This window comes from Bradyrhizobium sp. T-1 (assembly GCF_053592855.1).
This window is the reverse complement of record NZ_JBSGOX010000002.1, coordinates 1-461,373: the sequence shown is the minus strand read 5'-3', so window position 1 is coordinate 461,373 and position 461,373 is coordinate 1. Positions and strand designations below refer to the sequence as shown.

Here is a 461,373-nt window from a genome sequence, read left to right as displayed (position 1 = left end):
GGCCGGCTTCTCAGGCGTGATCAACTATCCCACCATCTCGACCATGGGCGACAAATGGCGCGACCGCCGCGGCCGCGTCGGGCTCGGCTTCGAACGCGAAGTCGAGATGATCGCATCTGCGCGCAAGAAGAACATCTTCTCGCTCGCCTATGTCGCAAACCCGGACGATGCCAAGGCGATGGCAAGCGCCGGGGCCGACTGCATCATCCCTCATGTCGGCGCCACACGGGGCGGGCTCGTTGGCCATGAGGAAGGGCGGTCGGTCAAAGACGCGATCAATCGCATCAACGACATCAACGCCGCGGCCAGGAGCGGGCGCTCCGACGTTGTCCTGCTCTGCCATGGTGGTGCGATCGCAGAGCCCGCGGATACGGCCGAGGTGTACCGGTCGACGCAATGCGTCGGATTTGTCGGCGCCTCCTCCATCGAACGAATTCCGATCGAACGGGCAGTAAAGGCGGCAGCCGAGGAATTCAAAGCCGTCCCGCTTCCCCAACATCACTGACCTCAGTTCCAAGAAATCGCAGCGAGGCTGGAATGGACACACCGATGGGCCAATCAAGCAAGGGCATGACCGTGGCGATCGCCCGAAGCGCAAGGGCGGATCACGAATGGGCAACCGACGTTCTCGTAGTCGGGAGTGGTGCAGCCGGGCTCTCGGCCGCCCTCTATGCGGCAAAAGCAGGACTGCGCGTCACTGTCTGCGAAAAATCCGCCCGGCTCGGCGGCACGACAGCTCTTTCCAATGGTATGATCTGGGTTCCTTGCTCACCCCAGGCGCGCTCAGCGAAGATCGACGACTCGCTTGCGAAGGCAAGGACCTACCTGCAGCACGAACTTGGCACCTATTACCGGGCAGGCTTCATCGATGCTTATCTCGAGGACGGCCCAGCTGCACTTGCCGCCCTTGAGGACGGGACAGAGGTCAACTTCACGCTGGCCTCGGCGCCCGATTATCATTCGAGCCAGATCGGCGGCGTCGACAAGGGCCGGGCACTGAGCCCGGCTCCCTATGATGGGCGCCTTCTCGGAGCCGATTTCGATCTGATCGGCGATCCCATCCGGGTTGTGCTTGGTGGAATGATGATCTCATCCAGCGAGGTCAGAAGCTTCCTCAATCCCTTCCAATCCTTTGCCGCCCTCAGACACGTCTTGCGGCGTGTCGGTCGCTACGCGCGTGACCGGCTGGGCCACAGGCGCGGGACAGAGCTCAGCGGAGGGAACGCCCTGATCGCGCGCCTGGTCGTCAGTCTGCGCAAGCACGGCGTCGAGATATGGCCTGGCTCCCCGCTGATAGAGCTGATCAGGGAAGATGGGCGTGTCACCGGAGCCGTCGTCAAGCGGAACGGTTCCGACCTTCGCGTGCGCGCCTCGCATGGCGTCATCCTCGCAACGGGCGGATTTGCTCGCAGCGCAGAGTTAAGAGCCAGCCTCAGCGGTCCCCACCAGCACGATGACACGCTGGCCCATGTGGACGTTGTGGGCGATGGCATTTCCCTGGCGTCCAGGCTTGGAGCTGCGATTGACAACAATGTCGCCTCTGCCGGCTTTTGGACTCCCGTCTCAATTCTCAAGAGCGGCAGCTCCTCCCAAGTGGTCCCCTATGGCTGGCTCGATCGCGGCCGTCCCGGCGTCATCGCAGTGGGGCCGGATGCCAAGCGTTTCGTCAACGAATCCAATTCGTATCACGACATTTGCCTGGCGATGTTCACCAGCGGCTATCCGGCAGATAAGCGATTTTACTTCATCTGCGACCTGGAGTTCGTACGGTTGAGAGGTATGGGACATCTGCTGCCCTGGCCCTGGACCTTGAGGATCGGAAAATATGCGCGCCTTGGGTACATCAAGGTCGGCCGGACAATTCCTGAACTTGCCAAACAGCTGGGGCTAGATCCGGCTGCGCTTGAAAAGACCGTCGAAGAGCACAACACGCACGCTGCTGAGGGGCGCGATCCGCTGTTCAAACGCGGTGAATCCGCCTTTAATCGCACGCTCGGCGATCCGGCCGTGAGCAAGAAAAACCCAAATCTCGGACCCATCAAGACAGGCCCGTTTATCGCGCTTCCAATCGTTCCGGCAACGCTCGGCACGGCCACCGGCCTGGCAACCGACACTTGCGGCCAGGTCCTAGACGGGCAGGAAAGATCCATCGCGGGCCTTTACGCTTGCGGCAACGACATGACATCCCCGATGCGCGGCATCTATCCAGGAGCAGGCATCACCATCGGGCCTGCGATTGTGTTCGCGTACCGGGCTGTCAACGCCATCCTATCGGCGACGCAGCAAAAGACAAAGGCTGCCGCTTCTGGAGCTTGACATCGTTTGCATGGGGCGAGCGCGTGATCGACGAAGCATTGGCTTTCGCCAGGAGCGGCTGGCTCGAAGGCGGCTCATCCAAGGGGTTTGATTTTTGATGCGCCGCTCGCGCCATGCCAAGATCGTCGCAACCATCGGCCCGGCAACCGTCGAGCTCGACCAACTCCGTGCTCTCGATCTTGCAGGTGCCGATACATTCCGCCTGAACTTCAGTCATGGCACCAAAGACGATCACGCGCGCGCCTTTACCGCCATTCGCGCGCTCGAGCGCGAATTCGGCCGACCCATCGGCGTGCTACAAGATCTGCAAGGCCCGAAGCTGCGCATCGGTTCGCTTGAAGAGGGTGAGCTCACGCTGCAGGCCGGCGAAACGGTCCGCTTTGTTCTGGACGGAGCAAGAGGCGGAAAGCAGGCGATCCCTCTGCCACATCCGGAGATCTTTGTAGCTGCGTATCCAGGTCAAAATCTGCTCATCGATGACGGCCGTGTTCGCCTAAGCCTCGAAAAGCCAGGCGATGGCGACATGATAGCGCGCGTCATTGTCGGTGGAACGATCCGCGATCAAAAAGGCGTAAACGTGCCGGGAGCGTTGCTTGATATCTACCCCCTGACCAAGAAGGATCGTGACGATCTCGTCTTCGGCCTAGAGCTGGGCGTCGACTGGGTTGCCTTGTCCTTTGTTCAGAAGCCTTCAGACCTGATTGAGGCACGAGCTCTAATCGGTGAGGCAGCCGGCCTCGTCGCCAAAATCGAAACGCCAATGGCGCTTGATCACATCGATGATATCATCAAATTGTCCGACGCCCTCATGGTCGCCCGCGGCGATCTTGGGGTCGAGATTCCCCCGGAAAACGTGCCTGGCCGACAAAAAGAGCTCATTCGTGCTTGCCGAATGGCCGCAAAGCCCGTGATCGTCGCAACCCAAATGCTTGATTCCATGGTGGCAGCGCCGACGCCGACGCGCGCGGAAGCCTCCGATGTTGCGACCGCCATCTATGATGGAGCCGATGCTGTGATGCTATCAGCCGAAACGGCAAACGGCGCTTATCCGGCCGAAGCCGTCGCCATGATGGATCGTATCATCCGGAGTACGGAGCAACATCGTCTCTATCGCTCCTTGATCAGGGCTGCGCAAGTCGACGAAGAGATTACCCCTCCACACGCTGTCGCAGCGGCAGGCGCAGATCTTGCCGCCACGATCGAGGCCAAAGCCATCATCGGCTTCACGGCGAGCGGGACGACCGCAGCCCGCATTTCGCGCAAACGACCACCGATCCCCGTTCTTGCTCTGACGCCAGACGACATTGTGGCGCGACGCATGTGCCTGTTGTGGGGCGTCCATAGTGTCGTGGCCAGCGATCCCTCCGGCCATGAAGAAATAACCCGGATCGCGGCCGTGGCAGCGCAACGGGAAGGCTATGTGCGGTCCGGCGACTTGGCCGTCGTGGTCTTTGGCCTCCCATTCGGACAAATAGGCGCGACAAACAACGTACGCGTTGCTGTCTGCTAGAACAGTCCGTTCGCCCTGAAACGTCTGTCGAGCCATCTTGATGTCGATCCGGACTGCGGCGAGGCTCTACGCATGGTCGTGCACGAGATGCTCCAAGCCCGGCTGCAACTCCGGCCAGGAGCTTACATTGCCTGACGACCACGAGGCAGCTCTGCGCGGATGGGCGGTTTCGGTCGAAACCGCACAGCCTTTTTAGTCGAATGCCGCTTGCAGCGAGCAGACGGGCTGTATCGCTGGCATGAGGGCCTCAGCGGCAGGCATCTGCGTGCCGCCCGCGGCCTGTTGAACTGGTCCGTCAAGGAAGTGGCCCAGCGGGTGTGCGTCTCCACGGCGATCATCTGGCGGATCGAGGAGTACAGCGACACACCAATGTCCGACGCGCAGAGGGAAAGCTTGAGAAAGACCTTTGTCGATGCAGGAATCAAAGTTACCCTTCCGGTCGTAGGCAAGCCCCGGTGTTCAGCCGCGATGACGCTCCATCGGCAAATCGAGATGGCTATCAATCGTTATCTTTTTTGCAGCGCAGGAGGGCAGCGCCGGTCTCAAGAATCAACAAAATTGAGCTTCCGGCAGCTTCTCCTCGTGTGAAAGTGCTACTCAGGTGCCCCATGCTGGCAAGTCTCGGTCTTATCCTCCTCTGCCAATTGATCGGAGAGGCCATTACGCGCGGGTTCGGCCTGCTGCTGCCTGGTCCGGTCGTCGGGCTCCTGCTGCTGTTGATTTTGCTGCTCGTCCGTGACCGTTTCGCAATCATCGCTCAAGGACCGCTGCGAAACGGCGGCGTTGAGACTGCCAGCAGGGGGCTGCTCAACAATCTGTCTCTCCTGTTTGTCCCGGCCGGCGTGGGTGTCGTGGAAAAACTCGATCTCATTTATGCTCATGGGATAGCAATTGTGTTGATTCTTGCCCTTTCCGTCGTAGTGACCCTTCTCGCGACCGTGCTAACGTTTCGCCTGGTCAGCCGGCTGTTCGGTCATGAGGCGCCATGAAGGACCATGCATTCTCGCTCTGGGTCTATCTGTCGCAATCGCCTCTGCTTTGGCTGACGATCACCTTACTGGTTTATGCAGTCTCGGAAGCGCTGTCGCTTGCCCTCCACCGACATCCGCTCGCCAATCCTGTTCTCCACGCGGTCTGGATCATCGGCGTGTTTCTGTTCGTGACCAGCACGCCATATCCGGTCTATTTTAGCGGAGCGCAGTTCGTACATTTCTTGCTCGGCCCAGCCACAGTCGCGCTCGCTATCCCGCTCTACGAGAACCGCAGGATCGTCCTTGCCTCGATCGTGCCAATGCTGGCAGCCCTCGTTGTGGGCTCGGTCACAGCGGCCGCGTCGATTGTGCTGCTTGCGAAAGCTGCAGGCTTGCCGCGCGATGTTGTACTGTCCCTTGCGCCTAAGTCCGTGACAGCCGCGGTCGCAATGGGGATCAGCGAAACACTGCACGCCGACCCTTCTCTGACCGCCGTCGCGGTGATCCTCACGGGGATCATGGGAGCGATCATTGTCACGCCATTGATGAATTGGAGTGGTATCATTGATTTTCGTGCGCGTGGTTTTGCCGCGGGCATCGCCGCGCACGGCATTGGTACCGCGCGAGCGTTTCAGGTGGACGAGGTTGCGGGCGTGTTCTCGGGGATTGCGATGAGCCTGAACGCGCTGGTTACGTCTTTGCTCGTCCCTCTCGCAGTCACACAATTGTTGCGATAAGCCACCGCGCATGGCCGTTCTGACGAGGCCCATCCTCACTTTTTCGGATAGCCAAACCATCGCGGCAACGAGCGATACTTACTGGGAGGAAAGGCTAGCTTCGCCTCCGAGCTGGGCGACGATCCAATCGGCAAAAGCGCGCACCGCCGAGCGTTGCCGGCTGGCGCGCGGATAAATTAGCCTGTGACCGACGTATCGAATATCGGTTGCGCGGCCGGCCAATGGAGCAACCAGTCGTCCGCTAGCCAATTCGCGCTCCGCTAGAAGCGTTGATTCCAAGGCTACTCCCAGTCCTTCGGCGGCGGTTGCAATCGCCAGGAAACTTCGATCGAATCTCATGCCGTGAATCGCTGGAGCTTCCAATCCATTGGCGGCGAACCACTGATGCCATTGAACTTGCTTCACGTCTGAACGGATCAATGTCTGATCCAGGAGGTCGATCGGCTTCTTGATTGATTTTGCAAGCTTCCGGGAGCATAGGGGAGTGACTGTTTCCTCTGGCAGAGGAACAATCTCGACGCCCTCCGCCCTCGGCGGACCGTAAACGATGTCGACATCGAAATCATCGTTACTGAAACGCGCATAGTCTGTGCTGGCAGCCAAGCGAACTTCTAGCTTCGGATGGGCTGCAAGAAACTGCGCCAGTCGTGGCGTTAGCCATTGCGCTGCAAAGCTCGGAGCGGAGTGAACCCGCACCAACTGCGGACCACGAGCAGCGACTTCCTCCAAGCCGCGGCGGAGCTGATCGAATGCAGCGCCGGTATGTCGCATCAGGTTCTCGCCGGCCGGCGTGAGCCGCACCGCGCGTGCACTGCGCTCGAAGAGAACGGTCCGGAGCGTGTCCTCCAGCTTACGGATTGCATGACTGACTGCACTTGGCGTCAGGTGAAGCTCATTCGCCGCATCGCGAAACGATCCGGTGCGGGCCGCCGCCTCAAAGGCGCGAATTGCCGATATCGGAACATTCGAGAGCATCGCATAAGTGAACCAGATTCATCGACCCATGACAACTGTGCGCTTGTCGGCGCGGAGAGCGAGGGTCATTCCTAGCATTGTCAAGGAAAACAATTTGCGGGAGGAACTGATGCTGCTCAGCGGGAAGACAGCCATCATTTCGGGCGCGGCCTCGCCGCGGGGGATCGGGCTCGCCACCGCCCGGCGGTTTGCCTCCGAGGGCGCTCGGGTCGCAATCCTCGATATCGATGCCGGAGCCGCGGCAGGGGCAGCAGCCACTCTTGGCAAGGAACACCTCGGTTTGCGCTGCGACGTCGCTGACAAATCGTCCTGCGAGCGGGCAGTTGCAAGCGCGGTCGAGGCATTCGGTGGTATCGATATACTGATCAACAATGCCGGCATTACCCAGCCGGTGAAGCTCCTGGACATATCAGCCGCCGATTGGGATCGCATTCAAGACGTCAATCTCAAAGGCGTTCTCTTCCTCTCCCAGGCCGTGATCCCGCATATGCGTGCGCGGAAGTCCGGATCGATCGCATGCATGTCGTCGGTGTCGGCCCAGCGTGGCGGCGGAATTTTTGGGGGACCACACTATTCGGCAGCGAAAGCCGGCGTTCTTGGTTTAGCCAAGGCCATGGCTCGCGAGTTCGGTCCTGACAACATCCGCGTCAACTGCGTCACGCCTGGCCTGATCGGCACCGATATCACGGCCGGCAAGCTGACTGATGAAATGCGTGCGAAAATTCTGGAAGGCATTCCACTCAATCGTCTCGGCACCGCAGAAGATGTCGCCGGCATCTACACTTTTCTGGCCTCCGATCTCTCCGCGTACGTCACTGGTGCCGTGATCGACGTCAATGGCGGCATGCTCATCCACTGAGCCAGCAAGAGAAGGTCCAGATCGATGGAAGCGCCGACCAAAACGTTGACCAACACGCCCAAGCTGGCGGACCGCGCCTATAACATTCGCCGCAATGCGCTGCGCATGGGGGAAGTTCAGGGCCAAGGCTATATCGCTCAGGCGCTCGATATCTCCGACGTTCTCGCCGTGGCTTACTTTCACGCGATGCGCTATCGGCCGGAGGATCCGACCTGGGAGGAACGCGATCGCTTCCTGCTCTCAAACGGGCACTACGCTATTGCGCTTTATGCGGCTTTGATAGAAGCGGGGATCGTCCCCGAGGAAGAGCTTGAGACCTATGGCAGTGACGAGAGCCGCTTGCCAATGTCGGGCATGGCCTCCTACACGCCCGGAATGGAAATGTCGGGTGGCTCGCTCGGCCTCGGGCTCAGCATTGCTGTCGGCATGGGCCTTGGCCTCAAACGCAAAAGGTCCGAGGCGCGGGTATACACCTTGTTCTCCGACGGCGAGCTCGACGAGGGCTCCGTGTGGGAGGCCATCCAGTCGGCGGCCCACTACAAGCTGGACAACCTGATCGGCATTGTCGATGTCAACAACCAGCAGGCCGACGGTCCCTCGACGCAAGTCATGGCCTTCGAACCCTTGGTCGACAAGCTCCAGGCATTCGGCTGGTTCGTACAACGTATCGATGGCAATGATCTCGATGCCGTGCTCGCAGCATTCGACCGTGCAAAGTCGCATCCCGAGCCGAAGCCGCGAATGATCGTCGCCGACACCCTCATGGGGAAGGGCGTTCCTTTCCTCGAGCAGCGCGAGAAGAACCATTTCATTCGCGTCGAGCAGCACGAATGGCAACTTGCCCTTGCCGCGCTGGAAGCCGGGAGGCAGGCATGAAGACCGTCAGATCAGCACCGCAAGCGGGCAAGCCGCGCCTAACCACCTCTGCCATGATCGCCTCGATTGCGGCCGAGGGCCAAAAGACGAAGCCAGCGCCGTTCGGACATGCACTCGTCGAACTGGCACGGAGCCGGCCAGAGGTGGTCGGCATGACCGCCGATCTCGGCAAATACACCGACCTGCACATCTTCGCCAAGGAATTTCCAGACCGCTATTACCAGATGGGCATGGCCGAGCAACTTTTGTTCGGAGCAGCCTCCGGACTCGCCGCAGAGGGCTTCATGCCCTTTGCGACGACATATGCCGTGTTCGCATCGCGGCGCGCCTACGATTTCATTCATCAGACCATTGCGGAGGAAGACCGCAACGTGAAAATCGTCTGCGCCTTGCCCGGCCTGACCTCGGGCTATGGCCCAAGTCATCAAGCCGCCGAGGATCTCGCGTTGTTTCGGGCCATGCCAAATATGACGGTGATCGACCCCTGCGATGCCAGTGAAATCGAGCAGGTGGTGCCAGCCATAGCCGCGCATCAAGGTCCAGTCTACATGCGCCTGCTGCGCGGCCAGGTGCCTGTCGTTCTGGATGAATACGACTATAAGTTCGAGCTTGGAAAGGCCAAGCTGATCCGTGATGGCAAGGACGTCCTGATCATCTCGTCCGGCATCATGACCATGCGGGCACTCGAGGCCGTCCAAGCTTTGAAGGATGACCGCGTGGATGCAGCGGTGCTGCATGTTCCAACCATCAAGCCCCTCGACGCAGAGACTATCCTGCGTGAGGCCAGCAAGCCGGCACGGCTTGTCGTCGTTGCCGAAAATCACACGACCATTGGTGGCCTCGGCGAAGCAATTGCCGCACTCCTCTTGCGTTCTGGGGCACATCCGCCTTTCCGCCAGATCGCATTGCCGGACGAATTTCTCGACGCCGGCGCGCTTCCAACGCTGCACGACCGTTACGGGATTTCCACCGCAGAGGTCGCAAGGCAAATCAAACAGTGGCTTTAGCGCCGCTGGGCTGAGGTCCAACAAGCTGTACTCAACGTTGCCCGCCGCACCTTGCAGCGGCGAACGCTGGCTTTTGCCCAAATGCCGGCACTCAAGACGCGGGCACACGAATGAGCGGAACGGCTGCGCCGCCTGCGCTGAGATCGCCACCGCTAGGTAAATAGAACGAGGAGGAAGACATGAGCGTATCGAAACGCAGAGATATCAGCCGGCGTTCCCTGTTGAAAGCTGCAACGGCCGTACCTCTCTGCGCAATTCTCACTCGACCGGCATCTGCGGCCGAATTCGTTTATAAATTTGCAACCGGCCAGGATCCGACGCATCCGGTGAACGTCCGCGCGCAGGAAGCCATCCAACGCATTCTAGAGGCTACCAGTGGCCGGCTCGAGATCAGGCTGTTTCCGGCCAACCAGCTCGGGTCCGACACCGAGCTCATGACCCAGGTCCGCAGCGGCGGCGTCGAATTCTTTAATCAGTCCTCTTCGATCCTCGCCACCCTGGTCCCAAGTGCGGGCCTGGTGAACACCGGCTTCGCGTTTACTGACTACGATAGCGTTTGGAAAGCTATGGACGGAGATCTCGGAACCTACATCCGGACGCAGATTGCCAAAACTCCGATCATGGCGGTTTCCAAAGCGTGGGATAACGGCTTTCGTCAGGTGACTTCTTCCGGACGTGAGATCCGCAGCCCTGACGATCTAAAGAATTTCCAGATCCGCGTCCCCCCGGCGCCGCTTTTGACCTCGCTTTTCAAGGCGCTTGGAGCCGGCCCGACGCCTATTAACTTCAACGAGGTCTACTCCGCGTTACAGACCAAAGTCGTGGACGGCCAGGAGAATCCGTTGCCGATCATTGCAACCGCCCGCCTCTACGAAGTGCAAAGCACGTGCAGCCTGACCGGGCACGTTTGGGACGGATACTGGATCCTCGCCAACAAGCGCGCATTCGAGCGCTTACCGAAGGATGTTCAGGAGGTCGTGACCCGCGAACTAGATCGCTCCGCCGTCGATCAGCGGGCTGATATCGCAAAGCTCAGCCAGTCCTTGCGCACCGATCTGTCGGCCAAAGGTCTCAAATTTATCGAAGTCGATCGCGCCGCCTTCCGACAAGCCTTGTCCAAGACTAGCTTCTACTCCGACTGGAAGGGCAAATTCGGCGAGGAGGCGTGGTCGCAGCTCGAAAAAGCGGCGGGTCAGCTGTCATGAGCAGCGTGAGCCACGCTCCACATGCTGATGACGGTGGAGCGACCGCCTCGACTGAACGGGGTCCCCGACATTGGGCGGTAACAGCGAACACGATGTTGGGCCACCTCGTCGCGGTCCCAGCCGCGCTACTCGTCCTGGCCGAAGTCGCAATCCTGGCCGCAGGAATCGTAGGCAGATACGTATTCCGCTCCCCCATCGTCTGGTCCGACGAACTCGCCGGTATTCTCTTCCTTTGGCTTGCCATGCTCGGCTCCGTCATTGCTTTCCAGCGCGGCGAGCACATGCGTATGACAGCCATCGTCGGCGTGCTCAGTGCCCAGGTGCGTGCGTTTTTGGACGTGGTGGCGGCCGCAGCCTCGCTGGCGTTTCTTTTGCTCGTCGTTTGGCCGGCCTATGAATTTGCCGCCGACGAGGCCTTCGTCACCACGCCGGCGCTGGAGATCATCAACACTTGGCGTGCGGCGGCGCTACCGATCGGAATTGGGCTGATGCTGATCGCCGCGGCCCTCCGGCTCTGCCGAATTGCCAATCTACGCAGCTTGTTGGCCTCTCTAGCGATCGTCGCCGGTCTCATCCTTGCGTTCGTGCTGCTCGCGCCGGTTTTTAAGCCGCTCGGCAATCTGAACCTTCTGATCTTCTTCGTCTTTGTTGTCGGTGCGATGGTCTTTGCCGCCGTTCCGATTGCCTTTGCATTCGGTCTCGCCACCGTGGGTTATCTCACGCTTACGACGAGCACGCCGGACGTAGTGATGATCGGGCGGATGGATGAAGGGATGAGCCATCTGATCCTGCTCGCCGTGCCTCTTTTCGTCTTCCTGGGCCTGCTGATCGAGATGACGGGCATGGCTCGCGCAATGGTCGGTTTCCTCGCAAGTCTCCTCGGCCACGTCCGCGGCGGGCTGCACTACGTCCTGGTCGGGGCTATGTATCTGGTCTCCGGTATCTCAGGGTCCAAGGCGGCAGATATGGCGGCCGTGGCCCCTGTGCTGTTTCCCGAGATGCGGCAGCGTGGCGCCAAACCCGGCGACCTCGTTGCGTTGCTGGCCGCCACGGGGGCGCAAACCGAAACGATTCCGCCGTCGCTGGTTCTGATCACGATCGGCTCGGTGACGGGCGTGTCGATCTCCGCGCTATTCACCGGCGGATTGCTCCCGGGCGTGGTGCTCGCAGTTATGCTCGGGGCGATCGTGTGGTGGCGCTACCGGCGCGAGGACCTCTCTCACGTCAAAAGGGCGACTGGGCGGGAGATCGGCCGAGCCTTTGTCATTGCTCTTCCTGCGATCGCCTTGCCTTTCGTGATCCGGACCGCCGTCGTCGAAGGCGTTGCAACGGCAACGGAGGTCTCGACCATCGGCATCTTGTACTCGGCCTGCGCCGGTCTCCTCATTTACCGCCAGTTCGACTGGCGACGCATCTATCCTATGCTGGTCGAGACGGCCTCCCTGTCGGGCGCGATTCTGCTCATCATCGGCGCCGCGACAGGAATGGCCTGGGCGCTGACCCAGTCGGGATTTTCAGCCTCGCTTGCCAAGTTCATGACCAGCCTTCCCGGCGGTGTCCCCGTCTTCCTAGCGGTGACGATCGTAACTTTCGTGATTCTAGGCAGCGTGCTGGAGGGGATCCCAGCCATCGTCTTGTTCGGTCCGCTCCTGTTCCCGATCGCGCGGCAGGTTGGGGTCCACGATGTCCATTACGCAATGGTCGTGGTTCTCGCGATGGGCATCGGCCTGTTCGCACCGCCGTTTGGGGTCGGCTACTACGCGGCCTGCGCTATCAGCCGCATTAACCCGGACGACGGTATGAGACCAATCGTGGGATACATGATTGCGCTGCTCATTGGCACGCTGATCGTCGCCGCGGTGCCCTGGCTGTCTATCGGCTTCCTGAAATAAGACTATCCGGTCCCGTGACCGGACCGCGATCGGCTGCCACCTTAAGTGACGCGAGCGGATAGAACTTGCTGGCACCGGCAGCAGTTTATAACGCTGGCGAAGCGAAGCGCCCCGATCAGCGTGTGAACTGGTTCATATGCGCGGCGTGCAGCCTTGGATAACCAACAGAGCGAAGCAGGCTCCGGCTCGGCTGAGGCGGTACGTCAGCCGTTCGTCTTCTGATGAACGCTTGGCCCGCGCTTTGCAGGTGATTCATTGCGCCTAAAGCAGCAAAGTAGGCTGCCATGACGTGGATAGAAGCTTGTGGCTATCTGGCCTCTTCGCTCGTCCTCGTGACATTCTGCATGCACACCATGCTGACTCTGCGGGCCGTCGCCATCTGCAGCAATCTCGCATTCATCGTCTATGCCACTGGCGCCGGTATCTACCCTGTGCTGATTCTGCACTTTATTTTGCTTCCACTAAACGCTGCCTACTTCGTCCGCATGGTCTTGGTACTACGCCGCGCCAAGCTCGCCGCTAATACAGATCTTTCTCCGAACTGGCTTCAGCCGTTCATGCACACACAGCGGATCAAGGCTGGAGAGACAATCTTCGAGAAAGGGGATCACGCCGATGCACTCTATCTCATCGGATCAGGACAAGTCGAGCTTCCCGAAATAGACAAGCTCTTGTATCCAGGAGAGGTTTTTGGTGAGGTTGGGCTGTTCGCCGTGGATCGACGCCGCCGCACGCAATCTGCTCGAGCGGCCAGCGATTTGGAGCTTTTCTGGATCAAGGCCGACGCATTAAAGAGGATTTGCGAACGGAACCCTGGCCTCTCGCTGTACTTTCTTCGTCCTGTAGCCACTCGGCTTAGCTCAAATGCTTCCGAGCGAACAGAGCCCCGGCAAGCCCCGTCCGCGCGTTGCGCTGGGGACATTAGATGAACCGCATACGCTCTCGCTGACACCGCGGTGGCGGGCGTTGCGTAGCTTCTTTGATCTCTACGCTTTGTGGTGAGCGATATTGTAATCTCCCGGCATGCATTTGTGCCGCTGAATATGCCAAGTATCTGAGCGGTAAATTGGATGCGCTTCTTTCCACTGGGCCAGCCCTGTCTGGCCGTTCATAACGCAGCCCTGGAAAGTAAGCGTGCTGTCGAATGCAGAGCTCGTCACGATCTTATCAACGCAATCGGCGGATGCAAATTGGCAAAGCACGGCAACCATCGTCACGAACAAATCGTCCTCGAAATGAAACTCTTCAAAAACAAACTATGGACCTATGGACTGCAATTACCACAAGAGCTGCTCTCGTGCTAGCTGATGGTGGCTTTTTGACCAGCTCATAAAGCAAAGACGGGAAGCGGAGTCAGCAAATCGGCCAACTGGTGGAGGAGCATCGAATATCCAGGCTCAAAGTCTTTTGGGTACGTATGCATCCCTGGGGCTGATAATCGATCGGAATGCAGCGACACTTCCAGCTCCATCCTCCTCCTTGTTGATTGTCTCCTTGGTTTGAGATTTGATGCGAAATCATTTCAGATGAGGTCCTATGAGCGTCAAGGCCGTGATGGCAACAATCCTGCAGCACGAGCTCGCCTCCCGTGGCGTGAACTCACTCACGCGTTCTGATTACGAGGCGGTTATTGAGCAGCTGATCAAAAAGCTGACAGAGCTAGAGTTTGAGCTCCGCTCGCGATCAACTAACGGCTCGCAAGGAGTTCCGACCTAACCAATCACTCAACTCGCGTCGTAGCCGGACGAGTAATTGCCCAACTTCCGTTCGCGGCTCCGCGACATAGGCCGTCCTGGTGGGCGACGATCACGGCACTTCAACTGGCGGCACCGCCATGCTGACCAAAACAAAACATAACATCACCTCGCGCCCTGCCATTTACGTTAACTGCAGCCGAGATTTGCGGAGGAGCCGCCGCCGGGCCATCTCGTGCCTGTCAGCTATCGCTACTGCACCTGGGGCAGGGCAATTTCAAGTAGCTGACGCCGGGGCCGGTGGCCATAATCCTCGGCAAGCCAGCGGCCCCACTTGTCTTAGCTCCTGTTTTGAACTGTTCATGCTCGTATGTATCCGCCCCAGGCGCGCCGTCGCGAAATGCTAAGACCGCGAGCTGCCGCCAACTCATCTGCGGCCTGCACCAGCTAGTTGCTCTGTGCCAAGTGCCGCGTGCCGACCGGAAACGAGTTTCCAACCTTAACCGAATTTAGGCAGATGTAGAGGCACCCCTTCGCAGGGCACATCGAGCTCTTCAACCTGGCCCTTGCCGACCTCTGTCACGCGCAACTTCTTGCCTTCAATCGTGAAGGCGCAATTTGTCGGTTGCGGCCCATCCAGCATGAGCCGGTCCACGACGTTGCCGCCGCGGTCGAGCACAGTGACGTTCTTCTGATTATAGACTGTGCAATAGAGCCGGCCGTCGGTGCCAAAAGCCATCCCGTCGGGCCCCTTGAAGTCAGGATTGGAGTCGGGCTGCAGCACATTGCCGAAAACAACACGTTCAGGCATTGGCTTGCCGAGTACGTCATAGCGGTAGATTTCGCCTGTGAACGATGCGTTGGCATAGAGATGGTCGTCGGGCCCGAAAGCAATCCCGTTGGTGAATCGGATCTTGCGATCGAGGACGCGAAGGACCTTCATGGCCGCGGGATCGATTTCGTAGACGCGGCCGTCCCAATCAAGGTCCATATAGCCCTCGACGAAGGCCTGCCCGTTGATGAAATCCTCAGCCGCCATGCCTGAATCAGTCATGTAGAGTAGTCCGTTGGGGCCGAAGCAGAGGTCATTCGGAAATAGAAAGCGATCGGCGCCTTCGCCCTGCATGCGCCGGATCTCGTTTCCGGCTTGGTCGATGCAAATCAGCGCCCGCAGGCCCGCTTCCGCGATCCAGATGCGGCCGTGGCCGTCCGTCGTCAGTCCGTTCGGGCGGCCGCCCGTCGCGCGAACCACTCTGCGATTGCCTCGCTGATCGAGCCGCGTGATGCACAACGTCGATGCGGACATCTCCGTGACATACATCGATCCGTCGGGGAGGCAGATTGGCCCCTCGGGCGCTCCGATTCCGCTAGCAAAAAGTCTCGATGCCATGCTTTTCCCCCTGCATCCCGTTGTTGGGTTTGCGAACTCTTGCGCTTAGGCGATGACCGAGCCTGTGGCCGGATCGATCAGCACCATCCGATTGAGGTCGATGGCGAGCTGGATTCGCTCGCCATGGCTCTGAACATCATGTGCTTGCAGCTCCGCGACTGCGTCTACTCCGCCGATCTTGATGGTCGTGAAGGTACGAGTACCTGTAGGCTGGATGAGATCGGCGACCGCTGAATAGGGCACCACCCCATCGCGCAATGGTCCGTCGCCGGCTCGGCCGAAATGCTGAGGCCGAATGCCGACAATGACCTCACGTCCCGCCACGCTAGAAAGGGCAGTGGCCTTCGCAGGCGGCACAGTCAGGGACTCTCCGGAACCGAAAACGACAGAAAGCCCGCCATTCATCGCCGTCAGGGTTGCCGGTATGAGATTGATCGAAGGAGAGCCGAGGAAGCCCGCCACGAAGCCCGTTCGCGGCCGCTCGAACAGTTCGAGTGGAGCTCCCTGCTGCTCTATTTTTCCATCGCGTAGCAGCACGATACGATCCGCCAGCGTCATCGCCTCGACCTGATCGTGTGTAACGTAGATCATTGTGGTGGTGATCTCGTGATGCAGACGCTTGATCTCGGTTCGCATTTCGTCACGCAATTGGGCGTCCAGATTCGAGAGCGGCTCGTCAAACAAGAAAAGATCCGCCTTGCGAACGATGGCCCGTCCGATCGCGACGCGTTGACGCTGTCCACCGGAGAGCTGACGTGGATAACGCTGGAGGAGATTGCCGATGCCGAGCATCTCGGCGGCTTCGCTGACCCGCTTCCTGATCTCGATTTCTGGCGTCTTGCGGGCGCGCAGGCCGAACGCGATATTCTCATTGACGGTTAAATAGGGATAGAGTGCGTAGTTCTGAAAGACCATCGCAATGTTGCGTTCGCGCGGACGCAGATCGTTGACGATAGCGCCGCCAATCGCGATCGTGCCGTCGTCCGGATCTTCGAGACCGGCGATCGTCCGCAAAAGCGTGCTCTTGCCGCAGCCTGACGGACCCACGAGCACAGCGAATTCGCCATCGCTGATGGTTAAGTCTAGTCCCCGAACGGCATGCACGTTACCGTAGTATTTGTGCACTCCGGTCAACTTGACGTCGGCCACTCTAATCTCCTCAACCTTTGACGGCGCCGAGCGAGATGCCGCGCACGAGATAGCGCTGCATTACCGTAACTGCGACGAAGATCGGCAAAGTCCCCAGGACGGACATCGCCGCGATTTTGGCCCAGAAGTTCGACTGGCCACCGAAATAGTGCGTCAGCATGACCGGAAAAGTGATCACTTCGGTACGCGTGAGCACCAGCGCGAAGAGGAAGTCGTTCCAGGCGAACACGAAAGTAAAGACCGAAGTCGCCATGAGCCCCGGGCGCACCATCGGGAAGACGACTTTCCAGATGACCTGCCATCGGTTCAGTCCGTCGACGAGGGCGCTTTCCTCCAGCTCGAGCGGAACATCAACGATATAACCCCGCATCATCCAGATGACATAGGGCAGATTGAACGCGGTATAGAGCACGATCAGGCCGAAGTAGCCGTCAACCAAACCGAAATAGACGTAGATGAGGAAGATCGGGAAGACGACCGCAATCGGCGGGATCATGCGCTGGGAAATGATCCACATCGCAAGGTTCTCGCCACCCGTGCCGAAGCGGGCGAGGCTGTAGGCGCATAGGGTACCAAGAATGATGGCAATGGCGGAGCTAACGCCGGCGACGATCAGGCTGTTCAGGATGGCCATGACGTCACCATCCTTGAATAGGACATAATAATTCGAGAACTGGATCTGCCCAGGCATCCACAATGGCGGCACGTGATAGATCTCGTCCGGCGTCTTGAACGAAATCATAAACAGCCAATAAACCGGAAATAGAAACAGCAAAGTGACGACGCCGGCGCCGATATAGCGTAGCACCAGAACGCGCCCCTTCCTGGTGGGCAGCTTCATCAGCCTCATCGCGCAATCTCCATGCGCTTGAGGACAAGCGTGGTAATGAGAGTGAGCAGCGCAATCACCAGGAAGGAGATCGCGGCGGTGTAGCTGGTTTCGAATTGCGAGAAGCCCTGCACATAGGTGTAGAGTGAAATCGTCTCGGTCATCGAGCCCGGCCCGCCTTCGGTGAGGGCCCAGATGATGTCGAAGATGCGCACGAGGTCGAGGCCGCGGATAAGGCATGCAACAGCTATCACGGGCGCGATCGCCGGCAGAATGATCGCGCGAAGCACGCGCAGATACGATGCCCCATCGATCTCAGCAGCCTCCAGTTGAGACTGATCGACATTGGACAACGCAGCGAGCAGCAGCAGAAACATGAACGGCGACCACTGCCAAACTTCGCAGATGATGATCGCCGGATAGACGTAAGCAGGGTTGACGGTCCACAGGATCCGGATCGGTTCGCCGGCGAAAAAGCTGAGTATCTCACCGATGGGACCAAAGCGGACGTCGAACAACAGGCGCCAGGTCGCACCAGCAACAATCGGAGAGATCACCGTCGGCAGCACCAAGAGCGCGACGAAGAGCTGGCGCCCGGGCATGCGGTCGATGAAGAGCTGCGCCATCAGGAAGCCGATCAGTAGCTCGAGAGGCAGGGCGATTGCTGTGATGATCGCGGTGTGGCCGAGCGATGCCCACAAACGGGTATCTCTGAACAACTCCGCATAGTTCAGCAAGCCGGCGAAAGACGTATCATTGTCCGTCATCGTGATGCGCTGGAAGCTCACGATCAACGAGTAGATGAGGGGAAAGAGGCCGACGAGGAGAAGAACCAATATTGCGGGCGCAACGATGAGATAGGGTAGGCGGTCCTCGAGCACACGCCCGAGCCGGCTCGGGCGGCGATGTTCAGTGCCATTAAAGCTTAAAGAGAACGTCATCATCAATCCAGGAATCGCGCCGCACGGGAGGCGGTGCCTCCCGCGCGCCCTCCAAGCCAACTATTGCGGATAAGCGCCTGGTTTTGCTGCCCAGACCTTATAAACCGCCTTCTGGTTTTCAATGCCCACCTTCTCGGTGATGGCATCAAACTGCTGCGCCATGCGGTCGAGAATGGTCTTCGGATCTTCGCCGGCCCAGAGGCTCGAAATGGCCTTGGTCATCGCCTCGTCGTACTTGTCCTGCTGCAGCAGGGAGAGATCGAGCAGGCCCTTCTCGCCAGATGTCTTGATCGTGTCGAGATAGGCAGGAGCATCAGGCCAGAGCGCACGGTATTTCTCGCTCGCGTAGTGCGACAGGCGGAAGGGATCGCGGAGCGTATAGGGGAGCTGCACGCGCTCAAGGCTGGTCTTCTTGCTGTTCAGCCATTGGATGAAGAGATAAGCGGCCTCCTTGTTCTTGCTCGTGGCCGAGACGGACAGGTCGAAACCGACGCCAAGCTCCGGGCGACCGAGGGGCGTGAGCGCATACCCGACCTTGCCGGCGACTTGCGATTTGGGTACCCATTTCAGCGCTTCCTCGCCCGAGCCGTAGCCGGCGGCCCAACGCCCATAAGGGGGCCAGGAGATCGTCATGGCGGTGGTGCCCTGGAGGAACGCGGCCAAGTTGTCGACGAAATTCCATTGCTCCACGCCTGGTGGCATGAACTTGTTCTCGGCCAACATCTGCTTGAAGACCTTCAGGCCGACATCGCTGTTCACCGTCGATTTCATCGTATCGGCATTGAAGAACTTGCCGCCCTCCATGCGGAAACGTTCCTGGAACATGTATTGCGGATAAGGCGCAGTTCGGAAGAAGCCGGCGCCATAGACCTTGGGCGCCATCTTGTCAGTGATGAACTGTCCGATGTCGTCAAGCTGCTTCCAATCCTTGGGCGGAGCGAGCTCGTAGCCGAACTTGGCCTTGAACCCCTCCTTCATCTTCGGATCCTCGAAAATGTCTTTGCGGTAGTAGAGCAGCATCACATCGCCGTCGTCCGGGAAGCCGAAGATCTTGCCGTCATACTGCATCTGGTTGTCGCGATAGGCTGCGGCGATGTCCTGCAACTCGTCGCGATAGCCGAACTTGTCGACATATTTGTCCAGGGGCTCGAGCGCTCCGGCCCGGGCCAGGTCGGGCATCCAGGATGGAATGACGTTCAGTGCGTCATAGGCCCCGGCGCCCGACTTGAAATCCTGCATGATCTTGGTGAACATCTGGTCGGTCGGCACCTCGACCACCTTCACCTTGATGCCAGTGAGCTTCTCCCATTTCGGACCCGAATAGTTGAGCGGGTCGAGCGATTGAAGGCCCGCCTCCCAGACGATACTGATCGTCGTGCCCGCATATTTCTTTGCTGCTTCGACAGCAATGTCGGCGGCATCCTTATCAGCGGCAGGAGCCGATACACCTGTGAGCGCAAGGATAGCGGCCACGCCCAACAATGTCCTGAACTTCATGCCTTCCTCCTCTTCATTTGAGCAATCCTAAGCCGCCAAGGTGGCCCCGGAGCTTTTGCCTCGGCGCGTCGACCGGTTACCCATGCTGGACGTCGACTGCCGCACCGTCGGAGGGCTGTCGAACGAACAGATGAGTGTCTTCTGGGGATGGCCATCCGCGCTCAGGCCGCGCTGCCCGATAGGCACGAACGCGATTTCGCCTTGGTAAAACACGCCTTCCCCCCAAAAGCTCTCGATGTATTTGCTTTTGGCGTCACTCTGCTGTGAGGCGGAAGCGGCCGGCAAATGAGAACTTTGCAACCACCGATGAGCCACATTCACCTGTCAGCAGTCTCTGCTGCGGCCCGCTCAAGCCTCAAAGCTGAAGAAAATCCGGTCAAAGCACGGCGGACCATTGGCCAAGCCAGTTGCGCCCTTGCGAGCCTTTGCTGAACTACGAATACGTTTCTTCAGGGATGGGAAGTACCTTGCCGAATATGGTTAGTTAGTTTGCGAGCGGCATCGCCTATTTTAAGGCGTAACTCGCTATCGACAGGGATTCTTTTGCAAGTGCAATCGCTTGGCGCCCTTTTACGCCATGGTCTTACTTGGCCTGAATATTGCTCAGGGTATGAGAGTTCGACAAAAAGATCATACCAGGGGAGTGGCGCCGCATGGGGCAGGTCACGTCACGAAGTGGCCTCTTGAAAGGCCTTAAGTTGAGAACTGTCTTGTTGCTGGCAGGGCTGACGCTGACCAACATTGCAGCCTGGGGCTGGGCCGTTGCGCTGTTCGCCGGTCAGCCGTCGGTAATGGCAACCGCGCTGCTCGCTTGGGTGTTCGGTCTGCGCCATGCCGTGGATGCCGATCATATTGCGGCAATCGACAATGTCGTGCGGAAGCTGATGCATGCCGGCCGCGCCTCCGAAACTGCAGGTCTCTACTTTGCGCTCGGCCATTCCACGATCGTTCTCGCTTCAATGATCCTGCTTGCCGCCGGCGTCATGACCCTCGGCGGAGAGGGTTTGCTCAAAAACTTGGGCGGCCTTCTCGGAACCTCGGTTTCAGCCGTCTTCCTGCTCGGCGTGGCCGCCGTCAACTTTGCGATCTTCGCAAACTTGTGGCGCACAATGCGTGCAGCGCAGGCCAGCGGCGTCTACGGTGCACAATTACTCGATGCGCCCCTAGCCGGAAGCGGTCTTCTTTCGCATTTGCTCGGCCCGATCTTCCGAATTGTGACGCAAAGCTGGCACATGTATCCGCTCGGATTCCTGTTCGGATTAAGTTTCGACACGGCGACCGAAATTGGCCTGCTCTCCCTCTCTGCCTCTGAGACTGCGCGCGGCCTGTCGCTCTGGCAGGCCATAGTCTTTCCTGCACTTTTCGCTGCCGGAATGTCCCTGGTTGATACCTTGGATTCAGCATTTATGGCCAGCGCTTATCGCTGGGCTTTCGTCGATCCGGCCCGAAAGCTTTGGTACAATCTGACAATCACAGGTGCCTCAGTCGCGATTGCGCTGTTCATCGGCAGCGTGGAAACGCTTGGCCTGATCAGCGATCAGCTTGAGCTCACGGGTGCCCTTTCGAGCCTCGTCGATCGCCTCAAGGGATCACAAGCCATCTTAGGCTTCGGCGTGATGTCATTGTTCGCTCTCGCCTGGCTAGCATCTCTCCTGCTGTATCGCGTTGCATGGAAGGGAAAGACCACTCGAACCGCCTTGCCGACATCACGCGCGACTTAGCGGCTGCAGCGATGCTGTCGAGCCGCTCGAAGCCTGCCGTCTTTGCCCGCTGGACGAGCATTGCAGCACTAAGCATCTGCGCCCTCATGATCGACGCTGAACCTAGCTCTGGAGACAATATCCAGACTAGCTACACCTTGCCTGCAGTCATAGTCACTCGTGAGGAGATCCCACGGCGACCGCGAAGAGCTCCAACGCCACGCTCGGATCGAGCGCTCGGCATAGGGTCCAGTAGCCAGCTGGGCGGGCAAGCCTCAGCGGTATCGGCCAAGAGCAGCGCGGCCTTGGCTCCCGCGTCGAGCATGGCAAGCCAGATCACAGTATCAGGCGAAGACGTCAACGCGCGGCCCGTGATGCGCCCGGGCGAAGTGCTCGAAGCTGTACCGGGGCTCATTGTGACGCAGCATTCCGGCGAGGGCAAAGCGAACCAGTACTTCTTGCGCGGCTATAATCTCGATCATGGCACGGATCTCGCGATCTATGTTGATGATGTGCCTGCCAACATGCGCACTCACGCCCACGGCCAGGGCTATGCCGACCTCAATTGGCTGATTCCTGAAGCGATCGCCGCCATGGAGGTAAAGAAGGGGCCTTACTTCGCCGATGAAGGCGACTTCTCCTCGGCCGGCGCCGTGCATATCGGCCTGATCGACCGCACGGTGAAGGGGCTAGCGCAGATGACCGCCGGCAGCTTTGGATATCGCCGCTTCCTCGGCATGGATTCGACGAGGCTCGGCGATGGGACATTGCTCCTCGCCGGCGAGGCTGGGACCTACAACGGCCCCTGGGACAACCCGGACAACCTCCGCAAGCTCAATGGGCTCTTGCGCTACAGTCAGGGCACGGCCACCGACGGCGTGTCGGTCACGGGCATGGCTTACGCCAACAGATGGAATTCGACCGATCAGGTGCCGCAGCGCGCCATGACGGACGGATTGATGGATCGGTTTGGATCTGAAGACCCGACTGACGGCGGCAACGCAAACCGTTTTGCCCTGTCGGCGCGCGTGGCGCAGAGCGATAATTCCGGGGCCTGGAAGGCGAACGCTTATGTCGTCAAGAGCGAGCTCGATCTCTACAATAACTTCACTTATTTCCTGGCCAATCCCGTTGTCGGCGACCAATTTCACCAGCACGACGGCCGCCTAATGGCCGGCGCTAACATCGCACGGACGATGGATGGCTCATTCGCTGGGCTGCCGATGCAGACGACCTTCGGCCTGCAGTCCCGTTACGACGCCATCGATCTCGCGCTCACCGACACCCACCGGCGCAGTTTCCTGTCCAACGTACGCAGCGATAAGGTCGGGGAAGGCAGCATCGGCGCTTACGCCGAGAGTACGTTGCACTTTTCGGACTGGCTGAGGACCACGGTCGGTTGGCGCGGGGACTATTACGCGGCCGACGTGACGTCGCTGTTCGATGCGAACAACTCAGGCCATGCCAACGCTACGATCGGAAGTCCCAAGCTTCGCATCGTGGTCGGTCCCTTTAACAAGACCGAGTTCTTTTTCGGCGCCGGCTATGGCATGCACTCGAACGACGCGCGGGGTGCGACGACGACGGAAGATCCGAGCGATCCCGGGACAAAGCTGCCGCGCTCGCCGCTGCTGGTCCGCACCAGGGGCGCGGAGGTCGGCGTGCGTTCGAGGATCGTCCCGGATCTCGACACCTCGCTCAGCCTCTTCGTCCTCGACCAGGATTCCGAGATCCTGTTCTCAGGCGATGCCGGCGATACCACGACGGCGCGCGCGAGCCGCCGCTATGGATTCGAATGGACCAACCATTACCGCCCACGGTCTTGGATTGACGTCGACGCCGATCTCGCGATGACCCATGCGCGCTTTCGCGGTTACGACAGCGACCAGGCGGAGGTTTATGCCTCACTCGCCGGCTATCCCGCCGCGCAGATCGGCAACGCGCCCGGCAACTATATCCCTAACGCACCGACCATGATGGCGTCCGCCGGCATCTCGCTCGGCGCGAAGACGGGCTGGTTCGGCGCCCTGCGTTGGCGCTATCTCGCCTCCAGTCCGCTGACGGAAGACAACGCCTTCCGATCGCAACCTACCGGCATCTTCAACGCGCGGATCGGCTACCGCACCGACAAGGGCTGGCGCCTCCAGCTCGATTTGCTCAACCTCCTCAACAGCAAGGCGAACCAGATCACCTATGCCTATGGCTCCCTGCTGAAGACGGACAAACTTTACAATCTCTGTGCCGCCAATGCCGCCCCTGCGCCAGTCTGTGCCATTGGTGTGATGGACTATGTGCTTCACCCGGTCGAACCCTTGACCGTCCGAGTGACCCTAGCGGGCACATTCTGATATCAGTCAGGTCGCGAGTCGCGAAACGTCCGTTCGCCGGTAATAATGGCCGATAGCATGCTCTGACGCGACACGATGTCCTCGCGCACGGCAGCATATACATGCAGGATGACGAAAGTCACAATGAACCAGAGGCCGAGATGGTGCACTGTATGCACGTCTTGACTGTTTGGGAAGATCGAGAACCACCAGCCGAACAGCGCATACCATAAGCTGTCGCGACCTTCGCCCTCAGCGTAAAGTGCAAATCCGGTCAGCATCATCAGGATCATCACAATCACGAACAAGAACATCGCAGTATTGGCCAAAGGATTGTGGCCGACGTATTTTTTCGGGTAGCGCACTAGGAACAGGTACCATCGCAGCTCGTACAAAAGGCCCCAGCGCCAGATCCGGTTGTAGATCGGAAACGCGAACAACTGGCGGGCATACTGGTTGCCGACGAACGCCCAGTAGACGCGATAAAGGAACGCGAAGGCGAGCACCTGTCCCGACGCGAAGTGAACAAATCGGATGTAGCCCATCGTGTACCAATTGCTAGCTTCACCAGGCATCGAGGGAAGCGGCGAGGCGATTAGATAACCGGTAACGGCCAGAAGAGAGATCGTTAGCGCATTTAACCAGTGCCAGATCCGTACCGGTGCCTCATAGACATAGATTGATTGGCGATCCGTGCCGACGGCGCCGACGGCGTCCAGCGTACCCGGAATCTCCGAGATTTTCGTCATCGCATGCTCCTGCATTGAGAGTGATTCGACGCAGCGAACAAACGAATCAGCGCATGCCATCGAGAATATCGCGCGCATGCCGGCGCGAAATCACCGCCCTGCAATTTTTTTCTTCACGCTTCAGCGGCCCTACGCAACGAAGAATTGGAAACCCGCTTTAACCGCAGGTGGAAATCCTGCTTTCATATCTTTATTGAACCTCTTTGCTATTTTCCGCTGCATCCACGTGGGTTCGCGGTCTTTTTCCCTGCATGAGCAGCGAGCTTCCTTACCCGGCGCACGACACTTGCTGCGCGGCAGCTCGCTGCAATTTACCGATGATTAGGAGAGACGGCACATCGTTTGCTCATTTCCAGCTCCAGCGAACCGGGTATTTGCGATATGGATTTGAGCTTCATTCGGCGCGGCGGCGCATCGCGCCGGGCAGGCGTCTTCCAGACACAGGGCCGGATGAATGCAGCGGCCATGAGCTTGCCGAAAAGCGAGCCAGTCATCGCCAACCTGTCAATTCGCCTGAAAATCATGATGGGATTTGCTATCGTTCTGCTGCTGTCGGCGGGCACCATGGCGGGCGCCTGGTTTGGCTATGAGGCGATCCTCGACGGCTTCGACGTTTATCGTATCAGCATGTCGGAATCGGATTATGCGCGCGAAATCGACAGCTCGCTCTCGGCATACCAGAGCAACGCGCGCTATTACGCCCTGACGGGCATAAAGGAGGCGGAAGCTGCCGCGGAAGAGGCGCGACGCTTGCTCGAGCGAACGATCACGGCAGCCAAAACCGAGACTGCAACTCTCAGCTGGCAGCAGTCGATAAAGGAACTGTTCGAAGCCTACCGCGCCTATACCGATTCCTTCAACAAAGTGTTGGCGCTGCGCGCCGGGATCGATCGCTCGGCAGCCACGATGGGCGGACAGGCGCACGTCATCCGGACCGCGCTCGATCAGGTGAAGGCGCCGGGCGCTCAAGCAGAAAATATCATTGAGCGTTTCGATACGATCGATCGCCTCGTAACGACAGAATTGAAGCTCCACGATGAAGTCCTCGCGAGGGACGTCTTACAGAGAATAGAAGGGTTTAAAGGTGCGATCGTGCGAGAGCGTCGCTCGCCGGACGTCGGCGGACAGGCGCTCGACGAGCTCGTCGCGTCTTACCGAGATGGGTTCGCCCGAGTGGAGGCCGCAGGCCAAGAGATCGATCGTTTGATGGCGGACATGTGGAAGCTGCGTCACGGACTATCCGGGGCGGCCGCCTCTCTGAAGCGAGTGGCTTTGGCGGAGCAGGCTGATGCCGAGAAAAAGACCGCGGTGCAAATCATCCACGGTCAATCGGTAGTGGTTGCCCTTGCGCTCGCCTCGATTGCAATTGGCCTCGTGCTCTCCTTTGCGATCGGACGCGGTATCGCAAAACCTGTCATCGCGATGTGCAGCTCGATGATCGAGCTGGCAAACGGCCGCTATGAGATCGTGCTGCCGGGGCTCGGTCGGCACGACGAGGTCGGCAAGATGGCTGGCGCGGTCGAGAGCTTCAAGCGGCAAGCCATTGAGCGCGCCGAACGCGAAGCTGCGGAGATCGAAGAGCGTAACAGGTCGGCGGCCGAGCTGCGGCGCGCTGAGCTCGCTAAATTCGCTGGCGGCTTTGAGGCCGCGGTGGGTGACATCGTCAACGGCATTTCGGGTTCTGCTCAGCAACTCGAAGCAGCAGCATCAACGCTGTCACGCAATGCGGAGGCGACAGGGGGCCTGACCAACGCGGTGGTCGGCGCCGCGCGAGAATCGTCGAGCAGCATTGGTTTGGTCGCCTCGGCGGCCGAGGAGCTGTCGCTGTCGATCAATGATATTCGCACCCAGGTCCGCAACTCGAATGCGATCTCCGGTAATGCGGTAGCCCAGGCCAAGAGCACGGACGCCCGCATCGCGACGCTCGCGCAAGCCTCGCACCGGATTGGTGATGTCGTGAAGCTGATTACAGCGGTCGCAGAGCAGACCAATCTGCTCGCGCTCAATGCCACCATTGAGGCAGCCCGCGCCGGAGAGGCGGGCCGCGGCTTTGCCGTCGTCGCAGCCGAGGTGAAGTCGCTTGCAAGCCAAACCGCCCGTGCGACGGAGGAGATCGGCTCTCACGTCGAAGGTATGCAGCAAGCGACCGGAGATTCGATTGCCGCGATCAAGTCGATCGCCGGCATCATTGGCGATATCTCCGCCATCTCGGGTTCGATCGCGTCCGCCGTCGACCAGCAGACCGCGACGACACAGGCGATCGCACAGAGCGCGCAGCAGGCGGCCTCTGGCACCGCGCAGGTGTCATCCAATCTCGAGCAGGTCAATCGCGAAGCAAGCGAGACCGGCTCGGCGGCTTCCGCCGTGCTGCAATCAGCGCGCGGACTAACCGAGGCGAGCCACCGCCTGCGCGCGGAGCTTGACCGTTTCATGGCCAACGTCGTCGCGGCGTAGTCTGGCTCGCAATGCGAGACGCCTGCGACTACCATTGCGCAAGTGCCAGAGACCTGCGCTAGTCAACGGACAAGCCGGCACCCTCGCGTGGGCAAACCGGTATCCTAGGGATCGTCGATGGAGCATGGTCTGGATCTGGCCGGATTCGCGTTGCACCCGCAACGCGGTGCAGTGTTGGGTGAGGTGCATGCGCGTCCGTTCACGCGGCTCTCCGCGCCTCTCGCAGTGCTGCGATTTGCTTTTTTGGGCCAGGGAGAAGCGGCGGCCGCCGACCGGCAGGCCTTTGTAGGCTTTTGCACCGCGCAGGGCTTGGCGGCACCCGAGGTGTCGGCTAAGCACCACCAGGTGTCAATCGGAGCAGTTTCGCTACGCTGGGAACAGCATTCCGAATTCACGACTTTCACCTGGATCTGGAGTAATGAGGCATCCGCGCTGGCGTTCGCTCCCATCGGTGACGAACTTACCGCATTGATCCGGGCACTGCCGCAAACGGGACAGCTGCTTGTGGCGGTGAGGCTCGAGGTGGAGCAGACCGAAGCGGCCGTCGCGCGCGCTGAGGAGCTGTTTGATAAGAGCAGCCTCGCAATGGCGACAGTCCGCAGCGGCCCTGCGGTCGTCGCTTCCGACTTTCGTGCGGATGCGCAGGGCTTTGTCCGCATTCTCATCTGCAACGACGGCCTGTCGCCGGGCCGGCTTGGCGCTCTTGTGCAGCGCGTGCTGGAGATCGAGACCTATCGCACGCTGGCGCTGCTCGGCCTGCCGGCCGCGCTCGAGCTCGCGCCCTCGGTCGATCACATTGGGCGGCGGCTGGTCGAAGTGCTCCAGGAGATGCAGGGCGCCGAGGACCTCAAGCTCAACAATCACCTCCTCACGGAGCTGACCGCATTGGCCGCCTCATTGGAGCGCGGCGCAGCGGGTAGCCTGTTCCGCTTCGGCGCGAGCCGGGCTTATTACGACATCGTGCAGGCCCGCCTTGGCGTGATCGAAGGAAGCGAGATCGGAGGGCGACCGACCTGGTCGTCCTTCCTTGCCCGGCGGATGGCGCCGGCGATGCGCACCTGCGCCGCGATGGAGGACCGCCAGGCCAACTTATCGATCAAGCTAGCGCGCGCCGCCGATCTCCTGCGCACGCGGGTGGACGTGGAACTGGAGGAGCAGAATCGTGACCTGCTGCGCTCAATGAACGAGCGCACCAAGCTGCAATTGCGCCTGCAGAGCACCGTCGAAGGCCTCTCCGTGGCGGCGATCGGCTATTACGTCGTCAGCCTGTTCGGCTACCTCGCTAAGGGCGCACATGACGGCGGCTTGCATGTCGAGCCGTCACTCGCGACAGCATTGTTCGTACCATTTGCCGTCGGTCTAATTTGGATCATCACGCACCGGATCCGCCAGAGGCACCTTAAACATGAAGGCGCGCCGGGCGATCATGACTGAGTTCCTTCGCGCCGAGGGCTTGCCATTCGAGCCGGGTCGGCCGAAGCTGGTGGAGCTGGAGGGCAAGTGATGAGCCAATCGAACGGAATGACCAACCTGCTCTGGCTGCAAGGCGCGAGCTGCGGCGGTTGCACCATGTCGATCCTCGAAAGCGGCTCTTCCGGCTGGTTCGACGAACTGAGGCAGTTCGGCATCAACCTGCTGTGGCATCCCTCGGTCAGCGAGGAGACAGGCGAGGAAGCGGCCGAGGTGCTCAACTCCGTGCGCGAGGGCAGGGTGCCGCTCGACCTACTGCTCCTCGAAGGCTCCGTTGCCCGCGGCCCGAACGATAGCGGCCGCTTCAACATGCTCGCGGGCACGGGCCGCTCGATCTACCACTGGATGCTAGATCTCGCGCCGCGGGCGGACTATGTCGTTGCGGTCGGAAGCTGTGCCGCCTATGGCGGGGTGCCAGCCGCCGGCGCCAATCCAACCGACGCGGTCGGGCTGCAATTCGAGGGCGCCGATGCTGGCGGCGCGCTCGGCGCAGGCTTCCGCTCCCGGCTCGGCTTGCCGGTGATCAATGTGGCTGGCTGTGCGCCGCATCCGGGCTGGATGATGGAAACCATTTTGGCACTGACGTCCAAGGACTTGTCAGCGACTGACCTCGACACCTATGGCCGACCGAAATTCGTTGCCAACCATCTTGCTCATCACGGCTGCTCCCGCAACGAGTTCTATGAGTTCAAGGCCAGCGCCGAAACCATGTCCGAGCGCGGCTGCCTCATGGAGCATCTCGGCTGCAAGGCGACTCAGGCTGTCGGCGATTGCAACCAGCGCTCCTGGAACGGCGGCGGTTCCTGCACGAAGGGCGGTTATGCCTGCATCGCCTGCACGTCACCTGGCTTCGAAGACGCGCAGAATTTCCTGGAGACCGCCAAGCTTGCCGGCATCCCAGTCGGCTTGCCGACCGACATGCCAAAAGCCTGGTTCGTCGCGCTCGCGGCGTTGTCGAAATCGGCGACTCCGCGGCGCGTGAGGCTGAATGCGACCGCTGATCATGTGGTGGTGCCGCCCGGCCGCACCACGGCCAAGCGCACGCCATGACGAGGATTACGATCGGCCCGTTCAACCGCGTCGAGGGCGATCTCGAAGTCCGCCTCGACGTCGAAAGCGGCCGGGTCCAGCGCGCCGAAGTGACGGCGCCGCTCTATCGCGGGTTCGAGCAAATTCTGGAGGGGCGGCCACCGCTTGATGCGCTGGTGTTGGCGCCGCGCATCTGCGGCATCTGCTCGGTCTCGCAGTCGGTCGCCGCCGCTGCCGCGCTTCGCCATGCGATGGGAACCGAGGCGGCGCCGAACGGTCTGCTCGCCACTAATATCGCGCACGCGGCAGAGAATGCCGCCGATCATCTTACGCATTTCTACATCTTCTTCATGCCTGACTTCGCCCGTGAAGCCTACGCTTCGCAGGATTGGTACCAGGAGACTCGCGAGCGCTTTGCGGCCACCCGCGGCAGTGCGGCGCGCGATGCGCTGCCGGCGCGGGCGCGGCTGCTCGAGACTATGGGAATCATTGCTGGCAAATGGCCACACAGCCTTGCCTTCCAGCCGGGCGGCGCGACGCGCGCGATCGAACTCGGCGAGCGCGTACGGCTGTTGTCGATCGTGACCTCATTTCGCACGTTCCTTGAACGTACAGTGTTCGCCGATACTCTAGAGAACATGCTGTCGCTCTCGACCGCAGACGAGCTCGACCGCTGGCGCGCGGGGCGCAGCGGTGATTTCGCTCATTTCCTCAGGCTTGCCGACAGCCTCGCGCTCAGTGAGCTCGGCAAGGGACCGGGCGTGTTGATGAGCTATGGCGCCTATCAAGGCGCCGATTGCGGACTGTTCCCGCGCGGCATTGTTGGTCCAGACATGGTTGTGGAGCCGTTGCCGCTGAGTCAGATCAGCGAGGACGTTTCCCATGCATGGATGCGGGATTGCTCCTCCGATCCTGCGCACAGCAACACCGTACCTGATCCCGACAAGGCAGGCGCCTATAGCTGGTGCAAGGCGCCGCGGCTTTCGGGCCAGCCGGTCGAGGTCGGGGCGATTGCGCGCCAGACCGTGGCCGGGCAAGCGCTGATAGCCGATCTCGTCGCCCCAAGCGGCACCAATGTCCGCAACCGTGTGATCGCCCGGCTGATCGAGACTGCGCGCATCGCACTTGCGATGGAGCAGTGGACCCGCGCGCTACGACTTTCGGAACCGTTCTGTGCTCCCTCGCAGGAGATGCCCGACGGGGCATATGTCGGTCTCGTCGAGGCCGCGCGCGGCAGCCTCGGGCATTGGGTGGCGGTGCGCGGTGGAAAGATCGAGCGCTACCAGATCATCGCGCCGACCACCTGGAATTTTTCACCGCGCGATTCCCTCGGCGTGGCAGGCCCTCTGGAACAGGCGCTGGTCGGCACCGATGTGGGCGAGGCTGGCGCACGTTCCGTTGCGGTTCAGCATGTCGTGCGCTCGTTCGATCCTTGCATGGTGTGCACTGCGCATTGAAACGGGCTCGGCGGCGTAAACCTCGTTACCGCCTGCAAATCGAATTGTTTCCGCTTCTTTCGTGCAGTGCCGCTCGATCTTCGCGTCTTGCACAATTCAGATCTCGCAACCTTTTGACATTCCTCTAATTTCATTTTGCGCCACGCAGTTGGCCTGCTTCTTGCTGTCCCTAAGCGTCATTGAAAGCCAAAGCTGACGGCGGGAGGATTTATGGGCACGGCGACGGAAACATTTTACAGCGTGATCAGGCGGCAAGGCATCACGCGTCGAAGCTTTCACAAGTTCTGCAGCCTGACCGCGACGAGCCTCGGCCTCGGCCCGCTGGCGGCGAGCCGCATCGCCAATGCGCTCGAGACCAAGCCGCGTGTGCCCGTGATCTGGATGCACGGTCTCGAATGCACCTGCTGCTCCGAGAGCTTCATCCGCTCCGCGCATCCCCTGGTGAAGGATGCGGTGCTGTCGATGATCTCGCTAGACTACGATGACACGATCATGGCGGCCGCGGGCCATCAGGCGGAAGCGATCCTCGAGGAGACCCGTGCCAAGCATAAAGGTCAGTACATTCTGGCCGTTGAAGGTAATCCGCCGCTCAACGAGGGCGGCATGTTCTGTATCGACGGCGGCAAACCATTCGTCGAAAAGCTGAAGATGATGGCCGAGGACGCGATGGCGATCATCGCTTGGGGCGCTTGCGCGTCCTGGGGCTGCGTACAGGCGGCAAAGCCCAATCCGACCCAGGCCACACCGATCGACAAGGTCATCACCAACAAGCCGATCATCAAGGTGCCGGGATGCCCCCCGATCGCCGAAGTGATGACCGGCGTCGTCACCTTCATCACCACCTTCGGCAAGCTGCCCGAGCTCGACCGCCAGGGCCGGCCTAAGATGTTCTACTCGCAGCGCATCCACGACAAGTGTTACCGGCGCCCGCATTTCGACGCCGGCCAGTTTGTCGAGGAGTGGGACGATGAGGCGGCGCGCAAAGGCTACTGCCTCTACAAGATGGGCTGCAAGGGGCCAACGACCTATAACGCCTGCTCAACCGTGCGCTGGAACGGGGGGGTCTCATTCCCCATCCAATCGGGACACGGCTGCATCGGCTGCTCAGAGGACGGCTTTTGGGACAAGGGCTCGTTCTACGATCGCCTCACCAACATCAAGCAGTTCGGCATCGAGAAAAACGCCGATCAGATCGGCATGGCGGCAGCGGGCGCCGTGGGTGCGGCGGTGGCCGCGCACGCCGCCGTCACTGCGGTAAAGCGGCTTGCCAGCAAGCGCGAAGACGCCGGCCACAACAGCTGATCAAAAGACACATTAGGGTAGAAACGATCATGGGTATCCAGACTCCCAACGGCTTCAATCTCGACAATTCCGGCAAACGCATCGTCGTCGATCCCGTGACCCGCATCGAGGGACACATGCGGGTCGAGGTCAATGTCGACGCCGACAACGTGATCCGCAATGCCGTATCGACCGGCACGATGTGGCGCGGGATCGAGGTGATCCTGAAGAACCGCGACCCGCGCGATGCGTGGGCATTTACCGAGCGGATCTGCGGCGTCTGCACCGGCACGCACGCGCTGACCTCGGTGCGCGCGGTCGAGAACGCGCTTGGGATCACCATCCCCGAAAACGCAAACTCGATTCGCAACCTGATGCAGCTCGCACTTCAGGTGCACGACCACGTCGTCCATTTCTATCACCTGCATGCGCTCGATTGGGTCGACGTCGTCTCCGCACTCTCGGCCGATCCGCGCGCGACATCAACGCTAGCCCAGTCGATCTCGAGCTGGCCGCTGTCCTCGCCGGGATACTTCAAGGATCTGCAGACCCGGCTCAAGAAGTTCGTCGAGTCCGGACAGCTCGGTCCGTTCAAGAACGGCTATTGGGGCAGCAAAGCCTACAGATTGCCGCCCGAGGCCAATCTGATGGCGGTCGCGCATTATCTGGAGGCGCTCGATTTCCAGAAGGAGATCGTCAAGATCCACACCATCTTCGGCGGCAAGAATCCGCATCCAAACTGGCTCGTCGGCGGCGTGCCCTGTCCGATCAACGTAGATGGGACAGGTGCTGTCGGTGCCATCAACATGGAGCGGTTGAACCTGATCTCCTCGATCATCGACCGCATCATGGAATTCAACGAAATGGTCTACCTGCCTGACGTGGCCGCGATCGGTTCGTTCTACAAGGACTGGCTCTATGGTGGAGGCATTTCGGGTCAGAACGTGCTCGCCTATGGCGACGTGCCAGAACATGCCAACGACTATTCAGCCAAGAACCTGAAGCTGCCACGAGGCGCCATCATCAACGGCAATCTCTCCGAGGTGCTTCCGGTCGATCACGCCAATCCCGACGAGATCCAGGAGTTCGTGGTCCACTCCTGGTACAAGTATCCCGACGAAACCAAGGGCCTTCATCCTTGGGATGGCATCACGGAGCCGAACTACGAACTCGGACCCAATGCAAAGGGTACCAAGACCGCGATCGAACAGCTCGACGAAGGCGGCAAATATTCTTGGATCAAGGCGCCGCGCTGGAAGGGACATGCCATGGAGGTCGGCCCGCTCGCGCGCTGGGTCGTCGGCTATGCGCAGAACAAGGCGGAGTTCAAGGATCCCGTCGACAAATTCCTGAAGGATCTCGATCTACCAATGTCGGCGCTGTTCTCGACGCTCGGCCGCACCGCGGCGCGCGCGCTCGAATCTGTTTGGGCCGGACGCCAGATGCGCTATTTCCAGGACAAGCTCGTTGCCAATATCAAAGCCGGCGACAGCTCGACCGCGAATGTCGACAAGTGGAAACCGGAGAGCTGGCCGAAGGAAGCCAAGGGCTTTGGCTTCACCGAGGCCCCGCGCGGCGCGCTCGCGCACTGGATCAAGATCAAGGAAACCAAGATCGACAACTACCAGTGCGTGGTACCGACGACCTGGAACGGCTCGCCGCGCGATCCGCAAGGCAACATCGGCGCGTTCGAAGCCTCGCTCATGAACACGCCGATGGTTAATCCCGAGCAGCCGCTCGAGATCCTGCGCACGATCCATTCCTTCGATCCGTGCCTTGCCTGTTCGACGCACGTCATGAGCCCGGACGGCCAGGAACTCGCCAAGGTCAAGGTCAGGTAGGAGGCGGCCATGATGGATGCAATTGCTCCCCCGGTGGAAAGCGAGCCGGACCTGACGGCGATCGCGGCCGATGCTGCTGGCGAGCATGCGGTGGGCCGGCCCACCGTCTATGTCTACGAAGCGCCGGTGCGCATCTGCCATTGGGTGAACGCGTTCTCGATCATCATCCTGATGGTCACCGGGTTTCTGATCGGGACGCCGCTGCCGGCGGTCGAGGGGGAGGCGTCGGCCAACTTCGTGATGGGCTATATGCGCTTCGCCCATTTCGCGGCGGGGCAGGTGCTCGCGGTGTTCTTCCTCGCGCGTATCCTGTGGGCCTTCACCGGCAACCACCATTCCCGGCAGATCTTCTATCTGCCGGTGCATCGCCGGCAATTCTGGAAGGAAGTCTGGCACGAGATCCGCTGGTACGCCTTCCTGGAACGTCAGCCGAAGATGTATGTCGGGCACAACCCGCTGGCGCAGACCGCGATGTTCACGGGCTTCACGTTGTTCGTGACCTTCATGATCGTGACCGGCTTTGCGCTCTATTCGGAAGGAGAAGGCATCGATAGCTGGCAGCACAAACTGTTCGGCTGGGTGTTCTCGATCTGGCCGAACAGCCAGGACGTTCACACCTGGCATCATCTGGGCATGTGGGCGCTGGTCGTGTTCGTGATGGTACACATCTACGCTGCGATCCGCGAGGACATCATGTCACGCCAGAGTATCATCTCCTCGATGATCTCGGGCGAACGGCAATTCCGTGACTGAAACTGGAACGATCTCGATGTTGAACGCCCCAAACGACGACCACATCTTGGTGCTCGGCATCGGCAACATCCTGTGGGCCGATGAAGGCTTTGGCGTGCGCGCGGTGGAGGACTTCCACCGCCGCTACGCCGTGCCTGATAATGTCACGATTCTCGATGGCGGAACGCAGGGGCTCTATCTCGTCAACTATCTGGAGGACGCTGATCGCTTGCTCGTGTTCGATGCCATCGATTATGGTCTGCCGCCAGGCAAGCTGAAGCTCGTGCGCGGCGACGAGGTGCCACGCTTCACCGGCGCGAAGAAGATGAGTCTGCATCAAACCGGCTTCCAGGAGGTGATCAGCGCAGCCGACCTGCTCGGCCGCTGCCCGAAGCACCTCGTCCTGATCGGCTGCCAACCGCTCGATCTCGAAGACTGGGGAGGTCCATTGACGGCGTCCGTACGCGATCAGATCGCACCGGCCATCGAGCTTGCCTGCAAAGTTCTGGCCGAGTGGGGCATCGAGGTGAAGCTGCGCGATACGCCGTTGGCAGACTCCGAGCGCCTGCTCGCCAACGACATCGACCATGCGAGTTACGAGATGCGGCCGGCCTGACCGCCGGAGCGTGCCGGAGAAGACGGATGTGCCTTGGACTGCCGATGACTATCGTCGAGACCGATGGAATTTCGGCTTTGTGCGAGTTTCGCGGCGAGCAACGCCGCGTCTCCGTGCTTCTGCTCTCGCATCCTCCGGCCGGTGCCCACGTGCTGGTCTACATCGACACGGCGATCCGCCTACTTGAGAAAGAAGAAGCGTGCCTGATTGCGGCTGCCATCGACGGTCTCGGTGCAGCGCTCGACGGCAACGATTTCGACTGCTTCTTCGCCGATCTGATCGACCGCGAACCGCAATTGCCTGCGCACCTCCTGACTGATTAAGCGGGTTGTCATCCTAGAATGACTTGGCCGGCTGACCTCAGCCGCTGGCCGAGGTGCTCGCCGGAAGACAAGTTTCTAGTCTGGAAAGAAGGCTTTCGTTTGTAGTGGAAAGTAGCTTATCATTCGCATCCACTCGGCTTGATGGCGTTGAAAATAGATCAGTGAATTCAACTACATAAATCCTGACTGTCCCTGGCACGCAGCTTGCTAACACTATCCCGATCAGAAAGATAAGTCTGTTTTGGGAGGTCAAATGGAATTCCAGGTAGGACGGCATGATCTCAGTCGGCATGGCCTCAATGAGGTCGATGTCGCGACCGTCGATCATTTTCTTAAACATGCCGACCAAGCCGGTGCTGTCGCCGTGCTGCTATCGGCGGGTAATCCCAACCGTTTTCCGGAGGCCATTGATGTCGCCGTAGTGCTGCCTGAGCTGGTTACGGCGTTCGGAGGCCGCCTGCGCGCCGCGATCATTGCACCCCATGCCGAAGAGGCGCTTGGCGAACGTTTCGGGGTGCGAGTGCAGCCGACCCTTATCTTCGTGGCCAAGGGCGAGACGCTGGGGCTGATCGCCAAGATCCAGGATTGGTCAGTCTATGTCGACCGCATCACTAAGCTGATCGACCGCCCGCGCGGGCAAAGCGCAGCCATTGCCGTTACCATTGTTCCCCAGCATCGCGCAAAAGGTGTCGAGCTATGAAGGTCGGATTCTGGGATGCGCCGGAAGGCGCCGAGCAACCCGTCAGCGTGTTCCCTATCGGAGAAGAGAGTCTCAATGCCTCAAGTGGCAGCCTGACGGCGGCCGGCGCACTCGCAAGACTCGCAACATTAGACAGTGTCGAGCTCGCTAAGAACTGCCCCAAAGCCGTCACGCTGCTCTCCAACATCGCGGAGGCCATTGCAGGTCAAAGGGCGGACGCACCCTCGCAACTGTTCCGGCTCGGCAATCTCAACGATCTCGAAAGCAAGCTCGTCGCCGATGTTCTCGGCGAGGGGGAGGTCGGCGGCGTCGTAGCGCTGCCGGACGGATCGCTGGCGCAGATTCAAGAATCGGTGCTCGCAGGGATCTGGCGTGTCAGGATCGAAACTGACGCGGCTTCCGAATATATTGAAGTAGGCGCTGTTCCCGAGATCGTCAGACGCGCAGCAGCCGATCTGACAGCCGCCGATTTCGAAATCGGACAGGCCCCTGAAGGCGCCATGAACGTCCTACCGGTGCTCGCCGAGATCCGCGAGCGGGCGCTAGCCTGGCGTCCTGGCATCCGCTCGCAGATCATCAATTTCACTCTGTTGCCGATGAGCCCGGTGGATATGAGCTTTTTGCAGGAGACTATTCGGAACGGGCCGATCCAGCTTGTCTCGCGCGGCTATGGCACCTGTCGGGTGCTGTCGACTGGCATTCGCAATGTCTGGTCGGTGCAGTTTTTCAACGCCATGGACACCATCATCCTCGACACGCTGGAAGTTGGCGGGGTACCCACGGTTGCGCTTGCTGCAGACGAAGATTTCGAGGATTCCGCCGAACGGCTCCAAGAAATCATTGAGGCATATTTCAAATGAGCGCCTTTGAGAACTTTGGCGTGCGCCAAGACGTCACTGAGGCTGCGCGGCTTGAATGCGGCATCTGTTGGACCGTCTATGATCCGGCCGATGGTGATGCGGTGGCGCAGATCGCACCCGGCACACCGTTCTCACTTCTGCCGGAGGAGTGGCGATGCCCCAACTGCGACGCCCCGAAATCGAAGTTCATGGCGATCGAAACATGACTGCCAGCGCGCCAAGCTCTCCCAGCGACGCCGACGCGGTGACATGGGGCGAGCTATTGGCAGGAATGTATCGCCAGATCGGCGAGCGCGCGATGCGCGATTTGCCAATCTACAACGAGGCCCTCGATGTTGAGGCCATTGGTTTCCGTCGCTTCGAGGGAACGTTTGTCGGCATCATGGTCACTCCTTGGTTCATGAACGTGGTGATGCCGGCGAGCGCCGCTGGGGATAGGTCGGGCGCGACCGTGCGTATTCGCTTTCCAGCCGGTGATATCGAATTTACCCTCAGCGAGGTGCAAATGGGCCGCATCGCTAGCTGCTCGCTGTTCTCGCCAATGTTCCAATTTGCGGACATGGCATCGGCGCGAGCAACGGCTGACGCCGCTCTTGCCGAGCTGATGCTGCCGGCCGACAGCGAGGAGGCGGTCCGCCGGCGCGAACCACCGACGACCCCGATTGATCGTCGGAGCTTCCTGCGCGGTACCTTGACGGAGCGGCCGGGATGAGTCGCCCCTTTCGAAACGAAATTGACATAATGGTGTGGCTCACTGGTACCACAATTTCGGACGTTGCTATCCGGCCACGGAGCCGGCCTCCCCTGACGAGGCTGTTTGCCGGAAAGCCGGCAAGCGCGCTCATCCCTGTGCTGCCGCGCCTGTTCTCCTTATGCTCGGTCGCCCACCAAGTGGCCTTCCTTTCAGCAATCGAGGCGGCGCAGGGGCTGGAGACGATCAAGCCGATAGCGATGCATCGTCTCACGGCCGTTGTCGCCGAGCGCTTAACTGAATTGATACGCGGCCTGTTCGTCGCAGGCCTCGAACTCGATCAGGAGAGCGCACCCGCAGTGCGAAGCATGATACAGGCGAGCACCACTCTCAGTGGTGCGGTTGAAACCGTGCCAGATACCGTGCGCCGCGATGTCATTGCACACGTCAAGGCTGCGCTCCGCGCGCTCGGAGTTTCGGGTGAACACCAGCCTCCGGCGCCAGGCAGCGTACTTTCCACCTATCTGACGCGCTGCGATCGTGAGGTGATGTCATTGCCGGCGGCCGACCAATTCTTTCTGACCCCCGCTGACGATCTTGAGATCGTGACGCGCCTCATGGCTGAAGGGACGGCTTATTCCGAAGCGCCGGAACTCTGCGGGAAGGTTCCGGAAACGGGCGTCTGGGCGCGGCGGGCGCAGCGCGAACAGATTTTGTCCTTAAGTGCTAGCGGCGCCGCGCGCGTGAGAGCGCGCATCGACGAGATCGCCCGGCTCACCTGTTGGCTGGACGCCAGGCGGGACGCTCCCGATAATGGCGTCGTTGCGAGCTATCGGCTCGGCGAGCGCCGGGGCGCAGCGGCAGTGGAATGCGCCCGAGGCCGGCTCCATCACGCGGTTAAGCTCGATGAGGAAGGACGTATCGTCGGCTTCGAATATATCGCTCCGACCGAGTGGAATTTTCACGAACGCGGACCGCTGGTGCGAAGCCTCAAGGGCGCGCTCCTCTCCGCCGGCCGGCAGGGCCAAGACGCGGTGCGGACACTTGTCGGGGCGTTCGACCCCTGCGTCGGATTCAGCGTCAGCTTCCGCGAGGCCAGCCATGCATGAGATGGCCTTGTGCGAGGGCATCATCGGGATCGTCGAGGAAGAGGCGCGCAAGCGCTCGTTCTTGCGAGTGAAGGCGGTGTGTTTAGAGATCGGTGCGCTCAGCCATGTCGCGCCGGACGCAATGCAATTCTGCTTCGAGGCCGTCGCGGCGCGGACCATCGCGCAAGGCGCAAGACTCGAGATCATCGCGACGCCGGGCACGGCCTGGTGCATGGCCTGCTCGCAAAACGTCGAGATCAAGCAGCGCTACGAGCCGTGTCCATCCTGCGGCAGCTATCAATTGCAGGTCACCGGCGGCGAAGAGATGCGTGTGAAGGAACTGGAGGTCGACTGATGTGTACGGTCTGCGGCTGCAGCGACGGCAAAGCGTCCAACGAACATACGCATGATCATAATCAGGATCACGAGCACGCTCATGGAGGTCATCATCACCACCATGGCCCCGGTCACCATCACCACCACCATCACGACGGAAGCCACGATCATGGGCCTGGCGATACGGGCCTGCTCGACTGCAGTGCAGACGCCGCCGGCCAACAGATCGCGGGCATGAGCAGCGATCGCATCATCCAGATCGAACGCGATATTCTCGGCAAGAACGACAGACTCGCCGCCGACAACCGCGCTCGCTTCCGTGCCGACGGCGTGCTCGCCTTCAACTTGGTTTCGAGCCCCGGAGCCGGCAAAACCTCGCTGCTAGTCCGCACCGTCAGTGAGCTGAAGGACAGTTTCCCGATCGGCGTGATCGAGGGTGACCAGCAAACCTCCAACGATGCCGAGCGCATCCGCGCAACCGGCGTGCCGGCGATCCAGGTCAACACCGGAAAGGGCTGCCATCTCGACGCGGCCATGGTCGGTGAAGCCTATGACCGGCTGCCCTGGCTGAACGGTGGGGTCGTGTTCATCGAGAATGTCGGTAATCTCGTCTGTCCGGCGGCATTCGACCTCGGTGAAGCCTGCAAGATCGTGGTGTTCTCGACCACCGAAGGCGAGGACAAGCCGCTGAAATATCCGGACATGTTCGCTGCCTCCGCGCTTATGCTGATCAACAAGATCGATCTTGCGCCCGTGCTCGATTTCGACCTCGCCAGGACCATCGAATATGCGCGGCGGGTCAATCCCAGGATCGAGGTGCTGACGGTGTCGGCGCGCACCGGCGAAGGCTTCCTGGCCTTCTATGCCTGGCTCCGCAAGCGGGCTTCGAAGGCGAAGCCGGCCGAGATGACGGCAGCGGAGTGAGGATGAGCGACAAGGCCACAGCGCGGGACGGACAGCGGCTGCGCCTGCATGTGCGTGGCGCCGTGCAGGGCGTCGGCTTTCGTCCCTACGTCTATGGTCTCGCCACCCGCTATCGCCTCGGCGGCTTCGTCGCCAACGATCCGAACGGCGTTCTTATCGAAGTCGAAGGCGAGCGGGCGTCCGATTTCGTCGCCGCGCTGCCACTGGAAAAGCCGCCGCTTGCCAGGATCGACGAGATCTCGGTTCAGCCGATCGGCGCCGCCGCCACCGAGGAGTTCTCGATTCGCACCAGCGAGCAGGGTAGGGTGTCGACGCGCATCGTCGCGGACGCCGCGACTTGCCGGGAATGCCTGAGCGAGCTGTTCGATCCGGCAAGCCGATTCCACCGCTATCCCTTCATCAACTGCACGCATTGCGGTCCGCGCTACACCATCGCCGAGCGGCTGCCCTATGATCGTCCGGCCACCGCAATGAAGCGCTTTGCGATGTGCGCAGCCTGTGCCGCTGATTATGCTGACCCCGGCAGTCGCCGCTTCCATACCGAGGCGATTGCGTGCCCGCGATGCGGGCCGCGGCTCAGCCATGGCATCGCCGAGATCGCCGCCGCCGTCGCGGGCGGCAAGATTGTCGCGATCAAGGGCCTCGGCGGTTATCAGCTCATCTGCGATGCTCACAATGATGCGGCCGTGCGGCAACTGCGCCTGCGCAAGCAGCGCGATCAGAAGCCCTTCGCCGTCATGGTCGGTACGCTGGAGGCAGTCGCCGAGTTCGCCGAGGCCGACGCTGTCGAACTTGCGCTGCTCGAGTCACGGCCGCGGCCGATCGTGTTGCTGACGTCGCGCGGGCGCCTTGTGCAGTCAATCGCGCCGGAGCTGGCGCGCATCGGCATCATGCTGCCGGTCGCACCGCTTCACCACCTGATTTTCGATGCGCTGAATGCGGCGCATGCGCCGGTCGGCGAGAGCTGGGCGATTGTCGCGACCAGCGCCAATCTCAGCGGCGAGCCGCTGCTGATCGATAATCGCGAAGCGGAGCAACGACTTGCCGGCATCGCCGATCTCATCGTCACGCATGACCGCGACATCGTCACCCGCGCCGATGATTCCTTGGCTGCGGTGGTCGCCGGACGGCCCCAGTTCATTCGGCGTGCGCGAGGCTATGTCCCGGAGCCTGTCCGGCTTGCGCGCTCGGTGGCGCCCCTGCTTGCCGTCGGCGGAGCGCTGAAGTCGACGGTGGCGGTGACGCGCGGCAACGAGGCCTTTGTCTCCCAGCACATCGGCGACCTCGACACCGCAGAAGGCATCCGATTCTTCGAGGAAACTGTGGACCATCTGCTGTCTACCCTCGACGTCGAGCCTGTCGCCCTGATCCACGACTTGCATCCGAACATGGCATCGACCCGTTTCGCCGAGGCACGCGGGACCAGGCTGATCGCGGTCCAGCACCATCACGCCCATGCGGCCTCGGTGATGGCGGAGCATGGCATCGCAGGTCCGGTGCTTGCCTTAGTGCTTGACGGGTTCGGCTACGGCAGCGACGGCGGCAATTGGGGGGGCGAACTGCTTGCCTGTGAAGGCGCGCGGTTCCGGCGGCTCGGGCATCTGGCGCCGCTGAAGATGCCGGGCGGCGATCGGGTCGCGCGCGAGCCGTGGCGGATGGCCGCCAGCGTGCTGCACGCGCTTCGGCGCGGCGATGCGATTGCGTCTCGCTTTGCGGCACAGCCGCAGGCCGCGCGCCTATCGGCTCTGCTCGAACAACCCGGTATGCCCACGACGACCAGCGCCGGCCGGCTGTTCGATGCGGCCGCAGGGCTGCTCGGGGTCTGCACCGTACAAACCTACGAAGGCGAGGCTGCCATGAAGCTAGAGGCGCGGGTCCGCGAGCCGCGCGTTGTGTCCGGCGGCTGGGTGATCGAGAATGGCGTGCTGTCGCTGCTCCCATTGCTCGACCGTCTGGTGGTCGATGCGCCGGATCCCACCGACGGGGCCGGGCTGTTTCACGGCACCTTCGCTGCCGCTTGCGTCGATTGGATCTCCCAAGCGGCTCGTGAGACCGGACTTGAGACCGTCGCCTTGAGCGGCGGCTGCTTCCTGAACGCCCGCCTCAGCACCGGGATTTCGCGCGGTTGCATCGCTGCCGGGCTCACCCCGCTCTTGCCGCGCCAACTGCCGCCGAATGATGGCGGCCTAAGCCTGGGTCAGGCCTGGATCGCGGGGCTGCAACTTCTCGAACACCAAGGCTTAGAAGGAACCGCCTGATGTGTCTTGCCATACCCGCCGAGGTGACAAAGCTCCTGCCTGACGACATGGCCATTGTGTCCATCGACGGCGTCAGCAAGGAGATCTCCGTCGCGCTCATCGAGGATCTCGCCATCGGCGACTACGTGATCATCCATGTCGGCTACGCGCTTACCAAAATCGATCCGGAAGAGGCGCAACGGACGCTGGAATTGCTGCACGAGCTTAGCGCCGAGGCCCTGGGAGCCATGCCATGAAGTATGCCGACGAGTTCCGCGACAAGGAGATCGCGCTCGGGCTTGCGAACGCGATCCAGTCCGAAGCAGATCCGCAGCGCCCCTATCGCTTCATGGAATTCTGCGGCGGCCACACGCATGCGATCTCGCGTTATGGCCTGGAGGACATGCTGCCTAAAAACGTGCGGATGATCCACGGTCCGGGTTGCCCGGTTTGCGTACTGCCGGCGGGGCGCATCGACATGGCGATCCGACTGGCCGAACGGCCCGAAATCATCTTCTGCGTCTATGGCGATCTGATGCGCGTGCCGGGCTCGCAAGGCGCCTCGTTGCTGAAGGCAAAGGCGAAAGGCGCCGACATCCGCATGGTCTATTCCACCATCGATGCGCTCAGGATCGCCGAGGAGAATCCGCAGCGCCAGATCGTATTCTTCGCCATCGGCTTCGAAACGACGACGCCGCCCACTGCGGTCATGATCCGTTTGGCCGAAAAGAAGCAGCTCGCCAATTTCAGCGTCTTCTGCAACCACGTGCTGACGCCGCCGGCGATGCAGAACATCTTGGAGAGCCCGGATATTCGCAACATCGGCCGGGTCGAGATCGACGGCTTTGTCGGACCTGCGCATGTCTCGACTATTATCGGGACGGCTCCTTACGAGTTCTTCGCGGAAGAATTCGGCAAGCCGGTCGTGATCTCGGGCTTCGAGCCTCTCGACATGATGCAGGCGATCCTGATGCTGGTGCGGCAGGTCAATGAGAACCGGCACGAGGTCGAGAACCAGTACAGCCGCGCTGTAAAGCGTGACGGCAATCTGCGCGCCAAGGAGGAGGTCTCCGACATTTTCGAGCTGCGCGACCAGTTCGAATGGCGCGGGCTCGGGCAGGTACCCTATAGCGGCCTGAAGCTGAAGCGCGCTTTCGCGAAATACGATGCCGAAGCGCGCTTCGACATGAAGGAGCTCCGCGTTGCCGACAATCCGGCCTGTGAATGCGGCGCCATCCTGCGCGGCGTGAAGAAACCGGTCGATTGCAAGCTGTTCGGCACGGTCTGCACGCCGGAAACGCCGATAGGGTCTTGCATGGTCTCGTCCGAGGGCGCCTGCGCTGCGCACTGGACCTATGGCCGCTTCCGCGACCATCAGCAGAGGCGGGCATCATGAAGGCCCATCAACGCAAGCTCGACATCAAGAACGGCTGCGTAGACCTGTCCCACGGCTCTGGCGGCCGCGCGATGGCACAGCTGATCTCGGGTCTTTTCCACTCGGCCTTCGGCAACGAATGGCTGGCGCGCGGCAATGACCAGTCGGCCTTCGATGTCGCAGCCGGACGCATGGTCATGACGACCGACGGTTACGTGGTCTCGCCGCTATTCTTCCCGGGCGGCAATATCGGCTCGCTCGCCGTGCACGGCACGGTCAACGACATCGCCATGGCCGGCGCGCGGCCGCTCTACCTCTCGGCGAGCTTCATCATCGAGGAGGGCTTTCGCTTCTCCGACCTGAAGATGATCGCGGAATCTATGGGCGAGGCGGCGCGCGCGGCCGGCGTCCATATCATCACGGGCGATACCAAGGTGGTCGAGCGCGGCAAGGCCGACGGCCTCTTCATCTCGACCGCCGGCGTCGGCGTCGTACCCGATGGCCTCGATCTATCCGCCGAGAAGGCTCGCGTCGGCGATCGCGTCCTGATCTCCGGCACGCTCGGGGACCACGGCGTCGCTATCATGTCGAAGCGGCAGAACCTCGCCTTCGAGACCGAGATCGTCTCGGACTCAGCCTCGCTGCATGATCTCGTGGCAAAGATGGTCACCGCAGGCGGAGAGGGCATCCGCCTGATGCGCGATCCGACCCGCGGCGGGCTAGCCGCCGCGCTCAACGAGATCGCCCAGCAGTCTGGCCTCGGCTTCCGTGTGCAGGAGGAGGCGATCCCAGTGAAGCCGGGCGTGGCCGCGGCCTGCGAACTGCTGGGCCTCGACCCGCTCTATGTGGCCAACGAAGGCAAGCTGGTTGCAATTGTGGCCCCGGAGGCGGCCGCTGCCGTGCTCGCGACGATGCGCGCGCATCCGCTCGGCTGTGATGCGGCCGACATCGGCGAGGCCGTGGCCGACGATCACCATTTCGTGCAGATGGCGACGAGCTTTGGCGGTGGCCGGATCGTCGACTGGCTGTCGGGCGAACAACTGCCGAGGATCTGCTGAGGCCGGTCATGCGCATCCTGCTTCTCACGCACTCCTTCAACAGCCTGACGCAACGGCTCCACGTCGAGCTCAGGGAGGGCGGCCACGAGGTCTCGGTCGAGCTGGATATCCACCCCGACGTTACGCGCGAAAGCGTGGCGCTGTATCAGCCAGATCTGGTGATCGCGCCGTTCCTCAAGCGCGCAATCCCCGAAGATGTCTGGCGTAGCGTGCGCTGCCTGATCGTCCATCCCGGTCCGCCCGGCGACCGCGGTCCGGCGGCGCTCGACTGGGCGATTCTGGAAGGTGTTTCCAATTGGGGCGTGACTGTGCTTCAGGCCGACGGCGGGTTCGACGCTGGTCCGATCTGGGCTTTCAGAACCTTCCCGATGCGGTGCGCGGCTAAATCCAGCATCTACCGCAACGAGGTCACGACGTGCGCGGTCGCGGCGGTGCTCGAAGCCATTGCAGCAATCGAAGCCGGACAGCCGACACCGTCGCCGATGCCTGCCGATGATCCCCGCATTCGGGTGCGCGGGCCCTGCCGGCAGGCCGACCGGATGATCGATTGGCAGCACGACACGAGCGAGACCGTCCTGCGCAAGATCCACAGTGCAGACGGAATGCCGGGCTTGGTCGACAGCTTGTTCTTCAAAGATGTCAGGCTGTTCGACGCCCACGAGGCGCGCGGCATCTCCGGTGTGCCCGGAACCATTGTGGCGCATTGCGATGGAGCCTTGGCCCGGGCCACGGTCGATGGTGCCGTCTGGATCGGCCATGTGCGGCAGCTTGTACCGAAAAGCCTGAAACGATCCGCAGCAAAGGTCTTTGCGGAGCAGGCGATGCGCCTGCCGTACCGACCCGATTGCGGCTATGCGCCCATACGATATCGCGAGCAGGGCGAGGTCGGCGAGTTGCAGTTTTCCTTTTACAATGGCGCCATGGCGACCTCTGACTGCGAAGCGTTGTTGAACGCCTACCGAGCTGCGCTGGCCCGCCCAACCAAGGTGCTTCTCCTGACCGGTGGACGTGATTACTGGTCCAACGGCATTCACCTCGCCGAGATCGAGGCGGCTGACAGCGCTGCGGACGAGTCTTGGCGCAACATCAATGCGATCGACGATCTTGCGCACACTGTCATCGAGACCACCGATCGGCTCGTCGTTTCCGTCATTCGCGGCAACGCCGGGGCGGGAGGGGTATTTTTAAGTCTCGCTGCCGACGAGGTCTGGGCGAGCGATCAGGTCGTCCTGAATCCACATTATAAGGACATAGGCAATCTCTTCGGCTCGGAATACTGGACTTATCTGCTGCCGCGCCGCGCGGGTGCAGCGAACGCCACCCGGATCACGCAATGCCGCCTGCCGATGGGCGTGGCAGAGGCGGGGCGCCTTGGCATCATCGATCGTGCTCTGTCGGGCGGGGAGCTGGCGGAGGGCCGCCTCATGAGCCTTGCCGCGAGCATGGCGGCGGATGAACGCTTTGCGACGCGTCTTGCTGACAAGCAGCGACGTCGCGCAGCGGACGAAGCCCACAAGCCCTTGCAGGCCTATCGCGACGAGGAGCTGCGGCGGATGCGGCTTAATTTCTACGGATTCGATCCGAGTTACCACGTCGCCCGCTACAACTTCATTCACAAGGTGCCGAAGTCGCGCACGCCACTCACAATCGCACCCCATAGGTCGCCTCGCGCGCTCGACAAATCTACCCGCATGGCGGTGCGCATATGAGCTTCCAGGGTACTATTTTGGTAGTCGACGACGAGGTCAGGTCACAGGAGGCGCTACGCCGCGTCCTCAACGAGGATTTTGAGGTACTCTGCGCCGGCAGCGCAGCAGACGCTGAAAAGCTGCTCGAAGGGGAGATCGTCCACGCCATCATCTGCGATCAGCGCATGCCGCACGAATCCGGCGTCAGTTTCCTCAAGCGGGTGCGCGAGCTCTGGCCCGATCCGGTTCGCATGATCATCTCCGGCTATTCGGAATCGGACGACATCATCGCAGGGCTCAATGAGGCGGGCATCTATCAATACATCACGAAGCCCTGGCAGCCGGACCGGCTGATCGACATTGTCAAGGAGGCGGTCCAGCTCTATCGGCTTCAGAAGGAGACAGAGACCGCAGGGGTCGACGTCAAAGCAACGCCCGAGCACATCAAGAGGGTCGTTTCGGTCAAGCGCGGCGCAGCTAAGCATCTCTATGACTTCAACCGAATTGTGCACGCCCCGGACAGCCCGATGCATGCGGTCATTGAACTCGGCCGGCGGGCGGCCGAATACGACATCTCCGTGCTGATCACGGGCGAATCCGGAACCGGCAAAGAGCTGCTGGCACGCGCGATCCACTACGGCTCAGCCCGAGCCGGTAAGGCTTTCGTCGTTGAGAACTGTGGGGCGCTGCCTGACGAGCTCCTCGAAAGCGAGTTGTTCGGGTGTAAGAAGGGCGCTTTCACAGGCGCCTACCAGGATCGCATCGGTCTGTTCGAAGTTGCCGATGGCGGTACCATCTTCCTTGATGAAATCGGAGAGACCTCGCCGGCGTTTCAGGTGAAGCTGCTCCGCGTGCTGCAGGAGAGCGAGATCCGTCCGCTGGGCGCGCAACGTGTAAGGAAAGTCGACGTCCGTGTGGTGGCAGCCACCAATCGGGATCTTGAGGCCGAGGTGGAGGCGGGCCGCTTCCGCCGTGATCTCTATTACCGGCTGGCGGCGTTCCCGGTTCACATGCCGGCGCTTTGGGAGCGGCCGATGGATATACCCTTGATCGCAGAAGGAGTACTGTCTCAAGTCAAGACTTCCTTCAACCGGCCAGGTCTGCGCTTTGCCTCCGCTGCTCTTGAGGGCTTCGTCAAATACCTTTGGCCAGGGAACGTGCGCGAACTGCAGAACGAGATCCAGCGTATGGCCGTGCTGGCTGACTCGGACGAATTGCAGGCTCCCACGCTGCTCGGCCGGCGCAACGGCAGGCGGACCGCCACGGGGGTCATACAGAACCTGAACGGCGCAGCGAGCCTGAAGGACAGGGTGGAGGATCTGGAGAAGTCGGTTATCATCAACTCCCTGGAGAAGTATGAGGGCAATATCAGCCGGGTTGCCAGCGAGCTCGGCCTGTCCCGGGTAGGCCTGCGGAACAAGCTGTCCAGGTATGATTTGAGAAAAAATGGCAAAGGCGACGCATTCTCCTGACGGATCCGACTCGCTGCTCAAGTTGATCAGCGATCGCGGTGCTATCGAGTTCGACCACGAGCGTGAGGGCGCTTGGATCGAAGTCATCCGCAAGATGGATGAGGTTTATTCCGACCTATTGCGTTATGAGGTCGATCTGGAACACAAGAATGCCGAGCTCGAGGAAGCTCAAGCATTTGTCACCAACGTCATCGAATCTGTCTCTGATATCCTCATCGTTTGCGACGCGAAAGGCCAGATCCAGCAAGTCAATTCCGCTTTACAGCGCACGCTTGACCGCGCCAATGACGAAATCGTCGGCTGGAGGATGGCAGACATCATTGACGCTGCCGATGGCGCCAAGCTCATGTCGCTCCTCAAGCCTCGGAGCCCGTCCGAGGTTGTGGATGGCGAACTCCGTTTCTTGACCGAAGGCGGCAGCTCAGACCTGTTCGCAATCAACAGCTCGCCCCGACACGACCATCGGGGCCGCTTCATTGGCGTGGTTCTGACTGGAAGGCCTATCGGCGAGCTTCGCCGAGCCTATGAAGCATTGCACACGGCTCATCAGGAGCTACAGCGAGTGCAGCGTCAATTGGTAGAACAGGAGAAAATGGCAAGTCTCGGCCGACTGGTGGCCGGTGTCGCTCACGAACTTAATAATCCCATCAGCTTCGTCTATGGAAACGTGCACACCTTGATGCGCTATCGCACGGCGCTGACATCCTACCTTGATGCCGTCCACGGCACATCGATAAGCTCCGAAGCTGCAGCCTTGAAGAAAAGCCTCCGCATTGACGCCATTCTAGAGGATCTCGGCCCGCTCCTGGACGGGACAATGGAAGGCGCCGTGCGCATTAGCGAAATTGTAAAAAACTTACGCCGGCTTTCCCTCAGCAAGCTCGGGGAGTTTGATCGCGTCAACATCGAGCCTCTGATCAACACCGCCGTGCTCTGGGCAGTCCGCACGAAGCAGGTTCGCCTCGACATTCACATGGACATCGAGGCGGATCTTTGGACTTGCGGGAATGAAGGGCAGCTCCACCAGGTTATCGTAAATCTCGTCGAAAACGCAATTGACGCGACGCGCGGCACTCAGGAGCCACGGCTAAAGATATCGGCTCGCCGCAATCAGAACGAGATCCTGATTCGTTTGTCCGATAACGGGCCCGGGATCGAACAGCACAACATAGGTCGCATATTTGAGCCGTTCTTTACGACCAAGCGCGTTGGAGAGGGCACCGGGCTCGGCCTTTGGATCAGCTACGGAATCGTGCGCGAACATGGTGCCGAACTGACTGTTGTCAACGCACCAGAGGGAGGGGCAATATTCTCCTTCGCTCTCCCGGCGGCGTAGAGTTAGTCAGGGCTGCGACGGTTCGGCGCCGCTTCCGCCCTCAGGGCTTCTAATTTACTCGCTAGCGCGAGGTTCGGCCGCTGGCCAGGCTGTCGGCCAAGCCGGATGCGGAGGCTGTCGGCGCGAGATTAACGATCTCGACGTCCTGGAGCGCTAGCGCGTACGACCACATTCGACGTTCTCGTCAACAAGGCCGGTCAGTCGCAGCGTAGCAACATCCTAGACCTTGCGTCTGACGAAATCCACGCGCTGCTCGACGTCAATCTGCGCGCGGCACTGCACGTGAAACGGCTGATCGTGACAAGAATGCCGATGCGCGCCGCTACGTGGTTGACGTCTGGTCGGTCGCTGGCCACTACGCCTTTCCAGAACGCCCTGGCTTTCTTCATCCCTAGCCATCATGCCACCAAGGCCAGCGTATTGCGCGTTCGCGGGCTGAGCCCCGTTCTTTACTGATCTCGCGCTCGCGTCACCGAGATCTCGCCCGGTCGTGTGGCGACAAGCATCTTTAAGTGCGTTCGATACACTTCAACTCCGAGGACATCGCCCATGCCGTTGCCATCGCGCAGGTGTCACGGAAAGAGCACCTCCCTTTCCCGCTCCGGAGCTCTAATAATGGAGACCGCCATCGAGACTGCCGCTCAGCGGTTCGCGAGGCCCCGCAACGCACAATCAATGGATGGCGCGTTTTGTCCTAGCATGGGCCATTTTTTGTGCTGAGGGTCGGCCTATGCCTTGGATGCATACTGACCTTGATAGAATGAATTTGATCCAAAATAGCCCGCCCCTTAGCGTTGCTAATTAGCACCGTCGAGCTGTGGCGGCAGGAAAGCAACACTTTACGAGTTGCGAAACTGCCGCCCAGCTTCCCGTGTCGAGCCCAAGCACGCTTCGCGGTTTGCCGTGCTGGCCAATGGAAGACGTCGGTGCCGCGTCATTGAGGTCTAATTTCCTACCCTCAACAGCACGCGGCCGAGTGAAACACGTGCCCCTGAAGGCAAGGGCTACCAATAGGGAGGAGAAATAGATGGGACCGTGGCGAGTAAACGGGTTCACCAGTCAAATCGCGAAAGTTGTTGCCCTATCAGCAATTGTAGGGCTTTCCATTGCCTCCTGGAGGGTAGTGAGTGCAGCAGAGATCCAGGTGCCCGACGCAGTCAAAACGGCGGGAGTCCTGCGCATGGGTCTCAGCAATGCATTGCCACCGCTGCAGTTCAAGGATCCGGAGACGGGCGAATTCAGAGGGATGAATGTAGATATTGGCCGGGAAATCGCAGCACGTTTGGGCGTCAAGGCCGAATTCAATGAAATGCTATTTGCGCAGTACATCCCGTCACTGCAGACCGGTCGGATCGATATCATCATGGGTGGACTTAGCGACCTCCCTGAACGTCATTCCATTATGGAGATGGTCGATTACTTCAGGGATTTCTATCAGGTCTACGCACTTTCCAATTCTCAGCTAAAGGAGTTGTCCGATCTTTGCGGTAAGCGGGCCGGCGCCATTCGGTCCACTGTTTGGTACAAAGTGATGCTTGCAAAGAGCGAGTCGGACTGCGTTCAGAAGGGAATGCCGGCTGTGAAGTTGATTGGCACCGAATCAACGCCAGATACGCGGCTGCAGCTAACGCAAGGCCGAATTGATGCAGCACTGCAGGGCTTCGTCGAGGTTCCTTACATGATTGCGGAGTCCAAAGGCCTTTACAAGACGATCGGCGAGCCCTTCGCGCCAGAATTCAAGGCAATTGGTGTGCGTAAGGGCGATGTCGCGCTGCGTGACGCGATCGCCGACGCTCTGGATGCGATGATTAAGGACGGCACTTATGCAAAGATCCTGGCTAGATATCAGTTGAGCAAACTCGCTATTTCGGAAGTATATCTAAATTCGGAACCGCGAAAATGAGCGCGGTGTCAAACAAGCCTGTACGATCGAGCAGCGGTTCCTCCACTCTCTTTTCACGGCCCGATCTGTCGTTGGTCGAGATCGTGCCGCCGCGTTACGTCGGCCGCTGGATAATGGGCGTACTAGTTCTTGGTCTGTTGGTCCTTATTGTAAGGGCCTTCGCTAACGCGCAGATCGAATGGAACGTTGTTGCCAAATACTTAGCGGCGCCTACAATTCTCGCGGGCTTCTGGCATACGATGATCTTGTCCGTGCTGGCGATGATTGTCGGTGTCGCGCTCGGCTTGGCTATCTCGATTATGCGAATGTCGGATAATCCGCTCCTAGTCATCGTCGCATTTGGCTACCAATGGTTCTTTCGCGGGACGCCGGTAATCCTCCAGCTTCTGATTTGGTATAATCTAGCCTTAATCATCCCAGTCATCGGCATTCCCGGTCTGTGGACGGCCCCGACTGTCGATGTCATCACGCCCTTTTGGGCCGCGCTGCTTGGCCTTGGCATCAATCAGGGTGCCTATACCTCGGAGGTCATTCGCGCCGGAATCCTCTCGGTTGATGCGGGCCAGCACGAAGCGGCACAGTCGATTGGCATGACCCGTCTACACGCGCTCTGGAGAATCGTCCTACCTCAAGCAATGCGCGTGATAGTTCCGCCGATTGGTAACGAGTTTATTGGAATGGTAAAAATGACGTCACTCGCCAGCGTGATCCAGTACACCGATTTACTTTACAGCGCACAGAACGTGTACTTCGTCAATCAGCGCGTGATTGAGCTACTGATCGTAGCAGGCGCTTGGTATCTCCTCGCTGTCTCCATTCTCACGCCGCTTCAGTTGCTGCTCGAATGGCGGTTCGCGCGGGGAACATCTGTCGTGAGGGTCCGATGACCAAGCCTTTGCTCTCAATGAGAAGAGTTAAGAAGCGGTATGGAAATCTACAAGTTCTGGACGGCGTCTCCCTCGACGTCATGCCCAATGAAGTAGTGTGTTTGATCGGCTCATCAGGCTCAGGCAAAACGACGCTCTTGAGATGTATTAATCAACTGGTTTCCGTCGACTCAGGACATATCTGGATAGACGACGAAATCGTGGGCTATCGCCAAGTGGGGTCGCAATTGCGGCCACTAGGCGGTGCGGAACTCGCCCGCCAGCGGACGAAGACCGCGATGGTGTTTCAACGATTTAATCTCTTTCCCCATATGACTGCTCTTGACAATGTCATTGAGGGACCCGTGCGTGTCTTAAAGCGCAATAAGGCTGACGTCGTTTGTGAGGCGGAAGCCCTCCTAGCACGCGTAGGCTTATCCGAGAAGCGTAACGCGTACCCTTCCAGCCTGTCTGGCGGCCAGCAACAACGTGTGGCCATCGCGCGGGCTATGGCTATGCACCCGCGCCTTATGCTCTTCGACGAGCCGACATCTGCACTCGATCCTGAACTCGTTGCCGAAGTCCTCGCGGCGATGAAGGAATTGGCACGCACCGGCATGACTATGGTGGTCGTTACGCACGAACTTGGATTTGCGAGCGAGGTCGCAGATCGCGTGATCTTTATGGAACAAGGCCAAATCGCAGAAGAAGGCACTGCCCGAGAGGTTCTTATGCACCCCAAGGGCGCAAGGACCAAAGAGTTCATTTCGGCGGTGCTCGATTAACACGCAGCATCTCTACATACGACCAGAGAGGAATTGAGGAACGAAATGGCAAAGGAAATCGCTTTCGCCGCACTCATACATGCAGCCGGTAGCGCAAGTGCCGCGTGGCGCCATCCAGATACGGATCCAAAGAAGGCGTTGAGTCTTCAGTACTACACAGAGCTCGCAAAGCTATGTGAAGCAGGCCGCTTCGATCTGATGTTTCTAGCGGACAGTCCGGGCGTTGATGTCGACAATCTCCACGCAATGGCGCAATGGCCACGCGGGCAAAACGTACTTGAGCCCTTGACGCTTCTCTCTGCGCTAGCTGCGAGCACAGAAGAGCTTGGCCTCGGCGCCACGGTATCTGCGAGCTTCACTGAGCCGTTTAATATCGCCCGGCAATTCGCATCGCTCGATCACCTTTCGGGAGGGCGAGCAGCGTGGAACGTTGTGACGACTGCAAACCAGTATTCATGCCGCAACTATGGCTATAAGACGATGCCGCCACACGACGAGCGCTATGCCAGAGCCAGAGAAGCCCTGGAGGTGGTCCGAGCTTACTGGGATACTTGGGACGATGATGCCTTCATCTTCGACAAGGCAAGAGCTATGAACTTCGATCCGAACCGATTTCACCACGTTCGATACGAAGGGAAACATTTCAAGGTACAAGGCGGACTCAATATTGCACGTGCTCCGCAGGGGCAACCCGTCATTATCCAGGCGGGCGCGTCCTCGGTGGGTAGGGAATTTGCCGCAGAAACCGCTGAGGTCGTCTTCGGAACGGGCGCAACTCTTGAGGAGGCTGCGTCCCTCTACAAGGATATCAAAAGCAGGATGGCGAAGTACCGCCGTGATCCTTCCGAACTTAAGGTACTCGCCGGCTTCCGCGCGATGGTCGGTTCAACCGAAGCAGAAGCGAAGGAAAAGCTTCGCCTACTAAACAGTGTGATGCCGATTGAAGCCAAGGTCGCGTATGTCAGTACGGACCTTGAAGTCGACCTGTCGAAGCTGCCACTGGACGAACTCGTTCCCGAACAGATGATCCCGACTTCCTCAAACCTTCATCAGGGTTATTTCAATATACTTGCGGACATGATCCGATCGCGTAAATTCACGCTAAGGGAGATTGCACAGCGCTACGAACGCGGATTCGAGATTTTCTGTGGCACTCCAAGCCAGATCGCCGACGAGATGGAACGTTGGATCGACAATGAAGCTGGAGATGGGTTTATGATAACGTTCCCTTACATGCCGACCTGCCTGGAAGATTTTGTGTCGATGGTAGTCCCCGTGCTCCAGGAACGCGGACTTATGCGCAAAAGCTACCGCGGCAAGACACTTCGCGAAAACCTCGGGTTACGCTATCCCAAAAACGTCAATACGAAACGTCCAGCTACAGGCGTTCCATAAGAGATCTCGTGGCGCGCCGCCTTTGTCGAGCCTTTCAATGCGCATACAAAAGGGCCGCGGTGCAACAAAGCGCCGCGGCCTTTCTTATTGTGGGAGCTGAAGTTCATCCGTCGAACGACTTGACGCATGGCCGAGAATACCATTTGATTTATTCGAATCGGGCTTATGCATCTAAAATGTAAATTTGTTTGGGCGGCATATGGCTAGAGCGCTCAGTTCCCGCGAGATCGATGCGTTTCGGGCTATGATGCAATGTGGGACAACGCTTGCCGCAGCCGAAATTCTAAATACAACGCAACCGTCGGTGAGCCGGCTGTTGGCGCAAGCGCAAGACGCTGTGAAATTTCGACTGTTCGATTATCGACGGGGCCGTTTGGTTCCAACCCCTGAAGCCAAAATGCTCTTTGAAATCGTCCAAAAGCACTATCTTGGCTTGGAAACGATACAGCAAGCCGCTGAAAGTATCAGGTCATCCGGCACCGGCCTATTGCGCATCGCTGCCACTCCGTCCCTGGCTATGGGCGTTATTCCAACGATCATGAAGGCATTCCGGCAGTCTAGCCCCGGTGTGAGCATCAACCTTCAGACGGGAGGGTCGCTGCAGATCAGAGACGGGCTCCTCAATGGCATTTATGATGTTGGCCTGACGACGAGCGGAGCTCATTTCCGAACAGGAGAGTTCGAAATCGAGGTGTGTGACGAATCTGAGGCCCTATGTGCGGTCTGCGCAAACAGCCCGCTTGCTTCGAAGAAGGAGGTTGCGGTCTCTGATTTTCAAGAGGCAACGCTGCTCACTCTCAATCGTGGAGACGATCTAAGTGATTTGTGGCGTCAGACACTCGCGCAGCACGGCGTGAAACCCTCGTCCGAGATCGAGGTCACCTATTCGGCGATCCTCTGTTCGCTCGCCGCCGCCGACCTTGGCATCGGCGTCGTAAGTCCCTACATCAAACCGCTTATTTCCGATAACGTTCGATTTGTTCGTATTTCGCCGAGAATCTCGGTTAAGATGTTCGCAATCTTTCCGGGACATCTTGTGAAGTCATCGCTGTCGCAGCGTTTCACGCGTAGCTTGAAGGAAACGTTCCTGCACAACGACCCCCATGTCGTGAAGTGCGGCGACTGCACGGAGTAAGCCCCCTAGCGGGATTTCGGATCGAGCTAGGCAACTCTCGCGGGCCGACGTGCCCGCCAAACAATCCCAATGCTATATCACCCGCGTATAGAGCGTGCAGCAAGAAGAATTGGCTGACGCGTTTAGCCTGACTTAATGTCCCGCAGAATGCCCGAGCTGGTGCGACTGTCGCGCAGCGCTTCGTGGGCGAGTGCAAGACCGTAGGGCAAGGCCGCGGGCGCTCCAAGGAGACTGACACGTGCTTGATGCAATCCAGCTTGAATTGATTTGGCGAAGGCTGATTTCTCTGACTGAAGAGGCCGCTACGACGCTGCTGCGTACCTCCTTCTCATCCGTCGTTCGCGAGTCTAATGATTTTGCGTGCGTTCTCATGGATGCCGAAGGACGCTCGTTAGCGCAACCCGCTAACAGCATTCCATCCTTTATCGGTACCGTTCCGCGGACGGTTCGTGGCTTTCTCAAACAGTTTCCACATGAGACCCTCTCCGAGGGCGATATCCTGATCACCAACGATGTCTGGCTTGGCACCGGCCATCTGCCCGATATCACGGTAGCCAAGCCCATTTTCTTGAATGGCAATATTGTTGCGTTCGCTGGGTCGGTCACGCACGCTCCTGACATTGGTGGACGCATCCGTTCTGCCGATGCACGCGAGGTGTACGAGGAGGGATTCCAAATCCCAATGATGAAGGTGGTTGAGGCGGGTCGAATGAACCGCACATTTGAAAGCCTGCTTCGCCAGAACGTTCGTACGCCAGATCAGACGGTAGGCGACCTTTATGCGCAGTTTTCTGCACTGCATCTGATGGAGGTGCGCCTCATTTCTTTGCTAAAGGAGTGGGAGCTCCGTTCATTCTCCGAAGTGTCTCAACAGATCCGCGGTCGGACGGAAGCCGCGATGCGGCGTGCGATTTCCGCAATACCGGATGGCGTCTATCATGCCACCGCCGTCAGCGATGGATTTGAAAATAGCATCGTGTTGCGGATGGCGCTTAAAGTTCATGGTGATGAAATCGAGGTTGATTACCGAGGTACAGATCCTCAAGTGCAGCGCTCCATCAACGTCTGCGCTGCTTATACGACGGCATACACTGCCTATGGAATCAAAGCCGTTCTTACGCCCGACACGCCAAACAATGACGGTGCGTTGGAACCGCTCAATATTCATGCACCTCTTGGCTCAATTCTTAATTCAAAGCCGCCCGCAGCGGGCGGGGCACGCGCACTTATCGGACATTTCCTGCCGGCGATGGTCTTGCGTGCGCTGTCACAAGTCGTGCCGGAGAGAGTCATCTCCGACGTCGGCTCACCTCTCTGGTGCGTAAACCTGGCCGGCGTCAAAGAGGATGGAAAGACTTTCGCTAACTTATTCTTCCTGAACGGAGGCTATGGGGCCAGCGCGGCCTCGGACGGCGCAAGCGTGTTGTCTTGGCCGAGCAACATTTCCTCCACGCCCGTCGAGGTGCTGGAACGAACCGCGCCGATCAGAATTTGCCACCGCCGAATCCGATCGCGGACAGCGGGCAGCGGTCGGTTCACAGGGGGGGCTGGGCAGGAGTTTCTCTTCGAGAATCTAAATAAAGGGCCTACCATAATTTCCTTTATGGCTGAACGAACTAAGCCAGAAGCTGTGGCGAATGGCTTAGCAGGCGGCGATCCCGGCGCTGCCGGTGAGATCCAGATCAACACCGTTCGGGTTGATCCCAAGATACAACACACTATCGACTTTGGTGCCCGCGTTCTGCTGCGCACACCTGGCGCTGGCGGATTTGGTGTTCCGATCCGCGCTCAGGAAGCGCTGGCCGAAGCCGATGGCGCCAAAGATTTTGTATAAGAAGGGTTAGATCCGATATGTACTCGCTTGGTATCGATATTGGCGGCACGTTCACCGACATTGTCCTCTATTGCACTGATGATGGTCGCGTTGTCGCACACAAGGAGCTGACGACGCCCCATGATCCAACAATTGGAGCCCTCGCCGGCGTAAAGCAGGTCGTTAACGCCAGCGGCACCGATCCCGATCAGATTGGTCGCGTGGTCCATGCGACAACGTTGTTCACTAACGCTCTCATCGAGCGTCGTGGCGCAAGGACCGGATTGATCACAACGAGCGGCTTTAGGGATACGCTCGACTTACAGCGGGAGTTTAAATACGATCTGTATGATCTATTTCTGAAATTGCCAAAACCATTGATTGAGCAGGATGATCGCGTTGAAGTTAATGAACGCACCTTGTTCAACGGGCACATCCAGCATCCACTCAACGAAGACGAACTTCTAATAAAAACACGCCGGCTGCTCGACAGGGGCGTCACTTCGCTGGCAGTTTCATTCTTGCATTCATATGCCAATGGGACAAATGAACTGCGAGCCAAGAGCCTAATCGAGCGGCATTTCCCACAAGTCCAACTGTCGATCTCGTCCGAGGTCTGCCCACAAATCCGGGAGTACGAACGAACGTCAACGACCGCCGCGAACGCGTATATCAAGCCCATTGCAGACAAATATTTGCGTGAACTCGAGGTGCAGCTAAAGGCCTTTGGAATACCAGGAGCACTTTTCATGATGCTCTCAAACGGCGGATTGACGCATATCGAGGAAGCGCGCCGTACGCCGATCGAACTGTTGGAGTCGGGGCCGGCTGCTGGCACATTGGTGGCCGCGTATTTCGGCAAACGCTCCGGATTTGACAATGTGCTTGCCTTCGACATGGGCGGGACAACTGCAAAGCTTGGCGTGATTGAGAACGGCGAGCCCCTGATCGCGTATCAGTTTGAAGCGGCTCGCCAGAAGCGGTTCGCCCCAGGAAGCGGATTGCCGGTGAACATCTCGACTGTTGAGCTTATCGAAATCGGTGCGGGCGGCGGGAGCATCGCACATGTTGATGAGCTAGGAATGCTCAAGGTGGGGCCGCAAAGTGCGGGATCGCGACCTGGCCCCGCCTGCTACCCGAACGGCGGAACTGCGCCAACGGTTACCGATGCAAACGTTGTTTCGGGGGCGATTGACGTTGATAACTTTGCCGGTGGCACTATGGTTTTGCGCCGCGGAGCTGCAGAGGCGGCGCTCACAGGCGTCGGGCACGCCATAGAGATGCCATTCATCAAAGTGGCGAATGGCATTCAGGCCATTGTTAACGAGACGATGGCAGCCGCCGCGCGTGTCCATGTTGCTGAGCGAGGCCACGATATAACTAAGTACAAGCTCATCGTGACGGGCGGTGGCGGCCCGATGCACGGTTGTGACGTCGCCAGACGTCTCGGCATCAAACAGGTTATCTGTCCGCCGAATGCTGGCGTCGCGTCGGCACTCGGCTTGTTGATTGCACCCGCGCGTGTTGATCGCTCGAGAACGCTTGGCGCCCTGCTGGGATCGATGGAAATCGAGAAACTCGAAGCAGCCTTCAGGCGCCTGGAAGACGACACAAGGCGCGTGATTGCGCAGGCCAGATCTCCGCACAGTACACTTCAGATGGAGCGCCGCGCCGACATTCGCTTTGTGGGCCAAGGGTCGGAGCTGGTAACAGGACTGCCCGTTGGACCCTACAGCGAGAGCGAACGTGAAACTATTCGCGCTGCGTTCATCCAGACCTATAAAGGTATCTTCGGCGATATCATACCCGATCTTGATCTTGAGATTATGAACATCCGTGTAACCCTGAAAGAAGTACGAGAACCCGCGAAACTTGGTCGGATGGAAGACCCTCCTCGCTCGGAGGGATCTCGCTATCGACCCGTGTATGATGATGCAACTCGCGCTTGGGTTAAAGTCCCAGTTCTTCGACGATCGGAACTCGGGATTGCAGGATCGATCGAAGGCCCGGCCCTTTTGGATGAGCAATCATCAACACTAGTTGTGCCGCGCGGGAGCCGCATGACGTTGGACGCCTCTGGCAATGTCATTGTTCAGCTCAGGGATGATGGTGACAGTGTTACCGTTCCAGTAGCAGAGCACGCCACCGAAATCGGGGCGTAGGGCTCTAATATGCAGGCCTGTCACGTCACGGCAGTCGCGTGGCGCCGCAGGATGTCATGCCGGGAGGCCTTCGGATCTCGAAGTCAACCAAGGCGCGAGGCAAGCTCTCGGATGGAAACGATCATACTCGCCCCCTCAGTCGCGTTCGTATGCATGCTCTAGCGACACCACCGGGCGGCAACGCGCGAGCCAGGAGGTGTCGAGCACGATCCGCCGATCGATCGGCGGTGTTGTGCGGTAGAACGGTTTTCTACCGTTGCCCTTCTGTAACCGGCATGAGCCCCCCACCTGGGCATCGCGCGAATGAGCTGCGATACAGCCTGGCATGAACTGTTTTTTGGAGGTGGGCTATGGCAGATGCCATGCATGAAGCCAGGCTTGATGCCAGGCAGGAAAGCGGCTCCTATCGTCGGATCGAGGTGATCACAGGGCAGCGTCGACGACGGCGCTGGACGGCTGAAGAGAAGGCTCGGATCGTGGCCGAGAGCTTCGAGGAAGGGGCCAATATTTCCGAGGTCGCTCGGCGCCATGGCGTTGTCCGTGGGTTGCTGACGGTGTGGCGGCGCAAGTTCGCGACGGCAGTGAGCTTTCAGGCGCCAGGCTTCGTGCCGGTCCGGATCGCTTCCGAGAGCGGTCCGGCGACGGCAGACGAGTCGGACCGGTTAGCGTGCGCGCATAAGGTGCCGCCGCAGATGGCATCGGCTCCAGGCAAGCTTGGCGGAATGATCGAGATCGAGCTGGGCGGGGCACGCATCCGGGTCGAGCCCGGAGTGGAGCTGGCGACGCTTTCGACAGTGCTATCGGCGCTTCGGGGCATCCGTTGATTGCATTACGGTCTGACCTCAAGGTGGTGCTGGCGGCACAGCCAGTCGACTTTCGCAAGTCGGTGCACACGCTGTCGGCGCTGGTGAGCGAAGCGTTGCACGCGAACCTCGTATTGCGGCGACATCTTCGTGTTCCGCAGCAAGCGCGCGGACAGAGTGAAGCTTCTGGCATGGGATGGTAGCGGCATGGTGCTGGTGACGAAGTGGCTGCACCAGGGACACTTCACCTGGCCGCCGGTCCGCGACGGCGTGGTGCATCTGAGTGCGACACAACTCGCGATGCTGCTCGACGGACTTGAGTGGACGCGTGTTTCACACAAGCCTGTGAAGCAGCCGGCCGTTGTCGGCTGAGAGGCGAAGATTTTGCTGGAGCCTGTGATGGGCGGATATATCGTTCGATCATGGCGATTCGTCCCGAAGCTCTTCCGACCGATGCAGCGGCTCTGGCCGAGATGGTGCTCGCGCTTGACGCCGAGAACGAGAAGCTACGTGTGGCGATGCAGACGCTGAAGGAGATGATCTTCGGCAAGCGCTCAGAGCGGCTGGCGGCGATCGTGGCCGAGCAGCTCGCGCTCGAACTGGACGATCTCGCGACTGGCGTCACATCACCTGCGCCAGCCAACGACGATTTGCCTGCGACGAAGCCGGCTGGGAAGCCGCGCAAGAAGGCGAGGCGCAACATCGGCGCGCTACCCAAGCATTTGCCTCGCTGCGAGCAGGTGCTCGAGCCAGACACGACAGCGTGCCCGTGCTGCCAGGGCCTTCTGCACCGGATCGGCGAGGATGTGAGCGAGGTACTGGACGTGATCCCGGCGATCCTGCGGGTACTGCGCACGATTCGTCCCAAATACGCCTGCCGCGGCTGCACCGACGGCGTGGTGCAGGCGAAGGTGCTGCCGCGTCTGATCGACAGCGGCATGGCATCGACGGCACTCGTGGCTCACGTGGTGATCTCGAAGTTCGCCTGGTATCTGCCGCTGTACCGCCAGGTGCAGATCCTGGCCGGTCAGGGCCTTCATCTCGACCGCGCGACGCTCGCCGGCTGGGTGAAGCGTGCGGCATGGTGGCTTAAGAGTCTTTATGAGCTTCAGCTGCGGACGATCCAGGCTTCGCCGCGGCTGTTCTGCGACGAGACGCCGATGCCGGTGCTCGATCCCGGACGACATCGCACTCGTATCTGCCAGTTCTGGGCGCATGCGATGGATGATCGCCCATGGGGTGGCCCATCGCCGCCGGCGGTCGCCTATGTGTTTGCGGATGGCCGCGGCACCGAGGAGATCGCCGGGCAATTGGCCGGCTTCTCCGGCATTCTGCAGGTGGATGGCTATGCCGCCTACAAAGCGCTTGCCCGCGGTCAAGGCGGGGCGATCCAGCTGGCTTTTTGTCTCGCGCATGCCCGACGCAAATTCGTCGAGGTGTACAAGACGATGCAGTCGCCGTTCGCTCACGAAGTGATCGAGCGCCTGCAAGCGGTCTACGCCATCGAGGCCGAGATCCGTGGCTTGAGCGCCGAACAGCGGCTTGCCGCCCGCCGCACCAGGTCCGCACCGCTGATGGAGGTGCTGAAGGCGCGACTGACCTCGATGCTCGACCACCTGTTCTCCCAATCGAAGCTAGTGGAGGCCATCAACTATACGCTCAATCACTGGGACGGACTGACGCTATTTCTCCGCGATGGCCGCGTCGAGGTCGACAGCAACACCGTCGAGCGTTCAATGCGCCCGATTGCGATGGGGCGCCGTAACTCATTGTTCAGCGGCAGCGAGGGCGGCGCCGAGAGCTGGGCAATCCTTGCGTCGCTGGTCAATACGGCAAAGCTCCACGAACTCGATCCGCAGGCCTATCTGGCCGATGTGCTGGAGCGCATCGTCTCCGGTCAGACCAAGAGCCACCAGCTGCACGAACTTCTCCCCTGGAACTGGAAGGCGACCCGCGAGCTCAGCGCACGGGTGGCCGCATGACCCGCCGCCGCCGTTCATCATCTTCATCATCGATGGCGGCAGCCGCGATGCCGCTCGACGAACTTGAGCCTTGGCTACAGGCTCGTGCCGAGCAGCATCCCGTCGCCACCAGTCTTCCCATGCTCGACGGCTATGTCGCCGCGATCGTGGCCGGGCCGGTGTCGATGAGTCCGCTCGACTGGATCTGTCCGCTGCTCGCCATCGACGCCGACGCATTCAACCATGGCGGCACGCCGGAGTTCGCCGCGATTTCGGCCGTCGCGCTGCGCCACAACGACATCAGTAATGTTCTTTCCACCGCACCACATCGGTTCGCACCGGTCCATGGCCGCAAGCCGAATGGCGACGTTGATGCGCGGCCGTGGTGTCAGGGATTCCATGCCGCCATGCGGTTGCGACTATCAGCCTGGGGCCCACTGCTCGACGTCAGCAACATACACCACGGCTTGCTCCTGCCCATCCTGCTGCATTGCGTCGACGATCAAGGGCGTCCACTGCTTGGACCACCAAGGAAAGGCCGCGAGACCGAGGAATTCCTGCGCAACGCCCATGCCGACATTCCGGACGTCGTCGAGGCCATGCGTCAGTACTGGATGCCGACCCGCTACGCTCGCACAGGCTGATCACTGCAGACGTGGGAGCTCATACCGGTTACGCCCTTCTGTGCGTCCCTCCCGAACTCGGCCGCCAGCCTCAGAGGTCGGCGCTCCTTTTTTCTGAGGAGTGAATGGCTACCGTCGCGGTTTGAGAGCGGCTTGGCTCGAGGATGAACGGATTCTGCGTAGGGGACTCCGAAGCATCGTCGCCTGGTCATCGTGACCGTTGGAGACCACCGGGCTGCCTAACACAGCTGGCATTTGAGGCGCCCGTGACCACGGATGAGTGGCGTTGGTAGGAGTATAATCAACGGTCAATGGCAATCAGCGCGCTGCGCGCCGCGCGCGGAACATGCGAGTTTGGTGCAACTATGCCTGATCCGAATACATGCCTTCAGTATCTCAATTGGATGAAGGCCAATGGCAATGATACGTCTTTGTTCGCTGTGGACGGGGCCGTCCTTCGCCACCGCTATCATGCTTTCGCTGGTACCTCAAAGGAGGGTCCATTAGATGATCGATGCAGGTCGCGCCATTGCCACAGCGACGCCCGAAACATTTCGAGAAGTGTCGCGGAAGTGGGCCTCTGGAATCGCCGTCGTAACTGCAGTCGATAGTCACGGAGCGCTTTTCGGCACCACGATGAGCGCCGTCGTCAGCCTATCGATCAGCCCCCTGCAATACCTGATATGCATCGACAGAAAGTCGAACTCGCTCCCCGCCATCACTTCGACAGGGTGGTTTTGCATCAACATGCTCTCCTCATCCCAAGAGCGCATTGCGATGACGTTTGCAAAGAAGGGGACAGATAAGTTTTCGGCGATTTCCTATCGAGAAGGTCTAAATCGATTACCAATTATCCAGGACGTCGCCTCATATATTATCTGTCACCTGAACAGCAGCTTTGATGGCGGCGATCACGTCATAATCGTTGGCGATGTCATCGAGATCGGTCTCCACGATGCGTCTCCGCTGGTCTATTTGAATGGACGCTTTAATAACGGATGACTTGCGGGGAACACATGAAATATGAGAATACGCTCCTCTTTATTGACGGAGAATGGTGCTCCGGCTCTGAGAAGCAAACGATCCCGATCTTTAATCCAGCAACTGACGAGGAGATCGGTCACGTCGCTAAGGCGACGGTGGCCGATCTCGACCGTGCAGCTGCGTCCGCCGAGAAGGCGTTCCATGTTTGGCGGAGAACGCCCGCGGTGGAACGCGGAGTTACGCTACGTAAGGCAGCTGGCCTGCTCCGCGATCGACTAGAGTCCATCGCCCATGTTCTCACCTTGGAGCAAGGTAAGCCTCTTTTGGAAGCGCGAGCGGAGATCGCGAGTTGCGCCGATGCCTTCGAATGGGCTGCTGAAGAGGGAAGGCGGCTCTATGGGCGCGTGATACCGTCGCGTGCAGCAGGCGTTGCGCAATATGTCGTACGTGCTCCAGTAGGCCCGGTTGCTGCGTTCACCCCGTGGAATTTCCCCGCGAGCCAAGTCGCGAAGAAGCTTGCTCCAGCGTTGGCTGCCGGATGCTCCGTGATCGTCAAGGCCTCGGAAGAGGTGCCACGATCTGCCGCGGCAATCATCACGTCACTTGTCGATGCTGGCATTCCAACAGGTGTTGTCCAGCTCGCATACGGCACTCCCGATGAAATATCGCGGCACCTGATTGCCCACCCGGCGATTCGGAAGATCTCCTTCACCGGCTCTGTTCCGGTTGGAAAACATCTAGCTGCGCTCTCGGGCGAGCAGATGAAGAGGACGACGATGGAACTCGGCGGGCATGGGCCGGCGATTGTCTTCAAAGACGCCGACATATCCTCAGCCGCGGCGCTGCTCGTTTCAGGCAAGTATCGCAACGCCGGTCAAACCTGCGCCGCGCCGACGCGGTTTATGGTACACAACGATGTTTATCATGAGTTCGTCGCAGCTTTTGTTGAAAAGACACAATCGCTTGTCGTTGGCAACGGTCTGGATGCGACAACGCAGATGGGCCCCCTCGCGAACGAACGCAGAGGGAAACTCTTCGATCAATTTGTGGACGACGCGAGGCAGCGAGGCGCAAAGCTCATGTGCGGCGGCGAGAGCTTATTTACTCGCGGAACATTCAGGCAGCCAACAGTACTTGCGAATGTCGATCCATCGATGCGAGTCATGAACGATGAGCCATTCTGCCCAATCGCGCTCATTAGCGGCTTTGACAATCCAAATGAAGCTGTTGCAGAGGCTAACCGATTGCCCTTCGGGCTCGCCGGATATGCCTTCACGGAATCATCGGCGAACGCTCAGTTCCTGGCGGAGAATCTTGAGGTCGGTATGCTCAGCATCAACCACCTGGGCCTTGCCTTGCCGGAAACGCCCTTTGGCGGCGTCAAAGAGTCTGGGTACGGTTCCGAGGGTGGCCTAGAATCAACTGAAGGCTATCTCAATACCAGATTCATCACCAATAAGGCCTACTAGGCGTCATGCCATTTGGGCAATCGACCACGACGACTCTGTGAGGAGCAATGTCCCCTTCAACTATCAACGAAAGAGTCAGCATCACACGACTTGGTGGTCAGGATTACAACTTCTTTTTTGGTTACTATAATAAGACGCCGTGGGACGGGCAGGGTCGCCTTATCCTAGGCCACCAAGTCGATGAACCTAACTTCCGCATTGGCAGAAATAGCGGCTGCAATGTCGGTTATTTTGATGAAGCGCGTGAGTTTCGGCTGGTTGATCGAACCCAAGCCTGGAACTGGCAAATGGGGAGCCAACTACAATGGCTCACCGGCATGCCTGGCCGTAACATAATCTACAATATTCGTACGTCGCACGACGCGGGTGGCCCGTATCCCAACATCGGTGCGCGGATTACCGACGTGGATACGGGGCGCACTCGCGATCTCAATATCCCGATTTACGTCGTAGCCGCGAACAGCAAATTCGCGATGTGCATTGACTATCGACGTCTCTACAAAACGCATGAGACGATCGGCTACTGCGCACTCGCGGGACGGCTTCCACTGGATAATGCACCGGACGATGATGGCATTTGGCGCCTCGACATTGCAAGCGGCGACTCGACACTCGTTGTCAGTTACCGCCAACTTTACGAGCTTGCTCATAAGCCATCCATGGATAAGGCAATTCATTGGGTGAGCCATATTGAGATAAATCCGTCATCAACACGTGTGCTCTTCCTTCACCGATGGACAGAGCGTGTTGAAGACGAGACCTGCTTCTTGCATCGCTTGATCACAATGGATCCGGATGGAAGCAACTTACGTCTCCTTGAATGCTCTGATCATCCATTGCCGCAGCTGGCTCGGCGGTTCGATTCAAAGGCCGTAGGTACCTACGACTACGAAAAGTCCGAATACCAGATCTCTCACCCGTTATGGCGGGATGATAGCAGCATCGTCGTCTGGGGACCTCACGCCGGACGTATAAACTATCAGGTTTACCAAGACGCGCACAATGGCTTAGTCCAGACTATTGGCGACGGCCTCCTAAGAGAGAACGGACACATGTCCTATTCACCTGTGAATATGCGCTGGCTTTTGAGCGATACGTATCCGCATTCCGAGACCAACCTGCGTGATCTCTTCCTTTTCGATGCCAACAATGAAGTCCGGCTCGACCTCGGAAGCTTTTATACTGATCCAACTCTGGCTAAAGAGAACCGGTGTGATCTTCACCCAAGGTGGAGCCGCGATGGGAAGTGCGTTTGCATCGACTCCTATCACGAGAGACGGAGGCGAATGTACACAATTGATGTCTCCGCTCTCGTGTAGTGCTTGTTGTTTTCCCTATCCAGCGACAGCAGGTGTCTAAAAGCAAGGGAACGTTGTTTTCCGCAAGGCATCCGTCCAAGGGCATTTCGACCTACCTTGAGCGCTCAGCTCATCGAATCTCGTTGAAATTCAGCATAACGACCTCGCTGAAGGGGCTTGCTTGCCTCTTACAGCGGCGGGAATACTTCGAATGGTAGCTATCCGCCGTCCGATCCGGTTTCGATCGAGTACAATGGAGCAAACGTGACCACATACAGTGGACCTGTCTTTGACATGGCCGTACAACAGTTCGAAGTGATCGCTGATCACCTGTCTGTGCCGCAGGACGCGAGGGCGCGCTTGTTAATACCAAAGCGCGCGATCACTGTATCTTGTCCTATTCATCGAGACGACGGCACGACGGCGGTTTTTGAAGGGTATCGAGTTCAGCATCACCTCACGCTAGGACCTACGAAAGGCGGCACGCGCTTCGCGGCTAGTGTGGACCTCGGCGAGGTTGCTGCGCTTGCGATCTGGATGAGTTGGAAGTGCGCCCTAACCGGCTTGCCCTATGGTGGCGCCAAGGGCGGCATCAGCGTCGATCCATCGAATCTATCAAGGCGCGAACTAGAGGCATTATCACGCCGCTACATGCAGGAGATGATCCCCTTCGTTGGCCCTCACACTGATGTCATGGCCCCCGATATGGGGACCAACGAGCAGGTGATGGCGTGGTTTATGGACACCTATTCGATGTATCAGGGCCGGACCGTGACGGAGATCGTTACCGGTAAACCGGTCAGCGCCGGAGGGACATTGGGACGCCGCGAGGCGACAGGGCGGGGCGTCGCGCATCTGACGCGCCGCGTGATGAACGAACAGGGCATCAATCTGAACCATGCAACGGCTGCTGTGCAGGGCTTCGGAAATGTCGGCTCGATCGCCGCACTTGAGCTTCACCATATGGGCGTTAAAGTGATCGCCGTCAGCGACCACACCGGCGCGCTCTACTGCGCTTCCGGCCTCAACATTCCAGAACTCGTGGTACATGCGGCAACACATGGCAGTCTCTCGGGGTATTCGAGTGAACTAGCCTTCGATCCGCAGGAAGTCCTCACGCTGTCTTGTGATGTTCTTGTGCCAGCCGCGATGGAGCGGGTCATCGACGCTGCTGTCGCCACGAAGCTGCGTTGCCGTATTGTCGCTGAAGGGGCCAATGGGCCGACGACACCGGAAGCCGATCTGGTTCTTACGCAGCGACAGAATGAGATCTTCCTGATCCCGGATATTCTGTGCAATTCCGGCGGGGTAGTGGTGAGCTATTTCGAATGGGTGCAGGATCTGCAACAACTCTTCTGGGAAGAGGAGGAAGTAGTACGACGCGAATACCAGATTCTCGATCGAGCGTTCGATCGGATGGTGGCGAGGGCGAGCCGCGACAAGGTGTTCAATCGCACGGCGGCCATGGCCATAGGCGTCGAGCGGGTGCGGGGCGCCAAGAATACGCGAGGTCTATTTCCATGAGGGACGGCCTGGTCGGATTCCGTGATGTATTTGCCCGAACCCGCAATGGTTCACATCGAGCCTTATTAGCGCCGGCGAGCCGCAATGGCCACAACCTGAATGGGATGGCGGTTGTATCAAGCGCACGGATAGTCGCTAATTCCATAGCGGTATGATGCCATCATGTTGCAACTCCGCGCTCAGTTTCAGAACAGCTTCTGCGGCGCATAGATGCAGGCCTAAGCGCTCCGACATAATCCCACATGATCATGCTCGCCTCCAAACTCTCGAACCGGATTTCCTCCATGTTCGACGCGATCACTCAATCGAATTAGAAATGGATACAGAGATGTCATTAGAAGTAGTAGATACGATCGTGATCGGAGCCGGTCAGGCAGGGCTGGCTATGAGTGAACATCTGACTTCGGCTGGTATTCCTCACGTCGTCTTGGAAAGGCACCGGATCGCGGAGAGATGGCGAACAGCCCGGTGGGACTCGCTGGTGGCTAATGGTCCCGCGTGGCATGACCGTTTCCCCGGCCTAACATTTCAGACGCACCCTGATGCGTTCCCGGGTAAGGAGGAGATCGCGGACTATTTCGTTGCCTACGCAAAGAAGATTGCCGCGCCGGTGCGCTGTGGGGTGGAGGTTACGGCCGTACAACGGAACGAGGGACGATTGGGCTTTCGAGTGGAAACCTCGCAAGGGACGTTGGAGGCAAATAACGTAGTTGCAGCGATCGGTCCATTCCAGATTCCGACAATACCTCAAGTAGTACCGCAGGACATTGGAGTCGTCCAAATTCACTCGAGCGACTACCGAAACCCGGAGCAGTTGCCTAGAGGGGCCGTGTTGGTTGTTGGCGCAGGATCTTCCGGAAGCCAGATCGCAGACGAACTTCTGCGCTCTGATCGGAAGGTCTATCTCTCCGTGGGCCCCCACGAACGCCCCCCGCGCTCCTACCGCGGCTACGACTTCTGCTGGTGGCTCGGCGTCTTGGGAAAGTGGGATAATGAAGCAAGAGTTCGCGGTACCGAGCACGTAACGATCTCCGTCAGTGGGGCCCGTGGGGGATACACGGTCGACTTCAGGAAGCTCGCCGCAGACGGAATGATGCTTGTTGGCTCAACTGAAGCGTTCGAGGCAGGCAACGTAACGTTTGCCAGTGATCTCGCGAAGAATGTCGCGATGGGTGACGCCTCGCTCTTCACTCTGTTGGATGAGGCCGATGAATACGTTAGGCGGAATGGACTTGCACTTCCGGAGGAGCCTGAAGCGCGCAGGTTACTCCCGGACCCGGACTGCCTAATGAATCCGCAGCGTGAGCTCAATCTAAAGACTGCCGGCGTGAATACGATCATCTGGGCGACGGGCTTTTCGTCGGACTACAGCTGGCTTAAGGTCAAGGCCTTCGACGAGGCCGGAAAACCCGAACACCAACGTGGGGTATCCTCGGAGCCGGGCGTCTACTTTGTGGGCTTGCCTTGGCAATCTAGGCGAGGGTCCGCTTTTATCTGGGGTGTCTGGCATGACGCTAAATATATTGCTGATCGTATCTCTACTCGGCGGCGTTACCTGGAACATCACGTCGTAAAATCGGAGAAAGTTGATCCACGAAAAGCGACGGGAGGCCCCTAAGTTTTTTGGCGAAACAGTTCACCAGTTGGGGTTGCGGGTGCTGACACGTAAGAAGGAGCAAGAAGTGGCTCATAGGCGGATTCGGAAATTCAATACGAAACACACTTATCCGGAGCAGAAGCTCGACAATGATCTATGTCAGGCAGTGGTGACTAGCGGCGGAAAAATTATTTGGCTACGGGGCCAGTGCCCCCAGAGCTTGAATGACGCCGTCAACATCGACAGCCATGATCCTGTCGAGCAGACGCATAAGGTGATGCAGAATATTAAGCAACTCATCGAAGAAAGTGGCGGTAAGATTGAACATTTGGTCAAGGTTGTCGTTTACCTTACCGACGTGCGGCATCGGGAGGCCGTTTATCGAACGATGGGTCAGTACATAAAGGGCGTGCATCCCGTGTCCACAGGACTTGTTGTCCAAGCGTTGGCGCGACCTGAGTGGCTTGTTGAAATCGACGCCACAGCGGTGATACCCGAGTGAGCGTATGACGTTTTCCCTAGTTGCTCGGTGCGACCAGACTGGAATGTTCGGCGTAGCGATTTCGTCTTCATCTCCGGCTGTCGCTTCAAGGTGTTCATTCGCGCGAGCTGGTGTCGGCGCGGTCGCTTCGCAGAACGTAACTGATCCCTCGCTAGGACCATTGGCCTTGGATGCGATGGAGAGCGGCATGTCCGCGTGGGAAGCCGTCGAAGAAGTGAAACAACGTAGTCGATTTATCGAGTATCGCCAGCTACTGGCAGTTGACCGCGACGGAAATGCCGCTGTTTATTCAGGGCCCAATTCACTAGGCATATGGGCTCAGACGAGCGGAGAAAATGTCGCGGCCGGCGGCAATCTCCTAGCAAATGACGGAGTACCGCACGCAATTGTCGATGCATTCATTGGTTCGTCAGGGCATCTTGGTGACCGCCTGATTGCGTCACTAAGAGCCGGGTTGGCCGCCGGCGGGGAGGCCGGTCCGTTACACTCAGCCGGCATGAAGCTTGTTGACCAAGTCAGTTGGCCAGTCGTGGACCTGCGCTGCGACTGGACACAAGAGTGTCCGATCGAACTGCTCGTTTCTGCCTGGAAGGTCTACAAACCCCAACTTAACGCCTACGTGAAGCGCGCGCTTGATCCACGAGCGGCTCCTTCGTTCGGCGTCCCGGGTGACGAATAGCGCTCCGACGAGCGCTCGCCATTGGCCGCACCGCTCCCTTGATCGTCTTCATGACGCGGTGCCAGAGCACAGAGTAGATTGAGCTATACGCTTCAAGTCAGCAGTCTACGCAAACCCGCGGATGTTGACAGAAGACCCCTGAATTGTGGGCATTGGCAAATGTCGGGCAGATTGGGGTTAATTTTGTATCGACCTTTCATAGCGGAGATCTGATGCTGTCTCGGACAACCATGATGACGCTGTAGTCTGGCGACGAGCGAACGCTACGAACCTCAGAAGAACTGGAAAACTGAGCAAAATACAGATGGACAGCATCGCCATTATTCAGAGGTTGGTTGCGTTTCCGACCGTCAGCCAGGAATCAAACCTCAATTTGATTGACTTTGTCGTTCAGCTGCTTCGCGAAAACGGCGTGACCTGCCGTCTTGTCTATTCGCAGGACGGGCGAAAAGCGAGTTTGCTGGCTACGATCGGACCCGATGATCGGCCAGGCGCAATTCTCTCAGGTCATACGGACGTCGTTACGGCCGATGATCAGAGCTGGACCAAACCGCCATTTAGCGCCACACGACAAGACGGTAAGCTGTATGGTCGTGGAACTGCAGACATGAAAGGCTTTGTGGGCTGTGCCATTTCCGCCGCGCTTAAGGCGTCGAAGACACGCTTAAATGCGCCTCTCTACCTGGCACTATCATATGATGAAGAGATTGGCTGTGTAGGAGTGCGAGGTCTGCTTGACTCGATGGTGAATGAGCTGCAACGGCAATCTTTCTGTATCGTTGGTGAGCCAACAAATATGAACGTTGCAATCGGACACAAAGGCAAGGTTGCGGCTCGCGTTACTTGCGTTGGCCGGGAATGCCATTCCGCATTGGCGCCTACCGGGATAAACGCGATCCATTTGGGTTGCGAATTTGTCGAAGCCATCCGCAGAGAGCAAGCTAAGTTGTGCGACGAGGGCGCGCGGGATGCGAGCTACGAAATTCCGTATACAACGCTTCACGTCGGCACGATTAAATCGGGGGGAATGCTCAATATTGTGCCGAGCCGATGCGAGTTAGAGTTCGAGATCAGGAATGTCGCAGCGGAGATACCTGAGGAGATATTGAGTAGGCTGCGAACTAGAGCGAGTGAAATCGCCAATGGCGCAAGGACCATCGCGTCCGAAGCCGCTATAAATATTGATGTAGTCAACAGTTATCCCGGGCTCAATATCGCCTGCGACGCCCCGGTCGTCCATCTTGTCAAGTCTCTCACCGGTGACGCCAACGTGGTGAAGGTGCCATTCGGAACGGAAGCCGGCCTGTTTTTGCAGAGACTGGGGGTTCCAACGATCGTTTGCGGACCGGGGTCGATGCAGCAGGGTCACAAGCCGGATGAGTTTATCGAAATTGACCAGATTGACCGCTGCGACAAGATGTTAGATAGATTGATTGACCGACTAGCAAGCGGCCATGGCTTCCCCTGAGCGAGGCGTTGCGGCCCGATGCGGCAGGAACTCGCGCAACGATGTGACTTGCGCCCAGACATAGAGTGAGCCCGGGAGACCGCGGCGGTGAGATCGCCGAACTACCCCGCTAGACCATCACCCACTTGGGTGGCGCGGGAACCGAGCTGCCTGCGGGGTTGGACCAGCCGCTCCCGCCCGGCTGGGGCGAGACATAGGCTTCTTGGCACCACCGACCATCAAATCAGCACTCGAAGACTGCGAAGCTCGGACTGCTCAAAATCCAGCTCGCGAAGGATTTCAGCCGGCGTCCGCTCGAGGATATCGCCTCGCGAATCGCTGACGCCTGACGCGCTCTGCTCTGAACTCGACCGGACGCAAGACTGCAAGCTCAAGTTCAAAGGCGGGAGAGCTGTTGGCCACCGCCAACGTCGATATGAATGCCGATCGCATAAGGGATCTCTCCGCGAACAGGGAGGGTCACGGCCCGGCCGATCTCTTCAGGCCCCAGCGCGCCATTGGAATGCCGCCGGTGGCGATCAAATCGTCATAACGATCCTTCGCCGCGGCTGTCATCTCGGTGCGAATGATGACGAAGCTGTTCGCCTCACGACTGGCTTCCGAGCCTATCACCATCTACGACGTCAGGCCGGGTGTCATTCCAACGCCCGCCTTGCTGATACAACAGTCGGCCCTGTTTTCGCCGATGATCTCTGCATTCGCCGAGCCGATGAAGATCACCGATCCCGGGCGCCTTTCGACGAGGCCCAGGCACCTCCTCGCAAAACACTGTGTGAGGAAAAAGCCGGCACGAAGGTTGATGTCCAGCGTCCGATCGTAGCTTTCCGGCTCAAGGTCGAGGATATCCCCGCGCTGCAGTGCTGCAGTGAGCTTACGCTAGCATTGTTGACCAGGCAGGTGGCTCGCCGAGCTCTCCCGCAATCCGGGCCAGCAACGCATCGTTTCCCGATCTCGGAAAACATCGTATCTATAATACCGGTCGGGAGCCGGAATTGGCTCCTGCTCCAGATCCTCGGGACTCACGTGGGCGACGGTGAAATTGGCCTTACCGAGCGCGTCGGCGATTGCACGACCGATTCCACGCCCTGCGCCCGTAACGACCGCCACGTCCCTCATCGGTCGCGTCCTCCCACCGGCGCCGCCAGCGCACGAGACGGCCACCACAAACCGCACCTCGGAGCTCACCTGCGAACGATTGAACTAAGCTGGAAGTACCGCTCCGCCTTCTCGACCGAGTTCGGCAAGTTGTTCGAAGAGATTGCGCTCGATCGCGATCCCGACCTGGTCCGCTTGCGCGCGCAGTTCTGCCGCGCGCTCGCCGGGAATGCGGCCATTTCCTCCGACCGCTGCGAGATAGCGCTGCGTCCAAGCCTGCATGTTCTGATCGAAAGCATCTTTGCCGATGAGCGCCGCCGGATCGAACACGAAGCCGAAGGCGCCGACGCCGCCCGGGGCGCCGCCTTCCGACAACAGGGGCCTTGCCCCGGTCAGCACTCCCGCAAGCACTTCCACGATCATCGCCAGCGCGAGTCCCTTGTGACCGGCGGCCGGTAGGATCGAGCCGGCGAGCGCCGCGGTCGGGTCGGTCGTCGGCCGGCCCTCCGCGTCGATCGCCCAGCCTTCCGGGATCGGCAGGCCATCGCGTAGGGCGACGTGGATCTTGCCGCGCGCGACATTGCTCATCGCGAAGTCGATCAGCAGCGGTGGTCCGTCCGGCCTCGGCGCTGCAAATGCAATGGGATTGTTACCGATTGCCGGCCGCGTTGCGCCCCCGGGAGCCATCACCGGCTGGGTCACCTGCGACAGGAAGCCGACCCTGCCGCTTTCGGCGACGTCGAGCAGATGCGAGCCGACTGCGCCAAGATGTCCGGCGTTGCGGATCAAAAAGGGGACGAACGGTCGGGTCGGGCCAAGCGCATCCATCGCCAGTGCCAACGCCTTGGGGCCAACGATTTGTCCAAGCCCAAGATCGGCGTCGATTACCAACACCGTGCCATGCCAGCCGCATTTGATATCCGGCCTCGGGTTCAAGCCGCGGCGCGCGAGCTGGCGCCAATACGAGGGCAGACGCGCGATGCCATGGGTCCGTACGCCCGTGATGTCGGCGAGCAGCAGACGACGGGCTGCCAGCCTCGCGTCATCTTCGCCGAGTCCGGCCCGCGCGAAGATGGTTGCGACCCACGCTTCGAGCGGCGGCAGCAGCATGTTGATCGTCTCCATCGCCCGGCTTTCTATCTCAAATCTCGAACAGCAGCTCCGGGCGCGGGGTAACCTCGCCGCGTTCGACCTTGCGGACGATATCGACGATCCGCTCATGCGCCGGCGCTGCGCAGCCGGCCTCCTTCGCCTTGCGGACGATGAAGCCGTTGATCTCACCGATCTCGGTGCGCCGCCCCTTCTGGATATCCTGTGCCATCGAGGGACGCTGCAAATTGCTGCGCGCCTGCGAACCGGTTCCCTTCTGCATGTGCCGCTCGACCTCGGCCAGCGCCGTGGCGTCGCCTTCGGATGCCGAGCGTAGCAGGTTCGGCTCGATGCCCGTGATGTGCTCGAGGTCGAGGCCGAGCGACTGGCCGGTCCGGATCGCTTCGCCGCCGAGGCGGATGACGAGGCGGCGGATCACGGGATGGGCGTCGCGTTCGTTTCCGCTCATGCCGGTCGCGGCGCTGACGCCGTTGCGCATGCCGTTGACGCAGAGCTTCGACCAGCGCACGCCCCACAGATTGGTAGTGACGCCAGAGCCGTCGATCGGGGTAAACAGGGCGTGCAGCTCCTTCACGCGCGGCGTCACGCGCCCATGGACCTCACCGACGAGAATCGATTTGGTCTCGAAGTCGCGCGGCATGGTGCGACGGACGCAGCCCGGTTCATAGAGATCGACGGCGAAATTATTGCCGACGATGCAGCCGACCGTGCGTCCCCATCCGACGACGCCGGCGATGATCTCCTCGTTGATCGAATTCTGCGCCGAGACGACGTAGCCCTGCGGCGAGAGATACGGCCTGATGAGGGTCGTGCACCATTCGGTATCGTAGGATTTGCTGGAGATGATCGCGATATCGATCGGCCGCTGCCTCGAAAGGCTCTGCACCTCGGTGAGGTGCATCGTCGGGACCGAAACGATGCAGGTTTCCTCATCCCTCATGCCGGACAGATGCAGCCCGCGTTGGCGGATCGTCTCGATGTGCTCGGGCCAGGGATCGATCAGCGTGACGTCGTTGCCGGTGCGCGCCAAATGGCCGCCGAGATAGCTGCCGACAGCGCCGGCGCCGACGATTGCGATACGTTTCTTCATTACCATTGTTCCTTCGTCGTCGGCCTTGGTTCTTACTATGCCGTCGGTGCGCGGCGAACGAGCTTGTCGAGAACGTGCCGGCAACTCGCGATCTCGCCGGGCGAAATGCCGGACAGTTCCTTTGCCTCGATTGCGCGGGCGCGCGCGTGTAGTGCGTGGTTGCGGTCGCGTCCCATGGCCGTGAGTGTCAAGCCGCCGCTAGCGTCGGCCTCGACGAGGCCCATGCGCACTAGCTCGTTCACGGTGCTCTCCGCGGCGTTGAGCCCGAGAAACAATTCAGGCAGCAAGCTCGCGAGCGTGCGTCCCGGCAACGTTTCGATCGCGGCCATCAACCGGCTCTGCAGGACGCTGAGACCTTCGGCATGGCGACCCTCGTCGAGCGCTGCCGAGAGCACGCCATGGGCACGATACATCAGCGCCGTCATGAACTCATTCATCGGGCCGCCGGCGTGCGCCTGTCCGGTCGCCTTCGACAGGTCGGTGGGATCGGCGAAGTCGGCGGCCATGCAATAGCGTCCTTGCGCAAACAGTAGCGGGCCGCGGTCGTGGCGCACGAAGCGTTCGACTTCACCCAGCATGATCAGATGATCGCCGCCGGGATATTCGGCCGCCTTGCGGCATTCGAAGCTGCACAGCGTTCCCTCGAGCAGCGGTGCGCCGCCGATGCCGCGCTTCCAGGAGACGCCCCCGAACTTGTCGCCGCCCGAGCGGCCAAAATGATTTGAGAGAGCGATCTGGTCGCTGGATAGAATGTTTACGGCGAAATGCGTGGCGACCTTGAAGGTCGGGAAGCTCTGGCTCGTTCGCTTGGCCGACCACAGCACGAGCGGTGGATCGAGCGAGACCGAGGAGAACGAGTTCGCCGTCATTCCGACGAGCTCGTCACCGTGAGCGGCGGTGACGACGGTCACGCCGGTCCCGAATTGGCCGAGGCAGCGCCGAAACGCGGCCGGATCTGCCTTGGGATCGCCGCTGTCGACGGCCGCGATGGTCGGGGAGAACTGCTGCATGGCGTGCACTCGGCCTTCTGGTCAGTCGCTCGGAGGTTGCTGCGAATATCCTGATCACGCAGCGTGGGAGTACATCGGCCGTCCCGCCACCGGCATTTCCGCTGCGAGGATCGTACCGCTCTTCGATTCCGTGATGAAGAGTGTCCGCCGATCCGGACCGCCATAGGCGCAATTGGTGGTGAGAAGTCCCTTCGGAGACTTGATGCGCAGCATCGGTTCTCCGAGCGCGCTGAACAGCCAGGTGGCGCCGAGGCCGACGTGACAGATCGCGATATTGTCGTCCTCGTCGATCGCAAGGCCATCGGGGCCGCCACCTCCGGAAAGCTGGATGAAGGTGCCAACCTTGCTTGCGGTGCCGTCGCGCATCAGCGGCACCCGCCAGATCGCATTGGCGCGCGTCACCGCCAGAAACAGCATCGTCTCGGCCTTGTTGAGCACGAGGCCATTCGGGCTCGGAATCCGGTCGAGCACGCAATCGAGCTGGCCACTGGGTCGCAATCGATAGAGGCGGCCGCTCGGATCATGCAATCCGGTCTGCCCCTGATCGGTGAAGTACATGTCGCCGTTCGAGGCGAACACGAGATCATTGACGCCCTTGAATCGCTGCAACAGCGAGCGCTCCAGGAAGGGCTCGACGCGACCCGTGGCCGGGTCGAACACCATGATGCCCTGCTTGTGGTCGGTGATGAAGCCGCGCCCGTCCCTGTGAAACTTCAGGCCGTTCGGCTCACCGTCGTACTCCGCGCCAACACTGACCTCACCGTTCGGCGTGATGCGCAACAGGCGGCCCCAAGGAATGTCGACGACCCAGAGATCGTCATTGCGGTCAAAGGATGGGCCTTCGAGAAAGGTCGGCGTCGGTGCGCCGTGAAACTGCACCTCAGCCCATTCCGAGCGCTGGCCGCTCTTGAACAGATGCTCGGGGATTGCAGTGAAGACGCGCGCCTCCACGCTTGGCGGTGCTGCATACATCGTCGAGTTCTCCCGTGCGCGGAGTTAATCCGCGTCTCGTTAAGCCGCGCATTCCGTGACGACACGTGAGCGCAACCGGCTTGACAGCCGTGGTGATTGGCTATCTATTCTTATATAAGGATAACGTTCCGAAATGAGAACGCAAGGAAAAACCGGGGCGTCGCGCCAGCGCGATGCGGCTCGGCTTTTCGGAGGGAGCGACTTCATGCGTGGCGGCATGCACTTGATCGGGTTTCTGATCAACTCGCCTATCAATCACACGATCCTGAGCTGGTCGGATCCCGCCGATCAGCGTCTCGAGGCGATGGGAAGCCTGAAGCGCTGGCAGAGGCTTGCGCAGACCTATGAGCGCGGCCTGTTCGATGGGCTGTTCTTCGCGGATACGCCGGGTGTGTTCGACCGCTACAAGGAGCGTTCCGACGAGGCGGTGCGCTACGGCGTGTGCTGGCCGCCGCACGATCCGGTCGTTCTGCTGAGTGCACTCGCCGCCGCCACCGATCGGCTCGGCCTTGCGGTGACGCTCTCCATTTCGGCCAATCATCCCTATCAGGCGGTCCGCTCGCTCTCGACGCTCGACTATATGAGCGGCGGTCGGGTCGGCTGGAACATCGTCACTGGCCATCTGCGCGGCGAGTACCGTGCACTCGGTCTCAATCAACTCGATCACGACCAGCGCTACGATCGCGCCGATGAATATATGGAAGTCTGTCGTGCGCTCTGGAGCGGGGTGCGCGAGGGCGCGGTCCAGGCCGACAGGACGACAGGCGTCTATGCTGATCCGGCCAAGGTGGACATCATCAATCACGAGGGCGAGTATTTCCGCTGCCATACGGTGCCGCCGGCTTTGCCGTCGCGGCAGGGCCATCCGGTGCTGTTCCAGGCCGGATCCTCCGGCCGCGGCCAGCGCTTCGCGCAGAAGCACGCCGACGTGGTGTTCTCCATTCAACCGCATCTGGGCGGCATGAAAACCTTCATGCAGGAGCTCGGCGCAGCATCGGGGAGCGCGGCCGCGCCCAAGGTGACGTTCGGCGTGCAGCCGATTCTCGGAAGCTCCGAGGCGGAGGCGAGGCGCCGGCTCGACGAATTCGCCGCGCGCATTCCGCTTGAGGCCGCGCTGAGCCGCTTGTCCGGTTCGCTCGGGGTGGATTTCAGCCAAGTCGAGCTCGATCTGCCGCTCGAGGAGCAGAAGACGCAGGCATCGCAGGGTCTGATGAAGGCCATGTCGGCCTCGTTCGAGAATCGCCGCTTCACGCTGCGCGAGGCGGCGGTACGCTGGGGCCTTGCGGTCGGCATGCCGCAACTGATCGGAACACCGGAGCAGGTTGCCGATCAGCTCGAGACGATCTGGCGGGAGACCGGGTGCCACGGTTTCAATATCACGCCGACGACCACGCCCTCCAGCGTCGAGGAATTCGTTGACCAGGTGATCCCAATTCTGCAGAAACGAGGTGTGTTCCGCACCGCATATGAGGGCGAGACGTTCCGCGAAAATTTGCTGAACTGAACGGCAACGGCCACGCGAGTTGGCCGCGTTCCAACGAGTATCGTTACGAGCAGGGAGGAGATCGTGACAATGAATCACACTCGGAGAGCGTTCGTGAAGACGACGCTGCTCGCGGGCATCGGCGCGCCGGCCCTTGGTCTTTTCGCGCCGAACATCGCGCGGGGGCAGGGGGCGGTCACCCTGAAATTCGCTCATCCCGACAGCAACCTCCATCCCAACCACAAGATGGCGGAAGCCTTTGCGGGCCGGGTAGGCGAACGCACCAATGGCGCTGTCAAGATCGATATCTTCGCCGGCGGACAGCTTGGCTCCAGTGTCAGCATCGCGACCGGCGTTGCGACCGGGACGGTCGATCTCGTGTACCACACCGCGGGATTCCTCTCCTCCATCTTCCCAATGATGCAGGTGCTCGATCTGCCGTTCCTGTTCCGCGACGCGCGCAGCGGCGAAAGGGTGACCGATGGCGAGATCGGCCAGATGATCTTCGCCAGCCTCGCGCCGAAGAATGTCTATGGCCTGGCCTGGAGCACCAATGGCTGGCGGGTGGTGGAGACCACCAGAAAGGTCGTGCGAGCTCCCGACGACCTTTCCGGGATGAAGTTCAGGATCCAGCAAAGCCCGGTCTTCGTCGCGATGGCCAAGGCATTCAACGCCCAGCCCGTGTCGCTCGACGTTTCCGAGATGTATCTGGCGCTGACGCAGAACACGATCGACGGCTACGAATTCCCGCTGCTCTCCGTCGTCGCGACCAAGCTGCACGAGGTGACGAAATTCGTTTCCGAAACCAATCACACCTACAACGCGATGGCGCTGCTCGGCTCGAAGTTCAAGCTCGACAAGCTCGATCCGACGCACCTGAAGGTCCTGCGTGAGGAAGCGCTGCGGTTCGGCAACGACACCCGCAAGTCGATCGTCGAGGCCTCCGCCGCGGCCAAGAAAACCTGCCAAGATGCCGGCATCCAGTTCAACCCCGTCGACTACGCGCCGTTCAGGCAAAAGGTCGAGCCCGTGTTCGCTCAGTTCCGCACGTCGATGGGCGAGCAGCTCATCGACAAACTGCTGAAAGCCGCCGAGGGATGACCGAGCAGGTCTGTGATGTTCCGGCTTCAGGGCACAGCCACGCTCTGTCGCGCTTTGGTCTCGGTGCCATCGCCGAGATCATGGTGGCGATCGCGCTGGCGTTGCAGCTGGCCATCACGCTGCTCTCCGTGCTGATTCGCGAGGTGACGCCGTTCTCCATCCTGTCGGTGGACGAAACCGCAAAATTGTCGCTGAGCGTGATTGCCTTCATGGGCGGCGCCATCGCCTATCGGCGCGCCGAACATGCCTCGATCGAGGTCATCACAAAGCGTTTGACCCCGCACTGGCGACAGGTCCTGGGCTGCGTGGTCGACCTTGGGGTGCTGGTGACGGCGATATCCATCCTCCGGGGCAGCGCCTCGCTGTTCATGGTCCGTCTCGACGAGCATCTGCCGATCACGGGTTGGCCGACCGCCACCCTGGTCGTGCCGCTCGGGCTCGGGCTGCTGCTGATCGCCCTGACCGCCGCCGAGCGGCTCTTGGCAAAGCGCGGGCGACCGCTCCTGGTCGCGCTTGCCGCCGCTACCGTGCTTGCCGGCTGCCTGTTCGCCGATGCCAGCCTCTTCACACAGACTTTCAGCTCGCGATATTCGCTGGTGGCGCTCTTGATCGTGCTGTTCGCCATGATCGGCATCGGCATGCCGATCGGCTTCGCACTGATGGCGGGCTCGCTGATCTACCTCCTGGCCAACGACATTCCACTGGTCGCGATCGCGCAGAGCATGATCGACGCCAACAGCAACTTCATCCTGCTGGCGTTACCGTTCTTCATCCTCGCCGGCGGTATCATGGATCAGGGCGGAATCAGCGTGCGCTTCGTGCGCTTTGCGATGTCGCTGGTCGGCCATTTCCGTGGCGGTCTGCTCCAGGTGGTGGTGATCACGACCTATCTCGTGTCGGGTATCTCCGGATCGAAAGCGGCCGACGTGGTCGCCGTAGGATCCGTCATGCGGCGAGAGCTTGAAAGAACGGGCTACAAGCCCCAGGAATCCGCCGCGGCGCTGGCGGCATCGGCCGCAATGTCCGAGACGATCCCGCCGAGCATCGCGATGCTGATCCTCGGAACGGTGACACCGGTTTCGATCGGCACGCTGTTCGTCGCCGGTCTGATACCCGCGGCAGTGATTGCCGTGATGCTCATGCTGCTGATCTATGTTTCCGCCCGCAACAGCGGTTTGTCCGCCAATCCCAAAGCGACCGCCGGAGAGCGAGCCAGGGCCGGCACGGACGCGTTGCTGCCGCTCGGCATGCCGGTCATCATGATCCTCGGCATCAAGTTCGGCTTCGCCACACCGACCGAAGTGTCCTCGATCGCCGTGCTGTATGGGCTTGTCCTCGCATCCGTGTTCTATCGCGCGCTCACGCTCAGGGCATGCGCCAGAATCCTGATTGAAGCCGGACGGCTGACAGGGATGGTTCTGTTCATCGTCGCGGCCGCGGGCGCATTCGGCTGGGTGTTGACCGCCGCCGGGCTGAACGCGCATCTGAGCCAGGTCGTCGCGCTGCTCGGCAACAGCAAGTTGCTGTTTCTCCTGGGTTCGATCGCCCTGATCATCATCGTCGGGGCCTTGCTGGAGGGGTTGCCGGCGATCATCATCCTCGCACCCGTCCTGATGCCGATCGCCAATCAACTCGGCATCGATTCCATTCATTATGCGATGGTAATCATCCTGTCGATCGGCGTAGGCGTCTTCATGCCGCCTGTCGGCATCGGCTTCTATATCGCTTGCGCTGTCGTACGCGCGGACATCGACCAGGCGTCGCGATCGATGGTGCCGTACCTCGTTGTGCTCTGTCTCGGCGTGCTGCTCATCGCCTATGTCCCCTGGTTTACGCACGCGCTGCCAAATCTGATCGGGAAGTGAGGCTCCGGACCGTCTGCCGCGGTCGAAGGTCTCGACGATGTCGTGCCAAGAAGAAAGAAGAACGGTGACCCGGAGTTCTCAAGCAAGTTTCAAGACCATGCCGGGACGGACCGATACCCATTTCCATGTCTTCGGCCCGGAGGCCCGATATCCCTATCGGACCGAGCTGACCTACGCGCCGCCTGCTGCAACACCCGCAGCCTATATGGCGTTGGCCGAGCGGCTTGGCATCGATCGTGCCGTCATCGTCCAGGCCAGCGTCTATGGATCGGATAACAGCCGGCAGCTCGATGCGATGCGCGAAATCGCAGGCGTGGAAACACGTGCAGTTGTCGTCGTCGATCCCGATGTCTCGGACGAAGAACTCGACGAGCTACACCACAAGGGCGCGAGAGGCGTGAGGTTCATTGCGACCCGGCCAGGCAGCTTGCCGCTCGCACAGCTGGAGCGAATTGCATCCCGGATTCGGCGATGGGGCTGGCATGTCGCGCTGATGCTCGACGGTCGCTCCATCGTCGCGCTTGAGGACCGGCTGCAAAAATTGCCGTGCCCCTTCGTGATCGATCACCTGGCCGATCCCGACGCCCAAAAGGGAACGGAACAACCTGCTTTTCAGGCTCTCCTTCGGCTGCTCCGATCGGGCAATTGCTGGACGAAGATTTCGGCGCCGTATCACATGAATACCGCTGCACCGGCTTATGACGAGCTCGAGCCGCTCGTCGAAGCCTTATTGGCTGAGGCACCGGATCGTCTGCTGTGGGCGACCGACTGGCCGCATGCCGCAACGCATGGACCGACCCCTGACGCGACAGATCTCCTTTCGGCGCTTTATTCGTGGTGCGACGAAACCGTCCTGACCAAGATCATGGTTCGAAATCCGGCGGCTCTGTACGGATTTGGCTGATGCAATGCTCGATCATGACCGTTGGCAGATGCGGCTCGTGTGAGCACCCGAGGATGCGGCTCCGGGCAACTTGAAAACCCTTCGTACGTGAAGAACGCTTACAGAAAGAGGAAACATGCAGTCCGTCATCTACAAGCGCATTCCGCAATGCCCGGCAGACCTCCTGGCCGAGGTCGCAAAATATCCGGTCTCCGATTTGCACGAGGCACTCGGCCCGGTCGAGGGGCGCATGCAGCTCATGAGCTCGCGCATGCGGCCGATCGCGCCAGGCCAGCGGATCGCGGGCCAAGCCGTCACGTCGTATAATTTCCCTGGCGACAACCTCATGATCCATGCCGCCCTCAACGTCGCGCAGCGAGGCCAGGTGCTCGTCCTCGTCAACGGCGGTGGCGCGCACGGCTCGTTGTGGGGCGACGTGGCCGCGACCTTCGCCAAGCAGAAGGGGATTGCGGGCATCATTGTCGATGGTCCGGCCCGGGATGTCGCTGCGCTGCGTGAGCTCGGCTCGCTGACCTGGTCGACGTCGATCTCCTCCAGTCATCCCGAAAAGCGCGGCCCCGGCGCGGTGAACGTGCCGATCGTTTGCGACGGCGTACGTGTGGATCCCGGTGACGTGATCGTCGCCGATGATGACGGGGCGCTCGCGATTCCGCTGCGCTCGCTCGAGCGTGCGGTGAAGGGCGCACGGGAGCGCAATCGGAAGGAGATCGAGCTGCGCGACCGTCTGAAGACCGGCTCGTCGTTGTTCGAGCTGCTGCAGATGGACAAGAACGTGCAGGCCGCCGGCGCTGAAATCAGGGATACTCTCTGGATTGACGGCTGACCGGACGGCGTCCCTGGCGCGAGGTCATTTCTTGCGCCGCTTGCCGGTGTCGGCCCGCTCGGCAGAATCTTCTGCCGGCGGATATGGGCCGCGATAGCCGAGGATCTGCGAGATCTGTTCGGCGGCCTTGAAGGTCAGCCGCTCGATGTGCTCGCGCGCAAGCAGCAGGCGCGCGGTAGGGCCGGCGATCGTCACCGAGCAGCTGACGAGGCCGGCCTCGTCAAAACAGGGGCTCGCGATGCCGGTGGCGCCATCAATTATACCATTAGCGTCGACAACGACGCCGCGGTGACGGATTTCGGGGAACATGGCGACGAGTTCCTCTTTCGAGGATGTGTCGTCCGTGAACTTTACAAACTTGGTCTGGGTCAGATACGCCGTCTGAACATTCTCTGGTAGGAATGCCAGCATCGCCTTTCCTGCGGCCGTACAATACAGCGGCCGCCGGTTGCCGATGCGGACCGCAAAGCGCAGCGGCTTTTCCGATTCGATGACATCGACGTAAGATATCTCGTGGCCCTCCTCGGAGAGGACACCGAGCAGGATCGTCTCCTCGGTCTCTCGTGCGAGCCGCTCCAGGACGGGACGCGCACATTTCGGGAACGATCGAGCCTGAGCCAGGCTCGCGCCAAGCTTGATCGCTTGATCGCCGAGAATGTAGTGGCCGTTGTCGCTGCGAGCATATCCCCCGCCTTCGAGCGCGCGCATGAGGCTGAAGACGCTCGTTTTCGGCAGTTTTAGGCGGTCACTGAGCTTTGCCAGCGTAAGACCTTCCGGTTCGGCCGCTAACGCCTGCAGGATATCCATCACCCGAAGCGCCGAACGAGGGCCGCTGAAGGCCCGTTCGGTTGTCCTCGCGTTGTTGGACATTTGTTCGTCGTGGCGTTTCATCGGTTGATCTTACTTTCATTATTCCTGTCATTCGATTAGCCAGAGCGCAAGCAGCCCAAGCGAGCATCAGTTGAGGGTCCAGATAGACCGTTCTAACAGCTATAGGTTATACTCCACGCAGCCGACCGCGACGCGGCTGGCCGTTGTCTACCCATGTCATCGCCAATGGGGCGGATTGGGCTCAGGTGCTGAAAGAATATGAAGATCTCCCCAGCCATGCCTCGCTAGGTCCGTTTAATCGGCGTGGAACGAGAAGCGCACGAGCGCAAGCTCCGACTGCACGACCCTCGGATGCGTATCGAGGGTCAGAGCCGAGCCACATTGCGGATGAAGCCGTCGGTCCTGTTAGGATGTGAGAGCAGGGCCGGGGGGCTGAACGGAAAAAGATCAGTCTTGATAAAACAGCCTTCCCCCTATGCGTAGGCTCTGCCCAGAATTACTTCTGGACTTCACCGGGCGGTTGCCCGGTCCTGGGCCAGTTCCGCAGCATTCCATGCTTATCCGGGGCGGCCCCGAAAGTCTCACCTTGCATTGAGCTACTTGACCCCGGGGAGGGGACCCCAGCCAACCGGAACTTCAGTATTTTCGTTTATTTCACTTGTTGCGTTTATTTCGAATATAGCCTACATACAATGCCGTACCGAGGAGAACAACGATTACGATGCCAGCCTACGCCGAAGAGCTGGGAGGTACTCGCCTGCCTTCCGCGAGCGAGAAGGCGGCAGCCAACCAGCTTCGTCAAATACTCGCGTCGCATGCGACTGGGGATGCCAAGCTACGCGTGCTCGACGATGCTCAAAAGGCTGCTGAGATAACCTTGTCGCCGGCCCTGTCGAGCCTCTTAATGGAATTGCTTCGGCACATCGGCCGCGGCGATGCGGTGACCCTTGTGCCTGTGCATGAGATGTTGACCACACAGCAAGCTGCCGACATCCTAAATGTCTCACGTCCGTTTCTGGTTTCTCTGCTAGAGAAGAACGAAATTCAGCACGTGACAGTGGGGCGTCATCGCAGGATTAGGGCAGAGGATCTATTCGCCTATAAGCGCACGCGTGATGAGAAGCGAGGCAACGCGCTTGCGAATCTCGCCGAGCTGGACGCGGAGCATCTGTAAGCTTGTTTGCGAATCGTTTCACCGCATTCGTCGATGCGTGCTCCCTTGCGAGTGCCCTCAAAAATAGACTGGCCTCAGGCAGCACAATTTTGATGCAGCTCTGATTTCGGATATTCCAAAATGAAGGTTGTGCAAATCAACGAAAGCTGACTGAGATCAATCGCCTGCGTGTAAAACGACCCGCTGGCTGTCTCCTGCACTCGCGCCACTCTCGGTCTCTGCGCCGAACTAGCGCTATCAAAGGCAGTATTCCCGCGACTGGACCACCGATAGATCATCGCTTCCAACTGCCCGCGAAGGTCAATCGAATGCTCTGCGTATTCAGCCCGACTGTGATCGCACCATCGGCTCTGCAGCGTGCGCGTCCGATACCTCGCCTGCTGAGGGCCCACCAGCCTCTGCTTTAGGGCGGGGAGTGTTGCGCTCCGTCTCCACGGCCTGGTTGCAAAGCAGGACGCGTGTCTGCAGACCGGAAACCTCAAACCAAGGCATCTTCTATGGAATTGGAAGCACGGTGATTCTGATTTTCGTGGTGAGTCCGGGAGAATGCCGTTCGTCAGCTGATCGTCAGCCAAGCCGTCTATCTAATTAGGCTTCACGTTCTCGCCTGGATCGGAGTTAGAATATGACGGGTATTGGCCGGCCTGGCAAATCGCTCGTTGGGGCTCCCGGAGCCGACAGCACTTGGGACTCGAGCAGTTTGCGTTCAGAATCGAGTCTCGCCGCTGGGGAGGGCGGCCAATCCTTCTATTCCATCGTGGAGCGAATGCGCTCTTGGCCTCAGGATAGAGCGGCGTTGGTCGGCAGCCAGCCGCGAACTTCGGATATGGCAGTCCCCATTTCATCGACGGGTGACGAGATCAAGGCAACAAAGCGACAAATGGAAAGCCTGCTCTCGGAAGTTGGCGCTCGCAGTAAGGCGGCCATGCAAGCGCGGAGCTCGTCAGAGGCACAAGAGCTGATCGACAAGCTCATCCAGGTCGGCTCAAAAGTTCTGGAGTACTACGCCAGCCTGCCCCAGCACGAGGCGCGCAGGATTCTGTCTGACGATCAGGCTCGCGGTCTCCGGGACGAGGTGCTCCATGCGGCGGAGCAATGTAACGCTCTGGCCACCCCGACCATCTACGCCTTGGAGCAGAGCAGGAAAAGTGCAACCGTCGTGCTCCAACGGATGCTATCCAACACTCCCTCTGACCTACTGAACCGAGCGGTTTCCGGCGTAGCAAACCGCTATGCGGACTGCATGGAGTGGTGGGGAAAGAAGGCGTTGCGTTCGGAACGGATGCAATGCGTCTGCGCCGCTACTGCTAATTTACCCAATGTAACGGCCCAAAAGCGGCAGGCCGACGAGGCCGCACTGCGGCTGCACAGCGGTTGGGCACTGCACACCAAGTGCATGCATCTGCAATCGCAGGTCGCTCTCGCACAAATCATGATTGAGCCTCTCGAAAGCACGTTCGACCCAGCCACGAGGGAAATCCTCATGGCCGAGAACGGACGGGCTCGCCTGCTCGGCACTTTCATCGATGACGTTTTTCCGGCATTCATATCGACAAAGGACGCAGTTCTACAGAGCCAAGGACGCGCACTCGACGCGGCGCACTGCGCGGTCCTGGAAGGAGTTATGGAGCGGCTTTCTGAATTTGCGTTGGGAGTGCACAACCTCGTTTCAAAGCTAAGGGGTCAGGGGACCGGTGACGACCTGCCATTGAAACTGTTGCATCAGATCGTGGAAAGCGCGTGGGTCACTGCACACGACGTTATGCGGCTGCTGGATCTACAGCCCAAAACGTCGGCCATCAATTCACCGGCGGTCGAAGCAGGGGCTGCGAAGCCGGCCAACGCTACGCGAGAGGCTGTAGCGGCCGAAGGCACTTCTGCGCGCAGGAAGGGTAAAGCCAAACGTACACCGAGCACTCTCGCCGGGAGTTCGGCACGCGACGGGACGCAGCTGCAGATCGCTACAACCGACAAAGCCACGGCGCCAGCAGCCAAAGTTGTGGTGCTCTCGGATCTGGGTACGAAGAAGCTCGTGAGCGCGGAAGAGGCGCATGCGAGGGCGACATCCTCGGCGACGGCACACTTGGCGATCTGGCAGGCCCCGCCATCAATGGAGACGCTGGCGCGCCTACTCGAGCGGTTGGACGCACTTTTGCAGTTTGATCTGGCTGGTCAGCAACGGGCCGTCTCGCAAGCCCGCCAAATGAAGCCCGAGGACGCCGACCACGTTGTGGATGCCGTGATCGAGCGCCTGCAGACCCAGGCCGCCGAAATGCAGGCTTGTGAGGGTTCGCTCGCGGAGCCTGGTCGACGTATCCTACTCACGCCAACGCAAGTGCCCGAGGTGCATGGCAAGCTAGTCCGACTCAAGATGATGCGGGCCGAGGCGCAGGGGCTCGCCAAGACTTTGGACGAGCGAAGGGCATTGACTAGGATTGAATGCATGAAGACCTACGGCTTTCCGTCGCAGAAGTACCTTGAACAGTTGCGCGCGGCCGGGGAGTTGGCGCCTGCCGATCTACCGCGCGCGTTAAAGGGCGAGCCAGGGGTGCTGTTTCAGGTTAAGCTGCAACCCAAGGCGCTGCGCAATGGTGCAATGCCGAGCCCCATGTGGGTTCACATCCATACGAAGCGACCGGTACATACGGGCCAGTTGGCGACGCTGGATGACGCCGACTTCGCCGCTTGCCACGTCAAGTCCAACGAACAACGCGGCTATAATCAGCAGTGGCAGAACGCCCGGGCGGCGACGGGCTGCGAAAACGTCGTGATTCACCGCGGCAAGCTCACGCCTGCGTTCTGTAAGTCCTTGTTGGCCACAGTGCGTAGTGACATCCCACCCTATCGGCTTGCCGAGGCGGAGCAACTGTCAACGCAGGCCGCTCGACTTGGGATCTAGGGGCTTTAACGGTAGAGTACCGAGTGGCGACATCATTGGTCAGACCAGGAAATCCGAAGCCAGTGGGCCGTAATCGGGGTCGTGGGCCTACAAGCTGGCCGGCGACAGCTTGCGCGCGACTGTCCGGTCTGGCCGCAGCGATTGGAAGGAGACAAACTGAGCGTCGGGCGCACCCTTTCGCCGACGCGGACGATCAGCCCGCGTAAGTAGGTCAGGCAGGCTTTGTTGCAGCGAGTCGCCAGCGCGATGTTTCGACAGGAGATTTGGTACAAGTGTTGCAGGTACGAGGTGAGGTCTTCGATGCGGAAATTCTTTCGGTGTTGGGAAAGATCTATGATGAAGCGGTGGCGGCGCTGCCTGCAAGTATGCGAACTCCCGTCAATCGAACAGAGCTTGCCAAGCTGGTACTTAGGCGCACGGCCGCTGGTGAGGCCGAACTGGCTCTCCTAAGAAGGCTAACGGTGGCTATTGCGCCAGTCGCTTAGGCGAGCAGCGGTTGAATGCCTCTACTTGAATTCCAGAACTATAACCGCGTTACCACGGCCGGCGCAGGTCTTCGAAGATCCGGATCAACGTCAGCTGTTCACGAGCCGGTTTAGCATCGTTCGCCGCGAGCAGTCCGTCAAGCTCTACTGGCCATCCTCCCAGCTTTGGCCGCGGCTGCACTTGGCGGTCAAACTCGAAGGAGGTCTCCCCAGACCTCAGTACCTTTCGGACCGTGTTCCGCGACACCTTCGGGTCACAGGCGATCTCCTTGATCGTCTTGCCTCTGATGAAGTGCTCACGCCGTATTCGCGCAATCGTCTCCATGACCAGCATCGCCGACCACCTGCTTCATTCCAAAGCAGGCAGCGCAACAGCCCAACTGGGTCAATGTTGGGCGCGATCCCGGCTTAGGGGGGCAATATTGCAGACGATGACGTAATTGCGGTCGCGCCCGCGGCACGAAAGGTCCACTATCTTCAAGCCCTCCACCATCTTACGAATCGGAGGGGCTATGAAGCAATATGTTGGGCTGGATGTCTCGCAGAATGAAACGTCAGTGTGTGTGCTCGACGAGGTCGGTCAGGTCTTGTTAGAGGGAAAGGCCAAGTCCGACCCCGGGCGCTCACGGCACTGCTCCGCAAGCGAGCTCCACACGCCGAGCGCATTTGTTTTGAGACCGGGACGATGGCGAGTTGGCTGTGGCACGAGCTTCGTAGGGCTGATCTTCCAGTGGTCTGTATCGACGCTCGGCATGCGCAGGCGCCTTTGTCAGTGCTCGAACCGCTCGGATTCTCAGTCATTCTCGCGCAGTCGCGCTACGACTCTCCCCTCGCAGGATCGCCTGCTGACTGCACTGCTGTCGCGGCGGCCGGAGGCGATCATCATGGTCGGATCACCCGCAACGGAGGAGGGCGCTCGCCTGCTGCGGCATGCACGCAGTCCCGTAGGTGAAACACGGGAGCTGCCATCGTCTCCAATCGATGCAGTCGTCGGTTTCGATAACTACCAGGCGGGCGATACCGTCGCCCGGCACTTCGTCGCGCAAGGACGCAAGAACTTAGCGTTCATCGACGGCACCGACCCGCGCACGACCCGCCGCCGGCTCGGATTTCGCGACAACGCCGTTGCGAGCGGCCTTACTGACCCACGTCGGCTGATCCTGGACCGCAACACGGCCTGCACGACGCTGGCGCATGCGCAGCTTCCCGGCGTAGACGCCGTGTTCACGGCTAATGATGCTGCCATCGGTTAAATGGCGGGCTTGCGCAAAGCCGGTTCTTGCGCGAGGCCTGCCTCTGAGGCCCACACTTCTTTGAACGTTCCAACGGTTCCGCTACAGCGTCCAGCACCAACATCCGGCCGACGCTTGCGACCTGCGCCAGCATACACTTCGATACGCGGCCACAACGGTCGTCTTATGTCGTCCGAATAGTCGTCCATTGTGAGCACCCTTGCTGAAGATGACTTTTCTAGCGGGGATCACGCGACTACGCAACCGACGACAGCAGGTACTTAGGGACCAACTTCAGACTACACAATTTGATGCAAACTCAACTTCGGATATTACATAATGAAGGTTATACGAATCAATCATCTTCGATGCTGGAGCCAAGGCCCGTCCTTTGCTCACGAGCGAGCTCTCGCACGTTGCAACTGCCGCAACGCTTGGCGTCGGGTTTGTTTGCGCAGGCGTCGAACCGGCGTGATCGACGGCATCGGCGACAGTGTCGTGGCTGGCGCCGGCTCCTCGACCGCGCGGGCATCAGGCAGCTCCATTGGCTGAGCTGGTGCGGGCCGCGCCTCCATGACCGCGAGAACCTCGCGTCCCTTATCAGTGATGCGCCAGCCGCCGTTCCTTCGCTCGATGAGACGTTGGGAGAAGATATCCAGGTCAGGCACGCGGGCCGCCAATCGCTTCGTGCGTTCGGCCCAGTCCCGTCCGCTGGTGGCCAGAATCGCCATATCGCGCTTGATGTCCTCCAGGACGGCGAACCCGTCCGGATAGCTGACCAGCACCTTGAGAACCGTCACCTGGAAGTTCACTGCCCCACCCGTACGCGGCTTCCGCGAACTTACTTCCCTACATCTTAGAGGCACTCGAGACCTCCTGTCGACTCACGCCATTCATTCGTTGGTTTGTCTTGGAGGTGCGGGCGTGGTGATGGCGTAGCACTCCAGCTCGGAACGGTCATGCCCGCGTCGGGATTGAGGATAGTTGACGTGCAAGCTTGAAGAATTCACCCGCGCGCGGCGCCGCAAGCAGCCGCTTAGATTGCTTCCGCGATCCAGGACGCAGCTAGGCCCGCGCGAAGCGGCGGCGTTTCGCCACTCGCTGGTAGCCGCCAGTCACGTTGAGCCGCACGAACTCGGCGCAACTGACAGGCACCTAGCTGCAAGATCCAAGGGGAGAAGACCTTGACACTGTTCTTTATTTGTTCTAGCTGATAGCATGCGCATCGGTCTTCGTCGGGAGGCCGCACCGGAGCAGGTAGGAGATCATGAACGACAAAAAAGAAAAGGAATTCCACTTTTTCGTTGATGGGGTGAAATACGAGACCGAGCATTCTTATCTCTCCGGGGCCGACATTAAGCGGATCGCCAAGATCGAAGCGAATTATCAGCTTTTTTTGGAAGAGCAGGGAGACACGCCGGATCGTCCGATCGCTGACCCAGATACAGTGCCCCTGAACGATCGGATCAAGCATTTTTTTGCAGTGCCGCCGGCGACATTTGGACATGGAAATCATTGATAAGCAGTTTGCGGCGCTCCAACAGCATTTTCCCTTGGCGCGTCGAACCCCGATGTCCAACGGAGCTGTATTGGTTGAGATTCCGGAATTCGATCTTCCAGAAGGTTGGAGCATCGCTAAAGGGACCGTCATTTTTCTGCTGCCACCGGGATATCCTTCGGCACAACCGGATTGCTTCTGGTTGGAACCGGGGCCTGTTCGCTTGGTGGACGGCGGCGCTCCAACCGCCTCGAACGATGCCAATCCGGTCCCAGGGGGTGAGCCGCGAGGCACTTGGTTTTCGTGGCACTTGCAATCTTGGAATCCAAATCGCGACAACATGCTGACCTATGTCAACGTCATCGCGCAACGTCTAAACCCCGCACGATAGTGGACGATCTTCTCATCACCTTTGCCGATCTCGACTTCGTCCGGCGCTCCGTGCTGGGCGGTCGAACCGAGTTATGCTTGGTCTTGATGTGCGGCAGAACGTCTCGGGCCGACGGTCGTGCAAGGGTGTTGGTGCGAGAGGTCGTAGTGCCCGCTGAAGACGACTACACTCGGCGCAGCCAACTCGAAGCAGAGCTGCGGCCTGCGTTCATCGCCAGGTGGGCAAAGATTGCTGCGCGGACCAAAAGTAGCCTGGTGTTTGTGCATAGCCATCCCGGGAGGGCCGCGCCCGAGTTTTCGCGCATTGACGATGCGGGCGAGGAGGTTCTCGCACACTTCTTTCGGCATCGAACCCCTGACTTGCAGCATCTGGCCCTTGTTGTGAGCGACGGAGGGTATGCATGTCGCTACCTTGGAAGCGACCGACATCTTCGTCTGATTGCGGTAGGGGATGATCGACGAGTCCTGTTTGATCCCAGTCGATCACACGACCCTTCCGATCTTTACGATCGGCAGGTTCGGGCCTTCGGTCGTGCCGGGCAGAGCATCCTCCAAAGCCTCAGGGTGGGGATCGTGGGACTTGGTGGCACGGGATCGCTGGCTGTGCAGCAATTGGCTCACCTCGGCGTCAAGGAGTTCGTTCTAGTTGATCCAGATGACGTCGAGCTGACTAATTTGAACCGCTTGGCAGGGTCCGCATCTGCCGATACGGGGCAGGCCAAAGTCGCGGTGGCCGAGCGATATATTCGCGCAGTTCAACCTCGTGCCGTAGTCACCTCTTTTCAAGAGAACGTCGTCTTCGTCGAAACCGCAAAGAAATTGCGAGACGTTGATGTGCTGTTTTGCTGCACCGATTCACACGGTAGTCGAGCCGTCCTTCAGCAATTAGCTTATCAATATCTCATTCCTTGCATCGATATCGGGACGGTTATCGCCGTTAAGGGGGGCAAGATCACTCACATTACCGGCCGCGCCCAGATGCTGTCGCCTGGATTGGCTTGCCTCACCTGCGGTGGCCTCTTGGACGGTAACGAGGTCCGCCGCGACATGATGTCGGAGGCCGAGCGCAAGCAGGATCCTTATCTCGTCGGCGCTCGTGAACCTGCGCCCGCGGTGATCTCGATCAACAGCACTATTACCTCGCTCGCCATCACCATGTTCTTGTCCGCTGTTGTCGGCGTGCCATCGCCGGCGCGGCATCTTCTGTATGATGGTCTGAGAAGTCGCCTCCGGTCGGTCAAGGGTGAGCCCGTCCAGGACTGCATCGTCTGCTCGCGGGCAGGCGTTTTGGCAAGGGGCGATGGATTGGCTCTCCAAGGCCGTCTCGCTCAAAATGTCAATCGTTGACGTTACAGCTTTTGGTCGGTCGGAGGTTGGCTGGATCGGCGCCGATCCCCCGGCTGAGGCTAAGGCGCCGTTTCAAGACCGCGGCCTCACGATCAGACAACAGCAGATTACCGCTTTTCAGCCGATGGAGCCTGCTCTGTTGGCGAGCCTTGCCGCCGTCGTAATCGTCCAGCAACAAGATTACCCATCAAGATTCCAGCGAATCGTTCGAAGCTGCCTTAAGCACCTGCTTGATTACGAATGCCGCGTCTTTGTCGTGCCGTTCGGCGTTGCTGGTCTTCCGCAAGTGTATAGATGTCTGGAAGAGGCGCGTGTGTTTGCCAGCAACCTTCCGAGCGACGTCCTGCGCAATCAGTTCACGTGGCAGAGATCATTGGGCGATCCGATGCCTCTCCCCCCGCTGCCGCACGTCACCATCTTGTCGCCCATTGCCAATTGGTCGGAAGCGGCCAACTTCTTGGTTCGGCATCTCCCCGGCGAGGCCGTACAAGAGTCTGTCAGTTTCAGCTTCGCTCCCGAATGCGAGTTTGGAGAGAACGACGCTGGTGTTGGCCAAGTCCTTCTGAAGCGCGCATTCAGAGGTTACACGGCCGTGCATTTCAGTCCAATGACCGAAGGCCGGTCCGGGGCTGCCGTATACCGTGCCTACCCGGTCTTCGGCGCCTTTCATACTATGCCGCGTTTTGTCAAACTCGGTGATCGCAGCAAGATCTTTCAAGAATTTCAGAATTACCAATTGAATGTCGAGAAATACGTGCCTTTCAATCTCGGGCCGCGATTGAACTACGATTTATGCTGTCTCGGATCGACACGCGGTGTGCTGGTCGGCGATCTCATCGAATCCTGCGAGAGTCTAAGGCTTGCCGCACGGAGCGGCCGGGCCGGGCCGGCAATATCGTGCCTGTTCGATCGAACGCTGCAAGCGTGGTATCGAAATATCGAACGCCGAGATACGCCACTTTCGCAGACCCTGGGTCCGCGCTTTCCAAAGCAATTTGACCGGCGCCGGATGCAAAGGGCGCGATCGATCGGCTCGAGATGCGACCGCGATCGACTGTTTACATTGTTCGAATACTGCGCAAGTTCTCCGGTGTTATTCGCAAAGATTCATGGCGATCTCCACGTCGACAATGTTCAGGTGAGGGGGCACGAGGCGCTCGTCATCGACTTCTATGCCAATCAGGATGGACCGCTGGTGTGGGACATAGCGACCTTGGAGGCCAGCCTATTGGTCGATGCCTTCGATAATCATGAGCTCTGGTCCTTCGATGAGTGGTGGAGGTCGATTGAGCAACCGTATGGTGGTAAGCCGCTCGACATGCTGCTCGGGCACGGTGATCCGCGCGATCCGCATCGCTGGTTTCACGAAGCCGTGCGACAGATCCGGCACTATGCCGCGCGTGTCGCGTCAGCAGATCAATACGGAGCGGCTCTTGCACTGGCCCTTCTGAACAAGGCGGCCAAAGATCCAAACCTGAAAGGTCCTGAGGATGAGCGTCGCGCCGCTGCGTACGTGTTAGCAGAGCGCATTCTCAACAACAACTTCGCACCGCAGTGAGGCGAATTCATGGGCATCGTCATTCTCAACTTTCGGGCGAAGGTTTCTTCACGAGGCGAGGCGGACCAGCACCTGTCGAAACCCGGCGATGCTGTCCTGGTCAACCGCGGTGGTCCACGTTGGCTTGTGTTGTCCTGTCCTTGCGGTTGCGGCGAACGATTTCCAGTCAACCTCGATCCAAGAAGTGGGCCCGCCTGGCGTATCTACAATGCGGAAGGAGGAAAAATGAGTGTGTTTCCTTCTGTTTGGCGCGATACCGGCTGTCAAAGTCACTACATCATCTGGCGCGGACGTATTTATCTGTTCGGATCAGACAATGATGCGGAAACAGACGCTGGTATTGCATTGGACGATTTGCTCGAGCCAGTGTCGAAACGATTGTCGTCCGCCGCTTGGCGGTCATTTGTCGAGGTCGCCGATGACCTCGGAGAGATCCCTTGGGACGTTCTGGAGGCCTGTCGGACCCTCGCTCGCAAGCGGGTGGCCGAGGAGGGAACTGGCAAGCTGAGAAGCCACTTCCGTTTACGTTCGGCCTTGGGAAGGACGGACAAGGTCGACTTCACGGCTTGAGAACGTTTGCTTCAAACGGCTGCGAATATCGAAGATAAAATAGTCAGCTCGCGTACTCGTCACTTGATTGATCAGCACGAGAGCGCGTTGGGGCAGGGCAAGTTGGGTTGAATTGCTGCGCTGGCAAATAGCTCGTTCTGCAAATGCTCGATACTAAAAGAGGTTGTGATCGGCTAGGATTACTTGGATTCGCATAATGAAGATTATGGAATACTTTTGCAATTCTTGCGAATAGGACTGAAACGACCTTAGATTACTTTGATATACTTATTTCGGCTTTTCGTCCAGCCCAGCATCTCACGCCGGGTCACAGCTTGACGAGTGCCGCTGGACGTAACCACGACTGGTTTTTCGCCTGAGCCAACACTCAAGGGCCTCGACGGCCTGCGCGTGACCATCGAACAAATCGAGCCGCCGTCGACCGCGCCCACCGAGGCGCCCCCATTCACGCACCAATGCCGTATCGCCAAACAGCGTCGGCTCGATCGTGAGCACATAGAACCGCGCCATGTTACGGGCCGGATCGCGACGCTCGAGCACGAGATATTGCACGGTGAGTTCGGACATGCGCCAGAATCGCAATTACCGAATCGACCGTCCAATTAAATAAATGAACCGATCAGGGCCTAAGATTCAGAAATTTCATTGTGGCAACAAACGCCGAGGCCAAGCGTATCCGCTTTCCGCCGATGACCCCGTCAAGCGCCGCCCGATAGAGCTTATGCCGTTGCGTCGACAACTGCGCCCAATCGATTGCGAGGCCTTTAGCGGTACAGCCCGGTCATGGATGCGCCCACACCCGCCGATCGCAAGATCGGGCGCGGCATCGTCGCCTAAAACCAGGCGTGCCTCTCCAGTTTGAACTCGGCGATGCCATTTGTCGGCTGGTCCGTAAAATATTCACCGCTTAAAGTCTTCGTCCCCGACATCCCAACACTCATTATAGCCACGCCTCGATAAATCGTAGGAAGCCCAGGCTTAGTGTACTCAGCCTTCCGTCGATTCTCGAAGACGTAGTACACATGGTATTGCGTGCCGGTAGGATCGCGTGTGGCTACAACCGCCAGCGTAGTCGAGGTCGATTCCCTGGTTTCGAGGACAAGAGACATCCCGCTCAAGTGATGTCGGATCGTCAGCGTGGCATCCCTGAGCTCCTGCCTGTCGGGTGGACCATAGCGCAGCACACCGGTCCACCGGCCACCCAAATAGGGGAATGTCATACGCTGAAGTATCGGGATAGCACGCCATGCCCCGTAGATGACGACAGCAAGAGCAGCAGGTATGCCAAAGACATACCTGGAGAATATCCAGACGTCTTCGTAGGTGTTGCCGGTGAATACATCGGCAAACTTCAACCCTGCGAATATCGCTATCGCCAGACAGACGACTATCGTAAATAGAAGCCGGGTCTGAAGAAAGTTGATCATGTCGAAGACCGAAGCCGCGATGACTGGAATAGACGAAATCTTCAGGATTCTGGCTGGACGTCCAGCAGCTTTCGATCCGCTGATTTGCTGTCTCTACCATCAGAATAACCTACCACGTTTCGCCGAGCCAATGCCGCGCGATCCTTCCCCCGAGGTGGGCCAATTCCTCGACCAGAATTTTGCGGAGACCGTGCGAGCAGCAATCGCTTTTAACGAGGCGATTCACGATGGAGCGATCATGGCTGCCGTAGATCATCATTCGCGCTGTACCATCACGGGGTGGTCCTACCGCCTCTTCCCTCCCCCCTCAGAGATACCCCCACCTGTCAACAAAGGATCGGCGTTCAACAGTTGCGTGGCGATGTCCCTCGTTCCCGGGATCCTGGCTCTCTACCTGGTCTCCAAGGGCACGACGTGGAGATTCGAACGCGGCAGCGTCAATAGGCTTTAGCGGCCCGACGACTTAACTCGGTATCTCGATCGACTCGATGGCGCCTCGCGCCACCCCCCAGGGTATGCCCAGATCGAACGTCAGTTGCGGCTTCTGCTCCTTGGCGACGTTCTTCACGAGATCATCGATTTCATGTGAGAGCGCCTTCATGCCTTCGTACTTCTCCTGTGTGTCGAAAATGAACCGGGAGCTGTCCGGGACGCGCAACTTCTTTGCTTCTTCAGGGTTGTGATACAGGTAATCCAAATGTCGCTGCACCTCCGCGAGGACCCGTAACTCGTAGAGATATCCGATTTTCAAGGCCGTCTGATCCGCGTGATACATGGTAGCGGCTATGTCGAAGCTGGGGAAATTGATCTTGGTACCCTCCTCGACCGCATCAGCCTTGACGTTCTTGCAGAGCCGTATGGCCTTCCTCAGGCCGCCGAGACACGAACTGCAACGATCTTCGATCAGCTTTATGTGTTTGAATGGGAAGTTCTCGATTGTCTTCGGCACTTTGCGATCGAGAATAACAACTCCTCGGTCGTGAATCTGTCTAGACTGCTGGTAGACGACGGTATCGTACCAGTGGGACGGAACAACATCCACCGGTCGCGCCAGAGACCCTCCAGAAACGGCGACCGCCTTCCCACCGGACGTATCGACGTCGGCGGCTGGAAAGTTCAATGGCAGGATCTTCTCGATCGAGGAACGTAGTTCGCCTAGCACTCCAAGCGAGTTGCGCGCCGTGGGAACATAGGTGCCTGCCGCGGGCCCCGACGAGTGGAATATGAGGAAACCGGTCTCCAGCACGAGCAGATCGACGTCGCTGACTCCCCGGATATGGACGTTGAGGGGCACCGACCCCTGAAGCCGAAATTCGACCGAATCGATGGATTTCTGGATTTGGTTGCCCACGCGCTCGGCCGTTTCGACACTGATTCTGGTGTACTCAGGTCCCACCTCCTGCATCGCGCCAAGCGCATATCGCGTGTAAGCATGCGACGGAGCCCTATTCTGCCAGCTTTCCGCAGCCAAGCTCTTCGACAACACTTCCTTGCGGGAAGCCTCGTTGAGTTTTCCAAGACGGTCGACGCCCCTGCGACGCAGGCGCAGTTTGTTCAGTCGACTATTGATGTCCCTTACCATGGTCCCTCTTCAAACTAATCGTGCCAAATGTGAAGCGGCCGTGACCGTTGAAATACTCGCCCTCTGCTGATTCCAGATCTTTCGAGAAAATAAGCATGCAGGAACCGAGATGGCTTCTTAAGTCCACCTCTCCGATAGCCGGGTCGTTCCGATAGTTGTACAGAAGCCTATATCCCTCTGCGTCGTCGCAGATCAGGGCTGCCCAATGCTGTCGGAGCCCGATTGATCCGTCTTCAGCCTCACTCGGATCTTGTCCCAGGTCTGAAAGATCGTGAGGGTCGCCCTCCATGCGTAGCCGAGGCTCCCGTCGGGCTTGAGGCTTCGTCCTTCGCAGGACCAGCTCCCAGCGAGATCCGGGACCTTCAGCGCCGCATTCAGAAAGGGCCATCGCCACGCGTACCGATCGAGCGTCCAATAGAGCGCCGCAAAGACCATGCCCGCACCGACGAGGGAAAGGACCGATGGTGGCAGGTTGACATTGAGCCCGAAGCGGTTCGCCACGTCGACCACGGAAAGCAGCGTGAAAACGATCGCAGCCGATACCGACGCGGCGATCAACGTTAGGTAGCGTCCGACCTTGGCTCGGTTCAGTCCACCGTGCAACGAATAGTCGTGTTGTTTCACTTCAACGTTCCATTTGGCAAATCTCGATTGCGACACATTGACCGAAACTTTAACCTCGATGATCCCGCACTAGCTTTCCGGCCCCACGAGTAGCTCGCATCTCAACCTGCTCGCGGCCTTCAGGCAATCTGCCGATGTTACGCGTTGGATCCCTCTTGCGTAGTTCACACGTGATAGAACGTCGGCTTGGTAGGCCGATGTGCCAACATATCGATGACGCGCCTATCGTTGCACAGCGCTTGATAGCAACCGTCCGCCATCCCTAGCAGGGTCTTCCGCCGGCTCTCGGTCGCGAGGTCCATCCCGAGATCGGAAATCTGCTCGGCGGAGGGCTGCTCGTCGAACCTGATGTAGCGATCGCCGAGCTGATGCTTGAGCATGAAATCGACCAGCTGTTGCTGCGAGGAAATGATGGTCGATGGAAGCCGGTTGTTCTCGAGCCAGTCCCTTTGGCCGAAATTGCGTCCCGCCGACGTCGGCAGCGAGAATTTGCTGGTGGTCGTGCCAATGCTCATCACCGATACGTCCTCGATCTTTTGATCCAGGAACTGGACAGCTTCGTGCAGCGCACAAAGGTCAGGTGCGTTCGCGACCACGCCGCCGTCAATGAAATAGCTGTTCCCGATCTCGGCCATCGGGAAGTACAGCGGCGCGGCCGCCGTCGCCATGGCGATGTCCGCGGCCTTCACCTTGTAATCGGTCATGAACCTCGGATTATGCGCGGTCTTGAACATCTGGACGCTTCCCTTGGTCATGTTGACCGTCGGAACAAGCACGCGCGTCTTCGCGTCGCCGAGCTTGGCGTCGGCGCCGAGCACGCCCTCGATCTTGCTCCGGAGCACCGTACCGTCGTACTTGGGATGTCGCCACTCGAACCACCGGGCCTGCATTTGCGCCAGCCGGCTTTTCGGCGTCTCCCCGCGGGGGAATATCTCTTCCCCGTGCTTGAGAAACATCTCCTGAATCGTCTCGGCCTTCTTTCCCATCGCCAGACCGAGGGCGATAATGCCGCCTGCCGATGTCCCCGAGATCAGGTCAAAGCATTCGTGAAGGGGGCGCTTTGCCTGCTCCTCCAGGCGCGCCAGGACCGAACTTGTGAACAGGCCTCGAAAGCCACCGCCGCTGAGAGCAAGTATCTGAAAAGTCATTGCAATCTCTAGTTTCGGAGCACGCTGTGGCATCGGAGATCCACCGAGGCTCGGGAATCCCGTATGAAATGTTCATTTTCTGTTCTACAATCTAGTGGACTCTCAAGATAGAGTCTGATTCGCGCGGTTGTGCGACTGGAGGGCATTGTCCACCGTCTAGATCTCCCTCGCTTTTCCAGATGGAGATCGGCCATGGCCAACGTCTCGAAAGTGCTGCACGCGTCTGGCGACGCGGCGTGTTTCCTGAAGAACCTGAACATCGCCGATACCGACCGCGCGTGCCTCATGGAAGCGCGCGAGAAGGTTCGAGATTGCCTGCGCAAGACGTTCGCGGCTTTGACCAAGCAGGAGCTCGGCGTGACAGTCCATCCCCGGTTTTTCACGCAGGGCAGCTTCGCATATCGGACCATCAACGATCCGTGCTGGACCCCGCCGCAGCAGATGGACCTCGACGACGGCGCCTACCTCCCGATGACGTTTATCCAGGGCGTACAGCGGCCTTCCGTCGCCGCTACCGCCTTCTTCAAGGTGGTTGACGCCGCGCTCGAGAAGCTCGCGAAGGAAGAAGGCTGGCAGTTCGGGAAGAAGCCGACCTGCTCGCGGCTGGTGATCTCGTCGAACTCGCACATCGACGTGCCGCTGTACGCGATTCCAGATGCGGAATTCGAGAAGCTCGAGAAGCAGATGAAGTCGTTCGACGCTATGGCCCGCGATGCGCGCGTCGACAGCGATGATCGTTGGGACGCGCTGCCGTCGGACTGCGTCCTGCTCGCCCATCGCGAGCACGACTGGATCTCGTCGGATCCGCGCAAGATCCGGGACTGGTTCGTCGAGGCCATCAAGATCTATGGTCCGGTGCTTCGCCGCGTCTGCCGGTACCTGAAGGCCTGGCGCGACCACCACCGCCCCCATCTCGACGACGTATCGTCGATCCTTCTGATGGTGTGCGCCTTCGAAGCGTGCGAGGACCTCGGCCGTCCGAACGTTCCCGGCCGTGACGACCTGGCGCTGCTGCGGATCGCCGAACGTCTTCCGCGCCTGCTGGAAGGCCCGGTCTACAATCCCACCGACCGCGACGAGCGCGTCGACGGCAGACTGAGTGCGGCCAGCCGCCGTATCGCGATCGACATGGCCAAGAAGTTCGATGCGGAGCTCACAGAGATCGTCGAGAAGTGCTTCGATCCCGAAGAAGCCATTGAAAGGCTGACCGCATTGTTCGGTGACCGCATTCCGGATCAGATCGATCTCGTCGACGTCACCAAGGCCGCGCATGCCGAGATACGCTCGCATGCTCCGAGGATCGCCGCCGCCCCCACGGTCGGCAAATCGACCAGTGCCTGAGCGGGACGACGATTCTGTCCGGCGCATTCACGACGCCTTCAGTCAGCGCAACTTCCGGCGCGACTTTTCGCGTCGTGGCCTTCACTACATCGGCCTTCTCGACGAGACCGGACTCAAGGTCCCGGCGGTCGTATCCGTCGACGACCTCGACTTCATCAGGCCTCCGGTCATTTGCCTGACCGACCCGGAAGCGGGATCGAAGGGGCAGGTCCCGCATGTGCTCCGCTCGGACGGCACGTTCTGCTATCTCGACCGCAAGAGCGTCGTGCTCGACCGCTACAAGCCCGCCGAGACCATCATCCAGTGCCTCGAGCGTGCGGACCAGGTGCTGCGTGACGCCGTAAGGGGCCGCCTGGTCGACGACCTCGCCGAGGAGTTCGGCGGCTACTGGTCGGACGGCGAGGTCTTGGTCGATCTGCCCCCTTCTTTCGAAGGCGACGCGAAGGTCCACATCCTCAGGCTGGACCGCGATCCGGAGCACAAAACCATCGTCGTCTCCCACGACAAAACAAGTTTCGCGAAGCTGCACCGGAGGAACACCGTGAAGGATCCTGGTCCAGGTATCCTTTGCCCGATAATTCTGGTGCCGCCGCTTTCGTTCGATCCGAAGCTGCCGTGGCCGCCCAAGGATCTGGCGCAGCTCAACGGCTGGCTGAAGAAAATGGCCCCCAATGCGCTCGGATCGATCGAAGCGGCGTTCGCCAGGACGAAAGATCTCCACATCCAATGGATCTGCCTGTCCGCGCCGAACGGAAGGTTCTTCGTATCGGCGGAGATCGCCAAACCCTATCGGACGCCGGAATTCCTGAAGAACAGGCGAGCCAGCATCGCGCGAACGCTCGATCGGATACCGGCCGCTGTCGAAATTTCGGGCTATGTGGGAGTCCCCGCCGATGAAGGCTATGTCTTTTCGAGGAATCTCGGTCACATGAAGAACCTCGCAGGAAAGCGCATCCTGCTGATCGGATGCGGAACGGTCGGCGGATTTCTTGCGCAGCACCTGGCTCAAAGCGGTGCCGGCGCCGGCGGCGGAAGATTGATGCTCGTCGACGACGACGAACTCCAGGGCGCGAATCTCGGCCGGCACCTCCTCGGCGCGCCGTATCTCACGTGGAACAAGGCCGAAGCCTGCGCCGATTTTCTGGGCCAGCAGCTGCCGCACCTGGACATCGGGTTCAGCTGCGATTCGATCATGAAGCAGCTGGCAATCCTGCAGCGGTACGACCTGTGCATCGATGCCACAGGCGAAGAAGCGCTGTCGATCGCGCTGAACGACTACGCCGTAAGAAAGCGTCCTGACTTCCCGCCGATCCTCTATACTTGGCTCGAAGGAAACGGTGCCGCCGCCGTCGGCTTCATGTCGCACGATCCCGATCTCGCCTGCTTCAAGTGTCTGAAGGTTGAGCTCGCAGGCGAGAAGAGATTCCGGCTGCTACGCGAGGGAGTGGAAATCGAGACCGCCCGGAATCTCGCGTGCGGAGACGCCCACTACATCCCCTTCCCCGTGTCGCGGGCGGCTAGCGCGGCCGGCCTCGCGTGCGACATGGTTCTCGATTGGGCGAACAACGGCGAGCGTCATCGCTGGCGGTCTCTCACGATGGATCATCGGACCGCCAACGAGGTGAAGGACGGCAATCCCAAGCGGGTCGTCAAGTGTCCCGCCTGCGGCGGAAGCGCATGATCTTTCTCGCGAAGGGCCGTCTGGTGACCCTCGCCGACGCCGTCGCGCAAGAGCTCGCGCGCTTCGCGGCTCCGCCGGAGTCGGATCGCGAGGCCGGCGGCATACTTTTGGGACGCTACCGAGGCCCGCACGTCGAAGTATTGAAGTGCACGACTCCGATGCCGGAAGACCGCCGCACCCGCTTCGGATTCGTGCGGCAGGACAAGGGCCATCAGGAAATCGCGAGCAGAGAGTGGTTCGAAAGTGGAGGGGCCGTGAACTTCGTGGGCGAGTGGCACACCCATCCCGAGCGGCATCCAACGCCGTCCTGGGTCGACCGGCGGTCGTGGCGCAAGCAGTTGCGAAGGCACAAGTCCGACCCTTTGGTATTCATCATAGTCGGTACAGCCGCGACGTACTGTGAGATCGGCTCCGACGGGCACCTCGTCGCCATGGGCAAGATCGGTTGAGCCGGCGCAAGCGCTGATCTCCCGCAAATCACAAGCCGAAGTCCCAGGTAGGCGAGCCGAAATGAATTCGGATCAGCCTAGTGAGTGCGGAAACAGATTGCGCGCTTCCTGCGATCAGCTTCAAAAGCCTCTTGCCGTCATCCATTTTATCGACTGCGAAGAGCGCCAATGCGCCCTTCATGACGGAATCGCAATCCTCGTTCGAGGCGACCGATCCAGCATATTCCACCTGATTGAAACCGATCGACAACCAGGCGCTGGCCATGTCGAGGAGCCGATTCCTTCCGCTGCCATCCGGTTGCATGTGTTTGTCCAAGGCGTGGACTCCATGCGCCAGAACGTAGGACAAAAGCTTGCCTGACGTCGTCTGAGGCGAGGGGTCTGCGATTTTCTCGAAGCAATCCGGCTTGGTTCGACAGTAATTCTGGTGATGCCGGACGAAGTCCAATCCCGAGATGTCCGACAACGGAAAATCATCCGCAACCATAAACTCTGAACAGAAATCCGGATGCCACCGCCACTTCCCGTCGACACGCCTCAATGGGCCGTCATCCTTCTCCGGATCGTACTTCGTCACCAACGGCGAAGCGATATCCTCGAACGCCATGAGAAAACGGAAGGCCGGCGGGTGGTAGTTCGGCATCGCCTCGACCCAGTAGATCTTCTTGTGTTTGACGAGTTTCTCCCAATCGAACTGAAATTCGACGGTCCCATAGAGTGACCCCAGCGACCAATTATTGGCCGACAGCCAGGTGACGCTGATGCGTGATTTGTTGAGCCGGCTCTTGTCGAAGACAAGCCCGGACTTTATCCGTCCGTCCTCGATGATCCGGCGGGCGACAGGCAGGTGCACGATATGCCGCACGGTAGTGAGTTCGGCGTACTTGTCGGCAATCTTGTATCGCTCCCATTCTGGCTGGGGCATTTCAGTCCTCGGTTGTCTTCGAGCTCCAAGTGTCGGAACCTGCCCTATCTATCGAACGAGAGGGATCGTCCTTCCGTCAGATCGCCAAGGAACGCGGCGCAACGCGATCTATCGGAGCATAGAGCAGACCGTCTCCGCCGATCTGAACCGGTCCGTCGCTGCGGCGCGCCCTCGCGTCGAGGCGTTGGCCTGCGAGAGCTCTCCGGATGACATCCGCATCGACCCCTACGAACCGGATCGAGTTCGGCATCGCTTGGGCGAGGGTCTGAGCTTGACCGAGGGGAAACGGCAGCACGCCAAGCGGCCCAACGGGTACGCCTAGATAGGTGGCGGAGTCCTCACCGTCAGACCCGAGGAACGCTCCCTCCAGAGGCCTGTTGCCGCCGGCAACGTGCTCCGCCAAGAGCTGCGATGCCATCTCGCTGAACCCCATGCCGGCCAGAAGGTAGCCGACATGAGCCCGGGCAATGTCCTGAACTATATCGTCCCGTTCGTGGGCCGACGGGGGTTCGCCGTGCGTGTCCGGATCCAGCACGTAGAGGAAAGCACCTCGTGGTGGGATTTCGACCCCCCAACGCGACATGACCGCCCAGCCCTTTGCGCGAACCGCGGTCCAGCTATTCCTTCCCGGCCACGTTCCGCAATCTCTCGACCACGACTCCCTTGAGTTGGCCGTCGGCAGTTTTTATAGGACCAGGCAACCCGGTGCCGGTGCCGTTCGATGCCTGACTGGTACCCTTTGCCTCGGCGACCGCAACTCGACCCGATCCGGAGCCGCAGATCCAATCCGGAAGCTCGGTCCCCTTTCCGGCTAGTCTGGTGACACGCAGACGCTTCGAGACGTTCGTTGGATCTCCGTCGATCGGTGTGAACCAATCGAAACCGTGGTATCGGGCGAGGTAAGCCCGGGCGAAAAATCGCCCGAACAACCCCGAAAACGCGCGCCGCATCTCCTTGCCGCGGCCAGGCCCCTTGCCCTTCCAAATGAGTCCGTCTCCGCCGGGGACGAGGAGCTCTTCGAACAGCAGGGCCAATGGCCTGCTCGATCCGCCACCGGTCTGAAGGAGCTCTCCGATGGCACATGCGGCCACGAAATCGGTATCCACCTCGCATTGGCCGCCGGGACTTATGCCGGAAAGCAACTCCTTTGGGCAGGCGCTGGGCGGCCGGACTACATAGCGAATCTTGTGAACGCTCATCTGTCCCCACGCCCCTCACAAATCTCCGTTAAAATCTAATACCATGCACGAATGTCGCAGCCTTTCCTCCCGCGCGACCATGGATTCACTTAGATTGCGCCGGACTTGTCCTGCAAGCGAAAATTGAGCAAAATTCTACCGTGCGGAGACAATCGACGTGGATGCATTCGTTTTTCTGAAGGGATTGCCAGCCGTTCTCGGCATCGTGGGCTTCTTCGTCTATCTCTGGGCCGGCCAGTACCGCATCGGCGGTGACCTCATGAAGGGCGTCGTCGATAAGCTGCGCGCCGCTCCAAATGTCGACATCAAGGATTACGCATCGCTCACGCCGACGCGCATCGGTCAATTGATCGAACGGGACACGGCCGTCCGCAGTGTGGTGAACGATCAGGACGTGAAACTGATCCGCCTCATCGTCATTCTCCATAACGTCTTGACCTTGATAGTGCTTCTAGTCTGCGCCGCACTCGTCGGCCTCGGCATTTGGCTCATCGCAAGGCCTGAGCCCCTGTCAATCGTGGCCAGACCGCCCGTTGCCGCACGTGCGAACGCCGACCTCGCGCTGACCGTTCTCGATCTGGTGAAGGTCGAATGGGATGCGAAGGGGCTGACCGAAAGCGTCAGCGTTTTCCTAGAGAACGTCGACACGAATGCGAGAACGAGCAAGAAGGCGGTATTGGCGGACGTCCGGAGCGTGACTTTCAGTGCCGACGATCTCCACGACGTCGCGAGCAACCGGAATTATCGCGGTAAGAACCGGGTACGCACGGTCATCGAATGGAGTGGACAAACCGTACATTCGGACATCGCGGATATCCTCGTTGGAATCAAATACAGGCTGATGGTCGGTGGGAAGCTGATCACTCCGCAGGGAAGCCGGTCGATAAATACTCTTTTGGCTACAATCGACGACAGTACGGAGCAGATGCCACGAGAATATTGCTTTTCGGTCGACTTCGCCGGCTGGAGCCACTCGAACTCGGCCTTAGTGGCTCCCCTCAAAGCCTGCAACTCCAAGGCGGAGGTGAACCTGCCCTTCCTTCAGCAGGTCGAATGGGGCCGCCCACCCGGCCTTGTTCTCAACGATCCTCTGGCCGACAGACCTATTGCTCGGCTGTGCATTGCCGCGCCGCAGCATTCCGGCAACAATTGCTGACGGACCATGTCGATGGCGGCACCTGCACTGCCTTTCCTTGGAGAGAGATCATGACGGAAGTGAATAGTGAAAACCTCAAGAAATGGGCCCTTGCTATCGTCGCCGAGGTCGAGCCTGACGACACGTTCGTCGTGGAAGACGGCTTCGATGCGCTGGTGGAAGAATGGCATCGCGCGGACGCACAGGATGAGGGCCGCTTCATCGGCGGGGCCGAAGTCGCGACTTTCGCCGCCATGGTCGCTCCGTTTCTTCTGGCGTTCTTCGGGGACGTCGCCAAGGACGTCGTGAAGGACAGAGTAAAGACGGCCATAGGGTCCCTGCTCGATCGGGTGCTGGATCGTCGTGCCAGGAAGGACGACGTGGAGAAGCTTCGCAAGGAAGTGTCGTCGGCGATCAATAAGAGCCGCTTCTCCGCGGCCGAGAAGGCTAAACTCGAGGCCGGTTTCGCCAAGCTGTTTGCCAAGGTTGGCCCGAAGAAATGAAGGGGACCCATCCCAGGAGTTTGCTGCGCCGCCTCGGCATTTCCGACGGCCCCGCCGCGGCGGCGATCATCATCTCGGTTTGTCTGCAGTATCTTTTTCTCGCAAAATTATGGGAGGGCTACCCGATACGGTACATGGGCGACGTCATCCATCAGAACGTCGTGCTTTCGATGATCGGCCTGACCGTGCTTGGCGCGATCGTCATCGCAGCTGCATCGCTGTACCGATGGCGAAACGGAACGAATGCCGCGTCGAAACTAGAACGACTTGCCGTGAACCCGTCCTTCGATCCCATCCGATCAACGCTGGAGCAGATCGCGGCACGTTCGACCCTGCGTTCGCAGCCTCGCCTCCTGTACACTCCGAAGAACGGTGACGCGTTGGAAGCCAGAGAACGCGTGACGCCGTCCGGCGATGCGGTCGTCGTCGGTCTCAATCAGCGTGCTAGACAACGCGATCAACCACGTGCCTTCGAAGCCATGATTGGGCATGAAGTATCGCACCTCGAACTTGGCGAAACCTGGCTTGAAATTTGGGCAAGACGCGGCATCCTCCTGCATTTTCGAACGCTCGGCTGGGCGGTCGCGATATTCTGCCTGGTGCTCGGTTTCATCGATCGCAGAGGCATCGGCAGCCATCCCCCTTTCGGAGGCTTCATTCCGGTCTTCGATGGCGCTATCTTTGCCGGCCTGTCCTCCCAGTTCGCGGTTCTGATCCTCTCGAGCGCGATCGTTTTCGTCTATTCATACTTCTTCGTCGTTCGCCGCGAGCACATCCACGATTTCCGCGGCTCCCAACTTGCCGGAACGGACGCCTTGGCCGACGTCTTCGCCGCCCAGCAGCCGCCGGCGTTCCGGCCGTTCGACGCCTTCAAAGATTTCTTCAATCTGCATCCTGATCCGGCCGCACGAACCCGCGTGATCAGAAATCGTGACCTGATCCTGATTTCGGTGATCCTGTATCCGTTGGTCATGTCGGGCTTGCAGCCGTTGACATTGTTGCTGACGGCGGGCTGGCGCGACTTTTTCGGCGTGGCGAGAGAGGCTTGGAATTTCGGCCTGACTGTCGCCTCCGGCCTCTTCCTGTATGCCGTTCTGCGCGCTGATCTTGCAAGGTTGGGTTTGGGTCTGCTTTTGGACCCACGTCGGTACGCCCTGTTCGTTCCGATCTACGCTCTGGTCGCGGGTCTAGCCACACAGATCCCGCGCATCGTGCTGGAAGTCCTATACGGCTGGCGTCATGAATTTTCGCTCGACCAGATCGCCGATCGGATTTGGAGCGGAACGCTGATCGGGGGTGCTCGCATCGCGCTCATGACGGCCGCCATCCTCGGCCTGCTCGCCTTCCTGAACGGCGTCCGCATCGCCGCAACCGGCGAAACAAGGCCGGGCAAATGGAGCGCTATAGGTGACGCGGTTGCCGCCATTCTGGTGGTCGGAGCGTTCACCATCGCAAGCCTATCGAGCCTTCAGTTCGCTATCGGCGTGCTGGCATTCTGCGCGCCTCTGATCTTCGCTTATGCAATATTGTTTGCATTAGTTTGTCGATGTCTGGACTGCGGTCGCAGGCGCACTTCTGCTCTGCGGCTGTCGACGCGATGCAGTTGCGGGAGGGACCATTTGTCTCTGCCAAAGCTTTGGACTCGACATCCATTCGAGGTCCAGCTGTCGGTACCGAACCAGGTGGACATCAAGGGTCGAGAGAAGCCGGCCTAAACTGGTCGGACTCGGCGAATGTGAATTCGCTTTCCTGGAGGGCCACTCCGAATTGCCAGGCGATCTTCTGCGGCAAAGCTTTGCGCCAGTACAAGCTCTGCTCGTGCAAGGAATGCGAGTCGCCTTCCAAGTGCTTCTTCGGACAGCCGCCCCAACAGACCGGAAGGAACGAGCAGCGGCTGCAATTGGGCTGCCGCGTTGGGTCGAAGCCGGTCCACCAGGCCGCATCGCGGCCGGGCACCATGTCGCCTCCGGCACGGCGGATGGCGACGGGGCGGTCCTTCTCGCCCACTTGAAGCCCGCACCGATAGTGATTGCCGTCCGCTCCGATCACGATCGAATCGTTGGCCAGCGCTGCACAAACGGAGGTCCTTGGCAAAGGATAGAGCGAGCGGGTTGTGGTTTCGTCGAGAGTTGCTTCGTCGGGGACCATCTGCCGGGACCGTTCGCGAAGTCTCTCAAACTCTTCCTCAGAAAGCTTCGTGCGGCTAAGAAATCCGGCGCGCTCGGAAAAGTCGGATATCCGTGCGAGTTGAAAAACGCACGGAAACGCTCTGTCGAACCAGCCGCGGTCCTTGCAGAAGGCGATGAAGCCGTCCAAATCGCATTGGTTTCCGTGATCGGCATTGAACCTTACGTCGACGCGTACCACCTCGAGCAATCCGTCGACCACCGCGGTCGCCTGATCGAACGAGGAGACAGACGGATCGGGCGCCCTGCCCCTTCTATATCGGCGTCTCTTGTCGTGGTTCGGTTTGAGGCCGTCAAAGGAAATCTGCACCTGCCGGAGGCGGTGTCGCCTCACGAAGCCGGCGATGTCGTCCGGCCAGCATGTCCCGTTCGAAATTACGGAAGCGGAGTAACTTACCCCGATCTCCTTGCATAACGATTGAAGCGCAGCGGACGCTGCATCGATGAAATCGACGTTGAGGAGCGGCTCTCCGCCGTACCAGTCGACGTGAAGGCTGTCCTTACCCGACGCGACAAGGCGCTGTCGGGTCCAATCGACTATCGCCGGAACATCGCCTTCTGCGAGAGCATCGCGGGATCTCTCTTCGTAGCAGTAGTAGCAACCCAGGTTGCAGTCCTGCGTCGTCGTGAGGGTGATGACCATAGGCGTCCGTCCACGCGCATGCCAATAGCGCTCGCGGATCATGTCTAGCTCGTCGAATTCGTGGTCGACGAGAAAGCCCCCTCGCCGTAGTGTGGCGAGGAGCGTACGCGGGATCGTCTTGGCGGCGACCCTCCGCGGAGGACCGCAAAGCAGCTGCGCAAGCTCGCGCGCGTCCTGGCCCGACAGCCGAACCGAAGCGCCCGTACCCGCGTTGTACAGGACGTTGTCGTCGCCTAGCGGGACGCAGAAGTTGTAGCGCGATGATCGCAGACGATGCCGCGCTGCAGTCACTTGTCGATATCGACGATGGCGAGGCAGATATTCGTGCCGTACCCGCAAAGCCGAGCACCGACGCGACCGGCCTTCTTCAGATCCGGAGTGATAGTTTCGACCTGAACGACGTGCAGCTTGCCGGGTCGGACCTTCAACTTTACGTCCTTGTCGTCGGAGACGATCAAGCTCACCTTCGGCTTCTTGGTCGGCTTTCGCGCCATGGCTTCCTCCCGCCCCGTTTCCGTGAACAACCTATGGTCGCACATTCTTCGCAATCGTCAAGTGCAGCCTTTTGCCCGTCCGAACTTAGGAATCCCTGACGGCGGCGTGCGCCTGGCATCGAAGCCGTATCGAGGCTAAGCGTCCAGCGAACTCGTTTTCAATCGCTCCACCGGGTTTCGCCGATGATGTGGGTACCCGACTTCGCGACGGCCGCCGACGGCAGGCACGTCGGCAAGTCCATCGGCAGGGTTGTAGCCGGTGGAGGACCGATTGAGACTTTGGTCAGGTGGCGTTCAAGGTCGCTTCGGCTGCTTTAATCTTGCCGAGGATATCCTCGAAAGAAGGGATCCTCCGAAGATCATGCCGGCCATCTTCTGGTAGTCCGCCTTCAAAGGTTCGAGCATGCCGTCGACCGGTACGATACCGAACGTTCCGGGAGTCGCCTGGTCGAGATCGAGAGGCTTCCGGTTGAAGTAGAGGCGGGCATGGCGAACGCAGCTTTCCGCGAGCTCCAGATCTTTAAGTGCGGCTTCGCCGTGTTCGGAGGTCAGAAGCCGGAATATGTCGTAGTAATGGCGCGACAATCGCTGCCCGTCCTTGTAGAGCTCCCCTCTGTTCTGGAACCAGTGTCGCTGTCCGTGTAGGATGATGATCTTGTCCCAGAACGTCCTCTCGGGCTTGATCGTCAGCACGTTTGGCACGGTGAGGTCCAGGCCGTCGGTGTCGGTGGCAGAATATGGACTGATCGTTTTCGTCTCATGCGGATCGAGCGCCGACTTAGCGCCGGATTCGATCTTCACGACGCGTCGGACGTACCGCTCGTCGGAATCCGCGAATGCGCTTGGATAGTGGAAGAGCAGGGATTGAGCGTCGGGGTCGTCCGGATCGGGCTCGATCTTGAACGTCAGTCCTTCGAGCTCACCAGCGGCGAAGTTCGTCAGCGCGTTCTGGAATTCGCCGTTAATGAAACTGCTGCACCGCTCCTTTATTTCGTCAAGCTTTCGCTTGCGTTCGTTCGATCCCATCGCGCGGAGATCGTCATCTGACGGGAAGTTTTCGCCGGGCAGGTCGTCGCGGAATACGGTGATGTCGATGTCTTCCGAGAACCGCTGGATCAGATCGAAGGCCTTCGAGAGTGACGTGCCGCCCTTGAAAAGCAGACGCTGCTCGATGCCCGCCTTGTTGTAGAGCGCGTCGAGGATCCAACAGACCCAAAAGTCCTTTTCGATGTTCTCCGGGGGGCACGAGAGACGCTGTCCGGTTTGTTGGAACAGTCCCCGCCGGTCTTCAGCGCTTGCTCGAATGATCTGCGGCAGGTCGGTCATGATCGCATCTCATTGGCCGCGGATCGGCGGGAGCGGATCTGGCGCCGTTGCGTCGGACTTGAGGATATCTTTTACGATAGGAACGAGCCAGTCGGGGAGATCACCCAAGTGGTCCTGCAAATCCTTTCGCATGCGGTGCCCGTCGTCGCCGTCGTTCAGGATGGACTTGAGGCGCTTTGCGATCTTGTCGCCATCCGAAGGAAGAACGTCGCGCAGCCAAATCAGAGCTTGCACCAACTGCGCGGCCGGGCGGTCAGCCCACAGAAGTCGACTTGGCGCGACTTTCTTGAAGTCGATGACCATTTGGTCGAGTTGGATCGGCTTCACGCGGGCGTCCGTCCACACGACCACCTTCGCCGGGACGGCGTTGGTAAGTCCCAAGTTGTTGGCGGCGGTTATTCCGTCGACCAGTACTTTGGCGCCGTCCCGTCTCGCGACCGCCTGAATCACCGACTTGTAGTCCGGTGGCGAAATCTTCTTCGTCAGTTGGTTGGTGCGAGCAAGATCGTAGAGACCTTGGTCGATGCGCCTGATGCGGTTGTCACTCCGGAGGCGGTGGAGGGCGACGTCGACAGCCGATCGAGTGCCGGTGTCCGCAAAATCGCGTGCGGTCCATACCTTGCTCGGCTGAGGGTCATGGCTCATCCGATCGTATATCTGGTTCGCTGTGCTAGCCATTTTACGGTTCCCTTGTAAGAAATTTGCGCCTTAAATCTTACAAAGTCAAGACCGCGTAAGAAATATGACTCATATTCCTTACGGCCGTCTAATTTCGGCGCCGGAACATATCGGAGCAGCGAAGCACCACGCGATGGGCCTCTTCCAGGAGCCATCGCGAGATTTCCGGCTGTTTCGGCGTCTTTGCCCAGTCAGATTACGTAAAATAGAGGATTCCCTCGGGTTGGTTTGGAAAAGTGCTAATTTACTTAGTATGGCTGAGCAAAAGGACAGAAAGCTAAACAAGCTCGAAAGGACTCTCCCTCAGGGGCTTCTGGTCGATGCTGCCTGGATGGAACGACAGGGTTATTCCACCAGCCTGCGCAGCCAATTGGCGCTTGATCCTGTTTTGTTCTCATCTAGAATATATTCCCAATAGAACGGCTCGCCCTGAGGCGTGGCCTTACGTCGACATGTCGTGATGCCTTCCGTGGAAAATCCCCCGGCCAGGTCGATATCGGCGACGCGGATGTGGACATCGAGAGCGGCGACATCGCAATCGCGCGCGGATGGTGTTCAATCCTGCTCTACGATGACGGGGGAATTCATGAGTTTCAAAGTAACCGCAGCCGGCGCTTCACACGAACCTACCCTGCATTGTCCCAACTGCAATCACGAGATCCGGTTGACGGAATCATTGGCCGCTCCCCTCCTCGCTGAAATTCGTCAGCGCTTTCAACAGCAGCTGGCCAGCAAAGATGCAGAGATGGAGCGTAAGACCGAGGCACTGCGGCTGGAACGCGAGCAGGTCGCTAAGGACCGCGAGCAAATCGAGGACCACGTTGCGAAACGATTGATCGCCGAACGTGCCCAGCTGGTCGCGGCCGAAAGCAAGAAGGCGCGAGAGGCGGCCGCGGCCGAGCTGCAGGCGAAGGAAGCGGAAGCCGCGGAGCTGCGAGCCAACCTGCTTACCAACAACGCAAAGCTTGCCGAGGCCCAAAAGCAGCAAGCCGAACTGATGCGACAGCAGCGCGCACTCGAGGGGGAAAAGCGCGAGCTCGACCTGACAATAGAGAAGCGCGTGCAGGCCTCAATCAGCGAAATCCAGATCAAGGCCAGGCAGGAAGCCGACGAGGCTGCGCGCTTACGCGTTGCAGAGAAGGACCAGACTATCGAGTCGATGTCTCGAACGATCGAGGAGCTCAAGCGCAAGGCCGAGCAGGGATCACAGCAATCCCAAGGGGAAGTACTCGAGCTCGAGCTCGAAGAGCTTCTGCGCGGACGTTTTCCGACCGATTCGATTGAGCCGGTTGGAAAAGGTGAGCTTGGGGCGGACGTTATTCAACAGATAAATGGCGCCATTGGCAAACCTGCCGGCATCATCCTTTGGGAAACCAAGCGAACCAAGGCATGGAGTGACGGATGGCTTGCCAAACTGCGTGACGACCAGCGTCGTTCCGCCGCCGACGTCGCTCTGATCATCTCTCATGCGCTGCCGAAGCACGTCGAGCAATTTGACCTAGTCGACGGCGTATGGGTGGCCCATCCGCGTTGCGCATTGCCGGTCGCCGTGGCGCTGCGCCAGGGGCTGATCGACGTAAGCGGATCGCGCCTCGTTCAGCAGGGTCAGCAGACCAAGATGGAGCAGGTTTATCACTACCTGACCGGCACGAAGTTTCGGCAGCGGGTAGAAGCTGTGGTTGAGAAATTCAACGATATGCGCGACGACCTGGACAAGGAACGCAAGTTCATGGGCCGGCAATGGGCCAAGCGCGAAACTCAGATCCTCGCCGTGGTGGAGTCGACCGTTGGCATGGTGGGCGATTTGCAGGCGATCGCCGGCAAAGCCATGCCAGAGATTCCGAGCCTGGATATGCCACTGCTTGAGAGCCACGCCGCTCCTGAACGAAAGGTGGGATGATGGCGGAAGCTGATGGCGAGCTCGAGTCGGAGAGCATACCTCGCTCCCGCCGCCTCCACCCGAGCCGGCGGACGGGATCGACTGAAGCTGGAGGCGTGAGGGAGCCAGGATAGCGGCACTCCTCGTCAGATCTCGTCTCCTCACCGGTTCAAGCGATTAGTCGAGGAAGCTAATCTCGATGCCCTTCATCCCCTCGCCGCTTCGCTGCTTACCTTTTTCACTTTGACTACCTGCCCGCCTTGCAACCTCTGATTATGTTGCTTTAAGACTTACTAGCGGGGACTCAGGTCGGTCCTGCAACTCGTCGCGAGGGTCCATGGAGTGGAAGGCGCACGGTTACCGGGTTGGTGCATCGAGCGAGACCTTCGATAGCATCCCAGAAAGCGCAGACGAACTTGATCGGTTCATCGCGCTACACCGCCGAAAGATCGAGCCGTGGCTCTCGGCGGTATTCCAAGCTGAGCATCTGAACCTCCTGCTTGGCAGCGGCTTTACCATTGCTGTGGGCTTCGCTGCCGGCGTCAAGGCGACGGGTATGGCGATTGCGACGGGGAAGTCGAAACATGCCAAGGCAATCCTCGTCACGCGACCGCAAGCGCCAAAAAGATGGGTCGCGGTCAAGCTAACATCGAAGATCAGTTGCGTAGCGCCATTGCTGTGCTCGATGGTCTTGACATCATCGATAAGGGGTCGGCGCAAGGTGTTCGCGACGACATTAACTCCGCAATCGCGACATTCCTAACCTCACTGCTTGCTACCGAGCGAGGTATTTTCGAAGCAAACAGTGCATCAGCACTGGCGACGGTGCAGTCATTTCTGCTCAGCTTCGTCAGCCGCGCCGCTTCACGCGAGCGTTTACATATCTTCACGACCAACTACGACCGGTTGATCGAACATGGCTGCGATCAAGCGGGGCTACGGATCATTGATCGCTTTGTGGGGAGCTTGCGTCCACTGTTCCGCAACACTCGGATCGAGCTCGATTATCATTACAACCCACCCGGGATCCGCGGTGAGCCGCGCTTTATGGAAGGCGTCGTCCGTCTGACCAAGCTCCACGGCAGCCTTGATTGGCGCTTCGACCCCATCGCGCATCGGATCTATCGGTCAGAGACACCATTTGGTGCCGACGACGATCATCCGAGCTTACCAGATTCTCCAGTTGATACCGTGATGATCTATCCTAATCCGGCTAAGGACGTGGAGACCACCCAATATCCTTATGCGGAGCTATTCCGTGATTTCGCCTCGGCAACTTGCAGACCCAACTCGGTGGTGGTGACCTACGGCTACGGGTTCGGTGATGACCACATCAACCGTGTTCTGCTCGATATGCTGTCGGTTCCGTCCGCACACCTCGTGATCATCGCCTTTGAACTAGACGATCGCATCAAGGGATTTCTCAATCAAACTCGTCCTGCACAAGTCAGCCTCCTCGCCGGCAACCATTTCGGAAGCCTCCAGCACCTCGTCGACGATTATCTGCCAAAGCCCGCGCTCGATTACATCACCGGGCGTATGTCTGACTTGCTGAAGAACCGCGCTTTCGCAGATGCCGCTGCGGGCCTGGCGCCAGCCGAACCGAGTCAGCCGCCAGCGGGCTCTGGAGGAGGAACGTGAGCTCCCCGATCGAACGGCTCGCTGAACTGGTCATCGGCACGGTCGAGTCGATCTCCTCGGATGAGATCCGTGTGCTGCTCGATCTCGATGCGCCACAGGCTACTGCGCTCAACACCGGCACACCGATGAGCTTCCCAAGGCTCAATAGTTACGTGCTGATACCGAATGAGGCTGGTGCTACCGTCGCCTACGTCACGTGGATCGGGATTGAACGATCGCCGTACCCCAAACGGTCGGGGCTTAAGGATTTCGGCCTGATCGATCTGCCATTCCCTCTGCGGAAGATGTCGCTCACTCCGATCGGCACCCTGTCTGTCGCTCGAAACCGACGCGAGGGAAGCAGTATGTTCGAATTGAGTCGAGGAATCGTTGCGTTCCCTTCGGTAGGCGATCAGATACCAATCCCAACGCCGGAACAAATCACAGCTATCGTCGGAGCAAAGGACAAGGACCGCCGCGTTCGCATCGGCTCGTCACCGCTGGCTGCAGATACCTCAATTATGGTCGATCCCGATAAGATCTTCGGGCGGCACGTCGCCGTACTCGGCAACACCGGTAGTGGAAAATCCTGCTCCGTCGCTGGGCTGATCCGCTGGTCACTCGATGCGGCGCAGGCCGCTCTTGAGAATGGCACAGAACAGCCGAATGCGCGGTTTATTATTCTTGATCCTAATGGGGAGTACGCCAAAGCATTTGCAGATAGGGGCGGAAATATCCGCCTGTTTCGTGTCCCGCCCATCGACCTCAACAGGGGTGAACGCGCGCTCCGTCTGCCGGCCTGGCTCTGGAACGGTCACGAGTGGACCGCGGTATCGTTCGCACGACCCGGAGCGCAGCGGCCCCTGCTGCTCCAAGCGCTTCGTGAACTAAAGAACGGGCAGCTGGCGGGGACGCCTCGCCAAACTATCGTCAGGCGGCATTTGTATTCCTATCGCATCATGATCGCCGCTATGTTGGCCGAAGGTGCCGCGACCTACGCTGGCAGCGCAAGCAATCGGCGGCGCTGCGGCGAACTGCTAGACAACATTGCATCAGACTGCAGCAATATGACGGAATCCGTTGATGGTGAGCACAAGACAGCTCTGGAAGAGATAAGCAGCATTATCGAAACTATCGCTAATTCCCGTCGGTCAGGAGACTGGTTCAACTCCTTCTCAGTACAGGACATGGAAGCGGTGCGGAGGTCACTGCAGAGCTTCGTAGATCTGGTAGAGGATGCTTTCGCCATCGCGCATCTTACGGAAGATGCACCGATACCATTCGACGTACACATGCTGCCAGAGCACCTTGAGAGGATAGCAGCGACGGAGGGAGGTGCGTTGGCCGGATTCATCAGCACGCTCGGCATGCGCATCCGCGGCATGATGTCGGACCCGAGACTCGGTCAAGTGATTGGAAGTGACCCGGCGATCACCTTCGATGCCTGGCTTGACGCGTTCGTGGGCAGCAACGCCTCGGCCAACGGACAGGTCGCAATCGTTGACCTTTCGTTGGTGCCTTCAGAAATAATCCACGTAGTCGTTGCGGTTCTGGGACGGCTGACGTTTGAGGCATTGCAGCGCTACCGACGGCTTCATCCTGATGGCAAACCTCTGCCCACGACCTTGGTTCTAGAGGAAGCACACAACTTTGTTCGGCGAGGCGCCAACGAAGATGGGCCGGCAGAAAACCCGACCCAGCTCTGTCGCGAGACGTTCGAAAAGATCGCGCGCGAAGGTCGCAAGTTTGGTCTTGGATTGATGCTATCGTCACAACGCCCATCGGAGCTCTCGCCCACGATCCTTGCACAGTGCAATACTTTCCTACTGCACCGGATCGTAAACGACCTCGATCAGGCGCTAGTTGGACGTCTCGTTCCCGACAATGTGGCGGGCTTGCTAAAGGAGCTACCTAGCCTACCATCCCGTCAGGCAATTTTGCTGGGATGGGCCACGCCGATTCCTTTGCTCGTGGAGATGGATGAACTTGCCGAGGCACATCGGCCGCAATCGTCAGACCCAGATTTCTGGGACGTTTGGATCGGCAAGAACCCACGTCCGATCGATTGGCCCACCCTCGTCGGCGATTGGACCGGCAGTGCGCAGAATTGAACAGACTGCGCTCCTCGATCAGACGTTTCCATGACTGCCGCACGCCTTATGAGTCCGACGGGAGAAAACAAGGTGAGCTGGTGATCTCATTGCTCAATGGCTTGCAGGACGAGACGGAGAGCGAGGTCGAGTTCGTCGAATCCGCTATTGTCATTCGGCGTCACAATTGATCCCTTCAGCATCCAATTTTGCATGCCGAATGACAGCTTGCCCGCTAAGTTGAGTGGCGTAAGTCGGCCGGCGTCAGCAGGCGATGAGATCGCTTCGACGGAAACACTGATCCGGCAGCAAGTGCCCGAGCATTGCTAACTGCGTTTCGTGTTGCGGGGACTTCGTGCTGAGCACAGACGAGGCTAGGGCCGAGATCGATCGGATCGACACCATTGCAATCAACTGGCGCCAAGTTTTTGAGGATGAGGGTGTCGACGAAATCGAAAGAATAGCACCTGCCTTCCCAATAGCAGACTGCTTTCCCCGCAAGCTCGTCTCCAGCCTTAGAGAGCTCAGCCGACTTTGCCGGCTGCGCTGGCCTTGCTTTTTACGGTCGTACTTCCACCGTTGTGACTGATAAGCACTTCTCTACGAGATGGAGAGCATGACCTTATCCCAGTTAGAGAATCCCTCCGCGAAAAAGGCCGGTCTTTTCGACCCCCGATCCTTATTCGATCGTTCAACTGCGCTCTCGACAAAGTCAGACGTATCGGCATTCAATGCCCGCACCACCTCTGATACAATATGGGGCCGACCACCGATGAGCGTGACCTCCGGCTCCGAGCGGCTCGATGATACAATCGGAAGTTCGATAAGCGCCGTATAGCGCGACCCAAAACATTCGAGCGAAAAAGGCGTCAACAAAGCATCGTCAGAAGTCAGTTGAATTTCGTCAGGCCAATGGTTGAAGATGATATTGACGCCTGGCGTTGATGCTACGGCAAGAAATTCGATGTGAGTATCAACCCAATCGACGAAGTCGGCAAATTTAAAGCGGCGCGCTGTCTGCCGACCTGCCCGAACCATCGCCGATACAATCCTACGAAGAACTGGCGCGGCCGGAATCCAATGCGCAAATGGCCCTTCGCCTGGTGCCATTTCCAACTTGAGCTCTTTTCCCTTGAAACGGAGCGTTATCGATTTCTGCGGCCTGGCCAGTATGACGCCAATCTCGATGATGGCGACCGCCTCCTCCAGGTCGACAATTCGTTCACCGTCATAGTTGAGCGTTAGGTTCGCCTCCGCCTTCGGAAAGTCGATCAAAAATTCAAGGAAGTTGTTTGCAAGTCGCACCGGCCCGAGCTTTCCATCGAATATCGGAGTGACGAACATCTCGAGCTCTACCGAGGTCCACTCGCCTGCTTCCGAAGAAAGTTCAACCGTGGTTGACATCGATGACGATACGTTTAGCTCCAGCACCGCTTCCCGAAACTCATCGCGATCATTGTCGAGCGGAATTCCGAACCGGCGTCGCTCAATCGTCAGGTCCGTCACCTTAAGCGTGCGAGGGCCACCCAAAAAGAGCTGACCGATCTTTTCGCCCGCATTTTCTCCTGGAACGAAAAATCGACCGACAATGGATCTGTTATCAAAACCGCAAGTCTTGCGGTAGTCGACCTTCCCTGCAATTATAATCGGCAGGTGCCCCTCCGAGCATTCCGTTTAAAGCCTTTGCCAGCCCTTCTCCTGCTGGAGACAATTCTACCGCACGATCGAGTGGCACAAGAATCGTGATTCTGTGAATGTTCCGCTTTCCTTTGGCTTCCTCGCTGCGAACCCGCTTGAGGGTGTCGTAGATCATTTTTTGATCGACCGGGACGAGGAGAGTGCGAATCGGCGTCCGCCCGTCTTTGACGAAAAACATGACGACGATCGCCGCCGGCAGGTCAGCATCAACGAGATGCTTGAGCGCCGACAGCTTGATCCTCGGCGGCTGAGATCCTTCTGTCGCTTTCACTTGGATCAAGAATTTCGGAAGATCGTTCTGGGAATCAAGCGGACGCTCTTTCATCCGCAAAGGCTCGCCTTCAAGGAGGTAGTCCCAGCCGAGACGGTCTGCCTGTGATTTCTGGGCACGAAACCCTTCCGGTTCACACCAACCGATGAACACATTCTCACCTCGCGCGCCAAGATCTGGAACGCTCACTGAATTCTTCATATTTTAGACCATAGCCTTAGCTACTGCTGAAACCAGATCGATAGTCGGGAAGAACCCGAGTTCGTGGAGTTGATGCAGTAATTCCTCAAATTGAAGGTGATTGGCGCTGCCCTTGGCGGCAAGCTTCGCCAGTTCATCGATTTTGCCGGCGAGTAATTCGATGTCCCGCTGGCGGCGTTTGGAGTCCGCAGGCGACAGCCGCTGCGGGCCATCGACAACAAACGCGGCCGAATGTTTTCGGACGTACTCCGCGACGTTGTCCAGCGCAATTTCGCTTTCGCCGGCCTTTGAAAAAGCCATGCTGATGCTGTACGCGGCATCTTCAAGGTACGGCCTGTCCCGCACGAGGTCCGGCGAGCTGTCTTTGCGGCGGTACCCGCTGAGAGAGAAGCTTCCGTTTTGCAGGTTGTAAAACCCGATCTCAAAAGGACCGAACGTCGCAACGCCTTTAGCGATATTGACCGACCATGGATTTTGCGGCCCGCCGCGAGCTTCGACCGCTTTGATCAGCCCGCTCACCTCTCGCGCATGAAGTCGCGCACGCTCGAGCTGAGCTTGGTCGTTCTCGAATATGGAAATGGCGTCCGGCTTCCAAGCCAAGTGCCGCGCGTGGAGTTGGTGCCAGGCACGCAGAGCGGCTTGGGCCGGACCGGGAATTTCCTCGCCTTCCATCCATCTTCGAAGCGTTCGCGTCGAAACTCCCAACAGTTGCGCAGCCTCGGCCAGGTCGAGGCCCAGAAATGTCAAAATTTCAGTCAGCTCAATACTTGTCATTATGTAAAATCCGTTTTGATAATTTGTCCTTCGTATTTTGACAATATGTCAGAAAAAAGAACCTGCTTTGTCCCCCTCCCCTTCCGCGGGAGTGTCGTCCCGACGCGCGAGTTGGCGAATGCCGTCACCAAAACAGATTGAAAAATGGACCGCCGCTACTCGGTCGTCGTCATCGCATTCCGTCGGTTCAGACGCAGATTTACCGCAAGAGTATTGGGATTCAATCCTGGCTGACGCGAGCGTCGGAACGAGTCCAGGCGTGCCAATTCAGCAGCGACGGCTATCGGAGATCCCTCGTCACGTTTTGCGGGTGACCTGCCAGCGCTGCAGTCGAATCGTTGAGATCCGAAAAGGCAGATGCGGTCGGGTCTTTCGATCAGCATGCAGTCTGGAAGGACGTCGGGCAGAAGTCGGCCGATCGGACATGTCAGAATCGTAGCGCGCGCTACGAGGAGGATGGCTGCTGGCTATCTTTCAAGAGCTCCTAAAGGATCCGCTCGCGATCGGTTTGTTACTCAATGGCGCTTAACCACCATCCAACACCCCTGTCCGGTGGCGATCGCAACGCTCTAAAGAAGGAGCTGGGCAAACGACTCCTTGAAATCGACGGGCAGGGCCAACCCGAAGGGGTAGGTCGTCGGAAAAGATCGGGGATGAAGGAGCCTTAACAAGCGGGACACGGATCGGGCTAACGACTTCACGCCGCCCGAAAAGCGGCCGGCTTCGAGTCCAGTTGAGAGGCCGCTGCCCGCTTTGGTGGCATCTGGCCCCTATCGAGCCCACGAGACGCGGCTTCCCGAAGTCTATCTTGTTGAGACGCTAGGCTGTCAGCCGGCGACCGCCGTCGTGCTGATCGTGTCGCCACGGTGGCGAGACTTGCCTGCCGATCGCCTGCAGATCATCCATCCAGGCAGCCGTTTGGTCCTCGACACCGGTAGCACACATCTCCTGCCCGGCGCCTACTATGTCGCTCTCCGTACTGGCACATCATCGCCACCGAGGAAACTCACTTTTCGCCGGCATCATCAGTCTGATCCCGACAGCCGCCTTCACAGGCATCCCGCAGTCGGGGCGCGCAGCACGCAAAGGCGTAGAGAGAGCGAAGCGTCTCCTTCTTGGCACTGTCGTGCAGCCCGCACCTCGTTCGTAATCAAAGCCTAAAGCTGCCGCGATCCGCATAACCTTTGGGCCGAATATCCAGCGCGGCGATCAGGTCCAGGCGCTGCTTCCGACAACCAAACTCGGGGTGATCTCCCACCTGGAGCCACGCTCCGTCACGGCGCTCAAGCCATCCGGATGCAAACACCTCGCCCGCCAGGAAACCGCCATTTGCCGTTCGGACCCAGCGTTCGCCGTCGATCGCAGGCCACAGAGCAACGTGGATTGATAGCTCGTCCCAATCCGCGTCGTGAACGCTGGCAATCGCCGCAATATCCTCGATCATGAATCGGTACGTTCGACCATCGTCCCCGTACCTCGGATCCAGCAGCGGCCAGCTGTTTTCTCCTGCACGCGGCGTAAACAATCCCTGGTCGATGCCAGCATTGATCCCGGCGACCATCACATTGCGCCAGGCCCGCCGCCTGCGGGACCCGTCGTATTTCACCTTGGTTACCCCCTTGGACGCGGTCGGAATCACGTCCGCACCCTCGTAGTTGAGGCGATCGAAGGAGAATCCGCGGAGGTCTTCGTCCGATGTCGGAACACCCGTCATCGCCGCGAGCCGGCTCAGGAACGGCAATTCCTCGAGCAATGCAAAGTCCGGATGCACCGGTGCACGCTCCAACATGCGGGCTCGCAGCGCTGCATGACTTGCAAAGCCGCATGCGGCTGCGATCGCCTCGGTCAGATGGGATGATTTGTAGTTCGGATAGCCCTGCCTAACCGCACGCTTCACGGACGTGAGCGCAGATTCAGTCAAAGGGATAGCGGTCAAAGGATCCACCTGTTCATATCGGCGGCCGATGTCCACAGATTACGCACCGACCTGGATATGACGGTCGATCCAAGGATTTGAAATAGTGCCCACTTTGACCCTGTGGCAGGTCCGGCGAGACGGCCGATTCGAAGAATGCACGATCTATCAGCCAGCTTTCAAGGACCTAGGCGCCTCAGGGCAGCCGCTCCATAGGGGTGTAACTTCCCGTTGACGGCTCCAATGCTGTTCGCGCGCTCGAGGAACATGACAAGCCGCCAGTGCACATCTACGTGCCAACCGATGAAACGGTTGGCGGAGCGCGCGGGCGCCTTACCTCGTCCGCTCATCGTCTCGCTTGTGACCGCGCAACTCGGCATCGATTCCCTGCTCTGCCTTGCGGCGACGGCTATTGGTGAGCTCCGAAAGCTCATTCTTTAGTGCATGCCGCCGGGTTTCAACGGCGGGCATGTCGTTCACGAATTGCCTAACCTGGCGCGCGAGCGCGTGATCTGCCGCCGCTCCAGAATGCTGCAGCTCGGCTGCGTAATCGAGATATCGCCGCCGGATCGCATCCTGACGTGACTTGATCTGCTCGTCCCAAGGACGTTTTGCAGTCGTGCCGCCCCTCACCTCCGAAAGCACCTCTTTCCGGGCGAGCCGGTCGACATCAGGTACGATTTTTCGCTTGCGCATAGCGAGCACCGCCCCGCGATCGGCCTTTTGAACTCGCCCGCGGGTTCGCCGCGGCGTTGCCTCGGCCGCTATCCCGCGAAGCCGGAGTTCGCCAGCAAATCGCTCCCGCCAAGCCTGCAGATCTGCCTTCCGAGGGTTGAGACGCTTGCCGTCGTGGCCCAGGGACCGGACGGTCAAGTGCACGTGGGGATGTTTGTCGTCGAGGTGCTGGACGAAGACATAGTCATGATTGTCCCCGAACGTTTCGATGGCAAATGCCCGGGCTGAATCCTTGACGGCGACGGCATCGGTGCCAGCCGGCATCGACAGAATGATGTTGATCGAAAGCGACCCATCACGGCGGCGCTTGTCGTCAAGGCCGGCATCATCCTCCCAGCGTTGCTGTAGGTCTTTCAATCCGGAACGACCGGCCAGACTCGCGCCCTGCTCTGTTTCCGCATCGAGCTCGCCGTTTCGCGTGATATACGCAAGGTGCGACTTGAGATGCGCCACGTCCTTGGTGCGGCCGGTGATCTTGACCATCACCTCTGGCGCTCGGCGCACGATCCGTTCGAGCTTCGCGCGCATAGCCGGCGTCAGGCGACTAGGAACCGCCGGATCGGGGATATCCCACTCGGCCCGCCGCGGGCGCCGATTGGGCGTTTCCCAAACATATGAGATCGGCGGAAGCTCGGAGGCCAGGTCTGCCGGCCGCGGCTTATGGCGCCGACTCATCGCCGCCCATCCCAATAATCCGCGTTGCCGTGCAGCGCATTGCGTAGTTGCGCGAGCTCTTTTTCGATGACCAACTGGGCCTCTTGAATTGCGGACAGATCGGGCTCGACCGCCCTGCCCTGCAGCACACTGGCGTTCGCTGCGCGCGCGATCTGATTGATGTTGCCGCCGATCTGGTTGAGCTCGCGAACAATCGCGCGGAGCGCCTCGTGCTCGCCTGGAGAATGCTGCACCGGTGATCCCAACCGCGAGCGCACCAATGCAACGATCCAGCCGGTTCGGGTCATGCCGCGCTGATGTGACACTTCCGCGAGCTGCCGCATCTCGCTCTCGCGAAATCGCACCGTCACCTTCTCCGGTCGCCCGACAGGCAGCACGGAGATGCGCGGCACTGGTTCAGCAAGTGCCTCAGCAATGAGACGCCGCAAGAGCGCGGATTTGCCGCCCTGGGTCGCTGCCAAAGCTGAGAACTCCGCAGCGACTTCGTCAGAGACGCGAAGCGAGATCAGAGCCATGCACTCCAATCCCAATCGCGATCTAATACATCGCTGGCGCGAAGCCTATCCTGCACTAGAAAAAGCGAATCCTTCCACTCCCTCCGTGTTGGTTCGAACCAACAGGCTCGGCATTCAAAGCTCGGGATTTGCTGCAGGTGAGATCCAACCCAGCCGACGATCGATGCGCAGAATTCCTCCGGGAATGGCGCCGCCGTCAGCCCCGGTGCTCTTATTCCACGAACGCCGCGCGTGGAGACCGGCAACATTGGCACCGGGTATGTGGACCGCGGCTTACCAGCAGCCTCCGGCCTCTCTACGGCGCTGTGGGGGGCGCGTTCGGCCTCCGGCTGCTGCGCTAACGCGCCATCCTTCGGATGGGAAATCCGCTCCGCCGGCATGCCAAGCGCAGCGGTCTTTCTGAGGAGACAGTCGAAGGCCAGCTTCATGCGAAAATGATCTCTTCGATGGTGATGGTCGATGCCGGCACCTCTTCCACTTCTTCTGCGCCATCGACCAACAGCACGGCATGGCGTGAGCCTTGAGACGCGAGCCGATCGACGAGAAGACAGCCCGCGCGATCTTGGTGGCGCACTCTGATCGTCACTGACGAACTCATTCGCTCATTTCGATGGACGGAAGACCTGGAGCTCTTCTCCGCGGCCGCCGTTACACGGTCTCTCTCTATGGGTCGCAATGCTACTTGCGGTGCGATCGGGCCTCGCGCCGATTGAGCTCCAGCGGCACCTTCGCTATCAGCATGGGAGCCCCCAACTCCGCTACGAATTTTGCGAGCCAGCTGGCGGGCGTGGGCGTCGGTGAAGCTCTCCTGTGCTGCACATATGGTCTCGACGGCGTTGGGCTGCTCACGCCAAGCCTGGTAGAGTTCATACACTGCACGGATTGACGAGCCCGCAAGCTTCGACCGGAGAAATTCCGGCATACCAGGCGGCGGGATCGCTCCTGATGGAAGCTGGGTTCATTGTCGCCCCGGCTTCTTCCTTCCCGTTCGCGTGCTATCACGATTGCATCGTCGGCTATTCCTGGAGCGCCTGCAGGCGGCGTTCGATGGCACCAAGCTCCAGTTGTTCGGCCATCTCGCGCACCTCGTCGAGCCAGCGGCATTCGCCCGCCATCTAAACGCCCTCCGCAAGGTCGAGTGGGTCGTCTACGCCAAGCGTCCCTTCGGCGGACCAGAACAGGTTCTGACTTATCTCGGGCGCTACACTCATCGCGTTGCGATCGCCAACGGCCGGCTTCTTACCTGTGAGCAGGGCCACGTCCGCTTCCGGTGGAAAGATTATCGCGCCGGGAACAAATCCAAAGTAATGACGCTCGACACTGAGGAGTTCCTTCGTCACTTTCTGCTTCACATATTGCCGAAGGGGTTCCGCCGCATCCGTCATTTTGGTTTCCTGGCGAACGCCTGCCGCGCCGCCAAACTCGCGCGCATCCGAGCGGCACTTGAAGCCCCGCAGCCACCTCCGCCTGCCGAAGCTGTCGACTATCGTGAGCGCTGCGCCATCCTCCTTGGTCACCGCCTCGACGTGTGCCCCATCTGCGGAGGCCGCATGGTCGAGATTGGGCCTGCGCCGCGTGCGCCGCCGCGACGCGCACCTCGCTGCGATACATCATGACCGACTACCTCGACTTATTCGCTCCCACTGCACGTCAAGCGACGCAGCAGCGCGCGCGGGAGGGACCTGTGGGCCGGTGGGGCGATCGGGCGCGCGGTGGTCACGCGTTTGTCCTATCGTCGGCCCGCCGGCGCAAGCTGTCGCCTCACCTCCGAGGACACGACCGCCGTGAGCTCCTCGTTCAACTGCGCCGCGATTGAATTTGCCACCCGCAGATTCTCTTCCTTCTTAGTGGCGGCCAGACGTTGCGCTTGCTGAAACACTGAGGCTGCGAAAGCAACCGCGGCGTGTTCCTCCGCTTGCCCACCACTATTATTGAGTTCGGCGGGGAGCTCGAACGATCCTCCCGTCTTGCCGTCCAGAAAATCCCAGCAGGTCCGAAATAAGTGGCGATAGCCTTGGGTTGCTTCCGGCCCCCTATCGACGACGCCGGCTTGCTTTGCGTACTGAAAATCCCGCTCATAACCGAGCTCTGTCAAGAGCTTCGCCCCAACCAGGTCGGTCACGACTTGCATCTCTTCGATGCTCAAGTCAGTTTGCCAAGCCTCCACTGAGCGGTCATCGACGGCCTTTCGCTCCAGGATCTTGCGATCTCCGAAAGTGCTGGAGCGGAGATAGTCCGTCTGCCCCCCCGGCGCCGATCCCGTCTCGGTCGGAGTGTAACCGAGGCCGGCAAGCACGCGCCGAATTTCGTCATCGGGGTGCGCCACAAGGGTCTCATAGTGGACCACCTGCGTCTGAGGTCGACTGCGGTATGCTGCTAGCGCAGGCAGGCCCAGGACAAGATCTGCGAGAGAAGATGCGATCGCGGGCGTGGGCTGGCCCAACGCGATATCGGCGAGACACGATGCGATGGCGGGCGGGGAACTTGCGGCCAGCAGAGGGACGCCCCATGTCGTCTTCAGTGATGCGGCGATGGCGTAGGGGTTACGCATGAGAACGAGACGCGGTGCTTCCGGATAAAGGGAATCCAAAAAGTCGAGCACCGTCCAATAGCGCGGCGTCTTGTCTATGAGAGTGCGTTTGCCTGCAGCAGCTAAATACTGGCAATAAGCTGCATCGGAAAAAGCGCGGGTAACGATCATCCGATCTATTCGCCCCAAGAACTGCGAGGTTGCGCTTTGAACCAATGATGCGCCGGCTGGGTGGCGGTGGTCGACTTTACCGAAGGCCTCAAGTGCCAACATGAGCCACGGTTCAGGCGGAGCCAAAATATCCGGGTGCCGCTGCAGCAAATGCGCTAGCAGCGTCGTCCCCGAGCGGGGAAGACCGAGCAAAAAGCACACCGCAGGCGCATGGCTTACATCGCGGTTCATCATTCAACAGCCTATCTTGGACAGACCGAGCGTCCGTCTTAAAACCTTCGTCCGGTAGAAAGAGACAACACCAGCAATGGCAATCCAGATAGGGTCAACCATCCCTATCCTCAGATGACGTGACATCCGCGAGGATGACATCATGCCGCGACAACATTCGATGGCCCTTGTGGCAGCTTTGGCTTGTTCGCTGCATGAGCGCCTACTGCGCGCTTCGGATGGACGCGCGCCATCTCCGATTGGCAATGCGTACGTAGATTGCCCGTTGTTCAGGTTTGTTGCAGATAGACCGTAACTCTCATCGATCCCATTCGTAGCGGAAATGGAAGACGACCCTATCCCTGTTTCGCATGATCTGGGTGCCATGAATTCAATCCATTTAGCCAGCCACAGCACCGCACCTGAGATCGGCTGCGCCCAGCTCCTTTCGGGGCCGGAGCCTCCAAGCATCGCCCCGCCGCGCGGAGCTAAGCCATATTGAGACCATCAGAAAAGCTATACCGTGGTTTATCGGAAATAAGCGGCAAAGCGACCGCGGAAGCCCGTCGCTTCGAGCCGCCACGATGCCATTCCCTCGCCAGCCAAAGAAGACGGTAGCTCATCTCGATGTCTAAGTGCGCCATCTGAACCCAATATCCGCCATTCGTAGGATCGGCAAAACTCAATAGTTTTGATGGAGCACATCCATACCGTGGATTGATGGCTTAACCGGCCAACGGCCTCTGCATCCAAAGAGACACGGCCGTGCTCTGCCTGTCATCTCGCAAGGAACAGAGCAGGGGTGCCGAAATCATTCCCGCATCTTCGGCATCCCCTTAAGCGCTCTTCTACTCCACACCATCATGCTCGTCGGCACGCGATCAGCCGCGCGAGCCCTCCAGAAGAGCAGGGAGCATCTCAAATGCCAGACCACCGCCGGCTGCCGCCGCGATACTTGCGGAGCCCCGAAGCGGCACGCTTTCTCGGCCTGTCCGCCGAACTTTGGAAAAGCATCGCACATACGGTACGGGGCCGACTTATCGCAAGCTCGGTGGGCTCGAAAACCTCGAAGCCTTGGTGGACCGCGGAGCCAAGAAATCGACCAGCGATCCCGGCACAGGAACGGTCTTGCTCGCAAAGCGGCAAATACCGCATTCCTTATGTGTCGCGCGCCATGGAAAACTGCCCCCCATATTGCCTCAGATGACAATGTTACCGAAGTCACCCTGGTGTCTTCTGGATCGACTGCCGCGAGTCGGAGCAAGCCGCTCGCGAAGCTCGCCCCCCAGAGCGCCGTAGCGAGCGAGCGGCTTGCGGTGCTTCAGCGAAAGAACCTGTCAGGATTAAATACGAAGGCGCGAAGCTTGGACCGATAGTGTGATCTCTGTGTTGCTGATGAGCTGTCGAGCGGCCTTTGATCGCCAATTCTTCACCAATCGCTGCACCGTGCGCCGCTGATGGCCGCTGAACCGACCGGGCGCATGCGCTTCCAGCAGGGAGAGAAGATCGACCGCAGACAAGTGCGGAGCTGCGGCGAGCCATTCCTCGATGATGGGAATGTATGGGTCGAGCATCGATGGCCGACGTGGCACAGGCTTGCGCCGCACATAGCGACGCCGATGAATGCCTCGCTGCTCACCCTGTTTCCAACCATCGCCGAGCTCTCGGGCAAAGGCCGCCAAATCACTGTGCCCCTGCGCGACAGTCATCGCTGACTTTCCAGCCCGTTGATCGACACGCTTACCCAACTCATTCTGAGCGTCCCGCATCTGTGCCAGCAATGCCACAGGATCAAGCGTCCGGTAAATCTCCCGCAGCCGACCTTTGAATGCCTCATTGAGCCTCGGGTGGACCAATGCTTTTTCGTACGGCGTAGCGGGAGGAAGATAGCACTTGATCATCTTGGCACCTTCGCGGTGCTTCTCCTTCAGCTTAAACGAGGGCTGGAAGAAATTGATGTATAGCCGGGCCGCCGCAAACAGGCGAACCAATGAACGGGCGGCATCAATGCCTTCAAACCGCCCGTAGCCCACCAGGCGGCGAACGATAGCTCCGTTCTTTTGTTCAACGAATGCCTGATCGTTCTTCTTGTAGGCCCTGGAACGAGTGACTTCGACATCGTGAGAACGGCACCACGACACGACCGTGTCGTTCATGAAGGCGCTGTCGTTGTCAAAATCGAGCCCCCGAACGGGCCAGGGAAATAGGTTCTGCGCGCTCGAGAGCTTCGACCACAAGAGCTGCTTCACGCACAACAAGCGGAAAGCATTCGGTCCACCCGCTGATCTGATCTCGCGCTTTGCGCGCATGCTGATCTTCCCTGCCATACCTGCCACCGAACTGATTCGGCAGCTCCGCCCCAGACACGGCAGAGAAGTTGTCCGGTAACATTTTTAGTGAGGCAATGCGGGGGGTCAGTTCCGGATGGCGGGAGCCGGTGACCATGTCGAATGACACATGCTCTGCTTGTGGGCAACAGCGCGGTCGACTCGATCTGTTTCACTCATTCCCGGCGATCTGGCGCCGCACGGATCCACGCCTCGCTTGAATAGCAACTGATGGAGCATTTCTATTATGGAGTTCGGTTGATCTCTCCTACTGAAACCATGACACTATTTAAATTCGCATAATTAATTATGGAATACTTTCGCAATTCTTGGAATATGGTCGAGTATGATCTCGGATTACTTTGATATACTTCCACTGACATTTTGTCCAGATCAGCCGACTTGTGGCGTGTCGCACGCCGGCTCCGAGCCCGGAAAGTGCCGCTGGACGTAACCGCGACGGGCGTTGCGCCTGAGCCAGGACTCAAGAGCCTCGACGGCTTGAACAGATCGAGTCGCCGTCGACCGCGCCCACCGAGACGGCCCCATTCGCGCACCAATGCCGTATCGCCAAAGAGCGTCGGCTCAATCGTGAGCACATAGAACCGCGCCATGTTACGGGCCGGATCGCGACGCTCGAGCACGAGATATTGCACGGTGAGTTCGGACATGCGCCAGAATCGCAGCCGCCGAATCGACCGTCCAATTAAATAAATGAATCGATCAGCGCCAACGATTCAAAAATTTCATGCTGACAACGAGACAGGTCGCGGCGAGGCTCGCGATGGGCGACTGAGCTGAGGCGCGCTCCGGCCTCGCTGGGTGGCAGCGTCTCCCCTGGAGAAGCCGTCTGAACAAGTTGCCATCGCATGGCCGCCAGGTAAATGGAGGGTTTCCTCCTCCGACCCCATGCGTTGCGCAAGACTTTCTCGACTTGCGCGACGAGCTTCGCCCTGTGCTCGGCAGGCAGTTTGTCCAGATTGATCTGCTTCCAGCGTATAGCCGGCAGGTCCGCCGCGCCAGGGACGCCCAGCAGGCTCCAATCCGGCTCGCCGCGCTTGAGGTCCGCCATCACGGCGAATGCGCAGGAGACATCGATATATTCTTCTCAACGGCTGCCTTCTCTGGATCCCAAACTAGAATCCAACACTGACCTTATCGGAATGCTTTGCGAGCTACCTTTTCAAGGTCTGCGGCCGCACTTGACGACCAGCCGTTCCGCTGAGCCCATCGGCGGACCTCAACTGGATCAAACGAATGCCCTTCCTGACGCAGCTGCGCGATTGTGCGCTCTGCGTGTTTCTTGTCTGAGGGATGATTGAGACCCGTACCCAAATTGACGGCTTGGGTCAGGCTCTGCAGCGCCTCCTCCACGGGCTCGGGCAAACTAACGGTCGGTGCCGGTGCAGTAGTGGCTCCTACGATCTGAGCTCCCCATGTCGCTCGCCAGTTTTTGCCGTCGGTATCGTTCCAAGGAAGGTAGACGATCGCTTGCGCGCCGATCGCATCGTCCAGCTTGTTCATGTCTTTGTCCGAGATGTGGCCGCCGATCAGCAGCCCATCTGACCAACTCCCCCGGGAGGTCTGCGCACTTTCCAACTTCATCTGAACGCCCTGCGCCACCAGAACGGGTTGCCCCTTGACGAGCGCCTTTACGACGTTCGGTCCGAGGAATTCGGCCACGATGGTCCGATCGAAGCCGCCCTTCTGCGGCACCACCAACGTCACGCTGGAGATATTCCTTTCCTTGCAAATTTCGAGGACGCTCTTGAAAGCGAGCCGGACCTGGTCCGGCGACCGCTCAACGACATATCGCGCGACTGATGCCACCTATTGTTCCCCTTTAATAGAAAAGCGACCGATCAAACGTAGTTGCTTTGCAAAAAGTTGCATCGCGAATGCGAGTGGTCCTTCGACAATGAGCGAGCGTCGCTTCATGTCTCCCGCCATGCTCTACCGATTTCCCAAGAGCTTGGTTCGAATGAGACTGAATAACTCGGCCTGATACTGCGCATCATGCAGGGCCTGATGATCGCCCTTCAACCGAGGCGACAGGCGCTCCGTCATTTTGCTCGATCGCGTATCGGCCCAATCGCACCCCGTCGCACCCATGAAAAGCGCCTTGATGTCCAAAGCCGTGAACCCGAATGGATTATCGCCCGTGAACCGATGGAAATAATAATTTACGAATGACCAATCGAACGGCGCGTTGAGCCCGACGAAGACGACCGAGCCGTCTTTTTCAACAAGCGCGTCGAGCCACTGCGCGAAGGCCCGCATCGCCTCCGCCGGTTCGAGCCCGTTCTTGGCAAGCTCATCCAGCGACAGGCCGGAAACCTGCAGGGCTTTCGGATCGGCATTGCGATTGATCGGCTTCAATTCGCAGGAGAAGGTCTTTGCCGGATCGTTGACAACGCAGGCGCCGATCGACAGAAGGCTGTACTCACCGGGGATCGGCCCGGCGGTTTCAACGTCGACTGAGACGAACACTTCGGTTTTACGCCTCATGAGATCAATGGCTCCGCCGGCACGAGCGAGGGTCGCGTGCGGATCGCCTGCCAATGTTCGCGGAAGGCGCGCCGGCGATCCTCGGCCGCGCCGCTGTTCTTCCAATGCAGGCCAGAGAGCGTGGTGATGTCAAACGGCAGGTCCGAGCCCTCACGCGCCGTCACCATAGTAGGCAGCCCGCGACCCAGAGCATATCCCAGCTCGAGGAAACAATTCGATCGTCCGCCGGTAATGTCGGCGATCACGACGGCGCTGCGGTGCAACTTGGCGAAGATTTCCTGATCGATACGGGCATGGTCGTGGGCTTGCCGGCCGTCGATGACGACGAGCCGGTAGCCAAGCTCGTTCTCGATCACCGGCTGCACGACGGTGTCGAAAAAGTCCTGCACGTCGGCATAGTCCGGCAGCGCCGGATTCAGCAGCCGCACCGCGAAGGCCTTTGGTCTTTCCAGGGACTCGAGCAGGTCGACGAGGACCGCGACGCGATCGGGGATGGACTGGCGCGGCGGAAACCGGATCTTGTTGAGCCAGTCATGGGCGTCGCCGTCATCCGCAACCTGGAACAGGCGGCGGGTTTGGCTGCTAGTCAATCCGAAGCTGTAGAGCCGGCGAGCGCCCGCCGTTTCCGGCGACACGGGAAGATTGAGGGGAATGATCGGCTTTCCGGCATCGTGGTAGAGATTTGCGAGGTAGAGGACCCCTTCCGTCCCCCCGAGCGCGACAAGAATATCGCCGAAGCGGGCCTGGGCTTCCATGCGCTTGCTGGCCATGTTCCAGTGCGCGGCGTTCTCGATCTTGACCATTGGCGAGCTGCGCAGCTCGTCCCATAGGTCGGCATACTCAGCCGGGACCTGATCTTCGCTCTTGTGGTGCTGCACGGCGACCGCGAGCGGGCCCGGAACATTCGCCGGGCGTGACGCGAGGCTCTCCCTGAGCGTCTTCCAGATCAGCCAGTCGAAGCAGATCGGAAGCCCGTCGGATTTGCGCAGAGGTTCAGCGTCGACAGGCACGACGAAATTCGCACCGCGACGGGCCAATTCCTTGACCAGCGCAGCAACGAGCTCGCGGGCCTGATTGACGTCGGCGGTCGAGGCGATGGCAAGGTCTTCGACGATGCTGCCGGCAATGTGGATGCGCCGGCCGAACAGAGGGGAGCGCGCCATCAGCGATCCTCCATCACCGGCGACGCGGTGATCGCCGCGGCGGCGAGCTTGAGTTGATCGAAGCGCAGTGGCCCGCTCGGGAAGGCCTTTGCCAGCGCGGCCGGATAGAGCCTCGTCCTGATATCCGAATAGGTCCAGGACGGCTTGCCTGCCCGCGCTCCGGTGGCTTCGACGAGCTGCGATAGCTGAATGGGCGTCAGAGACAACCCGGCCAGATCCATCGTGAGCAATTGGCGGCGCTCGTCGTCCGTTGGACGGCGGAACTCCTCGATGATGGCGGCGCGGCGGCACAAGGCAGGATCCAGGACCGACAGCCGGTTGGTGCACAGGATCACCACGATCCGGCCGCCGTACTGGCGCAGGTCATCGACGCCCTGAATGAGCGTGTTCACCGCTACCTTGTCTTCGTGGTGGCTGTGCTCCTGGGCGCGCGAGGCGGCGAGGCTGTCGCCTTCGTCGATGATCAGGACCGCGCGGCGGTGCTTGCCGGCCGATTGAATGACCTTCTTGAAGGCTTCCGCGATCAATGTTCCCATCTCGCCGACCATGCCGCTGCCGCGGACGCGGTTACTCAGCTTGAACAGGATCGAATCTTCGCTTCTGGCCTCGATTACCAACTTGTTGGCGATGCACTCCGCTGTTGCGGTCTTGCCGGTGCCGACATCGCCGTGAAAGATCACCAGCGGATACTGCTCGGCGACGAGATCGCAGATCGGAAGGCTCTTGCCGTGATTCTTGTGGCTCCAGCCCGCCAGCTCGCGGACATTCAGCAGCAGACGAAGCTGATCGTGGACCCGCGCATATCGGGTATCGAACCCCAGAAGGGTCTTCTCGCGTTTGGCCAGCGTATCGCTGGGCAGCGGCGTCTCGCTGTCGAAGATGCTGGGTTGACTCACGAGGCCCAATCCTTGCGCTGCATGCCATAGGCATTGCTGACATAGTTGCGGCCGCCAGCCGACGAGAGAGCGGCATGGCTGGTATCGTCGTAGCAGGTCACCCAACCGATCTTAAGCTTACCTTTCGTGGCTTCGCGTGCGGCACTGGTGTAGTCGTCGGTGTAGCTCAGCACGACACGAAGCTTGGCCCCTGCGACCTTCGGCCAAAGAACGCCGCCGGGCCGGCTCGTAGACAGCGAGCCGGCGTCGGTATCGACTTCGAACCTGACGGCCTTGATCTCGACCCCACTGCTGATCAGCGTGACGTCGACCCATTTGAGGTAGCCGTCCTTGGCCAGGACCTCGATGTCATGGGCGTAGTTGCGAGCCTCCTCCGGAGTCCAGCAGCCGGTGCTGTCCGCGATCATCACGAGATCGGCGTTGACGCGCCGAACGACGTTCTCGATGTCGACGTAGGTGTAGGTCGCGCTCGCGCTTCTGACCTGGGTCATGCTCATCTTCAGTCCTCCGTCTTGAATCGAGGGCCGAAGATCTCCTTCCAGACCTCATTGTCGTTCTCGGCCGATGCAAAATTGGACGTCTCCCAGGCCTCCTGGGCGGCGGCGACGATCTGTTTCCGCTCGTCCTCGGAAATCCGGCTGGTCACGTTGTTGAGGCTGTAGACCGGATCGAGAATGACCACCGGATCGCAGAACGTCGTGAATGGCGCGACATTCTCGGGAAACTTGATCTCTTCCTTCAACTGCGACTGCGCGACGTAGAGGAGGAAATTGCGAAAGCGCTGTTCGATGCTTGCACCGTTGCCCTGCTTGGCGAGGACATGCGCCATGATCAGCTCGATGGCGAAGGACTTCAGCGGCTTCAGTTCCGCCTGGTTGCGCCACTTCTTGGCCATGCGCACCAAGGTGCGGAAATCCGCGTCCTGGTCCTTGCGATCGCGGACGAACTTGATCTGGCAAGGCGCGCAGGTCTGCGTCTTCGTGCCGTCGTGAATGTCGAACTGCCAACCGTAGCCGGCGCGGTTCTCGTCTTCGATGACCGGCACGATATCAACGCTGAGGCCCGTGCCCACGAAGGTGACGGTCGCCGCCTTGCGCTGGATCTCAAAATCCTCGACCGACTTGTTCGGATACTGCTTGATCAGCAGCGCGTAGATCGTGTCGTTCAGGCTATCCAGCGTCTCCTTGCTGACGTCTCGGCCAGAAATGTAAAAAACGACATCGACATCGACCGGATCGACAGCGGTCTTCCGCAGAATCGTGTATTTGGCGAAGGCCGGCCTTCACGACCTTAGTGATCTTGATCTCGGTCTTGTCGCGAACGGTCTTGCGGAGTTCATCGATCAAGCGATCGACCTGCTCGTGGTATTCCTTGCGCTTGTCGGCAGGCAGGCGCAGCACGTTGCTGTCGTAGTACCGCAGTTGAGTATTGTTCAACATCGCTGCTCGATTCCTGCTGGTCGGTTTCGCCGGCGGCTGGCGCAAAAGTACGCCACAGTGGAACTTGTCCGACCCAGACCGGTTTACAAATCCGGGACAATGGAGCGGTATGCGGGCCATATAGGCTCAATTTTCCGCGCATCAAGGGTTTTTGGTTTACAAATTTGTGCCCATATCGTACTTCTGTAAACTGAGACGCAAAGGAGGCCCAGATGATCGGACACAAGCTTAAGGTCGCACGGTCGGCCTCGGGCCTGTCGTTGCGTGGCCTCGCTGACGCCATGGATGGCATCGTATCGGCCCAAGCCATTGGCAAATATGAGAGAAACGAGGATATGCCGAGCTCGCGGGTGCTGATCGCCTTGGCGGCGACGCTCCACGTGACGGAGGATTACCTGCTCAGCGAGGACGAACTTGCCCTTGAGGGCGTCGAGTTCCGCAAGAAGGCGGGCACGTCGTTCCGGGAAGAAGCCGCCCTCGAAGCCCGCGCGATTCACATGCTGGAGCGCTATCTCGCGATCGAGGACCTGCTCCAGATGCGCAGCATCGATTGGGAGCAGCCACGCAGCGCACCACATCCGGTGGCCGATGTCCGGGACGCCGAAGATGCGGCTCGCTCTGTCCGCGAAGACTGGGGTTTGGGAAACGATCCCATCCCGCAGCTCGCCGAGCTTCTGGAGGAGCGCGGGATCAAGATCCTGTCGCTCGATCTCGACGATATCGACGGGCTTGCCGCCAAGGTGCGACGCAAGGACCGCAACGCTGCGCGAGTAATCGTCATCAAGCAAAGCACGTGGTCGGAGCGGAAGCGCTTCAATCTCGCCCATGAGCTCGGTCATATGGTGCTGGCCCCATCCCCCGGCGTCGATGAGGAAAAGGCGGCGCATCGGTTTGCCGGCGCCTTCCTGATGCCGGCCGACGTCCTTCGGGCCGAAGTTGGGGTCAGCCGATCGTCGATCAGTCTTGGCGAGCTGGTCGCGCTCAAGAAGCGTTTTGGCGTCAGCATCCAGGCCATCGCCTATCGCTGCAAGGATCTCGGCATCATCAGCCAGTCCGCTTTTGGCCGGCTGTTCAAGATCTTCGCGGAACGGGGATGGCGGACGGCGCCCTATGAAGAGCCAGGCCGGATGAAGCCTGAACTCGAGGAGCCGAAGCGCTTCGAGAGGCTTTGCTATCGTGCGCTGGCCGAACGAGTCATCGGCGAAGCCCGGGCCGCTGAACTGCTGGGAATAACGGTTCGCGAACTGGACGCTCGTCTGGATCAAGTTGCGGCGTAAGCACCTTGGCGGTCCTCGTTTCCGATACCTCGGTTTTGATCGATCTGGAGCGAGGCGCCTTGCTCGAGGACCTGTTTCGTCTCCCTTTTGAGTTTGCGGTCCCCGACCTGCTCTTTGTTCGAGAGCTGGCCGGGGACCTGGGCGATCGCCTTACTGCGCTCGGCCTACGGGTCGAAGAGCTGTCCCCGGCAGAATTGACCCGCGCGACGACAGTCCGCGGCAACGCGCTCATCTCTCCACGCCGGACACGTTCGCGTTTGCCATCGCGGAGGCCCGCCAATGGACGCTTCTGACCGGCGACGGAGGGCTGCGCGAGTTGGCGACCTCGGTCGGGCTGCAAATGCACGGCGTGCTATGGATTTTCGACCAGCTCGCCGACGGCAACCACTGCGAACTGAGCCGACTGCACGCGGGTTTAACTGCCATTTCCAGGCATCCTCGCTGCCGGCTTCCAACGACGGAAGTTCGGCGACGACTGACCCGGTTCGGCGCGTGAACGATCCACCACGCCCCCCCCCCGAAGACGACCGCGAAAGCGCCGAGCTCACGCCAGAGGTCGTATCCATACCCCCTGCCCGCCGGGACGGTCTCTGGACCATCGAAACCGGCGGCGCAAAGTCAATAGGCGCAAAATCCCTCGACGCTCGGCCTAGGTCCCGAGGAGGTTGGACCATTCTCCTTCATCAAGAGGAAGAAGTTTCATTTTGCCATCAAGCCCGACATGCAACTCAGACCAAGGGCTGCTGTCGCCCTGGCGCGCCAGCTGTCGACGAGGGAGTTTTAGGTCGATGGCGCGATAGACTCTCGCACTTCAATGCTAACGAAGGGCAACATCGTTCCTGGCGAACGCGAACCTCATAGGCGGCTCGCCGCTTTCTATCGGTCGTAGTGTTTGCCGCCGGTGCTGATTTGATAAAGGGTCGCCGAATAAGGAAGACGCAGGAGAATGGGACCTTCCTTCGTGACCTTGCCGAGGACGGCAGCCTGGCACAGGAGGCTGACACCACCCATTGTTCGGTCGCAAAAGGCGTCCGCGCTGTCGATAAAGTTCAGCTTTGTAAGGCGAGCTATGACGACGGTCCGCCCCTCGGGTAACGCGCCAATAGGCTGGACAACAAAGATGGTGATGAACTGCGCGCCAATGATGAGCGCTAGAAGGAGCGCACCAATACCGAGTCAGGCTTTCACCCTCCCCTCCGTCTACCTTGAATAATCTATTTCGGCATACTCGGCGCCGACCCGGGTCGCCATGATCAGGCTTCTCACCCGAGGTGGCGAATCCGGCTTGCAACATCGACGCGCGTTCAGCGGATAGGCGCATCGCGCGCCTTTTCTCGAGCAAGCTACGATCGGCAAAGACGATGTGGGCAAATCTCGCCAAGCCTGCCTCGCGCATCTTCTTGCCGCCAGAGGCGGTGATAAAGACGAGAACGATATTGCGGTTCATGCCCTCAATGCGCAAATCCGACAAACACAACAGCGAGCATTTCTGAGCGTCTGCTGTTGGAATAGGTGGTAGCCATTTTGGCGGCCGCGTGTCGTATGGTGGAGACCATCATACCTCTAGCCACGGCGGGACTTACATCGGCGGCTCGGGCTCTTCTCATAAAGGCGGCTCCTACCGAAATCCAAGCACCGGAAACGTGTACGGCACGCATAGGTAGGCGCGTCCACTGTTCGATAGGCGGCTGAGCTGAAGCCCGCAAGCTCTGGGCTCGCTGGGTGGCGGGCGTACCCCAAAAATTCTCTCAACAAGTTGCTACGAGCGTGCTCGACTGAGATCCCCTCCTCCGACCTCAGGCATTGCGCAAGACCTTCTCGAGCTGCGCGACGAGCGTCGCCCTGTGCTCGGCAGGAAGCTTGTCCAGATTGATCTGCTTCCAGCGCACCGCCGGCAGGTCCGCTGCGTCAGGGACGCCTAGCAGGTTCCAATCCGGCTCGCCGCGCTTGAATCCCATGAGGAAGTCCTTGCGAGCTTGCCGCATTTTTCCCGCGATTTCGGCGATCAGCGTTTCCCGGGTTTTGAGCAACTCGTCCAGGGTCACTTCATCGGCGGTCATGCCCTCAAAGCCGTGCGTGAATTCGTGCTGGATGTCCTTGCGACGAGGAACCACGACCTCGGAGATCGGCCGGTCATGGCTGATGAGGTAGACAATGAACGCTTTGCGGAGATCGTCCGTGATGCCTTCGTTGGCGAGCAGATCGCGGACATCGAAGAGGTCGCGCGGATGCTGCCGGTCGAGCGCCGCGACAAGCTTGCCGGCGTATAGATCGGCGAACGAAACGACTTTCATCTGCGCGAAGCCGAACGTCTCTTCGACGCTCGGCGACACGTCGCGCAGCTCCGGCTCGAAGACGCAGCCCCTGATCACCGGCGTGATCTCGATCTTGATCTGCGCGTCGCCTTTCTGGACGGTCAGCTTGGTGACGATCTTTTCACGGGGATTGACGACTTCCGTCAGCCGCGCGCCCGGCAATCCTTTCCTTATGGCCTCTGTCATGCGCTTCATCGCCGCATCTATCGCCGCAAGAGATTCGGGACGCGGAGCCACCGGCAGATATGTCAGGTCGATATCGACCGATAGGCGCGGCATATCTCGGTGGAAGAGATTGATGGCGGTGCCACCCTTGAGCGCAAAATCGGGCTCCGCCGCGACGAACGGGATCGTCTCGATCAACAAGGCCACTTGATGCCGATATTTTTCAGACAGGGGCATTGAGGTCGTCTGGGATGGTTATGAGGTATTTGGTGTCGAGTTTGCCGCCCTTGACGAGCATGCGCTTTCCCGTGCCGAGATTGACTTTCGACTTGTCGATCTGTTTGAGCCAAGCGTGCTGATGTCGCTCCGCGAACCAGAAAAACAATCGTTTGACCTTGACGCTTTTGCAGTCGTTCAGAAGCATTTGCAGCCGCCGGGGGCTCAGGCTCCTCAAGCCTTCCGCCAGTGCATCGACGTGATGGAAGCTTTCGTGGCGGGGCAATTCGTCGAGCAGTTCGAGAAACGCGCGTTCGGGCGTCGATACCGTGAGAGGCCAGTCGAATGGTCCCGGTATTTCCCGCGTTGTCCCCGACTCTGATGTGGGCAGGCTCCCGTGCGTTTTGAACAGGCTTTGCGTGCGGTGAACGCGGAATTTCTGTTTGAGCGGAAGTTTGCCGAGCCAGCCGGGAGCAGACCGCGTTCCGTATAGATGTATGGTCGAAGGACCCGTCTGGCTCAGGTAGTGGCCGAAGCCTTGCACTTCGATGGCGGTGCGTCCGCCAACGACGAAGTCGGAGCCGAGCAATCGCTGGAGTGACACGACGGCGCCCTGCCAGGAGAGTTCACCGAGCGGGCGCTTGAAGGTTCCCCGCGCCGGCTGAACGAGCCAGCCGGCCGATACGTATTGGCTGCGCAAGCTGGTGGAATATCCATGTCGTTCCATCCAGGCGGCATCGACCAGAAGTCCCTGCGGAAGGGTCCTTTCGAGCCTGTTTAGCTTTCTGTCCTTTTGCTCAGCCATACTAAGTAAACTAGCGCATATTCAAACTATATCCAAGGTTTAAGTTCTATCCATTTCCCATGGCCAGACTAAGTAAAATCGTCGTCATACAAACTCACCTCGGGATCCAAAGTTGACGCGCGTTCCTATTTTGTTCTATTCTGGACTACATTCGTGCGAGGCTGCTCGTGCACGCGTTCGGGTAGATCGACGTGTCGGTGGAAAACCCGCCGGCCAAGGTCGAAATCGACGACGCGTATGTGGACATGAAGTCGAGCGACATCGCAATCACGCACAGATCATGTTGAATCCGGTTGCAACGATGATGGGGAATTCATGAGTTTCAAAGCAACCGGCGCTTCGCACGAGGCGACCCTACATTGCCCCAACTGCAATCACGAGATCCGTCTGACGGAGTCATTGGCCGCTCCCCTCCTCGCTGAAACCCGTCAGCGCTTTCAACAGCAGCTGGCCAGCAAAGATGCAGAGATGGAGCGTAAGACAGAGGCACTGCGGCTGGAACGCGAGCAGGTCGCTAAGGACCGCGAGCAAATCGAGGATCACGTTGCGAAGCGATTGACCGCCGAACGTGCCCAGTTGGTCGCGGCCGAAAGCAAGAAGGCGCGAGAGGCGGCCGCCGCCGAGCTGCAGGCGAAGGAAGCGGAAGCTGCGGAGCTGCGAGCCAACCTGCTTACCAACAACGCAAAGCTTGCCGAGGCCCAAAAACAGCAAGCCGAACTGATGCGACAGCAGCGCGCACTCGAAGAGGAAAAGCGCGAACTCGACCTGACAATAGAGAAGCGCGTGCAGGCCTCAATCAGCGAAATCCAGATCAAGGCCAGGCACGAAGCCGACGAGGCTGCGCGCTTGCGCGTTGCCGAGAAAGACCAGACCATCGAGTCGATGACGCGCACGATCGAGGAACTTAAGCGAAAGGCCGAGCAGGGATCACAGCAATCCCAAGGGGAAGTGCTCGAACTCGAGCTCGAAGATCTTCTGCGCGGACGCTTTCCGACAGATTCGATTGAGCCGGTGGGAAAAGGTGAGCTCGGGGCGGACGTAATTCAGCAAGTAAATGGTGCTATCGGCCAATCTGCCGGCATCATCCTTTGGGAAACTAAACGCACCAAGGCATGGAGTGACGTGTGGCTCGCCAAATTACGTGACGACCAGCGCCGTTCCGGCGCCGACGTCGCTCTGATCATCTCCCACGCGCTGCCGAAACAAATCGAGCAATTTGACCTCGTCGACGGCGTATGGGTGGCTCATCCGCGTTGCGCATTGCCGGTCGCCGTGGCGCTCCGCCAGGGTCTGATCGACGTGAGCAGCTCACGCCTCGTTCAGCAGGGCCAGCAGACCAAGATGGAGCAGGTCTATCACTACCTGACAGGCACGAAGTTTCGACAGCGGGTCGAAGCTGTCGTTGAGAAATTCAACGATATGCGCGAGGATCTCGACAAGGAGCGCAAGTTTATGGGCCGGCCAATGGGCCAAGCGGGAAACCCAAATCCTGGCCGTCATCGATTCGACCGTGGGCATGGTCGGCGACCTGCAGGCAATTGCCGGCAAGGCCATGCCGGAGATTCCCAGCCTAGATGCTCCGCTGTTGTAGAACGCTGTCGAGGCCGAACGGAAAACTGGGTGATCCGTCCCCTACCCTCTTTGCGCTGCATCCAGCGATTGGGCTCGATCGCCATTGATGGCGAATACTAAAGCGGAAAACGATCAGCTGTTGCGACGATAGATAAAGGTGACCGGCTTCAAACGGTCGTTCTCTGGCTTCCACGGACGCTGCAAGTCGATCTTTCCCCCTGATTTCTTGCGTCGGCCCAAGGTGATACCGTGAAGGACAAACAGCACGCAGTCGTGCAGTGGATTCTGCGCGTGCCCTTACTTCGTTCGCCGTCAGCACGATCTGCTCACCAGCCGTCGTGGTCTAGTCGGCCAGGCAACAAGGTCCTTGCCTCCGAACTGGACCACTTTAGCATAGCTGTGTTCTTTGCGCCGGGTTGGAACTGCGACAAGGGTTCATCGGCATAGTCGTTGCAGCCCAGCCAGATGGGTAGGGTCTACGGCCTCCATCATCGCGATCAAGGCCGCCGTGGCAGCCTTACTCTCCTCCAGCGTCATAGAGGAAAACCCGATTAGGTCATCGATGTTATCGGAGTGCGATTCCAGTTGCACGAGACGTTCCAGCGCGGCCAGGCGCTCGCCGTCGAGCGTAGCATGATCTTTTCGCAACTGGCCCATCTTCGAAGCGAAACCTGCACTTCCCGGGCACCGGAACGCTAAGAAAACGTCGAGCACTCGCCGAAGTACATTCGGCATCATGTAGGCGTATTCGTAGTCTGGATCTGCGCTGGCGTTGAACTTCAGGACGTGATCCACCAAGTAGTGGTATTCAGACTCATCCTCACGGAGCAGCTTTGACATCTCAACAATAGCTGTTGAGCGTCCGTCCAGCCCTTTTGGAATTTTGACATCTAAAAACAGGAGGCTTGCCGTAGGCGGGGTCGCTTCGTTGCGAGGTTTGTGGAAACCCTTCCAGGCTTTCTTGAACTCGTTCATGCAGTTTTGGTTGTGTGTCAAAACGAACACCTGAGCTGCATTCCCAAGCCGACTTAAAAGAAGGGAACACGCTTAGTTCAACGCTCTGCTGTCCAGGCTAGAAATCGGATCATCCACGACGAGGATACGGTCCTTGATCGAACGCCCTTCAGCCTCAAGCCTTGAAAGGAAATAGCAGAGTGCGATCGCCGTCTTCTCCCCTTCGCTAGGACTGCTGTCTATCGGCCTACCGCGACGGTGGATTTCATAGCCTTTTTCTACGCTTGCAATAGAAAGTTCCTTGTGGCCAAGGTAGGCCTCGATCAAGCGATTGATTTTCTCCGCAGCCTGACCGTGCTCTTTGATCCGAGATCGCAAGTCCGTGGCTTGCTCTTGAAGTTGATTGTAACTGAGCGTCCTAGCATCAACGTCCGTTTTGGCTTCGCTCACCGCGTCGCACGCGTTCTGAAACTCCTGGGATTTGTCAGCCAAATGGTGGCGCCTCAGAGCAAGACGGGCTTCATCCTGCCGTTGGGTGAATTGCGCGAAGGTCTCGTTGTGCTGCTTGATGGCAGCGTTGAGCGTGCCCACCCAGGCGTTTACCAAGCCCAACGTCACGGCGATCGTCTCGTCGTCGTTCCACGCCAGTTCCCGTAGCGCAATTGTCGGTCGGGCTAACTTTGCGTCGATGGCGGCAACCGCCGGACTGAGAACTGTCTCGACCGCTTCTAGCAGGCTGCTGAAAAAGTCGTTTCGTGAGGCGGCTGGAGTGTGATTCTGTGCATGCGGTTGATTCCTTTCGATTGAGGAACGGGATGCGCGGCGAAGATGAGCATGCGGAACGCCTTTTTAGCTACGTGCGGCTGGAGACCCGGATCCCGGCGGACCATCCGCTGCGAGCGATCCGGGAACTCGTTGATGCGGCGCTGAAGGATTTGTCGCGGTCGTTTGATCGGCTGTATGCCCGCGAAGGACGGCCATCGATCCCTCCGGAGCGGCTGTTGCGAGCGCTGTTGCTGCAGGCGTTCTACACGGTGCGGTCGGAACGGCATGATGGAGCAGCTTGACTACAACCTGCTGTTTCGCTGGTTCGTCGGCTTGTCTGCGGACGATTCGGTGTGGGACGCGACCGTGTTCTGCAAGAACCGCGATCGGCTTCCCTGCCGCAGCTCTGTTGAGACTGTACGAGCATGCGCACGCTTGAAGTTTGCTAGCTGTTGCTCCTTTGCGCGAAAGAGCGCTTCTGCCGCGATCTTGCGTTCGTTGGCAACCGGTAGCGCTGCCTCCTTCTTTGCAAGCTCGGCGGCTAACTCGGCCTGTTCTCGGCCGATGTAGAAGACGGGTTTGGCCCGACCAGCCGACCATTGCAGATTCAGGTCGATGAAATCTTCATTGAAGACTGCAAGGCGATTGCTCAAGCTATTGCCCGCACCCGCCTTTACCGTCGTTCCTTCGCTTGTCACAAACTCGAACTCGCAACCAGCGGGTACCCGCAGCTATACCCGCTACATGCGTGTCGCTAAGCTGAAGTCGGTCTGATCAGTCGGAGACCGACACTGCTTCAACTGTTCGACAGATGGTTCAATGCTGGCTTACTTGTTGCGATCTCTGACCGCGCGGAATTTCGCAATCGCCGCTTCTCCATGGTGAAGTGTGGCGTCGAGAAGATCGCGATAACCCACGGCGCTCATGATATCCGTGGGAAGCCCCTTATACTTCTCGGTGGGATCGGGAATATTCTTGAGCGGCAGCGGTGGATAACTGCTATGGCGGAGAATCCTCGAATAAGTAGCCATCGACATCGCGAACCAGCCGAGGGGATCGAGCTCATCCTTCAATTGAAGATATTCGTTTTGATCGGCCTCAGGCCAATGGGGAAACGAGGGCGGCAGGAACGGCTCGGAAAAGCCCATCAGCGGATCGAGCTTCGCTGTGATCACCGGAGTGAAACAATTTTCGAGCCAACTCGGCTCGAACGCGTTCTGAAACTGATCCCAGGTGACCAACTCGACATTTGTCATCTGCGCGGCATCGCGGGCTCCCGACTGAAAGCCCGAACTCGAGATGATGTAGCCCTTGTGGGCGCCGACATCCGTCATCACGCTGCGAAAGGAATGAACCACGGTTTGGGGAACGGCGGCCCTCCAATGCTTGCACCCACAAAGGATGATGTATTTTCGTCCTTTCAGAGTTTCCTCGGCATAGACGTCGATTTCCGCTTGGCCACGAACAAGCTTCACCTTTTTTTCGATTTCGACGGCAAACCCGCATTCCGCCAAGATGCGTGCGGACTGTTCCTGAAGATCTTGCCAGCTTGAGGGGGTTCTCGATGTGATCATGCGAAAGGCGATTGAATGAACATAGCCGACGATGGACAGGGCGGCGGCGCATCAATGTCGCTCGTTGGCACGCTTCTGCAAATCTGCGCAGCGCATCATCAGACCGGCAAAAGGCATGGCGTCGCCGAGAAGCAAACCGGCATCGACCATCTTCTGATAGTCGGCCTCAAGTTCTTTGCGCATTTCACCGTCAGGGACGAGCTGGAGTTTGCCGGAAACGGCGGCATGATAGTCAATCACGTTGCCGTCCCGATCTTTTGTGCGAAAGAATTTGCTTTTCCAGTCGGCGACTTCGTTTGCGAGATCCTGATCGTCGAATGCAGCCTTGGCATAGCCAGCATCATCAAGCTTCACAAGGTCATGCCAATGGCGGGAGATGCGATCGCCTTTGATGCCTTGGGCGCAAAGGACGTGGACGGCGGTGGCTTTCTCCCAGAAGGTGCGCTGAGGCAGCATGATCTTGGGCGCCGCTGCCGAAAACGATAATTCCGGCAGATAAGATGCTGCGTCGCATGTGACCTGGCGTATCTCGGCCGGCTCGCCGGTTGATCGAGCACCGAATTCGAGTTTGACGGACGGCGCTACATATTCGGAACCTTCGGAGACTTGGTGATAGTCGATATAGATCACATCCGCATCGACGCGGAATTTTACATTCACACCCGTCGCCGCGGCATGTTGCTGTAGAACCGGCAGGGCTTCATCTTTGACCCACACGACTAACTTTTCGCGCGCAGCCTTCGTCCATTTGTCGGCTTGGGCGCGTGTCTCGGGTATCGGGTGATCGCCTTTGGCGAGTTCGGGAATGATCTGACGAACGTCGTAGGTGAGATCGATATCTTCGGAGAAGCGCTGGATGATGCCATAACCTTTTGAGAGCGAGGTGCCGCCCTTGAAAACGAGATGTTCGCCGAGCTTCGTTTCAAACAGGCCCTGCAAGGCCCATACGACCCAACTATCTTTTTCAAGCAAATGAATGGGTCGGCTGAGGCGGTGGCAGCAACGCCAAGTGCCTCAAGCCGATCTTCGGCAGAAAACGTCAGAAAGGATTCAGCCATAGCTTAGCAGCGATTGGCTGATCGATTTTGACATCCACGCAGGCAGAGCGGGGCGCACGGCGATGAGGTCTTGCAACGTTTCCGCCGACAATTTCTGCTTAAGGACCCGCAGCGCATCGTTCGCTTGCCGTTTGCCGAGCCATTCCAAGGCGCGAATGGCTTGCCCGGCAGCCGGCTTTGCCGGAAACAGCATCCATTCTGGCGCATGCTTCACCTCAACGGTTTGTGCGCCGAGCTTAAGCTCCCGGTCAGGACCAGACGTCAGATAGACGAGTTTCGTTGGCACCTGGGTCGTAAGACCAAGTGCGTTTGCAGCTGCTGCCCCGTGCGGGACGATTGTTTCGGCACGCGTGGCAGCGAGCGCTTGGACGACTTTCTCCGCTTGCGGTGCGCGTACACCGAACCGGGTTTTGACCGGCAGGACGTAGAACCCATGAGCAAGGCGCATCAGCTCGTTGCGCTCAGAAAGCCTTTTCAGAGCTTGATCGACCGCTGCACGGCTCCCCAAATGCAAAGCATCCTTAGCACCAATCAAGGCGCCTTCGGGCAATGTTCGGGCATATTCCAGAATGCGCTCAGCTACGGTCTGCATGCCCCTCCTCCTATCTGTCAGAAATAGATAGTGATTTCTGACAGCCTGCAATACTTAGCATGCTTGCCAAGCAAAATCAGCAGGTTAGCTGCTAAATTCATCAAGCAGGTAGGTCGAAACACGCTGGATTTTGTTCCCGAGCGGGCTGATGGATCGCACGCCCGCACCCTAAGATAGTGTCATGAGGAATCCGTCACGCAAGCTAATTCACCGAGGTTCCGATGACCCGAATTGATCGTTACTCGCTGGCTGTCGTGCCGCTCGAACAGCTCTTCAATGAAGAGAGCCTGGACATTGCCATGGGTTTTATTTGGAGCCGAAACGGACGTTTCTATTTGGTCACGAATTGGCACGTCATCACATGCCGGCGATTTCCGACTGGCGAAAACTTGCATAGCCAAGGCGCGCGGCCGAACAGGTTGCGCGTCTTGTTCAATCTGGGATTTCAGCAATTTGGAAAGCAGGAGCACCTGATAACGATACGTGACGACGACTCTCGCCCTTGCTGGCTGATCCACCCGAACCGGAATGTCGATGTCGCTGTGAGGGGGCAGTTTTCCATGGCGCGCGACATGTTTCCTGCGCTCCCGCGGCATTACGGGTGTCTGGGCGCGCTCAGGGGCGTAACGAGTCTCCTACCACTCACTCCCGCAATCACGTTTCCGGGAACAATCGCGGAAACAGCACATCCAAGGCCTCAACCGGAAAGCGGAGCGATACCGCGCCCTTGGGCGTGTCTGATCCGAGCACGCCGTCGGCAAGCACGTCAGCAAGCACGCGACGCGCGGTGCGCTCAGGCAAACCCGTTATCCGGGCGACGTCACCACGCTCGAACTGCCCGCGAACCAGCGCCTCTTCGAGGAGGCGCTTTGCTTCTGGCTTGAGCGTGTCGCTGCGTTCGACATAGGTGTTTAAGCGCGAGCCTAGGTTATCAAGCTCAAACAGCCCGTCCATGAACTTCACCTGATCAAGACAGACCTGGAGAAACCATAGAACAAACTCGTTGAGCGCCTTCAGCGAAAGATTGCCCCGTCCGTCGAGGTCTCCCTGTCGTGACGAGTCCGCCATATCCATCATGCGCTTGTACTCGCTCGGCGATTTGAGGCCTCGGGCGAGGCCGCGCGAAATCGACCATAACCCGTGTGAACCGATGCCGGCCAGCTGGGCCATAGCGTGGCTCATCAAGCGGCTAACGCGGCCGTTTCCGTCAGGAAACGGATGGATGTAGTTGAAGCGGTGATGCGCCGCAGGGATCGCCATGATTCGGCCGGCTGTTTTCAGCGGCCTGAAGGCGTAGCGTTGCTCGAAATAGCGCATAAAGTCGTCAACACGCTCGCTAGATGGCGGAACGTGACGGCCTATCGCAACATCATGCTCAGGCTTCGACCGCCATTCGCCGGGCACCATCATAAAGGTCGTGTCGTTGCCGCGGATTTGGAGCATATCGCCCGGCGCCCCTCGATAGAATTCACGATGCAACCACTTGATAAACTCCACTGAGGCCGGCTCACCGAGCTCGCTGTCGGCGGTAAGGCGATCGATCTCCGTCTGCACGCGTACATGTGCCGCGGCCTCCAGCTGAAGGTTGCGACGGCCCTCGTCTTGGTCAAGCTCCCCCTCGAGCGCGCGAGCAATGTCCTTTGGCCGCGTGTTATGGCCCTCGATGAGGTTGCTGTAGTAGGTGTTCATCAGCCGCACCAAGTTGGCAAGGTTCGCAGCTGTGCGCTGATGAAGCCCGACACCGAGCCTGGCCGAGGCTGCCGACAGGTCGGCAACCACATCCGCGATGGCCTCGGACGTTTCCTCAAGCCGCGCCGGCTCAATGCGCTGGGGTGTTTCTATCGCCATTGGCCGATCTTATCGCAAATTAACTAGCTGATTTTACGCATGAATTTCCAAATTACAACCGAATTTGGCCCATTTATTGGCCGATCTCCGATTGCGCTTTCGTGACCGCTGGAACTTTCATTCAAGGCATTGACTTTAAAGCATATTTTAGACCTTTAACGTTTCGATTGGCCGGTATTTTGGCCGGTCCTGCGATCTCTACATGAAAGGTTCTTCATAGGCAGTCCTCTCACCCAACGGCCCTCCTCGCTGGCCGGTACATACATATGCCTCGCCGCCCACTACGAAAAATACCAGTCCCGACGTACTGGGATGTTTATAATCTTCGCGCGACATATTCGGCAAACTCGCGCGCCGTGACGTGCGGATAGCGGCCATGACGGCGAGTGCTGCGCTGCGGCGTTCCTACCCGAGTTCGTGCATCGGCCACGGTCTTGGGCAAACGCCTGCGTGGCGCTGACCGATGACGGTAAGGAGGCCAAGTAAAGCGCTGCCGCAGACATCACGTTCGCCGATTTGAAGCGAGCCGGCGTCCGCTGGGGCCGCACTTGGGTCGATGCCCGCGTTACTGTCGTTCGAACCACTGTTGCTCCCCCGAGCGGTTACTCGCGCCCAGAAGAACACGTCGTCGAGGTAGTTCAACGGCAATATCTCGGAGAGTGTCACCCGGTCTCCGGGCTTCAATTGGACGCGCGCGGGCGAGTAGTAGGCGGATCCAGACTCGACGACCGGACAATCGGATCGGAGGTTGACTGCGATATCCGGGGAAAGCCTCGTGCCCATCAAGAATCCACGCTTATCTGCGTCGAGGAGTATCTGCAGAGTACTCAATCCGAAAGGCATGTCGGGCGTATTTTTGGCGAGCCGAGCCGAACGTTTTCCGAGAAAGACGCACCCTGAAACCGCGATTTCGATAGCATCTACGGCCGTGCTCGTCGGCCTGGTTCCGCCGAGCTCGGCCATGCTCGGAATGGCTTTTCGCGCGATCGGTGACGCGGTCGGACCGCTGAGGATCGATGCGAAGCGCGTCACCGGAATTGCGATGCCTTGCGTCGCGCTGCCCGGCTGGTTGGTCGCTTCGATCATAAGTCCGATCACCCGGCCATCCGAATCCAGCACCGGCGAACCGCTGTCCGATCGGACGTAGTCGCCGGACAAAGTTATCTTGTCGGCGGTCTCATCGAGAACGCGCGCGGCCTGGGCCGTCGCTTTCGCACTCTCCTCGCGCAACTAATCTGCTAGCCTAGTGCTTTGCAGTGAGTCTCGGACGACGATGGGGAATTACTATGGTCTACGCAAGGTGCAACTGTGGTGCAGTCATGCTCTCGCTCCCGGAAGAACCGTCCAAGATAGTCGTTGCTTGTCACTGCATCGACTGTCAACGTCGAACAGGTGCGCCGTTCGGCGTGGGAGCATATTACCCCGCGGAGGTTGTTACCGTCTCAGGAACTTCAAAAGAGTTCGCACATGCCGCTGCAAGCGGCGGGGAAATGCATAACTATTTTTGTCCGCAGTGCGGATCAACGGTCTATTGGAAAGTCACCAGCTTGCCTTCGATGATCGGTGTTGCAGTCGGCGCGATGGCAAATCCAAAGTACCCAGCTCCCGGCATATCGGTTTTTGAGAAATCGAAACACGACTGGGTTCAAATTGAGGGTGCCGTAAAGCACTTTCGGGAAAACTACCACCCGGAAAATTCAGGCTGAAATCTCGCCCCGCGCCGACGAGGTGATTGACGCGTCGAACTTGCGGTCCGAGGTCGGCCACCGCCTGCTTAAACCAATCTTCGAGCAGACGAGGGTCGGATTCGATCCACTTGCCTTCCCGAAGAGCGAGCCGGAGTTCGTCCTGATTGAGGCGCTCGTATATCTCGTCATCGAGCGTCTCTGCATCAAGAAACAGCGCGCTGTCAGCCCGCTTGGTCAATGCGGCGTCCTCGGCCAGCCGAACGAACTCCTGATCCGGGATCGCGTACAGCGGAAGGTCGATGTAAGCTTTGCTGTCGAGGACGACGCGGACGCATTTTTTGGCTCGTCTATCCAACGTCCATTTTCGTTTTTCGCAGAGCGGCGCAAGGACCGTCTCGACCAACCGGTAGTAACCTGCGGCCGCGATCACGGGGTTTCCCGTCTTGGCGAGAAACGAGACCGGAAGGTAAACGCCATCGTCGTAATCAATCTGCTGCGGCGGATGTGCCGGATCATTGAGCGTGCGATACGCGGGCGAGGCACTACCCTGCATACGGAACTTCAGACGCAATCGAGGTTCGGTCGCGCCCTTCCGAACGGCAGTCGTTTCCATAACCAAACTACGATCCGCGAAGCGTTGCCAATCCGAAAATCCAGCCTTAAGCGTCTCTCGGATCTCGTCACGTGCCTTGCGGAGCTTTCCCTCGCGCGGCTCCGGTACCGTGAGCCGGGCGAGATAGTCGTTCTCGGTCGCCGCGTCAGTGAATGCGCGATGCAAGTTGAGTAGAGCCATTATCACCCCCAAATCGAGCGGAATATCAACAAAATGTGGTGGGCTGCTGCCCAGACACGAGAGGTGACGTGAACAAATAGGGTCCCGCCGGAACGCGCCTTCTTTCCCAGTTAAAAATGCGAGAGGATTCGGTCTTCCGGTGGGCAAGCCGTGGTTTGTAACAAAACTTCAAAAAAATATAAGTGATTTCAATACGATCTGGCAGAGAGAGTGGGACTCACCCCCTTTCGGGGTCGCGGACCCCTTGTTTACAAGCCTAACCTTCATTTTCAGGGGTTCTTGTACGGCCGGTCCCACACCGAGGTGCTCCACCATGTCGAATTTCAAGATGCCCAAGCCGATCAAGCGACCGACCTCCGAGAACTACTGGATCCGCAAGAAGGTGCCCCTGGTCGGCAAGACCGAGCTCTGGGCCACTCTGGGGACCAAGGACGAACGCCAGGGCCAACATCAAGATCGGCGCCGTCAACGTGGCCATCGAGGCTCAATGGGCCCGCCTGCGTGACGGGGCTGCCCGGGCGGCGAACTCGACCGAGGTAAGTGGCGACCCGCGCCAAGCTCAAGAAGCCTCTGTTCTACGATCCGGAACGTCGTCGCGGCGGAACGGTCAGGGCATCCTCAATTCCACAAGCTCGCGGAGCGGATCGGCGAATGGGTTCACGGTCCCGGAATCAACATACCCTACGACGTGAAGCCCAACCACGGCTGGCGCCATCTGTTCAAGAGCGTGGCGAGGCACGTCAAGATGGACCGCGAGGTCGAAGGCTTCATCACCGGCCACCGTCCCAAGGACTCGAACGCGGGCAACGACTACGGAGACTGCTGGATCGAGACGATAGCGGCCGAGATCGAGAAGTACCCGCGCTACGACATCGCCGCTCTTGATCATCCCCCGGTGCCGCACAAGCGCCGCGGGCGGACCAACTTCGACGTCGCGATCGCGAAGGTGGCGAAGGAAGGGCGCAAGGCAGCACGCGCGAGCCGGAACTCTGGTGCTGGCTAGGCGACAGAGGAGAGCGGGTGGATGGGGCAAGCGGAATTCGCTTCCCAATTTCCGGATTTCTCCGGGCAGGAGTAGCGGATAGTGAAGGAACTGGGGTAAAAACGACCTGTGATGTCGCAAAGCTGTCCACCTTCGCCGGAGTACCCGCCGATCAAGACCGCCGATCTCTACCTCATCGGATGCGGAATCCTGCCTGCGCGAGACGTCACTTTGGAAGCGCTCTCGATCCTGCGTCAGGTGGTCTCATATACGACGCTGCCAAGCCCCAATCTCCGGTCGTTTCTCGAAAGCAACGGGCTTGATTTCGTCAACATCGAGCACCTCTACGAAAAAGGGAAAGAGCGAGCGAAGATTTACGCAGATGTCGCCGCCCATATTTTCGAAAAGGCGACCAGGGAGCGTCCGGTCGCGTATTTGACCTACGGGCATCCGATGTATCTCGACGAGCCCGTTCGTTTGATGATAGCCGGCGCACCGGCAAGAGGTCTGCGGACGCACGTCGTACCAGGTGTCTCATTCGTCGATTCCATCATCGCACGATTGCCGCTTGTGGTCGGCCCGGCCGGCTTCCAGGTCATCTCGGCCGATCCCTTGGTCGAAGGCACAGCCTCGATCAATCCGTGGCGATCGACCCTCGTCGCGCAAATCGGCAGCTTTCGGATCCCCACCGCAGACGGCGAGCAGGCATTGGCTCCCGCATTGCTGGCACCATTGATGGAGCGGCTGCTCGAGCAGTATCCCGCCGACCACCGCATAACTTTTTGCGACCTCGATGAGAGCGGCGCGGAGCCGCTGTTTCTGACCGTTCCGCTTTGCGCTTGGAGCCTGGCGGCGGATGGGGTAAATTACGCGACGACAATCTACATTCCGCCGATCGACCCCGCCAATGGCGGTCGCGAGAACGGCTTTTGAAACGGGACGTTTGCCATGACTACCGGCCCACTTGAGCGCGTGCTCGCCAGAGCGAAGGAGTTGCTGCTGACGGCGCCCGACGATTGCGCCCGTGAAATCAGAGCAATGCCGGAATTCACACAGCTGTCATCAGCCGAGCGGTCGGCTGTCGCGCAGTTGCCCGTGCGCGAGATCGCCGGTTTCCTGGCGACCGCCGATATCAGGCGTGTGGCGTCACGGAAGGCTGCGCAGGCTTGACGCAGACAGGTGAGCCCGAACAGGACTCACCCCCGCCGTACCGCGAAGTCTACGCGGCGGCGATTATGCCGTTCTTGTACCAACCCAATATTCATGAGTTTGGGGGATGCGGGAGCACGAAGCACTTCACGCGAGTAAAGTCTGAAAAAAAGACGGCCAAGGCAGCGACGTCCCCCCAGCAGACGCCCGAAGCGGCGACACCAAGCTGGGTCAAGGCATTCGGCAAAGCTAGAGACAACATCTACAAGGCGCAACCGGCTTGGCGCGAGGTCACTCAGTTCAGCATCGAGGTGCCGATCGAAAAATTCGACCTCTATAAACAAGAGCTTGAAGAGAAGCCTGATAGAGAGGAGGCTAAAAAGCCGCGGAAATTTCCGATTGAGAATCCTCGCTTCAGGGCGATCGTTTCACTCTTCCCTGGGACGGGCGTCGGCACGATCGCCTTCTGGCTGAAAATCGGGTCAATCCATGCGTGCGATGCTTTGCAAGCGGTTGACCTCTTCAAGCTGACCGACCCCGCTGCGGCTTTCGGCTGTCTGAAGGTGGCTCACAGGTCGACCCCCTTTGAGCAGGTCTCGGACCTTGCAAAATTTTACCTGCAGATGTTCCGGGAAGAATCTCCGGCCTTATTCACCGAGCCCCCCGAGCGTCCTGCGGTTCATCCCGAGCTGCGACGATGGAACGAGACCTATAGGCAAGTCTTGGAACGTGCCCGAGCCTACTGGGCCAGATTTCAAGAGAAGTATCCGGATCTTTCGCGCGACTTCAAGGAACCAAGTCAAGAGGGTGATGAACAAGACCCGTCTTTCTCCTATCCTTTCTTGTACGTTTCCTCCGTCGCGGACACGAGAAATGCGGCCGACCTCAAAGAGGGGAAAACAGGGCAGGAGATCGTTTCGATCAACAACCGCTACCGCCTCTTGGACCAAACCATTGCGGCCTCCGAGGTCGAACAGGCGTTCGAGGCCAATCTACTACAATACGACTATGGGGTGATCCTGGTCTCGCGTGCGAGCACGGTCGAAATCCATGCGGAGATGCCGTTCTCAAGGCCGAAGGCCGGGCAGACGGTGCAAGACTCGATTCTCGACGACCTCTTCCAGTTGATGCTCCTCGCCGAGGTCCCGGTCATGCAGTTGTTTTCGCTGCAGCACGTGAATTTACGACTAGGGAGCGATCTCGAGAACGTTCGGACCGAGTTGCATCCTAGGACTTGGCGTAACCCGCTCGCTGTAGCCTTAATTTCGCTGGTGGCTCTCTTTGTTGCAGTAGTCATCATTTACGCATCTGTGCGGGCATCGTGGCCGCTAACACTTTTGAGATGGCCAGCGAGGCTTTTGGAAGTTTGCGCTTCCATCCTCTTCTGGCTGTCGATCTCGGTGGTCGCTTTCAGCTTAGCAGAACCGCTTTGGCAGAATTTGCTGCAAAAGCGGAAGTTCATGAACTTGATCAGCCGCTTCGGCACTGTGTGGGTAGCCGGTGAAGTGATCTACGGTCGATTCAACGATGCCTACCAAAGCGCGTTTCCGATCGCCCAACTGACGAAGAGTTACGAACAGAAGCAGGCGACACTCGATTCGCTGCTTGAGTCCGGGTTCCGTCTATTCGTTACGGTCGTAGGCCTGCTGGTCGGGCTGTTCACTGCGCTTGTTCGATGAGCACAAAGGCGCCGGTCTCGTCTCAGCGAATCCTCCTCGCCGACGATGGCACAGAAAGCATCTTCTCGGCGCCGGAACGACCAAGCTCGCTTACAAAGCCGCACGCCTGATCGCCTGGGCAGACGACACTGGAGGCTCTTGCGGAGCAAGGGGTCGACCGCGCGCTCGACCTCGGTCCGGGACACGCGCTGGCCCAGATGATGCAGAGCACATTCCCCTCGATCCGATGTTATGCTTCCGACGGATTCCACAGCATCAATGGTCTGCGCGACTGGATCGCCTTCAGGAAAGCGATCTCGTCCTCGGACGCTGTCTCGCAGACGTCGATGTACCCAGGATTTGGACCGACCGTCGCTGCCGTCGCTCCCGCGATAGCCGCGCCTCTTGAGTAAATCCTTGAGATCGAACGGGGATTGCTCCGCCCACACCCGCAGCGTCGGCTTGCGGGCGGTCCCGAGCAGGAGCGCGAGAGCAGGCTCTCCTGTTGTCGGCAGGTCGATCGAGAGGATTTCCAATAAAGCGTGGCAATCGTCGACCGCGCGATGCGCATGGTGGAAGAGGCCGGCACCGTTCAACAGGTAGCCGAGACGCGACCCCTCGAAGCCATGCTTCCGCCAGTCGACCTCGGTAGCCGAGCATCCCCAAGCCTTCGTCTCGAAGACCGGCCAACAGCGCGCCGCCATCTCTGCTGCGAATTGCGCCAGCCACGGCAGATCATACCGCGGTTTCATGAAGAGCGGCGATTTGCCTGTCAATCGGCCTGCAAATTTGACCCCTCATCGGCGTCCAATTTTGACCCCTTCGTGCGGCGGGCTTTGCTGGTAGCGCTCGTCTCGTCGGAGCTGGCCGGGATAGCGGAGGCGAGACGAGCGCGGTGGCGTGATCGTCGTCTCGGCTCTTGAACCGCCAGCTATCGTTGCCGGTTTCGACAATGTCGCAGTGATGGGTCAATCGGTCGAGCAGCGCGGTGGTCATTTTGGCGTCGCCGAACACGCTCGGCCATTCGCCGAAGGCGAGATTGGTGGTCACGATGACGGAGGCGCGCTCATGGAGCCGGCTGACGAGGTGGAAGAGAAGCTGGCCACCGGACTGGGCGAAGGGCAAATAGCCGAGTTCATCCAGCACGATGAAGTCCATCCGGGTCAGATGCTCGGCGAGCCGTCCTTGCCGTCCGTTGCGGGTCTCGGTCTCGAGGCGATTGACGAGGTCGACGACGTTGAAGAAGCGGCCACGGGCACCGGATCGGATGCAGCTTCTGGCGATGGCAATGGCCAGGTGGGTCTTGCCTGTGCCGGTGCCGCCAACCAGCAAGACGTTGCGTTGTTGGGCGATGAAGCCGCCGCCAGCGAGATCATTGACGAGAGTCTGATTGATCGGCGTGCCGTCGAACTGGAAGTCGGCGATGTCCTTGGCCAACGGCAGCTTGGCAATGGTGAGCTGGTATTTGATCGACCTGGCTTGCTTCTCGTTGATCTCGGCGTTGAGCAGGTCGCCGACAATGCGCTGAGGTTCGTGCTGGCGCTTGACGGCAGTTGCCATGATCTCGTCGAAGGCAGCCTTCATGCCGTAGAGCTTGAGTTCGCCCATGAGGTCGAAGATTTGGGTTCGTTCCATCAGATGGTCCTCCGGAGGTTGTCGTAGCGGGCACAATCGGCGATCGGCGCATGACGGAGCGTCAGTGCGGCCGGCGTCATGATGTTGGCCGGTGGGGCGGGTTCACGTTGACGGGCCAAGATATTGAGCACGACATCGGCGGAATGGACGCTGTGACTGAGCGCTTCGGCACAGGCCGCTTCCACCGCGGGCAGACCGTCAGTCAGCACCGCGTTGAGGATGTCGATCATTTGCCGATTGCCATCGTCCGTGCTGGCAAGTTTGCGCCGGATCCGCTCGATCGCGGCCGGCAGCACCCAGTCTTTGAAGGGAGCACCGTTGCGCAAGGCGCCGGGTTTGCGGGCGAGCACCGGCACGTAATGCCAGGGGTCGTAGACGGTATCGCCGCGGCCAAAGGATCGCGGGTGCTCGGCAACGATGCGTCCATCCTGACGGATCACGATGCGATCGGCATAGGCTTGAACCTCGACCGGCCGTCCGACTGCGCTGGCTGCGACCGAGTACTTGTTGTTGTCGAAGCGCACCAGGCAGGTCTTCGAGACCGATGCCGTCACCGCATGGAAGCCGTCGAAGCGGCCAGCATAGGGAACGAGTTTGGGGCGTTCGGCTTCGAACACTTCCCAGATCGTCTGATCGACCAGCTCCGGATGGCGATGAGCCTTGGCGTAGGCGATGCATTTGTCGAGCAGCCAGGCGTTTAACTCGTCGAGGTTTTTGAACCGCAGCCGCGGCGTGAAGAAGCGTTCCCTGACCAGCCCGACCTGGTTCTCGACCTGCCCCTTCTCCCAGCCCGACGCTGGCGTGCAGGCGACCGGATCGACCAGATAGTGGCTGCACATCTGCAGGAAGCGGCGATTATAGAGACGCCCTTTACCGACGAAGATCGTCTCTACGGCGGTCTTCATGTTGTCATAGATGCCGCGGGTGCAGGTGCCTTTGAACAGCGCGAACGAACGGTCGTGGGCGTCGAACACCATCTCCTGCGTCTCCCGCGGATAGGCCCGCACGAACAGCATGCGGCTGTGACAGAGCCGAACATGGGCGGCCTTCACCATCACCGTGGTGCCGCTCAGCAAGACCACCTCGTGGCTCCAGTCGAACTGGTAAGCTTCGCCTGGGGCAAAACTCAGCGGGACATAAGCGGCTGCGGTCGATTGCCCGCGTTCCTTGCTCCAGCGCCTGGCGTAACGCCGCACCGCATCGTAACCGCCGTCGTAGCCGCGGCGGCGCAGCTCTTCGAAGATCCGGATCAACGTCAGCTGTTCACGAGCCGGTTTGGCCGCGTTCGCCGCCAGCAATCCGTCAAGCTCTACTGCCCATCGGCCCAGCTTTGGCCGCGGCTGCACCTGCCGCTCGTACTCGAAGGAGGTCTCTCCCGACCTCAGCACCTTCCGGACCGTGTTCCGCGACACCTTCAGGTCACGGGCGATCTCCTTGATCGTCTTGCCCTTGATGAAGTGCTCGCGCCGGATCCGGGCAATCGTCTCCACGATCAGCATCCCCCACCACCTGCTTCGTTCCAAAGCAGGCAGCGCAACAGACCAATCTGTAGGGGGTCAATTTTGGACGCCGATCCCCCGGCTTAGGGGGTCAATATTGCAGGCCGAATGACAGTTTGAGGCCAAGCTTGATCACCTTGCACCGAAGAGCGACACGGCGAAGGCTTTGCGTTACGCGCTGCGTCATTGGAACGGCCTGGCGCTCTACCTTGATGACGGGCGCATCGAATTGGACACGAATGCTGTCGAGCGTGCGATGCGGCCGATCAAGCTCAACGCCAAGAACTCCCTTTTTGCCGGTTGCGACGAAGGTGCCGAGAATTGGGCATTGCTGGCTTCGCTCATTGAGACCTGTAAGCTCAATGGCGTCAGTGCCGAGCACTGGCTCGCTGACGTTCTCGCCAAGCTCGTCAATGGTTGGCCTGCGGCGCGGTTGGACGAACTGCTTCCCTGGGCGTCGACCTATACGATGCATACACTTGATCCGAGGCTGGCGGCATGAACCTGAACACGACCGCGGTCCGGATCAAGGTGACCCTCAAGGATGTGAAGCCGGCGGTGATGCGTCGCCTCGTCGTACCCGTCACCTTGCGCCTTGATCGGTTGCATCTGACGCTTCAGGAGGCATTCGGCTGGACGAACGGTCACCTCTTCGAGTTCTTCGCTGGCGATGTTCATTGGGGAATTCCTGATCCCCACAACGATTACGGCCACCAGCCCATGGATGCGAGCAAAGCGCGCCTCTGCGACATCGTTCGCGAGACCGGCGCCAAGACGATCCACTATCTCTATGACTTCGGCGACAGCTGGGACCATGTGATCAAGCTCGAAAAATGGTTCGAGAACACCACGACGGAGGGACTTCCCTTCTTGCTCGAGGCCGCCGGTCGTTGTCCTCCGGAAGACGTAGGCGGTGCGCCGGGTTATGCCGAATACCTCGAAGCCATCAGAGACCCCGCCCATCCGGACCACGAACATATGCGCCTCTGGGGCCCGGGGCGGTTCGATCCCAACGTCGTCGACCGGAAGGCGCTCGAAGCCGCCGTCAACGCGTTGTCCGACATATGGAAACCGCGGCGGCGCGCTACGCGAACAAAATAGGCGTCAAGCGCCATTCAAAAGGGCCGCAGAGCTACACTTACCATGAATCCGAAGGTAATGCTGTTCGACGAGGTCCTGCCGCGCTCGATCCGGAAACAAAGAAGGAGGATCTGGTCACCATTCGCGATCTCGCCGCAGAAGGCATGACCTGCATTCTCGACACCTACGAGATGGGCTTCGCTCGCGAAGTGGCGGATCATGGCTACTGCACCGATGGCGGCGTCATCGTCAAGCACGGTGCACCAAGTTCGATCTTGGGTACGCCACGCGAAGAACGGACCCGGGTATTTCTCGATAAAGTACTGGGTTGATCTAACCGCCGCAGTATGAAGATTCAGGAAACGCCGGTGGCGTGAAGGAAAGTACGCTTTCCGCGCCAGCAATAGGAGCGCTCACCGACTCCTACGGCGCTGCACCATGAGCGCCTTCTTGGTGTTAGAGATATGTGCTTCGAGAAGATCGACGGCCTTTTCAACGTTCCCGGCGCGGCAAGCTTTTAAGATATCCACATGCTCTTCTTGCGGCGTTTTCTTGCCTGACGCCATAGAGACTTGTGCCCGGACGAACAAGCTCACCTGCCCGTAGTTGCCTTCGATAAGAGACAGCAATCTAGGTAGATTACAGGGGATATAGAGGGTTTCGTGAAACTTCCAGTTCATCTCCGCCCATTGAGCGGGGTCGCTTTTCTTGTCGTATTCCACGAGAATACGTTTGGCCTCATCAAAATCACTCTGAATCATATTAGGAATGGCTAGACGCAACGCGCGGCACTCCAGCGCAATGCGAATTTCCATCAATTCGATCACCTCGGCCGAAGTGAATGAGACTACCTTGGCGCCCCGATTGTTTAGGAGCGTGACCAGACCCTCCGCCTCGAGGTGTCGCAAGGCCTCCCTTACCGGAATGCGGCTCGTTCCGAATTTGTCCGCCAATTCCTCTTGGCGAAGCTGCTCGCCGGGGGCGAATGTCCCAGCAAGAATGTCAGCCCGGAGAAGCTTTCTCACCGTCTCAGTCGCCGAAGGCCTTTGTTGATTGTCCAGTTCTGTCACAAACTTCGCCTCAAATGTATCCTCTTTGCCGAAATTATATACAAAAGGAGGACGAAAGCAATTCGCTCACCCGAACATCAAGCGTTTCTGGGCCTTCCGACCTCCGTTGTTCTCCCTAAATACCCACCACCAGCAGATGTTGATTCTGACAGATTGTATTGACTACTCATCCAGAAGGCTATCGACTTCCGACCACTGCACAGTTTCGAGTTTCATCAGCATATTCCAAAGATCCCTGGCTTTCGGCTTTCCAACAGAAAGCGCTGCACACGTTTCGAATTTTCGTCGGAGCCTTTCAGGCGGAGCCGGATATTGATGGTTGCCGACCGCCACGCTTTGCCGCTTGAGATGGATCTTCCCCGACTTGTGAACCGCTTCGATTTCGGTAAAGGCGGCTCCTTTGGTATAGACCTTTTCGAACTGCTCCTTGGTTGACAGGTCGGGATGAACATAGGCATTGACTTTGCCCATGCGGCCGCGGATCTCATTTCCGGCAACGGACTGGTCGGAAAAACTCCCAAGCGTTACGTCGCCATGCGCCAATGCCGCCGCTATGCAATACGGGATGCTGAACCTCGCCTGCAGTGCATCTTTCGGATCGTTGTATCGCATTAAATTCAAAGCATGGTAGCTGACGCCCACATTGATGACCTCGAGGTCGTCCGCCACGATTTCGCCACTCGCAATACCCTCCGTTACAAGATCCAGGGCCGGATGTACAAGCGAGCATGTCGGATAAAGCTTGGGGTTATTGCGGATGAGTTCGAGGGATAGGCCAAGATCGCGGATTGCTTCGTCCGCGTTCAGCTTTTCTGGATCTGTAAAGAGATCGAAAAACCCCTCGTGCCCCTCGATCGCATTAGGGCTTGATCGCATTCCGGCCTTAGCAAGTTTGGCGGCAAGGACGCCGTTCTGCGCTGCGAATCCTGCATGTAGCGGTTTGGTCATGTATCCGAAGTTTTGACGTAATCCAGATGCAAGCGAGGCTGCAATTCCGAAGGCTTCTAGCATGAGCTTGCCATCAAGCCCCAACAGGTTTCCGGCGGCAGCGGCAGCTCCGAATGTCCCGAGCGAGGAAGTTGTGTGCCAGCCACGACCATTGTGTTCATAGGTTACGGCGATGCCGAGACGGCCTTCCATCTCGACACCGGCCGCATAGGCCGCAATGATATCTGCACCCGAAGCTGCCAGTTCGTCTGCGAGCGCAAGGATAGCGGGCAATACTGGGGCGGATGGATGCCCCACCATCGCATAATTACCGTCGTCGAAGTCATGCGCATGAGCCATAGCGCCATTGGCCAGAGCAGCATTTCGAGCTGTCGTTCGCAGCGCAGTATTCCAGACACGTGCCTTTCCTGGTTCTTCGGCGAAGAACCCGCCCATGACTCCCGCAACTTCCTCAGCTTTCGCCGCTAGGGCAACAGACAACGTGTCGGCAATGCCCCTCTTTGCGGCCTCGACGGCGGCAGCGGACATTGATTCGAACTTCAGCTCCGCGCAGAAGTCAGCAAGGATGCGGCCGACTTCCGGTCGCTGCTTTTGAGAGTCTGACGCTCTTTTCGCGTTCATTTTGCTTCCTTTTGCTTATCTATCGATTATGCCGACCAGACGTTTTTGTCCGGCCAATTCGGTTCGAGCTCGATTGGCATAGGTCCGCCATTTTTCAAATCGCGCCTTCGGTGCGCGGCAGCGCGATCCGGCCGCTTACGCATCCAGTTCGGCGAGAATTCGCCGTACACTTTCGAACCTCCCAATCGTCTTGCGATCCCAAATCTAACTTTTTCTTAGTTCGACACTCCGTCGATACGCAGCGCTGGTTGCAGCGCGTACTATCTTGGGAAGGGCCCCCTCACGCTCCATTTCGATCACGCCAGCCTCAGTGGTCCCTCCCGGACTTATGACGGCTCGCTTGAGCTCGGAAGGCGAGCGCGGATCAGCTGCTAACATCGCCGCCGAACCCAACATCGTCTGCGCAACGAGCAACTGAGCGAATTCTGTATCAAAATCCAGCCTCGCCAGCCGCTTGCGCCGCTGCTCAGCAAAAGCGAAAATATAGCGAGGCGCGCAGGCGTAGAACGGCATAGCCTTGTCAATCAATGCCGCGTCCACCACCCATTCAAATTTGCCGACTGGCGCGAAGACTTGCTCTACGGCCGTTTTTGCCGAGATTGGAAACGTCTGCCCGGTTACGCCGAGGCTCGTCCCTTGACCAACAAACGCAGGAAGGTTGGGCATAACGCGCGCCACTCTCGCACTGCCGCATACCTCCATTAATCGCCCAAGCGGCATGCCGGCCATAACCGAAAGAACCGGACTCTCGGCCAGCAAGCGTCGATGTCCATCAGAGAAAGTTGCAACATTCTGCGGCTTCACCGCCAATACGAGCAGATCGTAGCCTGATGATGAACTCGGAGCGTCCGGCAAGATTGATACGCCTTGAAGACCACGCACAGCGTCTTCCACTCGGCCGACATCCGGATCAACCAAGATCAATTTTAAATTAGGTAGTGCTTGGCGTACTCCTCGGATAAGAGCCGAACCCATATTTCCCCCGCCGAAGAACAGCAGTCGAGTGGACTCCTTCATCACCACCATTTCCCTATCCTGCTGGTCCAACTTTGAGATCAGGTTGCATCTGCACCGGCACGGAATTCCTCGTACATTGCCGTGCCACGCACGCCGACGAATCTGAATGGCTCGGGCGGCAGCCATCCGGGACGGCCGAGCGGTCCAGTCACCGTTTCTTGTGCGACTTTGCCGGCGACTAGTTCGGCAAGACGGCGCCCCAATGCGGTACCTTTCGCGACACCAGAGCCGTTATAGCCGGCACTTATAAAAAGCCCCTGCTCCAGCTCTCCCCAAAATGGAGCGCCTCCACGCGTGACGTCGGTAACTCCGCCCCATACGTATTCGAAGTCGATATCCGCAAGATGCGGATAACGACGGCGAAACCGATCGAGCAATCTTCGTCGGATTACGCTCTCCTTGAGCTCGGCCTCATAGGAATAGAGGCTGCGGATCATACAGCGTCCGTCGGAAAGTCTACGAAGGGTGCTACCACCGGCCCGTTGGGCCGACGTCATGCCCCATTCCGGAAGACTACCGAGCAGACGTGCCCTGTTGCCCAGCCTTTCCGTCACGCCCACATAAGTAAATAAGGAAACCAACCGATCTTTGCCGTATCCCAGCAGCTTAACAAAGGCATTGTTGGCCAGGATGACGTTCCGCGCGGATATCCGCGCCTGCGGACAAGTCAAGTGCCAACGCTCACCTACTTTTTCGATGTTGCTGACAGTGGTTCCTTCATGAAAGACAATGTCAGAAGGTAGATGATCTGCCAGACCGCGCACGAGCGCAGCCGGCTGAAATAGATGTGTAGACTCGGATCGAATGGCCAACCGATAAAAGCATGTGCCGGTTAGCTCTTCCAAAGCATCTTGTTTGTAAACCGGAAGCGTGCGGCCCTGTGTCGATGCGCTCTCGCTCATTCTCAACAGAGCCGCAGCGGCTCGCTCGCTTACAGCGGCCTTGAACGAACCGACCTGTCGAAGCCCGCAATCGATCCCGTACCGGGCCACGAGGTCTTTCAGCCAAGCCAAACCCTCGGCATCAAATACGGCTATGACGTTCTGTTTGCTTAGAGCATCGGCTGAGGCGTCAGCTCTGCTGGCCGATGCCATACTCACCGTTGGCAGATCGCTGCCAGAAAAGCCGGAATTCCGACCTGAAGCATTCTCGCCAACTGTTCCGCCGTCAATGATGAGAATATCAGTTTCGGGTTCCAGCTCTTTGAGCCTTCTTGCAACAGCGAGCCCAGTGAAACCTGCGCCTACAACGGCATGATCGACGCTCAGCTTTCCGTTGAGGGCGGGCCGGCAAATGCGAGGCGGTAGCATCGCGTTCCAACCGCTTCGCATCTGATACGTGCTTGCGCGATACATATCCGTTCTACTGTGCGAAAGCCGGCTGGCGTTTGACGCTCGACAGCCGGTTGAAAGTAAAAGGAGAAGGATCGACGATAGGTTTTTCGGAAGTAACCAGATCAGCCGTCAGATGCCCGGCCGCAGGACCAATCCCAAAGCCGTGACCGGAGTACCCGCTACTGATAAAAAATCCCGGAATGGTGTCCACTGCCCCAATGACCGGCTTTGTATCGGGCATGACATCGATCAGGCCGGCCCAGGTTGCGGCAACTCTCATATTGGCGAATACGGGAAACTCGCGACTGATATTACGCTGCGCCTGACGAAGATCGTATAGTGATGGCACGGGATCCAGGACACGTGTCTGTTCAAAAGGCGTTTGTTCATCCATGCGCCAGCGCGATTTCTGAAACAGCTCCGCAAGCGTGCGCCGCCCCAGACGCAGCCGTACATTGTTTCCACCAGTCAAAATCATCGGCAAATAGTCGACGAGATAGCGGAAACTGTCGGGCACGATTTCCGTTCGATTCCACGCGCCGTAACCTATGGTGAACCCTCCATCGTGCCGAGTGCGGATCGAAAAATCGGGGCCCTTGATCGACGTTTTTGGAGCCCCTTCCAACGGGTACGCTCGGACAAGGCTCGACATTGTCTTGAGTTGCGGCAACCGCAAACCCATATTGTTACAAAAGAGCGAAGACCAAACTCCGCCCGCCAAAACAACTGCTTCGCAAGATACTGGCCCGAGCTCCGTCACAACGCCACAAATGCGTCCCGCCCGGGTTTCAATTCCTCTCACAGCGCATGACACGACAATCTGCGCGCCGAGCGCCCTCGCCGCGCTTGCGTACGCAGCAGCTGCCAATGATGGCTCCGCCCTGCCGTCATTGGGAGAATACAGGCCGCAAGCCCACGGTCTTGACGCGCCAGGCAGCAAGGCTCGCAATTCAGCCCCTGAAACGATGCGAGCAACGATATCGTCGGGACAGGTGTTGGCGAGCCAGCTTTCACAAGCTTCTGCTTCCTCGTCGCGCTTGAATACCGTCAAAATACCCGTCTGTTTAAAGCCGACACTTTGGCCTAGCTGCCGCTCCAGATCGTTCCAGATTCGCAAACTTTCCCGGATCAACGGCATTTCTTGAGCGTCGCGCTTTTGAGCGCGAACCCAACCCTGGTTGCGTCCGGATTGCTCTGCTCCGATAAGTCCCTTCTCGCAAAGCAAGGTTGGAACCCCTCGCTTGGCCAGGTAGTAAGCAGTTGAACTGCCGATAATTCCGCCCCCTATCACGATCACTTTGGTTGAAGCGGGCAGTTGGGACATGACGAACCAGCAAAAAGTCAGGGCGAGAGACTTGGTGCATACTTAACTTAGCTATTGGATACAATCAACCAACTTCTGCGTCGAAAGGTGAGAGGGCGCTTGGATCGTACTCAAGATCAAAGCATTGCTTCGGGTTTTGGCGGAAAATCGCTTCGCGTGGGAACAATCCGGCTATCAATCAGGCGATGCACACGACGCAGATCCTTAGGCCCCCGATGTAGACTGCGAAGCGACGCCAAGTTGTCAGCGTCTGCCCGTACACGGCGGCCATGATGACGCAGATATTCGATCCACGTTGGCGAGTAGTAGCTTTCAACCCAGACGAGTGGCCGTTCAATGTCTCGTAACAAGGCCCAACGACGGGCCCAGTCACGCAAACGGATACGACGCCGTTCTCGCATCAGCTCAAGAAAGCGAAGAGTATCCTCGTGGGCAATTTCATACTCTATTAAGACCAAGACCGGCCCCGAATCCGGCTTGATCTCGACCATAGGCTCGGGCGCTTGGAATGGTCCGATGGGATCGAGATCATCGCCGGACAACGCGTGAAGCGGATATTGAAAGCCCAAGACCGCTCCGATCATCATTACGGTCCCTGCCGCCACGAAGGCGATCGAAAGACCGTGTGAACCTGCAACTTCGCCCCAAAGCCAGGATACAAGGGCCATCCCGCCGAAAGTCGCGGTCTGATAGAAGGAGAGCGCTCTTCCAACCACCCACCGTGGCGTGACAGTTGCACGGTGACGTTGAATAAGGACAATGAAATGACCCAACAGGCACCGGCGACAAGTAGTGCGATGCAGCTAAGGGGCATCGAAGTTGAAGCGCCCAACAAGATGAGCGCGAGCGCAAAATTCGCGAAAGTTGCGCGAATGACAACCTCGTTATTGAACTTGCGGACAATGGCAGCGTTTGCCAAGCCGCCGCCGATCGCACCGAAGCCAAAAGTGCCCAACATCATGCCGTAGGTTAGTGCCGTTCCCTTCAACGTGTCTCGTGCAACCAACGGAAGCAGAGCCAAAACGACGACACCGGCCAAGTTGAAGATCGCCGTTCGTAGGAGAACTCTCAAAAGATGGGGAGACACCCTGATGTAACGAAGGCCGGCACCAATCGCTGCTCCCACATGCTCGGGGGGAGCTCCGGCTTTGGATAGTGCGGCTTCCAATGCAAGAGCGCGCCTATCAGCGGCAGTGTGAGAAGAACATTCGCAGCGAACGCCGCGGCGGACCCTGCCACTACGACGACCAATCCGCCCGAGGCAGGGCCAACGCTGCGCATCATGTTGAAGCTGAGCCCATTCAAACCGACCGCGCCGGCAACATCTTCCTTTGAGATGACATCGCCTATCGAGGCTTGCCACGCGGGATTGTACAGCGCGTTGCCACAACCGATTAGAAATGTAAGGGCGAGAAGAAGCCAAGGATCCAGAACATTGAAGCAGATAGAAGTCGCGAGAACCGCGGATACTAACACCATGCCACCTTGTGCCATGATCAATATGCGACGACGACTATAATTATCCGCCAGCGCACCCGCTATCATCGAGAAGATCATCACGGGAAGGGAATTCATTGTCTGAACCAGCGCCACCATGGCCTGCGAACCCATCATAGTGGCCATGACCCAGCTGGCGCCCACCGACTGCACAAGCGTCCCGAGATTCGACATCATCGTCGCGATCCAGAGCGATCGAAACGCCTTTTGCTTTAATGGAGACAGAAACAGGGGAACCGGCACAATTGTCTCGGTGATGCTTTTGGCAACACTTGTCGCCTTCGCGATATCAAGATCGCTAGTCCTCCGCCAAACTGAGAACGCGCGCCCAATTGCGCGCATCGACCGACAGCATTCCGCTTTCATGCACCGCTTGGCGACGCCGATAGCGGTTATCGGCCGGCATGCGAGTTGATCCTGCGTGTTTCAATTCCGCTATTAGCCTCTCCAACTGTCCCTGGAACGAAGCATTCCCGCCAGCACCGGGATCAAGGGCCAAAATGAATTGCCCGGCATTCGAGGTCTTCGCCCCAGGAAAGTTGGAAGAACAATCTTCAAATCCGAAGGTGCCGCCGGAGAGTGCCGCCACCAGAACCTCGGCCATAAAGGCAAGCGACGCTCCTTTTGCTCCGCCGAACGGCAGGAGCGCCCCCCCGTCCAGTATCGCCGCCGGATCAGTAGTTACGTCTCCGTCCCTGTTAATTCCGACCCCTGAAGGAACGGGTCTACCAGCGGCAGCGTGCAGCAGGATGTCGCCGTGCGACATGATGCTCGAAGCTTGGTCCCACACCAAAGGCGGCGCGTTTGTCCTTGGACAGGCAAATGCGATCGGATTGGTGCCGAGCGTCTTTCGCTTACCCTGCCAAACAGCCATATGGCTGCGACTGTTCACCATCGCAATTGAGATCAGACCGGCGCGCGCCAGGGGTTCCACGTCCTGCCACAAAGCACCAAAATGATGCGAATTGCGGACAAACATCGTCGCGACACCTTGGCTCCGAGCCATACCAGCAAGACGGTTCGAGAAGGCGCGCGTTGCTTGTTGAGCAAACCCGTTGTCAGCCTCAACCGCCAAACAGCCGGGCCGCGTCTGCTCGCAAGCCGGTTTAGCTGCAGTATTAATCCAGCCGCTGGATATGCTTGAGACATAGCCGGGCAAGCGATGGATCCCGTGGCTTCTACTGCCGTCGATTTCGGCGCCGGCAACCGTTTCGGCAATGATTCGTGCGATGGGTTCCGACAGTCCCGCTCTGCGCAAGGCCGAAGCTAATTTGGGTTCGAGGATCTCTAGCGGGATCTGAATTTCGTCGTCCGCTACGGTCAAGTGACGCTCCGCGATGAACGCTGTTCTATTCGACAAGCTCTGTCAGTGGCGTCACTTGTCCACCGCCTCTCTCAATCGTGTCGCGCAAAGTCTTGGCAATCTCGACCGAGCCAGGCGTATCTGAATGAACCAGAATGCTTTTCGCATCCAACTTGATTCGTTTTCCCGTGATAGCTGTCACCGTGCCGTCATTCAAGAACTGGCTTGCTCTCGCGGCGATTTGATCGAGATCGTTGATGACTGCTCCCTGCTTCTTTCGCGAAACGAGCGAGCCGTCTTCCTCGTAGGCCCGGTCGGCATAAATTCGTCCAACAGTCCGCAACCCGATCTTCCGCGCGTAAGCTTGCCAAGGGCTGCCGGGTTCTCCCGGCACGATGATGTCGGGATCATAGGCTTTGAAAGCATCGAAGATGAGCTGAAGATATTCCGGTGTTTCGCGCGACATCATGCCAAAGACGCCATGCGTACCGGCATGTGTCACCTTATAACCTTCAGCCTTGGCGATCGCCGAGAGAGCGCCCAACTGGTAAAGTGCGTGTTTCCGCATATCGTGGGGATCAATCTTCATCGGAACACGACCGAAGCCTAGTAGATCGGGCAGGCCGACATGCGCTCCTAGCGCCACTCCCCGCGCTCTCGCCTGCGCCGCCATGTCGGTCATGATGACCGCATCACCCGCGTGAAAACCGCAGGCCACATTCGCGGACGAAATCAGCGCCATCAGAGCGGCGTCATCGCAAAGCCGCCAACGCCCGAACCCTTCTCCGATGTCAGAATTGATATCGATTTTCATCGTTCGCCATCCCTGCCTCGGTTTCTCGCGAAATGCGCGCTGGTACGCCGCCGTTGTCGGCCGTCGCTATCAGGCAACCCAGCCTGTCCAAATATTTCACGATCTCAGATAGAGCCTTACGCGCTTCGGTTACCGAACATTCCACGAAACGGAACACGCTGCCTGGCCGCGCTTGGGCGACGCGCCAGAGATCGGCTTCTATGACGTAACCAATTTTCGGATAGCCACCCGCAGAGTTGCCGTCGACCAATTGCACGATAGGGCGCCCGCCTGGGGGCACCTGGATCACCCCGGGCGTGATCGGACATGATCGCATTTCTCCGGGGTCGGTACGCATCAGTTCGGCGCCATCCAATCGATAGCCCATTCTATTGCTCTGAGCGGAGACCCTCCAGGGATCACGCCAGAACGTTTGCTGCGACCTAGATGTGAAATCATCATATTCTCCGGCACGAACGACGCGGAGAACAATATCGTCCTGCTCCGCTAATGCGTGAAGTCCGCGTTCGAGAACGTTGTCGGGCGGCAAGACGGAGAGTTCGGGTTGCGGCTGCGCACTCTTTTTCAGAGCGCCTAGCTTGTCGCCTACGCGAAGCATGCGCCCTTCCAGGCCACCAACGCGTTGCCTGAAATAGGTGCTGCGGGATCCCAGCACCTCGGGAACGTCGATGCCTCCGGGCACACAAAGATAGGCTCTAAGCCCCATACGTGCCGGTCCAATCGCCAGCTCGTCGCCCGGCGCAACCGCGAAACGCGACCATGGTGCGACTTGACGTTGGTTGAGAACGGCCTGACAATCGGCCCCACACAGTGCAACCATGATTTGCTGATTGAACAGCAACCGCATGGGACCCATCTGGACCTCAATTCCGGCGGCCTCAGTGGAATTTCCAAGCAAGATGTTGCCCACCGATAGAGCGACCCGGTCGGCCGCTCCCGTTCGGGCAATTCCATGGTGACGTTGCCCTATCCGCCCCAAATCCTGCACAGAATTCAAGGGAAGCGTTTGAAGCACTTCGATCATGTCTCAACCCGTTCGATTCGGAAACGAATGCAGTCTCCCAGGTCAAGAACGTTGGGCGGCGTTTTGCTGAAGTCGAACGGTATGGGCGATGCCGGTGCATGTCCGAGTGCGTACCAGCCGCTTGGAACGAGCGAAGGCTCCTCCCCCGGCTTCAACGGCGGTCCAAGAGACGTCTGCGCTCCCGCCATGCTCAAATTTGGACCATTGGGTACCATTTGAGGTTCAGGCCGGCGTGGCAGGTGCAGCCGTCTATCCAGTCCGAAGAGAAAGCCGAAGCCTGGACCCGTTCCAGGCGCAAAGACAGTGTAATTGCCTGCCGAATGCAATTCAGCCACCCTGCTCGGCGATACTCCGAGACGATCGGCAACTTCGCGCAGGTGCCGACCTGCAGCTCCCCCGTAAACGATCCCGATTTCGAGTGTGCGGCCATTACCGGACCAAGCGGTCGTTCCATTCCATTCCGCCAAAAATCTCATCGCCAAAGGCTCGGTGTCCGTTGTCAAAGGGTCGACAACGATTAAGAGGCTGTTCAATCCCACCTGCGCGTCAGTCACCTCTTGCCAATTCCGGACCGTTCTATCCAACGCCCAAATGCGTTGCTGCGTTTGCAACGAAAGTGGCCCTTCGGCATCGAGCAGCAGAGCCGAAGCACCGCAGTGACTGACCCTCGGTGCATCAAGAACCACTAGCTTTGCGCACATGCCCGTACTTTGTCCGTCACTGCAGCTCTTCAAGGCCCAATAGAATTGGTGTACCGACCCGGTTCAGCCTGTCCAAATGTTGGAAACGTGTCAAAATAAGATCCGACCTGGCGGAATCGAACATTCCATCAGTACACGCCCGATATTTCCGCTCCAGATGTTCCCAACTGACGGGGTCGCTGCTCGAGCCGATATAATTGGATTTGCGCCGTTTAAAGAGACTCCCGTCTCGCCGCATGACATCAACTTCGGTAAAGGCTTTTCCGGCTCTGTAGAGCGGCTCGAAAAGCTCTGGCGTGCTCTGGTCTGGATGAACATAAGGTTCAACCGACTCCATTATCTTGCGCGTCGCGGGATCCTTGAGCGCATCGGGAGTGAAATCGGCTAGCGTGACGTCGCCTTTTCGCAGTGCCACAGCCACGCAATAGCTGTAGCTAAATTTTGCCTGTAAGTGACTTTCAGGCCGATCATAACGCATGATGTTAAGCGTTTGATAGCTGGTGCCGCAACGCACCGAGGTTATATCTGCCAGATCAAGCTCTTTATTTCGGAGGCCTTCGACAAGCACGTCGAGAGCCGGGAGCACCATCGCGCAAACCGGATATAGCTTGACGTTGATGCGCATCACTTCAAAGGGGGCTCCCATGTCGCGCATTGCGTCTTCAAAACAGATCACACTCAAGTCACCGAATAGGTGCATGAAACCTTCATGACCCTCGATGGCAGTCGGGCTTGCGTCGATGCCAGCCAGAGCCAGCTTTGCGGCCATTACGCCGTTCTCGGCAGCACGGCCGGCGTGGACGGGCTTGGTCGACGTTCCAAAGTTCTGACGGATGCCACAAGCCATCGAGGCGGCGATCCCCAACGCATCTCTGGTCTGCTGCGCGTCCAAACCCAACAGCTTTGCCGATGCAGCCGTCGCTGCGAAGGTTCCGAAAGTCGACGTCGTATGCCAACCGTTGGCATTATGTTGGTAGGTCATCGCCCGCGCAATCTTGGCGCCGACTTCCATCCCAGCCACATACGCGGTGATCAGTTGTTCGCCCGAAACGTTGCGCTCGTCGGCCAGCGCAAGAAGCGCCGGAACCATGCCAGTGGATGGATGGCCAAGCATAGTCGCGTTGCCGTCATCGAAATCGTGCACATGAGCTGCCACACCATTGAGAAAAGCCGCCGTTCTCGCCGTCGTGCGCAAGGAAGTGCCGATAACCAGCGATTTGCCGGGTTCATCGACCAAAGCTTGACGCGCCCTGCTTGCGGCCGCCTCGCCTGCGCCCGCAAGCGTCACAGACAACGTGTCTGCGAAAGCGCGCTTGGTCGTCTCCACCGCCTCTGTCGGGATGTCGGAAAAGCGCAGTTTCGTAACCCAATCAGCAAGGAAGGCGGTCACGGGTGGACGTGATCGCGTCGCCTCGGCGGCACTGGAAGTGATCTCGTTCATATTATGATACTTCGAATTTGGTTCAGCGTAAGGCTAGAACCGCGGAGCGGATCGCTGCCACGGCGGTACGCAAGTCGTCGTCCGACGACGCGATGGAGATACGGAAGTAAGGAGAAAGGCCATAGGCCGCGCCTTGTACAACTGCGATGTCGGCCTCGGCCAGTAAGTAATCGCACAGAACGCTATCAGACGAGATTCGGCCGCCTGCCGGCGTCGTTTTCCCAATCAGATCGGTACAGCTCACAAAGATATAGAACCCTCCCTCAGGGCGCTCGGCGGAAAGACCTGGAATTGCCTTGATGATCGGTAAGACAAAATCTCGCCGCCGGTGGAACACAGCTACGCGCTGGGCTAAGAAATCTTGTGGCCCTTCGAGTGCGGCCAGAGCAGCAGCCTGCGCGATTGAACATGCGCCACCCGTCGCTTGCGACAAGACTCGAGTAATGTCCCTGATCAGCCAATCCGGCCCGGCGCAATAGCCGATACGCCAACCCGTCATGGCGTATGCTTTGGAAACGCCGTTGACCGTCAGGATGCGCTCCCGCAAATCGGGCGCAATCTGCGCCAAGGTGTAAAACGGCCGCCCATCAAACCGAATGTGCTCATAGATGTCATCTGACAAAGCAAGGACGTTAGGATGGCGACGCAATATTTCGGCGAAGGAAAGCAATTCCGCCTTTGAGTAAATTGATCCCGACGGATTGTTTGGCGAATTCAAAAGAAGCCAACGCGTCCGAGGTGTGATGGCCGCCTGTAGTTGTCCAGGCTGCATCTTGAAGTCACTTTCGACGCCGCACGCGACTATCACCGGCTGTCCGCCGGCGAGCCGCACCATGTCTGGCATCGGCACCCAATAGGGTGCAGGTATAATGACCTCGTCGCCGTCGTTTAAGGTTGCGGCGAAGGCATTATATATACTTGGTTTCGCGCCCGGAGCGACCACGATCTGATTGACTCCGTATTCCAAGTCGTTGTCGCGTCTCAGCTTGCGCGAGATGGCCTCGCGCAGCTGAATGGTACCCGTATTGATGGTATAGCGGGTTTCTCCAGCTCGGATCGCCGCAATTGCCGCTTCCTGAACGTGCTCTGGCGTATCGAAGTCAGGTTCGCCCTGTGCAAGGCTGATAACGCGCTTGCCTGAGGCCACTCTCAACTTTGCTTTTTGAGCCATGCTCTCGGAGACATCGACCTGAATCTTGCCAACCCGCTTCGATCTGCTTCGTGTATTCAAATTAGTCACCGCTTCCTAGTCCGTGAGAACGACGCCAGGCTTTCGACCCGTCTGCGCGCGGGCTCGGCTGTCGCAGCCTCTTATTTGATGAGCCAAGCGTTGAACATTTCATTCGACTTGGACAAGTTTTCACCCCAGAAGCTGACATCGAGGGGCACGAGCTGCTTAAAGTTGTCAGGCTGCGTCGGGATCAAATACAAGATCTTGGGGTCGATATATTGGTAGGCGCTGATCGAAGCCGTTCCGTTCAGGACGCGCGCTGCACGCGCGGCTTGTCGCTTCGGATCAAGAGTGAATTCGATGAGCTTCTGAACCATCGCCACCTTCGGATTCCCTTTCGGAATCGACCAGCCATATGCGGTGTAATAGCCTTGATTCCATAGGATCTTAAGATCCTCTCCTTGCACGATAAGCTCCGCTGCCCGGTTGACATAGGTCGCGGTAATGTCGATTTCGCCGCTGTGTAACAGCTGCGCGCTCTGCGGCGCCGTCGTCCACCACATAGCGATCCGCGGTTTGATTTGATCGAGCTTCTTGAATGCCCGAATCCAACCGGCATCTGTTTTCAGTTCGTTTATGATGGCCTGGCCGGGCTTGACGCCGTCGGCGCGCAATGCCCACTCGATGTTGTCCCGGCCGCTGTTGCGGAGGGACCGCACGCCAGGGATCGCTTTGTCCCACATGTCCGCAACGCAAGTCAGATCTTTCCCGGTCGCGGAGGTCCGATAAACCGTTGAATAGGCTGATATCGAGTCGGGCACAAAACCGGCGAGGTTCCTCAGCTCCACCGGAAGGTCGTCATACAGGTGTTTTGGAAGGGTGATCTTTTCAACCAAATCCAAAGCCAAATATCGAACTGCTTCGTCCATGCCTGCGCCAATGCAAGCATCGAAGATATAATTCTTCGTGTCGACCATCGACTGCATCTGGGGCAGCGGCTGCGCGGCTCGCACCACGGGAACGACCGTGATGCCGGTAGCCTCCGTGAAAGGAGTGTAAAAGAGCTCCTTATAAATCTGAGATACGGAGCCACCAGCATCTGCAATGTAGAGAGTTTCGCCCGCTGCCGAAGCGCGACCCATGATCGCGGGTGCTGCTAACGTTGCGCCCGCCAGCATTGTGGTCTTAGTAAACTTTCTTCTGTTCATTTCTGGCCTTCCGTTAGCGACTTACGCCGACCGCGGATTTCATCGAATGTCGTCGGAGGCAATCATCCCGGGGCGTTCAAAGGGATGGTCGTTGCCGATAGTGCCGATCATCATTCGTCATTTCACAAGCCACTGATTGAACAGCTCATTCGATTTCGTGAGATTCTCTCCCCAAAAAGCCACGTCCAACGGGACCATCTGCTTGAAATTATCTGGTTGCGTCGGGACGTACTCGAGCACCTTCTTGTCGATAAATTCGAAGGCACTTTTCGAGGCGCTTCCTTGCATCAACTCGGAAGCAAGCGCGGCTTGACGCTTCGGATCCAATGAGAACTCGATGAGCTTCTGCACCAAATGGACCTTTGGATTGCCTTTTGGGATGACGTACCCATAGGCAGTGTAATAACCTTCGTTCCAAAGCACTTTGAGGTTCTCACCTTGCCGGATCAGCGTTGCAGCCCGGTTCGCATACGTCGCTGTAATATCGATCTCCTGAGCTTGCAGAAGCTGAGCGCTTTGTGGGGCCGTACTCCACCAAGTCAGGATTTTCGGTTTGATCTCATCCAATTTTCGAAATGCGCGCTCCCACCCGGCTTTTGTTTTCAGCTCATTGATAATGGCCGGTCCCGCGGGAACGCCATCCGCTCGAAGCGCCCATTCTATGTTGTCGCGACCGCCAGTACGCAGCGAGCGAACTCCCGGAATGGACATGTCCCAAATATCGGCAACTCGTTTCAGATCCCGTTTTGTCGCTAACGGCCGATATACCGTCGCAAACGCTGCAACGGAGTCCGGATAGAAGCCCGGAACATTTCTGATGGAGTCAGGAAGGTCGTCATATATTGACCTCGGCAACTCAATTCGTTCGCTGAGCCCCTCAGCATCGTAGCGGACACCTTCATCGAGACCGGCGGCCCCATGCACATCGAACGTATAGTTCTGCGTTTCCACCATGGTCTTCATCTGAGCCAGCGCTTGGGCTGGCCGAACGACCGGAACGACATCAATTCCCGTGCTTGCAGTAAAGGGCGTATAGATAACCTTCTTGTAGGACTCGGTGTACGCACCGCCCGCATCCGCAACATAGAGGGTCTCACCGGCCGCCGATGCGCGTCCGACGATGGCGGGTAGTGGGAAAGTCGCGCCGGATAGCGCAGCTATCTTGACGAATTGCCTTCTATTCATTGTTGGCCTCCTCACTAACCATTGCCTCGAACTGACGGCTCTAATGTCGGCCCATCCAACCGATGCAAGCGCTACACGCGTCTGGACGTCCCGCCAACGGAATTGGCTATGAGCATAAATCCGAGAATTAACGCCAGGAGTAGCGTCGACACTGCTGCCAACTCCGGTGACGCCCCGTACACTGCCTGTTGGTATAGCTGCTTCGGAAGCGTGGTGAAGCTGCCTCCCGTGACAAACAGAGAAATCGTCACTTCGTCAAACGACTGGATGAATGCGAAAAGAAACGCGCCATAAACTCCAGGCTTGATGATCGGCAGCATGATATATCGGAAGGTCTTGAATTTTGACGCGCCCATCGTCCATGCGGCATAGTCCAACGAACGATTGTAATTTTTGAGCACGGCCATCAGTGACATCGTGGCATAGGGCAGCGCAAACACCATATGCCCCATGATCAATCCGACCCATGTGCCAATCAGCCCGAAGCGGGCATAAGCGTAGAACAGCGCGACCGCCGTGATGATATGAGGCAGAAAAATCGGAATGGTCAGCAGCAGAATTATCAGGAACTTTGCCCTCGTCTTTTGACGAACGAGAAATAGTGCCGCCGGAATAGCGATGGCAATGGCCATCAAGCTGGTGATGGCGGCGATGCCAACCGATCGCCAGAAAGCCAATACCCAGATTGGTGAGCTAAGGACCGACGTGTACCATCGGAGTGAGAAACCCTGGGGCGGCCAGCCGAACAGAAGGCTGTTAGAGAATGAAATCGGAACGATACAGAAGATCGGAAGTATCAAGAACAACGCAATTGCCAGCGAAACCATCGACAGAATGGGTCTACTCACCCTTTGCCTGAGCTTCACCGTCCGTCCCGTCAGTTTTTCGGCGACCAATCCGAAGCTGGCGGTAATCCATGAAATTCCGTTGATTAGTTTCATTCCGCCACGGCGGAGCATTCGGTTCAGTCTCGACGGATGCTGGTCGCCCTCTTCTCCGGTCAGAATGTGCATTCCAACCACCCGATCAAACAGAAAGAAGGAAATAAGTGTTGCCAGCAACAGCATGGCGGATATCGCCGCAGCGAAGTTCCAGTGCAACACCTCGGTAACTTGTTCGATGATCAATTGAGCGATCATCGTTTCCCGAGGACTCCCGAGCAGCTGCGGCGTGATGAAAAACCCAAGAGCACTCACAAAGATCAAGATACCGCCGGCCGCCACTCCCGGTAACGACAGAGGAAAATAGACCCGCCAAAAACCATGGGAGGGGCGGGCACCCAGCGTGCTCGCCGCTTTTTCCAAGTTCGGCTCGATGCCCTCCATTACGGAGTACATCGTAATAATCGCCAAAGGCAAAAGCGAGCTGCTCAGGCCGATCATCACGCCGTTCCAGTTGTAGAGGAAGGCGATCGAATGATCGAGCCAGCTCAACTTCAAGCCGGTTACGTTGATCAAACCGCGGCGACCGAAGATAATAATCAGTGACAGATTGCGGATCAGAAAGCTAGTCCAAAGCGGCACCAGAACGGACGTCAGGATTGCTGCTCGAACCCCTGCATTTGCTTTGGAGAGTGCATATGCAACGGGGTAACCGAGCGTCAGGCAGATCCCGGTGGCCCAAGCAGCGGTTTGAATCGTTCGCACGAGCACGCTAACGTATAGATTGGTCTTAAATACTCGCGAAAAATTCTCTAGCGTCAGCGCACCGTGAGCGTCAAAGAGGCTGAGAACAAGAATTCCGCCGACAGGCAGTACAAATACGACGGATAGAAACGTCAGCAGCGGTGCTATCTGAAGAAACGGCCAGCGCGCTAGCAATTCGCTCAGAGGTAGGCGCCGATCTGATCGCGGCCATGATCCCGGGATGGTCGTCCGATCTGTCACGTTCCTACATCCTTTATTTCTACCGACCGGGAGGCGGCCCAGCTCAAGATGCAACGTTGACCGTTCTCGATATCGTGAGGAGCCTGTGCATTCAGAACAAGGGCTGAAAGGACGCGATCGGACGCCGACTTGAAGAAGTACCGGGTTGTCGGCCCAATATTGATGCGCTCAATAAACGTCGCTTCGGTCCGGTGGTGCGCGGGAACGACGTCGGCGTTGACGCGAACGTATTCAGGTCGAACCATCAGTCGCGTTCCCGCCTGCATGGGCGTCACGTTGCCGCTTGCATCGCTCACTTCGCCAGCCGCCATGATATTGGACTGTCCGATGAAGTTAGCGGCGAAGACCGTCGAGGGGCGATCGTAAATTTCGTTCGGTGGTGCCAGTTGCTCGATCTCGCCACCGTTCATCAGACAGATCCGATCTGACATGGCCAACGCTTCTTCTTGGTCGTGGGTCACGTAGATGATGGTCGTCTTTAATCGCTTATGCAGATGCTTGATTTCGATCTGCATCTGCTCGCGCAAGTTCTTATCCAGCGCGCCCAAAGGTTCGTCCATCAGTACGATCGACGGCCGGTAGACCATTGCGCGTGCGAGAGCCACGCGTTGTTGCTGACCACCCGATAGCTCCTTGGGCACACGCTCGGCAACGTGAGGTAAGCTGATGATCTCCAACATCGACTTTACCCGGTCGCGTATATCAGCCTCCGGCATCTTCCGCATGCGCAGCGGAAATGCGAGGTTTTCCGCGATACTCAAATGAGGAAACAAGGCATAGTTCTGAAAGACCATGCCAATATCCCGATAAAACGCGGGCTCGTTGGTAGCTCGACGACCGTTGATGTAGATCTCGCCGGAGTTTGGAGGGGTTAGTCCGGCGATCATGGTTAGGAGCGTCGTCTTTCCGGAGCCAGAAGGGCCCAATAGAGTCAGAAATTCTCCTTCGGCCACATCGAGAGACGTCGGCTTCAAAGCGTCGAACGCACCGTACCGTTTCGAGAGGTTTTCGATCTTGAGCTTCATTCGTATGCCCGCTCTAACGATGCGCAGGAACTGAGTTGCGGGGCGGTCCCGCCAGGAATGAAATGCTGCGTACAATCGTGTAGTTCAACAACCCCTCAGCCCCACCCTCACGCGCATACCCCGAGTCCTTTGTTCCCCCAAAAGGCGTCTCCGGCAGCGATGACGTGAAGTGATTGATCGCAAGGTTTCCGACCTGCATGTGGTCGGCGATGTAGCCGGCGTAGTCAGCCGAATGAGTCATCGCGTAACCCGCAAGCCCATAGGGCAGTTCGTTGGCGCGCTTGATCGCGTCTGGCAGCGAAGTAACCGAATTTACGAGTGCGACTGGGCCAAACGGTTCTTCCTTCATAATACGCGCATCCGCGGGCACGTCGGCCAATACCGTAAGAGGCCAATAGTAGCCGTTATTCTTGATGCGCTCCCCACCGGCAACAAGCCTGGCACCTTTCGCGATCGCCTCGCTGACGAGTTCCTGTATCGCAGCAAGGCGCCGTGAATTGGCTACGGGCCCCATCTGCGTGGCCGGATCGAGGCCATTGCCGACCTCAATTTTTCGAGCCGCCTCGCCCATGTTGTTGACAAACTCTCCATAAATGGAGTCGTGGACGAACCAGCGTGTCGGTGATGTACAGATTTGGCCCGAGTTGCTGGCTTTAGCGGCAACCGACCTGCTCGCTGAATCGAGCGGATCGACATCGTCACAAATTATGACCGGCGCATGCCCGCCCAATTCCATAATGCAGGGCTTCATATGCATTCCGGCTTGCGCGGCAAGTCCCTTGCCAACTGGAACGGAGCCAGTAAACGCAACCAGTCTGATTGACGGGTGTCCTATCAAATAGCGCGAGATATCTGCGGGAATGCCGAATACCAAATTCAACACGCCATCTGGCAGTCCGGCTTTCACAAAGGCTTCCGCCAGATGCACGGCAGCCGCCGGTGTTTCCTCAGAAGCTTTCAGGACGAGACTGCAGCCTGCCGATAGCGCACCGCCAACCTTCCGGGCGACTGAACTTAAGGGATAGTTCCAAGGACTAAAGGCCGCTACAGGGCCAATCGGATAGAGTTGCACGGTGTTTCGATACCCGGGCTCGGACGGAATGGTCCTGCCGTAAAGTCGGCGTCCTTCTTCCGCATCCCATTCCAACACCTGACATGCCCGCCGAACTTCGGTCTGCGCGTCGCGTAGCGGCTTGCCTTGCTCCAGAGTGATATCGCGGGCCACCACATCGGCATTCGCACGCAGGTTCGCCGCGGCTTGACGAATTATCTCGGATCGCCGGGCCGCTGAGGTCAGTGACCAAACGTTGAAGCCGTTCGTTGCAGCATCGACGGCAGCGGCAAGATCGGCCTCCCTTGCCATAGGAACGATCCCCAGCACGGCTTCGTTTGCGGGGTTCAATATCGGAGCGCCGTTACGTTCGATCCATTTTCCACCGATAAACAGCCTTATTGGGGTGTGCCCAGTCATCGGGTCACTCCGAGGAATTTTCGTGTGTCGGCCACCACTTTTGCCGGACTACGCTTACGCCACGGCGCGCGCTGACCTGGCGGACGGTTTTCGATTTCTGGGTGGATCTTATTCCAGACGAAGACGGGCCCGTCCTTCGCCAGGATTTCTGGCAGGGCGGCAGTATATGTGGCTAGATCATCGAAAAAATAAGTGCGATTGATGCCACATCCGCGAGCCACAAGGTCATAAGCAACGTTCTTCGCGTTCGGTACGGGCTGTCCACCAGTTGTGGCATAGCATTCGTTGTCCATCAAGAAGTAGTAGTAGTTTCGAGGCGCCTTTTCGGCGATCGTTGTCAAGATGCTGAGGTTCATTAGTAGATCGCCCTCAGAATCGAAAACGACTACCGGCTTCTCAGGTTGGGCCAATGCGAGCCCAAAACTAAAGCCGGCATGACCGCCCATGGAAGGATCACCGACTGGAAGGTCCGCACCTCCTTCGCTGATGTCCAACCAATATTGACCCGAGCGACCCGAGACGACGAGCGCATTCCTGCGATGAGGTGCGAAAGCGTGGACAAGATCTTTTGTGTAAATCATCGACCCGCGCCTCAATTAAAACCGTGAAATTCGTCGGCGATCAGTACGACGACTGGGCGCTGAGTTAGTTCAGACTCGGTGAAAGCGAGCGAGATGCGATCGGCGTCCGCATTACTTTCCACCATGTAGAACTTGATTCCGAAAGCGAGCAGGAAGCGTTCTGTATATTCGGCCGCGCTATCGTGATTGACGCCGTGCCGCGTGTAACCGCGGTAACCAACCAAGAAGACGACCGGAACGTTCAGATTGAGCAGCCAGCCGCGCATGGAATCTCCCGATTCCATCATGCCGGTATTCTGCACCAACACGATCGGCTTTGCTCCTCCTGCGAAAAGTCCGGCCGCTATTGAGCAGGCATGCCCTTCGCGGGCGACGCCGACCAAGCTCAGCGATTGCTCCTCCTGCATTTTCAAGAACAGCCAGTTCGTCTCGCTATCTGGCAGCCAAACAACATGCGACACGCCGTTTTGCTTCATTTGCGCAACGACCGATTCGGGACTCAGTGCCGCGGCTTGCTCGTCACTCATCATCGTCCTCTTTTCGCCGGCCGCCATGGGAGCGAGGGCCCGCGGCCCAATTTGTATCCGAGACGTTAATTTAGGATACGATTAAAGGGCCTCCGGCACATTCGTGTCAACCTGAATGTGACGAAATCGTAATTTCCGAATGGAATCCTCATTTTCAGAAAGCCACGAACAATGCCCGAAACTCGGCAAGCCCCCCAAAAGGGCTCGGTCTGCGACAAGTCATTGGGGGGATCGCGAACGGTTTCATATGTATCCGGGAGGGATTGCTACGGCGCCCCCTCGTTCGCGGTCAAACGCTTGCGCAATCCGGAAGGCCGTTGCATCACCAAAACGGCGGACGGTAATTTGCAGACCTACCGGCATAAGGGCTGCGAGCCCCATGGGTATCGATATAGCGGCCAAGTCCATTAGATTGGCTATACGGGCGAGGAGACCAAAAGGTGCGGTTTGCTCGTGCGCCCCCTCGATCTCTGGAGTCACGATCGGAGCCGAGGGCAAGAGAAACGCTGCTGCGCCTTCCAGATAACGATCGAATTCCACCTGCATTTCGCGGCGGGTTGTAAGCAGGCCGAAATAGTCCCTCGCGCTGATGCCACTGCTTTTGCGCATTCGCTGCGCTATCAAACGATCAACTCGACTGTCGAGCCCCTCGATGTATTGCGATAGCCCATTCCAGCCTTCGGTCCCCGTGATACCGGATGCGTGAGCCGCATATTCTTCGTGACTCCGAGGCATGGGACGCACATCTATGTGAGCGCCTAGTCTCTTGAGGTCGCCCAGTGCCTTATGGAAAAGGTCCATAATTCGGGGGTCGACGAATTTGAGCTGAGAGTCAGTTGGCGCTCGCAAGATCAAGCCCTCGACGCCAGCCGTTAACTCGCCAAGAGGATTTATGCGCCCAATTCCGTAGGTCGAGGGATCCTGGGGATCCCGCCCTTGCAAGGCATCGAGTACCAACGCGGCATCCCGGATGCTGCGGGCCAACGGACCCACAGTGTCAAATGTCGGCGCCAATGGAAAGACGCCGCCCCGGCCGACCAAGCCGAGCGTACTCTTGTGGCCAACAATTCCACAAAGCGATGCGGGGGTACGAATTGAGCCGCCGGTATCGGTCCCGAGCGCAACCGGCACGAGCCCCGCCGCGACCGCGACTCCCGATCCGCTGGATGATCCGCCGGGTACTCTCGCAACCGAGGTATCCCAGGGATTCACCGGCGTACCGCAGACGGGATTGCACCCCCAACCACCAAAAGCGAATTCAACGGTGTGCGTTTTCCCGATGAGAACCATTCCTCGATCGAGGAGGCGCTGAACAGCGTGGGCTGTGTTCTCCGCAGGGGTCGATGCGGTCGCAAGCGATCCGGCCCGGGTCGGTCTCCCCTTGACATCAAATAGATCTTTGACCGCGAAAGGTATCCCGTCCAGCATATGCAAAGCGTTGCCGCCCGCACGCCGTGCATCGGCGGTCTTGGCAGCTACGCGAGCCGAATCCGCGTAGATTGCGACGAAGGCATGGAGCTGCGGGTCGAACTTCGCAATCCGCGCCAGAAAACGCTCCGTGATCTCGAGCGACGTGACCTGCTTGGTGGCCAATGCGCGCGAAAGCTCCCCGATCGTAGCGAACGCGACGTCACCAAGGGGCAATGTATGGCTGTCACTCATCGGAGTTCCCAACTAGTCCAACGCTAGGCGCGTATCTCTCAAGCAATGCATCAATCGGTCGGGCGCAGACATCAAAGCAGCCCCGCGCCCACCGAGCCCAGATCAGGGATCAACGAAGGATCCGTGAACCTGTCCATTGTGAAGACAGCCGATCCGGGCAACGGCTTATCCGCAACCCATGCGGCCGTTTGCTCTCCGACAGCGCAAGCCATCATCGTGCCAAAGCCGGAAAGACCGACGCACATATAGGAGCCTTCCGGTCCCATGGGCCCGACCAGCGGCCAATTGTCGTGGGTCCGCGTATACCAGCCGCTATAATGATGCAGACCGCGCGTCAGCCGTCCGATATAGGTCCTGAGTCCGGGGTTGAGCCTCGAAGCCCCTCGAAGCACAATTTCGGGAAAGCGGTCGTCCAGCGGAACGTCCCAGGTCGCGTTTACCTGCGCCCTCTCGTTGTAGGCCCATCCGAGCCGTAGCCAGCTGCCGCCGTCTCCTCCGTCGGGACGGCAATGAATTGCGCCGGTCATTGGTTGTGTGAGCCAGGCAGTGTCTGCACTGGCCCGAAGCAGGCTAGCTTCTTCTTCCGTCCAATTGATCATTTGATCATCGAGGTCGATCGAAAACGGCATGTCCCGAGGAATGACCTTGTGAACATCCTCGAAGGCGATTTTCTGCTGCATCACATTGAATAGGGGCAACTCGACGTCGAGCATGGCGGCAATGTCGTTCGCAAAGGGACCCGCACAGTAAATTAGCTTGACCGCTCGGAGAGTCTTAGAGGTCCCCTCGTCCTTAAAAGCGATAGTAAACCCGCCTTCTCGCTCCGCCTTAATGCCGTCGACCATGCCCTGCATGCGGTGCGCGCCGACGCTGCCCGTGTATTCCAGCATGAAGGCTCCCATCTGCTGCCCCGAAATGTCGCCGGCTTGGCGTACATGCAGGATTGTTCGCAGGTCGCGATCATAATTGGGAAACAGCGATTGGATCAGCTCGGGATTGCGAAGCAGATCGAAGCCTCGTGGCGCCAGCGTCCAGTCAGCGTCTGCGGGTCGTTGATAACTGCGGCTCGTGGTACCCTCATGGATCCGTACCTGCTCATCGAATTCCGCACCCAAGCTGAAGCGCAATCCCTCGATCAGCTCGGAGGCATCTGTCTTTCGCGACGCCAAGACATATCCGCGTCGAGTCATGTTCAGCCGATTGCCCGACTCTCGCGCGATGTCTTCCATGAGCTGGATGGAACGATCAGAGAGACGAACCATCAGTGGATGGGTCCACCAATTTCGATAATTCTCGCCAGACTGAGCGGACGTGAAGGCCATCGGAGGGCCTTGGTCGATGAGCGCGATATCAGTGATGCCGTGGTGTTTGGCCAGATAGTAGGCGACCGCGATACCAATCGTACCGGACCCGATGATAGCGACCTCGGCGCTTTTCACGCTCGCCATATTTTGCATCCCTTCTATTGTTTTTGGATACATTTTATATTGCCACACCGCAACTGATTTCGCATCGCCGATCGCGTTTTACGGAAGGGTTCCAAAGCGCCGTTTCGAGGTCACACGGTCCGTGGCGCGTGGCGCCTCAAGGAGAACGGCCTCGCGGTCACATCGGAAGGTCTTGGAAGGCAAAGCTCCCAAATCCCACAGGCAGGGGAAAGCGTTGAAACTATATGATGCCGCGCTCGGGCAGAGGGGCGTCGTCGATCAGTCGCTGCCAACCGAAACGAGTTAAATCCAGCGTTTCGTATCGTCCCTTCAGGATAAGTTCGGAAATCGCCAGACCACAGCCGGGCGCATGCATCAGGCCGTGACCTGAGAAGCCCGCCAGCATGTGGAAATTGCCCAGACCATCGGCCCCCGGCCCGATGATGACATTGCCGTCGAAGTCGTTCTGATCATAGAGACCCGGCAAAGTTGAACGGCATTTCGTCCGTTCGAACTGCGGGAAACGGTGCGCCAATGCTGGCCACACAACTGATTCGAAATAGTCGTAGTCGACCTCGAAATTATAGCCCCGCGGTTCCGCGAGCGTCGGAACACCGCCTGAATAGCCGGCGCCTTCGGGACGGAAAGCTAATCTTTCGGGGTCTTTGAGGTAAGGCAGCGGCTCGATGGGTTCTTGCGTTTCGAAGTAATGTTCGAAACGCCGCAGCGGGGTGATTGGAACATCGAACCCCAGTTGCTTGCAGATTTCCTTTGCCCACGCTCCTGCGCAATTGATGAATTGATCCGCTTCAATCTGAGCGCCGGATGCCACTCGGGCATGCGTTACAGCATGAGCGGCGCGGTCCATCCCCACCACATCGTCGGCAAGATATTTGACGCCGAGAGATTGCGATTTCTTACGAAAACCCATCAGCACACTATGCGGATCCAGCCAGCCGTCATCGGGAGAATGGACGCCGGCGCCAAGGTCCGAAACGTTCATCGAAGGGAATTTCTCTTTCAGACCGTCCGGCGTCAGCCATACGACATTGCAACCTTGATCTCGTTGAGCGTCGTAATTTTGACGCAACATCCCCGTCGCACTAAGGGGCACGATGAAGAGGTAGCCATTTTTCTTAAAGCCGATCTCGGCATCCACGCCTTCGATCGCCATCGTCTTCGGAAATGACTCAAAGAAGGGGATTGAGAAATTTGAAAGCTGGATATTCTCGGAAAGCGCGAAAAGACGTCGGACGCCACCAGACGCCCGTGGCGTCGAGGCTATCGCATAGGTCGGATCGCGCTCTATCACTATGACATCTGAAGCCGGCGCCATGAGCTTGAGAAAATAGGCAGCCGCGGAACCGATGGCTCCGCCCCCAATAATTGCGACATCATATTTCATTTTCCTACCTGCCCGAGTAGAGTAGATGGTGTGATACTATGCCAACGCCGTGCGCCGATGCCGTTCGTAGATGCCGCCTACTCCACGTCTACCGGAAGGATCTCGAACAAGGGCGCGCCGTAACTAACCGCGGCGCCTTCTTCGATAAGAATTGTGACCAACCGCCCCCGCTGCGGCGTTCTGATCGGGATTAGAATCAAATCATCCTGTAGGTAGCCGAGGATATCATCCGAGTTTAAAGACGAGCCCATCGGCACCGCCGCTGAAGCCGCCGCGGGATGCCTTGGTAAGAATCTTCCCGGCCCAACCGCGCGAACAACAATATTTGCCGTAGCCGGCGGCGCCGCTCGCACCTTCTCGTCGGTCGTCGCCGCAAGCTCAATGTTTATAAACTCGCCGCCTTCCTCATATTCCAGCCGGATCAAGCCATGGCGCCTCATGATGGCAGTCAATTGCGGAATGTAATCGCAAAGACCCGTCATGATGCCACCGCAGAAGTGGCTCTCTTCAGCCTCAGCCCAGCGGCCAACCAATTCTTCAGAAACCGGATGTCCGCGCTGCCGGCTTTGAACGCTTCAATGGCACCGCAGGCGCGCTCCATTCTAACGGCTATTTCCCCACGGTTGGCGATCAGCACCTTGTCAAACATTTGCTCACTCGAGAACGAGAAGAGTGTCACCCGCGCAAACCACCTGGCCGTCGTCGGGTAGGATTGCTCGCACCGTCCCCGCTCTGTCAGCTTCGACACGGAACAGTGTTTTCATGGACTCTACGACAGCAACGATCTGCCCCTTGGTGATTGTCTGCCCTACTTCAACCGCAGGAGAACCACCCTGGACATCCGAGCGATAAAACACTCCGTCGGTCAAAGCTCGTATCTTATGACCTTCTTGATTCGAACCGAGACTGTCAGCTTTTTGCAGTGACAGCGGCGCGCTGGTGAAAGCGGATGTCACTTCAGCGGCGGCGATCAGCAGCAGCCGAATGTCCCCTCTTTTCAGCTCAATCTTCTGCAAATTGAGCTCAGCCGCCTTCCGGCAAAAAACTTCGATCTGCTTCAGGTCCATGAAGGCCGCGGTCTCCCGAAGAACGAACTAATCGGCAACCGAAGACGGGGCTGACAGCATCAAACTGCGCCGGGCCGTTTGCGCCGATCGCGAGACAATGAGCACGACGCCCATAACAGTCAAGCACAATGTATTCTATTGCGGCCCTTTTGGATACATCATCATGTTGCGATAGATGCTGGCCGGACATATCGACCACCCAATGTTACTCAAGGATGGCATTCACGGCTTCATCAAGAGCTTTAGCGGCGCGTTCGCGAACACAACGCAGCTTTTCCTGCTGCTCCGCATCTCTGGTCTGGCTCTCGCGAGCGAGCTTTATCTGCGCGCACACATTGGCGGGCGCCGGGCTGCCGTAAGTCGAACGTCGGCCAACGAAAGCGAGTGGACTAAGGCTTTCCCGAAACAGTTGGGGGTCAAGGCTTGGTGCAGGAAAACCGAGCTGATTTGCTGCTGCATCCAAGTCGGCACTTGTCACCGTGTTTGGCATCATTCCGCAATTGAAACAGTGCGCCACGAATCCGGCGACCAATTCATGCGCTTTACGCCACCCCAACGCAGTCTCGCGCGCTATGGCCGCAGCAAGGTCCGTTGCGGTGCACCAGTTGGCACCCGCCAAATAGCTCATTCTCGCGACATCAAAGCGCACATCGCCCACAAGGCGCGACAGAGTATCCAGTCGTGCGGGAATCATTTCACCAATGGCCTTGAGCTGACTGTCCGTATTGACCCGCTCCATGGTGGTAAAACCAGTAGGTCCGCGTTCGGACATGCTTACAGCCAGGAAGGCCGATGATGCTTGCGTCGCCAAACTCTTGATGTCCTCCAGCCCATCAGGATTTTTCTTCTGCGGCATGATCGAGCTAGTACCACACAGATAATCCGGCAATTCGACATAGCCATATTCAAATGTCGACCATAACTGCAGATCATCGGCCAAGCGAGCGAGCGAATGCGTTAAACCTGCCATGAGACCGGCATATTCGATCTCCATGTCGTGGCTGATGATCGCATCGAAAGTGTTGGGCAAGGGCCCATCGAAGCCGAGGAGCTCTGACGAGCGCCGACGATCGATCGGAAAATCGCTCCCAGTCATGATGGCAGCGCCAGCAGGCGACTGATTGATGCGAGCATGAGCTTCTTGATATCGCTGCTGATGCCGGGCTGCGACCAGTTCAAACATCAGAGCCCAATGCGCCAGTGTTGTTGGCTGGGCGTGCTGGCCATGCGTGTTGCCCGCCATGACGGTCTCGATGTGTTTCGACGCCAATTCTATGAGAGAATGGCGCAGCTTCATCATGCCATCCAAGGCTGAACAGATCTGAGCCGCAAACGCCCTCCTTCGAGAAACGGCATTCAGATCTCCCGAACTGCGCCCGGTGGCGATCTGCCCACCAATTTCACTGCCATAAAGCTTTGTTAGATATCGTTCGCCCGCGTGCAGGCCCGAGTTCATCTTAGAATGAACATTTAGAACACCTTCTGCCTCCATCTGTCGCAGGCCGGCTAGAAGTTGCTGTCCGATTTTACGCTTAATTGCGCCCCCTTCGGTTAGCGCAACTAGATGGGCCTTGTCGAACGCATGAATATGCGGAGCCGTTATCGCATCGAACCGAGACTTGTAGTTGTCAAGATAATCTAGAGGAACTTGCTTCAAACGCGCTCCGGGGTTGGCGGCGCTGCGATAAGTTTGCGGAGCGTGGGTTTCCATTTAAGGATCTGCCTTAGCTTCGGGCCCGAACGAGCCGGTTTGCCGGCCACCGACACAACCAAGCAAGCCTGATGTATGCATATTAATTATACTGTATCCAGTCGCGCTGCCTGTCAATAACATGACACTGGGCGTGGCCGATAGCCTCCGGCGAAGCGGACGAAAAATCGATGGCGAGGTGGCCGCTGAGGTGACGGGTCAGAAGACAAATGGCTTGAGACGAGTTGTGCTGCGTGTTCACTTCAGTCATTGTCATTGATGCCAAGCTGCTTCTCGACTGCCGCCAGCAGAATTGAGATTGCAATTGCCTCAGCTGCAATCCGCACGTCTTCCAACGATGCAAAACTTGGCGCAATGCGGATATTGCTGTCCTTGGGATCATGCCCGTTTGGAAAAGTCGATCCTGCTGCAGTGAGAGAGATTCCCGCGTCGCCCGCCAGCCTGACAGCTCGTTGCGCTGCGCCTGCAATAGTATCGACGCTGATGAAATAACCGCCCTCAGGCCGAGTCCAGACGGCAGCACCTTTGCCTGCGAGACGTCTTTCGAACGCTTGGAGCACTGCGGAAAACTTGGGAGCAAGAATAGCGCGGTGTCTTTTCATGTGTCGTGTCACGCCCCCTGCGTCCTTGAGGAAACGCGCGTGACGAAGTTGATTAAGCTTGTCTTGACCAGCTCCACGCCGCTTGGCGCAGTCAAGAAACCAACGAACGTTCGCGGGAGAAGCTGCGAAGAAGCCGATACCGGCTGTGGCGAAGGTAATCTTTGAGGTAGACCAGAACATAAGCGGTCGATCCGCATTCCCGGCGGCCGCGCAAGCAGGCAAGATCCGTTTAGCTGGCTTGCTGTTATCGGCTAAGTGATGGACGACATACGCATCGTCCCAGAAGAGCCGAAAATCTGTGGCCGCAGCCTCCATCGCAGCCAGTCGATCAATTACTTCATCGGACCATATTTCGCCCGTCGGATTGGCATAAGTCGGCACGCACCACATGCCCTTCACACGTGGATCCCGCACATGATGCTCCACCACCTTCATGTCTGGCCCCTTGGGCGTGACAGGGACCGGAATCAGATCGATGCCATACTCGATGCACATGTTATGATGCAGTTCATAACCAGGCACGGGGCTAAGGAACGCGATTCTTCCCTGTTTCATCCAAGGGGTCGCAATTGCTGTCACACCCTTTAGAAGAGCCCACACAATTACATCATGCATGATCGCAAGGCTGGAGTTACCTCCTACCACGACTTGCTCCACTGGAACGTCTAGGATGGGAGCGAATATGCGGCGGAGTTCGACAAGTCCCTTCGGATCGCCCCCGTAATTTCGTGCATCGTCCCCAGCTTCCGTGATCCAATCATCGGGTTTCGGTAGCGAAAGCAGTTCGTTCGACAGATCGAGCTGCTCTTCTCCCGGGCGCCCGCGCGCGATGTTCAGCTTCAATTTGCGCGCGCGAATAGCATCGTATTCCGCCCTCACGTGGCGGAGCATCTGCTGAAGTTCGTCGGCGCTCATCTCGGCAAGCCGCATCATGATCCTCTCTCGCACCTGGCGAAGATGAGGCCTGTGGGACGATCCGATCCCGAGGTCTTGCATCATCGCACGTACGGCTTAGCTCTTCGCACTAATGCCATTTCGACGCCTGAGCCGATCTACTGCTCGCCTCTTGGCCATCATCGCGTGGTCTCATCCAGTTGCAGGCGAAACCCAGATCGCGCGTCACCACCAACATGGTCACGCGCTTGTTCCTCCGCATGGTCCATCCGTCGCCTCAGGCCAAAACGCAGCACTTCTGGTCGTGGCGGAGACACGGAGTTTCGGGAAGCACCCAGTTGCTCCAGCCGGCCCACAGCCGCCGCATCTTGCCGGAATTCCACCTGGAGGATTCGATCTCAGAAGCTCGGCAAAGCTGTTGATTATACACTTGACGGTGTTTGGATACGAAAATAGCGTCTGGTAGTCAAGCAGCGCTGGCGACCGCGAAGCGGAATGCCAGACTTGCGCGCCAACAGCAAGAAACCCGGAGAAGGTTGGCGATGGCAGCTCCCGTAACACGGCAACTCACAAAAATCTGCGCCTCACGGCGGCACCTTCGTCGCACTGCCCAAGCAGCTTTGGGAAGAAGCGATTTACCGCGCGACCCCTTCTCTTGCCGCGGTCTCCGCTTGGCTTCTGCTGGTCGTGCGCTCTGTGATGCTTATCGCTCACGTGACCGCAACGAGAGCCAACGCGACAGTGGTAAGGGCAATCAGGAATTCTAGGAACGCCATGAACAGAAGGACGTTTTTAAAATGGACGGCGCGCGCAACTGCCTCGTTGGCCGCGCCCACAGTCTGGAGTCCGGCGCACAGACATTATACGTTGCGGATACCGGAGGAGCGATGACTGAAGTCAATCGTGAGCTTCTCTATGGGCCATTTGAGAAAGCCACAGGAATCCAGGTCGTCCCCGTAATCCGTAGCGCTAGTCCGACCACCCAGATCAAATCGATGGTAGAGACCAAGAACTACATGTGGGACTGTGTTTTCGGGGCCGGCGCCGATGAGTCGCTGCAGTGGCAGCAGGCGGATTTGCTAGAACCGCTCAACGTGAGTGGCGAATTCGTCGATCAGATTCCCGAGGAGATGCGGCACAATCCAAGCTTTATGCCAGATATATCTCTGCCATTGCTCTGGTATGCCTTCCCTCTGCCACCAAGAAGGAGCTGACGTCTTTCGCCGACATGTGGGACTTTTCGATCCCAGGAGCTCGTTCACTTCGCAATGGCGGCCGCGACGACAGCGAAGTTGCCTTGCGGGCTGACGGGGTGCCCGGAGGCGAGGAGATCTACAAGGTTCTTGAGACTGACGACGGCTGGAAGCGCGCCTTCAACAAACTCGACAAGATCAGAAGATAGTGACTTGGTGGACGACTCCGCCACAAGGCGCTCAGCTGTTCCACAGTGGCGAGATCGATATTATGCCAACTTTTTCGAACCGGGCCTATCAATTGATCGCGCAAGGGGATGGGCTGGCGATTTGCTGGAATCAGGCATTTTACAACTCTTATGGCTGGGTCATCCCGAAAGGTAATCCCAAAGCCGAGCTGACTCGACGTCTCATCGTTTTCTCGCTGGAACCAGAGAGTCAGGCAGCTCGTTGCGCCAAGATCGGTGCCGGACCGTCTAATGTGAACGCATATCAGTTTATGAGCAAAGACGTCAGTCGATAATGTCCACCTATCCTGACAATCTGAAGCAAATGGTGCCGGTCGACAACGAATCTTGGAGCAAGAACCTTGCCGAAGGCGAGGAACGATTCAGGCAGTGGATACTCCAGTGAGCTGGCGTAACTTCGGAGCAGGCTCTTACAGGCCGGCAGTGCCGAAGGGCGTCAGAAGAGTGACCATGGTTCAGAAGGCATGGACGCAGCTACCCTGGCTTGGACCCTCCACAATCATCGGAGAAAAAGCATCCCTTTCCCCCGCAAACAGCTGAGGCGAGCATGTCACTACCATTAGTATATGTATTGACGACTGGCGGCACGATCGCGGGCAAGGGCGACTCGTCGGTTCGCCCTGCCGACTACGAGGTCGGTCTTCTTACCGGCAATGACCTCGTTCAGGCCATCCCCGAACTCGCTCAGTTAGCGGACACACGGGTCATCGAGATTGCGAACATTGGCAGTCAAGACATTTCGTTCGGTCATTGGAAAAAGTTAGCTGAGACTGCAAACGGTCTTCTCAGTTCTAAAGAAGAGAACATTGCGGGCATTGTGGTTACCCACGGAACCGATACCCTGGAGGAGACAGCCTACTTTCTGAATTTAACGATGAAATCGGACAAGCCGGTGGTCCTGGTCGGATCGCAGCGTCCCCCAACTGCAATGAGTACGGATGGACCCTACAATCTCTACAGTGCAGTTCGCGTTGCCATTCAGCCAGAGGCGGCAGGCAAGGGAACTCTGGTGGTCATGAACGAGCAGATCAACGCTGCTCGCGAGGTTGTCAAGACCAGCACCTTCCGGCTAGAGGCCTTTAAGTCGGGAGACTTTGGCCTTCTAGGCTATGTCGATACGGATAGGATTGTTTTCTATCGGGCACCTGTCCGTCGTCATGGCAACAACTCTGAATTTGATATCAAGAACATCAACGAGTTGCCGACGGTGCATATTGTTTACTCCTACGCCGATGCACCGGGAACACCGATCCGGGATGCTCTCGCTTCGGGCGCGAAAGGAGTTGTCATTGCCGGCGCGGGTGCCGGGACCCTATCCCAAAATGAGAAGGCGGCCGTCGCGGCTTATCGTAAGACAGGTGGTGAAGCCATCATCATGCGTTCCAGCCGCACTGAACGGGCGCGTCATTGAACGCGACCACTACCTAGAGCTTGGCGTCCTCAACGCAGACAATTTAAGTCCGCAAAAGGCTCGCATCCTCCTTGCGTTGGCCCTAACCAGGACCAACAAGCCGCATGAGATAAAGCGAATCTTCTCCGAGTATTGACCGACATGGACGAGTGCGCATGTCCTAGATGGCTACCTTGTCCCTCTGCGACGCGCCAGTGCGCTCATCGGATGAAGGGGACGGGTGGTGCATCATTCATGAGGGTGCTGAGACGTTCCTTGAAGCAGGCAACGTCGCACGGCACTTCTGGCGGTCATCTCAACGACCAGCATTCCCGACCACCCGCTTCATTCCAAGCCGACGGCGCAACAGCCCAATATTAGGAGGCATCCGCGCATGCTTCGCATCCCAAACGGCTTTCTCGCCATCCCAAATCCTGGGCGAGAGGCATCCCCGGCGACGGGGGTCTTTCTGTTGTGGCTTCGCGAGGTCCTGGCCGAGAGTTCTTTGGCCGCAGTCGAAAATCGCTGAAAGACCCGACCCGCCGGCTGGTCCGCCTGGTCAATATGGCGATATCTGCATAATGCGCATGGCCAAGGGCTTTGAGAAGATTACTGATTGACTCGATGCAGTCATTGACAACAAGCGCGCCGAACGACCCGAACAATTGACTTTGGGTGCTACCGTTGCGCGGAAACCAGAAGCATCATCGGTCGCTCCAACTCTTCTTCCAGCTCTGGCGTTTGTGTGATCTGCTCGGGGGACGGGGCAAACTCTTCGACGGCTAAGATCCGGAAGCCAGCACGGATCAAGGTGTTAAGCGTCGTGCCGATGGTCCGGTGATATTTGATTACGCCTTTCGCAAACCAGTCAGTCTGGCGCTCACCCTCGATCGAATAGCAATTGACTGGCCAAGTCTTGCGCCCGTCCTCGTCGGCGATCCAATGCGGATGGACCGCTGCCATAAAGATCGGATGCTCGATGGTGAATACGATATGCCCGCCGGGCGTGAGCGCTTGGTGGACCATGCGCGCGAGACGGCTGAAGTCCCTGATATAGTGAAAGGTGAGTGCACTATAAGCGAGATCGAAGGCTGCCGGCGGCAACTCCACTGTCTCCAGGTCTGCAATCCGGTATTTAATTTCTGGATCGTTGGTATCCGCCTTTGCCCGGCTGATCATGTTTTCGGAGAGGTCCAGGCCGAGCACCGAGTTTGCGCCTTGCTTGCGCATCCAGCGCGACGTCCAACCAAGGCCGCACCCCAAATCGAGGACGCGCTTGCCGAAAATCGCTGGCAAAATCGCGCGTATGGAGGGCCATTCAGGCGCACCGTCCAGACCGCGAATTTGTCTCGGAAGCTGGCTGTAACCGGCGAAGAAATCGGGATTGTCGTAGATATTCTGTGCCATGGTGTTCTCTTGTCCGGCGTAATGGGATTCGGATCATACGACAGACCGAGATTCCTTTTGTTCCCCTTTCGTCGCGTTTACGGCGCGAATTGGTTTCAACCAATTCTCACTATTTGGGGCAGTGGCGGCGGCGAGCTTCCCCTTGAACCCAGCGATGCGGGGCTCAATCTAGACCTAGGGGATGCAGCCGACACTCTGCACGCCCAAAGCGGCTGGAAGAAACGTCGGATGATGCCGGGATTATTGGGCGTCAAAAAGAACAGAGCGACTTGGAGACTCTAGACCCCATCCCGGACGCTCTATTGCCCGTCGCCAATGAGGTTTGGCAAAAGCAAAATCTGTCTCGCCTTCTCATTGCTGACTTTGTCGCCCCGGAAACGGGAGAGGTCTGCCTTACGTAAATGACGCGGTTCAAACGCTTCCAACCATTCTGCCGCCTGACATCACTCCGGAGTATTACCGTCGTCTCCAAGGGCCGCTCAACAGGAACTATCAGGACAACCGAGGCACGGCTCGTATTACTCTTCATAGCGCAAGTGTTACTCAGTAAGGCTCTAGGTAAGCCGCTTGGAAAGAGAGCTCTGGTGGGCATCACCAAAGGACCGGGTATCTCAACAGAGCGCCGTCAATTCAGATGAAGCTTGCTTTGGACTACGTGGTCATAGAGCGCTTTCGTGGAGCGGCCTGGAAGTCGCCGCCCCGTTCGCTTTCGGCTTCGCAATTCAGCGATGGCCCCCCTGACATCGCAATGCGGGACTGAGGCCGGCGTTCGGATCCGAATTGCAGTTCTCCATGGATCATTGGACTCTCGGCAGAGACTTCGCGAAATCGAGCACCCGTCCGCTTACGCTGGTATCCACCGTATTGTACGAGCTGAATTGAGAGATATGCCCATGGCCCAACAACCGGAGTAGCAGGGGGCAATGGGACGCCCGCAGCGCCAAGGTGGCGAATAGTTCTCCGGCTTGCACCTGCATCGGAACCGGATCGTATTCCGCGTAGGTGATCAAGGTCGGCACGTCCGGGGCATCTATCAGACGGGTCGTCGACATCTCCAAATATCGGGCAGTCTCCTCGCCGAAATAGGCCTGATTGCGCAGGTCGGGAGAAGGTATACCGAAAGCCGCAGCCGCGACGCGTTCGAGAGCGACGTTGTAAGACCCGGACTGCAGAACCACGCCGGCCGCTCGGAGAGGTCGCCCCTTGTGGAAGGTGGAGACGAAGGAAGCGAGAGCGACGTGCGCGGCTCCCGCCGATTCTCCGAGCAGACATATTCGTCTCGGATCTCCTCCATGATCTTGCGCATTCTCCTGGGCCCACCTCAAGGCAGCAATCACGTCGCGTGCCCCAGACGGCCACTTGCATTCCGGGGCAAGGCCATAGTTCGCGATGAAGGCCGTGACCCCGTTGCGGGCAAAGAAGTAACCCACATTGCTCCTATCGGACTTGTCGCCGCGACTGTAGCCGCCACCGTGGAAGAACAGCACCACAGGCACCGAACCCGATGTCGCAACCGGCCGATAGACGTCCAACGACTGCCTGGTCCCGTTTCCGTAGCGGATGTTGGGAATGACGTCGACTCCGTCGGTCGGCTGGTGAGCCAGGATGTCTGCGTAGATCCGCGCGGTTCCGGGCGGATCTATCACCGGCCCCAAGGCTCTTATTCTTTCTGCTATCTCGTTCGGCGGCGAAGACATCCAGCGATTGTTTTCGAATGGAGCGGTCATGCCTCCCCCTTTGCCCTTTCATCCAAAGTCCAGCCTCCGAACCTCTGCCGGCAGGCGTACGTCAGCACGCCAGCTATCAGGACGCCGAATACGAGAGGCAACGCGGCGGTTTCGAAGAAAGCGGTACCGGAGAGTTGCTTGGACATCAGGAAGCCTCCGAACAGAGGGCCTCCGATCGCTCCGAGGCGGCCGATCGCCATTCCCCACCCGACGCAGTTCGACCGGATGGTGGTTGGATATAACATTCCGAAAGCCGAGTTGATCGCGGATTGGGTACCGGCAACGCATATGCCGGTCACAAGAACCAACCACGGCAGGACTCCGCGATCGACGAACGGCTGGCCGATGAGCGCCATCGAGGGGATCGCGACGATGTAGAAAGCGACGATGACGAGAAAACCATAGCGATTGAACCCCACCGTAAGCATGAAGCTTCCGATCAATCCTCCGAGACCGAACAGGGTCGCCGTGAGCGCGGCGGCTTCGGGTGAAAGTCCGATGTCACGCAAGACCGTCGGAGCCCAGCTCGCCATCAGAAGGGTCGTGAACAAATTGACCACCGCGAGTAGCCAGAGGAGCGGTGTGATGATGTGCATGCCGTTTCGAAGCGGCACGAGCGGGGACAAGGCTCCCCTCGAGCCCGTGGACTTCAAGGCGAAAACCGCGTCGTCCGGAAGGTGGCCCCTCGGGTCGAGAGCCCTGGCGATCCTGAGAAGCTCCGCTCGCTTCGATGGAACGAGCGACAGGTACTTGATGGACTCGGGCAGTACGAAAACGAGCACCGTCGCCAGCACCACCGGAGCGGCGCCTCCTATATGGAAAAGTACTTCCCAGCCGTAGCGGGAGACCAGATACGCGGCGACGAGGCCGGGTACTATGCCTCCGATCTGCACGCCGAGCTGTACGACTATGAGGAAGGCACCGCGGACGCGGCGTGGAATGAACTCCGATACGAGCGCGGTCGCGTTAGGGATGATCCCGGCAAGGCCGACTCCCGCGACGAAACGAAGAGCGCAGAACTGCGCGACGGAAGCGGCCAGCACGGTCGAGCACGTGGCTAGGCCGAAAAGCAATGTCGACAGAACGATCAGAGGCTTCCTGCCAAAACGGTCGCCGAGATAGCCGGCTATCGGAGTGCCGATCAGCATTCCGACCAGGCTGGAGCTCAGGATGACGCCCATCGCGCTCCGATCGAAGTTCAATATCTTGATGATCTCGGGGGCGGCATAGCCCATTACGACAAGATCGAAACCATCTGCGATCGTGACCAGCAGTGGCCAAAGCACGACATTGAGGTGGAAGGCGCCGATCGATCGGCCTTCCACGAATTCGTCCAAGTCGATCCTGCGGCCGTCCGGTCGGCTATCGACCGGAGCGGACCCATCGAACGGAACGACGACTTGTCCTCCGATTCCCATATTCCCTCCCGCTTTTTCGTTCGTTTTGGTTCGTCAAGCTCCGCGCACCCGGTCGATCACAGCCGTCGGATCCTCCGGTGGAGCGTTTCCGTGCCATGCGATGTGCTGGTCGGGCCTGACCAGAACGAGTTTGGATTGGTAGGGCTGGCCAGGAGCGGGACAACGGACCACCGACAGCGGGAGCCTCCGCAGCTTCGCGGCCTCGAGCAACGCCTCGAGAGGTTCTCCGCTTTCGAAATCGACAAGGGTGTAGTCTCGACCCAACAGATCGTAGAAGCCGCGTCCGGGCGACGGCCAGAAGTGGGGCGAACGCGCTCCCGGAAAGTCGGCGGGCTTGTAGTTGCTCCATGTGTCCGGAGGCGCGGCAGTGCCATTGGCACAAACGATGGGGGAGGATTCGTACCGCTCGCCCAACTGCAGTCCGGACGTGTCGTATTCGTCGAGATCGTCTACGACCACGAAATCCCCGAACGTCTTCCGGGCACGCGCACCGGCCTCGCCTTCATCCTCGATGGTCGGCGGGATCAGCCACTTGCCTTTCCGTTTCGAGCAGTGGATGCCGATCTTCGAGTTCCTCAAACCGATGGATCTCCGCTCGGCCTCGTACGAATCCAGGAGGTTGGGACCGGCCCACCCCGAGTATGCTGCCGCAAGCTTCCAAGTCAGGTTCAGGACATCTCCGATGCCCGTGTTCATGCCGAAGCCACCTAGAGGTGTGTAGAGGTGCGCCGCGTCGCCAACGAGGAAAGCGGGACCTGCCCGGTATGCCGCGGCAACCAAAGACAAACCGCCGGTCCACGGCCCCTCCGCGAGGATTTCGTACGGAAGGTCTTTGCCGAATATCGACCGCATCACCTCGTCGCTGCGGACCTGCTCCCAGCCGAGGCCTTCCGGAACCTGATAATGAATGATCCAGCGCTCGCGGCCGTCCTGGGCAAAAACGAACGCGCGGAGGTCGTGATTTATGATCCAGGTGATGGTCGCCGGCGCACGCCTGCTCTCCTCCAGCAGAGTCGGGGCCCGAACGAAATACGTGATCATGGTGCCGGAGACGAACGCATTGTCGATGCGCCCGTCGTCGCCCGCCATGGAAATGTTGAAGTGACGACGAACCGGACTCCGAGCCCCATCGGCACCGATGACGTACCGAGACCGGATTCGTTTGCGCACTCCCGTGCGCACGTCTTCGACCGTTGCGATCGGAGCGCCGTCCTCCCCACCGAGCGCGACCAGGCGTGTACCGAAGCGCACGTCGACCGACTCCGAGGCCTCGGCATGTCGGCGCAGCAGCGGCTCCAGAAAGAGCTGGGAGATGGACAGGCCGGACTCCGGTCCGAGCTGCCCTTCACTAAGGCGCGTCTTCAGCAGATCGATGTTACCGAATTCGTGGCCGCAGAAGCGCGTGACGAAGGCTACGCGCGGATGCATTTTGGCAAGCGGCGCCGCCGCGCGAACTTCCTCCGCCAGTCCGAGACGACGGAAATGCTCCATAGTGCGTGCATTCACGAAATTGCAGCGGGGCTGGGTCGCCGTCTCGAGGTTTTCCGTAATCAGAATGCAAGGTACCCCCCTCTGCGCGAGATCGATCGCGGATGTCAGCCCGACGGGTCCTCCGCCTACGATAAGAACGAACGTTTCCTCGAAATCGCCTGTCATTTCCTCTCTCTTCGGCTTCTTGTTTGTTTTTAGGAACGCTGCCTAGCAAGGCGTTCGCGTCACGACACCGGGCTGGGCTTTTCCCTGCAACAGCAGTTGCTGCCGGCAGAGTTCGGCGGTCTCGCTGAAGTGTCGTGTCAGCAGGACGACCGCCTCGTCCGGACGGTGCGCGAGCACCGCGTCGGCGATCATCTTGTGGTCGGCGGTGCGGGCTCCGCCGACGTGTGCGGCGCGAGACATGAACCGATACCTGTCGGCGCTGTCGAACAACTGATCGCAATACGCCAGAATGCGCGGCGCGCGGCACGCGGAGAGAAGCGTGGCGTGGAAGACACGATGCGCGCGCTCCCATTCCGGGTCAACGGAAGCCGGCGTAAACGGAATGCGGGACAGCCGGTGCCATGAGAGCAGGACCTGCTCCTCCCACTCGGCCCCACCGTACTCGAACGATTTTCTGAGAGCGAACTCGTTGAGCACGATCCTGGTCTGCAAGAGGTCGTCCAAATCCTCGATGCTCAACGGCGCGACGGAAAAGCCGCGCTGGTCGGAATGCATGATGAGGCCGTCTTTGGCCGCCCGGGTCAGAGCCTCGCGCATCGGAGCTGCGCTGACCCCATAACGTTCGCACAGCGAGCGGATCTTCAGCTTTTGGCCGAAGGAAAACATCCCTCCGATCACGTCCATACGGAGCTTCTGGTAGGCGGCCGTTGCGAGCGTCTCTGATGCGTCCGACAAACTACCCCTCCTGAAATAGAAATTTCTTGCCTTGACGTATGATAATCTTTATTTAAGTCGGGCAAGTCAAATAATATATTGTTTGGAGCCGAAATGGACCTCGGTTTGGCGGCTAAACGGGCCCTCGTATGCGCGTCCTCTAAGGGGTTGGGTTTTGCATGCGCGACTTCGCTCGCCCGCGAGGGCTGCGAAATCACACTGAACGGCCGGGATGAGGAGCGCCTTCGCCTGGCCGCAAAGTCCATCGAGGCCCTCGCGGGTAAGCCAGTGGCGTTCGTCCAGGCGGACATCGCGGAAGAATCGGGTCGCCAAACGGTTATCGAGGCCTGTCCCGAACCCGACATCCTCATCAACAACAATCACGGGCCGGCGCCCGGAAATTTCCTCGAGTTCGGCCGCACGGAGTGGTTGGAGGCGATCGAGCAGAACATGCTCGCGCCCCTTCACTTCGTAAAAACCTTTCTTCCTGGAATGCGGGACCGGAAGTTCGGGCGGATCATCAATATCACGTCTGCCATGGTGAAGGCGCCGCATCCCAAGATGGAACTCTCGTCAGGCGCGCGCGCCGGGCTCACGGCGGCCTGCAAGTCGCTTGCCCGGCAATACGCCGCCTACAACGTCACCATCAACAACATGCTGCCCGAGCGCATCGATACCGATCGTCAGCGCTTCATGGCGGAAAGGATGATGTCGGAGCTGGGAATATCGCTTGAAGAGGCACGCACCAGGATCGCCGACTCGCTTCCGGCGAAGCGATTCGGAAAGCCAGAAGAATTCGGGGATGCCTGTGCCTACCTCTGCAGCGTACAGGCGGGCTTCATCACCGGCCAGAATCTTCAACTGGACGGCGGCTCCTACCCCGGCCTGATTTGAACGAAAACCAATACAAGGGAGGACTTGATGGCGATACCGCGACCCGTATTTCGTCCACCGTTCAACATGACCCGAGCAAGCCATGTCGTGCTCGCGGTGAAAGACCTGAAAGAGAGCAAGCGCTTCTACGTCGACGCGCTCGGATTCGTAGTCAGCAGCGAAGACGAAAACCGCCTCTACCTCCGAGGACTCGAAGAAGGTTGCCATCATTCCCTCGTTCTGGAACAGGGCGGCAAGCCGAGCGCGCAACACATTGGCTTTCGCGTTCTGACCGAAGAGGATTTGGATGCTGCAGAAGCTTTCTTCCGGGATCTAGGTCATCGTCCGACCTGGGTCGAGGTACCTCATCAGGCTCGTACGCTGCGTGTTTCCGACGCCGCGGGTGTTCCTCTCGATATTTGCGCCTCCATGGAAACGAGGCCTCGTCTGATCTTGCAATCCAGCCGTTTTAGCGGCGCCTGTCCGCAGCGGCTCGACCATTTTCAGATTTTGACACCACACGTGGACCGGGCGCTCGAATTCTACACTCGTCTCGGATTCAGACTGTCGGAGTACATTACGCAGGACGGATCGGAAGAACCGAGCTTCGTTTTCCTGCAGAGAAAGGGCAATCCGCACGACATAGTGTTCGCCCCAGGTCCGGGCCCAGGACCTCTCCTTCATCACGCCGCCTTCACCATCCCGGAGACCTACCATCTCATGTTCATCTGCGATCTGCTCGCCGAGATGGGCTTCGGTAGGTCGGTGGAGTACGGCCCGGCGCGCCATTTCGCTCCCGGATATGCCCGCTTCGTTTATCTCCGCGACCCGGACGGACACCGCATCGAACTGTTCAACACTCACTACCAGACGATCGACATCGAGGACGAACCGCTCAAATGGGAGATGGCGAAGGTATTGGCCGGTGGATGGGGCCCCCCTCCTCCCCAATCGTGGATGACCGAGGCAGCTCCGTTCGGCGCGGCAGAATAGTCCGGCCAAACTGGCTGCGGCAGAGGGCCACCGGCTATTCCGAATAGTACCTCTAGAAGAGGCGCACCCGGGTGGAATTCAGGACTGAAAAGCTAGAGCGACGCGAGGTTAACCATCAGCGCGCCGACTGCCTGCGTCGGGAGCTCGGTGATCAACTTGGAGCCCTAGCCTTCAAAGGGTGTATCCGACGTGCTATATAATGATACACGGCAACGGCTAGAGGATCCGGATGGCTTTCCATATTAAGAATCCTGATACTGACGCGCTGGCCCGCAGGATCGCGGCGCTCAAGAAGATCGGCCTCACCGAGGCCGTGCATACGGCGCTCACCCATGAGCTGGAGCGTGAGCAGGGTAAGCCTACCTTGGTCGACTTGGGCGTACAGTTCTGTCGCGATCTCCGGGCCAGGGGCAATCCGCAAAAAAGTAGGCCGGCAGACAAGGTGTTTCGCGACGGCCTTTACGAAGTTGACTGATGTTTATCGATGCCTCGGCGTTGACCGCGATGTCGATCGATGAAGACGAAGCGCGGGAGCTGTTGACGCGCCTTCAACAAGCGGCCGCGCGTTGACACTCGCCGCTGGCAGTGTGGGAGGCGGTGATCGCCGTAGCCCGAATACTTGGTCTTCCAATCTCGGACGCTAGCGAAGCAGTCGAGAGCTATCTGGCGCTAATGGAAATCAAGATGGTGCAAGTGCCGCCCGAAACGGCCCGGATCGCGCTCGACGCCTTTGACCGTTAAGGCAAGGGCCGACACCCAGCACGGCTGAATTTCGGGACTGTTTTGCTTATGCATGCGCCTGCCATTTAGGAGAGCCTTTGATGTTCAAAGGCACCGATTTTCCGCAGACTAATATTGAAGCTGCATGATGCCGTCCGCGCAGGAGTGCTCACGGCAAGTGTAGGCCAGGACGAGAGCTACAAATCCCGGTCAACGACCGGCCAGTGACTGGAAAGGGCAGGTGGCTTTCCGAAGAACGCGGGCAGTCTCATCTTCTTCCCGAAGAGTGGTGCATTGACTTCCAGAGCGGACGCGCCACCCTAGACTCCGTCGAGACAGAACTGTTGCAGCTCTCCCGAGTTTCCAACTCGTTCACCTCCGCGGTGGCTCATAAATATGCGCAAAACGCCTGTCGGAATACACATTCGACGCAACCATGGATGCCATCATGGAGCTCGACATGCTCACGACGGCGTTTGTCGTAGCCTATGTGCGTCTGCATCAGGGCGGAAACGGCAGCGGATTCGATCGCCATAACCTTCCTTAAACGTTTCACAAAGTTCATGATGAAATCATCGAGATGCGCAACAAGATTCGCGCATAAAGACAGCCACCTTCACGAACTCATGGGGCTCGATTTTTATGGCGAACGCTTCTTTCTTAAATGCGGCGGAGAGGATGAAGGAGGCTGCATCCGACAAGTCCGCATTGCACGATGACGTCGACCGAGGAGAGCAAAGTGAGGAATTCAAGCGCATCACCGGCGCAGCTAGTGAACGATCGGAACGACCATGCTCGGCGCTGCCGCCGAGCATCTGAGGACCGAGGTCAAATTGACCGGCATTTAGGGCAACCGGGTGCAACGCTGCCATGTCCAAGCGGCACGCCGCCTATTCGCTGGATAGTTTCGATTGTCGCACGGTCGAACGACGCCTCCTATGTCGCGACGCCGGCGGTTGTAACCGCGACACGGATTTATCACGGTAAGCGCCTTGAAGGATCAGCTCGGTTTCCCGCGGGCACCCGTGTTGGAGCGCCGATGGCGTGGCGGCCTTCCCCGATCCCGTGTTCCTGCCGACTCCGCGCTCATTTGCGGAGCACACCTACCGACATGCCAACAGGCGGCCATTTCGCAGCGATGGGAGAGCCAAAGCTGATGCTGGCCGACTTGCGAGCTATCAACGGCAGAGTCTTGGGAGAGCGCTGCTAAAGTCGGAACTCTCGCTTTCCGAAGCGCGGCGCATCACGCTTGCGGCCCAGGGCTTCAATATCCCTCGTCGCGGCGGAGCCACCAGAGCGGCGCGGCTACAACGAGCGATCAAGCGGCTCTGCCTGCTTCAAGGGGCCCATTGGTTCAGCGTTGTTTGCTCGTCCACCTGCGGCAGAGACATCGTCGATGTCCTATCTCTTGCGACGCCGCCTTCGACAATTCGCGGACAGCTATAAGCATGACCTCACTGGAAGCCCACCGAAGGCATGCCATTCACCACCAGAGGGCCAACATCGACCTTGGTTGACATGAGAACGATCTCGGCAACTGGGATCTTTCCGTCACCGATGTCGCACAGCGCCAGCGTGCGAGCCACATTTCCGAGACAAATTGCTTGACCTAATGCGCGAGCGCGCTATCCGCGATAGTTGCTTCGTGTCGGCGGCGGCTGCTACGGAGCACCACGCATATTCTCGCAAAGAAGCATCAGAACCCCGCCTTTCCGATCGCATCAGCAAACGAACGATCGACGATCTCCGCCGCAACCAGCTTCTGCTTGATGAGGCCCCAGCGGAAATACAGATCAATCGTGCCCTGCTCGTCCGCAACCACGCCGTCGTCGATCGGCGCGATCCGGATTTTTGCGCGCGAGAGCCAGTTCTGCGGTACTGATGTCGGGATGTTCATCCACTTGCCCCAGGTCGCGGCATAGCTGTCGATATTGTTCAGCGACCACGCGCGCGCCGCGGTGAGGCGACGGATGAAGTCGTTGAGCTCGGTGCGCTTGTCCCTGATGGCATCGGATCGCGCCACCTGGAAGCTGAGGCCCGGCGTCAGGCCTTCCGAGGTGATGATGCGGCGCGATTTGAACAGCACCTCTTCCTGGCTGACGTACGGCTCCCAGGTCGACCAAGCATCGACCGAACCTTGCGTGTAGGCGATTTTGGCATCGGACGGCGCCAGGAATGCGATCTGCACGTCACCGGCACTCCAGCCGTTCTTTTCGAGCGCGGCCAGGATCAGCTGATGCCCGATCGAGCCACGGCCGGTCGCGATCTTTTTACCGCGCAGGTCGGCGAAGGTCTTGATCGCCGAGCTCTCGGGCACGAGGATCGCGAGCCCCTCGCGCGTCTGCCGGATCGCGGCGATCGCCTTGACGGGCGCGCCGGAGGCGGCGGCGAAAGTGAAGGGCGCGTCTCCGACCAGCCCGGTCTCGATCGCGCCGGCGCTGAGCGCTTCCAGCAGCGGCGCCGCGGCCGGAAACTCCTTCCATTCGATCTTGTAGGGAACGTCGTTGAGCAGGCCCGCGGCTTCCATCACCGCCCGCGCATTGCCCTTCTGGTCACCGACGCGCAGCGTCGTCTGCGCGCTGGCGAGACCGGCGCCCGCAAGGGCGAGCGCCAAAGCAGCGATGAGCCGGATCATTCCGCCGCGATGCCCCGTTGCTGGTCGCGTGTCGCGATCAGCTTGCGCGTCAGCGGGATCAGCTCGCGGCCGTAGTCGATGGCATCGGGCAGCGGATCGAAGCCGCGGATCAGGAAATGGCTGACGCCAAGATCATAATAATCGGCGAAGACCTCGGCGACCTGCTCGGGCGTGCCGACCAGCGCGGTGGTGTTGCTGTTGGCGCCGGTGAGCTTTGCGATCTCGGTCCACAGCCGCTTGTCAATGCGCGCGCCCTGGTCAGCCAGCGCCAGGAGCCGCTTGGCGCCGTCGGTGGCGTGGTTTGGCCGGCGATAGCCGGTCTGGTCCTGGAGCGCAGTTGCGCGTTCGAGGATGTGCTCCGCCTTCTGCCAGGCCTTCTCCTCGGTCTCAGCGAGGATCGGCCGCACCGACAGGCTGAAGCGCGGACTCGGCCGCCCGTGTTTCGCAGCCGCTGCGCGCACCCGCGCCGTGACGTCGCGCACCTGCGCATAGGACTCGCCCCAGAGCGCAAACGTGTCGGCATACTTGCCCGAGACCTCGATCGCGGCATCCGAGCCGCCGCCGACGAAGGTGTAGATGCCGCCCTTCTGCAGCGGCTTCACCTGGGAGAAACCGTTCTCGACGGTGTAATATTTGCCGCTGTAGTTGAACGGCTTTTCGCTGGTCCATTCCAGCCTGACCACGTCGAGGAATTCGCTGGTGCGGGCGTAGCGTTCGTCCTTGTCGTCGAAGGTGTTGCCGTCCTGACGCAGCTCGGCGGCATTGCCGCCGGTGATGACGTGCAGCGAGACGCGGCCGCCATAGAGCTGGTCGAGCGTGGCGAGCTGGCGCGCCAGCAACGTCGGCGCGGTGAAGCCCGGCCGCTGCGCAATCATCACCTTGAGCTGTTTGGTGATGGTCAGCACATGCTGGGCAACTTGCAGCGCATCCGGCGTGGTGGAATGAAACGCGAGCAGCGCGCGGTCGAAACCGGCAAGCTCATGTGCTTTTGCCACCGTCTCGATATAAGCGGGATCGAGGATCGGTCCCTGGCGCACGATGGTCTCGGAAGCATTGCTGTTGGCGATAAAGCCGATGAACTCGACCGACATGATAATCTCCCTGTTGTTTTCGGAAAGGCTAGAGGCCCAATGCGGCGCGGCCGAGGCCGGTGCGCGTGGCATCGTCCTGCGGCGTGTGCACGCGCCCGCACAGGACATCGCGATAATGCCGCTCCAGCGGATTGCTGCGGGATAGGCCGTGATTGCCGGTCAGCGACAGCGCGTCCTCGACCGCGGCGACCGCATTGTTGGTGACCGTCAGCTTGATGACGTTGGATTCGCCGTTGGAGAGATCGACGCCGTCGTCGAAGTCGCGGGCGAAGGTGTCGAGCAGCCGAGCATTAACCGCGAGCCTGGCCTCGATCGCACCGAGGATTTCCTGCGCGCGCGGCAGCGTGGCAAGCGGCGCGCCGAGGCTGGCGGGCACGCGCTGCTTCAGGAACTGGACGAACCAGTCGCGCGCCGCACGGGCAATACCATCATAGATCGCGGCGACGAAGACGGTGTGGACGGTCGCCTGCGCGACGTCGGGGGCGCGCCAGTCGGCGGGCTTGCGGACATCGACCTCGGCGTCGAGCGGGATCACGACGTCGTCGAAAATGACGTCATGGCTGCCGCTGGCGCGCAGGCCGTGATGGTCCCAGGTCTCGACGATCCGCGTTCCCGGCAGGCCTGCCGGCACCAGGAACTGGCCCACCCGCGGCTCGGCTTCGTCGGTCCGCGCCCATACCAGATACCATTTCAGGATCGGCGCGCCGGTCGAGTAGATCTTGTGGCCAGAGAGCCGCCAGCCGGTCTCGGTGCGGCGGGCCACTGTCGCCGGCAGGCCGCCCCGCGCGGGCGAGCCGAGTTCGGGCTCGACCCGGAGCGCATTGATGAGCGCGAGGCCCTCGACGCTTTCGCGCGCAAGCTTGCGCGACAGCCGCGCCGGCCAGGTCGGGCTGCGCGCCATCACCAAATGATTGATGTAGTGCATCGACAGCACCAGCGCGGTCGACGGATCGGCCTTGCCGATGATGCCGAGCACACGCGCGGCATATCGTGCGCCCGCGCCGGCCCCGCCGAGAGCCGCCGACACCGTCAGTGACAGCAGGCCGGCTTCGGAGAGCTCGCGAAAGTTCTGGAAGGGAAAGCTGGCGGCGCGGTCGTGCTCGGCTGCGCGCACGGCAAAGCCCGGCGCAAGCGCCTCGGCGCGCGCGATATAGTCGGGTTCGCCATGCGCCACCCGTCCCTGAGCGATAGAAGTCACCATGTTGCATCCAATCCCAGCAGGCCAAGAATCTGGCGGCGCAGGTCCGCAAGATATGGATCGCCGCGATGGCGCGGATAGGGACGGTCGACGCGGATGTCGGCCTTCACGCGCGCCGGACGCTCGCTGAAGACGATGACGCGGTTGGCGAGCACCAGCGCCTCCTCGGCATCATGCGTGACGAGGAGCGTGGTAAAGCCCTTGCGCTGCCACAACGAGACCAGCTCGGCCTGCATGGTGATGCGGGTCAGCGAGTCGAGCTTGCCGAGCGGCTCATCCAAAATCAGGATCTTGGGATCGTTCACCAGCGCCCGCGCCAGCGCCACGCGCTGCGCCATGCCGCCGGAGAGCTGGTGCGGATAGGCATTGCGGAACGACGACAGTCCGACGAGATCGAGCGCATCATCGACACGCTGCCGCTGGCTCTTCAGAATGCCCTGGGCTTCGAGGCCCAGGGCGACGTTGTCCCAGACCGACCGCCAGGGAAACAGGGTCGGATCCTGGAACACGACGACGCGTGACGGATGCGGCCTGACGATGCGGACTTCGTCCTCGCGCAGACTTCCCGCCTTGGGCTTGTCGAGCCCTGCCACCAGCCGCAGCAAGGTCGACTTGCCGCAGCCGGAAGGCCCCAGCAGCGCGACGAACTCGCCGGGCTCGACGGCGATGCTGACATCGCTCAGCACCGGCAGCGCGGCGCCGTCGATGTCGAAGGCATGGCCGACCTGCTCGATGTCGAGCGCGGCACCGGCGGCCGGATGCACGATTGCCTCTACCATTTCACGGTCCCCTTCTGCCAGACCAGCAGACGGTCGCGGATCGCAAACAGCAGCGTGATCGCGCCGGAGCAGAGCAGCGACATCACGATCAGCGCCGCATACATGTTGGCATAGGCAGCCCAGCCCTGCGCCCATTGCAGGTACCAGCCGAGACCGGCCTTTACGCCGATCATCTCGGCGACGACGAGCACGGCAAAGGAGGCGCCGAGCCCCATGAACAGCCCAACGAAGACGTGCGGCAGCGCGGCAGGGATCGCGACCTTCAGCACCAGGAAGGACGGTTTTTCCCCGAGCGTCCGCGCGACATCGTAATAAGCACTGCTGACACTCGCGACGCCCGACCATGTCAGCACCGTGACGGGAAAACCGGTCGCGAGCGCGATCAGAAAGGTCGACGCGCTCCAGCTCGAGGGGAAGGTGAAGAACGCGATCGGCAGCCAGGCGGTTGCCGGCAGCGGCCCGATGAAGCGCAGCACCGGGTGCACCCAATAGCCGACCGCGCGCGACCAGCCGATCGACACCCCCGTCAGGAAGCCGACCGCAGCGCCAATGATGTAGCCGCCGAGCTGCAGCTTGACCGAGGCGAACAGGCTGTCGAGCAGCTTCGGCAGATCGTCGGTATAGACCTCGATGATCGCCTGCGGCGGCGGGAAGAACGGCAGCGGCAGCCAGGCAAACTTGGCGGTCGCGACCTCCCACAGCGTCAGGAACGCGCCGAGCGCGATGAGCCAGGGCGCGCGCTGGCGCAGCGCCCTGCCCGCCGTGCCCAGATAGTCGGCGCCGACGGTCCCGAACAACACGACCGCGGCAATGACGAGCGCCGCGATGCCGAGCGAATGGGTGCGCGACCAGTCGCCGACATCCTCCCACCACAGGCAGGAGAGGCCGAAGGCAATCCACGCGATGCTGGCGAAAACCCCGGCGCCGGACTCGCGCACCCAGCTGGCAAACGCCGTCGTGGTCCGCGGCGCGCCGGAGGCGAGCCCGTCAGACAGAGAATACGTCGACATAGATGCGCTCCGCGAATTTGGTCGTATCGGTGCTCTGCTTGAAGACCTGCACGCTCTTGAGATCGTCGGCGTAAGCCTTCAGTTCGCGCTTGAGCACCTCACCGGTCGGATGATGATGGTGGGTGTGGTAGCGCACCATGCCCTCGATATCGGCGAGCGTTGCGGCCTTCGGTGCGTAGGGCTGGAATGACTTTGCCGCGACGGCCGGATTCTGCGAGGTGAACATGGCGGCGTCGAGCAGCGCCTGAGTGATCGCACGCGCGACCTGGGGTTCTTCGCGAACCAGCGAGCCGCGCAGGCCGACGATGCAGCAGCTCTTGTCGCGATAGTCGCCATCGAGGTTGGAGGCGACCTCCCTGTACTGGGTGTCCTTGAGCCAGAGATAGGCAAGCGGGTCGGACGACAGGAAAGCCTGCACCTCGCCCTTCTGGACCGCAACATCGAGCAGATTGCCGGGATAGGCGCGCCAGTCGACGTCCTTGTTAGGATCAATGCCGAGTTTTGCCAACTGGATCGAGAAGAAGTTCTTGTCGGGACCAGCGAGATCGCCGACCGCACCGATCTTGCCCTTGAGATCGGCAAGCTTGTTCACGCCGGAATCGGCGCGGCTCAGCACGCGCATGCAGCCGCCATGGGTGCCGGCGGCGATCTTGACGTCAAAGCCCTGCTCGAGCGGTTTCAGCCAGCGCAGCGCCATGCCGAGACCGGCATCGCTCTTTCCGGTCGCGATGGCCTCGAGCAACTGGTCGGTCGAACCGGAATAGTTGACGAGCTCGACATCGAGATTCTGCTTCTGGAAGAAGCCGTGCTCGATCGCAACAGGCAGCGGCGCAAGGCACACCGCGCCGGCATTCCACGAGAGCTTTAGCTTGCGCGGGGCTCCCGTGAGCACAGGACCGTCCGCGGCCGTGCGGCATAGCGGGAATTCCGAGAAGTCTATGCCAGGCGCGGGCGCCTGCGGCACAAACGCCTGTGCGCCCAGGGCGCCGAACGGGGCCGCAAAGGCCGCCGCCAGTCCCGCCTGAAGCAAATGACGCCGGTCGAGGCTCGATCCGTTGCGCTTAATGTCGTTTCCCATCAGCCCCACTCCTGAGTTGGCACGCTCCGCCATCGGCACAACTGTTCGCGTTGCGGATGTTCCTGAGGGAGCTGCGTAGAGAGAATATTTTTCGCGGGTCGCTTCCTGCGTCCACGTTGATGCGATGTGCAAATCATGCGGCGCGGGTACCGCATCGTCAATGAAATGGAATTTCGAATCTGGCGCGATGCGAAGTCATTCTCTCCATCGGCACACGCAACAACGATGAAACGATTTTCGCTGACGCATCGGCTCCCAGGCAGCTTCACGACTCTGCGAGAGGATCACTGTCACCCAGTCTGAGGCATGCGCACGCCGCTTTTCTGAAAAGCACACATTCATTGAAATGTCCTTGCTCATCGCGCGCGCAATACGGTTGGCCATTTCATTGACTGCGTATCACGCGGTCATAGACTTGATCGTCTCGCCGCATCACGCGCCCACGTGTCGTAACAGGCAAGCAACAAGACAGATCACATGAGCATCAACTCTTCGGACCATTCGATCACGCACCGCCTGGCGGCCTCTCTGTTCGCCGCGGTCGTCACCTTGTCGACGGCAGCCGCGTCGTTCGCGGCCGATACAGTCGTGCTGCGCGTCGGCGACCAGAAAGGCGGTAAACGCTCGCTACTCGAGATCTCGGGTTATGCGAAGGACCTGCCTTACAAGATCGAATGGTCGGAATTCCCGGCGGCAGCTCCCATTCTGGAAGCGCTCAACGCCGGCGCGCTCGACGTCGGCTACACGGGCGATCTGTCTTTCCTCTCCGTCTATGCAGCGGGCGCGCCGATCAAGGCGATCGGCGGCACGCGGTCGGATGCCAAGACGCAGGCGATCCTGGTTCGTCAGGATTCACCGATCAAGTCGGCCGCCGACCTCAAGGGCAAGCGCCTCGCTGGTACGCGCGGCGGCTGGGGCCAGTTCCTGATCGATGCAACCCTGGAGAAGGCGCAGATCAAGCTGGACGAGGCGACCTTCGCGCCTCTCGGCCCTGTCGATGCCAAGGTGGCACTGGTGGCGGGGTCAGTCGACGCCTGGGCGGTGTGGGAGCCCTATGTCTCATTCGCGACGTTGAAGGACAAGGCGCGCGTCATCGCCGACGGCGACGGCCTGACGCCGACCATCACCTTCATCGTCGCCTCCGACAATGCCATCGCCACCAAGCGCGCCGCGGTTCAGGACCTCGTGCAACGGCTGAACAAGGCACGGCTGTGGTCGCTGGACCATATTGCGGAATACGCCAGGAGCACGGCCGAGCTGACCAAGCTGCCGGAGGACGTGCTGATCTCGGCCTACACCGCGCAGCGCACCAGCCCGATTGTGATCGACGAGGGCGTGGTGAAAGAGGTGCAGGAAGCCTCCGACCGCTCGACCCGCTACGGCATCCTGCCGAAGACGCTCGACGTCAGCAAAGCCGTCGACCGCAGCTTCACGGCTGCTGCGGCGGGATCGAATTAGGTTGGCTCAGGTGGCGGCCGTCCGGACGAACATCACCACCGATTCGCTTGAACGCGGGCGCAAAGACGCAGTGTTCGAGCTATCGGGACCTTGAGAAGGGCTCCAACTTCATCTCGATGTTCCGACTTCAAACCAGGATAAGGTAGCTTGACGTAGAGAGCGGAAAGCCTTCCTGATGAGCCTCGATCACGGCGAAGGTACGCTATTGTTGTACTATGGAATACTGCAATTCTCGGAATAGATTCGAAATACCTTCGGATTACTTTGACATACTTTAATTGGAGATTTTCTCCAGATCAGACCGCTTGCCGCACGTCGCAGCCGGCTCCAAGCGAAAGTGCCGCTGTACGTAACCACGACGGGTCTTGCGCTTGAACCAGGACTCAAGCGCCTCTGCACGTGCCCATCGAACAGATCGAGCCGCCGTTGGCCGTGCCCACCGAGGCGGCCCCATTCGCGCACCAATGCTGTATCGCCAAACAGCGTCGGCTCGATCGTCAGCACGTAGAACTTTGCGGGCTTATTGCACGGTGAGTTCGGACATGCGCCAGAATCGCAATTCCCGAATCAACCGTCCAATTAAATAAGTGAATCGACCAGGGCCGACGATTCAGAAATTTCATAACGGCATTTGTGGCAATCGCTGCTGAGCTCGCGATAGGTGACCGAGGCGAAGCCCGCAAGCTCCGGGCCTGTCGGACTTCAACGAAAACGGCGAACGCACCGCGAAACAGCGCCGCGGGTACGACAGGCACGATTTTCTGAACTGCCCCGGGCAAGCGCTGGATCAAGATCATGGCGCCCCTACTCTTCATCTACATCACTGAATATCTCGATCAACGCTCCGGAGATCTTCGGCGAAGATTTGAAAGTTTCGCTTCGCCGCGGGGAGGCCGCTGGTCCTCATCCTCGTAGATCATCTCGTCCATCCGGCGCAAAGCCGTTGACAACGCCGCTTGCAACGCGTCATCGTCCCAAAAATACTTTGCGGCGGCCTCGAGAGAATCGCGAAAGTCACGATACATTCCTGCCTGATCGCTCGAGCTGTAACTTCTTCGCGTGCGACCGACCGACGCACCAAGGTCGGCAAGCCATTCCCATTTCACGTCGGCGCAGAGCCGTTCGAATTCGTCAGAAGGCAACAGTGATCGCACACGTCCATCCTGGAAAATCGACTCGTCGAAGCATTCCAGCGTATTCCCGTATCTCCCTCATCAGGTTTCAATGTCCTCTTCGGACAAAGGACGAACTGTTTGAATCGGGCAAGCAAGCGGATGTTATTGCCGTCAGCCATCGGAATATGCAGGGGAACTACCAAATCTCTGGGCGCGCCTCGACGAAAGTGCGCAGAAATCTTCATCACAGCGCTCGGCTAGGAAGTAATGAAGGACGCTATTGATCGGCACGTCCAATAGTACCTTCTGCGCTCTATGGCGTTCTGACGCATCGACATCGCTGCGACGTCCGCAAAACACGTACGCCAGCAGTCGCTCGGATTTGGCTCCGGGCAGGTATATCTCGACGAGGTCGGGGCCTCCCGCGACGAATAGGCATCCGCGATCGTCGGATGACGAAAGGTCCACCTGTCGCCTTCCTCGTGCTCGGCTATAGCAAGGTCATCCAGCGCGCCAAGAGACGATATCGCCGCGATCATCGATTTGCCGGAAGCCGGATCCCGCGAAGCAAGACGAACCGGTGATCCAGCAGCGCTTCCACGCTCCGTCTATGCGCGTCCGTGGTCGCGAAGCAGCGCAGATTTGTCGCCCATCGCGCCGAGTAGATGTCATGCCTGAAGATAGGCTCCGCCGTCGATGAATTGTCGGAGATGCGTGAGGTTGTAGATTCGCGGAATTAGCATCCTCGGGGACGGGCGGCTCCGAAGCTGGGCCGCGACCCAGTCGCCTCCAAACACGCGACAACGCTGCACACCGGCCTTTTCGAAAGCCTGCAGATGCTTGCCTCGGCAGCTCCCGAAACCCCGGCGTTCGTAATGAAGATGTAATCGCCTGCGCGCCCCCTGGGCAGCGAGCTCCTTGGCATTGCCCGGCTGTCGCGCGCCATGGAAAACTGCCCCCTCAGTTCCGGATGGCGTTTGACACCCGGCTTCTTGGTGAGGTGCGACAGAGATAGACGGGCGGCGGCATTTCCGAAATGCTTGATCTGGATCGTGCACTTTCCGGCGCGGGGCGGCCTCGCCTCCTTCCCAAGCGCCGGGAAATGCTCGTCCGACCGCCATCGTGGGAGGCCAAAAAGTTCTGTATCGGGGACTTCAAATCTTCCGCCACGATGGCGAGGCACAAATCTTGGAATGCCTCCCGTCCGATACGAGGCAAATCGTCGATCGTACCTAAGTGGATAGGGCAGAGGGAACCCGGCCGCGCCTTCGCAAGTCTCTGGCGCATCACTACGTAGTAGTCAAATATGATATATTGAAGCAGATAACATTTCATATATGATGAATTATAGACCAAGCGCTGTGTCGCTCTGATCATGGACGAAGGCGGCTTCGTAGTCGCGCGATTGGGCACGGCCGACCCCTGCCCGTCGGAAAGTTTCCCGCCATCCATCGGACACGCGTTGAGCTGTATCTCGGATGATCTTTCGCGCGTTGGCGTCGGTGATTTCGAAAAACTCGCAGGCCTCGAGGGCGAGCTTGATTGATCGGTCGTGCGTGCCACCTTCCATGATCGCCGTCTCGAGATGCGGGTTGCGATCGGGCGCCGGGTTCACATCGAACATCGGCGACAGACGCCACCGTCCCGAACCGACGTACAGGAAGCCATGGTTCTTCAGATGATCATCCTTGTTCGAAACAAGGATAGTGAAGACCATCCGCCGATAGAGCTCCTCAAAATCGACTTGCGGATCCGGAGCTGACGTCCGCATGAAATCGACAATCTCCGTGTACGAACCGAGCTCTAAGCCTGTCTTCCCGAGCGCCGTTCGGGCGGAGATGTAGGGAATGCGGGCGCGGCCGCGTCGATCGAAACGCTGGACCAGCGCGACCGGAAATTTCGTGTCAGCGAGTTCCAGTCTGACCTCTGGAATGCGGATGCCGCACATCCTGGCAAGGTTCAGCGTCGCGACCTCGACCTGTTCGATCGGGTGCTGATCGTGGACGGAAGTGAACTTGGCAAGCCAGAGAACGTCGCCGTCACGAACGTTGGCTTTGGGCCGAGCCCCGCCCGAGCCGCCGGCTCCGGCAAGAGCTTGCATGTCCGCAGGGGAAATCTCCTTGCCTTGTTCGTAGGCGCGGGCAATCGCCGTGATCGCCTCTAGATCAAGAAGACGCGGTACCGCTTCGTTGGCCTTACCGGTAATGATCTTCCCATGTTCATCGATGAAACGCAGAGCACCTTGCCGGCATGTATCGTCGGACAGTGTGAGATATTCGAATTCAGAGAGGCCATTGCCATAGGCACGTTCAAGCAGTCTGCGCCCCCAGCTGTCGGGCGCAGCATCGGAGAAGACGCCAGCAAGCGCCTCGCGCGAATTGCCAGACTGCGCCGACGCATGAAACGGCCCGCCCTCAAAGGGCATGTTCGGCTGCAATGCGAAAGCACGCGGATCCTTCGCCCAGGCCGGGTCATAGGTGAAGATCGAAAATTGACGAGGCCCGGTCTGCGTGAAGCGTAGTTCACCGACTCGCGTTAAGCCTTCGCCAAGGGCTACTTGGGCGTAGTATTCAGTCATCAGAAGGCCACGCCGTTCGGATCAACATCGTCCGGTTCGTTTTTCCCGTCCTTGTCGCCCTGCCTCTCCTGCTTGCGCAGCCTTGCAGCGTACGATCGACCGCGCTGCGGCAACCGCTCCGACGTCAACGCCAAACCCAGATCGTCTTTCCGTATATCGACGAGATCGGCGAGATTCTCGATAAGCCCGAGAGAGACGAGCACGTCCGCGAGCGTGCCTACGGCGACTCCCGGATCGCCTTTTTCCAGGCGTGCGATGGTGCTAGGCGACGTACCCGCGCGCGCAGCCAAGTCGGCCACAGCCACACGACGGCGCAGGCGAGCCGATCGAAGGTCGTGACCAAGACGTTCAAGCGCGGCATTGGATTTGGGCGAACTCATAATATCACCATATGTGGCGACTAACACTTGTTTATATGCCATATATGACGAATTGGTTTACTTGACAACAGCCTGAGCAGCTCCATTTGGGTCCGGAAGCCGGACATTTCTTCGACGCTCGACGAGACATCGCGCAGCTCTAGCTCGGCCCTGATCACCGGCGTGACCTCGATCCTGACCTGCGCGGCGCCTCTCTGGACGGTCAGCTTGATGACAATCTTTCACCGGCGCTGACGACTTCCGTCACCCGTGCTGCCGGCAATCCTTTCCTGATGGCCGCCGCCATGCGCTCCATCGCCGCATCGATCGGGGCCAGAGATTTGGGGCGCGGAACCACCGGCAGATAGGTGTGGTCGATATCCACCGACAGGCGCGGCATGTCGCGGTGGAAAGGATTGATGGCGGCGCCGTCCTCGAGCGCAAAAGTAGGCTCCGCCGCGACGAATATTTGCTAAATGTAAGCTACTCAAAGACGCCTGGGTCCGTCGACGATCTTGTGTGTGATGAGACCAAACAAGCGGAGTAGGCCGGCAAGCAATATCTCGTCAGATTGTCAGACGTCGCAGCTACCATCTCAAAAGAAGCGATGGTGACCGACCGGACGAAACGTTTCGAAGGTCAAATTGTGGCCGGCCCGAGGTAACATCGTTCACGCTGATTGTTCGGCGAGGTTAGATCACGATCCTATATCAAGGTGACGTGACGGGCCAGATCGATTGGCTTGCCGTTCGGTATGATGCTATTCTTTCCTTTAGGCCGACCTGCGAAGCGGACGCGATGAGCCTCAGCATGTCGAAGCCGTCACCCGTTTCTCCGCGAACGCTGCGAGCACTCGCTGCAGCCATCCAAATCGATTGATGCGTCGAACTATCTAGCCGACAGGCGCGAGCGGTCTCGCTAGACACTGCCCTTTCGATGTCTTCGTAGCCAATTTGTTTCATAGCCAAGCCGGATTCCAGCGCGGATTGCGCATCGACCGTCGCCCCTCCCATGATCCATTCCGCGGCCGTCGCGGCGCCGACGATCTCGGCGAGCCTTGAGGTACCCAAGACAAGGCCGAAATTCGCTCCCGGAAAGACGAACGACGACCCCGGTAGGATCCAACGGATGGCACAGGCGCAGAACAGGTCGGCCCCGGCTCCGATCGCTCGCCCTCGGGCTATTGCCAACGTCGGGAAAGGTGCATTCTTGATCGCCTGGAGACAATATTCGATACGGACGAATCTTGCCAATAGCGTATCGTCTGTTTCCTCCTGGAGTCGCGACAGATCAAAGCCAGTGCAGAAGTTGCGCCCACTCGACTCGACGATCATAAGCCTGGCGCACGATCTTCGTGCCTCCTCTACCTCGCGCGTGAGGGCCGCGATCAAACCTGGGTTCAAGGCGTTGCCTACTTCCGGTCGGTTCAGGCGCAATCGCACGACACCGTCGGCGCGACCGACGAAAAGGTCTTCCGTCCCACTCACTGCGCTGGCGCCCAGAGGTTGGGAGTGAGAGCATTGGAATAACCCGAGACAAACTCTTGGGTCTCACCGAGATCTTTGAAGACATGACGTCGGATTCTCCCGATATTCCCACCGTAGCAGTGGATACTAATGGACACGCGGTCATCGAACGCATTTCGCACTTGATGAATGTCGCCAACCGCTTCCGACACGATTTCCACGTCGCCTGGCTCCAGTCGCTCGGAACCACCGATCGGGTCCATCCCATAGGCCGTCCGGCCGTACCTCTGGTTGATCTCGGATCCTCGCAACATGCCGATGACACCCCACACGGAATGGTCATGGACCGGCGTCTGCTGGCCCGGTCCCCAAACGAAGCTCACGACCGAAAAGCGATCAAGAGGGTCTCCATATAGCAGATGTTGCTGATAGAATTTGGGATCGGACAGCGCCATCGTCTCAGGCAACCAGTCATCCGTTGACACAAGCTCGCTCATCGCCTTCCTGACGCGCGAAACGACTATGACTTCGTCCTGAACGTTTTCGACACAGCGTGTCACCTCGGCCACAAATGCAAGCAGCTTTTGGCTCACCTCAGTCCTCCGACCTTGTTGAAACTCGGTTGAGGTCCGGCTGCCTGCGGCTGTAGGCGTCACGGAACTCCTTTGTATGTTCACCCAGCAGGGGCGGTCGGCTCCGGATTTCAAAGCTTTCGCCGCCGAACTTCAGGGGCGATGCGAAAGTCTGCGTCGTTCGTCCACCCGGCAACTGGAGTTCTTTGATCCATCCCATGTGGCGCGTCTGAGGATCTCCAAGGGCCGCGTCGTAGCTATTAATCCTTGCATGAGGCACACGAGCCTTCGCGAAGGCTCCGATCCAGTAATCGACCGGCTGGGTTTCGAATACGGCCTCCAGCAGCTCCTTGAGGGAGTGCTGGTTCGAAGCCCTGTCAGCGGTGGTAAGGAAACGCCCATCGGTGACGAGATAGTCGCGTCCGACGACACGACAGACCTCGCGCCACAGTCCGTCGTTGCCAGCCGCAATCGCGAAGAAGCCGTCCGCCGCTCGATAAGCCTGGTAGGGCGCATTACGCGGGTGGGCGGATCCCAATCTGCGGGGGAGCAGACCAGTCCCGAAAAATTCACTTGTCTGTAACGCGGCTATACCCAACGTGCAGCCAAACATCGGAACGTCTATGTGAGCGCCGTTGCCCCCCGCCCGAACCCGCACCAGAGCGGAGGTCACGGCAAAAGCGGCGTATAGACCCGACGCAAAATCCGAGATCGGAACTCCGCATTTGACCGGCGCTCCATCGCTTTCGCCCGTTACGCTCATCACGCCAGCAGCGGCCTGAATGGTGAGATCAAACCCACCTTCGTCGGCTCGAGGTCCGGTTTGACCATATGCGGATATCGAGCAGTAGATAAGATCCGGCCTCTCCGCGGCGAATTGCGGATAACCGAGCCCCAAGCGCTCCATCACGCCGGGACGATTGTTCTCGATCAGCACGTCGGCATCGAGCACAAGCCGCCGCGCAATGTCATTGTCCTCATCATTCTTGAGATCCAGGACGATCGATTTCTTGTTGCGATTGAGTGAGGCAAAGTTCTCGCTAAATCCTTCTGTCAACGGCGGCCATTGGCGTAAGCCATCTCCATTTGGCGGTTCGACCTTGATGACGCTCGCTCCCATATCCGAGAGCAGCATGGACGCGAAAGGCCCCGCTGCCGTCGAGCAGAATTCGACTACGCTAACCTGATCCAGGGGAAGTGGCTTCGACGACATATTTTTTTCCGGTCGCAGTCGTTCTGCGCTGAATGGATCACGTGAGGCCGGATGCGTGGTCTTCCGGCCGCACTCACGCGAAGCTCGAAGTGCGGAAAGCGTGGTTTGCCTTTGCTCCGAATCGCAGCAAACCGGTGAACCGGGACAGATGCCCTTCGCTCTCGATATTGTTGATGGCCTCGAAGAGCCTATCGGAGGATACCTTGTCCAATCTAGATTTGCAGCAATCGTCGAATTTTGCTTTGCGGTCGTCGAGGCTAAACGGGTATTTGAGGGTACCGACCGGAAGATCCCGCGACCGTTCCAGCGACCGGCCATTCTTCAACTTGACGGTAATGACATGAGGACGCATTAGGTCGACGTTCTTCTGCTCCTCCGCAGGATCGTAGCAACTGACGGTTGTCAGTCCGAAAAGTCGACGGTATTTTTCCTGCTTGACGGATTGCGGCGTGAAGTGACTGAGCTTCGGAGCACCGTCGACAAGAGCCACGGCCATGCAATATTGCATAGAGAATCTAGCCTCCATTTCGGAGACTGGATTTGTGTACATCAGATTTCGCGAGTTACCGTATCCAATTAGCGTGTTGATGCTTTCGACCTCGTCGGCCTCGAACTTCTCTTGCGCCCTTAGCTCGAAGAACGCGTCTAGAACCCGGTGCGTCGAGGCGCAACACGGATAGCGTTTGAACATGAGACCGCGAGACTCCGCCGTCATCGGCGCGCCCAGTTTCTCGATGTTTTTTCCCCAGCCAGCCGGTCCTTTGCCGCCGAACAATTCGAGAAAGCCCATCCCTCCTTCAAGCGCATTCAGCCGTCCCTCGACGCCGGCCGCGGCCAATTGGGCCGCCTCGATGGCGTGCTGAGCGGCAAGCCCGGCGTGCAGAGGCTTTGCCATGCTGCCAAACTGGACCTTGCACCCAGACGCCATACTCGTCCCGAGGCTGAGCGCATGCGCGAAGCGCCTGGCATCCAGCTTGAGAAGCCGCGCGCAGGCGCCGGCGGCTCCGATGCACCCGATCGTCGAAGTGGAGTGCCAACCAAAATCGTAGTGGCTACGCATCACACCGCTGCCGACCGCGAATTGGAGCTCTAGACCGACCAAATAGGCATCGATTAATTCGGCGCCCGAGGATCCCGCTTGCTCGCCAAGCGCCATGAGGGCCGAGACGAGAACCGAACTGGCGTGATTGACGCCCGGAAGGAACGTATCGTCATAGTCCAATGCATGGCCGGCCGTTCCATTTGCGAGCGCCGCCAGCTGCGGCAACACGGCCTTCTCCTCTCCGACGACCGTGCCAGGACCGGCACTATCGGAGGCGTACACCATCTTGCGGACGTTAGAGGCGCCGAGATCGTTGGATCCCGCTATGATGCAGGCAATTACGTCTTCAACAGCGTGCCGAGCGACGTCTCGCGCTGCCCTTGAATGTTCGAAGGGCGCTTCGGACCCCCACTTTGCAAGATGCTCGATGACCGTCATTGAATATTCTCCTCTCTCGGTGTCCAGTTGTCGATTTCCTCTATTGCGGTTTCCAAGCGCGGGCCTGCGCCCGGAGCTCAGCGGGATCGAAACCGCCACAATCGTTCTTGAACCGTTGGTCCGCGTACTTTGATATTTCCATCCGCTCCGGAAGGATTCCGTTCTCGTACAGCTTGTCGACGGTGTGCTGAACGGTCGGCAGTTCCTGGTAGCCGATGATGCCACCGGCTCCTCTGTGGTTCACGACGTCGAGCTTGGCTCTCAGGATGACCTCGCCTTCCCGGACCGCTTCATCAAGTGGTTTGTTCGATGGGAGCTGGCCAGGATAGACCTTAAAGTGATTGCGCACGGTCCCTTCGATGTTTCCTTCGGCGAAGAAGAACGATTCGTAGAGCGCACGGCACAGGCCTGCGACCACCTTCGGATGCTTTTCGATTTCACTGCGGGTGACAACCATACCGACCATACCAACGAGATCGTTCAGCGGGGACGGCACGTCTCTCATCTTCACGCCGAGGAGATTTCCGATCACCGCGTTCGGGCTATCGAACCCCGCGAAAGCCTGGATCTTGCCGCTTTTCAAAGCGTCCGCCGCTGGTGCTCCGAGACCGACCGGCAGGAAGGTCACGTCCTTGTCGGGATCGAGGCCGGCTTCCTTGAGGATAGCCTTGCCATACGGATAGGCCGCCGTGCCAAAACTACCGACTCCAATAACTTTACCTTTCAGGTCTAAGGGACCCTTCACCGGACTATCGGGGGGCACAATCACCCGGAGAGAATTGCCGGGGTCGAACGAGACGATAACAAGGTTCGGGTCTTGACGGGCGAGCGGCAAGAAGGACGCTAACGCCACCAAAGTATAGAATGCATTGCCGTTGCTTACGGCCTGCACCGCAGCCGTCGCGCCAGCGGTAGGTTGAAACTTGACCGTCACCCCCGCGTACTTCTCCGGCAACTTCAAGGTGGGCTGGAGCGATGAGTAAGGCGCGGACCCGATGCTCAATGCTGTATCCGAGGATGCGAAGGTCACTTCCTTCAGACTCTCGGCTTGCGTCGCACCACAGACGAAGACGGACAGATTGGCTGCAACCGCCAAACAACCTACTAAACGCAAGGACTTCCTCCATTCAATCGTGCCGAAAGGCATTGCGTGCCCATACCTGCAATCAGCCCCACGCCATTGACTGAAGAGCTCGGGTCACCGTCCTGACGATGCTTCTAAGGCTTATGCCGATTGCGGCCGTGAGAGCGAGGACCGCATAAACGGCCGCTATGTCGCCCGTGAACGACTTTTGTTGAATGACCTGCCCCAGACCTGCGGCTCCGCCGACCAGTTCGGCAGCGATTGCTCCGAGCAAAGCCAGCACGATGGCCACATCGAGAGAAGGCACGATGAAAGCCATCGCGAAGGGCAGCCTCAATTTGCGAAGTTCTTGTAGCCGCGTCGCCTTCATCGATCGCAGCAGATCGATCATGTCCGAGTTCACTTCAGTGAATCCGGCAAGTGTAGCGGTGAATACCGGAAAGAAGGCGAGTAGAGCCGAAATGATGACCTTCGGTCCTATGCCGTATCCGAACCAGGCTATCAGCAAGGGAGCGATAGCGATCTTCGGGAACGTCTGAACAGCAATGACGTAGGGATAGCCGGCACGCCGCAGGAGCCCCGAATATGCGAACGTCGCCCCCAGAGTGATGGCGACGACCGTTCCAAACAGGAAGCCAAGTACGGTTTCGTTGAATGTCACGAGGATGTCGTTCAGGAAGCGTCCGCCGACCACGCCTTCGTAGAGCGCGCCCGCTACCAGAGCTGGGCTCGGGAGGATCAGAGCGGACACAAGTCGATATTGGGACGAGAGTTGCCAGATAGCGAGAAGCAGCAGCGCAATGCCGAGCGCTAGCAGTGCTGCTCCGAATTTTCGGCCCCCCTCTAGGATCGAGGGGACTGAGCCGATCTCGGATTCGCTTCTCACGGCCTGGCTGGACACTTGCATTCTCCGTTTACAACATCGAACGATAGGTCCCGAGTCACAAATGAAGCCTATCGAAGGCATCCCGGGCTCTCGCCACCTCCCGGAAAAATTCTTGCTTCTTCCGGAGTGAGGCGTCCCTCACAGCGGGAAAGCCCTGCGCTTCGATGATGCTGTCTAAGCGCCCGGGTCTTGGGGCCATCACTCCGATGCGATCAGACAGAAAGACCGCTTCGGATATGTTGTGCGTGACGAAGATGATGGTCTTTTGCGCGCTCTTTTGCAGACCCATCAGTTCATCGTTCAGGCGCTCACGCGTGAATTCGTCGAGCGCGCTGAAGGGCTCGTCCATGGCCAGGATTTCGGGATCTGTGATCAACGCCCGAGCTATCGCCGCTCGTTGTTGCATGCCGCCGGATAACTCGTCTGGCGAGCGATTTTTGAAAGCGGCAATTCCCATCATCTCAAGCAGGCGATCGGCCCGCGATCTCGCCTCTTGCATCGAGCATGATTTCGTCACCTCGACGGGAAGGAGAAGATTCTGAAGAACCGTTCGCCAGGGTAGAAGCGTGGACTTCTGGAAGACCATACCGATCCGTGAATCCGGTCCGGTCACTTGCGTGCCATTTATGAAAACGCCACCTGTCGTGGGGGTGGTGAGGCCGGCGATGATGCGGAGCAAGGTTGTCTTGCCGCATCCCGACGGTCCGATGAAGCTGAAGAACTCGCCCTTCCGGATCGTGAGGGAAAGCGGCTTGAGCGCCACGGTCTGTTCCGAAGCGCCGAGCGCGAAGATCTTCGATACATCGCGAACGTCGATGCCGGTAGCCGACGGCGCGGCGTCTTCGCTGCGTGCCGTCGGCACTTCGCGCCTCTTCGACTCAGCCGCCCGCACGAGCTGCATCCGCCAAAGCAGCCTTGAAACGGACGCGGCACACGGCCGGATCCAGAGTTCGCTTAAACTTCGGCGGATCGGTGGGCTTGACCCGCATCAAGATGAAGACGGCATCTTCAGATTCCCGCAGCAACTTGCTGCCTTTCGGTAGCTCGGCTGCTGTACCGATAGTCAGGGTGCGCCTGATGCCGGACCCGACGGCGATCTTCTCAAGGTCTACGCCCAAACTCGTATGGCTGCGCTGGTAGCCGGTTTCGCCGTAGTGACCGTTGTCGACACAAACGATTCTCAAGTTGGGAGGATTGCGGACGCCGATGGTGGCCAGGGACCCGACGTTCATCAGCAACTCTCCGTCACCGCAAAAGGCGATGACGGTACGATCGGGACGAGCGAGAGCGAGACCCAACCCCATCATCGTCGCCGCCCCCATGGCCCCTCCGAGACCATAGGCGGACGGACCATCGTTCACCAGCGAAGTCACATCGCGCGCGGTGCCAGCCAAGCCCGCGATGAACAGGAACTCCTTGTGACCTCCCACTAACGCTGGAACGGCCTCACGTCGATCAAGGACGTAGCGCTCGTCGAACTCCGGATTGCCAACATTTGCTTTCATGATCATGCCCCCTAGAACGCCTTCGCGCCGATGAGTTTTTGAGTGAGGAGGACCGCAACTGCCTCGCCGCCTTGGAAGGCCATCGTGATGGCAGCCGAGACGACAGGCACGACGTCCTCAGGCCGGTCTACACGCAGACATCGAACCGACATCGCTTCCAGGACCGGCTCGACGGCCCTCCCCATCGGCATCTGCCAGGGATTACCCTCGCCGAAATCTCCGCGCATACTCAGGAGCGTCAAGAAAGGGAAGCGTCCGCCCGCTATCAGGGAGAGAAGGTTGACGCAATTACCCGCGCCGCTGCTCTGCATAAGCAGCACGCCACGGGCGCCGCCCAACTCGGCACCCGCCATCATCGCGACACCTTCTTCTTCGGTTGTAAGCGCGATCGACTCGACCTCGGCATCTGCGAGCGACTCGTTGATGAGAACGGTGTGGCCGGCATCCGGGACGTAGGCAAACTGCGTGAAGTTGTTTCGTCGGAGCAGGTCGTACAACTCATATTGCCAGCCCGCCCGGGCGGCTTCCTTCGCCTTAACGCGGCTCTCTGCGTGCACAGCTGCTGACAATGAACGATCCTCCTTGTATCTCCGACCAACCCGGCAACCGGGACGACGTCGTAGTGATTGCTACGATCAGTGAGCCGGAGACGTCAAGGCGAGATCGACAGCCGGTCGCTTCCCGCGCTGCACCAAACCACGGCCGTCGCGACAAATTTACTCGAAGTCCCCGAAGCTTACGCGCAGGACAAGCCTCCTCTTTCATTTTGATCATACTTCCATAACAGCTGCTGTCGTTGCCCATGCTGCTACCTCGATCTATTGAGCTGCTTGTTGCGAACGCTCAAACGGAGGAGATGGAATGCAGCACTTCGAGATGGTGATCGGAGGAAAAAAGCGCGCGTCAAAGAGCCAACGGCGATTGGAAACACAGAACCCTTTTACATCAGAGACCTGGGCGACTGTCCCGCAAGCCGATGCTTCCGACGTGAACGACGCAGTCGACTCCGCACACAGGTCATTCGTCGAAGGACCTTGGCCTCGGCTGACCGGAAAGCAGCGAGGGGTTATTCTTCACCGGGTTGGAGATCTCGTGCTGAAGAACATCGAGAGCCTGGCGCGATGGGAGATCCGCGACAACGGAAAGACTATTTCCGAAATGCGGACCCAAATGCAGACGATGGCGCAGTGGTATCACTACTACGCCGGCCTTGCCGACAAGGTCCACAGCTCCGTTATCCCCGTCGATCCGGAGAATTATTTCAACTACACACGATACGAGCCGATCGGCGTCGTCGCCGCGATCACTCCGTGGAATTCGCCGTTGAGACTTCTTTCCTGGAAGATTGCCCCGGCCCTCGCCGCCGGCAACACGGTGGTCGTCAAGCCATCAGAATTCACATCCACATCGACACTGTTGTTCGTGGATCTGCTCGAAGAGGCTGGAGTGCCGCCCGGCGTCGTGAATGTTCTTACCGGCTACGGCTCCGAGATCGGACCCGCGCTGGTCCAGCACCCACTAGTCGCCAAGATCTCCTTCACTGGTGGTGTCGACGCCGGTCGCAAAGTCTACGAGCTCGCCGCTCGCCACCTCAAACCGGTAGCCCTGGAACTGGGCGGGAAATCGCCTAACATCATTTTCGAGGACGCCGATCTGGATGCTGCGGCAGCCGGTGCCGTCGGAGGTATTTTCTCCTCGACCGGGCAAACATGTGTCGCGGGCTCCCGCCTACTCGTTCAAGAGACGGTGCTTGAACAGATCCTTGAAAAGCTGGTCCGGCGTGGAAGCGGCATGCGGCTGGGCGACCCGTTGGATCCAGCGACCGACATCGGCCCTGTCGCGACGGAACAGCAATTCCGCAAGATACTTTCGATGATTGACACAGCCAGCTCGGAGGGCGCGCGGCTAGTGCTTGGCGGCAAGCGATCCCACGCCCCGGAATGCGGCAAGGGATGGTTCGTCGAACCGACGATCTATGCCGATGTGAAGAACACGATGACGATTTCCCAGCAGGAAGTCTTTGGTCCCGTTCTTTCTGTTATCGCGTTCAAGGATGAAGAGGATGCGATCCGCACGGCTAATGCGACCAACTTCGGCTTAGCCGGGGGATTCTGGACCAAGGACGTAAGTCGCGCTCACCGCGTCGCAGCCCGACTCCAGGCCGGAACGGTCTGGATCAACATGTATCGGAAGACTGATCCTGCCGTTCCCTTTGGTGGTTACAAGACATCCGGCTTGGGGCGTGAAAGTGGGATCGACGCGATGAAGGATTTCCTTCAGACGAAGAGCGTGTGGCTCCGATTGCAGTAGACATCCCGCTGCTATTTCGGGCCTGCGTGCTTGCACGCCCGCAAGTTCTCACGTGATCGCCGGCGCTGCGAGACAGCCGCGCGTCCTCCATCCGCTCGCGGGCGCTTAGTCGATTGCTCCCGGGCCGTCGCTTATTGATAAATCGGAGCCAAAATGAGCATCTATAGTGGGCCCGTCTTCGAGATGGCTTCACGACAGTTCACCGTGATTGCCGATCATCTGGCAATTCCCATCGACGAACGCAGCCGCTTGCTTCTTCCCAAGCGCGCCATCTCGGTTTCTTGCCCCATCCATTGTGATGACGGGTCGATCTCCGTATTCGAGGGCTATCGAGTCCAGCATCACCTTACACTCGGGCCGACCAAGGGAGGAACGCGCTTTGCCGCTAGTGTTGATATCGGCGAAGTCGCCGCCCTCGCGATTTGGATGAGCTGGAAATGCGCACTGGTCGGACTACCCTATGGCGGCGCGAAGGGCGGTATTCGTGTCGATCCAGCGAAGATTTCCCACCGAGAGCTTGAGGCGCTCTCGCGCCGCTATATGCAGGAGATGATTCCGTTCGTGGGTCCGCACGTCGACGTCATGGCTCCCGATATGGGCACCAACGAGCAAGTGATGGCGTGGTTCATGGACACGTATTCCATGTACCAGGGGCGTACCGTAACGGAGATCGTAACCGGCAAGCCTGTTGGCGCGGGAGGCACCTTAGGGCGTCGGGAGGCGACAGGACGCGGCGTCGCCCATCTGGCCAAACGAGTTTTGAAGGATCTGTCGATCGACTGGTCGACGGCGACCGCGGTGGTTCAAGGCTTCGGCAACGTCGGCTCGTACGCGGCACTGGAGTTGAGCAGGAGCGGCGTCAAGATAGTAGGTGTCGGCGACCACACGGGCGCATTTTACGACCGTGCAGGCCTCAACGTCACACAGTTGATCCGTCATGCGGCGAGGCACGGAAGTCTGTCTGATTATCACGAAGCGCCCCGTCTCGATCCAGCCGAGCTCCTGCAGCTTCCTTGCGACGTCCTTGTGCCAGCAGCCATGGAGCGGGTGATCGATGATCGCGTGGCGCGGGATCTGCGATGTCGCGTGCTTGCTGAGGGCGCCAACGGCCCGACCACTCCGGAGGCTGATCTGGTCCTAGAGAGGCGCCGCAACGAGATATTCCTCATACCGGATATTCTCTGTAACTCGGGCGGCGTGATCGTGAGTTATTTCGAGTGGCTTCAAGACCTCCAGCAATTGTTCTGGGAAGAAGAAGAGGTTATGCGGAGGGAATATCAGATCCTCGATCGCGCATTCAACGATATGGTTACCCGCGCCGCTCGTGACAACGTCTCTCATCGAACCGCCGCCATGGCCATAGGTGTCGAACGAGTGCGGGCAGCGAAAACGACCCGAGGGCTTTTCCCATAATAAGCTCACCATTCTTCGCTAACGGCGAGCGGCACTCTGCCCATCCTCATCTCACGAAAATGCCGAGACCTTTGAAGGCCTCGGCGAGTCAGGGAGGAAACGCCTCATGCGAGGCCGAGATCTAAAGCGCACGCGGCGAACTCTTTGTAAACTCGTTTCTGCCGAAAGCCGCCCTCGCGGTGGGCGAACACTGGCTGATTATGTCCGCAGGGGGCCGGCATCTCCGCCGATTTCGGCGAATCGAGACCTAGTAGACCTCGCTATGTCCGCTATTAGTCTCTGCACCAGATCTGATACGGGACGATCGACCGGGAGGCAGACCACAAGATTGCGTTGGGCCCAGTTATCCGACAACTCGACAGCCCGCGCTCCTGCGTCCTTCACCGAAGAAGAGATGACGCTTACTGGGACGACGGCAACGCCGGCGCCCGCAGCCACCATGCGGCAAACACTTTCAAACCCTCGCAAACGTATGCGGATGACCAGCTCTCGACCGAGCCTTCGCGCATGATCGGCGAGATATGTCTGAATGGATGCCTGCTCATCTAGGCCGATGAAGTGCTCGTTCAACACCTCGGCGAACCCTATTGAGGTGTAGTCGGCGAGCCAATGCCCCGGAGGAACCAGTACGACAAGGCGGTCCACTCCGAATGGCTCCGTTCGCAGCCCTTCAAACTGCGCATTCTCGGCGGCAATTCCGAGGTCTGCTTCACCCGCTCTTACCGCCACCGCGATGAGATCCGACGTCTGCTCCTGGAGATCGACCGTCACGTCGGGATGCCGGGCGAGATAGCTCGCCAAGACATCCGGAAGGAAGCTTGCGATGGCATTCGAATTGGCCCGCATCCGTATCAGGCCCCGTTCGCGCTTTCTCCACGATCGGACCGCCCCGCTCAGCCGCTCTGCCTGCATAAGTATGCTGCGGGCGTGCCCGGCGAACTCCAGTCCCGCTGAGGTCGGTCGTGTCCCTTTGACCGTACGCTCGAACAACTGCAGGCCAGCCCGCTCCTCTAGCGATTTCATGCGTTCGGACAGCGCAGAAACAGAGAGGTTGGCATGTCTGGCTGCCGCGGCAAGCCCACCTCTGTCCACGACGAGCACAAGCAGCCGCAGATCCACCAGATCGAAATGCATGCCTTTCTCCAACTCCGAATGCTGTTGCTGGATAATACGACTGTTGGTCCACCAGCGATATCCAATAGGTTCGACCAGAACGAGAGGTCTAGATGGTTGACGGACACGACTACCAGGAATGGATCGGGCGCACAGTAACCCAGGAAGACATGGTGACAGCCAGTCCGATTGAGCGTCTGGATGCGACCCTCGAAACCGACCACCAGCTCTATTCAACGGGGGTTGCGCTGCCTCCGCTGGCCCACTGGTTGTATTTTCTACCTAACGAACGGCAATCGACATTAGGGCCTGACGGGCATCCCAAGCGCGGGGGCTTTCTTCCTCCCATCCATGACCTTCCCCGGCGGATGTGGGCGGGCAGCAGGCTCACCTTTAAGAGCCCGCTGCGCGTGGGCATGCATGTCAAGCGGACATCGACGATCGAAAGCGTGACGTCCAAACAAGGTACGACCGGCCCTCTGGTGTTCGTCACGGTAGGGCACGCCGTCCACGACGAGAACGGCCATCTACTTCTGACGGACCATCACGACATTGTCTATCGAGATGTCACAGCGCCCGCCGACAGAGCGAGATCAACTGCACCGAAAGGACCATGGCATCGCAGCATCGTGCCGGATACCGTCATGCTGTTTCGCTATTCGGCTCTCACGTTCAACGGCCATCGTATTCACTATGACCGAACGTACGTCTTTGCGGTGGAAGGTTATCCAGGCCTGATCGTCCATGGTCCGCTCATTGCTACTCTCCTGATCGATCTCGTTAGGCGCAGTCTCCCTTCCTCAGTGGTGGTGAAGGCATATTCCTTCCGCGCGGTGTCGCCGCTTTTCGACGGCAGCGAACTTCATCTGAATGGCAGTCCGCCGGACGAAACCGGAAAAATCCTGCTGTGGGCCACGAACGATCGGGACGAGCTTATCATGAAGGCGGAAGCTACAATCTAAGGTCGGAGGTGTCGTGACGCGGCCACTGGACGGGGTATTGGTCATCGCAATCGAGCAGGCAATCGCGGCTCCCTATTGCACGCGTCAGCTTGCCGACCTCGGCGCCCGAGTCATAAAGATCGAACGGCCCGATGGTGGCGACTTTGCTCGGGCCTATGATACGCGTGCGCGTGGTCTTGCCAGTCATTTCGTCTGGACCAATCGGTCGAAAGAGAGCGTCACCTTCGACCTGAAACGGCCGGGAGCGTTGGAAGCCGTGCAACGGCTCATCGCGCACGCAGACGTGTTTGTGCAAAATCTTGCTCCAGGGGCAGCTGCCCGCCTAGGGCTCGCCGATGGCGTGCTGCGCTCCACATACAAGCAGCTGATTACTTGCAACATATCTGGATACGGTCCGAATGGGCCGTGGGAGAAGCGCAAAGCATACGATCTACTGATTCAGGCGGAGGCCGGCTTTTTGTCAACGACCGGCACGCCGGACGCCGTTGCAAAGGCCGGCATCTCGATTGCTGACATCGCTGCGGGCACAATGGCTTTTCAGGGCATTTTGGCCTGCTTGCTGCGTCGAGCCAAAAGCGGACAGGGCGATCATGTCGAAGTCTCGATGCTGGAGGCCATGGTGGAATGGATGGGATATCCGCTTTACTATGCGATGGACGGAGCACAACCTCCGGCTCGGGCGGGAGCTGGCCATGCCACGATCTTCCCATATGGGCCCTACGAAACTGCTGATGGCATGGTACTTTTCGGACTTCAAAATGATCGCGAGTGGGCCGCGTTCACGACGATCGTCTTACAACGGCCCGAGTGGGCCAGCGAAGCACGCTTTAAGGGCAATGCGGGCCGGATGAAAGAGCGAGCTGAGATCGATGCCGTCATCTGTGACACGTTCCGCAAGCTGCCGTCGAACGAAGCCATCTCGCGCCTCGAGACCGCCGGGATCGGTACGGCTCGCGTGAATGACATGTCCGCCGTGTGGGATCATCCGCAACTGCGCAGCCGCAAGCGCTGGGCTTATATCGAAACCCCGGCGGGCCCGATGCCATCTTTGCGACCAATTAGCGGTGAGTCCTGGCAGCCGCGTATGGACCCGGTGCCGTCCCTCGGACAACATACCGAGGCCGTCTTGAAGGAATTCGGTCTGACCGAGTTCCGCGAGAGCTGATATCTTCCTGGGACCCGAGCCCGAAGTCATCGACTCGATCGGACGCGATCTCGCACTGCACGAATTCGCCCAAGGCTGCCCGCCTTTGATGCGTGCTCGATTGCACATTAGGTTCGACGGGCCGTCGCCTATCACGCTCACCGTCGATCGGACGAGGCGCGCCGTCGAAGGATGTCTTCCAAGGAGTGGATGCTAAGGCGCGCGTCCCGAAAGGACGCGTCCTTCAATACCACCGAGTGAAGCTCGGTGTTCAACCGGATACCCTCTGCGCGCAGGTCTGCCAAGGCCGAAAGCATGCGCTCGATACACTCCGAACGATCCTCGCCCCTAGCGATCACCTTGGCTATCAAGGAGTCGTAGTGTGAAGGGACTTCCGAACCTGCCACGATATGGGTATCGACCCGAATTCCCGGTCCGCCCGGAGCCAGCCAGCTCTCAACACGACCAGGAGAAGGAATGCCGTCGAAAGGATGTTCCGCATTGATCCGGCACTCAATAGCATGGCCTCTGCAGGTGACCTCGGATTGACGAAGTCCGAGCGGCTCGCCCAATGCCACCCGAATCTGCTCGCGCACGATATCGATGCCGCTGGTTTCCTCGGTTATTGGATGTTCGACCTGTATGCGCGTATTCATCTCGATGAAAGCGAATATCCCGTCCTGGTAGAGAAATTCGAAGGTGCCTACGCCGCGATAGCCGATCGCCCGGCAAGCGGCTACACAGCGCTCCCCAAGTTCGGCGATATTGGCCTCAGGCACGCCTGGCGGCGGCGCCTCTTCAATTAATTTCTGGTGGCGGCGCTGCATCGAGCAGTCGCGGGCGCCGAGCCATACTCCCTCGCCTCCCCCATCGCAGATGACCTGGATCTCGACGTGCCTCGGGTGCTCCAAAAATTTCTCCAGGTAGATCGTCGGATTGGCAAATGCCCGCCTCGCCTCCTCCCGCGTGGCTCCGATCGCTTGGTGGAGACTTGCGCTGTCTCGTACGATCCGCATGCCGCGACCGCCGCCGCCGCCCGCCGCCTTAATGATAAGAGGGTACCCAACCTCGGTCGCACACGCTTGGCAGAGCTGCGGATCATCGGGAAGCGCGCCATGACTTCCCGCAACGCAAGGCACGCCGAGCTCGCGCATTTTCGCCTTCGCGGCGATCTTATCCCCCATTAGCCGGACAACATCGGAGGTCGGACCAATGAAGATGAGCCCAGCGCCTTCGACCGCTTCCGCGAAGTCTCCGTTCTCCGACAAGAACCCGTATCCGGGGTGAATTGCGTCGGCACCAACGGCGGCTGCTGCGAGCATCACCGCCCCAATATCCAGATAGCTCGTATCTGCCGCCGCGCCGCCGATGCAGACCGCTCGATCGGCAAGAGCAAGGTAAGCCGCCCCTCGATCTGCCTCGGAGCAGACAGCGATTGTTCGCAGCCCCAGCGTCCGACACGCGCGAATGATCCGGAGCGCTATCTCGCCTCGATTAGCGATCAATATGGACCGCACCGACATTACGCCGCAAGCTCCGTTAGCGGAACGATACGTCCTCCGCCGTCTTCGACCACCGTCCTTACGGCTCTCGCGATTTCCACAGCGCCCGGAGTATCGCTATGGACCAGGACACATTTTGCGTCGACCTTGATCCGCTTTCCCGACACGGACGTGATAGTCCCGTCATCGAGGAACTGGCTCATTCTCCTCGCAACCTCGGTCAGATCGGTGATAAGTGCGCCCGGATGTCGCCGATTAACCAAGCGAGCCTCGTCGTCGTATGCCCGGTCAGCAAAGATCTTGCCTACCACCCGCAATCCGAGCGACTTCGCGAATGTGCCTGCGTGACTCTTGACCGAAGCCGCGATGATCAGATCCCTGTCGAACGCCGCGAACACTTCGAGAATCTTCTCGATATATTCCTTGTTTTCCTGTGCCATCTGGCCCAGGGCGCCATGGGTCCCCGCGTGGGTAACCTTGTAGCCATTGACCTTCGCGATAGCAGAAAGCGCACCCAGTTGATAAAGCGCATGCTTCTGCATGTCACGCGGATCGATCTTCATCGGGATACGCCCGAAACCGAGTATGTCCGGCAGCCCGACATGTGCGCCGAGAGCTACGCCGTTCTCTTTCGCTGCCTCGACCATGCGCGTCATGATGACCGCATCGCCCGCGTGAAAGCCGCAAGCGACGTTCGCTGATGAGACCAGCTTCATCAGCGCCTCGTCGTCTCCCATCCTCCAACGGCCAAGGCCTTCGCCAAGATCAGAATTGAGATCAATCTCCATGGGTGCTCCTTTCGGCAGGACCTTCGTTTCAGCCCGATGCCATTATGCGGTATAGCGTCGTTCCGTATTCGACGTCGCTCTCACTGCGGCAGACCTGCTCGATCACACGACCGGCGACGGGCGCGATCACCGGCCTGAAGATTGGTCCGATAGCGATCACCCCGAGCAAGTCACCTTCTTGAACGTGATCTCCTACGGTCGTCGCCTCTCCCAACGGGTGTCTATTCGAGAACCTACCCACAGCAGGAGCCCGAACGAACGTGGCTGCGTCGGTCCGCTCGACGCCAGCCAGCTCTAGCGCTCTCGTCCCCACCATTTTGCGGTTGTGCCGGCCCAGAGAGAGGCGGATCGAACTCTCTCCGCGTTGCGCCTCCAACTCTTTCACGCCTGCCCGTTTCATTTGGGCGATCAACTCCGCTAATTCCCAAGACTCGATGCTCATGGGAGCTTCGCTCGCGGGGAACACCTACAAAACTTTGCCAACCGTCGGATCTCCTCGATGTAGCTGCGCGTCACCCTCTCGACATCGCGAGCTTCGGCGAAGCTGCACCGAACGAAGTGAAGACACTGGCCTGGCCTTGCTTGCCCAATCCGCCAAAGATCGGGCTCGATGACGACACCAATCTTCGGGTAACCGCCCGCAGAGTTACCGTCCGCCAGTTGTATCACCGGATCACCGGAAGGCGGCACCTGAATGACGCCAGGTACGATCGGGTGCGACCTCATTTCCACGTCATGCGTCCGGCACAGTGTCGCGCCCGTAAGATGATAGCCCATCCGGCTGCTTTTCGTGGAAATCGTCCAAGGTGTGGTCCAAAAGGCGGTTTTGGAGGATTCGTCGAACAGGTCGTACTCCGATGCCGTAATGACGCGGAGGATGACTCCCCCCGGGCTGCTGCCCGCCCACGTCGCCGACGGCAGCTCAGACAAGGCTGGACTGGCGCCATATCCTCCTAAATCCCGCAGAGTGACCGGAGCGGCGTGCCCTACCTCCAATTGGTCTCCGGCCTTAAGCGAGCGCCCTTCAAAGCCGCCGAAGCCATCGCGCAGCTGCGTACTGCGAGATCCGAGTATTACGGGAACTTCGACGCCACCGGCGATCGCCAAATACGTCCGCAAACCGTCCACCGGCTCGGACACCACAAGCTTTTGGCCGCCGCGAGCCGGCGTCACCCACCAAGGAAGTACCGCCACGCCATCGAGCTTTGCACGAGCTGTCGCGCCTGTAAGCACAAAAAGAGTGTCAGAATGAAACTTCACCGCGAACGGATACAATTGCAGTTCGATGGCGGCCGCGTTCTCCTCGTTTCCCAAAAGCGCATTGGCCGCCGCCAAGGCCACGTGATCCATCGCCCCGGATCGTCCAATCCCAAATCCTCGAAAGCCGACACGGCCGTCATCCTGCACGGAGTTGAGCGGCGGAGTCTGAACAACCTCAATCATCTCTCTATGCGCTCCACGCGGAAGCGAATTCGATCACCGACATCGAGAAGATTTGGCGGATTGCGACTTAGATCAAACGGCACCGGCGCCTCCGGTACGTGCCCGATGACGTACCAGCCGGTCGGAAACGTCGGTGGCCCACCGGCGCCGCGAGGATTTCCAAGATTTGATTGCCCGCCCCCGATCGTCACATTTCCCCCAAACGGACGCACCACGGGCACCTTTCTTCGAGGTGTGAAGAGACGTGGGTCTAAACCGAAGAGATAGCCGAATCCCGGCGTCGTGGAGGGCGCGAACACGACATATTCCGGAGTGGAATGCAGCTTTACGACGGTCTCCGGATCGATACCGTGATGAGCAGCCAGTTCACCAAGGTCCATGCCGCGATCGCCTCCATAAACGACACCAACCTCAAGAAGCTTCCCTTGTGGACCGCCCGGTTCAACTTTCCTCCAGCTCTCCAGAAGTCTCGATGCAAGTGCTTCCGGATCGGCCTTCGAAGAGTCGAACAGGACGAGAAGATTATTCATACCGACTTGAGTATCGACAACCACGTCCCATTGACCGACCTGCTTGCTAAGAGTCCAGATACGCTCCTGTGTGGGTAGACACATCGGCCCCTCCGCATCGAACAAGAGCGCCGCACTTCCGCACAAGCTCACCTGCGGGTTTGCAAACTCTATCGGCCTGGAAGGCTTCATGTCGCTTCGCCATCGCTACTGGTATTGCTATTGCACTTCACCTTGAACAATGGCCGTTCGGCCTGCACTTCCACTCCGTTTTCCACCAATATTTGCTCGATTACACCGGCTGTCGGAGCGAGCAGTGGAGTGAAGAGCTTCATCGCTTCGATGATGCCGACCTGCTGACCTGTGGAGATCCGGCTTCCAACTACTACGAAAGGTTCGGCACCCGGCGCGGGCGCGCGATGGAAAATGCCCTGCATTGAAGCGCAGACGAACGACGTCGTTTCGTCGACGGCTTCGTTCGACACGGTCGCATCAACTGGCGGATCGGAAGGCGCCGCCCCATGCATTTCCTGCCTACCCTGTGCGGCCGCAAACATCGTGATCTTTACGCGCAAGTCTCCGTCGGATGCTTCCAGCTCCTCGACCCCTGATCCATGCATCAAGCCAATGAGCTTTGAGATCATCTTGAAGTCTTCGCTTTTCATGGCTCCTTTTCGTCTCCAAGACTCATCTTCTTGCGTCGCAAACGTCGAAGCCATTCAGCCATCGATCCTCGATGGAGCTGCGTGCCAGCCATATGCTGGGCAACACTAAAAACAGTTCGCCAAAACAACGCCAATAACAAAAGTACCTACTTTCATGCATATGATGCATATAGCCCCGGCTGACGGCAGCTTCTTTTTTCCGCCGTCAAGCACCTCCTGTCGGAAGAGACCGGACGCCTTCTACACAGCAGCCGTTGCTATCGCCGGCCTGGCCCTCCCTCGGCCTCAGCAAACGCCTCCAAGCCAACCAACCTCTGCACAGCGATCAGTACAAAGACGGTTGCTCCGATCAACATCGTCGAAATTGCCGATATAATCGGACTTGCGTCCTCCTGTATCGCGGCAAAAATCTTGACTGGCAGAGTTGTGGCGTCGGGTCCGATTAGGAAGAGCGTCACGGTCGACTCGTCGAACGAAATGATAAAACTGAAGATGAGTGCCGTGACAATGCCCGGCCGCATCAGTGGAAGAATAACCTTGAAGAACATCACGACGGGCGTCGCGCCCAGATTCATCGCCGCCTCCTCGACATCCTTCTCAAGGCTCCGCATGTTGTTCAGGATCGGTCGATAAGCGAAGGGTAACGCTAGGATTGTATGGGCCAGCACAATGCCGCTATACGTTCCATTCCAGCCGAGCGATCCGATCACGGTCAGCATCACGACACCCATTGCGGCGTGCGGCAATACCAGCGGCACCAAAATCATGAACTCGAATGATGCGCGGCCCCAAAAATGGCGGCGCGCGGTCACCAATGCGGTTGTCAGCGCTAGGGCAGTGCTCGCCACCGCGACAACAAAAGCAATGACGACGCTGTCGGCCGCCGTTAAAATCCACTCGTCGCTACTGAAGAATTGACTGTACCACTTCAGTGAAGGCTGGCTGAGCGGAACTTCGATGAATCCCGACTCGAAGAATGAGGACAGCACCACGACCACAATCGGTGCGAGCAAAAAGGCGAGCACTAGGACGGCGACTATGCGGCAAGCGACTTTCATCCTACCTCCCTAAGAGGCCGCACTTTTCTTCGCACGAGCCTCGAGTAGCTGCAGAGGCAGCACGACCGCCAGGGCAGCGACGCAAAGAATCATCGCTAGCGCCGCGGCCTTCGGAAAATTGAAGAGTTGAAAGACATCTTGATAAATTTGCGCACCAAGCATCTTGTCACGCATGCTGCCGAGCAACAGAGGAGTGACCACCGATCCCATTGACATCAGAAACACGATGATGCTGCCCGTCACGATCCCAGGAAAGCTCAACGGCAACAGTACCCTGCGGAACGTTTCAAACGGTCCCGCGCCGAGACTGGCTGCCGCCTCCTCCAGTGATTTGTCCAGCCGGATCAGAACTGTCACTATCGCAAGGATCATGAAGGGTGAGAATACATGAACCAGCCCGATCACGATGGCGGTCGGACTGAACAGGATTTCTAATGGACCCGCGATCAGGCCTGATGACATCAACGCCTGGCTAATGACCCCTTTCTTGCCCAGGATCACTATCCAGCCGTACGTTCGCACGACGACGCTTACCAACCAGGGCATCATCAGAATGATGAGAAAGATGTCGCGCCTTCCCGGATATCGCGCGATCCAGTAGGCAGTGGGATAGCTTATCAGGAGCGAAATCGAGGTCGTGAGACCGGCCAACCAAATCGTTCGATAAAGAGTCTCAATGTAATCTTTACGCGCCAAGACTGCCTGGTATTGCGCGAAGCTCAATTCGTTGTTCGACGTGAACGAGCCGACCACGAGTGAGATGACACCGATCGCCAGAAGCATCAACGGTACGCTAGTTGGAACGAGAAGAAGAAATTGGGAGTCGACTTTTACCGGCCGCGCCTTGAACAACATTCCGCTGCCGCTGTGCCGCCGGGTCGTCCTCTCAGTTCCGACATCCGTCATTGACCCGCCGCTTTCCAATTTATTGCTTACTTGACCTGAGAGTAGATTTGTTCGACCAAATTGACCCGCTTCTCCTGGTTCGCGGCAAGCACCGAACAGTCTGGCTGGTAAAGTTTCGAACGCAACGATTGCGGCGAACCAACCTCCTTGAGCTGTTCCTGGCTAAGCGCGGCAGTTTGATTGAGCGGTAGGAAGCCAGACGCATCAAGCATGGCCAATTCTGGTGCTGGCCTTAAAGCATAGTTTATCCAGGCTTTCACGGCGTCCAGATTCTTCGCGCCTTTCGGCACGATCAAGAAATATGACAGCAGCAATCCTCCTTCGGAGGGTATTGTGATATCGACGTTCTTTACACCGGAAGCCCGCATGGTCCAGACGCGGCTCGAATAGTAGGCTCCCGCCGTGACCTCTCCGCGCGACAGCAGGGCATTCATCTGAGCAGTGGAGTTCGTGACAGTCAGAGCATTACGCGCGATCGACGTAAGCAGAGGAATGCCGGGCTGAATGTTGTTTTCGTCGCCCCCTCCGACTTTCGCAAAGAGAACCAAATCATTGGGAGCAGCATAGATCGGCCGGGCGATAGCGACTTTATCCTTGAATTTCGGGTCGGCCAATGCCCGCCAGGACTCGAAGTCTGACGCTTTTGCCTGATCGCTGTTGAATGCGGCCCCGTAATACTGAAAGTAGATGCCGAAAGCGTAAACTTCGCCGTTCTGGTCTATCAGATAGGACGACTTCTCGAAATTAGCCAGTTCGGGGAAGTCTTCCTTCTTAAAGCTTTCCAGCAATCCATCCTTTTGGAGATTTGCGGCGTTGTAGCAGGTGCCCAGTGCGACGTTGAACTGAGGTTTTCTCGCTTGGGCTCTTAACGTCGGCTCCGGATCCGACCAGTCGCGGATCTTGACCACGATACCGGACGACGCGGAGAACGGCTTGCCGACTTTCTCTCGCCACATCTCGCTGTTGCCTCCTCCCCAGGTGCCCATGACAACTTCTCCGTCGGCGGCGCACGCAACCGTCGTCGAAAGGCTGAACAAGCTCAGGGCCATCAATAGACCGGCAGCGTGCTTCACTTCCGCACCTCCTTGTTCGCGAAAACGATGGCGTCCTCCAAATCCCATGCCAACTTGACCTGAGTTCCCGGAAGCAGGCCTTGCTGCTGCACATGCCGGGCCGTCGTATCCACCACCACGACCTTGTCGTCGACCACAACGCTTTGACGGACGGTCGCGCCCATATAGATGTTCGCCACGATCTGGCCGACCATAAGACAACTGTTACCCCACACTTCGCGTCCCACACGTACGTTCTCGGGACGAATCGATATCGCGACTTCTGCGCCGATTTTCATCTCTGGAGTTGCCACTATCAGAGCGTCGGCCGAGACCTCGCTCAGGTGCAGACTCGCACCGTTTTTCTCGAGAGACTGCACGTGGCCGACGAAGATGTTGATATCCCCGAGGAAGCCTCCGACGAATGCATTCTTCGGGTTCTCGTAGACCTCACGCGCGCTGCCCAATTGTTCGAGCTTTCCATGATTGAAAACGGCTATCCGATCCGACAGGATCATCGCCTCTTCCTGATCATGAGTCACGAATACGAATGTTGTGCCGACTTGGTGCTGGATACGCTTCAATTCGATCTGCATCTGGCGGCGCAGCTTGAAGTCCAGTGCACCGAAGGGCTCATCCAGCAGGAGAACGGACGGGCCAGTGACCAGCGCGCGCGCCAGGGCCACGCGTTGACGTTGACCGCCCGATATCTGTTGTATCCGACGTCGTCCGAGCTCGCTCAGATCCACCAACGCGAGCGCCTCGCGTACTCTTGCTACGATTTCGTCGCGTTTGACCTTTTTCACCGCCAGCCCGAAGGCGATGTTCTCCTCGACAGTAAGGTGCGGAAATAGCGCCAAACCTTGGAAGACCAAGCCGACGGGACGCCGATAAGGCGCAACGCCCGTCATCACATGGCCGCCGATCTTGATTGATCCCGCGTCCGGCTGCTCGAACCCCGCGATCATGCGCAAGGTCGTTGATTTACCGCAGCCTGACGGTCCCAAAAATGTCAAAAATTCGCCCTGCTTGACCGTCAATGACAAGTTGTCGACGATCGAGTTATCTCCAAATCGTTTCGACACTTCGATGATTTCGAGCGCGGCCACTCTATCCGCGTCGGAATCGATCGAGCATGCTGGCGGTTCGACGATCCTGACGGCGCGGTTAGGCATTGCTCAACTCGAATACCGGTGCTTCTTGTGGCCGCCGCTCCTTGAACAGGCGGCCTACCCCCGTTGAGGTGACATCGATCTTCATCCTTCGGAGTGCCGCCCAAAGAGAGGCTTGGTTCGAGGTGACAACCGGCAGGTTCAATTCCCTTTCCAATCGGTCGATTTGATCCATCACCAGCAAATTGGTGCAACTGACAAACACGGCGTCACACCTTGAAATGACCTCACGGCTTGAGAGCACCTTGGAGGCAACGTCCGCCGACGAGATGGTCAGGATCTGTCGTCCATCTGCGCAAAAGAAGGAATCGACGGCCTCCACGCCGAAGCCATAGTGCTGCAGAAAGAGGGCCTCTTCCTTGTTGATTAGATCCGGATAGGGAGTGAGCATGAATACTCTGGTCGCCCGAACGGCCTTCAAGGCTTCGATGACGGCTGTTGAAGTGGTGACAGCGGGAATTCCGGTCAACATCGTGATGCGGTCGGCTAGCTTGGCTTCGTTGCCTAGCCCCTCTAGGAAGCTGGCACTCGTACATCCGTAAACTATCACCTCCGGATTCGCCTGTGCGAGATCCGAGGCCGCTCGATCCAACGAGTTGGCCATAGCGAGCTGCGCTTCCTTCGCTATAGCGGTGCCGGGTTTGGTGAGCCTGTTGTGATTGAGCTTGACATTGGGAGGAACGTAGGACGGTAGCTCGGTTTCCATAGCCACATTTATCGGCGGCGCGAGGATACCTATCCGTCGAATGGCGGCCATTACTTCCTCCCTTGTCGATCGCTTTGAGGCTAGCCATTTGGTAGTATTATTTCAAGCTACCAAATACCTCGACTTTCGTGGAGGCGGTTTTGCAAGACCAGCTCAGCGGCCAGCTCGATGAGTTGATCTTGGCGGTTCGCCCGTTTGGCCGCGATACAGAACGCTGGTTAGAGAGCTCATGCGGCCCTGGAGCAATGATGACATCATGTCGCAGATCTCCATTTCGCATCACGGACCCGATGAACCGCAAAACGATATGAGCTGCTCGAATGTGGTCCGACATCGCTCCACACGTATTGTCAGGGCAGCGAGCTGCATCAACTCAGTCGACTGCATGCCCGGGCTATGCGGACACAGGCCTCCTTTAAGGTTTCGTCCGCAGTAGCATATGAGATTCTGAAGTGGGGCGATAAGCCATAGGCCGCTCCGTGCACCACCGCCACCCCTTCGGCATCGAGGAGATACTTGCAAAAGTCCTTGTCATCGGCAAGGACGGTTCCGTCCGGGGTCCGCTTTCCGATCAGGTCGCGGCAGGAGGGGAAGACGTAAAAGGCGCCGGACGGCTTGTCGCAAGCCAACCCGGGCACGGACGCGAGTCCTTCCAGAACCAGATTGCGCCGTCGTTGATATTTCTCTGCTCGCTCTCGAAGCCCCTCTTGCGGCCCGTTCAAAGCCTCGACGGCCGCAGCTTGGCTGATGGACGATGGATTGGCCGTGGCCTGAGATTGCAATTTCGCCATTTGGGATATCAACTTCGCCGGACCCGCGGCATAACCGATGCGCCAACCCGTCATACAATAGGCCTTCGAGACGCCATTGACGACCAGGGTTCGCTCCGCGACGGACTGATCGATCGCCGCCGGCGTACAATATTCGAGCCCGTCATAGACAAGATGCTCGTATATGTCGTCGCTAAGGAGCCAGACGTGCGGATTTCTTCGCAATACATCGATGATTGGCTCCAGCTCCCTGCGCGTGTATACGGCCCCCGTGGGATTAGAAGGCGAGTTCAAGAGGAGCCACCGAGTCCTCGACGTGATCGCACGTTCCAAATCGATCGGATCGAGCTTGAAGTTCCTCGCCGCCGGGCAAGCGACGATTTTGGGTACCCCACCGAAGAACGACACCATTTCCGGGTACGACACCCAGTACGGAGCCGGGATGATGACCTCGTCTCCGTGATCCAACGTCGCCGCCAACGCATTGAATAAGATTTGTTTGGCGCCGTTGGCGACCGAAATTTGACTGACCTTGTAGGAGAGGCCGTTCTCACGCGCGAATTTCTTCGCAATTGTCTCTTTCAGGACTGCCGTACCATCCGTGTTGGTATACTTCGTCTCGCCCCTCTTCATGGCGGCGAGCGCAGCCTGCACGACATTATCGGGTGTGTCGAAGTCGGGTTCACCCTGGGTCAGATTGAGAATTGTTCGCCCCTGAGCCTGCAATTCCCGCACTCGCTGGGCCGCAGCACCACTCTGCGACGGTTGAATTCGATTCACGCGTGCGGCAAACTCGGAGCGGTTGGACGCAGACGCGGCGTCGAAGACTGTCATTGGTAGTTCCTCTCGTCGTTGTCATCTGCCGGATGTGCAGCAGGCCATTCGCGAGCCGATTTCGATTTCAAACCTATCGGCGCAGGAGCGGCCCCCTCATCGATATCGTCCGGATGCACAGGTAATCGCGTCCGTAAAACGGTCCGCACACGCTGGATCAGATTTGCCGGTCTCTCGATCTCGTATGTGCAGAACACCGTTCGCAATCTCGAAATACGATCCATGCAACGTGAGCTGCTTGCGACCTACGCGATCGCACACCACGGAAAACTCATTAGATTGAGCAAGGACTGATCGATCGCAGCCAGCTCCAAGTCGGTGTGATCGTCGTCCAGGCCGCCGCAACACGGCCAGCTCTGTGCGCCACCGGGACCAGACGTTGCATCCATGGAGTCGTGAAGCTTTCTGGTGAGGCCGATACCTTGCCTTTGGCATAAGCGGGGACGCCCCACACCGGGCGTGACCGAGCACAACCAGAGCAGCCCCGGCGGCGTGGAATTCTCCCTCGACACCGAAGGGCGGTACGCGCTGCAACGTTTCTGATGACGAAGATTTCCTCGGGTCTCGCATTGAATATCAATTCGGGTGAAACGCGGCTGTCGCAACATCCGATCACCAGGGCTTCCGGTGACTGCCCCGCGCGCGGCCAATGAATCGAACCTTTGTCGTTCCTGAGGAAAGCGGTCCAACATGAAAGCGGCGTAGCCCTGCATCAATTGTGCGGGAAAGCTCGACACGTCACTGGACATTCCGGATCCTACCACCGATGAGCAATTGCTGTCGGCCTGGCCACAGCGGACAGGATTGACCGATCGCTTATGGGGCCAAATTATCAATCACGCCTCGCCACGACGCCAATTACTAAAGCGCCTGCAACCATGCATGACGAGAATAATCTCGAAATTCGCTGTCGCGGTTGCACTTCAAACCCAAACGCGGCGTCAACTTGGCACGGCTGACGCCATTCCGGTCGGCGCCTAGCTGCCGACGGTATTTCCGAGCGCCTTGATGTTAATCGGCTCTTACAATGCGCTCCGCAAATCAGCTCATCCCGTGCTTGCCTTTGTAGGGCGAGGGTTCAGGCGACTTCCAACCATTCAGCGCGCCCTTCGCGGGACGAAGGATTTCCACCTTCAGGGGATAGCACTTGGGGGTCTGCCCTGGGACCCGCGGCCCACAGTCGCCGCCGGGACAGGCGGATAGCGCACCAAGGAGATTGATCTCCGCGAAGAATTCGATGAAGTCGCCTGGACGAACCGGGCTTGCCTTTTTGATATACTCGTGACTTTCGACATCGAAGCCTGTGCACATAAAGACGTTCATGACGTCGTGCACGTAGCCCTCGGCTTCCTTCGCCGAAATCTTTCTGAAGGCAGATAGGGCTCGAACGAGATTGGAATGGCAACAGTGATCGTAATCTTCACCGGTTATCATTCTTCTCGTGTAAGGGTCGCAGCGTGTTCCGATCACATCGTGAATTCCACAACCATCGGAATCCCACCCATACCATCCCAGACTGTCGTAAGTGATAGTCGCCATCGGCCTCAGGTATGGCATGCTGCTCCACAGGCGATCACCAGTAGAAATGTGCGTCGCATGAATCGCCCGCGTCTTACCGCTGTAGAAGTGTTCAGAAAGATTGTCGCTATTCCAAAGATTAAAATCACCAACCTGCGATCCCTCCACGCTCACGATCCGAAAGAGGTGCCCGGCAGGCACTTCGAACGCGCCGCCATCCCGAGCAGGGATCGTCAACTCCGACACTTTCTCAGCACCGGACCCAACGTTCTGGTAGAATTCCATATCGAGCGCCGGAATTTGTCCGACGGCGTAGACCGTTTCTTTGCGCGCCGACCGGCGAGTCTGAGCATTCTCCGGCTCGGGCATCGAAATGGATCTGGAAGTCATTTGAGTGTCTCCTAAGAGGAATTCGACTGCTGAGACTAAGATCGTCAGGCGTCCAGGACCGACTTTAGAAACGCCTGGGTTCTCGCGCTTTTCGGTTGAGAAAAGAACTGGTACGGCTCTCCTTCCTCGACAATTCGGCCGTGATCGAAGAAGCAAACCCTGTCGGCGATCTCTCGCGCGAAGGACATCTGATGCGTTACCATGATAACCGTCAGTTCCTTTTGGTGAGTCAGCTCCCGAATGACCGCTAGCACCTCGCCAACGAGTTCAGGATCGAGCGCCGAGGTCACCTCGTCGAATAGGAGTATTTTCGGTCTCATCGCCATTGCTCTCGCGATCGCAACCCTTTGTTGCTGACCGCCTGACATCCTCGCAGGGTAGTAGTCGCACCGATCTTCCAGTCCCACCCTTCGAAGCAGCTCCTTTCCGAGGCTCACGGCTTTCTCCTTCGGCATCTTGAGGACGCGAATCGGTCCCTCGGTCACGTTTTCAAGCGCCGTAAGGTGAGGAAAAAGATTAAAGCTCTGAAAGACCATGCCGACATCGCTCCGAATCGTACGTGTTTGCCGGGCCGATGCTTGGCGTGCTGCGCCGGTCGAATCGCACGACCACAACTCACGGCCGCAGATAGAGACACTGCCTCTGTCGATTCCCTCCAATGTCATGAGAACCCTGAGGAGAGTTGATTTTCCCGATCCACTCGGACCGATGACCACAAGCTTTTCACCCTGTCCGACTTCGAGATTTAGGTCATTTAGGACCGTGGACGCCCCAAAACGTTTTGTAACGTTCCTTAGCTGTACTGAGAACGGTCCGGCCGACATTACCGCCATCCCTTCTGGGACAGTCGCTCGAGCCTGTTGATGAGAAACGCGCCGGCAATGCTGAGGACGAGAAACATTATCCCAACCATCGTTATGGGTTCAAAGTACTGAAACCGCCTGGCTCCTTCCGCCTGAGCAACGGCCATGAGTTCCCAAACGGATATGGATGCGAGCAGCGGCGTGTCCTTCAGCATGTAGACGAAGTAACTTCCGGCATTTGGAATGATGAATGGGATCATCTGTGGAACAATGATCCGCCGATATGTGTCGAACGTTGAGAGATTTATGGATGTTGATGCCTCCCATTGCCCGGCCGGAACACCGATCATTGCGGCACGGTAGACCTCGGCCATATACGCACTGTAGTGCAAGCCGAGAGCAATGACGCCGGTCACCAGCGGGCTGATCACGACGCCTGCCGAAGGCCCCACGAAGTACAGAAAATAGATCAGGACCAGGAGCGGCACCCCTCTTGCGAATTCGACGTAGCCGCGAACTAAGATTTTGGTCAGACGGTGCTTAGCGCTGTACAGCGCAAAGAGAAGGAGGCCGCCAAGCAGGGAGGCGATAAAACCGAGGACGGCGGCGAGCAATGTGGTTTGCGCCGCGACCACGAGTTGCGGAAGCAACTCCCAGGCATATTGGAAATCGACCTTCATGCCGACCAGCCCCTGGTTGCGCCGTGCGTTGGCTTACCCTGCCATAACCCGAGACGTCGCTCTGCGTACGCGATTGCCGCTCCTATCAATTGCGCCGCAGCCACATAGAAGATCATGACAACGAGATAGATCGGCACGGTCTGAAAGGTTCTGATATTGAGAGAGTAGGCTTCAAAAGTCAGTTCCGGAACGGTCGCCAAGGCGGCAACCGAGGTGGCTTTCAATACCAGGATGCTGAGGTTACCGAGAGGTGGTATCATCGACAGCATTGCTTGAGGAAGAATGATCCGGCGCATCATCATTGATGGCACCATATTGATCGCCAAGGCGGCGTCATACTGGCCCCGCGGGATAGCGCCGATCGCCGTCCTGACGACCTCAGCTCCATAAGCCCCGAAGCACATGCCTATGGCGAGTGTGGCCGCCCAAAAGGCGGAAATCGCAACCCCGAAGAACGGCAAAACAAAGTAGAGCCAGAACAGGACGACCACCAGAGATATGCCCCTGAAGATCTCGACATAGAGCAAACTGATGGTTCGGATCCACCAGCTCTTGGATGTCCTGGCGATACCGAAAACGAGCGCGCAAGCGAACATCAATACTGTCGAGAGCGCGTAAAGGGCCATCGTCGTTACCGCACCAGAAAGGAGCAGCCATCTACCCTCGTAGAGCGCCGACATCTGTCACCGTCCGCTTCGGGCACGAGTCCTACTGCTTACAAAGAGTATCGAGCTTGACGTCGGCCGCCGGCACTTCGTTCTGCGTCATGCCGTACTTTTTCAGGATCTCAACATATTCCGAAGAATGCACGATCTTGAGCATCTCGGCATTAAATGCGTCCCGAAGCTCCGAATCCTCCTTACGGAAGGCAAATGCGCCGTAGTCTTGCTTCGGCTTGCCATCTATGAGCAGGCCCGTGTATGGTTCGGCGACTTCCAGGGTCGGATCGTTCTTTGCGTTCCAGCGTGCAGTTACCGATATAAGCAATGCCCCGTCGATCCTGCCCGCTTTCAGGCTCGCGACATTGGAGGGGATGTCCGGAAAACGCGTGATTTGGCTATCCTTCACGCCGGCCTTGACTGCATTCTGTGTCGGCTGGCCACTTATGTTGCCACCAACCTTGATGTCCTCGTGTTTGACGATGTCGTCAAGACTATGGATTTGCTTGGGATTGCCTTTGCGAACGAGAAGACCTTCCTGAACGGTGAAGTTGGGCTCGGTGAAGAGAACCTGAAGGCAGCGCGCGGGAAGGATATAGAGTCCGGTCGCGATAAAATCGAAACGTTTGGCTTGAAGTCCCGGGATGAGCGATCCGAACGCAACCACCGTTCCTTCGATCCGCTCTACTCCAAGGCGGTTGAATGCGAGCTTTGCGAGATCGTAGTCTGACCCGGCCAATGATCCATCGGCCTGCTTGAACGCGAAGGGCGGCTCGTTGCTGAAGCCGAGGGTAAGGCCGCTCTTCTTTGCGTCGTCCAGCCTGGCACCGGCAAAACTCGATGACGAGAAAGTCAGGAAAGCGAGTGCTAGAAAAATATGCAAAGTTCGTAGCATGTGTTTCCTCATCTGTCTCGAATGCGTCGCCATTGACACACCGGCATCTCTTTTGGCTTCTGCTCAGTTTGGATTGAGCCAGACTCGCATCCTACATATCTGAAGGGTTATTCGGAACCGCAGCAATTCAATTAGCGTAATGGATGCATTACTTGCTGTAATATCGAGGACGCGCGACTTGCCGGATCCTCCCGATTCCTCAGGAAAACGTGGTCAAGTTGGCTGTGCGTACCGCCGCGACCCGCGCGTCTACAGCACTGCACGGAAGAAGTGCAATTTATCGAATTGTTTGCCCTTGCACGAATTCGAACCGCCCCATCAAATTCTCCAGAGTGCTCCTCACGATTTCGGAAAACCGGACCGCCTGCGCCGTCTTCTTCGAATGGCGCGGATAGACGAAAGCATAGTTGAGCCTTGCCGACGTCTTGCAAGGGCGAACCACGACATCTCGCTCTGCTAGCAGCGCTGCGCTGAATGGATCCGATATCGACACACCCATTCCGGCTCCCACCATTTGGCACGCGATGAACGCCGACGACACTTCAACCCAAATGTTCGCGGCAAGGCCAGCTTGTACGTACATTCCATCAACGATCTGCCGCAACAACGTCGTCCGGTCCAGCGCAATAAAACGGTCCTCGATCAGATCACTGGGGAGAATCGTCTTATTCGCCGCAAGTGGATGATCGGGATGAAGCACCGCAACGGGAACCAATTCGGCGAAGGAATGCGACGTCAACATTTCAAATTGAGTCGGGAGCATTACTATCCCAACGTCGAACCTAAGTCCCGAAGCCCAACGTTCGACTTCGCGTCTTTCCCTGACTTCCAAAGAAATCGAAACACTCGGAAACTCCTTCGAAAATTGGGCCAGTGCCGGCACGAGTAGACTTCGGGCGAGTTGTGGCATTGCCACGATCCGAAGGCGACCGCCTCGATTGGCGCGGATTTCTTTGCCGATGCGGGTAAGATCGTCGATATCCAGCAGGATACGCTCGCATTCCCGCGAGAAGGCTTCTCCTTGAGGAGTCGGAACCAGGCGCCCACCAAGCCGGTTGAAGAGCTTGAATCCCAGCTCCGCTTCAAGGGCAGACAGCGAACGGCTTACCGCTGGTTGGGTCAAATGAAGTCGAGTTGCGGCCCCGGTGACCGAACCGGTCACGATTACACTATGCAGCGCGCGCAACTTTTGAAGGTTCAAAGCCAACTCCCCCTTAAGATTGCTGCTCCTTGCAGGCGCGCGAAACACGCCGGCGAAGCGTGCCAATCGCCGCGACAGACGCGTTAGATCTTTTCTTCTTTCAGCTTGGATTTTTTCTCAACTCGACTCGCGGTAAGCCCTAGAAGGCTTTCCAGCGCCGCAACTTGCGGTGCGGGAAGATACTTCCTTCGAAGCTCGATAATAGCGGGGCCGAACGTCTTCTGGATCGGTTGCCCGAACATTTCGAATATTTCCGCGAAGTAGATCTCGTGCCGCAATAGGGAGTCAGCAAGATTAACTATCGGCTTATTTCGCGTGTAGGAGCCGCCTTGCGCACGAATCTCCGCCACCAGAGCTTCTTCGAAATCCACTGTAAGGGTTACAAGATGCGGTGCGATTCCCACGGGAATGCCGTTTCCCTCGTGGAGATAAGTTCGCGACTTCGCACCGAATTGAAACTTCTCGACTTGAGTCCCGAAAAGGATGATGAGAATCGCAACCCCGCGGTCTGCAGCACGTCGAAGCGCGTCGCGGTGCGGCAGCAGTATTTTCTCTTCTGTTTTTACCCAAATGTGTGATTTCGCTCCGTCGATCATAGCCTCCATCTTGGCGGCGATCGCGTCCTCGCCGTTAATGGTCCATACGTAGCCACCGTCGTTGGACTGTGAAACAGCCGGAATCGTTCGGATCAACTTTGCGCAGCGCTTGCTCGTCGCTGTCGCAATTCGCTCAAACAGAACCTTGGGCGCTACCGCCACATACCGCAGTGGAGTTTCGGAGATCGGTTGAGCCGCCTCCTTCTTTGCCAGACTCTCGAGGACAGAATATGCGTTCGCCTTGGGTAAGCCTGCAAGTTTGGCTACTTCGTAGGCAGTCGCCTGCGAAAGCTCATAGAGCGCGAGGTAGGCACGCGCTTCGTACTCGCTAAAACCCAGAGCGAGCAAGTCTGGCATCAACTCACTTAGATTAGCTTGCTTATCGCCGCTCACCCGATTTTTCCTGATTTGAGCCAAGCAGCGCCCCCACCCGTCGACAAGAAGTGCTTTGCCTCAGTTGATCAATTCGCCTTCGAAGCTTGATTGTCACGCCCTAGCTGACCATTCCGACGTAGCTCCTTGCCGCTCGACGCCGTCGGCGCTCAATTTTGATAGAAGCGCAAGTCTTTGATATCCAGCGGGCAAAGCGAAACTAACATGGGTAGCAGCCTTTATGACTATGGCTTTCGTGTCAAGTGCATGACTTGATCGCGATGGCGCGTTCGACCAGATCGCGACCAGCCGATCGCAAAGCCAGCCAAAGCGAGCGCTCGAGATGAGATGGCCACAATCATCGACCTAATCAGGCCCACCCGACTCGCCAGATTTTCCGGAGAGCGGACTGGGGGCACAGTCTCAGCCTCCAAGCAACAGAGGACCCTGCCCAAAATATCCTGTCGGGGCGCCCCCTCGGAGAACATATTCCCATTACGGCCGCTCAAAACGAGACCTCGCTACCATTGCATCCAACGGCCAACCACCAATAATTTGCGCGTCGGCACAAGAACCGCGATGGGATGTCCTGACTACGGACCCCTCGGACGTTGATCGGATTGCAGTGCAGCAGACATCTGGCGAACTGTCTCGCTATCTATGGTGGATCGGATAAGTTGCTCTCTGGATGTTGCTGACGCAAACTGGGTTTATCTCGCGCCGCTCGCCTTTTTTGATCCGCCGTCACGTCCAGCAAAGCCTTCCGAATGACGAGACGATCCCGCGACTCCATCATATTGATGTCATGGGGCGACACCTATGATTCGCTCAAAGGCAATCGCGGCAGGAATTTTGGTTCGTCCCCGTACTTCCACGTGCCAAAGCGTGCGCGATATCTGCAGATCCTTCATTTTTATCGCCTTGAGCCGGCCAAGCTTGATCTGATCGCCAATGGTTGATGTTGAGACGATCGAGACACCAAGACCGCATGCGACAACTTGCTTGATCGCTTCCGTGCTGCCGATTTCGAGGGTTTTGCGCGGCCGCACGCCATGGTTCAACAGCGCCTGCGCGACGATCTCCCGTGAGCCGGAGCCTGGTTCCCGAACGATCAGGATTTCATCTTCGAGGGCCGCCGCATACACGTGATTTTCCGATAATGCGAAGGCGTGAGTCGGACCTGCTATCAGGCTCATCATGTCCGTCCGCCAGGCCGTACTGACGAGATCATCGTCTTCGACCGGTCCTTCCACGAGGGCGATCTCTATTTCATGCGCGCGCATCATTCCGGCAATATCCCGCGTGTTGGCGCTTACCAGATGCACATCGATGCTCGGATACCTGCGCCGGAAGCTGCCTATGTACTCAGCGATCATGTAGGTCGCGATCGTGGTGCTTGCCCCGATGTGAAGCGATCCGCTCGCGAGGTTGCGCAGCGACGACAGTTCCTCTTCGGCGGCCCGCTCGGCAGCGAACAGATTTTCTGCGTGCCTGAGAAGTGCCCGCCCCTCGCGGGTCGTACGTACTCCTTTCGATGTACGATCCAGCAAGCGACAGCCCACTTGCAGTTCGAAATCGCGTACTCCTTTCGAGACCGCGGGCTGGCTAACGCGCAAGATGTCCGCTGCTCGCGAAAAGCTTCCAGCCTCAGCGACGGTGGTAAAGAAGCGGAGGAAATGCAAATTCATTGGCATAACGCCTGCTTATCGGCCTAGATCAAAATTCTACTGTTATGAGCCCTTGGTTCTCGGGCATAGCCTTGTCGGCTGGCGAGGGACTCATGGCTCCATGCAAAGATCTTCCCAAATCGAGCAAGGTAGACGCGCCTGCCGGTCGTTTGGTTGCATTGCTTCCCGGCATCCTCTTATGCGTGCTCCTGACGCTGCTGTCGATTGGAATCCAGGAGGCCGAGGAGCACATCTTCCAACATCCCTATGTTGAAGCCTTGGTCATCGCCATCCTGCTCGGGATGATGATCCGCAGCGTCTCAACTACTTCCGAGCGCTGGAAGGTCGGAATCGCCTTCAGCGCGAAACAACTTCTCGAAGTGGCCGTGATGCTGCTCGGGGCCTCGATCAGCTTTGGGGCAATCCTGCCTTCCGGATTATTTCTGATTGCCGCGATCGTCGGAACGGTTGCGGTCACGCTTGCCGTGAGTTTCGGCCTCAGCCGCATGCTCGGCCTACCCACTAAGCTTTCGCTCCTGATCGCCTCCGGAAATTCCATTTGCGGCAATTCCGCGATCGCCGCGGTCGCCCCCGTTATAGGGGCAGATGGCGATGATATCGCGTCATCGATTTCCTTCACCGCGGTCCTTGGCGTGCTGATGGTGCTCGGGCTTCCACTGCTCATTCCACTCTTGGAGCTCTCGGCTACTCAGTACGGGATTCTCGCCGGCCTCACCGTGTACGCCGTTCCCCAGGTGCTTGCCGCGACCGTTCCGGCAGGAATCGTCAGCACTCAAATTGGCACCGTGGTGAAGCTCGTTCGGGTCCTCATGCTAGGGCCGTTGGTGGTCGGCTTGTCGCTTGTCGCACCACGCCTGCGTGGCGAAGTCGCGCCCGGCAAGCGCATTAACCTCATCAAATTGGTACCTTGGTTCATCATCGGCTTCTTGGTACTGGCCGGCCTTCGTTCGTTGCAGATCATACCCAGCAGCGTTGCCGCCCCCGTTGCGAAGCTCGCCAGCGTGCTAACCGTAGTCTCCATGTCCGCACTCGGGCTGGGTGTCGATATCCGGGTGCTTTCGAAGGCCGGCGGGAAAGTCACGATTGCGGTGACCTTGTCTCTGATACTTCTGCTCGCGATGAGCCTCGGCCTGGTTCAACTCTTCAAGTGAGGGCACTCTCTGCTTAACTTCGGGTTGCCAGCTGCGGTGAACATCGGGTTCACCGAAAGGATGTTGCAGGATGTGGTCGTATCACTTAATACTACCCCATACAAGTCAGCTTGTTGAGGATCGATGGGGACCTCCGCGGGTACTGTACAGGCACTACTTCCGCCTTGCATCGTTAAGTCGGCGCAATGAAGGCCGTACCTAAGCAGTTCGAGCCAGAGGCTGCTGGCGCGCTTAACGGCGTCCGTGTCGTGGACCTTTCGCGTCTGGTCGCCGGGAATATGCTCACCCTGCAGCTCGCCGACTTCGGAGCCGAAGTCATCAAGATTGAGGACATCGTCTCGGGCGACCCTCTGCGCGCTTGGCGGGTCAACGATGTCAGCATCCATTGGAAGACCTACGCCCGGAACAAGAAGAGTGTCGCGCTAGACCTTCGCGACGAGAGAGGTCGGACGATCCTATCGGATCTGCTCGCGACGGCGGACGTGCTGGTCGAGAACTTCAGACCCGGAGGTCTGGAAAAGCTGGGTTTGTTGCCCGAGGTCCTTCGAGCACAGAATGCAGGACTGATCATCGTGAGAATCTCGGGATGGGGGCAGACCGGTCCCTATCGGGACAGGCCCGGCTTCGGCACTCTGGTCGAAGGCATGTCAGGCTTCGCTTCCCGCAACGGATTCCCTGATCGACCTCCGCTGCTGCCACCCGCCACGCTCGCCGATATGGTCGCGGGCATTTACGGATTTGGGGCAACCATGGTTGCGCTCAGGCATCGAGAAGTGAGCGGGGGTAACGGCCAGGTTATCGACTTGCCCTTGTTAGATCCGCTTTTTTCCCTCCTCGGTCCCGAAGCCGGAATCTATCAACTAACACAGCAGGTACGCCCGCGGACCGGCAGTCGATCGCTTACCGGAGCGCCGCGCAACACATTCCGTACCAGCGACTCTCGCTGGATCGCAATCTCCGCCTCGATGCAAGTTGTGGCCGAGAGGTTGTTCCGGACTATCGGTCGCCCTGACATGATCGTGGATCCCCGATTTTTGACGAACTCTGATCGCATCAAAAACGCCGATGCTTGCGAGGAGCCTATCGCGGAATTCATTGCCGCGCGGACGCTTGAAGATAACATGAGTATATTCGAGCGGGCAGACGTAACTGCTGCACCAATCTACGACATCGATCAATTCTTGGATGACCCCCATGTTCAAGCTCGCGAAATCGTCGTTGGGTTACCGGACTCCGAACTCGGAACGGTTTTAATGCACAACGTGGTCCCGAGGCTCGAAACTACGCCCGGAAGGATTCGGATGCCCGCTCCGGATCTCGGTCAACACACGTTTGCGATTCTGCGCTCCCTCGGCATCACGCAGGCCCGGTTGGAAGAACTGCGCGAGGCTGGCGTCATCGTGCAGGCTAAGCCATCATCCCAATGACCCGTAGGCGACCGGAAGACACCAGTGTACCGATCTCTGCTTTATGTCCCCGCCTCATCTGAGCGCTTCATTGCAAAGTCGGCGCTTTGTGGCGCCGATGCCATAATCCTGGATCTTGAAGACAGCGTCGCGCCCGCACAGAAGGAGGGGGCACGCAATAGGCTTGCGTCGTCGATAAAACGATGCGCTGCCGCAGGAGCTGACATTTGGGTGCGTATTAATCGACCTCTGTCGGCTGCCGTCCGAGATATCGAGGCTTCGGTGCTCGGTGGTGCCAAGGGCATTCTGATGACAAAAGTCGAGGGCGCCGAGCACGTGCGGTTGCTTCTAGAGGTTGCTGAGCGAACCGAACGGGATCATGACCGTCGCGAGCCACTCCAAGCGATCGCAGTCATCGAGTCCGTCAAGATTTTGGCCAAAGCGGACGACATCGCACGCGCCCACGAGCGGGTGATAGGCCTGATGGGCGGTAGTGAGGACTTAGCGCTATCGATGGGAGCTAATCCCACTCATGAGGCACTTAAGATACCCAAGATGCTGGTTCACATGGCCGCTGCCGGAGCCGGAAAATACTCGTTCGGATTGTTCGGCTCCGTTGCGGACTACAAGGATGTCCGACTAATGCGCGAGCTAGCGGAGGAGGCATTCGGTCACGGAGTTACGGGTGCGACCTGTGTCCATCCTTCAGTGGTACCGATCCTAAACAATGCCTTTGCACCGTCCGACGCTGATGTCGCAAGGGCGCAATTGATCATCGAGACCGCCCGTCAGCAAACCGAACGTGGCGTCGGCGCCTATTCGCTGGAAGGCAGGATGGTCGACGAGCCCGTCGTCGAACGTGCCCGGCAACTCTTGGAGCGGGCGCGGCGCCACCGGCGTGCCGACGCAAGCTGATCAGAGCGTTAGAGTGTCGGCCTGCGGTAATCTGGGCTATTGATTCACAGCGCTCTATGAGCGGCCAGCAAACGTCTGGCGTTCGCGCTTCATCGCCTTGTCGACTTCCGCCGACAGAAGAGCCGTAACCTCGTCTTCGTATCGCCGGACCTGCGGGTCCCTTAAGTCCCGAGGGTGGGGTAGCTTGATCGCCACGTCCGCAATTATTCGCGAGGGCCGTGAGCTCAGAATAAGCACTCGATCGGCAAGCTGAACGGCCTCTGATACACTATGAGTTATCATCACGATAGTTCGATTGGCCTCGACCCAGAGGTTTTGTAGATCCTGGATCATGTAGTTCTTTGTTTGCACGTCGAGTGCGCCGAACGGCTCATCGAGTAGCAGCACCTCCGGATCGTAACTAAGTGCCCGAGCGATGGCGACGCGCTGTTTCATGCCGCCCGACAGAGACGATGGATAGGCATTCTCGAACCCCGAAAGGCCTGTCAGACGAAGCCACTTCCTCGCCCGCTCCTCAGCTTCCTGCCGTGGCACACCTTTGATGTCCAGGCCCAGCGTCGCATTACGCAACACCGTAAGCCAGGGGAACAGCACGAACTCCTGAAAGACCACGCCACGGTCGGGTCCTGGCCCCACCACGAGTTCGTTGTTGATTAGCAGTTCCCCCTGGCTTGCCTTCTCGAATCCAGCGATCAGGTACAGAAACGTCGACTTGCCGCAACCGCTTGGACCGATGATAGCCACGAATTCCCGTTCGTTGATCGTGCAAGAAATGTCCTCCATCGCCAGCACGTTTCCGAAATACTTCTGGACATTCTTGGCGACAATCTTGGGCTTGGTACCGGCACCGTCGCGCAGCGGGAGTATTTTTGCCGTTTCAACGCTCATTGAGTACTCCCCATTTCTCGATGGTAGCAGCTTCGATCTTGCCAACCAGAACGTTCTCAAGAAGATAGCCGAGCGCCGCAATCATCATCACGCCACCATAGATGACGCCAATGTTCATGTATTCGGAGGCGTCATAGATCATGAAACCCAGGCCATAGCTGCTGGCGGCCAGCATCTCGGCGGCGATCAGAGCGCGCCAGGCGTAACCTGTACCGAGCCGTGTGCCGGTGATCAGGCAAGGAAAAATGCCGGGAATAATGACGCGCCAAAATACCTGCCGTCGGCTCGCGCCCATCGACCAAGCCACCCAAAGCATTTTGACGTTCAGCATTTCGATGCCGCTCGCGACGATGTATATCATTTCGAAAACCGCTGCGAGAAATACGACTAGGATGGTCGTGCGGTTATCGATACCCATGACCAACAGCAGGACGGGGGTCCATGCTAGCGTCGGCACAGGCATCAAGATGCTAATGATTGGCTGAAACACCAGCCGCGCCCGCTGACTCATGCCAAGTCCAACCCCGAGCAGGGTACCTATGATTACCGCAAGTGATAATCCCGAGAGCAAGCGCAGCATGCTGTCTGCCACGTGCCACAGAATTGCATATGGCGGGTTTCCGTTTGGGCCGGATTGCACCCAAAGCTTGTTGAGGATCGCGGACGGCGCCGGAAACAAGAAGCCGTTTATCAACCCTAACCGCGAGCACACCTCCCAAGCCACCAGCGGCACCAGGATCAGCGCGATACGAGCCATCGGTATCGCGAGACCGGACGAGGCTGGGGACCGAGTATATCGCTGCAGACGGATGCCGGATGTGTCCACGCTCATCGATGGCTACCCACTTTTCCGTTACCGTGCCAGCGGTGAATGGTAAGTGCTTCGAGCGAGCCAAACACGCCACGTTCGATAAGGAGACCGATCAGGGCCAGGCATACGATGCCGACGAACATCGTGGATACGTCCATATAGGAACGCGCCGCGAATATCATGAATCCGAGGCCATGGGTCAACGCAGCTAGCATTTCGGCCGCGACCAGCGTGCGCCACGAATGCGCCATTCCAAGCTTCAGCCCCGAGATCAGCGCCGGCAGCGCACCGGGTAACAGCACACGCCGAAAGATATCAAACCGGCTTGCGCCCATGCTGCGCACGACCCACAAGGAGTGTCGGCCGATTGCGCGCACGCCCTGGATAGTACTGTACAGAATCGGAAAGAAGGCACCGAGGAAACAGACAGCAATGATCGTGATATCGCCTTGACCGAAAATGACCAGGAAGATCGGAGCCCAGGCAACTGCCGGTAGCGGCAGTAACAGGCTCAGGAGTGGGGAAGCAATCAGATAGGCCGTCCTGTTGAGGCCCAGGAAGAGGCCCATTGGGATGGCCAGCACGCATGCCAGAGCGAACGAACTCAGCGCACGCCACAAACTAACGACAATATGCGTCAGCAATATGCTCTTGGCGGGATCGGCTGGATCAAGCAGCACCCACGCGCGCCGCGCGATATTTGATGGCGAAGGCAGGATCGTCGCATTGATCCAGCCGAGACGTACCGTTGTCTCCCATATTAACAGGAAGACGATGATTGGCAGCGCGAACAAGAATGCCGATGCCGCCCCGCGGTACAAGATGCTACGCAGCCTCTGCTCGTCGGCAACACCCGCGAACGGCGCCGACGGCGTCGCGTTAGACATGATGGAGCCCTTAGTTGGTAGATGACGCGAGTTTCGCCGCTTCCTCATAGAATTGATTGCGCACGAGGCTCTTGAAGTCCGGAATGTTGGGAATCTTTCCGGCCGCCTTCATAGACTCGGCAACCGGCATGAGCTCGTCGGTCATCGCGTCGGTCAGCTTTGGATCGACGTTGATCCGCGTCAAGGCAAGCTCCAGCGCCTTTGGATCGATGTCCACGCCCTGCTTGCTGATATCGGCTGCAACCTTGCTGGCGGCATCGTCCGGTTGCGTCTTCATGTACGTGCCGGCATCGATCAACGTGGCAAGATATCGCGCCACGGCCTCGGGATGCTCATCAGCAAACTTGCGGCGCACCAGCACAAGGTTCGGCGATTCACTTACGCCCTTCATCGACTGAATACGCTTTACCACGCCCATCGTCTCGCCAATCGCAACATGCGGCTCCCATGCCACTGCAGCGTCGACAACACCTTGCTGCACGGCGGCTCGCAGGTCCTCAACCTTCATATTGACGATCTGGAAGTCGCCTTCCTTCATCCCGTTCTTGTCTAAAAAGACACGGAAAGTGCTGAAAGAGCCGGATCCGGCAACCGCGCCGATCTTCCTTCCTTTGAGTTCAGCCACCGCTTTGACAGATGAATGGTTCGCGACAATTACGCCGTAGCGATCGCCCCCATACTGATCGGCGGCAATAATGTAGAACAGATTGGGCTGCATCGCAGCCATAGTGATTAGTCGACCTGAGCCTCCGTTGCCGATATCGATTTGCCCGGCGACAAACGCCTTGAGTATTTCGCTTCCAGAGCTATAGCTCCCGATGTCAACCTTAAGGTTGTACTTTGCGCCCCAATCCTTGGTGCGATAAACGTCGTCGGTTGGAACGGCTTGCAGACCTATCTTTATTGTCAGCGCATCTTTGGACGTGGCGTGCGCTGGAATCAGCATCACGCAGGATGCCACAACAAATGCTACACGACGCAACTTGTTTTGGATTGAGCGAGCCATTTTTGTGCCTCCCTGTCGGCAGTTTATGATGCAGTTTGTTCTGCAACTTATTGATCAGGCCGCTGAACGGCTCTTGCTTGCAGCGACTGCCGCAGCAGCGCTCTCACCTGCGATCTTCCCGAATACAGCGCCTGAAGTGAGCCCCGTGCCACCTGGATAGTTATGATAGAACAGCCCCCCGACCAGCTCTCCAGCTGCGAACAAGCCGGGAATCGGAAGGCCGGCTGTATCCTGCACCTGACCGCTCTGGTCAATCTTGAGTCCACCGAATGTGAAGGTGACACCGCACGTGACGGCATAAGCCTCGAATGGTCCTGTATCAATCGTGTTGGCCCAATGGGACTTGCGCGGCGAACTCTCCGCGGAGCGGCCATCTTTCGCATTCGGGTTGAAGGGAACGTCCTGCCGCACCGATGCGTTAAATTCAGCGACGGTCTTGAGAAAGGCGTTGCGATCAACGCCTTCGAGTTGGTCGGCGAGACCCTCCAGGGTATCCGACGTAATCTTGGTGATTTGCCGGATCCTGTATTCGTCGCGCAAAAGGTGATGCACCTTAGCATCGAATACCTGCCAAGCGAACTGGCCGGGTTGCGCTAGGATTTCGCGACCATACTTGGCATAGGTATAATTGCGAAAATCGGCTCCCTCATCAAGGAAGCGTTGGCCTCGGGAATTGACCATGATGCCGAATGGGTAGCTGTGCTTCTGGTAGGCATCCCCTACTGCGAGATCGCCGAACGCCGGAGCATTTTGGTCCCAGCCGACGGCATGTGCTCCGGACCAATGTCCACATGGCATTGCACCAATCGCAAGCGCCATTTGGATTCCAGCGCCGGTATTGAAGCGTGTGCCACGAACTTTCGCCAGGTCCCAGTTTGGTCCGAGATACCGCGCGCGCATTTCCGTATTAGACTCGAAGCCTCCGCACGCCAGGATGACAGCATTTGAATGCAGATCGCGCTCCTTGCCTTGATGCCGGACGCGAACTCCAACGACCCCGCTATTGTCATTGATCAAACTGACCGCGGCAGTTTCGTAAAGAAACTGGATACCCTTCCCTTCCGCGGACTCTAGCAGCATGTCCACGAGACCGGGACCACCACCCCACACTTCCACACTGAGCCCACCCCAGAATTGGAACCGTCCGTTCACTTTGTAGGCTTGCCGCCCATGACTAGTTTGAAACCTAACGCCTTGCTCTCGCATCCACCGAAGCGTCGGCAAGCTGCGCTTGACTAAAATCTCGCATAAGTCAGGATCGGTCCTGAATTGCGTCACGCGAAACATGTCATCGAAAAATTGGTCCTCGGTGTAAGTGCCGAAATCAGTATTGGCTAACGTATCGGGATTGATGTCCGGCACTACGCTTAGCACGTCCTCCACACCATTGAAGACGTATCGCATGGCGCCCGCCGTATAGGTCGAGTTCCCTCCCCGCTCGTCCCGAGGCGCCGCCTCAAGCATGAGGACAGTCGCGCCATTATTGCTGGCGGATATGGCCGCACAAGCGGCAGCATTTCCTGCCCCTACCACGATGACGTCAGCGTCGAATTCACGAGGCATAATACGAGTTCTTTCCTGGCGGGGTCTTGGGCTCGCAGATTCCGCCTTCCCTGCTTCCTGGAATATGGTAGTAGCATGAGATACTATCCTTCAACAGATGTCAACTGCTGCAATTGTTGAGGAAACCCTGATGAAGGTCTTAGTGCCGGTAAAGCGGGTGGTCGATTACAATGTCAAGGTCCGCGTCAAGGGCGATGGATCGGGCGTTGAACTCGCCAACGTCAAGATGTCGATGAACCCCTTCGACGAAATCGCGGTTGAGGAAGCGCTGCGCCTGAAGGAAGCCGGCAAGGCGGCCGAAGTCGTGGTGGTCTCCATTGGACCGGCGCAGGCGTCGGAGACGATCCGCACCGGTCTTGCCATGGGCGCCGATCGCGGCATCCTGGTGAAGGCCGAAGGCACCGTCGAGCCGCTCGCCGTCGCCAAGATCCTCAAGAAGGTTGCAGAAGAAGAGCAGCCCGGCCTGATCATTCTCGGCAAGCAGGCGATCGACGACGACAGCAATCAGACCGGCCAGATGCTGGCTGCGCTGCTGGGCTGGTCGCAGGCGACGTTTGCCTCGAAGCTCGAGGTCGAAGGCTCCGACTTCAAGGTCACCCGTGAAGTCGACGGCGGCCTGCAGACCGTCAAGCTCAAGGGACCGGCGATCGTCACCACCGATCTGCGTCTCAACGAGCCGCGCTATGCCTCGCTGCCCAACATCATGAAGGCCAAGAAGAAGCCGATCGCGGAGAAGACCGTTGCCGATTACGGTGTCGACGTCACTGCGCGCCTCGAAGTTTTGAAGACGGCTGAGCCCGCGGGCCGCAAGGCCGGCGTCAAGGTGAAGGACGTCGCCGAGCTGGTGTCGAAGCTCAAGAACGAAGCCGGGGTGCTCTGATGACTGCGTTGTTGATTGCTGAACACGAACAGGAGGTCCTCAAGGACTCCACCAACAAGGCGCTGACCGCGGCGTCCCAGCTCGGCGGCGACGTCCACGTGCTGGTCGCTGGCGGCGGGCAGGGCACCAAGGCTGCGGCCGAGGTCGCCGCGAAGCTCGCTGGTGTTGCCAAGGTGCTGGTCGCCGAAGGCGAGGCCTACGCGCACGATCTGGCCGAGCCGCTGGCCGCGCTGATCGTTTCGCTGGCCCCGTCCTACGATGCGATCGTCGCGCCCGCGACCTCGCGCTTCAAGAACGTGATGCCGCGCGTCGCGGCGCTGCTCGACGTCATGCAGGTCTCGGAGATCACCAAGGTGGTCGCGCCCGACACCTATGAGCGTCCGATCTATGCCGGCAACGCCATCCAGACGGTGAAGTCGAAGGACGCCAAGAAGGTCATCACGGTCCGCACCTCGACCTTTGCGGCGGCAGCTGCCGGTGGCAACGCGCCGGTCGAAAGCGTCGCTGCCGCGGCCGATCCCGGCCTGTCGACCTTTGTCGGTGAGGAAGTTGCCAAGAGCGACCGTCCCGAGCTGACCTCGGCCAAGATCATCGTCTCTGGTGGCCGGGCCATGCAGAGCCGCGAGAACTTCGCCAAATACATCGAGCCGCTCGCCGACAAGCTGGGCGCCGGCGTCGGTGCCTCGCGTGCGGCGGTGGACGCCGGCTATGCGCCGAACGACTGGCAGGTCGGCCAGACCGGCAAGGTCGTGGCCCCCGAGCTCTATGTCGCCGTCGGCATTTCCGGTGCGATCCAGCATCTGGCCGGCATGAAGGACTCCAAGGTGATCGTCGCGATCAACAAGGACGAGGACGCGCCGATCTTCCAGGTGGCCGATTACGGCCTGGTCGCCGACCTCTACCAGGCGGTTCCGGAGCTGACCGACGCGCTCTCATAACCCCGCTCCACAAGCTTGGTGAGGCGACCGAGAAACGCCTGCAAGTTAAAGTCTGCTGGTGTCTCAGAACAGCCAAACGCCATCCGCGACCACCTCAAAGGCCTCTCGCTCCTGCGCAGGCCACTGTTATATCGACGGCGCCTAGCACTACTTTGGCAGATTGTTGATTTTGCCGCGTTTTATAGGATTGAACGAAGCCGCTGGCGCGGCATGTAGGGAGGCATAGCAAGGATTGCCTCCTGTCTGAGAGGATTGCGGGTTTTCGAAGCCCAACCCTTCAGACAGGAGGTTTTCCGATGGCTGAGATCAGCCCACTTCGCCGCCGCATGATCGAGGACATGACGGTCCGCAATCTGTCACCGGCGACGCAGCAATCCTACCTCAACGCCGTAGCGAAGTTGAGCCGGTATTTCGGTCGCTCTCCCGACCGCCTTGACCTGGAGGATATCCGTGCCTTCCAGGTTCATCTGGTGGCGACGGGGATGTCCTGGCCGGCGCTGAACCAGATCGTGTGCGCGCTGCGGTTCTTCTACGGTGTGACGCTTGGTCATGACACCGTTCCGGAGCGCATCGCCTATGCGCGCCAACCGCGCAAACTTCCGGTCGTGCTGAGCGCCGACGAGGTCGTGCGCTTCCTGGAAGCAGTCCCGAGCCTGAAGAGCCGTACCGCGCTGACCACGGTCTATGCCGCCGGACTACGCGTATCGGAACTGGTCCTCTTGAAGGTTGTCGACATCGACAGCCAACGGATGCTGATCCGGGTCGAGCACGGGAAGGGCGGCAAGGACCGTTACGTTATGCTCTCGCCGCAGCTTTTGAGGATTCTGCGGACGTATTGGCGGCTCACTCGGCCAAAGCGATGGTTGTTTCCCGGCCGCGACGACGAGCGTCCGCTCGTCCCGAACGTGCTGCACGCCGCCTGCCGTTCAGCTTGTGCGGCGGCCGGCTTGAGCAAGTCGGTGACGGTGCACACGTTGCGGCACACATTCGCGACCCATCTCCTGGAGAGCGGGGCCGACGTGCGCATCATCCAGGTGCTGCTCGGCCATGCCAGCCTGGCCAGCACGGCGCGCTATACCCAGGTCGCCACCAAGACCATCAGCAATACGCCAAGTCCGCTGGACCGGCTCCACCTGGAGGTCGTGCCGCCCGGCTGAGCGGGCGCCATGGCTCCGGTTCTGGAAGTGGCGGATATCTTCCGCCGCCACGGCGAAGTGTTTCGACAAGCCCGTGCCGAGCATCTGGGCCGCGTCGAGCGGCGCGTCATGGGCGCGATCACGGCATGCCGGACGGCTGTGCTCGGCGGCCACGTCGAGCAGTGCGATGACTGCGGCGCCACACGCATTGCCTACAACTCCTGCCGCAATCGGCATTGCCCGAAGTGCCAGGGCGCGGCGCGCGCGCAATGGCTCGCCGAACGGCAAGCTGAACTCCTTCCCGTACCGTATTTCCACGTCGTCTTCACCATGCCGGCCCTCGCCGGAGGGATCGCCTTCCAGAACAAGGCCGTCGTCTATGCCATCCTGTTCCGCTGCGCAGCCGAAACGCTCACCACCATCGCAGCCGACCCCAAGCATCTCGGCGCTCAGCTCGGCGTGACTGCCGTCCTCCATACCTGGGGCCAGACCCTGCAACACCATCCGCATATCCACTGCGTCGTGCCGGGCGGTGGACCCTCGCTCGACGGCACACGCTGGGTCGCTTGCCGGCCCGGCTTCTTCCTGCCAGTGCGCGTCCTCTCCCGGCTGTTCCGCCGCCTGTTTCTGCAAGAGCTGCAAGCTGCCTACGCGGCTGGCCAGCTGAGCTTCTTTGGCGCTCTCGCCCATCTCACCGATCCCGCTGCATTCGCCGCGCGCCTTAATCAACTTCGACGGACCGACTGGGTCGTCTATGCCAAGCCACCATTTGGCGGGCCCGAACAGGTGCTGGCTTATCTCGGCCGCTATACGCACCGCGTCGCCATCGCCAACAGTCGGCTGATCTCGCTTGCCGACGGCAAGGTGAGCTTTCCCTGGAAGGACTATCGGCAGAATCGTAAAGCCAAAGTGATGACGCTTGATGCCGATGAGTTCATTCGGCGCTTTCTGCTACACACCCTGCCGGACGGCTTCCATCGCATCCGCCACTATGGCTTCCTCGCCAATGGCGGACGCAACGATAAAATCGCTCTCTGCCGTCAACTCCTTGCTGTCCGCAACGCGCCGACTGATCAAGAAGCCGGCGACGATCCCCTCACCACATGTCAGATCCCCGTCTGCCCGCATTGCGGCGGCACCATGCGCCGCGTCGATGTCGTCCCGCGAGCCCGTGCCCACGACCATCCGTTTCGTTGTGATACGTCATGACCAGCGCCTGCACCATCCACCTCTTCTGTGATCACCTTCGCGGTGGCAACGTCCGAAGTCGCCGTGGCCGCACTCGTCTCCGAACACCCGGCCAATCGTTCGGCCACGCATCCCAGCGCAGCAAATCGCTCGCTGGATCGCGCCCTTGGCCCGATCAATCCGGCCGCTCACATCCGATGAACGTCTCGCCGACGCCCGGCGACCACAGGCGCGCCTTCCCCGCAGCCGCACCCGCTGCACTATTCCCATAGCGCCCACAACTCCGCAGCTTCGTTCAATCCGGCTTCTATGAGGTCGCACCCACGACCGAGCGCGCGGCTCGCGCCTGCCACGCGACCTCACAGAACCCTCAAGATTCCCGAATCAATTTTTCAATGATTCATGGGTGGTCGGCTCTTGGAGGGCTGACCATGCCAGGATGGGAAGACGAACTCGAACGCTGGTTGATGCCGTTCTTGGACCGGCTGGGTCATAAGACCCGGCAGCGGATGTGTCCTCTGTATGTTGCGGGATTGATCGGTCCCGGCGATCGTAAGAGCGTTCAGCCGATGGCGGAACGCCTTGCCACCAGCACCTACGACCAGTTGCACCATTTCATTGCGGACGGTGTCTGGGACGCGACGCCGCTGGGGACAGAGTTGCTCAACCAGGCGGATCGACTTGTCGGCGGCAGGGCTGCGGTGCTGGTTATTGATGACACCTCACTTCCCAAGAAGGGTGAGCGCTCGGTCGGTGTTGGGGCTCAATACGCCTCGGCACTCGGTAAAACGGCAAATTGCCAGACACTGGTGTCTTTGACGCTTGCGAGCGGCGAAGTGCCCGTGATGGTCGCGTTACGTCTCTTTCTGCCTGACAGTTGGACAAGCGACGTATCTCGTTTGAAGCGCGCTCGCGTGCCAGTCGAACATCGAACGCCACGGTCCAAGCCGGAGATTGCTTTGGCCGAGATTGACCGCGCGATAGCAGCCAACGTGCGCTTTGGATATGTGCTGGCGGTGCAGGATACGGTCTCAGCGTACCGTTTCGACTAGGGCTAACAGAGCGCGGGCTGGTCTGGGCTGTCGGAATCCCTCGGCACCTGAAAGTGTACCCGGTCGATGTGAAGCTCATTTGGCCGATTACCAAAGCCCGCGGGAAACCACGAAAGCACCACGTGCCTGATATCTTGTCGATTGGCGCAGAACAAATGCTGGCCAGCGCCAAATGGAAAGCCGTGAGCTGGCGCAGCGGGACCAAAGGTCGGCTGACAGCCCGCTTTGCTGCTCTCCGTGTCCGCACCGCCGACGGCCCTCCTCAGCGGATTTGGGATAAGGGTCAGCAGCATCTCCCGGGCGACGAAGCTTGGCTCATTGGCGAGCAACGTGCCTCAGGGGATCGGAGGAGGTTCACATTCCCGGGACTTGAGGACGTCGCAAAAGCTCGACGTCGCGCTAGTCCTTATCCTCGTCGCGTTTCCTGCGACGGATCTGGGATCAGCTTGAGGCGTATCGCCTTGATGATACCCTGGACGCGGGTCCTCGTAGCAAGCTTTCGCAGGGCGTTCTTATGATAATTGACCGTATTCTCGCTGATCTTCAGTTCCCTCCCAATTGCCCAAGACGATCTCCCTTCTGCCGCGAACTGCAGGCATTGTTTTTCGCGCTCGGATAGCTTTATTGACGTATCGTGGCTCATGTTTGAGGCGCTCCGTATCAAGATCAGATCGCAATGCCGAGACAGCAAGCCCCATGCCAATGGGGGGTTGAGAAAATCAGGCGGGAGGAAATGATTGAGAAAGGGCGGACGATCGATTTGCGTCCCCTTAGCGGTCGAAGCATTACGACATAGGTCGGAAGCTCAACGTCCCCTTTGCAGCATCGGCTACAATGATCGATATCGATCAAGAAGAGCGCGGCCTAGAACGGGACCGTTTTGCTCTCTTCTTCTGCGGCGACAGCGCGGTGTGTAACTGAACAGTGTCCGCTGCGTTCACGAGGATATGAAAGCTCCCTACCACGATACGTGCTGGAAGATGCGTCGCACCATCATGAGCAAGTCGCGAACTCGGATCGTCTCGAGGCTGACCAGAGCTAAGACTGCTGAGTCGATTAGGATTACCGGTTGCCGAATGGATGCGCCTTTTTGACTTTCTGCCACCCAGATCCACCATCCTGTCATCCGCCGCGATCGGCTCGCGGCGGAAATACGCCATGCTTGGGTCATAGGGCATATGGTGCAGCTGCATAAGGCCGGATGCTTATAGTAGGGGTAGACGTTCGCGCCCGTGGTCCACAGCACGATCCTGGCGTCGACCCGGTCCGCAAGCTCACAAACCTGCCAAAGCGCGATTGCGCCGCCTCCTGGTCCGGCTTAAGTTGCGGAAGCCGTGGAAATACCAGGAAGATTTGCTCTATTGGCTTGGCCCTGGACTTGCAATTCAGAGAAGTAGCAGGATTCTCCACCGTCTTGAGCTCGAGGTTGATGAAGGTGTCGGTTCGACGTTCGGCGAGCTCCCGTCGTGAAGTTCGACCTCGACAGCAGCGCCGCTTAGTTGGTGTAGGAAGGTCAGTGGGTTTCCTTCATCGCGTTGGCATAGACGCCGCTGAATGTCCTCCGGCGTTATGGCATGAAAGGCGCGACGTTCTCCTCACGAACTCCGAATCCGAGTAGTCGTGGATTGCCTAAAATCGCTGGTGCAGCTTTGAGTCCGGCTCGGACAGGTTGGTGCGGTCCTCGGCAAGCGCAGGTCCTTCCTTTCCGTGTAACCGGACAGGCAGACGTCGGCGATCAGTGCGGTCAGGATCTGTAAGGGTGCTTGCGCAGCCAGCGAAGCGACAGGAGCGTTGAGCAAGCGGGCGATCCTGCTTCTGGCTCTGCTCGCATCATTATCAATGCGGAAGGGGGTTGCCGAAACCTCGAAGGTGTCTAGTGCATGCGCCCTATTGCATTGTCGTATATCCTGGCAAAGAAACCGAACCGCTTCGGCCATGGGAGGGCCGCGGGCTATCGGCCAAAGTGCGGTACCGCTGACCTCGCCCTGTCCCTTGACGGCAGCGTGAGTAAGCGCCAGCACAATGCATATGCTCCCATCGGCATTCCCATTGTTAAAACGGAAAGCAACTTCGGTTGGTCATGTGAAGCGTACGATACAATTTTTGCTGAGCTAACTCAGAGCGCAGCTGGCTTCTAAGAGCGTCTTGCGCCATTCGTCGCAGATCAAAGCATGATCGAGATCTCACATGATATCAAACGCTGGTTGCTGGTCCTGGTTTCCAAATTGCTTTACATCTCCCGCCATGTCGACGAGTTCAGAATGTTGCGCTTCAAATCTCGCAGATCAAGCGCGTCTCATTGCGACGAGAAGCCAAAAAGCCGGAAGGTCTAGTGGCTCTGCACAGTGATTTTGACGTGTTGCGCGTCCGGCGGTCAGATTAGCTCCGGCAGGCTCTTGGGATCAACGAGGACCTCGATGCCGCGGGGTATCCTTGGCTGCCGTCTGATTAGGCCAGCTCGTTCCAGAGTCAGCACCATCTGGTGAACCGAAGGCGGGCTGACGCGAAAATACTCTTGCATGTCGGTTTCCGCCGGGGCCCTGCGGTGCAGCCGCGTATAGAGGTGGATGAAGGCAAGGTATTGCCCCTGTTTGGGCGTGAAGGTTTTTGCCGAAGGACTCACGCCGGCCATCCGATTCAGTTGTACGTGCGTGCCTCGATCAAGGAAACTCAGCCAAGTCGAGCGCACCGAACTCAAGACCCTGCTCAGCGGCGGCAAGCATGCGTCCCGCAAGCTCAAGCGAGCGCAGATTTTGCTGGCTGCCGATGCCGGGGTCGGCGACGAGGAGATCGCCAGAAGTGTCGGCGTGGGCGGCTCGACCGTGTACCGGACTAAGCGACGCTTCGTGGAACGCAATCTGGAGCGGGCGCTGAGCGAAGAGCCGCGTCCCGGGGCGGAGCGCAAACTCACGGGCAAGGAAGAAGCCTTGCTGGTGGCCACCGCCTGTGCCGGTCCGCCGGAGGGCCGTGCCCGCTGGACGCTCAAGCTGCTGGCAGGTGCGCTGGTCAAGCTCACCGAGCACAAGAGCCTGTCGCACGAGACGGTTCGGCGGCGCCTGGTCGAAAATGACCTCAAACCCTGGCGCAAGGACATGTGGTGCATTCCGCAGATCGATGGCGAATACGTCGCCCGCATGGAGGACGTGCTGGATCTTTACGCCAAGCCGTCCAATCCCGAGCGGCCGGTGGTGTGCTTCGATGAAAGCCCGGTGCAGCTCATCGGCGAGGCGCGCTAGCCAATCCCGGCCGAGCCCGGGCGGCTCAAACGTTACGATTACGAGTATCGTCGCAACGGTACGGTCAGTCTCTTCGTCCTGCTTGACGTGCATCGTCCCTGGCGCAAGGTCAAAGTCACCGAGCGGCGCGCGGCAGAAGACTACGCCCAATGCATGCGCGAGCTCGTCGACATCCATTATCCGACGCCGAGACCATCCGGGTCGTCCAGGACAATCTATCGACTCATTCTGCCGGCGCCCTCTATCAGGCGTTCCCGCCTGCCGAAGCCCGACGGATCTTGCGGCGGCTCGAGTTCCACTACACCCCCAAACGCGCAAGCTGGCTCAACATGGTCGAGATCGAGATCGGCGTCTTGCGGGGACAGTGCCTCGATCGCAGGATCGATGACCCCAAGCGGCTGCGCCGCGAAATCGCCATTTGGGAACGCCAGAGGAATGCCGCACGCTCCCGCATCAAATGGATGTTCACGACAGACAGGGCCCGCGCCAAAATGGGCCGCGCCTATCCCGACACTTCCAAAGAGTCATAATAATTGTGCAGAGACACTAGTACGGCCAGCACACTATCTGGCAAACGGGGACGAACTCGCAAAAGTTCCGCAGCTGACCGCCACCCATTGCGCGCGCAGTCAAACCGGCTGGCCGCCGCAGATTCCGAGTGCGTACGTCAGATCGTGGACGGCATGCTGCGAGAGGCCAAACCCGACAATAACACGATCTACAGCCTGGCTGGCAAGGAGATAACCACAGCGCGATCTGCCGAGCTGGCGACTAAGCCTAACGCATTCAAGCGTGGAGCACGGAATGGCGGCGACGATAGAGCACGTCGCCACCTTCATGCGCCGAGGACTCGGCCCTACGTTGCAAACAACGTCAATTTCCTGCGCGCCGCATTTGCCGTCGCTGAACTTTGTTCGCAGTGATGCTGTGACTTAAGCGTATCACTCGGCGAGAATGGAATAATTGACAGCGCGACCTATCCCGCGACGCAAACCCTCCAGTCTCAGGGCCTGCCCGGGCGCGATATTGGCAAGATTGACATCCGGGCCGAAATCCTGCAGCAGGCCGACATGTTGTTTTGGGTAGCGGTACGGATCAGCCTCAATCAAAATTCGTTCGAACCAAGGCGCGGCCGCCAGCGCCTTGAGCAGATCGGGCGCGCTTTTTGCAGCCATGTCTATCTCGGACTGCTCCACGATAATATGGTCGACGCCTCGATTGGTTAACGAAGTGACGAGACCTTCAAGTTCTTCCATCCGCATCGGCTGCTCGGGGTTCTTACGCCCAAATTCGTAGATAACCGAAAGCCCAAGGCGCTGAAAGCGCTCGATGAACGAAAGACGCTCGTTGTCGTTCAGCGTGATGTAATTTTCCGAAATCTCCAGAGAAGTGAAGCCGATCGAACACAGATGACTACTGAAGCGATCGATTTCGTTGCGCTGATAAGCATATTCGAACAGAATGCCGCCTGAATAGCAGTTCACTCCCGAGTCGCGGTACAGTTTGACGATCCGCTGCACGACCGGTTTTGGCAAAAGCAGTGCGTTCATCGCATAGATCTTGGCGAAGTCGATATACTCGGCCGCGCAATCAAGCAGATCGGCCACGCCTCGCTCTCCCGTCCAACCGAAGCCGTCCGGACCGTAGTCGATAACCGCTGTCATCCCTCGCTTGCGGGGTTTCCCCTGGCGCGCGGGGGGAACAAAGCCATCGTCGTGCGATTGCATCTCACTCATCAAGCTATCTTTCTGGCCAGAGCAGCGGCCAGCTCCTCAAACTTCCGTCGGCGAATATACACGGCCCCATCCATAATGATCCGTGCCGTACGCTCGATTTGCGCGCTCTCGATGATCGGGCCACTTGCTCCCTGAGCGATACTCGAGGCTACTCGCAGCACGCCGCTCGGATGGCCAAGTCGGACGTTCTGCAACGGCTTGCCGATGGCTGCCGCAACTACCGAGTTCGGGACCGAGCAGGCCACTGCGGTACACACCGCACCGGTGACGGCGAGCGCCTTGTGGGGGCGCTGCATGGCGAGCTGCCGAACGCAGATATCGATGTCCGATGCCGCGACCTCATGGCCACCAATAGCCGAATAGGACCTCGGCGGCGAGACCATTATTACACGCGGAATGTTTGGGCTTTTGGTGCGGGCCTCGGCTTGATCTGTCACCAGACCGAGTTTAACAGCCGCCCATCCCCTAACCTGCTCCAAGCGGGACATTAGCATTTCGTTGATGCGTAGCGCGTCCGGCGACTCGGTGCCGACTGCCCCGACATCGACCGCGTTGACAAAAACGAATGGTGTGGCCGCGTCGATCAGTGACACTTCAATGGTCTTGCCATCGATCGATATAGCTTCGCGAGCGCGCCCCGTGGGCAATAGCTTGCCTGATACGGCGCCGGCACAATTGCCGAAATCTAAACGGATCGGCGCCCCCGTATCGGGCACACCGGCGATTGCGCAGTCGCCGTCTGACAGCGGCTCACCATCGCGAACCGGAATGCGGGATACCACGACCTGCCGAGTATTGGTGTTATATATCCGCACAATCGTTTCTGGCTCGACCGCATCGATCAAACCGCGACGGATAGCGAACGGCCCGACCGCGGCAAGCATGTTACCGCAGTTGCCACCTGTCGAAACCGAAGGATTATCAATGCCGACTTGGTAGAATGTATACTCGATCTCGGCATCCGGGCGCGACGACAACTTCACGACGGCGGCCTTGCTGGTCAGTGGATCTGCGCCACCGATACCATCGATCTGGCGGTCGTCCGGCGATCCATACGCCGCGAGCAGGACGGCAGCCCGTTGGACTTCATCCTGCGGCAGATCGTCGTCCAGGAACACGCCCCCCCGACTGGATCCCCCGCGCATAAATGTGCAGCGGATCGGGATTTGATCTCCGCCGCCCGCATTCATTGCGGACGGCATGACCGGATCGACGTTTGCGTTATGCTGCTCGAAGCGACGGCCCATTATCCACCACGGCAGCTTGAGGAACGACATCGGCCTTGGGTTGCTTTTCGAGCGACATCATGAGGTCGCTGATTCGACGTGCTTGCTTCTCTTCGATCACCATAGTCGTCATCGCCAAGAACTTCGCTTCCAGCTCGTCGGAGGTGAGAGGATTGGACGGTTCACCCTTCGGCTCGAGGGAGCTGCGAGTCACGACTTTGCCGTTCTTCAGCGCGATGTCGATCTGAGCCTGACGTCCGCCCAGTCCATAGGCCGCCTCCTTCTGCAACTCGATCTTCCCCATGCCCTCGTGGACAGCCGCCTGCTTGTAGCCGTCCCAATATTCCTTCAGGCCATTCTTTCCGGAGGCCAACGCCAGCGCGATGCTAAATTGCGTGCTGCCCATCGCCGCATTGAGGTTGGTAACTTTTGGCTTTGACGCCTGACGAATCGCAAGCTCGCTCATATGAACGGTAACACGATCGACATTGTCGAGACGCACGCCGTCGAGCGCGAACGCATCCTGCGCGAGGTCGATCGGGCCGTGGGCATATCGGCACGCCGCATGTGGCTTGAATCCGACTTCCATGATCGCGAAATGCTTGCCGAGGTTGTCTTGCAAGTCGTCGAGGCGGACACTGTCCGTGAAGGCATTCAAGAAGCCCTCGCGCGACTCTAGCACTTTCTTAGGACCGCTGAAGCCGCGGCTCGCCATGATCGCCGCGAGAACGCCGTTAAAGGCGGACTTACCGGGGCTAAAGGGTTTTGCCATGCAAGGATCGTCGAGATATGACTGAATGCCCGCCGACTGCATGCAAGCCAATCCGATGGCCCAGGCGATCTGTTCAGCATTGCAGCCCAGAAGCTTCGCGCACATAGCAGCAGCACCGATGGCTGAAACGGTTCCAGTCGTGTGATAACCGCGCTGGCGGTGACCGGGATTGATCGCTTTCGCGATTCGGATTGCCACGTCATAGCCTGCAACAACCGCCGTGAGGACGTCTTTACCTGAAGCGCCCGACAGTTCCGAAATTGCAAAGGCTGCCGGAACGAGAACGGAACCGGCCTTTATCAATCCAGAGCCATGCGCGTCGTCCAGCTCGATTCCGTGCCCCATCATCGCATTAACGAGCGCAGCATTGGGCGTCGGCACTTTCATGCCATGGCCAATGATGGTGCTCTGCGGCGTGCCGGCCCACTCTTTGACAAGCTCGATGACTTTATTTGCTGGCTCGCTGATAGCGGATGCAGCAATTTCATTACCAACGCCATCGCGCAGGATCAGCTTCGCCTTGTTGCTGACGTCAGCGGGAATTTCCTCGAACTTGAGCAAAGCAACGTGCTCAGCGAAACGCATCGTTAGGCCGATGAGGGCCTCAGATTGCTGGGGGGTCGACACAGAGGTCATCGAAAGGCTCCACAAAGATGATGGTAGTAGTGCATAATACTATCATTTGGCGATGTGTCAACGCTATCGGGTCTGAGCTCATGATGCGATCTCGCCCGCGGATTTCAGACGTGGCTCTGCTACAACTACTCATCTTGGCCTTTTAAGCTATCGGAACTGAACTTCCCGATGACGAAGCCATTGAAGGAGACGTCGCAAATCTAAGAAAAAGAGCGTGCGAGCGCCTTCAGGCAAGCATCGGCGGATATCGAAAGCTCCGCTGGGGCCGCTCTTTGATGCGTCGTTGCTGTGATTTTTCTGTGCGCATCCAGAAGACCCCAGATAGCGCAGGTAACGCTCGTCAGGGAGCGACGATGGCTTGCTGAGAGGCCTTCAATTCCACAGCAGCTGGTCGGCGACTCTGTTGGCTGGACGCACAAGTAGCCGCGCAGGACGTCCGAGAGCCACGCTTTGGGATCATCATCGGTCATCTTGCAGGTTCGATGATCGTGTAGACGCCCTCTAGCACGGTGATTACCGGCGTCTGAGCCGGCGAAGGTCGAGTTTCATCTGCCGGCCGACACCCTCGCGCTGTTCAGCAGCGTTGTTGGTGAGGGAAGCGGGTGAACGCGGCCCACCGGTTCAGCAGCAAGTTGATCGCTTTCGCGATGTCGGCGCGGTGCGCCGTTCGCCGGCGAATCCCTCGATCACCCCCGCGGTCGCCAGCGCAGTCGACGAACAGCTTGTCGCCGGCCGCACGCGACTGGCGCATCGCAAACCTCTCCGTCAGCATCCCGGAATTGTAGCGAGATCGTGTCGGCATCTGAGCGACCGGCGAAGAAGCTGCGCTATCGCCGCTCCTACCAACAGCGCGGAGGTCGGCATGCGCGCGAGGACTGTGCGTAATCTCGATACTTCGCTCAGCCTCTTCATCCTGGAAATGGATTCCGAGATTCTATTCTCGGGCGACGTCGGCATACCAGGGCGGGCACGGGACGACGTTTTTAGAGTTTGACGATCTCGTGCAATCTGTGCTCCACTACGTACAAATGTACGCTGAACGTACGAGCGGAGACAGCATGATTACGCGACGGTTATTCCACGTCGGCGTTATTGGGACGGCCGTCATGGCCAATGCGCCTTTTGCCCGGTCTGCCAGTTATCCGACCAGAACGATAAGGTTGGTCTGCCCATTCCCTGCCGGCGGCGTTGTCGACGTGCTGTCTCGGTCGCTAGGACAAACCCTTTCGACCGAGCTTGGCCAGACGGTGATCGTGGATAACCGCGCGGGAGCTGGGGGCATGATTGGCTCTTTAGAGGTCGCGCGCGCTAACCCTGATGGCCACACCTTGCTCTTCAATTCGTCGAGCCTTGTACAGGCGCCGGCCGTTGCCGCCCAGAAACTCTATGATGCGGTGGACGATTTCACGACGATCGGCTCGCTCGGCCGGACCGTGATGCCACTCGTGGTCCCCGCCCTGTCTCCCGCCAACACGATGGAAGAATTTGTCGCCTACGCTCGCGGCAAAAGACTTGCATACGGCACTTTTGGCGCCGGCACCACGAGCCATGCTTTTCAGCAGCTATTTTCCGACTATAACAAGCTCGAGATGGTTCATGTGCCCTACAAGGGCGAAGCGCCGATGCTCAACGATCTGTTGAGTAACCAAGTGGCCTGCGCAATGGGCACGATGAGCACGATAGCGCCTCAAATCGAGGCCCGTACGGTCAAAGCTTTGGCGATGCTATCGCCCGATGAAGTCGACGGCTTTGCAAACATTCCGACATTTAAGAACCTGGGCTATCCTGCCGAATTCGATTGGCGAGGCGGCTTCATTGGCCTGTTTGGTCCGGCAAAGCTTCCCGCGGAGATAACGGATATCCTCGAGAAGACTTTTACCAAGATCGTTTCAACCAGCGCGATGCAAAATATCATGAAGCAGAATTTCGTCGTCGGCAAGCCAAGCGTTGGTCGTGATGCCGCCTCCGAGGTCGCCGCGACGCAAGAAGCATGGACAAGTCTTGTCTCGCGGCTTGGCCTGGTTATTAACTGAAACTCAACAACCCGCCAGGAGTGAACTCCGTAATCTCGTAGAACGCCACGAGCGCAAAATGGACTTTGGCTGGTTGTCAGACGTCAGCTTCGACCCATGCAGGCACCTGCCGAATCACTGCACGCCGCAGATCGTCGTAGCCGACGCGGCAGAGACCCGGGGCTTCCGTCCAGCCGCGGAGAATGCAATATGACGAAGTTGCGAGCCGAAGACACCGAAAGACGTCAGGCAGCGGGCCGCGGGCCCGATTTCCTCGAAGTGCTATCGCGCAGCCTGAGCGTCATCGAGACACTTGGCAATCATCGCGAGCCTCCGACTATCAGCGATCTGGCAAGGGCGACGGATCTTCCCAAGCCGAGCGTCCGCAGGATCCTGCACACCCTGACCACGCTTGGCTATGCAGAGACTTCGGGTCGTACTTTCAGGCTGACGCCAAAGGTCGTCCGTTTTGCGACGTCCTACCTTGCGAGCGGCGGTCACGCCCAGGTGCTGCAGCCTGCCTGTGAAGAGCTCTCGCGGATCACAGGACAATCCTGTCTGGTCGGCGTCCTCGACGGCGCAGAGGTGCTCGTCGTCGCCTACACGATGCCCGAACAACTGATGTCGCGATCGCTAGGGGTGGGCACGCGGTTTCCCGCCTACTGCACCGCGGCCGGTCGCGTGCTGCTGGGCCAGAAGACCGAAAACGAGCTCACCTCCTACTTGGCGAAACTGAAGCCGGTCGCACAGACAGAGGCGACGCAGACCGATAAAGCAGTCATCAAGTCCGAGATCATGGCCGCGCGCAAACGCGGCTACAGCGTGATGGAAGACGAGTTCGTCATGGGATGGCGCACAGTTGCGTTCCCTTTGTATCGGCACGACGGCTCGATCTTCGGAACGCTTAATCTCAACTGCAAAAAATCGCCTACGCTGACCAATGACGAATTCGACCGCTTCGTCGGATTGTGCGGACGGAAAGCGGAATCATTGAAGTCGCTTCTCATATGAGCACCGGATCTGTCGGAGACATTCCTTGACCAAGAAGATCGAAACCCGCCTTGCCATTGACATCGGCGGCACGTTCACCGACGTGGTGCTCGATGGCCCCTTCGGCAGGGTCACCCGCAAGGTCCTCACTACGGTTGCGCAGCCCGAGGTCGGGTTGATGAACGGCGCGAAGCAGCTTCTCGCGACGGTCAACCTCGACTTCTCGAAAGTCGACGTCTTCATCCATGGCACGACGCTTGCGACGAACGCGGTGCTCGAACGTAAAGGCGCGAAGACGGCACTAATCGCGACCGCTGGCTTCCGCGACGTGTTGGAAGTCGGCAGTGAGGGGCGTTACGACCAGTACGATCTGCAACTAACCAAGCCTCTGCCGCTGATACCCAGAGAGCGCCGCTACACCGTGGCCGAGCGCATCGACGCAAAGGGCGACGTCAAGCTCGAACTGGATCTCGCGGAGCTCGCCGAAATCGTCAACAAACTCAGGAAAAGCCTTGTCGAGAGCGTGGCGATCGCTTTCCTGCATTCATATGCGAATTCGGAGCATGAACGGAAGGCCGCGCGCTTCCTCGCCGGGCAGATGCCCGACCTGTCGATCACAATGTCGTCCGACGTCTGCCCGGAAATCCGGGAGTACGAACGCACGTCAACAGCGGCCGCCAACGCCTACGTGAAGCCGCTCATCAACGGCTATCTTGAAAGGATGGAGGCGGCGCTCACGGCAGCGGGCTTCACCGGTCGGCTTTTCCTAGTGACGTCCGGAGGCGGTCTGACTTCCATCGAGACCGCCAAACGCTATCCGATCCGGCTGGTCGAGTCCGGCCCCGCGGGCGGAGCGATCTACGCCGCACAGCGCGCCCGCAGGCTTGGGGACAAGCGGGTCGTCTCTTTCGATATGGGCGGTACGACCGCAAAGGTCTGCCTAATTCAGGACGGCGAGCCGGTCACCGCCAACTCGTTCGAGGTCGACCGGACGCACCGCTTTATGAAGGGCAGCGGGCTGCCGCTGCGGATCCCAGCCGTCGAGCTCGTCGAGATCGGAGCGGGCGGCGGATCCATCGCAGGCGTCGACCGGCTCCGCAGGGTCACCGTCGGTCCGCAGAGCGCGGGCTCGCAGCCGGGGCCGGCCTGTTACCCGGGTGGTGGGTCCGGGGCGACAGTGACCGACGCCGACCTCGCGCTAGGGCTCTTGGATCCCGGCGCGTTCGCGGGCGGACGAGTTCAACTCGATCCGCAGGCAGCCTCCCGTGCGCTCGACGCCGCCGTTGGCAAGAAGCTCGGCCTTTCGAGCAAAACGGCGGCCTTCGCCATCACCGAGACCGTGTGCGAAAGCATGGCGAGCGCGGTCCGCGTGCACGCAGCCGAACGCGGCGAGCCCATCGCCGACTATACGATGATCGCATTCGGCGGTGCGGCCCCACTGCACGCCGCTTGGGTTGCCGAGAAGGTCGGCATCCGCAAGGTGGTCGTGCCGCGCAACGCGGGCGTCGGCTCGGCGGTCGGATTCCTAGAGGCGCCGATCTCCTTTGAACTGATCCGGAGCAAGCACGTCAATCTCGCTTCCGTCGATCCAGCCGAGATCGGCGCTTTTCTCGACGCCTTGGCGGCCGACACCATCGCCCTGGTGAAGACCGAGGGCGCAGAGCTCGTCGAGCGTTGCGTGGCGCACATGCGCTACGTGGGCCAGGGTCATGAAATCTCGGTTGTCCTGCCGGACCGGTCCAAGCCTCTGACGGGCACCGTGCTGCGCGAATGGTTTGAGGATCTCTACGGACGCCTCTTCACCCGGTTCATTCCGGGCGCTGCCATCGAGGTCCTGAGCTGGTCGGTGACTGTCTCGACGACGCGCAAATCCGTCGAACCGACAGCTCTCATTTGGAACATCGGCGAGCCATCGGATGCAGGCGTGCGCGAGGTCTTTGATGGCACGGCCTCGAAGTCCATCGTTGTCCCCGCCTACAATCGTTCGCAGATGGCAAATGGATTGACCATCCGCGGCCCGGCACTCATCGTGGAGGACGAGACCACGACCTTCATCACATCACGCTTCTCCGCCTCCATCGACGGGGACGGCAGCATCGTCATGCAGCGGATCGCCGCCTCGGAACAGGCGGTCGAAACCCGAAATCTAAATTCCGCGATCCACCATCAAGTCCTCTGGAATCGTCTGCTGGCCCTCGTTGAGGAGCAGGCGCAGATTCTGATCCGCACCGCCTTCAGTCCACTAGTCCGCGCCTGCGGCGACGTCTCGGTCGGCGTATTCGACCTTTACGGCCGGATGTTGGCGCAGGCCGTGACCGGCACGCCGGGCCACGTGAACACGATGGCAGAGTCCGTGAAACACTTTCTGGGTCGCTTTCCGACCACAACGATGAAGCCGGGCGACGCCTATATCACCAACGACCCGTGGCTCGGAACCGGCCACCTCAACGACTTCGTCGTTGTCACGCCTTGCTTCCACAAAGACAAGTGTGTCGCTCTGTTCGCCTGCACCAGCCATCTCATGGACATTGGCGGGCTGGGCGCGGGGACTGAAGCTCCGGACGTATTTGCGGAAGGTCTCTACATTCCGTTGATCAAGCTAATCGACGCCGGCACGGTCAACGAGACGCTCATGGCGGTGATCGAAGCTAACACGCGGCTTCCGGTCGACACCATCGGGGATACCTACTCGCTCGCGGCGTGCAACGATGTCGGCGTCAGGCGGCTTCAAGAGACAATGACAGAGTTTCGCCTCGATGATCTTTCGGAGCTCGCCGACTTCATTCTCGAGCGCTCCCGCCAAGCGGTGCTTAAGGAGATCGTGTCGCTTCCGAAGGGAACTTGGAGAAACGAGATGATCGTCGACGGCTACAACGAGCCGCTGACGCTCCGGGCCGCACTGACGATTAACGAGGACGGCATCGTTGTCGACTTTGCCGGCAGCGCCCCCGCGGTGATTAAGGGCATCAACGTTCCCTTGACTTACGCGACCGCCTACACGTCCTTCGCCATCAGTTGCGCCATCGCTGACGACATTCCCAACAATGCCGGATCTCTGTCCCTGTTGAAGGTCCTCGCGCCGGAGGGTTGCATCGTCAACGCCAGGAAGCCCTCGCCCGTCGGAGCGCGGCACGTGATCGGCCAGATGCTGCCGGATCTGGTGTTTGGCTGCCTCTTGCAAATCCTGCCGGAGCGCATCCCCGCCGAGGGCAGTTCGTGCATGTGGAATATCGCACTGCGCGGGACCTTCACAGTCGGAGAGCGCAAGGGGCGCAACTACTCGTTGACGGTTACCACCAGCGGCGGTATGGGAGCCCGCTTCACAAAGGACGGCTTGTCGGCGACAGCGTTCCCAACGGGCATCCAGTGCATGCCAATCGAGATCGCGGAAACGCAGATCCCCTTCGTGTTCTGGCGCAAGGAGCTCCGCATAGACAGCGGCGGTCCGGGGCGCACGCGCGGTGGTCTCGGCCAAATCATCGAGGTCGAGAACGCCGACGGCACCGCGTTCCGGCTCAGCGCCGCCTTCGAGCGCGTCAAGAATCCGGCGCGAGGACGCCTGGGCGGCGAGAACGGCGGGGCGGGCTATGTCGGCCTCGCGTCCGGACGGCCGATCGCCGGCAAGGGGCTTCAGACGATCGAGGCGGGCGACCGGCTGGTGATCCATACGCCCGGCGGTGGTGGTCTCGGCAACCCGAAGGAACGACCGGCGGCGTTGATCGAGAGGGACGTCTTCGAAGGACGTCTGTCGCAGGAAGCGGCCGCTCGTCTTTACGGCCACCGCGACCGCGAAGCTTCATGATCGAAAGAGAGCGGCGATGACGAATATTTCGACTGAGGCCCTGCTAACCCTCGAAAAGACGGCCGTCGCGACCGTCTCGACTGTCCTTCGGCAGAAGGGCTTCGCCCGTGTCTCGCTGCGCGGACCGCGGGCGCTGGTGGAAGGGCAGAAGCGCATCGCGGGGCCGGCCTACACGATGCGTTTTGTGCCGGCGCGCGAAGATATCACGACGACCATGGCCGTAGCCGGCCCCACGTCGCCGCGCACGGTCATGGAGAAGATTCCCGCCGGCGCCGTGGTGGTCGTGGATGCGATGGGGCTGCGGTCGGCCGGCGTGTTCGGCGACATCATCTGCGCTCGGATGCAGACGCGAGGCATCGCAGGTCTTGTCACCGACGGAGCGATACGCGACCTCGTCGGCATGAAGAAACTCAATTGGCCGATCTGGGCGGACGGCACCACCGCGCCGCCCTCGCCGTCCGAGTTCTTCTGTGCCGACACGCAGGTCGCGGTGGCGTGCGGCGGCGTTACGATATTTCCCGGCGACATCGTGGTTGCGGACGACGACGGTGCCGTCGTCGTGCCGGCCGCGATCGCAGAAGCCGTTGCGGTCGAAGCCTTCGAGAAAGATCGCTTCGAGGAGTGGGTCTACGATCAGGTGAAGGCGGGAGCATTGCTCGACGGTCTATATCCACCGAACGATGCGACCAAGGAACGCTACGCGAAAGAGAGGCGCTGATTCTATCGTCAGCGCCCTAATCAAAGGATTTTTCCAGGAAAGCAAGATGTCATTCGTGTCCGACGCGCTCGAGCGCATTCAACCCTCCGCCACTATCTTCGTCACGCGCAAGGCGCGCGAACTGAAGAAATCCGGCTGTGATGTCGTCTTCCTCTCCGTCGGGGAGCCCGACTTCGATACGCCGGACAACATCAAGGAGGCCGCCAAGGCGGCGATCGATAGGGGCGAGACCAAGTACCCAGGTACGCCCGGCGTGCCGGCGCTGCGGGAGGCAGTTGCCGCGAAGTTCAAACGGGAGAACGGGATCGACTACAAGCCGAGCGAAACCATCGTCGGGACGGGTGGCAAAAACGTGATCTTCAACGCGCTCCTTGCGACGCTCAACAAGGGCGACGAGGTCATCATTCCCGCGCCGTATTGGGTCAGCTATCCGGATCTCGTCCTGTTTGCTGGCGGCAGGCCAGTTTTGTGCCAACTTGTCTGTCTGACGGTTTCAAGGTGACCGCGGCGGCGCTCGAGGCGGCCATTACACCGCGCACGAAATGGCTGATTCTGAACTCGCCGTCGAACCCGACCGGTGCCGCCTACAGCGGCGATGAATTGAAGGCTCTTTCCGAGGTGCTGGTCCGGCATCCGCACGTATGGACGCTGTCGGACGACATCTATGAACATCTCACCTACGGCAATTTTGTCTTTACCACCATGGCGCAGGTCGAGCCGGCTCTCCGCGACCGAGTCCTCACGGTCAATGGCGTCTCGAAATCCTACGCGATGACCGGTTGGCGCATCGGTTACGCGGGTGGGCCCGAGAGGCTGATCAAGGAGCTCGAAAAGCTGCAGAGCCAGCAGACGTCGGGTGCCTGCTCGATCGCGCAATGGGCGGCTGTCGAAGCGCTAAACGGCCCGCAGGATTACATTGCCAAGAGTCGTTCTGTCTTCAAGGAGAGGCGCGATCTCGTCGTGTCGTTGTTGAACGAGGCGGATCATCTCAAATGCCCGGTTCCCGACGGGGCCTTCTACGTCTACCCGTCCTGTGCAGACGCGATCGGAAGGAGCACCCGCTCCGGTAAGTTCCTCCGGAACGACGAGGATTTTGCCGCGGCACTCCTCGAGGAGGAAGGCGCCGCGGTCGTGCATGGCGCCGCGTTCGGCCAGGGGCCGAATTTCCGATTGTCTTATGCGACCTCGACCGAGGTTCTCCTTGATGCCTGTGCACGCATTCAGCGGTTCTGCTCAGGGCTCAAGTAGGTCGGTTGTTGCGGGCGCCCAGGGTACGCACCTCAAGCCGCTACTCGCGCAGTTCGTCGCAAAAGTTAGTCGTCCGTGAAGAGCGGCTAAACGACTGAGCTGGGATCGCATTATTCGTTGTTGCCTGTTTTGGGATTGCAGGGTTTTGATGCTTCGGGCATCGGAACCCTGCAATTTCGTTTTGAGGATTCCATCGAATCGCCAGTCATGATTCCGTCCTCGCATCGGAGGTGGCGATGCGACCGAAGAAGCCCAAAGCGACGGGATCGGGCGATCTGTTCCGGGCCAGGCTGGACCAGATCATCAACATGAAGCACGAGCTGGTTCAGCTCGCCGGCAAGGTCGACTGGGACTGGATCGACGGCGAGATCGCGCCGCTCTACAGCGAGAACGGTCGGCCGGGCATCGCGACCCGCTTCATGATCGGGCTCTTGCTGCTCAAGCACATTTACGGCCTGTCCGATGAGGGGGTGTGCGAGCGCTGGGTCCACGACCCGTATTTCCAGTACTTCACCGGCGAAGAGTTCTTCCAGCACGCCTTCCCGCACGAGCGCTCGGACCTGAGCCACTGGCGCAAGCGGCTCGGCGACAAGCTGGAGCTGCTGTTGGCCGAGAGCCTGCGGGTGGCGCACGAGGCCGGCGCGTTACGCAGCCAGGACCTCAAGCGGGTCACAGTCGACACCACGGTGCAGCCAAAGGCCATCACCTTCCCGACCGATGCCAAGCTGCTGCACGCGGCAATCAAGGGGCTCAACCGCCTGGCGAGGAAGCACGGGGTCAAGCTGCGGCAGTCCTATCTTCGCATTGCCAAGACCGCGGCGATGATGGCGGGACGCTACGCCCACGCCAAGCAATTCAAGCGGCATCAGCGGCAGTTGCGCATCCTGCGCAGCCGGTTGGGCCGGATCATCCGCGATATCCGCCGCAAGATCGAAGGTCAGGCCGTGCTCGAGAACGCCTTCGCCCTGCCGCTCGGCAGGGCCTCGCAGATCCGCTCGCAGCAGCAGCGCCAGCGCGGCTGGAAGCTGTATTCCTTCCATGCTCCAGAGGTCGAGTGCATCGGCAAGGGCAAGGCCGCCGCACCCTACGAGTTCGGTGTCAAAGCCTCCATCGTCACCAACAACCGCCGTGCTCCAGGCGGCCTGTTCGTGCTGCACGCCAGGGCGCTACCCGATAACCCGTACGACGGTCACACCTTGCGGGACGTCATCGACCGCACCGAGACACTCACCGGCTGTGCGATCGAGCGGGCCTATGTCGACAAGGGATACCGCGGCCATGACGCGCAAAATCCTCGTCGCGTCTTCATTTCCGGCCAGAAGCGCGGCGTCTTCGGTGTCATCAAGCGCGAGTTGCGCCGCCGCTCCGCCATCGAGCCCATCATCGGACACCTGAAGACCGATGGTCACCTCGGCCGATGCTACCTCAAAGGCCGCCCCGGCGATGCGGCTAACGTCATCCTCTCCGCCGTCGGTCACAACTTCCGCCGGGTCCTCGCCTGGCTGAGGGCTCTTTGGTGCCTGATCCTGACCACCTTCATCGCGGCCGCCAGCGACCGCTCATCGCTACAATCGGCTTCTTAACGGACGACAAGTTAAGGACAATGTGATTGCGACCGCGCCGCCGGCCGCCATTGCGGCAATCGTCGCCTTGTTTTTGGTCATATCTTCGGCTAACGGCCCGCCTTCTTCAGTCAGGCCGTGACATCGTGAATTCGAAAACACGATTTTACGCGCAGACTCAATACTTCGACCGCCTCACTCCGCGGCTTCGGCAGGCGCGCTCTTAAGCTCCGCAAATTTCGCAGCCATTGTCGGATTGCCCCGAGTTAGCTTCTTAATCGTCACGTCCTGTGCCTTGTCATTGGCAAGACGCAGGTTGCGATCCGCACCGATCAAGGCATCCTTCGTCTTCTGCAGATGATCGATCGACTTGTCGATCTCCGTAAGAGCCGTCTGAAAGTGCCGGGAAGCAAGATCATAGTTCTTTGAGAATGCGGTTTTGAACGATTCGAGCTGGTTCTCAAACTGGGTTATATCGACATTCTGCGCTTTCACGAGCGCAAGCTCGGTTTTGTACTTCAGCGAATTGACTGCCGCGTTCCTTAGGAGCGTAATCATAGGCAGGAAGAACTGCGGCCGGATGACATACATTTTTGGGTAGCGGTGGAAGACGTCGACGATGCCGGCATTGTAAAGCTCGTTGTCCGGTTCAAGCAATGAGACCAAGATAGCGTACTCGCAGCCCTTCTCGATGCGATCCCGGTCAAGTTCTTTGAGAAAGTCTTCGTTTTTGCTTTTCGTCGCGGTCTTATCGCTCTCGTTCTTCATCTCGAACATGATCGAAATGATTTCAGTGCCTGCCTCGTCCGAGTCGCGGAAAATGTAATCGCCCTTGCTGCCGGTCCGCGCGTCGTTGTCCTTCTCGAAATAAGCGCGCGGAAAAGCCATCGACCGGACCCGGTTAAACTCAGTCTCGCAGTGTTGCTCGAGGGTCTCGCCCACCATCTTGGTCGAGAGGCGGGCCTTCATATCCTTGAGACGCTCGATGGCGTCGTCGCGATCTTTGATCTGGGTTTCGTACTTATCCTTCAACGATTGCTCGGAGAGCTGCTTTTCGAGCTGTACTCGACTGATGCCGCTTTTCAGCTCATCACGCTCTTTTTCGAGGGCACCTACCGCTTCAGTCACGGCGAGCTTCTTCTCAAGCTCAACTGCCTGAACCTTCGCCTTCAGATCCTGGATCTCCCTTTCCTTGGCAGTAGCAATCTTGTGCTGCTCGCTCGCCAGGAGCGCGTCAGCAAGCTCCGAGGCCGCCTTCTTTTCGCGCTCGGACTCAGCTAGCGCGTTCGCGAGTCTATCCCGCTCCTTTTCGACGGCGCTGAGCGCTTCAGCAACCGCGAGCTTCTGGGCAACGCCGCTCCCCTCAAGCTTGGACTTTAATTCCTGGATTTCAGCGTCCTTAGCAGCCGTGGTCTTCTGCAGATCGCTGCTTACCTGGGCCTTGGCCAATTCAACGGCGCTCTGCTTGTCACGCTCGGCCAGCTCCAACCGTTCGTGGAGCTGCTGAGCGAAATCCGCGTCACGGACTTGCTTCAGGATGTCCGCGTAACCGGCTTCATCAACCTTGAAGGCCTTGTCACAGTGGGGACAGATGATCTCGTGCATGGTTCCTGGCCGGATCGTGGCGCTGCTGTTGTCATTGAAAAGGGACGGACCGGCAGAATCGGACCCCAGGAGAACAAAATTAGAACGAGCGAACTTGGAACGTCAAGTCAAGCCCAGCAAGTTCTGGGCGCTTTGCTTGGACTATCCCCCGCTTTCATGAACGCCATAGGTCGGCCCAGATCACGACATTCGCTTTGATGACCACCAGTGCTCATGTCAATCAGAGTGTCCATTCCGAATCGTCCTTGCGGCAGGGCGGTATTGATCCCGACTGTGTTCGCGTCGCTGCTTTGCGCCGCGCTAAAACACGACACGGCCACGCTCCCCTCCGGCCAGCGCATCCAGATCGACCTTCGCCTGGCGGCACGAGCATCGACAATAAGTACGCCTCGATCGCGCGGATCGTCGCGCAGCGCCGCGATGCTCATGCGCTATTTCGAGCATATCGCGGCCGCGCCTGCTACGTTCAAAGTAGCTTTCGAGTCATTCTGCCGCAGTTGTCCCGCCGCCTGCGGGCGCCGTGCTTCTTCCGGACGGACTAACCTCCAATCCAGCCCCTCGAAAAAGGCCGCGAACATCGCCCGCGACATCCGCATCACGCCGTCCGCAATCGTTGGCCTCGGTTCGATCGGAACACGAAGGCCGCGCCGAGGAACGGGTCGAGACGAAGCATCTCCTGCACCTCCGTCGCAAGCCCATCATGGCCGCCGCGGAAGTCGATCGGCCGCGTTGCAAATCCGCACCAGCCGCGATCATCGTGACGCTCGCACCGCACGGATTACCCGGGACAGCTGCTCGGCATCAATGGCCATATCCGTCCGCAGCACGACATCGCCGATCGCGATCTCAAGCTTGATCGCCGGAACCTGACGCTCCTCCAACGCACCTTCCACGACCAGCGGCGCGAATGTCGGCTGCGACGCTTCGCACGGCGGCAACATGTCTCGCTGTCGCAACCCCCTCGCCAATCGTAGATCTGCCAGCGCGTCGCTCCGTGCTTGCGCGCCACCTCGGACACCTGAGCACCGGGCAACAGACTCTCGGCGACGATCCGAGCTCTCTCTGTCGCGCGGCGATCAGGGTGGATGGCGCCACCACCGTGCATTCGTGGCCGAGCGATTGGATCAGACGATAAAGGCCATGGCCCGTCGGGCCGGCCTCGTAACAGAAGTGGATGCGATTAAACCGGCTGGCGAATCCACACTATAATACAATACGGCGCACGTTAACGTCCGAAGCATCGACTTCACCGAAGAAGCGAACCCCTCCCTCCCAGCCTGCCTCCGCAATCGCGACGGCATTTCTCAGTTTGGCGACACGATTCCAACAAATGCTTCCCTATAATCCGCCACGGCGCCTCGGCTCGGACCTAAGCAACCTCGGACACGCAGTGTAGGGCGAACGACCCCACCGGCAGAGACGGACATGCGGTCTTACAATCAATTCCTGCCATGACGATGAGATCAATCTATTCCTTTACCGCTTGGAGCGATGAGGCCGGCTTCGACCAGCAGTTTTCCCCGAGAGAGTTCCATCACCCATGTCGTGAGCCTGACTACCATCTCGGGATATATACTCCTGCGAACGTTTAGCATGGCGCCTTGCGCCGCCTAGTGCAAGGCGCACTGGCCCGGCACTCGCGACGTTCTGACCACAACGTTCTGCGTAAGCGGCCCCCCTAGTGTCGGCACGCCCCCGGGTAACTGTTGCAAACATACTGGCCAAATGGATATGGAGCAAGATCTTCACATCCATTAGGGTCGCCGACGCAAGGACTTGATGGTCCGGCTCCGAGTGCATCGGCGTTGAGATGCTGTCTTGCGACGTAGACGAAAGACGTCGCCGCCAGCGCGAGGGCGAGGACGATCGCCGATATAATCCAAACGTTCTTCATTCCAGCCGTAACTTCCTTAGGTTGACTCGGTGACGCTTAGCCAAATGGTAACAACGCGGAGCTCAACTCGAGCGCAATTGAGCTTTCATTTCTTGGCTGCTCCACACCTCGGCCTTTGTGATGGCGAGGCTCTTCGCGTCTCCGGCTTGCGACCAGTCAGCGGCAGTCGACTCCGAACGGGTAAGTCGAGCTGCAAACCACGTTCTCATCTGCTCCGGTCAGCAAATCTCTTGAGATCGCGCCGATCACGATCTCTGTTGCGCTTCTTTGCTGACGCCCCGGGTGGCCGATGCCGAACGGCAGCTCGGCCCCTCGACGGCGGCTATTGCCCTTACCAAAGGAACTTCGCGCCGTCTGGCAGCTCGCAGACAAATTCACCCTGGATCACGGCTTCGGCCGCGCCAGCAACCAACTTTGAGGCCTTTACCTTGAGCTTGCCTTCGCGGTTAAGGCTGTGGCGGATGTATTCGGTAACAGGGTGTCCTGAGTCGTCCAAGGTTTGATGCACATTGGCGAAGCTGATTCCGTTCTGCGCGCTAACCCTGAAGGCGCTGATAATCAGACCACCTTGCATGGCTGGTCCGGGCTGACCGCCATCAACGGTTGTGCAACGATCGAGATCTAGTATTAGCGTTACTACCTTGCCGGCCCGCAGGGCACTTAGCACGTCTACATATTTTGCAGAAGGCTCGCCGGCCTTCGCTGTCGTGCTTACGCTTGCCACTAAAAGCAAGGAAGACAGTCTCGTTAGACATGTGATATTGAGCCGCATATGCTCTTCTCCAATACAAGACTCACATACGTAGCAGTACCCGTCTCGTCTCGTGCTCGGAGACTTTGGCGGGCACCGAACGTCAGGCGAACGTCGCCGTTGCGATAAACAGCATGCGCTACTACCGTACGCAAGTGGTTGCGAACGCAAACCTAACGTCACAATCTCGTATGTAAGGTACGCATACGACGAAGCTTTCAATTACCCACATTTCCAGCCGCTGCAATTTCGGCACCGAGTTTGATATCTGTGAGTCTCGAGAGACAGCGCCAGATGACAACATTTCCCGGTGGCGGATCGGCTGCCCGGGCCAAGTAGCCCCCTAATCGTGCAAGTTTGGTAAGATAAAATGCAAGGGTTCCAGGCCGACATCGTCGATGGCTGGCGCCGCTGATGAGTTGATCGAGCAATGCGATCTCGGTGTCTGTCAGTGCGAGCTTCGGTGACGCGTTTGGGGCGAGGCGATTGAGCATGGTGAGCCAGAGGACGCGCCAGCTGAGAATGCAGAAGACTGCCATTAGATTGGCAAGTCGCTCCGCGGTCCGGAGTTTTGAGTCTTCCGCCTTACAACCCGATTTCAGGATCTTGTGGAACGCCTCGATTTTCCACCGCATGGCGTACCAGTTGATCTTCTCGATTGCCTCCGAGCGCCTGCGGACGGCTAGGTCCGTGATGAGCTTCCACTCAATCGGTTTACGGCCCTTTGGCGTACCGCGCTCAGTGGCATGGATTATAGTAAGGTCGAGGGCTGGATAATGTTTCTGCTTCCCGATGGGAGGCAAGACCGCGATCCGCTTGAACTTGATTTCCAGCGCGGCCTTCGTCGTCTCGCCCTTGTCGTTGCGCACGTCGATGTAATGCAAGCCTTTGACGCTGGTCTCTTCCATCTCGGTTGCAATCGTATGACCGCCATCGCCTGCCAGCCGATCGACGCAGGCGCGGACAAGGAAGTGAGCGCCAAGCTCTTGCGTCAGGCAATACAATTCGTCGATGTCGCTTTCACGGTCACCGATATGAATGCAACGCTCCGGCTGTCGGAGCCGCTCGATCGATTGCCTGAGATTGTCGAGCCAGCGAACGCTCTCCTTCTTCTCGATCGGAACGCGGGTCGGGTTGATCTTCTTCTTGAGCTGCGCCCTGCCTTTGAACTTTTTTCGTGTCCAGAACTTCACCGCCGCCAATCCCAGCGGCAAGCCTCGACAGTCACAGCGAGACTGGAATGCATCAGCATTCCGCAGACCGTGTGATGGCGCCAACGACCGTCCTTGTTCCGACCGCTGTTGACGCTCTTGGTTAGGCCAATGGCGCTCGTGTTCGCGCGTTGATAGGAGAATTCCGTCGTGTCCTGAATGAGGAGAATTGGGCCTGTACAATCATCGTAACGTGCGCGTGTGGCGGCGAAGTGGCCGCTGAGGATGTCGGCTTCCTCCACGCGCTCGTTGGCGAAGAAGCGGTAGGCCGCCTTCGTGTTCGCCCAGTCCTGACGCGCGAACGGTATGCTCCCGCCCATACCGTCACCAATTTGCTTCAACAGCTCGCCAAATCGTTGACCAAGACGAGCATCCTTGAAAGCTGTCTTGTCGATCTCGCGCTCCGTCCAGTGTTCGACGGCGCTTTCATCACCATCATCCTGGCGACCATCCGGGCCGGCCGACCAACGAGATGTCGTTCCACTTGAACACATCAAGGCACCTCGCCGTCGCGATTCAGGTGCTCGACAATGAATCACAAGCGATTCATCCGATTCAAGATTTTTCGATCAGGGCTACCGCAATCGAATAAAGCATTCGTGGGTAATTGAAAGACGACGAAGGTCGCCTGATTGACGCATGCGCGCGGGGGCCGGGTAGCGCTATGATAGCGCTGCGTGAAGGTTAGGCAGCTTGCTGATCGGTAGGTTCGTCGGCTTGGCGCGGGAGCTTCCATTCCCAGGGCAGCAGTTCGTGCAGACGCGAAGCGGGAAGATCGACGATCCGGGCGAGGACGTCGGCAAGCCCGGCTTTGGGATCGACATCGTTAAGACGACAGGTAGTGATCATCGTCAGCATGATGGCGGCGCGTTCGGCGCCGCGCAGGCTGCCGGCGAAGGTTCAATTGCGCCTTCCCAAGGCGATGCCGCAGCGCTCTTTCGGCGGCATTGTTGCTGAGGCAGATCCTGCCATCGTCGAGGAAGCGCGCAAAGTCGGCCCAGCGCCTGAGCATGTAATTCATAGGCTTCAGGACCTCGGAAGAGCGCGAGAGGGTTTCTCGCTCGCGCAGCAGCCAGGCGTGCATGTCGTCGAGCAGCAGCTTGCTTCGCGGTGTGCGCCGCTTGAACTTCTCCCTTGGCATCACAACGACTGGTTCCTGCAGTTCTCTACAAGAGCCTGTATCCAGATCGCGTCCCCTAAACGCCGGTCGCCATCCGCGCAGTAATCCAGGCGTCTCACGGATTGATCTCAGGGATGGCACGCGCCCCTGATTTTGGCGACGCCTTAGTAATTTTCGACGCGTCATCGGAAGATTTGCTTTCGCTCGCCTTCTGGATACGTACCTGCCCCGTAAACCCGGGACTTTTGCAACACTTGCTGATGACCGCGCCTTTTAAACGAAGCCACAGTGTCGTGGTTTTGCACCTGCGCCTGGAACACCGATGCAGGAGGGCCGTCCTCCATCTCTCATAAAGCTGTACGCATCAAATTCGGATATTCACCTCCTTCATGCTCTGCAGCACACCGTGCCAGATCACCTTTCACAAGATCGCTTCGGCGACCACGGAAGACGAACAGGTGACCGCTGAGCGGGTCCTTGCGCAGCACCTCCTGCACTTGGCGCGCCAAGGACGGAAAGCCTCGGCGCATATCCGTGTGGCCGGTCGCCAGCCACACTCGCGCACCCGCCGGAACCGGAATCATCGGCGCACCAAAGCATCGAGAACACGACGCAGCGCGTCTCCATCACCATCCCTGGAATGCGCACTCCATCAACCTCGCCATCGATCCGGATGCGGGGTCCGGTACCAAGATCAATCTCGATGATGCCTTGGCTCTTCCGTCGACGCCCCGATGTCGTCGCCAAAGGGGCTTCGGCAACCTCCCGCGGCGGCACAGACGGCCGACTCTCGACCGGCACGAACGGCCGCTATACTCGCTTCACCGTGCTTACAAAGCTCTTTGCGCCACCGGAACAGCTGGCTCACATGAAGGCCGGCCGTGCGAGCCACCTCGGAAACATTGGCTCCGGGCTCGAGCGATGCTGCAACTAGCCGTTCCTTCTCATCCCGCGACCACCGGCGCCGCCGCTCGACCGATGTGATCACCTCCGCCCTCGAAATCGTCATAGCGCTTCTCCTAGGATTACCCCTAGGACCTGCAGCGTTCGCCTCCGTCAAACAAGGCGGCCCTCAACGGAGGAATACTATGTAAGTGTTACGAGCGGCACACACTTTGCAATATCGTTCGGCACTATCAATCCGGCGAAAGGCGAAGGGCAGCACGCGCACTAAACGACGAGGTCGATGATCTTCTATGTCAGCGCCAGGGGACTTACCTAATTCCGCATTGAAGATTAGCCTCTGCATCCGCGCTCGTGCTTGACGCGAGACGATTCATGATCCCGTAAGTCGAGTAACGATACGGAGGTCAGCCGTCGTGCTCTCTTGATCCCTAAATTGCATCCTCTCGACACGACGCCCCACTAGACGCGGCAAGCTCAGAAGCGTGACATTGAGGACACTTGGCGCCACATCGCTCACCTCGTCCACGACATCCAGCCTCGCGAATGCACCTGAATGCATTTCGACAACGCTTGCGAACACCCAAGTGGTCCGGACATAAAGCGCTATGTGACAAACAGAAAGCCGGCCTTAGCGGCTGGTTTCTTGAAGGCGACTAACCAATTTGCATCCAGATTGCTTGTTCTTAGGGTCGCCAGCCCCGATGCTATCCGTTTCCGTTCGGAAGTCTAAAGCCTGGCGCATCTTGACATGGGCACAGCGGACCTTGACGGCTTGATTAGACGAACGGCCACGGCGCTGGCCCCAAGCGCACTTGCGCGGGCCCACAAAAATGTTGGCCAAACCGTCTTCTCCCGCCTATTGCAAGGAGAATACAGCATATCAGTCCACTCGCCTGCTGCGCGCATTCAGCGTCATTAAAATCGGCCTTTGTGAACTTCAGCGCTTGGGCTCCGCCCCTTGCACGACGAACCCGCCCGGCTGCGACATGGCGACGAGGCGCGCCGCCGGCGGAGGAGCTGGCTAGTGACCTATTGTGGGTACCTTGGCTGATAGGCCTCGATCCGATCGAGGCAAGTTGAGAAAGCAGTGCCGCATCTGCGACTTCGCGACATCGCCAAGCCGCCAGCTTTCGCGGATAATGTCGAGGAGGTCTCCATCTTGACAGCGTCGGTCCATTTGCTGGCGCCCCCTTGCGCGAGGCCGTCGGCCGACCATTCTATGGCTCCCTTGGCGCCGACCGTTGGACGGACAATAGCGGCACGTGCCAAGTCAAGCGGCTGGCGTCCAACGCTCGGCTACCCCTCCTGTGCAACTCGAGCTGTCTGCACGCGTACACATCTTAGAAACGTTGCCAGCTACCTTCCCAAAGGCAGCTACCAATCCCGAGAAGCTCCGGGGTATCGCCGATATAGGAAACGTGAATCAAATTCTGGCCCGAATGAGCGAGCCAATTCAACAAAGGAATTGGACTTCAGTTGGTCGGAGGCATCTAGGCGGTTTGCCTTGAGCAGATCGACAAGACCGAATTAATCTCCATGGCGCTGCCTAAAATTACGGCGAGCGTCAAGGCTTGCAGGTAGACAGCGAGCTATACGGAGAGCAGAAGGGGCGCTGTGGACGAGAACGTTAGGACAGCCACCAGCCTTACAATCGGATGGCTCGAGCACATGACAAACCTGAGGAGAGCGATCCGGATCGAACCGCCGGCACGCTCTCGCGATTGGCTCACACTAGCCCGTCCACCCTCTTCCTCTCCATCAGAAGGAGCCGCTCAAAAGGCTTTCGCCCGGCCCTTTCCGGAACGACACACGGCCTCCTCAAAATCCCTGAGACTCAGCAATGCCCCGCGGCCATCCGTCCACCGTTTGGTTTTGCACTCCTCTGCCACTCGCCGCGGCAATCCAGATTGTAGCATTGCCGCCAACGAGGAGGACCGCTAAAAGCACGATACGCCATTGATTTACTATGTGAGCGTACGATTTCTACCATGTAAGAGAACTATACGAAGGTTTGTAATGCGCCTTTTTTTTTGGCTATGCTGATTTCGGCGGCCGACGTAGAAAGCGCTCAGGAGCGCTTGTCCGGCGGCTCGAACAAATTCCTGCATTTTAATCATCCCGCCAGAAGGGCCGGACGGATACAAGCATGTTTAATTGGCTCATCGCGTTTGGACGTTCATCGGCGCAATTTATTTTGGCTAGCATTACGCTCGCGGCATTGACGCTAGCTTCCTTGTATCTTCATAGCCCTTTCGCAGCCACAGCGCTTGTCTATTTGGTCGTGATTTTGGTGTTTTCGCTGATTGGCACTTTCGTCGCATCGTTGGCGCTTTCCATAGTCGCCGTCAGCGCTTTAATTTACGTCCTCACGTTCAATCCCCAGATCGACGCCCCTCACGAGCTTTTGGTGATTATCGCTTTCCTTACTGCGTCCATCATCGGAACGCGCCTGATCGCAAAACTCCGCTACGAAAAGGAAGCAGCGCGTGAGGTCGCCGCCGAGCTAAGGCACAGCGCGGACGATCTGCGCAACCGAGAGAAACTCTGGCGCGAGATCTTTGAGCATAACCCGGCCATGTACTTCATGGTCAATGAAACCGGAACCGTCCTGAACGTCAATAGTTTCGGCGCGATCCACCTCGGCTATACGCCCGCGGAACTGATCGGCCAATCGGTGTTCAGAGTCTTTCTGAAAGACGATCGCGAGGTCGTTCGCAAATCCATCGAGCGATGCCTTACATATATCGGCCAATCGCGTACATGGGAAATCCAGAAAGTCCGTAGGAACGGCTCGGTGCTGTGGGTGCGCGAGACTGCCAAGGCGATCTTGTGGGCCGACGATAAGCCCATCGTCCTCATTGCCTGCGAAGATATCACCGAACAGAAGCGGACGGTTCTTGCTCTTCAGCGGAGCGAAGCGCATTTGGCTCAGGCGCAAGAATTGAGCCACACAGGCAGCTTTGGCTGGAACGTGGCCACCGGCGAGGTCTTTTGGTCGAAGGAAAGCTTTCGGATATTCCAGTATGATCCAGAGACCAAAGTAACGGCGCAACACGTCATTGACCGCACTCACCCAGAAGACAAGACTTCTGTCCAAGACACTTTGAATCGGGCCCTTCGAGGCGAGCATTTCGAGCACGAATACCGATTGCTGATGCCCGACGGCTCGATAAAGTACATTCACGCGGTGGCACGTGCTACGAGAACCGCGTCCGGGAATATCGAGTTTGTCGGGGCGGCCACGGACGTCACGACAGCAAAGCAGACGGAACAACAACTGCGCCGTAGCGAGGCCTATCTGGTCGACGCGCAGCAGCTCAGTCGCACGAGCACCTGGTCGTGGGACTGCAACCGTCGCTGTTTTGCTTATCGCTCCGCCGAAGTCAGTCGTCTATTTGGCTTTGACCCGGATGAGCCGGTGACCATTGAGGCCATCCGATCGCGGATTCATCCAGACGACTTGCCGCGGCAACAGGAAATCCAACGTCAGGCCATTGAACAAAAAACAGGGAATTTTGAATACGATTTCCGAATCTGTCTTCCCGACGGCGCGATACGACACATACATGCTGTTGCGCACGCCGTGCTGGCAAGCGATGGCTCAACTGTCGAACTCGTCGGAACGCACATGGATGTCACTGAGCAGCACGCAGCCAAACAACAATTGGAAGACACTCTTGCTGCGCTACGCGAGAGCGAGCAGCGCTTTCGTGACTACGCCGCAACTGCTTCTGACTGGTTATGGGAGACCGGGCCGGATCACCGGTACACCTTGTCGGAGCACACCAACGCTACGGACCTCTTGGCAAGAGCGGTCATCGGCCTGCGTTGCTGGGAGATTGCGAGCGACGTTGAAGAAGAGCCCGAGAAGTGGCGGCAGCATGAAATAACGCTAAATGCCCATCTTCCATTTCGCGATCTGGTCTATCGTACCGTGGGGAGGACCAGGTCACCAATCTACTTCCAGAGCAGCGGCAGGCCCTTATTTGATGTAAGCGGCCATTTTCTCGGCTACCGAGGCGTGGCCACTGATATCACGGCGAAAGTTCGCGCCGATCAGGCTGAACAAGGACTGCGAAAGGCACAGGCGGATCTTGCGCATGTGACGCGCCTGACGGCGCTGGGGGAACTAACAGCCTCTATCGCCCACGAAGTGAACCAACCGCTCACGGCCATAATCAGCAACGCCGATGCGTGCCTTGGCTGGCTACGTCGCGAAGCTCCCGACATTTCCGCCGTGCACAGATCCGTAGAGTGGATCATTGATGACGCTATGCGCGCAAGCGAAGTGATTCGCAGGGTCCGCACACTCGCGAGGAACGGTGATATCGAGATGGTAGCGCTAGACATTAATGAGGTTGTGAACGACTCTATCGCGCTGGTAACGCGTGAGCTGATTAACCACCAAGTGACCTTGCGAACTGAGCTAGCACCATCACTTCCCAAAATTCTCGGTGACCGGGTTCAGCTGCAACAAGTAATCATCAATCTGGTGATGAACGGAGTAGAGGCCATGCAAGCTGTTGACGACAGAGCGCGCGAACTGATGATTCAGTCATCCAGAGACAATGAGAGCCGCGTGCAGCTCTCCGTGACTGATAGCGGCGTCGGCATCGCTGAGGGTGATAGGATCCGAGTCTTAGATCCGTTCTTCACCACCAAATCTACCGGCCTTGGAATGGGTCTGTCGATCTGCCGCTCGATCGTAGAAGCTCACGGAGGCCGCCTGTCGATCGTCCAGAAGCAAGAGCCGGGCGCATCCTTTCAATTTGTCCTGCCAGTCGTGTCATGATTGGAATTTGACTAGCCGTGTGAAATCGGGTCGACAAGTACGATCGTGCTTATTGTCGAAAGCTAAACGGCTCGATGCCTCGACGAAACTTTCGCTCGGCATATCTGGATATCGCCGCATTCGGATCGGCTCACGGAATGCTGCAGGGCACACCTTCGGGTCGCATGGCCATCGGGTTCTTGACACCGACTGCTGGGACCGTGAGTTTGTATCTAACCTGGCGAAGTTGAATGTTCACCCCGCATGAACCTCAAACTGAGGAAGGCGAAGCGTTCGATCGGATCGCAACAGAATCGAAGCTGAGCAGACGATCACGACGCCTCGCTGGCAAGCAGCTTTGGCACTGGGCACCACCGGCTCCGATTCAGGGCGCTTTCGCGTGCTTCCCGCTCGACGGCCCGAATGCCGCTTCCGTCCGCAGAAGGATGCACGAGCTGAGCAGCAGACCACTCGTTAGATAGCGAAGCGCTGGCGATTAGCCGCAGTCTCAAGAGCTAACGCTGCGGGTTCCCTAGTCACACCGCCGGCGCCTTCAGGGCCTTGAGTGACGGCCTTAACCGCTTTCCGGCCAGATTCGCCACAAATTCCATCGGTACTTTTTGAAGGGGTCGATCCCTTTCGGGGTGTCAGCCCTAAGAAGCTGAGTTCCTTCAGCAAGCGCGTCGTGCCGCTTCGGCTTGACCGTACAAGCTGATCAGCTTGGACTTGCACGCGTTGCTGTACGAAATCCCCGGCGCCGCGATACGATTATTACGGCTCCTCGATCTGGCCGAAGCGGAAAGAGGACGAGACGTTCGAGGCCCCCTCCTTCAAAGCGTTGAGCCGATGGGACGTCCTGGGCCATAGCGGAACACATTGACGCACAATCGAGCGCCGGCACCCAACCTGCGCGTCAACAGCGACGCCCGATGCTCGCGGTTCTGTTTTTCGACGCGGCAAGCCAACGCATAAGAGCGTTGCTGCTTCCGCTTATTCATCGGCTCGCGGCGAGCTAGGCGCTGACTCTCCGCGCCGCTACGTGCATTCCCTTTGCAACCTATTCGCGGCTTGGATGAACACTATCAAGAAAATTGATTTTTCGATCCTACCTGAAGCCTCGTAAGTCGTATCCGTTCTTTACAAGGAGGACGCAGCTACTCGTGCGGTTCGATTTTCTCTTCAGTCAAATGCTCGACAATTGCAGCTGCTCGACCAGGCGGGGGGATCATCGTAGCTCCGTGCCGACAGTGATGCGCTCAGGCCTCGACACAATCGCACTATAGGCGACCACAATGCGAATCCTACTGGTCGATCAGGACGCCGCCTTCGTGCGAGCCGCCAAGAAAACCCTGTTCGTTCGCGGTTTTGCCGTGGACCTCATCTCTACTCTTGACGAAGCGGAGACCGCGCTGAGTTGTGCCAGCTATCACATTCTCTTGCTCGAGTTGGCTCTGCCGGACGGAAATGGATTGGACTGGTTGAAACAGTTGAGACGTGAAGGATATTCAATGCCTGCCATGATGATGAGCAGCCTGAGCGATCTTGAGACCAGGATCGCGATATTCAATGGTGGCGCCGACGATTTTCTTCCTAAGCCGGTGTCTATCGATGAGCTTATTGCTCGAATGCGCGCCATTTTGCGACGATCGACGCAATTGACGGCACCCGTGATCACCTTCGGGAACTTACATTTCGATCCTATTGGCCGGCAAGTCTCAGTTGACGGTCGGCCACTCAGAATTGCGCGCCGCGAAGTCTGCATTCTCGAACATCTGCTCAGCCGAGCAGGCCGCACCGTGCCGCGAGCGTTGCTAGAGGAAAGCCTCTATGCGTTTGACGATGAAGTCTCGACCAATGCCTTAGAAGTCGGGATCTATCGATTGCGCACACATTTGAGCAAGTCCGGCACAACGCTACGAATCAAAACCGCGCGCGGCGTCGGCTACGCGCTTGAACTGAAGAACGATCCGCTGCCTTGCCGCCACACTTGAAAACGACGCTCAGTTGAAGTTCCCCCTTGATGTTCGCAGCTGCCGATGGCCGACGGCGGTCACCTCAGCTATTCGCTCGCGCCTTCTGTATGTCGTTTGCTCGCTTCCTCTCGTGCTGCCGCCCACTACCGCAGCTCAGATAAAGCGCGACCCTAATCAGGCGTCGCCACGGTCAACAACTGACAGCCTTAGCGGGGTCTTGAATCTTTCCTCCTCTCAGGGCCAGACGATTCATCTTCCGGCGCCGGCGGCCAGCATATTCGTTGCCGACCCAACGATAGCCGACTACCAGGCCCCATCGAATACAACCATCTTCGTCTTTGGAAAACAGTCGGGACGGACCAGCCTATTTGCTTTGAACGACAATGGAGAAGCGTTAGCCGAGTTACGTGTTGTCGTTACCCAGCCTATCGAGGATTTGCGTGCTGCACTAAAGGCTGAGCTCGGGGACCATCCGATCCAAGTCACCTATACGCCACGCGGCGCAATTCTGAGAGGGACAGCACCAAGTGTCGACGTCGTTGAGCGCGCCAAGAAGATTACCGAGCAATTTCTGGGCGCGGGCGCGCTGGTCGTCAACAACATCCAAGTGGCCGGCTCATTGCAAGTGACGCTTAGCGTGCGCGTGGCGGAAGTCTCGCGCAGCGCCGTGAAGGAGCTTGGCATCAACCTCTCTGCATCGGGCCAAAACGGAGCGGTCATTTTCGGGTTTAGCAGTGGCAAGCCTGGCGGTTCCGGTGCGAGCCGGGGTGGCGGCACGGCAAGTGTCGGAGTCGGCGTTGGCAGCACGAACATCAGTGCTGTACTTGACGCCCTCGCCAACGAGCATCTCGCGTCGGTATTGGCGGAGCCAACTCTTACCGCGATGTCCGGCGAATCAGCAAGCTTCCTGGCAGGCGGCGAATTTCCAATTCCGGTCATGCAGGACAATCGTCAACTCTCAGTTCAATTCCGTCAATTCGGAATCAGTCTGGAGTTCGTTCCGACCGTTCTCAGCAACAATCAGATCAATATCCACGTCAAGCCTGAAGTCAGTGAGTTATCCAAAGAAGGTGAAGTCAATATCAACGGAATGTCTCTGCCTGGCCTCTCCACGCGACGTGCCAGTACTGTTGTCGAGCTTGCCAGCGGTCAGAGCTTTGCAATCGGCGGGCTCATAAGACGCAATTTCAACACCGACATCAGCACGTTTCCCGGGTTAGGCGATGTCCCGATCCTTGGTGCACTGTTTCGGTCCTCCTCATTTCAGAAGCAGGAGACGGAGCTTGTCATCGTCGTTACCCCTTACATCGTGCGGCCAGCATCATCTGCCGCCAAGATAAGCGCGCCGACTGACCGCCTCCGGCCGCCATCAGACGGGGGGCGCATTTTAACGAATACGTTGGCGCGTCCCCCGCGAAGCCGCGAGGCTCCCGCACCGAACCAGACGCGACCGGCGGAGCCGGCTTTGTTATCGAATGAGGACCGCTAATGACCTTGCGAAACCTGGGCCACTTGATTGCCGTAGCGGCAACCGTAGGCGGATGCACACATAATGCTGCGATCTATTCTGAGCCGACTGATCAAGCGATTCAAGTGGAGCAGAAGACCAGTATCTTGCGACTACAGAGCCTTCGTCGCGCCGAGAGGTATGGTCTGCGTAATTTCATTGCGAACGCCAGCCGCGGTCGGCGGGATGCACTCCATCTGGACGTCAGTGGTTCGCCCCGGCTCATTACGCAGGTGGCTCATGAGGCCCGCGAGATGGGCGTTCCCGCCTATAATATTCGCCGGTCCGCTTCCCCCGTAGATCTGCCCAGCCATTTCGGTGTCCAAATCGAGGCGATCATTTACGAAGCACGTCCTCCGCTCTGTCCATCCCTTTCAATCATCGGCCCTTCAGTAGACGACAATTCTTTCAATCCAACGCTCGGCTGTTCGATCCGCAATAACCTCGCGGTCACGGTCAACGATCCCGGCGACTTGCTCGAGAACAGAGCTATCTTGCCAACCAGTGGTGACCGTGCGGTGCTTCCGCTTACCGCACGGGGAGGTCTCGCCGCAGGCAACAAGAGCCACTTGGAAAGTGACACTCATAATCGCATTGCGTCAGAAGCCCAATGAGCACTCTCAATGGCTGAGCGGCAAGAGCATTGGCGATACTCTGGCGGCCAACTTCCGCAGACGCCACGATCTGCTTCCGCCTTTCCAGACGACGTGACTTACAGATCAAGTAGCGACTGGACGTCTTTGACTAACACGCCCGAATGCATCGCATTGCCGCGCCAAGCTAGACCAGGCCAGCGGCAAAGACTGCCTTTGCAACCCCCTCGAAACAGTCCTTCGGAACGGCCTTGCCCATTATTCCCTTTCGGATCAGCTGACGCGCCAAAGCAGGTTCCTGAATAATGCTCAGATGCAGCGCCCTCGCCTGATCAAACAACTGTGAAGCAAGTTCGTCCTCACCGCGGCATACCAAAACCGGCACTCCGGTCTGTCCACGAACGTAGCGCAGTCCAACTAACATCGCGGGGCCCGTCAGTATCAATGTGGCCCGATTGACTCCGAGCGGCGGCTCACTCGCCGATTCCCGACGAAGCCGGCGGTGTTCGCCCTTTACATGTGGGTTGCCTTCCTGCTCCTTAGACTCGCGCTTCGCTTCACTCTCCGTCATGCGCATGTCACGCAAGAATAGCCAGCGCTGAATTAGCAGGTCGGTCAAGCCGCCGATCAGAAACGCCCCAGCAGCAATTTCAATTAAGAATTTGACCTCTTTGAATACAAAGCTGAAACAACCCAAACCGCAGACAGGCAGGTACACCAGCGCCTTCCAACTTGCGAGTGAGGTGAAAAACAGCGTTACGCCGAGAAGGAACACTTTGATCAACGACTTACCAAGCTCGACAAGCGACTTCTGAGAGACAATCCGTTTGAGCCCTTTGATTGGATCCAATTTCTTAAGGCTTGGTTTCAGCGGCTCCACGGAGAACGTCAGCCCACCAGCAGCCAAGACACTGGCTAGAATGCCTGCAGCCACGGCCGCTCCAATGATTGGGGCAACGCTCGTCAACGAAAGTTCGATCAATCCGACCAGTGCCTGCTGGACCGCACTGTTGAAGGGCTGCCCCTGCAGCTTGTCGACGAGCCGCACCCCCTCACGCCATACGCCCTCGATCGCGCCCGCTCGGAAACATAGACAGCCGAATGCGGCGCAAATGCTAAGCGCGCTCACAAAATCGGCGCTGCGCGGGATCTGTCCCTTCTTACGCGCCTGCCGTAGCTTCTTGGGAGTTGGCGGACGCTTCTTCTCTTCGCTCGAGTCGCTCATTTTAGGAACTTCCCGAGCCACTCCAGCACTCCGTAGGACTGGATAATCTCCGTTCCCATGTATTCCATGAGGAAGACGGTGTAACTCACCATGATGATGCCAAAGGCGGCGTTCTTGATGGTGGGGGAGAGGTCGTTCAGCTTAATTTGCGGCGCAAACCGCCCTAGCAACATGAGGGATATCTCAATCAGGAGCAGCAGAGCCAGCACGGGTCCGGAAAATAGCAGGGCCGTGTGCATGATATGATCGAGAAGCGCTACAACTTCCATTGCCCCTTGCATTGTCAGAGGAGGTAGTAGCCGGTACACGGGCCAGATCAGATAGCTGCCATACAGGCACCGAACCATCGTCTGTAGACCTCCAGACGCAACGAAAATAGTAACCCCAGCAGTTCCGAGAAAGAGACCCGTGGCGGAGGCCTGGCTGCGCGTCGCAGGATCGTCCAACTGGCTTGAAACGCTCCGTTGCGTGTCAATGATGTCGCCAACTGCCTGGATGCTCCATAGCGGTATACTTAGGAACATCCCGAACAGCAGGCCGACGAATATCTCTTTGAGACCGAGGAACGCGACCGCGGCCAGACGGGTGGCCGGATCTAGAGTCTGCAGACCGGCCTTGACATGCGCAAGGCATGGCAGTCCAATCACGATCGTCAAGCTTGTGCGGATCATCCCGCTAATCTGCGGCCGCGTGAATACGGGAAGCACCAACATAATGCCTAAGGCCCGCGCAGCGCTAAGGCCCGCTGCAACGACGAACTCGACAGCACTCTGAATTAGAGCTTGCGCCTCGGTGGGTGACAAAGCATGCATTCGCGGCGCTCGTTGTTCGCCTCAGCTAATCTAACCGGTTCCGCTCGCCGTGCCTTAATGTTTGACGCCAAGGCCGCAAATAGTCGGCGGTGTTCGTTCTAATAGCGCTCAACGAGAGCACCAGCCGCACTGCGAGCCCGCAGGGTAGGCCGTCGATCCCCATACTCTCATGCTCGCTCGACAAACTGGCCAGCCACTTTGGTAATTCACCGGTGATGTCGATGGGCGGTTTTGTCCTCACAAACTCGGCCTTCGGTTCCTCACTAATACCTCGATGTGAGAGAGGGGAACTCCGTGAAGATATGTTTGGCCTGTTCGATAAGCGGCGCACTCAGCACCCGAGAAAACAGAACGAGCACGGCGACGACGACGAGGAGCCTCACGGTTAGGGGCAAGGTTTGATCCTGGAGCTGCGTTGCCGCCTGTATTATGCCAACACCCAAGCCGGCCACGAGAGCTGCTAGGAGCGGTGGCAGAACCCACATCATGAAGAGGACGAGCGATCGGGTCAAATGCGTGAGGATGCTGGTCTCGTCCATATTAACCTCCGGCCGTGGCGTAACTTAACACCAACCCGTGCATGAGCCGCGACCATCCGTCGATCGTGACGAACAGAAAGAGCTTAAAAGGAACAGATATCATTGTGGGCGATACCATTGACATGCCCATGGCCATCAGAATCGTCGTTACAATCAGATCAATCGTGATGAATGGAAGATAGAGAAGGAAGCCGATTTCAAAGGCACGCTTTAATTCCGAGATCAGAAAGGACGGTACAAGAATCGCAAAATCATCCGCTGTAGCGTTTGCCCGCATCTCCTCTGACCAAACATGTTCTGTGGATGACAGGAAGAACGTGCGCTGCTCCTCACTGCTGAACTTTTTCAGGTGAGCGCGCAGCGGCTCGCTTCCCTCCTTAGCGGCTGTCGCCCAGTCATCGAGCGTTTGGTAGTGAAGTTGCGGGGCGGTAACGTGGTTGTAGATCTGCTCCAGCACTGGAGCACCAATGAAGACCGTAAGGATCAATGCAGCGCCATACAGAACGATGTTCGGGGGTATGGATTGGGTTCCGAGCGCGTTGCGCACGAGGAAGAGAACGACGGAAACTTTTATGAATGCCGTCGTCGTGACAACTGCGAACGCCAGCAGACCGAGACCGACCGTCGCTGCAAGAAGTGCAGGAATGCCTGGCTGAATGTCAGTCATTGACCGCCAACCCACCACGTAGCCTGATGGCCAGTTCCTCCCCGACACGCACGATGTCGCCGTGGCCGATCAATCGACCATTGGCAACAATGTCAACCGGACGGTCAACGGGACGGCCAAGTTCAAAGACATGCCCTTCGTTGACGCTCCTCAACGTACCCAGCGGGATAGGCCAACGGCCGCATTCGAACACGAGCGTAATCTCAATGCTGTCGATGTCGGTTTCCGAGGGCAGGGTCGATGGCTGGGTTTGGGGTCGTGTTGTCATATATGCACTCTTGAGAGGGTGGGGTTGCAGGCGGAAGGGTCCCCGCAAGATTAGTCTGTCGCCAGCAATCTCCGCCGGCGCCCACAATTTGTCCGCAGTCAGGATGACCTGACCGCTCGCAAAGGGAATGACGTCCGGCAACAGCGCATCGCCAGTTTGTGCTTGGCGAAGAAGCCCGACGGACACGCGCAGCGAGCTAATCTCGCTGGCAACCATGATGGGCAACTCCGGGGAAAGCTTGCGCATTTCTCGGGGCAATTGGCCAAGCATCTCGCCTAACTTACAGAAGGCAGCCGGAACCGGACCCTCAAGAGACGAGAATAGGAACAGCCGCGCCTTGCCCACGAGCGCCCCGTAGACGATGTCGAGTTCCAGATAAGGACCTTCCATCGTTGCTTCGTCGATGCGGATAATTTGCAAATCCTGCGCTAGCAGATGCTCTACTCGAGTGAACCATGGTTCAAGCGCAAGTTCGAGGACGAAAGAGCGGGCTGGGTCCGAAGGTAACGTAAGGCCATGCTGCACTGTCGAAATCAATGCCTCCGCCAACTGGCGCGGCACCGACAAGACGGCCATTTCGGCTCCGACGCGAAATACACAATCAAGCATCGGCGCGGTCGATTGCTGCGCCTGCCACACAAGCCGGTTAATACATATCGAGACCGGCGTATCGCCAAGGCGGCTCTTCAGAACCGTTCGCCGGGGGGCCATCAAATTGAGGCACGAGACCGCGCTATGCGACAATCTTAGCCGCGGCACGAATCGTGCCGGTTCACCGACCGCATTTTCCGCGCTCATGTTCACGGGGTCGGCAGTTCGCGCCGACATAAGAGAAGCAGCCATTAAATCAAAACGCCAATTGCCTGGCTTCGCGAGCCACTCTGATACCGGAGCAAGACCTCATCGTCCGTTTCGATTTGAGCTGCACACTCCGAGCAAGCGTTGGTCGAGCGCTGCACATCGCACTCAATCTGCTGCCATTTCTGGCTCGCCGCCGAACGCTTGGCCCACACGACCCGCGCCTCAACAACCGCCGCCTGGGCCTGCTGTTGAGCGATGCGCGCTTGCTCAAGCACCTGGCGTGCAGTTGCGATCTCAGCTGTGAGGCGTCCAATGACGAGATGAAGCCTACGGTCGAGTTCGGTGACGCACATCCTGTTAGACGATGCGAGTTCTAAATAAAGTTCAGCTTCGAGGCTTGCGCGGCGTTTCTCGGCGCTGGCGGCATTCTTGGAAGCTTTCTCCATCGCTTTAACCGCAATTTGGCGTTCGGCTTGCGTATTGGATAATTGACGAAGCGCACTTCGCTCCCTCATGTCCTTCACCAGCCGCAATTTCGACGCTTGGCTGGGATTCAGTCGGTAAGACGCGACATCCACGTGATGGCCTCCTCAAAGCTGGACGGTTCATCCTGCCCCTGGCGCAAGAAATTCCGCAAGTCCTCGATCGACGCGATTGCTCGGTCGGTCAGCGGATCGCCCCCTGGCTTGTACTCACCGACCTTGATCAAAAATTCGGCCTCATCATAGCGCGAAAGAAGATCTCGAAAGAAAGAGGCGGCCTTTCGATGTGACACAGAGACGACCGCATCCATCACGCGACTTCGGCTCGACAACACGTCGATGGCCGGAAAATGCTCTCGCGATGCGAGCGCGCGTGAGAGAATGATATGACCATCGAGAATACCGCGCGACTCTTCGGCGATTGGATCGCCTGTCCCGTCACCTTCGACAAGTACGGTATAGAAGGCCGTGATCGAGCCCTGCTCGCCCATACCGGCACGTTCCAACAGAGCCGGCAGCAGCGCAAAGACGGAGGGAGGAAAGCCTCGCCGCGTCGGAGGTTCTCCCGCGGCTAGGCCGATTTCACGCATCGCGCGGCTGAAGCGCGTCAACGAATCCATCATGAGAACGACCCGCTGTCCCTGATCACGAAAGTACTCGGCGAGTGCCGTCGCCGTATGAGCACATTGCGCGCGCTCCATTGCCGACCGGTCGGAGGTCTCAACGACAGCGATCGTCCGATCGATGGCATTGCCAATATGGCGCTCGATGAATTCACGCACCTCACGTCCGCGCTCTCCTATAAGCGCAACGACGGTGACCTCAGCGTCCGCGCCTTTAACAATCTGCGACATCAGCGTCGACTTGCCGCAACCAGCGTCTCCATAGATTCCGATCCGTTGGCCTTCGCCACACGTCAGAAGTCCGTCGAGCACGCGGACGCCGAGCGGAAAAGGCTGCTCGATCCCCCGCCGCCTCATTGGGTTGGGTGCCCTGCCGCGTAGGGGACGAGTGTGGGTCGTCTTTATTGGCCCCTTCCCGTCGAGCGGACGGCCGAAGCTATCGATGACGCGGCCCAGCAAATCGGCACCGACCGCAACTTCCTGCATTCGCCCGGTCGGAACCACTTCCGCACGGCTAGACATGCCTACCATGTCGCCGATTGGCGTGAGCAATACTCCATCCGGCAGCAGACCGACCACCTCCGCATCAAGTGACCATCCCGTACTGTGATCCTGCAATAGGCACAGCTCCCCAACGTGGGCCCCGGGCAGCACGGCATGGACCAAGGTGCCGACGGCTCGGGTGACTCGTCCGCGCACAGCACGCGTATCGACATGCTTTGCCGTAGATTTCAGAGATGATAATGCTGCGTGCACCGCGCCTTCAGCAGCCGCATTGCCATAGCTTGGCCTTTGGGAAGTCATTGTTCGTCCTCCTGAACAGGCGGAGCAAGGGCGAGGCGCAGTGTGCGGAGCTGCGCGGCAAGTCCTAGATCGACATTACCAAACTCACTCCACAAAACGCATTGGTCCGGCGTTAGAGCCGGGTCCGGATCAATTCTGACCTTCGGACGCCCATGCGTTCCATGGAATGACGCGAACTCGCATGTCATGGCATCGACGTTCACAGGAGACACATGAAGGCGCAATTCCGCACCGCCATATCTTTGCTCGATAGCGTGACGAACCGACCTCACTAACATCTCGCCCGGATCGAACGAGCCCACCAAGTCGTTCAGGACCTCAATGACAAGTTGTGGCAGCTCCTGTTCCAGCACGGCTTTTCGCCGCGCCAGCTCAGAAGCAGCTCGAGCAACCAGCCGCGCCATTTCGTCCGAGCCTGTCTTCAGGCCTTCGGAGTGCCCGCGCGCCTGCTCGCGATGATAAGCGTTCCTTGCCCAGTTGCGAACCTGCTGTAGATACCGCTGAGCTAGCGCGCGCGTCTGTACCACATCGCACCAGATCCCAAGTTCCGAGGCTGGTATGACTGGACCCACCGGACGTATCTGCGGGCGTTCTGGCAATGCTGGCTCACCCGCGGTCATGCCGGCCGTGTCTCTGCGGCCAAATGGGTCATCACCAAAGACATCAATTGGCCCGCGGCTTTGTGATGTTCGGCGGCTGGACTCTCCGCGGCAGTCCCGACAGGCAAGCAGAGAAGCACGCGCGTACGGTCGAGTTCTGAGGCTCGCTTGAGGAAAGCGCCAAGGCAGGCATATCCGTCATGTGCAATCCGCTGCGAAAGTTGCTCCGGATCGACAATCAATTGGGTTTCGACGGCGCTGGATACATGTCGGATAGCGAAAGCATGTGCTTCCGCACCAATATTTCCGATCAGTGGAGCAAGATCATGCTTTGACACCAGCTTCAGTACCGAACGGGCATGCCAAATGCCGCCAGCGAGCAATGCCGCACGATGCGGATCATGCCCAAGCAAAGCGCCCCTTCCCCAGCTACTTCCCTTCAAGACCAGTTCACTGCCTAGGAGCAGTTCGACTAGTCTTTCCTGTAGTCTGGGAGTTTTCTGCAGTTGCAGCACTGTAGACGCCGCCAGCGACGCATCAAGACGTTCAGCAAAACGGCTTGGATGGATTATCGCAGCAAGCTCCCGCGGCCGACCGGAATGTTGGTTGAGCAAATGATTTGGTTCGTTGGATGTCATCGTTGCGGACATTGCATTCGGCCTATCTCGCATCGGAGTTCCGCTTTTTGCCAGCGGCTAGGACGGCGGGCATACTCGCCGCTGTGTCAATATTCGGCACTTTCCGCCAGAATTGACCTAGCTGGCGCACACGTGTGCTCAGCAGCACGTAAGATAGAATGCCGACCGCGGCGCCGACACCCCCGACCACGATCGCAAGAAAGGTGGCTGACGTGAACTTGGTCGGGTGGATCGAAGCAGCTGCTGGTGCAGAGAACATCTCATGCTGCGCTCGCTCAACCGGCACGAAAACGACGGCCACCTTGTCGTATGATAGTCCTTCAATGCCATTGGCGACGAGCATCTTGATTTGGGGCAACAAGGCTGAGAGGTTCGCATTGGAACCATGTCGAATGAAGACCGACGCCGAGGACGGGGTCGCATCCTGTCGCAAAAGGTCGTTCTTCGGCAAGACAACATGAACCCGGGCGGAGAGAACCCCATCGATATCATTGATTGTGCGCGACAATTCTTCGCTTAGGGCATAAACGTAACGAGCGCGCTCCTCAACTGGGGACGCAACCAGGCCGGATCCCTTGAACACCTCCCCAAGATTCTTAAACACCTGGCGCGGCAAGCCCTGGCCATTCAGCAGTTCTATCGAAACGGCCAATTGCTTTTCTTCGACCTGAATCGTGCTGCTACCGTCCTTAGCGACAACACGGACTGCATCGACACCCTTACTAAGGAGAAGGGCAAGCATCTCGTTGGCTTCACGCTCCTGAACTTTCGTATAGAGATCGGCCTTGCAGCCGGCTAGCAACAGCACAAGCGGCAATAGGAGAACGGCATGCACCTGCCTTCCAGAAGTCGCGCCGCGACCGATCTTTCTTTGCGCGAAAAGAACCATCAACCGCCGCTCAGCCCGCTGATAGCAGCTTATTCAGAGATGAACCGACGGCGCCAGCACTCTTGGAGATGAGCGAAACCTGAATGACGCCGTTGTAAACATCCCGCAGATTCTGCAACGTCGACTCGAAATTGTCGGCACCTTCTGGTTTTCCGATAACATGGACATCGACTCCGTCCAAGCGCGAGATAGGCCGCGCGGCGGGCCCAAGCTGGACGCTCTTCGAAGGGCCCGGCTCGCCGATCGAAGGGAGTCCGGTCGAAGGATATGGTTTGCCTAAGTGCGCTCCAAAAAGATTCTGCAGAATGCGATCGCCCAGTGGACCTGTCTGCGCGACTGCACGCTGAACCTCCGGTACAGGTGGCGCCAACGCGCTGTCGGCCACCAAAGAGGCGGCGCCTTGTTTCGATGCCGCCTTTGCAAGATGCTCATGAAAGTTGCCCGGCGCCGATGAACACCCCTCGGTGAGACACTCGCCGAGGTTGGCAGAGATCGGCATCGCGCCAAACATCACGGAAGGAATCATTGCTCTCGCGTCTATTAGCTGTCGTTGCCGGGAACGGCTCGGCACCCTAGCGAGCCGAGCTGACCAAAACCTGACGTGGATCAAGAGCTACGTCATCCAAAAATCACGATTGGCTTCCAATTTGCGACGAAGTTCGTCTTCCAACTTTGGAAGAGTACCAGCGCATGACCGCCTGGAATACTCAACCACACCACGAGGCTGCACACGTTGAAGAACATTCTAATTGTTGGTGTTTTCATCTCCTTGAGCGCGGTTAGGGCGCTCGGCGCCACTCTAGAGCTGCCATCCACGCCTTATACTTACACAGTTCTGGATCAGGATCTCGCGGCCGCACTGCAGGAGTTCGGCAACAATTTGAATATTCGAATCAATGTCAGCACCCATGTAAAGGGGCGGATTCGCGGGCGCATGCCGGATCTCGCGCCGCGAGATTTCCTCGAACGCGTGACCACTCTTTATAATCTTCAGTGGTACTATGACGGGCTGGTGCTGTACGTATCCGACGCGCACGAGGCGGAAAGTCGCCTGCTTGTCTTAAACCCGGTCACTTTCGATGCATTCAAGGCGGCACTCGATGCACTCAAAATTTCCGATGAACGCTACGTCGTGAGAGCCGCACCGGAAGATGGACTGGTCTTCGCTTCTGGTCCGCCTCGCTTCATCGCGCTCGTCGACCAAATGCTCAACGGCCTAGTGGCGGAGGCCCAGGCGCGACGAACTCTTACGACAACCGCAAAGCCGGCGCCCGCGTCGGTCTTGATGTTGTTTCGGGGCTCCTCAAGTACGGTTATTCGTGATGGACGACCGGAGGGACCTGTTTTGCCCGAGGCGACGCATCAAGATAACGTGGCTCACGCGCCCGGCCCAAGCCAGAGATGAATTGGACAGCAAAAGTCGCTTACAACGGCGCTCAATGCGGTCGCGGCTTTCTTTGTGAGCATGTTGAAAGCTGATGCTGTCGGCATGAGAGCCCGAGACCTAGACGGTGATGCCTTCAACTGGAAAGGTGGGCAGCATCATTCTTGCGCTGGCTACGGCTTTAGCTCCACTCAACGATCGACGATCTCAACCGTTTGAGTACATTTGCCGGCAAACGGTGACTGATCCCATAATGCTTCATGGCGCTGACGGAGCAGACGCTAACCCTCTCGTAACGGGCCGTAAGCGCGCCCACTCGCCATCGCCAGACGACGCGGCAGTATCATTTAATTTTGTTGCACGAACCCGCGCCGATCTTCCGCGGATTGCAGGCCCGAGTTCCCATTTTTGCCATCTGCCGCGTGAGGACGCGACGGAGTGGCAGACACTTTTGGGGGGATGCGGGTATTGCGCAACACCGCATTCATGTCCGTTCGCGCATTCCGCTGAGCGCCGTCAGCTTCTCGAAAGCTAACTCCCGCTACTATAAAAGGGGGTGAATATCTAGCAGGCAATGAGCCTGTTGATCGGGACCTGAGCACTGGACGCTCACTCAGCCGCCGGGAGCAGCCGCCAGGAGTTGTTGGATCTGCCCATCAACACTTGGTGTTCGTCGCGAACTCGGGCTGCACGGTGTGACAGGACGGTGGCGCAATCTCACAGCACAGGATGTATAATGTCAGTCAACAACCTATCCCTCGCCGCCAACTCGAACGTGGCTTTGTCCGGGCTTGCCCCCGGGCTCACTCCGGCGCAAGAGCTGTCAAGTTTCGAGGCGGTGCTTGCGAGCTACGCCTTAAATGACACGACCGGCGATCATTCCGCACCACAGGATTCGGCCTCGGAGTCGACTAAGAACCTGACGGAGGAGCTCATACAGCTGACGGGGAATATCGTGCCACCCGACGTTAGGGCTGCATTGGACGCAGAAGCGTATAGCCAGCCCCCGCAGTCAACCTCTGCTGCGGCCTCCACTGCGATTGCAGCGGCGCCAGTACCCAGCTCACGGATTACATGGAACAGTGGCACTCTGACTGACACCGAGTTGCAGATTGTGTCGGTGCTGAACCGTCATAAAGATAAATGCCCCCTAGATTGGAAGTCGCTCGTAGATTTGGCGACGGACCCCTCCACACCGCCGGATCTGAAGACGGCGATCGAAGCATTGCAGCAGGATCCGGAGCTCTTCTATGCGATAGGCTCACAAGGCGATGGCCGCTGCGGGGGGACAATCAAGGCAGGAGATCTCTCCGGCTTCTCCGATCATCACTCACAAGTGGCTGCATTCCAGGAGCAGCAGGCGCGGCGCTACGAGCATAACTACGTTCCGTCGGACGGCACCGGAAACGGCCAGCCCTGCGTTATGACCCAGACCGACGCACTGCGTGAGCTCTATCGCTATTCTGATAATTTGCCCAAGAACCTGAGCCTCGCGGATTTCAGGCAGATCGTTGATGGCGAGGCTAAAACGGGTAAATGCCCACCTCAGGTTCTCGCAGCCGCGAGATACTTCCTCAATCATCCAGAGGAATGGAAACAGTTGTATGGCGGCTCGGTAGATAAGGTCCACAAAGAGGACTTCTTGCAGATGGCTTCGTCATCGATGAACCTCACGCATGCCGAGTTGGATACGCTAGGTACGATCAATAAGAACCAAGCGGCTTTTTTCGGGAAGGGTGACCTGACCCGGGAGACGCTCACTAGTATGGTCGATGACAAGAGTCTCGCCCCGGACGTGCGAAAGGCGGCCTCCCAGCTGTTGTCGGATCCTCTCTTGTTCGGATTGCTGAACAACTCGATCACAGGCTACAAGACCCACCACAAGTTCTTCGACTTCGGCGGCGGCCATACGGTCGATTCCGGCAACATCAGCAGTAACGATTTCACCCATTTCTTCAGCAACATGTCCGGCGCGAACCGCACCGCTCACCAATTGAAGCAGCACGCTGTTCAGCCGGCTGCCGACCAGGCGGCCGTCAAGGACATGATGACGGGCGTGGCGGACCAGCCGGACGTCAAGTCACCCAAGAAAAACGGAGGTGCCTTCATGCACGCCTTTGATGAAGTGCTCAAGGTGGGCTCCAACGTGCTTGACTGGGCTGCGACGGCAGTTGGTGTACTCGGCTTCATTCCAGGTTTGGGGGAATTGACCGATCTCGCGTCAATGATACTCGAGAGCGAGGCGCAAGCAGCAAATCTTCTGCACACAGCCATCACAGGCGGCAACATAAAGCAGGCGCTGGAAGAAGCGGGACTCAATCTTGCGGCACAGGCGGTGGGTTGTATCGGCGGCCCGGAGGTCAAACTAGCCATGCGCGAAGGCTTGACGAAGCAGGCAATTCAAGAAGCCGCGACGGCCGGCGTCAACCTTCCGGTCTCGATGGCACAATCTTACGCGGAGGACTATTTGAACTCCCTAAAGGAGCGGATTGAGTCCGCGGACATGCAAGCTGCAGGCGTTTACAGCTAGTCAGAGTGACTTGGGGCTCTCGGCTCACAACTGCGTGGCTAGACGAGCTTGCGCAGCCCTCGTGCGGTTGGGTCTCCACTCCAAACCGGTAGGGGCTCGCAAGCTTTGCCAGCATGTTCGAGCTCCTTACCCACATCCGACGACTTTGCTTCGCCGGTTTTCACCATGGCCCGCTTTATGTTTGGCTGGACTCGACCGGTGCTTCGAGAGCAGCCCCAAATGCGGCACGTCGTCGCAACAGTTCGATAGGCGGCCGTCCGGTTCCAACAGCCGACGCTGAACTTGTCGACTTTCTTAACACCGGGACAGAACGAGATGATGTCGACGAGAAGGCACACGCCGCACTGAGATGCGCAATAGGGCAGAACGAATGAGACCAAGGGCGACCGCTCGAGGCTTGCCCTTTGCCCGCTCAGCGGGAAAGTGCTCGATGACGCTGAGGGCTTAGCAGACTTGGCGGATTTGCCTTGACGCTCTAATCGCTTCAGCACGCTTAACATTCCAGGTCGTGTTTGATCCGATCTAGGCACATCGCCGCCTGCGCTTGGCAGGGAGAAATGTCTTAATGCCTTACCTGATGGAGATGCCGCCGGCGACGGCGAGCGGGACGTTATAGCATCTCGGCCTCAAAGCCTGATGATCAACGAGACCGCCCGATCAACCGGCTTCATAACATGATCGTCTTTCTTGGTGCCAACTGTCTGATCTCCACACGTGGCCGATGCACCAATCACGTCGAATTCGTTAATCCGCCAAAACCGGTTGAATTTCTGAGATCCGTCAGCTTGTCGAAAGCTAATGCTCGCACAGTGAGGAAAGCCACGACGGCATGACCACCTTGACATAGGAGACGCCTTTAATGCGCATTCCGAGTTCAAGCGCCACTGCGCGCGTTGCTCCTGACTTCCATGCTGCTCGTGGTGACAAGAACGGCTCCCGCACACCCGACGACAATGACAATCATGGTCAATCGCCTGGTACAAGCAGCGCTGGAAATGGCACGTCAACTCCGGACAGTAGCTCGCAAGAGGCCGCGTTGCGCCAAGCATTCAACGCCGCTCTCGGAGCCGCGGCTGTCCAAATGGCAAGTAATGCAATGGCTCGTTTCCATGAGGCCATTAGCGAGGAGGATTCCTGACGCCGGATGTTGCGGCGTCGGGAAATAGGAGCCGCCAGGAGCGGCGACACCCGAACACACAGGAGAACAATATGCCTTCTAAAATTGGTGCGACTACTGCCTCGGTCGCAGGGGGGGCCGCTGGCACCGCTACGGCCGCAGTTGGTGCTGCAGCTGCTGAAGTCACCGGAGACGCCGCTTGGCACGCCCAAATCGCCGCTCTGACTGCTGAAACCACCAAAGCGACTGAGAGGGATGTGCAACTTCGCATCGTTTCAACAGAGCTCACGACGATCAAGAAGGTCGCCGACGAGCGGGTGCAGTAACGGAGGAGGTGGGACGACGTCGTCGTTCCACCTTTCTTCGCCTGCGTAAGCTGCAAAGCTCGCAACGAGCCGTACGGCTCTCTCGCTGTTCAGGAGACCGTCGACCGTGAATGAACCACACTCCCTGCATTTCGAGGTGCTGTCGGGGCTTTACTCCGGGCTGACCGGCAAATTGGGCTTTGGATCGAGCCTGATTGGTAGCGACCTGGATGCTGACTTGGTTTTCATCGAACAAGGGCTCGAACGTCATCACTTTCGTATCACCCCCCATCACAATTCGATTGAAATCGAGCCTCTTGCGCCGCAAGTAAGGATAGAGGGACAACGGGCACTTCTCCCGAACGAGCGCGTTGCTGTTTCTCTTCCCGCCGTCATCCATGCGGGCGAGATGTCCATCCGTTGTTCCATAGAGGATTCCAAACAAGCTGGCTCCATCAGCCGCTGGCTCGGATCGACCGCGGTACTCGCCTCTGTCCTGATCAGTTCCGTCGCGGTCGGCGCCGTCTCAACGAGTTTCGTCGAGACGGACAGCGCTGTTGACGTGAACGCCGACTTGCACCGTAACGTCGACGTTGCACCTAAGCTGGCGCCCAACGCTCCTGATGCTCCGACCGCCGAAGCAGCTGCCACACGGCTGCAAGAGGAAGTTGATCGAGCGGGCCTTTTTGATATCAAAGTCCGATCTGAGCCGGGTGTTGTCGCTGCTGACGGTACCGTAACGCGCGCTTCTCTCCCAAAGTGGCGGGAAGTTCAAGAATGGTTCGATCGCGATCGAAAGGACGCATATGTTCTCGTCAATGCAGTCGCCATCAGGGAGGAGAAGACGCCGTCCTCGATTTCCGTCGAAGCCGTTTGGCGAGGAAGTGAGCCATATCTGGTCATCGCTGGTCAAAAGTATTTCGTGGGCGCGCTGTTGAATAACGGATGGACCGTCAATGGGATTGAGGAACGACGTCTGCTGCTGAGCAGGAACGGCCGGCTTGTTGCCCTCCCCTATTAGAGTTTCAGCCCGCGAATAAGGAGGAAAGACTCATGACTAGGCTGTCTGAGCATTCGCTTGAGCCCGGCGCCTCTTTTGAGGAGCTCAAGGTCGACGACAACCCACCTGCTATTACGCCGGCGACTGCTAGAGCCACGGAATCCGCAATCGAGAGAACTCATGCAAATGGTGGCAAGAGCTTCGCGATTTTCCAGGATGATCCCCCGCAAGATCTGCCTGTTGTCTCCGCGATCGTAACCGCACTGGACCTTACCTCTATTGATCCCGTTTCGCGCGTCAATGTCAACGAGGCGCGCGGCGAGATTGGTGAGATCAAGCCAGGCTCAGAACTTGCTTGGCTTAATGGTCCCAGTCTCGCGGACAACCTGCTCTCCTTTGTCACGCCGCGCCTATTTCATTCGCATGTTTTGCGCCCAGAGAAGCAGGGCATTCTTCTCGAGCGTTTGGCCGATACGCTCTCGGCCGCGCCAGAGAGTTCGGTGTCTCGTGAAGACCTCGCGATTGTGCAGTTGGAGCTGCGACGGTTAATTCTGCTCCGGCAGAATGACAACGGTTTAATCAAAGGCTAGCAATGGCCGCGCCTGACGGAGAGCAACACCTCACACCTGCTCCGCCGCCACACTTATCACGTGCCGGTGAGGTTTTGCACATCACAAGAAGGGAGCGTGATTTGCTCTGCGCGCTTTCGTATGTCCATCTTGCCTGCGGTCAGAGCGCACAGAGCCTGGCTCTGTTGCAAATCGTAGCTCACGAACATTCTTACGACGTCGAGCTGCTCCGCATTCTGGTCTACGCTCTGATCTCGGAGGGCCACGGTGACGACGCATTGGCGGCACTGGACAGGTTAGACAAGCTTGACGACGACCCGTCTTCGCGCCTGCCTTTGATGGTCTTGCGCAGTCATGCGCTTCGTCAGGCCGGCCGCATGGCCGAGGCACGCGCACTCTTCAAGAGCTATGTTTCATTGCGGAGCGCTGCTCCAATCAAACAATAACAGGCTTCTCATGGCCAATACCCTGCATAGTCTCATCGTGCGCGCACCAGCTAACCCAGATTTGATGGTCGCGTTGATGCTTCTTCTGGCGATCGGAATGATGATCATGCCGATCCCGATCGTATTGATCGACATGCTGATCGGCTTCAACCTCGGCTTTGCCATACTGCTGCTGATGGTGGCCCTGTATCTCAAGACGCCGCTTGACTTTTCGTCCTTGCCAGGCGTCATCCTGATCTCGACCGTCTTTCGCCTAGCGCTTACCGTCGCGACGACGCGGTTGATTCTTGCGGAGGGGGATGCCGGCAGCATCATACATACATTCGGCGATTTCGTTATATCCGGCAATATCGCTGTTGGCATCGTCATATTCCTCATTGTGACCATGGTGCAATTCATGGTTCTCGCCAAAGGCGCAGAACGGGTCGCAGAAGTGTCGGCGCGTTTCACGCTCGACGCGCTTCCGGGCAAGCAGATGGCAATCGACGCGGAACTGCGCAACGGGCACATCGATCAGAACGAATCTCGCCGTCGGCGAGCGGCGCTGGAGCAAGAGAGCCAACTTCACGGCGCTATGGATGGCGCTATGAAATTTGTGAAGGGCGACGCCATCGCCGGGCTCATAGTTATCTGCATTAACATGCTGGGCGGCATCACAATCGGCTTGCTCTCCAAGGGCATGCCCCTGGAGGAGACGCTGCATCAATATACGATCCTCACCATAGGTGATGCGCTAATTTCGCAGATCCCGGCTCTGCTGCTGTCAATTACGGCTGCAACCATTGTCACTCGTGTCAATGGTCCTTTGCAGCTCAATCTGGGTGGCGATATTGTCAGCCAACTGACGGCCAGCACGCAAGCGCTGCGGTTGGCCGCCGGCGTCCTGATTGTGATGGGGCTCGTACCGGGTTTCCCTTTGCCTCCGTTCATCATGCTGGCCGTACTCTTCGGCGCGGCGAGCTTTGTCAATGTTGGCGTGCAGCGCGCCAAGAACGCCGCCAAGACGGAGGTCAGTAGCGCCGGTACGCCTCAAGCTCCATCGCAGGGTCAGAAACAGACCTTGCCTGCAGAGGCCCTTCCAATCGCGCTGTTCCTCGCACCAAACCTTGCAGGTGCAATCGACAAAGAGGAACTCGAGCAGGCAATCGTGCGAATATCGACACTGGTCTCATCTGATCTTGGTATCACAATTCCGCGCATACCAACCAAGATAGACCAGCTTTTACCTGAATCGCAATTCAGGGTAGACGTTGAGGGAGTGCCCGTTGGGCGAGATTTTGTGGATCCGACGCAACTCATGCTCAACGACGACGTAGCGAATATTGAATTGAGCGGTATCCCCTTTCGGCAAGACGTAGAGACAAATCGGATTTGGATCGAACAACTTCATGCGCCGGCTCTCAAAGCAGCCGGGATAGGGTATCACCGTCCGAGCGAAGTCGTCGCCTTGCGCGTCCAGTCGACATTGATGCGCTATGCACAGCGCCTGGTGGGCATTCAGGAGACCCGACAATTGCTGGGCCGAATGGAGCAGGAATATGCCGATCTGGTGAAGGAGGTGCTGCGCACGATGCCGGTTCCCCGGATCGCCGATGTCCTGCGCCGCTTACTGGACGAGGGCATCCCAATTCGCAACACTCGCTTGGTCCTGGAGGTGTTGGCAGAATGGAGTGAGCGCGAACAAAATGTTGTGTTGCTTACCGAATATGTTCGCTCCGGTCTGAAACGGCAGATCTGTCATCGCTATGCCAACGCCCACCGTGTCGTGGCAGCCTTTATCGTAGAGCGCCACACCGAGGATATCGTGCGCGGTGCGGTGCGCGACACCGCCGTGGGTCCTTATCTCGTTTTGGACGATTGCGATAGCGAGATGCTGCTTTCGCAGTTTCGCAAGATCCATTCGAGCATCGCACGCGGTCAGAGCCAACCCGTCATTCTGGGTTCGATGGATATCCGGCGTTTCGTCCGGGGTTTTCTCACCCGCAACGGGATCGACCTTCCTGTTCTTTCGTATCAGGATCTCGCTGCGGATTTTACGGTTCAGCCGATTGGATCCGTCAAGCTAGAGGCTTCACAACATAAGACTTCCCCAGGAGAGCGTCGTGACCCGATCGCCGCAACCAGCTAACAAAGGCACAGCAGTGGTCGTGAGATAGCAGTTGAATTTATGTAAAATGAATGTCTGGCGGCGGTTGTTCTCACTTGATCCGAAGTTATACTCAGCCATCCTCGCTCCGCTTGCCATTCTGCTACTCGGAGGCTGCGCGAGCTCGCCTAAGCCCAGTCCTTCATCGCAGCAAGAGACCGCTCCAGAACGCTAGGCGACAAGGATATCGATCCTGCTATGCGCGACCGCATTGCCTACGCTCTCCAAGCGGACGCTGACGAGGAGACTTTTCGCGAAACGTTGAAACAACAACCGGGCAAGGTCAATGCGGCGATTCCTCTGGCGCGTGCCCTGCTGGTGCGCAAGCGCCCGGATGAGGCGCTTGATGTCCTCGACAAGGTCTTGCTCGCGGTCCCTGCAGACCTGCGCGCCCTGAATTGCGAAGGGAGTTGTGCTTGACAGTGAAGGACGTCACCGTGAAGCACAAGCGCTATATCGGCAAGCTCTCGCAACGACCCTCGATAATCCGATGCTGCGCAACAACTTAAAGCTGTCGCTCGTACTTAATGAGAAGGCCAAAACAGGAAGCGCGAGCCTACAGCAGTTTTAGCCGCCCATCAGGGGGCGCAATCTCGCTAGCGCCGTTGCTCGCTAACGATACATTTCCTGCAGGGTTTGGTAGGTTGAGCACGGCTCAGCCTGCATCCGCTGGGGTCCTTTTTCGGCTAACGGGTTAGTCGCGAGTCAATGTGCAGATGCTCTCTTATCCCCGAGGCTTGGGATTGCGTGTGCTGGTTCTGACACTCATGTCTGTCTTCCAGCGACCTAGTGTATGCGATGGAGAGAGCATTTGCTGGTTTTTCTCTACAGCAACGCCGAAGAAACATTACGCACGACGCAAGCAATTCGCATTGCTTGTCGCACCGGCCGCCGACGAACAACTTGATGGTATGCTCAGCACGAGGTGGCTCGACATCTCTCCAGATTTGGCGTCTTCGATCGAAACGGCCGAAGACACACCATCAGATTCGCTCCTCAAACGGAAATCACTTTGGACCGTTCTGATGGTGGACATTGGCGCACACCGCGACTGGGCTGGAAACCGGCACGATGACGCGTGGCCCCCATGGCGTCAATCCGCGAATGATTCCTCCTCTCCGGATGCAAATGGAAAGCCCCGGCTCGAAGCCGGGGCTTTTGTTGAGCTATCATCGCCGCGCAACTCTCATAGACCACGGTGCGGTTGTTACCAGGGATCTCATCCGGTCAAAGCGGTCGGCTTCGACCCGCCGAGGACTCAACGTAAGCCGACAATGTCGACTTACGTTGCTCCACCGCCCGCCGCGACACGAACGCTTGCAGATCCGCGCTACATAAAGTCACCGTCCTCGTCGGAATCTGCTGCAGCTTCAGTATCACTGTCCGCTTTGGAGAGATAGCGCCGAGAACTAGTTGCACGTTGCCATTCACCATCGCTGTTTAGCTCCCACTTTCCGGACTGGGTGGGATCGAGCACCATGTCGTCCTCATCCACTTCAACGAACCCCATTGCTTGCGCGCGGGCTTTCGCTTCTGGATTAGCAGGACGCCAATTCACCAACGGTCGTTCGCCGTCTTGCCGAAGTTGGTGCTCGAGCAGAATATCGCCAGCATTCGTGACAAGCGGATGAGCCACCTGAAAGTCGACAACTGAGGTGACTTCACTTCTTCCGGGGAACTGGTCTCGCCACCTACCGCTTTCGAACTCAGTCATGCTGAATCCGCGTTCAGTCCTTTGCAGGCCGACGCTCATATTTCCTAACTGGTAGCTGTAGTATCGGGCGTCCTCGGAATCTCTTCTGACGGCGTACTTCTCGGCAACCTCTACCGTGCGCCTTGCTCTTTCAGATACAAGCTCAGAGTATTCGTGAGGATTGTTGGCGATTCGATTGATAGCTTCCCCATGATAGTTCCGCGCCTCTCTCCTGAATGTCGCTTGATCGATCTCAACCACGGGTGGCCTTGCAAGGAGGGCATATTGCGGATGCGAAGATGAGCTGCCGGCCGAATCTTGCAACTGCATTCTAGCGAACGCGTCCGCGAAGTCTTGGCTTTCGCAATTCGAATGCTCCGCATCTTGCCGATAATAAGTTTCGTTCTCGGAAAAATTGTTGATTCGACCGTACATGATGAGCACTCTCCTATGGTTCACATGTCTTGCATTGTGTCGGGCCGCTGACCAACCCACTCGTAGACCCCTAAGCTGTCCATACTCTGACACCAGCCTATAAATGGAAGGGACCTGCTGCTGCGCGGTGCTGGTCAGCGAGTACAGTTTCGGCGCCATGCCTCGGAACCGGTTGATGAGCGCCGTAACGAACAGGCCTCGCCTCCGCTAGGGCGAGGACCTTCCGAATAGAGTTGCATCATCCAAGCTCGCTCCTCCTCAGCATAGGATTAAATCAGACAATTCCCCTCTGACGATGTCGATTCGGGAGAAACAACAGGCTCTAGATCGAGATCTTACTTGGCCTGTTTGGATCGTGGTCGAGTAGCTCAGCCATTTGGCTTTCGCCCTCACAGATCCGGGCAGGCGGCTTTCCCGCACCCGGCTCTTCCCGAGAGTAACCCGCGTCATATCCGCGCCTGCGCCCAAGTGCGAGTGATGCCCGGACCGGGCAGACGGAAGTGTGTCGTCAGGGTCTCGAACTCCGACCAGCCCATGCGCCGACTTTTCTGGCTACGCCGTCTCAGACAGCGCATCCACGTCCGACGCACTTCGCGGTAGAAGCCGTTGAGCGCTGGATAATTGTGCGGCCTGCCGTAGTAGCCGTAGTGTCCACGCAGAACAGCGGCGAACCACTGGTGCTGCGTGGCCAGTGACTCGTGCATGAGCCGCCAGGCGTCCTGGCGCAACGCCGTCAGCTTGCGCGTCAGGCGTTTCCCGTCCGTCTTGTGCTTCACCATGAACCGGCCGTCCCGGGTCCGCCCGCAGTAGTGGGTGAAGCCGAGGAAGGCGAAGGTCTCGGGCCGCCGCTCGCCGCGCCGCTGACGCGAGAGGGCCTCAAACCGGCCAAACTCGATCAGCCGCGTCTTGCCCTCATGAAGCATCAGGCCAAAGCTGGCCAGCCGCACCTTGAGGGCCAAGAGCATCTCCTGCGCATCCGCCTTACTCTCGAAGCCCATGACGAAGTCGTCGGGCATAGCGCACGGTGCGACCGCGTGCATGGCGACGGCGCCATTGGTGGGCCCAGAGATCGAGGACGTAGTGCAGGAAGACGTTGGCGAGGAGCGGGCTGATGCCCGCCCCTTGCGGAGTACCCCTGTCCGTTTCTTGCTTCTCGCTGCTCTCCAGAACACCGGCCCGCAGCCACAGCCCAATGAGCCGTAGAATGCGAGGATCGGCGATCCTGTGCGCCAGCATCCGCAACAGCCACTCGTGGTCGACCGAGTCGAAGGAAGCGGCCACACACTACCCATCGCCATGATATCCCAGCTTCGGTGACGATCACGCGCAAGCGTCACGCATTCGAAGGTCAGGCGTTGGCCGTGATCGGCACCATTAGGCGGCGCGGCGTCCGCTATCTCCTCACAGTTCTGCCAGATGGCAGTCGGTCGTTGATTCCGGCGAGTTGGACCGATTGGAAGGTTGAGCCGCTTGGAGGCACGCCGCCGACCGATGACGCTGTCCACGATCTCGGCAGGCTCGGTGATTTGCTCCACTTGCGCAAGCTCGTCGACGCTCTTTGCATCGGGGGTGCCGAGTCGGCGCCGTGCAAGGAGAGTCGCCATGCAATTGAACCTGGAGTTTTTCGATCAGCCCGATGTTCCACCAAGCGCGCCAGCAGCGTGGGACCAAATCGACGAAGCCGCCCGCATGGCGGCAATCGAGATTCTGGCGCGCCTCATTGCACGCCTGCTCCCGGACGACCTGGCGATGGAGGCAAGCGATGAGTGAGCGCGTCAAGATTACGTCAAGTCATCTCTCTCGACAGGCTTTCGTCTATCTGCGCCAATCCAGCGCCGCACAGGTCGAGCACAACCGCGAATCAACCGACCGGCAATATGCGCTTGCCGGCAAAGCGCGTGACCTCGGCTGGCCCGATGAACGCATCATCGTTATCGACGAGGATCTTGGCCTCTCCGGTTTGGGCTCGGTGGCGCGTTCGGGCTTTGCCCGCCTCACCGCCGAAGTGGCGCTCGCGCGCGTGGGCCTGGTGCTCGGTCTCGAAGTCTCGCGGCTCGCGCGCAATAACGCCGAATGGTACCGCCTGATTGATCTGGCCGGATTTACCGACACGCTGATCGGCGATGCCGACGGCATCTATCATTCGGCCGTCTTCAACGATCGCCTCTTGTTGAGGCTCAAAGGCACGATGAGCGAAGCCGAACTGCACGTGCTGCGGGCTCGCCTCAACGGCGAATCCGCAACAAGGCGGCGCGGGGTGAACTGCGCCGCGGGCTGCCGGTCGGCTTCGTCTGGGGCGAGGCTGATGGCGAGGTCCGCTTCCATCCTGACGAAGCTGTCGTCATCGCCATTCGCAGTGTTTTTGCACGCTTTGCCGAGATGGGATCGGCGCGTCGCGTTTGGCTCTGGTTTCGTTCCGAGGGGCTCACGTTCCCGCTGCAGCTGCACGCCCGTGCCCAGATCCGTTGGGTCGAGGCAAGCTACACCGCCATCCACCAGGTCTTGACCAATCCCGTCTATGTCGGCGCCTATATCTATGGCAAAACGCGTCAAGAGACGATTCTCTTTAGCACTGGTGCCCGCAAGAGGCGGATTCGATTCTTGCCGCGTTCCCAATGGCAGGTTCTCATCCCCGAGCATCATCCAGGGTTCATCGACTGGCAGACCTATGAAGCAAATCAGCAACGTCTCGCCGCGAACACGCGACCCCAGCCGCACAAGGGCGGCGGCGCCGTGAGAGAGGGCAACGCCCTCCTGCAAGGTCTTGTCAGTTGCGGCCATTGCGGCCGCCGCCTGCACACCCACTATCGCGGACGCAATTCTTCGCCAGGTTATCACTGTGCTGGCAAAGTGCTGGTCGAGAACCGAGGCGTTTACTGCCTCAATATCGGCGGCGTTCAGGTCGATGACGCCATCACCCGGGCGTTCATTGCCGCGTTGGAGCCCGCCAAACTGACCGCGACACTCACCGCCGAGAGGGAGGCGACGGGAAGTCTAGTGTAGTGAACACCTAACTTTCGTGCGCTAGTGTCGGGGGCCGCGTGAGCTGTCGTTGTGTGAGTGAGCAAACTGCTCGTAGATCGAGCTAATCAGCTCAACGGGGATGATATCGAAGCGGTATGGAAATAGCGAATGCTGCCCAGTCTCCGGGTCAATGGCTTCGAGAAAGTCCGCAACCGAACAAAGTGCTTATGGCGCAAGCGGCTCATTGGCATGGAGGCTGGAAACATGTCTCCGTTGAACGTGGCGCGAAGCCATGCAAATAACGCGTGCGAAGACGTCGTATTGCGTAAGGCGTCAGGCAACGTGTCTTCGCCGCAATGTTTTTTGAGCTTGCGCTTATCTACGATACCGCGGTCGACGAGATACTGGGTAAATATTACTCGGCCGATTAGACCTTGAGCGATGCCTCGCTCTAGGTCATCAGCGACGAGGTCCCGCTCGAGAGCGCTTAGATCGGACAGAAGCCTTTGATCGACGGTATTCTTCCGATTGATGGAATCGTTTCGAAGCCAGAATTGGCCGCTCTCCATTGCGAGGCGCCCGGCGAGTTCGTCCAGCGCGGTTAGCTCGCTAGCGATGATCTTGAACGTGTGGAGTCGGTTAGCTTCCGCATCGCCTTGTGCAAGCGGCCGGCCAAAGCCGTTGTAAAGCTCGATTGTGCTCGGGCTGACGATCCACAGGAGGGGCGTGTCGTGCCCATGGCGTCGCCAGCCTCTCAAGCTCGCTCGTCGATCACGCGAAGTCAAAGGAACTTGCCGTTCGCACCAGGGACGTCGCGTTACCAACGGCCCCGAGTAGAGCAGTTGTTCAATCGGTTTCCTCTTAAGCACGCAAGATGCGCTGAAAGCGCCCTGGCGTTCACCACAAGTCGGCAGCCGACATTTATCGGAAATTGAACGGTGATGGGTTGCGCCGGCTCGCCGCGAACAGAAGCCCTGCGTCCATTCCGAAGCCGAGCTTTTGAGTGTCTGCCTTTCGCAAGAACCGTTAGTTGCGGGGATACGCAACACCCGATTGTTGCGTTTGGTAGAACAGGAAATTCCGAGAGCCTCTGCATAACTGATCAGAAATGGCGACTCTGCGCCCCAACGCCTTCTAAGCTGTTGATTTAAAAGGTAGTTCATCGCTGCGCAGGTTGCTCGACCTGCTTCGCGAGCGCTAACCGGATCTCTCGGCCGCTCGAGGGACGGAATGAGTGTCACTTCGCTGGGGACATCGCAAGGCGCGGTCGGTCGCCACAAAGCGCTCGATCATGGGAGGAATCAATTTAGGGGGCTCTGTTGGCGTCGCGCTGCGGTTCCGTGTCAGAATTTCCGCGTTGTCCGGCCTCTAACGGGGCTATTTCATGCCTGTGATGTCTGGTTGCTAAGACGGTCGCCGGACATCCACACGATGACGAGGTTGGCCGAAGCGTTGAAGGAGGTCTTATCCTAGTGTCTTGAACCAGAAGTTCGCAACATCGGGTCTTGTTTTTCCGGGGCGCTGTAACGACAGAAGCGCTCGATGGAAGCAAGGATGTCGTCGGCGGATTTGGTCCATCGGAACGGTTTCGGATCGGCGTTGTGTCGTTCGATGAATGAGGCGATGTCTGCCCTGAGGGCGGCTACGCTGCGATAGACGCCGCGCCTGATCTTCTTATCGGTAAGAAGCGCGAAGAAGCGCTCGACCTGATTGAGCCATGACGAACTGGTCGGGGTCAGGTGCACATGCCAGCGCGGCCGTTTAGCCAGCCATTTCCGGATCAGCGGAGTCTTGTGGGTGGCATAGTTATCCATGACGAGATGGACGTCGAGTTGGCGGGGCACAGCGGCCTCGATCTCGTCCAAGAACTTGCGGAACTCGGCGGCACGGTGCCGTCCGTAGCACTTGCCGATAACCCGTCCGGTCGCAATGTCGAGGGCGGCGAACAGCGATGTGGTGCCGTGTCTTTTGTAATCGTGGCTCCTTCGGGCCGGCTGGCCGGGACGCATTGGCAACATCGGCTGACTGCGGTCCAACGCCTGGATTTGCGACTTTTCGTCTACACACAGAACGATGGCGTGTGCCGGCGGCGAGACGTAAAGGCCTACGACATCGCGCACCTTGGCCACGAAGTTCGGATCGGTCGAGAGCTTGAACGTCTCCATCCGGTGCGGCTGGAGGCCGAAGGCCCGTCAGATGCGTTGTACCGTCGATACGGATAGGCCGCTCGCCTTCGCCATGTCCCGGGAGCTCCAATGAGTGGCGTTCTCAGGGCAACTCTCCAACGTTCTCACGATCACGGCTTCGATGCGGGCGTCGTCAATCGTGCGAGGCGCGCCGGAGCGCGGCTCATCATGCAGCCCGGCCACGCGCTGCTCCACAAAACGTCGTCGCCACTTGCCTACTGTGCCCCGCTCCAGGCCTAGCTTGGCCGCCACGTCCTTGTTCTGACCACCTTCCGCGCAGGTCAGCACGATCCGGGCTCTCAAAGCCAGCGCCTGCGCCGTCTTCCGCCGCTTCGTCAGCGACGTCAGTTCGGCGCGCTCGTCATCGCTCAATATCAGGGGGGCAAGTTGCTGGACCGCCATCGGAGACTCCGTCGCTGTTTGCCGCCATCTTTGGCACAGCGACGCGAATCTAATGCGAATCTACGATTGCGAACTTGTGACTCAGGACACTAGAGTTTTACTTCACCGATCTGGCGAACAGTCGTTGCAACGCGACTGCAAAAAAAGGGAGGCTGCCAACTGCGCGGGTGTGAATTGGCCGGATAGCTCTCGACTTAAGCAATGGTTTCCACGATTTCATAGCGCCGGATCAGCGGTCCGATCCCCTCGTTGAGCAGGGTCAGGACGTTCTGCGTTGTCGGAGCGAGGAGTTCAATCCGCTCGATGCGAACTGGACTCCATGAAGGCTGCTTGTCCTCATCCGAGGCGATTTCCTCGCGGAGTTCGAGAACGATCTGTCGCACCTCTTCCAGCTCTGCAAAAAAGAAACTCTGGATTCCTGTGTCTTTCCAGCGATCTTCGTTCGGCTCAATCTCGCGTGAGTAGGTATATAAGATCATGGTTCCTCGCCTGCATGGGCGGCGGCGATCAAGGTGAGACCTTAGCGACAATCAGGATGAGACTGCGCGGATGGGGACGGACCGAAGGGAGGGCGTAGCCCGACCGGAGGACCGTTCCCATCGGCGTCGCGTTTTTCGGACCGGTCTGGCGGCTGGGTGCGGCTGGTGCAAGCTGTTGATTCGTCTCGACAAGAGGGAATCGATGCCTTGCCTGGCCTTCACATCACCGACCACCAGATGAGATGGGATGGTTGCCGCCCTCCCCAGACGGCATCGTAATGTGCCAAGAACGCAGTGTTTGAACCCCGAAGCGAAGAGGACGGCAAATTGATGGATACGGTGATCGGAGTGGATCTAGCCAAGAATGTGTTTCAGCTCCACGGGGCGTCAATGGCGGGACACTTGAAATTTCGAAAGAAACTGTCGCGGCTTCAGTTTCGGAAGTTCATGGCGGGCCACCCATCGGCAGTGGTGGTGATGGAAGCCTGTGGCAGCGCCCACTATTGGGCACGGGAGATGGTCAAGCTCGGCCATGAAGTGAAACTGATCGCTCCGCAATATGTGAAGCCTTTTGTGAAACGCCAAAAGAACGACGCGGCTGATGCCGAAGCAATCGTGATCGCGGCACAGCGCCCCGAGATGCGCTTCGTCGAGCCGAAATCGGAAGAACAGCAGGCCAGGGCAGTGCTCTTTCGGGCTCGGAAGCGCCTTGTTCATCAGCGCACCGATCTGGTGAATGCGCTGCGTTCTGTTCTCTACGAATTCGGCCATATCATCCCGCAAGGAATCGAACAACTTAAACGCATTGACGCAATCCTCGAAGATCCGAACAGCGATCTACCAGAACTGGTCCGCGAGGAATGTCGGAGTCTCATTGATCAGATCGCCTACAAGACGGAGCGGATCGATGCCAAGGCAGAGCAGCTCAAGAAGTTGGCGACGCGGACGGTCACGGCGCAGCGGCTGCAGACAATGCCGGGGGTCGGCCCGCTGACCGCACTCGCGATCGAGGCTTTCGCGCCCGACATGGCGGCCTTTCGACGTGGCCGAGACTTCGCGGCTTGGCTCGGCTTGGTCCCACGGCAACATTCCTCAGGGGGAAAGGAAAGGCTCGGACGCGTTTCGAAGGAAGGACAGGCGGACATTCGCCAGTTGCTCATCGTTGGGGCGATGTCGCGGCTGAACTGGCTCGGGCGCAAGTCGATCCCTAGCGGATCCTGGCTGGCGCAGATGCTGGCGAGGAAGCCGCGCATGCTTGTGGCGATCGCCTTGGCGAACAAGATGGCTCGGACGATTTGGGCCATGCTCACCCGGAAGGAGGATTATCGGAACCCAGCGCAGGCAGTGACGGCATGACTGCATGCAGCACGAAATAGCCTGACGTTGGCGAAGGGGGTGTGAGAAGGCGACGACCCGAATGGGCGCAACGATCGAACAGATCTGGATCAGGAAACCAGCTAGAGCCAAAGAGCCGACGTGCTCGGAGATGAGAATTGGACCTGGTCCGCGGATCACCATACCGGCCAGCGGCTTCTGAAAATGCCGTAAAGGAAGGCCTGACAGAAGACCGCACTCGATCACACGCCAAAGGGTCAGAAACTTCTTGCATTGCGGGCGGCAACCACAGAAGGCTGTACATGACCTACCGACTGACATTGTCTCCCGAGGCCGCGGCGGCCAAGGCGGGGTTCTCGAAAGCGAGCGCGTATCGGATCGAGGACGATTTGCGCCTGCCATCGCAGAAGAAGGTGCCGAGAGGCCGGCGACGGTCCGATCCGCTCGTGCCCTATTGGGACGCCGAGATCGTTCCGATCCTGAAGGCTGCGCCCGGCATCCGCGTGATCGGCGTGCTGGACGAGCTGCGCCGTCGGCATCCCGACCTCAACCCCAACATCCGACGCACGCTGGAGCGGCGCATCAATGCCTGGCGGGCGCTCAATGGCCCTGAACAGGACGTGATCTTCCGCCAGGAGCACGAGCCCGGTCGTCTGGGTCTGTCCGACTTTACCGATACAAGCCCGCTCGGCATTGCCATTGCTGGTGAGACGCTCGATCACCGGCTCTACCACTTCCGGCTGGCGTTCTCCGGCTTTGAGCATGCCCATGTCGTGCTCGGCGGCGAAAGCTTCGTCGCCCTGGCCGAGGGCTTGCAGAACGCCCTGTGGGCGCTCGGCGGCGTTCCGCGGGAGCATCGCAGCGACAGCCTGTCGGCAGCATTCCGCAATCTGGCGGCCGACGCGCGGGAGGATCTGACACAGCGCTACGCCGCGCTGATGGGCCACTACGGCATGGCGCCAACGCGCAACAATGCGGGCATTGCACACGAGAACGGCTCGATCGAGAGCGCGCACGGTCATCTCAAACGAGCGCTGGAGGATGCGCTGTTGCTGCGGGGCACGCGCGACTTCATCAGTCTCGATGCCTACCGGGCTTTTGTCGACGAGATTGTCGGCCGGCGCAACGCCAACCTCGCTAAGCGGATCGCGCTCGAAAAGGAAGCACTGGCGCCACTGCCGAAAGGCCGCACGACCGACTTCGAGGAGAAGGTGATCCCGGTGACGTCGTCAGGCGGCTTCATCCTGCGGCGCGTGTTCTACACTGTGCCTTCAAGACTGATTGGCCATCGCCTGCGTGTGCGCATCTTCGACGACCGGCTCGAATGCTTCCTCGGCGTCACGCCGGTCGGGACGCTGCGGCGCGGGCGGCCTGTGTCGGAGAACCACGGCGGGCATGTCGTTGATTATCGGCACGTCATCCATGCCCTGCGGCGCAAGCCGATGGCGCTCGTCAATCTCGTCTATCGCGATCAGCTCTTCCCGCGCGCGGCTTACAAGCGCCTCTTCGAGACCTTGCGGGAGCATGGCGACGACCGGCGCGCCTGCAAGGTGACGGTCGAGCTTCTGGCTCTGGCCCATGAGCGAGCCTGCGAAGCCGAGCTCGCCGAGGCGATCGCGACCGCTCTCGATGCCGGACGGTTACCCGATCTTGCGGCATTGCGCGATCGCTTCCGACCCGAGGCGGCCTCGATCCCGAGTGTCGCCGTCAAGCTGGCGTCGCTCGACGTCTACGATGAGCTGGCCTCCGTCAGCGTCGTGTCGGCCCACTCGAACCTGGGAGGAGCAGCATGACCAGCGGAGCTACCTCCATCGATGCCGCCCGCGTCGAGCTGCTGCTCAATGAGTTGCGCCTGCCCGGCGTCAAGGCGATCTGGCCGAAGCTCGCCGCGCAGTCGGACAAGGAAGGCTGGCCCGCCGCCCGCTTCCTTGCGGCCCTTGCCGAGCACGAGGCAGCCGATCGCACCCGCCGCCGCATCGAACGACACATGGTGGAAGCGCGTTTGCCCGCCGGCAAGACGCTCGCCACGTTCGAGTTCGAGAGCGTGCCTATGCTGTCAAAGGCACAGGCGATGGCGCTCGCCGCCGGTGACGTCTGGTTGAAGACCGGCGCCAATCTGCTGCTGTTCGGTCCACCCGGCGGCGGCAAGACCCATCTCGGCGCAGCGATCGGCCTGGCTCTCGTCGAGGACGGTTGGCGCGTTCTCTTTGCACGTACCACTGATCTGGTGCAGCGGCTGCAGGTGGCCCGGCGCGAGCTGGCGCTGGAGTCCGCAATCGCCAAGCTTGACCGCTACGACCTCCTGATCCTCGACGACATCACATATGTGAGCAAGGACCAGGCGGAAACCAGCGTATTGTTCGAGCTGATCGCCTCCCGCTACGAGCGACGCTCGCTGCTGATCACGGCCAATCAGCCATTTGGCGAATGGGGGCGTATCTTCCCCGATCAGGCGATGACACTGGCGGCGATCGATCGCCTGGTGCACCACGCCACGATCCTCGAGATGAACGTCGAGAGCTACCGTCGAAAAGTTGCTCTCGATCGCAGGCGCGGTCCAGGCCGGCCGCCGGTTCACGCCACTCCAAATGAACTCGAGAAGGCGGTGACTGACGCTGGCAATGCCGCTTGATTGTCGCGCAGCGTCAATCAAGCCTTGCCAAGCCCGCAGCCAGCGTCAATTATCTTCTGACTCGGCCGCCTCGTCTCATCTTGATTGACGCGCCGCTCTCATCCTGATTGTCGCGCCATACCTGCATACCTGCGATATCCCCGCCGGTCTTATACTTTCCAATTCTGCCATGGAAGATCAAATCCCTTGTTGAGGACGATGTAGTTGTCACTCTCCGGCTCGTGCGAGTCCGATGAAGTGCGTGCACTCCGGGCGGCAAACGGGCAATGGCGCGACACCTCCAGGCCTTCAGCCATCTCGTGAGGACTTGTCGACAAGATCGGACAGCTTCAGTTGGAACTGTCGCCGTCGGAATCCCTGCAAACCGTCCCTGACGGCGAGTAAATGCGTCCAGCACTATGGCCGTATGGGCGGGGGCGATAGCCAACGACAGCTTCCGTGGCGTCGGGCGCTGCATGGTACCAATCGTTGCCCACGAGTAGTAAATTCAAATTGCAGGCTTGTGTGGCAAATATCCGGTTCAGGAGGCAGCCGCACTTGCGCTCACAGCGCCGGGGCGTCCATTCCTACGCGATTGGGTTCAAGGAACCTATTCTGTGAGTGCGTAGGGTGGACTGCCCCGGCCCAGTGAAGATCGGGCCAGTGACGCTATCAACCATCAAGATCGATAGCGAGCTAGTGCGGAGCCGATACAAAAACCCGACGCTCATCTCATTAGCACTGTGAGCGCTAGCGGTACGAGGAAAGATGTGATTAGTGCGTTTAGGCTCATAGCAATTCCAGAAAACACGCCAGCCACCTCGTCCACCTGAAATGCTCGCGCGGTGCCGATCCCGTGCGCGGCGATTCCTGCCGCAAAGCCACGAGCCCGAAAATCGGTGATGCCGGTACGGTTCATCAATCGCGTGACAACGGTCGCTCCCATGATCCCGGTGAGGATGACCGCGACTGCCGTCAGAGACGGATCCGCCTGCAGCGTTTCGCTGATGCCCATTGCGACCGCGGCCGTTACCGACTTCGGGGCAAGGGACAGGATCACCTCGCGAGGCAGGCCGGCAGCCTCCGCAAGCAGCACAATCGAGAAGACGGCCGTGACCGAGCCCGCAACGAGCGCTGCCAGCATCGGCACGATCGAGGCAAGGACAATCTTGCGATTTTCGTATAGCGGGACCGCGAGCGCGACGGTTGCCGGGCCGAGCAGGAAATGCACGAACTGCGCTCCGCCGAAATAGATCGCATACGGCGTGCCAGTTGCGAATAGAAACGCGCCGATGATCCAGACCGCGTGCAGCACGGGATTGGCAAGGGCATGACGGCGAAGCGCAAGCGACACGGCATCCGCGATTGCATAGACCAGCAAGGTGACCGTCAACCAAAGCAACGGGGATTGCGAGAGATAGACCCAGAGGGAGAACGGATTGTCCTTCACGGTGCCTCGCTGAACAGCCGACTGATAAGGCGGAACGTCAGAACCGTCGCAAGCAAAGTCACCATGACCGAGACAGCAAGGATCAATATTATAGCGAGCCCGTGCGTCGCGAGGAGATCGAGCTTTTCCACGACGCCAATGCCGGCTGGGACGAACAGGAGCGACAGATGCTTGAGCAGCCCCTTGCTTGCTGTTTCCACGCCGCTATTTCGTAGTGGGCCTCGAGCGATGCTTGAAAATCTGTCACGGGCAAGCAGCAGAATCAGCAAGAGCAGGAGCCCGAGCACGGGACCTGGCAGCGGTAGGCCGAGGCCCCGGGTGATGACTTCGCCGGCGAGTTGGCAGAGCAAGATAAGACTGAGACTTGCAAGCATGAAACACCCTGAGCGGCACATTCATATCAGGAGGAGCTACCGAAAAATTGTCCATGGCCGCGTGGTCGAGAACCGACCGCCCCTTCTTCGATTTGCTCAAGTCCGAGACGGCTTCTGACCACATCAGGTGCTCGCCCGGATCACGAACTTAGTACTGAGATATCCCTCGATTGCTTCCACCCCGCCTTACGAACCGTAGCTGGAATCCCTGATGTTTCCGAACGGGACTTCTGAAAGCGCCAAGCTAGGTATTTGATGGACACCATACCGCTTTCAAGCGGTCGGCCCCGAAGGCACAAGCCGTCGATTGGCCTCCTCGGCGACCTCGTCGTAGCTCTTGAATGCAATGATCTGGCGCGAGCGGCCAAACGACTCTTCATTCATGATACACGCCTCGGGCGAGGTCCCCGTCAGGACCGTTGACTCGACGAAGAACCCTTCGTTGCCAATGCGCTTGCCATCGGTCTGCAAGAATGCGCCGCGCTGGACTGACAGCGCCGGCAACGAAGCTCTCCATCGCATCGGCCAGCCGCGAATTGGCGAGTTGTCCCCCATTCGCGTATCCTTCTCGAACACATTTCCGACCTTGATGCGCCAAGCTTCTATCGTAGTTCGCCAAGTCGGCCCTTCTCGCCACATTTCAGACCTTTCTTGATAGGGCATTGAATTCGAGCAGCAGGCAATCCGCTATGCCTTCACCATGGCTGCGACCACCAGGAAGGAATGAACGCGTTCTCTGAGAAGCGTTCGCCGAAGTTTCGGGGTAGCTAGACGAGAAAGAGAGCTGGGGAGTAGTCATCAGAGGCCGTTGGGTCTGCACCGGCTATCGCGGCCGGACACCGGGCTTGCCAACCACAGGGAACGTAAATTCGATTCCCGCTTCAGAAAACGTCTTCCGCAACGTTTCCATCAGCTCATCAGACATCTGGGGAGTGTCATTGTACTCCTCCAGCCGCCGAATGACCGCGGAAGACACGCCCGCTCGCTCCGCTAGCTCCTTTACCGACCAGTTTAACATTCCACGCGCTGCACGCAGTTGCCTCCCCGTGACCTTTGAGGCCCCTCTTCGCTCCCGCGCGAGTATATCATGGTGTGCGTCGCTCCACGTGCCGAGCCATTCTCGAACGCCACCCTCGCTGTTCTTGAGGGGCACCGCCGCGCCCTGGTGCCAGCGATAGATGCCGTCCGGCCGGCGCAAGCGACATTCGACGTTATAAGGCTGCGCTGTCTCGACCGAGACCGCCCACTCTCTTAGAGCTGCCTCGCGGTCATCCTCATGGATGAGACCGATCCAGTCCTTGAAACGTGATCCATGATCTTCGGCAGTCTCTAGCGCATTGGAAACTGCAGTGAGGCGACCATCGCTACTGCTTGTCCATGGGAAACCCCGACAGATCTCAGCCAATGCCCTGTAGCGCTCCGCTTCTACTTTGAGCGCGTCCAAGAGATTGCGCTGTTCAGTGATATCGCGCGCGAGCCCAAGAATGCACTCTGGTTTGCCGGCCTCATCGAGCAGCGGTTCGGCCCGGCCGTGGATCCAGCGCAAAGTTCCGTTCGGACGGATGACACGAAATTCACCCTCGAGCAACGATCGATTGAGCTCCCGTGCGCCGAAACAGCGCATGCTGCTGCGGTCATCGGGATGAATCCTTTTCTCGATTTCCGCGTATGCTGGCGTAGTTCGACGCGGATCCAGCCCAAATAGCTCATAAAGGCCACGGGACCATTGCATCTGGCCGTTGCCGTCGCTGCGCCACAGTCCGACAGAGAGCTTCTCTTCCAAGAATGGAAGGACATTTGCAAGGCTGAGGCCGCTCTCGAAGTCAGGCAATGTGAGCTCCTGGCCGGACCTGGGGCCGAGTTCGGTGCATCTCGCGCGCGATCATCTTTGACGCCTCGCCCTCCTCCCGACCGCAACCAAGACGCCTCGCCCGACGGTTCACGGCAAATGACCTTGTCCTTCTTAGCAGGCAGCCACGCGGAGATTGTTTGTCGCGCCTCTATGTCCGAATGGCAGGCCAAAAACCACCACCGCCAGGTCGCCCGACCGCGCATAACCTTCCCGCTGGGCCGCCACGGCGGCGATCTGGGTTATTTCCTCATAGCCAGAGGGATCGCTGGCCACCACACTGTGTACGCCCCACAACAGGCACATGCGCCGCGCCACGTTTTCATCCTGCGTCAGAGCAAGGATCGGAACCGGCGGCCGCTTGCGCGAGATGCGGGCCGCGGTCGTCCCGCTGGCTGTGAAGCCGACGATGGCTTTGGCCTCGATGGTGGCTGCAAGATCTGCACCCGCGGCAGCGACCGCATGCGGAGGCGTATTCTCCTCGTCAACTCGTGAGGCCTCAATCAGGGACCGGTAGAGACGATGCTGCTCTGTACTCCTGATGATGCGATCCATCATGGCGACGGCCTCGATGGGATAGGCGCCGCTTGCCGATTCGGCTGACAGCATCACGGCATCGGCGCCATCATAGATGGCGGTCGCAACATCTGAGGCTTCCGCGCGCGTTGGCGTCGGCGCCGCCACCATAGAGTCGAGCATTTGGGTTGCGACGATCACGGGCTTTGCGGCCAGCCGGCAGGCGCGGACGAGTTCTTTTTGCCGGCCAGGCACGTCTTCTGGGGGGATTTCGACCCCGAGATCACCGCGCCCGACCATGAGAGCGTCTGACAACTGAATGATATCGTCGATGCGATCAAGCGCCATGGGCGTCTCGATTTTGGCGACGAGGCCCGCTGCTTCACCAATGAGGGCCCGCGCCTCGATCAGGTCTGAAGGCTTCTGAACAAATGACAGCGCAACCCAGTCGACACCGAGCTCCAGGCCGAAGGCGAGATCGGCGCGATCTTTCTTGGTGAGGGGCGAGATATCGAGCGACGCCCCCGGCAGGTTTACGCCCTTATGATCGCGGATCGGGCCGCCGACAATGACGCGCGCGACCATTTCGCGATCGCCCGGTCTTTCGACGCTCAGGCGCACACGGCCGTCGTCGATGAGCAGCTTTTGGCCTGGATGCGCAGCTGCAAATATTTCCGGATGCGGCAGAGGGATTGCCTGCTTTCCACCTCTTGCTCCGTCGAGGACAAAGCGGACGCTCTCTCCAGCATGCAGGCATAGCTTGCCCTCTTCAAGCAAGCCGATCCGGATTTTCGGGCCTTGCAGATCCTGTAGCACTCCGATGGGACGGCCGAACTCTTGCTCGAGCGCGCGGATCGCCGAAAACGCGCGCGCGTGGTCGTCTTGGCTGCCATGGCTGAAGTTCAGGCGAAAGGTATCTGTGCCTGCAAGATAGAGATCACGGATTTTGTTAGCCTCGGTTGTGGCCGGACCGAGGGTTGCGACGATCTTGGCGTGGCGCGAACGACGCATCAAAATTGAATCCTGTGCAATGGGCTACGTTAGGGATCGGCGCTCATAGCTGTTGCCAATACCGGGTTTATCACGCGCCTCGCCCGCGCCATTCCCAAGTCGACATCACGCTCCCGAAGCGGCAGCAGCTTTCTCTTGCTGCGTCGAGGAAACGATACTGTTGACGGCCCGGTACGCGAACACAATGGCTGGCCCAATGGTGATGCCTGCTCCGGGATAGATCCCACGCATCGGGGAGGTCATGTCATTGCCGCAAGCATAGAGTCCTGGAATTGGCCTTTCCTGACCGTCCAATACCTGCCCGCAAGTGTCGGTTGCCAATCCGGTTGCAGTGCCGAGCGTTGCCGGAACGATTGGGAGTGCGACGAACGGGCCGGTTTTGATTGGCCCAAGGTTTGGGTTCTTCTTGCCCACGGCCGAATCGCCGAGCGTGCGATTGAAAGCCGATTCACCGCGATTGAACAGCGGATCGCGCCCCTCAGACGCATGCGCGTTGTGTTCTTCGACAGTCTTTTGAAGCGCGGCGGACTCCAATCCCAGCTGCTTCGCAAGCTCTGGAATCGTCCGGGCGACCTTGATGTAGCCAAGGCGCGCATATTTCCCGATGCTCAAGGTCCATGGCCATGGCAGCAAATGCCCCATCCCTCTCAGCCGTACGAAGTCGTGGTCGCAGATGAAATAGAACCGCTTGTCTGCCGGATACCCACCGTTGAACATCGCCAAGCAGATGTCGTGATAGGAATTGGATTCGTTGACAAAACGCTTTCCATCTGGCCCCACGGCAATGACGCCGGGACGGCCGCGGTCGAGCCAGCCGTAGGGAACGACTTGCGAGGAACTGCCGCTCTTCAGAATCGATACGGGCGTCCAGAAGCCGGCAGAGGCAACATTGTTGTCGATTGCCGCTCCGAGCCTTGTCGCAAGAGAGATGCCGTCGCCTGTCGCATCGGGATGGGCGAGCGTGTCGTCGTGCTGGTGGGGGCCACTGAGCTCGGCTCTCAATTGCGCGTTACGCGCAAACCCGCCCGTTGCGAGGATCACCCCATGGGAAGCGCGCACGCGAATCTCGGAATCGGCCGACTTAACGACCGCGCCGGTGACGCGGCCTTCTTCCTTGATCAACTCTACGAGCGGGGATTCCGGCCATATCTCGACGCCGTACTTGCGCAGGCTCACAAGCAAGCGCGCGATCAGGGCGTTGCCTCCGCTGAGCTCGGTGCCGCGCCTGTGGCCAAGCCGGTCACGCGCGTAGCGGCTGACGCGGCGCAAGACGTGCCTGAGCGAGGCAAAGGATTGAAACGGATTGAGGAAGCTTCTCACCTCGCTCGATGAGATCATCATTCCGCCGAGCACAACGCGGATGGGATTGCCTATCAGATCGAAGTCGCTGCCAAGAAGCCGTCCGTCATAAGGCGCGGGGCTCAGTGCCCGGCCCTTATCGACTCCGCCGACCTGGCTTGAATGGTAGTCGGGGGCCGAGGCCAGCGTGAACTTGACTTCAGTCCCGTTCTCAAGGGCGGCGAGCGCAGCCGGGCCGTCCTCGAGATAGGCATCAACAAAGCCTGACCGGTAATATGTGCCAAGTTCATGTTGCAGGTAGGTCTTCGACTTCGCAAGCGAGTCGTCGATCTTCGCCGAGCGCGCTTGGTTCGAGCAAGGAACCCAGATCATTCCATTGGAGAGAGCTGTCGTGCCGCCAAGCCGCGCCGACTTTTCGCAGACAGTGACGCGCAGTCCTGCCTTTGCTGCATAGAGCGCAGCCGAAAGCCCGGCCGCACCACTACCGACCACGAGAACGTCGGTTGCCCAATTGTGCTCCGGCCTCCCCTCTCGGGCGAGTGCGACGGTCTTTCCCTTGCCTGATTGGCCCATCGGGTTATTCATTCGAGCCTCGCTGCGAGTGTTCTCTTGGAGCTGACGTCAGTGATGCCGCGGAAGCGGGACGGCTTTGAACTCCTCAGCCGCCGCCTTCACTGCCCGTTCGATCGGGATTCTTTCGATGGACGAGGCGCCAACGAAACCCACGCATTGCGTTGATCGGTACACCACGATCGTATCCTCCGGCTCCGCGATTGCACCGCCATGGCAAAGCAGGATCACATCGGAGCGCACGCTCCTTGCGGCGTCGCTGATGTCGTTGATGCGCCTGATCGCCTCTTGGATGGGCTGTCCTTCCTCATGGCCGACGAGCCCGCCTCGGGTGGCTCCTACGTGAGGGACGATGCAGTCCGCACCTGCGCCCGCCATCGCTTTGGCGTCGTCAGGGCTCGCGACATAGGCAAGCGAGAAGATGTCCTTCTTGCGCGCAGCCGCGATCATCTCGACTTCGCGTTCGAAGCCTAGTCCGACGCGCCCGCGGCGATAGCGCCATTTGTCGCCCATCGTGGAGATGGTCGGATAGTTGATTACGCCGGAGAAACCGGCCGACCAGAATTTGTCGAGCAGGGCATCAAGATCGAGCCGGAGGGGATCCCATGCCTCAATGCCGCCGATCACGGGCACCGAAGAAACGACGTTGCGGACTTCCGAGGCAAGTTCGAGCGTGCGCGCATTGGAATCGCCGATCCGGCTGGTCGGAAGTCCCATTAGGCGCGACAGCCCGGTGCTGTAGACGACCAGCATGTCCGCGCCCCCGAGCACTGCACATTTCGCAACCAGACCACAGCTGCTGCCCGCGGCAAGAATGGCTTTTCGCTCCGCCACCTGGTTTGCGATCTTGGCCAGGATTTCGGTTCGCTCAAACATTCGCATCGCCATCAGCCTTCTTGCCCAATTGCTTGAGGATCCATCTCGCAGCCGCCTCCGCAAATTCGGGATCGTTGATGTGACAGTTCAATTCGCGGACCGTAACCTTGGGCGGCAGATTGTCCTTAAGCGCATCGAGCCACGCGCGGTCCGCATCAGGATCTCGAAAGATGCCGCCGTCGCGGTCATAGTCGGAGACGCCTTTTGCCGGCCAAAGGACCATGACAGGCCCTTCTGCCAACGACAGCCGCTGGGCCGTAAGCCGGCCGATGCTCGTATTCTCGGCGAGGGTTGTGCGCATCAGCGTCGTGTACGGTGTATGGGAGTAGAATAGCCGGCCGCGAAATTGATCAGGAACGCTGGATGGCGCACCAAAATTGACCATGTCCACCGCGCCAGGCGCGATAACATGCGGTATTGATTGCTCTGCCGCTCCCTTGAGCCGATCCGGCCCGGCGCTCGCGGTGCCACCCACGATTTCGTCGGCGAGTTCGGTTGTGGTCAGATCAATCACAGCATCGAATTCGCCGGCCGCGATCAGCTGCTCCATCTTGCGGCCGCCCGCCCCGTTTGCAGGAAAGACGATCGCGTCGACCCCGGCCTTGCCGAGGCGCCCAACGCACTGAGTTGCCGCCGGCGTCGTCACTCCGAAGGCCGTGATCGCAACGATCTTCGTCTTTCGCGCAGCTTTGGCGGGCGCATAGCGCATGGCGGCGATGGCCTGTCCTGCATTCTGCAAGACCCGCTCGGTAAACGCATTGATCCCGAAGAGATCGACCAATGTCGGATAGAGCATGATGTCGTTGTGGACCGCCAATTCGGCGAGAAGTGCTGGCCTTGCGCTGCTCACGAGCAGCTTGGGAAAGCCATAAGGCAAATCAGATACGACTTCGCCGAACACCGCACTCCCCTTCCCACCGGCGACCCCGACGATCGCGCCGATGGCCCCTGATGCCAGCAGATCGCGAACTTTCCCGCGTGTTGTTGCGGCGATTTCTTTCAAGAGCTCGGCGGGCGAGGCGACGCGAACGCTATGACCGCCTGCTTGATTCGTCCGGGGCGCAATCTTCGAGGTGCCGACGTCAATCAGGACGGTCTTGCGGCCACACTTACAGATGATATCGGCCAAGTAGGAGACTTCGCGGCCCTTGGTATCGAGCGTAGCCACAATCGCGACTGCGTTCGAAAGCTCGGACAGGCTACCATCCCGGACCGCCCCCTGGCCGTCCGTGCAATGGTGAGACACGATTTTTCTCCTAGATCATTCTGACCAACGCGAGGTCTAGACCGAGCGGGATCGGCGTATAAGACCGCAAAGCGTCTAAGTGGGTAAGATTGGGTAGCCTCCTCCCGAAGTTCGAGCTACGTGCGCGCGGGCTTTTCAAGTGTACGCATACGACGAAGGCCGCCTGATTGACGCATGCGCGCGAGCACGGCGAGTTCTACGATGGCGTTGCGTGAAGGTCAGGCGGCTTGCTGATCGGCGGACTTGCCGGCTTGGTGCAGGAGCTTCCATTCCCAGGGCAGCAGTTCGCGCAGACGCGAGGTGGGAAGATCGGCGATCCGGGCGAGGACGTCGGCGAGCCAAGCCTTGGGATCGACGTCGTTGAGGCGACAGGTCGTGATCATCGTCAGCATGATAGCGGCACGGTCGGCGCCACGTTGGCTGCCAGCGAAGGTCCAGTTGCGCCTTCCCAAGGCAATGCCTCTCAATGCACGCTCAGCGCAATTGTTGGTCAAGCAGATCCTGCCATCGTCGAGGAAGCGGACGAAGTCGTCCCAGCGCTTGAGCATGTAGTTCATGGGCTTCAGGACCTCGGCGGAGCGGGAGAGGCTTTCTCGCTCGCGGAGCAGCCAGGCGTGCATGTCGTCGAGCAGCGGCTTGCTCCGCTCCTGGCGCACAGCACGCCGCTCGTCGGCACCACGGCCGTTGATGGCGCGCTCGATCTCGAACAGGGCGTCAAGACGCCTGACCGCCTCCAGCGCGATCGGGGAGACCGGTTTGCCCTTGCCTTCCCGGGCGGCTTTCTCGATGTCAGCCAGCTCGAAGAATCCCCGCCGCGCATGGGCCAGGCAAAATGCCGGCGTGATCGGCATTGCTTTCCTTTTTGGATCGAACAACGGCTCGAAGCCGCCATAGCAATCCGCCTGCAGAATGCCGGCGAAGGCGGCCAGATGCCTCTGAGGATGTTCGCCCCGTCGGTTGCCCGAGGCATAATAGACCGCCGCCGGCGGCGCAGGCCCGGCGAACGGCCGGTCATCCCGCACATACGTCCAGATCCGGCCGGTCGTGCATTTGCCCTTCGCCAGGATCCGGATGGTGGGGTGAGTAGGCCGGAGGGATTTCACCTCCAGCCTCTCGCAGAACCGGGCGTGAGACTCTCGCCTCACCCGGCTCCCATCAGGCAATCTTGCCGCCATCGCCGAGTTGCCAATGCACAAAGAGCCTGCGGTTCTCACGCGCGATCTTCTCCAGGAAGAGACGCGCGCGTCCTAAACGGTGATGGAAGCGCTTGTACTTTCGCTTCAACCAAATACCTAACGTCTGGTTGATGTAGCGCGCCAGCGGATAAAGCGCTGAGCGGGTGTATTGCCCATAATAAGCGATCCACCCCCTAACCATCGGGTTTAGCTCGCGAGCAATATCGTCCAGCGTCACCTCGGCTCGCCTGCGAAGTTTCAAGCCTCGGACCTTCGCCCGCATGGCGTTCAGCGCTGGTTTGCTGACCGCCGGGGTGAACCCACAGAACATCTTCTGCGAATGCGGCCCCAGGACCGATCGTGGCCGGAAGCAATAACCGAGAAAGTCAAACATGACCGTCTCGCTTTTACCTCGGCGTCGATCATCCTTGCAGTAGACGATCCTCGTCTTCGTAGGATGCAATTCCAGATGGCACTCCGCCAGCCGAGCCTGGAGCGCTTCGCGAACGCTTTGCGCCTCCATCTCATTCCGATAATGTACCAACCCGTCATCCGCATACCGACACCACCTGAGATCGGGGAACGTCCGCGCCATCCAGAGATCAAATGCATAGTGCATGAAGAGGTTGGCGAGGATCGGGCTCACCACGCCCCCTTGTGGGGTGCCGCGGCTTCGCTCGATTATCGTTCCATCCTCTTGCACCATCGGCGCTGTCAGCCATCGTTCGATGTAGAGCAGCGCCCATGCGCACGTCACATGTTTCCGGACGGCCCGTAGCAACAACTCGTGGTCGATATTGTCGAACAATCCTTTGATGTCGAACTCTAGAAACCAATCATACTTCCAGCACCGCTGTCGCGTGACGCCTACGGCATCGAGAGCCGATTTTCCGGGTCTGTAGCCATAGGAATCCGCCAGAAAGATTGCGTCAAGAGCCGGCTCAATCAGTTGTTTAACAACTGTCTGTGCCACGCGGTCCGCCACGGTGGGCACCCCGAGGATCCTCTGGCCTCCACTCTTCTTTGGAATGGAGACAGCCCGAACAGGCGGCGGGAAGTAAGCGCCTGAACTCATTCGATTCCAAATCTTGTAGAGATTTCCCTTCAAGTCGGACTCGAACTGCTCAATCGTCACTCCGTCGACACCGGCTGCGCCACCATTGGATCGCACCTGCAGATATGCTTCGTACACCTCTCTCTTGTCGATGTTGAACGGCTTGCTCGGCTGGTTCATCGACGTCCTCCTGTTGCCAGTTGCGACGATGGCCAGCCCACCTGATCCGATCCCTTCGCTCCGGCCCCATTACGAGCCTTCGTCGCTAATACGGATCGGTCCGTCCCAGTGCTCCGCGTCGGTAATCTCGCCTCGCGGTCTTCTCCGCTTGTGCTTCTCCCTTTCCATCGGAGCGACTGGTTCCTGCAGTTCCGCGGCAGCGCCTGCATCCGATTCACGCCCCCTCAACGCCGGTCGCCGCCCGCCCGGTCATCAGGCTCCCGGCGGGCTCATCCCAGAGGGACGACACACCTCTGGTTTTGACGACGATTTCCACGTTACGACGGTTCATCGGCGGGTTCATTTTCATTCGTCTCTCGGACGCGTATCCGTTCGGGTCTCCCCCGACCGTTAGCTTCAACGCTCACGACCGCGCCTCTTAAGCGAAGCCGCTTGAAGTGATTTGAGACCTACTCCTGAAAGTCGATCCCGAGGGGCCTACCCTCATCGCTGCCACAGCTTGCGCGCACAGATTTTCAGATCATTTTGATCATCCTTTCTGTGTGCTTCTGCAGAACACTGTCATCGCCGTGCAGCCGCTCGGCGGCGAGGACATGGCGCTCAATCAGCTGGAACAACGGCATGACGGCGAAGGTTCCGTGGCCGACCTGGTCGGCCAGCGTCGACAGCGGCAGGTCGATCCGCTCAGCCTTGAAGCGCACGCTCTGGCGATTGAGCGGGATATGCATGCCGAACTTGTCGAACAGCATTGTCGCCAGCAATTGCGGACCGATGAAGCCGCGCGGCGTGGCATGGAACGGTGCCGGCGGCTGGCTTATCTTCTCGCAATCACGGCAGGTGAACTTCTCGCGTACCGTCTCGATGACCTTAAAGCGACGCGGAATCTCCTCCAGCGTCTTGGTCACATCCTCGCCTAGCTTCGCAAGGCGCGATCCACCGCAGCAGGCGCAGGTCGTTGGAGCCTCGATAACGACGCGCTCACGTTCGATGTCGTCCGGCCACGGCTTGCGCACCGGCCGCTTACGCGTGAAGGCGCTTACGCTCTGGGTTTTTGCGGCGGCAGCCTGCGCAGCCAGCTCATTCTCGGTCGCCGTGGTGGCGAGTTCTTCGAGCTCCAATTCCAACTGCTCGAGTAGCCGCGCCGTGCGCTCGGAGCGCAGCCCGTGCAGTTCGCGTTTGAGCTTCTCGATCCGTAGCTCAAGATGAGCGATCAGCACCTCGCTGTCCGACAGCTCCGCCCGCGCGTTGGCGGCATCCGCGACTGCCACATCGCGTTCAGCCTGCAACGCCTCGCGCTCGGCCAGCAGCGCAAGGTAGGCGCTCGCGAGATCCGACGGAAGATCGTCCGGCTTCGATGTCATGAAGCCATTGAATCAGATCAAGCCGCAGATTCAAACCAAAAACGGCTATCCGACACGCGTCGGACGATGAGTTTCTTGAGGGTTGCGCCAATCGATTCCGGACAACAGGTAGCTCATCTGAGCCGATGAGATCGTCACCGCTTCGCCCGCAACCGATGGCCAGACGAACCTTCCTCTCTCAAGTCTCTTAGTGAACAGGCATGCTCCCTGGCCATGGTGAGTCGGCCCCGGGAGTTGCACCCGGAGCCGCTCTCCGAACCGTACGTGACGCTCTCACGTCATACGGCTCTCAACAAGTAACGAAGCAGAACCTAACATCGTCCAATGAGCGAACAGCTTCGGCCTACGGCAGCGGATCAGCCTGAGCCTGGTGGAGGCCCTGACTTTTCCATTCTTCAGCCCTTTGTATTTGCGTCGCGCCCAGCGGTTTAGAGATTCGTCGACGTATCGATACAGGTTATGCATTTCTGACCGCCCATATCTGCCGTAGTACTGCATCCATCCACGAAGGACGGGGTTCAGTTCCAAGGCGATTGCGTCGATTTCCGTCTGCGAGCGAAGCCTGAGCCGGAGCTGCCGGATCGTCATCCGCATAGACTTCATTGCCGCCCTGCTGACCGCTGGCGAGAACGTACAGAAGTTTTCTTTCTTCTGATGGTTTCTTGCCCTGCGCGGTCGAAAGGTAAATCCCAGAAAGTCAAATGACTGACTGGCATGGCTACCCGGGCGATTGCTATCTTTGCAGTAGACGATCTTGGTCTTGTCGGGATGCATTTCGAGTTCGCATTCCCTGAACCTCGCCTGCAGCGCCGCCTTGATGGCTTCCGCTTCAGCCTTGGTTCGGCAATGTACGAGCCCGTCGTCCGCGTATCGACACCACGGTGACTGCGGGAAGTTTCGCGCCATCCATATATCGAACGCATAATGCAAGAACAAATTGGCAAGGACGGGACTGATCACGCCGCCTTGGGGTGTACCCCGGTCGCGAGCGGTGATCGCTCCGTCTTTGCCTTGCATCGGCGCTGTTAGCCAGCGTTCGATGTAGAGCAGAGCCCATTCGTCTTGCACATGCTTCCTGACGGCTTTCATAAGCAACTGGTGGCTGATATTGTCGAACAGGCCTTTGATGTCGAACTCCAGCACCCAGTCCATCTTCCAGCACCGTTGCCGGGTGATGCCGACGGCGTCCAGCGCGGCTTTTCCGGGCCGGTAGCCGTAGGAATCGGGAAGGAAGATTTTCTCGAGTACTTGTTCAATCTGAAGCTTGACGACCGTCTGCGCCACGCGATCTGCTACTGTCGGCACGCCTAGAATGCGTTGTCCGCCGTTCTTCTTGGGAATGGGGACAGCCCGAACGGCAGGTGGAAAGTAGCTGCCAGAAGACATTCGATTCCAGACCTTGTAAAGGTTGCCCTTGAAGTCCTTCTCAAAAGCTTCGAGCGATACCTTATCCACGCCGGCCGCGCCCGCATTGGCTTTGACCAGTTTGTAGGCCTTCATCACTGTCTGCTTGTCGATATCGTACTGCTTACGTCCGGTTACACTCACATGTCCTCCTGCTCATCACAGTTGCATATGGGCGCAACCCACTTGTTTCGGCCCCTTCGCTCCAGTTCCATTACAGCACCTTCATCACTACTACGAGCCGATCCGCCCCAGTGTTGTGCTTCGGTACTCTCGTCTCGCGGTGTGTGCCGCTTGAACTTCTCCCTTGGCATCACAACGACTGGTTCCTGCAGTTCTCTACAAGAGCCTGTATCCAGATCGCGTCCCCTAAACGCCGGTCGCCATCCGCGCAGTAATCCAGGCGTCTCACGGATTGATCTCAGGGATGGCACGCGCCCCTGATTTTGGCGACGCCTTAGTAATTTTCGACGCGTCATCGGAAGATTTGCTTTCGCTCGCCTTCTGGATACTTACCTGCCCCGTAAACCCGGGACTTTTGCAACACTTGCTGATGACCGCGCCTTTTAAACGAAGCCACAGTGTCGTGGTTTTGCACCTGCGCCTGGAACGCCGATGCAGGAGGGCCGTCCTCCATCTCTCATAAAGCTGTACGCATCAAATTCGGTTATTCACCTCCTTCATGCTCTGCAGCACACCGTGCCAGATCACCTTCACAAGATCGCTGCGGCGACCGCGGAAGACGAACAAATGACCGCTGAGCGGTTCTTTGCGCAGCACCTCCTGAACTTGGAGGGCCAGCGACAGGAAGCCTCTGCGCATATCCGTGTAGCCTGTCGCCAGCCACACTCGCACATTCCCTGGTACAGCAATCATCGGCGTCCAAGCACATCGAGGACCCGCGCCAGCGCCTCCGGATCGACGTGCGCATCCACCCGGATGCACCGTCGGTTGCCGAGATCGATCTCTATCAATCCAGTACGTGCGGCTGCCGCCGAGCGAACTCGGCCATCAACCGTAGGCAAAAGCTTCGCAGTTTCTTCAGCCGAGGCCGCTACGGCGGCGATCTGCACCGGCGTAAAAGATGGTGCAACTTGTTCCGATGTCCGTGCTTGTCGACGCCAGGTAAACACCAGGCTGGCCGCTACTCCGTTGCGCCGCGCGACTTCAGTTACCTTCGCGCCCGGTACTAGCGTCTCCTCGACAATCCGTGCCTTGTCGTCCTGCGACCAACGCCGCCGCCGCTCAAGCCCGCCCAAAACTTCGACCCGCATCGCCTGATGACCTTAAAGCTAGACTTAAGGTCACACGCTTCGCGAATTACCACCCGTCACGCAAGACGGTCCTCGTCGGAGGCGTACTTTCAAGTGGACGAGAATGTCGGCTCGCTTCGAACGCAGAATGGGGCCCAGCGCGCCTGTGAGCCCGTAGCGGGCGCGTCAAGTTGCTGAGGTCAAGTCAGCAAACTCCGCTGCTGGAGTTTTCCAAACAGCCGCTCAAATCTAGGGAGAAGTCAGCCGAACCGGTCTACGATTAGCGTCGGCCGTCAAAGCAATCTGGAACGCGCCACTTAAGGCGCGAGGTAGCGCAGAAGTTCCGGATTCGTGCGGATATCGGCTGCAGCGCCTTGTAGTGCGATACGGCCGCGATCAAGGACATAGGCCTTGCTCGCCACGCGCAACGCGAGATCGAGGTGCTGTTCGACGATGATGACCGCGATTTCCTTGGCGAGTTCAATGAGACGTTCGGTAATCTCTTCGATGACGCCGATCCAGACGCCCTCGGTCGGCTCATCCAGCAGCAGCAGCTTTGGGTTCCCCAGGAGGGCGCGCCCGATCGCTAACATCTTACGCTCGCCACCAGAAAGCGTACCAGCCGCCTGGTCCAGGCGGTGGCCGAGCTTGGGAAAGATCGCCAGGACCCGATCGATCGCCGAAGCGTCGGTGTTGAAGAGGGAGCCCATTGCAAGATTATCCCGCACTGAAAGGCGTGAGAACACTGAGTGCTCTTGCGGCACATAGCCGATGCCGGCGCGCACGCGTTGCTCGGTCTGGAGCCGATTGAAATCGTGGCCATCGAAGACTACCTCGCCTCTCCAGCTTGGTAGCTCGCCAACGATAGCTTTCATAAGCGTGGTCTTGCCTGCACCGTTGCGCCCAAGCACGGCGGTACCACCACGCCACGGAATGTCGAGGCTCAGGTCAAACAGCACCTGGCTGCGACCATAACCGGCGTCGAGATGTCTTATGTCGAGAAAGCGTTGTTCAAGCACGGCGCAAATAGATCTCCTGGACACTTTTGTCAGCCTGGATCTCAGCGACGCTTCCTGTCGCCAGCACACGGCCCTGGTCGAGGACGGTGAGGCGGTCGCAAATGTCGCGGATGAAATCGAGATCGTGCTCGACGATAACGAGGGAGCAGTGCTCCTTTATTGGTCGCAACAGTTCGCCAGTGACGCGACGCTCCTCCAGGCTCATGCCTCCGGTAGGCTCGTCCAGCAGCAGGAGCCGGGGTTTTCCCGCGAGCGCCATCGCAATCTCCAGCCATTGCTGCTGGCCATGGGATAGCGCTGCTGCTGCATCGAACGCACGATCGGCAAGACGAAACTGGGTGAGCATCATCATGACCTGGTCGTGCAGCTGTCTGCGGCTGCGCGAGAACACAAGATCAAAAAGAGAGCAGTGCCCCTGCAGGGCAAGGAGGATGTTGTCGTAGAGGGTGAGGGATGGCAGAACCGATGTGATTTGGAACTTCAGGCTCATGCCAGCGCGCGCGCGCTCGGTGGGGGTGAATGTGGTAATATCAGTGTTGATGAATCGGACTTTGCCTTGCGTCGGTACCTCCGCCCCCGCGATGCACTTCATCAGCGTGCTTTTCCCCGAGCCGTTCGGCCCGATCAACCCGTGGAACTCGTTCTCGCGGACGGTGAGCGCCGCACCGTCGACTGCCGTGAGCTTGCCGAAGATCTTTCGAATGCCTGCAGCTTCAAGAAGCGGCATGATGCTGCGCCCTCTTCTTGTCTTGCGCTTTGGCGGCGAAACTGCCTACCCGCTCGCGCTCCGTCAACACCAGGCTGATAAGCCCAAGCGGCCGAAAAAGGATTACCAGGAGCAGGAGCACGCCCAGGATGATCGGCCAGATATCGCGGTAATTGTCCGACAGCCAGAAGGAGAGACCTTCGACAATCGCCGTACCGATCACCGCACCGATCAGCGTGCCGGAACCGCCGAACAGAACGTAGAGCACGACTTGCGTGGAGACGACAACGCCAATCATATTGGGCCACACAAAACCCTCGTGGAAGGCATAGAGGCTGCCGCTCAGGCCTGCGATGGCGCCACCGATCGCGAACACTATGGCTTTTAGATGCTGTGTCCGGTAGCCGAAAAAGGCAATGCGTTGCTCGTTCTCGCGGAGGCCTGCGAGTGCAAGACCGAACTGCGAGCGCACCAGGAAACGGCATGCAACGTAGACGATGACAAGAAGCCCTAGTGCCAGATAGTAAAAGTTCGACCCTTCCGATAATTCGTAGGAGCCGAGCGTCATCGGCGGAATCGAGGGAATGCCGTTCTGGCCGCCGAGATAGTACCAGCCACGCGCGAGGCGATCCGCCGCATAGGCACCGGTGAGCGTACCGAGCGAAACGAAGATCATGCTGGCCGGATGCCGTCCGAGTAGGAGGAACCCACCAAGTAGCAGCGCGAATACGAGGCCAATCAGCGTGCCCGCCGGCAGTACCAAAAGGATTGAGGTGATATCGAGGTCGCGCGCAAGCAGCGCAACGCCGTAGCCTGCGGAGCCGAAGAAGAGGGCCTGCCCAAAGCTCATGATTCCGGCATAGCCCCAGACCAGATCGAACGAGAGAGCGAAGAGCGCCAGGATCACAACGCGAGTGGCAAACACCGTAAGATAGTCGTGAAGCATCACCGGAAGGACTAGTGCTCCAATCAGCACTAGTCCTTCGATGATGAGCAGGACACGTCGTGCACGACTGACCTGTCCTGCAAAGGCGATTTCAGCCATGTCAGCCGTCGCACAATTCACTTCTAGCGTGGGCACCGATGGCCTCTCTACCGCGCTTGTCGCTTTCACAGTGATTCGTCAACATTGCCCGGGATCGACAAGCCCATTGCTGCGTTGCACGACTTGAAAAACCCCGCTCTTGCACACGGCCGTGTACATGTTCATCTTACAGTGCCGCTTGCCCGGCACCATCTCGGCGGGGCCGCCCGGACCCTCCGCGATCTTTGCGTGATCGAGCGTCGCAGCAACCGACTCGCGATCGACCTTTCCGGCCTCTTTGACGGCAGCTTCCCAAAGTTTCAGCCCGCGATATGTACTGGGAGCGGCACTGCTCGCGGCAAATAGAGAATCGCCTGGATAGTCCTTATCATAGGCAGCCTGAATTCTGGCGGAGACCGGGTCATCTTTGGCGACGGCTTTGTAATAATCGAGACAACTCGCAAGCCCTTCCATCTCATTGACCGGATGGAGGCTGAGATAATTCTCGTCCTCGTTGACGGCAGCAAGCCGTCCGCCGTTCTTCAGATAGCCCGCTTCATAGAGCTGTTTGAACAAAGGACCGACGCCGGGTGGAATAACGGTGTTAAAGACGGTGTCGGCCTTGTTGGACATGATCGCGTGGACAGTGGCGGAGAAATCCACTTGGTCTAAAGGATAATACTCCTCGAACACGACCTCGCCGCCATTGGCTTCGATTAACTTGCGAGCATATGCATTCAGGTTACGCGGCCAAATGTAGTTGGAACCTGGAAGGGCAAATCTCTTGCCGCCGTTCTTGATCAGCCACGGGATAAATGTGTCGCATTGCTGCGCCGGTGTGGCGCCGCTGCAGAACAGGTATGGCGTGCATTCCCCCCCTTCATAAAATTGCGGATAGATATAGAGCGTCTTGCCCCGAGAAACGATCACATCCTTGATCGCATTGCGCATTGAGCTCGCGAGGCCGCCTAGGACCATGTCCACCTTGTCCCGCTGGATCAGCTTGCGCACGTTGCCTACAGCGACCGATTCATTGGAGGCGGTGTCTTCGATGTACAGCTCGATCGGCCGGCCCAAAAGACCACCTGAATTGTTGATCTCCTTGATGACCATTTTGGCGACGTTGGCATCCGCCTTTCCGGCAAAGCCGATCGGGCCGGTCAGATCGATCGCGATGCCGACCTTGATGGGACCTTCGGCCGCATTGGCCCAGTCGGGACGGATCACCCAGCTACTCGCTCCTGTGGCGATTGCACCGGCCGTGAAGGCAAAGTTCGAAAGGAAACGACGGCGTGTGAAATTGAGTCGATCAACAGCCATATGACTACACTCCCCCTTGCGCGATGAGGCCTTGCGGCCGACACTTGATGAAAACAATGGCAAGCAAGAAGACGAGCACATCGGCGAGGACCGGAGGGATAACCCAGGGCAGCGCCGCGCTGAGAGCGCCGATGATACCGGCTCCTGCCACTGGGCCCATAAAGGAGCCGACACCGCCAAGCATGACGGCGACAAATCCCTGGATCAGAAAGCGAATTCCGAGATCTGCAAACAGATCGAACACCGGCACGATAAGCGCCCCGGCGAGCCCGGCCAAAGCTGCGCCGAAGGCAAAGGTGGTGCCATAGATGAAATTCGTCGAAACCCCGGAGGCGCGCGCTAGCGCCGGATTTTCCAGGGTCGCCCGAACGCGCAAGCCGAAGCTTGTGCGGGACAGGAGCAGAAAGCAGCCCCCCATCACCAAAGCCGTGATCACGAGAATCGTAAAGCGCCAAGCTGAGATGTGTATCGTGGCGATATCTATGGATCCACCGATAGGCTCCGGAACCGTCAGATAAAACCCGCCAATTAGGCCCCGCACAGACTCCCGGATGATAAGACCGAGCGCATAGGTGCCGAGCATTGCAACGATCGGTGCGGCATAGAAGCGGCGGATGATGAGCGCTTCGAGTACGAAACCCAGCAATCCGACTAAGATCGGTGCCGCCGCCATACCGAGCCAAACCGGGAGACCATGACTATAGGCGAGATAAGTAATATAAGCGCCGAGCAGGACGAACTCACCCTGGGCAAAGTTGAAGATGCCCATCATGCTCGCGATGATTCCTAGCCCAAGCACGATCAACACGATAATCGCACCGAAGCTCAGGATCTCGAATGCCGCCATGAATGCACTAGTCATATGCCGCGATCCAGTCGCACTATCGTCTCGGCCTCACATCTTCTTCCAGTCGCCTATCTGTTCGAAGGCATGGGCGGCGCGGTAGATGGTGGATTCCTCGAAGTGGCGACCGACCAGCATTAGGCCCACTGGCAGGCCGTCGACCATTCCGCAGGGCAGCGACATAGCTGGATGATGCGTAATGTCGAATGGCGCGGTGTTGGTGAACATCTCAATCGCGCGCGTGAAGTAGTCCTCGCGACTGGCATTGGATGGCGGCAGCGGGGTTGCCTTCATCGGCGTCGTCGGCATGAGGAGGAGATCATAGCTCTCGAGAGCTTTGTCATATGCCGTAGCGAGGCGGCGGGAGATGTTGAGCGCCTTGCCGTAAAACCTGGACCCGAAGGTGTTGTTGATATAGGTCCCCCACAACATAAACAGCTTGTTAGTCTCGGACAATGAGTCCGCCTTCTGCCGCCACCCGCGATGGAAATCCATCAGGGAGGTTGGATAAAGATCGCCTCGGCTGAGACCATAGCCGTCACCGAACATCATGGTCTGGACAGCCCCCTCAGTTCCGATGGGGGTCCAGATCGCCGCGCCTAGAAGGTGCATCGGAATCGAGACGATCTCTACGGTCGCGCCGAGATCTTTGAAGCGCTTTGCGGCCTCACGCACGCTTTCGTTCACGGCAGCTTCTGCGGACGGCTGCTCGAAGCCCTCCTTGAGGATACCAATCTTCATCCCTTTGATGCCCGCACCCAAGGCCTTGGTGTATTCATCCACCTTCGGAGCCTTGATGCGCGAATCGTAGCCGTCGTCGCCGGCGATCACCTCGAGTAGCAGGGCGTTGTCGGCCACCGTTGCCGTAATCGGCCCGGTGTGGTCGATAAAGATCTCAATCGGCATTATTCCTGTATAGGGAACGAGACCCCAAGTCGGCTTCATACCGTACGTGCCGCAGAATGAGGATGGCATTCGGATCGAACCGCCCTGATCGCCGCCGATCGCAATGTCGACCTCGCGTAGTGCGACCACAACCCCGCTTCCGGAGGAAGAACCGCCGGCCGAATAGCCCATCTTGTGTGGATTGTGGACCGGGCCAGTCGCGTTGGTGTGGCTGCCGCCAGAGAGACAGAAGGCTTCGCAGTGAACCTTGCCCACAATTTCGGCGCCAGCATCAAGCATGCGTGTAACGATGGTGGCGTCAAAATCGGGTACGTAGCCTTCGAGGGTGGCCGAGCCATTCATCATAGGCACTCCGGCCAACATAATGTTGTCCTTCAAGGCAACGGTCTTGCCTTTCAGTTTTCCGCTGCCGGCGCCTTTGATGTTGGTTTTGCGGTACCAAGCATTGCGAGTGTTTTCGTCTGGCGATGGCCGATAGCCGGGCGTCCGCGGATATTTGACCACGGGCAACTCGTCGGGCATCGCGGCAACGAGATTGTATGCGTCCAGCGAGCCCCGCATCAAACCGCGGAACGAGGCGACATCTTCGTCGGTCAACGAAAGACCACACTGCTTGGCAACTTCGAGAAGCTGGGTGGGAGTCGGAAGGGAAACTGACACGCGGCTCTCCTGAAAGGTTGATCCCGTCATTGGGACACGCGGCGTTCTTCTGTCGTGGCCGCTTATCAGATTAGCCGTAGGTAAAGCGCAGCAGGGCGCTCGGCCCCAGAAGGTGCGCAACGCAAGTTGGGTAATATTGGGTAAAACGACGCTGAATGCGTCTGCCAGTGCAGGCGTTTCGCCGATCTGTCCTGCCTCGCCGGCTTGTCTTTGAGCCCTTAGGTCTTTTTGACGGGCTGGTAAGGCGACAAGTGAACCGGTCTCGTCACCTTAGAGTTGAAATATGGCACGGATCTGACAATGCAGCGGATTACATCAGAGGCCTAAGCATTTCAAAGTAACAACCAGCCAATTTCGGCGATCACGCGCTTCCCCTAACTGGCGCGAACTGCCGCGCGCCAAGCTCACGATCGTACGCGCATTCGCCACCACCTTAATCCACCTAAAGGGGGGTGGTAGATGAATGATGGTGTAAAATCTTCCAGGAGGCATCATGACGGCGCAGCACAAACGTAAATCGGGCGGGTGTCGCCACTTGCAGATCATGCCGCGTTTCAGAAAAGACATAATTTCCGACGGCCATAACAATGTCAGCCGCCAAGCTGACGCAATGACATACGTCAAATTTTACCCTTGCGGTGCCATGGAAGTAGGTGCGTATTTCTGCGACACCGATGTAGAGCGTGGAACTAGACGTACCGTGAAGCAAGGCATCATCTGCGTATAACGCAACAAGATACTCCGGCTTGCCAGAGTTGAACGCTCGCGCCCAAGCTTCCAAGAAGGCACGCACATCCAGCACAACTTTGTCGTTGTTCACGATGAACGCCTCTTCAGCGGAGAAATGGCGACCGGAAGCGATAAGAGTGGGTTGGCCTTACCATCTGATATAAGGAAACCTCTTGCATATGCACTGCATTTTTGATCCGTTCGTTCATGCTTCCGACTGCGCGCTCATCCACGATCTTGTTGAGGTCGCTGCTTGTCAGCGGAGCGCAACGTTTTTTGCAAGCTCGCCTCCTCTATGCAGCTTGTCGGTCATTATGTTCTCATTGCGAGCCAGCAGTACCTTCGCCACCCCGTCCGGGTCCACACCAAATTGGTGATGGGGCCGCAAAAGAATTGGCGCGAACTCAACAAGTACGGACCGAGTTCAGAAGTGTTCGCAGAGGATCAGGGGCAGCGACGTGAAGTCGCTGCTTCGAGCCCTTGATCGCCGCGTATACGACGCAGCCCTGATACACCGGCTTATCTTCCCTCAGCTCGCCGCCAGGTGCTGGGACTGGTGCCAGTGCTGCGCTTAAATTCACGGCTGAAGTGATAGACGTCACAAAAACCGCAGCGTTCGGCGATTGCGCCGAGCCCAGCGTCACTTTCCAAGAGCAGCTTTTGCGCCATCATGATCCGCTCTCGAATCAACAAGCGCCTTGGGCTGATCTGCAGATGCCCTTGAAATAGCCGCCGCGTCTGTGCGGCGCTGAGGCCAGTGACCGAGGCGAGTTCATCGGCGTGCCAGGATCGCTCCGGGGACTGCCGCATCTTTAAAATGATGGCTCGCAATGGGGCCGGGAGACGGGATTCACCGTGCTTCGAGGAAGGTGCTGCGATGAGGTGAAGCAGTTCCGCCACGAGGCAGTTAAGTGCCAAATCGACGTTATCATCCCTGGCGCGCAAGACATCAAATAGTCTTGCGAACCACCGTTCGATCTCGTTCGGCACTGATATCGTTGCTAGCGTTGCTCCGGTGCCGAACACCTTTCGCCGAATGGCCGCACAGTCGGGCCCGTCGATCCGCACCCACAGAACAGTCCAGGGATCATTTTCATCCGGCCAGTGCGCATGCGACGTTTCGTTGGCAATCCAGATCAACTGACCGCGCTCAACAGTCGATGTCCTGCCTTCGCTGACTACAAAGCCGCGCCCAGCGGAGCAGTATAGAATGTCCTGGCCCGGATAATTGTCTCGAGCGATGTGATGATCACGTGCGGTGATGGCCTTGCCCGCCCTAAGTACCGTAAAGGCGCATCGGGTCCAGGCAGCATCAGGGAGGACGTACTGATGGCTCTCAGGAAAAAGTGTGCGCTGCGGCAAGCCGGCCATGCGCGTTTTATATAAATTGAAGCGTGCTTTGTCCATTCCCGCTGGGGCTTTCTGCATCTAGGCTCGATGTCAATGACTAACAAATGAGCTCGTGATCAGGCTCCCGGATGCACGTTTTGTATCCATAGAGATCGCTGAGGGAGCTCAGGGAGGACCGGTGCCGATGCTCACGGCCCACGAAACTGCGCCACCGCGCGCAGGGCCCTTGTGGCGACGTGGTGGAGGCATTCCACGCCACGCCTTGATCTCAGGCACTTTCAGGGGAGGAATTGATGAGTAAACCGAGAATTACCGTCGTCGGCAGCTTCGCCGTAGGACTGACCATTCGCGCTCCGAACATCCCGGTCTTCGGGGTCACGATGTTAGGCAGCAGTTTCGATATGGGCCCGGGCGGAAAAGGTTCGAATCAGGCTGTTGCCACTGCGCGGCTCGGGGCGGACTCGTCGCTGGTTGCGATCATCGGCAAAGACCAATTCGCAGATATTGGCATTGATCTGTACAAGGCCGAGGGCGTCGATACGGCGCATGTCAAGCAGATCACCGAGAAGCCGACGGCGGTTGGCTTCATCATCCTCAATGAGCGAGGCGAGAACTTCATTATCATGGATTATGGCGCCACAAACGCCATGGATCCGGCTTTTGTCGATCGCGCCGAGAGCCGCATTCGCGAGAGCGACCTCGTCATGGCGGTCCTGGAGCCGCCGGTCGAGGTGGCTATGCGGGCGATGGAGCTCGGTCGCAAATACGGTAAGAAAACCATTCTCAATCCGGCGCCGGCCGCACCGCTGCCGGATGAAATCTTCCCGTTGGTCGATTTCCTGACGCCGAATGAAAGCGAACTTCGCATCCTGCTCGGTCTGCGCCCGGATGATCCGCGGCCCTCGCGCGAGCTGGTCGATCTGTTGCGCAAGCGCGGGGCCGCCAACGTGATCGTGACGCTTGGCGACCGTGGTGTACTGATCGTCACCGACAAGGTCGATACCACCATTCCGGCTGCAGTGGTCGACGTAGTGGACACGACGGGTGCTGGCGACGCGTTCAATTCCGGCTTCGCCGTGGCTCTGGCGGAAGGGCGGGATGTGATCGAGGCCGCGCGCTTCGGGGTGTGCTGCGGTGCCCTGGTCTGCACAAAGCTAGGGGTCATTCCCGGCATGGCGAGGCGCGCCGCAGCAGACGAGATGTATCGCACAATGCGCGCCTCGGCTGCAGAATGAGAGAGCAACAAGAAATCAATGCGCCTTGGGCGCGAACAGTGAGAACTGGAACGATATGCCGCGGATTTACGATTGGGCGGCGCGCGAGGCCGAGCGCACGGTGACGGTGGCCGACCTGCGCGCTTCCCGAAAGTCGGGCAAGCGCTACACTCAGGTCACTGCCGAGACCGCCGAGGAGGCAGCGGCCGCGGAGCAGGCCGGCATTGAAATGCTGGTGACCCGCGCCCGCAACGTGGAAGCCGTACGGAGGGGCTCAAAGCACCTCTTCGTCACCGCCGCGTTGGGCTTTGCCGATGCTGTAACACAGGACGACATCCTTCGTACCGCCTTGAAGGCGCTAAGCGACGGGGCCGATGCGGTGATCACCGCACGCGGCATGGCGACCGTCTCAATGCTCGCGGCCGAGGATATTCCGGTTGTCGGTCACTTGGGCCTCGTTCCCAGAAAATCGACCTGGCTCGGAAGGCTTCGCGCCTTCGGCAAATATGCGGAGGAAGCCTTGGCACTCTTCCAGCGCTTCCGACGTCTAGAAGAAGCCGGCGCTTTTGCGGTGGAATGCGAGGTCATCCCAGCCCGGGTCATGTCGGAAATTCGCCGGCGGATCGGACTGGTGACCGTCTCGCTCGGCTCCGGACCGGATGCTGACGTGATCTTTCTATTCACCGAGGACATATGCGGTGGCGAAGGCCGGCGGCCCCGGCACGCTCGGGTCTATGGAGATCTTCAGGCCCTGCAGGAGCGCATCAAACAGGAGCGCGTGAAAGCTCTCAGCGCATTCCGTGCTGACGTCACCGCAAATGGCTTTCCAGGCCCGCAGGAAATATCGGACATCGCCGACGATGAATATGCGGCCTTCGTGTCGAGACTAAAAGACTCGGGCTTTGGCGATTGATCTAAAGCTCTTGCGACGGCGACGAGAGCTGATCTCAATCAGCCGGCGAAGGATCTAACACACGAGCTGTCTGCCTTGAAGCGGCAATGGAGTGCAATATGGACGAAGCATTGTACGGCACGCGCGATAAGCGGGGCAATTGGGTACCAAAGAAGAAGCCCGAACGTGCGCCGATTTTTGTCTGGCCGGTGCAACCGCTGAAAATACTGCGCTGGTTACCGGGCTATCTCCTGCCCTGGAATACGGTCTATTTCCTGATCTCTCTTGTATCGTGGACTTATCTCACTCCATCGCTCGATACGATGCGAGAACTCCACGCCGACTGGATACTGCTCATTCTGCTTCGTAACACCGCTTTGACTCTCCTCCTCTACGGCACCTTCCATTTCATTCTTTATATCGAGCGGCGTCAGCAGACGGCGTTTAAATACAATGCAAAGTGGCCGGATGCGCACAACCCGACCTTCATGTTCGGAAGTCAGACGGCCGAGAACATATTCTGGACCATGTGCAGCGCCGTGCCTGTATGGAGTGCATATGAGGCGCTCACCTGGTGGATGTACGCGAACGACCGCTTGCCTTACGTCGATTTCGCAGCGCATCCGCTATATTGTGCTGCACTCGTGCTGGTGATGCCGGCGTGGCGCGAACTGCACTTTTACCTCATTCACCGCCTCATCCATATTGGGCCGCTGTACCATCTCATCCACAAGGTCCACCACAAGAACGTCAATCCGGGGCCGTGGTCCGGCCTCTCGGCGTCGACACTGGAACACATCGCTTACTTCTCAGGGGTATTGATTCATTTCGTTCTTCCGTCCCATCCGCTGCACGCAATGTTTCAGCTGATGCACGCGGGACTGTCCCCCGCAAAGTCACATACCGGTTTCGACCGCGTGGTCGTGGATGATGCGAAGGCGATCAGCACCGACAACTTCTACCATTACCTGCACCACAAGTATTTCGAGGTGAACTACGGTGAACGCCGCATCCCGCTCGACGAGTGGTTCGGCACGGCTCACGACGGCTCTCCAGAGGCCGACGAGAGAATGTATAAGCGCATAAAGGCCAAGAAGTGGGTGCGCGGCGGTTAGCGCCGAAGCGGGGAGGCTCCGAAGGCCTGTCACGTTGAGGCAGCCCTTGCGCCGCAACGGTACTGGCGCACGCTGCGCGACTGAGCCACAGCCGATTGATCGCCGCCAGTTGAAGATTGAGGACTAGATATGACTAAACAAGCTGAATGGGTGGCGGCCTGCGCTGCGGACGCTTTGAGGCCTGAAGAGGTTCGCCGCCTCGATCACGGCGGCCGCACGTTTGTGATTGTTCGCTCGCCCGAGGGCGATTACTTCGCGATGGACGGCCACTGCTCACACGAGAAGGTCCATCTTGCGGATGGCATTGTCGATGGCGGAATTATCGAATGCCCGAAACACTTCGGCACCTTCGACTATCGAACGGGCGAGTCGCGTGCGCTGCCCGCATGCGTCGACTTGCAGAGTTACGAGGTAAAAATCGAGAATGGCATTGTTATGGTCAAGGTCTGAGCGGGTGAGAGCTGCGGATGACCTCACAGCGTTTACTTGTCTTGCAGTCCCTCTGGGCCATGGAGCGGCGGCAGCCTGACGGTTTCGAACGTTCTCTCGATGAAAACCTGGCGATGATACAGCAAGCGGGGTTCGACGGGATCTCTACGTCCTGCAATGATCCAGGACGCGTCAACCTGATCGCACGCGCTTTGAACGGTTCCGGGCTTGCAGTCGAGGGCATGTGCTTCCCGCAGACGATCGATCACTTGAAGTCTGCCATCGACCTCGCCAAGCAGATCAACGTTCTGCATCTCAACGTCCAGCCAGACATCCGTCCGCGCAGGGTCAGCGATTGTATCCCGCTGCTGGATGGCTGGATCAGGGTGGCGGAAGAGGCAGGCATGCCGATCTACTTCGAAACGCATCGCAACAGGATGACCACGGATCTCCTCTTTACTCTCGATCTGATGGACGAGGTGCCCGGGATGCGGATCCTTGCCGATTTGTCGCACATCCTGCTGGGTCGGGAGTTCTGGTATCCCATCTCGGACGAGGATGAAGCGCTGGTGCGGCAGGTGCTCGATCGCGCTTGGGCGTTTCATGGACGGGTTGCATCTCGCGAGCAAATTCAGGTTGAGATCACGTTTCCTCAGCACAGGATATGGCTGGATCTGTTCCTGGGGTGGTGGAAATACGGGTTCCGAAGCTGGCGAAAGCGCGCAGGCACGGGTGCCTGCCTTAGTTTTACCTGCGAACTTGGCCCGCAGCCCTATGCGATCACCGATCGGCAAGGCAAGGACACGACGGATCGTTGGGAGGAAGCTCTTCTTCTTAGGTCCCTAGTCCGTGACCTCTTCGATAGCGTGGCCAGTGAGGAGCAGGCTCTGCCTGCAAGAGGGGTGGCCATTTGAGTACTCATTCGACGATTGCCATTGTTGGCGCCGGCGAAGCTGGCACGGCAGCCGCCCTGGCGCTGCGCGAGCGCGGCTGGGAAGAGAGCGTGGTGTTGATCGGCAACGAAAGCAGTCTCCCGTATGAGCGCCCTCCTCTCTCCAAAGCAGTTCTGGTCGATGAGACGAGGCCTGGGCCGAAGACGATTGTGACGTCAGAGCGGCTTTCCGAATTGAAGATCGATTATCGCCACGGCTGTGAGGTGGTCTCGATTGATCGCACGGCCAGCATGGTGATTCTCTCGAATGGGGCCAAGATAGGCTATCATCGCCTCCTCTTGGCCACTGGCGCTCGTCCGCGTGACCTGAACGTGCCAATTGCTGAGGGATCAAGGGTCGCAACGCTTAGGTCGTATGAGGATGCCACACGCCTTCGCGAGTTAATCGGCCAAGGCTGCGAGATGGCTGTGATCGGCGGCGGCTTTATCGGGCTCGAGGTTGCTGCGAGCTCGATCTTGCGAGGCGCTTCGGTCATCGTCTTCGAAGCAGGATCGCGCATACTTTCCCGGGCAGTGCCAGTTGGCATAGCTGAACTGATCAGGGCCAAGCACGAGCGTTCTGGGGTACGGATCGAGACAACGGCAGTCGTTGAACGTATCGAGCTTTGTGAAGGACGCTCCTGCGTGGTACTGGCCGGGGGCCAAAGACATCTTGCCGATCTCGTGATCGTGGGGGTCGGTGCAACCCCCAACGTCGAACTGGCGCAAGCGGCGGGGCTCGCTGTCGACAACGGCATCGCGCTTGACGAAATGCTGGCCACATCGGATCCGCGCGTATTCGCAGCGGGGGACTGCTGTTCCTTTCCACATCGCCTTTACGGAAAGCGGATCAGGCTGGAAGCTTGGCGCAACGCGCAGCGGCAAGGGGTGATTGCGGCGGCGAATATGGTGGGCGAGGATCGTCCGTATGACGATCTCCCCTGGTTCTGGTCGGACCAATACGATGAGACTTTGCAAATGGTCGGCCTCTGCTGCGGCGGAGAAATCCCGGTCGTCAGAAGCCTAGGCCCGAGGGGCCAACTTCTATTCTCCCTTGTCGACGGCGGGCGCCTCGTGGCTGCTTGTGGGTTTGGAAGCCTCGGCGCCGTTGCGAAGGAAATCCGAGTTGCAGAGACGATCATTAGGCGGGAACTGAAGGTCGAGGCAGAGGCGCTCGCTAATCCGGCGCTGAACTTGAAGCAGCTTCTTTAGTGACTACTGCCGCGGCGCAGGTCACCCGGCAAGCAAGTCACCTGGCAAAAGGACATGCGCCACGCGGGCTACCGAATGCTCGCCCATTGGGCGTAGCGGCAATCCCTCGTCAGAGGCTGGATGCGGCGTTTGTCGAGCCAGGACGACCGTTGAGAAGGCTCGATCGATAGATCAACTTCGGGCCGGCGCGCCAGCGCTCCACTGTGCGCCAATATCCCTGCAAGCAAACGCAGACTACTTTGATACCGCGCTGAACATCATGCGCTGCTTTTCGGGACCTGGCGGCATCACGCTGGGAGCCCGATTGAATGTAGCAAGACCTACCTCGTTGAGCAAATACACTATCCCAATTTCAGATTGATATAATGCAATAATCATGAGAAGCTCTCAAGTGAAGCAATGGTGAGAACCCGCTTTCAGGTGGAACCATCCTGCATTTTCACGAGGAGCTTTGATGAGCATAGACTGGGAAGAAGCGATCGCACGTATGATGCGGCGGATCGAGAATACAGCTCAACAAGTTGGCGACGCCTATCCACATTGGGCAGATCCGGAGAGCGGCACCTGGACGACAACTTCAAACGGAGACTGGACCGGCGGCTATTGGCTGGGGATGCTTTGGCTTGCCTCGCGGAGTAACGGCGGCGAGCGCTTCAGAGATCTTGCAGAACGAGGTTGCGAGCGTCTTGAACCGCGCGTCTCGGCCGATACCGCGTTCAAGGCTGCGACCTTCTATTACGGGGCCGGACTGGGTTCGCTGCTCACCGGAAGTCACCGCGCGCGGACGCTCGGCCTTGCGGCGGCACGAGATCTGAAGCAACGCTACAACCATCACCTTGGTCTTGTGCCCCTTGGCGCGAATGCCGAGGAGGGCGCTGACGTGGGAGCCACTGCAAGCAGCGTCGACAGTTTGGTCGTCTCATTGCTGCTGTTTTGGGCCGCTCGAACTCTAGACGACCGCGCGATGCGCGAAGTGGCTGCCAATCATACGGATAAAGTTCTGACCGTCCATCAGCGTGAGGACGGATCCTTCATCCAGTCCTCCTCCCTCGATCCCGAGACCGGCAAGGTTCTCCGACGCTACACACACAAGGGCTTCAGCGAGAACAGCGTTTGGGCAAGAGCACAGGCGTGGGGCGTGGTGTGCTCGACGATCAGCTACTTTTCCGGCGGCGGAGAGGAGCGATGGCGTCAAGCCGCCATGAACGGGGCCGACTGGTGGCTCGCCCATGTGCCAGATGATTGCGTGTCGTACTGGGATTTTGACGCTCCTAAAGCGCCCAACGTCGAGCGGGACACTGCGGCGACCGCTTTTATGGCATCGGCTCTTCTAAAATTGAGCTCGATTGCGCCGACTGACAGTAAGCGGCGGCAATACCGTAGCGCCGGAGAACGCACCGCTTTGGCGCTGGTCGAACGATATCTCACTCCGGTTCATAAGAACGATAGCCGTCCAGCCGGCATGCTGGTGGAAGGATGCTTCAACAAGCGCGGGGATTCGAGAGCCGAGGACTACGTCAGTAATGCCGAATTGATCTTTGGTAGCTACTACTTGTTCGAGGCGCTTCATTTGCTAACCGGCAGGTTGCGGCCTGAAGAAATCTAAAATGGCACTCGCTGCTGGCGAAGGCCAGCGGCGAGCGCTCTCTGTGTCACTCTCGCGTTACCCCGGCCGAAATCCTTAAAGCGGCTTGGAACGGACCTAGGGGCGCATTTGACGGCTGGAGAGATCAAGGGTTTCTTGTTCAGCCGCTGTTCCACTGAGACCATTGCCTTTCCAGAGGGGAGCCGCCGATCGGCCGGACCTCTCTGGAGTGCCCTAACAAGACTGTTATCACTCGCCTACATAGATGCAGCCGCGCTTTTTAGCGATCTGATATACGACCACGCTGAGCAAAGCGACGAGCGACCCGTAGATTGGGAACATCCATGCCATGTCCTCGCGTTGCAACCATACCAGCAGGTAGGGCGTGGTACCGCCGAAAATTGTCACACCGATTGCGTAACCAAGGGCGACGCCTGTCGTTCTCACTGTGCGCGGCATCAAGGTTGTGGCTATGAAGTTGTAGAGAGCCATATTGCAGCCCACCATGGCCCCGCCAACCAGCATCACCATGGCGTAGGTCAGAAGGCTTTGGTGTGAATAGAGCAGCGTCAGGAAGAATGCTGGGATGAGCAGAAGGCGCATCAAGATGAACGCGCGCGAGGGCTTTATCTTGTCTGCAAACGCACCGATGGCAGGTGAAAAGACCATCCAGCAAAATCCCATGAGGGTCAGGATGCCGTACACCCACGTGCTGTTTTCCTTGAAAACACCATTGGCGATGTTGGGCAGGCCCACGTTGTACGTGTAGTTGGCGAGCTGCACCGAGCCGATCACCAAAATCACGGCCAGAAGCGACAGTCGCACATTCCAGAGCGCCTTCCAAACGCCGCCGGTGGTTTTCTGAACGCGCGACATCTCGTCATGATGCATAGCGCGGGCGATCAATGTTTCCGGGATTGCTTGGCGCAGGAAGAAGATGAGGACGCCAAGCAGGCCTCCGACCGCAAACGGCACTCGCCAAGCCCACTCGCGCATGACCTCGGGGGCGACGGCCGCGCTCACCAGAAAAGCGACGAGGCTTGCTCCGATCGAACCCAACATGATGAATGTACCGTTGATCAAGCCGAGATACCGCCCCTCCTCACCTGGTGGTGCCAACTCGATGGCGATTGCATTGGCGACGCCCGCCTCTGCGCCAGTGGCAAGCCCTTGCATCAGTCGAAGAATGACCAGCGCTGCAGTGGCAAGGGTCCCGATGTCCTTATGAGCCGGCAAGATCGCAATCAGGAACGAAGATAGCGCCATGACCGTAACAGCGATCATCATGACGCGTTTATGGCTGATGCGATCTGCGATAGGACCAAGCAAAGCCGCTCCCAGAGGCCGCGCAATGAATCCGGCTCCAAATACGGCAAATGCTCCCAGCAGCGAAACGACCGGGTCATTTGAAGGGAAGAAGTGGGGAGATAGAAAAGCCGCCATGAAGCCGTAGACTTGCCAGTCATACCACTCCAGCGCGACGCCTCCGCCCAGACCAATAGTCATTGATCTCGTTGCAACTTGCTTCTCGGGCTGAATGAAATCGATAGAAGGTTGGGCCATTGTTTGCATGGGTCTGCTTCCGCTCATTGGGTAAGACTGCTTAAGCCTTGCGCGGCAAGCGCGAATGCGCGCCGGCCTGTCGCTTGTTGGCCTGCTCAAGGCGCTGAGATTTCTGGCGGCACGCCCGTAAATGGACGCTGGCGCGATCGAAGGCAGCTGATCGGGCTTCCTTCATTCCAATCGTCTGTGTAACAGCCCGCGGGCGGGCTTATGTCCCAACTCCATGGTCCCTCCTGTAGCAATGCGCCCTTCTGCGGGACGCTTAAGTTTTTCGATTCAAGGCAGGCGGACAAACTCCTCCGCGCTGAGACGTCCGCTCGGCTTGGCGAGGCGAACGTTTCCTACTTTTCCGCGCAAACGATGCGAGCTGATCGAGTATCTGCTTACGTAAGCCGAACTGACCTGGAAAAGGTGAATGATGAGATCGTCTCGGGGCCGCCGCTTGGATCACAAGGACTTGCGCGGAAAGACAAAGGGGCTCGCGCGAGCGCGAGAGGGATGGTTGTAAAGGGCGCGGGCTGGCGAGAAGCTTGGCATGGACTGCAATATCGCCAGCCCAGCCGCTCCTCCCATGAAACCAGTAAATCGCCTCCACCGCTTCGTCTCCCATGACGGCCGGCATCTCTGTGCACTAGCCCAATATCGAGCGAGACCATCACAATGACGGGCCAATGTCAAGCAATAGACTATCTCAAATACAATTAGGATATATCAATCTGGTAGCCATCATTCTAGCTGAAGGATTGATACATCTATACGACTGAAATCGCTCATGAAATATTGGCACCCCCGATTAGCCAAGCACATTGACCTATCTCAATTTGAATGTCAGTCTGGCTTTGCCGCAATCAGCGCGGCTGGCTCTCACCTGGAATGGATCTCGTGCGCCTCATCCAATTTGTATCTCTGAACGGTTCTCGTCATGTCGCTGCGCTCCAGGCGGGCGACGGGGTCCCTGTGCTCGTGAACAATCGGACAAGTGTACGCGAATTAGCCTTGGAGGCAGCCCGCTCCCGGCTATCGCTTGCCGAATGCGTCCAAAGGTGCGGCTTCGGAGAGAAGGTCGATTACGATGCGATCATCCGCGAGAAGCGGCTGTTGCCGCCTCTCGACCACGCTGATCCTTCGCGTTGCATGATCGCGGTGACTGGACTTACGCACCTCGGTAGCGCCGAGTCGCGCGACGCCATGCACGCGAAATTGGCCGCAGGCGAACTTTCCGATTCAATGCGGATGTTCAAGCTTGGCCTGGACGGTGGAAAGCCTCCGCCGGGATCCATCGGGGTCCAGCCAGAGTGGGCCTATAAGGGTGATGGCTCCTGGGCAGTCGCACCTGAGCAACCCCTCACGTTGCCGTCCTATGCTGAAGACGGGGGCGAGGAGGCCGAAATTGTAGGGCTTTACGTCATTGGCGAGGGAGGCGACGTACTGCGTGTCGGCTTCTGCCTCGGCAACGAATACTCCGATCATGTGATGGAGCAGCGAAACTACCTCTACCTTGCTCATTCAAAGCTGCGCCAGTGCTCCTATGGTCCCGAACTCCTCGTGGGCGATCTTCCGGACGAGGTATCCGGAACGGTCCGCGTCTTGCGAGCTGGCGAAGCGATCTGGTCCGGAAGCTTTATCTCGGGCGAGAACAACATGTCTCATTCCATTGAGAATCTTGAGCACCATCACTTCAAATACCGCGCGTTTCGTCGGCCCGGCGACGTCCACGTCTATTTCTTCGGCGCGAGCGCCTTAAGCTTTTCGGCCGGCGTCAAGCTGCGCGGCGGTGACGCTTTCGAGATCGAATCTCCGGCTTTCGGGCGGCCATTGCGCAACTCGCTCATCGAGGAAAAGCAAACAGAGATCGTGAGGGTGCGGCCGCTATGAGCTTGATCTGGTGGACCAAAAATTGGGATAGCGAAAGCGCGGTATTCTGAGATAAGCAATCAAAATGCAGAAATGGCACCCTCACCTGCGGGCTGGCACCGCTCCCCTGTTCGTCCGGCTCGTCGAGGCCATCGAACACGACATCGCGGCAGGAACTCTTGCGGCAGGAACAAGGCTGCCTACCCAGCGTGATTTGGCAGAGGAGATCGGCCTCAGCGTCGGAACGGTCATCAAGGCCTATGCAGAAGGTCAACGGCGCGGCCTGCTTCTGGGGCACGTCGGCCGCGGGACGTTTGTCGCGTCACAGAGGCCGACCCCTGCGTCCGGTGGCAAGGTTGTCGATCTCAGCCTCAACATCCCAGGGCCGGCGTTACTGCCCAAGGTGCTAGCTGAGAGCCCATCTACGTTTCCAACGGCTGACATCTCCGACTACGTGGGATACCTCTCCCACTCTGGTGTTGCCGAACACCGGGCCCAGCTCGCCGGCCTATTTCGTCAATCGGGCTTCGAAGCCAATCCGGACAACCTCGTTATTACGAATGGAGCACAGCACGGGATAGCGCTGACCTTCAGCTCGATCTGCCAGCCTGGTGACAAAGTCTTCGTCGAGGCCGGCACTTATCACGGCATGAAGTCCTATGCTCATTTCGCAAAGCTCGACCTTATCGGGCTGCCGATGGATGGCGAAGGATTGCTGCCGGGCGCTTTCGACAAAGCGGCGGCAAGCGGGGCAGCGCGGGTGCTTTTTGCTATTCCCACCATCCAGAGCCCAACCGCGAGAATCATGAGCGCGGCACGCCGGCGAGAGATCGTGCGGATCGCGCGTAAGCGGGACATCCTGATCATCGAAGATGACGCATACGGCTTCCTGGACGAGACCAGCGAGCCGCTCGCCTCATTGGCGCCGGAGCGGACCTTCTATGTCAATACGCTGTCGAAGTGCCTGGCGCCGGGTCTGCGCATCGGAATGCTCGTCGCGCCCGAGCCTTATCTTTCGCAGATTCATCAATCTATGCGCGCGACCTGCTGGATGGCCTCGCCGATTTCAACCTTCATCGTATCCGAATGGATCCGCACGGGAACAGCCGCGCGCGTGAAGCAGTCTCTGGTCCAGGAGGCGAAGAAGCGCGTGAAGCTTGCCTCCCAAATCCTCCGGCCGCATATACGTGCAGATCATCCGGCCAGCTTTCACATCTGGATGGACCTGCCAAGCGACATTGCTCAACAGGTGGCAGCCCGTTCATTGCAACGGGGCGTCATCACAACGCCGCCCTCGGCGCTCGTGGTTGATCCCTCCTTGATCTCGGGGCTGAGGATATCGATCGGCGTTCCCGAAAACATCGAAGATCTCGAATGGGCGCTCCGCCAGGTCGCAGCTTCGCTCGAAGTCGGCAACGAAGCCAGCATGTCAATCATCTGAACGTGCAGAACTGTTCAACTCGGGCGCTTTCAGGCGGCCGCCATCACGCTCATGGTGGACCTCCATCAAACGCATAGGCTGTCTTCACAGTCGCATAGAACTCTGCAGCGTAGCGCCCTTGCTCACGTGATCCATAGGACGAACCTTTGCGGCCGCCGAAGGGCACGTGATAGTCGACGCCCGCCGTCGGCAGGTTGACCATCACCATGCCAGCCTCCGCGTTGCGCTTGAAATGGCTGGCATAGTTCAGACTTGTGGTGCAGATTCCGGAAGATAGTCCGAATGGGGTGTCGTTGGCGATCTCAAGGGCCTCGTCATAATTTCGCGCCCGGATCAGTGCTGCCACGGGCCGAAAATTTCTTCGCGCGCGACCCGCATCCGATTGTCGACTTCTGCAAACAGCGCGGGCGACAAGTAGAAACCGGGCGCATCGCGTTTCAATAGCTCGCCCCCAGCGACGAGCTTGGCCCCCTCGTCCTGGCCGAGGCGGATGTACATCAAGTCTTGCTCCAGCTGCTTCTGATCAACCACCGGCCCAATCTGCGTTCCTGGCTTGCAGGCGTCATCCACGACCAGCGCATCCATCCTTTCCGTGATAGCTGCCAGGAAGGCGTCGTAAATGCCATCTGTCACGATGAGGCGAGATGAGGCCGTGCAGCGCTGGCCGGTCGAAAAGAAGGCGCTGTTGATCGCGCATTCGACGGCCACCTTTAGGTCGGCGTCGTCGAGCACCACCATTGGATTCTTGCCCCCCATCTCCAACTGCATCTTCTTCATGGGATCGGCAGAAATGCAGGTTTGGGCAATGCGCCGGCCGGTCGACAACGAGCCGGTGAAGGAGATCGCGGCCACCTTCGTACTGGCGAGCATTGTTTCGCCCACGACCGAGCCGCTCCCCATGACGAGGTTGAAGACGCCGGGGGGAACGCCGGCGCGCGCAATGATGTCGCAAAGGGCGTTTGCCGAGGCGGGGACCAGTTCTGCAGGCTTGAACACGACGGAGTTGCCATAGGCCAGTGCCGGGGCGATCTTCCAGGCCGGAATGGCCATAGGAAAATTCCATGGCGTGATCGCCGAGCGGCTCGCGGGACATCTCAACGTCTATGCCGGCTCGCACGGAGAGCAGCTTCTCGCCGCTCAGCCTCAGGCACTCACCCGCGAAGAAATGGAAGATCTGGCCGGCGCGAGCGACCTCGCCGATCCCCTCCGGCAAGGTCTTTCCTTCCTCACGTGAGAGCAGGCGTCCGAGTTCGTCCTTGCGGGCCAATATCTCGTCACCCACGGCTTTCAGAACGTCGTGGCGGCTCTGGATCGTCGAACGCGCCCAAGCCGGAAAGGCGCCATGGGCCGCATCGATCGCACGCTTCGCCTCTTCTACAGAGGCTTGGGCGTACTCGCCTACGATGTCGCGAGTATCAGACGGGTTGATGTTCGCGACTGCCTTGGCTGCCGCAATCCATTCACCGGCGATGTAGTTCTTCGTCATCAGGCCCCCCGTCACCAAGCCTTGCAGAACGTCTCAGGACGTCCAACTGCGTCGGCACCTGCTTTTCGGCGGCAGGGAGTGATCCCCTTTCCGGCAGGTGCTGGCCCAAACGCCTGTTCGGCGCCTCGATTCGGCAATCGCATTCAAAGCCGGTTTCGCAGCGCATTGCAATATATCAATTTTATAATGGGATATAGTAATCTTGACGGCGACGATCGCGCGGCATAGTATCGAGCGTTCCAATCTGAGGGAAAGGCCTGTCGTGAGCGATAAAGCAACTGCCTCCGTAGCGCGTGGCGCCCTTGACGGCTTGATCGTTCTGGAAGTCGGCATGGTGATGCAGGTGCCGCTTGCAGGACAGGTGTTGGGGGATTTTGGCGCGGACGTCATCAAGATCGAACGTCCCCAAGGTGACATCACGCGCGGGCTTGATTTTGAGGCCACCCGCGTCGGCGGGATGAGCGCGTATTACGCTGCGATGGGCAGAAACAAGCGGACACTCGCCTTGGATTTGAAGAACCCGGCCGCCTTTGAGATCTTGCTGACCCTGGTCGACCGCGCTGACGTGTTGATGCACAACTTCCGCCCCGGCGTGATGGAGCGGCTGGGCCTCGGCTATAAGGATCTTAGCACACGCAATCCCCGTCTCATCTATGCTGCGGGGTTTGGTTTCGGGGAAACAGGTCCGCTTGCAGATCGTCCGGGCCAGGACATGCTGGCGCAGGCATTTAGCGGGTTGGCACGGGGAGGACTGCAGGAGCACCAGCCTCCGCAGCTGACGAACTCTCCTATTGTCGACTATGGCGCGGCGATGTCGCTCGTCCAGGGCATTCTTGCCGCCGTCATCGAACGCCAGACCTCGGGCCGGGGACAACTGGTGTCGACGTCGCTGTTCGATGTTTCGCTCGCTATGCAGCTGTGCGAAATCGCCAGCGAGAGCATCTATGGTGTGAAAACCGACTGGACGCGTCAGGCGATGCTCGTCAGGACCGCGGACGGTTGGGTAGCCGTTGTAATGCTCTTTCGCGACAACCCGCTTGGCCTGCTTTGCCAGGCGCTCGATCTACCGGACATAAGCACGCGGCCTGAACTCGCTACACGCGAAAAGCAGATCGAAAATCTGACCGCCATTCAGGAATATTGTGCGCCGGCTTTGATGACCTTGAACACTTCGGAGGTACTCGATCGTCTGGCTTCCGTGGATCTGCTCTGCTCACCTGTGAATGAAATTCCAGAAGCGATCAGCCACCCTCAGGCAAGCCAAAACGGCATCATGTGGCAGGTTGAGGTACCCGGGCGAGGAGTCGTTTCGCTCGCCGGACTGCCAGTCCGGCTCTCACGCACACCTCCAGCCGTCCGGATTCACCCCGCGCCGATCGGTGCCGCTACCGAGGAGGTCCTGACTTCCTTTGGCTTCTCGGAGCAGGCGATTCAGGAGGCTCGAAGCAGAAAGGCTTTCGGATAGCCCGCCCAAACCACAATGTGGTGTCTGTTTTTCCTGGCCTTGCTCGCACGATAGCAACCATATCAACCTCGGGTCCTCGGCAGCTTGCCCGGATGAATGGCAGCGAATTGTGTGCAACGCAATGATCTCTCCGAAGCTCGCTGCAAGCCAGCTTACGCAAGGTGCATCCCGATCCAAGTCGAGAAGAAGTTCTGGTTCTTCTCCCATTCTCCAGGAAGAATTCTCTCGTGATCCAAAAATCCGAACTCGTGCTATCCACTTCCCCTCTCCCGCACGTCCGCCTGCTGAGCATGAACAGGCCGGCGAAGCGAAATGCCCTGAGCAATGAGCTTATCGCGGCACTTGCATCGGCCTGCCGAGACGCAATTTTGGATGAGGACGTCCGCTGCATCGTGCTTTGCGGCACCGACACGTTCTTTTGCGCGGGCGCGGATATCAAGGAGATGCAACAACGCGGCTTCGAGGCCATTAACAATCTCGCCCGACGCAATGATTGGCGCGACCTCACCAACTGTCTCAAGCCGATCATAGCTGCCGTAGAGGGCGTTTGTCTTGGGGGCGGTCACGAACTTGCAATGCTGGCCGATATCATTATCGCAGGCGAAGGCGCGCTCTTCGGTCAACCTGAAATCAACATCGGCGTTTTGCCGGGTGACGGCGGAACCCAGCGGTTGACACGCGTGGCGGGCAAATCGCTTGCCATGCTGATGATCCTCACTGGCCAATCAATTTCGGCCCGTGCCGCAATGCAGGCAGGAATGGTCTCCGAGGTTACAGAAACGGGCCAGGCGCGGGCACGCGCGCTCGAGATTGCGGAAATAATCGCACAGAAGCCGCCTCGATCGACGGAGCTTGCGAAGGCTGCCGTTCTGGCCGCCTATCAAACGAACCTCGATGCCGGTGTGGAATTTGAACGGCAAGCGATCCGGGTTGCTTTCACCACTTCTGATCAGCAGGAAGGGATGGACGCTTTCTTCGAGAAGCGGCCCCCAAATTACCAGGGGAAATAGAACCCCTTTGCAGAATTCTGCTCTTAGGAACACAATACAAAGCGAGCAGATTTGCGAGCGCCGCACGAGAGCCGTCGGGCTGCTTGTGGTGCTGAGGCATTGGAAGCTACGATGGCCTAGCCGGATCATCGTTGATCGTCTCGATCACCCTGTCATCTTCGCTCCCGGCGAGAGCCACGAGTTCAATCGGCGGCGCAACCGCGTCGCTCTGAGCTAAAGCTGGCCGCCGGTTTGCTTCTGGTCGCAATGGTCGAATTGCATCGGTACTTAGATATTCTGGGTACGATTGTCCCGGCTGAGAATATCGGGACTGCTAGGAAGGAGAAATACAGACCGCCGCGCCGTATATGCTTCAGACAAGAGGGTGCCCAGTTGGATCTAGTCGATTGAGGCGAGCCAGTCGAAGCTCAGTCGTAAGGCGACTAAGACGATGCGGCATTTGCGACCGTCGACCTTACTCGTTCGCGCGGATCTGTGCGGTTGCAGTAATACATCTCAAAGCGGCTACCGGTTTCTTGGAATAACTTGTGACCTTCCAGCGCCCGTCGGTCACTCAGCGCAAACGCCAGTACGTGACTCGTGATCCCCCGAGATCCCATCGCGCTGTTGGAGCCGTAGCGAGGGGTGCAGATGCCGGGAGAGGCTACCACACTGCCGCTGTCGGGGCGGTGGGCGGAGTCACCATCAGCCGCCGCATTTGCACGTGGGGGACGCGTTAAAGAACCGAGAAGGAGCATGCGGCGCACTGTCGGAGTCACGACACACCCGTTCTACCTGAGACACGTGCCAGATGAGAATAAGAAGGAAACTCAGACTGACGGTTTTGGTATGCTTCTTGAACTCAGAAGCTGACCCGCCGTGTAATGCTCCATCCGAGAATAGGAAATGCTGCAATGAGCGCACCGAATTTGACCAAGCGAGCTAATGCCCTCGGAACCGACAAGGGGAATGAGGTAGGCGACGCCCACGGCTACACCAGCTTCTACTCTTTTCTGTTCGAAGAATTCCGCCAGCAACCTTTCACGATGGTCGAGATTGGATTACAACACGGAAACGGCTCTCTCGATCCCGATGTAGTGGTCGGTCGCAAGGTTGACGACATTCCGTCTATTAAGATGTGGCTGGAGTTCTTTCCCAAAGCCGAGATCATCGGATGCGACGTTGCCGATTTCAGCGCCTTTAAGATGGACCGGTTCCGTTTCGAGCGCCTTGACATGGGCGATACGGTAGCCCTGGAACGCCTAGCGAACTCGCTCCCGCCCGTAAGGATCATCATTGATGACGCTTCGCACGCAGCTTATCACCAGCAGCTTGCTCTAGCGAAGCTGTTTCCCATCGTCGAGCCTGGCGGTTTCTACTTTATCGAGGATCTACATACCACGCACGGGATTGCCGCACGATTGCCTTCCTGCAATTCAACTGAGACCGTAGTTGAGAAATTCGCTCAGACACGTCGGCTCGACATTCCGTTCCTGCCCGCGATCGAGCGTAGAAACCTCGAGACTACAATCAGGAAGATGTTCATTCATCGCGACGACAAGGGGGGTGTCAGCCGCTGGACCATGAAAATGGTGGGATTTGAAAAGTACTAAAGAGTCAACCGAACTTTCCCGCGACCAACATGCCTATCTAGTCGGCGGTCTTCGCTCGCGCACGTGAGACCACTAAAATGTTGATCTCAGAAATATGAATGGGTTCACAATGGTGGAAAAATGGCGATAGAGGTGATTTGCTGGCTGGAGCGGCTTGGCAATTCCCGTGCCTCGCTGCCGCGCGATACGGCGGCTCGAAGTCTTTGTGTTGGAGTTACAAGCTGCGGGCCGTCTAGCTACTTGATCGACGATCGCCAAGCTTTCTCGACAACAACGTTAGATTGAGGCCCTGGCTCTTTACGGACTTCAAGGCCAGGCTGTACAACGAATTCGCTGGCCATGAGCGACACGTCACGCAAGGCCTCGACAGGTGCGCCGACGACGACAATAAATTTGGAGAGGCTGCGCACCTCGAGCCGCCCGTCGACGTCAACATCGCGCCGAGTCGGCCAAATTCCTTCGTCCGCTTGGCCTGCACGCGGTAGCTCTCGATGATCGATGCATCAATGATCTGCGTGTTGCGGTACTTCCGCTGTTGACCGGAGAAGCCAAACCGACCGCCGAGTCCAGTTCGCGGCGGTAGGTCGGATAGCACCTCCCAATTGGCGTAGCGCATGCTTCTGTCCGAAAACACACTCGTCTGATGTCAGGAACCCGCCAAGCAGTTTGCGAACGCGAGAGTCGGCCGAGAAACCGCGAGGGATTCCTGCGATTTGCATTGGTCTAGATCGTGCACTGCGCTACGTGCGGCATCTAGTAATCGGATCGCCGCGCTGGGGTCACGCTGCTAGTGCCGAGACGGTCGTGGGTATGTGGAATGCAACCTTAGACCGACGTCGAGCGCGAGCGGTGCCAGAATCGATCCACGACGATTTCCTATTCGCATCTTTCTAAGTTCGATTCGGTCTTTGTCAATCGAATTGCCGGCATCAGACAAGGAGGCACTATGCGCATCTGCGGTATCAAGCTGACACATGACGGCGGGATTGCTCTTGTTGAGGACGGACGGCTTATCTTTTGTATCGAGCAGGAGAAACGGAGCAACAATCCGCGGTATCAAACAATCGACAACCTCGATGCAATCGTCGTCGCTTTGACCGAACACGGTCTGGATCCGCAAGAAGTTGATCAGTTCGTCATCGATGGCTGGGCGGGGGTGGCGGAGTCGCAGTTCCAGGTTCTCAGCGGGACGACACCGATCACTCTCAAAGGGGCGCCCTATGTTGAACGCCATGCCGACGGCCTTCTCACCTCGTGCGATGGCTCTGGTCTTAGGCTCGATGGCAGCGATTTCCCTTATAGAAGCTATCCGCACGTCACAGGCCATGTAGCCTCCGCATACTGCACCAGCCCCTTTGCCAAAGCTGGACAGCCCGCCTTCTGCCTCGTGTGGGACGGCGGCACCTTTCCACGTCTTTATCACGTAGAACATCGAGGCGCTCAGTTCATCGAATGCCTGTTCCCGGTGATTGGGCATGTCTATGCCGCCGCGGGACTTCATTTTGGACCGTATAAGCAGGCGAACCGCGCTAACTGGGACCTGGGTGGCCCCGGCAAGGTGGACCCGGGCGGTGCCGGCAAGCTTAACCTGGGTGTAGCCGGCAAGCTGATGGCGTATATCGCGCTCGGGTCTGTCATTGAAAACATTGTCACGGTCTTTGAGGAACTCTACCAGGAGCGCTTTGCGGCCGACACGAAACTTGCCAGTTTCCGTACAGACATTGAGAGCATGGAGTCCGCGCTTGCGGCTGTGCATGACTTCTTCGACGCCAGCGCGCGCCACCTAAAGGCCAGGGCCCCCGAAGATGTGCTGGCATCGTTTCATTGCTTCCTCGAGCGTCTCCTCGTCCGCAAAATGGCGCTTGCTTTGCAGCGGCATTCATATCTTGGGGCGCGCAATCTGTGCGTAGCAGGTGGCTGCGGTCTCAATATCAAATGGAACAGCGCACTACGTGCGACAGGCCTGTTCGATGCCGTCTGGGTGCCCCCGTTTCCGAATGACAGTGGCTCGGCAATCGGTGCCGCTTGCTGCGCAATGGTGGTGGAAAAAGGCTTCTCGCCGTTGGAATGGTCGGTATATAGTGGTCCAGCCTTGCAACGTCGAGATGTACCCCCCGAATGGAAGGCCGCGCCGTGTAGTCTGCATGAACTTGCGACCATTCTTGCCGGCAACAAGCCCGTGATTTTTCTTACCGGCCGCGCCGAGCTTGGGCCTCGGGCGTTGGGTAGCAGAAGCATTCTCGCCCCCGCGACCTCGCCGCGAATGAAGGATTATCTCAACGACATCAAACTTCGCGAACACTTCCGGCCAGTGGCTCCGATATGCCTAGAGGATCGTGCGCCGGATATATTTAGTCCCGGAACACCGGACCCTTACATGCTTTTCGATCACCAGACACGACCAGAATGGCGGGACAAAATCCCCGCTGTTGTACATCTCGATGGATCGGCGCGATTGCAGACGATTTGCAGGACCTCTCAGCACAAAGTCGCCGAGCTTCTCGTCGAATACGAAAAGCTCACAGGCATTCCGCTGCTTTGCAATACGAGTGCAAACCACCATGGACGTGGGTTCTTCCCGCATGTCGCAGCAGCCTGCGAGTGGGGACGCGTCGAGCACGTATGGGGCGACGGCATACTGTGGACCAAAGCTCGATAACCGTGCGGCGCGACAATCAGTGACAGTGCTTCCCAACCAGATTGTCGCGCTATAATAGCCTGTTCTAGAGGGCGCACAACGCAATTTGAGTAATACTCGGTAGAGCGGCTCCGGCGACGAATGCAGCCTCCCTGAGCGTCGCCCTCATCCAGCCGCCAGGATTTGACTTGTGTCGCAGTTGGCGCGAGCGATTAGTTTTTGTAAGGCGGCACGAGTACACCAACGTGATCACTTAGAGTTGCGGCATGGCCGCAATCTGACAGTGCAACGCAATACGCACGTGGCCTCGCTTGCCAAGGGAAACGCCAACTGTTTTGGCCGGGATCAGCACAATCCACGCGCTGTAGTAAGCGGATGTGTTCGGAATGGCTTGACGCATATCCGAGTCCGAAAAGAGTACGGCTGCTTTTCGGGTGCAGCAGTCGCAGGACCAACGGCCTATGAGCTTAGCAGGGTGCGAGTGGGCATCCTGGATCCCCGACCTCAGAGGATGACACCTGATACGAATGAAGTTCGCATAGCGCGCTCGGCGATGGTGTTGAGGTGGCGGGTTCGCGCGCTTCGGTGCTTCGGTAGTACCATCGATCGGATCGAGAACGAACGCGGCGCCTCGGTGACCGACAACGTCCCTTGGTCAGCATCCCTCCTGCCGATGAACGAAAGCACGTCTGGGCCGCGCTGGCAGTGACAGTTCAAATTGACGGCAGACCTGATTCACGATTAACCCCCGCCAGCGACCGACCATGTACGGATCGTAAGCGAACAAGCTCACTTGCCGTCCGCACTCGAAGATCCTGTCGTCGCCGATTGTCCTGCTGCACCTGTCTGTGGCCGCAGCAAACCAGAGGACCGCTTAACCCTACATTGCCATCCATGTTGAACGAGCGTGGCTTATGCCGCACCAGAGCTTCCTCTGCGCTCCCCGTTGGAACAAGCCGCCGCCGCTAGTAAGGACTCTTATGGTTCGGATCGAGTTCGATTTTGCAGTTTATGACTGGCCCACGTTAGACGTTTTGAGCTCGACTCTTGAGTGAGACTCACAGCGATGCCCTTATCACGGACCAGATCAGGAGATTGATCGCCAGAAGTGGCGGCATCGCTAGGGCTTAATTTTGAAATAGAGCAATCTCGCCGTTAACAAGATATCGAAAGCCCTATCCGCCGCTTAGCGGCAATGGATGAGGTGAACGACGGACACTCAGCTCAAATTCCTTCATTTCTGATGCGGTTAGGTCCCTGGCTGCCCGCGCCTTAGACCGTTGAGCGCCTCGACGATGCGTTTGAGCCCCATCTCCAATAGCTCCGGTGGAGCACCGAAGGAGAGACGTAGGCCGTTCGCGTCGCCGAAAGCGTCGCCTGGAACACATCCTACATTAGCTTCTTCGAGGAGCACTCGTGCGATGTCATCGGCAGATCGCACTGAGCCTTCAGTCCGCAAAGCAGACAAAAGCCGACTCAGATTGAGATAAAAACAGAACGAACCATCGGCGCGGGATGGAGTTACATCGCGTAGATCAGAAAGGATGTGAAGACCTATGTTGCGAGCGTCGACAAGACGCTGATAGATCTGCTCCTCAAAGCTGCCATCGCTGGCTTGAAGGTGGTGCAGGATCGCCTGCTGCGCGATTACATTCGGAGTTGCGATTGCATGGCTCTGAAGCTTTCTTACCGCGGAAACGAGCTGCGCGGGCGCGGCGAAATAGCCCAAGCGCCAGCCGGTTATCATCAACTCCCTTGAAAACGACTTGACTATGATCGTCCGCGAACGTACCCGGGGGTGCGCCATGACGATCGACTCGTGGTGACGAAAACCAGTGAATACCAGTCCCGAGTAGCACTCATCGGAAATGATCCATATCTGGCGTTCGATAGCGAGTTCGCCGATATCTTGTAGTATCGTTCGATTGTAGACTGCGCCGGTCGGGTTATTTGGCGAATTGATTATTATAGCTTTCGTCTGCGGTGTGACAGCAACTCGGATTGCACTGATATCGGGAATATATCTCGGGCAGCGAGCATCAACGAACACTGGTGCTGCACCAGCGAGAACGACCTGGGACAGCAATATCGGCCGCCAGGGGCGAATAATGATAACCTCGTCGCCCGGCGCTAGGACAGTCACGGCCGCATAGAGCAGCGCTTGCTGCGCGCCCGTAGTGATTACGATCTCTTCCGCACTCCAACCAACGCGCGTTTCGACCGAGAGCTTTTCGGCGACGGCCCTGCGAAGGGACGTAAGCCCAATGAGATCGACATAGCGGTTCGCTTCGGCGTTGACCGCAGCCATCGCTCCTTCGCACACTGATGAGGACGGCTCGACGACGATTTCGTCGGTTGCCAGATCAATGAACCGGCGCCCAATCACAGCTACCGTGGCTAAGTCGTGGCCGGCTTTTCGGGATCTAGAAAGGAAGGACATCGGGCGCGACGGCATAGGCGCTCTCCTGCAAAGTTGTCGCGCTTGTGAAGTGATCCCAGCCGCGTGACCGGACGTTCCTTGATCTGTTTCGGAGATATCGCTCTTCGGGTTGAACAAGCTCTTCCCAACCGCCGAGAGTTCACCGAAACCACCAAGCCCTTTCTCAATATGCACAACACGTGGTTGCGACTACTCCGGAATTGAAGCCGAACACGCACAAGACGCGGACCAGAGCCAACCGCAGCCGACCTTCAGTAGTATTGGCACGGCGATAATGCTGGGAACAAACAGATCGACTTTTGGACCCCGATGTCGCTCGGCAGGACGCCACCATGCAATGCGGGCTGGTGAGCGCGCCACGAGTCGTGCCATCTGCCAACTTGCCGAAGCTCCTGTCTTCATCAACGAGCGCATGGCAGCGTTCAGCCTCAACACGCCACAACCTCCATGTGATCGTTCTGCGACCCGCCTTGCCGCCTCGACTAGCCCGTTGACGATAGTCGATTGTGGTTGATCTTAATTGCCGACCTCCTCCCATCTGCCTTGCGATCAGCGCGTGATCCGCAGCAGTTACCCACCGTTCATTGCCAAGAAACCATCTCTTGATCAATCACTATTGTTGGTAGTTCATCCGGGCAATACTTCCTTCTGCTGGATGCCAGCAAAGCCCCGCGGCCGGCTTGGCGCGACTCGCATTGGTCATGCTCGCTAATGTGAGGACACTGCCTCGTACCCACGCGCGAGCGTGAGAGTCTCAGACCAACGGTCGGCGCCTGACACTTTTCGGACGAGCTCGTCGCACCTTAGACAGAATGTCGGGATTCGGACACGGAGCTCATCGCGGGTCGCCAAACTGTTTGCGTATCTCGACCTTCGTTGTTGCATCAGCGCGAGCCAGCTCGTCTGAGGAGTGGTACGGCGCTTGCTTAAAGAGAGCAGAGCCACGTCGTCACGCCGTGGTGCATTCGCCAATGATGCGAGCCGGGACATCGGTTCTTCGACAAGAGGGGTAAAGGCATGTCCGGCGTTGCTGCTGCGTTTTTTTGTCCTTCAAGCAATTCGCAGGCGGATGTTTATGATCGACTCGAGCACATGATCCCGAAACTTGCGCTTCGTGGCCAGGCGGCGGTCGGCGTTGCGGCTTTCATGCACAAACAAGGTATTCGATATGGGAGAGCGTTTCAGTCATCGAGCGCTTCAGTGCGCATTGATCCCAACGAACAAGATCGGCGTTTTCGGCCTCATGTTGCAATCGCTCAAGTCCGTAGCCGATGCCGCGAACTCAGTGATGGCGTCGACCTTCAGTCAATTCATAACAATGCAGGCACCAGCCGCCATCTGGCCATTTCTCTGGATGAGGCCTTGGTCAATGCTCGTGAACTCAGGGGAGCCTTTCTTGCCCAGGAGCAACGATCAACCGTCAACACAGATGCTGAGCTCTTGCTCAAGTGTATTGAACGCTGTTGTGAACGACACTACTGGCGCCACGGTCTAGCGGCCAATTACGAAACCGTTTTTCGAGAGATTGACGATCGTATTGACGGCGCTATTAGCGCGCTTTTCCTGGACGGAGACGGAAATCTCATTGCTTACCGCAATCGAAGCGGCTTGCGACCGTTGGAGACCATGCAAACAGATGACGGGTTCTTGCTCTTCGCCTCTGAAAATTGTGCCTTTGCCGCTCTCGAGGGTAAGACGCGGCAGATCTCGCCGGGCCACATAACGTATGTGGACGGAACGACGGGGGGCAGCGTTAGTCGTGCCGTGCACAACGGGCGACATAAAGCCAGGCTCTGCGCGTACGAAGCTCTCTATTTAGGAAGTCCGAATACGTCGGTCGAAGGCCATTCACATTTCGAAACCCGGTACAATATCGGTGCTGCCTTGGGTGGGATTGTTGCGCAGCGACTGCAAGCTGAAGCAGATCCTACCTGCACACTCGTTTCCTCCAAGCCGCGTACAGGTGGTCCGTTCGCCGATGGCCTGTACGCATCTCTCGCGGAATACGGGCTGCTCGCCGAGCGTCGTGAAGTGGTCGCCACGACGTTTCTTCAGCGAACGCTCATCGGCACGACCGACGAGCGAAAGTCCCGCATTTCTCAAAAGTACCGAGTACTGGAAACTGACCTGACTAAAACCAGCGTAGTAATTGTCGACGAAGCACTCATTCGCGGCGATACCAGTCGAGCTGTCACGAGCATGCTCCTTACCGCCGGAGCCAAAGCCGTGCATTGGGCGATCGGTTCGCCGCCTATAGTGGCTCCGAACTACTACGGCATGGGTATCAACACACTCGATGAGCTCGCATTCTGGCAGATTTGGAAACGACTGCCGTCCGAGCAGCGAACGCAAAGCCTTCGCTTTCACAAGATGGAACCCCACGTTTTGAGACTCATCGAAAGCAACATCGCGACATCCATCAACGCAGCCTCGATAACGTATCTGCCCTTCCCACTGCTAGAATCGTTGCTGCCCCTGAGACCGGAGAGCTTCGATCTGTCACCCTTTACATTCGAGATGCCAACTCGGGCGGGACAGGAGCGGGCGGACAGGAATCTGCGCGAATTGGTGGCTGATCTTCCCCGCATGCAATCAGTTCACGCTTGAGGTCATTAATGAAACCCGTTCTCGTCTTTGATTGGAATGGAACGTTGCTCGATGATGCGCACGCACTGCTTCAAACGACTAATGCTATTCTGAACCGCTTTGGTTACGCGCCGATCAATATGGAGACGTTTCGGGAACATTGCGACCTCCCGCTATCTCTTCTTTATCGCAATCTCGGAATGTCGCAGGACGAGGTTGCGGCCGTGGATCGCGATGGCAGCGCTGTCTTTCACAACACCTATGAACCACTTGCGGATCGCGCCGATCTGCGCGAGGGCGCGCGTAGAGTGCTGGAGCTAGCGCACCGAGAAGCAGCTTTGTCCGTCATCGTGAGCAACCATATCGTTGCCCCCCTTCGGTCCCAATTGAGAAGACTTGGAATCCATGACTACATCAACGAAGCTCTCGCCTTTGAAAGCCGCGCCACTCAATACAAATCGATGAGCAAAGGAGAGCGGCTTCGCCTCTACATGCAGAAGTACAGCCTCGACCCGGCGTCGACGTTTATCATCGGCGATATGCCGATCGAAATGGACATCGCACGCAATCTCGCACTCATAAGCATATCGATCACCGGAGGTTTTGTTTCGGACTCGCGCTTGCGGGCGGCAAATCCTGACTATTCGATTAACAACCATCATGAGCTGTTGCCTATCTTACAAAGGCACGGCTTTTTCTAGAGTGCATGAACCATGTTCAGCGAGGCATCATCACCAAACGCAGGTCCTAGCACTGCGAAACAGAGAATAGGTCTTGTCGGCGTCGGGCGAATGGGAACTGGAATGGGTATTAGCCTGATGCGTCATCAAATTGAACTGCATATCAAAGCCAACAAGAATCGTTTCGGTGCGAATCGATTTGCTTCAGCCGGTGCCCGTGAACATCCTTCGATCGCTGAGTTGGCGCAACATGTAAGCGCTGTGGTGTTGTCCCTACCGTCAAGCCGCGAGGTTGAGGCAGTGTGCCTTGGGCAGGATGGGCTTTTTGTCCATATGTCCCGTGGCGGTTTGATAATTGACTGCACGACATCTTATCCTGCTTCGACAGTTACACTGGCGGAGCAGGCTCAAGAACATGGCCTAGGTTTTGTAGATGCCCCAGTAACACGTAGCCCCGAACAAGCTGAGTTCGGCCTTCTCAATGCGATCGTTGGATCGAACGAGACGCTCTTTCCTGTGGCGGAAGGCATTCTTGCTGCATTTTGTGAGACCGTTCTTCATGTCGGAGAAGTCGGACAGGGTCATAAGCTCAAGCTTGTTTACAACAGCATGACTATGGGCATAGCGGCCGTCGCAGCAGAGGTCTGCCAATTCGCAAAGGCTCTTGACATTGATCTTGTAACACTCCGCTCTCTGGTCAGCCGCGGTTCCACTAACAGCGGAATATTCCAAGCCTTCGCTGCCTTTTTGTTGGGCGAAAAACCCGATGTTCTGGCCGTCTCAATTGCCAATTCCGCAAAGGATATTAATTGCGCTGTGCGCCTAGCGGGCGAGAACGTAGTTTCGGTGCCGATCCTAGCTGCGGCTGCGAACAAGTTAAACGCCTCGGTTGCCTCGGGCAAAGGCGAACTGACTCTACCTCATTTGTCTCACTCATAAAGTCTTCGGTCTAATCGAATTTTACTATCTCACTGCCTTTGGAGGTACGGGCGTGTTCCTTCAATGCCGAGAGCGTGGAAGGGTCCCGCCCTTGAGGATTGGCGCGCTCGTTAGCGACACTCGCGCTTCAATGAATGAGATGCCTAGTGTCCTTTAAGAAAAAGCCGCTGTCAGATTTCTCCAACAGCGGCTTAAGTTGAGGGAGGAAGGCAGACGAACCGGTCTGCCAGCGGAGCCGAAGGCTATCGTTAGCAGGCGACAAATCGGATAGTTGGTCGCCCAACGCATCGACATAGGACGCCGGAGACCACCGCGACCAAATTACCGATTGAATTAGATTTTCCTGGTGCCCCCCAGTTCGGAGAGATTCCGGACGAGACGCTGGACCAGGCTGGAGACTTGCGCCGCCACTCTCGCATTCGGAGAGCGAGGGTCGGCACGGGCTTTGGCGCTTGCGCGTGATCCAGACCATTGAAGGTTGCGGTGAAGCGGAACACCTCTTTCCCATCACTGGCGGCCGCGAGATTTCCCCTTAGTGGCCGCGAAAGGATCCAGCGGGTGATTTTTGCTTCAGCTTCAACCAACCACCGACAAGGGTGACGCCGGCTTTCACACGCACGGATTGAAACATTTACAGGCGAGGCTCCATCCGGGACCGACGCTTGGCCGTCCGCCAAATAATGAGACACGAATTTCCTCCCGGAGCATTCTCAACAATAGGAGGTCTAGACCGGGCTGAAGCATTGTATAACATCGGCGATACTTCCGGGTGGGTAAGAATGGGTATAGTCAGCTGCAAGCTTGCCACGCGCTTAACGGCCGCATCTAGAGGCGCGCCCTTGGAAATCTACGCGCCGTCCCTGCGGAGCTTTCCAGCAGACTCGATGCTCGTAATGGCGACTTTACCTGTCGTCGACTGGAATGACTGTCTTTTGCGAGATTTGCGCAGCCTCGACAAGCAAGCGTCCATTCGCGCCTACGCGGCGATGGTCATGATCGATCCCTTTGCCTGTTGGGAGGATTTTGCCGACTTGCTGAAAGAGGCGAGAATCTCCGGCGTCACAAATTTCCCACCTGCATCTATCATTGAGCAGGCTACGGATGGCATGCCAATTAACTCCGGACTGGAGCTCGAACTTCGACGTATGGAATGGTTCGCCAGCCTGGGATTCAAAATCCTGTTTGTTGCTGCCAAGGATTCTGAGATCACGATGGCAGAGACGAGACTTGGAGCGCATCTCGAAGGTATTGTGTATTTGCCCGAAGAGGCTCTTGCGCGTAGGATTTGCGACGAAATGGGGTTGATCAGCCTTGGCCAACAGGCATCGTCGATGCCAAGGTTCTCGTTTTTGCATGCGACTACGTCGCAGCAAACCCGACGCAAGAAATGAGGGTAGGCTATTCTAGGATCCGCAGTTTCTTTATCTTGTTGTAAAGCGTCTTCCTTGAAAGCCCAAGAGATTGTGCGGTCTTGCCACGGTGGAGCCTGTTTCGTTTTAGGCCTTCGATGAACCACTCGCGCTCGGAGAATGCTCCTTTGGGCCGAGCGGGCGACGTCGAGTTCAGAAGCGGCTTGAGGACGTCAGCAGTTATATGCGCGTCTTTCACCATCACCAGTTGATTGACGATCTGGCGCAATTCTCTCAAATTTCCGGGCCAATGGTGGCCCGCTAACGCCAAGAACGCGGACTTCTCTATTGCCAGCGTTTGTGCATTCGAATCCCCCTTGGCTTCGACGGCAAAATGCTGAATGAGCTGTGGAAGGTCCTCCAGACGGTTTGGCAAAGCGGGTTGTTCTATGTCAAGCCCGGCAAAGAAGGCAAGAAGGCGGGGACATAGAACACTTTCCAAGCTTGCTCCGCGGGTCACTGTCGCGGTTGCGATGATCCGGGCGTTTGACCTTACAACGGATACGCCGTTCAGCGGCGTGAAAGTACCCGTCTCGAGATAGTCCGCGAGACGCTCTTGCCCATCTCGCGACAGCTGATCGACATGCGTCAGCAGGAGCGCGGAATCACTTGCGGCTTCGAGGAGCGACAGTTGGCGCCTCCTATTCTCAGCGCTCTCGGCACCGAACAGCGCACCGACCGTGTCGATTGCCGGCCCTCGGCGGCAATGAAACAGCGCGGCCTTCGTGTGTCTCCGATCGCTAAAGGCATGGACGAGGTTCGCTATCCTTCGCTTTCCCGATCCCGCCTCGCCCCACACCAGCACAGAATTGGGATTACTTGCCAAGCGCCTTGCAGTCTCAAGCACGTGCTTCATGATCGAGGACTGCGCGATGACGCCATGCCGGAATCCGCTCAACTGGAGCTGGCGCTCGAGGAGATCGACCTTCTCTCGCAATAAGTGGATGGTCTTAAAGCCCGAGGTTACCTCGAGAACTGACATTTCGAGCGGGATGCGGTCGAGCGACGAACCGCCAATGAAACCCTGCACACCCGTTTCTCGGCAGATGTCCAGGAGTTCGTCAGGCTTCGTGATTGGCCCGCCACCAAGCAGGCAAATTGCGTTCACGTCGACGGATTGAGCGACACGCGCAACAGCGCTCGTTCGCGCGGCAAGCTCCGACAGGCTGATCGACAAGTCGCATCCGCTTTCGACAGCGCGGTTGAGATTGAAGTTGATACAGATGGCTTCAGCTCCAGCTTCAACCATGCGCCTTGCTTCGGACTGGGTGCGAGTATAAGCGATGGTCATTAGGCCGCGTTTTGCGGCTTTGACCAGGAGTTCGATTTCCCGCTCGTAGCCGAGCCCGCAACTTTCAAGCAGTGATCTCCTGTAGTCATCAATGTGGATGACGGACGGGAAATTGGTGACGCCTGAAAAACCCCATCGCATGATGCGGTCGAGAAAGCGGTCGATATCCAGCTGCGGATCGAAGGTACAAGCGCCAAAAAATACCGGCAATTTCGTTGAGGGCAGGATCTCGGTCCGGCCGAAGCCCGCCACGAATTCGTTTGTATTGCGGATTGGAAGAATTGAGGCTGGCGAAGAGCCCCCCATCGCGCGAAATCGGCCGGCGTTAAGGGCGAGAACGAAATCCGCGCCCGCCCGTTCGGCCGCTCGCGCGGTCATGCCCGATCCTATTCCAGCCCCAAGCATAAAGGAGCGGGAGTTGCGGAAGAACCGCCTGATGCCGCCGCCCTTTGCCTGGTCTGTCCGCGTGTGCATGACTTGCCCGCCTCCTGCACGGCGGTTGCGAAAACTAGCTCCAATTTGCGGGCGCGTGCAACCGGCGCAGCGCCTTTCCGTTCGTCACGAACAGGTGGCAGTCCGCCGGCGACGCCGCAAGACGAACCTTGCCAGACCTCTTCTGTGACTCCGGCTTTGGCGCCTTTGCGACCACCGATTCCTTGCCAGCGTTTCCGTAGATGTAGGTGACGCTGCCAAGATGCTCGACGAAATCGACGTCGAGTTCGATCGCGATCTCTTTCCTCTCCGCCGCAGATGGAGAGAAGTCATCGGGGCGAATTCCGAGTGTGATCGGCTTGCCGACGAGCAATTGATCCGGCTGCACGGGGACGGAGACTGTCGCCCCGGCGTCGAGCCTGACGTCCATGCCCGCCTCGTGCGCCGCCTCGATGTGGCCGCCCAGGAAATTCATCTTGGGTGAGCCGATGAATCCGGCCACAAACCGGGATGCCGGATTGTGATAGAGATCATGCGGGCTTCCCACCTGCTCGATGTTGCCGTCCTTGAGTACGACGATCTTGTCGGCCATTGTCATGGCTTCCACCTGGTCGTGTGTCACGTAGATCATGGTATTCCCAAGCTGCTTGTGGAGCTTGGCAATCTGAACCCGCATCTGCACCCGCAATTCGGTATCAAGGTTCGACAGGGGTTCGTCGAATAGGAACACCTTGGGTTCGCGAACAATTGCGCGGCCAATCGCAACGCGCTGACGCTGGCCGCCCGAGAGTTGTCGGGGTTTTCGGTCCAGAAGATGATCGATCTGTAGCAGCGACGCAGTCTCGGCGACCCTGGTCTCGATCCCGGTCTTCGCAACCTTTGCCATTCGCAGAGGAAAGGCAAGGTTCTCGCGCACAGTCATGTGCGGATAGAGCGCGTAGCTCTGAAACACCATCCCGAGGTTTCGATCCGCCGCATCGACATCATTGACGAGCTCGTTGTCAATCAGAAGCCGGCCGCCGCTGATTCGTTCTAGTCCTCCAATCATTCGCAACAGCGTCGACTTGCCCGATCCCGAAGGTCCGACGAACACGACGAACTCGCCGTGATCGATGGTGAGATCAATGTTCCGCAGGATCTGGATTGTCCCATAGGCCTTGTTGACGCCTTCCAAACGAACATCGGCCATCACGAACTCCTCTGTCGAATCCGTTCGACCAGCGCCGCCGGGACCTCAATCTCTGCCAGGCTGGAGACGATAAAATCAGGTGGCACCAGGGATGGGTCTTCGCGGGGCGGCACGCCGGTCGTGACCAGCACCGTCGGTAGCTTCGCTCGCTTTCCGGCCTGGATATCCGTCTGGATCTGGTCGCCAATCATCAATGTGGCGTTGCGCGCCGTCCCGAGACGGGAAAGTGCCGTCTCGATCATGTGCGGCTCAGGTTTCCCGACAATCAAGGGCTTCACGCCTGTGGCAGCAGCTACAGCTGTGATCGTTGCTCCTGCTCCAGGTTCGAAACCGCCTGCGGTCGGCAGGAGGAGATCGGGGTTGGTGCCGACGAATGCGGCACCGTTCAGGATCGCTTCGACCGCAATCCGCAGCTTCTCATGCGTTATCTAGCGATCGAGGCCCATGACCACGGCATCGGGTTCGCGATCGGTCACATCGAGCCCCGCTTCGGTGATGGCCTTCACCAGCGATGGCGCGCCCACGACGAATACGCGCGTTGCATCCTTGTATGTCGCGCGAATGAGCTCGGCGGCAGTGATGGCGCTCGTGACAACGTCTTTCGGCGTGACGACAAGCCCGAAACTCGCAAGTTTGCGGAGACATCTTCGGGGGTATGGGTGGAATTGTTAGTCACGAAGCAGAACGGCAATCCTGCCGTCTGCCAAGCTCCAAATGTCTGGATAGCATCTGGTATCGCCGCGTTGCCGCGATAAACCACGCCATCGAGATCCGAAATGATACCTTTGACTTGCGGCCAGTTATGGGCCGGGGCGGTATTAGCCATTCATCAGCATCCCGCCGTTCACGTGAAGAATCTGCCCGGTCATATATGAGGCCGCGGGGCTTGCGAGAAAGACAGCAAGACCCGCGATATTCTCCGGTAGACCCACGCGTCCCAGCGGGATCCGGCCACTATGGCGGGCTTCGGTCTCCTCCCGGGGACGCCCGTGCATGGGCGTGTCGATAATGCCAGGGGCGATTGCGTTGACATTGATCTTGAGCGGCGCGCATTCGTAGGCGAGCAGCTTGGTGAGATCGTGGACGATCGCCTTGGACAAGCAGTAGTCGGCGCCGCCAGCCTGATAGTTGAAGACTGCACCTTGCGAGGACAGCGAGGAGCCGACGTTGACGATACGGCCACCTTTCGCCTTCATGAACCGGTCGACCACCAGTTTGGAGGAGCGCAGGACAGCGACTGAGTTGATCTGGATCGTGCGCTCGATCTTTTCCGAATTGCCGTTCAGGAGCGGCTCGGCAGACTTGATGCCGGCGTTATTCACCAGCACATCGAGCCGGCCGAAACGTCTGGCAATCTCATCTAGCACCCTTGCGACATCGTCCTCCCGCGCGACATCCATCGCCATTGGCAGTACGCCGTTGCCATGGGGCAGGCCAGCCAAGGTCTCCCTGAGGTTTGCGAGATTAGCATCGGTGGCAAGGACATTCGCCCCTCCCGCCCGGAATGCATTGAAACAATGGCCGACCCGATGCCTCCACCGGCTCCGGTTACGAGCACCGTTCTATCCGAAACTGAGAACTGTTCAGTCATTCCAACTCCAGGATCGTTTGTGATTGCAGAAATTCGCCAACCGCCTCGCGGCTCGGCATCGAGCTTTGAGCACCGCGGCGCGTCACGCACAGGGCTGCCACCGCGAGCGCCCTTCGTACGGCTTCCCTCAAGGGCAGGCTCTCAGCCAATGAAGCGGCGAAGGCGCCATTGAAAGCATCCCCTGCGGCCGTGGTATCCACGACCTTCACCGGGAAGGCGCGCAGAGAAAAAGATTGCTTCTTGTCGGCATAGTAAGCGCCCTGCGCGCCCAAGGTGATTAGGGCGGCAGCTGGACCGAGATCGAGAAGCTTTAAGGCCGCGCCCGCGGCTGTGTGGAAGTCGAGGACTTCGATCCCTGTGAGCTCAAAGGCTTCCGTCTGGTTCGGCGTGACGAAGTCAACGCTTGCCCACGCGGCCGGTGAAAGCCCGGGCCTGACCGGCGCCGGCTTGAAGATGAGTTCAAAACCCTTGTCCGCCTTCATCTCGAAGAGCCGATTAAGGGCCGAGATCGGCATCCCCATTTCCGCAACAACGATTGCATCGCGCGCGATGAACTCGGCCGCGCGCTCGATCATCTCGGGTGTCACGTTCAAATTCGTGCCAGGGTCTATGACGATCATGTTCGAGCCGTCGTCGCCGACCATGACCAGGGCTGAACCGGAGACCTCGCCCGCAGAGATCTGAATGGCATCTGCGCGAACGCCGGCCTGCATCAGGGACTGCAACAGCCAGTGGCCGGCATCGTCATCGCCGAGACGCGTGTAGAAATGTGGCTTGAGGCCAAGCCGGGCGGCAGCAACGGCCTGATTGGCGCCCTTGCCTCCGGGGTAACGGGTCAAGCCGCCCATCAGGCTTTCACCTGGAGTCGGCAGTCGCTCGACGTTGAAGCAGAGATCGAGATTCGTCGTTCCGAAGAACATCAATGGCCGGGTGTTCATTTTACGGCACCGAAGGTGAGGCCGCGTTCGAGGTGACGCTGGCCAATGACGATCAGGATGACGGGAATGATCATCGTCACGACGAGCCCGGCCGCCATGACGGGATAGAACTGCACGCCCGGATTGAGAAGCTTGAGCAGAGCGACCGTCACCGGCGCCTTGGTCGAGCTCAGCATTAGACCGAGGGCAAAATTGTGCCAGGCGAGCAGGAAGATGAGCAATGAGGCTCCGATCAGTCCTGGCTTCAACAGTGGCAGCACGATGTGCAGCACGACGCGAACGGGTTTGGCGCCGTCCATGGCAGCCGCCTCCTCGATGTCCTTGGGGATGTCCTCGATGTAGGAGCGGCTCAGCCAGACGATCATCGGCAGTGTGACCACCTGGTAGACCCAGATCATGCCGAGATAGGTGTCATATAGCCCGATGGTCTGGAATACGCTGAAGAGCGGGATGACGACCAGGAGAACCGGGGCAAAGCGGAATCCAAGAATGAAGAACGCAATGTCCTCTTTGAGAGGTATGTCGCGCCGCGCCAGCACGTAGCCGGCCGGCACGCCCACGAGCAGAGACACGATGACCGAGCCCAGCGCTATGACGACGCTGTTGGTGATCGGCGTCAAGAAATCGACTTTGATGGTGCCATAGCTGGTCGCCCCCGCCTGGGCGACATCAAACAGCACGCGAAAATTCTCCAGGGTCGGCGAGAACAGAAAGGTCGGTGGCCAGGTCATGACTTCGGCCTGCTGCTTCAGCGACATCATCAATATCCAGATAAGCGGAAAAGCTAGGATAAATGCGCAAACGCCCACGAGCAGGTTGAGGATCAGATTGGCGGGAGTCGAACGATTGACGCGCATGCGCGGCCTCTTCAGCTGACGCGCTGGCGAACAAAGCGCCAGAGCTTGACCATGGCGAACGTCCCGACTAGCACGATCAGCCAATTGACCACCATCAGTGCGGCGCCACGCCCAAAAGCGAGATTCTGGAACGCGGTGATGTAGGCACGTACCGAAAGAACCGAAGTGCTGTTGCCGGGCCCGCCTTGGGTTGTCCCGAAGATGATGTCGAACTGGTTGAGAGACTCGATCAGCCGAAACACCGCCGCGATCAGAATGTAGGGAGCAATCAGAGGCTGCTCGATGTGCAGAAAGGTCGCCAAGCCCTTCGCACCGTTAACGCGCGCGGCTTCTCTCACCTCTTCATTGATGCCCTGAAGGCCGGCGAAGATGATGAGTGCGAAGAAGGGCGTGTAGGTCCATACGTCGATCAGGACCAGGGAGAACATTGCGGTCACGGGATCTGAGATCCAGGCAAATCGGCCGATCCCGACAAGCGACAACAGATAATTCATGATCCCGTTTTGTGGGTCCATCATGGTCGTCCACATGAGCGCTACGCTCATCGGGGGTAGGACGAGGGGCAGGAGAATGACCGGCCGCATCACGCGGGCCAGGAAGACTTCGGTCGCGAACAGCTTGGCAAGCGCGAGACCGAAGGCTGCCTCGGCAAGGACGGCGGATCCAGAGTAGACCAGCGTCGCGCGAATGCTATTCCAGAAATCCTCTGTCTTAATCAGCGCCGCGTAATTGTTGAGGCCGATGAAGTGGACCAAGGGGCGACCGAACCTGAGGTCAGTCAACGACTGATAGACGCCGTAGAAGAACAGAAGCAGAAATCCTACAAGTATGACGATGGCTGGCGCAATTGCTGCAATGCTCCACCAGTCAAGACGCGGCTCCTCAGCGCTCTTGATCCGCCGATCCTGTGAGGAGGCAAGTTGGCTGGCCGAAGACTGCAGCGTCACGATTGCGTCGTATCCTCGAAGTTCCATATGACTACATCTCTAATTGCAAGAAGGGGCAGCGGGTCGCCGCCGCCCCCTCGGCACTTCACATGGTCGATCGGATTTCGGCCGCGAGGTCTGTCAATGTCGCCTTCACGTCAGCTCCGTTGACCATTTTCTGCATGGCAACGGCCCAGGCATTCATTGCTTCGGCAAAGCCGACGCGAGCTGTAAAGGCCAGCTTTGCCCGGTCCTGCACGCTCTTGAACGTGTCGACAAAGTTGTTGAATTCAGGCTTTGCCGCGTATTCGAGCCATGCCTTGTCAGTCCAGGTCGAGGTGCGCGGAGAGTTGACGAGCTTGCCGGCCACGGCACCGTTGAGCTTCACTTGCTTCGAAGTCGCCCATTGGATGAAGAGCCACGCAGCTCCCTTCTTTTGCGATGCCGCATTCATCGCCAAAGACCAGATCCAGATGTTGGATTCGAAGTTTTTGGCATTCGGAGCACGCAAGGGCGGCGCAAATGCTATTTTGCCTGAGGCTGGCTTGCCGGCAACGTCGTTCCAAAAGCCAAACATGTTGGAATCGATCGCCATGGCTGTGCGGCCGGAATTGATGCCTTCGACCACCTGGTACCAATTGTCGTTAGCAAAGGAGGGCGCCGCGCACTTCTTGATCATGTCCACATAGTCCTTGTGGAAAGCGATCGACTCGGGTGAGTCGAGGCCGGTGTCGAGCTTACCGTCCTTGACGGTGAAATCGTGCACCCCGTAGGACCTGGCGATCGAGATTGCGGCCGTGTGGATGCTGCTCCAGAACCGCACACCGCGGACGCCAAGGGGCGTAATCGTCGGATCGGCAGCCTTCAGCTTTTCGCATGCCGCGGACATCTCCGGCGGGGTCGTAGGGACCTTGATGCCATACTTGTCGAGGATGTCCTTCCGTTAGAACAGTTGGATATTCTCGAAGCCATGCGGAATGGCCCACACCTGCCCGCTTCCCGGCTCGATCTGGCCTTCCTTGACCTTCCAAGTCAGCGCATCTCGTAGTGCTGGGAAGAAATCCTTGTAATCGTAGCCGGCCGCCGTAAGTTTCGGATCGTTCAGATAGCGGTCGAGGGGCTCAAGCAATTGACCGGGCGCAAGATCCCAAGCCGGTTGAATGCCCGTACCGACAACGTCCCAGCTTGGTGATTTGGTGCTGAGCTGGATCGTCAACTTATTCCAATACGCATCGTCCGGATAAAGCTCCGGCGTCACCTTGATGCCGGTAAGCTTCTCGAATTCCGGCAGCTGGGCTGCAACCGCATCGGCATATGGATGAATATCGGAGGCCCAGACGATCGACTCGCCTTCGAACTGGCGCCAATTGATGTCGTCTGCCTTGGCGTGGGTAAGCGCCATGGCCGTTCCGGCCAAAAGCGTGGAGCAGATAAGGGTAGCTTTCCTAGCAAAATTTGCTGAACGGTCCGGACAAGCAGCGTACTTCCTTGGCATGATTCCCCTCCGGTGAGCTCTTTGGCCCGTAAACCTCGTGCCCCCTCCTCTTCGAGAGGCCGCAGTGTCGGCAAGGCTAGCGCCCGCTGTTCCGTCGTAAGCGGTTTTCCGAACTCTCTTTGGGTAAGATTGGGTAACGTCGAACAATCGGTAGTTCAGAAAGTGATCCGCGGATCGCGTCAGGCGTACTCAAGCCACGTTGTCTACCAATTTGCTGGACTGGCAGCAGTCATCCTCAAGGATCAATTAGCAAACTTATGACGCTGACGCCTCGTAGCTTCGGCAGTCAAACGACAGTCGATTGTCCTGGGATGTGGCGGCTCCGAAATCTCTTGTGCACGCGCCGGTTAGCGAGGTTCACAATGACCGTTCTCGAGTGCGCGATAGGGCAAAGGTTTCAATCCTCCACTGCAGTACTTCACACGGTTTTCCGTCTTCCGTACCGTTCCTCCGAATGCGCCGAGACGGCTTTAAGCTGCAAGAACCGTCATCAGGAATCTCCGGACCTCTGTCTTCAGCCGCGCGCTGTCGTTGGACAGCATCTGCGCGTAGGTGAGCAGTTAACTCGAAGCCGAGCCGGTCTCCGTTGCGCGGCGCTTCACGTCGGCTATGCTCGAAGCCACTCGGCGGGCCCCGTGTGTGCCTCCTGGATATTGGAGGAGATCTCTTGCGTAACAGCTCCTTGTTCGTCAACCGCGCACAAGATCGCCGACCAAGAACTAAGTTCAACGGCGGCGTGGGCCAAGCGTGTAACTCATCAGCAACGCGACCACGAGCAGCACTCCCTGAACGAAGCTTTGCGCGTAGTACGGGAAATTGAACATTGTCAGTCCGTTGATTAGTGTGGCGACGAAGACCGCGCCAACCAGCGTACCGACGGCATTCGCTTTGTTGGCGCCAAGCACGGCATATCCCACGAGCGCGGCGGACACGGCCTGCAGCAAGTACGCGTCGCCCACATTGACGTCGCCCCGGTTGGAGCGGGCCGCTAACATGACTCCGGCGATTGCTGCCAACGCGCCGGAGATCAGGTATGCCGCCATGCGATAACGCGCCACGCGGATGCCGGCCGCCGCGGCTGCGATCGGATTGCCCCCAACGGCGTAGAAGGCCCGCCCCCACCGCGTGTAATTGAGCAGCACAATGACGACGATGAATATCAGACCTGCGACCACGACTGACGCTGGGATACCGAACAGCCGCCCACCACCTAGCCAGCCGAATAGCGGCGAGAACTTGCCCGGAGCGACATTGCCGTTGAACGACATACCCTCCGCGATCGACTGGCCCGAGACGCCGAGCAAGGTCAACCCGTTGATGAGGAACAAGCCGGAGAGCGTTGCCACCAGATCGGGGATGCGGGCGTAGACAATGAGAAAAGTGTTGAATAGGCCGACCGCGACGCCCGCCGCCACGGCGATCAGAATCGCTGGGGCGCCACCGAGGTCGCCGATCACCATCGCCGCGGTTGCTGCCATCACCGCAAGCGACATCGACGCTCCTACGGACAGGTCGAATCCGCCGACCGTCATCGAAACCGTGGCGCCAAGCCCGATCACCGCGACCACCGAGGCCGCTTGCAGGATAAACATTGCATTGGCGAACGTGCGGAAGAACGGCTGCTGCCAGGAGAAGAACAGAATCATCAGCACCAGAACGGCCAAAAGCCCGTAGCGGTAGATGAAGACTTTCAGCTTTTCCGCGCTGCCGCGGGTGGATCCAGGCTCGGCCGGCTGCGCGAGCGAGTTTTGGATTGTCATTGAAGGGTGCCCCCACTTACGCCTTGCCGAGCTGCACCGGTCCGGCTCATGATTTCAGAAAGCTCTTCGGAGCTGAGCGCATCCGCCATAACTTCGCCCGCGATCGCTCCTTCGACCATAATGAGTACGCGGTCGGCGACCTCCACCACTTCCTCAGGGTCCGACGACGAGACTACGACCGAGTTGTACTCCGAGAAAGCCCGCAGCGCGTCCGAGATGATGCCGCGCGCTCCGATGTCGATTCCCCGGAACGGTTCGTCAAGAATTAGAAGTGACCAGCCGTGCTTGAGCCAGCGGCCGACTAACAGCTTCTGCTGATTGCCTCCCGACAGCGCCTCGATGGGGGCATCCCAGCCGGGACACTTGACGTTGTAGTCACGGATGATATCCTGGGTGAATGCCACTTCTTTATGTAGGTCGATGAAGCCATAGCGGCTGAAGAATCCCATTGCGCCGATCGAGCAATGCTTCGCCAGGCCCTCGCCAGGGAAGATCGATTGCTTCGCGCGCTCCTCCGGCACCATCGCCACGCCCCTCGTCAGCGCATCGGCTGCGTCGCGCGGCTTGAAGGGCCGATCGTTGAGCAGCATCTTGCCCGAAACCAGCGGCATAGCACCGTAAATCTGTTCCAGAAGCTCGGTCTTCCCGGCGCCAACGAGCCCGGTGATACCGATCACCTCGCCCTTGCGGAACGTCAGGTCGACGGGCACCGCATCGGGCCGCACACGCAAGCCGCGTCCGACAAACACCGGCACCTGGTCCGAGCGGCGGATGACATGTTTCGCCGACAAGATCAGATCGCCGAGAATTGATGTCGCTATCGCATTCGTATCGAGCGGTGACTGGTGCTCGGAAACGATCTGACCATTGCGCAAAACGACTGCGCGGTTGCATAGTTGCTGGCTCTCGCTCATGCGGTGCGAGACGTAAAGCACCGCGATACCGCGCCGCTTGAGGTCCGCCACCGCCTCGAACAATTTTTCCGCTTCACGCGCCGACAGCGTCGAAGTCGGCTCGTCGAGGATCAACAGCTTAGGGTTCTTCACTAGGGCGCGCGCGATCGCCACCTCCTGCCGACCGCTCGCTGACAGTTCCTCCACCGGAGCTTCCAGCGGTAGCTTGAGGCCCAACTTCTGCTGCACCTGCTGCGCGCGGTCCATGACGCTGCGGCGGTTGAGAAAGAAGGGCGAGTCGGCGGTCGAGAGATCGTCGAGCAGCAAATTTTCTGCCACTGTCATGCCGAACACCACGGCATCGTCGATGTTCTGGTGAACGGTCGCGATGCCGCAGTCACGCGCTTCGGTCGGCGAGCGGATTTCGGTCCGCTCGCCCTCGATCAGGATTTCGCCGGACGTGCGCAGGAAATTGCCGGAGAGCACTTTGATGAGCGTGGACTTGCCGGCGCCGTTGGCACCGAGCAGACCCAGCGTCTCGCCCGGCATAATCGAGAAGCTCACACCCTTTAGCGCTTGCGTGGCACCGAAGCGCTTGGTGATGTTGCGGAACTCGACGAGGGCTCTCGTTCGCTCGGACATAGGGCAACCTCCAGCGAGGCTTTCCTGCGTGGACCGATTCATTTCATCTTATCCATCCAAGGGGCCTTCGCCACGTCCGGCGTCTTCAGATCCGGAAAGACCGCACCAAGCTGTTCGATGTTCTCGACTTTGTTCGTGCGCAGCTCTTCCTGAGTGATAACCAGCGGCGGCACGCTCAGCGTGTTGCCGATGAGGTCGCCGGCAATCCTGGCCGCGGCCACCCGCAGTACGACCGAGCCGACATTGGACTGGTTGGTGGTAGCCGTGACCACCCAAGGACTGTGTGGCTTCGTCATTACCGCGATGTCGGCAGTTGAGATGTCCATGCCATAGGTCTTAACCTTGTCCGCCAGACCGAGTTCGCTGATCGCTAGCGATGCGCCTTTGGTGAACTCATCATACGGCGCGACAATCGCCTTGACGTTTGGATGGGCAGTCAGCGCTGCCTTGGCCTGATCGGCCGTCTGGGCGGCAGTGTTGGCGTTGACGACGCCGATCGTCGCTACCGTATTGACGCCAGGGTTGGCCCTCAAGAATTCCTTCCAGACTTCGTTGCGCAGATCGAGCGCCTGATAGCCTGGCACATAGACATAGATGACGTCAGCCTTTGCACCGTCGCCGCCGATATGGGCCTTCAGAGCACCAAGGATGCCGGTCATCATCAGCTTGTCGCCCTGATCAACGGTGATGACCTTGTCCGACGGCTCGACCGAAACGTAGTAGGTCACGACAGGAATATTGGCGTCAGCGGCCGCCTTGATGCCGTCGCGCAGACTATCACCAAATCCCCAACCAATGACGATGGCATCCGGCTGAGTGGCTACGGCCTGCTGCAGCATCAGCGCCTGCTTCGCATTGTCGCCGTCGGCGTTGTAGACCGTCAGCTTGACGCCGAGCTTCTTCGCTTCAGCCTCAACGCCGGCAATCCACTCCTGATACACGTCGCCAGTGTTGAGCTGGCGGACAACCGCGATCTTAACCGCGTGATTCTTAAACTTTTGCGGTACCTCGGCGTGCGCGTCCGACTTAACTCGAATCGGAGTGGGCCCGTCTGCGAACGCTACACTTGTAAGGGCGATCCCCGCGACGCCTGCGAGAAATGCGCGACGAACAATCCTTGCCACAATCATAACGTTTCCCCTTTGCTGACGTGGTGCTTGGCCGCGGAGTTCTCCGTGCGGCTTGAGTTCTTCAATAGGATTCTAGGGTACGTTGAGCACCCAGTCAGGCTCGAGCGTCCTTCTTGGCATAAGCTTCAGCACGCCGTTCCATACGAAGCTTTAGACGCTCATCGGCTTCAGGGCTGCCGTCGTGAAAGCTGCCAAACCACTTGTCTAGTGGGACCGCCCCATCAGCGTAATTCACCTCGAAAAGCTTGTGGTGAAGATAATGAGCGTAGACTCCAGATGGGACGGTGCGCTCGCCCCCCAGCTCGGTTCGATCGAAACCGGTATGGGCAATTGCTGGAGCGAGGCCCGCGCGCATCACCATGGCAAGCATATGTATTGGATGTGAATTGAAGACAGCGATCAACACGATGACAGAAAAATACAGGATGTGTTCGACCGGGTGCATCGCTAATCCCGACCAGGGAAGCACGTTCGTATTATTGTGGTGCAATGAATGAACGTACTTGTAGAGGAGACGAGTATGAAGCAGGCGGTGAACCGCGTAAAAGTGGACCTCATGAATGAATGGGACGAGTAACAGCAGGACGATGAACCATATTGGGTTGTCTGACAAGGTGATGAGAGGCACGTAGCCGTTGGCATAAAGATAAAACGCCGCGACCTGATATGCTGTAAAGACCGGAACGCCGCTCGTTATCGTCCAGAAAATATTGTCCAAAGCCTGTTTGCCGAAGACGAAAACAGTAGCTCTGGCCGTGGGCCAACGCGGGTTGTACTTAAAGCGCGTCTCCTGCCGTCGCAAAACGTAGAGCCAAGAGTGCCAGGCGCCATACCAAAGGACGACGATGGCATAGTTGAGGAGAACGAGATAAAGTACCCAGCCGATCTCGAGTGTCTTCATTTGTTCAAGAGACGGCGCAAGAAAGAGCCAATAACCGATCCCGAACACGATAAGCAGCAGGTTCCAAGGCAAAAAGTACCCTGGCAACCACTTTATCACCGCCATAGGTTTCGGAGGCAACGTGAACAACGGCCCATAACTGATGAGCTCCTTAGGCGCGTAGTGACCAAACTCGTCGCGACGGCCGAATTTAGTTTCCTCCATCATCGCTTCCTCCTGGCGCGCAATCCACCCCTATATTTTCTTCAGTATATGGCAGAGCGTTGGATGGCTCGATGGTTAGGTTGATTGAAATCCATCAAAATGTCGAGCTACGGCTTACTGCATTGTCGCCACGGCCGCTAAACGCTCGTCATTGTACGGCTCGTTTGCTCCCCTGCACGCTACGTATAGCGGTCGAGAGTATAGATTGCAGATCGGCAACTGATGCAACTTAGCGTGCTCGCTATCGAAACACCGGTACACCAGACATCACTGCCTTTCGAACCGCGATGCAGCATCTGAGCGGCCACAACGGATTGCGCCGGGCGCCACTTCGAGGTGAACGACTTCGCCGCGAACCGGTCGCTCGCGTTATTAGCAGCGAACCGTTGTACGCTGAGGGCTGCGCCACCGGCGACGAACTTTGGCGTCTTGCTCACAACGGACCACACGACCTTCACCGCCGCGGCCGAACTCTTCGCCAACTTCGACCACGGCGCCGCAATGTTCGCGTTGTGTCCGTCGTCAGATAATTTGAGACCGCTCATGCATTTCGAGAAGGGAGGCTCCGGATCATCTTGGGCTAGAGGTTAAGCTGCCTGCAGTCGATGCCGCAAGCGACGGATTGCGATGGTCTCGCGCTTGATGCGCTCAGCAAGATGCGGTTCTTCAAGGTCTGATGCCAGTGCCCTGGGTCTGGCGATGATTGGCGCACCGCGCACAGGCCGTATGTCCTTGCCCTTGAGCCAGGTGGCCAGATCATCCGCGACGTAACTTGATCCGTTGTCGCTGAGAAGCCGTGACCGCTGCTTTATATTGATGTACTCCAGGCCTGAGGCGACAAGCGCCCGGTCGAGCGTGGCCGTAACGTCGGAGGCGCACATGGTTGGGCTCATCCTCAACGCCACGATATAACGCGAGAAGTCAGCGAGCACAGTGAACAGATAATACCAGCCCCAGCCGGTGATCTTGAGGTAGGCGAAGTCAGTCTGACAGAGCTGGTTGATCGCCGTGGTCTTGTCCTTGAACTCGTTGGCCGTCTTGATCACCTCATAGGCGGGGCTGGTGATCAGGTCGTGCGCCTTCAGCAGCCGATAGACCCAGCGCCTCGGAGACTAAGTACTTTCTGTCATCGGTGAAGCGCACCGCCAGCTCGCGCGGCGACAGCTCGGGAATCTCCAGCGCCAGATCGATGATCTGACCGCGGACTTCGTCAGGAACCCGATTCCAGACCATGTCCGACTTCGAGCGATACTCAGCCAGTACCTCAACGCCAACCGCACGGTAGCGATCGTACCACCGATAAAATGCGGCTCGCGGGATGCCGAGCTTCTCGAGCGTGCGTCTGGCACGCAGATGGTGATTGCTCGACCAGCGCGATGATCTCGGCCTTCGCGAACGCAGGATACCTCATGCCTCGTCCTCCCCAGCCGCGCTCAACTCTTTTTTGTAAGCGGTTCTCCAGGGTACGATCGGCGACCACCTCCTTCAATTCGGAGGCTTCACGACGAAGATCCTTGACCTCGCCGGACGTGGCTGAGCGGGCAGTGTCGCCCCCCAAGGCGGCGTTTGCCAGCCTCAAGGAACTCCTTGGACCGGCCATAATACATCGAGGCCACACAGCTCGGAGATATTCTCCTCGTCGCGCAAATCCTTCCAACACGATACGGATATTCTTTTCCGCTGAATACTGCCGAGGTGCCTGGCGTCGGTTGTCCTTCAGCACTTGTTCTGCCGGGGCTTTGTCCGGCCCGGATTTCTGCTTCAACTTCGCTCCGTACGGCAACGATGAACCAGAAATCCTCCTTCGTGAAGTCCTGGTCTCAGAGGCGCTGACGGCGAACACGCCACACTACATGGCGTTGATCCTACGCCGGCAGGCCGCCGACTCGGGGCGCCCCGCACACGAGCGAGTCTACGAATCGTAAACATGATGGAAAAACATCAGGTTCAGAATAGCCTAAATCAGATGTCGGCGACTAACCTCCAAGCTCGCACAGTTCGGACTTGATGTGATGGCTCGAAGAATTGTCATAGTTGGTGCTGGACATGCTGGGACGAGTGCAGCTCGCGCACTACGGGAGCATGGGTGGTCCGACGAGATTGTACTCCTAACGGAGGAACGGTCCGCCCCTTATGAGCGTCCGCCTCTGTCCAAGTCAGTCCTTACTCAAGAGGAGAGCTTCAGCGGCGTAGCGGCTCTTGCCCCAGGTTGGCTTGACCAGAACGGAATCCTTTTCCGCTCTGGGGTCAGAGCGGAAGCAATCGACCGGGACGCACAGAGCGTTACACTCGCTGGAGGAGATCGTTTTCGGTATGACTACCTCCTGCTCGCGACAGGAGCAAAACCGCGTTTTCCGCAGTTGCCTGGCGTCGGCTCGAAGGGAGTGATCGCGCTGCGGTCGTTGGATCAATCCGCCGTTCTCCGAGAGAGATTGATGCCGGCACGAAGGCTTGTCGTTATCGGCGGAGGACTGATCGGATTGGAAGTCGCGGCGTCTGCCCGGGCAAGAGGTGTTGACACAACAGTTTTGGAAAAGGCACCCGCTCTGCTGTCTCGCGTGATGCCGATCTCGACGTCCGATAGAATCTTAGAACTGCATCGTTCCAACGGCACCAAGGTTTTCCTCGGAGCGGACGTGGAGGCGATCATTGGTTGCGACATGGTCGAGGGCGTGCGACTCAGATCAGGACAGGAATTCGTAGCCGACACAGTTCTGGTTGCTGTTGGCGCGGATCCCGACGTTGAATTGGCGCAGAAGGCTGGCCTTGCCACTGACGACGGCATTCTCGTCAATGAATACCTCCAAACTGCAGACTCTCGGATCTTCGCCGCCGGAGACGCAGCAAGATATCCGGCGTCGACGGGTAAAGACACGATACGATTGGAGGCATGGAAGAATGCGCTGGACCAGGGGGGCACTGCCGCGTTGAACATTTTGGGACGAAAGGTTTCCTATAGGGCAGTTCCATGGATGTGGTCTGATCAATTCGACAAAGTATTCCAAGTTGCTGGCATTCCGAACAAATCGCAGGTCGAGGTAAATCGTAGTTTAGACGATGGGGGTATAGTAACGTTTCTCCTAGACAGATTTGGCGTTCTAGAGGCCACGGCGGCGTTCGGTAGCCTATCGCAAGTAGCAAAGATCGTCCGAGTCGCGACCTCGATAATTGAGAGGCGCCTTCGCCCGTCGCCTTCCGTCCTGCAGGACCCAAGCTACGATTTGAGAAAGCTCTTGCAGTCAGATGCCGTCAACGCCCACTCAACGCATGAAGCCGCTCTCTCAGCAGTTCGAAGGTAGACACTACATGAACACCATCCTGTTCTTTCAGTCGCTTTGGGCCATGGAATTGCGAAGCGCGACGGAGCCAGAACGCGGGCTTGAGGAAAACATCCGAATGATCAAAGATGCCGGCTATGACGGCGTTAGCGCAGATTGGCGGAGCCGGGAGTACGTACGCGAGCTGCATGGCCTGTTGAAGGCGAACGGGTTGACAGCCGAAGGCCAGTGTTTTCCGAAGACCATCGATGAGCTCAAGCCAGTGCTCGAAAATGCAACGGAATTCGGTCTTCATCATCTTGAGATTCAACCAGATGTACGGCCACGTCGCTTGGATGATTGCATCCCGCTTTTAGAAGGATGGCTGCGGCTTGCCGAGGAGGTCGATTTTCCCGTCTATATAGAGACACATCGCGACCGGATGACGACCGACCTGTTCTTTACACTCGATCTACTTGAACGAATCCCCGATCTCAAGCTGCTGGGGGATATTTCGCACTTCGTTGTTGGGCGCGAGTTCTCATGGCCAATTACCGAGGAGAATAACAGCCACATCCATCAAGTTTTGGATAGGTGTTGGGCGTTCCACGGTAGGGTAGCAAGCCGCGAGCAAATACAAATCGAGATTAGCTTCCCGCAGCACCAAATGTGGCTCGACCAGTTCTTAGAGTGGTGGGGCTACGGCTTTCGGAGTTGGCGCCGGCGCGCGGCGGACGGAGAGGCATTGGCGTTTACTTGCGAGTTGGGGCCGCGGCCGTACGCGATAACCGGTCGAGATGGTGAAGATACAACGGATCGCTGGAGCGAAGCCCTGATGCTTCGAGAATGCGTCAGGAAGGCTTGGGACAAGTCTGGAGCCCACCTGGAAGACAACGCGTAGAGCACAACGACAGCGCTTGAACTCAGGAAACGTTACAGCCCACTACTGCTCCGCTGCTGAAGACTGCAAACTGTAGACTGCAGATGTAGGTGTCCAGATCAAGGCGATCGCGATTTGTTGTATCGTCGATACACGCTTCGTGTGCTGATCCAGATGGCCTCTTTCTGTTGATTTGAGCTATGAGAGCGCTGGGATCTTGGTCGACATCGGTTTGGGGGGCCCGGCCGGAAGCGGCGCATGCATACATGGTCTATTGAGAAGATCCAAAGGTGCAATGAGGTCGACGGGTACGCGGGAGAACTAGAAGTCGACCTAATGATAGCCCGACTTTGCCGCCGGATCGATCGACGAAGGGTTCGATGTCAGGTGCAAAAGTGATGGCGCCAGACGTTCAGCATATTCTAAAGAGGGAAGAGAAGTTCAACATGAGCCTAGATTTGAAGATGGTTGACGACACCGCTCGTACATGGGTGTTTGCGTGCAAGGTAGAGGATATTCGGCTTCAAGACGTTCGTCGCTGGGAGTTTGACGGGCATTCATACGCAATATTTCGCTCCCCGAAGGGCGAAATCTTCGTAACAGACGATATTTGCACTCATGAACACGCCCACCTGTCCGATGGTTATGTTGAGGGCCACACGGTGGAGTGCCCCCGTCACTCTGGACGGTTCAGCTATATGACGGGAAAGGCACTTGGCGCTCCGGTATGCATAAACCTGCGCACGTACGAGGTGAGAATCGAGGATGGAGCGGTCACCGTTTTGGTACCTCGACGGGCTTAACCCGCAACGACCTCTAACTCGGCTCCGTCAAGCGTGACAGAGTTGCAGATAGCGCGTGAAGCAATCAGCTGACGCATTTTTCTCAGCTCTCGCCCGATGAGCGCCGTGGGTCCGATGGCGGTCGCGCCGACGAGTCGTTCAAGTGCGTCGCAGTGAAGCAAGATCGCGCTTCCAGACGCTGTCGGTTTTCGCCTTGTCGACGTACCGAGATGAGGTAACCCCATTATTTGAAGGGAGAGGTCGTACTGGTCAGACCAAAAGAATGGGACTGACGGCGCCGTAACTTCTTCGCCCAGCAGTACGGCGGCTAGGATTCTTGCGTGATCCTCCGCGTTTTGCCACGACTCCAAACGTATATGCCGTTGGTAAAGTGGATGCCAGAAGGCGGCAATGTCGCCACAGGCGAATATGTTGGGATCAGAGGTACGCAGCTGCTCGTTAGTTATTACACCAATGTCGATCTCCAAGCCGGCGCCAATCGCAAGGGATATCTCAGGTTCAACACCAACGGCAACGACGGCGACACTGCAGTCAACAGCATCTCCATTGCTGAGAACAGCGCGCTTTAGGCTACCATGGCCATTGGAAACGAACCTCTCGACCATGGCCCCGTACGTCAATTGCACACCAGCGTGGAGGTGCGTCTCGGCAAGGCGATCTGCTACCAGTCGCGGCACCAAGCGAGAAAGCAGTCGGTCGGAAGCTTCGATCACTCGTGGCTGGATGCCGCGCTGTGCGGCGGCCGCCGCGACTTCGAGGCCGATAAATCCGCCACCAACGACGGCCACTCGGTTTGATGCCAGGAAGTACTTAGAAACGGTTTGAGCATCGGCGTAACTTCGAAGGCTAAAGACGCCGCGGAGCTGACTTCCTTGCACCGGAAACCCGCGAACTCGAGAGCCGGTAGCGAGAACCAATCGATCGTATCTAATCACTTTACCGTCGCTAAGTCGGATGTTTTTCCGGACGCGATCAACATCTTCAACGGCGACGCCGAGATGGGTCTCTACACGCTCCCAAACTGGGTCGTTAGGCTTCCACAACACGCAGTCATCGAGCCCGCTGGTGCCCAGGAGAACTCCTTTAGATAGCGGAGGTCGTTCGTAGGGATAGATAGGCTCGGCCCCGACGAGGGTCACGTGGACGCGATCGGGGCCGCGAGACAAGAGTTGCGCCAATCTGCCGCCGGCGTGCCCCCCTCCAACGATGACTATTCTGCATCGCTCAGTCATCAGTTATAATCCTGTGCATCCATGACATCTTGGTGCGAAGTGCGGTGTTGACCTGCGATGGGCTATCGTCAACAAACATACCGCAAAACGAAAGCCGAAGCGAATGAAACCTGGGCTGAACGAGGTAGCCAAGCTCGCTGGCGTCGGAATTGCAACGGTCGATCGCGTCCTCAATGAACGAGCTAATGTATCCCCGAAGACGGCGCTGAAAGTCATCGAAGCTGCTCGTCAGCTGGGGATCAGTCGGACTCTTCCATCGCCCCATCGTCGGCTCTTTCGAGTCAAGGTAATAATGCCTTCGCAAAGGACGCCCCTTCTGTTGCGGCTTGCCCGAGCGTTTGAAAGCCAAATCGCGCAAACTACAAAATCCCTTGTGATCGAACGCGTCCTATTCGAGGAGCGGCATGCGGAAGCGGTCCCGGGTCTGATTCGCGCGGCCAAGGCAGACGCGGTGATAGTGTACGGACCCGAGACAGATCAAATGATAGATGCGATTGCCTCGGTGACCTCATCGGGGACCCCTGTCATTACTCTCGGATCAGACCTGCCGACGACACCACGGTTGGCCTACGTCGGGATTGACCACTACGGAGCCGGACGAGCTGCGGCATTCTTCATGTCCCGGATGGTCAATCGGGGAATCTACTTAGCGGTCTGCTCCGATCTGAAATACCGAGCGGAGGCCTCTAGGATTAGTGGATTTCGAGACGGTGTGAAGGCAGAACTTTCTTCTCCGATACACGTCGAGATAATGGAGAGCGATGAGTGCCCTAAAGGAATGTCCGAGGATGCTGTCAGCGGTATCTACGTCGCGGGATCAAAAAATGGGCTTGCCCACACAGTGGCACCGTGGTTGGCCAGAGCACCAATCGTGATCGCGCACGACCTTAGCGACGAGGTCAGACAGATGATGAAGACCGGCGTCGTTGCTCTGGCGATTGATCAGAACCCGGAAGAACAAGCATCGAGGTCGGTAGCTCTTCTCTTAGCCCGCTTCGGCCTAACGGCTCACGCGCCCGAGGCCGGGATAGTATCGTTTACCGTCCACACGAAATACAACATCTAAGACTGTGCAGTATCCAGAGTCCTGCGAGGGCCGCTCTTTTTCATCGCGACCGGCGCGTTCTGCGCGCTAGCGGCAATGCTGCGTTTGGCGCGGCTGACGAGCAGCCTGCCCTCGGCCGAAAGGCGCCCGAACTCGCCGTGGGCCAAGCTTGATGGTATCCGTCCGGTGATGCTTGCGATTACCCACATTTTTTGAGTCAGAGTTTCGCTCCCGTTGCGATATCGATGAATCGCGATAATCCGCGCCATATGATCAGATTCCCTGGTGGCGGATCGTTGGCGCGGGCGAGATAGCCGCCGAGCCTGGCGATCTTGATAAGATAATGCGACAATGTCTTTCGTTGTGTGTCGACTGGATTCTTGTCTTCGACGAGCCGATCAAGCAATTGGCTTTCAGCCTTGGTCAGCACAAATCCGGTGAGGCATTTGGCGCTGAACGATTAAGCATCGTCATCCAAAAAATGCGCCAGCTCACAATGCAGAATACCGAGATCAGATTCGTCAATCGCTGAGCAGTCCGCAGTTGCGAGTCCTCCTCTGCCCTACAGCCGGATTTGAGTATCTTGTGGAAGACCTCGATCTTCCATCGCAGGGAATACCATTCGAGTTTCTCGATCGCAGCCCTGCGCCGATTGCACTGGAAGATCGGTCAGGAGTTTCCATTCAATCTTCTTTCTGTTCTTTGGCGCTCCTCTTTCATCAGCGTGGATCACTGTCATAGTCAAAGTTGGATACCGCGACTGCTTGCCGATCGGTAGCAAAGTACCGATTTTACGATACCGGATTTCAAGAACAGACTGGTCTGGATTGCCCTTGCTATCCTGGACTTCGATCCGGTGGAGGCCTTTGACCACGACCTCGTCCATTATCGTTGCAACGGTATGATCGCCATCGCCTGCCAGGCGATTGACAAAGGTCCTTACCAAGAAATGCGTTCCAACCTCTTGGGCGGCGCACAACAAGTCATAAATATCGGCCTCACGATCACCGATATGGATGCACTGCGTGGCTTCTCGAAAAGCTCCGTGGATTGTTTGAGGTTCTCCAGCCACCGAATGCTCTCCTTGGTTTCAATGGGGATCCGTGTCAGGTTGACCTCGCGCCTGAGCGCGGCGCCCCCTCTGAACTTCTTTCGGTCCAGAACTTCACGGCGCTGAGCCCCAGTGGAAGCCCCTCGAGGGTCACCGCAAAGCTCGAATGCATCAATATTCCGCATGTCGTGTACGTTTGGGTTTTCCGTCCAATCTTCGGGAGTTGCTTTTGGGGATGCGCTTAATCATCCCGATCAGATCCGGGCGCTCTCTTTGATAGGTGAACTCGGTCGTATCATGCGGGACAAGAACAGGACCTTTCGCAGCCGCGATACGTTCCCGCGTCGATTTAAAGAGACCAGACAGAATGTCGGCCTCGCTTACTCGTTCATTGGAAAAGAAACGATAGGCCGCCTTGGTATTCGCCCAGTCTTGGCAAACCATCGGAATGCTCTGGCCGATGTCTCCACCGATCTGCTTCAGTAGCATGTAAATCTCTCGCCAAGTCCAGCGTCCTGGAATTCGCAAAGCGCTGCTTCACGATCAAACCAGGTCATCGCGTCGGACGCCTCCCGATGCAAGGCTCAGCCTCACAATCTCGCGCACCTGGCGCATGATAACCCTCCTCGTCGGCATCCAATCCTCCCAGCTGCTTCCAGCCGGAGAATTGGCCCAACGATCGGGCCTCACACCATCCGAATCTGCGCGCGATCAAATCCGAATGCTGCGCGGAAAATGCTCGGAATGCTGGGCGCGATCATTTCGGAACCCTGCGCGCCATCAAGTCGGTACGGTGCGCACCATCATCTCGGAATCCGCACGCATTGTCTGGGTGGTCTTGAGCTCTCTACGAACGCAGAGATCCTGCTTTCACCTGACGCTGGCTTCGATTGCATGGCTCGGGAACAGTGATGACGAAACAGTGGATCAACATGCCGTAAGGCCTGTGCAAAAAACGGGCTTCGTGCCCGAACCATTTATTGGGAACGGCGTGCGCAGATCTCATCATGGCCTGGCTGCAACAGCAGTCCACTCACGAGAGGCCGGATACATTTATGCAACTGGAAGTGTCATTTTCGTTGTTACGAACCCTTACACGGACGGGGTGAACCATACATTTTTTGACAAAAGCTCGCGCAGTGCCGCCGCATCGAGCATCTGCTCGGCCAGCAGCTTCTTCAGCTTCGCGTTCTCTTCCTCGAGCGCTTCAGCCGCTTGGCTTCGGAGACTTCCATGCCGCCGAACTTGGCCTTCCAATTGTAGATCGTCGCCTCGGAGACCCGTGTTTGCGAGCCAGGCCTGCTGTCGTCGCTCCAGCCTCATGCTCCTTCAACACTGCGATAACCTGCTCTTCCGTGAACCTTGCCCGTCCATCTTCTGATCTGAGGCCGGCAAACTGGACCATTTTTGGCTAGAGTTTTTCGCACCGGTTCCCTGGCTGGGAGGAGCGAAGGACGATGAAGGCTTCGAAGTTTTCGGACGCCCAGAAGGCGCTCATCCTGAAGCAGGGCAGTGACGGGGTTGCGGTGGCGGAGATCTGCCGCAAGGCCGGGACCAGCTAACTTATTCTGGTAGGGGCAGTTGCCAGTCCGTCCGCTCATTGATGTATTGCTTGTAGGCGGGGTGATCGAACAGGTGCAACACAAAGATCTGGTCATGCCACTGCGTTGGTGCGCCAAACTTCCAAGACAGACCGTTTATCTTTGCGATTTTCCGCGCTGCGTGAGCATCGTTAAATTCCCGGATTGCCAGAAGTTCCCCAACCCATTCGCAGTGTACTTCATCAAGATCACCGACGATATCGTCAAAGTAGCAGAAGGTCCGTGGTAGAAAATGAGATGCAGCAGAGTTGAAAAGGTTTAGTGCCGGCTTAGTACTTGTATAGAGGTCGAGGTCGAAAGACACAAAGCCGATAACAGGTGGCGAATAGCGTTCGATAAACGCCAGAACCGTCTCGCCGACGTTGCCGATTATCAGGGTGGCGCGCTTTAATTGACGCTCCAATTTAGCCCTATCCATTTTGAAAAAACCGGCGCGCCAGAGGTATGGCAGATCTCGGTAATCGTCAGAGGGTGGCAAGCCAGTTTCCAGATCGAAGCCGTAGAGTCGGAAGCGAACTCCCGTTTCAGCCTGAAGACTCTCAGCGACTTGTTCCATCTCCAGCAGTCCCATACCGCCAGCGACGCCAAACTCGATAGCGGCGATTTCGGGAATTTGGAGTGCCTTTGCTTGCCTCGCGGCTTGCCTCATTCCGAAAAGATAATTCGGGCGCATGCGTAGTCCTCGCTTTTAGTGTGGCGGCTTAATCCTGCCACCAAGCATAGGTCCTATTGTACTCAGATCGCCCCATTGGGACACCCCTTAGCGTTGGTAGGTTCGCCTTCTCGAAGACGACCTGCGGGACTTACGGCGCTCCGGATCCGCAAACCACTCCTTCAGCGATTTGCAGTAGGCCTTCCGCGTCTTCAGAGCCACGACGATCAGCAGGACGGGAGCCGTGCCTTTGGTCCAGTATTCGATGTCAGCGTCGGCGCACGCGAATTCGAACGTTTCCTCGGTCTCCACCTGCAGTCGTTCGCGCTCAGTGGCCTTGCCCTGGACCCGCAGGAGCAGGTTGCGTACAGAATCTTTCGCTCTTTCAGCACTGACGGCTTCTTCTAGAATGAAGGAGCTTTGGATGAACGATGGGAATGCCATGGGTCAGGTGATCCAGATAGATGAAGCCCGGATTCGCGATCACCTGGGCGAGATGGTCCGCGGAACGGTAGAAGAGACGCTGAATGCCATGCTGGAGGCCGAAGCGGACCTGCTGTGCGGTGTCGGACGCTATGAGCGGAGCCAGGCCCAGCAGGACACGCGGGCGGGCAGCTACGAACGAACGCTGCAAACCAAGGCGGGCGACGTCAATTTGAAGGCCAGAAGCTACGGCGGCAAACCTTCGAGACGGCGACTATCGAGCGCTACCAGAGGCGGGAGAGCTCGGTTGAGGAGGCGCTGATCGAGATGTATCTGGCCGGGATTTCAGTTCGCCGGGTCGAAGACATCACGGAGGCGCTGTGGGGCACCCGGGTCAGCCCGAGCACAGTGTCGAACCTGAACAAGAAGATCTATGCCAAGATCGAGGCATGGCGGAATCGCAGGATCGAGGACGAGCATCCGTATCTCTATCTCGATGGCATTGTGATGAAGCGCAGCTGGGCCGGTGAAGTTCGCAACGTGTCGCTGCTGATGGCCTCGGCCGTCAATGCCGAGGGATTCCGGGGGATCCTCGGCATCTGTGAAGGTGCCACGGAGGCAAGTCCGGCTGGTCATCGTTTTTGCGGCATCTCGTCGATCGTGGTCTCAAGGGCGTGCAGTTGGTGGTTTCCGATGCCTGCCGAGGTCTTGCCGAAAGCGTTACGGATTACTACGGGGGGTACGCTATCAGCGCCGCATGGTGCATTTTTATCGCAATGTCTTCAGCCTCGTGCCGTCGACCCGGGTCCGCGAGGTGAGCCACATGCTCAAGGCCATTCATACCCAAGAGAGCCGCGCCGCGGTTGGCGCGGGCGACCTCGTGGCGAAGAGCGGCGTGTCGGCTGGAAGCGCGGCCAGGCAGCCTATTCAAGCCTTATCGGGTTGAGGCGTCCGCGCGCCGCGCCCTCGGCGGACATACTTTCCAGTACGTTACAAATCGTACGTAACTCTTCTCGGCGAGTTCGGCGACCTGACGTTCCTGGTCGCGCAGAGACTTGACGTTATAGGCGTAAGTGGTCCCCCCGGCGATTGCCTTTCTTCTGCGGCCGCCCCGCCTGAGCCTCCATCCATGGCGCGCATCTTGCTCGCCACCGGAGCCGGCCGCGCCCAAAGATAGTCTTCCTGCTTGGTCAGCAGATGCCTGCATAGGACAGTGAGCTTACGGGCAAGCGCGACCGCCGCGATCTGATGCCCCCGCTTCGCCCTGATGCGAACGAACAAGGCCTCTTTGCAGCACCCCATTCCGCCTCGACCAGCATCGCCCGCGCGTGGCTGCGACCAACCTTGCTGATGCGCCCATGATGGGCAGCGCCGAGGCCCGACTGGCGTACCCGTGGATTCAGGCCGAAGTAGCTCACCAGCTTCTGTGGGCTCTTGACTCGCGTGACGTCGCCGACCGCCGCGATGATGCCGACGGCCACCGTTAGGTTGACGCTCGTGATCGTCATCAGCCTTCGCACGGGACTGTCGCCCATGACACTCAGTGCGATCTCGCGGTCCAACTCCGCCTGGTCTTCGGCGAGCCGATCGAGTTCACGGATATTCCGCTCAAGTGCCGGCTGCTCATCTGCCGGCACGACCTGCCGTGCAAGCCACACTCGGCCGCGCTGGTTGAGCAGGTCAGAGTGAAGGCACTTCGGAACAAGATGCGACGCAAGGATCGCATGCACCTCATTCTTTACGCGTGTTCGACGACGTACAATCTGGTAACGCCGCGCCACCAGCCGGCGCAATCGCTCGGTAACCGCGTCCGGCGTCCACACTTCGGGCAAGTAGCCCGCGACGTAAAGGTTCGCGAGAGTGCCTGCATCAACCTTGTCGGTCTTCACATGCGCATGGGCGATCGCCTTCACCTGCAGCGGGTTGGCGATCACCTCCCGGGCGACGAAAGGCGACAGTACGCGCGACGCTGCCATGCTATTGCCAGTCGCTTCCAGAACGACCTCGTCCGTCGGCTTAGGCGTCCTCCCGAAGCCTTCAAGTGCCACGCGGGTCATGTCGACCCGGCCTGCGTGCCGCAGCACGCCTCCTTCCCAAATCGCCACCTCCCAGAAGGTGCGGTGGATATCCATTCCGATTACGCGTCGCATGTCCGTCTTTCCTACCCGCCACGTTGATAACGAGAGCGGCGGGCGACACGACAACTACGGATTCGCGCTCTCGGCGCAACCGGGCGAGTCGTAAGAGGCGGCCACCTAACAAAACGAGCTCGCAGCTCATCGTACGAACCGGCCGCCCGCACCTTCGTGCTCCCGGAGCCTCTATCCCGGATACTCGCAGCATATGCCACCAGTTCGAAAAGCCAGTAGCGGAAACAGTGACCGCGCCATCCTCATACCGGTTAACAATCCGCTCGAGCGCATCATGAAGGAGATCCGGCGACGAACCCGTGTCATCGGCGCCTTTCCTGACGGTCAATCCTGTCTCAACTTGGCAGTGGCACGGCTGCGGCACATTGCCGGAACGCGTGGTCGACCAAATGCTACATGAATATGCGACCGCTCTATCAGCAGCAACTCTCTGAGACCGGAGTCGTCGCCTGATCAATGTGCGAAAGATACTGGACACTACCAGTTGCGACCTCGCCCGTTTCGGCGTCACGCAACTCGATGAAGCCGTCGATCTCCGCTTCGACGCCGCCGGTCGGATAGAACATGAACTCCAAGAGAACGATTCCCTCGATGAGGGACATTCCCTGCTGTCCGATGACATCGCTTTTCACGACCTTCTTCATGGCCGTATGTTGGGCGCGGGATCCGACTCCTGTCCATTGCTCGACGCCGGTCGTGCACTCCTTCGTCGGTTATCGGCGATCGACAATCCGCTTCGACCGCGGGCGCGCTCCGATGGTATGATGCCATCGGAAAGAGTCGGGAAATCGCTGGTGATGTACGTCTACTGCAATGGAACCGCCCGTATCAGACATCGACGTTTTGGCGAGATACACGAAATCGATTCGGACCTGCTGGACTGGAACGCCGTTTGCAGCGACGAGCGACAGATGGGACCGGAGCTCCACCATGAAGCCGTTATTAAGCATCCGGAATTGGGAAGACTTTCCCTAGGGTCTGGGAGTATCCGGAGGGCGTCGAGAACCATCAGGAAACCAACACCGGCTCCCACCACGTGGTCGAAGATTTCGACTACGGACTCGAGCACGACCGTCCCGAGTACGACGACGAGTGGCTGGAGCTCCCTCCGCCCGACAATCCGTTCGCACAATTCCAAACGTCGTACCGGGAAAGCACCGATCTTCTCGCGCGAAGCGGCTCAGATGCCGGCAATCGCCTGGTCAACAAAAGCGGCGGCCTTGCCGCACTTAGGTCGCCTCGTGGAATGAAGCTGCCAATCAGATGTACTCGCGCCGGTCGCCAATACGGTGAAACGCGGACGTGGCGCGGATGCATCATGTCTCGACACGATGCAACTCATGCCAAAGGCCGGCACTGTGACAGGATGTCGGCCTCGCTTACTCGTTCATTGGAGAAAGAAACGATAGGCCGCCTTGGTATTAGCCCAGTCTTGGCACACCATCGGAATGCTCTGTCCGATGTCTCCGCCGATCTGCTTCAGCAGCATGCGAATTCTCTCGCCAAGCCGAGTGTCATGGAATTCGCAAAGCGCTGCTTCACGGTCAAACCAGGTCACCGCGTCAGACGTCAACCGATCCGCCTTCTCATCCCGCGCGCGTGAAGTCAGTCCATAGAGCACCTCTTCTCGAATCAGGTACCCGTCAAAGAATCACAAGCGTTTCTGGCGACTCAAGTTTTTCGGCACAGTACACCTCAAAAAATGTGGGTAATCGTAGGGTTGCCCGGATGCGTACACTGCATCGATGAAAATGCGCAGACCGATAGAGGGCCGCGGCCCCGCCAGCTACACCTCTCCATAACGACGATCTGCACTCGCTCCGCGGTTAGAGCCCGCTCTCGATTGCTATGAATAGGCCGAGGAGCTCATGGGCGAGACAGATGAGGTAGTGTGAGTTCGCCTTTGCCCGCAACAACTGAGACATTTAATTTGTGTGCGGCGGCAGCCAAGACCGGCACCGGAACTGCGCTCTCGCCTGCCAGGCGCACAGCGCACTCAATATCCTTTGCGGAATTCGCGATTGAGATTGCCAGAACATCGGGTTTCTCGCCTAACAAAAAGGACACGAAGGCTTGAAATATTCCGCTATTGGTGGAGCCCCGACTAACCAGAGAGCGGAGTGTTACGAGATCGACGTCAAGGCCGCACGCAAACTGGCAAACCTCCGCGGCTACCGCCGCTATCCCCATAGTCATGCTGTTGTAAACAAGCTTGAGCTTGTGACCTTGTCCGACATCTCCGACATGAAGAACGGTCTCACAAAACGCACCAAGAATGCCCTCAGCGACAGGAAAAAGCTTTTCATTCGATCCAACGATCGCGTTGAGAAGGCCTAGCTCTGCTTGTTCGGGGCTCCGCGTTACTGGAGCGTCCATAAAGCTTAGGCCGCATTTTTGCGCCTGCTCAGCCAGTGCGACCGTTGAAGCAGGATAAGACGTCGAGCAGTCAATTATCAACCCTCCTCGGGGCATATGGACGAACAGCCCATCTTGCCCAAGGCATACTGCCTCAACCTCGCGGCTGGAAGGCAAGGATAACACGACGGCGTTTACATGCCGCGCCAACTCGGCGATCGAAGGATGTTCATGGGCACCTGCACCAGTCAAGCGATCCGCACCGAAGCGAGTTTTGTTCGCTTTGATATGCAGCTCGATTTGGTGACGCAATAGGCTGATACCGATACCGGTTCCCATGCGTCCAGCTCCGATAAGGCCTATTCTCTGCTTCGCCGTTTTAGGAGCGACGTTGGGTGATGATTCCTCGCCAATCATGATTTATGCATTCCGAAAAAACCCGTGCCTTTGTAAGATTGGTAACAGCTCATGATGGTTGTTAATCGTGTAGTCAGGACGCGCCGCGCGCAAGCGCGACTCCGAAACAAATCCACCGGTAATGGATATGCTTACGAGTCCGAGATTGCGCGCGATATCCGTTTCGACCGGCATATCGCCGATGATGAAGGTTGACGCCGGCTTCAGGTTGTTTTTCTGCATGTATAGACGAAGCCGCTCTCCCTTGCTCATCGATTTATATTGGGTAGTGCGGTTTTCAAAGGCGAGCACATCGTTGATGTAGTCGTCGATCCCAAGTCTTCTCAATTGGGAGCGCAGAGGATCGACTATATGGTTGCTCACGATGATGGACGAAGCTGCTTCTTGGTGCGCTAACTCCAACACCCTGCGCGCGCCCTCGCGCAGATCGGCTTTACCCGCAAGAGGTTCGTACGTGTCGTGAAAGATTGCACTGCCATCGCGATCCACCGTCGCAACCTCGTCTTGCGACATTCCGAGACTGCGATAAAGAAGAGATAGCGGAACATCGCAATGTTCCCGGAAGGTGCTCATGTCGATTGTTGCATGACCAAAGCGATCTAGTATGGCATTTGTCGTTTGGAGCAGTGCGTACGTATCATCGAGCAGCGTTCCATTCCAATCAAAGACGAGAACCGGTTTCATGATTTGACCTCAAGCAAGGATCGATTCCGAATAGGGAAGATCGGCCGCTAATTCGCGCAAGTTCCTATTCGCGCGCTTCTGCCCCGCAGGGGTTGGCATCTCGAATGTAAACGGTGACAAATCGACGCCGTCTTGCCTGCAGGGCAACAACGATACTAGAAGTGGAAACGGCAGATACGTTATCGTGGCCGCGTTGATGGATGCCGCGATATTGCTTTCGATGATTTTGAGATCTTGCGGCTCCATCTTGTGAAAGCGAAGGATTTGCGTGCGCTGTTCAGGCGGCAATTGTTTCCATATCTGCCAGAATGCCAACTCATCTAGTGTGTCGATACCCATGCCGTAGTAGTTAGGAGCCACTATGGGCGGCGAACCGATCGCCCAATGTACGGCTTTGGCCCCAGCGGCAAGCAGCATATTCGTGACAGCCTGACTGGTATCGCCACGAATGAGGGCCTCGTCGACAATTATTATCGCGGCTTCAGCAAGGCTCGTTTCCGATACGCGGTACTTTTGAGCAATGAGACATTTTCGCTCGCTGGGTGTACCGATTAGAGTTCGCTGAAAAAATTGCGTTGAGACTACTTCCCGACGCTGGGCGAACACGCCGTATTCGACGAGAGATGCAAACAGACCATCAGCGTACGGCCCGCCAGTATGCGGCATGGAGGAAACGATTGTGAGTGTGGAGCCTAGTTCTCCTTGCAGTCGCTGCGCAACAAGGCCACCAAGGGCGGCTCCGATGTTGTAACGGGTTTCGAAATGTGATTGGCCTTCGACCGATGTGTTCGGATTTCCTAAGTAAAGAGCTTCGTAGGCGCAGAGTTTGGCTTTGTATTGCCCGTTGCTCACGGAACGATCAACGCAGTACCCCATTTTCCCGTCTACATACCTGATGTGCCCTGGTAAGATTTGCTGTGTCTTACCCTCCAGATCGGCAAAGGCACAATTTTCCGAAGCAACCAGCAAGAACCCGTCATCTGTTTGCATAGTTTCCAATGGACGCAAACCACATCGATTACGGTATGCAACCAGATTTCCTTCTCCGTCCAGGAGAATCGCGCTAATAGCGCCATCAATTCGGTCATCAATGTCGCGAAAGATGTTTTCGTAATTGACGGGCAGACCGTGCCGCCAATAGTCTCTTTCACAAGAGCCTTCAATCCACTTGAGCAAGAGCTCAGCATCTGTGTTGCTGCCCAACCTATAGCCCTGGGCAAGCAATTCTCCCCTGAGTTCACGGCCATTGACCAAGGCTCCATCTAGAGAAATTGCCAAACTGCGGCTGGTGCCCGCATTGTTGTGAATTGGCTGAAGGTCCCCGCCATCGCTGATTCCGCGGCATCGGCTACGGATATGGGCGATTGCAACATGGGGCCTAAAATTCGGATCCTGTTCATCGTGCTCAATGCGCACTGAGTCGCATGAGGACTGAAGCGCTCTCGCATATCGAACACCTTCCTTGTGCATGAAAGCTGCAATGCCGACCCCCGCCTGACCGCGAAATGCAAGTTTCGGAACCATGTGCTTGAGCCGATCATAAACCGTCGCCCGTGACTTGCTTGAAGAGCATAGAAACGCAGCAGCAACACCGGACATGCTATTAGCTCCTCGTGCTAAAGAACCGATCTCCTAGGTCCATCGCAGGCGAAGGTATTTAATCGCCAGGGGGCGTAGACGTGGTTCCGCCTCTCTTTAAGCAAGCGCCATACCAGCCCTTAGATCACTCGGCTCGCGCCCCCAGAGCCGACGGAATTCGAAAAGAGTTGGCCATTTGGTTTGCCAGCGATGATTTCGCGTCGTCCGACTCCCGACACGTTGTCTGAAGCGCGACGCGTTGGTACGAAAAGAGCCAAGCTCTGACTGTTGGTTCTCGGTGTCCTATGGTCCCACGGACCCGCTCGAGCTTGCCTGCGACGCAGTCCCCTCACATGCGCGAGCATGACGATTTCGAGCCGCACCAGGCCTTCTGATCCGGCGACCGAGTCGTAATCGAGCACCTGCTTCAGGCCTACCGCCTTTTCAAACACCGCAGGATCGGAATCAGAGGCTCCAGACAGATGGCGAGCAGGTCTTGGACGCGGTCGCCGACATCTTCAGTTTCCGACTGGGATGCGAGTGAAGAGCCGCATTGAAGCCGACGCTGACGATCTCCTCTCGATGATCAACGTCCTTCGCCGCGCCGAACGGTTGTGCGCGAGCGCGACGACAACGAGCAGGCTTAGAAGCGCTCGCAACGGGGCAACACGGTAGCGACGTTAAGATCGCTCAATTTCGAGCGCTTCATGACCGAAGGCAGGGCGCCAACACTTAACCCTTTCGGTGAAACCATCGTGCGTGTCGGTTCAACGACATGATCTGAGGCCGGCAAGCTGGACCACTTTGGCTAGAGTTTTCGCTGCCGAATCCCCTCGGCTGGGAGGAGCGAAGGACGATGAAGGCCTCGAAGTTCTCGGACGCCCGGAAGGCGTTCATCCTGAAGCAGGGCAACGATGGCGTCCCGGCTGCGAAGATCTTCCGCAAGGTCGGGATCAGCCAAGCGACCTACTTCAACTGGAAGAAGAAGTGTGACGGACTGCTGCCGACGGAGATGCCGCGCTTGAAGCAGCTCGAGGCCCAGAACGGCAAGCTGAAGAAACTGGTCGCGGGCCTGTCGCTCGACAAGGAGATGCCGCAGGACGTGATCCGCCGAAGGCTATGAGGCCTTGCCGGAAGCGCAAGCTGGTTGACGAAGTCCGCAACGAATGGCAGGTCTCGATCCGCAGGGCCTGTGCGGCGTTTTAGTTTGACAGGTCGACCCACCACTACAAGTCCCGTCGCTCCGGCCAAGCTGCCCTCGAGCAGAAGATCAAGGAGACCTGTCATGCCCGCATTCGCTACGGTTATCGCCGCGTTCACGTGCTGCTGCGTCGTGAAGGATGGGCGCCGTGCCAGAACAAGACCCGGCGCGTCTATCGCGAGTTGGGCCTGCAATTGCGCAACAAAAAGGCCCAAGCGCCGCGTCAAAGTCAAGCTGCGCGATGATCGCAAGCCGGCGACGCGATCCACGAGACCTGGGCGATGGACTTCGTCCATGACCAGTTGGCAACAGGACACAAGCTTAGCGTGCTGACAATCGTCGATATCTTCTCACGGTTCTCACCGGCGCTGGCGCCACGGTTCACCTTCCGCGGCGCCGACGTCGTGGCGGTGCTGGAAAGGGCCTGCAAAGAAGCGGGCTTCCCGGCCACGATCCGCGTCGATCAAGGCAGCGAGTTCGTGTCGCGCGATCTTGACCTGTGGGCCTACCAGCGCGGCGTCATGCTGGACTTCTCGCAGCCCGGCAAGCCGACCGACACGGATGTTGTAGACAAGCCCTATGTTGCAGAAGCCTTGCTGTGTCGGGATCGCGGCTTTGGCCGCCAATCTCGTATACTCCTTCTCGGCGCATTCCACGCCTGCTCGTTCCTCAGCCCTCTTCGCGGGGATGTTGTATCATAGGCCGATCCACGCTTGGCATGGCTGGTGGGTAGTCCAGCGCGCAGTTCGATGCTCCGGAACTTGTGCGCCAGCAGGGCCGGCCTCGTCCAGATTTAGTCAGTGCTCTTGGTCAGCATATGCCAGATGATCATCGCCAGCTTCCGCGCCGTCGCGACTGCCGCGATGTGCTTGCCGCGTCGTGCAGCGACACGTTGAAGGAATGCACGCAGCGGTCCCGCCGAACGGGCTACAGCCCATGCTGCTTCGACGAGCATTCCGCGAGCTTGGCCGCAGCCCTGCTTGGTGATCCTGCCATGGTAGGGGCCCTCGCCAGACTGCCTGACGCTCGGGTTCAGCCCCAGGTAGCTCACCAGCCTGGTCGGATCGGCAAAGCGCCGAATGTCGCCGACGGCACCTATCGAACCGCGGCGCTCGCAATGCGCGCGGCATCCAACACTTGGCGGCCGATTTCGGTCACTGATGAGCTCATCTGCTCAGTGGCGCAGGCAACCGACTCTAGGTTAGCCGAAGCCTTCTCGGAAGCGACAAAGACTACGGTATTGCCGGCCAACTCGGCACTGGCGATCGCAACCGGCGTACGAAGACCCACCATCTCATTGACGGTGGTTGAGACTCCGCTAACTGCGAAAACCGCATATCCGAATGAGAGCGCTATGATCGCACATTCCGCTGCAAAACCCGCAATCAGCTGACCACGAACGCGAAGCATCAACTTGGCAAACATCCAGAACACTCCACGGTCTTCAATTGCCCGCGGGCACCGTAAGAGAAGAAATTTAGAATCTCGTTAGCCAAAAACTCGTCCATGCCAGGTCAATTCCACACAAAATCTGTCACGTCTCAACGCCACGAAATTTGTCTCGATCGAGAGGGGCAAAATTTGCGACAATTTTGCGCTTGCAGACCATGTAGATTCTGCGAGGAGGCTCGCTCCGTGAGACCTTGGACAACCCGCCTCTTCCGAGTCGTGTGATCTGAAGTACGCTGCGGTCGTCTCTCTCCGGCGTTCTCCGGAACGCGACCATGGATGAAAGCGCTCTGCTGGCGATGATCCAGCTCGGCCCAGAACCCGTCAGTCGCCACGAGCACTGGCGTGTCGTCCAGCGCAATTGAACAGAAAGCTGGCTCGACGAATTCTCGCGAGCGGAAGCTTCGCGTGAGGCGATGACGACCGCTATCGTTCGCAAGGTCGCCGATCGTCATCTGCGACACCGAGTTGGCAAGCGTGTGCGGCTGGGTTAGCCAGGACATCGGACCCGCCGGCGCCTGACGGCCAACCAGGCAATCGCCTGCGTGCAGAACGAGAGCTGTTTGAGCAGCGCCGACATGCATCAGAAGGTAACTCGCCGAATCCCTCCGAAACTGTTTCGACAGTTTAGCATGCGTCGCGCGAAGTTGAGCTGTGAGAACCCCCGCGGTGATGTTTTCGTCGGTCGACACGTACCAATCGACCATCCGACGCGCAATCTCGTGGGCAAAGGCTCCGCTCTCTGCTCCAGAGGTCGAACCGTCGAGCACTATGGCGAGGGCCGACGTCTGGCGTATGCCGATCCCGGCGCAATCCCGGTTGTCGGTCGTCCTCGTTCCCTGCTGGCTGTGCCATTGGATTGCAAACGCCATATCAGCCGTTGCCCAACTGGCTCAATGCAACGAATCGGTCGCGAACAATGTCAGCACGCCCCACCGGGCCGCGAATATTTCCTTCGAGGAAATGATCGAAGTCGCGATCTGCGAGCAGCGCTCCGAATTGCTCGGCAATGTATGAGCTAATGTCTGCATCGGAGGCGGCAACTTCGTCAAGCAGTTCCTCCCGCCCGTCGACGAGCAGGAGAATGTCCTCGGCGTCGCGGCTGCCGATAAGGTCCCACTACCTCTTCCGCGATAAGCCTCCAGCTTCGTTGCGATGAACAAGGGCGGCGTGAGGCGACGAATCGTAATGGCATCATCCAGGGGCGTCTCAACAGCTGTTTCGATGCCCTTTGCGTACCAACGATTGCTGAAACCGAGGATCTTCTCGTCGTCGGGCATGAAATCGACCTTGAGTTCATTAAGCTTCATCCGACAGATGACATTGTCCTCGGGTGTCTCGGAAAAACCCTGCGTTCGCAACTGATCCACCAGCTTTGCCCACTCCGGGAAGCCGACGAGATCCACGATCAGGTCGACATCATCTGTCGATCTGACTCCTTCGAGGGTGACCGGATCCGTTATGTAGAGAGCGGTTGTGCAGCCTCCGACGAAGACCAATCGCGCACGCAGCTCATCGCCGAGTGCGCCGGCGACTGTCTTCAGCATTTCCTTGAGATGCCCCTGGATGGTCACCCTAGTCTCTCCTTGAGCAAGTTGGCCGCGAGACTCGCTTCGCGCTGATTGCCGAGCCGTATTGCGTCGACGAGAGCCAGATAGGCATAGAGGCGATCATCCCTCTCGGCGGCTTTCGGCACAGTCTTGAACAGCGGCGCGACGGACTGCCCCATCTCGCGGCCGCGCGCATAAGGCCAAACATGAATCAGGCTACCCGCGCTGTAGAGTAAGTCCTTCAGGACCGGGGCGGCGAATGCCGTTGGCATGCCGCGCTGCATGGGACCCGGGCTTGCCGGAAAAACGAACTTCAGGCCGTATGTGATGAAGTCGCGCAGGTTCCTGCGATTGGGATCGGGACGGCTCGTCATCGGGCGCTTAATTGCCATACCCGATGCAAGGCTGCGCTTGATCGAGGCGGCGACTTCGGTTTTGCTGATTCCGAGGGACGTCTCGAGTCCCCGCACCGAGTATGGGTCTTCGCCATCTTGGCCAAAGGGGCCTACCCCGCCGGCGTGCTCATGATCCTGCAAGCACACGAGCTTCAGCAGGACGACAATATCCTGACTTTTCATGGGTTCCGCGCGCATGTCCTCTGTCCTAGGACTGAGGACAGTATGCGTGCAGACGGGTGTCCGTCAACTGGTCCGAGGTCTTAGGTCCTTTGACCGCTCAAAACGGGCGAGTTCCAGTCAAAGATTCCATCGCAGCTGAGTTGCTTCCGACCGAAATTTACATCATATTTCGGACACGCTCAAGGAGCCGACCCCGGACCTCCGATCGCGGCTCATTGCCCGCATCGACGCGGCACCCACAGAGGTATGGACAATTTCGCCGACTTCGGAAGCCGTGCGACCGTCGACAAGGCGTTGCAGCGCCTGGTCGTGGCTGGCGAACTACGCCGCTTCGATCGTGGCCTCTACGACCGGCCGCGAAAGAGCAATTTCACGGGCAAGCTGGGAATCCCCGACTATCGCGCCGTCATCAAGGCCGTGGCGCGCCGCGACCAAGCCCGCGTCGTGGTTGACGGGATGACTACCGCGAATGATCTCGGCTTCACCAGGGCCGTCCCATCGCGCATCGAGGTCCTGATCGACGCCCGCCTGAAGCCGATCATCCTTGGAAAGCAGGTCATCCATTTCAAGTCGGCAGCGCCCAGCCGTCTCTATTGGGCCGGACGTCCAGGCATGCGCGTCGTGCAGGCGCTCTATTGGATGCAGGACATGATGACAAGTAGGTATGATCGACAGCCAATAGTGAACCTCCTGAACAGACTGTTTGCAAATCCGCAGCATGGAAGGGTGATTCGCGACGATCTTCGCGCAGGTCTGTCAGCTATGCCGATCTGGATGCAGGATTTCCTTAGGCCCTTGCTCGAGCGTGACGACGCCATACCGGAGGATGGCTCGTGAGCAGCGCAGCTTGCAAGGAGGTCATCCGGCGAGAAGTTCGATCTTTTCTTAACGACAGCGAACCGGCCTCGTGCGCCGATCGACGCGCTCGCGCGTGACTATGCGAACATGACGCCAATGATCTTGCGGCGGGGCTTCGGTTCGAGCACATCCTGGCGTCAATGGAAGAGATCGAGCGCGCGGCGAAACAGGCTCCGATGATGGGATCAAGTCATGGATGAGCCTCCGGAGAATGTTCCGCACGACTGCCCGATCCCGCCACGATCGAGGCGGTCCTCGCCCGTCTTCCGATCGGAGCTAACGAAACGGCGCTGGCGGCCGCGCTGACAGAGACGTTTGCTGGATTCCCATTTTCGACGGCGGCCATCGATGACCAGTATTGGCGCGACAGACGCTCGGTGATCGCCGCTGACGGGACACGGATCGCAGAATACCGGTCGTGGATGGAAGCCGAGCTTGCCAAGAACAACGGCGACATCGGCGCGCTCTGGACGCGATTGCGCCAGAGCGATCTTCAGACTTCTGAATGGCGCGGTAAGACGGTCTACGCCTTCGCGCCGACTGGATCGGGCGCGGCGGACTATGTGCAAATCCGTCTCGGCCGGGAAGTCGAATCGCGTGCGGGGCCGATCGTCAATCGACGTACCGCCCTTGGGGCAAGGACGAATTACTCGATCCGTCATGGATCACGCACGAAGAGATGTCCGACAACAAGGTCATCGCGGGTCCGCTCTATCGGATGCTTGGGCGCGCGGGCAGCAGCGTCATCTACGTTCGGAGTTACCTTACGCGGTGCGCCCGACTCGAGCGCGAGAGGCGCGAGGCGCAGCGGCCGGAGATGGAACGTCGTGCGGTGCGTGAAGTGACACGGGAGGGCACAACCGAGACGCCGTTTCTTGAACTGGTGCCGGACTGGTTCGAGTTCGTACCGCGGGAGAACCGTTTCTTCCAGGACTGGGACGAATCGAGCGCCTCGGCTGAACGCGTCTACGCGCACTGGGCCCTCGATATTTGCGACTACGACCACAAAGGCACGCGCGAGGTTGGATTTGTGCCGCGTCCCCTTCATCTGCCGGACGAGAGGCTTGGCGTGGGAGGTGCGTCCGTCCATTTCTTGATGGACCGCGTGGAAGCGATCGACCGTGAAGTCGGCGTTCCATTCGGCTGGTTTTTTCTGATTACGCATGGCAATCGCGTCGAGCCGGAGGTTGGTCAAACCATCGCCAAGGGCCTCCGCGATCAGCGTGTCATCTTGCCCAATCGGGATGCTCGAGTGCTTCTGCGCTGGGCCGAACGGCCGTATGGATTCTAAGAGGACGACGGCTGCGGGAAGCTGGCTTTGCTCGACTTGTCGGGACGGATGTCCGTTGCAGGTCCTGCGATGATATCGACCGCGTCCTCGTTAGAGCGTTTCACATTTTGATTGAAGCATAACCTGAGTTTGCGAAGTAGTTGGCGCATTCGCGGGGCTGGACCTCCTGGACGAGGTGACCGATATGGCGCCAGGTGTCCTCGAGGGTGCGCTTCTGGGCTTGCCGCATCCAGTGTTTGATCTTGGAAAATGCCTGCTCGATCGGGTTGAGGTCGGGCGAGTATGGCGGCAGGTACCAGAGCCTGGCGCCAGCCGCCTTGATCATCTGTCTGACAGCGTTCGACTTGTGGCTTCCGAGATTGTCGAGAATGACGATATCGCCCTCGCGCAAGGTCGGCAGGAGCAGGTGCTTCACGTAAGCGCGGAAGCATTCGCCATTGATCGGGCCGTCGAAGACGAAGGGTGCCGTGAGTTGTCCTTGCAGTAAACGATCTGCGTCTTCGTCGGATGCATCTGAAGTCCGCACACTTCCAGCCTCGCTTGAAGCTCCGCCTTAATGGCTTCTGCTTCTTGCTCGGTCCGGCAGTGCACCAGTCCGTCATCGGCATACCGACACCAAGGAAGGTCGGGATGTGTCCGCGCCATCCAGAGATCAAACGTATAATGCAGGAACAGATTGGCCAGTATTGGGCTGATCACGCCCCTTGAGGGTTCCGCGGATCCGCTCAACGAGCTTCCCGTCCTTTTCCCTTGATGCCGTCAGCCATCTTTCGATGTAGAGCAGCGCCCATTTGCATTTCACGTGTCTCCGGACCGCCTTCAGCAAGAAGATCATGCGGGAGATTGTCAAACAGTCCTTTGATGTCGAACTCCAGGACCCAATCATATTTCCAGCACCGCTGACGCGTGACGCCCACGGCGTCCAGAGCCGATTTTCCTGGCCTGTGACCGTAAGAGTCCGGCAGGAAGATGGATTCCAGTTCCGGCTCAATCATCCGTTTGACCACCATCCGATCGCTGATAGTGGGCACACCTAAAGTCCTTTCGCCGCAGGTCTTCTTTGGAATGGAGACGGCGAGCACCGGAGGTGGAAAGTACACCCCCGACGACATCCGATTCCAGATCTTGTAGAGATTCCCTGCAAGGTCTTTCTCGAACATCTCGAAGGTCTGTCCGTCCACTCCAGCCGCTCCGCGATTGGATTTGACCGCCTTGTACGCTTCGTACACTCGCCGCTTCTCAATCGAGAACGGCTTGTTTATCGCACTGTTCGAAGTCATCCTGTTTCCAGTTGGTCCAAGAGTACGACTACCTGACCCGATCCCTTTGCTCCGTCCCCATTACAGGGCCCTCAACGCTCCTACGGATCGGTCCGCCCCAGTCTCTTGCATCGGTACTCCCGCCTCGCGGTTGGCACCGCTTGCGCTTCTCCCTTGGCATCAAGAGCCTGGTTCCTGCAGTTCCACGCGAAAGCCTGTGTCCGACTCACGCCCCCTCTACGCCGGTCGCCGCCCGCCCAGTCGTCAGGCATCTGGCGGACGTGTCCCAGGTTGACGAGACGGTCCTGGTTTTGACGACACTTGAATTAATAACGACGCGTCTCAGGAGGGTTCACTTTCGTTCGTCTTTCGGACACTCACCTGCTCGGTATATTCCGAACTTCTGATCCGACGCTCACCACCACAGCTCTTTACCGCAGCAGCTCGGATTGGTTTGAGACCCGCCCCTGAAAGCTGATCTCGGGGGCCCGCCCCCATCTTTCTCGCAGCTTCACCATCGGTCTTAGTTCATTTGAACTCCTTCCGCTGTCTGCAGCACACTCTCATCGATGAAGACGAGCCGGCCCGGATCGAGCCCGGCCTGCCAAGATCGCCAACGCAGGCGCCTACGAGAGACGTCGGCGCGAGCCTGTTCGAGGGCGAACAGTGTTCTTTTGAACCGCAGCCCCTCCCGGCGCAGGAACAGCCAGACTGCGTTGTGTGAGACCTTGACCCCACGGGCTGCCAGCTCTGCCTTCAGACCATGCAGCGTCAGGTGCGGCGTCTCGGTGATCCGCTCGACGATGAAGGCCCGGTGCGGATCAAGCACAGGCTTGCGGTGACCACCCATCTTGCCGGGGGCTACCGAGCCGGTCGCTCGATAACGCTGAGACCACTTCACGACTGACGAGACCGCAACGCCAAACCGTTCCGCCACAGATCGGCAGCTCTCACCCTTGGCAACAGCGGATACCGCGCGCTTACGCAAATCGTTGGAAATTGGTCGGACCATCAGATGCTGGCCTCCAGCCCAGCCAGCATCTTGAATCATATTCGCCCCAGATCCGGGATCCCTTCCGATTCAATAAATCTGTGAACCGCTCTAGGTCGGAGTTCGACCCGTACGGAGCCTCCGTTTCCAACATCCTCCAATGCGGCTTTCCAGACCCGCCGTATTGCCCGGCCGAGTGTGGCGGGATCAACTGGACAGTCTGTGACGAGCGGAACCATGACATTGCCGGTCACGCCGGCCGCTTCGTAGGCTTTGATGATCGCGAGGGTGGCGCGAGAGGCGGCGACCACTGACATCGCTTCGACGAGATCGAGGGGGACGATGCCGTTGGTTTTCGGTGTCCGGACGATGGGGATTGTGGCTGTTTCGATCGTCAAGTTCGCGTCCGCGCTCGATTGGTCTGCATCCTAGTATCGGTTGGCCATAGTGGTGCAACAAATCTTTGCGTGTCAACCCCCGGTAGTGATACCGCCCTGCGCAGTAGGGCCGCGTGATGCTGATCGATCGCGCAATGATGTATTGTCGTGTGGATGCGCCGTCGGCGGCTCCATCACCGGGGCACCGAAGGTGCGCTCGATGGAAATTATTGCGGAAATCGAGCGCGTGGCGCGAGAGGTATATTGCGGGGCGATCGGCTTCAACGGGCACATGGACACGAACATTGCGATCCGCACTGTCACGATCGACGACGACCTGGCCGTATTTCATGCCGGCGGTGGAATAACGGTGCTGTCGGACCCAGAGGCCGAATCGAGGAGACGCTCGCCAAGGCTCAGCGGATCTTTGATGCATTTCGTGCTGAAGCAGCTGGTGCACTTTGATTGCCATCATTGACAACTACGATTCCTTCGCCTTCAACATTGCCCGCTATTTCCGCGAGCTTGATCAAGCAACGGAGGTCGTCCGAAACGACTTGGCGAGCATCAGCGATCTTGTTGGCCTCAAGCCGCGCGCGGTCAGCCTTGTACTCAAGTTGCCGGTCCTGAATTTGGATCCGCAAGGAACATCGCCGCTGCCGGACCTTCAATTCGCTGGACTGATAAGCGTTCACAGGGTAAGTGCCGGCAAAGGGGGCAAACGTGAACGAAGACTCACCGGCACCGCGTGACATTCATCTGCTTACTACCGACACACTGCTCGCCGATTTGATCGGCGGGCGAGCCGTCGCTGTCGCCGCGGGCGACCATCTTTCGATAGACTCAGACGATGCCCGCGCGGTGTTGGATTGGTATCGCCGCAATCGGGGCAAGTGGGCCGGTAATCTTTCCGCAGGCGACGTCGAGGCAATCATCAACGTCATTGGGACGGAGCCGCCGACGCTGGAGACCGCGGCTGATGATGGTCAAGCTCGCACTGTCAAAGTGTTGCGGCTGGTAAAGGTCGTCGCACACCGGTTTGCTGGGCTGCACGTTTACGGTCGTTCCACCGCGCCTCCCGACACGTTCGTCTTCGAATCTGGCAAGACTGTCACCTAGGGCGCCGATGGTTCGGGCAAGACGTCCATCGCCAACGCCATCGTCTGGTGTTTGACCGGTCACCTCATCCGCTCCCAGCGCCCACCCGAGGAGGGACCGACCGAGTTCGTTTGCGAGGCCGCGCGCAACGACGACACGGTAACGACGCACCCGATGTCGGCAATCACGCCTATGCCACACAAAGCTAGCGATCTGCCTGCGGACGGCGAGGCGATTCCAGCCGACAGTTGGGTCGAGCTAACCTTCGTCGACGCCCACGGTGACCCGCTGCCACCCCTCCGCCACCAGGAGGGCCGCACCCCGCGCGGCAAGATCACCGAGACACCGCCCGATCTCGACGCAATCGGCATCGACCCAATTGCCTCGCGCATTGCGACGACCATGCCCGCGCTGCTGCCGTTTCTGGCGGTCGGCTCTACGTCGCAACTCGGCGAGGCAGTCGCCCGCCTGACCGGCCTCGCTGACCTCGTCGATCTCGCCAAGCATGCCGGTAAAGCGTCCGAGCGGATTGCCAAGCGCACGACCAAGGAACTCGAAGCCCAACGCATCAGTCGTAGAACGCTACCAGCAGGCTGCCGACGACCTCGCCGGCGCCGTCGCGGAATTTCCCGCCATCGCATTCGAAGGAGATGCACCTGCGGTCGATGCTGAGGATTCCAAAGGCGGAATCCAGGAGATCAATGAGCATTTCGCGGCCCTGAAGGCGACGGCACTGGCCAAGGCGCGCGAAGTATTGGGCGAACAATTCAACCCCGAGGACAAGAAGGCCCGCGACGACCTCGAGGCGAGCATTCGGCCAGCCATCGAACAGCTATCGAAGCATCTCAGCGAGTTGCCCTCCATCGCGCGGCTCTCGGCCCTGTCGGCGAGCGCCGACGAGATCGCGGTGGTCGCCAGACTGTTGGCGCAGATCGATGCCGAGGCGGCGACGCTGGCCGCGCTTGCTGCGAGCCCCGACCGCGCGCGGCGGGCGCAGCTGTACGCTAGGCTTTCCGCCTGGATGCACGAGCATGGCCATGCCGATGACGGCATGTGCCCGGTTTGCGTCGGCCCGCTCCACGGGGAATGCGATCCGGTTACTGGTAATACGGTCAGCGACCACCTAGCGGAAGCCACGCGAGACCGCGAGGTTATCGCGCGCACCGTCGCCGAATGTCGTCGCACTGGTGCAGTCGCCTCCTCCAAGATCTTCCGCCTACCCTCGCGAAGGAAACCCGCGGCGACTTGCCAGGGTCACCCATCGACTTATTGAGAGCTGGATTGATTGACGAACTGTTCGGGACGGAATCGTTCCGCGGTGCGCTATCGGCGCTTCGCGCCGATGCTTCGGCGCTCGTGGATGAGCGCCTCGCGACTTTGCCTGCCTTCGAAGAACCGGACACTCGTGTGCTGCCTGCCGTATTGGTGACTGGAACGACGGCGTTGCAGCGGATAGTCGACCGCACTGTGCGTGCGTTGGCGTTCGCCGAATGGCGCGGAGCCAACGCCGCAGCACTGAAGAGTTTCCTCCAGCCGTTCGGCGCGGCCAGGACGGTGCCGCCGACGCGAGCCGGGCGATCGGCCGCCGATTGTCATCGCTGCTCGCGATCGTTGAGGGCGTCGCGCCGCTTAATACCGCGATCGAATATGTTCGCCGGATAGAAGCCGCCCGCGTGGAACATGCATCGAAGCAGGCGCGTATGGACGCCTGCTGCAGGGCCGTATCCGCGCTTGATCTGCTTGTGCCACTCGCCGAGCTCGCCCAGTCTCAGGTTGAGGCGCTACGGGCGAAGCTGCACAACCGGTCGGAGCACTGGCGGCGCGCGATCTACCGCAACGCGACCGGCTTTGCTCCCGACCTTACCGGAACTGGTATGGACGCACGGGGCGTACTTGAGCTCAAGGTCGGCCGCGAGGGCGTGACCGCACCTGCCCAGCATGTCTCCAACGCTTCTGCGCTGCGCGGCGCGCTGCTCGGCTTCTTTCTCGCCTTCCGCGAGCACGTCCTCACAACCCGCGGCGGTCTGTCATTGCTGGTGCTCGACGACCCGCAGAATGCTCGACAACGACAATCGCGAGCGCCTCGCGCGAGGTTTGGCTGGGCTCGCCGAGGCGGGCGCTCAGCTTCTAGTGACCACCCACGATCGCAAGTTCGCCCGCTCGCTCGTTGCCGAGAATCGTGCCGCCGACCGCGTTGAGCATCTATCTGTCCACCCGGTGAACGCGGTGCGGCCGACTCTCATCGTCTCGCCAGCGATCGAGGAGATCGATCGCGGGCGCCACGCGTTTCATATGAACTCCGATTCCGCTTCTGACGCACAGAACTATGCGGCCTGCGCGTCTTCCTCGAATCGCGGCTCGGTGATCTATTCGATGATGTTGCTCATCCCGCGTATGCCACATCGACGAAGCCGCTGACGCTCATCCCTCTGATGGACAAGCTGCGCGGGCTCGTCTCGATCGGGACAGGCGAACTGTTTGCCAATCCGGTCGTCAAGCGGTTCGCGGAGGATACCGCCCTCGCCGAAGGGGCGGAGCCGCGGCGTGTCCTCAACACGTCGCACCACGACAAGGCGTCGATCAGCTACATGGACGTAAAGGCTGTCGAAGCCGACTTCGCGCGGCTGCGGACCAGCATCGAAAAGGTCCACGAACAATTTCGCTTGTACCGGTGGCGCGAGCCACTCGCGCCTTCCGAGAGCAGAACGGACGTCGCGCCCTTGCGGCCGATCATCCGCCCCACCTTTTCCGTTCCGCTCTGCCCAGAAATCGCCGCGTTCGTCGGCGAATTGCCCGTGGGCGGGACGCAAGATGTTGCTGTCGAACGGCTTAGTGGCGAATGGTTCGAGGGCAAAGCGCTCTTCTACGTCCGCGGCGACACGTTGGGCTTTGCTATCCCCGGCGGCGCGGTCGCGATCGTCGAGGTTGAACCTTATCCTGGCCGCGACCAACATCTTGTGATTGCTCAGTATCGCAATCGAGTGCTGGCACGACGGCTGGTGACGTCACGTGGCGCAATCGGTGTCTCGCTAGCTGCGCAGATGCCCGACCCGCGGACCTCGCGCCCGACACTGACGTTCGACGAGAGCAAGCTGCGCGTGCACCGCATTGTCGGCGCAATCTTCACCGATATGCCGCCGCCGCCTGGAAGTGGCGAGGCAACGCCTGTCGATATGGTGCCGGAGCTTGCGCACGTCGTCGTCGCTTACCGCGTCAGAGAGGACAGCGCCGTTCCACTCGCGCTTCCCGGTCAGATCATTTTGGGCGGCGCCGAGCTAACAATTGGCTATCTCGATCGATGGGAGAACACACTTGTCGCAGTAACGCTCGATGATGGTACGAGCATTCTCAAGCGGGTCGGTGCCCGTCTGCCCGGTAAGTTGGCTCACCTCCGCCAATTCGAGACGATCGGCGGCCTCGGTTCGTCGATTGTCCTCGCGACCGAGGCGACCGATATCTTCGGCGTGATACCGACCTTGGTCACTGCGCGAGGAGTCGTTGGCGTGCTGTATGATTGCGCGTGATCAGGCGACGGAGTCGTTCGGATCGTTCGCAGGTACACCGAACGCCCGTTTTCTAACAGAGAGTGCAGATAGTCGCCTCACTGCTATCGGCCAGTCTTTGCAGTTCCCGAAATTGAAGTCGCCCGCAATCTCATCCAATTTCAACCTCGCCCATCGAGATCCTAAAGAAGATCAACGCCGCTGCGGTGCTTTGTCGGCGATGCGATTACCATCGGCAAGGCCCCTGCATAGCCGATGGCGGCTTGAGGAATAGCCTCGGCAGCGCGCTCCGCGTGCTGGCTCACCGGCCGGGCTCGTGAACGAGCCCACCCGCCGTCCGGCTTCGATCCCTCGCGCTGATGCCGTCTACCCGTCAGGCCACGTTCTTTATCGGAACCCCGCGGGGTTCGAGAACCGCGGTCGCCACATGCCCGTCGAAAGCTGTGCGGGCAACGCCGACCAGATGCTGATGATGAGTGAAGAAGAGCACTTGCGTCTTTTCCGCCAGCTGTTGCAGGACTTTGAAACCAGCCGCAGCCCGCGCATCGTCATAATTGATGAAAAGATCATCGGCGATAAATGGCGCTGGCGCGGAATGCGTAAGATACTCTTCTACGGCAGCGATGCGTAAGGCCATCAACAACTGATCGGCCGCGCCTTCGCTCAGTCCTGATACTGGGACGGCGCCTCCATCCCCGCGCAGACCCGCTAGGTGCGGAACATCCTTCTCATCGTATGCGAGCGTAAGCCGTTCGAAGGAACCGGCGGTCAGGATCGAGAACAATTCCCCGGCTCGCTTGAGCAGCGGCGCCTGCTTTTCACGCCGGAACCGCTCGATCGCCCATCTGAGGATCACCGACGCCGAACGAACGCGCGCATATTGCGCGGCAGCGTCGCCGCCGACGGCCTCGAATACGCGCTCGGTATCTTTACTGTGCTGGATATTGGTCAGTTGCCGCTCCCGGACCTCTTCGAGCGATTTCTTCAAAGTCTGTTCCCGCGCCGCAGCCTGGTCGGGATCGTTGCTGTGGCACTCCTCGGCGAGAACCACTAGGCCAAGACCGTCACCATCGGCTTCGAGCGTCGCGCAACCGCGCCCGTTCATCCTTGAGCGCGCGTTGTTGGTCAGACCGCTGAATAGCTTCGCGCAACGCGTCGATCGTTCCAGCGCCGGCCGCCCGTTGGAGCCCTGTCATAATGACCCGCGCGTCATTTCTCGACCTGTCGCAGTCGTCCAGCTTCTTCTGAAGATTTTCAACCGCTTCACTCTTCTCGTTAAGTGAGTCACGCGCCTGCTTCGACGCATTCAATCGTGCATGAAGCTTGAGGGCGGCCTCGTCTGCGTCCTCACCCGCCAGCTGCACCGACACCGATGCAACGAGCCTTTCGACCTCCGTTGCAAACGCCTTGATGTCGCGCTCGATCTTTCCGATTCGCTCGTGCTGCAAGTCCGCAATCTTAACTGACGTCTCGCGCATCTGGTCGATCGCGTCGATTTGCTCCTGAATGGTCTCAATGGGACCTTCAGCCGAAAGACTGAGCGCCGCCAAGGCGTCCTTCCACTGCGCATTCCAGGCGGCGCGTTCTTTCTCGGCGCCCTCGACCACACCGCGCTTGCGCTCGACGTCGGCCTTGAGCTTCCGCTCATCGAGCGCAAGCTCGGTCCGCTTTTGCGCATTCGCCTCTTCCGTGCGGATGCGCACTTCCGCCGTCGCCAAAATGCCGTTCAGGGGCAGGCTGCCTGCCGAGGCCGCAATCGCCGTATCCTGCAGCAAGCCCACTAGCTGTCGCTTGGCTTCTGCGATTTCGTGTTGCAGCGACGTTGCCGAGCGAGCTGCGCCGTCGCGCTTGGCGATCTGATCCAGCAGATCGGCCCTCGCGTCGAGCCAGTCGAGCATCTCGTCAGGGGGCAACGGGCCATCCGTGACACCGTTCCACATGCCGGCCCAGGCATGGCCAAGGCGCTCCGCTCTGCAGCTAACGAGGCAAGTTCTTGCTTGTTGGAGTCGAGAGCGTCTTGCTGGTCGGCGATCTGCCGAGCCAGCACCATGGCCGCAGCCGTCGACTCTGCGTTCTGAAACCGCTGATCCGCCGCCGCATCGGCATGGCCGACAGCCGTTTCATAGGCGTGGAGCAGCGCGTCGCCATCTGCGAAGGCGCGCTCTTCCGATTCCGGCACTGCGATATTGTCGACATGCCGACGCCTGATGATAGGCCATCCTGCGTCCCGGCGTTCCCGCAGCTTCGTCAAATCCTCGGCCGACACGATCTTTTCATCGGATACCAACCGCGCGTAGGACTTTCGATTGTTCTCGACAGCCCGAGTCGGATCGCGGATAGCCGCTTGCTGGCTTTGAGTACGGCCTTCAAGATCGCGCACCGCGTCGCGATGTGCCTTCACTGCGGCTTCGACCAGGATTTTCATGGCGCGCAAACTCGTCTCGTCAACGACCGCGGGATTCATCATCGCCATTTGCTGCCGACATAGTTCATCCGCGTCCCGATACTCTCGCTGGGTAGCCAGGAGAGGAGCGTCAAGATCGCCCAAGGCGGAAGTGGATTTGACCACGCCCGCCAAGCCCGACAGATCCTGGGGGGTCCCGATCGCCTCAATGCGAGCCTGGAGATTGGCCAGCTTTTCGCCCGCGTCTTCAAGGGTCTTCTGGGCATTCTCGACGGCCGCAAAGCGGCCGCCGCGAGAGGTCAGCAAGCCTTGCACGGCCGAAGCTTTGGCACGCGGCGGGATTCTATCAACCAGCTCGGCGGTCTCACCCGTCCAAGCCAGTTCGGACGCGGCCCACTTGAGAGCGTCTTCCGCCGCTGCGAGCTCCGCCCGCCGCTTTGGCAATCAGCTCTTCCCGAAGCGAGCTGGATTCTGAGCTTGGACAGGCGTTCGATCTCCGCCTCATGGAGCAGAACGTTATCGTCTATCGCGATCGCGGCGCGCTCAGCGCTGAACGTTGCTATCTGTTTCTGAAAGGCTGTGATGCGCGCCTCCGCGGCGGCGTTATCGGCCGACGCCTTGTCGAATTGCTTCGCGGCATCAGCGGGCAGATCGGCAACGACGCCGAGGGCCGTTATCTCGTATTCGATTTCGCCGAGACGCCGTACGTTGCGATAAACGCGCCGGACGCGCACGATTTTGGCGAGCTCGGCGACTTGCTCTTCGATCTCTTTCTCGATCTGGACACAGCGTCGCGCGCCTCTTCATAGGCGGATTTCAGCTCCTGCCATTTGGTCGCGGTGACCGTGTGTTGGCGCAACGTCGCTTCGGCCTCTTTGAGACGTTCCTCCGCCTGGTAATATTTCCGGTGCCCCGCCCTGCGGCTGCCCCACAGCCCGTCCGCTTCTTCCTGCATCGCCGCCAGTCGATCGCGAAGACCGGAGACGCCCGCCCCCGCGGCGAACAAGGTCGCGCCGACATCGTCCTTGGCCTGGATGATGTCCCGGCCGCCATCGCGCAGGCGCTCATGGGCGAGACAGAACATCCGGCAGAAGAATGCGCGATCTATCCCGCCGACCAACGGTCCAAGCAGCCCGTCGCCCGCAGGAAGAGGCAGCTCGTCAAGGCCGAGCAGCGTGTCCTTGTTGCCCTTGCGCCGCCGGATCGATAGCTCCGTTCCCTCACGTTCCAACGTCGCGCCGATGCGCAACGCCGCGTTCTCATGAAGAACGTTTCTTGCAGACTGACCCGGAATCCCGAACAGCAGCTCTTCAATCGCCGACATCGTCGTCGACTTGCCGGCCTCGTTCTCGCCATACACGATATGAAAATCGGGCCCTTCAGACGGAATATGAAGCGAGGCTTCGGTGAAGTGTCCGTACCGGATCAGGTCAAGGGAACGGACACGCATGGATCACCGCCTCTCTCGCAGCCAAGCGCGCGCTCAGATATGCGCCTGCCTGCTCAATCACCGCGCCAAAGTCTTTGTTGATCGCCGCCTCCAGAAGCGGATCGTCGATATCCAGCGCGGCATCATGCGGAAGCCTGCGGACGAGATCGCCCAGATCGCTCGCGATCTCCGCCTGCAAGTCAGCGTCGTCCGCAGCATGAGCCAGCAGGACAGGGAGATCGTTGATCGCGCTCCCATCCGACAGAATGCAGACCGCCGATGCCGATCTGGTCACATTGATAACGCGTTCGATCCAGGCGACCTCTTCACCGAGCGCGAGGGCTGCGGCGCGCGCTTCCGCCAGCAATTGCAGCCCGGAGGCCAGCAACTCGCCATGGAGAGCGGTCGCGCCGCTCAGCTGGATGCGGCAGGCCAGCAACCGGCCCTCTGCGTTTCTGGTGGCCTCGCCGATGATGCTCTTGATTTGATCGATGACGTCCCCAAATCGTGCGCGTTCGCCAACCGGCACGTCGAGATATATCCATCGCACGACGTCGGTATGCAATGGCTCAATGCCTTGCAGCGCGCCGTCCCTCACCGTGATCAACTGCGCCGACTTTGCGCCGGCTTCGCGGATATGGCGGCCTTGCAGGTTGCCGCAGAGACGTGCGGCTGCTCGTGCAGCACGCCGCCCTGATGCACGTGTGCAAGAGCCCAGTAGTCGTAGCCCTTGTTTACCAGTTCATCGAGCGTACCCGGTGCGTAATTCTCATGGGGGCCTTTCGGTCCTCCACGGGCGGTGTGTAGAACACCGATGTTGAAATACCCCTTCACGGGCGGTGGATAAGCCGCCGCCGCGTTATCCGTCGTCGCCTGCATACGGAAGCTCTGACTGTGGATCGCAACGCGAGGATCGTCGAGTTTGAAGGTCTGGGATTTGCGATAGCTGAACACCTGCACGTTGTCCTGGAGTGGCAACCGTTTAGTGATCTGACTTTCAACGTCGTGATTGCCGTGAAGAACGAAAGCCGGGATGTTCGCCGCGCGCAGGCGCCCCATCTGCCGGACGAAAAGGAGCCCGGTCTGAAAATCGCGCCAGTCGCCATCATAGAGATCGCCGGCGATGATCATGAAAGCAACCTGTCCGTTGATCGCTTGGGTGACAAGGTCCTCGAAGGCTGCTCGGGTCGCCGTTCGGATTCTTTCAGCCGCGGGACCTTCCTGACCGCTCAGACATCCGACGCACCGTTTGGATCTCAGCCGGTCGGCGTCGAGGATGCCGCATTCAGCCTGTCGGACAACGATAACAGCGAACTTGCGCTCAGCCCCTGGAGATGGCCGATCAGGATGTCTTCGCCTGAGAGAGCGATTCTCGAAATGCTGGATGAGCTCCCTGCGGATGAAAGCTTCCAAAAGGTCGATACGCTGTTCGAGGGCTTGGTGAGCCTGCGACCAAAACTGCTGAACCAACTGCTCGAGGAGTGCCGCAGCATCAAAGTCAAGCGCTTGTTTTTCATTTATGCGGACAAGCATGTACATCCGTGGCGAAAGCACATCGACACCGCCCATATAGAATTGGGCCGCGGTGACCGCAGCCTTGTGCAAGGCGGGCGGCTTCACCCGACCTGTCGCATGACAGTTCCGGCCGAGCTCGTGCCACAGGAAACGGTCGATGGCGCGTGAACGATACATGCGCCAGGTGGAGCTGCTGGTCCGGACATTGCCCTACATCGCGAGTCAGGACAGCTTCGCTCTGAAAGGCGGCACCGCGATCAATCTCGTTTATCGCGACATGCCACGACTGTAGGTCGATATTGACCTCGTCTACTTGCCGATCGGCGACCGCGACGCAACCCTCGCAGGGATCGACGCCGCTCTTGATCGCATTCGCGAGGATATTCAGCGTGATCTCCGCGGCGTCAGCGTTCAGCGCATCGCCGGCAGCGACAATAACGACACGCGGCTCCTCGTCCGGCAGGCTGGCGCCGAAATCAAAGTCGAGACGTCACCTGTCGCATGCGGCAAGGTTCACGCTCCCGAGCTTCGCGTCGTCAGCGATCCGGCCGCCGAAGCCTTCGGATTTGCGGAGATGCAAGTGGTGGCATTCGAGGATCTCTTCGGCGGCAAGCTCAATGCTGCTGTCGACCGACAGCATCCGCGCGACCTCTTCGAGGTGAAGTTTCTGTATGACAATGAAGAACTGACCGACGCGCTCTACCGCACGTTCCTCGTCTACGTCGCAAGTTCGGGGCGTCCTCCGCATGAACTCGTCCGTCCGTCATTGTCAGAACTTGATGACATCTTTGCCAAGGAGTTCGAGGGAGTGACGGTGCCGCCCGTCGGCCTCAACGAGCTCAAGGCAGCGCGGTCGCGGTTATTGTCCGATATGCTTGCACGGCTCGACGACGCGGCGATGCGCTTTCTGCTAACGCTCCATGACGGCGAGCCGGACTTCGAGGCCTATCGGCTTACCGCAGGCCGCGCAATTACCGGCGGTTCGGCGGAAGCTGCTCAATATCGCAAAATTGAAAACGCAAAATCCTGAAAAACATGCGCAGTTGCGTTCGGAGATCGAAAAGCTGCGGTCATAGCCCCTATAGCGGGTGTCTCTTCGTGCCTCGGCGAGATGCATTTCGACCAAGGCGTGACCAAGCCATATAAATGCGCGACCCACCCTGAGACGAACTAGTGGTCGCCGCCGACAAACTTGGGTACACCAAAGAAGGCGTCCCATTCGAATGACCTTGGCCGCGTAACTGACCTGGTCCCGGTTGTCTGAACAGCAACTGCGCGTCGATAAGTGGAGCCTCTGCCGGGTTTAGGCTGCCGTGCGAAGCGGCAGCGAGGTGAAGTAGGCTTGATCCGGTGTGCCGCCGTCAAGGCTCGAATGTGGACGGCGGCAATTGTAGAAGTCCAAATAACGGCCGATCGAGGCGCGAGCTTCGCTGACGCTGTCGTAGGCCCGCAGATACACCTCCTCGTATTTGACGCTGCGCCACAGCCGCTCGACGAACACGTTGTCCCGCCAGGCGCCGCGGCCTCCATGCTGATGGCGATGTCATTGTCAGCGAGCACTCCGGTGAACGCCGCGCCGGTGAACTGCGAGCCCTGGTCGGTGTTGAAGATCTCCGGCTTGCCGTGACGGGCCATGGCATCTTCCAGTGGCGCGACGCAGAATGCGGCCTCCATGGTGATCGACAGCCGCCACGACAGCGCCCGGCGGGTCGCCCAGTCCAGCACCACGGCCAGATAAACGACGCCTCGTGCCATCGGGATGTAGGTGATGTCCATCGCCCAAACCTGGTTCGGACGCGTGATCTCCATACCGCGCAGCAGCTATGGATAGATCTTGTGCCCGGGCTCGGGTTGGGTGGTGCGCGGACGGCGGTACAGCGCCTTTATCCCCATCCGCCGCATCAGCGGTTTGAAATGCCGGCGGCCGATCTTGCACCCCTCTGCAGCCAGTAGGCGTCGCAACATACGCGAACCGGCGAATGGAAACTCCAGGTGCAGCCGGTCGAGCCGCTGCATCAGCGCGAGGTCTTTGGGCGACACCGGACGCGGCAGGTAATCGACGCTGCCGCGGCTGATGCTCAGGGCTTCCGCCTGCTTGCTGATCGGCAGATCGTGTTCACGGTCGATCATCGCTTTGCGCTCAGCAATCCCGCCTTGGTGAGCGCTCCTTCTAAAAACTCGTTCTCCAGCGTCAACTCGCCGATCTTGGTGTGCAGCGACTTCACGTCGATGGTGGGTTCGGCGATCCGACTCCCGCCGTCCGGACCGAACACATCGGCAGCGCCGCCTTCGAGCTGCGCCTTCCACGATGTGATCTGATTGGGGTGAACGTCGAACTGCTCCGCCAGTTGTGCCAGCGTGCCGTCACCCTTGAGGGCGGCAAGCGCCACCTTCGCCGTGAAAGCCGCAGTGTCGTTCCGCCGTGCTCGTCTGCTCATCGTCGCTCCTGATTCGCGGGTCAATCTTGCCCGCCGTCAGGCAGAAACTCCACTTATCGCGCTGTTCAGATTTGCGGGACCAGCTCAAACCTCGCAAACTCATGCTGATATCGGATTGATCACTCAAATCGTCAGTGTCATCGAGGGTCGCCGACCTCTGCCCAGAGGAGGCGCTCCTGCTCGGCCTTCAGCTCTTCGAGAGATACCGGGATCGGATGGAGGTCGAGATTGTACATCGGCAATGGCCAATGCCGATACAGTACATTGACATGATCCTGGGTTACGGATTCGTCCGGCAAACTTTCGGAAATCAGCCGGTCCAGAAGTTGCTCGGTTAGACGTTCCGCGTCTTGCAGCGTCTCCTTCTCCCGACACTCAAGCTGCTCCCAAACCTCTGATGTGGCTCGTAGCCCCTCTACTGTGAACATTCCGCAGGCGGAGCAGCCCGGATCACGAGCAATCAGTTTGTCAAAGCCTTCTATCATTTCGGTCATCGACAATGATCCATCCGTTCGCAGTGCAACGAGCAATCTTCTGGCATCGTACGGATACGCGGTCCTTGCCTTTGCCTCCGCCGAGGAGTTCCTGCGCGCTGCGGCATTGGCCGAGACGACCTGCGTGATTACCGACGTCCAAATGTCCATGATGAGCGGAATTGACCTGCTGATGCATATGCGAAGCCCCGGTCATCGTATGCCGTTCATCTTCATCACGGCGATGGGGTGCGCGCACGAGCGATCAAGGCTGGCGGGATCTGCTTTCTTGCCAAACCGTTTTCCACGGCTGCGTTGATCAAGTGTTTGACCATTGTACTGCCGGGGTCAGGCGACACACACGCGTGAGGACCTTGGCCCCCTCCCCACGGCCTTCAGTCCCAAAGCGGGGATGCATTGCGAGATTCCCGTAGGTTGCGCTGCCGCGGTTATTTTGAAGGTAACCGGCATGAGCTCCCACGTCCGCAGTGATCAGTGAGCGCGGGCGTAGCGGATCGGCATCCAGTATTGCCGCAAGGCTTCGACCGCCGTGGGAATATCGGCGTGGGCGTTACGCAGAAGTTTCTTGGTCTCGCGGCCGCTTCGTGGCGGTCCAAGCAGCGGTCGGCCCTGATCGTCGCGACAGTGCAGCAGGATAGGTAGAAGTAGGCCGTGATTGACGTTGCCGATGTCCAGCAACGGTGCCCACGCCAATAGCTTGAGCCGCATCGCGGCGTAGAAGCCTTGGCACCATGGTCGCGGATCGACGTCTCCACTGGGTTTACGCCGGTGCATCGGCGCGAACCTGTCGGGTGCGGTCGAGAGGGTGTTGCTGATGTCGTTGTGACGCAGGACGACAGCCGATATGGCTGCAAACTCCGGGGTGCCGCCGTGGTTGAAGGCATCGGCATCGATGGCGAGCAGCGGGCAGATCCAGTCGAGTGGGCTCATCGACACCGGTCCGGCCACGATTGCGGCGACGTAGCCGTCGAGCATGGGGAGATTGGTGGCGTCAGGATGCTGATCGACCCTAGCCTGCAGCCATCGCTCGAGCTCCTCGAGTGGCATCGCGGCTGCCGTCATTGACGACGCTGCTTTATGACGACCCGGGCTCATGCCGCGGCCTGTGCGGTGCGCTGGCGCGCCGCCTTCCAGTGCCAGGCGAGCAGTTCGCGCAGTTGATGGCTCTTGGTTCCACCGGAGACAATGCGCTCCAGCACGTCGGTCAGATAGGCTTGCGGATCGAGCTCATGGAGCTTTGCGGTGTTCATGAGCGACGCGAGGATGGCCCAGCTCTCGGCACCGCCTTCGCTCCCGCTGAACAAGGAGTTGCGTCTTCCCATGGCAATCGGGCGCATGGAACGCTCGACCGTGTTGGAATCGACCTCGACGCGGCCATCGCTGAGAAGCAGCGTCAGTCCGTCCCAGTGATTGAGCGCATAGTTGATCGCCTCTGTCAGCTTCGATTGGGAAAACAGCTCATCTCAATCAGTAGCGCATTGAGCGCCACCATCAACGGGGCGCTCCTGGTGCGGCGGGCGGCCAGCCGCTGCTCCGCACTGCTGCCGCGGATCTCTGCCTCGATCGCATAGACCGCCTGCAGCCGTTCAATCACGTCGCGCGCGAATGGCGACTGCGTGGACTTGTACACCTGGACGAATTTGCGTCGAGCATGGACGAGACAAAAGGCGAGCTGGATCGCGCCGCCATGACGGCGGGCCACGGCCTTGTAGGCGGCATAACCGTCCACCTGCAGAACGCCGCAAAAGCCCGTCAACTGTCCGGCGATCTCCTCGGTGCCGCGGCCGTCGGCGAATACGTAGGTAACCGCCGGCGGCGAGGGGCCACCCCATGGCCGGTGATCCATAGCATGCGCCCAGAACTGGCAGATGCGGGGACGATGTCGTCCTGGATCAAGCACCGGCATCGGCGTCTCGTCGCAGAACACGCGCGGCGCAGCCTGAATGATCCGCAGCTACAGCTCATAAAGGCTCCTGAGCCACCAGGCGGTACGTTTGACCCAACCGGCGAGTGTCGCGCGGTCAAGATGGATGCCGTGGCCGGCCAGGATCTGAACTTACCGGTACAGCGGCAAATACCAGGCGAACTTCGAGACCACCATATGGCTCACGAGGGCCGTCGAGGCCATACCGCCCTCAATCAGGCGCGGCAGCACTTTGGCTGGACCGCGCCATCGGTGCAGCCGCGGCAGCCGTATTTGGGACGGATCGTGCGCAGCACGCGCAGGAGCGCCGGGATCACGTTCAACACCTCGCTGACGTCCTCGCCGATCTTGTGAGGCTGGCCCTGGCAGCACGGGCAGGCCGTCACCTCCGGCTCCAGGACCTGCTCACAGCGCGGCAGATGCTTGGGCAACGCGCCGATGTTGCGGCGCGCCTTCTTACGTAGCTTATCGGACGGCTTCACCGCAGGTGCATCGTCGTTGGCAGCTGCAGGCGGCGTGACACTGGTCTCAAGATCGTCAAGCTCAAGCGCAAGCTGTTCGGCCACGAGCGTGGCAAGGCGTTCCGAGCGCTTCCCGAAGATCATCTCCTTGAGCGTCTGCACCGCAACACGCAGCTTCTCGTTCTGGGCGTCGAGCGCGAGCACCATCTCCGTTAGAGCGGCTGGATCAGTCGGGAAACGTCCCGGGGCGTATCGCCATAAATGGACCATACCTCCGCGCGCCGCAGGCTCCAGCGAAATCCTCTCCTCTCAGCCGACAATTGCCGGCTGCTTCACGAGCTTGGCCGAGACGCGCGTCCACTCGAGTCCGTCGAGCAGCATTGCGAGCTGTGTCGCACTGAGATGCACCACGCCTTCGCGGATCAGCGACCAGGTGAAGTGCCCCTGGTGCAACCACTTCGTCACCAGCACCATGCCGCTGCCGTCCCACGCCAGAAGCTTCACTCTGTCCGTGCGTTTGCTGCGGAACACGAAGACGTCACCACAATACGGATTCGCACGCAGCGCTTCGCTCACCAGTGCCGACAGTGTATGCACCGACTTGCGGAAATCGACCGGCTGTGTCGCCAGCACCACCTTGAGGTCAGAGCGTAGCGCAATCACCGGATACCCCGAAGCGCCGCCAGCACGGTCGACAGCGTCGCCAGCTCAACGCCCGGCTCGACCCGGATGCGCGCCCCGTTCACCTCGATCTCGACAACTCCGCAAACCTTGGCCGGCGGCGCGGCGATCTCCAAAGGCCTCGTCTGTAGCCCGGAAATACGTTCATGCTCGCCCGCTGTCCCGCTATCGATCCCGGGACCAATTTCGATTGGCTCGAAGTTCGGTGCCTTGCCCCCCACCGCCGCCGCAACTTGGCGGCGCCACACCGTAAGCAGCCCGCGCGAAACGCCATTGCGCCGCGCAACCTCGGAGATGTTCGCACCCTCCTCAAAGCTCTCTGCCACGATCCGGGCCTTCTCCTCGCTAGTCCACCGACGCCGTCGGCGCTCCCCGGTGATCACCTCGACGCGACGATAGGCGTCATCTTCCTGCCTGGCATCAAGCATGGCATTTGCCATCGTTCCACCTCCACCGATCAGCTCATGCCAGGCTTTATCGAGCGCAAACCGAGCGGCGGCTCGGTGGGGGCCACATGCCGGTTACTGTTCAGTTACACACCGCGCCGTCGCCGCAGATGAAGAGAGCAAAACGGTCCCATTCTAGGCCGCGCTCTTCTTGATCGATATCGACTGATGTCGCCGGTGCTGCAAAGGGGACGTTGAGTTTCCGACTTATGTCGCGATGCTTCGACCGCTAAGGCGACGCAAATCGATCGTCCGCCCTTTCTCAAGCATTTGTCGCCTGATTTTCTCAAGCCCCCAACTGGCATGCGGCTTGCTGGTTAGAGATTGCGATCTGGTCGTAATACGGAGCGCCTAAAACATGAACCACGATACGTCAGTGAAGCTATCCGAGCGCGAAAAACAATGCCTCCAGTTGGGGGCAGAAGGGAGATCGTCATGGGGAAGGAACTGAAGATCACCGAGAATACGGTCAATTATCATGTTAAGAACGCCCGGCAAGAGCTTGATACGAGGACCCGCGTCCTGGGTATCATCAAGGCGATACGCCTCAAGCTGATCTCAGATCCGTCGCAGGAGCGCGACGAGGATAAGGACTAGCGCGACGTCGAGCTTTCGCGACGGCCTCAAGTCCCGGGAATGCTGCGTGGATGGCATCATGCGAGCCTTGGCAACTAGTTCGCGTCGGCTCTCACCGGGGCCTTCATACGCGACACCCGGGACGCCCGCGCTGACGAAGTTCTCGTGCTAGCAGGCGCGCATTATTGAAATTGCCGAAGGAGCCATCACCGTGAACGCGCACAGGCCGTGCGGTCGAGTCGACGATCCGCTCGACCATGTCGATGAGTTGGCTCCATGATCCTTATTGGCGTCTCGCGAGCCGAAAGAGCAGGCAGAATTGGTAGGCCCGCCGCCCACGGGCTTCGAACCCTGCGTTCTTGGGATCACGCTGGAGAGCGCATCGTGAGCTTCCATGGAAAAGGAGAGTTCGCTGGTGGAGCATATCTGAGCGCGCGGCAGTTCTGTAGGCGACGGCTCAGCCCGTCGATCACGGCGTTTTGGGCGGATCGTGTTCCGTGGCGTGGTGTAGCTGGCGGCAGGTCACCGCCGATGTTCCGGCGGGTCGGAAGGCATCAGCCTGCCACAGCGGGCAGAACGACGATGATCGCTCAATGACGCGATGGTTTCCAGTGTCATGTAGCGGGCGCGCTGGAGGACCCATTGGTCGTTTTGCTCGAGCAAAAACGCACCAACGAGGCGACCGATGGCGTCTTCATTGGGAAGATGCCGACGACTTCGGTCCACCGCTTATTCCGCCGTTGAGGCCCTTGATCGGATCGGTCGAGTGGAGCTTGGCGTGGTGCGGAGCCGGGAAGCTCATATAGGCTCGCACGCCGAGCTCGGCTTCGTCCATGAGGGTCGCGAGCTTGGACAGTTTGAGGCCGGAGCTGATCGGCGACCTTGCGCCACTGCGCCCTGGCCGCTTCAACATTGTGTTGGGCGAACGCGGTGGCGATGAAGGCGGACACGACGCGCCGGCCGGCTCTTGCCGCATGCGCGAAGACGTTGCGCATGAAGGGGACGCGCGGCAGCGCTGCCGGGTCGCGTTGAGCGCCTTGCTGACGGCGGCCTTGATGCCCTCATGGGCATCGGACACAACCAGCTTTACGCCACGTAGGCCGCGGTGGGCGAGCTTGCGCAGAAAAGTCGTTCAGAACGCCTCGGCTTCGGACGGGCCCATGTCCATGCCGAGGATCTCGCGCCGGCCGTCGCCGTTGACACCGGCCGCGAGGAACACCGCGAGCGAGACGATGCGGCTATTCTGGTGCACCTTCAGGTGGGTGGCGTCGGTCCGCAAATACGGCCAGTCGCCTTCGATCGGGCAGGCGAGGAAAGCCTTCACACCTTGTCTTCGATGTCACCGCAGAGCCGGCTGACCCGGCTTTTGGAGATCCCGGTCATGCCCATGGCCTGCACGAGATGATCCACCGAGCGGTTCGAGACGCCCTGCACGTAGGCCTCCTCGTCACTGCGCTCAGCGCTTTCTTAGCCATGCGGCGCGGCTCCAGGAACCCGGGAAGTAGCTTCCTTGCGCAGTTTGGGAATGCGTAGTTCAACCGCTGGCACTCTGCTCGCCGTAGGCCGCTCCGGTCTGTACGGCGACCTCCAGCTTCATCAGCCGTTGGCGGCAAAGCCAATCATCTCGCGCAGGTCTGGGGCCTTCTCCACGGGCGCGCGAAGCTTCATCATCTCGTCGTTTCGGAAGTTGCGGGTGGTCGTGCGCAAGTGAATCCCATGTTCGGCTAGAGAGCCGTAGAAGGTTAGCAGCGCGGCACGATTATTGATAGACAATCTGATCACCTGGCCCTACTTGGCGCGGTAATTTTCCACTAAGACGTCGATCGCCGCTTCGCCGGACGCCGGTTCGGCGCCAGACAAACCTCACGCAGGAATCAGCTCGCCATCTCGAGCCGCCCCGCGGTTGCGACATTCGGCCGCGCTACTTCGATCGGGCCGCTGCCGGCCTGATCGTTCGCGACGGACCATAACCATGCCACAGGACACGGCGCTTTCGTCGGCTTCAACTCCTTTTACCGTGGCAAGATAATTTCGTGATAGCTTGCCCAGAAGTTGCCGCGGCGCGCAGGACATTGGTCACTGGGTCGTCGATCTCGTCGGGCTGACGAAATGGGATATGTTTGCAATCTCCTTCGCGGCATATCGCTCTCCTTGAGAGCTTCTGGCATGCTTCGGCACTGGCCTCGTTACCCCGCTTTTCTCATGCCGTGCGTAGCTCCCTTCTGCATGCCTTTAAACCTAAGACGTGCAACACAACGAAGTCGCGCGCTGGTCGGAGCTATCGAAGCAAGCCATGCTGGCGGACACACTGTTCGTCTTTGTCGGACCATCCGTCTAGCTCACCAGCTATACTTGTAAGTCGGCTCACAACCGCCACACCAGTGTTTGTAGGCGGCGCAAGGCGCGATCTGTGTCTAGTTTGTGACATTGGCGCCAAACGCGTCTGGTTCAGAACACTGCCCGAATTGGGCGCCGGGGGGTTTTCAAAAGTGCGATCATAGGCCTAACGCGCTCCGACCGCTGGCACACTCATTGCAAACACGCAGTACTAAGAGTGCTGAGTGCACGCACGCGATCGATGCTCTCCACCCGTTTCTTAGAGACAAGCGGTCAAAATAAGTCGCGTAGGGTTTGATAATATGTCGGACAGCAACGTGGCGCTGCGCATGGAATCTTTGGCTCCTCCCATCAAGGTGGGGAGTTGGCTGCGTGGCCAGCCCCTTGCGAACTTCGAGTGCGGGAAAGTCTACATTGTCGAATTTTGGGCAAGTAGGTGCGGACGATGTATGACGGCGGCGATGCCCTATCTCGTTCAACTGCAGGAGAAATATAAAGATTGCGGAGTTGAGGTCATCGGAGTCGCATGTGGCGAAGAAGCACCAACGGCGGACGAGGCCAGAACCAAGTTGGAGGCGTGGTTGACCGAAACGTCTCCGAAACTGAACTATCGGATTGCGTTCGACTTCACAGGCGAGATGAAGCAGCTTTGGGGAGACCCCAGTTTTGCTCCGGGATTCCCATCTCTTTCGTCGTCGATCGCGACGGCCACATCGCGTTCATAGGACATCCAATGCAACTCAATGATGTTTTGCCGAAGGTTCTTCAAGGGGTCTGGCGAACCAGCGAAGAAGCTAAAGCCGCCGACGCGAAGCGGATTGAGCAGAACCAACGGGTAGCCCGCGAGCTAACGCCCACCTCGCCAATCTACGCTAAACTTCGGGCGGCGCTGTGGGCAAAGGATTGGACGACGGCGCTCTCGGCGGTCCAAGAGGGGCTCGTCTTGATGCCGGACGAAATCGACCTTCGTGAGATTCATGTCAATCTGTTGCTTCACAAAATTCGCGACTTACGGGCCGGCTTGCCCGTCATGCGCCAATTGGTTCGTGACGCGATCGATAAAGGGTCCGAGGAATTGATGACGGTGGCTCTAACCCAACTCTTCGATCCGGCAAATGATGCCTCGCACCTCCCCCTTGCCGAGCGCTTTGCAATGGGCAGGGATTTGGCTGAACACATTTTATGGCTGAATCCACCGCAAGCCGATGGCTATAAGTTCCGGTCTTATGGGGCGATCGCTGAGTACTATTACGAGAGCGGCAACAAGGAACGGGCGATCGAGTTGATCGAACTGGCACTGACCTCGCTGAGCGATTCGAAGCTCATACAGGAAGAAGAGAGACAGTATTATGTGCGGCCGTTAATTCAGGCCCTGGCCAAGTACAGCACTGAGAAGGCTTTAGAGGCGCTTTTGTTTGGCTCCGCCTCACCGCCAAAGCTAAGGGCGAGTATTCAGACGCGTGAAAATGACGCATGAGCGACAATAAAATCACAGAGGCCGATCTGGCGCAGCTCGCCGGCACCGGGCATCGCCTGATGTACCAGATCGTCGAAATGCCCGCCCCCGGGACATTCGTGCCGTTCGTCGACGGTGCCAGCAAGGCGGCGCTAACCATCGCAGAGACGCGGGGGTCGAAAAAGATCGGGCTTTCCAATACCCTCAACCGTAAACTGATCCCGCGCAAGGGACCGGACCCGAACTGGCGCTGCCGCGAGCAGGCCCGCTTCGACCGGGGCGAATATCAAAAACCATTCTTTGCGTCCGGCGTCTGGTGGGCCGACCAGATTCCCAAAGACCATTTTCTGCATGTTTCCAGGAAGGACAAAAGCAAGATTGCCTTCACCGAGAGCGTGGAAAATGGTGAGCGAGACCTCCACACTCAGATGAAGGTCGGAACCTACCTGCAGAAGTACCTTGCCGACTTCGTCGGCGCGGACGAGATCACCCAACTCGCCAACCTGTTCGCGGCCGATCAGCAGGGCCTCGAACTGAAGCTAGCGCGAACACCGGACGAGATCGAGCATGTCTATATTGTCGGCCCGTCCAGCTGCATGTCAGGACCGGTCGAAAAGCTCGGCAAGTATGGCGGCTACGGCAATGCCACGGAGCACCCGGCGCGCGCCTATGGCGCCGGCGATTTGGCCTGCGCCTATGTGGAACGCAAGAATGAAATCATCGCCCGGTCGATCGTCTGGCCGAAGCGCAAGATCTTCACCCAGATCTATGGCGAGGATCACATGCTGCTGCGCTCGATGCTGATTCGTGCCAGCTACAAACCAGCCCATAGCGGCAAAGACTTCGAAGGCGCTCGCTTCCTCGAGCTTACGGTGATGCCATACCTCGACTTCGACATAAGCATGGAGCCACTGTACGAGGACGGCAGCACCGGCCGGCAATCCGCCAAGAGGCGGGCGCGGCTCCGCAACTACAAGCTTTACGTCGGCCGCTATAGAACCACCAAGTGGCTGTTAAGGGAGTATGCAAGCGGGCAGCGCTCGAGCGGCAGATCGGCGAGTTAATCAGGGCAGGTGCGATGTTAGGGCTTAACCGAACTCCCCGAAGTATCCCACAGCGCTCGCCAATAATTTGGTCGTTCGGTCAACTGCCACGTCTAAGCATTTATCTAGATAATGCATGTCAGCTATCGCTTGAGCCACACGAGCGCGATCGGCTTACCTCGATCGAGAACTGGCAGAACATCCCGAGAATGTCCGCCGGTCACATGTCCCAACAAAGGAGTCGCGATGCAATCACAGTCAGTTCTCGGCAACCGCCCTAAACCATGCGCCTCACTTGCAGAAATGCTGCGCGCTCAGATCTGCTCCAACCGCGACCTCTCCTTCCTCATGGAAGCTCACGATGCGCTCTCCGGCGCAATCGCCAAGCGCGCGGGATTCAAAGGTCTGTGGGCGTCGGGCCTCGCAATCGCCTCCTCTCTTGGCTACCGAGATGCCAACGAAGCATCATGGAGCCAACTCGTCGACGTGGTCGAGCGGATCGTCGACTCGACCGAACTGCCTGTGCTCGTTGACGGTGATGGCGGCTTCGGGAACTTCAACAATGCACGCCTGCTGGCACGGAAACTCCGTCAGCGCGGCGCTGCCGGCGTCGCGCTTGAGGACAGCTGCTTTCCGAAAATGAACTCGTTCATTGGCGATCGGCATCCGCTCGCAGATATCGATGAATTCTCCGGCCGTCTGCGGGCAGTGAAGGATACAGTGGCGGAAGACTTGGTCCTCGTGGCTCGGATCGAAGCCCTGATCGCCGGCCATGGAATGGACGAAGCACTGGTACGCGCTAGTGCTTACGCCGCTGCGGGAGCCGACGCGATCCTCATTCACTCGCGTAAGAGCACGGCGGACGAGATACTCTCGTTCGCGAGTTCCTGGCAGAACCACCGACCTGTCGTAATCGTTCCAACAAAATACTATCGAACGCCGGTCTCGTCATACCGTGATGCCGGCATCTCTACCGTGATCTGGGCCAATCACTCCATGCGAGCTGCGACTGCGGCAATGCGGCACGTCTGCGGCCGCATTATCGCTGAGGAAGGCGTTGCCAGCATTGAGCCAGCTATCGCGACCCTTGAAGAGATCTTCGAGTTATTAAGGTACGACGAACTCGCTCGCGCGGAAGAGCGATATCTTGACCCAGGATAGGTCTTCATCCACCCGATATCTCGTTCTCGATCGATTGTTGCGGTTCAATCGCCCTTGTCGATAGTCCCGCTTAAAGTATCTGATGATCGGCCAGGCAACGGATGTCGCCGCAGCAGCTCCGTTAATGAAAGGGTCGATCGTTTCTCCTGTCGGATCGTGGCTCGATTTCCGGGTTTCCGCACGAAACAAACCGCGGCAACCCTCTCGCCAATAGACCACGACCATTTAAGACGATGAACCAGGTGCAATTCTGGGCGCTACCCCGAGGTCGACAATCGTTGCGGCCCTGCACGATATCATCGAGTCCGGAGCTACAAGGCCCGCACAGAAAAGCTTCTTGCTTGTCTGTTCGAAAGTTGCAGCTCGCAGCCATGCATGCGACGATCTCAGGCGTTACGCCATCGACAGCACCGAAGATCTTTGAATTGCAGAGCGCATTCCACTGAAGCCAATGCCTTACAGGTTGTGCGATCAACTACCACACTTATCAATTGATATGGTGGCGTCGGTGCATCAAATATTTGACCGACGTGCGCCCGACTGCTCACACGTCACTTGCAAGGAATTCCGCATGCGACCCGAATCACAGTCTGTTCTTGCCAATGCACGTGATCAATGCGCTGTACAATCGACCGCAGAAATGCAGCACGGTCAGTGCGTCCTCTCCTTTAGCGTGGAAGGGCGTGATCGGCTCGCTGACACGATCATCCGGCGCGCAGGTTCCACATTCCACCGATGTGCCACGCCGATTGGCCACGACGGAGTCGCTCGCGCGCTGTTGGTGAACACCGCCTCAGTAGCGGTTTCGAGCACATTGGTTTGGCGTTGCGGTTTCCGATACTCCGGCGGGAGGACGTTCTGCTGCCCTTTTCAATCGAAAGGACGCATTGCCTGGATTGAGGAGGGAGCGCCTATCTCGAGTGGCTATGAGGCTTCATCTGCTGCGGAGTTCGCCGTAATCGAAGCGCGACCTATGACTGAGCAGATCGCGAAATGCGGCCGAGTGGTTCGATCGTGAAAGACCACAATCAGCTCAGGAGGAGCGCCTGCTGGCGCAACCACTGTCTTTGCTTTTAGGTTCGGGCACTGCCGCCGCTCGTGACGCAGCTAAGTTAGCTGCCGATGGCGCCGTCCGATCATCGATCTGGCGGCGGGTGAAGTGATCATCGATCCACCATCATCGGCCCGCGAGGGGGCAATTGCCGCCATCAAGGCCAAGATAAACCGCTATACGGATGCCATCGGCCTGACGCCGCTTCGCAGCGCCGTTGCCGAAAAGCTGTCATCGGAAACCGGCATCGGCTGGCATTTGAACGATATCGTTATAACTGCTGACCTGCCACTGAATGTTCATCCAGCGGCAGTTAGAGTCTCGAAGCGGATGCAAAACAAGGGCTGCTCAATGTTGCGTTGGCTCTGCTGGATCCGGGTGACGAGGCCATCGCCATTCGTCCCTGCCGGCCGACATTCCCGTCCCAGGTTCTTCTCGCTGGCGCAAAACCCGTGTTCGTTGATGCCCGCCCGCCCCGATATAATTCCGATATTGACGCAATCCGCGCCGCTGGTACACCGCGCACGAAATCCATTATCGTCAACTCGCCCAACAATCCTACTGGTGCAGTCTATGATCGAAGTACCCTTCGAGCTATCGGAGGCCTCGCATCAACTACCAGTTATGGATCTTTTCCGACGAATGCTATTCCAGCTTCGTATTCACTCGTGAGCGCCATGAATCGATTGTCATGGCGCAGCCCGGCGTACGTTCACGGACGATCCTGGTCAACGCTTTCTCCAAGGAACTGGCGATCACTCGCTGGCGACTGGGCTATTTAGCAGCCCCCCGGAGATCGTTTCTGCGGCCAGGAAGTTGCAGGGACATATGACCTCGAACGCCAATGTGATCGCGCAGCACGCGATCATGCACCACCTCAAAATCCATGACGGCTGCTCTGAGCGGCTGATGCATCGGCGCCTTTCTGACGCTCGTGAGATAGGACTTCTGCACCTCCTCCGAATAAGTGGACACCTGTAGTAGCTCAGAGAGCCCGGAGGTATCGAATGCCAGAACGTCAACTTCGATGGTTCACAGAGGACTACAAACGCTAGGCCGTTGAACTGGCGGTATCGAGTGGTCGATCGATCGGATCGGTCGCCAAGGAGCTCGGTCTGCGCGGTGCTGCGCCGCTGGATAGACAAATTCCGGCAGGAGCCGGCATCGGCGGCGTGGCGGCCCACCACGCAGGCGACGCCGATGCCGAGATCCGGCAGGTCCATCGCGAGAGCAGCCAGCGGCAGTTCTCGAGTCCACGCCGCCCTGCGGACGCGGGGACGTGGGCCAGCCGTGGCCGGATCGAACGGCTGATGCGACGGCATGGCATTCGGGCGATCATGGCGCCGCCATGTCGCGTCCGCACCACCGACAGTCGCCACAATCTGCCGATCGCACCAAACCTGATCGCGCGCGACTTCACCGCCGCGGCCCCAAACCGGGTCTGGCTGGCCGATATCACCTACGTCCCACGGCGGAGGACTGGCTGTACCTGGCAGCCGTCATGGACCTCTTCAGCCGCAAGATCGTCGGTTGGGCGGTACGCCTCCGACGAGGGCCGTCTTGCGTGACGGATGGTAATTCGCGAAGCGTGTGACCTTAAGTCTAGCATTAAGGTCATCGGGCGATGCGGGTCGAGGTTTTGGGCGGGCTGGAGCGGCGGCGGCGTTGGTCGCAGGACGACAAGGCACGGATTGTCGAGGAGACGCTGGCACCGGGCGCGAAGGTAACTGAGGTTGCGCGTCGCAACGGAGTAGCGGCCAGCCTGGTGTTTACCTGGCGTCGACAAGCACGGACATCGGAACAAGAAGTTATACCATCTTTTACGCCGGTGCAGATCGCCGCCGTAGCGGCCTCGGCCGAGGAAACTCCGAAGCTTTTGCCTACTGTTGATGGCCGAGTTCGCTCGGTGGCAGCCGCGCGTACTGGATTGATAGAGATCGATCTCGGCAACCGACGGTGCATCCGGGTGGACGCGCACGTTGATCCGGAGGCGCTGGCGCGGGTCCTTGATGTGCTTGGACGCCGATGATTGCTGTACCGGGGAATGTGCGAGTATGGCTCGCGACAGGCTACACGGATATGCGCAGAGGCTTTCCGTCGCTGGCTCTCCAAGTGCAGGAGGTGCTACACAAAGACCCGCTCAGCGGTCATCTGTTCGTCTTCCGCGGTCGCCGCAGCGATCTCGTGAAGGCGATCTGGCACGATGGCCAGGGAGCCTGCTTGTTCACAAAAAAACTCGAGAGAGGAAAGTTCATCTGGCCATCGGTTGCCGGTGAATCGGTAACGATCTCGCCGGCGCAGTTGAGCTATCTGTTGTCCGGAATCGATTGGCGCAATCCGCAAGAAACCCAGCGTCCCACGCGGGTCGGATAACCGTTTTGGGTTTGAATCTGCTGCTCGATCTGATTCAATGGCTTCATGACATCGAAGCCGGACGATCTTCCGTCGGATCTCGCGAGCGCCTACCTTGCGCTGCTGGCCGAGCGCGAGGCGTTGCAGGCTGAACGCGATGTGGCAGTCGCGGATGCCGCCAACGCGCGGGCGGAGCTGTCGGACAGCGAGGTGATGATCGCGCATCTTGAGCTGCGGATTGAGAAGCTCAAACGTGAACTGCACGGGCAGCGATCCGAGCGCACGGCGCGGCTGATCGAACAGCTGGAATTGGAGCTCGAGGAACTCGTAACCACTGCGAGCGAGGATGAGCTTGGCGCGCAGGTCGCAGCGGCGAAGACGCAGCACGTCCGCCCCTTCATGCGCAAGCGGCCGGTTCGCCAGCCATGGCCGGACGACATCGAACACGAGCGCGTCGTTATTGACCCTCCGACGAATTGCGCCTGTTGCGGCGGATCGCGGCTGGCGAAAGTCGGCGAGGATGTGACCAAGACGCTGGAGGAGATCCCGCGTCGCTTCAAGGTGATCGAGACGGTACGCGAGAAGTTCACCTGCCGCGATTGCGAGAAGATTAGCCAGCCGCCGGCACCGTTCCATGCCACGCCTCGCGGCTTCATCGGTCCGCAACTGTTGGCAACCATCCTGTTCGACAAGTTCGGCATGCATATCCCGCTCAATCGCCAAAGCGTGCGCTTCAAGGCCGAGCGGATCGACCTGCCGCTGTCGACGCTGGCCGACCAGGTCGGCCACGGAACCTTCGCCGTCATGCCGCTGTTCCAGCTGATCGAGCGTCATGTGCTCGCGGCCGAGCGTCTTCACGGCGACGACACCACCATCCGCATCCTCGCGAAGGGCAAGTGCACGACTGGCCGGATCTGGACGTATGTGCGGGATGACCGGCCGTTCGCCGGGCCGGCGCCGCCGGCGGCAGTCTATTACGCCTCGAGCGACCGACGGGGCGAACATCCCCAGAAGCATTTGGCCGCCTTCGCCGGCATCCTGCAGGCGGATTGCTATGGCGGCTTCGAGCCGTTGTTCGACCCAAAAAGGAAAGCAATGCCGATCACGCCGGCATTTTGCCTGGCCCATGCGCGGCGAGGCTTCTTCGAGCTGGCCGATATCGAGAAAACCGCACGGGAAGGCCTCAAGGGCAAACCGGTCTCCCCGATCGCGCTGGAGGCGGTCAGGCGTCTGGATGCGTTGTTCGAGATCGACCGCGCCATCAACGGCCGTAGTGCCGACGAGCGGCGTGCCGTACGCCAGGAGCGGAGCAAGCCGCTTCTCGACGGCATGCACGTCTGGCTGCTCCGCGAGCGGGAAACCCTGTCGCGCTCCTCCGAGGTCCTGAAGCCCATGAACTACATGCTCAGGCGCTGGGACGACTTCGCCCGCTTCCTCGACGATGGCAGGATCTGCTTGACCAACAATTGTGCCGAGCGCGCATTGAGAGGCATTGCCTTGGGGCGACGGAACTGGACCTTCGCCGGCAGCCAGCGTGGCGCCGACCGCGCCGCCATCATGCTGACGATGATCACGACCTGCCGCCTCAACAACGTCGATCCCAAGGCCTGGCTCGCCGACGTCCTCGCCCGGATCGCCGACCTTCCCACGTCACGGCTGCACGAACTGCTGCCCTGGGAATGGAAGCTCCTGCGCCAAGCCGATAAGCCCGCCGGTCAGCAGGCTGCCTGACCTTCACCCGACCGATCATAGAACTCATTGTGCCCGCGCGCATGCGTCAATCAGGCGGTCCTCGTCGTATGCGTACGTTGGGCGATGCCGGATCACATGCGGGTCGAACTCGTCTCCTCCGCACTGACGATGGCGCTTCGCCAGCAGCGGCCGGACGCCGGATTGGTCCATCATTCCGATCGCGGAGTGCAGTACGCTTCACACGAGTATCGCGCGGCCCTTACCGCCGCGGGCCTGACGCATCGACTGCTACGACAATGCCCCGATGGAGAGGTTCTTCCACACCCTCAAGACCGAGCTCGTTCATCATCGTCAGTACCAGACCCGTGCCGAAGCCCGGCGCGACATCTTCGCCTTCATCGCGGGCTTCTCCAATCGAACCAGGCTCTATTCCGCCATCGGATATATCCCTCCGATCGAGATGGAGCTAAAAGCCGCTTAAACCCGTCCGCTTTCTCGGGGGAAGATCAGAGCGCAAAAAGAGGTCAGTCTGACGCACTATCGAGATTGAAGACCGCGTTGAGCGGGGCGACTAACGGCGAAAATCGAAGCATTGTTGCTGATGGATGTTAGGCTCCGAACCACATCTTTCGTCTTGTCTGCAATGTTCTTTGTCCGTCACTTGCGCTCGCTGTCGTGACAATCGGCATTTCTTCTCTCCGCACAGCCGGGACACCCGAGGACCCAACAGCATACAACCTATCGCCACGGCCGATTCAACCCTCATGCGAGCCATCCTGGTGTGAGATAGTTGCAGTAGCTACGCTATCGCCTTGTTTGCTACCTTCAAACTCGCGTCACCAATCCTCTCAAGGTGATGCGGGGGCGGACTCGGCGTATCCCCCGATCCAGTCGTGTGCCGCCCCCACTCTTCGCGAGCGGTCTGAAGAAGATGCGGTGAAACCGGGGGCGTTGCATCTCGTTGCCTCCCCGGAAGCCCATCTCGTCGCAATATAAGACGCGAGAAGCATGCGTATACGATCATCAGCATCACCGCGGAAGAAGGGCGGACGAAGCGCGATTGAACTTTGCGTGAGCGCTGATCTCGTCTTGATTCAGTTCTCCCGCGCGGGCGTTTCGTTCAGCTCCTTGAAGAGGTCGCCGCCGGCCCCTGGCCGCTTTCATCCAGCTCCGGTCAACTGCCAAGGTTAGCGATGGAGCGAGATGAAAAAAGGCGCTATTTTTCAAGATCGGCTTGCCTAGAACGAGACGGCATCCCGAACCTGTTCACACTCCTTGGCTGTTGCGGATGTCGCGGCTAACTCGATGAGAATTCCGTCCACTGAAGCAAGCCCGGCGAACTCCTGTTACGTCGCGCGTTCATCAGCGCTAGGGTTCGTTTCGGCCGGAGCCGTATCCGAGCAGTCAATGAGACCAAGAATGGCTTTAGCAACTACTAAGACTCTCGAGCGCACCAATGTCTGAGCGTTCTTCCAGGCCAAGAGCATCCGCCGCGAAATCGTGCAGACCTCGGCCGAGCAGGGCAACCTCACACTGCGCTAATAGCGGCCGGGCCAGTTAGCTACGATAAATGATTCTGGCAGAGACGACTTCTGAGTGTGATTTTTTGCTGGAAGCTCTTGCTCCTGTAGAAGCCCCGTCCTATTTCAGCTGCGTCTGCGCTAGCACTCGTAGGCATCGATTGCTCACAAGGTTGAAGTCTCAACTCGTGCAAATATTAGGAGGACTGCATGAAATTCCGTCCGCTTCACGACCGCGTCGTGGTCAAGCGCATCGACGCAGAAGAGAAGACCGCTGGCGGCATCATCATTCCCGACACTGCCAAGGAAAAGCCCTCCCAGGGCGAAGTCGTCGCCGTCGGCCCCGGTGGCCGCGACGAAGCTGGCAAGCTGATCCCGATCGACCTGAAGGTCGGCGACCGCGTGCTGTTCGGCAAGTGGTCCGGCACCGAGGTCAAGATCGACGGCCAGGACCTGCTGATCATGAAGGAGAGCGACGTGATGGGCGTTCTCGAGGTCGCCGAGTCCAAGAAGAAGGCGGCTTAAGAGCCTCCCTCCTCCCTCCAGTCAAACACCTTAAGGAAAATTCCAGATGGCAGCCAAAGAAGTCAAATTCTCGGTTGAAGCGCGCGACAAGATGCTGCGCGGCGTCGACGTCCTCGCCAACGCGGTGAAGGTCACGCTCGGTCCGAAGGGCCGCAACGTCGTGCTCGACAAGTCGTTCGGCGCTCCCCGCATCACCAAGGACGGCGTCACCGTCGCCAAGGAGATCGAGCTCGACGACAAGTTCGAGAACATGGGCGCCCAGATGGTGCGCGAAGTCGCCTCGAAGTCCGCTGACGCGGCCGGCGACGGCACCACCACCGCCACCGTGCTGGCCCAGGCGATCGTGAAGGAAGGCGCCAAGTCGGTCGCCGCCGGCATGAACCCGATGGACCTCAAGCGCGGTATCGACCTCGCGGTCGAGGCTGTGGTTGCAGACCTCCAGAAGAACTCCAAGAAGGTCACCTCGAACGACGAGATCGCCCAGGTCGGCACCATCTCGGCCAACGGCGACCAGGAGATCGGCAAGTTCCTCTCCGACGCCATGAAGAAGGTCGGCAACGAGGGTGTCATCACCGTCGAGGAAGCCAAGTCGCTCGAGACCGAGCTCGACGTCGTCGAGGGCATGCAGTTCGACCGCGGCTACATCTCGCCCTACTTCGTCACCAACGCCGACAAGATGCGCGTTGAGATGGACGACGCCTACATCCTCATCAACGAGAAGAAGCTCTCCTCGCTGAACGAGCTGCTGCCGCTGCTCGAGGCCGTGGTGCAGACCGGCAAGCCGCTGGTCATCGTCGCCGAGGACGTCGAAGGCGAGGCCTTGGCCACGCTTGTTGTGAACCGTCTGCGCGGCGGCCTGAAGGTCGCGGCCGTCAAGGCTCCGGGCTTCGGCGATCGCCGCAAGGCCATGCTGCAGGACATCGCGATCCTGATCGGCGGCCAGGCGATCTCGGAAGATCTCGGCATCAAGCTCGAGAACGTCACGCTCAACATGCTCGGTCGCGCCAAGAAGGTGATGATCGACAAGGAGAACACCACGATCGTCAATGGCGCCGGCAAGAAGGCCGACATCGAGGCGCGCGTGGCCCAGATCAAGGCGCAGATCGAGGAGACCACCTCGGACTACGACCGTGAGAAGCTCCAGGAGCGTCTTGCCAAGCTCGCAGGCGGCGTCGCGGTGATCCGCGTCGGCGGCGCGACCGAGGTCGAGGTGAAGGAGCGCAAGGATCGCGTTGATGACGCGATGCATGCGACCCGCGCGGCTGTCGAGGAAGGCATCGTCCCGGGCGGCGGCGTCGCCCTGCTCCGTGCCTCCGAGCAGCTCAAGGGCCTGCGCACCAAGAACGACGACCAGAAGACCGGCGTCGAGATCGTGCGCAAGGCGCTGTCGGCTCCCGCTCGCCAGATCGCGATCAACGCCGGTGAAGACGGCTCGGTGATCATCGGCAAGATCCTGGAGAAGGACCAGTACGCCTACGGCTTCGACAGCCAGACCGGCGAATACGGCAACCTGGTCTCCAAAGGCATCATCGACCCGACCAAGGTGGTCCGCACCGCGATCCAGAACGCAGCCTCCGTTGCAGCGCTCCTGATCACCACCGAAGCCATGGTCGCCGAGCTGCCGAAGAAGGCCGCTGCCGGCCCCGCGATGCCCCCCGCCGGCGGCATGGGCGGCATGGACTTCTAACGACGAGTCGTCCCGGACGCGGTGCAGCGCGCAAGCGGTGTACCGCCGATCCGGGATCTCGCTGAGCAAAATCCAACAGCACAAACCCTGGCAGCAATGCCGGGGTTACCCTTTTTTAGGCGTGGACCGTCTAAACGGCCGGCACGATTGGTTCCGTTGCGCATTGCCTTCGTGCCTTGGCTGATCGTCAGATCAGGTTTTTGTTTACCCACACGGCAGGTCGCAGATGAGAAACGTTAGCCTTATAATTCTCGGACCTGAGCATTTCGTTTAGACTCGCGGACGCATGGTCGCGCGGCTTATAGAGCTATGCTCGAGCGCGGCGCAGCATTATCGAGGCATATCACTCGGCCAAAACTCGTGGGCGCTGGCGGCGACGAGATGCCCGACGACACGGGCTGATACCGCAACAGGTGTTTACCTGGCGCCGGCAACAAAAGCGGACGTTCCGCAGTTCGTACCGGCGGTGGTCGACGCCATGGCGCCAGCCGTGGCTGCGCGCCATGACGTAAAGACAGCGATGCAAGGCCAAGACAGATTCGAAGGGCTTAATTGGCGGCGGATAATTGCTGCGCTGCGGCGAACGAATCAGGCGCCTTGAGGTCGTTGCAAAACGACGGCGCATACGATCTAATCTGTGGGTGTCACCGCTCATTAGCCCGTACGCAATGTTGGCCTGACGTTTCTTGAGGTGCTGTCGCCTTCGCGCCCAGTCCGTTAGCCAAGACCTCTTCAAATTGAACCTCAACATCAAACCTGCGACGGCCCGAGCCGCTGGGCCCAAGAGACACTTACCTAGACTAGCCGTTAGGCCCTTCGTTTTTCGTGCAGTCGTGAGTTGATCTGCGCCATTAGGATTGGCCCGAGCGAGAATTCGCCGGCCTCGGCTTTTCGCGTCAGCCCCCGCAGATATCCGCCGGCTGAACGGATGACCTCCCCTCGCTGCAGGATGCAGCCGACCACAATTGCAGCCTGAGTCTCCCCCATGACGCTCTGCGCCTCCTCCCACGCGCTGGGACTGATGCCAAGCATGGATCGAACGACCGCCGCAGTCGCAATGAAATCGCGCCAGTTTGAAATCCCTCCCTTGGCGTAGTCGACGATGTCTGGACATGCGCTCAAGACCATACCCAAAGGATAGGAGCCTTCCGCAAATCGCGCCGGTTGTGGTTGCGGCTCGGTACTCGCCGCCCTGCCTTCTTGGAGGCTAGGTTCAAGTTCAGTAAGAGTGTTTGGGTTTGAATTCTGTAAGTGACGCTCAGTATGGGACTCATTGGCGCTCATATTTGCTGCTTGGACGTGAGTTTCCAGCAGATTGAGGACGTCGTCGGCAAGCTGCGATAGTTCGTCGGCGATCGCCTCAAGTTCTTGGCAGGTCGCCCGGCGTGGAATCGTCTCGACGATCGAACGGAATGCCCGATGCACCTCGTCCCAATCAGCCGGCCCCTTCCATTCCCTGTGGGTCGGCACGTTTTCCTCGATGCCCGTTGCAATCATCTTGGCGATGTCACGACGGCAGAGTGTGATGCGCTCGCGCGCATGTTTGATAGCACGAGCCTCCGCTTTGATTTCCTCAGCCAGCCTCTCGAACTCTTCGGCGCGAACGACGAGTGGCGACAAGTCAAAGCCAAAGGCGCGCTCGATGTCACCGCCGCTGCCTTTGCGAGCGTAGCGCTTGCCGTTCGGACTATCCCTGCGAACGATGAGCCCGGCGTCGACAAGCACAGCGAGATGACGCCGCAACGTGGACACCGGCATGCCGTGAGCTCGCAGCGTCAGCTGATTGTTTGACGGAAACACGATGAGGTCACCCTCACCCGTGAGCGTAGTCTCGGGATGAAAGCTGAGCAGAGCATCCAGCACCGTCAGCGCACGCTCAGAGATACCGAGGCGCGGCCTTGCGATGCAGATGGCCTGAAAGATCTTCCATTTATGGACGATCTTTTCCGATGGCCTGGTCGATACTGCGACTTGTGTTGCCACATGGGCAAGCTTCAACGAGCGCCGCCCAAAGGGCGTCGTTGGGGCACGTGATTGCATGTCTTTGCCTTATGCGGGCAAAGAAAATCTGCTCGCCGAAACGGCGCCGTCTCTCACAAGACTCTTGACTATGGTGCGCGGAAGTGATTCTCTTTAGTCGCCAAACTACGAAGAGAGGCTTCCGGGACGGTGACGTTGCGGGGGCCTTTTTTCTTTTGCCGTGCTGCTCCTGGTTCGCGGTTGTTCATGAGGCGGCTAAGCCCCGGTGGTCTCCTCGGATCTGTCCGATTTGCAAAACGTCTCGAACAGGTTCGGAAGCTGGGTGATAAGAAAGTCCGCGAACAACGCCGGGACCTTCTTGTCGATGGTCAACTTGAGTTCTCGATCGCCCTGACGGACCTGAGCGATGCGCTGTCCATCTGAGGCGAGCACAGCAGACGATCGCGCGAATTGGCGAGTTGCAGCAGGTTTATTCGCGGCCGAGAACACCGTCAGAAATCTGTCGTCTGACTCACGGCCGGCGAACTTGTCGTCCCCGATCGCCGCCCTTACGCGGTCGATCACCGACGCATCCGCCAAGAGATCAGCAAAGCTCTGCCATCGCCCGCGGCCAACCTTTGGGGCCTTGCCAATAGCATCGATAATGTCGGGCGGAATGGATCTCGCAACCGCAATCAGTTTTGACGCTTCGGCCCTATCGACTGCGAGCGCGTCTTGAACGACTGCGCGCTTGTGCCCGGCATCTTCGATGCGCATTGCGAACATCGCGCGCTCGATGAAGCTCAAATCCTCCCGCGGCGCGTTCTCAAGGCCTTGTGCCACGACGAGGGCTTCGTCGGAGAGCGGTTTTAGGATCGCTTTGACGGCAATACCCAGCTCGCGCGCGGCACGCACCCGGCGATGACCATAAGCGCTCTGATATCGTCCCGGCATTGTCGGATGCTTGCGGACGAGGACAGGAACCTCCTGGCCGATCTGCGAAATCGATTGCTTGAGAAGTTCGTAAGAAGCCGTGTCGTCGTCGCGAAAACGATCAGACACGGGCGAGGGATCTATCAGACCGGGATCGATCTCTACGATCGTCGCGCCAGATGTGAGCTTGTCCCGAAGCTCCTGATTCTCCTTCTCAACTTCTGAGAAAGATTCCTTCAGCGAGCGCACAGCACCTGACGACACCCGCGCCAGCGGCGCTGGTGCTGTGTTGTCAGCTGACAACGGACTCGTCTGAGGTGCGGCAGTAAAAAGCCCCCTGATAGCATCCGTGCGCTTGCTCATCGTCCCCACACCTTCTTCAGCAGCTGCACGATCTCCGCATTGATAGCATCGACAGATTCAACCGCCCTGTCATAGGCGCCGCGTCCGACGGATCCGCGGTCAAGCTCATAGAGCGATTGTTTTGTCAGGCCAGCATTGGAGATCGCAGTGGATTTCCAGGCTGTCGCTTGCAGCACGTTTTCGCGGAACAGATTGCGCAGCAGCGCAACGATCTGAGCCTCAGGCACGTCATTCGGATCATGGCGCGTGATCACATAGCGGATGAAATCGTGATCGAGGCGGCCGCCCGCCTCCTCGATGACGGACATCAAATCCGACGTCATCAGAAGGAATTGGCTCATCGATGCGACATCGACCATCTGCGGGTGGATTGTCACCAGCATCGCCGTCGCCGCATTCAAAGCGCCCATCGTCAGGTAGCCGAGCTGAGGTGGGCAGTCGATCACCACGACATCATAGTCGTCGCTTACCTGATCGATTGCGCTCGCTAGGCGGCGAAAAAAAAGATCATGTCCACGTTCGCGGCGCTCGACCATGGCGCGCGGCGTGTGATGCTCAAACTCCATGAGTTCGAGATTGCCAGGCACTAGGCCTATACCCTCGAAATAGGTCGGCCGCACAACTTCACGCATGGGGCGGCGCTGGTCGTCATAGCGGATGGCGCCGTAAATGGTTTCGCTTTGCCCAATGTCGAATTCCGGCTGATAGCCGAACATGGCCGACAAAGAGGCTTGCGGATCGAGGTCGATGGCCAGAACTCGAAAGCCGGAAAGGGCGAGATATTGGGCCAGATACAGGGCGGTCGTTGTTTTGGCCGAGCCGCCCTTGAAATTAGCGACCGTGATGATTTGAAGCTTTTCGCCGGGGCGCCGCCGTGGGAGAAAATCAACTGCCTCCCGCGGGCGGGCTGCAGCCAGATAGGCCCGCAGCTCATTCACTTGAGCTAAGGTATACGACCGCCGCCCGCCATGACCGATCGCGGGGGCAGGTCCCAGGCCGTCGAGGGAAAGTTGCCGCAAATAGCCGTCTGACACGCGAACGATCTTGGCCACCTCTCCGGAGGAGAACGGGCGAAGAGTCTTGGCAGCCGCTGGTGGAAAAAGGGCGGCGCCCAACGAGCGGAGTTGACCAGAGAGTAGAGTGGCATGGCAGGAAATGCGCGCGCTCGCTGTCTCCGGCCACCCCTCCTCTGTCTCAAAAACTCTCAT

At 58.9% G+C, this 461,373-nt stretch carries 396 protein-coding genes and 58 pseudogenes (1 of these 454 only partly in view); 197 read left to right on the top strand and 257 right to left on the bottom strand.

Annotated features, from left to right (window positions below):
- The 6 genes from ACWAT4_RS41570 to ACWAT4_RS41545 form a co-directional block, all read left to right on the top strand.
- Window positions 1-505: the 3' portion of a phosphoenolpyruvate hydrolase family protein gene (locus ACWAT4_RS41570; protein ID WP_232995566.1), read on the top strand. The gene continues 320 nt to the left of window position 1, outside the view; 505 of the gene's 825 nt are visible here — the last part of the coding sequence; the start codon falls outside the window, past its left edge; it ends in the stop codon at window positions 503-505.
- 65 nt (window positions 506-570) lie between these two features.
- Window positions 571-2,316 (top strand): FAD-dependent oxidoreductase, encoded by a 1,746-nt coding sequence (locus ACWAT4_RS41565; RefSeq protein WP_164933601.1) that lies wholly within the window; start codon window positions 571-573, stop codon window positions 2,314-2,316.
- A 97-nt stretch (window positions 2,317-2,413) separates the two neighbouring features.
- Window positions 2,414-3,826 carry a pyruvate kinase gene (pyk, locus tag ACWAT4_RS41560; RefSeq protein WP_128929489.1) on the top strand — a complete coding sequence of 471 codons (1,413 nt, stop codon included), beginning with the start codon at window positions 2,414-2,416 and terminating at the stop codon, window positions 3,824-3,826.
- 207 nt (window positions 3,827-4,033) lie between these two features.
- Complete coding sequence (locus ACWAT4_RS41555; RefSeq protein WP_128929490.1) at window positions 4,034-4,414, top strand: helix-turn-helix domain-containing protein; 381 nt, start codon at window positions 4,034-4,036, stop codon at window positions 4,412-4,414.
- A 20-nt stretch (window positions 4,415-4,434) separates the two neighbouring features.
- The gene (locus tag ACWAT4_RS41550) at window positions 4,435-4,815 is read left to right on the top strand and encodes a CidA/LrgA family protein (protein ID WP_128929491.1); all 381 of its coding nucleotides are present in this window, start codon (window positions 4,435-4,437) and stop codon (window positions 4,813-4,815) included.
- A complete protein-coding gene (locus ACWAT4_RS41545) occupies window positions 4,812-5,534 on the top strand; it encodes an LrgB family protein (RefSeq protein WP_128929492.1) in 723 nt (240 codons plus the stop codon). The genes ACWAT4_RS41550 and ACWAT4_RS41545 overlap by 4 nt, the downstream gene beginning before the upstream one ends.
- Before the next feature lie 78 nt (window positions 5,535-5,612).
- Here ACWAT4_RS41545 and ACWAT4_RS41540 read toward each other — a convergent pair whose 3' ends face one another.
- Window positions 5,613-6,509 (bottom strand): LysR substrate-binding domain-containing protein, encoded by an 897-nt coding sequence (locus ACWAT4_RS41540; protein ID WP_128929493.1) that lies wholly within the window; start codon window positions 6,507-6,509, stop codon window positions 5,613-5,615.
- Window positions 6,510-6,618: 109 nt separating this feature from the next.
- Here ACWAT4_RS41540 and ACWAT4_RS41535 point away from each other — a divergent pair, with 109 nt between their 5' ends.
- The 6 genes from ACWAT4_RS41535 (at window position 6,619) to ACWAT4_RS41510 (ending at window position 13,277) form a co-directional block, all read left to right on the top strand.
- Entirely contained in the window at window positions 6,619-7,368 is a 750-nt protein-coding gene (locus tag ACWAT4_RS41535) for an SDR family NAD(P)-dependent oxidoreductase (RefSeq protein ID WP_128955190.1), read from the top strand.
- Window positions 7,369-7,392: 24 nt separating this feature from the next.
- The gene (locus ACWAT4_RS41530) at window positions 7,393-8,244 is read left to right on the top strand and encodes a transketolase (RefSeq protein ID WP_128929495.1); all 852 of its coding nucleotides are present in this window, start codon (window positions 7,393-7,395) and stop codon (window positions 8,242-8,244) included.
- On the top strand, window positions 8,241-9,251 hold the full coding sequence (locus ACWAT4_RS41525; RefSeq protein ID WP_188637396.1) for a transketolase family protein: 1,011 nt from the start codon (window positions 8,241-8,243) through the stop codon (window positions 9,249-9,251). The genes ACWAT4_RS41530 and ACWAT4_RS41525 overlap by 4 nt, the downstream gene beginning before the upstream one ends.
- Window positions 9,252-9,430: 179 nt before the next feature.
- A complete protein-coding gene (locus ACWAT4_RS41520) occupies window positions 9,431-10,456 on the top strand; it encodes a TRAP transporter substrate-binding protein (protein ID WP_128929497.1) in 1,026 nt (341 codons plus the stop codon).
- Window positions 10,453-12,348 (top strand): TRAP transporter large permease, encoded by a 1,896-nt coding sequence (locus ACWAT4_RS41515; RefSeq protein ID WP_128929498.1) that lies wholly within the window; start codon window positions 10,453-10,455, stop codon window positions 12,346-12,348. Before ACWAT4_RS41520 ends, ACWAT4_RS41515 begins: the two co-directional genes overlap by 4 nt.
- A 344-nt stretch (window positions 12,349-12,692) precedes the next feature.
- Window positions 12,693-13,277 (top strand): cyclic nucleotide-binding domain-containing protein, encoded by a 585-nt coding sequence (locus tag ACWAT4_RS41510; protein ID WP_237864935.1) that lies wholly within the window; start codon window positions 12,693-12,695, stop codon window positions 13,275-13,277.
- Window positions 13,278-13,334: 57 nt separating this feature from the next.
- Here the strand turns inward: ACWAT4_RS41510 and ACWAT4_RS41505 are convergent, their stop codons facing one another.
- A complete protein-coding gene (locus ACWAT4_RS41505) occupies window positions 13,335-13,565 on the bottom strand; it encodes a hypothetical protein (protein ID WP_128929500.1) in 231 nt (76 codons plus the stop codon).
- A 319-nt stretch (window positions 13,566-13,884) separates the two neighbouring features.
- Here ACWAT4_RS41505 and ACWAT4_RS41500 point away from each other — a divergent pair, with 319 nt between their 5' ends.
- Window positions 13,885-14,064: a hypothetical protein gene (locus tag ACWAT4_RS41500; protein WP_128929501.1), complete on the top strand. Its 180-nt coding sequence runs from the start codon at window positions 13,885-13,887 to the stop codon at window positions 14,062-14,064.
- A gap of 477 nt (window positions 14,065-14,541) precedes the next feature.
- Here ACWAT4_RS41500 and ACWAT4_RS41495 read toward each other — a convergent pair whose 3' ends face one another.
- From ACWAT4_RS41495 to ACWAT4_RS41475, 5 genes are all read right to left on the bottom strand, one after another.
- Window positions 14,542-15,168, bottom strand: coding sequence for an SMP-30/gluconolactonase/LRE family protein (locus ACWAT4_RS41495; RefSeq protein WP_347338575.1), 627 nt, complete (start codon window positions 15,166-15,168; stop codon window positions 14,542-14,544).
- 309 nt (window positions 15,169-15,477) lie between these two features.
- A complete protein-coding gene (locus tag ACWAT4_RS41490; RefSeq protein ID WP_128929503.1) occupies window positions 15,478-16,581 on the bottom strand; it encodes an ABC transporter ATP-binding protein in 1,104 nt (367 codons plus the stop codon).
- A gap of 10 nt (window positions 16,582-16,591) precedes the next feature.
- Complete coding sequence (locus ACWAT4_RS41485; protein ID WP_128929504.1) at window positions 16,592-17,431, bottom strand: carbohydrate ABC transporter permease; 840 nt, start codon at window positions 17,429-17,431, stop codon at window positions 16,592-16,594.
- Window positions 17,428-18,354: a carbohydrate ABC transporter permease gene (locus ACWAT4_RS41480; protein WP_128969536.1), complete on the bottom strand. Its 927-nt coding sequence runs from the start codon at window positions 18,352-18,354 to the stop codon at window positions 17,428-17,430. The genes ACWAT4_RS41485 and ACWAT4_RS41480 overlap by 4 nt, the downstream gene beginning before the upstream one ends.
- Window positions 18,355-18,411: 57 nt before the next feature.
- On the bottom strand, window positions 18,412-19,848 hold the full coding sequence (locus ACWAT4_RS41475; protein ID WP_128955162.1) for an ABC transporter substrate-binding protein: 1,437 nt from the start codon (window positions 19,846-19,848) through the stop codon (window positions 18,412-18,414).
- A gap of 653 nt (window positions 19,849-20,501) precedes the next feature.
- On the opposite strand from ACWAT4_RS41475, the gene ACWAT4_RS41470 reads away from it, so the two are divergent.
- Together ACWAT4_RS41470 and ACWAT4_RS41465 are read left to right on the top strand one after the other, a co-directional pair.
- A complete protein-coding gene (locus tag ACWAT4_RS41470) occupies window positions 20,502-21,569 on the top strand; it encodes a HoxN/HupN/NixA family nickel/cobalt transporter (protein ID WP_128929507.1) in 1,068 nt (355 codons plus the stop codon).
- Window positions 21,570-21,871: 302 nt separating this feature from the next.
- Window positions 21,872-23,896 (top strand): TonB-dependent receptor, encoded by a 2,025-nt coding sequence (locus ACWAT4_RS41465; protein ID WP_128930141.1) that lies wholly within the window; start codon window positions 21,872-21,874, stop codon window positions 23,894-23,896.
- Window positions 23,897-23,898: 2 nt separating this feature from the next.
- Here the strand turns inward: ACWAT4_RS41465 and cybH (ACWAT4_RS41460) are convergent, their stop codons facing one another.
- The gene (gene cybH / locus ACWAT4_RS41460) at window positions 23,899-24,624 is read right to left on the bottom strand and encodes a Ni/Fe-hydrogenase, b-type cytochrome subunit (protein ID WP_128929508.1); all 726 of its coding nucleotides are present in this window, start codon (window positions 24,622-24,624) and stop codon (window positions 23,899-23,901) included.
- A gap of 465 nt (window positions 24,625-25,089) precedes the next feature.
- Here cybH (ACWAT4_RS41460) and ACWAT4_RS41455 point away from each other — a divergent pair, with 465 nt between their 5' ends.
- From ACWAT4_RS41455 to argE, 43 genes and pseudogenes are all read left to right on the top strand, one after another.
- Entirely contained in the window at window positions 25,090-27,078 is a 1,989-nt protein-coding gene (locus ACWAT4_RS41455; RefSeq protein ID WP_164939083.1) for a methyl-accepting chemotaxis protein, read from the top strand.
- Between the two features lie 117 nt (window positions 27,079-27,195).
- Window positions 27,196-28,512, top strand: coding sequence for a DUF3422 domain-containing protein (locus tag ACWAT4_RS41450; RefSeq protein ID WP_128929509.1), 1,317 nt, complete (start codon window positions 27,196-27,198; stop codon window positions 28,510-28,512).
- Window positions 28,513-28,581: 69 nt separating this feature from the next.
- Window positions 28,582-29,598, top strand: a complete 1,017-nt coding sequence (locus tag ACWAT4_RS41445; protein ID WP_128929510.1) for an NADH-quinone oxidoreductase subunit B family protein — start codon at window positions 28,582-28,584, stop codon at window positions 29,596-29,598.
- Window positions 29,595-31,034 carry a nickel-dependent hydrogenase large subunit gene (locus ACWAT4_RS41440; RefSeq protein ID WP_128929511.1) on the top strand — a complete coding sequence of 480 codons (1,440 nt, stop codon included), beginning with the start codon at window positions 29,595-29,597 and terminating at the stop codon, window positions 31,032-31,034. The genes ACWAT4_RS41445 and ACWAT4_RS41440 overlap by 4 nt, the downstream gene beginning before the upstream one ends.
- A gap of 210 nt (window positions 31,035-31,244) precedes the next feature.
- Window positions 31,245-32,336 (top strand): hydrogenase small subunit, encoded by a 1,092-nt coding sequence (locus tag ACWAT4_RS41435; protein ID WP_128929512.1) that lies wholly within the window; start codon window positions 31,245-31,247, stop codon window positions 32,334-32,336.
- Window positions 32,337-32,365: 29 nt separating this feature from the next.
- Window positions 32,366-34,156, top strand: coding sequence for a nickel-dependent hydrogenase large subunit (locus ACWAT4_RS41430; protein WP_128929513.1), 1,791 nt, complete (start codon window positions 32,366-32,368; stop codon window positions 34,154-34,156).
- Between the two features lie 9 nt (window positions 34,157-34,165).
- Window positions 34,166-34,909: a Ni/Fe-hydrogenase, b-type cytochrome subunit gene (cybH, locus tag ACWAT4_RS41425; RefSeq protein WP_128929514.1), complete on the top strand. Its 744-nt coding sequence runs from the start codon at window positions 34,166-34,168 to the stop codon at window positions 34,907-34,909.
- 16 nt (window positions 34,910-34,925) lie between these two features.
- Entirely contained in the window at window positions 34,926-35,504 is a 579-nt protein-coding gene (locus ACWAT4_RS41420; protein ID WP_128955163.1) for a HyaD/HybD family hydrogenase maturation endopeptidase, read from the top strand.
- 26 nt (window positions 35,505-35,530) lie between these two features.
- Window positions 35,531-35,827 carry a HypC/HybG/HupF family hydrogenase formation chaperone gene (locus tag ACWAT4_RS41415; protein WP_128929516.1) on the top strand — a complete coding sequence of 99 codons (297 nt, stop codon included), beginning with the start codon at window positions 35,531-35,533 and terminating at the stop codon, window positions 35,825-35,827.
- A 253-nt stretch (window positions 35,828-36,080) separates the two neighbouring features.
- Complete coding sequence (locus ACWAT4_RS41410) at window positions 36,081-36,527, top strand: thioredoxin domain-containing protein (RefSeq protein ID WP_128929517.1); 447 nt, start codon at window positions 36,081-36,083, stop codon at window positions 36,525-36,527.
- Entirely contained in the window at window positions 36,524-37,387 is an 864-nt protein-coding gene (locus ACWAT4_RS41405; protein WP_128955164.1) for a hydrogenase expression/formation protein, read from the top strand. Before ACWAT4_RS41410 ends, ACWAT4_RS41405 begins: the two co-directional genes overlap by 4 nt.
- On the top strand, window positions 37,384-37,593 hold the full coding sequence (locus ACWAT4_RS41400; RefSeq protein WP_128929519.1) for a rubredoxin: 210 nt from the start codon (window positions 37,384-37,386) through the stop codon (window positions 37,591-37,593). Before ACWAT4_RS41405 ends, ACWAT4_RS41400 begins: the two co-directional genes overlap by 4 nt.
- Window positions 37,590-38,099: a [NiFe]-hydrogenase assembly chaperone HybE gene (gene hybE, locus ACWAT4_RS41395; RefSeq protein ID WP_128929520.1), complete on the top strand. Its 510-nt coding sequence runs from the start codon at window positions 37,590-37,592 to the stop codon at window positions 38,097-38,099. The genes ACWAT4_RS41400 and hybE overlap by 4 nt, the downstream gene beginning before the upstream one ends.
- Window positions 38,096-39,187, top strand: a complete 1,092-nt coding sequence (locus ACWAT4_RS41390; RefSeq protein ID WP_128929521.1) for a nickel-dependent hydrogenase large subunit — start codon at window positions 38,096-38,098, stop codon at window positions 39,185-39,187. The genes hybE and ACWAT4_RS41390 overlap by 4 nt, the downstream gene beginning before the upstream one ends.
- Window positions 39,180-39,521 carry a hydrogenase maturation nickel metallochaperone HypA gene (hypA, locus tag ACWAT4_RS41385; RefSeq protein WP_128929522.1) on the top strand — a complete coding sequence of 114 codons (342 nt, stop codon included), beginning with the start codon at window positions 39,180-39,182 and terminating at the stop codon, window positions 39,519-39,521. The genes ACWAT4_RS41390 and hypA overlap by 8 nt, the downstream gene beginning before the upstream one ends.
- Window positions 39,521-40,426: a hydrogenase nickel incorporation protein HypB gene (gene hypB, locus ACWAT4_RS41380; RefSeq protein WP_128955165.1), complete on the top strand. Its 906-nt coding sequence runs from the start codon at window positions 39,521-39,523 to the stop codon at window positions 40,424-40,426. The genes hypA and hypB overlap by 1 nt, the downstream gene beginning before the upstream one ends.
- Before the next feature lie 2 nt (window positions 40,427-40,428).
- Window positions 40,429-42,684 carry a carbamoyltransferase HypF gene (hypF, locus tag ACWAT4_RS41375; protein WP_164933597.1) on the top strand — a complete coding sequence of 752 codons (2,256 nt, stop codon included), beginning with the start codon at window positions 40,429-40,431 and terminating at the stop codon, window positions 42,682-42,684.
- On the top strand, window positions 42,684-42,920 hold the full coding sequence (locus ACWAT4_RS41370) for a HypC/HybG/HupF family hydrogenase formation chaperone (RefSeq protein ID WP_128929525.1): 237 nt from the start codon (window positions 42,684-42,686) through the stop codon (window positions 42,918-42,920). The genes hypF and ACWAT4_RS41370 overlap by 1 nt, the downstream gene beginning before the upstream one ends.
- On the top strand, window positions 42,917-44,059 hold the full coding sequence (gene hypD / locus ACWAT4_RS41365; RefSeq protein ID WP_128955166.1) for a hydrogenase formation protein HypD: 1,143 nt from the start codon (window positions 42,917-42,919) through the stop codon (window positions 44,057-44,059). Before ACWAT4_RS41370 ends, hypD begins: the two co-directional genes overlap by 4 nt.
- Entirely contained in the window at window positions 44,056-45,096 is a 1,041-nt protein-coding gene (gene hypE, locus ACWAT4_RS41360) for a hydrogenase expression/formation protein HypE (protein ID WP_128929527.1), read from the top strand. The genes hypD and hypE overlap by 4 nt, the downstream gene beginning before the upstream one ends.
- Before the next feature lie 8 nt (window positions 45,097-45,104).
- The gene (locus ACWAT4_RS41355) at window positions 45,105-46,805 is read left to right on the top strand and encodes a hydrogenase maturation protein (RefSeq protein ID WP_128955167.1); all 1,701 of its coding nucleotides are present in this window, start codon (window positions 45,105-45,107) and stop codon (window positions 46,803-46,805) included.
- Window positions 46,802-48,256, top strand: a complete 1,455-nt coding sequence (locus ACWAT4_RS41350; RefSeq protein ID WP_128929529.1) for a sigma-54-dependent transcriptional regulator — start codon at window positions 46,802-46,804, stop codon at window positions 48,254-48,256. The genes ACWAT4_RS41355 and ACWAT4_RS41350 overlap by 4 nt, the downstream gene beginning before the upstream one ends.
- Window positions 48,231-49,592 carry a sensor histidine kinase gene (locus tag ACWAT4_RS41345; protein WP_128929530.1) on the top strand — a complete coding sequence of 454 codons (1,362 nt, stop codon included), beginning with the start codon at window positions 48,231-48,233 and terminating at the stop codon, window positions 49,590-49,592. Before ACWAT4_RS41350 ends, ACWAT4_RS41345 begins: the two co-directional genes overlap by 26 nt.
- Before the next feature lie 165 nt (window positions 49,593-49,757).
- Window positions 49,758-50,048 (top strand): annotated as a pseudogene (locus tag ACWAT4_RS41340) (hypothetical protein); the annotation flags it as partial.
- 571 nt (window positions 50,049-50,619) lie between these two features.
- A complete protein-coding gene (locus ACWAT4_RS41335; RefSeq protein WP_128929531.1) occupies window positions 50,620-51,495 on the top strand; it encodes an ABC transporter substrate-binding protein in 876 nt (291 codons plus the stop codon).
- The gene (locus tag ACWAT4_RS41330; protein ID WP_128955168.1) at window positions 51,492-52,382 is read left to right on the top strand and encodes an amino acid ABC transporter permease; all 891 of its coding nucleotides are present in this window, start codon (window positions 51,492-51,494) and stop codon (window positions 52,380-52,382) included. The genes ACWAT4_RS41335 and ACWAT4_RS41330 overlap by 4 nt, the downstream gene beginning before the upstream one ends.
- On the top strand, window positions 52,379-53,146 hold the full coding sequence (locus ACWAT4_RS41325) for an amino acid ABC transporter ATP-binding protein (protein ID WP_128929533.1): 768 nt from the start codon (window positions 52,379-52,381) through the stop codon (window positions 53,144-53,146). Before ACWAT4_RS41330 ends, ACWAT4_RS41325 begins: the two co-directional genes overlap by 4 nt.
- A 45-nt stretch (window positions 53,147-53,191) precedes the next feature.
- Entirely contained in the window at window positions 53,192-54,541 is a 1,350-nt protein-coding gene (locus ACWAT4_RS41320) for an LLM class flavin-dependent oxidoreductase (RefSeq protein WP_128929534.1), read from the top strand.
- Between the two features lie 199 nt (window positions 54,542-54,740).
- Window positions 54,741-55,676 carry a LysR substrate-binding domain-containing protein gene (locus ACWAT4_RS41315; RefSeq protein WP_128929535.1) on the top strand — a complete coding sequence of 312 codons (936 nt, stop codon included), beginning with the start codon at window positions 54,741-54,743 and terminating at the stop codon, window positions 55,674-55,676.
- A gap of 238 nt (window positions 55,677-55,914) precedes the next feature.
- Entirely contained in the window at window positions 55,915-57,510 is a 1,596-nt protein-coding gene (locus tag ACWAT4_RS41310) for a hydantoinase B/oxoprolinase family protein (RefSeq protein WP_128929536.1), read from the top strand.
- Between the two features lie 17 nt (window positions 57,511-57,527).
- A complete protein-coding gene (locus tag ACWAT4_RS41305; RefSeq protein WP_128929537.1) occupies window positions 57,528-59,651 on the top strand; it encodes a hydantoinase/oxoprolinase family protein in 2,124 nt (707 codons plus the stop codon).
- 350 nt (window positions 59,652-60,001) lie between these two features.
- Window positions 60,002-60,475, top strand: coding sequence for an IS66-like element accessory protein TnpA (gene tnpA, locus ACWAT4_RS41300; RefSeq protein ID WP_128929538.1), 474 nt, complete (start codon window positions 60,002-60,004; stop codon window positions 60,473-60,475).
- Window positions 60,472-60,826, top strand: a pseudogene (gene tnpB, locus ACWAT4_RS41295) (IS66 family insertion sequence element accessory protein TnpB). The gene tnpA (ACWAT4_RS41300) and the pseudogene tnpB (ACWAT4_RS41295) overlap by 4 nt, the downstream one beginning before the upstream one ends.
- A 50-nt stretch (window positions 60,827-60,876) precedes the next feature.
- The gene (gene tnpC / locus ACWAT4_RS41290) at window positions 60,877-62,436 is read left to right on the top strand and encodes an IS66 family transposase (RefSeq protein WP_128929539.1); all 1,560 of its coding nucleotides are present in this window, start codon (window positions 60,877-60,879) and stop codon (window positions 62,434-62,436) included.
- Window positions 62,433-63,059, top strand: a complete 627-nt coding sequence (locus ACWAT4_RS41285) for a UPF0149 family protein (RefSeq protein ID WP_232995571.1) — start codon at window positions 62,433-62,435, stop codon at window positions 63,057-63,059. Before tnpC (ACWAT4_RS41290) ends, ACWAT4_RS41285 begins: the two co-directional genes overlap by 4 nt.
- Before the next feature lie 486 nt (window positions 63,060-63,545).
- Window positions 63,546-64,040, top strand: coding sequence for a flavin reductase family protein (locus ACWAT4_RS41280; protein WP_128929540.1), 495 nt, complete (start codon window positions 63,546-63,548; stop codon window positions 64,038-64,040).
- A 14-nt stretch (window positions 64,041-64,054) separates the two neighbouring features.
- Window positions 64,055-65,491, top strand: a complete 1,437-nt coding sequence (locus tag ACWAT4_RS41275; RefSeq protein ID WP_128955169.1) for an NAD-dependent succinate-semialdehyde dehydrogenase — start codon at window positions 64,055-64,057, stop codon at window positions 65,489-65,491.
- 47 nt (window positions 65,492-65,538) lie between these two features.
- Entirely contained in the window at window positions 65,539-66,810 is a 1,272-nt protein-coding gene (locus tag ACWAT4_RS41270; RefSeq protein WP_128929542.1) for a hypothetical protein, read from the top strand.
- A gap of 243 nt (window positions 66,811-67,053) precedes the next feature.
- Window positions 67,054-68,313, top strand: a complete 1,260-nt coding sequence (locus ACWAT4_RS41265; RefSeq protein WP_128929543.1) for a Glu/Leu/Phe/Val family dehydrogenase — start codon at window positions 67,054-67,056, stop codon at window positions 68,311-68,313.
- Window positions 68,314-68,641: 328 nt separating this feature from the next.
- Window positions 68,642-69,931, top strand: coding sequence for a flavin-containing monooxygenase (locus ACWAT4_RS41260; RefSeq protein WP_128930144.1), 1,290 nt, complete (start codon window positions 68,642-68,644; stop codon window positions 69,929-69,931).
- Window positions 69,932-69,995: 64 nt separating this feature from the next.
- Window positions 69,996-70,412, top strand: coding sequence for a RidA family protein (locus ACWAT4_RS41255; RefSeq protein WP_128930145.1), 417 nt, complete (start codon window positions 69,996-69,998; stop codon window positions 70,410-70,412).
- A 4-nt stretch (window positions 70,413-70,416) separates the two neighbouring features.
- On the top strand, window positions 70,417-71,091 hold the full coding sequence (locus tag ACWAT4_RS41250) for a DUF1028 domain-containing protein (protein ID WP_128929544.1): 675 nt from the start codon (window positions 70,417-70,419) through the stop codon (window positions 71,089-71,091).
- Between the two features lie 304 nt (window positions 71,092-71,395).
- Window positions 71,396-72,559 carry an acetylornithine deacetylase gene (argE, locus tag ACWAT4_RS41245; RefSeq protein WP_128955170.1) on the top strand — a complete coding sequence of 388 codons (1,164 nt, stop codon included), beginning with the start codon at window positions 71,396-71,398 and terminating at the stop codon, window positions 72,557-72,559.
- 459 nt (window positions 72,560-73,018) lie between these two features.
- On the opposite strand, the gene ACWAT4_RS41240 is transcribed toward argE, so the two are convergent.
- From ACWAT4_RS41240 to ACWAT4_RS41210, 7 genes are all read right to left on the bottom strand, one after another.
- The gene (locus tag ACWAT4_RS41240) at window positions 73,019-73,174 is read right to left on the bottom strand and encodes a hypothetical protein (RefSeq protein WP_164934241.1); all 156 of its coding nucleotides are present in this window, start codon (window positions 73,172-73,174) and stop codon (window positions 73,019-73,021) included.
- Window positions 73,175-73,360: a hypothetical protein gene (locus ACWAT4_RS41235; protein ID WP_367401020.1), complete on the bottom strand. Its 186-nt coding sequence runs from the start codon at window positions 73,358-73,360 to the stop codon at window positions 73,175-73,177. It abuts the gene before it with no gap.
- A gap of 75 nt (window positions 73,361-73,435) precedes the next feature.
- Window positions 73,436-73,675 (bottom strand): SDR family NAD(P)-dependent oxidoreductase, encoded by a 240-nt coding sequence (locus ACWAT4_RS41230; RefSeq protein ID WP_128929546.1) that lies wholly within the window; start codon window positions 73,673-73,675, stop codon window positions 73,436-73,438.
- Between the two features lie 84 nt (window positions 73,676-73,759).
- On the bottom strand, window positions 73,760-74,779 hold the full coding sequence (locus ACWAT4_RS41225; protein ID WP_164939084.1) for an Ldh family oxidoreductase: 1,020 nt from the start codon (window positions 74,777-74,779) through the stop codon (window positions 73,760-73,762).
- Window positions 74,780-74,795: 16 nt separating this feature from the next.
- Window positions 74,796-75,854 carry a ketopantoate reductase family protein gene (locus ACWAT4_RS41220; RefSeq protein WP_164934239.1) on the bottom strand — a complete coding sequence of 353 codons (1,059 nt, stop codon included), beginning with the start codon at window positions 75,852-75,854 and terminating at the stop codon, window positions 74,796-74,798.
- A gap of 35 nt (window positions 75,855-75,889) precedes the next feature.
- Window positions 75,890-76,864 (bottom strand): flavin reductase, encoded by a 975-nt coding sequence (locus ACWAT4_RS41215; RefSeq protein ID WP_128929549.1) that lies wholly within the window; start codon window positions 76,862-76,864, stop codon window positions 75,890-75,892.
- A 54-nt stretch (window positions 76,865-76,918) separates the two neighbouring features.
- Entirely contained in the window at window positions 76,919-77,836 is a 918-nt protein-coding gene (locus tag ACWAT4_RS41210; protein WP_128929550.1) for an SMP-30/gluconolactonase/LRE family protein, read from the bottom strand.
- 205 nt (window positions 77,837-78,041) lie between these two features.
- On the opposite strand from ACWAT4_RS41210, the gene ACWAT4_RS41205 reads away from it, so the two are divergent.
- The 5 genes from ACWAT4_RS41205 to ACWAT4_RS41185 all read left to right on the top strand — a co-directional run bounded on the left by ACWAT4_RS41205 (window position 78,042) and on the right by ACWAT4_RS41185 (window position 84,012).
- Entirely contained in the window at window positions 78,042-79,340 is a 1,299-nt protein-coding gene (locus tag ACWAT4_RS41205; RefSeq protein WP_128929551.1) for an NtaA/DmoA family FMN-dependent monooxygenase, read from the top strand.
- Window positions 79,341-79,433: 93 nt separating this feature from the next.
- The gene (locus tag ACWAT4_RS41200; protein ID WP_164934238.1) at window positions 79,434-80,420 is read left to right on the top strand and encodes a TRAP transporter substrate-binding protein; all 987 of its coding nucleotides are present in this window, start codon (window positions 79,434-79,436) and stop codon (window positions 80,418-80,420) included.
- The gene (locus ACWAT4_RS41195; RefSeq protein WP_128929553.1) at window positions 80,417-82,285 is read left to right on the top strand and encodes a TRAP transporter large permease subunit; all 1,869 of its coding nucleotides are present in this window, start codon (window positions 80,417-80,419) and stop codon (window positions 82,283-82,285) included. Before ACWAT4_RS41200 ends, ACWAT4_RS41195 begins: the two co-directional genes overlap by 4 nt.
- Before the next feature lie 37 nt (window positions 82,286-82,322).
- The gene (locus tag ACWAT4_RS41190) at window positions 82,323-83,189 is read left to right on the top strand and encodes an amidohydrolase family protein (RefSeq protein ID WP_128955172.1); all 867 of its coding nucleotides are present in this window, start codon (window positions 82,323-82,325) and stop codon (window positions 83,187-83,189) included.
- A gap of 115 nt (window positions 83,190-83,304) precedes the next feature.
- A complete protein-coding gene (locus tag ACWAT4_RS41185; RefSeq protein WP_128929555.1) occupies window positions 83,305-84,012 on the top strand; it encodes an RraA family protein in 708 nt (235 codons plus the stop codon).
- A 24-nt stretch (window positions 84,013-84,036) separates the two neighbouring features.
- On the opposite strand, the gene ACWAT4_RS41180 is transcribed toward ACWAT4_RS41185, so the two are convergent.
- Window positions 84,037-84,903, bottom strand: a complete 867-nt coding sequence (locus ACWAT4_RS41180; RefSeq protein ID WP_128929556.1) for an IclR family transcriptional regulator — start codon at window positions 84,901-84,903, stop codon at window positions 84,037-84,039.
- Window positions 84,904-85,558: 655 nt separating this feature from the next.
- Between ACWAT4_RS41180 and ACWAT4_RS41175 the strand changes: the two genes are divergently transcribed.
- Complete coding sequence (locus ACWAT4_RS41175; RefSeq protein ID WP_128929557.1) at window positions 85,559-86,017, top strand: helix-turn-helix domain-containing protein; 459 nt, start codon at window positions 85,559-85,561, stop codon at window positions 86,015-86,017.
- 625 nt (window positions 86,018-86,642) lie between these two features.
- Window positions 86,643-88,916 carry a hypothetical protein gene (locus ACWAT4_RS41170; protein WP_128929558.1) on the top strand — a complete coding sequence of 758 codons (2,274 nt, stop codon included), beginning with the start codon at window positions 86,643-86,645 and terminating at the stop codon, window positions 88,914-88,916.
- A gap of 546 nt (window positions 88,917-89,462) precedes the next feature.
- On the opposite strand, the pseudogene ACWAT4_RS41165 reads toward ACWAT4_RS41170, so the two are convergent.
- Window positions 89,463-89,735, bottom strand: a pseudogene (locus ACWAT4_RS41165) (IS21 family transposase); the annotation flags it as partial.
- 178 nt (window positions 89,736-89,913) lie between these two features.
- Here ACWAT4_RS41165 and ACWAT4_RS41160 point away from each other — a divergent pair.
- Together ACWAT4_RS41160 and ACWAT4_RS41155 are read left to right on the top strand one after the other, a co-directional pair.
- Window positions 89,914-90,176, top strand: a pseudogene (locus tag ACWAT4_RS41160) (IS110 family transposase); the annotation flags it as partial.
- Window positions 90,154-90,654 (top strand): type 1 periplasmic-binding domain-containing protein, encoded by a 501-nt coding sequence (locus tag ACWAT4_RS41155; protein ID WP_128929559.1) that lies wholly within the window; start codon window positions 90,154-90,156, stop codon window positions 90,652-90,654. The pseudogene ACWAT4_RS41160 and the gene ACWAT4_RS41155, both read left to right, overlap by 23 nt.
- Before the next feature lie 374 nt (window positions 90,655-91,028).
- Here the strand turns inward: ACWAT4_RS41155 and ACWAT4_RS41150 are convergent, their stop codons facing one another.
- The gene (locus ACWAT4_RS41150; protein WP_128929560.1) at window positions 91,029-91,445 is read right to left on the bottom strand and encodes a hypothetical protein; all 417 of its coding nucleotides are present in this window, start codon (window positions 91,443-91,445) and stop codon (window positions 91,029-91,031) included.
- A 455-nt stretch (window positions 91,446-91,900) separates the two neighbouring features.
- On the opposite strand from ACWAT4_RS41150, the gene ACWAT4_RS41145 reads away from it, so the two are divergent.
- From ACWAT4_RS41145 to ACWAT4_RS41125, 5 genes are all read left to right on the top strand, one after another.
- Window positions 91,901-92,152: a multiubiquitin domain-containing protein gene (locus ACWAT4_RS41145; RefSeq protein WP_042336969.1), complete on the top strand. Its 252-nt coding sequence runs from the start codon at window positions 91,901-91,903 to the stop codon at window positions 92,150-92,152.
- Window positions 92,139-92,522, top strand: a complete 384-nt coding sequence (locus ACWAT4_RS41140; RefSeq protein ID WP_082847948.1) for an E2/UBC family protein — start codon at window positions 92,139-92,141, stop codon at window positions 92,520-92,522. Before ACWAT4_RS41145 ends, ACWAT4_RS41140 begins: the two co-directional genes overlap by 14 nt.
- A gap of 146 nt (window positions 92,523-92,668) precedes the next feature.
- Window positions 92,669-93,868 (top strand): HesA/MoeB/ThiF family protein, encoded by a 1,200-nt coding sequence (locus tag ACWAT4_RS41135; RefSeq protein WP_232995573.1) that lies wholly within the window; start codon window positions 92,669-92,671, stop codon window positions 93,866-93,868.
- Window positions 93,822-95,426 (top strand): phosphotransferase, encoded by a 1,605-nt coding sequence (locus tag ACWAT4_RS41130; RefSeq protein ID WP_128929562.1) that lies wholly within the window; start codon window positions 93,822-93,824, stop codon window positions 95,424-95,426. Before ACWAT4_RS41135 ends, ACWAT4_RS41130 begins: the two co-directional genes overlap by 47 nt.
- A 9-nt stretch (window positions 95,427-95,435) precedes the next feature.
- Window positions 95,436-95,996: a DUF6527 family protein gene (locus tag ACWAT4_RS41125; RefSeq protein WP_128929563.1), complete on the top strand. Its 561-nt coding sequence runs from the start codon at window positions 95,436-95,438 to the stop codon at window positions 95,994-95,996.
- Between the two features lie 297 nt (window positions 95,997-96,293).
- Here the strand turns inward: ACWAT4_RS41125 and ACWAT4_RS41120 are convergent, their stop codons facing one another.
- A complete protein-coding gene (locus ACWAT4_RS41120; RefSeq protein WP_128929564.1) occupies window positions 96,294-96,563 on the bottom strand; it encodes a WGR domain-containing protein in 270 nt (89 codons plus the stop codon).
- Window positions 96,564-96,829: 266 nt separating this feature from the next.
- Entirely contained in the window at window positions 96,830-97,423 is a 594-nt protein-coding gene (locus ACWAT4_RS41115) for a Cap15 family cyclic dinucleotide receptor domain-containing protein (RefSeq protein ID WP_128929565.1), read from the bottom strand.
- Here ACWAT4_RS41115 and ACWAT4_RS41110 point away from each other — a divergent pair.
- On the top strand, window positions 97,422-97,874 hold the full coding sequence (locus ACWAT4_RS41110; RefSeq protein ID WP_128929566.1) for a hypothetical protein: 453 nt from the start codon (window positions 97,422-97,424) through the stop codon (window positions 97,872-97,874). The two genes, ACWAT4_RS41115 and ACWAT4_RS41110, sit on opposite strands and share 2 nt — an antisense overlap.
- A 12-nt stretch (window positions 97,875-97,886) precedes the next feature.
- Here the strand turns inward: ACWAT4_RS41110 and ACWAT4_RS41105 are convergent, their stop codons facing one another.
- From ACWAT4_RS41105 to ACWAT4_RS41090, 4 genes are all read right to left on the bottom strand, one after another.
- The gene (locus tag ACWAT4_RS41105) at window positions 97,887-99,005 is read right to left on the bottom strand and encodes a nucleotidyltransferase family protein (RefSeq protein ID WP_128929567.1); all 1,119 of its coding nucleotides are present in this window, start codon (window positions 99,003-99,005) and stop codon (window positions 97,887-97,889) included.
- The gene (locus ACWAT4_RS41100; protein WP_210214794.1) at window positions 98,986-99,294 is read right to left on the bottom strand and encodes a Cap15 family cyclic dinucleotide receptor domain-containing protein; all 309 of its coding nucleotides are present in this window, start codon (window positions 99,292-99,294) and stop codon (window positions 98,986-98,988) included. Before ACWAT4_RS41100 ends, ACWAT4_RS41105 begins: the two co-directional genes overlap by 20 nt.
- A complete protein-coding gene (locus tag ACWAT4_RS41095) occupies window positions 99,198-99,665 on the bottom strand; it encodes a Cap15 family cyclic dinucleotide receptor domain-containing protein (protein WP_371825247.1) in 468 nt (155 codons plus the stop codon). Before ACWAT4_RS41095 ends, ACWAT4_RS41100 begins: the two co-directional genes overlap by 97 nt.
- Before the next feature lie 128 nt (window positions 99,666-99,793).
- Complete coding sequence (locus tag ACWAT4_RS41090; protein ID WP_164934236.1) at window positions 99,794-100,777, bottom strand: CBASS cGAMP-activated phospholipase; 984 nt, start codon at window positions 100,775-100,777, stop codon at window positions 99,794-99,796.
- Between the two features lie 192 nt (window positions 100,778-100,969).
- On the opposite strand from ACWAT4_RS41090, the gene ACWAT4_RS41085 reads away from it, so the two are divergent.
- The 3 genes from ACWAT4_RS41085 to ACWAT4_RS41075 are packed head-to-tail and all read left to right on the top strand — an operon-like array spanning window position 100,970 to window position 104,248.
- Window positions 100,970-102,118, top strand: coding sequence for a CBASS cGAMP synthase (locus ACWAT4_RS41085; RefSeq protein ID WP_128929569.1), 1,149 nt, complete (start codon window positions 100,970-100,972; stop codon window positions 102,116-102,118).
- A complete protein-coding gene (locus ACWAT4_RS41080; RefSeq protein ID WP_164934235.1) occupies window positions 102,111-103,799 on the top strand; it encodes a ThiF family adenylyltransferase in 1,689 nt (562 codons plus the stop codon). The genes ACWAT4_RS41085 and ACWAT4_RS41080 overlap by 8 nt, the downstream gene beginning before the upstream one ends.
- Window positions 103,796-104,248 (top strand): Mov34/MPN/PAD-1 family protein, encoded by a 453-nt coding sequence (locus tag ACWAT4_RS41075; RefSeq protein WP_128929571.1) that lies wholly within the window; start codon window positions 103,796-103,798, stop codon window positions 104,246-104,248. Before ACWAT4_RS41080 ends, ACWAT4_RS41075 begins: the two co-directional genes overlap by 4 nt.
- A gap of 28 nt (window positions 104,249-104,276) precedes the next feature.
- On the opposite strand, the gene ACWAT4_RS41070 is transcribed toward ACWAT4_RS41075, so the two are convergent.
- Both ACWAT4_RS41070 and ACWAT4_RS41065 read right to left on the bottom strand, forming a co-directional pair.
- The gene (locus ACWAT4_RS41070; protein WP_128929572.1) at window positions 104,277-105,173 is read right to left on the bottom strand and encodes a hypothetical protein; all 897 of its coding nucleotides are present in this window, start codon (window positions 105,171-105,173) and stop codon (window positions 104,277-104,279) included.
- Window positions 105,174-105,790: 617 nt separating this feature from the next.
- Window positions 105,791-106,372 (bottom strand): hypothetical protein, encoded by a 582-nt coding sequence (locus tag ACWAT4_RS41065; RefSeq protein WP_128929573.1) that lies wholly within the window; start codon window positions 106,370-106,372, stop codon window positions 105,791-105,793.
- A 157-nt stretch (window positions 106,373-106,529) separates the two neighbouring features.
- Here ACWAT4_RS41065 and ACWAT4_RS41060 point away from each other — a divergent pair, with 157 nt between their 5' ends.
- From ACWAT4_RS41060 to ACWAT4_RS41050, 3 genes are read left to right on the top strand one after another with little or no spacing between them, the layout of a single operon-like run.
- Window positions 106,530-107,528 (top strand): hypothetical protein, encoded by a 999-nt coding sequence (locus ACWAT4_RS41060; RefSeq protein ID WP_128929574.1) that lies wholly within the window; start codon window positions 106,530-106,532, stop codon window positions 107,526-107,528.
- On the top strand, window positions 107,522-108,010 hold the full coding sequence (locus ACWAT4_RS41055) for a hypothetical protein (RefSeq protein ID WP_128929575.1): 489 nt from the start codon (window positions 107,522-107,524) through the stop codon (window positions 108,008-108,010). Before ACWAT4_RS41060 ends, ACWAT4_RS41055 begins: the two co-directional genes overlap by 7 nt.
- A complete protein-coding gene (locus ACWAT4_RS41050; protein WP_128958738.1) occupies window positions 108,007-109,725 on the top strand; it encodes a hypothetical protein in 1,719 nt (572 codons plus the stop codon). The genes ACWAT4_RS41055 and ACWAT4_RS41050 overlap by 4 nt, the downstream gene beginning before the upstream one ends.
- Here ACWAT4_RS41050 and ACWAT4_RS41045 read toward each other — a convergent pair.
- The 4 genes from ACWAT4_RS41045 to ACWAT4_RS41030 form a co-directional block, all read right to left on the bottom strand.
- Window positions 109,700-110,881, bottom strand: a complete 1,182-nt coding sequence (locus ACWAT4_RS41045; RefSeq protein WP_128929577.1) for a radical SAM/SPASM domain-containing protein — start codon at window positions 110,879-110,881, stop codon at window positions 109,700-109,702. The genes ACWAT4_RS41050 and ACWAT4_RS41045 overlap by 26 nt on opposite strands.
- A 245-nt stretch (window positions 110,882-111,126) precedes the next feature.
- Window positions 111,127-111,333, bottom strand: a complete 207-nt coding sequence (locus ACWAT4_RS41040) for a hypothetical protein (protein WP_050631493.1) — start codon at window positions 111,331-111,333, stop codon at window positions 111,127-111,129.
- 294 nt (window positions 111,334-111,627) lie between these two features.
- Window positions 111,628-112,659 (bottom strand): nucleotidyl transferase AbiEii/AbiGii toxin family protein, encoded by a 1,032-nt coding sequence (locus tag ACWAT4_RS41035; RefSeq protein WP_232995576.1) that lies wholly within the window; start codon window positions 112,657-112,659, stop codon window positions 111,628-111,630.
- A gap of 9 nt (window positions 112,660-112,668) precedes the next feature.
- Window positions 112,669-113,337 carry a DUF6088 family protein gene (locus ACWAT4_RS41030; protein ID WP_128929578.1) on the bottom strand — a complete coding sequence of 223 codons (669 nt, stop codon included), beginning with the start codon at window positions 113,335-113,337 and terminating at the stop codon, window positions 112,669-112,671.
- A gap of 586 nt (window positions 113,338-113,923) precedes the next feature.
- Here ACWAT4_RS41030 and ACWAT4_RS41025 point away from each other — a divergent pair.
- The 3 genes from ACWAT4_RS41025 to ACWAT4_RS41015 all read left to right on the top strand — a co-directional run bounded on the left by ACWAT4_RS41025 (window position 113,924) and on the right by ACWAT4_RS41015 (window position 118,947).
- On the top strand, window positions 113,924-115,237 hold the full coding sequence (locus tag ACWAT4_RS41025; protein ID WP_128955173.1) for a DUF2130 domain-containing protein: 1,314 nt from the start codon (window positions 113,924-113,926) through the stop codon (window positions 115,235-115,237).
- A gap of 606 nt (window positions 115,238-115,843) precedes the next feature.
- On the top strand, window positions 115,844-116,857 hold the full coding sequence (locus tag ACWAT4_RS41020) for an SIR2 family protein (RefSeq protein ID WP_232995577.1): 1,014 nt from the start codon (window positions 115,844-115,846) through the stop codon (window positions 116,855-116,857).
- Window positions 116,854-118,947: an ATP-binding protein gene (locus ACWAT4_RS41015; protein ID WP_128929580.1), complete on the top strand. Its 2,094-nt coding sequence runs from the start codon at window positions 116,854-116,856 to the stop codon at window positions 118,945-118,947. Before ACWAT4_RS41020 ends, ACWAT4_RS41015 begins: the two co-directional genes overlap by 4 nt.
- A 579-nt stretch (window positions 118,948-119,526) precedes the next feature.
- Here ACWAT4_RS41015 and ACWAT4_RS41010 read toward each other — a convergent pair.
- From ACWAT4_RS41010 to ACWAT4_RS40980, 7 genes are all read right to left on the bottom strand, one after another.
- Window positions 119,527-120,432, bottom strand: a complete 906-nt coding sequence (locus tag ACWAT4_RS41010) for a hypothetical protein (protein ID WP_237866540.1) — start codon at window positions 120,430-120,432, stop codon at window positions 119,527-119,529.
- Between the two features lie 94 nt (window positions 120,433-120,526).
- Complete coding sequence (locus tag ACWAT4_RS41005) at window positions 120,527-121,084, bottom strand: hypothetical protein (protein WP_237866542.1); 558 nt, start codon at window positions 121,082-121,084, stop codon at window positions 120,527-120,529.
- A 15-nt stretch (window positions 121,085-121,099) separates the two neighbouring features.
- A complete protein-coding gene (locus tag ACWAT4_RS41000; protein WP_128929582.1) occupies window positions 121,100-121,870 on the bottom strand; it encodes a helix-turn-helix domain-containing protein in 771 nt (256 codons plus the stop codon).
- A 1,150-nt stretch (window positions 121,871-123,020) separates the two neighbouring features.
- Window positions 123,021-123,842, bottom strand: a complete 822-nt coding sequence (locus ACWAT4_RS40995; RefSeq protein ID WP_232995578.1) for a hypothetical protein — start codon at window positions 123,840-123,842, stop codon at window positions 123,021-123,023.
- 276 nt (window positions 123,843-124,118) lie between these two features.
- Window positions 124,119-125,048: a relaxase/mobilization nuclease domain-containing protein gene (locus ACWAT4_RS40990; protein WP_232995579.1), complete on the bottom strand. Its 930-nt coding sequence runs from the start codon at window positions 125,046-125,048 to the stop codon at window positions 124,119-124,121.
- Between the two features lie 143 nt (window positions 125,049-125,191).
- Window positions 125,192-125,710: a plasmid mobilization protein gene (locus tag ACWAT4_RS40985; RefSeq protein ID WP_128929583.1), complete on the bottom strand. Its 519-nt coding sequence runs from the start codon at window positions 125,708-125,710 to the stop codon at window positions 125,192-125,194.
- 424 nt (window positions 125,711-126,134) lie between these two features.
- Window positions 126,135-126,296 (bottom strand): hypothetical protein, encoded by a 162-nt coding sequence (locus tag ACWAT4_RS40980; protein ID WP_232995580.1) that lies wholly within the window; start codon window positions 126,294-126,296, stop codon window positions 126,135-126,137.
- Window positions 126,297-126,630: 334 nt separating this feature from the next.
- On the opposite strand from ACWAT4_RS40980, the pseudogene ACWAT4_RS40975 reads away from it, so the two are divergent.
- A pseudogene (locus ACWAT4_RS40975) lies at window positions 126,631-127,326 on the top strand (IS91 family transposase); the annotation flags it as partial.
- Window positions 127,327-127,439: 113 nt separating this feature from the next.
- Here the strand turns inward: ACWAT4_RS40975 and noeE are convergent.
- Window positions 127,440-128,645 carry a nodulation protein NoeE gene (gene noeE, locus ACWAT4_RS40970; protein WP_276575773.1) on the bottom strand — a complete coding sequence of 402 codons (1,206 nt, stop codon included), beginning with the start codon at window positions 128,643-128,645 and terminating at the stop codon, window positions 127,440-127,442.
- Between the two features lie 898 nt (window positions 128,646-129,543).
- Between noeE and ACWAT4_RS40965 the strand changes: the two are divergent.
- A pseudogene (locus tag ACWAT4_RS40965) lies at window positions 129,544-129,764 on the top strand (helix-turn-helix transcriptional regulator); the annotation flags it as partial.
- A 200-nt stretch (window positions 129,765-129,964) separates the two neighbouring features.
- Here ACWAT4_RS40965 and ACWAT4_RS40960 read toward each other — a convergent pair.
- The 9 genes and pseudogenes from ACWAT4_RS40960 to ACWAT4_RS40920 form a co-directional block, all read right to left on the bottom strand.
- Window positions 129,965-130,948 carry a hypothetical protein gene (locus ACWAT4_RS40960; RefSeq protein WP_128929584.1) on the bottom strand — a complete coding sequence of 328 codons (984 nt, stop codon included), beginning with the start codon at window positions 130,946-130,948 and terminating at the stop codon, window positions 129,965-129,967.
- Window positions 130,949-131,193: 245 nt separating this feature from the next.
- On the bottom strand, window positions 131,194-131,619 hold the full coding sequence (locus ACWAT4_RS40955) for a WGR domain-containing protein (protein ID WP_371746380.1): 426 nt from the start codon (window positions 131,617-131,619) through the stop codon (window positions 131,194-131,196).
- Window positions 131,620-131,654: 35 nt separating this feature from the next.
- Window positions 131,655-132,020 carry a hypothetical protein gene (locus tag ACWAT4_RS40950; RefSeq protein WP_128929585.1) on the bottom strand — a complete coding sequence of 122 codons (366 nt, stop codon included), beginning with the start codon at window positions 132,018-132,020 and terminating at the stop codon, window positions 131,655-131,657.
- 83 nt (window positions 132,021-132,103) lie between these two features.
- Window positions 132,104-132,778 (bottom strand): hypothetical protein, encoded by a 675-nt coding sequence (locus ACWAT4_RS40945; protein WP_128929586.1) that lies wholly within the window; start codon window positions 132,776-132,778, stop codon window positions 132,104-132,106.
- A 123-nt stretch (window positions 132,779-132,901) separates the two neighbouring features.
- Window positions 132,902-133,456, bottom strand: a complete 555-nt coding sequence (locus tag ACWAT4_RS40940) for a 3'-5' exonuclease (RefSeq protein ID WP_128929587.1) — start codon at window positions 133,454-133,456, stop codon at window positions 132,902-132,904.
- Complete coding sequence (locus tag ACWAT4_RS40935; RefSeq protein WP_128929588.1) at window positions 133,453-134,619, bottom strand: hypothetical protein; 1,167 nt, start codon at window positions 134,617-134,619, stop codon at window positions 133,453-133,455. Before ACWAT4_RS40935 ends, ACWAT4_RS40940 begins: the two co-directional genes overlap by 4 nt.
- Window positions 134,619-135,515: an AAA family ATPase gene (locus ACWAT4_RS40930; RefSeq protein WP_128929589.1), complete on the bottom strand. Its 897-nt coding sequence runs from the start codon at window positions 135,513-135,515 to the stop codon at window positions 134,619-134,621. Before ACWAT4_RS40930 ends, ACWAT4_RS40935 begins: the two co-directional genes overlap by 1 nt.
- Window positions 135,512-136,012: an HORMA-1 domain-containing protein gene (locus ACWAT4_RS40925; protein ID WP_128929590.1), complete on the bottom strand. Its 501-nt coding sequence runs from the start codon at window positions 136,010-136,012 to the stop codon at window positions 135,512-135,514. The genes ACWAT4_RS40930 and ACWAT4_RS40925 overlap by 4 nt, the downstream gene beginning before the upstream one ends.
- Before the next feature lie 2 nt (window positions 136,013-136,014).
- Window positions 136,015-136,954: pseudogene (locus ACWAT4_RS40920) on the bottom strand (CBASS oligonucleotide cyclase).
- 212 nt (window positions 136,955-137,166) lie between these two features.
- Between ACWAT4_RS40920 and ACWAT4_RS40915 the strand changes: the two are divergent.
- Window positions 137,167-138,231: an XRE family transcriptional regulator gene (locus tag ACWAT4_RS40915; RefSeq protein WP_128929591.1), complete on the top strand. Its 1,065-nt coding sequence runs from the start codon at window positions 137,167-137,169 to the stop codon at window positions 138,229-138,231.
- 1,796 nt (window positions 138,232-140,027) lie between these two features.
- Here ACWAT4_RS40915 and ACWAT4_RS40910 read toward each other — a convergent pair.
- The gene (locus tag ACWAT4_RS40910) at window positions 140,028-140,948 is read right to left on the bottom strand and encodes a nucleotidyl transferase AbiEii/AbiGii toxin family protein (RefSeq protein ID WP_128929592.1); all 921 of its coding nucleotides are present in this window, start codon (window positions 140,946-140,948) and stop codon (window positions 140,028-140,030) included.
- Window positions 140,935-141,732, bottom strand: coding sequence for a type IV toxin-antitoxin system AbiEi family antitoxin (locus ACWAT4_RS40905; RefSeq protein WP_128929593.1), 798 nt, complete (start codon window positions 141,730-141,732; stop codon window positions 140,935-140,937). Before ACWAT4_RS40905 ends, ACWAT4_RS40910 begins: the two co-directional genes overlap by 14 nt.
- 315 nt (window positions 141,733-142,047) lie before the next feature.
- Between ACWAT4_RS40905 and ACWAT4_RS40900 the strand changes: the two are divergent.
- A pseudogene (locus ACWAT4_RS40900) lies at window positions 142,048-143,323 on the top strand (DUF2130 domain-containing protein).
- Between the two features lie 416 nt (window positions 143,324-143,739).
- Here the strand turns inward: ACWAT4_RS40900 and ACWAT4_RS40895 are convergent.
- Window positions 143,740-145,062 (bottom strand): annotated as a pseudogene (locus tag ACWAT4_RS40895) (AAA family ATPase).
- 11 nt (window positions 145,063-145,073) lie between these two features.
- On the opposite strand from ACWAT4_RS40895, the pseudogene ACWAT4_RS40890 reads away from it, so the two are divergent.
- Window positions 145,074-145,416 (top strand): annotated as a pseudogene (locus ACWAT4_RS40890) (transposase); the annotation flags it as partial.
- Here ACWAT4_RS40890 and ACWAT4_RS40885 read toward each other — a convergent pair.
- The 7 genes and pseudogenes from ACWAT4_RS40885 to ACWAT4_RS40855 form a co-directional block, all read right to left on the bottom strand.
- Window positions 145,326-145,721 carry an AAA family ATPase gene (locus ACWAT4_RS40885; RefSeq protein ID WP_164935606.1) on the bottom strand — a complete coding sequence of 132 codons (396 nt, stop codon included), beginning with the start codon at window positions 145,719-145,721 and terminating at the stop codon, window positions 145,326-145,328. The pseudogene ACWAT4_RS40890 and the gene ACWAT4_RS40885 sit on opposite strands and share 91 nt — an antisense overlap.
- A 129-nt stretch (window positions 145,722-145,850) precedes the next feature.
- Complete coding sequence (locus ACWAT4_RS40880) at window positions 145,851-146,597, bottom strand: restriction endonuclease (protein WP_128929596.1); 747 nt, start codon at window positions 146,595-146,597, stop codon at window positions 145,851-145,853.
- A gap of 51 nt (window positions 146,598-146,648) precedes the next feature.
- Window positions 146,649-147,655 (bottom strand): annotated as a pseudogene (locus tag ACWAT4_RS40875) (nucleotidyl transferase AbiEii/AbiGii toxin family protein).
- Complete coding sequence (locus ACWAT4_RS40870) at window positions 147,648-148,247, bottom strand: DUF6088 family protein (protein WP_128955174.1); 600 nt, start codon at window positions 148,245-148,247, stop codon at window positions 147,648-147,650. Before ACWAT4_RS40870 ends, ACWAT4_RS40875 begins: the two are co-directional and overlap by 8 nt.
- 179 nt (window positions 148,248-148,426) lie before the next feature.
- Complete coding sequence (locus ACWAT4_RS40865) at window positions 148,427-148,843, bottom strand: hypothetical protein (protein ID WP_128929598.1); 417 nt, start codon at window positions 148,841-148,843, stop codon at window positions 148,427-148,429.
- A gap of 58 nt (window positions 148,844-148,901) precedes the next feature.
- On the bottom strand, window positions 148,902-150,095 hold the full coding sequence (locus ACWAT4_RS40860) for a Fic family protein (protein WP_128929599.1): 1,194 nt from the start codon (window positions 150,093-150,095) through the stop codon (window positions 148,902-148,904).
- A gap of 405 nt (window positions 150,096-150,500) precedes the next feature.
- Entirely contained in the window at window positions 150,501-151,325 is an 825-nt protein-coding gene (locus ACWAT4_RS40855) for a hypothetical protein (protein ID WP_128929600.1), read from the bottom strand.
- Between the two features lie 56 nt (window positions 151,326-151,381).
- Between ACWAT4_RS40855 and ACWAT4_RS40850 the strand changes: the two genes are divergently transcribed.
- A complete protein-coding gene (locus ACWAT4_RS40850) occupies window positions 151,382-151,801 on the top strand; it encodes a GFA family protein (RefSeq protein ID WP_128929601.1) in 420 nt (139 codons plus the stop codon).
- Window positions 151,802-151,853: 52 nt separating this feature from the next.
- Here the strand turns inward: ACWAT4_RS40850 and ACWAT4_RS40845 are convergent.
- Window positions 151,854-152,576: pseudogene (locus tag ACWAT4_RS40845) on the bottom strand (CBASS cGAMP synthase); the annotation flags it as partial.
- A gap of 313 nt (window positions 152,577-152,889) precedes the next feature.
- Between ACWAT4_RS40845 and ACWAT4_RS40840 the strand changes: the two are divergent.
- From ACWAT4_RS40840 to ACWAT4_RS40820, 5 genes are all read left to right on the top strand, one after another.
- Window positions 152,890-153,081, top strand: a complete 192-nt coding sequence (locus ACWAT4_RS40840; RefSeq protein ID WP_128929603.1) for a hypothetical protein — start codon at window positions 152,890-152,892, stop codon at window positions 153,079-153,081.
- 240 nt (window positions 153,082-153,321) lie between these two features.
- Window positions 153,322-153,579 carry a hypothetical protein gene (locus ACWAT4_RS40835; protein WP_128929604.1) on the top strand — a complete coding sequence of 86 codons (258 nt, stop codon included), beginning with the start codon at window positions 153,322-153,324 and terminating at the stop codon, window positions 153,577-153,579.
- A 111-nt stretch (window positions 153,580-153,690) separates the two neighbouring features.
- On the top strand, window positions 153,691-154,491 hold the full coding sequence (locus tag ACWAT4_RS40830; protein WP_194408521.1) for an SAM-dependent methyltransferase: 801 nt from the start codon (window positions 153,691-153,693) through the stop codon (window positions 154,489-154,491).
- A 15-nt stretch (window positions 154,492-154,506) separates the two neighbouring features.
- Window positions 154,507-154,728, top strand: coding sequence for a hypothetical protein (locus ACWAT4_RS40825; RefSeq protein WP_128929606.1), 222 nt, complete (start codon window positions 154,507-154,509; stop codon window positions 154,726-154,728).
- Window positions 154,725-156,386 (top strand): hypothetical protein, encoded by a 1,662-nt coding sequence (locus ACWAT4_RS40820; protein ID WP_128929607.1) that lies wholly within the window; start codon window positions 154,725-154,727, stop codon window positions 156,384-156,386. The genes ACWAT4_RS40825 and ACWAT4_RS40820 overlap by 4 nt, the downstream gene beginning before the upstream one ends.
- Window positions 156,387-156,666: 280 nt before the next feature.
- Here the strand turns inward: ACWAT4_RS40820 and ACWAT4_RS40815 are convergent.
- From ACWAT4_RS40815 to istA (ACWAT4_RS40805), 3 pseudogenes are all read right to left on the bottom strand, one after another.
- Window positions 156,667-157,066: pseudogene (locus tag ACWAT4_RS40815) on the bottom strand (3'-5' exonuclease); the annotation flags it as partial.
- Window positions 157,067-157,277: 211 nt separating this feature from the next.
- A pseudogene (istB, locus tag ACWAT4_RS40810) lies at window positions 157,278-158,000 on the bottom strand (IS21-like element helper ATPase IstB); the annotation flags it as partial.
- An 8-nt stretch (window positions 158,001-158,008) separates the two neighbouring features.
- Window positions 158,009-159,499 (bottom strand): annotated as a pseudogene (gene istA / locus ACWAT4_RS40805) (IS21 family transposase); the annotation flags it as partial.
- A 115-nt stretch (window positions 159,500-159,614) separates the two neighbouring features.
- On the opposite strand from istA (ACWAT4_RS40805), the pseudogene ACWAT4_RS40800 reads away from it, so the two are divergent.
- From ACWAT4_RS40800 to ACWAT4_RS40790, 3 genes and pseudogenes are all read left to right on the top strand, one after another.
- Window positions 159,615-160,001 (top strand): annotated as a pseudogene (locus tag ACWAT4_RS40800) (IS66 family transposase); the annotation flags it as partial.
- The gene (locus ACWAT4_RS40795) at window positions 159,998-160,600 is read left to right on the top strand and encodes a plasmid pRiA4b ORF-3 family protein (RefSeq protein ID WP_128929609.1); all 603 of its coding nucleotides are present in this window, start codon (window positions 159,998-160,000) and stop codon (window positions 160,598-160,600) included. The pseudogene ACWAT4_RS40800 and the gene ACWAT4_RS40795, both read left to right, overlap by 4 nt.
- Window positions 160,564-160,911, top strand: a complete 348-nt coding sequence (locus tag ACWAT4_RS40790) for an ATP-binding cassette domain-containing protein (RefSeq protein ID WP_371746379.1) — start codon at window positions 160,564-160,566, stop codon at window positions 160,909-160,911. Before ACWAT4_RS40795 ends, ACWAT4_RS40790 begins: the two co-directional genes overlap by 37 nt.
- Window positions 160,912-160,992: 81 nt before the next feature.
- Here the strand turns inward: ACWAT4_RS40790 and ACWAT4_RS40785 are convergent, their stop codons facing one another.
- From ACWAT4_RS40785 to ACWAT4_RS40655, 27 genes and pseudogenes are all read right to left on the bottom strand, one after another.
- Window positions 160,993-161,649 carry a GntR family transcriptional regulator gene (locus tag ACWAT4_RS40785; RefSeq protein WP_128929610.1) on the bottom strand — a complete coding sequence of 219 codons (657 nt, stop codon included), beginning with the start codon at window positions 161,647-161,649 and terminating at the stop codon, window positions 160,993-160,995.
- A gap of 162 nt (window positions 161,650-161,811) precedes the next feature.
- The gene (locus ACWAT4_RS40780) at window positions 161,812-163,218 is read right to left on the bottom strand and encodes an MmgE/PrpD family protein (RefSeq protein ID WP_128929611.1); all 1,407 of its coding nucleotides are present in this window, start codon (window positions 163,216-163,218) and stop codon (window positions 161,812-161,814) included.
- A 204-nt stretch (window positions 163,219-163,422) separates the two neighbouring features.
- Window positions 163,423-164,244 carry a pyrroline-5-carboxylate reductase family protein gene (locus ACWAT4_RS40775; RefSeq protein WP_164933845.1) on the bottom strand — a complete coding sequence of 274 codons (822 nt, stop codon included), beginning with the start codon at window positions 164,242-164,244 and terminating at the stop codon, window positions 163,423-163,425.
- Window positions 164,245-164,273: 29 nt separating this feature from the next.
- On the bottom strand, window positions 164,274-165,590 hold the full coding sequence (locus tag ACWAT4_RS40770; RefSeq protein WP_128929613.1) for an NAD(P)/FAD-dependent oxidoreductase: 1,317 nt from the start codon (window positions 165,588-165,590) through the stop codon (window positions 164,274-164,276).
- Window positions 165,591-165,597: 7 nt separating this feature from the next.
- Window positions 165,598-166,893, bottom strand: a complete 1,296-nt coding sequence (locus ACWAT4_RS40765; protein ID WP_128929614.1) for an NAD(P)/FAD-dependent oxidoreductase — start codon at window positions 166,891-166,893, stop codon at window positions 165,598-165,600.
- Between the two features lie 116 nt (window positions 166,894-167,009).
- Window positions 167,010-168,564 (bottom strand): annotated as a pseudogene (locus ACWAT4_RS40760) (MFS transporter).
- A gap of 124 nt (window positions 168,565-168,688) precedes the next feature.
- Window positions 168,689-169,714, bottom strand: a complete 1,026-nt coding sequence (locus tag ACWAT4_RS40755; protein ID WP_164933844.1) for an Ldh family oxidoreductase — start codon at window positions 169,712-169,714, stop codon at window positions 168,689-168,691.
- 25 nt (window positions 169,715-169,739) lie between these two features.
- Complete coding sequence (locus ACWAT4_RS40750) at window positions 169,740-170,507, bottom strand: LamB/YcsF family protein (protein WP_128929616.1); 768 nt, start codon at window positions 170,505-170,507, stop codon at window positions 169,740-169,742.
- Window positions 170,485-171,531 (bottom strand): 5-oxoprolinase subunit C family protein, encoded by a 1,047-nt coding sequence (locus tag ACWAT4_RS40745; protein ID WP_128929617.1) that lies wholly within the window; start codon window positions 171,529-171,531, stop codon window positions 170,485-170,487. Before ACWAT4_RS40745 ends, ACWAT4_RS40750 begins: the two co-directional genes overlap by 23 nt.
- Window positions 171,528-172,232: a carboxyltransferase domain-containing protein gene (locus tag ACWAT4_RS40740; protein ID WP_128929618.1), complete on the bottom strand. Its 705-nt coding sequence runs from the start codon at window positions 172,230-172,232 to the stop codon at window positions 171,528-171,530. The genes ACWAT4_RS40745 and ACWAT4_RS40740 overlap by 4 nt, the downstream gene beginning before the upstream one ends.
- Window positions 172,233-172,248: 16 nt before the next feature.
- Window positions 172,249-173,673, bottom strand: coding sequence for an MmgE/PrpD family protein (locus tag ACWAT4_RS40735; RefSeq protein WP_128929619.1), 1,425 nt, complete (start codon window positions 173,671-173,673; stop codon window positions 172,249-172,251).
- Between the two features lie 22 nt (window positions 173,674-173,695).
- Window positions 173,696-174,913 carry a pyridoxal phosphate-dependent aminotransferase gene (locus ACWAT4_RS40730; RefSeq protein WP_128929620.1) on the bottom strand — a complete coding sequence of 406 codons (1,218 nt, stop codon included), beginning with the start codon at window positions 174,911-174,913 and terminating at the stop codon, window positions 173,696-173,698.
- A gap of 71 nt (window positions 174,914-174,984) precedes the next feature.
- Window positions 174,985-176,052, bottom strand: coding sequence for an extracellular solute-binding protein (locus ACWAT4_RS40725; protein WP_128929621.1), 1,068 nt, complete (start codon window positions 176,050-176,052; stop codon window positions 174,985-174,987).
- A gap of 117 nt (window positions 176,053-176,169) precedes the next feature.
- The gene (locus ACWAT4_RS40720; protein ID WP_128929622.1) at window positions 176,170-177,237 is read right to left on the bottom strand and encodes an extracellular solute-binding protein; all 1,068 of its coding nucleotides are present in this window, start codon (window positions 177,235-177,237) and stop codon (window positions 176,170-176,172) included.
- Window positions 177,238-177,308: 71 nt separating this feature from the next.
- Entirely contained in the window at window positions 177,309-179,123 is a 1,815-nt protein-coding gene (locus ACWAT4_RS40715) for an ABC transporter permease subunit (protein ID WP_164933842.1), read from the bottom strand.
- Entirely contained in the window at window positions 179,120-180,148 is a 1,029-nt protein-coding gene (locus ACWAT4_RS40710; RefSeq protein ID WP_128955179.1) for an ABC transporter ATP-binding protein, read from the bottom strand. The genes ACWAT4_RS40715 and ACWAT4_RS40710 overlap by 4 nt, the downstream gene beginning before the upstream one ends.
- Before the next feature lie 13 nt (window positions 180,149-180,161).
- Window positions 180,162-181,619, bottom strand: a complete 1,458-nt coding sequence (locus tag ACWAT4_RS40705; RefSeq protein ID WP_128955180.1) for an NAD-dependent succinate-semialdehyde dehydrogenase — start codon at window positions 181,617-181,619, stop codon at window positions 180,162-180,164.
- A complete protein-coding gene (locus tag ACWAT4_RS40700) occupies window positions 181,616-182,200 on the bottom strand; it encodes a thiamine pyrophosphate-dependent enzyme (RefSeq protein WP_128929626.1) in 585 nt (194 codons plus the stop codon). The genes ACWAT4_RS40705 and ACWAT4_RS40700 overlap by 4 nt, the downstream gene beginning before the upstream one ends.
- A gap of 11 nt (window positions 182,201-182,211) precedes the next feature.
- A complete protein-coding gene (locus tag ACWAT4_RS40695; protein ID WP_164933841.1) occupies window positions 182,212-182,727 on the bottom strand; it encodes a thiamine pyrophosphate-binding protein in 516 nt (171 codons plus the stop codon).
- A 243-nt stretch (window positions 182,728-182,970) separates the two neighbouring features.
- On the bottom strand, window positions 182,971-184,389 hold the full coding sequence (locus tag ACWAT4_RS40690; RefSeq protein WP_128929628.1) for an amidase: 1,419 nt from the start codon (window positions 184,387-184,389) through the stop codon (window positions 182,971-182,973).
- A 71-nt stretch (window positions 184,390-184,460) separates the two neighbouring features.
- Complete coding sequence (locus ACWAT4_RS40685) at window positions 184,461-185,837, bottom strand: NAD(P)/FAD-dependent oxidoreductase (protein ID WP_237866328.1); 1,377 nt, start codon at window positions 185,835-185,837, stop codon at window positions 184,461-184,463.
- 220 nt (window positions 185,838-186,057) lie between these two features.
- Window positions 186,058-187,221, bottom strand: coding sequence for an NAD(P)/FAD-dependent oxidoreductase (locus ACWAT4_RS40680; RefSeq protein WP_128955182.1), 1,164 nt, complete (start codon window positions 187,219-187,221; stop codon window positions 186,058-186,060).
- A 77-nt stretch (window positions 187,222-187,298) separates the two neighbouring features.
- On the bottom strand, window positions 187,299-187,703 hold the full coding sequence (locus ACWAT4_RS40675; RefSeq protein ID WP_128929630.1) for an acetyl-CoA carboxylase biotin carboxyl carrier protein: 405 nt from the start codon (window positions 187,701-187,703) through the stop codon (window positions 187,299-187,301).
- Complete coding sequence (locus ACWAT4_RS40670; RefSeq protein ID WP_164933826.1) at window positions 187,700-187,870, bottom strand: biotin carboxylase N-terminal domain-containing protein; 171 nt, start codon at window positions 187,868-187,870, stop codon at window positions 187,700-187,702. Before ACWAT4_RS40670 ends, ACWAT4_RS40675 begins: the two co-directional genes overlap by 4 nt.
- Window positions 187,871-187,874: 4 nt before the next feature.
- A complete protein-coding gene (locus ACWAT4_RS40665; RefSeq protein WP_128929632.1) occupies window positions 187,875-188,288 on the bottom strand; it encodes an acetyl-CoA carboxylase biotin carboxyl carrier protein in 414 nt (137 codons plus the stop codon).
- 205 nt (window positions 188,289-188,493) lie between these two features.
- A complete protein-coding gene (locus tag ACWAT4_RS40660; protein ID WP_128929633.1) occupies window positions 188,494-189,999 on the bottom strand; it encodes an argininosuccinate lyase in 1,506 nt (501 codons plus the stop codon).
- Window positions 190,000-190,241: 242 nt separating this feature from the next.
- A complete protein-coding gene (locus ACWAT4_RS40655; RefSeq protein ID WP_128929634.1) occupies window positions 190,242-191,534 on the bottom strand; it encodes an aminotransferase class I/II-fold pyridoxal phosphate-dependent enzyme in 1,293 nt (430 codons plus the stop codon).
- A gap of 848 nt (window positions 191,535-192,382) precedes the next feature.
- Here ACWAT4_RS40655 and ACWAT4_RS40650 point away from each other — a divergent pair.
- The 4 genes from ACWAT4_RS40650 (at window position 192,383) to ACWAT4_RS40635 (ending at window position 194,483) form a co-directional block, all read left to right on the top strand.
- A complete protein-coding gene (locus ACWAT4_RS40650) occupies window positions 192,383-192,709 on the top strand; it encodes a type 2 periplasmic-binding domain-containing protein (protein ID WP_128929635.1) in 327 nt (108 codons plus the stop codon).
- 187 nt (window positions 192,710-192,896) lie between these two features.
- Window positions 192,897-193,211 carry an extracellular solute-binding protein gene (locus ACWAT4_RS40645; protein WP_164933840.1) on the top strand — a complete coding sequence of 105 codons (315 nt, stop codon included), beginning with the start codon at window positions 192,897-192,899 and terminating at the stop codon, window positions 193,209-193,211.
- Window positions 193,212-193,483: 272 nt separating this feature from the next.
- Window positions 193,484-194,347 (top strand): asparaginase, encoded by an 864-nt coding sequence (locus ACWAT4_RS40640; RefSeq protein WP_128929637.1) that lies wholly within the window; start codon window positions 193,484-193,486, stop codon window positions 194,345-194,347.
- Complete coding sequence (locus tag ACWAT4_RS40635; protein ID WP_371746378.1) at window positions 194,259-194,483, top strand: hypothetical protein; 225 nt, start codon at window positions 194,259-194,261, stop codon at window positions 194,481-194,483. Before ACWAT4_RS40640 ends, ACWAT4_RS40635 begins: the two co-directional genes overlap by 89 nt.
- A 521-nt stretch (window positions 194,484-195,004) precedes the next feature.
- On the opposite strand, the gene ACWAT4_RS40630 is transcribed toward ACWAT4_RS40635, so the two are convergent.
- The 5 genes from ACWAT4_RS40630 to ACWAT4_RS40610 form a co-directional block, all read right to left on the bottom strand.
- Window positions 195,005-195,733, bottom strand: a complete 729-nt coding sequence (locus ACWAT4_RS40630; RefSeq protein WP_128929638.1) for a class I SAM-dependent methyltransferase — start codon at window positions 195,731-195,733, stop codon at window positions 195,005-195,007.
- A 797-nt stretch (window positions 195,734-196,530) separates the two neighbouring features.
- Entirely contained in the window at window positions 196,531-197,460 is a 930-nt protein-coding gene (locus tag ACWAT4_RS40625; protein ID WP_206733167.1) for an alpha/beta hydrolase, read from the bottom strand.
- Complete coding sequence (locus ACWAT4_RS40620) at window positions 197,457-198,797, bottom strand: MFS transporter (RefSeq protein ID WP_164933839.1); 1,341 nt, start codon at window positions 198,795-198,797, stop codon at window positions 197,457-197,459. The genes ACWAT4_RS40625 and ACWAT4_RS40620 overlap by 4 nt, the downstream gene beginning before the upstream one ends.
- 114 nt (window positions 198,798-198,911) lie before the next feature.
- Complete coding sequence (locus ACWAT4_RS40615; RefSeq protein WP_128929640.1) at window positions 198,912-200,534, bottom strand: FAD-dependent monooxygenase; 1,623 nt, start codon at window positions 200,532-200,534, stop codon at window positions 198,912-198,914.
- Window positions 200,535-200,576: 42 nt separating this feature from the next.
- Complete coding sequence (locus ACWAT4_RS40610; protein WP_128929641.1) at window positions 200,577-201,269, bottom strand: GntR family transcriptional regulator; 693 nt, start codon at window positions 201,267-201,269, stop codon at window positions 200,577-200,579.
- Between the two features lie 93 nt (window positions 201,270-201,362).
- Between ACWAT4_RS40610 and ACWAT4_RS40605 the strand changes: the two genes are divergently transcribed.
- The 4 genes and pseudogenes from ACWAT4_RS40605 to ACWAT4_RS40590 all read left to right on the top strand — a co-directional run bounded on the left by ACWAT4_RS40605 (window position 201,363) and on the right by ACWAT4_RS40590 (window position 203,983).
- On the top strand, window positions 201,363-202,142 hold the full coding sequence (locus ACWAT4_RS40605) for an SDR family oxidoreductase (RefSeq protein ID WP_128929642.1): 780 nt from the start codon (window positions 201,363-201,365) through the stop codon (window positions 202,140-202,142).
- 27 nt (window positions 202,143-202,169) lie between these two features.
- Window positions 202,170-203,114, top strand: coding sequence for a VOC family protein (locus ACWAT4_RS40600; RefSeq protein WP_128955087.1), 945 nt, complete (start codon window positions 202,170-202,172; stop codon window positions 203,112-203,114).
- Between the two features lie 229 nt (window positions 203,115-203,343).
- On the top strand, window positions 203,344-203,589 hold the full coding sequence (locus ACWAT4_RS40595) for a type II toxin-antitoxin system VapB family antitoxin (protein ID WP_128929644.1): 246 nt from the start codon (window positions 203,344-203,346) through the stop codon (window positions 203,587-203,589).
- Window positions 203,589-203,983 (top strand): annotated as a pseudogene (locus tag ACWAT4_RS40590) (type II toxin-antitoxin system VapC family toxin). Before ACWAT4_RS40595 ends, ACWAT4_RS40590 begins: the two are co-directional and overlap by 1 nt.
- Before the next feature lie 423 nt (window positions 203,984-204,406).
- Here the strand turns inward: ACWAT4_RS40590 and ACWAT4_RS40585 are convergent.
- From ACWAT4_RS40585 to ACWAT4_RS40555, 7 genes are all read right to left on the bottom strand, one after another.
- Window positions 204,407-204,712 carry a hypothetical protein gene (locus tag ACWAT4_RS40585; RefSeq protein ID WP_164933838.1) on the bottom strand — a complete coding sequence of 102 codons (306 nt, stop codon included), beginning with the start codon at window positions 204,710-204,712 and terminating at the stop codon, window positions 204,407-204,409.
- An 818-nt stretch (window positions 204,713-205,530) separates the two neighbouring features.
- Window positions 205,531-206,469, bottom strand: coding sequence for an ABC transporter substrate-binding protein (locus ACWAT4_RS40580; RefSeq protein WP_128929645.1), 939 nt, complete (start codon window positions 206,467-206,469; stop codon window positions 205,531-205,533).
- Entirely contained in the window at window positions 206,466-207,560 is a 1,095-nt protein-coding gene (locus ACWAT4_RS40575; protein WP_128929646.1) for an LLM class flavin-dependent oxidoreductase, read from the bottom strand. Before ACWAT4_RS40575 ends, ACWAT4_RS40580 begins: the two co-directional genes overlap by 4 nt.
- 28 nt (window positions 207,561-207,588) lie before the next feature.
- Entirely contained in the window at window positions 207,589-208,761 is a 1,173-nt protein-coding gene (locus tag ACWAT4_RS40570; RefSeq protein WP_128929647.1) for an acyl-CoA dehydrogenase family protein, read from the bottom strand.
- Window positions 208,755-209,537, bottom strand: coding sequence for an ABC transporter ATP-binding protein (locus ACWAT4_RS40565; RefSeq protein WP_128929648.1), 783 nt, complete (start codon window positions 209,535-209,537; stop codon window positions 208,755-208,757). Before ACWAT4_RS40565 ends, ACWAT4_RS40570 begins: the two co-directional genes overlap by 7 nt.
- Entirely contained in the window at window positions 209,531-210,547 is a 1,017-nt protein-coding gene (locus tag ACWAT4_RS40560; RefSeq protein ID WP_128929649.1) for an ABC transporter permease, read from the bottom strand. The genes ACWAT4_RS40565 and ACWAT4_RS40560 overlap by 7 nt, the downstream gene beginning before the upstream one ends.
- Window positions 210,525-211,625, bottom strand: coding sequence for an ABC transporter substrate-binding protein (locus ACWAT4_RS40555; protein WP_128929650.1), 1,101 nt, complete (start codon window positions 211,623-211,625; stop codon window positions 210,525-210,527). The genes ACWAT4_RS40560 and ACWAT4_RS40555 overlap by 23 nt, the downstream gene beginning before the upstream one ends.
- A 477-nt stretch (window positions 211,626-212,102) precedes the next feature.
- Here ACWAT4_RS40555 and ACWAT4_RS40550 point away from each other — a divergent pair, with 477 nt between their 5' ends.
- Window positions 212,103-213,083 (top strand): ABC transporter substrate-binding protein, encoded by a 981-nt coding sequence (locus tag ACWAT4_RS40550; protein ID WP_128929651.1) that lies wholly within the window; start codon window positions 212,103-212,105, stop codon window positions 213,081-213,083.
- Between the two features lie 213 nt (window positions 213,084-213,296).
- Here the strand turns inward: ACWAT4_RS40550 and ACWAT4_RS40545 are convergent, their stop codons facing one another.
- From ACWAT4_RS40545 to ACWAT4_RS40480, 14 genes are all read right to left on the bottom strand, one after another.
- Window positions 213,297-213,587 (bottom strand): WGR domain-containing protein, encoded by a 291-nt coding sequence (locus ACWAT4_RS40545; protein WP_232995584.1) that lies wholly within the window; start codon window positions 213,585-213,587, stop codon window positions 213,297-213,299.
- A gap of 332 nt (window positions 213,588-213,919) precedes the next feature.
- A complete protein-coding gene (locus tag ACWAT4_RS40540; protein WP_128929652.1) occupies window positions 213,920-214,237 on the bottom strand; it encodes a hypothetical protein in 318 nt (105 codons plus the stop codon).
- 1,306 nt (window positions 214,238-215,543) lie between these two features.
- Entirely contained in the window at window positions 215,544-216,776 is a 1,233-nt protein-coding gene (locus tag ACWAT4_RS40535; protein WP_128929653.1) for a type II toxin-antitoxin system HipA family toxin, read from the bottom strand.
- On the bottom strand, window positions 216,776-217,156 hold the full coding sequence (locus ACWAT4_RS40530) for a helix-turn-helix domain-containing protein (protein WP_128929654.1): 381 nt from the start codon (window positions 217,154-217,156) through the stop codon (window positions 216,776-216,778). Before ACWAT4_RS40530 ends, ACWAT4_RS40535 begins: the two co-directional genes overlap by 1 nt.
- A gap of 202 nt (window positions 217,157-217,358) precedes the next feature.
- Window positions 217,359-217,535 (bottom strand): hypothetical protein, encoded by a 177-nt coding sequence (locus ACWAT4_RS40525; protein WP_232995585.1) that lies wholly within the window; start codon window positions 217,533-217,535, stop codon window positions 217,359-217,361.
- Window positions 217,536-217,845: 310 nt separating this feature from the next.
- Window positions 217,846-218,577 (bottom strand): enoyl-CoA hydratase/isomerase family protein, encoded by a 732-nt coding sequence (locus ACWAT4_RS40520; RefSeq protein ID WP_232995649.1) that lies wholly within the window; start codon window positions 218,575-218,577, stop codon window positions 217,846-217,848.
- A gap of 41 nt (window positions 218,578-218,618) precedes the next feature.
- Window positions 218,619-219,194, bottom strand: a complete 576-nt coding sequence (locus ACWAT4_RS40515; protein ID WP_164933837.1) for a cysteine dioxygenase family protein — start codon at window positions 219,192-219,194, stop codon at window positions 218,619-218,621.
- A 1-nt stretch (window position 219,195) separates the two neighbouring features.
- Window positions 219,196-220,386 carry a CaiB/BaiF CoA transferase family protein gene (locus ACWAT4_RS40510; protein ID WP_128929657.1) on the bottom strand — a complete coding sequence of 397 codons (1,191 nt, stop codon included), beginning with the start codon at window positions 220,384-220,386 and terminating at the stop codon, window positions 219,196-219,198.
- 73 nt (window positions 220,387-220,459) lie between these two features.
- Entirely contained in the window at window positions 220,460-221,866 is a 1,407-nt protein-coding gene (locus ACWAT4_RS40505) for an MmgE/PrpD family protein (protein WP_128929658.1), read from the bottom strand.
- 40 nt (window positions 221,867-221,906) lie between these two features.
- Window positions 221,907-223,013, bottom strand: coding sequence for an ABC transporter substrate-binding protein (locus ACWAT4_RS40500; RefSeq protein ID WP_128929659.1), 1,107 nt, complete (start codon window positions 223,011-223,013; stop codon window positions 221,907-221,909).
- Window positions 223,014-223,032: 19 nt separating this feature from the next.
- Window positions 223,033-223,851, bottom strand: coding sequence for an ABC transporter permease (locus ACWAT4_RS40495; RefSeq protein WP_164933836.1), 819 nt, complete (start codon window positions 223,849-223,851; stop codon window positions 223,033-223,035).
- A gap of 40 nt (window positions 223,852-223,891) precedes the next feature.
- Window positions 223,892-224,698 (bottom strand): ABC transporter ATP-binding protein, encoded by an 807-nt coding sequence (locus ACWAT4_RS40490; RefSeq protein WP_164933835.1) that lies wholly within the window; start codon window positions 224,696-224,698, stop codon window positions 223,892-223,894.
- 16 nt (window positions 224,699-224,714) lie between these two features.
- A complete protein-coding gene (locus tag ACWAT4_RS40485; protein ID WP_206733166.1) occupies window positions 224,715-225,347 on the bottom strand; it encodes a thiamine pyrophosphate-dependent enzyme in 633 nt (210 codons plus the stop codon).
- Window positions 225,348-225,352: 5 nt separating this feature from the next.
- The gene (locus ACWAT4_RS40480) at window positions 225,353-225,910 is read right to left on the bottom strand and encodes a phosphonopyruvate decarboxylase (protein WP_232995587.1); all 558 of its coding nucleotides are present in this window, start codon (window positions 225,908-225,910) and stop codon (window positions 225,353-225,355) included.
- A 292-nt stretch (window positions 225,911-226,202) separates the two neighbouring features.
- Between ACWAT4_RS40480 and ACWAT4_RS40475 the strand changes: the two genes are divergently transcribed.
- Both ACWAT4_RS40475 and ACWAT4_RS40470 read left to right on the top strand, forming a co-directional pair.
- A complete protein-coding gene (locus ACWAT4_RS40475; protein WP_128929662.1) occupies window positions 226,203-227,651 on the top strand; it encodes an aldehyde dehydrogenase in 1,449 nt (482 codons plus the stop codon).
- A gap of 153 nt (window positions 227,652-227,804) precedes the next feature.
- Complete coding sequence (locus ACWAT4_RS40470; RefSeq protein WP_128929663.1) at window positions 227,805-229,064, top strand: Glu/Leu/Phe/Val family dehydrogenase; 1,260 nt, start codon at window positions 227,805-227,807, stop codon at window positions 229,062-229,064.
- 198 nt (window positions 229,065-229,262) lie between these two features.
- On the opposite strand, the gene ACWAT4_RS40465 is transcribed toward ACWAT4_RS40470, so the two are convergent.
- Window positions 229,263-230,198 (bottom strand): LysR substrate-binding domain-containing protein, encoded by a 936-nt coding sequence (locus tag ACWAT4_RS40465; RefSeq protein WP_128929664.1) that lies wholly within the window; start codon window positions 230,196-230,198, stop codon window positions 229,263-229,265.
- Between the two features lie 92 nt (window positions 230,199-230,290).
- Between ACWAT4_RS40465 and ACWAT4_RS40460 the strand changes: the two genes are divergently transcribed.
- Complete coding sequence (locus tag ACWAT4_RS40460) at window positions 230,291-231,139, top strand: HTD2 family dehydratase (RefSeq protein WP_128929665.1); 849 nt, start codon at window positions 230,291-230,293, stop codon at window positions 231,137-231,139.
- A 13-nt stretch (window positions 231,140-231,152) separates the two neighbouring features.
- On the top strand, window positions 231,153-232,304 hold the full coding sequence (locus tag ACWAT4_RS40455; RefSeq protein WP_128929666.1) for a CaiB/BaiF CoA transferase family protein: 1,152 nt from the start codon (window positions 231,153-231,155) through the stop codon (window positions 232,302-232,304).
- 137 nt (window positions 232,305-232,441) lie between these two features.
- Here the strand turns inward: ACWAT4_RS40455 and ACWAT4_RS40450 are convergent, their stop codons facing one another.
- The 21 genes from ACWAT4_RS40450 to ACWAT4_RS40350 form a co-directional block, all read right to left on the bottom strand.
- Window positions 232,442-233,806: an acetyl-CoA carboxylase biotin carboxylase subunit gene (locus ACWAT4_RS40450; RefSeq protein ID WP_128929667.1), complete on the bottom strand. Its 1,365-nt coding sequence runs from the start codon at window positions 233,804-233,806 to the stop codon at window positions 232,442-232,444.
- Window positions 233,806-234,573, bottom strand: coding sequence for a LamB/YcsF family protein (locus ACWAT4_RS40445; protein ID WP_128929668.1), 768 nt, complete (start codon window positions 234,571-234,573; stop codon window positions 233,806-233,808). The genes ACWAT4_RS40450 and ACWAT4_RS40445 overlap by 1 nt, the downstream gene beginning before the upstream one ends.
- 28 nt (window positions 234,574-234,601) lie before the next feature.
- Window positions 234,602-235,015, bottom strand: coding sequence for an acetyl-CoA carboxylase biotin carboxyl carrier protein (locus ACWAT4_RS40440; RefSeq protein ID WP_128929669.1), 414 nt, complete (start codon window positions 235,013-235,015; stop codon window positions 234,602-234,604).
- Entirely contained in the window at window positions 235,012-236,016 is a 1,005-nt protein-coding gene (locus tag ACWAT4_RS40435) for a 5-oxoprolinase subunit C family protein (protein WP_128929670.1), read from the bottom strand. Before ACWAT4_RS40435 ends, ACWAT4_RS40440 begins: the two co-directional genes overlap by 4 nt.
- Window positions 236,013-236,717, bottom strand: coding sequence for a 5-oxoprolinase subunit B family protein (locus tag ACWAT4_RS40430; RefSeq protein WP_128929671.1), 705 nt, complete (start codon window positions 236,715-236,717; stop codon window positions 236,013-236,015). Before ACWAT4_RS40430 ends, ACWAT4_RS40435 begins: the two co-directional genes overlap by 4 nt.
- On the bottom strand, window positions 236,714-237,190 hold the full coding sequence (locus ACWAT4_RS40425) for an acetyl-CoA carboxylase biotin carboxyl carrier protein (protein ID WP_164933834.1): 477 nt from the start codon (window positions 237,188-237,190) through the stop codon (window positions 236,714-236,716). Before ACWAT4_RS40425 ends, ACWAT4_RS40430 begins: the two co-directional genes overlap by 4 nt.
- A gap of 257 nt (window positions 237,191-237,447) precedes the next feature.
- Window positions 237,448-238,248, bottom strand: coding sequence for an ABC transporter permease (locus ACWAT4_RS40420; protein ID WP_128929673.1), 801 nt, complete (start codon window positions 238,246-238,248; stop codon window positions 237,448-237,450).
- Between the two features lie 9 nt (window positions 238,249-238,257).
- Window positions 238,258-239,154: an ABC transporter permease gene (locus ACWAT4_RS40415; RefSeq protein WP_206733165.1), complete on the bottom strand. Its 897-nt coding sequence runs from the start codon at window positions 239,152-239,154 to the stop codon at window positions 238,258-238,260.
- 26 nt (window positions 239,155-239,180) lie between these two features.
- Window positions 239,181-240,227 carry an extracellular solute-binding protein gene (locus tag ACWAT4_RS40410; RefSeq protein ID WP_164933833.1) on the bottom strand — a complete coding sequence of 349 codons (1,047 nt, stop codon included), beginning with the start codon at window positions 240,225-240,227 and terminating at the stop codon, window positions 239,181-239,183.
- Window positions 240,224-241,381 (bottom strand): ABC transporter ATP-binding protein, encoded by a 1,158-nt coding sequence (locus tag ACWAT4_RS40405; RefSeq protein WP_128929675.1) that lies wholly within the window; start codon window positions 241,379-241,381, stop codon window positions 240,224-240,226. Before ACWAT4_RS40405 ends, ACWAT4_RS40410 begins: the two co-directional genes overlap by 4 nt.
- On the bottom strand, window positions 241,374-242,135 hold the full coding sequence (locus ACWAT4_RS40400; RefSeq protein WP_128929676.1) for a maleate cis-trans isomerase family protein: 762 nt from the start codon (window positions 242,133-242,135) through the stop codon (window positions 241,374-241,376). Before ACWAT4_RS40400 ends, ACWAT4_RS40405 begins: the two co-directional genes overlap by 8 nt.
- Before the next feature lie 317 nt (window positions 242,136-242,452).
- Window positions 242,453-243,688, bottom strand: coding sequence for a pyridoxal phosphate-dependent aminotransferase (locus ACWAT4_RS40395; protein WP_128929677.1), 1,236 nt, complete (start codon window positions 243,686-243,688; stop codon window positions 242,453-242,455).
- A gap of 245 nt (window positions 243,689-243,933) precedes the next feature.
- A complete protein-coding gene (locus tag ACWAT4_RS40390) occupies window positions 243,934-244,437 on the bottom strand; it encodes a hypothetical protein (protein WP_283814997.1) in 504 nt (167 codons plus the stop codon).
- Window positions 244,438-244,729: 292 nt separating this feature from the next.
- Complete coding sequence (locus ACWAT4_RS40385) at window positions 244,730-245,596, bottom strand: urea carboxylase-associated family protein (protein WP_128929678.1); 867 nt, start codon at window positions 245,594-245,596, stop codon at window positions 244,730-244,732.
- 44 nt (window positions 245,597-245,640) lie between these two features.
- On the bottom strand, window positions 245,641-246,420 hold the full coding sequence (gene ehuA / locus ACWAT4_RS40380) for an ectoine/hydroxyectoine ABC transporter ATP-binding protein EhuA (RefSeq protein ID WP_188637407.1): 780 nt from the start codon (window positions 246,418-246,420) through the stop codon (window positions 245,641-245,643).
- Window positions 246,420-247,079, bottom strand: a complete 660-nt coding sequence (ehuD, locus tag ACWAT4_RS40375) for an ectoine/hydroxyectoine ABC transporter permease subunit EhuD (RefSeq protein WP_128955088.1) — start codon at window positions 247,077-247,079, stop codon at window positions 246,420-246,422. The genes ehuA and ehuD overlap by 1 nt, the downstream gene beginning before the upstream one ends.
- Window positions 247,076-247,759 carry an amino acid ABC transporter permease gene (locus ACWAT4_RS40370; RefSeq protein ID WP_128929681.1) on the bottom strand — a complete coding sequence of 228 codons (684 nt, stop codon included), beginning with the start codon at window positions 247,757-247,759 and terminating at the stop codon, window positions 247,076-247,078. Before ACWAT4_RS40370 ends, ehuD begins: the two co-directional genes overlap by 4 nt.
- 28 nt (window positions 247,760-247,787) lie before the next feature.
- On the bottom strand, window positions 247,788-248,633 hold the full coding sequence (gene ehuB, locus ACWAT4_RS40365; RefSeq protein ID WP_164933832.1) for an ectoine/hydroxyectoine ABC transporter substrate-binding protein EhuB: 846 nt from the start codon (window positions 248,631-248,633) through the stop codon (window positions 247,788-247,790).
- A 277-nt stretch (window positions 248,634-248,910) separates the two neighbouring features.
- Entirely contained in the window at window positions 248,911-249,834 is a 924-nt protein-coding gene (locus tag ACWAT4_RS40360; protein ID WP_128929683.1) for a LysR family transcriptional regulator, read from the bottom strand.
- Window positions 249,835-249,917: 83 nt separating this feature from the next.
- On the bottom strand, window positions 249,918-250,823 hold the full coding sequence (locus ACWAT4_RS40355; RefSeq protein ID WP_206733164.1) for a TrmB family transcriptional regulator: 906 nt from the start codon (window positions 250,821-250,823) through the stop codon (window positions 249,918-249,920).
- A 782-nt stretch (window positions 250,824-251,605) separates the two neighbouring features.
- Complete coding sequence (locus ACWAT4_RS40350) at window positions 251,606-252,490, bottom strand: LysR family transcriptional regulator (protein ID WP_232995588.1); 885 nt, start codon at window positions 252,488-252,490, stop codon at window positions 251,606-251,608.
- Between the two features lie 92 nt (window positions 252,491-252,582).
- Here ACWAT4_RS40350 and ACWAT4_RS40345 point away from each other — a divergent pair, with 92 nt between their 5' ends.
- The 3 genes from ACWAT4_RS40345 to ACWAT4_RS40335 all read left to right on the top strand — a co-directional run bounded on the left by ACWAT4_RS40345 (window position 252,583) and on the right by ACWAT4_RS40335 (window position 255,962).
- On the top strand, window positions 252,583-253,641 hold the full coding sequence (locus ACWAT4_RS40345; protein WP_128929685.1) for a YeiH family protein: 1,059 nt from the start codon (window positions 252,583-252,585) through the stop codon (window positions 253,639-253,641).
- 185 nt (window positions 253,642-253,826) lie between these two features.
- Window positions 253,827-255,068, top strand: coding sequence for a CaiB/BaiF CoA transferase family protein (locus tag ACWAT4_RS40340; RefSeq protein ID WP_128929686.1), 1,242 nt, complete (start codon window positions 253,827-253,829; stop codon window positions 255,066-255,068).
- Window positions 255,069-255,092: 24 nt separating this feature from the next.
- The gene (locus tag ACWAT4_RS40335) at window positions 255,093-255,962 is read left to right on the top strand and encodes an HpcH/HpaI aldolase/citrate lyase family protein (RefSeq protein ID WP_237866327.1); all 870 of its coding nucleotides are present in this window, start codon (window positions 255,093-255,095) and stop codon (window positions 255,960-255,962) included.
- Between the two features lie 54 nt (window positions 255,963-256,016).
- On the opposite strand, the gene ACWAT4_RS40330 is transcribed toward ACWAT4_RS40335, so the two are convergent.
- The 5 genes from ACWAT4_RS40330 to tcuA form a co-directional block, all read right to left on the bottom strand.
- On the bottom strand, window positions 256,017-256,850 hold the full coding sequence (locus tag ACWAT4_RS40330; protein WP_128929688.1) for an ABC transporter ATP-binding protein: 834 nt from the start codon (window positions 256,848-256,850) through the stop codon (window positions 256,017-256,019).
- Window positions 256,840-257,607, bottom strand: coding sequence for an ABC transporter permease (locus ACWAT4_RS40325; protein ID WP_128929689.1), 768 nt, complete (start codon window positions 257,605-257,607; stop codon window positions 256,840-256,842). The genes ACWAT4_RS40330 and ACWAT4_RS40325 overlap by 11 nt, the downstream gene beginning before the upstream one ends.
- A 71-nt stretch (window positions 257,608-257,678) precedes the next feature.
- Entirely contained in the window at window positions 257,679-258,548 is an 870-nt protein-coding gene (locus ACWAT4_RS40320; protein ID WP_128955089.1) for an ABC transporter permease, read from the bottom strand.
- A gap of 10 nt (window positions 258,549-258,558) precedes the next feature.
- On the bottom strand, window positions 258,559-259,554 hold the full coding sequence (locus tag ACWAT4_RS40315) for an ABC transporter substrate-binding protein (RefSeq protein ID WP_206733163.1): 996 nt from the start codon (window positions 259,552-259,554) through the stop codon (window positions 258,559-258,561).
- 54 nt (window positions 259,555-259,608) lie between these two features.
- Window positions 259,609-261,117, bottom strand: a complete 1,509-nt coding sequence (gene tcuA, locus ACWAT4_RS40310; RefSeq protein WP_128929691.1) for an FAD-dependent tricarballylate dehydrogenase TcuA — start codon at window positions 261,115-261,117, stop codon at window positions 259,609-259,611.
- A 130-nt stretch (window positions 261,118-261,247) separates the two neighbouring features.
- Here tcuA and ACWAT4_RS40305 point away from each other — a divergent pair, with 130 nt between their 5' ends.
- From ACWAT4_RS40305 to ACWAT4_RS40285, 5 genes and pseudogenes are all read left to right on the top strand, one after another.
- Window positions 261,248-261,997 (top strand): electron transfer flavoprotein subunit beta/FixA family protein, encoded by a 750-nt coding sequence (locus tag ACWAT4_RS40305; protein ID WP_128929692.1) that lies wholly within the window; start codon window positions 261,248-261,250, stop codon window positions 261,995-261,997.
- Complete coding sequence (locus tag ACWAT4_RS40300) at window positions 261,997-262,935, top strand: electron transfer flavoprotein subunit alpha/FixB family protein (RefSeq protein ID WP_128955090.1); 939 nt, start codon at window positions 261,997-261,999, stop codon at window positions 262,933-262,935. Before ACWAT4_RS40305 ends, ACWAT4_RS40300 begins: the two co-directional genes overlap by 1 nt.
- Before the next feature lie 296 nt (window positions 262,936-263,231).
- A complete protein-coding gene (locus ACWAT4_RS40295) occupies window positions 263,232-264,092 on the top strand; it encodes a tyrosine-type recombinase/integrase (protein WP_128929693.1) in 861 nt (286 codons plus the stop codon).
- A 9-nt stretch (window positions 264,093-264,101) separates the two neighbouring features.
- Window positions 264,102-265,280, top strand: coding sequence for an IS91 family transposase (locus tag ACWAT4_RS40290; RefSeq protein ID WP_128955091.1), 1,179 nt, complete (start codon window positions 264,102-264,104; stop codon window positions 265,278-265,280).
- A gap of 374 nt (window positions 265,281-265,654) precedes the next feature.
- Window positions 265,655-266,667 (top strand): annotated as a pseudogene (locus ACWAT4_RS40285) (IS701 family transposase); the annotation flags it as partial.
- Between the two features lie 50 nt (window positions 266,668-266,717).
- On the opposite strand, the gene ACWAT4_RS40280 reads toward ACWAT4_RS40285, so the two are convergent.
- On the bottom strand, window positions 266,718-266,954 hold the full coding sequence (locus ACWAT4_RS40280; RefSeq protein ID WP_128929695.1) for a response regulator transcription factor: 237 nt from the start codon (window positions 266,952-266,954) through the stop codon (window positions 266,718-266,720).
- Between the two features lie 2,008 nt (window positions 266,955-268,962).
- Here ACWAT4_RS40280 and ACWAT4_RS40275 point away from each other — a divergent pair.
- Window positions 268,963-270,077: pseudogene (locus ACWAT4_RS40275) on the top strand (IS630 family transposase).
- 411 nt (window positions 270,078-270,488) lie between these two features.
- Here the strand turns inward: ACWAT4_RS40275 and ACWAT4_RS40270 are convergent.
- The 4 genes from ACWAT4_RS40270 to ACWAT4_RS40255 all read right to left on the bottom strand — a co-directional run bounded on the left by ACWAT4_RS40270 (window position 270,489) and on the right by ACWAT4_RS40255 (window position 274,668).
- Entirely contained in the window at window positions 270,489-271,283 is a 795-nt protein-coding gene (locus ACWAT4_RS40270) for a phosphosulfolactate synthase (RefSeq protein WP_206733162.1), read from the bottom strand.
- The gene (locus ACWAT4_RS40265) at window positions 271,283-272,560 is read right to left on the bottom strand and encodes a 2-methylaconitate cis-trans isomerase PrpF family protein (RefSeq protein ID WP_206733161.1); all 1,278 of its coding nucleotides are present in this window, start codon (window positions 272,558-272,560) and stop codon (window positions 271,283-271,285) included. The genes ACWAT4_RS40270 and ACWAT4_RS40265 overlap by 1 nt, the downstream gene beginning before the upstream one ends.
- On the bottom strand, window positions 272,505-273,917 hold the full coding sequence (locus ACWAT4_RS40260; protein WP_128929697.1) for an MmgE/PrpD family protein: 1,413 nt from the start codon (window positions 273,915-273,917) through the stop codon (window positions 272,505-272,507). The genes ACWAT4_RS40265 and ACWAT4_RS40260 overlap by 56 nt, the downstream gene beginning before the upstream one ends.
- A gap of 574 nt (window positions 273,918-274,491) precedes the next feature.
- Complete coding sequence (locus ACWAT4_RS40255) at window positions 274,492-274,668, bottom strand: hypothetical protein (protein ID WP_164933831.1); 177 nt, start codon at window positions 274,666-274,668, stop codon at window positions 274,492-274,494.
- Window positions 274,669-275,023: 355 nt separating this feature from the next.
- Here ACWAT4_RS40255 and ACWAT4_RS40250 point away from each other — a divergent pair, with 355 nt between their 5' ends.
- The 6 genes and pseudogenes from ACWAT4_RS40250 (at window position 275,024) to ACWAT4_RS40225 (ending at window position 284,270) form a co-directional block, all read left to right on the top strand.
- A complete protein-coding gene (locus tag ACWAT4_RS40250) occupies window positions 275,024-275,950 on the top strand; it encodes a Bug family tripartite tricarboxylate transporter substrate binding protein (RefSeq protein ID WP_164933830.1) in 927 nt (308 codons plus the stop codon).
- Between the two features lie 189 nt (window positions 275,951-276,139).
- Window positions 276,140-276,940, top strand: coding sequence for an IclR family transcriptional regulator domain-containing protein (locus ACWAT4_RS40245; protein WP_164933829.1), 801 nt, complete (start codon window positions 276,140-276,142; stop codon window positions 276,938-276,940).
- Window positions 276,941-276,965: 25 nt separating this feature from the next.
- Window positions 276,966-280,721 (top strand): hydantoinase B/oxoprolinase family protein, encoded by a 3,756-nt coding sequence (locus tag ACWAT4_RS40240; RefSeq protein ID WP_128958244.1) that lies wholly within the window; start codon window positions 276,966-276,968, stop codon window positions 280,719-280,721.
- Between the two features lie 16 nt (window positions 280,722-280,737).
- Window positions 280,738-281,439 carry an RraA family protein gene (locus ACWAT4_RS40235; protein WP_128929700.1) on the top strand — a complete coding sequence of 234 codons (702 nt, stop codon included), beginning with the start codon at window positions 280,738-280,740 and terminating at the stop codon, window positions 281,437-281,439.
- A gap of 46 nt (window positions 281,440-281,485) precedes the next feature.
- A pseudogene (locus ACWAT4_RS40230) lies at window positions 281,486-282,687 on the top strand (pyridoxal phosphate-dependent aminotransferase).
- Window positions 282,688-282,923: 236 nt separating this feature from the next.
- Window positions 282,924-284,270, top strand: a complete 1,347-nt coding sequence (locus ACWAT4_RS40225; RefSeq protein WP_128929701.1) for an IS5 family transposase — start codon at window positions 282,924-282,926, stop codon at window positions 284,268-284,270.
- 174 nt (window positions 284,271-284,444) lie between these two features.
- Here ACWAT4_RS40225 and ACWAT4_RS40220 read toward each other — a convergent pair whose 3' ends face one another.
- From ACWAT4_RS40220 to ACWAT4_RS40165, 12 genes and pseudogenes are all read right to left on the bottom strand, one after another.
- Window positions 284,445-285,854, bottom strand: coding sequence for a DUF2130 domain-containing protein (locus ACWAT4_RS40220; protein WP_128929702.1), 1,410 nt, complete (start codon window positions 285,852-285,854; stop codon window positions 284,445-284,447).
- A 107-nt stretch (window positions 285,855-285,961) separates the two neighbouring features.
- Window positions 285,962-286,282, bottom strand: a complete 321-nt coding sequence (locus ACWAT4_RS40215; RefSeq protein ID WP_128929703.1) for a hypothetical protein — start codon at window positions 286,280-286,282, stop codon at window positions 285,962-285,964.
- 167 nt (window positions 286,283-286,449) lie between these two features.
- The gene (gene tnpB, locus ACWAT4_RS40210) at window positions 286,450-286,629 is read right to left on the bottom strand and encodes an IS66 family insertion sequence element accessory protein TnpB (protein WP_128929704.1); all 180 of its coding nucleotides are present in this window, start codon (window positions 286,627-286,629) and stop codon (window positions 286,450-286,452) included.
- Entirely contained in the window at window positions 286,607-286,795 is a 189-nt protein-coding gene (locus ACWAT4_RS40205) for a hypothetical protein (RefSeq protein ID WP_232995589.1), read from the bottom strand. The genes tnpB (ACWAT4_RS40210) and ACWAT4_RS40205 overlap by 23 nt, the downstream gene beginning before the upstream one ends.
- A gap of 65 nt (window positions 286,796-286,860) precedes the next feature.
- Window positions 286,861-286,959, bottom strand: a pseudogene (locus ACWAT4_RS40200) (hypothetical protein); the annotation flags it as partial.
- Window positions 286,938-287,206: pseudogene (locus tag ACWAT4_RS40195) on the bottom strand (IS110 family transposase); the annotation flags it as partial. The pseudogenes ACWAT4_RS40200 and ACWAT4_RS40195, both read right to left, overlap by 22 nt.
- 873 nt (window positions 287,207-288,079) lie before the next feature.
- The gene (locus ACWAT4_RS40190) at window positions 288,080-288,520 is read right to left on the bottom strand and encodes a VirK family protein (RefSeq protein WP_128929705.1); all 441 of its coding nucleotides are present in this window, start codon (window positions 288,518-288,520) and stop codon (window positions 288,080-288,082) included.
- Window positions 288,521-288,717: 197 nt separating this feature from the next.
- On the bottom strand, window positions 288,718-289,692 hold the full coding sequence (locus ACWAT4_RS40185) for an IS4 family transposase (RefSeq protein WP_232995590.1): 975 nt from the start codon (window positions 289,690-289,692) through the stop codon (window positions 288,718-288,720).
- Window positions 289,689-290,204: an IS4/Tn5 family transposase DNA-binding protein gene (locus ACWAT4_RS40180; RefSeq protein WP_232995591.1), complete on the bottom strand. Its 516-nt coding sequence runs from the start codon at window positions 290,202-290,204 to the stop codon at window positions 289,689-289,691. Before ACWAT4_RS40180 ends, ACWAT4_RS40185 begins: the two co-directional genes overlap by 4 nt.
- A gap of 190 nt (window positions 290,205-290,394) precedes the next feature.
- A pseudogene (locus ACWAT4_RS40175) lies at window positions 290,395-290,821 on the bottom strand (IS66 family transposase); the annotation flags it as partial.
- Between the two features lie 428 nt (window positions 290,822-291,249).
- Window positions 291,250-291,414, bottom strand: a pseudogene (tnpB, locus tag ACWAT4_RS40170) (IS66 family insertion sequence element accessory protein TnpB); the annotation flags it as partial.
- A gap of 110 nt (window positions 291,415-291,524) precedes the next feature.
- Window positions 291,525-291,839, bottom strand: a complete 315-nt coding sequence (locus ACWAT4_RS40165) for a transposase (RefSeq protein WP_128929707.1) — start codon at window positions 291,837-291,839, stop codon at window positions 291,525-291,527.
- A 2,043-nt stretch (window positions 291,840-293,882) separates the two neighbouring features.
- On the opposite strand from ACWAT4_RS40165, the gene ACWAT4_RS40160 reads away from it, so the two are divergent.
- The 4 genes and pseudogenes from ACWAT4_RS40160 to ACWAT4_RS40145 all read left to right on the top strand — a co-directional run bounded on the left by ACWAT4_RS40160 (window position 293,883) and on the right by ACWAT4_RS40145 (window position 300,601).
- Entirely contained in the window at window positions 293,883-296,528 is a 2,646-nt protein-coding gene (locus ACWAT4_RS40160) for a PAS domain-containing protein (protein WP_128929708.1), read from the top strand.
- A gap of 1,271 nt (window positions 296,529-297,799) precedes the next feature.
- On the top strand, window positions 297,800-298,498 hold the full coding sequence (locus ACWAT4_RS40155; RefSeq protein ID WP_128929709.1) for a response regulator: 699 nt from the start codon (window positions 297,800-297,802) through the stop codon (window positions 298,496-298,498).
- A 70-nt stretch (window positions 298,499-298,568) separates the two neighbouring features.
- Window positions 298,569-299,959, top strand: a pseudogene (locus ACWAT4_RS40150) (type II and III secretion system protein family protein).
- A 9-nt stretch (window positions 299,960-299,968) separates the two neighbouring features.
- Complete coding sequence (locus ACWAT4_RS40145; protein ID WP_128929710.1) at window positions 299,969-300,601, top strand: CpaD family pilus assembly lipoprotein; 633 nt, start codon at window positions 299,969-299,971, stop codon at window positions 300,599-300,601.
- Between the two features lie 166 nt (window positions 300,602-300,767).
- Here the strand turns inward: ACWAT4_RS40145 and ACWAT4_RS40140 are convergent, their stop codons facing one another.
- From ACWAT4_RS40140 to ACWAT4_RS40090, 11 genes are all read right to left on the bottom strand, one after another.
- Window positions 300,768-301,805, bottom strand: a complete 1,038-nt coding sequence (locus ACWAT4_RS40140) for an EscU/YscU/HrcU family type III secretion system export apparatus switch protein (RefSeq protein WP_128929711.1) — start codon at window positions 301,803-301,805, stop codon at window positions 300,768-300,770.
- Entirely contained in the window at window positions 301,802-302,617 is an 816-nt protein-coding gene (gene sctT / locus ACWAT4_RS40135) for a type III secretion system export apparatus subunit SctT (protein ID WP_128929712.1), read from the bottom strand. Before sctT ends, ACWAT4_RS40140 begins: the two co-directional genes overlap by 4 nt.
- Before the next feature lie 263 nt (window positions 302,618-302,880).
- Window positions 302,881-303,156, bottom strand: a complete 276-nt coding sequence (locus tag ACWAT4_RS40130) for an EscS/YscS/HrcS family type III secretion system export apparatus protein (protein WP_128929713.1) — start codon at window positions 303,154-303,156, stop codon at window positions 302,881-302,883.
- Window position 303,157: 1 nt separating this feature from the next.
- Entirely contained in the window at window positions 303,158-303,823 is a 666-nt protein-coding gene (gene sctR, locus ACWAT4_RS40125) for a type III secretion system export apparatus subunit SctR (RefSeq protein WP_128929714.1), read from the bottom strand.
- Entirely contained in the window at window positions 303,816-304,889 is a 1,074-nt protein-coding gene (gene sctQ, locus ACWAT4_RS40120; protein WP_128929715.1) for a type III secretion system cytoplasmic ring protein SctQ, read from the bottom strand. Before sctQ ends, sctR begins: the two co-directional genes overlap by 8 nt.
- A gap of 44 nt (window positions 304,890-304,933) precedes the next feature.
- Window positions 304,934-305,470, bottom strand: a complete 537-nt coding sequence (locus ACWAT4_RS40115; protein WP_128955093.1) for a hypothetical protein — start codon at window positions 305,468-305,470, stop codon at window positions 304,934-304,936.
- Window positions 305,446-306,801: a type III secretion system ATPase SctN gene (gene sctN, locus ACWAT4_RS40110; protein ID WP_128929717.1), complete on the bottom strand. Its 1,356-nt coding sequence runs from the start codon at window positions 306,799-306,801 to the stop codon at window positions 305,446-305,448. Before sctN ends, ACWAT4_RS40115 begins: the two co-directional genes overlap by 25 nt.
- On the bottom strand, window positions 306,798-307,421 hold the full coding sequence (gene sctL / locus ACWAT4_RS40105) for a type III secretion system stator protein SctL (protein ID WP_128929718.1): 624 nt from the start codon (window positions 307,419-307,421) through the stop codon (window positions 306,798-306,800). The genes sctN and sctL overlap by 4 nt, the downstream gene beginning before the upstream one ends.
- Window positions 307,418-308,050, bottom strand: a complete 633-nt coding sequence (locus ACWAT4_RS40100) for a nodulation protein NolU (RefSeq protein WP_232995592.1) — start codon at window positions 308,048-308,050, stop codon at window positions 307,418-307,420. The genes sctL and ACWAT4_RS40100 overlap by 4 nt, the downstream gene beginning before the upstream one ends.
- Window positions 308,051-308,060: 10 nt before the next feature.
- Window positions 308,061-308,927 (bottom strand): type III secretion system inner membrane ring lipoprotein SctJ, encoded by an 867-nt coding sequence (gene sctJ / locus ACWAT4_RS40095; RefSeq protein ID WP_128929719.1) that lies wholly within the window; start codon window positions 308,925-308,927, stop codon window positions 308,061-308,063.
- Between the two features lie 10 nt (window positions 308,928-308,937).
- Complete coding sequence (locus tag ACWAT4_RS40090) at window positions 308,938-309,453, bottom strand: nodulation protein NolB (RefSeq protein ID WP_232995593.1); 516 nt, start codon at window positions 309,451-309,453, stop codon at window positions 308,938-308,940.
- Window positions 309,454-309,660: 207 nt separating this feature from the next.
- Between ACWAT4_RS40090 and ACWAT4_RS40085 the strand changes: the two genes are divergently transcribed.
- The 8 genes from ACWAT4_RS40085 to ACWAT4_RS40050 all read left to right on the top strand — a co-directional run bounded on the left by ACWAT4_RS40085 (window position 309,661) and on the right by ACWAT4_RS40050 (window position 318,844).
- The gene (locus ACWAT4_RS40085; protein WP_128929720.1) at window positions 309,661-310,332 is read left to right on the top strand and encodes a nodulation protein NolW; all 672 of its coding nucleotides are present in this window, start codon (window positions 309,661-309,663) and stop codon (window positions 310,330-310,332) included.
- A 715-nt stretch (window positions 310,333-311,047) separates the two neighbouring features.
- On the top strand, window positions 311,048-312,841 hold the full coding sequence (locus ACWAT4_RS40080) for an HrpF/NolX family T3SS translocon protein (protein WP_128929721.1): 1,794 nt from the start codon (window positions 311,048-311,050) through the stop codon (window positions 312,839-312,841).
- 1,209 nt (window positions 312,842-314,050) lie between these two features.
- Complete coding sequence (locus tag ACWAT4_RS40075) at window positions 314,051-314,284, top strand: hypothetical protein (protein ID WP_128929722.1); 234 nt, start codon at window positions 314,051-314,053, stop codon at window positions 314,282-314,284.
- A gap of 106 nt (window positions 314,285-314,390) precedes the next feature.
- Complete coding sequence (locus ACWAT4_RS40070) at window positions 314,391-315,284, top strand: SctD/MshK family protein (protein WP_128955094.1); 894 nt, start codon at window positions 314,391-314,393, stop codon at window positions 315,282-315,284.
- 32 nt (window positions 315,285-315,316) lie between these two features.
- Entirely contained in the window at window positions 315,317-315,853 is a 537-nt protein-coding gene (locus ACWAT4_RS40065; RefSeq protein ID WP_128929724.1) for a hypothetical protein, read from the top strand.
- A 2-nt stretch (window positions 315,854-315,855) separates the two neighbouring features.
- Window positions 315,856-316,278 (top strand): histidine kinase, encoded by a 423-nt coding sequence (locus tag ACWAT4_RS40060; RefSeq protein ID WP_128929725.1) that lies wholly within the window; start codon window positions 315,856-315,858, stop codon window positions 316,276-316,278.
- A gap of 10 nt (window positions 316,279-316,288) precedes the next feature.
- Window positions 316,289-318,406, top strand: a complete 2,118-nt coding sequence (gene sctV / locus ACWAT4_RS40055; protein ID WP_128929726.1) for a type III secretion system export apparatus subunit SctV — start codon at window positions 316,289-316,291, stop codon at window positions 318,404-318,406.
- Window positions 318,407-318,622: 216 nt separating this feature from the next.
- Window positions 318,623-318,844 carry a tetratricopeptide repeat protein gene (locus ACWAT4_RS40050; protein ID WP_232995594.1) on the top strand — a complete coding sequence of 74 codons (222 nt, stop codon included), beginning with the start codon at window positions 318,623-318,625 and terminating at the stop codon, window positions 318,842-318,844.
- 910 nt (window positions 318,845-319,754) lie between these two features.
- On the opposite strand, the gene ACWAT4_RS40045 is transcribed toward ACWAT4_RS40050, so the two are convergent.
- The 3 genes from ACWAT4_RS40045 to ACWAT4_RS40035 all read right to left on the bottom strand — a co-directional run bounded on the left by ACWAT4_RS40045 (window position 319,755) and on the right by ACWAT4_RS40035 (window position 321,788).
- Window positions 319,755-320,552, bottom strand: coding sequence for an effector protein NopP (locus ACWAT4_RS40045; RefSeq protein WP_276575808.1), 798 nt, complete (start codon window positions 320,550-320,552; stop codon window positions 319,755-319,757).
- 446 nt (window positions 320,553-320,998) lie between these two features.
- Window positions 320,999-321,568 carry an RNA-dependent RNA polymerase family protein gene (locus tag ACWAT4_RS40040; protein ID WP_232995595.1) on the bottom strand — a complete coding sequence of 190 codons (570 nt, stop codon included), beginning with the start codon at window positions 321,566-321,568 and terminating at the stop codon, window positions 320,999-321,001.
- Window positions 321,534-321,788 carry a hypothetical protein gene (locus ACWAT4_RS40035; protein ID WP_232995652.1) on the bottom strand — a complete coding sequence of 85 codons (255 nt, stop codon included), beginning with the start codon at window positions 321,786-321,788 and terminating at the stop codon, window positions 321,534-321,536. The genes ACWAT4_RS40040 and ACWAT4_RS40035 overlap by 35 nt, the downstream gene beginning before the upstream one ends.
- Before the next feature lie 366 nt (window positions 321,789-322,154).
- Between ACWAT4_RS40035 and ACWAT4_RS40030 the strand changes: the two genes are divergently transcribed.
- The 4 genes and pseudogenes from ACWAT4_RS40030 to ACWAT4_RS40015 all read left to right on the top strand — a co-directional run bounded on the left by ACWAT4_RS40030 (window position 322,155) and on the right by ACWAT4_RS40015 (window position 323,555).
- Window positions 322,155-322,322: a DUF2309 domain-containing protein gene (locus tag ACWAT4_RS40030; protein ID WP_164933827.1), complete on the top strand. Its 168-nt coding sequence runs from the start codon at window positions 322,155-322,157 to the stop codon at window positions 322,320-322,322.
- Entirely contained in the window at window positions 322,315-323,058 is a 744-nt protein-coding gene (locus ACWAT4_RS40025; RefSeq protein ID WP_232995596.1) for a recombinase family protein, read from the top strand. The genes ACWAT4_RS40030 and ACWAT4_RS40025 overlap by 8 nt, the downstream gene beginning before the upstream one ends.
- A pseudogene (locus ACWAT4_RS40020) lies at window positions 322,959-323,189 on the top strand (recombinase family protein); the annotation flags it as partial. The gene ACWAT4_RS40025 and the pseudogene ACWAT4_RS40020, both read left to right, overlap by 100 nt.
- Window positions 323,190-323,285: 96 nt before the next feature.
- A complete protein-coding gene (locus ACWAT4_RS40015) occupies window positions 323,286-323,555 on the top strand; it encodes a recombinase zinc ribbon domain-containing protein (protein ID WP_232995653.1) in 270 nt (89 codons plus the stop codon).
- A gap of 86 nt (window positions 323,556-323,641) precedes the next feature.
- Here ACWAT4_RS40015 and ACWAT4_RS40010 read toward each other — a convergent pair whose 3' ends face one another.
- The 4 genes and pseudogenes from ACWAT4_RS40010 to ACWAT4_RS39995 form a co-directional block, all read right to left on the bottom strand.
- Window positions 323,642-324,274, bottom strand: coding sequence for a hypothetical protein (locus ACWAT4_RS40010; protein WP_128929727.1), 633 nt, complete (start codon window positions 324,272-324,274; stop codon window positions 323,642-323,644).
- 439 nt (window positions 324,275-324,713) lie between these two features.
- On the bottom strand, window positions 324,714-324,863 hold the full coding sequence (locus tag ACWAT4_RS40005; protein WP_232995654.1) for a DUF2274 domain-containing protein: 150 nt from the start codon (window positions 324,861-324,863) through the stop codon (window positions 324,714-324,716).
- 122 nt (window positions 324,864-324,985) lie between these two features.
- A pseudogene (locus ACWAT4_RS40000) lies at window positions 324,986-326,104 on the bottom strand (IS630 family transposase).
- Between the two features lie 194 nt (window positions 326,105-326,298).
- A complete protein-coding gene (locus ACWAT4_RS39995) occupies window positions 326,299-326,583 on the bottom strand; it encodes a hypothetical protein (RefSeq protein ID WP_128929728.1) in 285 nt (94 codons plus the stop codon).
- A 330-nt stretch (window positions 326,584-326,913) separates the two neighbouring features.
- On the opposite strand from ACWAT4_RS39995, the gene ACWAT4_RS39990 reads away from it, so the two are divergent.
- The 3 genes from ACWAT4_RS39990 (at window position 326,914) to istB (ACWAT4_RS39980) (ending at window position 330,550) form a co-directional block, all read left to right on the top strand.
- The gene (locus ACWAT4_RS39990; protein ID WP_164934317.1) at window positions 326,914-327,939 is read left to right on the top strand and encodes an IS110 family RNA-guided transposase; all 1,026 of its coding nucleotides are present in this window, start codon (window positions 326,914-326,916) and stop codon (window positions 327,937-327,939) included.
- A 281-nt stretch (window positions 327,940-328,220) separates the two neighbouring features.
- Window positions 328,221-329,711 (top strand): IS21 family transposase, encoded by a 1,491-nt coding sequence (istA, locus tag ACWAT4_RS39985; protein ID WP_128929730.1) that lies wholly within the window; start codon window positions 328,221-328,223, stop codon window positions 329,709-329,711.
- The gene (istB, locus tag ACWAT4_RS39980; RefSeq protein ID WP_128955095.1) at window positions 329,708-330,550 is read left to right on the top strand and encodes an IS21-like element helper ATPase IstB; all 843 of its coding nucleotides are present in this window, start codon (window positions 329,708-329,710) and stop codon (window positions 330,548-330,550) included. The genes istA (ACWAT4_RS39985) and istB (ACWAT4_RS39980) overlap by 4 nt, the downstream gene beginning before the upstream one ends.
- A gap of 706 nt (window positions 330,551-331,256) precedes the next feature.
- Here the strand turns inward: istB (ACWAT4_RS39980) and ACWAT4_RS39975 are convergent.
- The 24 genes and pseudogenes from ACWAT4_RS39975 to ACWAT4_RS39860 all read right to left on the bottom strand — a co-directional run bounded on the left by ACWAT4_RS39975 (window position 331,257) and on the right by ACWAT4_RS39860 (window position 354,783).
- Window positions 331,257-331,979, bottom strand: a complete 723-nt coding sequence (locus ACWAT4_RS39975; RefSeq protein ID WP_128929732.1) for an LrgB family protein — start codon at window positions 331,977-331,979, stop codon at window positions 331,257-331,259.
- On the bottom strand, window positions 331,976-332,353 hold the full coding sequence (locus ACWAT4_RS39970) for a CidA/LrgA family protein (RefSeq protein WP_128929733.1): 378 nt from the start codon (window positions 332,351-332,353) through the stop codon (window positions 331,976-331,978). Before ACWAT4_RS39970 ends, ACWAT4_RS39975 begins: the two co-directional genes overlap by 4 nt.
- Window positions 332,354-332,626: 273 nt before the next feature.
- The gene (locus ACWAT4_RS39965) at window positions 332,627-332,992 is read right to left on the bottom strand and encodes an aldehyde dehydrogenase family protein (protein WP_276575823.1); all 366 of its coding nucleotides are present in this window, start codon (window positions 332,990-332,992) and stop codon (window positions 332,627-332,629) included.
- Between the two features lie 184 nt (window positions 332,993-333,176).
- Window positions 333,177-334,184, bottom strand: a complete 1,008-nt coding sequence (locus ACWAT4_RS39960; protein WP_128929735.1) for a PAS domain-containing protein — start codon at window positions 334,182-334,184, stop codon at window positions 333,177-333,179.
- A gap of 132 nt (window positions 334,185-334,316) precedes the next feature.
- Window positions 334,317-335,729, bottom strand: a complete 1,413-nt coding sequence (pyk, locus tag ACWAT4_RS39955) for a pyruvate kinase (RefSeq protein ID WP_128929736.1) — start codon at window positions 335,727-335,729, stop codon at window positions 334,317-334,319.
- Window positions 335,730-335,834: 105 nt separating this feature from the next.
- On the bottom strand, window positions 335,835-337,613 hold the full coding sequence (locus ACWAT4_RS39950) for an FAD-dependent oxidoreductase (RefSeq protein ID WP_128929737.1): 1,779 nt from the start codon (window positions 337,611-337,613) through the stop codon (window positions 335,835-335,837).
- 36 nt (window positions 337,614-337,649) lie between these two features.
- Entirely contained in the window at window positions 337,650-338,474 is an 825-nt protein-coding gene (locus ACWAT4_RS39945; protein WP_237867295.1) for a phosphoenolpyruvate hydrolase family protein, read from the bottom strand.
- Window positions 338,467-339,720 carry a Tm-1-like ATP-binding domain-containing protein gene (locus ACWAT4_RS39940; protein ID WP_232995598.1) on the bottom strand — a complete coding sequence of 418 codons (1,254 nt, stop codon included), beginning with the start codon at window positions 339,718-339,720 and terminating at the stop codon, window positions 338,467-338,469. The genes ACWAT4_RS39945 and ACWAT4_RS39940 overlap by 8 nt, the downstream gene beginning before the upstream one ends.
- Before the next feature lie 218 nt (window positions 339,721-339,938).
- Window positions 339,939-340,796, bottom strand: a pseudogene (gene tnpC, locus ACWAT4_RS39935) (IS66 family transposase); the annotation flags it as partial.
- Between the two features lie 79 nt (window positions 340,797-340,875).
- On the bottom strand, window positions 340,876-342,129 hold the full coding sequence (ltrA, locus tag ACWAT4_RS39930) for a group II intron reverse transcriptase/maturase (protein ID WP_128955096.1): 1,254 nt from the start codon (window positions 342,127-342,129) through the stop codon (window positions 340,876-340,878).
- A 214-nt stretch (window positions 342,130-342,343) separates the two neighbouring features.
- On the bottom strand, window positions 342,344-342,478 hold the full coding sequence (locus tag ACWAT4_RS39925; RefSeq protein ID WP_256436599.1) for a hypothetical protein: 135 nt from the start codon (window positions 342,476-342,478) through the stop codon (window positions 342,344-342,346).
- 202 nt (window positions 342,479-342,680) lie between these two features.
- Window positions 342,681-343,490, bottom strand: a pseudogene (locus tag ACWAT4_RS39920) (IS66 family transposase); the annotation flags it as partial.
- A gap of 45 nt (window positions 343,491-343,535) precedes the next feature.
- On the bottom strand, window positions 343,536-343,730 hold the full coding sequence (tnpB, locus tag ACWAT4_RS39915; RefSeq protein ID WP_128929738.1) for an IS66 family insertion sequence element accessory protein TnpB: 195 nt from the start codon (window positions 343,728-343,730) through the stop codon (window positions 343,536-343,538).
- A 33-nt stretch (window positions 343,731-343,763) separates the two neighbouring features.
- Entirely contained in the window at window positions 343,764-344,990 is a 1,227-nt protein-coding gene (gene ltrA / locus ACWAT4_RS39910) for a group II intron reverse transcriptase/maturase (RefSeq protein ID WP_128929739.1), read from the bottom strand.
- Window positions 344,991-345,596: 606 nt separating this feature from the next.
- A pseudogene (gene tnpB, locus ACWAT4_RS39905) lies at window positions 345,597-345,770 on the bottom strand (IS66 family insertion sequence element accessory protein TnpB); the annotation flags it as partial.
- Complete coding sequence (tnpA, locus tag ACWAT4_RS39900) at window positions 345,767-346,168, bottom strand: IS66-like element accessory protein TnpA (RefSeq protein ID WP_128929741.1); 402 nt, start codon at window positions 346,166-346,168, stop codon at window positions 345,767-345,769. The pseudogene tnpB (ACWAT4_RS39905) and the gene tnpA (ACWAT4_RS39900), both read right to left, overlap by 4 nt.
- A 296-nt stretch (window positions 346,169-346,464) precedes the next feature.
- Window positions 346,465-347,166 (bottom strand): branched-chain amino acid ABC transporter ATP-binding protein, encoded by a 702-nt coding sequence (locus tag ACWAT4_RS39895; RefSeq protein ID WP_128929742.1) that lies wholly within the window; start codon window positions 347,164-347,166, stop codon window positions 346,465-346,467.
- Window positions 347,159-347,893 carry an ABC transporter ATP-binding protein gene (locus ACWAT4_RS39890; protein ID WP_128929743.1) on the bottom strand — a complete coding sequence of 245 codons (735 nt, stop codon included), beginning with the start codon at window positions 347,891-347,893 and terminating at the stop codon, window positions 347,159-347,161. Before ACWAT4_RS39890 ends, ACWAT4_RS39895 begins: the two co-directional genes overlap by 8 nt.
- Window positions 347,880-348,917 carry a branched-chain amino acid ABC transporter permease gene (locus ACWAT4_RS39885; protein WP_128929744.1) on the bottom strand — a complete coding sequence of 346 codons (1,038 nt, stop codon included), beginning with the start codon at window positions 348,915-348,917 and terminating at the stop codon, window positions 347,880-347,882. Before ACWAT4_RS39885 ends, ACWAT4_RS39890 begins: the two co-directional genes overlap by 14 nt.
- A gap of 78 nt (window positions 348,918-348,995) precedes the next feature.
- Window positions 348,996-350,216, bottom strand: a complete 1,221-nt coding sequence (locus tag ACWAT4_RS39880) for a substrate-binding protein (RefSeq protein ID WP_128929745.1) — start codon at window positions 350,214-350,216, stop codon at window positions 348,996-348,998.
- 4 nt (window positions 350,217-350,220) lie between these two features.
- Window positions 350,221-351,078: a branched-chain amino acid ABC transporter permease gene (locus tag ACWAT4_RS39875; RefSeq protein ID WP_128929746.1), complete on the bottom strand. Its 858-nt coding sequence runs from the start codon at window positions 351,076-351,078 to the stop codon at window positions 350,221-350,223.
- A gap of 33 nt (window positions 351,079-351,111) precedes the next feature.
- Window positions 351,112-352,626: an amidase gene (locus tag ACWAT4_RS39870; RefSeq protein WP_128929747.1), complete on the bottom strand. Its 1,515-nt coding sequence runs from the start codon at window positions 352,624-352,626 to the stop codon at window positions 351,112-351,114.
- Window positions 352,627-353,068: 442 nt separating this feature from the next.
- Window positions 353,069-353,446: a nuclear transport factor 2 family protein gene (locus ACWAT4_RS39865; RefSeq protein ID WP_128929748.1), complete on the bottom strand. Its 378-nt coding sequence runs from the start codon at window positions 353,444-353,446 to the stop codon at window positions 353,069-353,071.
- Window positions 353,447-353,874: 428 nt separating this feature from the next.
- Window positions 353,875-354,783 (bottom strand): AraC family transcriptional regulator, encoded by a 909-nt coding sequence (locus ACWAT4_RS39860; RefSeq protein ID WP_232995599.1) that lies wholly within the window; start codon window positions 354,781-354,783, stop codon window positions 353,875-353,877.
- A gap of 215 nt (window positions 354,784-354,998) precedes the next feature.
- On the opposite strand from ACWAT4_RS39860, the gene ACWAT4_RS39855 reads away from it, so the two are divergent.
- The 7 genes from ACWAT4_RS39855 to ACWAT4_RS39825 all read left to right on the top strand — a co-directional run bounded on the left by ACWAT4_RS39855 (window position 354,999) and on the right by ACWAT4_RS39825 (window position 362,104).
- Window positions 354,999-355,940 carry a ribokinase gene (locus tag ACWAT4_RS39855; RefSeq protein WP_128929749.1) on the top strand — a complete coding sequence of 314 codons (942 nt, stop codon included), beginning with the start codon at window positions 354,999-355,001 and terminating at the stop codon, window positions 355,938-355,940.
- Window positions 355,941-355,965: 25 nt separating this feature from the next.
- Entirely contained in the window at window positions 355,966-356,832 is an 867-nt protein-coding gene (locus tag ACWAT4_RS39850) for a 3-methyl-2-oxobutanoate hydroxymethyltransferase (protein ID WP_232995600.1), read from the top strand.
- Window positions 356,833-356,930: 98 nt separating this feature from the next.
- Window positions 356,931-357,926, top strand: a complete 996-nt coding sequence (locus ACWAT4_RS39845; RefSeq protein WP_128929750.1) for a sterol desaturase family protein — start codon at window positions 356,931-356,933, stop codon at window positions 357,924-357,926.
- 129 nt (window positions 357,927-358,055) lie between these two features.
- Complete coding sequence (locus ACWAT4_RS39840) at window positions 358,056-358,376, top strand: Rieske 2Fe-2S domain-containing protein (RefSeq protein WP_128929751.1); 321 nt, start codon at window positions 358,056-358,058, stop codon at window positions 358,374-358,376.
- Window positions 358,377-358,393: 17 nt separating this feature from the next.
- Window positions 358,394-359,269, top strand: a complete 876-nt coding sequence (locus tag ACWAT4_RS39835) for a sugar phosphate isomerase/epimerase family protein (protein WP_128955097.1) — start codon at window positions 358,394-358,396, stop codon at window positions 359,267-359,269.
- Window positions 359,266-360,498: an NAD(P)/FAD-dependent oxidoreductase gene (locus tag ACWAT4_RS39830; protein WP_128929753.1), complete on the top strand. Its 1,233-nt coding sequence runs from the start codon at window positions 359,266-359,268 to the stop codon at window positions 360,496-360,498. Before ACWAT4_RS39835 ends, ACWAT4_RS39830 begins: the two co-directional genes overlap by 4 nt.
- A 454-nt stretch (window positions 360,499-360,952) precedes the next feature.
- The gene (locus ACWAT4_RS39825; RefSeq protein ID WP_128929754.1) at window positions 360,953-362,104 is read left to right on the top strand and encodes a glycoside hydrolase family 88 protein; all 1,152 of its coding nucleotides are present in this window, start codon (window positions 360,953-360,955) and stop codon (window positions 362,102-362,104) included.
- A 228-nt stretch (window positions 362,105-362,332) separates the two neighbouring features.
- Here the strand turns inward: ACWAT4_RS39825 and ACWAT4_RS39820 are convergent, their stop codons facing one another.
- On the bottom strand, window positions 362,333-363,655 hold the full coding sequence (locus ACWAT4_RS39820; protein WP_164934143.1) for an MFS transporter: 1,323 nt from the start codon (window positions 363,653-363,655) through the stop codon (window positions 362,333-362,335).
- Between the two features lie 873 nt (window positions 363,656-364,528).
- Here ACWAT4_RS39820 and araD1 point away from each other — a divergent pair.
- Complete coding sequence (araD1, locus tag ACWAT4_RS39815; RefSeq protein WP_128930170.1) at window positions 364,529-365,521, top strand: AraD1 family protein; 993 nt, start codon at window positions 364,529-364,531, stop codon at window positions 365,519-365,521.
- 64 nt (window positions 365,522-365,585) lie between these two features.
- The gene (locus tag ACWAT4_RS39810; RefSeq protein ID WP_128929756.1) at window positions 365,586-366,941 is read left to right on the top strand and encodes an aminotransferase-like domain-containing protein; all 1,356 of its coding nucleotides are present in this window, start codon (window positions 365,586-365,588) and stop codon (window positions 366,939-366,941) included.
- A gap of 49 nt (window positions 366,942-366,990) precedes the next feature.
- On the opposite strand, the pseudogene ACWAT4_RS39805 reads toward ACWAT4_RS39810, so the two are convergent.
- Window positions 366,991-368,427 (bottom strand): annotated as a pseudogene (locus ACWAT4_RS39805) (aldehyde dehydrogenase family protein).
- 202 nt (window positions 368,428-368,629) lie between these two features.
- Here ACWAT4_RS39805 and ACWAT4_RS39800 point away from each other — a divergent pair.
- The 4 genes from ACWAT4_RS39800 (at window position 368,630) to nodU (ending at window position 375,153) form a co-directional block, all read left to right on the top strand.
- Window positions 368,630-369,892 carry a CaiB/BaiF CoA transferase family protein gene (locus tag ACWAT4_RS39800; RefSeq protein WP_128929757.1) on the top strand — a complete coding sequence of 421 codons (1,263 nt, stop codon included), beginning with the start codon at window positions 368,630-368,632 and terminating at the stop codon, window positions 369,890-369,892.
- Window positions 369,893-370,119: 227 nt separating this feature from the next.
- On the top strand, window positions 370,120-370,902 hold the full coding sequence (locus tag ACWAT4_RS39795; RefSeq protein WP_232995601.1) for an enoyl-CoA hydratase-related protein: 783 nt from the start codon (window positions 370,120-370,122) through the stop codon (window positions 370,900-370,902).
- Between the two features lie 893 nt (window positions 370,903-371,795).
- The gene (locus ACWAT4_RS39790; protein ID WP_128929758.1) at window positions 371,796-372,494 is read left to right on the top strand and encodes a hypothetical protein; all 699 of its coding nucleotides are present in this window, start codon (window positions 371,796-371,798) and stop codon (window positions 372,492-372,494) included.
- Window positions 372,495-373,440: 946 nt separating this feature from the next.
- Window positions 373,441-375,153, top strand: a complete 1,713-nt coding sequence (gene nodU, locus ACWAT4_RS39785) for a nodulation protein NodU (RefSeq protein WP_128955098.1) — start codon at window positions 373,441-373,443, stop codon at window positions 375,151-375,153.
- Window positions 375,154-376,381: 1,228 nt separating this feature from the next.
- Here nodU and ACWAT4_RS39780 read toward each other — a convergent pair.
- Window positions 376,382-377,587 carry a pyridoxal phosphate-dependent aminotransferase gene (locus tag ACWAT4_RS39780; RefSeq protein WP_237866559.1) on the bottom strand — a complete coding sequence of 402 codons (1,206 nt, stop codon included), beginning with the start codon at window positions 377,585-377,587 and terminating at the stop codon, window positions 376,382-376,384.
- Between the two features lie 1,002 nt (window positions 377,588-378,589).
- On the opposite strand from ACWAT4_RS39780, the gene ACWAT4_RS39775 reads away from it, so the two are divergent.
- The 4 genes from ACWAT4_RS39775 to ACWAT4_RS39760 all read left to right on the top strand — a co-directional run bounded on the left by ACWAT4_RS39775 (window position 378,590) and on the right by ACWAT4_RS39760 (window position 383,168).
- Complete coding sequence (locus tag ACWAT4_RS39775; protein ID WP_232995602.1) at window positions 378,590-380,179, top strand: amidophosphoribosyltransferase; 1,590 nt, start codon at window positions 378,590-378,592, stop codon at window positions 380,177-380,179.
- Window positions 380,180-380,187: 8 nt separating this feature from the next.
- Window positions 380,188-380,859 (top strand): HAD family hydrolase, encoded by a 672-nt coding sequence (locus tag ACWAT4_RS39770; protein WP_128929761.1) that lies wholly within the window; start codon window positions 380,188-380,190, stop codon window positions 380,857-380,859.
- A 12-nt stretch (window positions 380,860-380,871) separates the two neighbouring features.
- Window positions 380,872-381,777 (top strand): NAD(P)-dependent oxidoreductase, encoded by a 906-nt coding sequence (locus ACWAT4_RS39765; protein WP_128929762.1) that lies wholly within the window; start codon window positions 380,872-380,874, stop codon window positions 381,775-381,777.
- Between the two features lie 839 nt (window positions 381,778-382,616).
- Window positions 382,617-383,168, top strand: coding sequence for a hypothetical protein (locus ACWAT4_RS39760; RefSeq protein WP_232995603.1), 552 nt, complete (start codon window positions 382,617-382,619; stop codon window positions 383,166-383,168).
- Window positions 383,169-383,175: 7 nt separating this feature from the next.
- On the opposite strand, the gene ACWAT4_RS39755 is transcribed toward ACWAT4_RS39760, so the two are convergent.
- From ACWAT4_RS39755 to ACWAT4_RS39680, 16 genes and pseudogenes are all read right to left on the bottom strand, one after another.
- Complete coding sequence (locus ACWAT4_RS39755; RefSeq protein ID WP_188637435.1) at window positions 383,176-384,951, bottom strand: phosphoenolpyruvate hydrolase family protein; 1,776 nt, start codon at window positions 384,949-384,951, stop codon at window positions 383,176-383,178.
- Window positions 384,952-384,985: 34 nt separating this feature from the next.
- The gene (locus tag ACWAT4_RS39750) at window positions 384,986-386,098 is read right to left on the bottom strand and encodes an ABC transporter ATP-binding protein (protein WP_128929765.1); all 1,113 of its coding nucleotides are present in this window, start codon (window positions 386,096-386,098) and stop codon (window positions 384,986-384,988) included.
- On the bottom strand, window positions 386,098-386,340 hold the full coding sequence (locus tag ACWAT4_RS39745) for an HAD hydrolase-like protein (RefSeq protein WP_232995604.1): 243 nt from the start codon (window positions 386,338-386,340) through the stop codon (window positions 386,098-386,100). Before ACWAT4_RS39745 ends, ACWAT4_RS39750 begins: the two co-directional genes overlap by 1 nt.
- Before the next feature lie 260 nt (window positions 386,341-386,600).
- Window positions 386,601-386,924, bottom strand: coding sequence for an HAD family hydrolase (locus ACWAT4_RS39740; RefSeq protein WP_430648592.1), 324 nt, complete (start codon window positions 386,922-386,924; stop codon window positions 386,601-386,603).
- A pseudogene (locus ACWAT4_RS39735) lies at window positions 386,917-387,549 on the bottom strand (SDR family NAD(P)-dependent oxidoreductase); the annotation flags it as partial. The pseudogene ACWAT4_RS39735 and the gene ACWAT4_RS39740, both read right to left, overlap by 8 nt.
- 136 nt (window positions 387,550-387,685) lie before the next feature.
- Window positions 387,686-388,627, bottom strand: coding sequence for a ribokinase (locus ACWAT4_RS39730; RefSeq protein ID WP_128929766.1), 942 nt, complete (start codon window positions 388,625-388,627; stop codon window positions 387,686-387,688).
- The gene (locus tag ACWAT4_RS39725; protein WP_128929767.1) at window positions 388,624-389,484 is read right to left on the bottom strand and encodes a carbohydrate ABC transporter permease; all 861 of its coding nucleotides are present in this window, start codon (window positions 389,482-389,484) and stop codon (window positions 388,624-388,626) included. Before ACWAT4_RS39725 ends, ACWAT4_RS39730 begins: the two co-directional genes overlap by 4 nt.
- 11 nt (window positions 389,485-389,495) lie before the next feature.
- Entirely contained in the window at window positions 389,496-390,458 is a 963-nt protein-coding gene (locus ACWAT4_RS39720) for a carbohydrate ABC transporter permease (RefSeq protein WP_128929768.1), read from the bottom strand.
- Window positions 390,459-390,516: 58 nt separating this feature from the next.
- A pseudogene (locus tag ACWAT4_RS39715) lies at window positions 390,517-391,812 on the bottom strand (extracellular solute-binding protein).
- A gap of 563 nt (window positions 391,813-392,375) precedes the next feature.
- Window positions 392,376-392,617, bottom strand: a pseudogene (locus ACWAT4_RS39710) (hypothetical protein); the annotation flags it as partial.
- Window positions 392,618-392,630: 13 nt separating this feature from the next.
- Complete coding sequence (locus tag ACWAT4_RS39705; RefSeq protein WP_245478061.1) at window positions 392,631-393,551, bottom strand: ABC transporter permease; 921 nt, start codon at window positions 393,549-393,551, stop codon at window positions 392,631-392,633.
- A 110-nt stretch (window positions 393,552-393,661) separates the two neighbouring features.
- A complete protein-coding gene (locus tag ACWAT4_RS39700) occupies window positions 393,662-395,200 on the bottom strand; it encodes a sugar ABC transporter ATP-binding protein (RefSeq protein ID WP_164934141.1) in 1,539 nt (512 codons plus the stop codon).
- Between the two features lie 38 nt (window positions 395,201-395,238).
- Entirely contained in the window at window positions 395,239-396,330 is a 1,092-nt protein-coding gene (locus tag ACWAT4_RS39695) for a substrate-binding domain-containing protein (RefSeq protein WP_128929771.1), read from the bottom strand.
- A gap of 94 nt (window positions 396,331-396,424) precedes the next feature.
- Window positions 396,425-397,438 (bottom strand): sterol desaturase family protein, encoded by a 1,014-nt coding sequence (locus ACWAT4_RS39690; RefSeq protein WP_128955099.1) that lies wholly within the window; start codon window positions 397,436-397,438, stop codon window positions 396,425-396,427.
- A gap of 176 nt (window positions 397,439-397,614) precedes the next feature.
- Complete coding sequence (locus tag ACWAT4_RS39685) at window positions 397,615-397,980, bottom strand: hypothetical protein (RefSeq protein WP_128929773.1); 366 nt, start codon at window positions 397,978-397,980, stop codon at window positions 397,615-397,617.
- A gap of 104 nt (window positions 397,981-398,084) precedes the next feature.
- Window positions 398,085-399,200, bottom strand: a pseudogene (locus ACWAT4_RS39680) (DDE-type integrase/transposase/recombinase); the annotation flags it as partial.
- 247 nt (window positions 399,201-399,447) lie between these two features.
- Here ACWAT4_RS39680 and ACWAT4_RS39675 point away from each other — a divergent pair.
- The 3 genes from ACWAT4_RS39675 (at window position 399,448) to ACWAT4_RS39665 (ending at window position 402,375) form a co-directional block, all read left to right on the top strand.
- A complete protein-coding gene (locus ACWAT4_RS39675) occupies window positions 399,448-400,734 on the top strand; it encodes an NAD(P)/FAD-dependent oxidoreductase (RefSeq protein ID WP_128929774.1) in 1,287 nt (428 codons plus the stop codon).
- A 7-nt stretch (window positions 400,735-400,741) separates the two neighbouring features.
- The gene (locus ACWAT4_RS39670; RefSeq protein ID WP_128955100.1) at window positions 400,742-401,593 is read left to right on the top strand and encodes a sugar phosphate isomerase/epimerase family protein; all 852 of its coding nucleotides are present in this window, start codon (window positions 400,742-400,744) and stop codon (window positions 401,591-401,593) included.
- Between the two features lie 443 nt (window positions 401,594-402,036).
- The gene (locus ACWAT4_RS39665) at window positions 402,037-402,375 is read left to right on the top strand and encodes a MocE family 2Fe-2S type ferredoxin (RefSeq protein WP_128930174.1); all 339 of its coding nucleotides are present in this window, start codon (window positions 402,037-402,039) and stop codon (window positions 402,373-402,375) included.
- Here ACWAT4_RS39665 and ACWAT4_RS39660 read toward each other — a convergent pair.
- The gene (locus ACWAT4_RS39660; RefSeq protein WP_232995607.1) at window positions 402,372-403,607 is read right to left on the bottom strand and encodes an NAD(P)/FAD-dependent oxidoreductase; all 1,236 of its coding nucleotides are present in this window, start codon (window positions 403,605-403,607) and stop codon (window positions 402,372-402,374) included. The genes ACWAT4_RS39665 and ACWAT4_RS39660 overlap by 4 nt on opposite strands.
- A gap of 103 nt (window positions 403,608-403,710) precedes the next feature.
- Here ACWAT4_RS39660 and ACWAT4_RS39655 point away from each other — a divergent pair.
- Both ACWAT4_RS39655 and ACWAT4_RS39650 read left to right on the top strand, forming a co-directional pair.
- Window positions 403,711-403,833, top strand: a pseudogene (locus ACWAT4_RS39655) (LacI family DNA-binding transcriptional regulator); the annotation flags it as partial.
- A gap of 147 nt (window positions 403,834-403,980) precedes the next feature.
- Entirely contained in the window at window positions 403,981-404,673 is a 693-nt protein-coding gene (locus ACWAT4_RS39650; protein ID WP_232995608.1) for a substrate-binding domain-containing protein, read from the top strand.
- Between the two features lie 196 nt (window positions 404,674-404,869).
- Here the strand turns inward: ACWAT4_RS39650 and ACWAT4_RS39645 are convergent, their stop codons facing one another.
- The 4 genes and pseudogenes from ACWAT4_RS39645 to ACWAT4_RS39630 all read right to left on the bottom strand — a co-directional run.
- The gene (locus ACWAT4_RS39645) at window positions 404,870-405,082 is read right to left on the bottom strand and encodes a hypothetical protein (protein WP_232995609.1); all 213 of its coding nucleotides are present in this window, start codon (window positions 405,080-405,082) and stop codon (window positions 404,870-404,872) included.
- Between the two features lie 132 nt (window positions 405,083-405,214).
- Window positions 405,215-405,724 (bottom strand): hypothetical protein, encoded by a 510-nt coding sequence (locus ACWAT4_RS39640; RefSeq protein WP_232995610.1) that lies wholly within the window; start codon window positions 405,722-405,724, stop codon window positions 405,215-405,217.
- Between the two features lie 150 nt (window positions 405,725-405,874).
- Window positions 405,875-406,192 (bottom strand): IS4/Tn5 family transposase DNA-binding protein, encoded by a 318-nt coding sequence (locus ACWAT4_RS39635; RefSeq protein WP_232995611.1) that lies wholly within the window; start codon window positions 406,190-406,192, stop codon window positions 405,875-405,877.
- Window positions 406,193-406,816: 624 nt separating this feature from the next.
- Window positions 406,817-407,108, bottom strand: a pseudogene (locus ACWAT4_RS39630) (transposase); the annotation flags it as partial.
- Between the two features lie 52 nt (window positions 407,109-407,160).
- On the opposite strand from ACWAT4_RS39630, the pseudogene ACWAT4_RS39625 reads away from it, so the two are divergent.
- A pseudogene (locus tag ACWAT4_RS39625) lies at window positions 407,161-407,262 on the top strand (transposase); the annotation flags it as partial.
- Between the two features lie 4 nt (window positions 407,263-407,266).
- On the opposite strand, the gene ACWAT4_RS39620 reads toward ACWAT4_RS39625, so the two are convergent.
- Both ACWAT4_RS39620 and ACWAT4_RS39615 read right to left on the bottom strand, forming a co-directional pair.
- Window positions 407,267-407,977, bottom strand: a complete 711-nt coding sequence (locus tag ACWAT4_RS39620) for a hypothetical protein (RefSeq protein ID WP_128929777.1) — start codon at window positions 407,975-407,977, stop codon at window positions 407,267-407,269.
- A gap of 87 nt (window positions 407,978-408,064) precedes the next feature.
- A complete protein-coding gene (locus tag ACWAT4_RS39615; protein WP_128929778.1) occupies window positions 408,065-408,400 on the bottom strand; it encodes a DUF4365 domain-containing protein in 336 nt (111 codons plus the stop codon).
- Between ACWAT4_RS39615 and ACWAT4_RS39610 the strand changes: the two are divergent.
- Window positions 408,399-409,241, top strand: a pseudogene (locus ACWAT4_RS39610) (IS256 family transposase); the annotation flags it as partial. The gene ACWAT4_RS39615 and the pseudogene ACWAT4_RS39610 overlap by 2 nt on opposite strands.
- 61 nt (window positions 409,242-409,302) lie before the next feature.
- Here the strand turns inward: ACWAT4_RS39610 and ACWAT4_RS39605 are convergent.
- A pseudogene (locus ACWAT4_RS39605) lies at window positions 409,303-410,529 on the bottom strand (IS110 family RNA-guided transposase).
- A 244-nt stretch (window positions 410,530-410,773) separates the two neighbouring features.
- On the opposite strand from ACWAT4_RS39605, the pseudogene ACWAT4_RS39600 reads away from it, so the two are divergent.
- Window positions 410,774-410,982: pseudogene (locus ACWAT4_RS39600) on the top strand (transposase); the annotation flags it as partial.
- On the opposite strand, the gene ACWAT4_RS39595 reads toward ACWAT4_RS39600, so the two are convergent.
- The 5 genes from ACWAT4_RS39595 to ACWAT4_RS39575 form a co-directional block, all read right to left on the bottom strand.
- Window positions 410,946-411,173 (bottom strand): hypothetical protein, encoded by a 228-nt coding sequence (locus ACWAT4_RS39595; protein ID WP_188637434.1) that lies wholly within the window; start codon window positions 411,171-411,173, stop codon window positions 410,946-410,948. The pseudogene ACWAT4_RS39600 and the gene ACWAT4_RS39595 overlap by 37 nt on opposite strands.
- Before the next feature lie 743 nt (window positions 411,174-411,916).
- Entirely contained in the window at window positions 411,917-412,087 is a 171-nt protein-coding gene (locus ACWAT4_RS39590) for an IS4/Tn5 family transposase DNA-binding protein (RefSeq protein WP_232995656.1), read from the bottom strand.
- Window positions 412,088-412,395: 308 nt separating this feature from the next.
- The gene (locus ACWAT4_RS39585; RefSeq protein ID WP_128929779.1) at window positions 412,396-413,301 is read right to left on the bottom strand and encodes an NAD(P)-dependent oxidoreductase; all 906 of its coding nucleotides are present in this window, start codon (window positions 413,299-413,301) and stop codon (window positions 412,396-412,398) included.
- Window positions 413,302-413,304: 3 nt separating this feature from the next.
- Window positions 413,305-413,985 carry an HAD family hydrolase gene (locus tag ACWAT4_RS39580; protein WP_128929780.1) on the bottom strand — a complete coding sequence of 227 codons (681 nt, stop codon included), beginning with the start codon at window positions 413,983-413,985 and terminating at the stop codon, window positions 413,305-413,307.
- 9 nt (window positions 413,986-413,994) lie between these two features.
- Window positions 413,995-415,584: an amidophosphoribosyltransferase gene (locus tag ACWAT4_RS39575; RefSeq protein WP_232995614.1), complete on the bottom strand. Its 1,590-nt coding sequence runs from the start codon at window positions 415,582-415,584 to the stop codon at window positions 413,995-413,997.
- Between the two features lie 835 nt (window positions 415,585-416,419).
- Here ACWAT4_RS39575 and ACWAT4_RS39570 point away from each other — a divergent pair.
- Window positions 416,420-417,336 (top strand): annotated as a pseudogene (locus ACWAT4_RS39570) (IS3 family transposase); the annotation flags it as partial.
- Window positions 417,337-417,387: 51 nt separating this feature from the next.
- Here the strand turns inward: ACWAT4_RS39570 and ACWAT4_RS39565 are convergent.
- From ACWAT4_RS39565 to ACWAT4_RS39550, 4 genes and pseudogenes are all read right to left on the bottom strand, one after another.
- Window positions 417,388-417,869: pseudogene (locus ACWAT4_RS39565) on the bottom strand (transposase); the annotation flags it as partial.
- Window positions 417,860-418,189: a hypothetical protein gene (locus ACWAT4_RS39560; RefSeq protein ID WP_128929781.1), complete on the bottom strand. Its 330-nt coding sequence runs from the start codon at window positions 418,187-418,189 to the stop codon at window positions 417,860-417,862. The gene ACWAT4_RS39560 and the pseudogene ACWAT4_RS39565, both read right to left, overlap by 10 nt.
- Before the next feature lie 917 nt (window positions 418,190-419,106).
- Window positions 419,107-419,787, bottom strand: coding sequence for a hypothetical protein (locus ACWAT4_RS39555; protein WP_308421722.1), 681 nt, complete (start codon window positions 419,785-419,787; stop codon window positions 419,107-419,109).
- A complete protein-coding gene (locus ACWAT4_RS39550) occupies window positions 419,784-420,341 on the bottom strand; it encodes a hypothetical protein (protein ID WP_128930177.1) in 558 nt (185 codons plus the stop codon). The genes ACWAT4_RS39555 and ACWAT4_RS39550 overlap by 4 nt, the downstream gene beginning before the upstream one ends.
- Window positions 420,342-420,507: 166 nt before the next feature.
- Here ACWAT4_RS39550 and ACWAT4_RS39545 point away from each other — a divergent pair.
- Both ACWAT4_RS39545 and ACWAT4_RS39540 read left to right on the top strand, forming a co-directional pair.
- Window positions 420,508-421,178: pseudogene (locus ACWAT4_RS39545) on the top strand (DUF6088 family protein).
- A gap of 245 nt (window positions 421,179-421,423) precedes the next feature.
- A pseudogene (locus tag ACWAT4_RS39540) lies at window positions 421,424-422,490 on the top strand (hypothetical protein).
- A 100-nt stretch (window positions 422,491-422,590) separates the two neighbouring features.
- Here ACWAT4_RS39540 and ACWAT4_RS39535 read toward each other — a convergent pair.
- From ACWAT4_RS39535 to ACWAT4_RS39520, 4 genes and pseudogenes are all read right to left on the bottom strand, one after another.
- A pseudogene (locus ACWAT4_RS39535) lies at window positions 422,591-422,965 on the bottom strand (IS630 family transposase); the annotation flags it as partial.
- Window positions 422,956-423,770 (bottom strand): annotated as a pseudogene (gene ltrA, locus ACWAT4_RS39530) (group II intron reverse transcriptase/maturase); the annotation flags it as partial. The pseudogenes ltrA (ACWAT4_RS39530) and ACWAT4_RS39535, both read right to left, overlap by 10 nt.
- A gap of 526 nt (window positions 423,771-424,296) precedes the next feature.
- Window positions 424,297-424,800: pseudogene (locus tag ACWAT4_RS39525) on the bottom strand (helix-turn-helix domain-containing protein); the annotation flags it as partial.
- The gene (locus ACWAT4_RS39520) at window positions 424,797-425,138 is read right to left on the bottom strand and encodes a hypothetical protein (RefSeq protein ID WP_128929782.1); all 342 of its coding nucleotides are present in this window, start codon (window positions 425,136-425,138) and stop codon (window positions 424,797-424,799) included. The gene ACWAT4_RS39520 and the pseudogene ACWAT4_RS39525, both read right to left, overlap by 4 nt.
- A gap of 154 nt (window positions 425,139-425,292) precedes the next feature.
- On the opposite strand from ACWAT4_RS39520, the pseudogene ACWAT4_RS39515 reads away from it, so the two are divergent.
- The 3 genes and pseudogenes from ACWAT4_RS39515 to ACWAT4_RS39505 all read left to right on the top strand — a co-directional run.
- Window positions 425,293-425,582, top strand: a pseudogene (locus ACWAT4_RS39515) (chorismate-binding protein); the annotation flags it as partial.
- Window positions 425,579-425,869 (top strand): type 1 glutamine amidotransferase family protein, encoded by a 291-nt coding sequence (locus ACWAT4_RS39510; RefSeq protein ID WP_347339917.1) that lies wholly within the window; start codon window positions 425,579-425,581, stop codon window positions 425,867-425,869. The pseudogene ACWAT4_RS39515 and the gene ACWAT4_RS39510, both read left to right, overlap by 4 nt.
- Entirely contained in the window at window positions 425,841-426,236 is a 396-nt protein-coding gene (locus ACWAT4_RS39505; protein ID WP_206733205.1) for a hypothetical protein, read from the top strand. The genes ACWAT4_RS39510 and ACWAT4_RS39505 overlap by 29 nt, the downstream gene beginning before the upstream one ends.
- A gap of 237 nt (window positions 426,237-426,473) precedes the next feature.
- On the opposite strand, the gene ACWAT4_RS39500 is transcribed toward ACWAT4_RS39505, so the two are convergent.
- Both ACWAT4_RS39500 and ACWAT4_RS39495 read right to left on the bottom strand, forming a co-directional pair.
- Window positions 426,474-426,779, bottom strand: coding sequence for a hypothetical protein (locus ACWAT4_RS39500; protein ID WP_206733204.1), 306 nt, complete (start codon window positions 426,777-426,779; stop codon window positions 426,474-426,476).
- Window positions 426,780-426,783: 4 nt separating this feature from the next.
- Window positions 426,784-426,924 carry a hypothetical protein gene (locus ACWAT4_RS39495; RefSeq protein WP_206733203.1) on the bottom strand — a complete coding sequence of 47 codons (141 nt, stop codon included), beginning with the start codon at window positions 426,922-426,924 and terminating at the stop codon, window positions 426,784-426,786.
- Between the two features lie 45 nt (window positions 426,925-426,969).
- On the opposite strand from ACWAT4_RS39495, the gene ACWAT4_RS39490 reads away from it, so the two are divergent.
- From ACWAT4_RS39490 to ACWAT4_RS39475, 4 genes are all read left to right on the top strand, one after another.
- Window positions 426,970-427,488: a hypothetical protein gene (locus ACWAT4_RS39490; RefSeq protein WP_206733202.1), complete on the top strand. Its 519-nt coding sequence runs from the start codon at window positions 426,970-426,972 to the stop codon at window positions 427,486-427,488.
- Window positions 427,489-427,496: 8 nt separating this feature from the next.
- Entirely contained in the window at window positions 427,497-427,877 is a 381-nt protein-coding gene (locus ACWAT4_RS39485) for a hypothetical protein (protein WP_206733201.1), read from the top strand.
- Window positions 427,878-428,270: 393 nt separating this feature from the next.
- Complete coding sequence (locus tag ACWAT4_RS39480) at window positions 428,271-428,633, top strand: ATP-binding cassette domain-containing protein (protein WP_206733200.1); 363 nt, start codon at window positions 428,271-428,273, stop codon at window positions 428,631-428,633.
- Between the two features lie 14 nt (window positions 428,634-428,647).
- Window positions 428,648-429,739 carry a hypothetical protein gene (locus ACWAT4_RS39475; protein ID WP_206733199.1) on the top strand — a complete coding sequence of 364 codons (1,092 nt, stop codon included), beginning with the start codon at window positions 428,648-428,650 and terminating at the stop codon, window positions 429,737-429,739.
- Window positions 429,740-430,091: 352 nt separating this feature from the next.
- Here ACWAT4_RS39475 and ACWAT4_RS39470 read toward each other — a convergent pair whose 3' ends face one another.
- Both ACWAT4_RS39470 and ACWAT4_RS39465 read right to left on the bottom strand, forming a co-directional pair.
- A complete protein-coding gene (locus ACWAT4_RS39470) occupies window positions 430,092-430,823 on the bottom strand; it encodes an ATP-binding protein (RefSeq protein ID WP_128929783.1) in 732 nt (243 codons plus the stop codon).
- A complete protein-coding gene (locus ACWAT4_RS39465; RefSeq protein WP_128958633.1) occupies window positions 430,783-431,631 on the bottom strand; it encodes a coiled-coil domain-containing protein in 849 nt (282 codons plus the stop codon). The genes ACWAT4_RS39470 and ACWAT4_RS39465 overlap by 41 nt, the downstream gene beginning before the upstream one ends.
- Window positions 431,632-431,735: 104 nt before the next feature.
- Here ACWAT4_RS39465 and ACWAT4_RS39460 point away from each other — a divergent pair, with 104 nt between their 5' ends.
- Window positions 431,736-432,206 (top strand): hypothetical protein, encoded by a 471-nt coding sequence (locus ACWAT4_RS39460; RefSeq protein WP_128958632.1) that lies wholly within the window; start codon window positions 431,736-431,738, stop codon window positions 432,204-432,206.
- A gap of 589 nt (window positions 432,207-432,795) precedes the next feature.
- On the opposite strand, the gene ACWAT4_RS39455 is transcribed toward ACWAT4_RS39460, so the two are convergent.
- The 3 genes from ACWAT4_RS39455 to ACWAT4_RS39445 are packed head-to-tail and all read right to left on the bottom strand — an operon-like array spanning window position 432,796 to window position 434,682.
- Window positions 432,796-433,572: an ATP-binding protein gene (locus ACWAT4_RS39455; protein ID WP_128929785.1), complete on the bottom strand. Its 777-nt coding sequence runs from the start codon at window positions 433,570-433,572 to the stop codon at window positions 432,796-432,798.
- Complete coding sequence (locus ACWAT4_RS39450; protein ID WP_167506286.1) at window positions 433,553-434,158, bottom strand: hypothetical protein; 606 nt, start codon at window positions 434,156-434,158, stop codon at window positions 433,553-433,555. Before ACWAT4_RS39450 ends, ACWAT4_RS39455 begins: the two co-directional genes overlap by 20 nt.
- Window positions 434,155-434,682, bottom strand: a complete 528-nt coding sequence (locus ACWAT4_RS39445) for a metallophosphoesterase family protein (RefSeq protein WP_167506287.1) — start codon at window positions 434,680-434,682, stop codon at window positions 434,155-434,157. Before ACWAT4_RS39445 ends, ACWAT4_RS39450 begins: the two co-directional genes overlap by 4 nt.
- 24 nt (window positions 434,683-434,706) lie before the next feature.
- Here ACWAT4_RS39445 and ACWAT4_RS39440 point away from each other — a divergent pair, with 24 nt between their 5' ends.
- Complete coding sequence (locus ACWAT4_RS39440; protein WP_232995616.1) at window positions 434,707-435,234, top strand: type IV toxin-antitoxin system AbiEi family antitoxin domain-containing protein; 528 nt, start codon at window positions 434,707-434,709, stop codon at window positions 435,232-435,234.
- Window positions 435,224-436,142, top strand: a pseudogene (locus ACWAT4_RS39435) (nucleotidyl transferase AbiEii/AbiGii toxin family protein). The gene ACWAT4_RS39440 and the pseudogene ACWAT4_RS39435 overlap by 11 nt, the downstream one beginning before the upstream one ends.
- A gap of 227 nt (window positions 436,143-436,369) precedes the next feature.
- Here ACWAT4_RS39435 and ACWAT4_RS39430 read toward each other — a convergent pair.
- Together ACWAT4_RS39430 and ACWAT4_RS39425 are read right to left on the bottom strand one after the other, a co-directional pair.
- A pseudogene (locus ACWAT4_RS39430) lies at window positions 436,370-437,504 on the bottom strand (IS3 family transposase).
- 137 nt (window positions 437,505-437,641) lie between these two features.
- Window positions 437,642-437,998 (bottom strand): hypothetical protein, encoded by a 357-nt coding sequence (locus ACWAT4_RS39425; RefSeq protein WP_128955101.1) that lies wholly within the window; start codon window positions 437,996-437,998, stop codon window positions 437,642-437,644.
- Here ACWAT4_RS39425 and ACWAT4_RS39420 point away from each other — a divergent pair.
- Window positions 437,970-438,346 (top strand): annotated as a pseudogene (locus tag ACWAT4_RS39420) (response regulator transcription factor). The gene ACWAT4_RS39425 and the pseudogene ACWAT4_RS39420 overlap by 29 nt on opposite strands.
- Before the next feature lie 123 nt (window positions 438,347-438,469).
- On the opposite strand, the gene ACWAT4_RS39415 reads toward ACWAT4_RS39420, so the two are convergent.
- The 4 genes and pseudogenes from ACWAT4_RS39415 to tnpA (ACWAT4_RS39400) form a co-directional block, all read right to left on the bottom strand.
- The gene (locus ACWAT4_RS39415; protein WP_128955102.1) at window positions 438,470-439,060 is read right to left on the bottom strand and encodes a YecA/YgfB family protein; all 591 of its coding nucleotides are present in this window, start codon (window positions 439,058-439,060) and stop codon (window positions 438,470-438,472) included.
- A gap of 29 nt (window positions 439,061-439,089) precedes the next feature.
- Window positions 439,090-440,653 (bottom strand): annotated as a pseudogene (gene tnpC, locus ACWAT4_RS39410) (IS66 family transposase).
- Window positions 440,654-440,692: 39 nt separating this feature from the next.
- The gene (gene tnpB, locus ACWAT4_RS39405) at window positions 440,693-441,046 is read right to left on the bottom strand and encodes an IS66 family insertion sequence element accessory protein TnpB (protein ID WP_128929788.1); all 354 of its coding nucleotides are present in this window, start codon (window positions 441,044-441,046) and stop codon (window positions 440,693-440,695) included.
- Window positions 441,043-441,504 carry an IS66-like element accessory protein TnpA gene (tnpA, locus tag ACWAT4_RS39400; RefSeq protein ID WP_128929789.1) on the bottom strand — a complete coding sequence of 154 codons (462 nt, stop codon included), beginning with the start codon at window positions 441,502-441,504 and terminating at the stop codon, window positions 441,043-441,045. Before tnpA (ACWAT4_RS39400) ends, tnpB (ACWAT4_RS39405) begins: the two co-directional genes overlap by 4 nt.
- 441 nt (window positions 441,505-441,945) lie before the next feature.
- Between tnpA (ACWAT4_RS39400) and ACWAT4_RS39395 the strand changes: the two genes are divergently transcribed.
- Window positions 441,946-442,107 carry a helix-turn-helix domain-containing protein gene (locus ACWAT4_RS39395; protein ID WP_232995617.1) on the top strand — a complete coding sequence of 54 codons (162 nt, stop codon included), beginning with the start codon at window positions 441,946-441,948 and terminating at the stop codon, window positions 442,105-442,107.
- A gap of 501 nt (window positions 442,108-442,608) precedes the next feature.
- Here ACWAT4_RS39395 and ACWAT4_RS39390 read toward each other — a convergent pair.
- A pseudogene (locus ACWAT4_RS39390) lies at window positions 442,609-443,757 on the bottom strand (IS256 family transposase).
- A gap of 968 nt (window positions 443,758-444,725) precedes the next feature.
- On the opposite strand from ACWAT4_RS39390, the gene ACWAT4_RS39385 reads away from it, so the two are divergent.
- The 14 genes and pseudogenes from ACWAT4_RS39385 to groL all read left to right on the top strand — a co-directional run bounded on the left by ACWAT4_RS39385 (window position 444,726) and on the right by groL (window position 456,910).
- Window positions 444,726-445,148: a TlpA disulfide reductase family protein gene (locus tag ACWAT4_RS39385; protein ID WP_308421721.1), complete on the top strand. Its 423-nt coding sequence runs from the start codon at window positions 444,726-444,728 to the stop codon at window positions 445,146-445,148.
- A gap of 8 nt (window positions 445,149-445,156) precedes the next feature.
- Complete coding sequence (locus ACWAT4_RS39380; RefSeq protein WP_308421720.1) at window positions 445,157-445,900, top strand: hypothetical protein; 744 nt, start codon at window positions 445,157-445,159, stop codon at window positions 445,898-445,900.
- Window positions 445,897-446,943, top strand: coding sequence for a hypothetical protein (locus tag ACWAT4_RS39375; RefSeq protein ID WP_128929790.1), 1,047 nt, complete (start codon window positions 445,897-445,899; stop codon window positions 446,941-446,943). The genes ACWAT4_RS39380 and ACWAT4_RS39375 overlap by 4 nt, the downstream gene beginning before the upstream one ends.
- Before the next feature lie 282 nt (window positions 446,944-447,225).
- The gene (gene aepX / locus ACWAT4_RS39370; protein WP_128930179.1) at window positions 447,226-448,083 is read left to right on the top strand and encodes a phosphoenolpyruvate mutase; all 858 of its coding nucleotides are present in this window, start codon (window positions 447,226-447,228) and stop codon (window positions 448,081-448,083) included.
- A 1,410-nt stretch (window positions 448,084-449,493) separates the two neighbouring features.
- Window positions 449,494-449,673: pseudogene (locus ACWAT4_RS39365) on the top strand (DegT/DnrJ/EryC1/StrS family aminotransferase); the annotation flags it as partial.
- A 71-nt stretch (window positions 449,674-449,744) separates the two neighbouring features.
- Entirely contained in the window at window positions 449,745-449,966 is a 222-nt protein-coding gene (locus ACWAT4_RS39360) for an aminotransferase class I/II-fold pyridoxal phosphate-dependent enzyme (protein ID WP_308421724.1), read from the top strand.
- A gap of 407 nt (window positions 449,967-450,373) precedes the next feature.
- Window positions 450,374-450,677, top strand: a pseudogene (locus ACWAT4_RS39355) (DDE-type integrase/transposase/recombinase); the annotation flags it as partial.
- Window positions 450,678-450,758: 81 nt separating this feature from the next.
- On the top strand, window positions 450,759-451,163 hold the full coding sequence (tnpA, locus tag ACWAT4_RS39350; protein WP_449728858.1) for an IS66-like element accessory protein TnpA: 405 nt from the start codon (window positions 450,759-450,761) through the stop codon (window positions 451,161-451,163).
- Window positions 451,160-451,507 (top strand): IS66 family insertion sequence element accessory protein TnpB, encoded by a 348-nt coding sequence (gene tnpB, locus ACWAT4_RS39345; protein ID WP_212285651.1) that lies wholly within the window; start codon window positions 451,160-451,162, stop codon window positions 451,505-451,507. Before tnpA (ACWAT4_RS39350) ends, tnpB (ACWAT4_RS39345) begins: the two co-directional genes overlap by 4 nt.
- A 45-nt stretch (window positions 451,508-451,552) precedes the next feature.
- Window positions 451,553-453,217: an IS66 family transposase gene (gene tnpC / locus ACWAT4_RS39340; protein WP_449728857.1), complete on the top strand. Its 1,665-nt coding sequence runs from the start codon at window positions 451,553-451,555 to the stop codon at window positions 453,215-453,217.
- A 27-nt stretch (window positions 453,218-453,244) separates the two neighbouring features.
- A pseudogene (locus ACWAT4_RS39335) lies at window positions 453,245-453,460 on the top strand (DDE-type integrase/transposase/recombinase); the annotation flags it as partial.
- Complete coding sequence (locus ACWAT4_RS39330; RefSeq protein ID WP_449731388.1) at window positions 453,459-453,659, top strand: IS3 family transposase; 201 nt, start codon at window positions 453,459-453,461, stop codon at window positions 453,657-453,659. The pseudogene ACWAT4_RS39335 and the gene ACWAT4_RS39330, both read left to right, overlap by 2 nt.
- A 1,249-nt stretch (window positions 453,660-454,908) precedes the next feature.
- Entirely contained in the window at window positions 454,909-455,223 is a 315-nt protein-coding gene (locus ACWAT4_RS39325) for a co-chaperone GroES (RefSeq protein WP_128955103.1), read from the top strand.
- Window positions 455,224-455,269: 46 nt separating this feature from the next.
- Window positions 455,270-456,910 carry a chaperonin GroEL gene (gene groL, locus ACWAT4_RS39320; RefSeq protein WP_301269862.1) on the top strand — a complete coding sequence of 547 codons (1,641 nt, stop codon included), beginning with the start codon at window positions 455,270-455,272 and terminating at the stop codon, window positions 456,908-456,910.
- A gap of 807 nt (window positions 456,911-457,717) precedes the next feature.
- Here the strand turns inward: groL and repC are convergent.
- The 3 genes from repC to repA all read right to left on the bottom strand — a co-directional run bounded on the left by repC (window position 457,718) and on the right by repA (window position 461,373).
- Window positions 457,718-458,950, bottom strand: a complete 1,233-nt coding sequence (gene repC, locus ACWAT4_RS39315) for a plasmid replication protein RepC (RefSeq protein WP_128929792.1) — start codon at window positions 458,948-458,950, stop codon at window positions 457,718-457,720.
- Between the two features lie 195 nt (window positions 458,951-459,145).
- Complete coding sequence (gene repB, locus ACWAT4_RS39310) at window positions 459,146-460,165, bottom strand: plasmid partitioning protein RepB (protein WP_128929793.1); 1,020 nt, start codon at window positions 460,163-460,165, stop codon at window positions 459,146-459,148.
- Window positions 460,162-461,373 (bottom strand): plasmid partitioning protein RepA, encoded by a 1,212-nt coding sequence (gene repA, locus ACWAT4_RS39305; RefSeq protein WP_128929794.1) that lies wholly within the window; start codon window positions 461,371-461,373, stop codon window positions 460,162-460,164. The genes repB and repA overlap by 4 nt, the downstream gene beginning before the upstream one ends.

Bases quoted from the DNA above. Each gene is read 5' to 3' on its own strand.
- ACWAT4_RS41565 (WP_164933601.1), top strand. From the start codon at position 571: ATGACCGTGGCGATCGCCCGAAGCGCAAGGGCGGATCACGAATGGGCA.
- pyk (WP_128929489.1), top strand. From the start codon at position 2,414: ATGCGCCGCTCGCGCCATGCCAAGATCGTCGCAACCATCGGCCCGGCA.
- ACWAT4_RS41550 (WP_128929491.1), top strand. From the start codon at position 4,435: ATGCTGGCAAGTCTCGGTCTTATCCTCCTCTGCCAATTGATCGGAGAG.
- ACWAT4_RS41545 (WP_128929492.1), top strand. From the start codon at position 4,812: ATGAAGGACCATGCATTCTCGCTCTGGGTCTATCTGTCGCAATCGCCT.
- ACWAT4_RS41540 (WP_128929493.1), bottom strand. From the start codon at position 6,509: ATGCTCTCGAATGTTCCGATATCGGCAATTCGCGCCTTTGAGGCGGCG.
- ACWAT4_RS41535 (WP_128955190.1), top strand. From the start codon at position 6,619: ATGCTGCTCAGCGGGAAGACAGCCATCATTTCGGGCGCGGCCTCGCCG.
- ACWAT4_RS41530 (WP_128929495.1), top strand. From the start codon at position 7,393: ATGGAAGCGCCGACCAAAACGTTGACCAACACGCCCAAGCTGGCGGAC.
- ACWAT4_RS41525 (WP_188637396.1), top strand. From the start codon at position 8,241: ATGAAGACCGTCAGATCAGCACCGCAAGCGGGCAAGCCGCGCCTAACC.
- ACWAT4_RS41520 (WP_128929497.1), top strand. From the start codon at position 9,431: ATGAGCGTATCGAAACGCAGAGATATCAGCCGGCGTTCCCTGTTGAAA.
- ACWAT4_RS41515 (WP_128929498.1), top strand. From the start codon at position 10,453: ATGAGCAGCGTGAGCCACGCTCCACATGCTGATGACGGTGGAGCGACC.
- ACWAT4_RS41510 (WP_237864935.1), top strand. From the start codon at position 12,693: ATGCACACCATGCTGACTCTGCGGGCCGTCGCCATCTGCAGCAATCTC.
- ACWAT4_RS41500 (WP_128929501.1), top strand. From the start codon at position 13,885: ATGAGCGTCAAGGCCGTGATGGCAACAATCCTGCAGCACGAGCTCGCC.
- ACWAT4_RS41495 (WP_347338575.1), bottom strand. From the start codon at position 15,168: ATGCAGGGCGAAGGCGCCGATCGCTTTCTATTTCCGAATGACCTCTGC.
- ACWAT4_RS41485 (WP_128929504.1), bottom strand. From the start codon at position 17,431: ATGAGGCTGATGAAGCTGCCCACCAGGAAGGGGCGCGTTCTGGTGCTA.
- ACWAT4_RS41480 (WP_128969536.1), bottom strand. From the start codon at position 18,354: ATGATGACGTTCTCTTTAAGCTTTAATGGCACTGAACATCGCCGCCCG.
- ACWAT4_RS41475 (WP_128955162.1), bottom strand. From the start codon at position 19,848: ATGAAGTTCAGGACATTGTTGGGCGTGGCCGCTATCCTTGCGCTCACA.
- ACWAT4_RS41470 (WP_128929507.1), top strand. From the start codon at position 20,502: ATGGGGCAGGTCACGTCACGAAGTGGCCTCTTGAAAGGCCTTAAGTTG.
- ACWAT4_RS41465 (WP_128930141.1), top strand. From the start codon at position 21,872: ATGGCAAGCCAGATCACAGTATCAGGCGAAGACGTCAACGCGCGGCCC.
- cybH (WP_128929508.1), bottom strand. From the start codon at position 24,624: ATGACGAAAATCTCGGAGATTCCGGGTACGCTGGACGCCGTCGGCGCC.
- ACWAT4_RS41455 (WP_164939083.1), top strand. From the start codon at position 25,090: ATGAGCTTGCCGAAAAGCGAGCCAGTCATCGCCAACCTGTCAATTCGC.
- ACWAT4_RS41450 (WP_128929509.1), top strand. From the start codon at position 27,196: ATGGAGCATGGTCTGGATCTGGCCGGATTCGCGTTGCACCCGCAACGC.
- ACWAT4_RS41445 (WP_128929510.1), top strand. From the start codon at position 28,582: ATGAGCCAATCGAACGGAATGACCAACCTGCTCTGGCTGCAAGGCGCG.
- ACWAT4_RS41440 (WP_128929511.1), top strand. From the start codon at position 29,595: ATGACGAGGATTACGATCGGCCCGTTCAACCGCGTCGAGGGCGATCTC.
- ACWAT4_RS41435 (WP_128929512.1), top strand. From the start codon at position 31,245: ATGGGCACGGCGACGGAAACATTTTACAGCGTGATCAGGCGGCAAGGC.
- ACWAT4_RS41430 (WP_128929513.1), top strand. From the start codon at position 32,366: ATGGGTATCCAGACTCCCAACGGCTTCAATCTCGACAATTCCGGCAAA.
- cybH (WP_128929514.1), top strand. From the start codon at position 34,166: ATGATGGATGCAATTGCTCCCCCGGTGGAAAGCGAGCCGGACCTGACG.
- ACWAT4_RS41420 (WP_128955163.1), top strand. From the start codon at position 34,926: ATGTTGAACGCCCCAAACGACGACCACATCTTGGTGCTCGGCATCGGC.
- ACWAT4_RS41415 (WP_128929516.1), top strand. From the start codon at position 35,531: ATGTGCCTTGGACTGCCGATGACTATCGTCGAGACCGATGGAATTTCG.
- ACWAT4_RS41410 (WP_128929517.1), top strand. From the start codon at position 36,081: ATGGAATTCCAGGTAGGACGGCATGATCTCAGTCGGCATGGCCTCAAT.
- ACWAT4_RS41405 (WP_128955164.1), top strand. From the start codon at position 36,524: ATGAAGGTCGGATTCTGGGATGCGCCGGAAGGCGCCGAGCAACCCGTC.
- ACWAT4_RS41400 (WP_128929519.1), top strand. From the start codon at position 37,384: ATGAGCGCCTTTGAGAACTTTGGCGTGCGCCAAGACGTCACTGAGGCT.
- hybE (WP_128929520.1), top strand. From the start codon at position 37,590: ATGACTGCCAGCGCGCCAAGCTCTCCCAGCGACGCCGACGCGGTGACA.
- ACWAT4_RS41390 (WP_128929521.1), top strand. From the start codon at position 38,096: ATGAGTCGCCCCTTTCGAAACGAAATTGACATAATGGTGTGGCTCACT.
- hypA (WP_128929522.1), top strand. From the start codon at position 39,180: ATGCATGAGATGGCCTTGTGCGAGGGCATCATCGGGATCGTCGAGGAA.
- hypB (WP_128955165.1), top strand. From the start codon at position 39,521: ATGTGTACGGTCTGCGGCTGCAGCGACGGCAAAGCGTCCAACGAACAT.
- hypF (WP_164933597.1), top strand. From the start codon at position 40,429: ATGAGCGACAAGGCCACAGCGCGGGACGGACAGCGGCTGCGCCTGCAT.
- ACWAT4_RS41370 (WP_128929525.1), top strand. From the start codon at position 42,684: ATGTGTCTTGCCATACCCGCCGAGGTGACAAAGCTCCTGCCTGACGAC.
- hypD (WP_128955166.1), top strand. From the start codon at position 42,917: ATGAAGTATGCCGACGAGTTCCGCGACAAGGAGATCGCGCTCGGGCTT.
- hypE (WP_128929527.1), top strand. From the start codon at position 44,056: ATGAAGGCCCATCAACGCAAGCTCGACATCAAGAACGGCTGCGTAGAC.
- ACWAT4_RS41355 (WP_128955167.1), top strand. From the start codon at position 45,105: ATGCGCATCCTGCTTCTCACGCACTCCTTCAACAGCCTGACGCAACGG.
- ACWAT4_RS41350 (WP_128929529.1), top strand. From the start codon at position 46,802: ATGAGCTTCCAGGGTACTATTTTGGTAGTCGACGACGAGGTCAGGTCA.
- ACWAT4_RS41345 (WP_128929530.1), top strand. From the start codon at position 48,231: ATGGCAAAGGCGACGCATTCTCCTGACGGATCCGACTCGCTGCTCAAG.
- ACWAT4_RS41335 (WP_128929531.1), top strand. From the start codon at position 50,620: ATGGGACCGTGGCGAGTAAACGGGTTCACCAGTCAAATCGCGAAAGTT.
- ACWAT4_RS41330 (WP_128955168.1), top strand. From the start codon at position 51,492: ATGAGCGCGGTGTCAAACAAGCCTGTACGATCGAGCAGCGGTTCCTCC.
- ACWAT4_RS41325 (WP_128929533.1), top strand. From the start codon at position 52,379: ATGACCAAGCCTTTGCTCTCAATGAGAAGAGTTAAGAAGCGGTATGGA.
- ACWAT4_RS41320 (WP_128929534.1), top strand. From the start codon at position 53,192: ATGGCAAAGGAAATCGCTTTCGCCGCACTCATACATGCAGCCGGTAGC.
- ACWAT4_RS41315 (WP_128929535.1), top strand. From the start codon at position 54,741: ATGGCTAGAGCGCTCAGTTCCCGCGAGATCGATGCGTTTCGGGCTATG.
- ACWAT4_RS41305 (WP_128929537.1), top strand. From the start codon at position 57,528: ATGTACTCGCTTGGTATCGATATTGGCGGCACGTTCACCGACATTGTC.
- tnpA (WP_128929538.1), top strand. From the start codon at position 60,002: ATGGCAGATGCCATGCATGAAGCCAGGCTTGATGCCAGGCAGGAAAGC.
- tnpC (WP_128929539.1), top strand. From the start codon at position 60,877: ATGGCGATTCGTCCCGAAGCTCTTCCGACCGATGCAGCGGCTCTGGCC.
- ACWAT4_RS41285 (WP_232995571.1), top strand. From the start codon at position 62,433: ATGACCCGCCGCCGCCGTTCATCATCTTCATCATCGATGGCGGCAGCC.
- ACWAT4_RS41280 (WP_128929540.1), top strand. From the start codon at position 63,546: ATGATCGATGCAGGTCGCGCCATTGCCACAGCGACGCCCGAAACATTT.
- ACWAT4_RS41275 (WP_128955169.1), top strand. From the start codon at position 64,055: ATGAAATATGAGAATACGCTCCTCTTTATTGACGGAGAATGGTGCTCC.
- ACWAT4_RS41270 (WP_128929542.1), top strand. From the start codon at position 65,539: ATGTCCCCTTCAACTATCAACGAAAGAGTCAGCATCACACGACTTGGT.
- ACWAT4_RS41260 (WP_128930144.1), top strand. From the start codon at position 68,642: ATGTCATTAGAAGTAGTAGATACGATCGTGATCGGAGCCGGTCAGGCA.
- ACWAT4_RS41250 (WP_128929544.1), top strand. From the start codon at position 70,417: ATGACGTTTTCCCTAGTTGCTCGGTGCGACCAGACTGGAATGTTCGGC.
- argE (WP_128955170.1), top strand. From the start codon at position 71,396: ATGGACAGCATCGCCATTATTCAGAGGTTGGTTGCGTTTCCGACCGTC.
- ACWAT4_RS41240 (WP_164934241.1), bottom strand. From the start codon at position 73,174: ATGGTGATAGGCTCGGAAGCCAGTCGTGAGGCGAACAGCTTCGTCATC.
- ACWAT4_RS41230 (WP_128929546.1), bottom strand. From the start codon at position 73,675: ATGAGGGACGTGGCGGTCGTTACGGGCGCAGGGCGTGGAATCGGTCGT.
- ACWAT4_RS41225 (WP_164939084.1), bottom strand. From the start codon at position 74,779: ATGGAGACGATCAACATGCTGCTGCCGCCGCTCGAAGCGTGGGTCGCA.
- ACWAT4_RS41220 (WP_164934239.1), bottom strand. From the start codon at position 75,854: ATGAAGAAACGTATCGCAATCGTCGGCGCCGGCGCTGTCGGCAGCTAT.
- ACWAT4_RS41215 (WP_128929549.1), bottom strand. From the start codon at position 76,864: ATGCAGCAGTTCTCCCCGACCATCGCGGCCGTCGACAGCGGCGATCCC.
- ACWAT4_RS41210 (WP_128929550.1), bottom strand. From the start codon at position 77,836: ATGTATGCAGCACCGCCAAGCGTGGAGGCGCGCGTCTTCACTGCAATC.
- ACWAT4_RS41205 (WP_128929551.1), top strand. From the start codon at position 78,042: ATGCGTGGCGGCATGCACTTGATCGGGTTTCTGATCAACTCGCCTATC.
- ACWAT4_RS41195 (WP_128929553.1), top strand. From the start codon at position 80,417: ATGACCGAGCAGGTCTGTGATGTTCCGGCTTCAGGGCACAGCCACGCT.
- ACWAT4_RS41190 (WP_128955172.1), top strand. From the start codon at position 82,323: ATGTCGTGCCAAGAAGAAAGAAGAACGGTGACCCGGAGTTCTCAAGCA.
- ACWAT4_RS41185 (WP_128929555.1), top strand. From the start codon at position 83,305: ATGCAGTCCGTCATCTACAAGCGCATTCCGCAATGCCCGGCAGACCTC.
- ACWAT4_RS41180 (WP_128929556.1), bottom strand. From the start codon at position 84,903: ATGAAACGCCACGACGAACAAATGTCCAACAACGCGAGGACAACCGAA.
- ACWAT4_RS41170 (WP_128929558.1), top strand. From the start codon at position 86,643: ATGACGGGTATTGGCCGGCCTGGCAAATCGCTCGTTGGGGCTCCCGGA.
- ACWAT4_RS41155 (WP_128929559.1), top strand. From the start codon at position 90,154: ATGCGCAGGCGCCTTTGTCAGTGCTCGAACCGCTCGGATTCTCAGTCA.
- ACWAT4_RS41145 (WP_042336969.1), top strand. From the start codon at position 91,901: ATGAACGACAAAAAAGAAAAGGAATTCCACTTTTTCGTTGATGGGGTG.
- ACWAT4_RS41140 (WP_082847948.1), top strand. From the start codon at position 92,139: ATGGAAATCATTGATAAGCAGTTTGCGGCGCTCCAACAGCATTTTCCC.
- ACWAT4_RS41130 (WP_128929562.1), top strand. From the start codon at position 93,822: ATGGATTGGCTCTCCAAGGCCGTCTCGCTCAAAATGTCAATCGTTGAC.
- ACWAT4_RS41125 (WP_128929563.1), top strand. From the start codon at position 95,436: ATGGGCATCGTCATTCTCAACTTTCGGGCGAAGGTTTCTTCACGAGGC.
- ACWAT4_RS41120 (WP_128929564.1), bottom strand. From the start codon at position 96,563: ATGTCCGAACTCACCGTGCAATATCTCGTGCTCGAGCGTCGCGATCCG.
- ACWAT4_RS41110 (WP_128929566.1), top strand. From the start codon at position 97,422: ATGTCGAAGACCGAAGCCGCGATGACTGGAATAGACGAAATCTTCAGG.
- ACWAT4_RS41115 (WP_128929565.1), bottom strand. From the start codon at position 97,423: ATGATCAACTTTCTTCAGACCCGGCTTCTATTTACGATAGTCGTCTGT.
- ACWAT4_RS41105 (WP_128929567.1), bottom strand. From the start codon at position 99,005: ATGGTAAGGGACATCAATAGTCGACTGAACAAACTGCGCCTGCGTCGC.
- ACWAT4_RS41100 (WP_210214794.1), bottom strand. From the start codon at position 99,294: ATGGAGGGCGACCCTCACGATCTTTCAGACCTGGGACAAGATCCGAGT.
- ACWAT4_RS41090 (WP_164934236.1), bottom strand. From the start codon at position 100,777: ATGACTTTTCAGATACTTGCTCTCAGCGGCGGTGGCTTTCGAGGCCTG.
- ACWAT4_RS41085 (WP_128929569.1), top strand. From the start codon at position 100,970: ATGGCCAACGTCTCGAAAGTGCTGCACGCGTCTGGCGACGCGGCGTGT.
- ACWAT4_RS41075 (WP_128929571.1), top strand. From the start codon at position 103,796: ATGATCTTTCTCGCGAAGGGCCGTCTGGTGACCCTCGCCGACGCCGTC.
- ACWAT4_RS41070 (WP_128929572.1), bottom strand. From the start codon at position 105,173: ATGCCCCAGCCAGAATGGGAGCGATACAAGATTGCCGACAAGTACGCC.
- ACWAT4_RS41065 (WP_128929573.1), bottom strand. From the start codon at position 106,372: ATGAGCGTTCACAAGATTCGCTATGTAGTCCGGCCGCCCAGCGCCTGC.
- ACWAT4_RS41050 (WP_128958738.1), top strand. From the start codon at position 108,007: ATGAAGGGGACCCATCCCAGGAGTTTGCTGCGCCGCCTCGGCATTTCC.
- ACWAT4_RS41045 (WP_128929577.1), bottom strand. From the start codon at position 110,881: ATGATCCGCGAGCGCTATTGGCATGCGCGTGGACGGACGCCTATGGTC.
- ACWAT4_RS41040 (WP_050631493.1), bottom strand. From the start codon at position 111,333: ATGGCGCGAAAGCCGACCAAGAAGCCGAAGGTGAGCTTGATCGTCTCC.
- ACWAT4_RS41035 (WP_232995576.1), bottom strand. From the start codon at position 112,659: ATGACCGACCTGCCGCAGATCATTCGAGCAAGCGCTGAAGACCGGCGG.
- ACWAT4_RS41030 (WP_128929578.1), bottom strand. From the start codon at position 113,337: ATGGCTAGCACAGCGAACCAGATATACGATCGGATGAGCCATGACCCT.
- ACWAT4_RS41025 (WP_128955173.1), top strand. From the start codon at position 113,924: ATGAGTTTCAAAGTAACCGCAGCCGGCGCTTCACACGAACCTACCCTG.
- ACWAT4_RS41020 (WP_232995577.1), top strand. From the start codon at position 115,844: ATGGGTCGCGGTCAAGCTAACATCGAAGATCAGTTGCGTAGCGCCATT.
- ACWAT4_RS41000 (WP_128929582.1), bottom strand. From the start codon at position 121,870: ATGACAAGTATTGAGCTGACTGAAATTTTGACATTTCTGGGCCTCGAC.
- ACWAT4_RS40990 (WP_232995579.1), bottom strand. From the start codon at position 125,048: ATGCGCGCGAAGCTCGAACGGATCGTGCGCCGAGCGCCAGAGGTGATG.
- ACWAT4_RS40985 (WP_128929583.1), bottom strand. From the start codon at position 125,710: ATGGCTCTGATCTCGCTTCGCGTCTCTGACGAAGTCGCTGCGGAGTTC.
- noeE (WP_276575773.1), bottom strand. From the start codon at position 128,645: ATGATGAACCGCGATGTAAGCCATGCGCCTGCGGTGTGCTTTTTGCTC.
- ACWAT4_RS40960 (WP_128929584.1), bottom strand. From the start codon at position 130,948: ATGGCAGGGAAGATCAGCATGCGCGCAAAGCGCGAGATCAGATCAGCG.
- ACWAT4_RS40955 (WP_371746380.1), bottom strand. From the start codon at position 131,619: ATGTCCGAACTCACCGTGCAATATCTCGTGCTCGAGCGTCGCGATCCG.
- ACWAT4_RS40950 (WP_128929585.1), bottom strand. From the start codon at position 132,020: ATGGCGGACCTCAAGCGCGGCGAGCCGGATTGGAGCCTGCTGGGCGTC.
- ACWAT4_RS40940 (WP_128929587.1), bottom strand. From the start codon at position 133,456: ATGAGGCGTAAAACCGAAGTGTTCGTCTCAGTCGACGTTGAAACCGCC.
- ACWAT4_RS40935 (WP_128929588.1), bottom strand. From the start codon at position 134,619: ATGGCGCGCTCCCCTCTGTTCGGCCGGCGCATCCACATTGCCGGCAGC.
- ACWAT4_RS40925 (WP_128929590.1), bottom strand. From the start codon at position 136,012: ATGAGCATGACCCAGGTCAGAAGCGCGAGCGCGACCTACACCTACGTC.
- ACWAT4_RS40915 (WP_128929591.1), top strand. From the start codon at position 137,167: ATGATCGGACACAAGCTTAAGGTCGCACGGTCGGCCTCGGGCCTGTCG.
- ACWAT4_RS40910 (WP_128929592.1), bottom strand. From the start codon at position 140,948: ATGCCCCTGTCTGAAAAATATCGGCATCAAGTGGCCTTGTTGATCGAG.
- ACWAT4_RS40905 (WP_128929593.1), bottom strand. From the start codon at position 141,732: ATGGCTGAGCAAAAGGACAGAAAGCTAAACAGGCTCGAAAGGACCCTT.
- ACWAT4_RS40880 (WP_128929596.1), bottom strand. From the start codon at position 146,597: ATGATCACATCGAGAACCCCCTCAAGCTGGCAAGATCTTCAGGAACAG.
- ACWAT4_RS40870 (WP_128955174.1), bottom strand. From the start codon at position 148,247: ATGCAGACCGTAGCTGAGCGCATTCTGGAATATGCCCGAACATTGCCC.
- ACWAT4_RS40865 (WP_128929598.1), bottom strand. From the start codon at position 148,843: ATGCCGCGGGAGCGCAGGAAACATGTCGCGCGCCATGGAAAACTGCCC.
- ACWAT4_RS40860 (WP_128929599.1), bottom strand. From the start codon at position 150,095: ATGGCGATAGAAACACCCCAGCGCATTGAGCCGGCGCGGCTTGAGGAA.
- ACWAT4_RS40850 (WP_128929601.1), top strand. From the start codon at position 151,382: ATGGTCTACGCAAGGTGCAACTGTGGTGCAGTCATGCTCTCGCTCCCG.
- ACWAT4_RS40840 (WP_128929603.1), top strand. From the start codon at position 152,890: ATGTCGAATTTCAAGATGCCCAAGCCGATCAAGCGACCGACCTCCGAG.
- ACWAT4_RS40835 (WP_128929604.1), top strand. From the start codon at position 153,322: ATGGACCGCGAGGTCGAAGGCTTCATCACCGGCCACCGTCCCAAGGAC.
- ACWAT4_RS40830 (WP_194408521.1), top strand. From the start codon at position 153,691: ATGTCGCAAAGCTGTCCACCTTCGCCGGAGTACCCGCCGATCAAGACC.
- ACWAT4_RS40825 (WP_128929606.1), top strand. From the start codon at position 154,507: ATGACTACCGGCCCACTTGAGCGCGTGCTCGCCAGAGCGAAGGAGTTG.
- ACWAT4_RS40795 (WP_128929609.1), top strand. From the start codon at position 159,998: ATGAACCTGAACACGACCGCGGTCCGGATCAAGGTGACCCTCAAGGAT.
- ACWAT4_RS40790 (WP_371746379.1), top strand. From the start codon at position 160,564: ATGGAAACCGCGGCGGCGCGCTACGCGAACAAAATAGGCGTCAAGCGC.
- ACWAT4_RS40780 (WP_128929611.1), bottom strand. From the start codon at position 163,218: ATGAACGCGAAAAGAGCGTCAGACTCTCAAAAGCAGCGACCGGAAGTC.
- ACWAT4_RS40775 (WP_164933845.1), bottom strand. From the start codon at position 164,244: ATGGTGGTGATGAAGGAGTCCACTCGACTGCTGTTCTTCGGCGGGGGA.
- ACWAT4_RS40770 (WP_128929613.1), bottom strand. From the start codon at position 165,590: ATGTATCGCGCAAGCACGTATCAGATGCGAAGCGGTTGGAACGCGATG.
- ACWAT4_RS40765 (WP_128929614.1), bottom strand. From the start codon at position 166,893: ATGTCCCAACTGCCCGCTTCAACCAAAGTGATCGTGATAGGGGGCGGA.
- ACWAT4_RS40750 (WP_128929616.1), bottom strand. From the start codon at position 170,507: ATGAAAATCGATATCAATTCTGACATCGGAGAAGGGTTCGGGCGTTGG.
- ACWAT4_RS40745 (WP_128929617.1), bottom strand. From the start codon at position 171,531: ATGATCGAAGTGCTTCAAACGCTTCCCTTGAATTCTGTGCAGGATTTG.
- ACWAT4_RS40740 (WP_128929618.1), bottom strand. From the start codon at position 172,232: ATGTGCGCAAAGCTAGTGGTTCTTGATGCACCGAGGGTCAGTCACTGC.
- ACWAT4_RS40735 (WP_128929619.1), bottom strand. From the start codon at position 173,673: ATGAACGAGATCACTTCCAGTGCCGCCGAGGCGACGCGATCACGTCCA.
- ACWAT4_RS40725 (WP_128929621.1), bottom strand. From the start codon at position 176,052: ATGAACAGAAGAAAGTTTACTAAGACCACAATGCTGGCGGGCGCAACG.
- ACWAT4_RS40720 (WP_128929622.1), bottom strand. From the start codon at position 177,237: ATGAATAGAAGGCAATTCGTCAAGATAGCTGCGCTATCCGGCGCGACT.
- ACWAT4_RS40710 (WP_128955179.1), bottom strand. From the start codon at position 180,148: ATGAAGCTCAAGATCGAAAACCTCTCGAAACGGTACGGTGCGTTCGAC.
- ACWAT4_RS40705 (WP_128955180.1), bottom strand. From the start codon at position 181,619: ATGACTGGGCACACCCCAATAAGGCTGTTTATCGGTGGAAAATGGATC.
- ACWAT4_RS40700 (WP_128929626.1), bottom strand. From the start codon at position 182,200: ATGATTTACACAAAAGATCTTGTCCACGCTTTCGCACCTCATCGCAGG.
- ACWAT4_RS40695 (WP_164933841.1), bottom strand. From the start codon at position 182,727: ATGAGTGACGAGCAAGCCGCGGCACTGAGTCCCGAATCGGTCGTTGCG.
- ACWAT4_RS40690 (WP_128929628.1), bottom strand. From the start codon at position 184,389: ATGAGTGACAGCCATACATTGCCCCTTGGTGACGTCGCGTTCGCTACG.
- ACWAT4_RS40685 (WP_237866328.1), bottom strand. From the start codon at position 185,837: ATGGCGAGCGTGAAAAGCGCCGAGGTCGCTATCATCGGGTCCGGTACG.
- ACWAT4_RS40680 (WP_128955182.1), bottom strand. From the start codon at position 187,221: ATGAAATATGATGTCGCAATTATTGGGGGCGGAGCCATCGGTTCCGCG.
- ACWAT4_RS40675 (WP_128929630.1), bottom strand. From the start codon at position 187,703: ATGACGGGTCTTTGCGATTACATTCCGCAATTGACTGCCATCATGAGG.
- ACWAT4_RS40670 (WP_164933826.1), bottom strand. From the start codon at position 187,870: ATGTTTGACAAGGTGCTGATCGCCAACCGTGGGGAAATAGCCGTTAGA.
- ACWAT4_RS40665 (WP_128929632.1), bottom strand. From the start codon at position 188,288: ATGGACCTGAAGCAGATCGAAGTTTTTTGCCGGAAGGCGGCTGAGCTC.
- ACWAT4_RS40660 (WP_128929633.1), bottom strand. From the start codon at position 189,999: ATGGAAACCCACGCTCCGCAAACTTATCGCAGCGCCGCCAACCCCGGA.
- ACWAT4_RS40655 (WP_128929634.1), bottom strand. From the start codon at position 191,534: ATGATGCGGCTTGCCGAGATGAGCGCCGACGAACTTCAGCAGATGCTC.
- ACWAT4_RS40650 (WP_128929635.1), top strand. From the start codon at position 192,383: ATGACTGAAGTCAATCGTGAGCTTCTCTATGGGCCATTTGAGAAAGCC.
- ACWAT4_RS40640 (WP_128929637.1), top strand. From the start codon at position 193,484: ATGTCACTACCATTAGTATATGTATTGACGACTGGCGGCACGATCGCG.
- ACWAT4_RS40635 (WP_371746378.1), top strand. From the start codon at position 194,259: ATGAGAAGGCGGCCGTCGCGGCTTATCGTAAGACAGGTGGTGAAGCCA.
- ACWAT4_RS40630 (WP_128929638.1), bottom strand. From the start codon at position 195,733: ATGGCACAGAATATCTACGACAATCCCGATTTCTTCGCCGGTTACAGC.
- ACWAT4_RS40625 (WP_206733167.1), bottom strand. From the start codon at position 197,460: ATGACCGCTCCATTCGAAAACAATCGCTGGATGTCTTCGCCGCCGAAC.
- ACWAT4_RS40615 (WP_128929640.1), bottom strand. From the start codon at position 200,534: ATGACAGGCGATTTCGAGGAAACGTTCGTTCTTATCGTAGGCGGAGGA.
- ACWAT4_RS40605 (WP_128929642.1), top strand. From the start codon at position 201,363: ATGGACCTCGGTTTGGCGGCTAAACGGGCCCTCGTATGCGCGTCCTCT.
- ACWAT4_RS40600 (WP_128955087.1), top strand. From the start codon at position 202,170: ATGGCGATACCGCGACCCGTATTTCGTCCACCGTTCAACATGACCCGA.
- ACWAT4_RS40595 (WP_128929644.1), top strand. From the start codon at position 203,344: ATGGCTTTCCATATTAAGAATCCTGATACTGACGCGCTGGCCCGCAGG.
- ACWAT4_RS40580 (WP_128929645.1), bottom strand. From the start codon at position 206,469: ATGATCCGGCTCATCGCTGCTTTGGCGCTCGCCCTTGCGGGCGCCGGT.
- ACWAT4_RS40575 (WP_128929646.1), bottom strand. From the start codon at position 207,560: ATGTCGGTCGAGTTCATCGGCTTTATCGCCAACAGCAATGCTTCCGAG.
- ACWAT4_RS40570 (WP_128929647.1), bottom strand. From the start codon at position 208,761: ATGGTGACTTCTATCGCTCAGGGACGGGTGGCGCATGGCGAACCCGAC.
- ACWAT4_RS40565 (WP_128929648.1), bottom strand. From the start codon at position 209,537: ATGGTAGAGGCAATCGTGCATCCGGCCGCCGGTGCCGCGCTCGACATC.
- ACWAT4_RS40560 (WP_128929649.1), bottom strand. From the start codon at position 210,547: ATGTCGACGTATTCTCTGTCTGACGGGCTCGCCTCCGGCGCGCCGCGG.
- ACWAT4_RS40555 (WP_128929650.1), bottom strand. From the start codon at position 211,625: ATGGGAAACGACATTAAGCGCAACGGATCGAGCCTCGACCGGCGTCAT.
- ACWAT4_RS40550 (WP_128929651.1), top strand. From the start codon at position 212,103: ATGAGCATCAACTCTTCGGACCATTCGATCACGCACCGCCTGGCGGCC.
- ACWAT4_RS40535 (WP_128929653.1), bottom strand. From the start codon at position 216,776: ATGACTGAATACTACGCCCAAGTAGCCCTTGGCGAAGGCTTAACGCGA.
- ACWAT4_RS40530 (WP_128929654.1), bottom strand. From the start codon at position 217,156: ATGAGTTCGCCCAAATCCAATGCCGCGCTTGAACGTCTTGGTCACGAC.
- ACWAT4_RS40525 (WP_232995585.1), bottom strand. From the start codon at position 217,535: ATGCCGCGCCTGTCGGTGGATATCGACCACACCTATCTGCCGGTGGTT.
- ACWAT4_RS40510 (WP_128929657.1), bottom strand. From the start codon at position 220,386: ATGTCGTCGAAGCCACTTCCCCTGGATCAGGTTAGCGTAGTCGAATTC.
- ACWAT4_RS40505 (WP_128929658.1), bottom strand. From the start codon at position 221,866: ATGACGGTCATCGAGCATCTTGCAAAGTGGGGGTCCGAAGCGCCCTTC.
- ACWAT4_RS40500 (WP_128929659.1), bottom strand. From the start codon at position 223,013: ATGCCTTTCGGCACGATTGAATGGAGGAAGTCCTTGCGTTTAGTAGGT.
- ACWAT4_RS40485 (WP_206733166.1), bottom strand. From the start codon at position 225,347: ATGATCATGAAAGCAAATGTTGGCAATCCGGAGTTCGACGAGCGCTAC.
- ACWAT4_RS40475 (WP_128929662.1), top strand. From the start codon at position 226,203: ATGCAGCACTTCGAGATGGTGATCGGAGGAAAAAAGCGCGCGTCAAAG.
- ACWAT4_RS40470 (WP_128929663.1), top strand. From the start codon at position 227,805: ATGAGCATCTATAGTGGGCCCGTCTTCGAGATGGCTTCACGACAGTTC.
- ACWAT4_RS40465 (WP_128929664.1), bottom strand. From the start codon at position 230,198: ATGCATTTCGATCTGGTGGATCTGCGGCTGCTTGTGCTCGTCGTGGAC.
- ACWAT4_RS40460 (WP_128929665.1), top strand. From the start codon at position 230,291: ATGGTTGACGGACACGACTACCAGGAATGGATCGGGCGCACAGTAACC.
- ACWAT4_RS40450 (WP_128929667.1), bottom strand. From the start codon at position 233,806: ATGTCGGTGCGGTCCATATTGATCGCTAATCGAGGCGAGATAGCGCTC.
- ACWAT4_RS40445 (WP_128929668.1), bottom strand. From the start codon at position 234,573: ATGGAGATTGATCTCAATTCTGATCTTGGCGAAGGCCTTGGCCGTTGG.
- ACWAT4_RS40440 (WP_128929669.1), bottom strand. From the start codon at position 235,015: ATGAGCATCGAGTCTTGGGAATTAGCGGAGTTGATCGCCCAAATGAAA.
- ACWAT4_RS40435 (WP_128929670.1), bottom strand. From the start codon at position 236,016: ATGATTGAGGTTGTTCAGACTCCGCCGCTCAACTCCGTGCAGGATGAC.
- ACWAT4_RS40430 (WP_128929671.1), bottom strand. From the start codon at position 236,717: ATGAAGCCTTCCAGGCCGATAGAGTTTGCAAACCCGCAGGTGAGCTTG.
- ACWAT4_RS40425 (WP_164933834.1), bottom strand. From the start codon at position 237,190: ATGAAAAGCGAAGACTTCAAGATGATCTCAAAGCTCATTGGCTTGATG.
- ACWAT4_RS40420 (WP_128929673.1), bottom strand. From the start codon at position 238,248: ATGAAAGTCGCTTGCCGCATAGTCGCCGTCCTAGTGCTCGCCTTTTTG.
- ACWAT4_RS40415 (WP_206733165.1), bottom strand. From the start codon at position 239,154: ATGACGGATGTCGGAACTGAGAGGACGACCCGGCGGCACAGCGGCAGC.
- ACWAT4_RS40405 (WP_128929675.1), bottom strand. From the start codon at position 241,381: ATGCCTAACCGCGCCGTCAGGATCGTCGAACCGCCAGCATGCTCGATC.
- ACWAT4_RS40400 (WP_128929676.1), bottom strand. From the start codon at position 242,135: ATGGCCGCCATTCGACGGATAGGTATCCTCGCGCCGCCGATAAATGTG.
- ACWAT4_RS40395 (WP_128929677.1), bottom strand. From the start codon at position 243,688: ATGACAGTCTTCGACGCCGCGTCTGCGTCCAACCGCTCCGAGTTTGCC.
- ACWAT4_RS40390 (WP_283814997.1), bottom strand. From the start codon at position 244,437: ATGTCCAGTGACGTGTCGAGCTTTCCCGCACAATTGATGCAGGGCTAC.
- ACWAT4_RS40385 (WP_128929678.1), bottom strand. From the start codon at position 245,596: ATGACTTCCAGATCCATTTCGATGCCCGAGCCGGAGAATGCTCAGACT.
- ehuA (WP_188637407.1), bottom strand. From the start codon at position 246,420: ATGTCGGCCGGACCGTTCTCAGTACAGCTAAGGAACGTTACAAAACGT.
- ehuD (WP_128955088.1), bottom strand. From the start codon at position 247,079: ATGAAGGTCGATTTCCAATATGCCTGGGAGTTGCTTCCGCAACTCGTG.
- ACWAT4_RS40370 (WP_128929681.1), bottom strand. From the start codon at position 247,759: ATGTCGGCGCTCTACGAGGGTAGATGGCTGCTCCTTTCTGGTGCGGTA.
- ehuB (WP_164933832.1), bottom strand. From the start codon at position 248,633: ATGCTACGAACTTTGCATATTTTTCTAGCACTCGCTTTCCTGACTTTC.
- ACWAT4_RS40350 (WP_232995588.1), bottom strand. From the start codon at position 252,490: ATGAATTTGCATTTCCTCCGCTTCTTTACCACCGTCGCTGAGGCTGGA.
- ACWAT4_RS40345 (WP_128929685.1), top strand. From the start codon at position 252,583: ATGGCTCCATGCAAAGATCTTCCCAAATCGAGCAAGGTAGACGCGCCT.
- ACWAT4_RS40340 (WP_128929686.1), top strand. From the start codon at position 253,827: ATGAAGGCCGTACCTAAGCAGTTCGAGCCAGAGGCTGCTGGCGCGCTT.
- ACWAT4_RS40330 (WP_128929688.1), bottom strand. From the start codon at position 256,850: ATGAGCGTTGAAACGGCAAAAATACTCCCGCTGCGCGACGGTGCCGGT.
- ACWAT4_RS40325 (WP_128929689.1), bottom strand. From the start codon at position 257,607: ATGGCTCGTATCGCGCTGATCCTGGTGCCGCTGGTGGCTTGGGAGGTG.
- ACWAT4_RS40320 (WP_128955089.1), bottom strand. From the start codon at position 258,548: ATGTCTAACGCGACGCCGTCGGCGCCGTTCGCGGGTGTTGCCGACGAG.
- ACWAT4_RS40315 (WP_206733163.1), bottom strand. From the start codon at position 259,554: ATGGCTCGCTCAATCCAAAACAAGTTGCGTCGTGTAGCATTTGTTGTG.
- tcuA (WP_128929691.1), bottom strand. From the start codon at position 261,117: ATGCCTCGTGAATTCGACGCTGACGTCATCGTGGTAGGGGCAGGAAAT.
- ACWAT4_RS40305 (WP_128929692.1), top strand. From the start codon at position 261,248: ATGAAGGTCTTAGTGCCGGTAAAGCGGGTGGTCGATTACAATGTCAAG.
- ACWAT4_RS40300 (WP_128955090.1), top strand. From the start codon at position 261,997: ATGACTGCGTTGTTGATTGCTGAACACGAACAGGAGGTCCTCAAGGAC.
- ACWAT4_RS40295 (WP_128929693.1), top strand. From the start codon at position 263,232: ATGGCTGAGATCAGCCCACTTCGCCGCCGCATGATCGAGGACATGACG.
- ACWAT4_RS40290 (WP_128955091.1), top strand. From the start codon at position 264,102: ATGGCTCCGGTTCTGGAAGTGGCGGATATCTTCCGCCGCCACGGCGAA.
- ACWAT4_RS40280 (WP_128929695.1), bottom strand. From the start codon at position 266,954: ATGAGCCACGATACGTCAATAAAGCTATCCGAGCGCGAAAAACAATGC.
- ACWAT4_RS40270 (WP_206733162.1), bottom strand. From the start codon at position 271,283: ATGAGTGAGATGCAATCGCACGACGATGGCTTTGTTCCCCCCGCGCGC.
- ACWAT4_RS40265 (WP_206733161.1), bottom strand. From the start codon at position 272,560: ATGTCGTTCCTCAAGCTGCCGTGGTGGATAATGGGCCGTCGCTTCGAG.
- ACWAT4_RS40260 (WP_128929697.1), bottom strand. From the start codon at position 273,917: ATGACCTCTGTGTCGACCCCCCAGCAATCTGAGGCCCTCATCGGCCTA.
- ACWAT4_RS40255 (WP_164933831.1), bottom strand. From the start codon at position 274,668: ATGCGCCAGTCGCGTGCGGCCGGCGACAAGCTGTTCGTCGACTGCGCT.
- ACWAT4_RS40250 (WP_164933830.1), top strand. From the start codon at position 275,024: ATGGCCAATGCGCCTTTTGCCCGGTCTGCCAGTTATCCGACCAGAACG.
- ACWAT4_RS40245 (WP_164933829.1), top strand. From the start codon at position 276,140: ATGACGAAGTTGCGAGCCGAAGACACCGAAAGACGTCAGGCAGCGGGC.
- ACWAT4_RS40235 (WP_128929700.1), top strand. From the start codon at position 280,738: ATGACGAATATTTCGACTGAGGCCCTGCTAACCCTCGAAAAGACGGCC.
- ACWAT4_RS40225 (WP_128929701.1), top strand. From the start codon at position 282,924: ATGCGACCGAAGAAGCCCAAAGCGACGGGATCGGGCGATCTGTTCCGG.
- ACWAT4_RS40220 (WP_128929702.1), bottom strand. From the start codon at position 285,854: ATGCACGAGATCATCTGTCCCCACTGTGACAAGGCCTTCAAGGTTGAT.
- ACWAT4_RS40215 (WP_128929703.1), bottom strand. From the start codon at position 286,282: ATGAGCATCGCGGCGCTGCGCGACGATCCGCGCGATCGAGGCGTACTT.
- ACWAT4_RS40205 (WP_232995589.1), bottom strand. From the start codon at position 286,795: ATGTTGCCGCCGTGCGAAGCGTCGCAGCCGACATTCGCGCCGCTGGTC.
- ACWAT4_RS40190 (WP_128929705.1), bottom strand. From the start codon at position 288,520: ATGCGGCTCAATATCACATGTCTAACGAGACTGTCTTCCTTGCTTTTA.
- ACWAT4_RS40180 (WP_232995591.1), bottom strand. From the start codon at position 290,204: ATGTGTTCAAGTGGAACGACATCTCGTTGGTCGGCCGGCCCGGATGGT.
- ACWAT4_RS40165 (WP_128929707.1), bottom strand. From the start codon at position 291,839: ATGACGATTTCGAGGGCGGAGGTGATCACATCGGTCGAGCGGCGGCGC.
- ACWAT4_RS40160 (WP_128929708.1), top strand. From the start codon at position 293,883: ATGTTTAATTGGCTCATCGCGTTTGGACGTTCATCGGCGCAATTTATT.
- ACWAT4_RS40155 (WP_128929709.1), top strand. From the start codon at position 297,800: ATGCGAATCCTACTGGTCGATCAGGACGCCGCCTTCGTGCGAGCCGCC.
- ACWAT4_RS40145 (WP_128929710.1), top strand. From the start codon at position 299,969: ATGACCTTGCGAAACCTGGGCCACTTGATTGCCGTAGCGGCAACCGTA.
- ACWAT4_RS40140 (WP_128929711.1), bottom strand. From the start codon at position 301,805: ATGAGCGACTCGAGCGAAGAGAAGAAGCGTCCGCCAACTCCCAAGAAG.
- sctT (WP_128929712.1), bottom strand. From the start codon at position 302,617: ATGCATGCTTTGTCACCCACCGAGGCGCAAGCTCTAATTCAGAGTGCT.
- ACWAT4_RS40130 (WP_128929713.1), bottom strand. From the start codon at position 303,156: ATGGACGAGACCAGCATCCTCACGCATTTGACCCGATCGCTCGTCCTC.
- sctR (WP_128929714.1), bottom strand. From the start codon at position 303,823: ATGACTGACATTCAGCCAGGCATTCCTGCACTTCTTGCAGCGACGGTC.
- sctQ (WP_128929715.1), bottom strand. From the start codon at position 304,889: ATGAGCGCGGAAAATGCGGTCGGTGAACCGGCACGATTCGTGCCGCGG.
- sctN (WP_128929717.1), bottom strand. From the start codon at position 306,801: ATGACTTCCCAAAGGCCAAGCTATGGCAATGCGGCTGCTGAAGGCGCG.
- sctL (WP_128929718.1), bottom strand. From the start codon at position 307,421: ATGACCGCGGGTGAGCCAGCATTGCCAGAACGCCCGCAGATACGTCCG.
- ACWAT4_RS40100 (WP_232995592.1), bottom strand. From the start codon at position 308,050: ATGTCCGCAACGATGACATCCAACGAACCAAATCATTTGCTCAACCAA.
- sctJ (WP_128929719.1), bottom strand. From the start codon at position 308,927: ATGGTTCTTTTCGCGCAAAGAAAGATCGGTCGCGGCGCGACTTCTGGA.
- ACWAT4_RS40090 (WP_232995593.1), bottom strand. From the start codon at position 309,453: ATGATTCCTTCCGTGATGTTTGGCGCGATGCCGATCTCTGCCAACCTC.
- ACWAT4_RS40080 (WP_128929721.1), top strand. From the start codon at position 311,048: ATGTCAGTCAACAACCTATCCCTCGCCGCCAACTCGAACGTGGCTTTG.
- ACWAT4_RS40075 (WP_128929722.1), top strand. From the start codon at position 314,051: ATGCCTTCTAAAATTGGTGCGACTACTGCCTCGGTCGCAGGGGGGGCC.
- ACWAT4_RS40065 (WP_128929724.1), top strand. From the start codon at position 315,317: ATGACTAGGCTGTCTGAGCATTCGCTTGAGCCCGGCGCCTCTTTTGAG.
- ACWAT4_RS40060 (WP_128929725.1), top strand. From the start codon at position 315,856: ATGGCCGCGCCTGACGGAGAGCAACACCTCACACCTGCTCCGCCGCCA.
- sctV (WP_128929726.1), top strand. From the start codon at position 316,289: ATGGCCAATACCCTGCATAGTCTCATCGTGCGCGCACCAGCTAACCCA.
- ACWAT4_RS40050 (WP_232995594.1), top strand. From the start codon at position 318,623: ATGCGCGACCGCATTGCCTACGCTCTCCAAGCGGACGCTGACGAGGAG.
- ACWAT4_RS40045 (WP_276575808.1), bottom strand. From the start codon at position 320,552: ATGTACGGTCGAATCAACAATTTTTCCGAGAACGAAACTTATTATCGG.
- ACWAT4_RS40040 (WP_232995595.1), bottom strand. From the start codon at position 321,568: ATGCCCGACGACTTCGTCATGGGCTTCGAGAGTAAGGCGGATGCGCAG.
- ACWAT4_RS40035 (WP_232995652.1), bottom strand. From the start codon at position 321,788: ATGCTGGCGCACAGGATCGCCGATCCTCGCATTCTACGGCTCATTGGG.
- ACWAT4_RS40030 (WP_164933827.1), top strand. From the start codon at position 322,155: ATGCAATTGAACCTGGAGTTTTTCGATCAGCCCGATGTTCCACCAAGC.
- ACWAT4_RS40025 (WP_232995596.1), top strand. From the start codon at position 322,315: ATGAGTGAGCGCGTCAAGATTACGTCAAGTCATCTCTCTCGACAGGCT.
- ACWAT4_RS39995 (WP_128929728.1), bottom strand. From the start codon at position 326,583: ATGATCTTATATACCTACTCACGCGAGATTGAGCCGAACGAAGATCGC.
- ACWAT4_RS39990 (WP_164934317.1), top strand. From the start codon at position 326,914: ATGGATACGGTGATCGGAGTGGATCTAGCCAAGAATGTGTTTCAGCTC.
- istA (WP_128929730.1), top strand. From the start codon at position 328,221: ATGACCTACCGACTGACATTGTCTCCCGAGGCCGCGGCGGCCAAGGCG.
- istB (WP_128955095.1), top strand. From the start codon at position 329,708: ATGACCAGCGGAGCTACCTCCATCGATGCCGCCCGCGTCGAGCTGCTG.
- ACWAT4_RS39970 (WP_128929733.1), bottom strand. From the start codon at position 332,353: ATGCTTGCAAGTCTCAGTCTTATCTTGCTCTGCCAACTCGCCGGCGAA.
- ACWAT4_RS39965 (WP_276575823.1), bottom strand. From the start codon at position 332,992: ATGTGGCGAGAAGGGCCGACTTGGCGAACTACGATAGAAGCTTGGCGC.
- pyk (WP_128929736.1), bottom strand. From the start codon at position 335,729: ATGCGTCGTTCGCGCCACGCCAAGATCGTCGCAACCCTCGGTCCGGCC.
- ACWAT4_RS39950 (WP_128929737.1), bottom strand. From the start codon at position 337,613: ATGAATAACCCGATGGGCCAATCAGGCAAGGGAAAGACCGTCGCACTC.
- ACWAT4_RS39945 (WP_237867295.1), bottom strand. From the start codon at position 338,474: ATGTTTGAGCGAACCGAAATCCTGGCCAAGATCGCAAACCAGGTGGCG.
- ltrA (WP_128955096.1), bottom strand. From the start codon at position 342,129: ATGAACCAGCCGAGCAAGCCGTTCAACATCGACAAGAGAGAGGTGTAC.
- ACWAT4_RS39925 (WP_256436599.1), bottom strand. From the start codon at position 342,478: ATGAAAATGAACCCGCCGATGAACCGTCGTAACGTGGAAATCGTCGTC.
- ltrA (WP_128929739.1), bottom strand. From the start codon at position 344,990: ATGAAGGCCTACAAACTGGTCAAAGCCAATGCGGGCGCGGCCGGCGTG.
- tnpA (WP_128929741.1), bottom strand. From the start codon at position 346,168: ATGCGGGTCGAAGTTTTGGGCGGGCTTGAGCGGCGGCGGCGTTGGTCG.
- ACWAT4_RS39890 (WP_128929743.1), bottom strand. From the start codon at position 347,893: ATGCCGCTTCTTGAAGCTGCAGGCATTCGAAAGATCTTCGGCAAGCTC.
- ACWAT4_RS39885 (WP_128929744.1), bottom strand. From the start codon at position 348,917: ATGGCTGAAATCGCCTTTGCAGGACAGGTCAGTCGTGCACGACGTGTC.
- ACWAT4_RS39880 (WP_128929745.1), bottom strand. From the start codon at position 350,216: ATGGCTGTTGATCGACTCAATTTCACACGCCGTCGTTTCCTTTCGAAC.
- ACWAT4_RS39875 (WP_128929746.1), bottom strand. From the start codon at position 351,078: ATGACTAGTGCATTCATGGCGGCATTCGAGATCCTGAGCTTCGGTGCG.
- ACWAT4_RS39860 (WP_232995599.1), bottom strand. From the start codon at position 354,783: ATGCAGAAAGCCCCAGCGGGAATGGACAAAGCACGCTTCAATTTATAT.
- ACWAT4_RS39855 (WP_128929749.1), top strand. From the start codon at position 354,999: ATGAGTAAACCGAGAATTACCGTCGTCGGCAGCTTCGCCGTAGGACTG.
- ACWAT4_RS39845 (WP_128929750.1), top strand. From the start codon at position 356,931: ATGGACGAAGCATTGTACGGCACGCGCGATAAGCGGGGCAATTGGGTA.
- ACWAT4_RS39840 (WP_128929751.1), top strand. From the start codon at position 358,056: ATGACTAAACAAGCTGAATGGGTGGCGGCCTGCGCTGCGGACGCTTTG.
- ACWAT4_RS39835 (WP_128955097.1), top strand. From the start codon at position 358,394: ATGACCTCACAGCGTTTACTTGTCTTGCAGTCCCTCTGGGCCATGGAG.
- ACWAT4_RS39825 (WP_128929754.1), top strand. From the start codon at position 360,953: ATGAGCATAGACTGGGAAGAAGCGATCGCACGTATGATGCGGCGGATC.
- ACWAT4_RS39820 (WP_164934143.1), bottom strand. From the start codon at position 363,655: ATGCAAACAATGGCCCAACCTTCTATCGATTTCATTCAGCCCGAGAAG.
- ACWAT4_RS39810 (WP_128929756.1), top strand. From the start codon at position 365,586: ATGCAGAAATGGCACCCTCACCTGCGGGCTGGCACCGCTCCCCTGTTC.
- ACWAT4_RS39790 (WP_128929758.1), top strand. From the start codon at position 371,796: ATGAGCGCACCGAATTTGACCAAGCGAGCTAATGCCCTCGGAACCGAC.
- nodU (WP_128955098.1), top strand. From the start codon at position 373,441: ATGCGCATCTGCGGTATCAAGCTGACACATGACGGCGGGATTGCTCTT.
- ACWAT4_RS39780 (WP_237866559.1), bottom strand. From the start codon at position 377,587: ATGCCGTCGCGCCCGATGTCCTTCCTTTCTAGATCCCGAAAAGCCGGC.
- ACWAT4_RS39775 (WP_232995602.1), top strand. From the start codon at position 378,590: ATGTCCGGCGTTGCTGCTGCGTTTTTTTGTCCTTCAAGCAATTCGCAG.
- ACWAT4_RS39770 (WP_128929761.1), top strand. From the start codon at position 380,188: ATGAAACCCGTTCTCGTCTTTGATTGGAATGGAACGTTGCTCGATGAT.
- ACWAT4_RS39765 (WP_128929762.1), top strand. From the start codon at position 380,872: ATGTTCAGCGAGGCATCATCACCAAACGCAGGTCCTAGCACTGCGAAA.
- ACWAT4_RS39755 (WP_188637435.1), bottom strand. From the start codon at position 384,951: ATGCACACGCGGACAGACCAGGCAAAGGGCGGCGGCATCAGGCGGTTC.
- ACWAT4_RS39750 (WP_128929765.1), bottom strand. From the start codon at position 386,098: ATGGCCGATGTTCGTTTGGAAGGCGTCAACAAGGCCTATGGGACAATC.
- ACWAT4_RS39745 (WP_232995604.1), bottom strand. From the start codon at position 386,340: ATGATCGAGACGGCACTTTCCCGTCTCGGGACGGCGCGCAACGCCACA.
- ACWAT4_RS39740 (WP_430648592.1), bottom strand. From the start codon at position 386,924: ATGGCTAATACCGCCCCGGCCCATAACTGGCCGCAAGTCAAAGGTATC.
- ACWAT4_RS39730 (WP_128929766.1), bottom strand. From the start codon at position 388,627: ATGAACACCCGGCCATTGATGTTCTTCGGAACGACGAATCTCGATCTC.
- ACWAT4_RS39725 (WP_128929767.1), bottom strand. From the start codon at position 389,484: ATGCGCGTCAATCGTTCGACTCCCGCCAATCTGATCCTCAACCTGCTC.
- ACWAT4_RS39720 (WP_128929768.1), bottom strand. From the start codon at position 390,458: ATGGAACTTCGAGGATACGACGCAATCGTGACGCTGCAGTCTTCGGCC.
- ACWAT4_RS39705 (WP_245478061.1), bottom strand. From the start codon at position 393,551: ATGATTCTGTTCTTCTCCTGGCAGCAGCCGTTCTTCCGCACGTTCGCC.
- ACWAT4_RS39700 (WP_164934141.1), bottom strand. From the start codon at position 395,200: ATGTCCGAGCGAACGAGAGCCCTCGTCGAGTTCCGCAACATCACCAAG.
- ACWAT4_RS39695 (WP_128929771.1), bottom strand. From the start codon at position 396,330: ATGATTGTGGCAAGGATTGTTCGTCGCGCATTTCTCGCAGGCGTCGCG.
- ACWAT4_RS39690 (WP_128955099.1), bottom strand. From the start codon at position 397,438: ATGATGGAGGAAACTAAATTCGGCCGTCGCGACGAGTTTGGTCACTAC.
- ACWAT4_RS39685 (WP_128929773.1), bottom strand. From the start codon at position 397,980: ATGAGCGGTCTCAAATTATCTGACGACGGACACAACGCGAACATTGCG.
- ACWAT4_RS39675 (WP_128929774.1), top strand. From the start codon at position 399,448: ATGGCTCGAAGAATTGTCATAGTTGGTGCTGGACATGCTGGGACGAGT.
- ACWAT4_RS39670 (WP_128955100.1), top strand. From the start codon at position 400,742: ATGAACACCATCCTGTTCTTTCAGTCGCTTTGGGCCATGGAATTGCGA.
- ACWAT4_RS39665 (WP_128930174.1), top strand. From the start codon at position 402,037: ATGGTTGACGACACCGCTCGTACATGGGTGTTTGCGTGCAAGGTAGAG.
- ACWAT4_RS39660 (WP_232995607.1), bottom strand. From the start codon at position 403,607: ATGACTGAGCGATGCAGAATAGTCATCGTTGGAGGGGGGCACGCCGGC.
- ACWAT4_RS39635 (WP_232995611.1), bottom strand. From the start codon at position 406,192: ATGCTACTGAAGCAGATCGGTGGAGACATCGGCCAGAGCATTCCGATG.
- ACWAT4_RS39620 (WP_128929777.1), bottom strand. From the start codon at position 407,977: ATGCGCCCGAATTATCTTTTCGGAATGAGGCAAGCCGCGAGGCAAGCA.
- ACWAT4_RS39615 (WP_128929778.1), bottom strand. From the start codon at position 408,400: ATGGCATTCCCATCGTTCATCCAAAGCTCCTTCATTCTAGAAGAAGCC.
- ACWAT4_RS39595 (WP_188637434.1), bottom strand. From the start codon at position 411,173: ATGAAGAAGGTCGTGAAAAGCGATGTCATCGGACAGCAGGGAATGTCC.
- ACWAT4_RS39585 (WP_128929779.1), bottom strand. From the start codon at position 413,301: ATGATTGGCGAGGAATCATCACCCAACGTCGCTCCTAAAACGGCGAAG.
- ACWAT4_RS39580 (WP_128929780.1), bottom strand. From the start codon at position 413,985: ATGAAACCGGTTCTCGTCTTTGATTGGAATGGAACGCTGCTCGATGAT.
- ACWAT4_RS39575 (WP_232995614.1), bottom strand. From the start codon at position 415,584: ATGTCCGGTGTTGCTGCTGCGTTTCTATGCTCTTCAAGCAAGTCACGG.
- ACWAT4_RS39560 (WP_128929781.1), bottom strand. From the start codon at position 418,189: ATGTTTGCCAAGTTGATGCTTCGCGTTCGTGGTCAGCTGATTGCGGGT.
- ACWAT4_RS39550 (WP_128930177.1), bottom strand. From the start codon at position 420,341: ATGAAAAGTCAGGATATTGTCGTCCTGCTGAAGCTCGTGTGCTTGCAG.
- ACWAT4_RS39495 (WP_206733203.1), bottom strand. From the start codon at position 426,924: ATGCTCATTGATCTCCTGGATTCCGCCTTTGGAATCCTCAGCATCGAC.
- ACWAT4_RS39480 (WP_206733200.1), top strand. From the start codon at position 428,271: ATGCTCGACAACGACAATCGCGAGCGCCTCGCGCGAGGTTTGGCTGGG.
- ACWAT4_RS39475 (WP_206733199.1), top strand. From the start codon at position 428,648: ATGGACAAGCTGCGCGGGCTCGTCTCGATCGGGACAGGCGAACTGTTT.
- ACWAT4_RS39470 (WP_128929783.1), bottom strand. From the start codon at position 430,823: ATGAACGGGCGCGGTTGCGCGACGCTCGAAGCCGATGGTGACGGTCTT.
- ACWAT4_RS39455 (WP_128929785.1), bottom strand. From the start codon at position 433,572: ATGCGTGTCCGTTCCCTTGACCTGATCCGGTACGGACACTTCACCGAA.
- ACWAT4_RS39445 (WP_167506287.1), bottom strand. From the start codon at position 434,682: ATGATCATCGCCGGCGATCTCTATGATGGCGACTGGCGCGATTTTCAG.
- ACWAT4_RS39425 (WP_128955101.1), bottom strand. From the start codon at position 437,998: ATGACCGAAATGATAGAAGGCTTTGACAAACTGATTGCTCGTGATCCG.
- ACWAT4_RS39415 (WP_128955102.1), bottom strand. From the start codon at position 439,060: ATGACGGCAGCCGCGATGCCACTCGAGGAGCTCGAGCGATGGCTGCAG.
- tnpA (WP_128929789.1), bottom strand. From the start codon at position 441,504: ATGGCAAATGCCATGCTTGATGCCAGGCAGGAAGATGACGCCTATCGT.
- ACWAT4_RS39395 (WP_232995617.1), top strand. From the start codon at position 441,946: ATGGGGAAGGAACTGAAGATCACCGAGAATACGGTCAATTATCATGTT.
- ACWAT4_RS39385 (WP_308421721.1), top strand. From the start codon at position 444,726: ATGTCGGACAGCAACGTGGCGCTGCGCATGGAATCTTTGGCTCCTCCC.
- ACWAT4_RS39380 (WP_308421720.1), top strand. From the start codon at position 445,157: ATGCAACTCAATGATGTTTTGCCGAAGGTTCTTCAAGGGGTCTGGCGA.
- ACWAT4_RS39375 (WP_128929790.1), top strand. From the start codon at position 445,897: ATGAGCGACAATAAAATCACAGAGGCCGATCTGGCGCAGCTCGCCGGC.
- aepX (WP_128930179.1), top strand. From the start codon at position 447,226: ATGCTGCGCGCTCAGATCTGCTCCAACCGCGACCTCTCCTTCCTCATG.
- tnpA (WP_449728858.1), top strand. From the start codon at position 450,759: ATGCGGGTCGAGGTTTTGGGCGGGCTGGAGCGGCGGCGGCGTTGGTCG.
- tnpB (WP_212285651.1), top strand. From the start codon at position 451,160: ATGATTGCTGTACCGGGGAATGTGCGAGTATGGCTCGCGACAGGCTAC.
- tnpC (WP_449728857.1), top strand. From the start codon at position 451,553: ATGACATCGAAGCCGGACGATCTTCCGTCGGATCTCGCGAGCGCCTAC.
- ACWAT4_RS39325 (WP_128955103.1), top strand. From the start codon at position 454,909: ATGAAATTCCGTCCGCTTCACGACCGCGTCGTGGTCAAGCGCATCGAC.
- groL (WP_301269862.1), top strand. From the start codon at position 455,270: ATGGCAGCCAAAGAAGTCAAATTCTCGGTTGAAGCGCGCGACAAGATG.
- repC (WP_128929792.1), bottom strand. From the start codon at position 458,950: ATGCAATCACGTGCCCCAACGACGCCCTTTGGGCGGCGCTCGTTGAAG.
- repB (WP_128929793.1), bottom strand. From the start codon at position 460,165: ATGAGCAAGCGCACGGATGCTATCAGGGGGCTTTTTACTGCCGCACCT.
- repA (WP_128929794.1), bottom strand. From the start codon at position 461,373: ATGAGAGTTTTTGAGACAGAGGAGGGGTGGCCGGAGACAGCGAGCGCG.